This is a genomic window from Streptomyces sp. 2114.4 (assembly GCF_900187385.1).
GTDB lineage: Bacteria > Actinomycetota > Actinomycetes > Streptomycetales > Streptomycetaceae > Streptomyces > Streptomyces mooreae.
Genome location: NZ_FYEY01000001.1, coordinates 5,279,223 through 5,733,998, shown reverse-complemented (window position 1 = coordinate 5,733,998; position 454,776 = coordinate 5,279,223). Strand labels below are relative to the sequence as shown.

Here is a 454,776-nt window from a genome sequence, read left to right as displayed (position 1 = left end):
TCCGCGGCCAGGTCCGGCTGGTCGCCGCCGGCCCGGGGGCTGTTGCCGGACGTGGCGTCACAGCCGGCGACCACCCCCGTGGCGAGACCGGCGGCCCCCATGGCGGCGACCCCGAGGAACCGCCTGCGCGCGAGGCCGCCGGGGGCGCCGGGGCTGCCGGCGCCCTCGGGGCCACCCGCCTCGGGGCCACCCGCCTCGGGGCCACCCGCCTCGCCGCATTCCGCGCCGCCCTGGCACTGCTCACCGTGCCGGCGCTGCTCACCGTGCTGGAGGTCGTCACCCATCGCTTCGCTCCCGTGCGCCCCCTTCCCGTCGAGCCGTCGGGACGATCATCCGCCGACCCGCGCCACCGGACGACCCCGGGAGGCCCAATGCGGGTACGGCGCCGTGCCACGGACCGGAGGCGGCCACGGCTCACCCACCCCGCCCCGCCCCGCTTCACACGATCGTCTACAGTCTTGTAGACGAAAGCCGGGCAGGACCACCGACCATGCGTGGTCGGCTGAACGATGCCCGGCATGCACATGGTTGCCGACACGGCGCAACCGCGCCGGGAGGGCGGACAGGACGATGGCACAGCCGAGCAACGAGGCGCCGGCACGGCCCGTGGGCGGGGACTGGTCCCGCGCTCCCGCGCCCGAGGGTGGACACGGACCGGGCTGGAGCAAGGTCCCGCAGGTCACAGCCCTGTTCTGGGGAGTGAAGGTACTCACCACGGGCATGGGCGAGACGGCCTCGGACTACCTCGCCCGGACGCTCGGCCCGATACCGGCCGGCAGCCTCGGACTGGCCGGGCTGGTGGCCCTGCTGGTCCTCCAGTTCCGGGCCACCCGCTACCGGCCCTGGGTCTACTGGTCCGCCATCGTGATGGTCAGCGTCTTCGGCACGATGGCCGCCGATGTCGTGCACGTCATGGCCGGCATCCCCTACACGGTCTCGGTCATCGCCTTCTCCCTCGGCCTGGCCGCGCTCCTGACCGCCTGGTACGTGTCCGAGGGGACGCTGTCCATCCACAGTGTCCGTACCCGTCGCCGAGAGTCCTTCTACTGGGCGACGGTGCTCGCCACGTTCGCCCTCGGTACGGCGGTCGGCGACCTCACGGCGGGCACCCTGCACTGGGGATATCTCCCGTCCGGCCTCCTGTTCACCGCCCTCATCGCGGTCCCCGCACTGTCCGGTCGCTTCCTCGGCCTCAATGCCGTCGCCGCCTTCTGGTGGGCGTACGTGCTGACCCGCCCGCTAGGGGCCTCCTTCGCCGACTGGATGGGCGTCTCCACCGCTCGCGGCGGCCTCGGCTGGGGGACGGGTCCGGTCACGCTGGCACTCATCGTGCCCATCGTGCTCCTCGTGGCCTACCTGGCGATCAGCCACAAGGACACCCCACCCCAGCAGCCGGCCACGGGTGCCACCACCTGAGGAGGAGGAAGCCCCCACTCACCGCGCGTCGCAGCGGCGTCAGGATTCGGTCAACGCCGGCGCCAGTTCCCGTAGTTGGTCGATCCCCAGCCCCCGGTCCGCCGCCACGGGCTGGAGGGCGACATGGTCCGCTCCGGCCTCGTGGTGTTCGGCGATCCGCCGGCGGATGGTGTCCGCGTCGCCCCATGCCACGATCGCGTCCACCAGCCGGTCGCTGCCGCCGCCGAGGAAGTCCTCGTCCCCGAAGCCGAGCCGTCGCAGATTGCCGGTGTAGTTCGGCAGCTGGAGATAGAAACGCGTGTGGTGTTCACGGGCCAGGGCGCGGGCCGTCGTGGGGTCGGATTCCAGCAGCACGGCCTGTTCCGGTGCGAGCAGCGGGCCGGTGCCGAGGACTTCGCGGGCGCGGGCGGTGTGTTCGGGGGTGACGAAGTACGGGTGGGCGCCGTCCGTCCGGTCGCGTGCCAGCTCCAGCATCTTGGGGCCGAGCGCCGCCAGTACCCGGCCCGGTGCCGTATCGGCCGTCGGGCCGTCGTACGGGGCCCCGTCCATCGCGTCGAGGTAGGCCCGCATCGCCGCGAGCGGCTTGGCGTAGCTGTGGCCGCGCGCATCCACCAGCGGGGCGTGGCTCGCGCCCAGGCCGAGGACGAACCGTCCGTCGTACGCCTCGGCCAGGGTCTGGGCGGCGGCGTGCGCGGCGGACGCGTCCCTGACCCAGATGTTGGCGATGCCGGTGGCGACCGTGATCCGTTCGGTGGCGGCCAGCAGCAGACCGGCCAGGCTCATCGACTCGGTCGCCGGCGTCTCGCCGAACCACAGGGCGCCGTACCCCAGTTGCTCGATCTCGGTCGCCGCCCGGCGCGCGGCGGCGGCCGGCACCCCGCCGAGCCCGCCGTGCCAGACGCCGACCCGGCCGATCCGCGCGGCGAGGGATTCGTGCTGCACCGTTCCTCCAACTGGTCCAAGGGTGATGCCCCGTCCTCGTCCTCTTCCTCGGACGGCGGAGGGGCCTCTCCTTGATCACAGCATGGCGGCAGGCTCCGGCATTCCCGGGCCGGGCGGCCGGGCCGAACGGGCGGGTCAGCCGGGTGGGCCCATCGGCTGGGCCGATCAGGGGGCCCATCGGCCGGGCCGTACGACGAAGCGGCCGTCCTCCCGAGAAGTCGCTCTCGGGAGGACGGCCGCTCAGCGCTGCCGGACGGGGGGACGTCAGCCCTCGACGCCCAGCTTCTCCAGGATCAGCTCACGGACGCGGGCCGCGTCCGCCTGGCCCCGGGTGGCCTTCATGACCGCGCCGACCAGGGCGCCGGCCGCGGCCACCTTGCCGCCGCGGATCTTGTCGGCGATGGCGGCGTTGCCGGCGATGGCCTCGTCGACGGCGGTGCCGAGGGCGCCCTCGTCGGAGACGACCTTCAGGCCGCGCTTCTCGACGACGGTGTCCGGGTCGCCCTCGCCGGCCAGCACGCCCTCGATGGTCTGGCGGGCCAGCTTGTCGTTGAGCGAGCCGTCGGCCACCAGCGCGGTGACCCGGGCGACCTGCTCGGGGGTGATCGGCAGGACGGCCAGGTCCACGCCGTCCTCGTTGGCGCGGCGGGCCAGCTCGCCCATCCACCACTTACGGGCCGAGGCGGAGTCCGCACCGGCGTCGACGGTGGCGGTGATCAGGTCGACCGCGCCCGCGTTGAGGATCGACTGCATGTCGTGCTCGGAGATGCCCCACTCCTCGCGCAGCCGGTTGCGGCGCACCCGCGGCAGCTCGGGCAGGGCAGCCCGCAGTTCCTCGACCCACTCGCGGGAGGGGGCCACCGGCACCAGGTCCGGCTCGGGGAAGTAGCGGTAGTCCTCGGCGTTGTCCTTGATGCGGCCGGCCGTGGTCGAGCCGTCCTCCTCGTGGAAGTGCCGGGTCTCCTGGACGACCGTGCCGCCGGAGGAGAGCACCGCGGCGTGCCGCTGGATCTCGAACCGGGCCGCGCGCTCGACGGAGCGCAGGGAGTTGACGTTCTTGGTCTCCGACCGGGTACCGAACGTCTCGGTGCCCTGGGGACGCAGCGACAGGTTCACGTCGCAGCGCATCTGGCCCTGCTCCATCCGGGCCTCGGAGACGCCCAGCGCCTTGATGAGCTCGCGCAGCTCGGCGACGTACGCCTTGGCGACCTCGGGGGCCCGCTCGCCCGCGCCCTCGATGGGCTTGGTGACGATCTCGATGAGCGGGATACCGGCGCGGTTGTAGTCCAGGAGGGAGTGCCGGGCGCCGTGGATACGGCCGGTGGCACCGCCGATGTGGGTGGACTTGCCGGTGTCCTCCTCCATGTGGGCACGCTCGATGTGCACCCGGAAGATCTCCCCGTCCGCCAGCTGTACGTCGAGGTAGCCGTCGAAGGCGATCGGCTCGTCGTACTGGGAGGTCTGGAAGTTCTTCGGCATGTCCGGATAGAAGTAGTTCTTCCGGGCGAAACGGCACCATTCGGCGATGGAGCAGTTCAGCGCCAGGCCGATCTTGATCGCGGACTCGACGCCGATCGCGTTGACGACCGGCAGCGAGCCGGGCAGGCCGAGGCAGGTGGGGCAGGTCTGCGCATTGGCGTCCGCGCCCAGGGTGGTGGAACACCCGCAGAACATCTTGGTCTTGGTGCCGAGCTCGACATGGACCTCCAGGCCCATGACGGGGTCGTACGCCGCGAGGGCGTCCTCGTACGACACCAGGTCAGTGACAGTCACGGTGAAACTTTCCCTCTCAGCCCAGCAGGACGTCGTCGTCGCCCAGGCGCTTCAGTTCGCGGTAGAGGATCGCCAGGCCGGTGACGATCGCCGCGGCCGAGACGGCGGCGTCGATCAGGCGGAGCGTGTCGTTCTCCTGACGGGCCAGCTTGGCCTGCTTCGCGACGCTGAGGGCGCCGAACGCGGTGCTGCCGATCGACAGGTACAGGCCGCCCTTGGACTTCTTGAAGTTCTTGGCCTTCTTGGTCATGGCGCTCACAGTGCAGGTGCCTCCTCGAGCAGCGGGTGACCCCACTTGGCGGTGAACGCGGTCTCGACCGCGGCACCGACCTTGTAGAGCCGGTCGTCGGCCATGGCAGGAGCGATGATCTGCAGGCCCACCGGCATCCCGTCCTCGGGCGCCAGGCCGCAGGGCAGCGACATCGCCGCGTTGCCTGCCAGGTTGGTGGGGATCGTGCACAGGTCGGCGAGGTACATCGCCATCGGGTCGTCGGCGCGCTCGCCGATCGGGAAGGCGGTGGTCGGCGTGGTCGGCGAAACGATCACGTCGACCTGTTCGAAGGCCTTCTCGAAGTCGCGGGTGATCAGCGTCCGCACCTTCTGGGCGGAGCCGTAGTACGCGTCGTAGTAGCCGGAGCTGAGCGCGTACGTGCCGAGCATGATCCGGCGCTTGACCTCGGGGCCGAAGCCGGCCTCGCGGGTCAGGGCCGTGACGTCCTCGGCGGACTTGGTGCCGTCGTCGCCGACCCGCAGGCCGTAGCGCATGGCGTCGAAGCGGGCCAGGTTGGAGGAGCACTCCGACGGCGCGATCAGGTAGTACGCGGACAGCGCCAGGTCGAAGGACGGGCAGTCCAGCTCGACGATCTCGGCGCCCAGCTCCTTCAGCAGCTCGACGGACTCGTCGAAGCGCTGGATGACACCGGCCTGGTAGCCCTCGCCGCGGAACTGCTTGACGACGCCGACGCGCATGCCCTCGACGCTGCCGTTGCGGGCGGCCTCGACGACCGGCGGGACCGGCGCGTCGATGGAGGTGGAGTCCAGCGGGTCGTGGCCGGCGATCACCTCGTGGAGCAGCGCCGCGTCCAGGACCGTACGGGCGCAGGGGCCGCCCTGGTCCAGGGAGCTGGAGAAGGCCACCATGCCGTAGCGGGAGACGCCGCCGTAGGTGGGCTTGACGCCGACCGTGCCGGTGACGGAGGCGGGCTGGCGGATGGAGCCGCCGGTGTCCGTGCCGATGGCGAGCGGGGCCTCGTAGGAGGCGAGGGCGGCGCTGGAGCCGCCGCCGGAGCCGCCGGGGATCTTGGTGAGGTCCCAGGGGTTGCCGGTCGGGCCGTAGGCGCTGTTCTCGGTGGAGGACCCCATGGCGAACTCGTCCATGTTGGTCTTGCCGAGGATGACGACGTCGGCGGCCTTGAGCTTCTTGGTCAGCGTCGCGTCGTACGGCGGGAGCCAGCCTTCGAGGATCTTCGAGCCGACGGTGGTGGGGACCCCCTCCGTCGTGAAGATGTCCTTGAGCGCGAGCGGGACGCCGGCCAGCGGACCGAGCTTTTCGCCGCGGGCGCGCTTCTCGTCGACGGCACGGGCCTGGGCGAGCGCGCCCTCGCGGTCGACGTGCAGGAAGGCATGCACCTTCTCGTCAACGGCCTCGATGCGCGCCAGGTGGGCCTCGGTCACCTCGACGGCGGTGACCTCGCCGGCGGCGATCTTCGCCGCGATCTCGGCGGCGGTGAGCTTGATCAGGTCTGCCATGGCCCTTGCTTCTTCGTTCGCTTCTCCGCCCGCGCGGCGCAGAGGTGCGGCTTTCGCGGTCGGGTGCGGCCCGGCGGCCGCGCGCGCGTCACTCACGGTCACTCCTCCCCCAGGATCTGCGGCACCTTGAAACGCTGCTGCTCCTGGGCCGGGGCGCCGGAGAGCGCCTGCTCGGGGGTCAGCGACGGACGGACCTCGTCCGGCCGCATGACGTTGGTCAGGGGCAGCGGGTGGGAGGTCGGCGGTACGTCTTGGTCGGCGACCTCGGAGACGCGGGCGACCGCGCCGATGATGTCGTCGAGCTGCGTGGCGAAGTGGTCGAGCTCTTCTGCCTTCAGCTCCAGACGTGCCAGCCGGGCGAGGTGGGCGACCTCCTCGCGCGTGATGCCAGGCATGCAGCGATCCTCTGGTGTTCTGGGCGGAGTGTTCCGGGCGGAGAGTCCAGGCGGAGTCTTCTCGTCGAATGCTCCTGTGAACTTTTCCGGCCCAATCCTATGGCGTACGCAAGAGCTGCCGCGAAACCGTTTCGCCGGGAGCGGCGGTGAGCGCCGGACCGGGGGCGGTTTCACCCTCCGCGGAGGGCGACGCGGCCCTGGGCGCGCCGGGACGCCCCACCCGGGCAGGGGGCCGGGAGGAGGGGCCGGCGCGGTGTGGCTAGGGGGTGTCTTCCACGGGCCGGCGGCCCCAGGCCGAGATCATCGGTGAGGTGGCGAGGTCGAGGCGTCCGGCCGCGATGTTGGCTAGGTGCTGCTCGATCTCGTCGTCCGTGGCGAGGCCCGCCGCGGTGAGCTTGTCGCGCACCTGGCGGACCGTGGCCGCTTCGAGGGCATCGCACGCGGGCGAGGCGAGCGGGAAGTAGGCGTCGGCCTCGACGTCGGTGAGACCGGCCTCGCGCAGCAGCCGCGGCAGCTTGCGCCCGTAGGCGAGATCGGCGCCGCGCTGCTGCAGCAGCTGACGGAAGCCGCTGCGCAGCCGGTTGGCGAGCTCCTGCTCGGGGCCGTACTCGTCGGGGCAGGCCAGCGGCTGCAGGCCGGGGTCGGCGTCCTCGATCAGCAGCCGGCCGCCGGGGCGCAGCGCCCGGACCATGGTGCGCAGCGCGGCATCGCGGTCGGTCACGTGGACCAGGACGAGGCGGGCGTGGATCAGGTCGAAGGAACCGGCCGGGGGCTCGTCGCGGGCGATGTCGTGGCGGAGCACTTCGACTCCGTCAGCGGCGGCCGTTCCGGCCCAGGACACGTCGATGTCGGTGGCGAGCACGCGCCCGCGGGGCCCGGTGCGCTCGGCGAGCCACGCGGCGACGGTCGGCCCGCCGGCACCCACCTCCCAGCACCGCCACCCCTCGTCGATCCCGGCCTTCTCGAAGTGCCGGAACGTCGAGGCGTCGAAGAGCGCGGCCAGCGCGTCGAAGCGGGTGCCCGCCTCGGCCTGCCGGTTGTCCAGAAGGTACTCGTTGCCCTGGCCCATACGCCGATCATGCCATGACCGAACCGCGGTGCGAGGGGAGTTGTCGCTCTCGCGCGGGGACCAGCGCGGGGACCACCGCCGGGGGCGCCAGAGGCACCTGGGACGCCTGGGACGCCTGGGACGCCTGGGTAGGCTACGGCCCGGACGGCTCGTCCGCCTCCTCCGCCGCCTCGGCCTCATCAGGGGGAAGGGGAAGGTGTTGACCGGATGCGTCACTCGTGCCTGACGCATCACTGCCGACGGCCGCCTCGCCGTCGCCGGGCGCATCACTGCCGGCGGATACCTCGCCGTCGCCCGGCGCATCACTGCCGGCGGACACCTCGCCGCGGCCCGCCGCATCGCTGTGGCCGGACACGCCGGACACGCCGGCCTCTCCGCTGTCCGACGGCCCCGGTTCATCGGGCCGGACCACTGCTGAGGGTGTCTGTGCAGGTTCTTCGGAACGGGGACACGGGACGGCCGGTGGCCGGGTCAGTTCAAGACCTGTCCCGAAGGGCGCTCGGCGGCCTTCTCCGCCGCCAGGGCGGCCTTCTCCGATGCACGCTGCCAGCCGCGCTCGCCGCGGGCTCTCAGCCATGCCGTGGTCTCGTCCGGTGGCATCGCGGCGGCCACCAGCCAGCCCTGTACGGCATCACAGCCGAGGTCGCGCAGCCGCTCCCAGGTCTCGTCGTCCTCGACGCCCTCGGCGACGACCAGGAGGCCGAGGGAGTGGGCGAGATCGAGGGTGCAGCGGACGATCTCGGCGTCCTCGGTGTCGACGGCGAGCCGGGCCACGAAGGAGCGGTCGATCTTCAGCTCGCTCACCGGGAGCCGCCGCAGATGGACGAGGGAGGAGTAGCCGGTGCCGAAGTCGTCGAGCGACATCTTCACGCCGTGCGCGGTGAGCCCGGCGAGGGTGTCGGCGGCCCGCTGCGGGTCCTCCAGCAGGACGTGTTCGGTGATCTCCAGTTGGAGGGCGCCGGGTGGGACGCGATGCCGGGCGAGCCGGGCGGCGACCGCTCCGGCGAAGCCCGGGGAGTGCACATCGCGCGGGGAGACATTGACGGCGACCGGAACCTCCAGGCCCATCGCGCGCCAGCGCGCCACCTGGGCGAGCGCCGTTTCGAGGACGTACTCCGTCAGCCGGGGCATCAGCCCGGAGGACTCGGCGATGGCGATGAATTCGTCGGGTGGCACCCGGCCGCGGTCCGGATGCACCCAGCGGACCAGTGCCTCCAGCCCGGCGACGTGTCCGTCGAAGCCGACCTTGGGCTGGTAGTGCAGCTCGACGTCGCCGGCGTCCAGGGCGCGGCGCAGATCGCCCAACAGGCCGAGGCGGTCGGGGGTGTTGCCGTCCCGCTTGGCCTCGTAGAGCTCGACCCCGCTGCGGTCGCGCTTGGCCTGGTACATGGCCACGTCGGCGCGGCGCAGCAGCCCTTCGGCGTCGAGGGCGTGGTCGGGGAAGACGGCGACCCCCGCGCTGGCTTCGAGCACGAGGGTCAGGCCGTCGAGGTCCAGCGGGGAACCGAGGGCGGCGACGAGTGAGCGGGCCACCCGCTGGGAGCTGGTGAGGGAGTCGGTGGTGGGCAGCAGGACGGCGAACTCGTCGCCGCCGAGCCGGGCCGCCTCGGCGCCGCGCGGCAGGGCGTGCCGCAGGCGGTCGGCGATCTGCAGCAGCAGGCGGTCGCCCGCCAGGTGGCCGAGGGTGTCGTTGACGGAGCGGAAGCGGTCCAGGTCGATGAGGACCAGCGCCGAGCGGGAGCCGACGCGCTCGGCGTCGTCCAGCGCGGTCCAGGTGCGCTCCAGCAGCCACTGGCGGTTGGGCAGGCCGGTGAGCGGGTCGCGCAACTGCTCCTCGGCGCGGGCGCGGGCTATCCAGAGGGTGGAGTCCAGCGCGATGAGCGGGACCGCGAACAGCGGCAGCAGCAGAGGGGCGTGGAGGGCGCAGACGGCGATCAGCGGGGAGATGCCGAGCAGGGCGATGCCGACGAGCGCCTGGCGCAGTACGGCCGTTCGGGGGATGGCGGGCAGCTGGCCGGTGCGCGGGGCGAGGCTGACCCACAGGAGTCCGCGGCTGACGAAGAGGTAGCCGGCGGCGGTGACGACGACTTCGGGGAGGACGGCGAGGTTCCAGGCCGGCGGGGCCCAGGGGTGGCGGACGCTGGAGACCACGCCGAACGCGGCGAGGCCGAGCGCCGCGGCGCCGATGCCGAGGATGTCCACGGCACCGTGCACCACGGCCTGTCGCCAGCGATTACGCCGGGCGGCGCCGACCAGGACGACGACGGAGAGGCTGACGAGGGTGGCGGGCACCCAGCCGTAGAGCAGCAGGACGGCCAGGGACAGGGCGGCGCCGGAGCCCGTGCCGCCCCACCAGCGGTCCCGGCCGAGGGCGACCAGATGGCCGACGATGACGCCGGTGAGGATCGCCAGCGACCAGCCTATGGAGGCGCCGGGGAACAGCGCGTCACCTTTGCCGAGGGTGACGAGGACGCCCGTGGCGAGCGCGAGGCCCGCCACGAGGACGATGGTCGCGGGCAGCGCGGGCACGACGAGCCGCCGGAGCCGCGACGCCGGAGCGGCGCTGTCGGTCGGTTTCATTCCGATCCCTCTCACAGCCGGCTGTGCCCGCGCCACGGCAGGCGCACTCCTCAACAGTAGGCCGCGGAAGGCCGCCACGGGCAGCGATCGACGACGGTTGCCCGAATGCGACCCGGCGTCGCGGATCAATCTGGTATGCGCCGATGGGGTGACACCTCACTCCTCCTCAGGCGGAGTGACAGCTACCGCTCGCGCTGCGTCAGGACCCTGCTCCAGCAGCACCGCGAAGCCATCATCGTCCAGCACGGGGACCTTCAACTGCATGGCCTTGTCGTACTTCGAACCAGGGTTGTCGCCCACCACTACGAATCCGGTCTTCTTCGAAACGGAACCGGTCACCTTCGCTCCGAGGTTCTGTAGGGCCTCTTTCGCGCCATCTCTGGTGTGTGACTGAAGTGTGCCCGTTACGACGACGGTGACGCCTTCGAGGGGACGCGGGCCCTCCTCACCCGTCTGCTCCTCCTCCATCCGGACGCCGGCGGCCCGCCAGCTCTCGATGATCTGCTGGTGCCAGTCCACGGCGAACCACTGCTTCAACGAGGCGGCGATGGTGGCTCCGACACCGTCGACGGCGGCCAGCTCCGTCTCGTCCGCGTCCCGGATGCGGTCGATCGAGCGGAACTCCCGCGCCAGCGCCTCGGCCGCCACCGGGCCCACATGCCGGATCGACAGGCCCGTGATGATCCGGGCCAGCGGGCGCTCCTTGGCCGCCTGGATGTTCTCCAGCATGGCCAGGGCGTTCTTCTTCGGCTCGCCCTTCTGGTTGGCGAAGAAGGTGACGACCTTCTCCTGGCCGGTCTTCGGATCGCGCTTGGGCAGACCGGAGTCGGGGTCGAGGACGTACGACTTGATGGGCAGCAGCTGCTCGATGGAGAGGCCGAAAAGATCGCCCTCGTCCTTCAGCGGGGGCTCGGCGGGCTCCAGCGGCTGGCTGAGCGCCGTCGCCGCGACATAGCCGAAGTTCTCGATGTCCAGGCATTTACGGCCAGCCAGATAGAATAGCCGCTCGCGGATCTGGGCAGGGCAGGCACGGGCGTTGGGACACCGCAGGTCGATATCGCCTTCCTTGGCGGGCTGCAGCGCCGTCCCGCACTCGGGGCACTCGGCCGGCATCACGAACTCCCGCTCGCTGCCGTCCCGCAGATCGACGACCGGGCCCAGGATCTCCGGAATGACATCGCCGGCCTTGCGGATCACGACGGTGTCCCCGATGAACACGCCCTTGGCCTTGACCACGTCCTGGTTGTGCAGGGTGGCGAACTCCACCTCCGAGCCGGCCACCGTCACCGGCTCGACCACGGCATACGGGGTGACCCGCCCCGTACGGCCGACGCCGACACGGATGTCGACGAGCTTGGTGTTGACCTCCTCCGGCGGGTACTTCCAGGCGATCGCCCAGCGCGGCGCCCGCGAAGTCGATCCCAGCCGCCCCTGCAGCCGGATCTCGTCCAGCTTGACCACCACACCGTCGATCTCGTGCTCGACGGCCGTACGGCGGGTCTCGGCGTCGCCGTAGCGGGCGATGAACTCGCGTACCGCCGCCAGGGAGTCGACGACCTCGTTGTGCGTGGCCGTCGGCAGGCCCCAGCCCTTGAGCAGGTCGTAGGCCTCCGACTGGCGGTCGATCTCCAGGCCTTCGCGGGCGCCGATGCCGTGGACGACCATGTGCAGCGGGCGCACGGCCGTGACCTTGGGGTCCTTCTGGCGCAGCGAACCGGCCGCGGCGTTACGGGGGTTGGCGAACGGCGGCTTGCCCTCGGCCACCAGCCGCTCGTTGAGCTCCAGGAACTTCTCCATCGGGAAGTAGACCTCCCCGCGCACCTCGACCAGATCCGGGATCCGGTCGCCCTGGAGACGGTGCGGGATCTCGCCGATGGTCCGGACGTTGGGCGTGATGTCCTCGCCCGTACGGCCGTCGCCGCGGGTGGCGGCGCGGGTCAGCCGGCCGTGTTCGTAGGTGAGGTTGACCGCGAGGCCGTCGACCTTCAGCTCGCACAGGAAGTGGTATCCGGCGCTCCGGGGGTCGCCGCCCAGCTCACCGGCGATCCGCTCGGCCCAGCCCGCCAACTCCTCGCTGTCGAAGGCGTTGTCGAGCGACAGCATCCGTTCGCGGTGTTCGACCTCGGTGAACTCCGTGGCGTACGCCCCGGCGACCTTCTGGGTCGGTGAATCGGGGGTGCGCAGCTCGGGGTGCTCGTCCTCCAGCGCCTCCAGGGAACGCAGCAGCCTGTCGAACTCCGCGTCGCTGACGACCGGGGCGTCCTTCACGTAATACCGGAAGCGGTGCTCCTCGATCTGCTCAGCGAGCTGCGCGTGCTTCTCCCGCGCCGCCGCGGGCACGTCGGATTGAGCTGCGTGCTGTTCGCCAGCCACCGTCTTGTCCTCCCGTGGTCCTTGAGTGCGGTCACTCAGGGTTGTCTGCGAGTGATCTCGCCGCCCGGACGCAGTGGGCGAGGGCCGAACGGGCATAAGCAGGCGAAGCGCCCGCGAGCCCGCACGCGGGAGTGATCACCACGGACTCGCTCAGAGTCCCCGGCGTCAGCCCCAGCCTGCGCCACAGCGTCCTGACACCCATGACGCTACCGGCAGGGTCTGACAATCGGCTGTCCACGCCCGGCACCACGCCCGCGAACAGCGCCGTACCGCCCTCGACGGCCTCGCCGACCGCTTCTTCCTCACGCTCGGTGAGCAGGGAGAAATCGAACGAGATGCCCGTGACACCGGCCCGCCGCAGCAGCCCGAACGGCACCTCGGGGGCGCACGAGTGGACGACCACGGGGCCGCCCTCCGCCACCGCGACAAGATCACGAAGCGCGCCCTCGACCACCGCCCGGTCCACGGCACGGTGGGTGCGGTAGCCGCTCGCGGTCTTCACCTGTCCCCGGAGCACCGCCGTCAGCGAGGGCTCGTCGAGCTGGAGCACGACCTGGGCCCCCGGCACCCGCCGCCGTACGTCCGCAAGGTGCCCGCGCAGCCCCTCCGCCAGGGACGCCGCCAGGTCCCGGCAGGCCCCGGGATCGCCGAGGGCCGCCTCTCCGTTGCGCGTTTCCAGGGCGGTGGCCAGGGTCCACGGGCCGACCGCGGAGACCTTCAGCGGGCCCTCGTAGCCCTGGGTGAACTCCTCCAGGGCGTCGAGGTCTTCCCCGAGCCAGGAGTGGGCGCGCCGGGTGTCGCGGCCCGGCCGGTCGCTGATCCGCCAGCCGCTGGGCTCCACATGGCCGTAGACCTCGACGAGCATCCCCAGGGTCCGCCCGATCATGTCGGCGCCGGGCCCCCGGGCCGGGAGCTCCGGCAGGTACGGGAAGCCCTCCAGTGATCCGGTGACCGTCTTCGCCGCTTCCCGCGCGTCACCGCCCGGCATCGACCCGATCCCGGTCGCCGCGCCCGCGGCCCACTTCTGCGTGCTGTTCTCGCTCACCCAGGCAGGGTATGCGGCGGCCCGGCGGGCGGGGTGCGCCAGGTGTGCGCGGCGGACGGCGGTACGGGACCGGGCGCCACGCGGCCCGGCTCCCGCGCGGCGGACGGCCGGGCGAAGCCTGCGCGCACGCTGTTACCGGCCGGGCCGCACCGACACATCGTTGATCTCCGCGTCCCGCGGCAGATCGACGGCCGTGAGGATGGCCGTGGCGACCGACTCCGGGTCGATCCAGCGGGACGCGTCGTACTCCTTGCCCTCCTGCTGGTGGGTGCTCTCCTGCATCGGCGTGGCCGTCCGCCCCGGGTAGACCGAGGTCACCCGGACGCCGTTGCCGTGCTCCTCCGCCCGCAGCGAGTCCGCCAGCGCCTTCAGGCCGTGCTTGCTCGCCGCGTACGCGCCCCACTGGGGGTTCGCATGGAGTCCGGCGCCGGAGTTGACGAAGACGACATGCCCCTGGGCGACCCGTACCAGCGGCAGCAGCAGCCGGGTGAGCTCGGCGGGCGCGACCAGGTTGGCGGCGAGCTGCCGCTGCCAGGCCTTGGCCGGCAGATCGCCGACCGCGCCCAGCTCGATGACGCCCGCGCTGTGCACCAGGGAGTCGATCCGGTCCGGCAGCGGCTGCTGTCCGAACGCCCAGGACAGCTTCTCGGGCAGGGCGAGGTCACCGACGAGCGTGCGGGCGCCGGGGAACTGCGCGGCCAGCTCCTTGGCCCGCACCGCGTTGCGCGCCAGCAGCCACAGGTCCTCCCCGCGCGCTGCGAGCCGCCGTGCGACCGCCGCTCCGATGCCCGACCCTGCGCCCGTGATCAAGTGCGTACCCATGGGGCCGATCCTAACGAGCGGCGACGGGGACGCGGAGCGCGCCGGTCAGGCGACCATGCCCGCCTTCTCCTCCAGGTAGGCCAGCGCGCCGACGCCGTCCGCCGCGAAGAAGACGAGGTCGGTGAGCGGGATCGGCAGGAACCCCTCCGCCTCCATCCGCTGGAACTGTTCCTTCAACCCGTCGTAGAAACCGGCGGTGTTCAGCAGCACCACCGGCTTGGTGTGCATCCCGTGCTTGCGCAGCTCCAGGATCTCGGTGGCCTCGTCCAGCGTGCCCGTGCCGCCGACCATCACGACGACGGCGTCGGCGCGCGCCAGCATCTGTGCCTTGCGCTCGGCGAGGTCCTTGGTGACGACCATCTCATCGGCGCCCTCGCGGGCCTTGTGCGCCAGGAACTCCACGGAGACGCCGATCAGCTTGCCCCCGGCGTCCTGCACCCCGTCGGCCATGACCTTCATCAGGCCGGTGTCCGAACCGCCCCAGACCAGCGCATGCCCGCCCTTGCCGATCAGCTCGGCGAACTGGCGGGACGGGGTGACATAACGGTCGTCGAGGTCGGCGGCGGAGCAGAAGACGCAGATATTCATGCGGTCACCTTACGAGCGGGGCCGCGGGGCGTTACCGGGCCGGTCGGCCAGGGCGGGCGGCCCGGTAGGCACGGGCCGGGCGGCGGGGCGGTGCTGGTGCAGGCCGCCCCGCCGCCCGTGCCCTCCCGCTAGATCAGCCCCTGGTCCAGCATCGCGTCGGCGACCCGCTCGAAGCCGGCGATATTGGCGCCCGCGACGTAGTCACCGGGCAGCCCGAACCGCTCCGCGGTCTCGTAGCAGCGGTGGTGGATCGAGCGCATGATCGTCGCGAGCTCGCCCTCCGTGCGCTCGAAGGACCATGCCTCGCGCGAGGAGTTCTGCCGCATCTCCAGCGCGCTGGTCGCCACACCGCCCGCATTGGCGGCCTTTCCGGGACCGAAGGCCACCCCGGCCTCCTTGAGCAGCGTCACCGCCGCCGGGGTGGTCGGCATGTTGGCGCCCTCGGAGACCGCCTTGACGCCGTTGCGGACCAGGATCCGGGCGGCGTCCTCGTCCAGCTCGTTCTGGGTCGCCGACGGCAGCGCCACGTCACACGCGACGTCCCACACCCGCCCACCGGGCACGTACTTGGCGGACACCCCGCGCCGCTCGGCGTACTCGCTGATCCGGCCGCGCTCGACCTCCTTGATCTGCCGCAGCAGCGCCAGGTCGATGCCCTTCTCGTCGACGACATAGCCGCCGGAGTCCGAGCAGGTCAGCACGTGGGCGCCGAGCGCCTGCGCCTTCTCGATGGTGTAGATCGCGACATTGCCGGACCCGGAGACCACCACCTGCTGCCCGTCCAGCTCCTCGCCGCGCTGCTTGAGCATCTGCTCGGTGAACAGCACATTGCCGTAGCCGGTGGCCTCCGTGCGGGCCTTGGAACCGCCCCAGGCCAGCCCCTTGCCGGTCAGCACACCGGGCTCCCAGCGGTTGGTGATCCGCCGGTACTGGCCGAAGAGGTAGCCGATCTCCCGGCCGCCGACGCCGATGTCGCCCGCCGGTACGTCCGTGTGCTCGCCGAGATGACGGTGCAGCTCCGTCATGAACGACTGGCAGAAGCGCATGACCTCGGCGTCCGACTTGCCATGCGGATCGAAGTCGCTGCCGCCCTTGCCGCCGCCGATGTTCAGTCCGGTCAGGGAATTCTTGAAGATCTGCTCGAAACCGAGAAACTTCACGATTCCCAGATTCACGGACGAATGAAAGCGCAGACCGCCCTTGTACGGGCCGAGCGCGCTGTTGAATTCCACCCGGAATCCCCGGTTGACGTGAATCGCTCCGGAATCGTCCTGCCAGGGGACCCGGAACATGATCTGCCGCTCCGGCTCGCAGATCCGCTCCAGGATCTTCGCCTCGGCGAACTCCGGGCGGGCCGTCAGCACGGGGGCCAGCGTCTCCAGCACCTCGAGAGCCGCCTGGTGGAACTCGGGCTCCCCGGGGTTGCGCCGGACCAGCTCGGCGTACAGAGATGCCGGCCCGGTCCGACGAATGCCGGGATTGACCTCAGATTGAACAGTCGACATTGACTTCCGTTCCCTTCGTGGCCGCGGAGGGGCCGTCTGCGGTCCGGACCCTGACGAGCCCTCACAAGTGCAACAACTCCTTGTGAGTCCTTATCGTCACCACTCCTCGACCCGGCAACCTTTGACGTCCCGTCGCGTTGCCGACTTTATGGGCGGCATCCCGTCGATCGACTGTGGGATGCGCGACACGCCGTTCCCTTACGCAATCCCGCCAACCCGCTGACGCCCCGGGCGTGCCTCTCCCCCGCCTTATACCCGCAGGTCAGAGCACCAGGAGCAGCCCATCTGCCGGCACTCCTCGCGCCGCGGGCCCCCGCCGCGGCAGGCGCTGTGCAACACCTCACAGTTGACCGGTGGACCAACGCTTAGCGGCTCACCAGCCCCGAGGACCCCACCCACCCCTACACGGACCTCGATGTACCGGACAATGCCCGTCATTTCCGTCACGCCCCTCACCGCCCCCGTAAGCACCGGCCGGCTCACCGGCCGGCCGGGTCCAGCCCACCCCCGTGATGCGGCTGGTCCCGGCCGGCCCGTCCCCGGGACGCCCCGGCCCGGCGGAAGATGCGGTGATCCGCCCCGTGACGGCACCGACAGCCCGCTCCATCGGGAACGTCCGGTCTTGCGGTCTTGCGGTCTTGGCTCGGGGCTCGGGTCGGCGCCCGGCCGCGGGGCCCCTGTGCGCTTCAGCTTCCGGTGCCGGCCGGCACGGTGACGACCGGCACAGCGGCAGCCGCGCCCGCCCCGTCCGCCGGCGCTCGACCGTCCTGGCGGCCACCGACGCGCTCCGCCTCGGCCCGGACCATCTTCTCCATCGGCTCGGCGCAGCTGCCGCCCGCGACGACCATCGCCAGCAGGATGGCGACCACCGTCAGCACCGTCCCCAGCCAGACCATCGTGTGCACCGGGACGGTGTAGGCGCCGATCACCCGCGCCACACACTCGGTCAGCAGCGTGGTCCCCCATATCAGCGAGAACCTTCGCTCCGCCCGCCGGAAGCGCGCGGACCCGGCCAACAGCCGGTCCCAGGCCGCGTTCTTCGCCGCGCTCCCCTTCGTCACGAACGGCTTGAGGCCGGCGGTCATCAGGGGCTTCCCCGTGAACACGGAGACGATCATCGCTATGCCGATGACGCTGCTCACTCCGCCGTCCTTGGCAAGCATCAGCCGCGGATCACCGGTCATCGTGCTCAGCGCCAGGCCCACGGCGTTGACGACAAGGATCAGCAGCGCAAGGCCGTTGACGCCCGTGCCCCGCATCAGGCCCCAGACCGTACGCAACGCCGGCACCACGCTGCTCCAGCCCAGCGCCGCGACCTCACCGAGCCCGAAACCGTTGCGCAGGACGTAGTACGACGCCAGCGGAATCCCCACATCCAGGACCAGCGGCAGCAGGCTCTGCACGAGCGGATTCGGCGTCACACCGTCCGCGACCTGCCCCTGCCCCTGCTCCCTGGTCTGCTCCCGGGCCTGGTCCCGGCTCGGGCGCCGGCTCTCGCTCTCGCTCTGGCTCCGGTGCACGGACTCCCCCACATTGCTCTCTGAACGGCGACTTCCTTCGACGTCTTCAGCTTCGGGCAGGGCCGGGCACCGCAACAGTTTCGACTGTCCTCACTTCCCCATGACATTTGTCAGTTGTGGGCGGCGAACCAGCCGGCCACGCCTGGCTCTTCGGATGCTTCTGAGCGTCCGTCCGCTGCGCACACCGGTGTTAGCCGGACGTTAGCGCCGCGGCAGGCCGGCAATAGCGGCCCCGAGCAGAGTGGGTGACGTACCGAGGAAACAACGACACCGACCGTCCTGGGGGACCCGTCATGAGCTCCAGCGCCACCGTCCGCACCGCTCGCCGCCGCACCCTGCGCCTTGCCGCCGCGGCCCTGACCGCGGCCGCCGGCCTCACCCTGACCGCCTGCTCCGGCGCGGACGCCACCGCCGCGAAGCCCGCCGGCCGCACCGACGCGGGCGCCGCCGTCACCGGCGGCGCGGGCTCCACCGGAGCGCAGGACTCCGGTGCCCAGGACTCCGGTGCCCAGGGCTCCGGTGCCCAGGGCTCCGGTGCTCAGGGCTCGGGCGCCCAGGCGGGCTCCGGCACCAAGGCCGGCTCCGGCACCAAGGCGGACGCCGCGGCCAAGAAGTCGGGCGGCGCGCACGCCGGGGGCGGTGGCGGGGCGGCCTCGGGCGTCCAGCGCTGCCACACTTCCGGCCTGAAGGCGGCATTCGCCACGGGCGAAGACGCGGCCCCGGACCCGAAAGCGAGCGGCGGGACGACCACCAGCATCGTCCTGACCAACAAGGGCAGCAGCGCCTGCAAGATCGGCGGCTTCCCCGGCGTGGACCTCAAGTCCGAGAACGGCGGCGAGCGCTGGTCGCTGGCCCGCTCGTCGAAGAAGTTCAGCTCGATCACCCTGCAGCCCGGGGACAGCACCGACTTCACGCTCAACCTCGCCATGACCAAGGAAGAGACCGGCTTCTACCAGCCCGCCTTCGCCGACGTCACCCCGCCCAACGAGACCACCTCGCTGACCGTGAAGTGGCCCTGGGGCACCCTCGTCGACCAGCGGAGCGCCACCCACCCGGGCACCTTCGTCAACCCCATCGGCTGACCACCCGGCACCGCCTCTGACCGCTCTCCGCCCGGCGAGGCCCCCGGCCGGCACAGAGCCGAGAAAGTCCGCTGCCCCGGTGCAACTCCACCCGGACAGCGGACTTTCCGCATCGCCGCCGGGATGTGCCGCCGGGGATGACAGGAGAGCCCTCAGGCCCCCGTCCGCACCCGTCGCTCCGTAGTGGCGATGGTGGCCGAGCCGACCACCCTGCTGCCGTCGTAGAGGACGATCGCTTGGCCGGGCGCCACGCCGCGGACGGGCTCCGTGAAGGTCACCCGGAGCTCGGTGCCGTCCACCACCTCCGCCGTGACCTCACTCTCGCCGCCGTGGGCACGGAGCTGGGCGGTGTACGGGGCGGGGCCGGCCGTCGGCGGGCGGCCGCACCAGCGGGGGCGGATCGCGGTCAGGGCCGTGACGTCGAGGGAGTCGGCCGGGCCGACCGTGACGGTGTTGTCGACCGGGGAGATGTCGAGGACGTAGCGCGGCTTGCCGTCGGGGGCCGGGTGGCCGATGCGCAGGCCCTTGCGCTGGCCGATCGTGAAGCCGTACGCGCCCTCGTGGGTGCCCAGGACCGCACCGGCCTCGTCGACGATGTCGCCGGGAGCCGTGCCGAGCCGCTTGGCGAGGAAGCCCTGGGTGTCGCCGTCGGCGATGAAGCAGATGTCGTGGCTGTCCGGCTTCTTGGCGACGAACAGGCCGCGGCGGGCGGCCTCTTCACGGATCTCGGCCTTGGTGGTGAGGGTGTCGCCGAGCGGGAACATGGCGTGCGCCAGCTGACGGTCGTCGAGGACGCCGAGGACGTAGGACTGGTCCTTGGCCATGTCGGAGGCGCGGTGCAGCTCGCGGGTGCCGTCCTCGCGCAGGACGACCGTGGCGTAGTGGCCGGTGCAGACGGCGTCGAAGCCCAGCGCCAGGGCCTTGTCCAGGAGCGCGGCGAACTTGATCTTCTCGTTGCAGCGCAGGCAGGGGTTCGGGGTGCGCCCGGCCTCGTACTCGGCGATGAAGTCGTCGACGACGTCCGCACGGAAGCGTTCGGCGAGGTCCCAGACGTAGAAGGGGATGCCGATGACGTCGGCGGCGCGGCGGGCATCGTGCGAATCCTCGATCGTGCAGCAGCCCCGGGCGCCGGTGCGGAACGACTTCGGGTTCTCGGAGAGCGCGAGATGCACGCCCGTCACGTCATGGCCTGCCTCGGCGGCGCGGGCCGCGGCAACGGCGGAGTCGACACCGCCGGACATGGCGGCGAGTACGCGGAGGCGGCGGGGTGCGTCATCAGTCATAGCGTGTCCAGGGTAGACGGAACCGCCGACCGGCCCGAAAGCGTTATGGAGCGCATGGGGAAAAGGGACGGGGACAGCGGCGCGGAAAGCACCGGCGAAAGCGGCGGTGAGCAGCGCGAAGGCCTGAAGGCCGGGCCCGGCCTCACCCGGCGACGGGCGTTGTGGATCGGGGGCGGCGGTGCGGTGGCCGCCGGGGTCGCGGCGCTCGTGGCGGGCGGTGAGCCGGCGCGCTGGTGGTGGCGGCTGCCGTGGAACGAGAAGCCGCGCACGGCGGGCGCGGTGGACTTCCGGGGCGCGCAGTGGGTCGCGGCGTCCCCGGAGAACTACCGGCGGGCCGACCGGCCGGCGGACTACGGGATCGACCGGGTGGTCATCCATGTCGTCCAGGGCAGCTATGCGACCGCGCTGGATGTCTTCCGGAACCCGTTTCACGAGGCCGCCGCCCATTACGTGATCCGGAAGGACGGGCATGTCGCGCAGACGGTCCGCGAGCTGGATGTGGCGTTCCATGCGGGGAACCGCGGCTACAACGAGCGGAGCGTCGGGATCGAGCACGAGGGGTACGTGGACCGGCCGGAGTCGTTCACGGCTGCCATGTACGCGTCGTCGGCGCGGCTGACGGCCGGGATATGCCGGCGCTACGGCTTCCCGGCCGACCGGGAGCACATCGTGGGGCACGGGGAGGTACCGGGGACGGATCACACGGATCCGGGGAAGCACTGGGACTGGGACCGGTATCTGGGGCTCGTACGGGCCGAGCTGCGCCCTCGTCTCAAGCCCGCCGGCTCAGCCCCGCCCGCGCAGGCCCCTGGCCCGGCCCCGCCCGCACAGACCCCCTAACTCAGCCCCGCGCTCCGCGCCCGTTCCACCACCGGGCCGATGGCCTGCGCCAGCGCCGCCACGTCCTGAGCGGTGGAGGTGTGGCCGAGCGAGAACCGCAGGGTGCCGCGGGCGAGCTCCGGGGACATGCCGGTGGCCAGCAGGACGTGGCTGGGCTGGGCGACGCCGGCGGTGCAGGCGGAGCCCGTGGAGCAGGCGATGCCCTGGGCGTCCAGGAGGAGCAGCAGGGAGTCGCCCTCGCAGCCGGGGAAGGAGAAGTGGGCATTGGCCGGGAGGCGGCCCGCGGGGTCCGGGTCGCCGCCGAGGACGGCATCGGGGGCGGCGGCGCGTACGGCCTTGATCAGGTCGTCGCGCAGCGCCCCGATGTCGCGGGCGAAGTCCTCGCGGTGCGCGACGGCGTACCGGCCGGCCGCGGCGAAGGCGGCGATGGCGGGGGTGTCGAGGGTGCCGGAGCGTACGTGCCGCTCCTGGCCGCCGCCGTGCAGCACCGGCACCGGGGCGTACTCACGGCCGAGCAGCAGCGCGCCGATGCCGTACGGTCCGCCGATCTTGTGGCCGGAGACCGTCATCGCGGCGAGCCCGGAGGCGGCGAAGTCGACCTCCAGCTGGCCGAACGCCTGCACCGCGTCCGCATGCAGCGGGATCTCGAACTCCGCGGCGGTCTCGGCCAGTTCGCGGACCGGCTGGACGGTGCCGATCTCGTTGTTGGCCCACATGACCGTGGCGAGCGCGACGTCTGCGGGGTTGCGGGCGATGGCCTCGCGCAGCGCCCCGGCGTGCACCCGCCCGTAGGTGTCGACCGGCAGCCATTCGACGCGGGCGCCTTCGTGCTCGGCGAGCCATTCCACGGCGTCGAGGACCGCATGGTGCTCGACGGGGCTGGCGAGGACGCGCGTACGGGCCGGATCGGCGGCCCGGCGCGCCCAGTACAGGCCCTTGACCGCGAGGTTGTCGGCCTCGGTGCCGCCGGCGGTGAAGACGATCTCGCTGGGGCGCGCGCCGAGCGAGACGGCAAGGGACTCGCGCGCCTCCTCGACGGTACGCCGGGCCCGCCGGCCGTCGGCGTGCAGCGAGGACGCATTGCCGGTGACGGTCAGCTGGGCGGTCATCGCCTGCACCGCCTCGGGAAGCATCGGGGTGGTGGCGGCGTGGTCGAGGTAAACCATGGTGCGCACGATTCTACGAGCCGTCCCGGCGGGCTCCGGGGGCGCATGCGCAGCGCGCGGGAGCGGCGGGGCGCCGGGATGCCGCCGGACGTCCGGTACCGGCCTGGCGCGAGCGGTGCGCGGGGCCGGTGGCTCCCGTTTGCCGGCGCCGTTTGCCGCGGCCCCCGTTTACCGGCGCCGTTTGCCGCGGCCCCGTCTCCCGGCGGGCGGCAGGCCCGCCCACGCCGCTACTCCTGCAGCACCGCCCGCGCCAACTGCCGTGACTGGGCGACCAGTCGGTCCTCGAAGTCCCAGACCTCCGCGTCCTCCTCCAGGAAACCGCCCGCCAGATTGCGGGTGGTGATGGCGACCCGCAGCGGACCGGGCGCCGGGCGCCGGCGGATGTGGGCGGTCAGCTCGACGGTGGGCACCCAGCCGGACAGCCCCATCTCGAAGGCGGTGGGCGGCAGGGCGTCGACGGTCAGCAGGAGGGAGAGCGGGTCGGGCTCGCGGCCGTCGGCGAGGCCGAACCAGGCGCGCATCTCGCCCTTGCCGGAGGGGGCACCGACGGCCCAGCCCGCGGTCGCCGGGTCCAGGCGGAGCGCGAGCCGTTCGGTGATGGCGGTGCTGCCGGAGATGACGGGGCGGCCCCCGGGGGCACTGTCGGCCCCCAGGCAGTGCTCGTACGGCGGGATGGCCGGCGGCTTGGCGGTGGTGCGGACGTCGTCGGGCAGCGCGTCGAGGTCGCCGTACGCGGCGAGTACCCGCAGCCGCTCGACCTCGCTGCCGTCCTCCGCGAACTGCACGAGGCTGGCGGTGCCGGTCGACATCGTGCGGCCGCTGCGGACCACCTCGGTACGGATCACGGCGGGGCCGGGGACCGAGGCCGTCAGGTAGTGCGCGGTGACGGAGAGCGGGTCGGGGTGCGGGAGGGCGTCGCCCAGGGCGCGGCCCATGAGGGCGAGGAGGTAGCCGCCGTTGACCGCCTGGATGATCGTCCAGCCGGCGGAGAGGTGGGCGTCATAGACGCCGGGGGCGCGGCGGGTGACCGCCGTATCGCGGTCGAACTCGCTGTTGCCTCGGTTCACCAGAGCCATGGGTTGCACGCTACACCGGATGGTTACCGACCGGTAGTGTCAGTTTTAACGGCCTCGAACGGAAGCATTCCTTCCGCGCCTGCGATGATGAGCGCCATGCTTCACGTCCTCTACCTGGTCGGTGTGGCCGCCTTCGCCGCGAGCGGGGTGCTGGCCGCCTATCGCGCCAATATGGACCCCTTCGGCGGTCTGGTGCTCGCCTTCGCCGCGTCGATCTCCGGCGGCACGCTGCGCGATGTCATCCTCGACCGGCGGCCGCTGTACTGGACGCACGACTGGGTGCTGCTGACCGTGATCATCTGTGTCGGCGTCGGCACCATGATCTATCTGCGGTTCTGGCAGCTGCCGCACAAATCACTGCTGGTGGTCGACGCGATCGGGCTGTCCGTGGTCACGGTGATCGGGGCCCGTGCCGCGATCGATGCGGGCGCCACCCCGCTCGCCGTGATCATCCTGGCGGTCCTGACCGGGGTCGCCGGCGAGGTCATCCGCGATGTGCTGTGCGGGGAGTTCCCGCCGCTGCTGCTGCGGGAGGACGTCTATGCGATCGCCGCGCTGGCCGGCGCCTGCTGCTACCTCCTGCTGTACCGCCTCGGCACCGGGGCCACCCCCGCCGCGGCGATCTCGGCGGGGGTGGTGTTCGCGCTGCGGATGGGCGCGGTCTACCTCGGACTGCACCTGCCGCGGCCACAGCAGCTACGCGACCGGCGCGGGCAGCAGCACTCCGGCTGACCGCGGTGGCCGGTGCTCAGTTCGCCGGCTGACCGCGGCGGCCGGTGCTCAGTTCGCCGGCGGCGCCGGCTTGCTGTCCGTCTTCAGCCAGGTGGTGAAGAGGTCGTCGAGCTGCTGCCCGGAGATCTTCTCGGCGAGCGCGATGAACTGGGCGGTGTTGGCGTTGCCGTAGCGGTGCGCGGAGGTCCAGGCCGGCAGCAGCTTGAAGAACGCCCGGTCCCCGATCCGCTCGCGCAGCGCCTGCAGCGTCATCGCTCCCCGGGAGTAGACCGCCTGGGCGAACATGGTGTCCCGCTGCGGATCGGCGACCTTCACCTTCCAGAAGGCATCGCTCGCCGGCCGGGCGTCGTACGCCTTGCGGAAGGCGTCATGGGCACTCAAAGTGCCGCGGTGCTCGGTCCACAGCCACTGCGCATAGCTGGCGAAGCCCTCGTTGAGCCAGATGTCCTTCCACTGCTTGACGGAGACCGAGTCACCGAACCACTGGTGCGCCACCTCGTGGACGATGGTCCCCTCGCTGCGCACGGCCGAGTAGGCGGGCTTGGACTGCACTTCCAGCGAGAAGCCGGCCTGCGGCATGTCGTCGACGATCGCCCCGGTCTCCTCGAAGGGGTAGGGGCCGAAGACCTTCGACCAGTAGTCGGTGACCTCGGCGGTGACCTTGTAGACATCGATGGTGCCGGTGGGCAGGGTCGGGTCGATGGCGACGTAGACGGGCGTGCCGCCGGGGGTGGTGCCGGTACGGACGTCGAACTTGCCGATGGTGGCGGTGGCCAGGTACGTCGCCATCGGGCGGCTCTCGCGCCAGTGGGCGTACGAGCGGCCGTGCGCCTGGCCGGAGCTGATCAGACGCCCGTTGGAGACACCGGTCAGGCCCTTGGGGGCGTCGATGCGGATGTCGTAGGTCGCCTTGTCGTCGGGGTGGTCGCTGGAGGGGAACCACGTCGAGGCGGCGTTCGGCTCACAGGCGACGAAGACGCCGTCCTTGGTCTTCATCCAGCCGTAGTCGGAGCCGAAGACGATCGGACCGCTCAGCGCCTGGGGGACGCCGTGGTAGGCGAGGGTGACGGTGAACTTCTTGCCGCGGCGCAGCGGGAAGTCGGGGCGTACGGATATCTCGTCGCCGGATCTGGTGAAGTGCGCCCGCCGGCCGTTCACCCGGACCGAATCGACCGTCAGCTTCTGCAGGTCCAGGTCGAAGGCGGAGAGGTTCTGGGTGGCCCTCGCGGTGAGCGTGGTGCGGCCGTCGAGGCGGCCGCTGCCGGGGTGGTAGCTGACGCCGAGGTCGTAGTGCAGGGCGTCGAAGCCGCCGTTGCCCAGCTGGGGGAAGTACGGGTCACCGATGCCGGGGGCACCGGGGGACGCGGCGGGTGCGGCGGCGATGGTGGCGGCCGAGGCCACCGCGGTGGCCAGTGCGAGCCAGCGGGAGGTGCGACGTGCGGAACGGGAGAGTGCCATGAGCCATCCCTTCGGACACACGGATGAAGTTCGCCTCAAGATCGAACAACCGTGCTGACTCTGCACTCTCCCGCCGCTTTGCGCCCAGGACTTTGCCAAGTCCCAAGTGTTACTTGCCGGTTGCGGCCTAACCGCCCGCCGGTCCGGTGTCCTTTGAGCCTGCTGTGTCCGCTGCGACCGCTGTGTCCTCGGCGTTCTCAGCGTTCTCGGCGTTCTCCGGGTGGTGGCAGGCCACCTGGTGCCCCGTGCGCAGCGCGACCAGCGGCGGCTCGGTGGTGGCGCACACCTCGGTCGCCTTCCAGCAGCGGGTGCGGAACCGGCAGCCGGAGGGCGGGTTGATCGGCGAGGGCACATCACCCTTGAGCAGGATGCGGTCGCGCTGGGTGCGCCGCTTGGGGTCGGGCACCGGTACCGCGGACAGCAGGGCCTTGGTGTACGGGTGCATCGGCGACTCGTAGAGCCCCTTGCGGTCCGCCAGCTCCACGATCTTGCCGAGGTACATCACCGCGATCCGGTCCGACACGTGCCGGATGACCGAGAGGTCGTGGGCGATGATGACGTAGGTCAGGCCCAGCTCCTCCTGCAGGTCGTCCATGAGGTTGACGACCTGCGCCTGGATCGAGACATCGAGCGCGGAGACCGGCTCGTCGGCGACCACCAGCTTGGGCTTGAGCGCCAGCGCGCGGGCGATGCCGATGCGCTGCCGCTGGCCGCCGGAGAACTCGTGCGGATAGCGGTTGTAGTGCTCCGGGCTCAGGCCCACCAGCTCCAGCAGCCGCTGCACCTCCTTCTTCACCCCGCCCTCGGGCTCGACGCCCTGGAGGCGGAAGGGGGTGGAGACGATCCCGCCGATGGTGTGCCGCGGGTTCAGCGAACCGTACGGGTCCTGGAAGATCATCTGGACGTCCCGGCGCATCGGCCGCAGCCGGCCCGGGGACAGGTGGGTGATGTCCTGGCCCTGGAACTCGATGGAGCCGCCGGTCGGCTCGTCGAGCCGGGTGATCAGCCGGCCCATCGTCGACTTGCCGCAGCCGGACTCGCCGACGACGCCCAGGGTCTCCCCGGGACGGACGTCGAAGTCGATGCCGTCGACCGCCTGCACCGCCCCGACCTGCCGTTTGAGCAGGCCCTTGGTGATCGGGAAGTGCCGGACCAGACCCCGGACCCGCAGCAGCGGCCCGTCGTCGGAGGCGGTCTCCGCGGCAGGCTCCGCGGGGGTGTCCGCCGTCTTCTGGAGCGGAATCTTCTTGTTCTGGTCGTCAGTCGTCTCGGTCACAGCTTCGGCGCAATCTCTTCGGTCCAGATACGCTCCCGCTCCTCCTGCGACATGTGGCAGGCGGAGAAGTGCCCGCCGCCGGCCTCGCGCAGTTCGGGGCGGACCGTGCGGGTGAGGTTGTCCTTGGGCACGTCCGCGTACGGGCAACGGGGGTTGAAGGCGCAGCCGGACGGGACGTTGATCAGGCTGGGCGGGGAGCCCTTCACCGGGATCAGCCGGTCCGTCTGGTCACGGTCGATGCGCGGCATGGAGCCGAGCAGCCCCCAGGTGTAGGGGTGCTGGGGCTCGTAGAAGACCTTCTCGGCCGGGCCGCGCTCGACGCACCGTCCGCCGTACATCACCAGGAGGTCGTCGGCGAGTTCGGCGACCACCCCGAGGTCGTGGGTGATGATGATGACCGCCGAGCCGAACTCCTTCTGCAGATCGCGGATCAGGTCCAGGATCTGCGCCTGGACGGTGACGTCCAGGGCGGTGGTGGGCTCGTCCGCGATCAGCAGCTCCGGGTTGTTGACCAGCGCCATCGCGATCATGGCGCGCTGGCGCATACCGCCGGAGAACTGGTGCGGATGGTCGTCCACCCGCTTGTCGGGCTGCGGGATGCCGACCCGGTCGAGCATCTCGATCGCCCGCTTGCGCGCGGTCTTCTTGTCCACGTCGTTGTGGACGCGGTAGGCCTCCACGATCTGGCTGCCGACCGAGTAGAAGGGATGCAGCGCGGACAGCGGGTCCTGGAAGATCATCGCCATCTCGCGGCCGCGCAGGCGGCGCACCTCGTCCGGCTCGGCGGAGACCAGCTCCTTGCCGTCCAGCCAGATCTCGCCGGACATGTTCAGCTTGCTGCGCTGCTGGCGCGAGGCGCGGTGCAGGCCCATCACGGCGAGGGAGGTCACGGACTTGCCGGAGCCGGACTCGCCGACGATGCCGAGCGTCTTGCCCTTCTCCAGGGTGAAGTTCAGGCCGTCGACCGACTTCACGATCCCGTCGTCGGTGTTGAAGTGCACCTTCAGGTCCCGCACTTCGAGGAAGGCGGAGGGGGGCCGGACGCCTGCCGCGGTGGGTTCGCCCACGGCGGCCTCGGTCTTGTCCTCGGAGGAGTCGGTCACGAGAGCCTCACCCGCGGGTCGACGGCGGCGTACAGAACGTCCACCACCAGGTTGCACATGACAATGAAGAACGCGGCGAGCAGGGTGACGCCGAGGATGTTCGGGAGGTCGTTGGCGTTGATCGCCTCGACGGCGAAGGCGCCGACCCCCTTGAGCGAGAAGACCTGTTCGGTGATCAGCGCACCGCCGAGCAGCAGGCCCAGGTCCATGCCGAAGACCGTGATGATCGGGGTGAGCGCGGCCCGCAGGCCGTGCCGGACGACCACCTTGCGCTCGCGCAGGCCCTTGGCGCGGGCCGTACGGATGTAGTCCTCGCTCAGCGTCTCCAGCATGCCCGCCCGGGTGAGCCGGGCGTAGAGCGCGGAGTAGAGGAAGGCCAGGGTGACCCAGGGCAGAACCAGGGTCCGGGCCCATCCGAACGGATCGTCCGTGAGATAGATGTAGTCGCTGCGCTCGAAGATCGGCCACTGGTAGGTGAACAGGGCCAGGGCCAGGGCTCCCGTGAAGAACATCGGGAGGGAGACGCCGGCCAGCGCGACGCCCATGGCCATCCGGTCGAAGACCGAGCCGGGGCGCAGCGCGGAGAGCACACCGGTGGCGACGCCGGAGACGACCCACAGCACGGCCGCGCCGGCGGCCAGCGAGAGCGTCACCGGAAGCCGGTTCTGGATCTCCGGCCAGACCTCGATATGGGTTTTGAAGGAGTAACCGAAGCACGGCACATGGCACTTGGCCGCTTCCGGACCGAATTTGTAGTCGACGCCGACGAAAATGCCCTTGAGGAAGTCCCAGTACTGCTCGTACACGGGCTTGTCCAGGCCGAGATTCTTCTTGACCGCGGCGATGTCCGCGGGCGTGGGGGCCTTTCCGATGTACTGCTGGGCAAGCTGGTCGGTGCTCTGCCCGGCCAGTTTCGGCAGCAGGAAGAAGATGCCGAAAGTGACCGCGCTGACGATCAGCAGCAGGACCACTGCGCTGATCAACCTGCGGATGATGTACGAGAACACGGGGATGCGGCGTCGGCGCCGCGGGCCGGTTCACCACCGGCCCGCGGACACCAATGCCTTCACCTGCCTTCCAGGGCTGCTACTTCTTGACGCCGACGTTGAGGTAGTCGTACTGACCGCTGAAGGCCGAGGTGGACACCAGGTTGGTGGCCTTGGGCGAGCGGTACATCAGGACCTTGAAGTAGGTGAGCGGAACGATCGCCGCCTGCTCCATCGTCTTCTTGTCGATCTCGGCGTACGCCTTCTCGCGGGCCGCCTTGTCGGTGTTGGCGATGGCGGAGTCGAGCAGCTTGTTGATCTCCGGGTCGTCCAGCTCCGAGAGGTTGGTGTTACCGGACTGGCTGATCGCCTTGCCGTTCAGGATCTGCTGCAGGTAGCCGTAGCCGGTCGGGAAGTCCGAGCCCCACTGCATCATGATCAGGCCGACGTTGTTCTTCTTGTTGAACTTCGGCACACCGGCGTAGTCCGAGAAGTACTTGCTGGTCGGGTACGACTGGATCTTGGCGGTGACGCCGATCTTCTTCAGCGAGTCGATGACCGAGGTGGCCGCGTCGACCTCGTCCTGGCGGTCGTTGCGGGCCAGGATCGTGGTCGTGGTCTTGCCGGCGCCGCACTTCGCCCAGTGCTTCTTGGCCTCGGCCAGGTCCAGCTTGTCGCCGTCGTACTTCTGCGGGTACAGGTCGTACTTCTGGTAGCCGTCGATGTCGGTCGGCAGGACCGTGGAGGCCAGCTCACCGCGGATCGGGCCGCCGAGGGAGGTCTGTACGGCCTTCTTGTCGATGGCGTACTCGACGGCCTTGCGGCACTCGATGTTGTCGAACGGCTTCACCTTGGTGTTCAGCGCCGTGTAGACGAGGCGCTGCCCCAGGGTGTTGTCGGTGTTGCCCTTCTCCTTGGGGTCCGTCAGGAGCTGGGCCTGTGTCTGCCCGTCGACACCGCGGCCGGCCAGGTCCACCAGGGTGTTTCCGGACTGGAGGTCCTTGTCGATGGTCGACTGGGCGACCTTCAGGTTCAGGACGATCTTGTCCGGCAGCTGCTTGCGCAGCGGGTCCGTCTTCGCGGACCACTGCGGGTTGCGGACCAGGGTGAGCTTCTTGCCCTCCTGGTAGCTCTCGAACTTGTACGAGCCGGTGGACAGCACGGACTTGGTGTAGTCCGCGCCCTTGTCCTTGGCCTGCGGGACCGGGGCGGTCTGCGGGGCGCTCACCAGGTAGTCGAACTCGGCGAACGGCCGCTTGAGGTGGAAGACGATCGTCTGGTCGTCCGGGGTCTCGATGGACTTCAGACCGGCCTTGCTCTTGTCCTTGTAGGGACCCTTGTAGCCGCCGTCGTTGTCCTTGAGGAACTGCTGGAAGTAGTTCGGGCCCAGCGAGAGGGTGTCACGCGCGAAGTTGCTGCGCTCGACGGCGTACTTGACGTCCTGCGAGGTGACCGTGGAGCCGTCGTCGTACTTGACGCCCTTGCGGAGCTTGTACGTCCAGGTCTTGCCGCCGTCACTGGGCTTGCCCATCGACTCGGCGAGGTCCGGGGTCAGCTCGTTGCCCTTGGCGCCGGGGCCCGGCTTGAAGGTGGTCAGCGGGCGCGCGTAGAGCCGGCTGAAGTTGTAGATGAAGGCGTAGTAGGTGTTGCCCGGGTCGAACGACTCGGGGGCGTCGCTGATCGCGTAGGTGACCGTGCCGCCCTTCGCGTCCGAGGCGTTGACGATGCCCTTGGTGGCGGCGTTCGCCTCGCCCGAGCCTTCCGAGGAGCCCTTGCCCCCGCTGCAGCCGGCCAGCAAAAGGCCCGCACTGGTGATGGCCGCGACAGCCGCGACCGGAACTGACCTTCGCATGATGGTCGGTGTCCCCTTCGTTCGTCGAGAAAGGTCAAACCTCAAAACGCAGTAACGCGGAAACGCAGTGGTGCAGTTGGGGGCGTCGGAGCGGGTGCCCGGTGCGGCCGTCAGCGGCTGCGCGGGTCCAGCGCGTCCCTCAGTCCGTCACCGAGCAGGTTGAACGCCAGCACGGTGACGAAGATCGCGAGGCCGGGGACGATCATGTACTGGGGGTCGACCTCGTAGTACTTGACCGCCTGGTTGAGCATGCCGCCCCAGGACGCCTGGGGCGGCTGGATGCCGACGCCCAGGAAGCTCAGGGCCGCTTCGAAGAGGATGTTGGAGGGGATCAGCAGCGTCGAGTAGACGATGATCGGCCCCACCAGGTTGGGCAGCAGCTCCCGGAAGAGAATGAACGGCCCGCGCGCACCCATGCCGCGGGCGGCGTCCACGAACTCCCGCTCGCGCAGCGACAGGGTCTGCGCGCGCACGATCCGCCCCATGTACGGCCAGTTGAAGAAGCCGATGACGAAGATCAGCACGGAGATGTGCAGCGGCAGGCCCTCCATGCCGAAGGCACCGCCCTGCAGCGAGGCGGAGATCGCGATGGCGAACAGCAGCAGCGGGAAGGCCAGGAAGACGTCCATCATCCGGCTGATGAAGGCGTCCACCCGCCCGCGGTAGAAGCCGGCGACCACACCGAGCACGGTGCCGATGGCGACCGACAGCAGCGTCGCGCCGAACGCCACGATCAGCGACACCCAGGAGCCCTCCAGGATCCGGGCGAGCAGATCACGGCCGAACTTCGGGTCCACGCCCAGGGGGTGGTCGCCGCTCATGCCGCCGAGTTCGCCCTTGGGGAGCGTGGTGTTGGGGTCGATCAGCGACTGGTTGGGATTGTTCGGGTCCAGCCCCAGCAGGGCCTGGATCGGACGGGAGAGCGCGGCGACGGCGATGAGCAGGATGACAACGATGGCACCGGCCACCGCGACCTTGTCCCGCCGAAAGCGCAGCCATGCGATCTGGCCGAGCGAACGCCCCTCGATCCGCTTTGCCTCGACGCCCTTCAGCACCGCTTCCGGCTGCGCCTCAGCAGCCGCCCCGGTGGTCTCGATCGGTGCGGTCACAGTGCCTTTGACCCCTCTCGGCCGACGGTGGCCGGCCCCTGCCCGCCGCGGGTTGCGGCCTGGTTCTCATCACTGGTGCAAGTTCGGTGCAGCAAGTCCTGCGGGCATCGCGGAAGTTCGCACTATGGAAGTTCTCAGGCTTACGCGACGCCGTGGGATGACGCTCGTACAAAGGACCGAGGTCCGTTGTTTCCGGAGTCTTCATCCCTTTCTCGATCAGTCACCAGTCCTGACAGGGAAAGGATGCGCAACTGTGATGTCCTTCACCGCTTTCCGTTATACGGACAACAGTTCGGGCTGAGCGGGACGATCACCCGCGGGAGCGGCCCTCAACCGCGGGACATACAGGGAGAATTCGCCACAGGACCGGCGCCCGGACGGTACGCCCGGGACACCGGAGACAGACTGTCAGTAAGGGCGCGGGTAGCCGTAGCCGTACGACGGCGCGGGGGCCGGCTGACCGGGCGGCTGGGCGTAGCCGTCACGGTCGAAGAAGGGGCGCGTGGAGGCCCGCATCCACATACCGACCGGGTCGAACTCGTCGTTCATCGCGACGGTGGAGACGGGCAGGCCGTCCGGCACCGCGCCGATCGACTGCTGGATCATCAACCGCACCGAATCCACCGCTTGTTGACCGGTGTCGTACAGATCCAGACCGATCGCCAGATAGGGGGCGCCGAGCGCCGGCTGCACCCAGGCCCGGCGCAGCGACCGCACGGCGGGCGTCCGGTGCGCGTTCTGGGCGAGCAGCGCGTAGAACTGCGGGATGTCGATGACCGGTTCCGAGATCCGCAGCGGGCCGGCCGGCAGCCGGTCCAGACCACCGGCGATACGGCGCAGATCCAGCCACGGGATGCCGATACCCCCGCCGGGGGCGTGCGGATTCAGCCACAGGCCCCAGCGGTCGGGGAAGAGCGAGGCGGCGATCTCCGGGCCGGTGACGACCTCGTGGTCGCGGTTCCAGCCGGAGGCGGCGAGTTCGGGCGCCGAGGTCACACACGGCGCATAGCCGAGGCCTTCGACCTCCATGTTTCCGTACTGCGCATCGGGCGAACCGGCCCGGCCGTGCCACAGCAGCATCCAGACCTGGCCCGCGGCGAGCGCGTGCAGCAGTGCCTCATAGGCGTCGTAACGGCCGGGCGAGACCTGCTGGAGCAGCTGCTCCAGCGCTCCGGCCGCCGCCGGCCCCTGATGCGCACCCGCGCTCACGTGGTCCGTCCCTTCTGTCCGCAGGGCACGTCATGGGTGCGCCCGCCCGTCATCCGTCCAGCTTACGAGTGGTCCCGAGAGTAGAAGGGCCGCACACGCTCCAGCATCCAGTCGGCGACCGGGTCACCATGGGCGAGGTCGAGCATGACGAGCTGTACGGACCAAGGCACCGGTACGGCACCGAGCGCACGTCCGAGGGCTGACAGTACCGCTTCGCGGGCGGTGCCGTCGTGCAGTGCCGCGGGGTCGGCAGCGATCTGTACACCGACGAACAGCGCGGGCGTGTCGCCCTCGACACTCGCCAGGGCACGCCGGGCAGTCAGGACAATTCCGGCGCCGGAGAACTCCAGTCCGGCGGCGGCCAGGAAGTCCACCGGTTCGTCCTGCCAGTCCGGCTCGAAGAGCCGCACCCGGCCGCCGCTGGGCAGACCGTCCGGCTCCTGACGCCCCTCCCGGCACAATGCGGCCACCGCGGGAGGCGGCAGCGGGACGCCGACCGCACCGTCCGGGTTGACCGCGATGCCCATATTCGGGGGCAGCCCGCGGGCGAACTCCCGGGCCGGGGCGACGGTGAAGGACATATGCGAGCCGACCACCCGCAAGAACTCCTGCTCGGAGCTGTAGACGGGGACATAGGCCGCGCCGTCGAGCTCGACGGTGGGCAGATCGAGGCCGCGGGTACCGGGACCCGCGCTCTCCGGTCCGCCACCGTTGGGCAGCGGCACCCAGACCCTGCTGCGGCCCAGCACCTCGACGATCCGGCCCCCGGCGCCCGGGTGCCCGACCGACGCGGCCAGCACCTCTTCGAGCTCGTTCGCCGGCCACGCCAGCTGCGGTATCCCCTGCTCCGGCAATGTCATGTGTATCCACCCGTTCCAAACCGCGCCATCTGGCCAAAGACCCTAGACGAGAAGGCGTGCGGAGGGACCCTCGGGGCACGGTGGCCGTGCACCCGCTCGCGGCCGTCAGCCGAAGCTGACCGTCTCCAGGGCGCTCGCCGCCCGGCGGTCGAGCAGGACGGCCGAGTCGCAGCCCTTCGGCAGCCGGGCCGACTCCGCCGCGCCGACCAGCCGGCCCACCGCCCCGCGATGCCGCGCGAAGGCGTACCCCGACACCCCGCGCCCCCGCGACTCCTGGCCGGACAGTGCCACCTCGGGCGGCACATCGAGCAGCACCAGATGCAGCCCGCGGCCGCCGCGCACCGCCGAGCGCGCGAGCCAGCCACGCACCCACGCCAGGGTGCCGCAGTCGTGCACCACCACACTCTCCCCCGAGCGCAGCGCACGGCCCAGCGTCAGGTAGTGGGCGGCCCGGACCAGCGGCCGGTAGAGGGCGTACGGCAGCCGGCGCAGCCTGCCGTGTTCCCAGCGCTCGCGGACGTCCTGCGAATCGATGCGGTGCACCACGGCGCCGTGGGCATCCAGCGGCGGTACGACCCGGTGCATCAGGGTGCTCTTGCCGCTGCCCGGCAGACCGGAGACCACCACCAGGTCACCGGCCGGGAAGCGCAGCTCGGCGGCGCCTCTCACCCGTCCGCGGCCTCTCAGGTCCACGACTTCGGCGCCACGTCCCGGCCGGACGACGGGCCGCGACGGCCGGCCGGCCCGGGGCCCGGCGGCGGGCGGCACCGCGGGCACGGCGGCGGGCGGCACCGCGGGCACGGCGGCTCCGGGCGCGGCGGCCGGAGGCACGAGGCCTGAAGTGGCTCCGGATGCCGCTTCACTGTGCACGCGATGTCCTCCCCGTCCGGTTCTGCTCCGGTTCGAGTCCGTCCCCTACCCGCAGAGTGTCAAGAAAAGGTAATGCCCATCAAGGCTATTGTCCGATCTGCCCACGTCATGGACGGGGCAGCGGTGGGGGCTCCTCTATCCGGCGATCCCGTGCAATGATGTGGCCGCCACGTGCACATCTCGTCTCATGCGTGCACCGCCAATTCCATACCGGCCGTTTGAACCCGCGCGGGAGAGTCCCCGGCCGCCATGCCGGGGCGCCGAAGGAGCAAGTCCTCCCTTGAATCTCTCAGGCCCCTATACCGCGCAGGCGAGGCAGATCTGAAAAGCGAGCCGCAGCCCGGACCACGGGGCGGCTCCACCCAAGGTGCAAACCGGGTCCGTTCGCGGGATCCCGGTGAACCTCTCAGGTTCCGATGACAGATGGGGAGAACGTCTTGTCACCCCTGCCTGGGAGCCCAGAACCATGACTGATGCCCCCCGCCGTACTGCGCTGGACGCCACCCATCGCGCGCTCGGCGCCACCATGACCGACTTCGCCGGCTGGGACATGCCGCTGCGCTACAGCAGCGAGCGTGACGAACACGTCGCCGTCCGTACCCGCGCCGGCCTGTTCGACCTCTCCCACATGGGCGAGATCACCGTCACCGGCCCGCAGGCCGCCGACCTCCTCGACTATGCGCTGGTCGGCAACATCGGGGGCGTCAAGACCGGCCGCGCCCGCTACACCATGATCTGCGAGGCCGGGGGCGGCATCCTCGACGACCTGATCGTCTACCGCCTGGCCGACCAGGAGTACATGGTCGTCGCCAACGCCTCCAACGCCCAGGTGGTACTGGACGCGCTGACCGCGCGGGCGGGCGGCTTCGACGCCGCGATCCGCGACGACCGGGACGCCTACGCGCTGCTCGCGGTGCAGGGCCCGGAGTCGCCCGGCATCCTCAAGAAGGTCACCGACGCCGACCTGGACGGCCTGAAGTACTACGCGGGCCTGCCCGGCACCGTCGCCGGCGTCGAGGCGCTGATCGCCCGTACCGGCTACACCGGCGAGGACGGCTTCGAGCTGTTCGTCCGCCCGGCCGACGCGGTCGCCCTCTGGGAGTCGCTGACCGAGGCCGGCCAGGGCGCCGGTCTGGTGCCCTGCGGCCTGTCCTGCCGGGACACCCTGCGCCTGGAGGCGGGCATGCCGCTGTACGGGCACGAGCTGACGACCGCGACCACCCCGTTCGACGCGGGTCTGGGCCGGGTCGTGAAGTTCGAGAAGACGACCAACAACGGCGACTTCGTCGGCCGCAGCGCGCTGGCGGAGGCCGCCGAGCGCGCCGAGACGAACCCGCCGCGCAAGCTGGTCGGCCTGATCGCCACGGGCCGCCGGGTCCCGCGCGCCGGCTACCCGGTCGTCACGGCCGACGGCACGGTCATCGGTGAGGTCACCTCCGGGGCCCCCTCCCCCACCCTCGGCAAGCCGGTCGCCATCGCCTACGTCGACGCCGCCTACGCCACACCGGGCACCGAGGGTGTGTGCGTGGACATCCGTGGAAGCCATGAGCCGTACGAGGTCACCGCTCTGCCGTTCTACAAGCGGCAGAAGCAGTAGCTCATCCGCGGCGGACCCGGCAGCGGTGCGCACCCGTGCGTTTCACTGTGCAAGACCCTCCCCCTCGGCGTCACCAGGGCGACCCCCTTCACGACCACACCCTCGCGTACAGGAGAATCGAGCCATGAGCAACCCCCAGCAGCTGCGCTACAGCAAGGAGCACGAGTGGCTGTCGGGCGCCGAGGAAGGCGTCTCGACGGTCGGCATCACCGAGCACGCGGCCAACGCGCTCGGCGACGTCGTCTACGTGCAGCTTCCCGAGGTCGGTGCCACGGTCGCGGCGGGCGAGACCTGCGGCGAGCTGGAGTCGACCAAGTCGGTCAGCGATCTCTACTCGCCCGTCGACGGTGAGATCACCGAGATCAACGAGGACGTCGTCAACGACCCCTCGCTGGTGAACACCGCCCCGTTCGAGGGCGGTTGGCTGTTCAAGGTGAAGATCAGCGGCGAGCCGGGCGAACTGCTCTCGGCCGACGAGTACGCCGCCTTCATCCAGAGCTGAGCCGCCGGCTCCCCTCCGCCACCGCCCCCGCGGAAGCTCCCCCGGGCTCCGTCCGGGGGCCCCTCGCGCCCCTGACTCCCCCAGGAAGACTCATGTCGCTTCTGAACAGCTCCCTCCACGAGCTCGACCCCGATGTCGCCGCCGCCGTCGACGCCGAACTCCACCGCCAGCAGTCCACCCTCGAAATGATCGCGTCGGAGAACTTCGCCCCCGTCGCCGTCATGGAGGCCCAGGGCTCGGTCCTCACCAACAAGTACGCCGAGGGCTACCCCGGGCGCCGCTACTACGGCGGCTGCGAGCACGTCGATGTCGTCGAGCAGATCGCCATCGACCGCATCAAGGCCCTCTTCGGCGCCGAGGCCGCGAACGTCCAGCCGCACTCCGGCGCCCAGGCCAACGCCGCCGCCATGTTCGCCCTCATCAAGCCGGGCGACACCATCCTGGGCCTCAACCTCGCCCACGGCGGGCACCTGACCCACGGCATGAAGATCAACTTCAGCGGCAAGCTCTACAACGTGGTGCCCTACCACGTCGACGAGAAGACCAACCTCGTCGACATGGAAGAGGTCGAGCGCCTGGCCAAGGAGCACCGCCCCAAGCTGATCGTCGCCGGCTGGTCCGCCTACCCGCGCCAGCTCGACTTCGCCGCGTTCCGGCGCATCGCCGACGAGATCGGCGCCTACCTCATGGTCGACATGGCGCACTTCGCCGGCCTGGTCGCCGCCGGTCTGCACCCCAACCCGGTGCCGCACGCCCACGTCGTGACCACCACCACCCACAAGACCCTCGGTGGCCCCCGCGGCGGCGTGATCCTCTCCACCCAGGAGCTGGCCAAGAAGATCAACTCCGCGGTCTTCCCCGGCCAGCAGGGCGGGCCCCTGGAGCACGTCATCGCCGCCAAGGCCGTCTCCTTCAAGGTCGCCGCCTCCGACGACTTCAAGGAGCGCCAGCAGCGCACCCTCGACGGCGCCCGGATCCTCGCCGAGCGCCTGGTCCAGGACGACGTCAAGCAGCACGGCGTCTCCGTCCTGTCCGGCGGCACCGACGTCCACCTCGTCCTCGTCGACCTGCGCGACAGCGAGCTCGACGGCCGGCAGGCCGAGGACCGCCTCCACGAGGTCGGCATCACCGTCAACCGCAACGCGATCCCCAACGACCCGCGGCCCCCGATGGTCACCTCCGGCCTGCGCATCGGCACCCCCGCGCTGGCCACCCGCGGCTTCCAGGCCGAGGACTTCCGCGAGGTCGCCGACATCATCGCCGAAGCCCTCAAGCCCGCCTACGACGCCGAAGCCCTCAAGGCCCGCGTCACCGTGCTCGCGGAGAAGTTCCCGCTGTACCCGTCCCTGTGACGCGACTCCTGCGCGGAGCCCGCGCCCGCCGGTGACCGGCGGGCGCGGGTCCACGACGGTGAGCCCGGGGTCATGGGTCCCGGGCTCGTGGTCTGTCTGCTCGTCTCTCTCGTGCGTCATGCGAGTGGGAGGCCTGCGTTTCACGCGAGCGCGGTGCCGGCGGGCGGGCGTGGCATGCATGACCGCTGCGGTGGCGGGCAGCCGCCCTCTCACGGGAGGCGGATTCCGGCCGGGCCTCCGCATGCGGATCAAGGCCGGGCAGGACTGCGCACGACCGGTCGCGCCCCGCCACCACCGGACGCGACCGGGCACCCGCCTCCCCGACAGGTCGGACCGGCCGGTGCACGGCCCGGTGCCGTCACCTGCCTCTGGCCTGCCCTCCACACCGACCGACGAAGCCCGTTACCCCATAGCCACCCGTTACCGCCCGTTATCCATGGCGTCGCGGGCCCGACGACTTCCGTCCGACGGCACCCGGCCGGGTCCGCGTTACCCTCGACGAGCGGCGCAGAAACGTCCCCTCTGCCCCATTACTCCATCGCTGCACCGCTCCATCGCTCCACCGTCCACCACGAGCAGACAAGGGAGTCCGCCCCCGTGGCCATCTCCGTCTTCGACCTCTTCTCCATCGGCATCGGCCCCTCCAGTTCCCACACCGTCGGCCCGATGCGCGCCGCCCGGATGTTCGTGGGACGCCTCAAGAAGGACGGTCTGCTCGCCCAGACGACCACCGTGCGCGCCGAGCTGTTCGGCTCGCTGGGCGCCACCGGCCACGGCCACGGCACCCCCAAGGCCGTCCTCCTCGGCCTGGAAGGCCACTCCCCCCGCACCGTCGACGTCGAGTCCGCCGACGCCGAGGTCGAGCGCATCCGGCAGACCAAGCGGCTGCGGCTGATGGGCGCGGAGATAGGCGCCGCGCACGAGATCGACTTCGACGAGTCGGCCGAGCTGATCCTGCACCGGCGCCGGGCCCTGCCCTACCACGCCAACGGCATGACGCTCTGCGCGTACGACGCCGCAGGCGCACCCCTGCTGGAGAAGACCTACTACTCGGTCGGCGGCGGTTTCGTCGTCGACGAGGACGCGGTCGCCGGCGAAAACCCGATCGTGCCCGACGACACCGTGCTGAAGTACCCCTTCCGTACCGGTGACGAACTGCTGCGGCTGTCCCAGGACACCGGCCTGTCCATCTCCGCCCTGATGCTGGAGAACGAGAAGGCCTGGCGCACCGAGGAGGAGATCCGGGCCGGGCTGCTGGAGATCTGGCAGGTCATGCAGGCGTGCGTCACTCGTGGCATGTCCCGTGAGGGGATCCTGCCCGGTGGGCTCAAGGTGCGCAGGCGGGCCGCCAATGCCGCCCGCGCCCTGCGTTCCGAGGGCGACGCGGCCGCCCGCGCGATGGAGTGGACCACCCTGTACGCAATGGCCGTCAACGAGGAGAACGCGGCCGGCGGCCGGGTGGTGACCGCCCCCACCAACGGCGCGGCCGGCATCATCCCCGCGGTCCTGCACTACTACCTCAACTTCGTGCCCGGCGCCGACGAGGACGGTGTGGTCCGCTTCCTCCTCGCCGCCAGCGCGATCGGCATGCTCTTCAAGGAGAACGCCTCCATCTCCGGCGCCGAGGTCGGCTGCCAGGGCGAGGTCGGCTCCGCCTGCTCGATGGCCGCCGGCGGCCTCGCCGAGGTCCTGGGCGGCTCGCCCGAGCAGGTCGAGAACGCCGCCGAGATCGGCATGGAGCACAACCTGGGCCTGACCTGCGACCCCGTCGGCGGCCTCGTCCAGATCCCGTGCATCGAGCGCAACGGCATGGCCGCCGTCAAGGCCGTCACCGCCGCCCGCATGGCCCTGCGCGGCGACGGCCGCCACCACGTCTCCCTCGACAAGGTCATCAAGACCATGAAGGACACCGGCGCCGACATGAGCGTCAAGTACAAGGAGACCGCACGCGGCGGCCTCGCCGTCAACATCATCGAGTGCTGATTGCCGACCCTGGAGGCCCTGACCAGCGCGTTCGTTTCTTTCGGCGTGGTCAGGGCCTTTCCTGCTCACGCGGCGGAAAGTCCCTGGGTCCTCCCTTGGACGGACGTGAAAGTCCCTGAGGTCCTTCGGGAATCGTTTCTGACCTGGGGTTTTATCGCACCTGCTCCACGACGACCCCTTCCCTGGAACCTCTTCGAGCAGCTCCGCCATGACGACTGGGAAGGCGCTGTCTGCACGGAGGACCGACCACGAACAGCGGCACCCAATAACAAGAGTTTTGTTAACGTAGGGCCATGGTCACCTCCTCCGCTCCCGGCGAAGGCCCCGTCCGTCCGGTCTCCGTCTCCCTCCACGAAGGCACCATCGCCGCTCTCAAGGCACGTACCGGCAAACGAGGCATGTCCGCCTACGTCGAAGCGCTCATCCAGCGCCAGCTGGAACGGGACCGGCTGCGCGAACTCATCCAAGACGCCGAAGCCGAACACGGCCCGGTTGACCAGGTAGCGGTCGAGACCAAGCGGGCCATCCTGCGTGGTGACACGGCCGGCTCGGCGGACGCCGCGTGAGCGGGACACTCATCCTGGACTGCGAGGGGCTCTCCAAACTCGTACGACGCTCCCCTGAACTCACCGAGTGGCTGGCTGCCGCCGAGGCCGAGGACATCCGTGTGGTCACCAGCTCCGTCACGCTGGTCGAGGCCCGCGACCCCAAGGTCCACCAGGCTCGCTTCGACTACGCCATTTCCCGCGTGAACGTCGTCCCGCCCACTGAAGCCATCGCCCGCCACGCCAGCAAGCTCCTCGCCGCTGCCGGCCTGCACGGCCACAAGTACGCCCTCGACGCCATCGTGGCCGCGACCGCACTCGCCTCACCCGCCCCGGTGACCGCCCTGACCTCGGACCCCGAAGATCTCCTCATCCTGTGCGGCCACGGCATCCGCGTCCGCAAGATCTGACGTGGCGTGAGCTTGGGCCAGGCCGGCAGCGTCAACCGCGCGATTCCGGGGCTCGCATCGATTACTGAGGCGGCCCCCGGCAAGGCCCGCCATCGCTATCCGACACCCCGTACAGCGCAGGAACGACCAGGCCGATCATCGAGTGCTGATTGCCGACCCTGGAGGCCCTGACCAGCGCGTTCGTTTCTTTCGGCGTGGTCAGGGCCTTCCCCTTTCCTTGTCGGCGGGCCGGTCGTCCGCCGGGTCGACTATCCGGCTACCGGCCGATCTCCCAGGCGAAGGGCGGGAGTTCACGGGCTCGGGAGTAGATGTCCAGGGCCTGGCCGGTGGGGACGAAGGGGTGGACTCGGGCGCCTTCGAGGCCGGCCAGCAGGCGGGCGCAGTGGTGGACGCAGCCGGCGACCTCTCTGCCCTGGCGGTCGACGATGGTGGCGGCGTCACGGGAGCCCTCGCACGGGGTGGGGTCCTTGGCGGCGGCGGCCGGGCAGCGGCTGGGCGGGGCGCCGGCCGCGGCGGTCCGGTCGGCTGACCGGCGCGGCGGCGAAGCGTCGAGTGGCTGGTGCATCGTGAGCCCCCTGGTGCTGCGGTGGTTCGTACTGTGCGCGTGCGCCGTGGCCGAATCGGTTCGGCCGTACCGGCGCCCAGGACAGTGCTGCTCGGCGTGGGACGCGTCCATGCCACCTTGGGGAAGACCTGGTCCGATCGTCAGCTATTCATGGGAATGTGCGCTATGGGGCGCCTTTGCCGATCGAGGCCGGGCCGGTCCGGCGGGGCGGGCGAAGGGCTCGAGGAGCAGTGCGAGGGCGAGCAGGGTGGCCGCCAGCAGCCAGCCGGCCAGGACATCGCCCGGCCAGTGGACGCCCAGATAGACGCGGGTGAGGCCGACTCCGGCGGCCCAGAGGGCCAGTACCGCGCACCAGGTGCGGGCCACGGCGGGGCGGGCGCGCCGGGCGATGCCCCAGGCCAGGATTCCGGCTGCCAGCGCCGAGGTGGTGGCGTGGCCGGAGGGGAACGCGTAGCCGGAGGCGTGCGCGGCCCAGTCCTCGGCCGACGGGCGGGGGCGGGCGAGCAGTCCCATCAGGCCGTAACGGATCGCCTGGCCGACGGCGAGGACGGTGACGGCGCAGATCACCGCGCGCAGTCGGCCCACCGCACCGCGGCCGGCCAGCAGGCCGGCGAGCACCGCCAGCAGATAGGGAACCGGCCCACTGCCGGTGGCGGTCAGCGCGCGGGCCAGGGAGCGCTGCGGCTCGCCGTGGTGAGCCGTGGACCAGTGGAGGGCGGCCCGTTCGGGGGCGAGTGGCGCTCCGTGGCGCAGGGACACGGTGAGGGCCACGGCGACGAAGAGCGCGGCGCAGACCGCGGCGAAGGTCAGGAGTGGGGCGGGGGCGGGACGGCGCCAGGGGGCGGGGTGCGGTTCGGAGCTCGGGGCCGGCTCCGGCTCCGGCTCCGCGTCCGGCCGCTGTGGCCCCGGCCCTGGTTCCGGTGCCCGTTCCGGTTCGGGTTCCCGCCCCCGTCCCGGCTCCCGCTCCCCTCCCGGTTCCCGTCCCGACGCCGTCACCGCGCGGCCACCAGGGGGCGCAGCCGGGTGGCGCGGATCCGGTCGACGGCGGGGGCCGCGCGACGGGCGAGAGGAGTGGCCGGCGCCATGGCACCGGAGGCGCCGCTCCTGGCGCGCCGCCAACCGATCAGCATCAGGGCGGCGAAGAGCGCGGGGCCGTGGTCGGTCCCATAGGAGAGGAGGGTGTTCAGGGTGTGCGGGGCGTGCTGAGCGAGGTAGGCGACCCGGGTGTACGGGCCGCCATCGGTCGAGGCTCCCCCGAAGGCGAGGTGGGTCACGGGGGTTCTCCTTGGCGGCTCGGTGCTCTGTGGCGCGGCGCTCTGTGGCGCGGTGCTTCCCTGCTCCGCGCTCCCCGGCTCGGCGCTCCCCGGCTCGGCGCTCCCCGGCTCCGCCTCCGCGGCTCGGTGCGAAGGGCGCCGGACGGGTGGACGGGGGTGGAGGGGTGGGCGGATGGAGCGGCGTCGCCGAGGCGTCGGGGGGCGTGGTTCAGGCGTCGTGGAACGTGCTTCAGGTCGTGGGACGTGCTTCAGGCGTCGGGGGGCGGTGTCGGGCGGCCGGGGGCCGTTTGCGGGCGTCTGCGGGAGCGGAGCAGTTCGACGGCGAGCGGGGCCAGCGATACCAGCACCACCAGGGCGACCATCGGCAGCAGATAGCGGTCGACGTTCGGTACCGATGTGCCCAGGGCGTATCCGGCGAGGGTGAGACCGAGCGTCCAGAGCAGGCCGCCGGCGATCTGCCAGAGGGCGAAGGTGCGGGCGGGCACGCCCAGGGCGCCGGCCAGCGGGTTCAGCACGGTGCGGACGACGGGGACGAAGCGGGCGAGGACGATGGCCTTGCCGTGGCCGTAGCGGGCCAGGAACTCCTCGGCGCGGGCGGCGCCCTCGTGCAGTCGACGGGCGCGGCTGCGGGCCAGCAGGGCGCGGCCGCCGCGCCGGCCGATCCAGTAACCGGTCTGGGAGCCGGCGAGCGTACCGACGGCGGCAGCCGTGAGGACCTGGGGCAGCACGAGGTGGACGGCTCCGCCGGCGCCCGGGGCGCACAGCAGTCCGGCGGTGAACAGCAGGGAATCGCCGGGCAGAAAGAAGCCGATCAGCAGCCCGGTCTCGGCGAACAGCACGACGGCAACCCCCAGCGCACCGAATGCGGCCAGCAGGGAGCCGGCATCGAGCACGTTGACGGCCTGATCGACCGCTGTCACCTGCGAAAATGCGGCGGCTGCGGACATGTCAGCGGCCCCTCCCATAATGGGTTGCGGGCCCGGCTTCCGGCCGGCCCGACCGACTACAGTCCCGTAGACGGTCTACGGCACTGTAGACGACGAACAGGTGAAGGGCGTTCCATGTCGGAGACATCACCCGTGCAGCGGCGCCCGGCCGGGGAGCTGGAGGCGAGCGTGCTCGCGGCCCTCTGGGCGGCCGGCGGGCCGCTGAGCCCCGCCGAGGTGCAGAGCGCGCTGGGCGGCCGGCTCGCGCGGACCACCGTCACCACGATCCTCACCCGGCTGCACGACAAGGGTGCGGTCTCCCGCGCCCGGGCCGGCCGCGGTTTCGTGTACTCCCCCATACAGGACTCCGCGGGGCTGACCGCCCGGCGGATGCGCAGCGAACTCGACAAGCAGGACGACCGCGGCACCGCGCTCGCCCGCTTCGTCTCCCAGCTGACCAGTGAGGACGAGCAGTTGCTGCGGTCCCTTCTGGAGGACGCGGAAGGCGCCCCCGAGGGACCGGGAACCGGCTCGCGGCCCGGTCCTGGCCCCGGCACCAGCCTCGGCGCCGACCCCGGCCCCGGCACCGCCCCCGACCCCGGTGCCGCGCCATGATCGTCGCCGTGTGGATCCCCCTGTTGATGCCGCTGCTCGCGGTGCCGGCCGCCCGCCGGCTGGCGGAGTCGCTGCCGCCGCGCGCCGCGGCCTGGCTGCTGACCGGCTGTGCGGTCGCACTGGCCGGCTGTACGACCGCGGCGCTCGGCCTGCTGCTGACCGCCGGGGCGCTGCGACTGTCGCCGGTCGCCGCTCTGGACCATCTCTCCCTGCCACTGCTGGGCAGCGATCCGGCCGCGTCGGTCCCCGCCGCCGGTGCCGCCGCCGGTCTGCTCGGCGCCACCGCCCTCGCCGTCGTCCATCGCATGCGCCGCCACCACACCGAACTCCGCACCGCCCGCCTCGCCACCGACGCCCACCCCACCTCCGGCGATCTGTGCGTCCTGCCGCACGCCGCGCCCGACGCCTACGCCCTGCCGGGACGGCCGGGCCGGGTGGTGGTCACGGCCGGGATGCTGCGGGCGCTGCCCCCGGACGAGCGGGAGGCGCTGTTCGCCCATGAGCGCGCCCATCTCGCGGGCCGGCACCATCTCTTCCTGCTCACGGCCGCGCTGGCCGCGGTCTGCCACCCCCTGCTCCGGTACCTGCGCGCCCCGCTGGCCTACGCCCTGGAACGCTGGGCCGACGAAACCGCCGCCTCCCGGGTGGGCGACCGCCGCGTCACCGCCCGCGCCATCGGCCGCGCCGCGCTGGCCGCCCGCCCCGCCGCCGCGGCCGCACACCGCCCCGGCACCGTCCTCGCCGCGACCACCGGCCCGGTCCCCCGCCGCGTCGCCGCCCTACTGGCCCCCGAGCGGCCCCCGGGCCACCCTCCGACACGCGCCGTCCTCCGGGGCCGTCGGCTGATCGCGGCGGCCCTGCTCGCCTGCGTCGCCTTCTCCGCGGCCGCCGCCCTGGACGCCGCAACGGATCTGCACGAGACGGTGGAGGTGGCTCAAGGGGAGGCGGCACGCTGACGGCCCGCAGAGGCGCATGCCCGGCAAGGCACAAACGGCACAGGCCGGAAGCAGGGGAAGCGCGGGCCGCCTGCAGAGGCCGGGAAAGCCCCTGCTCGGAGAAGCGCGAAGCCCCGGCGCAACGGACGCCACACCCCCGGCGCCCCGGCGGCAACGGACGCTACGCCCCCGGCACCCCGGCCCCCATCGGTGCTCCGGCTCCCTTGCCGTCGTTCTTTCCCCTCCCGACCGTGAAGCCCAGGATCGCGCCACCCCCGGCCCGCCGCGCGGCGAACGCATGGCCGCCGTGGGCGGTGGCGATCTCGCGGACGATGGCGAGGCCGAGTCCGGAACCCGGCAGACCGCGGGCCGCCGCGGCCCGGTAGAAGCGGTCGAAGACCCGGGTGAGGTCGGCGTCGGCGATGCCGGGGCCGCGGTCCAGGACCTCGATGCGGGCCCCGGTGACGACGACCTCGATCGGCTCCGTCCCGCCGGCGTCGAATTTGGCGGCGTTCTCCAGGAGGTTGGTGAGCGCGCGGTGCAACGCGGCGGAGCGGCCCTCGACCACTGCCGGGCGCACGGTCCGTACGGTGATCTCCCGGCCGGTGCGGCGGCGGGCCGAGGCGGCCGCCTTCTCGGCGACCTCGGCCAGGCTCACCTCCGAGAGCGGGTCGTCGTCCCGCTGCCCGGCCGCCAGGTCCACCAGCTCATTGACCAGATCGCTGAGTTCCCGGGCCTCGCCCGCCAGGTCGGCCAACAGCTCGTCGCGGGCGTCCGGCGGCAGCTCGTCGAAGCGCTTCAGCAGCGAGATATTCGTACGGAGCGAGGTCAGCGGGGTGCGCAGCTCGTGGCCGGCGTCCTGGACGAGGCGCTGCTGGTCCTGGACGGCGCTGGCCAGCCGGCCGAGCATGTCGTCGAAGGCCCGCCCCAGCCGGGCGACCTCGTCCCGTCCCGCCACCGGGACCGGGACGTCCAGTCGTCCGTGCTCCGCCACCTTCTCGGCGACCGAGGTCAGCCGCACCAGCCGGCCGGTGATGCGGCGCGCCAGCCACCAGCCGCCCGCGCCGGACAGCGCGATGACCGCGGCGGCCAGCAGGGCGGTGCGCTGCTGCAGGGCGGAGAGCAGATCCTCGGTCTCGCTGAACTTCTGCGCGACCTGTACGGCACCGCGGCCGCCGCCGAGTGCCACGGTCGCGACGTGGTACTCCTCGTCGCCGATCTCCGCTTCCCGCTCGGCGAGGTGGCCGGCGCGCGCGTCACCGGCGACCCGGCGTTCCCCGGTACCGGCCGGCAGGGGCGGGCGCCCCGCCTCCACGATCCGGCCGTCGGCGCCCAGGATCTGCACATCGGTACGGGTGGGCCGGGTGAGGTCGTCGCGCGGCCCGTCGTGGTCGGGGTCGACGGTCGTGTAGTCGGTGGGCTCGAACGGCTTTTCCTGGACCTGGGTCCGCAGATCCCGTACGACCTGCGAGAACACCGACCTCTCGTCGACCCGCACCAGCCGGGCCGCCGCGTCGTAGCTGAGGAACCCGACCAGGACGGTCACCGCGGCCGCCCCCATGGCGAACGCCACCGCGACGGCGGTGCGCAGACTGGCGGGTCTACGGGTGCGCAGCCAGGCGGCCGATCCGCCCCTGCGCCAGGAACGTGCCCGAGCCCGCAGCCGGGCGCGCAGCCGAGCCCACAGCCGGGGGCCGGCCGGGGTGCGCGGCCCGGCGCCGGGCCGGTCGCGGGCCGGGGACATCTCAGTCCTCCCGCAGCACGTAACCGACGCCACGCACCGTGTGGATCAGCGGGCGGCTGCCCGGGACATCGACCTTGCGCCGCAGATAGCCCACGTACACCGCGAGGTTCTTCGAGCCGGGGCCGAAGTCGTAGCCCCAGATCCGGTCGTAGATCGTCGAATGGTCCAGGACGATTCCGGCGTTGCGGGCCAGCAGCTCCAGCAGCTCGAACTCGGTCCGGGTCAGCTCCAGCTCGCGCTCGCCTCGCCAGGCGCGGCGCGAGGGCCCGTCGATCCGCAGGTCAGCGGCCTCGACGACACCGCTGTCCGCCACCCGCGCGTCGTACGCCTCCTCGGCCCCCTCGGTCTCGCCCGCCGCAGCGGAACCGGCGCCCGCGCCGCTCTCGTCCGCGGCCGCTCCCGTTGTCGTCCGCCGCAGCAGCGCCCGCAGCCGGGCGAAGACCTCCTCCACCTCGAACGGCTTGACCACGTAGTCGTCCGCACCGGCGTCCAGACCGGCGATCCGGTCCGCGGTCTCGACCCGGGCGGTGAGCATCAGGATCGGGGTGCGGTCCTGCTCGGCCCGCAGCACCTGGCACACCTGCAGCCCGTCGATCCCCGGCATCATCACGTCCAGCAGGATCACATCGGGCCGCTCGCGGTGCGCGGCGGCGAGGGCCTGGATCCCGTCGGCGACGGCGGTGACCCGGTATCCCTCCAGGGTCAGGGCACGCTCCAGCGCGGTGCGGATGGGCCGGTCGTCCTCGGCGAGCAGTACGGAATGGGTCACGCGGCAAGTCTGCCAAGGGCTCGGAGGTGCGATGCCGGGCGGCCGGTCCCGCCGGGGCTTTCTTACCCGGATCTCACCCGTGGTTCTTACCGGGCTCTCACCCTCGCCACGCCATCGGCTTACCCCTTACCGCCACGGTGTCCCGGTGCCGGACGGGCCGGTCGCGATGACGCGGCCGTGAGCGTACCGGCCGGTCGGACGACTCGGCACATCTCCGGGAAGAGCACCTCACCGCATGAAGATCACCCTCCTGCTGCACAACGCGTACGCCATCGGCGGCACCATCCGCACCACCTTCAACCTCGCCGCCGCGCTCGCCGACCGGCACGACGTCGAGATCGTCTCGATGCTGCGGCACCGCGAGGTCCCGCGCTTCACGGTGGACCCCCGGGTGCGGCTGGTGCCGCTGGTGGACACCCGCGTCGGCAGCGAGGACATGGCCGATCCGCTGTTCGGTGAGCCCGCGCGGGACTTCCCGCTCGCCGAGAAGCGGCACCACCAGTACAGCCGGCTGACCGATGTCCGGGCCGCGGAGTTCCTGCGCACCACCGAGGCCGACGTGCTGATCGGCACCCGGCCCGGCATCAACGTCTACCTGGCGCGGTTCGGCCCCCGCCGGGCCCTGCGGATCGCCCAGGAGCATCTGAGACACGACGCGCACAGCAAGCGGCTCCGGGCCGAACTCGCCCGCCACTACCGGACGCTGGACGCCCTGGTCACCACCACCGAGGCGGATGCCGCGGTCTACCGCTCGCGGATGCCGCTGCCGGGCGTACGGGTCCTGGCGGTGCCGAACATCGTGCCCGCACCGGACGGGCCGCCGTCCGAGGGCACCTCGAAGGTGATCGCGGCGGCCGGCCGGCTGGTCCGCGGCAAGCGCTTCGACCTGCTGATCGAGGCGTTCTCCGCGGTCGCCGCCAAGCACCCCGACTGGCGGCTGCGGATACACGGCGGCGGCGCCGAGCGCGCACAGCTCCAGGGGCTGATCGACGGGCTCGGGCTGAACGGGCAGGCGGAGCTGACCGGGCCGCGTTCCCCGATAGAGGCGGAGTTCGCCAAGGCGTCGATCGTCGCCTCGGCCTCGGACGCCGAGTCCTTCGGCATGACCCTCGTCGAGGCGATGCGGTGCGGCGTGCCCGTCGTCAGCACCGACTGCCCGCTGGGCCCGGCCGAGATCATTCACGACGGTACGGACGGGCTGCTGGTGCCGCGCGGCGACGGCCGGGCGATGGCCGGTGCGCTCCTCCGGCTCATCGAGGACCCGCAGCGCCGCCGCGACATGGCCGGGGCCGCGCTGGAGAGTTCGCACCGCTACGACCCGGAGCCGATCGCCGAGCGCTATGAGCTCCTTTTCCAGGAGCTCCGGTCGACGCGTGCCGCCCGCGCCTGGCGGCGCACCCTCGCGCGGGCCCGCGCCGTCGCGCGGCGGGTGGTGCGGCGGGCCCTGCGGCGCTGAGGCGTCGTCCCGCTACGGCGACGGTCCCGGGGACGGCGAAACCGTAGCCGCCGCAAGGTGACCGTGGCGCACGGATTCCACGTGACCGCGGCCCAAGGACTCGTCCCGGCCGCCATACGAGGACGCCGAACCCGGCCGCGGTACAAGGCCTCAACTTGACCGCGGTACAAGGAACTTCCCGACCACAATCTGGCGTCCCCGGTGGCAAACATGCTGAACTGCTGGAACGAGACTGCTTCGCACGCAGGGACGCCGGCTCGCGGAAGCATCTGATCACGGGAGTGCGGAAACACGAGAAACACCCGGCACCACGGCAACGCAGTCGAGGATTCACGCAGTTGACGCTTCGAATCCGCAGGTCCGATCGGCAGGAGGCCGTTCATGCTGCATGGTGTCGATGTCAGCGCCTACAACACCTCGTACTCCGCCGAGGGGCTGGACTTCGTTTTCGTGAAGGCGACCGAAGGCCGCTCCTACATCAATCCGCACCAGTCCGCACAGGCGTCAAAGGCCCGTAAAGCGGGCTGCGTGGTGGGTTTCTACCACTTTCTGTGGCCGGGCAATATCGCCGCCCAGGCGAAATACTTCGTCGAGAAATGCGCATCGGTCCAGGGCGACCTCCTCGCCTGTGACTGGGAGCGCACCGGCGAGGGGACCTACGCGAGCAATGCGCAGAAGGACCAGTTCCTGCACGCAGTGAAGAAGCTGCGTCCCACCCACCGCGTGCTGCTCTACTGCAACCGCGATTTCTGGCTGAACCACGACACCACGTCCTACGCGGCCGACGGCCTGTGGATCGCCGATTACGTCTCCGCCGGACATCCGCGGATCAAGGCGAAGTGGCGCTTCCACCAGTACACCGACCAGCCGCTGGACAAGGACGTCGCGGACTTCTCGACCAAGGCCGCCCTGAAGAAGTGGGCGCACCCGGCATAAGGTTTGCTGTCGGCGCGCCTTTCCGCGCCGCCGGAAAACCGCGCGTACGCAGAGCAGCAGACCGCACGGGAACGCTGCGTAGGCGGCACGGGAACAACGTGTCACCGCACCACGCGACCCGGCACGAGAACACGACGCAGACGCGGCACGGGCGCAAGCCGGTGCCGCACGAGAACACGAGGAGCAGCCGTGACCGACCCGGCGTCCAAGGCCCTGCAGCAGGAGATCGCCCGGGATCTCCAGGTGACCGCGTCCTTCGACGCCGAGCAGGAGATCGAACGCCGGGTGGCCTTCCTCACGGAGCGGCTGACCTCCACGGGCCTGCGCTCGCTGGTCCTGGGGATCAGCGGCGGCGTCGACTCCACGACCACGGGCCGGCTCTGCCAGCTCGCCGTGGAGCGGGCCCGCGCCGCCGGGCACGAGGCGACGTTCTACGCGATGCGGCTGCCGTACGGCGTCCAGGCGGACGAGAAGGACGCCCAGCGGGCGCTGGAGTTCATCCGCGCGGACCGGGAGCTGACCGTCGACATCCGCCCGGCGAGCGATGCGGCGCTGCGGGCCGCGATGGACGGCGGGCTGGTCTTCCGTGACGCCCACCACCAGGATTTCGTCCAGGGCAACATCAAGGCGCGCCAGCGCATGATCGCGCAGTACGCCGTCGCGGGCGCCCATGACGGCCTGGTCGTGGGCACCGACCACGCGGCCGAGGCGGTCTCCGGCTTCTTCACGAAGTTCGGTGACGGCGCGGCCGATGTGGTGCCGCTCACCGGGCTGACCAAGCGCCGGGTGCGCGCGGTGGCGGCGGCGCTGGGCGCCCCCGGCGAGCTGGTGCACAAGGTGCCGACGGCCGACCTGGAGACCCTTGACCCGGGCAAGCCGGACGAGGACGCGCTCGGTGTGAGCTACGACCAGATCGACGACTACCTGGAGGGCCACCCGGTCGACGCCGCGGCCGCCTACGCCATCGTCCGCCGCTACCGCCTCACCGAGCACAAGCGGGCGCTGCCGATCGCGCCCTGAGGGGCCGCTCGGCTCTCCCCCGCCCCCTCCCCCTCTCCCCCTTCGGGGGAGGGGGCGGGGGGTGGGTTCGGGGGTGGGGGGGACGGCATCCCGCGTCGCCCGGCCCCGGCCCGCCCCCTCGGCTCCGCCCCGCCCCGGCCCGCCGGCTCCGCCCTGCCCCGCCCCGTCGGCTCCGCCGTGCCCCCGTCGACCCCACCCCGTCACGGACCGGCAAGGCGACCGTCACCGTCCCGGTGCTACATCATGGGTGTGAGCGGGCATGCATCCGGCCATGGGAAGCCGCGAAGTGCGATCGGAAGATCAACTGTCAGTGGGTCCGCCTACGCTCCGAGGCATGGGTTACGCAAACCTGCGCGAACTCCGGTCCGCGCTGACCACCGCCTCCGACCTTGCCTCGTCCCTGCAGTCCGCGCCGACCCGGCGCGATGCGGACCAGCTCGTCGACGTCCTCCGGCAAGCACTGACCGCTGCCGGCTCGCTGGGCGCGGAGACCGGCCCGACCGGCTGTGCCCTACATCCCCACGGCGCGGTCGACCCGTTGTACGGCGACGTGGAAGACCCCCTTCCGCCGGGCTACGGAAAGTGCCTGCTCTGCAACGACCGCCGGCGCCGGGCGGACGCCCACCCGGCGCACGCCCGCCCGCGTCCCCGTCCGCATCCACACCGGCGGCGGCTGAGCGCCTAGAGCTGTCCGCCGTCCGGTGGCTGCCGGCTGCCGGCTTCGGCCCTTGGGGGGTGTCTCCCGCGGTGTGCCGGTGGGCCGGGTCGGTGACGCAGGGCCCCGGCCCACCGGCGGGCCCCGCCCACCGGCGGGCCCCGCCCACCGGCGAGCCCCCGCCCGGCGGGAGCGGACTACCATCCGCGCATGCGACCTGCCACATACAGCGATGAGGACCTCGAGCAGCACTCCCTCCGACGACGGGTGCCCGACGACGGGCAGCGGTCCGGCTTCGAGCACGACGTCGACCGGATCCTGTATTCGACCCAGTGGCGGGCGCTGGCCGGCAAGAGCCAGGTGGTGGCGAGCGCCGAGCTGGGCGCGTACCACACCCGGCTGACCCACTCCATGAAGGTGGCGCAGCTCGGCCGGAGGATGGCGGAGCGGCTGGAGCGCCGGTACGGCGGGCCCAACCCGGCGCTCGTCGAGGCGGCGTGCATGGCTCACGACATAGGCCACCCGCCCTTCGGGCACGCCGGTGAGCTGGCGCTGCGCGCCACGATGGACGACCTGCACTTCGCGGACGGTGTGCTGGACAGCTTCGAGGGCAATGCGCAGACCCTGCGGGTGCTGACCTTTCTCGCCGCCCACAAATACCCGGGCCATCGCGGACTGCACCTGACCCGCGCCTGTCTGGACGCCGCCACCAAATACCCGTGGGAGCGGGCGCCTGTCGACCAGGACCCGGCGCGGCATGTGAAGTGGGGGGTGTACGTCGCCGACCGGGAGGCGTTCTCCTGGGTGCGGGCCGGCCGTACGGACACCGCCGTACCGGTCGAGGAGCAGGTCATGGACTGGGCGGACGATGTCACCTACGCCTGCCACGACGTGGAGGACTTCTACCGTACGGGTCTGATCCCGCTGGCCGCGCTGTTCCCGCCGGACGGGGCGGCAGGCGCCGACACCGAGCGGGAGACCCGCCGTTTCCTGGACTACGTACAGGCCAAGCGGGCGCGCGAGGGCGAGCCCTTCGACCGTGACGCGGCGCTGGTGATGATGGCGGACATCGGCAAGCGGCTGGCGGTACCCGCCCCGTACAGCGGCAGCCATGAGGACGCGGTCGCGGTCAATCGCCGCACCTCCGATCTGATCTCGTACTTCACCCGTGGGATCGAGCTGGAGGTGGGCGGCGAGGCGGCGATCCGCTACGGCGCGCGGCTGGTGATCCCGCCGGAGCGGCGGGCCGCCTGCGATCTGCTCAAGGAGCTGGTGTGGTGCTACGTCATCGACCGGCCCGCACTGGCCACCCAGCAGCACGGCAAGCGGCGGGTGGTGAGCGAGCTGCTGCGCTGGACCCATGACGCACCCGAGCTGCTGCCGCCGGACCGCGCCGAGGAGCTGGCGCTGCACGGCGACCGGCTGCGTGCCTGTGCCGACCATGTGGCCTCGTTGACCGAGGACCAGGCGCTGGCCCTGCACCGGCGGCTGTCCGGCACCGGCCTGGGGTCGGTCAACGACAACGTGTGGCTGTGAGGGACGGGTGAGCCCCGGGGGCCGGGGCCAGGTGCCGTTCCACAACGGCCCGGCCCCGCCACCGGCACTCCGCCGCTACCCGGCCCCTTCCCGCGGCCGTTCCGCCCCGTCCGCCGGCTGCTCGGCTTCGCCCCGCGGCTTCTTCTCCGGCCGCAGCGCGATACGGCCGAGCACCACGGCGACGATCAGCGCGGCCACCGCGATCAGCGCGTAATCCGGTACGGCGTTCCCGATCCGCGCCGCCCATTCCTCGGCCCGGAATTCGTCGTCCGCGTCGAGGATTCCGGGCAGCGCACTGGTTCCGTTGAAACGCAGGAACAGCACGCCGATACCGATGAAGAACACCCCGGACAGCACCGAGGTGGTGTGCAGCCGCAGCTTTCCGAGGGTGAAGGCACGGCCCCGCAGCCAGCCCCGGGTACCGAGTTTGCAGCGGTCCCACAACAGCGCCAGCACGAACAGCGGCAGCGCCATGCCCAGTGCGTAGACGGCGAGCATCGAGGCGCCGTACACCGGTGAGCCGCTGACCGCCGTCACCGTCAGCACCGCGCCGAGGATCGGGCCCGCGCAGAAGCCGGCGAGCCCGTAGACACAGCCGAGCAGGAAGGTGGAGACGGCGGACCGCGGGGTGATCCTCGCCGCGGCCGCCTGGGCACGCCGGGAGGCGAAGCCCAGGCCGAGGATCTGGGCCAGCCCCATCGCGATGACGACCCAGCCCCCGACGGCGATCAGCAGATCGCGGTGGCCGTTGAACAGCCGGCTGGCAGCCGTACTGGCCGCGCCGAGCGGCACCAGCGTGGTGGCCAGCCCCAGGTAGAACACTCCGGTACGGGCCACCAGCCGGCCGGGCGTCGAGAGCGAGTACGCGAAGAACGCGGGCAGCAGCAGCGCGCTGCACGGGCTGAGCAGCGCCAGCGCACCGCCCAGGAACGCCGCGAGGTAGCCGATGTCGTTCATTCCCCGGCCCCCTTGGCCGCCGGCCCGTCCTTGGCCGCAGACCCGTCCTTGCCCGACGGCTCGCTCTTGTCCTTGGCCCCGTTCTTGTCCGCCGTTCCCTTCTTGTCCGCCCGCGCCGCGGCATCCTTGATGGCCTGGGCGAAGACCTCGGCGGGCTGGGCCCCGGCGACCGGCCGGCCGTTGACGAGGAAGGACGGCGTGGACTGCACCCCGAGCTGGTACCCCTCGGTCTGATCCTTCTTCAGCGCCCGCTCGGCATCCTCGCTCTTCATGTCCGAACGGAACTTGTCGATGTCGTCCACACCGCTGCTGCGGGCCAGCTCGACGAGCTTGTCCTCGGCGAGCGCCTTGCCCTTACGGGTCTTGGCGTACAGCTCGTCGTGGAGCTGCCAGAACTTGCCCTGCTGCCCGGCGGCCCAGGAGGCACGGGCGGCCCGCTCGGAGTCGGCGCCGAAGACGGTGAAGTTGCGGAATTCGATGCGCAGGGTGCCCGCGTCGACGAACTTCTTGATCAGTCCGGGCTGGGTCTCACGGGTGAAGCGGCCGCAGAACGAGCACTGGTAGTCGGCGTATTCGACCAGGACCACCGGGGCGTCCTTCCGGCCGACGGCCAGCGGATCCCCGTCCTCGCGCCGGCTGGTCCGCTTGGCGAGGTCGTCGAACATCTTCTGCTGTGCGGGGTCTTCCTCGGGCGCACCGGAGGCGGCGGCCTCGGAGGTATTGCCGCGGCCGGTGCCGCGGTCGTCCTCGGCGGACTTGCCGATGGCGACCCCGATGGCGATGACGGCCACGACAAGGGCGATGACCGCGCCGATGGCGGCCAGTTTGCGGGTGGGAGAGGCGGAAGCGGGCATGCGGAAGCTCCAGACGTACGGAAGGGGAAGGTCAGGCCGTGTGCGTCGGGGCAGCGGCCTATATCCGCAGTACGGGCAGGAGCGGGGTGCGGTCACGGGCGGGCGCGCTGTCGGTCGGTGGCCGGGCGAGCGCGTACTGCGCGGGCAGATCAGCGGCGAGCGGCCCCGCGCCGGTGGTGGCGGGGGCCAGGGGCTCACCGCGGTGCGGTGTGGGCAGCGGGGCGGACTCCGTGGGCCCCGGGGCATGCCGGTTCGAGCACTTCTTGGGCGCGTGGGCCACGGCGAGGGGGGCACCGGGATCGAGCCGCGGGCCGCCGGCGGCGGACGGCCGTGTCGGTGCGTCGCCATCCGGCGATGCGTACCCGTCCACGGGTCCGTCCCCGTGCGCCGATGCGTCACCGTCCGCCGGGCTCGCCGCGGTGCGCGCCGCCGCCGGGTGCGCCGGCGTCGCGGCGTCGGCCCGCCATGCCGCCGTGGCCGCTGCCGCCCGGCCCGCCAGCCAGGCCTGGTCGCCGCCGATGCGGCACAGCAGCGGCCCGAAGGTGACGGCGAGGAGGAGCAGCAGCGTCAGCGTGGCCGACCGGCGCACGTGGTGCATGTCCCCTCCTCTCCGGGCCCGGTGCGCGAACATGAATATCCCATCCTACGGATCGTCATCGCGCGAGCTGAGCACCGACCGGAGCGGACATCGGGGCCGTCGGGACACGGGAACCGACGGGGCAACGGGGACCGTCGGGGCAACGAGAACCGACGGGGCACAGGCGCCCGGGGGCAAGCCGGGCCGGGGCGAGGCGGGCCAGGCCGGGCAGGGCCGGAATTGCGCCGCGCCGCCCCCGGGGCCGGGGGCCGAGGGCCGGGCAAACCGGCCCTCAGCGGTCGGCGATCCGCATCTCGAACCAGGTGGTCTTGCCGCGGGGCAGCAGATCCACGCCCCAGCGGTCGGAGAGCTTGTCGACGAGGAAGAGGCCGCGGCCGCTGAGGTCCATCTCCTGGACCGGCATCAGGCAGGGCAGGCCGCGGGACGGGTCGCGCACCTCGATCCGGATCCAGCCGCGGCGGCGGAGCATCCGCAGCCCGAAGGTGCGGGCGCCGGTGTGCCGCACGGCGTTGCCGACGAGCTCGGACACCAGCAGCACGGCGTGCTCGGCGAGCTGGGGCGTCAGGGCCCACTGTCCGATGAGTACGGCGGCGGTCAGCCGGCGCGCGATGCCGGCGGACTGGGGGCGCGAGGGCAGCCGCACCTCGCCGAGAGCCGGGTCGCCGACCGGGCCGGAGGCCGCGAGGGCCGGTGCGCGAGGGGCCGGTGCGGTGTCTGCGTCCGGACCGGGGATGCCCCCTCGGGCGGCGGCCGGATCGCTCCGCGGCCGCGGCTGCTCCATTCCTTCGAGGCCCGCCATGCGTCCCATCATGGCCGTTGCGCCGCGTCCAGGGGAGCGGAACCGACGGAATCGATTGTCCGGAATCGTCGGTTCCAGCCCTCCGGCGAGACGTCTGCCAACGGCGGCCGAGGGCCCGGCGCACCCAGGCTGACCTGCCTGGACGCCGGGCCTCCACGGAAGCGGCCGGACGCCTCAACAAGGTTGCCTTAAGGCGCAATTAAGCCTTCCTTGGTTCGCCCACACGAGGCATTGCACCCGGCCCAAACCTCAGAAGCATCGCCAACAACAGCCGTTTCAGCGGAACTTGGCCTTGCCCGGCCCTTCCTCGATGAAGCTGCGCATACCGGTCTCGCGGTCCTCGGTCGCGAACAGCCCCGCAAACCAGTTGCGTTCGATCGTCAGGCCGGTGTCGATGTCGGTCTCCAGACCGCCGTCGACGGACTCTTTGGCGGCCCGCAGCGCCAGCGCGGGACCGGCCGCCAGCCGTGCCGCCCAGGCGTGCGCCTGCTCGTAGACCTCCGCGGCCGGCACCACCCGGTCGACCAGGCCGAGCGCAAGGGCCTCGTCGGCCTTCACATGACGGCCGGTGAAGATCAGGTCCTTGGCCTTGGACGGGCCCACCAGCCGCGCCAGCCGCTGGGTGCCGCCGGCGCCGGGGATGAGACCCAGCAGGATCTCCGGCTGGCCGAGCTTGGCGTTGTCGCCCGCGATCCGGAAGTCGGCGCAGAGCGCCAACTCGCAGCCCCCGCCCAGCGCATAGCCGGTGATCGCGGCGACCACCGGCTTGGGGATCCGGGCCACGGCGGTGAACGAGTCCTGCAGGGCCTTGGAGCGCACCACCATGGCCGCGTGGTCCATGGCCTGCATCTCCTTGATGTCCGCGCCGGCCGCGAACACCTTCTCGCCGCCCCAGACGACGACGGCGCGCACATCGTCGCGGCGGGTGACCTCCTCGGCCAGCTCGCGCAGCCGGTCCTGGGTGGCGATGTCCAGTGCGTTCATCGGCGGACGGTCCAGGCGGATGGTGCCGACGCCGTCGGCGACCTCGAGATTCACAGTCATGCGGGAAGGTTAGTACGCGTTAACGACATCGGGCCCGGTGCACTGCGTCACAGTGCACCGGGCCCGCTCGCCTTCCGGCCGCCCTGCCGCCGAGGCCACCGATGCCCCTATGGGCGGCCCTCCTGGCAGCTCTACTGGCGGCTCTACTGGCGGGCCTTCCACTTCTCCCAGGAAAGGTTCCAGTCGCTGAAGCCGTTGTCCGGCTGGATCGTTTCGTCGTGCGAGTTCTTGACGATGACCACATCGCCGACGACGGAGTTGCGGAAGAACCACGCCGCCGGGGTGGAGCTGTCGCCGCCACCGCGCTGGTCGAAGAGGCCCACACAGCCGTGACTGGCGTTGCGGGTGCCGAAGGTCGCGCTGCCCGACCAGTAGTTGCCGTGGATGAACGTGCCGGACGTGCTCAGCCGCATCGCATGCGGGACGTCCTTGATGTCGTACTCCCCGCCGAAGCCGACGGTGTCGCCGTTCATCCGCGTCACCAGGTGCTTCTCGCTGATCACCATCTTGCCGTTGTACGTCTCGGTGCCCGGCGCACCCGAGGTGATCGGGATGGTCTTGATCTTCTTGCCGTCGCGGACCACGGTCATCTTCTTCGACGCGGCGTCGACCGTGCTGACCTGGCTGCGGCCGACGGTGAAGGAGACCTCCTTGGCCTGGGTGCCGTAGACCCCGGGCCGGCCCTCGACGCCGTTGAGGTCGAGCTTGAGGGTGACCTTGGTGCCGGCCGCCCAGTACTTCTCGGGGCGGAAGTCGAGCCGGTCGTTGCCGAACCAGTGGCCCTCGATGGGGACCGACGGCTGCGCGCTGACCTTGATGGCGTCCTCGACGGCCCTGGGGTCGGTGATACCTCGGGTGAAGTGGATCGAGACCGGCATCCCGACGCCGACCCGCTGGCCGTTCTCGGGGGTGTACTGGCCGATGAAGGTGTTCTTCGGGACGAGGGTGGTGAAGCGGGAGTGCTCGGCGGTCTCCCGGCCCTTGCCGTCCACCGCTATGGCGTCCACGGTGTACTCCGTCGAGGCGCCGAGGTGGCCGCTCGGCTGCCACAAGGCGCCGCCGCCCGCTGTCTTCCCGTCGACCTCGTTGCCCTTGCCGTCCTTGACCTTGACGGACTTGAGCCGGCCCTTGTGGGCGGTCACCTTCAGCGCGCCGCTGGTGGCGACGTCGTGCGCACCGTCCTTGGGCGCTATCGTCACGGCCGCCTGCGAGGCGGCCTTCTCCCCGCCCGCCTTGCCCGCCGATGTGTCGTCATCGACGTCACCGCCGCAAGCGGTCACCAGCAGCAGCATCGCGCCGACGAGCAGGGCCGGCGCGCCCCCGCCCGTGACCGGCCACCGACGCCGGCGAGCCGGCACCCCCGAATTCGGCTGGACGTTCACGACTGCCCCTTCCCCCTCGCACGGCCCGCGGTCCCCCGCGCGCGGACGCGGACAGCCGCGCGCTTGCCGTTAGATAACCACACCGCGGTGACAGTGAACTCCCCGTGAACGTCACCGTTTAGTCCCAACTGCGGGGGTGGTGCGGAGGCAGGGGGCGGACGGCCACCGAGGCGGCCGCCGGTCAGCGCCGCGCGGACCCGGCCCGCCACAGCTCCCAGGGCATGTTCCAGCCGCCGAGGCCGTTGTCCGGCGCGACCATCCGCTCCGGGGAGTGCTCCACCACGACGGTGTCACCGACGATCGAGTGGCCGAAGAACCAGCCGGCCGGGGTGTGGGGGCCGCCGCCCTTGATGTCCTTCAGCCCGACGCAGCCGTGGCTGGTGTTGAGGCCGCCGAAGACCTCGGGCGGGGCCCAGTAGTTGCCGTGCAGGAAGGTCCCCGACCTGGTGAGCCGCATGGCGTGCGGCACGTCCGGGATGTCGTACTCGGCGCCGAAGCCGACGGTGTCGCCGTCCATCCGCGTCACGGAATGCCGCTCCAGGATCACCATCTTCCCGTTGTAGGTGGGGTTCGCGTCGTCGCCCGCGGTGACCGGCAGGACCGCCACCACCCGGCCGCCCTGGCGGACCGTCATGGTGTGCCGGGCGGCATCGATGGTGCTGACCTGGTCCCGGCCCACCCGGTAGTGGAGGGTCCGGTGCTGCGTCCCGTAGGCGCCCGGTCCGGCCTTCACGCCGCGCAGCCGCAGATCCACGGTGATCCCGGTGCCCGGCCGCCAGCGCTCCCGGGGCCGGAAGTCCAGCCGGCGGTGGCCGAACCAGTGGGCGGCGATCTCGACGGCGGGGCGGGCGCTGACCCTGACAGCGCGTTCGACGGCCGCGCGGTCGGCGACCGGCCGGTTGAAGACCAGCGAGAAGATCAGGCCGGTGCCGACCGTGGCGTCGCCCTGGGGAGAGAAGTGGGCGGTGAAGCGGCGGACGGGCGCGGCGGTGGTGAAGGTGGTGTGGCGGGCCGAGCGCCGGCCCGCACCGTCCAGCGCCACCGCGTCGACGGTGTACTTCGCGCCGGGCTGGAGGCGCCGGGCCGCCGGGCGCCAGGTCATACCGTCCGGGGCGATCCGCCCGGCGACGGGCTGCCGGCCGGCGCCACCGGCCCGGCTGACCTCGACCCGCTCCAGCCGCCCCTCGGGCACCCGTACCTCGAACCGCCCGTCGGCCCGTACACCGTGCGCCCCGTCGTGCGGGACGATCCTGATCGCCACCCCCGGAGAGCGCGGTTTGCTGCCGACGAAGCCCTCGGCGTCCCCGCAGCCGGCCAGCGCCACCGCCCCGGCGAGCCCGGCCGCGGCGACGAGGACGACGCGGACCCGGCGGGCCGCCCGCACCGCCGCTCGCCCGCCCGCCCGGTCCGGCACCCTGCCCCGTGCCCGGCCGTCCTCCCGGCTCTGCGCTCGGTCCCCTGCTCGGTTCTGCTGATGGGCGGTCATGTACCGAATTGTGACGGATGACCATCAGGTTGGGAGGTATGCCGCGTAACGGGATGTCACGGGCAGTGCGGGGCAGACCGATGAGCCCCCGCCGGGGGAAGCGTGAGGCAACGCCCGGTTGCGGGAAGAACAACGGGGAGGGCGGGGGACACCTGCACGGCCGGACTCTCCCGGTGGACACCGGGAGGTACCCCGTGCCGGGGCCCGCCGCCCGACCGAGCCATGAGCCGCAGGAGGCCGGCACGTGTCGAGCGCACCCGAGCAGGAGGCGGTGGCGGATGAACCACTCGCCCCACCCGCGGATATCCGCCCCGGCAGCCCTACACCACTGGGCGCCCGCTATCGCACCGGCCCCGACGGCATCGCCGGCACCAACTTCGCCCTGTGGGCGGGCGGCGCCGAGGCCGTGGAACTGTGTCTCTTCGACGACGCGGAGCGCGAGACGCGCCATGCGCTGACCGAGCTCACCCATGAGATCTGGCACGGCTTCCTGCCCGGTGTCCACCCCGGCCAGCGCTACGGCTACCGGGTGCACGGCCGCTGGGACCCCTGGAGCGGCGCCCGCTGGAATCCGGCGAAGCTGCTGCTGGACCCGTATGCCAGGGCCGTGGACGGCGACTTCGGCGCCCGTACGGAACCGTCCGGCGCGGGGGCGGCGCTGCCGGCCCAGCTCTACGGCCATGTCCGTGACTGGCCGGAACAGCACGTCGCCGACACCGTGCGCGACGACCGGGACTCGGCTCCGTACGTCCCCAAGGGCGTCGTGGTCGGCGAGGACACCGGGGACGAGGGCGGCATCGACGAATGGCAGGACGACCGCCGGCCCAAGACGCCCTGGCCGGATTCCGTGCTCTACGAACTGCATGTGCGCGGTTTCACGATGCGCCACCCCGGTATCCCCGAGCGGCTGCGCGGCACCTATGCGGGGCTGGCGCACCCCGCGGCGCTGGAGCACCTGGTCCGGCTCGGCATCACCGCCGTCGAGCTGCTGCCGGTCCACCAGTTCGCGCACGAGGACCACCTGGTGCGCCGGGGGCTGCGCAACTACTGGGGCTACAACTCCGTCGGCTATTTCGCGCCCCATGCCGGATACGCCGCCACGGGCACCCGGGGGCAGCAGGTCGGCGAGTTCAAGCGGATGGTGCGGGCGCTGCACGACGCGGGCATCGAGGTGATCCTCGACGTCGTCTACAACCACACCGCGGAGGCCGGTGAGCTGGGCCCGACGCTCTCTCTGCGGGGCATCGACAACCGCGGCTACTACCGTCTGGCCGGCGAGGCCCGCCGCTACGCCGACTACACCGGCTGCGGCAACACCCTGCACGTCGTCCAGCCCCATGTCCTGCGTCTGATCACCGATTCGCTGCGCTACTGGGTCACCGAGATGGGCGTGGACGGCTTCCGCTTCGACCTGGCGGCCGCGCTGGCCCGCTCCATGCACGATGTCGACATGCTCTCGCCGTTCCTCGCGGTGATCGCGCAGGACCCGGTGCTGCGCCGGGTCAAGCTGATCGCCGAGCCCTGGGACGTGGGCTCCGGCGGCTATCAGGTCGGTGCCTTCCCGCCGTTGTGGACGGAGTGGAACGACCGCTACCGCGACACCGTCCGCGACTTCTGGCGCGGCGCCCAGCACGACGTGCGCGATCTCGGCTACCGGCTCTCCGGATCGAGCGACCTCTACGCCTGGGGCGGCCGCCGGCCCTATGCCTCGGTCAACTTCATCACCGCACACGACGGCTTCACCCTCCGTGACCTGGTCACCTACGAGCACAAGCGCAACGCGGACAACGGCGAGGGCAACCGTGACGGCACCGGTGACAACCGCTCCTGGAACTGCGGTGCCGAGGGCGAGAGCGATGACCAGGAGGTCCGCGCGCTGCGCCGCCGACAGCTGCGCAACCTGCTGACCACCCTCCTGCTGTCGACGGGTGTGCCGATGCTGGTCGCCGGCGACGAGATGGGCCGCACCCAGCACGGCAACAACAACGCCTACTGCCAGGACAACGAGACCAGTTGGCTGGACTGGTCGCTGCTGGACGACCCCGAATGGCGCCCGCTGGCCGATCTCGCCGCCCGCCTCATCGCCCTGCGCCGCGCGCATCCCGTGCTCCGCCGCCGGGCGTTCTTCTCCGGGCGGCCGCATCAGCAGGGCGGTCTGCGCGACCTCGCGTGGTTCACCGCGGACGGCACGGAGATGACCGAACAGGACTGGTACACCCCGGGGGCCACGCTGGGGATGTACCTCTCCGGGAACGACATCTCCCAACGCGACGCCCGGGGCATCCGCCTCGTCGACGACAGCTTCCTGGCCGTGCTCCACGCGGCCGACCGGCCCTGCCCGTTCACCCTCCCCGGACCGCCCTGGGCCCGCGCCTACGAACTCCTCGTCGACACGGCACGCGAGCACCAGCCGGAGGCGGCACGGCCGCCGTACCCGGCGGGCGGTTCGCTCACGCTGGCCGGGCGGTCGGTGGTGCTGTTCCGGGCCGTGCCGGGCTGAGGGGGGTGGGACGGTAGCGGACAGTGGTGGGGCGGCGGTAGCGCGGCGCGGCACAGCGGGCGGGGCCGCCGGGCGGAAAATGGCATGAGCGTTGTCAGTGCCGCGCCTTACGCTCGCGAGTGATGGCCGATACCGCGCAGACCTCGCCCCCGCCCGACCGGACCGACTTACCCCAGCGCTCCGCAGTGCGCTCGCTGTTGCGCCTGTGGCCGTTCATCCGCCCGGTGCGGGCGCGCCTGGGCACCGCCGCGTGCGTGGCGATACTCGCCTCGTGCATCAGCCTGATCATCCCGCTGGTGCTCAAGTGGCTGGTGGACGGGCCGGTGGCCGGGCGCGATCCGGGCGGGATATGGCTCGGTGGCGCCTTCCTGCTGCTGCTCGGGCTGGCGGAGGCGCTGTTGTTCGGACTGCGGCGCTGGCTGGTGGCGCGCCCGCTGGCCGGGGTCGAGGCGGCGATGCGCGAGGCGCTGTACCGCCATGTGCAGCGGCTGCCGGTCGCCTTCCACGACCGCTGGCCCTCGGGCCAGTTGCTGTCGCGGGGAACCACCGACCTTCAGCTGTTGCGGATGTTCTTCACCTTCCCGCTGACGTTCCTGCTCGTCAACGGGGTGACCATCCTGGTGGGCGCGGTGATCCTCATGGCCCAGCGCTGGTCTCTGGGCCTGGTGCTGCTGGCACCGGTGCCGCCGCTGATGGCGCTGTGCTCGGTCTTCGAGGCGAAGTACGGGCGGGCGGCCCGCCAGGCCCAGGACCAGGTCGGCGATCTGACGACGGTGGTCGAGGAGTCGGTGCTCGGCATCCGCATCATCAAGGGCTTCGGACGCCACCGCAGCCAGGCCCGGTCCTTCCGGAAGCTGACGCATGCGCTGCGTAGCTCCGAACTCCGCAAGGCCCGGCTGCTGGCCTGGATCCTGGTCTGCATCACCACACTTCCGGAGATCGCGATCGGCGGCGCCCTGGTACTCGGCTCGCTCCAGGTGGCCGACGGCGAGCTGTCCGCGGGCACCCTCGTCGCCTTCCTGTCGACCGCGCTGGCGCTGCGCTGGCCCGTGGAGTCGACCGGTTTCCTGCTGGCGATGGCCAACGAGGCGGCAACGGCCACCGACCGGTACTTCGAGGTCATGGACGAGCCCGCGGTGGAGGAACCGGCGACGGGCGGAGGGACCGGGGGCGTACGGGGCGGGGGCGTACGGGGTGGGGAGGTACGGGGTGGGGACGCTCTGCCCACGGACACACCGGCCACCACCGCAGGCCCCCTGGGCGCCCCGGCTTCCCCCCTTCCCGCCTTGCCCGGCACCGGCGGACTGGTCTTCTCCGGCGTCGAGTTCCGCTACCCCGATGCGCCGCCGGACGCCCCGCCCCTCCTCCAGGACGTCACCCTGCACATCCGGCCCGGCGAGACGATGGCGCTGGTCGGGGCGACGGGCAGCGGGAAGACCACCCTCACTGCGCTGGTGCCGCGGCTGTACGACCCGACCGCGGGCCGGATCACCCTCGACGGGCGCGATCTGGCGACGATCGGCCGGGACGAGGCCCGTGCGCTGGTCGCCGTGGCCTTCGAGGAGCCCACACTCTTCTCGGCGACCGCCGCGGAGAACGTTCTGATGGGCACAGAGGATGCGCAGGACGGCGATCTGCGGCGGGCGCTGGCGGTGGCACAGGCCGAGGGATTCGTCGACGCCCTGCCCGAGGGCAGTGCGACCCAGGTCGGTGAGCAGGGGCTGAGCCTGTCCGGCGGGCAGCGGCAACGGCTCGCCCTGGCCCGTGCGGTGGTCGGCCGGCCGCGCTTCCTGATCCTCGACGATCCGCTCTCCGCCCTCGATGTGCACACCGAGGCACTGGTGGAGGCGGCGCTGCGCCGGGCCCTGGCGGCCACCACCGCCCTGGTCGTCGCCCACCGGCCGTCCACGGTTCTGCTCGCCGACCGGGTGGCACTGCTGTCCGGCGGCCGGATCGCCGCCGTCGGCACCCACCACCAACTGCTCCGGGACAACGCCGAGTACGCCACCTTGATGTCCGGCGAGGGAGAGAGCGCCCGATGACCACCACCGCAACCGGCCTCCCGCCCGACGGCCCCGAGGGGCACCGCGCCCCGCAACAACAGCCGCCCGCCACACCGCGCTCCCCGGAGGCCGAGGCCACCTCGGAGCCCGAGAGCTCGCCGGAGCCCGAGGGCACCCCGCAGGCCCCGGGCTCCCCGGAGGCCCCGGGCTCCCCCGCCACCGATGCCTTCGCAGACGATCTGCTCCCCACCCCCAAGGGGGCCTCGCGCACCCTCCTGGCTTCCCTGCTGGCCCCGCACCGGCGCCGGGTCCGGTGGGTGGCCGCCTCGCTGCTGCTCCAGCAGGCCGCCGTGCAGGCCGGCCCGCTGCTGGTCGCCTACGCGCTCGACAGCGCGGTGCCGGCGCTGCGGGCGGGCGATCACGGGCCGCTGATCGCCGTGGCGGTGGCGGCGGTGCTGTGCGCGGTGGCGTCCGGCGGGCTGCAGTTCGGCTTCATCCAGCTCTCCGCCCGGGTCAGCCAGGATGTGCTGCTCGACCTCCGCGGCCGCATCTTCCGGCATGCGCAGGCGCTGAGCCTGGACTTCCACGAGCGCTATACGTCCGGCCGGCTGATCTCCCGCGCCACGACGGACGTGGAGTCGCTGCGTGAACTCCTCGAGGAGGGGCTGCAGGAGCTGATCACAGTCGCGCTCTCGACGATCTACATCACCGCCACCCTGATCTGGCTGGACTGGGGATTCGGCGCGGCCGCCCTCGTCTCCGCCGGTCCGCTCGCCCTCCTCGTACGCTCCTTCCGGCACCGCTCGCACCGGGTCTACAGCGCGAAGTCCACGGCGATGGCGAGTGTCATCGTGAAGTTCACCGAGACCCTGAGCGGCATCCGCCCGGTGCAGGCGTTCCGCCGCGAGCGGCCGAACGACGCCGCCTTCGCCCGGCTGAACCACCAGCACGCCCGGATCAACGGCGCCACCTCCCTGGAGATGGCGCGCTACGTCGTCTCCTCCCGGCTGGTGGCCAACACCACGGTCGCCGCACTCGTCCTGTGGGGCGCCTACCGTGTGGCCACGGGAGGGCTGGCGCTCGGTGTGCTGGCAGCCGGTGTGCTCTACCTCCGGCGGCTGTACGACCCCATCGACCGGCTCGGGATGTTCCTCAACTCCTATGAATCCGCGGCCGCTTCCCTCCAGAAGATCGCCGGTCTGCTGGCCCTGCGCCCCGGCGTGCCGGAGCCCGCGGCACCTGCCGCGCTGCCGGCCGTGGCGGCGGGCCGGCCGGGCCGCGAGGTCGCCTTCCACGGCGTCCGGTTCGCCTACCGCTCGGGCGGCGAGGTGCTGCCCCGCTTCGATCTGACGCTGACGGCGGGCACGACCGTCGCCGTGGTGGGTGCCACCGGCGCCGGCAAGTCCACCCTCGCCAAGCTGCTGGCCCGCTTCTACGACCCCACCGAGGGCGAGGTGCTGCTCGACGGCGTCGATCTGCGCGCGCTGTCGACCACCACCCTGCGCCGCGGTGTCGTCATGGTCACCCAGGAGGCCTTCCTGTTCTCCGGCACGGTCGCCGACAACATCGCCCTCGGCCGCCCGGACGCCACCCGCGCGGAGATCGAACTCGCCGCGAAGGCCATCGGCGCCCATGACTTCATCACCGCGCTGCCGGACGGCTACGACACCGACGTCCGCAAGCGCGGCGGCCGGATATCCGCCGGCCAGCGCCAACTGGTCGGCTTCGCCCGCGCCCTGCTCGCCGACCCCGCCGTCCTCATCCTCGACGAGGCCACCAGCTCGCTGGACATCCCCGGTGAACGCGCGGTGCAGCGCGCCATGGCCACCGTGTTGCAAGGCCGTACGGCCCTGGTGATCGCCCACCGCCTCTCGACCGTCGAGATCGCCGACCGGGTCCTGGTCATGGCCGACGGCCGGATCGTCGAGGACGGCCCACCGAAGGAACTCATCGCCGGCCGGGGCCGGTTCGCCGAGCTGCACCGGGCGTGGCGGGAGAGCGTGGGGTAGCCCGTCGGTCCTGTAGGTTCCGCGGTTGCGTGAGCACTTCCGCGCGATCATGAGCACTGTTTGGGCATTACCCCGGGATCATGAACAGTCGCTACGGTCAGCAGTCTCCATCTATCTGCCGTTTATGATCTTTCCAACGGAGGAGCATCCGCTCTTCGCTCCATCCTCGCCCTTCACCATGTCTCAACCCAAAGCTGGAAATTACTCAGGGATTCCGAACTGTCCTCGCGCGTGCAGGCAGACGTCGATCGCCTGGTTTCCCTCAGTATTTCCATCATGGAGAGCCAGTTCAGTGGGGGCGATGTACGCCTCTCCCGGGTCAATACGGACCCGCAGGACAGGGCACTGCGGGTGTGCGGTGAAGAAGCCGGGAATACGCCGATCCCACGTTTTGTGGTCTGCCAGCCCCAACGCATCGGCGGCGAACGGCACGTAGAGAAGCGACCGCGACCCTTTCCCTAGATTCACCCCTACACGGTTGGTAGCCAGCCCAACCGGCCTGAAAGTGTCCCAGCCGTCAACGTGCAGTCCCGTGAGGAGACCCGTTTCTATTCTCGGAGTAACTGTCACAAGCCCTGGGTCGCGAGCCGCCAAACCAATGAGGCCGAAACCTTCCCGCGTCAGAAGATATTCTCCGAGAAGGTCGGCTGCATCCCGATTGGCTACGTCAACACCCTGTTCATCGTGTGCGTTGAAGGCATTCGCGTAAGCGAGTGCCACGCGCACGAGTTCGCGATGCACCGAAGGGGGGAAACGGCAGACGCCAACCATTCGACGCATATCCCATTGTCCGGGCGGCGCACACAGCGTCTCCAATTCGGCAGCGTCGAGTGTGCGCCAGGGCCACATCGGCACAGAAGCATGAGACCGGTAACGCGGGTCATCGGCCGGCCGCACTCCATTCGATACACACAGACGCTCGCCCAGCGGCATCAAATCGCTTTGCACGCGGACACGAACAGCGTCACGTTCCCACTCGAAGCCGTACCGCTTCAGGTCATTTCGCCCAAAGCTGTCGATCGGCGTCTCCATGCCGGGCGTCTCGCCCCACCGCGCATCGTCGAGGTGAAACTCGCTTGCCTTGCCTTCGGGGCGTGAAGCTGTCATAAACTCGTCTTCTTGTGTAGGCGTATTCTCAAACTCTTGGAAACGTCCGAATACAAGCCTCAAGCAGCGCGACACCAAAGGACGGGGATCGAACAGAAGGGAGTGGCGCGCGAGGGATTACCCGCGCGCCACAGCCTTCAGTCCGTAGTAGCGTGCCCGTGGGTCTGGTGGTTACCGACACCACCGCCGTGCACTGCTGCCAGGTCGGCCTCATCGATGTAGGCGAGGTCCGTCTCCTGCTCCTCGGAACTATTCATCTCGGGCATAACCTCCCTCAATCGCTCAAGTTGAGCACGATGGTGACTGTACCCAGCCCGGCGTGGCATGCGCAATGGGGCCTCCTGCTGCCGAAGGTGGCCGGGCGCCCATTCCGGGTGCGCCCGACTCAGCGAACTGCCCAAGGAATGGAGTTGGCGAGTATTGGTCTGCTTGCCGGTTGAGTGCCACTGATACAGATGGCCTGTCACCTATCCTCCGCTCTTCGCTTTTCCGGCGGGACAGGAAACGTAAGCGACCCGGCGATCGTCGAGACCATTGAAGCTCACCCCCTCCCCTCCAGCTTGCAGAGGAGAAAGTGAAAAACACCTGCTTGCTGCCCAAGAAGCGGAGTCCGCTACCCGAAGTGACTACCGCTCAGAGCCTGGCGGGCCATGCTGCTCGTGATCACCGAGCACACGCGCTGCTCACCAGGCGCGGAATCCGGTGTTTCCGCAGGAGCCAGTGCTCATGAAGTCGCGCTCCCTACAGGTCCGTAGGGTCCTCGACACGTGATCAGGCCCGGAAGGATGCCCGGCCCGGGACGGCAGCGGTGTACACAGGGCGCCGGACGAGGGGGGCGCCGGCCCGGCGCCGAGGGCGGCGAGCACGGCCGTGGCCCACCGACAGCGAGCCGAGACACCACGTGGCCCGGCTGCGGTGATCCCGTCTGGCGTACGCGCCCCCCGTGGGAAAGAATGATCGAGTGAACGATCATCCCCTGCTGCACTCCCTGCACCCGGTCCGCGGAGCTGCCCGCGGCGCCGTCGCCGCCTTTGTCCTCGCCGGGACCGCCTGGGCGGCCGTTGCCGTCTGGCAGCTCCGGCTCGCCCTGTCCGGGATGCCTGCTTCCGGGCTCCCGGACCAGGGCGGCGGCCGGCATCGCACGCTGACCGCCCTGGAGAACGGCTTCCACATCATCAGCGCCCTGGCGGGCGGGACCACGGTGCTCTGCGCGATCGCCTTTCTGGCCTGGTTGTGGCGCGTCCGGGACAACGCCCGCGCCCTCTCCGGACAGCCGCCGCGCTACGCCGGGCCGTGGGTCTACGCGGGCTGGATCGTGCCCGTGGCGAACCTGTGGGTGCCGCGCGGCATCATTGTCGACATCCACCGCGCGAGCGCGCCGGGAGAACCACTGCCGCGCGCCGTGAACTGGTGGTGGGGCCTGTGGGTCGCCGGGATGCTGAGCGGTACGGGCCTGATGTACACGGGTTCCACGGACGACGTCATCGCCCGCGCCTACCAGGACGTACCGCTGCTCCTGGCCGCGGACGCGGCCGTCATCGGCGCCGCGGTGGCCGGCATCTTCGTCGTCCGCGCCCTCACCGCGGCGCAGCAGCAACGCACCGGCAGCTCCCCGCGGTTCGAGACCGACGGCACCGCGGCGGACTGACCCACCGCCACCCGCGACACCACAGAAAGCGCGGCGAAGGCAGGGCAAGGCAAGGCAAGGCAAGGGACAGCCACCAGGGGACAGCCACCAGGGGACAACGCGCCCGGGGGACGCACGGCACAGGAGGACGGGGCGGCAGAGGGGGCGGACGGTATGACGGCGGCCGACGGCGTGACGGATCCGCGGAGCGGCCGGGGAGCTCCCGGCCCGCGCAGTGCCGGGCGGTATCTGTGGTGGCTGGTGGTCAGCCAACGGGGCCGGGTGGCAGCAGGTGCCTCGTACGGGAGTCTGTGGATGGTGGGGCTGATGCTGCCGCCGTATGTGCTGTCACGGGCCATCGACGACGGGCTGGCCACGGGCCGGATGCCGGTGCTGCTGGGCTGGGTTGCGGTGCTGCTCGGGGTCGGGGCGGTGAACGCCTGGCTGGCGGTGATGCGGCATCGCACGATGACCCGCATCCGTATGGACGCCACGTTCCGTACGGTGCGCGCCGTCATGGCGCAGACGGTGCGGCTGGGGGCGGCGCTGCCCCACAAGGTGACCGCCGGGGAGGTCGTCACCATCGGGATCGGTGATGTCGCGGTGATCAGCCAGACGCTGACGATGACCGGGCCCGGCGTCGGCGGAGTGCTGGCGTATGCGGTCGTCGCCGTCCTGCTGCTGAGCATCTCACCGCTGCTGGCCGTGGTGGTGCTGCTGGGTGTGCCCTTGCTCGCGGTGCTGGTCGGGCCGCTGCTGGGGCGGTTACAGGGAGCGCAGACGCGCTACCGCGAGCGGCAGAGCGGGCTGGCGGCGCGGCTGACGGATCTGGTCGGTGGCCTGCGGGTGCTCAACGGCCTCGGGGGAAAAGCGGTGTTCGCCGGCCACTACCGGCACGCCTCGCGGGCGCTGCGCGACGAGGGCTACCGGGTGGGTGCGGTGACCAGCTGGGTCCAGGCGCTCGGGCTCGGGCTGCCCACCCTGTCTCTGGCCGCGGTGACCTGGCCGGCGGCGCGGATGGCCGCCCAAGGCACCCTCACCGCAGGGGAGCTGGTCGCGGTCTACGGCTATGCGGCGGCGCTGGTGTTACCGGTGTCGTTCTTCATCGAGGGTGGCTACGACCTCACCCGGGGGCTGGTCGCCGCCCGGCGGGTCGTACGGTTCCTGGCGCTGGAACCGGACGGCGCACGGCGGGTGGGGGAGGCGGGCGCGGCACGGGACGTTCCCGGGCAGCGCGTTCCCGGACGGGACGACGCTCCCGGACAGGACGCTCCCGGCATGGCGTCCGTGCTGCGTGATCCGGTGTCGGGCGTCGAGGTGGTGCCCGGGCAGCTGACCGCGCTGGCAGCCGCCCGGCCTGCCGAGTCGGCGGCGGTGGTCGACCGCCTGGGCGGGTTCGCGGATTCGGCCGCCACCTGGGGCGCGGTACGTCTCGACGAGATCGCGGCACGGCAGCTACGCGACCGGATCCTGGTGGCGGACAACGAGGCGGATCTGTTCGCCGGGACGCTGCGCGAGGTGGTCTGCGGCCGCCGGGACCGGACCGGGGAGGCGATCGACCGCGCCGTCCGTACGGCCCTGGCCGAGGACATCGTCCGCGGTCTGCCCGACGGGCTCGACGCACCGGTCGAGGCGCAGGGCCGCAATCTCTCCGGCGGGCAGCGGCAGCGGCTGCGCCTGGTGCGGGCGCTGCTGGCCGACCCCGAGGTACTGCTCGCCGTCGAGCCGACCTCGGCGGTCGACGCGCACACCGAGGCGGGTATCGCGACCCGGCTGCACGCCGCCCGTGCGGGCCGTACGACGGTGGTCACCAGCACCTCGCCCCTGCTGCTCGACCGGGCCGACCGGGTGTACTTCCTCGTGGACGGAACAGTCGCGGCCGTCGGCAGTCACCGTGAACTCCTCGACGGGCAGTCCGGATACCGCCGCCTGGTCTCTCGCGGCGAGGACGAGGAAGCCGACGGCGCAGGGCCTGCGGGCACCGCCGAGGTACCCGTGACCGAGGAAGGCGCGCGATGACGAAGTCGCCCACCGCGCCCGGACGAGCCGAGGACGCGCTCCCGGACCTCGCGGCACGGCAAGACCGTGCGGCACTCCCGCACCATGCGGCGCCCCCGGACCGTGCCGCGCTGCCGGTGGCCGATCCGGCCACGACCCGGCAGGCGGCGCTCCGGCTGATCCGGCGGGACGGCCGGGCCTTCGCCCTGATACTCGCCCTCAACGGCCTGGCCGCGGGCGCCGGCCTGGCCGGCCCCTGGCTGCTCGGCCGGATCGTGGACACGGTGCGCGAGGGCGGCGGGGTGCGCACGGTCGACCGGCTGGCACTGGTCATCCTGGTGTGCGCCATGGCACAGCTGCTGCTGGCGCGGTACGCCCGGTTCGTCGGGTACCGCTTCGGTGAACGGACCGTGGCGCGCGTCCGGGAGGAGTACGTCGGCCGGGCGCTGGCGCTGCCCGCCGCGACGGTGGAGCGGGCGGGCACCGGCGACCTGACGACCCGTGGCACCTCGGATGCGGCCGCGGTCGCCGAGGCGGTGCGGGACGCCGCGCCGGAGGTGTTGATCGCCACGGTGCAGGCGCTGTTCCTGCTCGGTGCGGTGATGGCGCTCGATCCTCTGCTCGGCGGGTGCGGGCTGGGGATGCTGTGCGGACTGGTCGCGGTCCGCTGGTACCTGCGCCGGGCGCGCACCGCCTACCTGGCCGAGGGGGCGGCGACCTCGGCGCTCGCCGAACTGCTGGCGGCCACCGCGGCGGGCGCCCGGACCGTCGAGGCCCTGGGGCTGGAGGAGCGCCGGACCACAGCGGGCGAGCGGGCCATCGAGCGCTGCCGGCGCACCCGTACCCGTACGCTGTTCCTGCGCAGCGTGCTGCTGCCCGCCGTGGATGCCTCGTACGTCCTCCCGGTGGCCGGCGTCCTGCTGGCCGGCGGGGTGCTACAGGGGCGCGGTGGCATCAGCCTGGGCGTGGTCGTCTCCGCTGCGCTGTATCTGCGCCAGCTGTCCGAGCCGCTGGAGACGATCCTGTTCCGGGTCGAACAACTGCAGAGCAGCGGCGCCGCATTCGCCCGCGTCGAGGGCCTGGGCGGGGCCTCGCGGAGCACCGCGCCCGTCACCGCCGCCCTCCTGCCCCACCCCTCCGGGAAACCTTCCCCCCGGCCTTCCCCCGCCGCACCCGCCGCACCCGTCGCACCCGTCGACGACCGCATCGATGTCACCGCCGTCCACTACGCCTACGCCGGCGGGGACGACGACGGCCCGCGTACCGCCGCGCCCCGCGACGTCCTGCACGGTGTGGACCTGACCGTCCGCCCCGGCGAACGCCTCGCCGTGGTGGGCCCTTCGGGGGCCGGCAAGTCCACGCTGGGGCGACTGCTGGCCGGTATCGACGCGCCGCGCAGCGGCTCGGTGACGGTCGGAGGGGTGCCGGTCGCCGCACTGGAACCGGAGGTGCTGCGCCGTCAGGTCGTCCTCGTGACCCAGGAGCACCATGTCTTCCTCGGCACCGTCCGGGACAACCTGCGGATCGCCGCGCCCGGTGCCGACGACACCGCTCTGCGCGCCGCGCTGGCCGCCGTGGGGGCCGACTGGGCCGAGGAGCTGCCGGCCGGGCTGGACACCGAACTGGGCTCCGGCGGCCACCGCCTCGACGGCGCCCGGTCCCAACAACTGGCGCTGGCCCGGGTGGTGCTGGCGGATCCGCACACCCTGATCCTGGACGAGGCGACCGCACTGCTCGACCCCCGTACGGCGCGGCACACCGAACGCGCCCTGGCCGCCGTCCTGAAGGGGCGTACGGTCATCGCGATCGCGCACCGCCTGCACACCGCCCATGACGCGGACCGGGTGGCCGTCATGGAGGCCGGCCGGCTGACCGAACTCGGTACGCACGACGAGCTGGTGGCGGCGAACGGCGCCTATGCCGCTCTGTGGCACTCCTGGCACGGCCGGGACGCGTCCGGCTGACCCCGGCCGCTCGCTCCGCCCCTCGGGAGCCCGCAAGGGCGCCCCCGGAGACCGTCAAGGCCCCCCGCCGGCGGGATCTTCCCAGGACGGGATCCGGACGGCTATGAGCTGCGCTTCCCACAGCTTTCCGAGGTTTGAACGGGCGGGAACGGATCGCGCGGCCGATCACGGGCCGTCCGGGTTCCGAACACCGATTTCGCGCAACGGACGGTTTCCGGCCAATTCGTTGAACGGTGCCTGACAACAAGCCACCGGTGGTGGGACTCTTCCCCGCAACCGCCGCACGGATCCCCACAGCACCACATCCCGCGGTGGCCGCAGGTTCCACGTGCTCCACCCGTACTGCCCGTACCACCCGTACGCCCAGCACCACCCGTACGTCTCCCCCCACACGCTCCAAGAGTTCTGCCTCGCTCTGCCCGGACGGCCGTTTCGCCGCCCGGTCCCCCTCGGCCGCCTCGCCACTCAGGCGGCCACCGCAGAAGGAGTCAGTGTGAGACGCACCCCCCATGGACGCGCCGTTGCGACCGGCGCACTCGTCGCCGTCACGGCAATGCTGGCAGTCGGCGTCCAGGCCGGTACCGGCACGGCGGCCGCCCCGCGGCCCGGCACCACGCATGCCACCCCCGATCCCGGCGCACTGCCGGCCAAGCTGTCCCCGTCCCAGCGTGCGGAGCTGATACGGGCAGCCAGTGCCACCACCGCCGAGACCGCGCGGCAGCTCAAGCTCGGCGCGCAGGAGAAGCTGGTCGTCAAGGACGTCTCGAAGGACGTCGACGGCACCGTCCACACCCGCTACGAGCGCACCTACGACGGGCTGCCCGTCCTCGGCGGCGACCTCGTGGTGCACGAGAACAAGGGCGGCACGCTCAAGGGCGTCACCAAGGCCGTGCGCTCCCAGATCAAGGTCGCGAGCACCACCGCGAAGGTGAAGCCGGCCGCGGCCGAGGCGAAGGCCGTCACCTCCGCGCGGGCACTCGGGTCGAAGAAGACCGAGGCCGCGAAGGCACCGCGCAAGGTGGTCTGGGTCGCCGACGGCAAGCCGCTGCTGGCGTACGAGACGGTGGTCGGCGGGCTGCAGGACGACGGCACCCCCAGCCAGTTGCACGTCATCACGGATGCCACGACCGGCGCCAAGATCTTCGAGTACCAGGGGATCGAGAAGGGCATCGGCAACAGCGAGTACAGCGGCAAGGTCACCCTCGGGACCTCCGGCTCGGCGCCGAACTTCTCGATGACCGACGCCACGCGCGGAGGCCACAAGACGTACGACCTCAGGCACGGATCCTCCGGGACCGGCACGCTGTTCACCGACGCGGACGACACCTGGGGCGACGGCACGCCGCAGAACGCCCAGACGGCCGGTGTCGACGCGGCCTACGGCGCGCAGGAGACCTGGGACTACTACAAGAACGTGCACGGCCGCAGCGGCATCCGCGGTGACGGCGTGGGCGCCTACTCGCGTGTGCACTACGGCAACAGCTACGTCAACGCCTTCTGGGACGACGGCTGCTTCTGCATGACGTACGGCGACGGCAGCGGCAACAACTCCCCGCTGACCGCCATCGACGTGGCCGGCCACGAGATGTCGCACGGTGTCACCGCGGCCACCGCCAACCTCACCTACAGCGGCGAGTCCGGCGGCCTCAACGAGGCGACCTCGGACATCTTCGGCACCGCGGTGGAGTTCTACGCCAACAACGCCTCCGACCCCGGTGACTACCTCATCGGCGAGAAGATCGACATCAACGGCGACGGCACCCCGCTGCGTTACATGGACAAGCCGTCCAAGGACGGCGCCTCGGCCGACTACTGGTCCAGTGGCGTCGGCAACAAGGACGTGCACTACTCGTCCGGTGTCGCCAACCACTTCTTCTACCTGCTGTCCGAGGGCAGCGGCCCGAAGGACATCGGGGGCGTCCACTACGACAGCCCGACCTCCGACGGCCTGCCGGTCCCGGGCATCGGCCGGGCCAACGCCGAGAAGGTCTGGTTCAAGGCACTCAGCCAGTACATGAGCGCCAACACCAACTACGCGGGCGCCCGTACCGCCACCCTGCAGGCCGCGGCGGACCTGTTCGGCCAGGGCAGCGCGTCGTACAACACGGTCGCCAACACCTGGGCGGCGGTCAACGTCGGCGCCCGCGTGCCGGACGGCGGCGGGGTCACCGTCACCAACCCGGGCAACCAGACCAGCACCGTGGGCCAGGCGGCGAGCCTGCAGATCAAGGCGAGCAGCGGCACCGCGGGCGCGCTGTCGTACGCGGCGACCGGCCTGCCCGCCGGGCTGTCGCTCAACGCGACCACCGGTCTGATCTCCGGTACGCCGACCACGGCCGGCACCAGCAATGTGACGGTCACGGTCACCGACGCCGCGAAGAAGACAGGTACCGCCGCCTTCACCTGGACGGTCAACGCGACCGGCGGCGGCAATGTCTTCGAGAACGCCGACGACGTGGCGATCCCGGACGCGGGCGCGGCGGTCACCTCGCCGATCAATGTCGGCCGCACCGGCAACGCGCCGAGCACCCTCAAGGTCGGGGTGGACATCGTGCACAGCTACCGCGGTGACCTGGTCGTGGACCTGATCGCCCCGGACGGCACGGCCTACCGGCTGAAGAACTCCAGCGCCTTCGACTCGGCGGCCGACGTGAAGACGACCTACACGGTCAACGCCTCCTCGGAGAAGGCCTCCGGCACCTGGAAGTTGCGGGTTCAGGACGTCTACTCCCAGGACACCGGCTACATCAACGGCTGGAAGCTGACGTTCTGACCGCACCTCGGCACCCGGCCGTCACCTTGGTGTGACACAAGCGGGTCGGCGGATCACCGCAGCTCACAACTGACCTGCTGAGCAAGCCTGTTGGGCGTCACCTCCGGATCTTCGGGGGTGACGCCCAGCTCCGTTATACGAACAGCGCTCACCTCTCCACGGACTTTTTTCAGCCAAAACCCGAACACCCTCCTGACATGCACGCGTTCGAATGGCAGTCTTCCCGAACGCACGTCACACCCGCATCGCTTTGCACCCCCACCTCTTGGCAAAGTTGAAGGAGCACGCGTGACCCCCCACATGTCCCGTAAGACCCGCATCGCCGGTATCTCCCTCGCGGCGGCGGCCCTCGTGGCCGCCGGCATCACCGCGGGCACCGCCGGTGCCTCCCCCGTCCAGGCCCCCACCGCGGACGGTTCGCCGCTCAAGCTGAGCGCCTCGCACCGCGCGGAACTGCTGCGTGACGCGAGCGCCACCAAGGCGCAGACCGCCAAGGAACTCGGCCTGGGCTCGCAGGAGAAGCTGGTCGTCAAGGACGTCATCAAGGACGCCGACGGCACCACGCACACCCGCTACGACCGCACCTACGCCGGCCTTCCGGTCCTCGGCGGCGACATGGTCGTGCACACCGCCAAGGGCGGCGCGATCAAGAGCACCACCAAGTCGACCAAGAAGACGGTCAAGGTGGCCTCCACCACGGCGAAGATAGCCCCGACCGCCGCCGCGCAGTCGGCGCAGGGCACCGCGGTGAAGTCGCTCAGCGGCAAGAAGGCCGACGCGCAGACGCCCAAGAAGGTCGTCTGGGCCGCCTCCGGCAACCCCGTCCTCGCCTACGACACCGTCGTCAAGGGCGTCAAGAAGGACGGCACCCCCAGCCGGATGCACATCATCACCGACGCCAACAGCGGCAAGAAGATCTTCCAGTACGACGACATCCGCACCGGCAAGGGCGAGAGCGAGTTCAGCGGCTCCGTCGACCTGGGCACCTCCAAGGAGGGCAGCGGCTTCACGCTGACCGACGCCGACCGCGGTGGTCACAAGACCCTCAACCTCGGCAACAGCGAGTCCGGCGAGGGCAAGGCCTTCACGGACGAGGACGACAAGTGGGGCACCGGCAAGCCGGACGACCCGCAGACCGCGGCCGTCGACGCCCACTACGGTGCCGCCGAGACCTGGGACTACTACAAGAAGGTCCAGGGCCGCAACGGCATCAAGGGCGACGGCAAGGGTGCCACCTCGCGCGTCCACTACGGCAAGAACTACGTCAACGCCTTCTGGGACGACAACTGCTTCTGCATGTCGTACGGCGACGGCGAGGGCGACAAGGCCCCGCTGACCGCCCTCGACGTCGCGGCGCACGAGATGTCGCACGGTGTCACCGCCGCCACCGCCAACCTCACCTACAGCGGTGAGTCCGGCGGCCTGAACGAGGGCACCTCGGACATCTTCGGCACGTCGGTCGAGTTCTACGCCAAGAACGACAAGGACCCGGGCGACTACCTCATCGGCGAGAAGATCAACATCAACGGTGACGGCAAGCCGCTGCGCTACATGGACAAGCCGTCCAAGGACGGTCAGTCGAAGGACTTCTGGGACTCCAGCACCGGTGGTCTCGACCCGCACTACTCCTCGGGCGTGGCCAACCACTTCTTCTACCTGCTGTCCGAGGGCAGCGGCCCGAAGGAGATCGGTGGCGTCAAGTACGACAGCCCCACGAAGGACGACAAGAAGGTCGAGGGCATCGGCCGGGACAAGGCCGAGAAGATCTGGTTCAAGGCCCTGACCGAGTACATGACCTCGAATACCGACTACAAGGCCGCCCGTGAGGCGACCGTCAAGGCGGCCACCGACCTGTACAAGGCCGGCAGCCCCGAGGTCAAGGGTGTCGAGGCCGCGTGGGACGGCGTCGCCGTCAAGTAACACCCCGCGTGCACACGCACTGATCCTTTCGGGGTGAGAGCACCCCGCAGCGAGCGGTGTCCGGAGAGAACGTCTCCGGGCACCGCTTTCGCGCGTCGCGGGAGCGTCCGGGTTTCTCCCTACGGGACAGCCCCTACCGCCGCGTCCCGCGATATGGCCGATTTCACCCCCTCATGCGCTCTTGTACGGACTACCTCCTGGGGGGAGGCTGCGGTGTGGGCGCCGAGGGAAACCGGCGCGGCACCGGACATCCGCACACCGCAACTCCGCTGTGATCAGACCGAGTTGAGGAGGCGAACGCCGACCGTGTCAGCGCCGTGCCACAGCCTCCCGCGAGGGGGCGGCAGGGTGTCCGCCGCCGCACGGCGGGCCCGTGGCCACCTCCCCGTGGGGCGCCCTCCGCCGGGCCGCCCGGCGGCCGCCCGGCCGCCGCCCACGGGAGGGCGCACCGGGCACACCGTGCTCACCCGCATCGCCCACCTGCACAGCGTCCACCGGGGGAACCACCGACCGGAGGCCGGAGGAGCGCCGACCCGCCCCGCCGCGTCATCCGCCAGCCGAGTGAAAGCGGACAGGAGCGCCCATGCGCGCACCCGGCACCCCCGCCGCGGAGCGGATACAAAGGACAAAACCTAGCAAAGCGCCACAAACTCAGGTGAGCCCATGATCGGTCGCATTCCTGTTCTGGACATCCGCCCGCAGATCGATTGCGGCCGCCGCCCGGCGAAGGCGGTGGTGGGCGAGACCTTCGAGGTATCGGCCACCGTCTTCCGCGAAGGGCATGACGCCGTCGCGGCGAACGTGGTGCTGCGCAATCCGGCCGGCCGCTGCGGCCCCTGGACCCCGATGCGGGAGCAGGCACCCGGCAGCGACCGGTGGAGCGCCGAGGTCACCCCCGACGTCGAGGGCCGCTGGTCGTTCACCGTCGAGGCCTGGTCCGATCCGGTCACCACCTGGCGGCGGCACGCCGCCGTGAAGATCCCGGCGGGCATCGACACCGAGCTGGTGCTCACCGAGGGCGCCGACCTCCACGAGCGGGCCGCCTCGGAGGTCCCCAAGAGCGACGGCCGGGAGTCGGTGCTCAGCGCCGTGGACACCCTGCGCAACCCCGAGCTGCCCGCCGCGACCCGGCTCGCCGCGGCGCTCTCCCCCCAGGTCACCGCGGCGCTGGACCGCCACCCGCTGCGCGAACTGCTGACCGTCTCGCGGCCGATGCCCCTGGTCGTGGAGCGCCGGCGGGCCCTGTACGGCTCGTGGTACGAGCTCTTCCCGCGCTCCGAGGGCGCCACCGTGGCCCCGGACGGCACCGCCGTCAGCGGGACCCTGCGCACCGCCGCCGACCGGCTGCCGGCCGTCGCCGCCATGGGCTTCGATGTCGTCTATCTGCCGCCGGTCCACCCCATCGGCACCTCCTTCCGCAAGGGCCCCAACAATGCGCTGTCGGCCGGCCCGGACGATGTCGGCTCTCCCTGGGCCATCGGCTCGCCGGCCGGCGGCCATGACGCCCTCCACCCGGACCTGGGCACCTTCGAGGACTTCGACCACTTCGTCCGCACCGCCCGTGAGCTGCGGATGGAGGTGGCGCTGGACTTCGCGCTGCAGTGCTCGCCCGACCACCCCTGGGTCACCCTGCACCCCCAGTGGTTCCACCGCCGCGCCGACGGCTCGGTCGCCTACGCCGAGAACCCGCCGAAGAAGTACCAGGACATCTACCCGATCGCCTTCGACGCCGACTTCCGCGGGCTGGTCCGCGAGACCGAACGCCTGCTGCGCTTCTGGATGGCCAAGGGCGTACGGATCTTCCGGGTGGACAACCCCCACACCAAGCCGGTGGCCTTCTGGGAGAAGGTGATCGGCGAGATCAACCGCACCGACCCGGACGTGCTCTTCCTCGCCGAGGCCTTCACCCGCCCCGCCATGCTGCACACCCTCGCCCGGATCGGCTTCCACCAGTCGTACACGTACTTCACCTGGCGCAACACCAAGCAGGAGCTGACCGAGTACCTGACCGAGCTGTCCGGCGAGAGCGCGAGCTACCTGCGGCCCAACTTCTTCGTGAACACCCCGGACATCCTGCACGCCTACCTCCAGGAGGGCGGCCGTACCGCCTTCGAAGTACGCGCCGTCCTGGCCGCCACCCTCTCCCCCACCTGGGGCGTCTACGCCGGATACGAGCTGTGCGAGTCGACGCCGCTACGCCGCGGCAGCGAGGAGTACCTCGACTCGGAGAAGTACCAACTGAGGCCGCGCGAATGGGATGCGGCGGCCAGAGCGGGGCACACCATCGCCCCCCTGATCACCGCGCTCAACCGCATCCGCCGCCGGCACCCTGCCCTGCAGCAGCTGCGCAACCTGCACTTCCACCACGTCGACAACGACGCCGTCCTCGCCTTCTCCAAGCACGAGGGGCACGGCGACCGGGCCGACACGGTGCTCACGGTGGTCAACCTCGACCCGCACCACACCCACGAGGCGACGGTGTCGTTGGACATGCCGGAACTCGGCCTCGGCCGGCACGAGTCCTTTCCGGTGCGCGACGAGCTCACCGGCGATACCTACCACTGGGGCAGGGACAACTATGTGCGCCTGGAGCCGGGCCGCTCTCTCGCGCCCGCCCATGTGCTGTCGCTGCGACCGTCCTCACCGATCGGAGGGTCACCCAATTGATCGTCAATGAGCCTGTCCCCGACACGTTCGAGGACACCCCGGCGAAGGACCGCGATCCCGACTGGTTCAAACGGGCCGTCTTCTACGAAGTCCTGGTGCGTTCCTTCCAGGACAGCAATGGCGATGGCATCGGCGACCTCAAGGGCATCACGGCGAAGCTCGACTATCTGCAGTGGCTGGGGGTGGACTGCCTCTGGCTGCCACCGTTCTTCAAATCCCCCCTGCGGGACGGCGGTTACGATGTCGCCGATTACACCGCGGTACTTCCCGAATTCGGCGATCTGGCCGACTTCGTGGAATTCGTGGACGCCGCGCACCACCGCGGCATGCGGGTGATCATCGACATGGTGATGAACCACACCAGCGACCAGCACCCGTGGTTCCAGGAGTCGCGCACCGACCCCGAGGGCCCGTACGGCGACTATTACATGTGGGCCGACGACGACAAGCAGTACTCGGACGCCCGCATCATCTTCGTCGACACCGAGGCCTCCAACTGGACCTTCGACCCGGTCCGCAAGCAGTACTTCTGGCACCGCTTCTTCTCCCACCAGCCGGATCTCAACTACGAGAACCCGGCGGTCCAGGAGGAGATGATCTCCGCCCTGCGCTTCTGGCTCGACCTGGGGATCGACGGCTTCCGGCTGGACGCGGTGCCCTACCTCTACGCCGAGGAGGGCACCAACTGCGAGAACCTGCCGGCCTCGCACGCCTTCCTCAAGCGGGTCCGCGCGGAGATCGACGCCCATTACCCGGACACCGTGCTGCTGGCCGAGGCCAATCAATGGCCGGAGGACGTCGTCGACTACTTCGGCGATTACGGCGTCGGCGGCGACGAATGCCATATGGCCTTCCACTTCCCGGTCATGCCGCGCATCTTCATGGCGGTGCGCCGCGAATCGCGCTATCCGGTCTCGGAAATCCTCGCCAAGACCCCGGCGATTCCGTCCGGCTGCCAGTGGGGCATCTTCCTGCGCAACCACGACGAGCTGACCCTCGAAATGGTCACGGACGAAGAGCGCGACTACATGTACGCGGAGTACGCCAAGGACCCGCGTATGCGGGCCAATATCGGAATCCGCCGGCGGCTGGCCCCGCTGCTCGACAACGACCGCAATCAGATCGAGCTCTTCACCGCCCTGCTGCTGTCCCTGCCGGGTTCGCCGATCCTCTATTACGGCGACGAGATCGGCATGGGCGACAACATCTGGCTCGGCGACCGCGACGCGGTGCGGACGCCGATGCAGTGGACGCCGGACCGCAACGCCGGGTTCTCCTCCTGCGACCCGGGCCGGCTCTCGCTGCCGACGATCATGGATCCGGTCTACGGATACCAGGTCACCAATGTCGAGGCCGCGATGAGTTCGCCGTCCTCGCTGCTGCACTGGACCCGCCGGATGATCGAGATCCGGAAGCAGAACCCCGCGTTCGGGCTCGGCAGCTACACCGAGCTGTCCTCCACCAATCCGGCGGTGCTGGCCTTCCTGCGGGAGTCGCCGGGCGCCGCGGGCGCGGACGACGACCTGGTGCTGTGCGTGCACAACTTCTCGCGCTTCGCCCAGCCCACCGAGCTGGACCTGCGGTCGTTCAGCGGCCGCCATCCGGTGGAACTCATCGGCGGCGTCCGCTTCCCCGCCATCGGGGAGCTGCCGTACCTGCTGACCCTCGCGGGCCACGGGTTCTACTGGTTCCGGCTGCGCAGAAACTCCGGATAACGTCCGGCGCCCTGACCGGGCACGGGCCGGAAAGACGCCCGTACGCGGCCACCTGGCGCGTACGGGCGTTTTTTGACCTTTCGCCCGGGCACCCTCCCTACTACCGCACGGGCCGGGTGAGCCATCGTCGGTCCCCCCGGCCCGGGAGGGAATCCGCCGCGCAGCGGAGCAAGGCACGCCGGAATCGCCGCTGCCGCAGGGACGAGCTCGCCCGGTGCCCGCCTCCGGACCCCGTCCGGGTGCCTCACCGGCAGCCGCCGTCTGGGGGTACCCCCACCGCGCCACCGCACAGTCAAGGCCGTATTCCGGGACACTTTGCCCTATATGTCGTGTGCCCGGGGAAAGGACGCGACGCCATGTCGGACACCGCCTCGACCCGTGCCACCCGCAACACCCCTGATCACCGCCCGCTCGCCGCCGCCCCCGATCTGCTCTCCTCGCTGGCTCCGCTGCTCGCCGAATGGGTACCGCGCCAGCGCTGGTTCGCCGGTAAGGGGCGGCTGCTCACCGGCTTCACGCTGCTCTCGGCGACCGAACTGCTGCCGTGCACCGACGTCGGCACACCCGGCCTGCTGCTCCTGCTCGTCCGCGCCCAGCAGAGCGCGCCACCGAGCCGTACGCCCCTCGGCGGCGACTGCTACCAACTTCTGCTGGGGGTGCATCCGGCCCTGCCGCCGCAGCTGGCGCCCGCGGTGATCGGCCGTCCCGGCGGCGGCCCGCTGCACGGTCGCACCGTCTACGACGCGCTGCTCGACAACCGGCTGTGCGGGCTGCTGCTGGAGCGGCTGCGGGTGCCGGGCCGGCTCGGGGCGCTGTGCTTCAGCCGGGAGCCCGACGCCGAGATCCCCTCCGGGCTGTCGGGCCGGCCGATCGCCGTCGAACAGTCCAACTCCTCGATCGTCTACGGGGATTCCTTCATCCTGAAGGTCTTCCGGCGGATCGAACCGGGGGTCAACCCGGACCTGGAGCTGCCGCGGGCGCTGGCGGACGCCAAGTGCGCGCGGGTGCCCGCGCCCGCCGCCTGGTACGAGGCGGCGGCCGCCGAGGAGGGCGGCGAGGCAACGACGCTGGGCGTGCTGCAGCCGTTCCTGCCGGGCTCGGCGGACGGCTGGCAGCTGGCGCTGAACGCACTCGCCGTCCGCGCCGACTTCACCGGCTCGGCGCGGGCGCTCGGCCATGCCACCGCCGAGGTGCACACCGCGCTCGCCCAGACGCTGCCGACCACCGAACTGCGCCGCCCGCAGCTGGAGGTGATCGCCGCCCAGATGCACCAGCGGCTGGACGCCACCGCCCGCGCCGTGCCCGTACTGCAGCCCTACCGCGCCCGGCTGCGCACCGCCTTCGACGCGCTCGCCACGAGCGGCCACGACGGCCGCAGCTGGGCCGCCCAGCGCATCCACGGCGATCTGCACCTGGGCCAGACGCTGCGCTCCGCCGACGAGGGCCGCTGGTCGCTGATCGACTTCGAGGGCGAACCGGCCCGCCCGCTGGCCGAGCGGCGCCGCCTCCAGCCGGCGGTGCGGGACATCGCGGGCATGCTGCGGTCCTTCGACTATGCCGCGCGCAGCGGCCCGGCCGGCGGGGACCCCTGGGCGCTGGAGTGGGCCCGGCGCACCCGTGACGCCTACTGCCGGGGCTATGCGGAGGCCGGTGGGCTCGATCCGCGCTCGGCGCCCGAACTGATGCGCGCTTACGAGACCGACAAGGCCGTTTACGAGGTGCTGTACGAGGCCCGGCACCGGCCCGACTGGCTGTCCGTCCCGATGGCCGCCATCCGGCGGCTGGCCTCCGGCGGGGAGCCGGCCCTGGAGGCGGACAGCCGGCCGGGCGGGGCCGCCGGGTCCGACCACGGCCGGGGGTGAGGGGCCGACAGACGAACCGCCGATCCGCCGCGCGTACGCCCGTACGCCCATACGCCGAATGCCGTACGCCCCCCAGACCCGACCGACGCACCACTCCGCCCCGCACCGAGGAGGCCTCCCGTGACCGCCCGCCCGCCGTCCCGTCCCACCACCCCCGACACCACGCCCGCTCCGGGCGCGGCCGACGACAGCGCGGCGGGGCGGTCCGGCCGCGCGGCGACGCCCCGGCCGCCGGCCGTCGCCCCTTCGGTGGCCGCGCGGGGTACCTTCGCCGGGCCCGCGGCCGGTGCCCCGCCCACCCGGCCGTCAGCTCCCCGGGAGACGGCACCGCCCGGCCGGGCGGCCGCGCCCGCGGGCCCGTCCCCTGCGGCGCCGTCGGCAGCCGGCAGCCATGGGGTCCGGCCCGCCGTGCCGCTGTCCGACGAGGACCGCGGCCGGCTCCTGGACGGTGCCCATCACGATCCGCACGGGCTGCTCGGCGCCCACCTCGTCCGCGGCGGACTGCTCATCCGGGTCCTCAAACCCTGCGCCCGGGGCGTCACGGTCCTGGGGAAGGGACTGCGCGCCGACCTGCCCGCCGAGGGCGACGGGCTGTTCGCCGGGGTGCTGCCGCTGCGCACGATCCCGGACTACGAGCTGCTGGTCGACTACGGCGACACCACCCTGACGGTGCAGGACCCCTACCGCTTCCTGCCCGCGCTCGGCGAGCTGGACCTGCATCTGCTGGCCGAGGGCCGGCACGAGCAGCTGTGGCAGGCGCTCGGCGCGCGGATCACGGAGCACCAGGGGGTGACCGGTACCCGCTTCACCGTCTGGGCGCCCAATGCCCGGGGCGTGCGGGTCGTCGGCGACTTCAACTACTGGGACGGCACCGGCCACCCGATGCGCTCGCTGGGCTCCTCGGGCGTCTGGGAGCTCTTCCTGCCGGGCATCGGCGAGGGCGAGCTCTACAAGTTCGAGATCACCCGGCCGGACGGCTCGCGGACCGTGCGCGCCGACCCGATGGCCCGGCGGACCGAATGCCCGCCCGCCAACGCCTCGGTCGTGGAAGCCTCGCACTACCGCTGGACGGACGCCGACTGGATGGCCCGGCGCGGCGAACGGCCCGTGCACGAGGCGCCGTTCTCCGTCTATGAGGTGCATCTGGCCTCCTGGCGCCCCGGCCTCACCTACCGCCAGCTCGCGGTGCAGCTCCCGGCCTATGTGAAGGACCTGGGCTTCACGCACGTCGAGTTCATGCCGGTCTGTGAGCACCCCTTCGGCGGCTCGTGGGGCTATCAGGTGACCGGGTTCTACGCGCCCACCGCCAGGATGGGCACCCCGGACGACTTCCGGTTCCTGATCGACGCACTGCACCGGGCCGGCATCGGCGTGCTGATGGACTGGGTGCCGGCGCACTTCCCGCGCGACGACTGGGCGCTGGCGGAGTTCGACGGCCGTCCGCTCTACGAGCCCCAGGACCCGGCACGGGCCGCGCACCCGGACTGGGGCACCCTGGAGTTCGACTACGGCCGCACCGAGGTCCGCAACTTCCTTGTCGCCAACGCCGTGTACTGGTGCGAGGAGTTCCATATCGACGGCCTGCGGGTGGACGCCGTCGCCTCGATGCTCTACCTGGACTACTCGCGCGAGGACGGCGACTGGACCCCGAACGTCCACGGCGGCCGGGAAAACCTCGATGCGGTCGCCTTCCTCCAGGAGATGAACGCGACCGTCTACCGCCGCTGCCCCGGTGTCGTCACCATCGCCGAGGAGTCCACGGCCTGGGACGGCGTCACCCGCGCCACCCACCACGTCGGCCCCGGTGGCTTCGGCGGTCTGGGCTTCGGGCTGAAGTGGAACATGGGCTGGATGCACGACTCCCTCGGCTATGTCTCCAAGGAGCCGGTGCACCGCAAGTACCACCACGGCGAGATGACCTTCTCGATGATCTACGCCTACTCCGAGAACTACGTGCTCCCGATCTCCCACGACGAGGTGGTGCACGGCAAGCGCGCCCTGGTGTCGAAGATGCCCGGTGACTGGTGGCAGCAGCGGGCCGACCACCGTGCCTACCTCGGGTTCATGTGGGCCCATCCCGGCAAGCAACTCCTCTTCATGGGGCAGGAGTTCGCCCAGGGGGCGGAGTGGGCGGAGAGCCACGGACCGGACTGGTGGCTGCTCGATCCGTCGTACGAGGCGGAGCCCGACCACCGGGGCGTACGCGATCTCGTCCGCGACCTGAACCGCCGCTACGCCGCCACCCCCGCGCTGTGGGAGCGCGACACCGACCCGGCCGGCTTCTCCTGGATCGACGGCGACGCGCGCGAGGACAATGTCTTCTCCTTCCTGCGCTTCGCCGCCGACGGCTCGCCGCTGATCTCGGTCAGCAACTTCTCGCCCGTCGTCCGCCACTCCTACCGGCTCGGCGTCCCCGACCACGTACCCGCCTGGCGGGAAGTGCTCAACACCGACGATCCGCGCTACGGCGGCAGCGGCATCACCAACCCCGCCCCCCTCACGGCCGAACCGACCCCCTGGAACGGCCGCGCCGCCTCCGTCTCCCCCGTCCTGCCCCCGCTGGCCACCCTCTGGCTGCGACCGGCCTGACCGCCGCACGGCTCGTGGGCACGGGAGGGGCGGGCGCCGCCTCCGCAGGCCGCGGCGGAGGGGCGGGCGCCGCCTGCGGCACCCGCCCCTCCCCTCGTCCCGCGGCCCGGGATCAGACCGTGGCGGACGTCTTCGCCGCCTCGCCGTCCCGCGGCCCGGCGACCTCGGGGGCGGCCGGCTCCGCGGAGGCGTCGTCGTCGGTCATCGTCTTCTCGTCGAACGGCGCCCGGCCGGCCAGCACCTCCACCACCCGGGCGTGGTCGATCTCCTTGGTCCAGGTGCCGATCAGGATGGTGGCCACCGCGTTGCCGGCGAAGTTGGTCAGGGCGCGCGCCTCGCTCATGAAGCGGTCGATGCCGACGATCAGGCCCACGCCGTCGACCAGTTCGGGGCGGTGCGACTGCAGGCCGCCGGCCAGGGTCGCAAGTCCCGCGCCGGTGACGCCCGCCGCGCCCTTCGACGCGATGACCATGAACACCAGCAGCGAGATCTGCTGCCCGAGCGGCAGCGGCTTGCCCATCGCCTCGGCCACGAACAGCGAGGACATCGTCAGGTAGATGGCGGTGCCGTCGAGGTTGAAGCTGTAGCCGGTGGGGACGGTGATGCCGACCACCGGCTTGCTGACGCCCAGGTGCTCCATCTTCGCGATCAGCCGGGGCAGCGCCGACTCCGAGGAGGAGGTGGACAGGATCAGCAGGAACTCCCGGCCGAGGTACTTCAGCAGCTGGAAGACGTTGACCTTGGCGATCAGCCGGAGCAGCGTGCCGAGCACCACGATCACGAACAGCACACAGGTGGTGTAGAAGCCGATCATGATGACGGCCAGGGACTTCAGCGCGTCCACGCCGGTCTCGCCGACCACCGCCGCGATGGCACCGAAGGCACCCACCGGCGCCGCCCACATGATCATGGACAGCACCCGGAAGACCAGCTTCTGGAGGTGCCCCACCCCGCGCAGCACCGGCTCACCCGCCGCGCCCAGCGCCTGCAGACCGAAGCCGACCAGCAGCGCCACCAGCAGCGTCTGGAGGACCTGCTCCTGGGTGAAGGCGGAGACCAGGGTGGTGGGGATCATGCCGAGCAGGAAGTCGGACAGCGACTCCGCGCCGCCCCCGGCCTGGGCGTGGCCCGCGTGCCGGACGGACTCGGTCAGATGGAGGCCGGACCCGGGGTCCAGCAGGTTGCCGACGACCAGGCCGATGGCCAGCGCCACGGTGGACATCACCATGAAGTAGCCGAGGGCCAGTCCGCCGACCGCGCCGACCTTGGCGGCCTTCCGCACCGAGCCGACGCCCAGCACGATGGTGCAGAAGATGACCGGCGCGATCATCATCTTGATCAGGTTCACGAACCCGGTGCCGAGCGGCTTGAGCTGGACGGCGACACCGGGGGCGGCGAAGCCCACGATGATGCCGAGCAGTACCGCCCCGATCACGGCGATGTAGAGGAAGTGGGTCCGGTCCCGCTTCGCCGGCGCGGTCTCCTCGGTGGTGCCCCCGGACAACGGGGTCTGTGCAGCCACGGCTGTCTCCTCGGTCTACGGCTGTGCGCTGATCTGCGGCTCTGTCACACAACAAGTTCCGGCGACTATGCACGCCGCTGTGGCGCCCGTCACCCTTACGTACATTTCGTTCACGTAAAAGTGACCGCACGGACTGTTCCGAAAGTGACCGTGCAGACTGTTCTGTATGCGACTCCCCCGCCCCCGCCCGTCCCGGCACCTGCGCGGCCCGCGCAGCCTCGCCGGGCAGCTCTTCGCCATGCAGGTGGTGCTGGTGGCGGTGGTCGTCGTGGGCTGTGTGCTCTTCGCGTACCTCAGCGCGGGACGGCAGGCGGAGGAGACCGCACGGCGGCAGGCGACGGCCGCCGCCACCGCCGTCGCCGACTCCCCCGCGGTGGTGGCCGCCGCGCGCACCAAGGACCCGACGGCCGCGCTCCAGCCGTACAGCGAGCGGCTGCGGCACGACGCCGGTGTCGACTTCGTGGTGGTGATGGCCCCGGACGGGACCCGCTGGACGCACCCCGAGCCGTCCGCGATCGGCAAGAAGTACCTGGGGCACATCGGCCCGGCGCTGCACGGCAGGGTCTTCCCCGAGACGCATATGGGGGTGCTCGGACCGTCCGTACGGGTCGTCGCGCCGGTCCGTGATCCCGGGCGCGGCGGCCGGATCACGGCCCTGGTCAGCTCCGGGATCACCATCGAGACGATCAGTGAGCAGCTGCGCAACCAGATCCTGGCGCTGGTGGGCGTGGCCGCGGGGGCGCTGGCGCTCGGCGGCCTGGGGACGTATGTGATCAATGCCCGGCTGCGCCGGCACACCCACGGGATGAACGCGGCGGAGCTCAGCCGGATGCACGAGTACCACCAGGCCGCGCTGCACGCGGTGCGTGAGGGGCTGCTGATGCTCGACGGGCAGCGCCGGGTCGCCCTGATCAACGACGGCGGGCGGGAGCTGCTGGGGCTGTCGGACGACGCGGTGGGCCGTCTCGTCACCGAGCTGGGGCTGCCCGAGCCGCTGACCGAGGCGCTGCTGGCACCCGGCCCCCGCGTCGACGAGCTGCAGCTGACCCGCGAGCGAGTGCTGGTGGTCAACTCCGCACCGGTCTCCGGCGGGGAGCGGCGCGGCAGCGTGGTCACCCTGCGCGATCACACCGAACTCCAGGCGCTGTCCGGGGAGTTGGACTCGGTGCGCGGTTTCACCGAGGCGCTGCGATCACAGGCCCACGAGGCCGCCAACCGGCTGCACGCGGTGGTCTCGCTGATCGAGCTGGGGCGCGCCGAGGAGGCCGTGGAGTTCGCGACCGCGGAGCTGGAGCTGGCCCAGGCGCTGACCGATCAGGTCGTCGGCGCGGTCGCCGAACCGGTGCTCGCCGCGCTGCTGCTCGGCAAGGCCGCGCAGGCCAACGAGCGGGGCGTCGAACTGACCTTGACCGCCGACAGCCGGATCGACGACGGGCTGCTGCCGCCCGGCCTGCCGGCCCGCGACCTGGTCACGGTGCTGGGCAACCTCCTCGACAACGCCCTGGACGCCGCCGCCCCCACCCCGGAGCACACCGCCGCCGGGCCGCCGCGGGTGCGCGTCACCGCGCGGGCGGACGGCGGCGAACTGCTGTTGCGGGTGGCCGACAGCGGCCCCGGGGTGTCCGCGGACGCCGCCGAGGAGATCTTCCGGCGGGGCTGGAGCACCAAGCAGAGCACGGCCGTGCCCGCCCGGGGCCGCGGTCTGGGCCTGGCCCTGGTCCAGCAGGCGGTCCGCCGCAACGGCGGCACCGTCACCCTGGACCGGGCATCCGAAGGCGGCGCGCGGTTCACCGTACGGCTGCCGCTGCGGACGGGCGCGCCGGCATGAACGGGGCGAGGGGCGCGGCCCGCCCCGGCGCGAGAGGAGACGCCCGGTGACCCCCTCCGACATCCGGGTCCTCGTCGTCGAGGACGATCCGGTCGCCGCCGACGCACACGCCCTGTACGTGGCACGGGTGCCCGGCTTCACGGTCTCCGGCACCGTGCACTCCGGCGGCGACGCCCGCCGCCATCTCGACGCGCACCCCGTCGATCTGCTGCTGCTCGACCTCTACCTGCCGGACGGCCACGGGCTGCAGCTGGTGCGGACGCTGCGCGCGGCCGGCCACACCGCCGACATCATCGCGGTCACCTCCGCCCGGGATCTGGCGATGGTGCGCGAGGGCGTCTCGCTCGGCGTGGTGCAGTACGTGCTGAAGCCGTTCACCTTCGCCACCCTGCGCGACCGGCTCACCCGCTACGCGGAGTTCCGCGCCACCACCGGCGAGGCCAGCGGGCAGGACGAGGTGGACCGGGCGATCGCGGCGCTGCGCGCACCGCGTCCGGCCGCACTGCCCAAGGGGCTGACCGCGGCCACCCTGCGGGCGGTGACCGATGTGCTGCGGGCCGCCGGGAGCGGGCTGACGGCGACCGAGGCGGCCGCCGATGTGGGCATCTCCCGGATCACCGCCCGCCGTTACCTCGAACATCTGGTGGAGAGCGGCCGGGCCGCCCGCGCCCCCCAGTACGGCCAGGTCGGCCGCCCCGAACTGCGCTACCGGTGGTCGGGCCACTGACTGACCGTGACCGGTGGTTTCCTACGAGCCTCGTCCTTGGGCATCCGCACGATAGGTGCGCGGCCGGGCCGTCACTTACCGTGTGCCGGTGCATACGCAAGACGGGGAGCCCCGCAGACCCCCATTCCACGCCGAGGCCGCCCGCCGGCTCCGCGAGGCGCTGGGGATGACGCCCGCCCATGTCGCCTACGGAATCCGGGCCGCCTTCGGCATACCGGTTCCGCCGGCGACGGTGGCGTCCTGGGAACGGGGCGAGAGCGCCCCCACGGAGGCCGAACTGACCGCGCTGGCCGGCGCCCTGTGGTGCGCGCCGGGCGATCTGCTCGGCGCACCGGACACCCTGCGCGAGTACCGTCTGGCGCTCGGCCTCGCCCCGGCGGACCTCGCGCTGCGGATCGGCATGGACCGGGCCGCATACGAGCGCCTGGAGGCCGGCGGGGCGTGGAGCGGCAGCGACCGGCAGGCCGCGTCGCTCGCCGAGGTGCTGTCCCTGCCACTGCCCGCGCTGGTCCGCTTCACCGGCCGGGACGGCCAGTTGACCGAGCTGCTGACCAGCGCCGCCACCACCCGCTGGCAGGCCTACGTCCGGCCGGTCGGCCAGGTCGTACCGCTGTCCCGGCAACAGCTCCGGGCCGTCCTGCAGGAGGTGCACGGCGCGTATCAGGCGACCATGGCCGCTACGCTCAACTGGGGTGACTCGGACAGCGCCGAGGAGTCCGGCCGGGCGGGACGCGCGTTCCTCGACGGCATCCTGGCGGAATTCTGGGCCCGGGTCGGCGAGCCGCGGCCCTGAGGTGTCTCCTCATCGCCGATACGCCCCGGTACCGCCGGTACCGCCGGTGCCGTCGGGTACCGCCGGGATGCCCCGGAAACACCGAGAGGCCCGGGTAAACCCCGAGACGCCCCGTCGGCCCCGAGTCGGACCGCCCGTCCGTCCAGAGAATGACGCCGGGCGCGGCGATGGCACTTCCGGCCGGTGCGGCTTTCGGTCCTTGCGGCCGAGGCGCCCGCCGACCTGCGCCTTCGAGAATGGGGACATCGAAACGTCCGTCCTTCTCCAGGAGTTCCCCGTGTCCCACCCGGCCGCCTTTCCCGCCCCCACCCGCGCCGACGCTGCCGTCGCCGCCCGTGCCACGGACCTGAGCAAGGTCTACGGCCAGGGGGAGACCCGTGTGGTCGCGCTGGACTCCGTCTCGGTCGAGTTCGGCAAGGCCAGGTTCACCGCGATCATGGGTCCGTCCGGCTCCGGCAAGTCGACGCTGATGCACTGCATGGCCGGACTGGACGCCATCTCGTCCGGCTCGGCCCGGATCGGCGACGTGGAGCTGTCCTCGCTGAACGACAAGCAGCTGACGCGGCTGCGCCGGGACAAGATCGGCTTCATCTTCCAGGCGTTCAACCTGCTGCCGACGCTGAGCGCGCTGGAGAACATCACCCTGCCGATGGACATCGCGGGCCGTAAGCCGGACCGGGACTGGGTCAGCCGTGTCATCGAGACGGTCGGCCTGTCCGGGCGGCTGTCGCACCGGCCGGCCCAGCTCTCCGGCGGCCAGCAGCAGCGCGTCGCGGTCGCCCGCGCGCTGGCCGCCCAGCCGGAGATCATCTTCGCGGACGAGCCGACCGGCAACCTCGACTCCCGCTCGGGCGCCGAAGTGCTGGGCTTCCTGCGGGAGTCGGTGCAGGCGATGCAGCAGACGGTCGTGATGGTCACCCATGACCCGGTCGCCGCGGGCTATGCGGACCGGGTGGTCTTCCTCGCCGACGGCCATATCGTCGAGGAGCTGCACGAGCCGACCGCGGACACCGTCCTGGACCGGATGCGGCTCTTCGAAGCCAAGGGTCGTACGAGCTGACGCCCGGCACACCGCACCACCGCGCTCCCCGGCGCGCTGCCCTTCATCCCGAGCCACCGGACCAGGACTGACACCACCACCATGCTGCGAACCGCCCTGCGCAATGTGCTTGCGCACAAAGCCCGATTGATGATGACCGCGCTCGCGGTCCTGCTCGGCGTCGCCTTCGTCGCCGGCACCCTCATCTTCAGTGACACCGTCGGCTCGGCCGTCAAGAAGGCGTCCGAGAAGAACCTCGACGGGGTGGCCGTCTCCGTCCAGGCCGAGGCCGGCGACAGCTCCCCGGACATCGGCAAGGACCGCAAGCGGACCACCCTTGTCGACGACAAGCTGGCGGACAAAATCCGCGCACTGCCCGGCGTGCAGTCCGTACGCCGCAACGTCAACGGCACGGCCACCGTCGCCGGCCCGGACAATGTGCCGCTCGGCCACGAGTGGCAGAACCTCGCCACCAACTTCCAGCCGGACAAGGACGGTCACGACCCCCGCTACCCGCTGCTGCAGGGCCGCGGACCGGCCGCCGACGACGAGGTCGCGCTGGACGAGGCGACCGCGAAGGCGTCCGGCCGCAAGATCGGTGACGCCGTGCGGCTCGCCACCGACGGCCCGGTGCTGACGAAGCGGCTGGTCGGCATCGTCTCCACCGACGACCCGCAGGTCACCGCGGGCGGCAGCCTGACGCTCTTCGACACCGCCACCGCGCAGAAGCTGTTCCTGCACCCCGGCCAGTTCGACGAGCTGGTGATCGGTGCCGCGCCCGGCACCGATCAGGAGGCACTGACCGACAAGGTCAGGGAGGTGCTGCCCAAGGACCGTGCCACGGCGACCAGCGGCACCGATCTCGCCGCGGAGCAGTCCCGTATGGTCTCCAGCCAGAACAAGGCCCTGTCCCAGACGCTGCTGACCTTCGCCGGGATCGCGCTGTTCGTCGGCGTCTTCATCATCGCCAACACCTTCACCATGCTGATCTCCCAGCGCAGCCGGGAGATCGCCCTGATGCGTGCGATCGGCGCCTCCCGCCGTCAGGTCGTGCGCTCGGTCCTCGCGGAGGCGGCCCTGCTGGGCCTGATCTCGTCGGCCGTCGGCTTCGCGCTGGGCATGGGCCTCGCCGTGGGCCTGCGGGCGGTGCTCGAAGCGAATGGCGCGGGTTTCCCGGACGGACCGGTCGTCATCAGCCCGGCCGCGGTGCTCTCCGCGCTGGGTGTGGGCGTCGTGGTGACCGTACTGGCCGCCTGGCTGCCGTCCCGCAAGGCGGCGAAGATCGCCCCGGTGGAGGCGCTCAACACCGTCGAGGCGCCGCCGGCACTGCGCAGCCTGGTGCTCCGCAACTCCCTCGGCGCGGTCATCACCGGCCTCGGCATCGCGACCATGTGCTACGTCTCCACGCTGAAGAAGGCCGACGATCTGCCGATCGCGATGGTGGGCGGCATGCTGACGCTGACCGGCGTCATCATCCTCGCGCCGCTGCTGTCCCGGCCGCTGGTCTCGCTGGCGGGCGTCGTCACCACCCGGCTCTTCGGCATCAGCGGCAAGCTGGCCACGGAGAACACGCTGCGCAACCCCCGCCGTACGGCGGCGACCGCCTCGGCGCTGATGATCGGCCTCACCCTGATCACCGGTATGACGGTCGTCGGGAACTCGGCCGGGCAGGCCATGGACAAGATGACGGCCCAGGGGCTGAAGGCCGACTACAAGATCGGGGCCTCCTCCGGTCTGGACCCCGAGCTGTCGCAGAAGGTGGCGGACGTCCCGGGCGTCGAGGCGGCTGCTCCGCTGCGCAATACGGGCTTCTCGACCCCTGATTCCTCCATGGGCCTGATGGGCACCGACCTCCGCACGATCGGCAAGGTCCTCCAACTGGACTTCATCAGCGGTTCGTTGAAGGGCGCCGGAGGCCACGACATCGCGGTCTCCCAGGAGATGGCCAAGAAGAAGGGCTGGCACACCGGCGACACCCTGGACGCCACCTTCTTCGACAAGAAGAAGGCGAAGCTGAAGATCGTCGGAATCTACGCGGACAACCAGCTGGTCGGCGACTCGATCGGCGCCGCCTCGCTGTCAGCGCCGCACCAGTTCATGCCGACGGTCGATACGCTGCTGGTGAAGGCCCAGGACGGCCCGTCGGAGGGGCTGGAGAAGCAGATCCGGCACGCCCTCGGCGACAGCCCGCTGCTGAAGGTCCAGGACCACGCCGAGCTGCGCAAGGAGAACGCCGCGAACATCGAGATGGTGCTCAACGTCTCCTACGGGCTGCTGGGCATGGCCGTCATCATCGCGGTGGTGGGCGTCGTCAACACCCTCGCCATGTCGGTCTTCGAGCGGACCCGCGAGATCGGGATGCTGCGGGCGATCGGCCTGGCCCGCAGCGGCATCAAGCAGATGGTCCGGCTGGAGTCGGTGGTCATCGCGCTGTTCGGCGCGGGCCTGGGCATCGCGGTGGGTGTCTTCTGCTCCTGGGCCGTCGGCACCCTGGTCAGCGAGGGCCTGCCCACCTACGAGCTGCTGCTGCCCTGGGGCCGGCTCGCGCTGTTCGTACTGATCGCGGCGGCCGTGGGGGTGCTGGCCGCGCTCTGGCCGGCCCGCCGGGCGGCCCGGCTGAACATGCTCCAGGCCATCGGCGCCGAGTGACCACCTGACCGCCACCCCCCACAAAGGCGGCGCGCCTGCCCTCGACGGAGGACAGGCGCGCCGTCGGCGTTTCCGGGAAGCGGTGGGCGTTCCGGGGAGCAGCGGGGCTCAGAAGACCGACTCGGCCTCGTCCATCCGCCACGCGGGCACCGTCTTGAGTTCGGTGACCGCCTCGTGCAGCGGCACCATGGTGATGTCGGTGCCGCGCAGCGCGGTCATCCGGCCGAAGTCGCCGCGGTGCGCGGCCTCGACGGCGTGCCAGCCGAAGCGGGTGGCGAGCACCCGGTCGTACGCGGTGGGGGTGCCGCCGCGCTGGACGTGGCCGAGGATGACCGGGCGGGCCTCCTTGCCGAGGCGCTTCTCCAGTTCGACGGCGAGGTGGTTGCCGATGCCGGTGAACCGCTCGTGGCCGAACTGGTCGATGACGCCCTTCTTGTAGTCCATGGTCTCCTCGGCCGGGTGGGCCCCCTCGGCGACACAGACCACCGCGAACTTCTTGCCCCGGGCGAAGCGCTCCTCGACCATCTTGACCAGGTCGTTCACATCGAAGGGACGCTCCGGCAGGCAGATGCCGTGGGCGCCGCCGGCCATCCCGGACTCCAGCGCGATCCAGCCGGCGTGCCGGCCCATCACCTCGACGACCATGACGCGCTGGTGCGACTCCGCGGTGGTCTTGAGGCGGTCGATCGCCTCCGTCGCGACGCCGACGGCGGTGTCGAAGCCGAAGGTGCGGTCGGTGGAGGAGATGTCGTTGTCGATGGTCTTGGGGACGCCGACGACCGGCATCCCGGCGTCCGCCAGCATCCGGGCCGCGGTGAGGGTGCCCTCGCCGCCGATCGGGATCAGGACGTCGATGCCGTAGTCCTTGGAGAGGTCCTTGGACTTCTCGCAGGCCTCCCGGAGCCGGTTGCGCTCCAGCCGGGACGAGCCGAGGATGGTGCCACCGCGGGCCAGGATGCCGCTGACCGCCTCGAGGTCGAGCTTGCGGTAGCGGCCTTCGAGCAGCCCCTTGAAGCCGTCCTCGAAGCCGATGACCTCGTCGCCGTGCCCGGTGAGGGCACGGTGGACAACAGACCGGATCACAGCGTTCAGACCAGGACAGTCGCCGCCTGCGGTGAGGACTCCGATACGCATCGTGCTGGGTCTCCTGTGCTCGCTGTCGGTTCGTGTGAGCCGGTCCGATTGTTTCACGGGACGGCCCGCCCTCCTCCTCCACGGACCTCACCCCCACTGTCCCCGCACGGACTCCGCAAGGGAAACTGGGAGAGCGACCTATCTACACACATAGGTATTGTCAAGAGGGGCACGCCCACAATAACGACTTATTTTGACCTTGTGGCCATCGACTGGATCGGAGAGCACACGTGACGCGGAGCGTGTACGTGACCGGTATCGACCGCGGCGACGGCCGCCAGGTCGTCGAGCTGGGGGTCATGGAGCTGCTGACCCGCCATGTCGACCGGGTGGGGGTCTTCCGCCCGCTGACGCACGGCGACGGGCCCGACCGATTGTTCGACCTGCTGCGGTCCCGCTACCGGCTCACCCAGTCCCCCGACACCGTGTACGGCCTCAGCTACGAGGAGGCCGCCGCCCTCCAGGCCGAACGCGGCACCGACGAGCTGGTCTCCCGGCTCGTCGACCGCTTTCACGCCGTGGCCAGGGACTACGAGTACGTCTTGGTCCTCGGCTCGGACTACGCGGCCACCAGCCTCCCGGCCGAGCTGAACCTCAACGCCCGGCTCGCCAACGAATTCGGCGCCGCCGTGCTGGCCGTCGTGAGCGGCCAGGGCCAGGAGGCGGAGTCCGTACGCGCCGAGGCCCGCAACGCTTACGGCGCCTACCACTCGCTGGGCTGCGATGTCGTGGCCGTGGTCGTCAACCGGGTGGCCCCCGAGCACCGCGAGGCCGTCGTCGACCGGCTCTCCGCCCGGCTCCCCGTGCCCTGCTACGCGCTCCCCGAGGACGGCTCGCTCTCCGCGCCGACCGTCGGCCAGATCGTGCACGCCCTCGGCGCCGAGGTGCTGCTCGGCGACGACTCGGGCCTCGCCAGGGACGCCAGGGACTTCGTCTTCGGCGGCGCCATGCTGCCGACCTTCCTCAAGGCACTGACCCCGGGCGCGCTCGTGGTGACCCCCGGAGACCGGGCGGACCTGGTCATCGGCTCGCTCGCCGCGCACAGCGCCGGTGCCCCGCCGATCGCCGGTGTGCTGCTCACCCTGGACGAGCGGCCCGGCCCCGACATCATGGCGCTGGCCGGCCGCCTCGCCCCCGGCACCCCGGTCATCTCCGTGCCCGGCGGATCCTTCCCGACCGCCGGCGAGCTGTTCGCGATCGAGGGCAAGCTGAACGCAGCCTCGCCGCGCAAGGCGGAGACGGCGCTCGGCCTGTTCGAGCGGCATGTGGACACCGTGGAGCTGACGAACCGCATCTCCGTCGCCCGCTCCGGCCGGGTCACGCCGATGATGTTCGAGCACGAGCTGATCGAGCGCTCCCGCTCCGGCCGCCGCCGGGTGGTCCTCCCGGAGGGGAGCGAGGAGCGGGTGCTGCGGGCCGCCGACGTGCTGCTGCGCCGCGATGTCTGCGATCTGACCCTGCTGGGCGAGGAGGAGGCGATCCTCAAGCGCGCCGCCGATCTCGCCATCGACCTGTCGGGCGCCCAGATCATCGATCCGCAGACCTCCGGGCTGCGCGAGCGGTTCGCCGAGCGCTACGCCGCGCTGCGCGCCCACAAGGGCGTCAGCATCGAGCTGGCCTTCGACGTGGTCGCGGACGTCTCCTACTTCGGCACCCTGATGGTCCAGGAGGGCCTGGCCGACGGCATGGTCTCCGGCGCGGTGCACTCCACCGCCGCCACCATCCGGCCCGCCTTCGAGATCATCAAGACGAAGGCGGGCGCCCAGATCGTGTCCTCGGTGTTCTTCATGTGCCTGGCCGACCGGGTCCTGGTCTACGGCGACTGTGCCGTCAACCCGGACCCGGACGCCGAACAGCTGGCGGACATCGCCATCCAGTCGGCCGCCACCGCCGCCCAGTTCGGCGTCGAGCCGCGGATCGCGATGCTCTCGTACTCCACCGGCACCTCCGGCTCCGGCGCGGACGTCGACAAGGTCCGCAAGGCCACCGAGATCGTCCGCGAGCTGCGCCCCGACCTGCTGGTCGAGGGCCCGATCCAGTACGACGCGGCGGTGGACGCGGCGGTCGCCCAGACCAAGCTCCCCGACTCCGACGTGGCCGGCAAGGCCACCGTGCTGATCTTCCCGGACCTCAACACCGGCAACAACACCTACAAGGCCGTGCAGCGCTCGGCCGGTGCGGTCGCCGTCGGCCCGGTCCTGCAGGGGCTGCGCAAGCCGGTCAACGACCTCTCGCGCGGCGCCCTGGTCCAGGACATCGTGAACACCGTGGCCATCACCGCCATCCAGGCACAGGGCGCCCGTCCCGGCGCCTGACCCACCGCCTGACCCGGCCGCTCCCCCGTCCCCGCCCCCCATCGGAAAGCGCTCCATGACTGCCACCGGCACCCGCGTCCTCGTCCTCAATTCCGGCTCCTCGTCGTTGAAGTACCAGCTGCTCGACATGACCGACGCGCAGTCGGCCGGCGGCTGTGCCGCGGGCCGGCTCGCCGTCGGCCTGGTCGAGCGGATCGGCGAGGAGACCTCCCGCCTGGTCCACACCCCGCTGGCCACCGGGGGCGACAAGCGCGAGACGGAAGGCCCGATCGCCGACCACGAGGCCGCGCTGAAGGCCGTCGCCGCGGAGCTGTCCGCCGACGGCCTCGGCCTCGACTCCCCGCAGCTGGCCGCGATCGGGCACCGGGTGGTGCACGGCGGGCTGCGGTTCACCGAGCCGACCGTGATCGACGACGCGGTGCTGAAGGAGATCGAGCGGCTGGTGCCGGTCGCCCCGCTGCACAACCCGGCCAACATCACCGGCATCCGGACCGCCCGCGCGCTGCGCCCCGACCTGCCGCAGGTCGCGGTCTTCGACACCGCCTTCCACGCCACGATGCCGGAGTACGCGGCCCGCTACGCCCTCGACATGGAGACCGCCGACGCGCACCGCATCCGCCGCTACGGCTTCCACGGCACCTCGCACGCCTACGTCTCCCGCAAGACCGCCGCGCTGCTGGGCAAGGACCCCTCCGAGGTCAATGTCATCGTGCTCCACCTGGGCAACGGCGCCTCCGCCTCGGCGGTGGCCGGCGGCCGCTGCGTGGACACCTCGATGGGGCTGACCCCGCTGGAGGGCCTGGTCATGGGCACCCGCTCGGGCGACATCGACCCGGCGGTCACCTTCCACCTCAAGCGGGTGGCGGGGATGTCGGAGGACGAGGTCGACGTGCTGCTCAACAAGAAGAGCGGGCTGATCGGGCTGTGCGGCGACAACGACATGCGGGAGATCCGGCGCCGGATCGACGAGGGTGACGAGCGTGCCGCGCTCGCCTTCGACATCTACATCCACCGGCTGAAGAAGTACATCGGTGCCTACAGCGCGGTGCTCGGCCGGGTCGACGCGGTGGCGTTCACGGCGGGCGTCGGGGAGAACGCCGCCCCGGTGCGCGAGGCCGCCGTCGCGGGCCTGGAGGAGATGGGGATGGCCGTGGACGCCTCGCTCAACGCCGTACGGTCCGACGAGCCCCGGCTGATCTCCCCGGAGTACGCCCGGGTTGCGGTCGCCGTGGTACCCACGGACGAGGAGCTGGAGATCGCCCAGCAGACATACGCCCTGGTCAGCGCCTAGGTCTCGGTGTTTCCGCCTACCGAAATATTCCGCCGCTAAACAAACCGATAGGATTCCGCCCATGCGCCGTTCCAAAATCGTCTGCACCCTGGGCCCCGCCGTCGACTCCTTCGAGCAGCTGAAGACGCTGATCGAGGCCGGCATGAATGTGGCCCGTTTCAACATGAGCCACGGGACCCAGCCGGAGCACGAGGAGCGGTACCACCGCCTCCGCAAGGCCTCCGAGGAGACCGGCCGCGCGGTCGGTGTGCTGGCCGACCTGCAGGGCCCCAAGATCCGTCTGGAGACCTTCGCCGACGGCCCCGTGGAGCTGGTGCGCGGCGACGAGTTCGTCATCACCGCCGAGGACGTCCCCGGCGACCGGACCATCTGCGGCACGACCTACAAGGGCCTGCCCGGCGATGTGTCCAAGGGCGACCCGATCCTGATCAACGACGGCAATGTCGCCCTCCAGGTCGTCGAGGTCGACGGCCCGCGGGTGCGCACCATCGTCATCGAGGGCGGGGTCATCTCCGACCACAAGGGCATCAACCTGCCCGGCGCCGCGGTGAACGTCCCCGCGCTGTCCGAGAAGGACGTCGAAGACCTCAAGTTCGCCCTGCGGATGGGCTGCGACATGGTCGCGCTGTCCTTCGTGCGGGACGCCAAGGACGTCCAGGACGTGCACCGCGTCATGGACGAGGTGGGCCGCCGGGTCCCGGTCATCGCCAAGGTCGAGAAGCCGCAGGCGGTCGCCAACATGCAGGAGGTCGTGATGGCCTTCGACGCCGTCATGGTCGCCCGTGGTGACCTGGCGGTGGAGTACCCGCTGGAGAAGGTCCCGATGGTGCAGAAGCGCCTGGTGGAGCTGTGCCGCAGGAACGCCAAGCCGGTGATCGTGGCGACCCAGATGATGGAGTCCATGATCACCAACTCCCGGCCGACCCGTGCCGAGGCGTCCGATGTCGCCAACGCCATCCTCGACGGCGCCGACGCGGTGATGCTCTCCGCCGAGTCGTCCGTCGGTGCCTATCCGATCGAGACCGTCAAGACGATGTCGAAGATCGTCGAGGCGGCCGAGGAGGAACTGCTCTCCAAGGGCCTGCAGCCGCTGGTGCCCGGCAAGAAGCCGCGTACGCAGGGCGGTTCGGTGGCCCGCGCGGCGTGCGAGATGGCGGACTTCCTGGACGGCAAGGCGCTGATCGCCTTCACCAAGTCCGGTGACACCGCCCGCCGCCTCTCCCGCTACCGCGCGGCCCAGCCCATCCTTGCCTTCACCACCGAGGCGTCCACCCGCAACCAGCTCACGCTGAGCTGGGGTGTCGACGCCTTCGTCGTGCCGCACGTCGACAACACCGACGCGATGGTCGACCTGGTGGACGCCGAACTGCTCAAGCTCAAGCGCTACAGCGAGGGCGACACCATGCTGATCACCGCCGGTTCGCCCCCCGGCGTCCCCGGCACCACCAACATGGTCCGGGTGCACCACCTCGGCGGCGAGCAGGCCTGACGCCCCCGGCACACGGAGCGGCGGTGGGCCGCCCCCGCAAGGGGACGGCCCACCGCCGTTTTCTGCGGCTCCCGGAAGGGCCGGTGATCCCCGGCCCGCGGCCGGGGATCCTCAGTCCGTGATCGACTGGTGCAGACCCGGGATGTGGAGATTGCCGCCGAACTGGCCCGCCTGGTCGATCTTCACCTTGGTGAAGTAGGCGAACGGGACGTTGATCGGCGGCGGGTGCTCGGGGTCGAAGACGATCGGGATCAGACCGAAGAGGTTGCCCTGCAGCCGCTCGGTGTACATCGTCACCTTGCCGCCGCGGATCGTGGACGTCGAGCCCGGTGCGCCCTGGACGTGGTAGTGCTTGCCGGACGTCGGGTCGTCGACGATCTGGTGCAGATCGCCGATGTCGACGCTGTCGGCGGTGAACTTCAGGGCCTGCTTGGTGTGGCCGTTCTGTGTCTGGACATTGACGACGCCCTCGTAGTTCAGGCCGCGCAGGGTGAGCGCGCTGGACTCCAGATGCCAGGGGTCGTCGGGCAGGGTGGCGGGAGTCTGCTCGGCCTTGCCCTTCTGCTTGTTCTCGACGACGCAGGGGAAGGACTTCTTCCCGCTGGCGTCCTTGCCGTCCAGGCCGCCGCCGGGCAGGGCGTTGTCCGCCGCGCCCACCGCGCCGTGGACGGTGTCGTTGACCGTCTTCGACCCGTTCTTGACGGCGTCCCCGGCCTTGTCCGCGCCGTCCTTGAGGCCGCCCACCGTGTCCGTGACCGGCTTGGTGACCTTGTCGGTGGCGGAGCCGGAGTCCTTGGACGCGGACGGCGAAGGGCTCGGCGAGGCCGGCTCGGAGGCCGACGGGCTCGGCGACGCCGAGGAGTCGTCGTCCTTCGACTTGTCGCCGAGGAGACCGCCGAGGGCGTCACCGATGCCGCCCAGCAGCCCCCCGTCGTCCTTCTTCTCCTCGGAGGACGACGGCGACGGGGTCGCGGAGCCCGAAGGCTCATCGGTCTTCGAGGAACCCGAGGGCGCGGGCTCGGGCGCCTTGCCGGCGTCCTTGCCGGCCGAGGGCGAGGCGGAGGGCTCACCGGACGGCTTGGCGTCGTCCTTGCCCTGCGCGTCGTCCTTCTTGTCCGCCGCACCGTCCTTGGACCCCGCGTCCTTGCCGTCCACCTTGTCCGGGGCGGTGACGCACGGGCCGTCTTTGAAGGGGCTCTTGGGCGCCGGCTTGGCTATCGCCATCTGGGGCGTCAGCCCCATGCCCATGAGCACGGCGGACGGCATGGCGGCGATGGCTATCGCCTTTCCCGCGGGCACGTGGAGCCGAGTCAGCAGCGGCTTCCTCGGCGCCGCGTGCCTCGGCCCGGTTCTCGCCCCGGCAGCTGCGCTGTCGGGCAGCTCGTCACCCGGCACGGTGCCTCCCGTTCGTTCCGTTGGTCGGGCTCGTTCCTGACAGGTCGTCCAGTCCATTGCCCGACCCGGGACCGTCGGCCGGCGCGGGGTGCGTGGCGAGCACCGGTCCGGCGACCGTCTTACGGGCCGGCTCCTCGGCGTCGTCCCCGCTCCGCTCGGCCTTGCCCGGTGCCCAGGAAACTCCCAGCGCACCGCCGATCAGCCCCAGGAGGAAGCCGATCAGGAAGGCGCCGAAGTTCGAGACGACCAGGGAGACGAGGGAGAGCAGAATCGCCGCCACACCCGCGAAAACGCGCGAAGCGGGCTGGAACCACATGGTCAGGCCGAGCACGACCAGCAGTACGCCGATGATCAGCGAGCCGGCGCCGGCGGTGGTCGCCATGCGGACGGTCAGGGAACCGATCGTGAGATTCGCGTAAGGGATGTACATGATCGGGATGCCGGCCAGCAGAGTCAGCATGCCGCCCCAGAACGGGCGGTGTCCGCGCCACTCCCGGAACGAAAGCCGCTTCCGGCCGATGGTCTCGATCAGCCGTGGTCGCGTGTCGGCGCTCATGTCGTACAGCTCCTCGGGACTGGCAAATCGGTGGTTCTGTGCTGAGGTGTCCTACCGGGCGCTACCCGGCGTACGGGCACGGGGAACGGCGAACGCCGCACAGCTCGCCCCGCGCCCGCACGCTCAGTGCGTCAGTAGCACTCGCTCTTGCCCTTGGCGACGCTCATCTTCAGGCCGCTGAGCTTGAACGTTCCGGCCGTCGTGGCCCATGCCTGCTGCCTGACGTGGGTCAGCGTGGCCGACTCGGCCTGCTGGGCGAACGAGCCGGGGTCGGCCTTGTCGCCCTTGTGCATGCCAGGGCCCTTGGTCGTCGAGCCCGCAGCAACACCGATGTCGATGTTGTTGAAGGTCGCGTCCGCGGACAGCTGGTCCAGGTCGATGTAGAGGTTCTTCGCCTCGACGGGCGTGTCACCGCCACCGGCCGACAGCTTCATCGACACATCGCCGAAGACCGGCACCGGCACGACTACCGACTGGCACAGGTTCTTGATCTTGGCGTTCGAGAACCCCGAGACCGCCACCGGGACCTGCTTGCCGCCCTTCTGGGCGTCAATGGCTCCGTACTGAACAAACCCGGTGCCGTCCAGCCGGTCGGTAGCGACCTTGAACTGCTGGCCGGACACGCTGAACGATGCCGCGAGCGCACCCTGCGAGAGGGCGACACCGATCGCGGCGGTCGCCGCGACGCTCGGCACCATGACGACGGCGAACCGCTTCCATCTGGTCCCGCCACGAGCCAGGGACTCCATGACTTTCCTCCTTCTCGGACGTACATCTCCGGTACGGGCCGCCCCCGTTGGGACAGCCGTGCCTGGGATGGGAGAAGTGCTACGTCCTCGGGAAGGAGAGCGCCTGTCTCGGAGGCACATCGTGTTCCGAACACCGGCGATCACCCCCGAGCGACAACCACTGGCCACGCTCTCGCGCAACCTCCTGGACAGGCCCTGCCGGGTGGGGCAGAGACCCCCCTGTCCACCGCCGGCGACACCTGCCGCCGACCACTCGGTGGGGACCCAAGTACCCCGCGACACCGACCGGATGCCGGGCTGCGGGAATGGACCGAGCGTGGCCGATCGTGGTCCATTCGGAGCCGCGGCACAAGGGGCTCGTTACTTGCGGGTAACGGCCCGATAAACACGCCACGACACACCGAAATCAAGTGGACACACAACGTCGCCACTAACAGTGAGGGGACATTGGGCAATTGCGGACACAGTGCCGCAAGGGGGCCGCTCGGGCTTACTTGAAGTAACAGCGGCCACGATTACCAAGTTTTGGTAAAACGTGGCCGCTGTGTCGTTTGTTCGGGCAACTCGCGGAGGCGGTACTGGTCAGAAGCGGACGAGTCCGAAGACAGCCGTCAGAACAGCACCCGGGCGAGCGCGGTACGCGCCGCCGTCACCCGCGGATCTTCCGCGCCGATGACCTCGAACAGCTCCAGCAGCCGCACCCGCGCGGCCTCCCGGTCCTCACCCGCCGACCGCTTCACCGCGTCGACCAGCCGGCCGAACGCGTCCTCGACGTGCCCGCCGACCAGGTCCAGGTCCGCGGCGCGGATCTGCGCCGGCACATCGGCCGGGTTCTCCGCGGCCTCCTTGCGCACCACCTGCGGGTCGAGATCCTGCACCCGGCGCAGGAGTTCGGCCTGCGCCAGGCCGAGCTTGGCCTCCGGGTTGGCCGGGTCGTCGTTGAGCACGTTCTTGTACGCCTGGACGGCACCGCCCAGATCGCCGGAGTCCAGCGCCTGGTTCGCGGCCTCCAGCAGTGCGTCATAGGGGCCGGCCGGCGCCGGAGCCTCGGCCTCCTGCTCCGCCTCGCCCGCGGCCTGCGGGTCGATGGGCGCCCCCACGATGCCGAACTGCTGCTCGGCGGCCTGCACCAGCTGGTCGAGCACCTGGCGGATCTGCGACTCCGGGGCCGCGCCCTGGAAGAGGGGGATCGGCTGCCCCGCGACGACCGCGAAGACCGCCGGGATGCCCTGCACCCCGAACTGCTGGAACAGCATCTGGTTGGCATCGACGTCGATCTTGGCCAGCACGAACTTGCCGGCGTACTCCCCCGCGAGGCGCTCCAGCAGCGGACCCAGCTGCTTGCACGGCTCGCACCACTCGGCCCAGAAGTCAATGACGACCGGGACCTCGGTCGAGCGCTGCAGGACGTCCTGCTGGAACCCTGCCTCGTCGACGTCGAACACCAGGCGGGCACCGCTCGCGGGCGCCCGGCCCGTACGGGCGGCCTCGGCACGTGCCTGCTCCGCCTTCTGCTTCGCTTCCCCCGCCGACTTCACCGCTGCGAGGTCGACGACTCCACTCATGGACATATTGCGTGGCTGCATGGGTCCATCCTCCCCCCTGGGCGGGCCGTTCCGGAAAGCGATCCGGAAAGCGCTGCGGTCTGCGATGCGATCGGTCGTGCGGCGGTGCTGCGAAGGGCCGGTCCGGTGCCGCCACCGGGGCCGTGTGCCGGGCGCCGCACCCCGTCCGTACGCCCCGCCGGAGTGCCGGCGTACGTCCAGGGCCGCTGCCCGTGGTGGCCCCGAGGAGGGCCGGTGTGCGGTCCCGAGGAAGGACCGTCGTGCGCGGCCGCGGGTCCCCACCCACGGCCAGTGGCTGTCACTCTTACGCTACGACCTGTAGCGTAACTCGCCGTCGGTCCCGGATCACCACCGGGCCCGGCCCCGTGAGGCGTGATCTGCCTCACGGGCGGCATCTCCCGTACTGCCCGGTATGGTCGCCCGCATGCACCACTCCGCCAGTTCCCGGAAGGGCCGCACGGGCCGCCCGCGCAGCGCCGAGACCGATTTCGCGATCCTGGACGCGACCCGGGCCGCACTCGTCGATCTGGGCTGGGGGCGGCTGACCATGAGCGATGTGGCGGCCCGCGCCGGTGTCGCCAAGACGACGCTCTACCGCCGCTGGGCCAACAAGAACGAGCTCGTCGTGGACGCCGTGGCGGTCCTCTTCGACGAGCTCGAACTCCCCGACCGGGGCTCCTTGCAGTCCGACATCGAGGGCGTGGTGCTGCAGTTCGGGGCGCTGCTCGCGCGGCCGGAGACCAAGACGGCGCTGATGGCCGTGGTGGCCGAGTCCACCGCCGACGAGGCGCTGCGCGAACGGATCCGCTCGGCGATCGTCGACCGCCAGAAGCGGCTGGTCCTGCTCGGCCGCTCGCGCGCCCAGGCCCGCGGCGAGCTGCCCCCGGACGGCCCCGGTGCGGACGGCGAGCGGGCCGCCACCCGCAACATGGACCTGATCTTCGATGTGATCGCCGGGGCGATCGTGCACCGCACCCTGGTCAGCGGGGAGCCCGTGGACGCCGCGTGGGGGCGCGACTTCACGGCCCTCTTCCTCACCGGGCTCTCCGGTCTGGGCGACCAGGGCTGAGCCCGGCCGGCCGGCGCCGGCCGCGGCGCGGCACCGGGGCGCCCCGCCGCGGCACCGGTCAGACCTGGTAGCGGTCCGCCGCGAACAGGTGGAGGTTGTCGGCCACCCACTCCGACGTCCGCTTCAGCCCCTGCTCCAGGGACACCTCCGGCCGCCACGAAGCCCACTCGCGGGCCCGGGAGTTGTCCGAGAGCAGCCGCTCGACCTCGCTGCCGGCCGGCCGCAGCCGCGCCGGGTCCACCACGACCTCGGCGTCCCGTCCCGATGCCGCTATCAGCGCCTCGGCGAGCGCCCCGATGGCGATCTCCCGCCCGGTGCCGAGGTTGACGACCTCGCCCAGCGCCCGGTCGCAGTCGGCCAGCGCCAGGAAGCCGGCCGCGGTGTCCGTGACGTAGGTGAAGTCGCGGGTCGGGGTGAGCGAGCCCAGCTTGATCTGCCGGGCGCCCGCGTGGAGTTGGGCCAGGATCGTGGGGATCACGGCGCGCGCGGACTGCCGGGGGCCGTAGGTGTTGAACGGCCGCACCACCGTCACCGGCAGCTCGAAGGCGTGCCGGTGCGACAGCGCCATCATGTCCGCGCCGATCTTCGAGGCGGAGTACGGCGACTGCGGCTGCAGCGGGTGGTCCTCGCCGATCGGCGCGGTCAGCGCGGTCCCGTAGACCTCACTGGTGGAGGTGTGCACCAGCCGCCGCACCGCATGCCGCCGGCACGCCTGGGCGACGTTCTCCGTCCCGACGACGTTCGTCTGCACATACGCGCCGGGCGAGTCGTAGCTGTACGGAATCCCGATCAGCGCGGCCAGATGGAAGACCGTGTCGCAGCCCTCGACGGCGTCGCTCACCCGGCCCGCGTCGCGCACATCACCCGCGACCATCTCGACCGGGCCGCCCGGCACGAAATAGTGCGCCAGATTTCCCTTTTCGGCATAGGGCTTGTAGTGGACGAACGCGCGCACCTCTGCGCCCGCCGCCACCAGCATGTCGACCAGGGTCGAGCCGATGAACCCCTCGGCCCCGGTGACCAGGACCCGGCGGCCCGTCCACTGCTGCGTGCTGTTCATGCTGACTCCTTCATCGTGGGGTGGTGGTGGACCTGCGGGTGACCGGCGAGCGCCAGCACCTTGTCGGCCAGCAGGCCGGCGGCCCGCGCATGGGTGCCCGGGTCGGCGGCCGCGGCCATCGCGGCGAGCCGGGCGGGATCGTCGAGAAGCGGGGTGACCAGGGCGTCCAGCCGCTCCGCCGTGGTCTGCGGGTCGGGCAGCAACAGCGCCGCCCCGGCGTCCGAGAGCACCCGGGCGTTATGGGTCTGGTGGTCGCCCGGCGCATGCGGGTACGGCACGAGGACGGCCGGCATCCCGATGGTGGCCAGCTCGGCGACGGTCGCCGAACCGGCCCGGCACACCACGAGATCGGCGGCGGCGTACGCCAGATCCATCCGGTCCAGGTACGGCACGGCCTCGGCGACCGCGTCCCCGCCGTTCGCCGCCAGGAGGGCCCGGGTCCGCTCCAGGGCCGCGGGCCCGGTCTTGATCAGCAGCCGCAGGTCACCGCGCGCCCGGTAGCGGCCGGCCAGCCCCACCGCCGCCTCGGTCAGCCGGGCGGCTCCCAGGCTCCCGCCGTTGACCAGCAGCAGCCGCGCGCCGTCCGGTACGCCCAGGGCCCGGCGGGCGGTGGGCCGCAGGCCCGCCCGGTCCAGCTCGGCCAGCGGCCCCACCAGCGGCATGCCGACCGTCTCGGCCCGCCCGCCGCCGGCCAGGTGCGCGCGGCTGCGGTCGAAGGCGAGGGCGAGGTGCGGGGTGAGCCGGGCCGCGAACTTGTTGGCCCGGCCGGGCACCGCGTTGGACTCATGGACCAGGCTCGGCAGCCCGGCCATCTTGGCCCCGACGATCACCGGGGCGCTGGGATAACCGCCCATACCGACCGCGACCTGGGCTTTCTGTTCCTTGAGAAGAGCCCGGCACTGGGCACCCGAGCGCAGCAGCGCGGCCGGCAGCAGATAGCGTCGGGCGCCGAGCGAGGGGTCGAAGGGGATCATGTCGACGGTGTGCAGCCGGTATCCGGCCCGGGGGATCAGCTCTGTCTCCAGGCCGCGTTCGGTCCCGACGAAGGAGATCACCGCATCGGGCACGGCCCGGCGCAGCGCGTCGGCGAGAGCGAGTCCCGGATAGATGTGGCCGCCGGTGCCGCCCGCACCGATCACGACGGAGAGTGGTGTGCGCATGGCCGCCACGCTCGCGATACGCCCTAAGAAGCTTCTAAGAGAGGTGTTTGGCAGCCTATGTCCATGCCGCCCACGCCCGGGAACACCCCAGCCCCCAAGATCCTCGTCGTCGACGACCAACCGGAGGTCCGTGCCGCCGTCGAGGACGGCCTCGCCGTGGAGGGCTATACGGTGCGGGGCGCCGCCGACGGCCTGGCCGCCCTCTCGGAGGTCGCCGGCTGGCAGCCGGACGTCCTCGTCCTGGACGTGATGATGCCCGTCCTGGACGGACTGGCCGTCTGCCGCCGGCTGCGCGCCCTGGACGACCGCACCCCGATCCTCGTGCTGACCGCGCTGGACTCGGTCAGCGAACGGGTCGACGGGCTCGACGCCGGCGCCGATGACTACCTCGTCAAACCGTTCGCCCTGGACGAGCTGGTGGCCCGCGTCCGGGCCCTGCTGCGCCGGGCCGCCACCACGGCCGTCGAGGACGCCCGGCTCTCCTTCGGCGATCTGGTCGTCGACCCGCTGACCCGCACCGGCCACCGGGCCGGCCGGCCCCTGGAGTTCAGCCGCACCGAATGGGCGCTGCTGGAGCTGCTGTTGCTGCACCCGCGGCAGGTGCTGCCGCGCGAGGTGATCCTGGAACGCGTCTGGGGCCGTGACTTCGGCCCCGACTCCAACTCCCTGGCGGTCTACATCGGTTACCTGCGCCGCAAACTGGAGGCGGGCGGCGAGCCCCGCCTCGTCCACACCGTGCACGGCGTGGGCTACCGCCTGGACCATGCGGAGGGCGCGTGACCGGCACCCGCGGCCTGGGGGCCCGCTGGCGGCGCCGCCGCCCGCTCCGCGCCCGGCTGGCGCTGGCCGCCTCGTCCGCGGTGGCACTGGTGGCGGTCGGCGTCTGTGCGGCCGCGTTCGTGCTCATCGACTACCAGATGACCCGCCAGCTCGAGCGCAATCTGGCCCTGACGTCCACCGAGGTCATGCGCGAGCGCCAGGACTGGGGCCCCACGCCGAGCGACACCCTCTGCCAGTACCCGGCCTCGTCCTGCTTCCAGATCGTGCCCGCCGACCCCGCCAAGGATCCGCGCAAGCCCTATGGACTGCCCGTCTCCGACGCCACCCGGAAGGTCGCCGCCGGCCGGCACGCGGCGTTCTACAGCGAGCTGACCGTCGCCGGGCAGCCGGTCCGGATGTTCACCACGCGCCTGACGGGCAAGGACGAGGCGGTGCAGGTCGCCCTGCGCTCCGACTCCGTCGACCGGAGCGTGGAGCAGGCCGCCCTGGCGCTGTCCGCGGTCGGCGGCGCCGGCGTCCTGCTGGCCGGCGCACTCGGCTACTGGGTGTCCCGTACGGGCCTGGCGCCGGTCGCCCGGCTCACCGCCACCGCGGAACGTATCGCCGCCACCCGCGACGCCCGCCACCGCATCGAACTGCCCCCGGGCCCGCCCGCCCGGGAGGACGAGATCACCCGCCTGGCCACCAGCTTCAACACCATGCTCGGCGAGCTCGAACAGTCCGTCACCGCGCAGCGCCGCCTGGTCGCCGACGCCTCCCACGAGCTGCGTACCCCGCTGACGGCGCTGCGCACCAACGCCGAACTCCTGGCCCGCGCCGACCGGCTGACCGACGCCCAGCGCGACCGCGCCTCGGCCGCGCTGGGCCGCCAGCTGCGCGAGGTCACCACCCTCGTGGGCGACCTGATCGAACTGGCCCGTGACGAGGAGCCGCAGCCCCTGGTGGAGCAGGTGCGCCCGGCTGCCCTCCTGGAGCACGCGGTGGGCGTGGCCCGCGAACACTGGCCGGAGATCACCTTCACCACCGCGATCGACCCGGCCGCGGCCGGTGTCGCGATCCCCGGTGTGCCGTCCCGGCTGTCCCGGCTGCTGTCCAACCTCCTCGACAACGCGGCGAAGTTCTCCCCGCCGGGCGGCTCGGTCGACACCGAACTCACCTTCACATCAGGCGAGTTGGACCTGACGGTCCGCGACCACGGCCCCGGCATCGCCGAGGCCGACCTCCCCCATGTCTTCGACCGCTTCTACCGCGCCGAGACGGCCCGCGCCCTGCCCGGCTCCGGCCTGGGCCTGGCCATGGCCCGCCAGATCGCCCGCGCCCACGACGCCGAACTCACCGCCGAGCGGGCGCCGGGGGGCGGGGCGCTGTTCCGGCTGCGGATGCCGGTACCGGCGGCCTAGGCAGTGTCTTGGCGGCCTTGCGGGCGAAGCGTCCACGAACGGACCCACGACTCGGTGACCGGGTAGACACCCCTTAGGGTGAGGCCTCGGAAAATCCGGGTGCGGTGGATGGGGAGCTTGATGGAGCCGTTGGAAGCTACGGACCCACGGACCGCCGGACCGTATCAGCTGCTGGGACGTCTGGGCTCGGGCGGGATGGGCCGGGTGTTCGTCGGAGAATCCCTGGCGGGGCGGCGGGTTGCCGTGAAGGTCGTACGGGAGGATCTGGCGGCCACGCCCGGTTTTCGCGACAGGTTCCGGCGCGAGGCCAAGCTCGCGATGCGGGCGGGCGGCTTCTGGACCGCGCCGGTCGTCGACGCGGACCCGGACGCCACCATGCCGTGGATCGCAAGCCAGTACGTCGAAGGCCCCTCGCTCGACGAACACGTCATCCAGCAGGGCCCGTTGGACGAGTCCGAGGTACGCAGGCTCGGCACGGGACTGGCCGAGGCCATCGCCTCGTTTCACCGAGGCGGCCTGGTCCACCGCGACCTCAAGCCCTCCAATGTCCTGCTCGTCGACGACGGTCCGAGGGTCATCGACTTCGGCATCTCCAAGGCCCTGGAGACCACCGGCGGTACCGATCTGACCAAGGCCGGGACCGTCCTGGGCACACCTGGCTTCATGTCGCCGGAGCAGGCACTGGGGCAGCCGGTGGGCCCGCCCTCGGATGTCTTCTCGCTGGGCTCCCTGCTCGTCTACGCGGTCACCGGCGCAGGACCCTTCGGTGACGGGTCCCCCCACGCGCTGTTGTTCCGGGTGGTGTACGAGGCACCCGATCTCAGCGCCGTGCCGGACGGGCTGCGGGGGCTGGTGCGGGACTGTCTGCACAAGTCTCCGGAGGGCCGTCCCACCGCCGACGCGCTCCTCGCACGTCTCGCGGGCGCAGCGCGCGCGACGGTCCCCGACCCGCGCATCGCGCCGATGCCCGTGGCAAAGACCGTTTCCGACGCGGCTGCCCTGGCGGCCACCGGACCGCAGCCGGCGAGCTCAACAGCCACAGCCGAGCCGCCCGACGCGGCACCGCGCGGGCATCGGCCGGTTGCTGCGCCACCGGCCGCCCTCCCCGCGTTCACCGTGGAGAAATGGGGCGTCGCGGCGGTCTGGCGCCGCTTGCGATGGCCCGTCGTTTCGGCGTTGACGATCGCCGGCTTCCTGCAATGGGCCGGAGAGGTGATCCACGGGCCCGGGCCCGCGTTCGTGGCGACGCTCTTCGTCATGCTGCTGCATCTGCTCTACGGGGTGAAGGTTTCGTCGCCACTCCTCGACCCCAGGACACTGCGGGTCGGAGCGGACGGTCTCTATGTGCGGCACGGGCCGCACACGGTCACGGTGCCCTGGCGGGACGTCTCCTCCGTCACGCTCACCGGAAAGCGGAACAGTCGCAGCATCGCCCTGACGGCGACCCTCGCAGAAGGAACGGACGCCCGGGTCCCCTCCCCGCTCCACGCCGGGCCGGGTGTGCTGAAGTGCACGCTCGTCTCCCCCGCGAAGAACGAGACGAGCACCCGCCTGGACGGCCTCGATACCGCACTGCGGCGTTTCGCGGGCAGCCGCTACCAGTCGCTTCCCGCCGCGGGCTGACGGCGCCGTACGGCCACCGGTGAGCCGGGCGGCGCTCCGTGGCCCGGCAGCCGTACGGGGCGGCAGGCCCATGCCTGCCGCCCCGCGCCCAGGGGGAGGGGACGTCCCTGCTGGCCTCCTGGCCTGGCCTCAGAATCCGGCCGGCTCCGTATACACGCCCCACTCGTCCCGCAGCACACCGCAGATCTCGCCGAGGGTCGCCTCGGCCCGTACGGCCTCCAGCATCGGCTCGATCATGTTGCCGCCCGACCGGGCGGCTTCCAGCATCGCCTTGAGGGAAACCTGGACCCGGGCGTCGTCCCGGGCCTCCTTGCGGGCCGCGAGCGCCCGCACCTGCTCGCGCTCGACCTCGTGGCTGACCCGCAGGATCTCCAGATCGCCGGTGACCGAGCCGTGGTGGCAGTTGACGCCGACGACCTTCTTGTCGCCCTTCTCCAGCGCCTGCTGGTAGCGGAAGGCGGATTCGGCGATCTCGCCGGTGAACCAGCCGTCCTCGATGCCGCGCAGGATGCCGGAGGTCATCGGGCCGATCGGGTGCTCGCCGTTGGGGACCGCGCGCCGGCCGCGCTCCTTGATCTGCTCGAAGATCTTCTCGGCGTCCGCCTCGATCCGGTCGGTCAGCGACTCGATGAACCACGAGCCGCCGAGCGGGTCCGCCACGTTGGCGACGCCGGTCTCCTCCATCAGCACCTGCTGGGTGCGCAGCGCGATCTCCGCGGCCTGCTCACTGGGCAGCGCCAGGGTCTCGTCCAGCGCATTGGTGTGCAGCGAGTTGGTGCCGCCGAGCACGGCCGCCAGCGCCTCGACGGCGGTCCGTACGACATTGTTGTACGGCTGCTGGGCGGTCAGCGAGACCCCTGCGGTCTGGGTGTGGAAGCGCAGCCACTGCGCCTTCTCGCTCGTCGCGCCGTAGACGTCCCGCATCCAGCGGGCCCAGATCCGGCGCGCGGCGCGGAACTTGGCGATCTCCTCGAAGAAGTCCAGGTGCGCGTCGAAGAAGAAGGACAGGCCGGGAGCGAAGGTGTTGACGTCCAGGCCGCGGGAGAGGCCGAGCTCCACGTATCCGAAGCCGTCGGCGAGCGTGTACGCCAGCTCCTGTGCGGCCGTCGCGCCCGCCTCGCGGATGTGGTAGCCGGAGACCGAGAGCGGCTTGTACGCGGGGATGCCGCGCGCGCAGTGCTCCATCAGGTCGCCGATCAGGCGCAGGTGCGGCTCGGGCTGGAAGAGCCACTCCTTCTGTGCGATGTACTCCTTGAAGATGTCCGTCTGCAGGGTGCCGTTGAGGACGCCCGGGTCGATGCCCTGCCGTTCGGCGGCCACCAGGTACATGCAGAAGACCGGGACGGCGGGCCCGCTGATCGTCATGGACGTCGTGACGTCCCCCAGCGGGATGTCCTTGAACAGGACCTCCATGTCGGCCGCCGAGTCGATGGCGACGCCGCAGTGGCCGACCTCGCCCAGCGAGCGCGGGTCGTCGGAGTCCCGGCCCATGAGGGTGGGCATGTCGAACGCGACGGACAGGCCGCCGCCGCCCGCCTTGAGGATCATCTTGTAGCGCTCGTTGGTCTGCTCGGCGTTGCCGAAACCGGCGAACTGGCGGATCGTCCAGGTCCGCCCGCGGTAGCCGGTCGGGTACAGCCCCCGCGTGAAGGGGTACTCGCCCGGCCACCCGATCCGCTCGAACCCCTCGACCGAGTCTCCGGGCCGGGGCCCGTACGCCGGCTCGACGGGATCACCCGAAAGCGTGGTGAAGTCCGCGTCCCGCTTCCGGGCGGAGTCATACCGAGCCTGCCAGCGGCGGCGGCCCTCATCGATCGCGTCAGCGTCCATACTCCCGAATTTACTTGGACGTCCTAGTACTTGTCGACGGGAGAGCGCCATGAGTTGCCCCACGCGCCACCGTGGTCACATTCCGTAACGGGCTCCGAACAGCACAAACGCGCCCGCCCGAGATCGGGACAGGCGCGTATGAGCAGGTCGGCAGGGTTACGGCGAACCACGCCGGGGCGGACCGGGTGCGGTCACCTTCACCCGGCAGCGGTCAGGCCTTCACCGGCTCCGGAGCGTCATCGGCGATCAGCGGCTCGACCTCCCGCACCACCTGACGCTCCACGAAGAAGGCGGCGGTGGGGATGGTGCCCGCGATCAGCACCCACAGCAGCTTGCCGAACTTCCACTTGGCCTTGGAGCCCAGGTCGAAGGCGAACACCAGGTAGATGATGTAGAGCACGCCGTGGATCTGCGAGACGACGAGGGTGAGGTCCTTGCCCATCCCGAAGCCGTACTTGAAAACCATGCACGTGCAGAGCACCAGCAGCATCACGGCGGTGATGTAGGCCATCGCCCGGTAACGGGTCAGGACGCTTCGCTTCATGCCCCGAGCGTAACGGCCCGTTCCGGGGCGATCTTCGCCGCCCCCCTGCGCACACCGGGCCCACCGGACCGGGCGGCGGCGCCCGCTACTCGTCCTGGAAGTCCTCCGCCGCCACCCGCAACGGCCGCAGCATCGCGAAGATCTCCCCGCACTCCTCGGCGTCGTACGTCCCGAGCCCGAAGTCCATCGCCATCAGGTCGCGGGTCGCCGCGTCGCACACCTCACGGCCCTTGTCCGTGATGCTGGCGAGCGTGCCCCGCCCGTCGTTCGGGTTCGGCCGCTTGGCCACGAGACCGGACTTCACCAGCCGGTCGACGGTATTGGTCACCGAGGTCGGATGCACCATCAGCCGCTCGCCGATCTTGGACATCGGCAGCTCACCGGCCTTGGAGAAGGTCAGCAGCACCAGCGCCTCGTAGCGCGCGAAGGTCAGCCCGTACGGCTTGACCACCGCGTCCACCTCGGCCAGCAGGATCTGATGGGCGCGCATGATCGAGGTGATGGCGGCCATCGAGGGCACGGCGCCCCATCGCTGCCGCCACAGTTCGTCGGCGCGCGCGATGGGATCGAAAGCAAGGCTGAGCGGCTTCGGCACGCTTGTGACCCTACCGGGAGGTCACATGCTGATCAGCCGTGTCTCAGTTTTCGGTACCGGGAAGCGGTCCGGCCGGCCCGCACGCCCCTGTACCCCCCGCACGGACCGCTCCCGCCGGCCGTCCCGGCGCCGTACGCCGCACCTCCCGGATCACCACCAGGACGCACCCCGCCCCCACCACTCCGGCCGCCGGCATCACGACGCGCAGCGGGGCAACCTCCGCGGCGGCACCGGCCAGCCCCATCGCCAGCCCCATCGCCGTCATCCGCCCGGCCTGCATCACCGTCATCGCCTGTCCCAGCAGCCTTTCGGGGACCGCGTCGACGAACCAGCGGTCGACCCCGAAGTTGTACGAGATCCCGGTGCCGGTCAGTACGAGCAGCAGCAGCGCCCAGCCGAGGGAGGGCTGCGCGGCGAAGCCGAGCGAGGGCAGCACGGCGAAGAGCCCCATGGGGAAAGTGAGCCGGGCGCGGGCGTGCGGGGAGAGGAACGAGCCCGCCACGGCCTCGGCCACCACCGCCCCGACGGGCATGCTGCACATCAGCAGTCCCATGCCGGCCGGGCCGACGCCGAGCAGGCCCCCGTAGGCGACCAGCAGCGCCTCGGGGATCACGACGAACGCCGGCGGCAGCCACGTCAGCAACAGCAGCGCCCGTACCCGGCGGTCGGCCAGCAGCCGCCGGCCGCCGTCCAGCGAGGCCCCCAGCAGCGCACCGCGCCCCGGGCCCCGGGCCCGGTCACGGGCCGGCCGCGCCAGGGTCCCCAGCCGCAGCAGCAGGGCCGACCCCAGGAACGTACCGGCGGTGAGCGCCAGTACCCCTCTGGGGGCCACGGCGACGAGCAGCAGGCCCCCGGCCCCGAACCCGGCGAGCTGCGCGCTCTGGTTGACGAGGCGGATCACCGACCGCCCCAGGACGAACAGCTCCCCCTCGCCCAGGATCTCCCCCAGCGTCGCCGCGCGGGTCCCGGCGAAGACCGGCGCGATGGCCGCGATCACACAGCGCAGCACCAGCAGGACCGCGACCGGTGCGCCCGGCGCCACCATCCCCGCCGCCGCCAGCGCGCACAGCACATCGCAGCCGACCAGCACCCGCCGGGCCGGATACCGGTCGGCGACCGCGGACAGCAGCGTCCCGCCGATGACGTACGGCAGCAGTCCCAGCGCGAAGGTCAGGGCGCTCAGCAGCGGCGACGCGGTGCGCTCGAAGACCAGGACGGACAGGGCGAGCTCGCAGACGACCACGCCGAGCGAGGACAGCAGATGCGCGGCGAAGACGCACCGGAACTCCGGGACGGCGAAGACGGCGCGATAGCCGGCCGGGCGGGCCTCATCGGAGTGCGGTCCGGCTGCGGCATCCGGCCCGGCGGCGGCAGCGGGTCCTGCGGTGGCCGTGGAGGTGGTGGTGGCAGCGGGTGTGGCGGCGGCTCCGCCGTCGGGGCAGGCGGAACGGTCCGGCGAAGCGGGCCCGGAAGGCGGCGACGACATGTCCGCAGCCTGCCGGAGCCCGGTTGGGGGCCGTACTCTTTCGGCCAGAGCCGAATCCTGGGCGTGGGGGGCACAGGCATGCCGGTCAATCTGCACTTCCGCGCCGACGATCTGCTCCGCATCCGGTTCGCCGTCTCACCACTGTGCGAGACCCATGAGGCCGTACGGACCCTGCGCCACGCCGACCGGCACGGCTACCACACGCCGTGGCTGCGCCGGATGCACGAGAGGCTGGCCGGCCTGGACCTGACACCGCTGTGGCGGTTCATGCCGTCGTCGGGCTACACACCGGACTTCCTGGGCCGCCCGCCGGACACCCCGACGACCGGCTTCGACGAGGAGCTGGCCCGGCTGCGGGCCACCGACCCCGCCCTGGCGCGCGCCGAGATGGCCGCGTCGCTGGCGTGCACGCCGGGTGCCGCACGGTCGGAGCACGGCCGGGCGGCGCTGGCGGACCCGGCGGGCGCCGTCCAGGAGCTGGCCGAGGTCACCGAGCGGGCCTGGCGGACGCTGATCGCCGCGGACTGGCCCCGGCTGCGGGCGCTGCTGGAGGCCGAGATCGCCTACCGCTCGCGCCAGTTGGCGGGCGGCGGGCTGCAGCGGCTGTTCGCCGATCTGCATCCGCGGGTGTCCTGGTCGGGCGACACCCTCACCGTCCGTACCCGCACCGAGGTCGCCCGGATGCAGGATCTGGCAGGCCGCGGGGTGCTGTTGCTGCCCAGCGTCTTCGTCTGGCCGGACGTGGTCAGCGGGTTCAAACCGCCCTGGCAGCCCACCGTCATCTATCCGGCGCGCGGCATCGGCGGGCTGTGGACCGAGCCGGAGACGGGCCCGGCGCTGGCGCGGCTGCTGGGGGCGAACCGGGCCGCCGTACTGGCCGCTCTGGACGCCCCGGCGACCACGACGGCCCTGGCCCACCGGCTGGGCCTGGCGCCGTCCTCCGTCTCGGGGCATCTGTCCGTACTGCGCGACGCCGGCCTGCTGACCTCCCACCGGCACGGACACCAGGTGCTCTACGAGCGCACCCCGCTGGGGATCACGCTGGCGGCGGGAGGGTGAGGCCCGGCCGGCCGCCCGGGGTGCCACCGGCACACCGCTGCTGCGGAGGGGGACCGCTCAGGAGCGGCGGGCGTCGCCCTCGGCGAGGTACCGCTCCACGGTCTCCACCTTCGAGGTCAGTCCGTCCGTGACGCCGGGCCGGATATCGGCCTTGAGCACCAGGGAGACCCGCCCACAGCGCGCCTCGACGGCCGCGACCGCACGCTTGACGACGTCCATGACCTCGTCCCACTCACCTTCGAGGGAGGTGAACATCGCGTCCGTACGGTGTGGCAGCCCCGACTCGCGGACGACCCGGACCGCGTCGGCGACGTACTCGCCGACGTCCTCGCCGACCCCCAGGGGGCTCACGGAGAAGGCGACGATCATGTGTTCAGGACGCCTTCCTTGCGGGCGCGGGCCGCGATCACACCGGCCTCTTCCTCGCGCTTGAGCACCTTGTCCCCGTAGAGGCCGCCGAACGGCAGGATCGCCAGCACGAAGAAGAAGGCGACGCGCTTGAAGGGCCACTTGGTGCGGTTCCACACGTCCAGCAGCAGCACCACGTACGTGATGAACAGCAGCCCGTGGATCAGACCGAGCGGCATCACCAGGGAGTCGTAGTCGAAGGCCAGGCGGAAGCCGGTGCCGAAGATCAGCAGCGCCGGGAAGGAAAGCGCCTCCGGGATGGAGGCCAGGCGCAGTCGGTGCAGGGCGGCGGCGGTCTTGATGTCCACGGGAACCTCGTTCGGGTGGCAGATGGGGTTCGGCGCGTAGCGCCGTCTTCTGGGGGTGGAGGTCGGGTGACGGGCGGGCGCTTGTGCAAGAGTTCACAAGCTTCGCCCCATTGTTACAGCCGCCTCGGCGATCACCGCGCCGGGGGGAGGTGCGGGGCGCCGCCGGGCCGGCGCCCGGCGGAATTCCGGGCGGTATCAGGGCGATATCAGGGCCGAAGGACCTGCCCCGGGCGGCCGCGGCCGACTACCGTCTGACCCGTGGCTCAGTTTCGGCTCCAGGGGAGCAAGGTGCTCGCCGTCGATATGACGGGCGATGCCGTCAAGGCGAAAAACGGTGCGATGGTCGCGTACGACGGCCAGATGTCGTTCAAGAAGATGTCCGGTGGCGGCGAGGGCCTGCGGGGCATGGTCACCCGGCGGCTCACGGGTGAGCAGATGGCCGTGATGGAGGTGAAGGGCCACGGCACCTGCTACTTCGCGGACCGCGCCGGCGAGATCAACCTGGTGCAGCTGCAGGGCGAGAAGCTGTACGTCGAGGCGAGCAATCTGCTGTGCACGGACGCCGCGCTGCGGACGGGCACGACCTTCACCGGCCTGCGCGGCGCCTCCCAGGGCAACGGCCTGTTCACCACCACCGTCGAGGGCAGCGGCCAGGCGGCGATCACCTCCGACGGCCCCGCGGTGGTGCTGCGGGTCACCAAGCAGTACCCCCTCCAGGTCGACCCGGGCGCCTATGTGGCGCACACCGGCGACCTCAAGCAGCACTTCCAGACCGGGGTGAACTTCCGCACCGTCCTCGGGGAGGGCTCCGGCGAGTCCTTCCAGATCCGATTCGAGGGCGAGGGCCTGGTCTACGTACAGCCCAGCGAGCGCAACACCGTGGGGGGTGAGGTCTGATGCCGTTCACGGCGCTCAACTCCCGCATGGTGGAGGCCAGGATCGGGCCGGGCCAGCGGATGTTCAGCCAGCGCGGCGCGATGCTCGCCTACCGCGGCGAGGTCGCGTTCACGCCCAACATCCAGGGCGGCCAGGGCGGCGTCGGCTCCATGATCGGCCGCCGGATCGCCGGCGAGGCCACGCCCCTGATGACCGTCGAAGGCACCGGGACCGTGATGTTCGGCCACGGCGGCCATCACGTCCATGTCGTCGACCTGACCGGCGAGACGCTGTACGTCGAGGCCGACCGGCTGCTGGCCTTCGACGGCTCGCTCCAGCAGGGCACGATGTTCATGGGCTCGCAGGGCGGCGTGATGGGCATGGTGCGCGGCCAGGTCACCGGCCAGGGCCTGTTCACCACGACCCTCAAGGGCGTCGGCTCGGCCGCGGTGATGGCGCACGGCGGCGTCATCGAGCTGCCGATCAGCCCCCAGCGCCCGGTCCATGTCGACCCGCAGGCCTATGTCGCCCACCGCGGCGACGTCCGCAACAAACTGTCCACGGCGCTCGGCTGGCGCGACATGGTCGGCCGCGGCTCGGGTGAGGCCTTCCAGCTGGAGCTGTCGGGCCAGGGCACCGTCTACGTTCAGGCGTCGGAGGAAAAGCTGTGACCGGTCCCGTCGTCCACGACGCCTCGTCGCTCCCCGCCGACGACAACGTCAACGCGTACGCCTTCAGCGTCGACCTGAACGGCCAGTGGTTCCTGCAGAAGGGGAAGATGATCGCCTACTACGGGCAGATCGACTTCCACGGCATCGGACACGGCCGCCTGGACCGCCTGATCGCCGGAAGTTTCCATTCGCCACTGCACGCCGCGGACTGGGTAGTCGCCGAGGGCCGCGGAAAAATGCTGCTCGCGGACCGTGCCTTCGACGTGAACTCCTTCGATCTGGAGGACGGCAACCTGACGATTCGCTCCGGCAATCTGCTCGCATTTCAGCCATCTCTCGCGCTGAAGCAATCGATCATCCCGGGCTTCCTCACGCTCATCGGGACCGGCAAGTTCGTGGCCGCTTCCAACGGCCCGGTGGTCTTCATGGAACCGCCGATCAGGGTCGACCCGCAGGCGCTCGTCGGCTGGGCCGACTGCCCCTCCCCGTGCCACCACTACGACCACCAGTACCTTCGGGGATTCCTGGGCGGGCTGCGAGCGCACACCGGCATCGGCGGAGCCTCCGGCGAGGAGCACCAGTTCGAGTTCGTCGGCGCCGGCACGGTCCTGCTCCAGTCCACCGAGCAGCTGATGCCGGAGCTGGCAACCGGAGCGGTCCCCACCGAGGCGGGCGTTCCGGGCGGGGGCGGACACGTTCCGCAAAGTGGCTCACAACTGCCCCAGCTCCCCGGCAACCTCGGGAGCCTCCAACGCCGCTTCGGGCTGTGAGCGATACTCTGCGGACGGTGACCTCGAACGTCTGACCAACGTCCAGCCCCGGCCGCCGACGTCGCCACCGCCGCCCAATTAATTCACTATTCAACTTTTACGGGTAGAATCATTCCATGACGACCGACAGTGACACCCCCTGGCTGACCGACCAGGAGCAGTGTGCCTGGCGCACCCACCTGGACGTCAGCAGGCTGCTGATGCACCAACTCGAGCGTGATCTGCAGCCGTTCGGCCTGACCAACAACGACTACGAGATCCTGGTCAACCTCTCCGAGGCCGAGGACCGACGGCTCCGGATGAGCGACCTGGCGGCCAGCACGCTGCAGTCCAAGAGCCGTCTCTCCCACCAGATCACCCGGATGGAGAACGCCGGCCTGGTGCGCCGCGAGAGCTGCGAGTCGGACCGCCGTGGCCTCTACGCCGTCCTCACCGACGAAGGCTGGGACACCATGCGCCGGGTCGCCCCGCACCATGTCGCCTCGGTCCGCAAGCACTTCATCGACCTGTTCACCGCCGACGACCTCCAGGCGCTCCGCAGCTCCCTCGGCCCCGTCGCCGAACACCTCCGCAAGGAGCGCGGCGGCCTCTGACCGGCCGGCCTCGGCCCCCTGACCGGGCCGGGGCCGGGCGGCCAGGGCCCCGCCGGATCAGCCGACCACCGGCAGCCGCAGTGCGAACACCGACCCCGTGCGCACGCCCAGCGAGCCGCCGTGCCGCACCGCCACATCCCGCGCGATGGCCAGCCCCAGACCGGCCCCGCCGTCGTCCCGCGCCCGCGCGTCATCGAGCCGTACGAACCGCTCGAAGATCCGCTCCCGCTCGCCCTCCGGCACCCCGGGCCCGTCGTCCTCGACCTGCAGCACCACCCACTCCCCCTCGCGCACCACGGCCACCCGCACGGACCCCACGGCATGCCGCTGCGCATTGTCGAGCAGGTTCCCCAGCACCCGCGCCAACTGACTGCGCGACCCAGCCACTTCCGCGCCCGCCAGCTCCCCGACGTGCACCGGGACCCGGTCCGCGACCCGCTGCGAGCTCTCCTCGCGCACCATCGCCGCCAGATCGACCCGGGCGTCCGCCGGCCGCTCCCCCGCATCCAGGCGCGCCAGCAACAGCAGGTCCGCCGCCAGCCGCTGCAGCCGCACGGTGTCCTCCACCGCACCCGGCACGTCCAGCAACTCCGGATGCGCCACCCCCACTTCGAGCTGGGTCCGCAGACTCGCGATCGGGCTGCGCAGCTCGTGCGAGGCGTCCGCGACGAACCGCCGCTGCCGCTCCACGGACGACTCCAGCGCCGCCAGCGTCTCGTTGGTCGTCCGCGCCAGCCGGCCCACCTCGTCCTGCGACGGCGGCACCGGCACCCGGCGGCTCAGATCCGTACTCGCCGTGATCGCGGCCATCTCCCCGCGGATCCCCTCCACCGGCCGCAGCGCCCGCCGGGTCACCAGCCAGGTCACCCCCGCCACCACCACGCACAGCAGCGGCAGCCCGATCAGCATGGCCGTGCGCACCGACCCCACGGCCTCCTGCTCCGGCGCCAGCGCCGCCCCCGCCCGCACCGTCGCCTTCCCGCCGCGGGTGTCCTTGGCCTCGACCACCGCGAACCGGTAGTCGGCCACCTTCCCGTCGACATTCGCGGTCCCGTCCCGGTGGGCCACATCGTCATCGACCTCACCGGGCTTGAGCCCGCTCCGGTCGTCGTCATCGTCGTCCCCGGACGTACCCGGCCCGGCGCCCTGCGCACCGTGCTGCGCGCCGCGCACCGGCTTCCCGTCGACGGCACGCACGTCCTCACCGGCCGTCAGCACCCGTCCGTCGTCATCGGCCACCACCACCGGATGGTCCTCGCCATCCGGCAGATCCAGCCCGGCGTACGGCGTGCCCGTCGCGATCTGCGCGGCCACCTCCCGCGCCGCGACCTCGGCCTGCAGCCCGGCCTGCTCCTGCAGATTGCCGCGCAGCACCAGCAGCACGGCCGTCCCCGCCGCGATCAGGGCCAGGGCCACCACCACGGTCGCGCCGGCCGCCGCCCTGGCCCGTACGGAGCCCAGCACCCTACTCACCCGCCACCAGCCGGTATCCGGCACCGCGCACCGTCACGATGTGCCCGGCACCGAGCTTGCGCCGCAGTGCGCTCACATAGACCTCGATGATGTTGACGTCGCCCTCGTAGGCGAAGTCCCAGACGTGCTCCAGGATCTCCGCCTTGGAGACCACCTCGCCCGCCCGCAGCGCCAGTTGCTCCAGCACCGCGAACTCCTTCGCCGTCAGCGCCACTTCCGCGCCGTCCCGCTCCACCCGCTGCGCGCCCTGGTCGATGGTCAGCGTCCCCACCCGCAGCACCGGCAGCGCGCTGCGGCCGTGCCGGCGCAGCAGCGCCTTCACCCGCGCCACCAGCACCACATACGAGAACGGCTTGGTCAGATAGTCGTCGGCCCCGGTGTCCAGCCCCTCGGCCTCGTCGTACTCGCCGTCCTTGGCCGTCAGCATCAGCACCGGCACGTCGTGGCCCGCGGCCCGCAGCGCCCCGCACACGCGGTAGCCGTTCATCCCCGGCAGCATGATGTCGAGCACGATCAGGTCATAGCCGTCCTCCGTCGCCCGGCGCAGCCCCTCCCGTCCGTCGTGCACCACGTCCACCGCGTACCCCTCGGCCATCAGCCCCTTGGCCAGCGACAGGGCCAGCCGTTTCTCGTCCTCCACGATCAGCAGACGGAACGGGCGGCGCGCGCCTCCGGGCGGACGGTGGCGGGTGACAGGCGGGTGCATGCGCTCACCATGCCATCCCTTTCCTGAAGCCCCCTTCAGGCACCTTCAGGTCCCCTTCAGCTTCGTTCAGCGAGTGTGTGGACACAGCCGATCGCAAGGGGAGAACACACATGAAGCGCCATCTGATCATCGCCACCGCCGCGGCCGCCGCCCTCGTCGCCGGCGGCACGGTCACCGCCGTCGCGGTCAGCAACGACGCCGGCTCCGCCCACGCCGGCTCCGCCCACGCCGCCTCCGGCGGGCAGCTCCCGGCGAAGACGGTCGCCCACGATGCGCCTGCGCAGACCTCGGGCACGGCCCGGGTGCAGGACGGCCGCTCCAGCATCCCGATGCAGGACGACGACGCGAACGGCCAGGAGGAGATCCGCGAGGCCAACGCCGCCAAGGTGAGCGCACCGGACGCCGCGGCCGCCGCGCTGAAGGCCGTCCCCGGCACCGTGACCGGCCTCGACCTGGACGCGGACCGCCCCGGCCTGGTCTGGGACGCGGACGTACTGGGCAAGGACGGCAAGTGGCACGAGATCACCCTCGACGCGGGCAACGCGCGGGTGCTGAACCAGCACGTCGACCACGACGAGGGCGACGCCGCCCAGGAGCGGGCCGCCGCGGAGAACGCCAGGACCGACGCCTCGGCCGCCGCCCGCGCCGCCGCCTCGCACGGCACGGTGACCTCCGTCGAGCTGGACGACGACCACGGGACGAAGGCGGTCTGGGAGGCCGAAACGGTCACCAAGGACGGCAAGGAGCACAAGCTGCTGATCGACACCCAGTCCGGCAACGCGACCGCCGCTCCGGCGCACGACTCGGATGATGACAACGACAACGACAACGACGGCGCGGACGACTGACACGTCCCGTTTCGTTCCGGCCTCCGCCCACACTGTTGTGGGCGGAGGCCTTGCCTGTGGCTTGCGCCGGGCACGGGGTCGCTTCGCGCTGTGGTCTTGGTGCGGGAGGCGTGTGGCTGGGGCCGTTTCGCCTATGCATTGTGGGTGGTGGGCCGGAGGGGACGCCCGGTACCCCGTCCTCGGCGCGGGCGGCCCTGGTACGTGGCATAGACCGGCCCGGCGTTCGCTCCGGTCCTGCGGGCGGGGCACCGGACATCCCCTCCGACCTCCGCGCGTCGGCGACCGCCCCGCCGTACCAATCACCGTTACGACCCCGAGCTCTCCCCTTGGCAGGGACCTAGCCGGGCGCACCGGTTCCGACGGCCCGGCAGTCGTCATCGGGCCGCACACGCTCCGGGCGAAGCTTGGCCGAAGCCGACACGTGGATCGGTGAGGAACGGTGCCACCGGGCCGCAGCCGGGAACGGGCGTAGGTCGGAGGGGATGTACCGGAGCCCGCCCGCAGGACCGGAGCGAACGCCGGGCAATTCTGTGCCACGTAGCAGATGCGCCCGCGCCGTGGGGGCACCTCCCGGCCGAAGGCTGGGGGAGGGTTCCGGTGCGTCCCCTCCGGCCCCAGCGGCAATCACGAACCCCGCAAAGGCGCCAGCCCAAACGCCCCCGCACCGAACAACGGCCGGTACGCCGACGGCGCCCCAAAGGGGCGCGGGGAACTGCGCGCCCAGCCACAACCCACCCGCAGACAAACAACGGGCCCCGCGGGGCCGTCAGGCCCCGTTCGTCAACCCGTCCACCAACTCATCCGCCGCCCGATACGGATCCGTCTCCCCGGAAACGATGCGCTCCGCCAACGCATCCAGCCGCCGATCCCCCCGCAGATCACCGATCCGCTCCCGCAGCGCCGTGACCGCGATCGTCTCGACCTCATGCGCCGCCCGGGAACGCCGCCGCTCGGCCAGGACGCCGTGCTCCTCCATCCAGGCCCGGTGCTTCTCCAGCGCCTCGACGACCTCGTCGACACCCTCGCTTCGCGCCGCGACCGTCTTGACGATCGGCGGCCGCCAGTCGCCGGGCGCACGGGATTCGCCCAGCCCCAGCATGTGGTTGAGCTCGCGCGCGGTGGCGTCCGCGCCGTCCCGGTCGGCCTTGTTGACGACGTAGACGTCGCCGATCTCCAGGATTCCGGCCTTGGCCGCCTGGATGCCGTCGCCCATGCCGGGCGCGAGCAGCACCACGCTGGTGTCGGCCTGGGAGGCGATCTCGACCTCGGACTGGCCGACACCGACCGTCTCGACGAGGACCACGTCGCAGCCCGCCGCGTCCAGGACCCGGATCGCCTGGGGCGCGGCCCAGGCCAGGCCGCCCAGATGGCCGCGGGTGGCCATCGAACGGATGTAGACGCCGGGATCCGAGGCGTGCTCGCTCATCCGTACGCGGTCGCCGAGGAGCGCGCCGCCGGAGAACGGCGAGGACGGGTCGACGGCGAGCACGCCGACCCGTTTGCCCGTCTTGCGGTAGGCCGTCACCAGCGCGGAGGTGGTGGTGGACTTGCCGACGCCGGGCGAACCGGTCAGCCCGACCACATAGGCGTTGCCGGTGAGCGGCGCCAGGGCCGCCATCACCTCGCGCAGCTCCGGTGACGCCCCCTCCACGAGGGAGATCAGCCGGGCCACGGCCCTCGGCCGGCCCTGCCGTGCCTGCTCCACCAGCTGTGGGACGTCCACCATCGCCGCTCGGCTCCTTCGGTTCGCTGGTATGCGAATCGGCCCGCCCGTACGCGTGTGCGTACGGGTACTCGGTTACTTACCCGGTACGCGAATGATCAGCGCGTCGCCCTGACCGCCGCCACCACAGAGCGCGGCGGCACCCACGCCACCGCCCCGCCTGCGCAGCTCCAGCGCGAGATGCAGCACGATGCGGGCTCCGGACATCCCGATCGGGTGACCCAGCGCAATGGCGCCGCCGTTGACATTCACCTTTTCCGGGGACACCCCGAGGTCCTTCATCGACTGCACGGCGACGGCCGCGAACGCCTCGTTGATCTCGATCAGGTCAAGATCGGCGACGGTCAGTCCGTCCTTGCCCAGCGCGTGGTTGATCGCGTTGGAGGGCTGGGACTGGAGCGAGTTGTCGGGGCCGGCGACATTGCCGTGGGCGCCGATCTCCGCGATCCATTCGAGCCCGAGTTCCTCGGCCTTGGCCTTGCTCATGACGACCACGGCGGCGGCGCCGTCGGAGATCTGCGAGGAGGTGCCGGCGGTGATCGTGCCGTCCTTGGCGAAGGCCGGGCGGAGCTTGCCGAGCGATTCCGTGGTGGTTTCGCCGCGGATGCCCTCGTCCTTGCTGAAGACGACCGGCTCGCCCTTGCGCTGCGGGATCTCCACGGGGGTGATCTCGGCCTCGAAGAGCCCGTTCTTCTGTGCGGCGGCGGCCCGCTGGTGGGAGCGCGCGGCGACCTCGTCCTGCTCCGGTCGGGCGATGCCCAAACGGGTGTTGTGCTTCTCCGTCGACTCGCCCATCGCGATGCCTTCGTAGGCGTCGGTGAGGCCGTCGTGGGCCATCGCGTCGAGCATCTCGACGGCGCCGTACTTGAAGCCCTCGCGGGACTTCGGCAGCAGGTGCGGGGCGTTGGTCATGGACTCCTGGCCACCGGCAACGATGACGTCGAACTCACCCGCGCGGATGAGCTGGTCGGCCAGCGCGATGGCGTCGAGGCCGGAGAGGCAGACCTTGTTGACGGTCAGCGCGGGGACGTTCATGGGGATGCCGGCCTTCACGGCCGCCTGGCGCGCCGGGATCTGCCCCGCCCCGGCCTGGAGCACCTGGCCCATGATCACGTACTGCACCTGATCGCCGCCGATGCCCGCCCGGTCCAGTGCCGCCTTGATGGCGACGGCGCCCAGGTCGGCGCCGGAGAAGGTCCGCAGGGATCCCAGGAGCCGCCCCATGGGGGTGCGCGCTCCCGCCACGATCACTGAGGTGCTGCCGTTCGTGCCGTTCGTTGCAGACATGCGGTGCGGCCTTCCTTTGCAGGGAAGTTAACGAGGGTTACCCGTCAATGTACTGAGCGGTACGCGCCGGGTCACCGGCAAGCGGGTGTGATCGCGCGCACGTTGCGTAACCAGCCATGCGAGGGGTGCACTGGAGCCATGCTGACGCGAATCGACCACATCGGGATCGCCTGTTTCGACCTCGACAAGACTGTCGAGTTCTACCGTGCCACGTATGGCTTCGAGGTGTTCCACACCGAGGTCAACGAGGAGCAGGGAGTCCGGGAAGCCATGATCAAAATCAATGGGACGTCGGACGGCGGCGCCTCGTATCTGCAGCTCCTGGAACCCACCCGCGAGGACTCCGCGGTGGGCAAGTGGCTTGCCAAGAACGGCGAGGGCGTCCATCACATCGCCTTCGGCACCGCGGACGTGGACGGCGACTCCGAGGCCATCCGCGGCAAGGGCGTCCGGGTCCTCTACGACGAGCCCAGGACGGGTTCGATGGGGTCGCGGATCACCTTCCTGCACCCCAAGGATTGTCACGGAGTGCTCACCGAACTCGTCACCGCGGCGCCCGCCACCTCCGAAGACCACTGACCATCACCTTCCCCGGCCGGTAGAGTGCAGCTTCGGCCGGGGTAAGGGAGTGGGGCTCGGTCCATACTCTGCCGATGATCTGACACCATTTCTTCGGAAGGGTCAGCTCCGAGGGGCGCGAGTCCGGTACGACGTGACGTGTACGGGACGAGCACCGCAGGACGGAGACGGCCGCCACCATGACCAGGGGACGGATGGGACCGCGCAGTGCGGGGCAACGACCGCTACGAGGCTGACGACCACCTCTCGCAGTTCGAGGCCGAGATGGAGCGGCTGAAGAGCGAGCGGGACAAGGCCGTCCAGCACGCCGACGACCTCGGCTACCAGGTCGAGGTGCTGCGCGCCAAGCTCCATGAGGCGCGCCGCAACCTCGCGACCCGTCCTGCCTACGACAACGTCAGTCATCAGGCCGAACAGCTGCTGCGCAATGCGCAGATCCAGGCGGACCAACTGCGTACGGACGCCGAGCGCGAGCTGCGCGAGGCGCGGGCGCAGACCCAGCGGCTGCTGCAGGAGCAGGCGGAGCGGCAGTCCCGGCTGGAGGCCGAGCTGCACGCCGAGGCGGTCACCCGGCGCCAGCGGCTCGATGAAGAGCTCAACGAGCGTCGGCAGACCGTCGAGTCGCACGTCAACGAGAACGTCGCCTGGGCCGAACAGCTGCGCGCCCGGACGGAGTCGCAGGCCCGCCGGCTGATGGAGGAGTCCCGCCGGGAGGCCGAGCAGGCGCTGTCGGCCGCCCGGGCCGAGGCCCAGCGGCTGGCCGAACGCGCCCGTGAACGGCTCGGCACCGAGGCCGAAGAGGCCCGTGCCGAAGCGGAAAGCATTTTGCGCCGCGCCCGGGCCGACGCCGAGCGGCTGCTGAACGCCGCCTCCAACCAGGCCCAGGAGGCCACCGATCAGGCCGAGCAGCTGCGCACCAGCGTCGGCACCGAGTCGGAGGAGGCCCGCCGCCAGGCCGCGGAGCTGACCCGTACCGCCGAAGCACGCGTCCAGGAGGCGGACAAGGCGCTGCGCGAGGCGCGCGCCGAGGCCGAGAAGCTGGTCGAGGAGGCGCAGCAGAGCGCCACCAAGCGGCTGACGGCGGCCGAGTCGGACACCGAGCAGCGCACCCGTACGGCCAAGGTGGAGATCGCCCGGCTGGTCGGCGAGGCCACCAAGGAGGCCGAAGCGCTCAAGGCCGAGGCCGAGCAACTGCGCGAGGACGCCCGCACGGAGGCCGACCGGCTGATCGCCGAGGCGGAGGAGACCGCCCGGTCCAAGGCGTCGGAGGACGCCGCGGCCCAGCTCGCGAAGGCCGCCCGCACCGCCGAGGAGGTGCTGAACAAGGCCTCGGAGGACGCCGCGGCCACCACCAAGGCGGCCGCCGAGGAGGCCGAACGGCTGCGCAGCGAGGCCGAGGCCGAGGCGGACCGGCTGCGCGAAGAGGCGCATGACACCGCGGCCCAGCTCAAGGGCGCGGCGAAGGACGACACCAAGGAGTACCGCGCCAAGACCGCCGAACTCCAGGAGGAGGCACGGCGGCTGCGCGGTGAGGCCGAGCAGCTGCGCGCGGACGCGGTCGCCGAGGGCGAGCGGATCCGCAGCGAGGCCCGCCGGGAGGCGGTCCAGCAGATCGAGGAGGCGGCCGGGTCCGCCGAGGAGCTGCTGGGCAAGGCCAAGGCCGATGCCGAGGAGACCCGTTCGGGCGCCGTCGCGGAGAGCGAGCGGGTGCGGACGGAGGCCATCGAGCGGGCCACCGCGCTGCGCCGGCAGGCCGAAGAGGCGCTGGAGCGGGCCCGGTCGGAGGCCGAGGAGCTGCTGACCGAGGGCGCCCAGGCCGCGGAGATGGTGACCACCGAGGCCGAGGAGTCCGCCGCGCGGCTGCGCGCGGCGGCCGAAGAGGCCGCGGCGGAGCTGCGGACCGAAGCGCAGGCCGAACTGGACCGCCTGCACGGCGAGGCGGAGGAGAAGGTCACCGCCGCCGAGCGGACGCTGCGCGACGCCCGCGCGGAGGCGGAGCGGCTGCGCCGGGAGACCCAGGAGGACGCGGCCCGGCTCAAGGCGGAGTCGGCGGAGCGGCGCCGGATGCTGCAGCAGCAGGCCGAGGCGGAGGCCGAGCGGCTGCGCGACGAGGCCGCGTCCGACGCCGCGTCGGCGCGCGCCGAGGCCGAGTCGGTGGCGACGCGGCTGCGCAGCGAGGCGTCGGCCGAGGCGGAGCGGCTGAAGTCGGAGGCCCAGGAGACCGCGGACCGGGTGCGTGCCGAGGCCGCGACGGCCGCGGAGCGCACCGGCGCGGAGGCGGCGCAGGCGCTGGCCGCGGCCCAGGAGGAGGCCGCGCGGCGGCGCCGGGAGGCCGAGCAGCTGCTGGGCGAGGCCCGCGAGGAGGCCCACCAGGAGCGCACCGCGGCGCGCGAGCAGAGTGAGGAGCTGCTGGCGTCGGCCCGTACCCGGGTGGGCGAGGCGCAGGAGGAAGCCGAGCGGCTGGTCGAGGAAGCGGACCGGCGTGCGGGCGAGTTGGTGGCGGCGGCCGAGCAGACCGCACAGCAGGTGCGGGACGCGGTCGCGGGGCTGCACGAGCAGGCCGGTGAGGAGATCGCCGGACTGCGTTCGGCGGCCGAGCACGCCGCGGAGCGCACCAAGGCCGAGGCGCAGGACGAGGCGGACCGGGTCCGCAAGGACGCCTACGACGAGCGGGAGCGCGCCTCGCAGGACGCCGCACGGGCGCGGCAGGAGGCCCAGGAGGCCCAGGAGGCCGCCAAGGTCCTGGCGGAGCGGGCGGTTTCCGAGGCCATCGAGGAGGCCGACGCGCTCCGTACGGAGGCGGCCGGTGTCCTGGACGCGGCGCGCCGGGACGCCGATACGGTCCGGTCCGAGGCCGCCGAGCAGGCCGACCGGCTGGTGTCGGAGGCGACCGCGCAGGCCGAGAAGCTGGTCGCGGACGCCACGGCGAAGGCGCAGCAGCTGCGCACCGACGCCTCGGACGCGCTGGCCGCGGGCGAGCAGGACGCGGCGCGGGCCCGTGCGGAGGCGCGCAACGACGCGAACCGGATGCGCTCGGACGCTGCCGAGCAGGCCGACCGTCTGGTCACCGAGGCCCGCACGGAGGCCGAACGGATCGTCACCGAGGCGACCGAGCTGACCTCGTCGGCGCAGGACGACGCGGACCGTACCGTCCAGGAGGCCCAGCAGAACGCCGAGCGGCTGCGGGCCGAGGGCGAGCAGCAGGCGCAGGCCCTGGTGGCGGAGGCGACCGAGGCGGCCGAGCGGCTGCGGACGGAGGCGGCCGAGGCGCTGGAGAAGGCCCGTCTCGACGCCGAGCACACCGGCGACCAGGCGCGCGAGGCGGCCAACAAGACCCGCTCGGACGCCGCCGAGCAGGCCGACCAGCTGATGTCGGAGGCGGCGACCGAGGCGGAGCGGCTGCGCACGGAAGCGGCGGAGACGACCGCGGAAGCCGAACGGGACGCGGACCGCACCCGGGCCGATGCCCGCGAGCAGGCGGACCGCATGCTCGCGACGGCCACCGCGGAGGCGGACCGGCTGCGCACGGAAGCGGCCGAGACGGTCACCGCCGCCCAGGAACACGCCACCCGCACCCGCGGCGAGTCCGCGAAGGTCAAGGAGGACGCCGAGGCGGCGGCCGAGCGGACCCGCACGGAGGCGCAGCAGGAGGCGGACCGGCTGATCGACGAGGCGCGCAAGGACGCCGCCAAGCGCCGCGGGGACGCGGCCGAGCAGGCCGACCAGCTCGTCGCCAAGGCCCAGGAGGAGGCCCTGAAGGCCGCCACCGCCGCCGAGGAGCAGGCCGACACGATGGTCGGCGCGGCCCGCAAGGAGGCCGACCGGCTCCTCGCGGAGGCGACGTCCGACGGCAATGCCCGGGTGGAGAAGGCCCGTACGGACGCGAACACGCTGCTGGAGGAGGCCCGCGGCGACGCCACGGGCATCCGGGAGCGTGCCGAGGAGCTGCGCCGGCGGATCGAGTCCGAGGTCGAGGAGCTGCACGAGCGGGCCCGCCGGGAGTCCGCGGAGACGATGAAGAACGCCGGCGAACGGGTCGACAAGCTCATCGCGCAGGCCACCGCCCAGCAGGTGGAGGCCGAGGAGAAGGCCGACCGGATGGTGGCGGATGCCAACAGCGAGGCGAGCAAGGTCCGGATCTCGGCGGTGAAGAAGGCCGAGGGCCTGATCAAGGAGGCCGAGAACAAGAAGGCCGAGGCGGTGCGCGACGCGGAGCGGATGCGCGCCGAGGCCGAGGCGGAGGCCGCCCGGATCGTGGACGAGGGCAAGCGGGAGCTGGAGGTCCTGGTGCGCCGGCGCGAGGACATCAACGCCGAAATCAGCCGCGTTCAGGACGTTCTGGAGGCCCTGGAGTCGTTCGAGGCACCCGGCGGAAACGGGGAAGGCAAGGGCGGCGGGGTGAAGGCGGCCGCGGGCGCGGGGGCAACTCGTTCGAGTGGCAAGCAGTCTGAAGGGTAGCCACTCAAATGAGGGGTCATTCTCCAGATCAAACCCGCAATGACTCGATGACACGCCGTGATGACCCCTAGGATTCTCCTTATCACCTCACCGGTCTCTTCGACAGGAACCCCATGAGCGACACTTCCTCCCCCTTCGGCTTCGAGCTCGTGCGGCGTGGGTACGACCGCGGTCAGGTGGATGACCGCATTACGAAGCTCGTCGCGGACCGCGACAGCGCGCTGGCCCGCATCACGTCGCTGGAAAAGCGGATCGAGGAGCTGCACCTCGAAACGCAGAACGCCCAGGCGCAGGTCAATGACGCCGAACCTTCCTACGCGGGCCTCGGTGCGCGCGTGGAGAAGATCCTCCGCCTCGCCGAAGAGGAAGCGAAGGATCTGCGCGAAGAGGCCCGCCGGGCCGCCGAGCAGCACCGTGAGCTGGCCGAGTCGGCCGCCCAGCAGGTCCGTAACGACGCCGAGCAGTTCGCCACCGACCGGAAGGCGAAGGCGGAGGACGAGGGCGCCCGGATCGTCGAGAAGGCCAAGGGCGAGGCGGCCACGCTGCGCGCCGAGGCGCAGAAGGACGCGCAGTCCAAGCGCGAGGAGGCGGACTCCCTCTTCGAGGAGACCCGCGCCAAGGCCGCGCAGGCCGCTGCGGACTTCGAGACCAACCTCGCCAAGCGCCGTGAGCAGTCCGAGCGCGACCTGGCCTCGCGTCAGGCCAAGGCCGAGAAGCGGCTCGCGGAGATCGAGCACCGCGCCGAACAGCTCCGTCTGGAGGCCGAGAAGCTGCGGACGGACGCGGAGCGCCGGGCCCGTCAGACGGTGGAGACCGCGCAGCGCCAGGCCGAGGACATCGTGGCGGACGCCAATGCCAAGGCGGATCGTATCCGCAGCGAATCCGAGCGCGAGCTGGCGGCGCTGACCAACCGCCGCGACTCGATCAACGCCCAGCTGACCAACGTCCGCGAGATGCTGGCGACGCTGACCGGTGCGGCGGTGGCCGCGGCCGGCGCCCCCGGCGAGGACGAGACCGCCTCGCACGGCGTTCCCGCCCAGCAGACCCGCTGACCCGGCGGACCACCGGCCCGTCGGCCCTTCCCCGGCTGACGCCGGCTGGTGCCCCGGCAGGTTCCGTACCGTTCCGGACCGCGCCCCCGTACCGCCTCCTGTGGCGGCGCGGGGGCGCGGTGCGTACGGGGGGTCAGCCGGGCGGCCCCGCACCGGTGGCAGGGGCCACGGGGCGGGCCTAGCGTGCTGTACATGATCGAGCTCGAGGGGCTGACCAAGCATTACGGCGACAAGGTCGCCGTGGACGACCTCACCTTCACGGTGCGGCCCGGCATCGTCACCGGCTTCCTCGGCCCCAACGGCGCGGGCAAGTCGACGACCATGCGGATGATGCTCGACCTGGACAACCCCACGTCGGGCACGGTCCGGATCAACGGCAGGCACTACCGCCAGCTGCAGGATCCGCTGACGTACATCGGGGCCCTGCTGGAGGCGAAGTCGGTGCACGGCGGCCGGAGCGCCGCCAACCATCTGCTGTGTCTGGCGCAGAGCAACGGCATCCCCCGCAGGCGGGTCGGCGAGGTGCTGGACACCGTGGGGCTGAGCGCCGTCGCCAAGAAGCGGACGAAGGGGTTCTCGCTCGGGATGAGCCAGCGGCTGGGCATCGCCGCGGCGCTGCTGGGCGATCCGCAAGTGCTGCTCTTCGACGAGCCGGTCAACGGCCTCGACCCCGAGGGCATCCACTGGATCCGCACGCTCATGCAGAACCTCGCCGCCCAGGGCCGCACCGTTTTCGTCTCCTCGCATCTGATGAGCGAGATGGCACTGACCGCCGAGCACCTGATCGTGATCGGGCAGGGCCGGCTGATGGCGGACACCTCGATGAAGGACTTCATCCACCAGAATTCGCGGTCCTACGTCCGGATGCGGTCGCCGGAGCAGGAGAAGCTGCTGGATCTGCTGCACGCCGAGGGCATGCAGGCGGTGGCGGCCGCCAACGGCTCGCTGGAGGTCGACGGGGTGCCCGCGGAGCGGCTGGGCGAACTGGCCGCCACACACCAGCTGGTGCTCCATGAGCTGAGCCCCCAGCAGGCGTCCCTGGAGGAGGCCTTCATGCAGCTGACGGCGGAGTCGGTGGAGTACCACGCACACGGCGGCGAACCGGTGCCGGCGCAGGCCGGCGGGTGGCCGCAGGCGGCACGGCCCCCGGGAGAGCCGCAGACGGCCGGGGCACGGCCGGGCGAACCGCAGCCGACCGGCTGGGGCGCAAACTGGCAGAAGAAGAAGAGGAGCTGACGGATGGCGGCGGTCGGGCAGGTCATTCGGTCGGAGTGGACCAAGATCAGGTCAGTGCGGTCCACGGTGTGGACGCTGGGCATCGCCGTCGTGGTCACCGTGGGGCTGGGTGTGGTGATCTGCAGCCTGACCAGCAGCGACTTCAACTCGATGCCGGCCAGGGCCCGGCTGGCGTTCGACGCCACCAACATCAGCTTCGCCGGGATGGGGCTGGGCCAGCTGGCGATGATCGTCTTCGGGGTGCTGGTGGTGTCGAACGAGTACAGCACCGGCATGATCCGCGCCTCGCTGGCGGCCGTACCGCAGCGCGGCACCTTCCTGTTCTGCAAGCTGCTGGTGGCCACCGCGCTGGTCTTCGTCGTCGGCCTGGCGACCAGCTTTGTGACGTTCTTCGCCGGGCAGTCGGTGCTGGGCGATCTCCGGGCGCATATCGGGGATCCGGGCGTGCTGCGCGCGGTGATCGGCGGCGGGCTCTATATGACGCTGATCGCGCTGTTCTCGATGGCGGTGGCCACCATGCTGCGCAGCCCGATGCTTTCGCTGGGCATTCTGATGCCGTTCTTCTTCCTCATTTCCAATATTCTCGGAAATGTCACGGCGACCCGGAAAATCGGCCGCTTTCTGCCGGACCAGGCGGGCTCAAAGATCATGCAAGTGGTGACGCCCGCCAACAGCGATGTTCCGTACGGCCCGTGGGGCGGGCTGGCAATCATGATCGCCTGGACGGCCGCGGCACTCGTCGGCGGATTCGTCCTCCTGAAAAAGCGCGACGCATAACGGATTCCGCGTTCGGTTGCGTCCCGTCCGTCCCTGAGCAGCGCGGGCGCGCCCCGGCGCCCCTCCCCGGCCGCAGGCGCAATGGCGGGAGCGCGCAGCCGCCAAGCCGCGAAGCCCCGAAGCCCCGAAGCCGCCATGCCGCCGAGCCGCGAGACGCCAAATCCAGGACCCCGCGGGACAGTCGGGGACATGAGGAATTGACGGGAACCGTCAACGGCCGGATAGCCTCCTAACCCTCACGGGGGCACGAGGGCGCCTCTGCCCCGACCATCTCGCGAGGGGCGGAGAATTGATCGAGGCAGTCGGCCTGACGAAGCGCTACGGCGCCAAGACGGCCGTGTACAACCTGTCGTTCCAGGTAAGGCCGGGCACGGTGACCGGCTTCCTGGGGCCCAACGGCTCCGGTAAGTCGACCACCATGCGCATGATTCTGGGCCTGGACGCACCGACCTCGGGGCGGGCCACCATCGCCGGCCGGCCCTTCCGCAGCCTCCCCAACGCTCCGCGCCAGGTGGGCGCGCTGCTCGATGCCAAGGCCGTGCACGGCGGCCGCAGCGCGCGCCAGCATCTGCTCTCGCTCGCCCAGCTGTCCGGTATTCCCGCCCGCCGCGTCGACGAGGTGCTGGGGGTGGTCGGTCTGCAGGACGTCGCGGGGCGGCGTTCCAAGGGTTTCTCGCTCGGCATGGGCCAGCGGCTGGGCATCGCCGCGGCGCTGCTCGGCGATCCGCAGGTGCTGCTCTTCGACGAGCCGGTCAACGGCCTCGACCCCGAGGGCATCCTGTGGGTGCGCAATCTGATGAAGCAGCTGGCGTCCGAGGGCCGTACGGTCTTCGTCTCCTCGCACCTGATGAGCGAAATGGCGCTGACCGCCGAGCACTTGATCGTGATCGGCCGTGGACAGCTGATGGCGGACATGCCCGTCAAGGACTTCATCTCGGCCAACTCCGCCGATTTCGCCAAGGTGCGTACGCCGGACACCGAGCCGGAGCAGCGCGAGAAGCTGATCGCCGCGATCGGGGAGGCCGGCGGGCAGGCCGTGCCCGAGCCGGACGGCGCGCTGCGGGTGACCGGGCTGCCGCTCCCCCGTATCAGCGATGTCGCGCACCGGGCCGAGGTCCGGCTGTGGGAGCTGTCGCCGCACCAGGCGTCGCTGGAAGAGGCGTATATGCAGCTGACGCAGGGCGCCGTGGACTACCGCTCGACACACGACCAACGGGCCGGTCTGCAGGGCGCCCCCGCCGGGTACGCCCCGCAGGGGTTCGCGGGCGGCCCCGGATACGCGGCCGGGCAGCCCGGCCAGGCACCGGCCGGCGTCCCCGGCCAGGGGCAGCCGAACCCGTACACCCAGCAGGATCCATACGCCCAGCAGGCGGCCGGGGCGGCTCCGGGGCCGGGCTATCCGCCGCCGGCGCAGGCTCAAGGTCACCCGTACGGGGGACCCGAGTCCTACGGCACACCCCACCCGTACGGGCAGCAGCCCGCCGCGCCGATGCCGCCCGCCGCCCCCGCCGACCAGCCCACGCCGCACCACGAGGACGCCCGATGACCAGCCCTCAGCAGCCGCAGCCTGAGCACGGACCCCACGACACCGGCGCGCAGCAGCAGCCGATGCCGGCCGCGCCCCCGATGCCGCCCGCCGCCCCGCAGGGCGCCGCACCGCAGCAGCAGGGCACCCCGCCCCAGGGGCAGCCCGCCGGTCCGGAGCAGCCCGCGCAGCAGCCGGCGCCGCAGCAGCCCGCGCCCGCCCAGGAGGGCGGCACGATGATGCTCCAGGCCCAACAGCCCCCCGGGCAGCCCGCCCCCGCCAAGGAAGCGGGCACGATGATGCTCCAGGCCCAGCAGGCCCCGGGGCAGCCCGCACCCGCCCAAGAGGCGGGCACCATGACCCTCCAGGCCCAGCAGGCTCCGCAGGCCCAGCAGCCGCCCGTACCGCAGCCGCTCGCCGCGCACGGACCGGGCAAGGACGCGGGCACGATGATGCTCCAAGCCCAGGCACCGGCCCCGGCACCGGCACCGGCCCCGGCCCCGGCCCCGGCCCAAGGTCAGGCCCCGGCCCAGGGGCAGGGTCAGGCCCCGCAGCCTCCCGCTCAGCCGCACCCCCAGCAGGCCTACGCCGGCGGACCGGGCGGCTATGTCTCGTCCATCCCGGTGCGCCCCACCCACCTCGGCCATGCACTGCTCTCCGAGTGGACAAAGATCCGCTCCGTGCAGTCGACGCTCTGGACGGCGGGCGTGATGATCCTCCTGACGGTGGGCATCGGCCTGCTGACGGGCTCGGTCATCGCCGGGCACAGCGACACGCTCGGCCCCGACTCACCCCTGAGCTACGGCACCTTCGGGATGATGATGGGCCTGATCCCCCTGATCACGCTGGGCGTGCTGGTGATCTCCTCCGAGTACGGCACCGGAATGATCCGCACCACCCTCACGGCCTGCCCGCCCCGCGCCCGGATCCTGACCGCCAAGGCGATCGTCTTCTTCGCCCTGAGCTTCGTCCTCGCCCTGGTGACCACGACGGTCGTGGCCCTCGCGCAGTACTCCATGGTCAGCGGCCTGGAGATCAAGAACGAACCGACCGGCGGGGACTGGTTCAAGGCCACGGTCGGGGTGAGCCTCTTCGTCGCCATGATCGGGCTGCTCTCGCTGGCCGTCGGCGCCCTGCTGCGGCACTCCGCGGGCGCGATCACGCTCATGATCGGCGTCTATCTGCTGCCGTTGGTGCTGGCGATCTTCATGCAGGCGCAGAGCCTCAAGGACATCCAGATCTGGCTGCTGGAGTACGCGCTCCCCAGCCAGCTCGGCGTGATGTTCAGCAGCAACCTCATCAACACCGGCCCGTCCGGCTGGGACCCCCTGTGGATAGTCACGGGCCTGACGGCCGTCACTCTCGGTGCCGCCTACGCGGTCATCAACAAGCGCGACGTCTGAGACCGTCCGGCCGCACCGGCGCCCCCGGTCGCCGAGGAGCGGCCAGGGCATCGCCCTGCGCCCCGAAAGGGAGTATCTGCCCTAGGGGGAGACACCCCCTAGTAACGGGGCGCATTACGGGACCGCTGGAGCCGCGCGCTCCGGCGGTCCCGTGCGTTCCAGCACGCCTTGTGCCAGTGCCGGCGGTCGTCGACGTCACCGTGCCGCGGCCAGGCGACCACATGCGGGACTCCGGGCAAAATCTCCTGGTCGCAGCCGGGGCAGCGGTAGCGCTTGGCCGCGCCGCCGCCCCCGACGGGCCGCACGACCCAGTCCTCGCCGCGCCACTCCTCGGTGGTCTCCCAGCCGCCGCTGCCGGGAGGCGCCCCCACCCGGCCGTAGGGGTCACCGCCCGTGCGGTCGATGGGCTTCGCACCGCCGTGCTGGCGGTTTCGGCGCGGGGACACAGAACACCTCGGATATGTACGGAGTCACGGGCTGTCACCAGCGTACGCGGCGCGGTCAGGGGTGGACGCCGCTCGGCAGGATTCTGCGATCATCAGGAAATTTCGCGTCAGGCCGTGCCCTTGGCACGTGTCACACGTTGTTGCCTGTAAGGGGGAGTCGCGTCGGCTGCGAGGAGGCAGAGAGCGATGCGCGTTGGGGCTTTCATCCTGGCCGCTCAATTCCCCGGTCAGGGACAGGGGGAAGCACTGCACCGCGCGGTGCGCTCCGCGGAGGTCGCGGAGGAGGCCGGACTCGACGATGTCTGGCTGGCGGAACACCACTTCGTACCCTACGGCGTCTGCCCGAACGCGGCGACGCTGGCCGGGCTGCTGCTGGGCCGGACCCGCAGGATCGGCGTCGGGACGGCGGTGAGTGTGCTGCCGACCCAGCATCCGGTGGCACTCGGTGAGCAGGCGGCGCTGCTGCATCTCACCTCCGACGGGCGGTTCACGCTCGGCGTCGGCCGGGGCGGTCCGTGGGTCGATCTGGAGGTGTTCGGTTCCGGACTCGAAGCGTATGACCACGGCTTCCCGGAATCGCTCGATCTGCTGATGCGCTGGCTGCGGGAGCCCCGGGTCGGCGCGCAGGGCGAGCGCTATACGTTCCGCGAAGTGGCGGTGGTACCGCGTCCGGCCGAGGCGCTGACCGATCCGGACGACCCGGGCGCCGGGCCTCCGGGCCCGCCGGTCGTGGTCGCCTGCACCTCCCCCTCGTCGGTGCGCACGGCTGCCGCGCGCGGGCTGCCGATGCTGCTGGGCATGCACTGCGGCGACGAGGAGAAGGCGGAGATGATCGCGCTGTGGCGGACGGCCGCGCGGGAGGCCGGGCTGGACGGCGACGAGGTGGCCGCGGCGGGGCATGTCTCGGCCGGCGTGGTGCAGATCGCCGACGACCGCGAGGCCGCGCGGGAGACCCTGACGAAGGCGATGCCCGGCTGGCTGCGGCAGGGCCTGGGCGCCCATGTGACGGTCGACGGCCGCTATCGCGCGATGCGTGATCCGCATGCTTATACGGAGTTGCTGTGCGGGCTGCACCCCGTCGGACCGCCGCAGTGGTGCGCGGACCGGCTGGCGGCGACCTCGGAGCGTACGGGCATCACCCGCTTCGCGCTGCTCGTCGAGGGCTCCGGCGATCTTGCGGCGACGGAGGAGAACGTCCGCCGGCTGGGCACGGAGGTGCTGTCGCAGCTGGAGTGACCGGGTCCGGTACGGCGGACGGCATGCGCAGGCCGTGGGCGGGTGACGGTGACGTGGCCTGCGATGCGCCGGTGCGAGGGCGCCGTACAACGGAGCGGTACGAGGGAACGGTCGCCCTGCTGTGAGTGGTGCTGCCGCTGGCGCACGGCACGGTGCGGGTGATCACCGTGTGCGCAGCGGCAGCAACGTCGTTCAGCAGTCGCGGAGTTCGGGCGACTGGTTCAGCAGCTGACCCCGGATGGACGTGAAACGGGCCAGTCGGTCGTCCACCACCGGGTCGAGCGGGAAAACCGCGACACGGTGGCAGTTCTGAAAGGCGAGCCGCACACCGAAGTGGCGCTCAAGGGAACCACGGATGGCGTCACTCGCCAGCGCGCGCAGCAGCTGGCCGCGCGCCTGCTCGTCCGGCGGCGGCGTCTGATTGTCGGCGAACTCTCCGCCGTCCACCTTCAGCTGGGCCACCAGAGAGCTGATCATCCCCCATGCGTAGGGCAGGGAGGTCCGGACGCAGTCGACAAATGCGGCTTCGTCGACCTCGCCTCGCTCGGCCTGTTCGAGGAGGGCCGGTGAGACGTCGAGCGACATGAGGTTCTCCTCTCGCGGACCCGCCGGGACGGACGGGGCCTAGGGACGGGACTGGGGGCTTTGCGACGGAGCGTGTTCGGTTCACAACCCCCCGCTGTAACGGTATGCCGCGCAAGAAGCCCGCACCAGGAGATTGCACATACAACCGGCCATTGGTGAGCGCCGGGGGTGCGGGGATTTCCCCCGTAAAGGCCCCGTGATCCAGGGCGAATCGCGTGCGGGGCCTCCGGTCGAGTAGCGTTTCGCCCCATGCGTCTCGTCATCGCCCGCTGCTCCGTGGACTACGCGGGCCGGCTCACCGCCCATCTCCCCTCGGCCCCTCGCCTCATCCTGGTGAAAGCGGACGGCTCCGTCTCCGTTCACGCGGACGACCGGGCCTACAAACCCCTCAACTGGATGTCGCCGCCCTGCACTCTCAAGGAGGGCGACGGGGAGGTGTGGACCGTCGAGAACAAGGGGGGCGAGAAGCTGATCATCACCCTCGAGGAGGTCATGCACGACTCCTCGCACGAGCTCGGCGTCGACCCGGGGCTCATCAAGGACGGGGTGGAGGCGCACCTCCAGGAGCTGCTGGCGGACCGGATCGAAACTTTGGGCGAGGGATACTCGCTGATTCGGCGTGAATACCCCACTGCCATCGGCCCGGTGGATATCTTGTGCCGGGACGCCGACAACCAGACCGTCGCCGTCGAGATCAAGCGGCGTGGTGAGATCGACGGAGTCGAGCAGCTCACCCGCTATCTCGAACTCCTCAATCGCGACCCGCACTTGGCGCCGGTGAAGGGCATCTTCGCGGCCCAGGAGATCAAGCCGCAGGCGCGGGTGCTGGCCACCGACCGCGGTATCGGCTGCGTCGTCCTGGACTATGACGCGCTGCGTGGCATCGAGGACGACAAGCTGCGTCTGTTCTGACCCCGCGGCCCCGGGAGCGGCGGCCCGCACGGTTGCGCGCGCAGCGCGAGGGCCCGGTACGTGTGTACCGGGCCCTCGTGCTGTCTTGCCGTCCCGGCCGCCGGCCGGGACGGGGCGGGGCCGTCAGCCGGCCGGTGCGCTCTGCGTACCGGAGCCGGAGGGGGCCGTTCCGTCCGACGGCGTGCCGCCGCCCGTCGCCGGTGATCCACCGGACGGAGTGGTGCCACTGCCACTGGAGGAACTGCCGGCGGGGTTGGCGGCCGACTGCGACGGGCTCTGGGTCGTGGGCTTGCCCGTGGGGTCCTCGCTGTGCGAGGGCTCGCCGGAATCCGTCGGCGAGGTACTCGTGGACGGCTCGTCGGTCGGCGAAGGCGTACGGGTCGGCCGGCCGGTGGGCGAAGTGGGCCGCCCGGTCGGCTCGGTCGGCTCGCCCGTCGGGCTCGTGGGCCCGGTGCTGGGGTCGGTGGGCGAACCGCTGGTGGCGGGGTCGCTCGCGGACGGCGACGGGCTCTGCGAGCGGGCGGGGGTGCCGGGCCGGGAGGTGCCGGGGCCGGTGGGCGGCAGGCTGGTGCCCGTAGCGGGCTGCTCGGCCGGCAGGTCGCTGCTGTCGCCGTCGTCCGTGGTCTGCTCGGTGCTGACCTTGTCGTCGTGCGGGTGGTCACCACCGGTCGCCCCGAGGGTGACGACGGTGCCGAGGACGGCCGCCAGCAGCGCGCCGGCGCCCGCGGCCACGACATTGCGGCGCGCCCCGCCGAACACCCGCAGGGCGCCCTTGCCGCCGGTCTTGGTGCCGCTCCCGGCCACCGCGGGGACGGCCGTGGTGGCGGCGGTCGCGGAGGCGCCCCGGGCGGTGATCGTGCCCGCCGTCTCCTCGGCCCGTGCCGCCCGCAGCTTGGCGGTCGAGGCGCCGTCGCGCGGTGTGGCGGCCGGCTTCTTCCGTGCGTCCGGTGACGCCGCGGAGGCCGCGGCGACGGCTTGCGGGAGCGCCGTGGTGGCCGCCGCGGCCGCCTCGGCCCGCGAACGGTCGGTGACCAGCGCCAGGGCCCGCCGTCCGGCCACCGCGCCATGGCGGTCGGAGAGCACCCCGCGCAGCCCGATGGACGCCTCCAGCTCGGCGCGCGCCCGGTCCAGGCTGCCGGTGCAGAGCGCCAGGACGCCCAGCTCGTGGTGGAAGTAGGCCTCTTCGGCGACCTCCCCGGCCAGCCGCGCGGCTTCCTGGCCGTGCCGCAGGGTGCGCTCCCACGCGTTCCACTGCAGGGCGGCGGCGAACGCCGGGGCGGCCGTGCGGGCGAGCAGCACGGCCGCGCTGGCGTGCCCGCTCTCCCGGCTTCCGGTCAGTGCGCCCATGGCTGCCAGTGCCACATCGGATTCGGCGGCGGCCCGCTCGGGCGTGACCGAGGGGTGGCCGGCCCACCAGGCGTAGTGCTGAGCGGCGGTGTGCGCCCGTGCGGCCGCGCCCTCCGCGTAGCCGGCCGCCTCCAACTGCTCCTGGACGGTGGCGGCGAGCCGGTAGTGGCTGCCGACCGGGGTGATCAGGCCGCAGGCCAGCAGCTCGCCGAGGGCGGCGTCGGCGTGGGTGTCCTGGGTGAGGGCCGGCAGATGCGCCTGGTGGGGCAGCTCACCGCCGAGCGCGACGGCGAAGCGCAGCGTCTCCCGGGCGGCGTCGCCCAGCCGGGAAGCGAGCAGCGGGGCGGGCGCGGCGGCCTCGCCGAGGGAGGGCAAGGGCACGTCGGCCTGCTCGCCGGGCTCGACGTCGCCGTCGGTGGCGGCGGTAGTGGTATCGGCCGCAGTGTCGGTGCCGGTGTCGGTGTGGGCCGCCCCCTCCTCGGGGAAGAGGCCGTAGCCGTCGTCGAGGGCACCCGGCGCCCCCCGCATCCGGTCACGCTGCCGCAGCAGGGCGGCGGCCTGCACGAAGCGCAGCGGCAGCCCCTCGGATTCGAACCAGAGGTCGGCGGACCAGGCCTCCTCGTCGTCGGTGAGCGGCCGGTCCACGGCGCGCTCCAGCAGCCGGGCGCAGCCGGCCCGGCCGAGACCGCCGAGGAAGACCTCTTCGAGGTGCGAGCCGGGGCTGGGCGCCGCGACGTCGGGAGTGGCGGCGATCAGGAAGGCGCATTCGGGGGTGGCGTCGAGCAGTTCGTCGAGCGCGGCGCCGCCGAATTCCAGGTCGTCCAGGACGACGATGGCACCGATCTCAGCGATCATGCGCAGCAGTTCGGGCCGGTCGGGGCGGTGCTGCGGGGCCCGGTACACGGCGGCGAACAGCGCGTACAGCAGGTCGGTGACGGTGCGGTGGTAGCCGGAGAGCCGGATGACGCCGTCGGGGGCGAGGTCGGCGCAGGCGGTGGCGACGGCGTCCAGCAGCCGGGTGCGGCCCGAGCCGGAGGGGCCGGTGACGCGGACCGAGCGGCCACGGGAGAGCAGCCGGACCAGGCGTTCGGTGTCCTCGGTGCGCTCTTCGAGCACGCCCTCGTGACCGGCGTCCCCCGGCGGGCCCGGGGGCGCGGCGGCGCGGGCGGCCGCGGCGCGCTCCTGCGGGTCGAGCCTGCTGGGGGCCTCGGGGCGCTCCCCGGGCGGGCAGGGTTCTATTTCGCTGCCGTCGACGGGGTTGACGGTGACGAGGTAGGGGCCCGAGACGAGCCGGACGACGCGGGCCTGCCCGCCGGAGCCGCTGCGCGCGCCGCCCAACGCGGGGACCGGCGGCTCGGCGGGGCCGCCCTGCGCGCCGTACTCCTCGGGTCCCCGGTGGCTGTTCGGGTCCATGCTGCAAGCTCCCAGATCTGGCGTGCCGACTGCGCTTCCGGCCGTCCGCACTCCCCCGGCTCCGGCAGGTCGTCCTCAGCCGTCGCGTCTGGTCCGGTGCCCGCCGCGGATGATGACATACGGGCGGGAACCGAACCTTAGACCCGGAGAGCGGGCAGGTGTACCGCCGGGGGGCAGCTCTGACCGGAACTTCCTGGATTGGTCGGTATCGCGCGGTTCACGACATTTCCGTGGCCCGGCTCTTCAGTTTTCCTCACGCTTCGGGCGCGATCCTGATCGCCCGGGGAACACCCCGGACCCGGGCGCGGGAGGCCGGAGCCGGGCGCGGGACGCCGGGCGGCCCGCCCCGCCCGCCTCTACACCCGGGGAAGCGATTCCGCCTCGATGCCGCCCTCGATGGCGAGGATGCGGTGCAGCCGGGTGGCGACGAGCAGGCGCTGCATCTGGGGCGGCACTCCGCGCAGCACCAGCCGGCGGCCCACCCGGCCGGCGCGGCGGTGCGCGCCCATGATCACGCCGAGGCCGGTGGCGTCCCAGGAATTCAGCTCGGCCAGGTCCAGCACGAGGTCGCCCCGACCGGAGTCGACGGCGGCGTGCAGGGCCGCACGGGCGTCCGCCGCGCTGCGGACGTCGAGGCGGCCCCCGACAACCAGCTCGGCGTGGTCGCCCCTGATGTGCATATGCGCTCCCCGATGTCATGGGTGGTGACGCCTGAACGTCTACAGAACTGACTGCCTCTCATACGGCGAAGTTGCCGCCTGTAAGCGAACCGATACCGAATTCACCCCTCGGGGCGACACCGCCGGCCCGAGGGGGCTGACGCGGCCTCAGTGCTCGTAGAAGCCCTGCCCACTCTTGCGACCGATATCGCCCGCATCGACCATTCGCCGCATGATCTCCGGCGGTGCGAACTTTTCGTCCTGGGACTCGGTGTAGATGTTGTCGGTGGCGTGCAGCAGGATGTCGACGCCCGTCAGGTCGGCGGTGGCCAGCGGTCCCATCGCATGGCCGAAGCCCAACTTGCAGGCGGTGTCGATGTCCTCGGCGCTGGCCACGCCCGCTTCGTAGAGCTTGGCGGCCTCGACGACCAGCGCCGAGATCAGGCGCGTGGTGACGAAGCCGGCCACATCGCGGTTGACGACGACGCAGGTCTTGCCGACCGACTCGGCGAACTCCCGGGCGGTGGCCAGGGTTTCGTCGCTGGTCTTGTAGCCGCGGACCAGCTCGCACAGCTGCATCATCGGCACCGGCGAGAAGAAGTGCGTACCGACGACCCGCTCGGGACGGGAGGTGGCCGCGGCGATCTTGGTGATCGGGATGGCCGAGGTGTTGGAGGCCAGCACCGCCTCGTCCTTGACCAGCTTGTCCAGCGACTGGAAGATCTCGCGCTTGACGTCGATCCGCTCGAAAACGGCCTCGACGACGATATCGGCGTCGGCGACGGCCTCCAGGTCGGTCGTGGTCGTGATGCGGGCCAGCGCCTGCTCGGCGTCGGCCGCCGACAGCTTGCCCTTGGCGGCGAACTTCTCGAACGAGGCCTCGATACCGCCCTTGCCCCGGGCCAGCGCCTCGTCCGTCACATCGCGGAGAACCACGTCCCAGCCCGCCTGGGCGGAGACCTGCGCGATACCGGCCCCCATGAGTCCGGCCCCGATGACGGCGAGCTTCTTTGCCACTGCTGTCCCCTCACACCCTGTGCATTTGACGGTCCTGGGTGACGTTAGCGCTCGTGGGCGATCGTTTGGCGGGTAAGAGATGCGCGTCACGCCCGCCCGTCGCCCGACCACCGCCCCGTAACGAGGCGCTTCGGGCCACGGCGCCGATTATCCATGACGGACGTCACACCGCCGGGACCTCCGGGCGGCGTGCGGAAGGGGAGCGCCCGCCGTCAGCCGGTCGCCCGTACGGCGTAGTTGAGGACCTTCTCCCCCAGTAGCTCCGCCATCTCGTCGAGGAGGACCAGAGCCTCGCGGGAGACCTCGGCGGGCTTGCGGCCGGCGAGCATCTGGTGCGTGATCCAGCCCATCAGGCTCTGGTGCACCCAGCCGATCTGGCCCGCCATCAGGCCCGGCAGCGGATCGTCGGCCGCGGCGCCGGTCTCCTCCCGGAGCGTTTCCTCCAGGTTGAGGTGGGTCTCCTGCTGCATGTACCAGAGGCGGGCCTTGAGGGTGGGCGCCCCGTGCACCACCCGCATGAACTGGTCGTAACCCTCCATCAGGCCCACCCGCGGCGAAACCGCCTCGACCTCCTCGCGCAGCTCCCGCAGCACTGCGGCGGCCGCCGACTCCCCGGCCCCCCGGCCGCGCACAAAGCGCGAGAGCCGGTCCACGATGCCCTTGCTCCGGTCGAAGAAGAGGTCTTCCTTGGCCGGGAAGTAGTTGTAGACGGTGTTCACGGAGACATTCGCGGCCTCGGCGACCTCCGCGATGGTCACCGCGTCGAAGCCCCGCGCCAGGAACAGGCCGGTGGCCACGTCCGAGATGTACTGGCGGGTCTGCCGCTTCTTCCGCTCCCTGAGCCCTTCTGCCATGCCCTCACCCTACCCTTCTTTGGGCTCCATGAAATTTTGGGGGCGTTGCAATTTTTCAGTCACTCTGTTTTTCTGTGAGCATGTCCGTCATCCACACGTCCGGGCTAGCCCGGACCTTCACCACCCCACGCGGCACCGTCGAAGCGGTACGCGGGATCGATCTCACCGCCGAGCGCGGCGAGATCCTCGGCTTCCTCGGCCCCAACGGCGCCGGGAAGACCACGACCCTGCGGATGCTCACGACCCTGCTGGCGCCCACCGGAGGCACCGCGACCGTCGCCGGCTGCGACCTCGTCCGCGATCCGGCGGGCGTACGCCGCGCCGTCGGCTACGTCGCCCAGTCCGGCGGCGTCGACCCCCATGTCTCGCTGCGCGAGGAGCTGGTCACCCAGGCCCGCCTCTACCGCCTCGGCAAGGCCGAAGCCCTGGCCCGTGCCGAGGAGTTGGCCGCCGACCTGGGCCTGGACGAACTGCTCGACCGCAAGACCGCCACGCTCTCCGGCGGCCAGCGGCGCCGGCTCGACCTCGCCATGGGGCTCACCCACCGTCCCCAGGTGCTGTTCCTCGACGAGCCGACCACCGGGCTCGACCCGGGCAGCCGCGCCGATCTGTGGGACCTGGTCCGCCGGATCCGCACCGAACACGGCACCACCGTCTTCCTGACCACCCACTACCTCGACGAGGCCGATGCGCTGGCCGACCGGCTGGTGATCGTCGACAAGGGCGTGGTGGTCGCGGAGGGCACTCCGGACGCCCTCAAGCGCGCCCACGCCGGCTCCCCCGACGCGTCCTTGCAGGACGCCTTCCTCGCCCTCACCGGGCGCGGCGCCGCACCCCACGACCCGGCCCCCGTCGCCATCTAGGAGCCCCCTTGTCCACCTCGCCCACCTCGTCCCCCTCATCTCCCTCCCCCTCCCCCTCCTCGTCCCCCTCGCCCATCTCCCTCTCCTCCCTCCTCTCCGACACCGCGCTGATCTTCGGGCGGTACGCCCGCCAGACCCTGCGCTCCAGGCTCCAGATGCTCTTCGGCGTGCTGATGCCGCTGCTGTATCTGCTCTTCTTCGGGCCGCTGCTGACCGATCTGCCGCTGTCCTCGTCCGGCAGCTCCTGGCAGGTGCTGGTACCCGGGCTGTTGCTCCAACTCGCCCTGTTCGGGGCCTCGTTCTGCGGTTTCGGCATCATCGTCGAGAAGCAGTACGGGGTCGTGGAGCGGATGCGGGTGACGCCGGTGAGCCGACTGGCCCTGCTGCTGGGGCGGGTGCTGCGGGACGCCGCGCTGTTCGTCTTCCAGGCGGCGCTGCTGGTGCTGGCCGCGCTGGCCATGGGGCTGCGGGCACCGCTGCCCGGCATCCTCATCGGCTTCGCGTTCGTCGCCGTGCTGACCGTGGCGCTGGCCTCGCTGTCGTACGCACTGGCGCTGAAGGTCAGCACACCGCAGGAGTTCGGACCGGTCATCAACGCCGTCACCATGCCCTCGATGCTGCTGTCCGGGCTGATGCTGCCGATGTCGCTGGGGCCCAAGTGGCTCGATGTGCTGTCGCACTTCATGCCGTTCCGCTATCTCGTGGACGCGGTGCGCGCGGCCTTCGTGGGCTCCTACGCCTCCTCGGCCGTGCTCTACGGCGTGCTGGTGGCGGCCGCCTTCGCCGCCCTGTCCGTGACCTACTGCACCCGGGTCTTCCGCAGGTCCGCGGCGTAGGCTCGCACCATGGTGAATCTGACGCGCATCTACACCCGCACCGGCGACAAGGGCACCACCGCCCTGGGCGATATGAGCCGTACCGCCAAAACGGATTCGCGGATCTCGGCGTACGCGGACGCCAACGAGGCCAACGCGGCGATCGGCGTCGCCCTGGCGCTCGGCTCGCTCCCCGAGGACGTCGCGGCGGTGCTGCTGCGGGTGCAGAACGACCTGTTCGACGTCGGCGCCGACCTGTCGACACCGGTGGTGGAGAACCCGGAGTTCCCGCCGCTGCGCGTCGAGCAGAGCTATATCGACAAGCTGGAGGCCGACTGCGACCGCTTCCTGGCCGAGCTGGAGAAGCTGCGCAGCTTCATCCTTCCCGGCGGTACGGCCGGCGCCGCGCTGCTGCACCAGGCGTGCACGGTCGTCCGCCGCGCCGAGCGCGCGACCTGGGCCGCCTTCGAGGAGCACGGCGAGACCATGAACCCGCTGACGGCCACCTACCTCAACCGCCTCTCCGACCTCCTGTTCATCCTGGCCCGTACGGCCAACAAGGAGGTCGGCGACGTGCTGTGGGTGCCCGGCGGAGAGCGCTGAGCGGCCACCGGCACCCGGCCCGAACGCCTCTTAGCGCAGCGTCTTCTGCTGCGGCCGAGGCGCCTTTCCGGGGACCTTGGTCCGGCCGCGCGGGTCCTTCTTCTGCCAGATGAGGTAGGTCAGCGCGATCACCGCGTGGATGCTGACGATCTTCAGCGAGGTGCCCTGCCACTCGTGCAGCGAGGCCGTGTCACCCCCGTCCCCGACGTACACGATCGCGGCCTGCAGCAGCCCGCACGCGACCACGGCCATCAGCACCGTGCGCAGCAGGAGCTTCCCCTCGTGCTTGGCGTAGTCGAGTCCGTACCGCTTCACCGGCCGCGGGCCGCCGGCGAAGCGGTACGCGACGTGCCCGTCGACCCACTTGATCGTGTAGTGGCCGTAGGCGACCGTGAAGCCGATGTAGACGGCGGCCAGGCCGTGCTTCCAGTCCGCCGGCGCGCCGTTCTTGAGGTCGATCGCCGTGACGATCAGCAGGATCAGCTCCAGCAGCGGCTCCATCAGGAGCACCGCCGCCCCGGTCCGCGGCATCTTGGCCAGGTAGCGCAGCGCCAGGCCGAGGGCCAGCAGCACCCAGAAGCCGACCTCGCAGGCGATGATCAGCGCGACGATCACGGCTGTCTCCTTTCAGGGCTCTCCACCGAACACCTCAAGCCTTCCAGCGGCCGGCGCCCGCCACGTCGTCGCGCGCGATGATCCGGACTGCATCTTTCGATGTAGCGCACGGCCTTCGGGGATGCCCCGGACATGGGGGCAGCGGACCCCGGCGCCGTGTTTGATGGAGGGGTGACCGCCAGATCCCCCGCCGCGCCCGGCCGGCCGCACCGTCTCGATGTGCTCATCGCGGGCGGCGGGCTGCTCGGCGGACTGCTGCTCTGGGCGATGAATCTGCACGGCGGACCCTCGCGCCTGGGGCTGTCCCCCTCGCTCACCCTGGTCGCACTCACCGTGATGTCGGTGGCGGCGCTGATGCGCCGCACGGCCCCGATGGCGGCGCTGGCCCTCGCGGTGCCGGCCCTGGCGCTGGACATCGCTGCCGGCACCCTGGTCGCCACCGTCCTGATGTTCACGGACGTCGTCTATGCGGCGGTCCTCTACGGACCGGCGAACGCGGCCCGACGGATCCCGCCGCACTCCGTCCTGGTCACCGTCCTGGCGGCCATCGCACTGACCGCGGCCTGGCAGGACCCGCAGGTCGTGATGGTCATCATCAGCATCGCGCTGATCACCATCGCCCCGGCCTGGACCGGCTTCATCATCCGTAACCACCGCGACGCCGCGCAGGCCGCGCAGCTGCGGGCCGAGCAGATCGCGCTGCTGGCCGAGATCGACCGGACGCAGGCCGTGGTCGGCGAGCGGGCCCGGATGGCACGCGAGCTGCACGACATGGTCGCCAACCATCTGTCCGCCATCGCCATCCACTCCACCGCCGCGCAGTCCATCGACGACCCGACGGCGACCAGCGAAGCGCTCGGGGTGATCCGTGAGAACAGCGTGCAAGGTCTGGCCGAAATGCGCCGTCTGATCGGGCTGTTGCGGGACCCCAAGACGGCCGACGGGGACGAGGAGCCCGCGGCGACCCCCACGCTCGATGGGCTGGACGCCCTGATCGACCAGGCCCGTACGAGCGGCGGCAGCAGCGGACTCACCTTTGAGCTGGAGGACGCCCGGAGCCCGGAGGGGCCCGGAGCCGGACCGAAGCCGACGGCGCCGGTCGCCCTGGCCGCGTACCGCATCGTCCAGGAGTCGCTGACCAACGCGCTCAAGCACGCCGCACCCGGCGAGGTGCGGGTGCGCCTGGCCCATGACCGCGGCGGGGTGCTCACCGTCGCCGTCCGCAGCCCGTACGCCGACCGCCCCGGCCCCCGTGCGCCCGGCTCCGGCAGCGGCCTGGTCGGGATGCGCGAGCGGACCGCCCTGCTGGGCGGAGCATTCGAGGCCGGCCCGGAGAGCGGGCCGGCCGGCAGAGTCTGGCTGGTGCGGGCAGCGCTGCCCGCCGCCGAGGAGGAAGAACAACGATGACAGGCGCCGACGCGCAGCCGATCCGGGTTCTCGTCGCCGAGGACCAGTCCGCCGTACGGGCCGGACTCGTCCTCATCCTGCGCTCCGCCCCCGACATCGAGGTGGTCGGGGAGGCCGAGGACGGCGAGGAGGCGGTACGGCTCGCCCGCGAGCTGCGCCCCGCCCTCGTCCTCATGGACATCCAGATGCCCCGCCTCGATGGGGTCTCCGCCACCCGGCAGGTGGTCGCCGAAAAACTGGCGGACGTGCTGATACTGACCACCTTCGACCTGGACGAATACGTCTTCGGGGCGCTACGGGCGGGGGCGGCGGGCTTTCTCCTCAAGGACAGCGACGCGGCCGCGCTGCTGACCGCGGTGCGCACCGTGGCGTCCGGCGAGGGACTGATCGCTCCGGCAGTGACCCGGCGGCTGATCGCGGAGTTCGCCAGTCCGCGTACGGCCCTCCGGAGGCCTGCCCGGGACGGCGGGACATTGGATCCGGCGGTCCTGGACCCGCTGACGCCGCGCGAGCGGGAAGTGCTGGGGTGCCTGGGGCGGGGGCTCTCGAACGCCGATATCGCGCTGCGACTGGCCATGGCGGAGGCCACCGTGAAGACACATGTCAGCCGCCTGCTGGCAAAGCTGGACCTGCGCAGCCGGGTGCAAGCGGCCGTACTGGCACAGGAGTTGGGGGTGGACGGGCCGTAGGGGGCGAGGCGGGCCCCGGAGGGGTGGCGCGGCGGCGACGCACAAGGCCGCGGCCGCGGAGCCGTAGGGGCCGGCCGAACGCATCCCGTAGGGGACGCACGGCCCCCTTGCGGGGCCACAATCCGGCAGCGACCGAGGATATTCCCCGGCCCACCCGATTCAGGCCACGTTCACCCTCCCCCAGACTTCGTCCGGGGGCACCCCCATCCAGCGAGACGCTTTTTTCTAAGCCACATTGACTCTCTGGCCGGGCGGGGCCGCCTCCAGCCAGGCGAGGAAGCCGGTGAGCGCGTCCTCGCTCATCGCCAGTTCCAGGCGGGTGCCGCGGTGCCGGCAGGCGAGCACGATGGAGTCGGAGAGCAGCGCCAGCTCTTCCTCACCCTGCGGGGTGCGGCGCTCCAGGACCTCGATGGCGGAGCGCTCCAGGAGGCGGCGCGGCCGGGGCGCGTACGAGAACACCCGGAACCATTCGACCCGGTCGCCGTTGTAGCGCGACACACCGTAGATCCAGCCCTTGCCACCGGTCTCGTTCTCCGGCACATGCCAGCGCAGACTGCAGTCGAAGGTGCCACCGGACCGCTGGATCAGCCGCCGCCTCAGTCCGAAGACGAACAGCCCCAGCAGCACCAGGACCACGACCACGCCGCTCACAAGCAGAGCGAGGACCATCTCGACCGACCTCCTCGCCTCGATGGGGGTTCCCCCGCGCCGGTCGGGCGTGGAGGAGAGTAACGCATCTGCATTGCCTCAGCCGCGGGCCGCTCCGGACAACTCCGGGCAGCCCGCGGCTGAGGATCGATCTCGTCGGCGACGGGGCTCAGTGAACGCCCGTCACCGCACGCAGCCGGACATCGGCGCGACGCTCGGCGGCCGCGTCAGCGTCCGACTTCGCTCGCTCCAGGGCCCGCTCAGCGCGCTGGACATCGATCTCGTCCGACAGTTCCGCGATCTCCGCGAGCAGAGACAGCTTGTTGTCGGCGAACGAAATGAAGCCGCCGTGCACCGCGGCGACGACGGTGCCGTCCCCGCTCTCGCCGGTCGTACGAATCGTCACCGGGCCCGACTGCAGCACGCCGAGCAGCGGCTGGTGTCCGGGCATGACGCCGATGTCGCCCGACGAGGTGCGCGCGACGACCAGGCTGGCCTCGCCGGACCAGACCTGACGGTCCGCGGCGACCAACTCGACGTGCAGCTCAGCCACGATGGCTCCTCGGGTCTCCACCTGCCTGGCTCGGCAGATGTTGGGTCAAATACTAGTGGTCGTACGGGCCGGGGGCGGCCAGGGCCGCCCCCGGGACCGGTGCCGGGGTCAGGAGACGCCCAGCTCCTTGGCATTGGCCTTCAGGTCCTCGATGCCACCGCACATGAAGAACGCCTGCTCGGGGAAGTGGTCGTAGTCGCCGTCCGCGATCGCGTTGAACGCGGTGATCGACTCGTCGAGCGAGACGTCCGAGCCGTCGACACCGGTGAACTGCTTCGCCACGTGGGTGTTCTGCGACAGGAACCGCTCGATACGACGGGCGCGGTGGACGGTGAGCTTGTCCTCCTCGCCGAGCTCGTCGATACCCAGAATCGCGATGATGTCCTGGAGGTCCTTGTACTTCTGCAGGATCGTCTTGACGCGCGAGGCGCAGTCGTAGTGGTCCTGCGAGATGTAGCGGGGGTCCAGGATCCGGGACGTCGAGTCCAGCGGGTCGACCGCCGGGTAGATGCCCTTCTCCGAGATCGGGCGCGACAGAACGGTGGTCGCGTCCAGGTGGGCGAACGTGGTCGCCGGCGCCGGGTCGGTCAGGTCGTCCGCGGGGACGTAGATCGCCTGCATCGAGGTGATCGAGTGACCACGGGTCGAGGTGATGCGCTCCTGCAGCAGACCCATCTCGTCCGCCAGGTTCGGCTGGTAACCCACCGCGGACGGCATACGGCCGAGCAGCGTGGAGACCTCGGAACCCGCCTGGGTGTAGCGGAAGATGTTGTCGATGAAGAAGAGCACGTCCTGCTTCTGCACATCGCGGAAGTACTCCGCCATGGTCAGACCGGCCAGGGCGACACGCAGACGGGTGCCCGGGGGCTCGTCCATCTGACCGAAGACCAGCGCGGTCTTGTCGATGACGCCGGAGTCCGTCATTTCCTCGATGAGGTCGTTGCCCTCACGGGTGCGCTCGCCGACACCGGCGAACACCGACACACCGTCGTGGTTGTTGGCCACGCGGTAGATCATTTCCTGGATCAGAACGGTCTTGCCGACACCGGCACCACCGAACAGACCGATCTTGCCGCCCTTGACGTACGGGGTGAGCAGGTCGATGACCTTGACGCCGGTCTCGAACATCTCGGTCTTGGACTCGAGCTGGTCGAAGGTCGGGGCCTTGCGGTGGATCGCCCAGCGCTCGGTGACCTCGGACGCCGCCTCCGGCTTGTTCAGGATCTCACCGAGGGTGTTGAACACCTTGCCCTTGGTGATGTCGCCGACGGGGACGGTGATCCCGGTGCCGGTGTTGGTCACCGTGGCCTGGCGGACCAGACCGTCGGTGGGCTGCATGGAGATCGCACGGACCAGGCCCTCGCCCAGGTGCTGGGCGACCTCGAGGGTCAGGGTCTTGAGCTTGCCCTGCTCCGCCGGGTCGGCGACCTCGACGGTCAGCGCGTTGTAGATGTCCGGCATCGCGTCGACGGGGAACTCCACGTCGACGACCGGGCCGATGACCCGGGCGACGCGGCCCGTTGCCGTGGCCGTTTCAACAGTGGTGGTCATAGTGGTCAGTCACTCCCCGCGGTCGCGTCGGCCAGAGCACTGGCGCCACCGACGATCTCGCTGATTTCCTGGGTGATTTCGGCCTGTCGGGCCGCGTTGGCAAGCCGCGAGAGCGACTTGATGAGCTCTTCCGCGTTGTCGGTCGCCGACTTCATCGCACGACGCGTGGCGGCGTGCTTGGAGGCGGCGGCCTGCAGAAGCGCGTTGTAGATCCGCGACTCGACGTACCGCGGAAGCAGGGCGTCGAGGACGTCCTCGGCCGACGGCTCGAATTCGAACAGCGGAAGGATCTCGCCCTTGGCCGACTCCTCCGACTCCGCCACCGCCTTGTCGAGGCTGAGCGGCAGCAGCCGGTCGTCGAGCGCCGTCTGCGTCATCATCGAGATGAACTCGGTGTAGACGATGTGGAGTTCGTCCACGCCGCCCTCGGCGGTGTCCTGCTGGACAGCGTCGATCAGCGGTGCGGCGATCGCCTTGGCGTCCGCGTACGTCGGGTTGTCGGTGAAGCCGGTCCACGACTCCACGACCTTGCGCTCGCGGAAGCTGTAGTACGACACCCCCTTGCGCCCGACGATGTAGGCGTCGACCTCCTTGCCCTCGGCCTTGAGCCGCTCGGTGAGCTGCTCACCGGCCTTGAGGACGTTGGAGGAGTAGCCGCCGGCCAGACCGCGGTCGCTCGTGATGAGCAGCAGCGCGGCCCGCGAGGGACGCTCCGCCTCCGTCGTCAGCGGGTGCTGGGTGTTCGAGCCCGTGGCAACCGCTGTCACCGCGCGGGTCAGTTCACTCGCGTACGGCGTCGACGCCGCCACCTGGCGCTGCGCCTTGACGACGCGCGAGGCGGCGATCATCTCCATCGCCTTGGTGATCTTCTTGGTCGCGGTGACGGAGCGGATGCGACGCTTGTAGACCCGGAGCTTGGCTCCCATGGATCAGGTCCCTTCCGTCGTCACTTGCTGGTGCCGGCCGGGGCGTCCTCGCCGAGCAGCTTGCCGTCCGAGGTCTCGAACTGCCGCTTGAAGCCGTCGACGGCCTCGGCGATCGCGCCGATGGTGTCGTCGGACATCTTGCCGCCCTCGCGGATGCTGGTCAGGAGGTCCTTCTTCTCCCGGTGCAGGTGGTCGAGGAGCTCCCGCTCGAAGCGGCGGATGTCCTCGACCGGAACGTCGTCCATCTTGCCGTTGGTGCCGGCCCAGACGGAGACGACCTGGTCCTCGGTGGCGTACGGAGCGTACTGACCCTGCTTGAGCAGTTCGGTCATCCGCTTGCCGCGCTCCAGCTGCTGCTTGGAGGCCGCGTCCAGGTCGGAACCGAAGGCGGCGAAGGCCTCCAGCTCGCGGTACTGGGCGAGGTCCACGCGGAGCCGGCCGGAGACCTGCTTCATGGCCTTGTGCTGGGCCGAGCCACCGACACGGGAGACGGAGATACCCACGTTCAGCGCCGGGCGCTGGCCCGCGTTGAAGAGGTCCGACTCCAGGAAGCACTGGCCGTCGGTGATGGAGATGACGTTGGTCGGGATGAACGCCGACACGTCGTTCGCCTTGGTCTCGACGATCGGCAGACCGGTCATCGAGCCGGCGCCCATCTCGTCGGAGAGCTTGGCGCAGCGCTCCAGCAGACGCGAGTGCAGGTAGAAGACGTCGCCCGGGTAGGCCTCACGGCCCGGCGGACGGCGCAGCAGCAGGGACACGGCGCGGTAGGCGTCGGCCTGCTTCGAGAGGTCGTCGAAGATGATCAGGACGTGCTTGCCCTGGTACATCCAGTGCTGGCCGATGGCCGAGCCGGTGTAGGGCGCCAGGTACTTGAAGCCCGCCGGGTCGGACGCCGGGGCGGCGACGATGGTGGTGTACTCCAGGGCGCCGGCCTCCTCCAGCGCACCGCGCACGGACGCGATGGTGGAGCCCTTCTGGCCGATGGCGACGTAGATGCAGCGGACCTGCTTCTTCGGGTCGCCCGAGCGCCAGTTGTCGCGCTGGTTGATGATCGTGTCGACGGCCAGGGCGGTCTTGCCGGTCTGGCGGTCACCAATGATCAGCTGACGCTGGCCACGGCCGATCGGCACCATCGAGTCGACGGCCTTGTAGCCGGTCTCCATCGGCTCGTGGACCGACTTACGGACCATGACGCCCGGGGCCTGCAGCTCCAGGGCGCGGCGGTCCTCGGACTCGATCTCGCCGAGGCCGTCGATCGGGTTGCCCAGCGGGTCGACGACGCGGCCGAGGTAGCCCTCGCCCACGGCGACCGAGAGCACCTCACCGGTGCGCTGCACCGGCTGGCCCTCCTCGATGCCGCTGAACTCACCGAGGACCACCGCACCGATCTCGCGCTCTTCCAGGTTCAGCGCAAGACCGAGCGTGCCGTCCTCGAACTTCAGCAGCTCGTTCGCCATTGCCGAGGGAAGGCCCTCGACCTTCGCGATGCCGTCTCCGGCCTCGCTTACCGTGCCGACCTCCTCGCGCGAGGCCGCGTCCGGCTTGTACGCCTGGACGAAGTTCTCCAGCGCGTCCCGGATCTCCTCCGGCCGGATCGTGAGCTCCGCCATCTGGGTTCCCTGCTCTCCTTGTTGGGCCCGAAGTTACTTGCGGGTGTCCGGGGGTCTGTCCCCCAGGGGGTTTCCGCTTACGGCCCAACTCGGGCCGCCGTCATGCTTGTGCTGGTCCCCGGGGCTTCGCCCGGACCGCAAGCCGGACCGTGTGGTCCGGCCGGCTGGTCCGGCGTCCGACCGCCGGTTGTGCAGCTCTTGAGTTGGTGTGGCTGGGTCAGCCGGCCATCCGCCGGTCCGCCTCTTCGAGGCGCGCCGCGATGGTTCCGTTGATGACCTCGTCGCCGATCCGGACCTGGACTCCGCCGAGGACCTCGGGGTCCACGTCGAGGTTCAGGTGGACCTGCCGTCCGTACAGCTGCGCCAGGGAAGCGCCCAGGCGCTGCCGCTGCCCTTCACTGAGGGGCACCGCGGAGGTGACCACCGCGACCATCCGGTCCCGGCGGCTCGCCGCCAGCTTGGAGAGGGCGTCGAGCCCCGCTTCCAGGCTACGGCCCCGCGGCTGTACGACAAGACGGATCACGATGCGCTCGGTGACCGGGTTGGCCCGGCCGCCCAGCAGCGCACGCAGCAGCTCCGTCTTGGCCGCGACCGTCGCGTTCCGGTCGGTCAGCGCACCGCGCAGCTCGCCGTTGGAGCTGACGATGCGGCCGAACCGGAAGAGCTCGTCCTCGACGTCGTCGAGCTGGCCGGCCCGCTGCGCGGCGACGAGGTCGGCGCTGTAGGCCAGCTCCTCGAGCGAGTCGGTCAGGTCACGCGAACCCGACCAGCGGGCGCGGACCATGCCGGACACCAGGTCGACGGCCGGGCCGCCCACCTGGTTGCCCAGCAGTCGTCCGGCCAGTTCGGCGCGCGCTTCGGCGGCCTGCGCCGGGTCGGTCAGGACCCGACGCAGCGACACCTCGCGGTCGAGCAGAGCGGTGACGGCAGCCAGCTCCTCGGCGAGCTTCGCGGCGTCGACGGAGGTGTCATCCGTCAGCGCGTTGAACTGCTCGCGTGCGGAGGCGAGTGCCTCGCGGCTCGCTCCGTTCATCGTCCGGCCTCAGCCTTCGTCGCGTCGGACGCCGCCTTGGCCTCGACGTCGTCGAGGAAGCGGTCGATGGTCCGGCTCTGCCGGGCGTGGTCCTCGAGGGACTCCCCGACGAGCTTGCCGGCCAGGTCGACGGCGAGCTTGCCCACGTCCTGGCGCAGCGCCTGCGCAGCCTGCTTCCGGTCCGCCTCGATCTGGGCGTGACCGGCAGCGATGATCTCCTCGCGCTGCCGCTGGCCCTCGGCGCGCATCTCAGCAATGAGAGTCGCACCCTGCTCCTGCGCCTCCTGGCGCAGTCGCGCGGCCTCGTGGCGGGCGTCGGCCAGCTGTGCCCGGTAGTCCGTGAGTACCTGCTGAGCTTCGGCCTGAGCCGCCTCGGCTTCCTCCATGCGGCCTTCGATGAGCGTCCGGCGCTCTTCCAGAACCTTGTTGATGTTCGGGAGGAGCTTCTTGGCCAGGATGCCGAAGACGATGAAGAAGGCGATCAGGCCGATGACCAGCTCTGGAATCGGCGGGACCAGGGGGTTCTCGGGAACCTCCGCCGCCATGTTCGCCAGGGCGTTCACATCAGTGCCTTCCGTCTGAATGGGATAGTCGAGGGGTTCGTTTACTGGTAAACGAAGCCCATGACGATGCCGATCAGGGCGAGCGCCTCACAGAAGGCGAAACCCATGATCTGGTTGGTACGGATCAGGCCGGCAGCCTCGGGCTGACGGGCCAGGGCCTGGGTGCCGTTACCGAAGATGATGCCGACGCCGACGCCGGGGCCAATCGCGGCGAGGCCGTAACCGATCGAGGCGACGTTGCCGACGACGTTGGTCTTGGCAGAGCCGGCGGCGAGGTTGACCATTTCGAGAGCAGCGGACATGCCGTTACTTCCTTCTCATTTCACGGACCGGTGGGGGTTGGCCACCGGACAGCTGTTGGGCTGGGAGGCGAGGGTGCTCAGTGGTGCTCGGCGAGCGCGCCCTGGACGTAGTTGCAGGCCAGGAGGACGAAGACATACGCCTGGACGGCCTGAATGAAGAGCTCGAAGGCGGTCATCACGATCGTCATCACGAAGGACGCGCCCGCGTAGACGATGCCGATGCCGTTCAGCAGGTACCAGCTGGCAAGGGTGAACAGCAGGATCAGCAGGTGACCGGCGAACATGTTCGCGAAGAGCCGGACCGCGTGCGTGAACGGGCGGATGATCAGGTGCTGGAGCAGTTCGAGCACCATGATCAGCGGCAGCACCCAGCCGAGCGACTTGTCGTAACCCGTGATGTTCTTCAGGCCGCCGACGAAGCCCTGCTTCTTGAACGTCAGGCTCAGCCAAAGGACATAGACCACCAGGGCAAGGCCCATCGGGAAGGCGATGACCGATGTCACCGGAAACGCCATCACCGGGACGATGGACCAAATGTTCATGATCCACACGAAGAAGAACAGCGAGACCATGAAGGGGACGTACTTGTCGCCCTCCTTCTTGCCGAGCGCGTCATAGACGAGCCCGCGGCGCACGAAGTCGTAGCCCGCCTCGCCAACCATCTGGAGCTTTCCGGGCACCACCTTGGCCCGGCCGAATGCGGCCCAGAAGAACCACACCACGACGATCGTGCTGAGGAACGCCAGCAGCATCGGCTTGTTGAACTCGTAGCCACCGACGGTGAACAGGGGCTTGAAGACGAACGAATGAAGGCCCGGGGCCTCGAAGCCACAGCCGGAAAAAATGTGGCAGTCGGTCTCGAAGGCGAGCATCGTTTCAGCACTCACCGCGAGCTCCTTCAGCGTGGCGCATGGGTACGGCAACCTCGTTGTGTCGGCGCGGCGTTGAGCCACGGAGCGGCACTGGACTGGTCTTACGGATTTGGGGGCGGCGGGCGGGCGCTGGGCCCTGCCACATCACAGGCATCGGCCGCGAGAACCGCCCATTCCATCGAGTGGAACCCGGGAGCTCAGCCGCCTGCGCCAACTGTGCCGCAGTTGAAACCGGACGATAGCAGGCCCGCAAGAGGGCATTTATCTCGGCCCTACGTGTCACGTCGGCGACCCCGCCGTCTCCGCCTTCTTCGTTTCGGCGGAGTCGGGTTCCACATACAGAATCTTCGCCTTCATATGACCGCGGGTCTGTGCCGCGATCCACACGAGGGTGGCGCCGAGCAGGGTGAACGCAAATGCCTTGGTGTCGAAGAGCGTGGTGCCCTTGAACGCGATCAGGAAGACCGCCACGAACAGGATCTGCACCGTGTACAGCAACAGACCCATCATCTGGAACAGCTGCGGGTGGTTCTTCGCGGTCTTCTGGAGGACCACGAGACCGGCCCCCATGACGAGCACCACCAGCGCGGTCCCGATGACGGCGCCGAGCGCTCCCGCCACACCGGCGACCACAGCACTCACGGCAACGGCGACAGCGCCGGCGGCGAGGGTGGGCACAACGGCGTGAAGGAGTAGTCGGGCGTCATTCGACTGCATGGCGGCGCTCCGGCAAAAGATGTGGGGTGTGTCGTCATGGACGAGCGTAGACCCGGCCTGAGGCGGAACCTGCGGCCCAAGGGCAGTCGCACTACGACCCTTCGGCTCTATCGCCGGGTTTCGTGAACGGTATCACAAACTATTTGATGAGGTCTTTACCTGGTTCGTGTGGACCCTGTCACACCTGAGCGTGAACGTGCGCGTTGGTGCACGGACAGCCAGCTTTATGTCTGGTATGGGGTCAACCGACCCGATTCCTGTAGCACGTTCGGGCGACCGACGGTGCGGATCAGTGGTGACTGTCCGCCCTGCGGTGTCCCACGAAGCGTGAGCGGTCGCCGATCGCGGTGGCCCCGTTGATGCCCGCGGGGACCGGCTCCCGCTCCTCCTGCGGCCCGGTGACGCTCTCCTCGTCCCACGCCGCGGCCGGCGCCTCCGGAGCGGTTGCACGGGAGACCCGGCGGTAGCGCGGGGGGACCATCCACTCCGCCCAGCGCGGCGTGCGCGGGGTGAAGCGCGGCAGCAGGAGCAGCACCAGTCCGACCGCGCTCAGCAGCACGATGCCCAGCACGATCCACATGCTGGCGTTGTTCACCGAGTACGCGACCGCGCCGAACGCGATCAGGGCCGACCAGAAGTACATGATCAGCACGGCCCGGCTGTGCGAGTGCCCGATCTCCAGGAGCCGGTGGTGCAGGTGCCCGCGGTCGGCCGCGAACGGCGACTGGCCCTTCCACGTACGCCGCACGATCGCCAGGACCAGGTCGGCCACCGGCACCGCGATGACCGTCAGGGGCAGCAGCAGCGGGATGTAGACCGGCACCATCGCGTGGGTCGCCTCACGCAGACCGCCCGCCTTCACATTGAGCAGGTCCGGGTCGACCTGGCCGGTCACCGAGACCGCGCCCGCGGCCATCACCAGGCCGATCAGCATCGAGCCCGAGTCACCCATGAAGATCCGCGCCGGATGCATGTTGTGCGGCAGGAAGCCCAGGCACATGCCCATCAGGACGACCGAGAACAGCGTGGCCGGCGCGGCCGCCTCGATGCCGTAGCCGAACCACATCCGGTACGCGTACATGAAGAACGCCGCGGCGGCGATGCACACCATGCCGGAGGCGAGGCCGTCCAGGCCGTCGACGAAGTTCACCGCGTTGATGGTGATCACGACGAGGGCGACGGTCAGCAGGGTGCCCTGCATGGGGGTCAGCGAGACCGTGCCGACGCCGGGGATCGGGATCCAGAGGATCGTCAGGCCCTGCAGGACCATCACGCCCGCGGCGATCATCTGGCCGCCGAGCTTGACCAGGGCGTCCACGCCCCACTTGTCGTCCAGGACGCCGAGGAGCCAGATCAGGGCGGCGCCGGAGAGCAGCGCCCGGGGCTCGTCGGAGTTCTCGAAGACGCTCTTGAGGTTGGTCAGGTGCGAGGCCACCAGCAGACCGGCGCACAGTCCGCCGAACATGGCGATACCGCCGAGCCGCGGTGTCGGCTCGCGGTGCACGTCGCGGGCGCGGATCTCCGGCATCGCACCGGCCGCGATCGCGAACTTCCGTACCGGCCCGGTCAGCAGGTAGGTCACCGCGGCCGTGACGCACAGCGTCAGCAGGTATTCACGCACGGGCTGCCCCATTGGTATAGCTGGCCATCACAGCCCCACACCCTATGCGTGTCAGCCCCCTGGCCGTGAATACAGGAATAGACGCCTGGCGTCAGCGGATGGTTCCACCATCACCCGCGATCGGGATAAGGCGGAAAGCCATGGACCAAAGCGACGGTCCTGGAGCGGGCACTGCCGTCCTCCTCCAGCGCCGCCACGATCAGCTCGGCGACCGCCGTCATCTCCGCCTCGCCCATCCCCTGTGTGGTCACCGCGGCGGTCCCCAGCCGCAGGCCGGTCGGGCGGGCCGCCAGGTCGTCGGGGGCCTCGGCACACGGCAGTGCGCAGGTGTCCAGCACGATCCCGGCGGCGGCCAGCCGCCCCCGGGCGGTGCGGGCGTCCAGGCCGCGGGGAGCGGTGTCGACGGTGATCAGATGGGTGTCGGTGCCACCGGTGGTGACCGTCAGGCCCTGGGCGGCCAGTGCCCCGGCGAGCACGCGGGCATTGGCGGTGACCTGGTGGGCGTACGCGGCGAAGGCGGGTGTGGCGGCCTCGCCGAAGGCGACGGCCTTGGCCGCGACCGCGTTCATCTGGGCGCCGCCCTGGGTGAAGGGGAACACCGCGCGGTCGATGCGCTCGGCCAGCTTCGCGCCGCACAGGATCAGCCCGCCGCGCGGCCCGCGCAGCACCTTGTGTGTGGTTCCGCACACCACGTGCGCGTACGGGACGGGACTGGGCGCCGCTCCCCCGGCGATCAGCCCGAGCGGGTGCGCGACATCCGCGATCAGGTATGCGCCGGTCTCGTCGGCGATGTCGCGGAAGGCGGCGTAGTCGATGTGCCGGGGGTAGGAGATCGAGCCGCAGACGATGGCCTTGGGCCGGCGGGCGCGGGCCAACTCCCGGATCGCCTCGTAGTCCAGCAGTCCGGTCTCCTCGTCGACGCCGTAGCCGGCGAAGTCGAACCAGCGGCCGGAGAAGTTGGCGGGCGAGCCGTGGGTGAGGTGCCCGCCGTGCGGGAGGGACATGGCCAGGACGGTGTCGCCGGGGCGCAGCAGGGCGGCGTAGGCGGCCAGTACGGCCGAAGACCCGGAGTGTGCCTGGACGTTGGCGTGTTCGGCGCCGAAAAGGGCCTTGGCGCGTTCCACCGCGATCCGCTCGGCGAGGTCGACGATCTCGCAGCCGCCGTGGTGCCTGGCCCCCGGGTAGCCCTCGGCGTACTTGTTGCCCAGCGGGGAGCCGAGGGCGGCGAGGACGGCCGGTGAGGTGAAGTTCTCCGCGGCGATCAGCTGCAGTCCGTCGCTCTGCCGGGCGCTCTCACCGAGCAGTACACCGGCGATCTCGGGGTCCTGGTGCAGCAGGGCGGCGAAGTCCGGGGCACCGGCCGGCCGGACGGCGGCGTCACGGGCGGCGGCCCGTGCGCGGTCCTCGGCGGTCTCGGCGGCCCCGGCGGCGGGCTCGGCGGCCCGGGAGGGGCCGGCCTCGGTCTCGTGACGGGGTGACGCGGTGGTGGCAGGCATCGCTTGCTCCCGGCCTCGTACGGGGACGTAGTCCCAATGTAGGCGCGGCGGGGAGTTCGGGCGCGGTGTGCGGGCCGACCGGGTCCTGCCGCCCGCACAGGGCCGCTGAGGGCCGCTCTCCCCGGTCTGTGGGCGAACGGGCCTCAGGCCCGCGCCGGGACCCCGGTGAGGGCGGTGACGACCGGGTCGAGCGCCTGGTTGATCTCGTCGCCGATGGAGCGGAAGAAGGTGATGGGCGCCCCGTAGGGGTCGTAGACCTCGTCGGACTCCGGGTTGGGCGCCAGCAGCCAGCCGCGCAGCGCCGCGGCGGCACCGACCAGCGCGCGGGCGCGCTCGACCAGCCCGCCGTCCGGCAGCTCCGGGTCGGGCTCGGGCAGCGTGGCCGGGTCTATGGCCCGCACCAGCCGGTTGAACTCCTTGAGCGTGAAGGTGCGCAGCCCCGCGGAGTGCCCCATCGAGATGACCTGGGCGCGGTGGTCACGGGTGGCGGTGAGCACCAGGTCGGCGCGGATGACGTGCTCGTCGAGCAGTTCCCGGCCGAGGAACCCGGCCGGGTCGGCACCGTAGTCGGTGAGCACCGTCGCGGCGTGGGTCTCCATCGGCGCGCCTTCGTGGCCCCAGGTGCCGGCGCTCTCCACGAGCAGCCCGCCGCTGCGGGCGTCGCCCAGCCGCAGCTCCAGGGCACGGCGGTGCAGCCGCTCGGTGATCGGCGAGCGGCAGACGTTGCCGGTGCTGACGTGGAGGATCCGAAAAGGGGGTGAGGGGGGTACAGGGGGGTGGGTGCCGGTGCCTGGTCCCGCTATGCCACGCCCCAGGGGCGCCATCAATTGGCCACCTCGAGCTCGGGTACCACCTTGCGCAGCTCCTCCGCGCTGAGCGCGCCCTCGCGCAGCAGCACCGGGATCTTGCCGGTGACATCGACGATCGAGGAGGGCACGGCGGCGGGCGTCGGGCCGCCGTCGAGGTAGACGGAGACGGAGTCGCCGAGCATTTCCTGTGCGGCGTCGCAGTCCTGCGGGGACGGGTGGCCGGTGAGGTTGGCGCTGGAGACGGCCATCGGGCCGAACTCGGTCAGCAGCTCGATCGCGACGGGGTGCAGCGGCATCCGCACCGCGACCGTGCCCCGGGTCTCGCCCAGGTCCCAGGTCAGCGACGGCTGGTGCTTGGCGACGAGGGTGAGCGCCCCGGGCCAGAAGGCGTCGACCAGCTCCCAGGCCTGCTCGGAGAAGTCGGTGACCAGCCCGTGCAGGGTGTTGGGGGACCCGACGAGGACCGGGGAGGGCATACCGCGGCCGCGGCCCTTGGCCTCCAGCAGGTCGCCGACGGCCTCGGCGCTGAAGGCGTCCGCACCGATGCCGTAGACGGTGTCGGTGGGCAGCACGACCAGCTCACCGCGGCGGACGGCCGAGGCGGCCTCGCGCAGACCGGTGGTGCGGTCGGTCGCGTCGCTGCAGTCGTATCGCCGTGCCATTACGGGACCTCCTCGTGCGAAACGAATACTTCGGATGCATCGGCTGCATCAGGCGCCGAAGCGGAACGCGTCATGGCGTCGCCCGGCGCGCGGTGGCGAAACGGGGCCTGTTGTTGAGGTCCGGGTGGTCGGCCGCATCGGCCCAGCCCCGCTCCTCGGTGAAGATCCACGGCACCTGCCCGCCCTGGGTGTCGGCATGCTCGATGACGACCACTCCGCCGGGGCGCAGCAGGCGGTGTGCGGTCCGCTCGATGCCCCGGATGGTGTCCAGGCCGTCCTGGCCCGAGAACAGCGCGAGCTCGGGGTCGTGGTCGCGTGCCTCGGGTGCGACGTACTCCCACTCGGTCAGCGGGATGTACGGCGGGTTGGAGACGACCAGGTCGACCTGCCCGTCCAGTTCGGGAAGCGCGGTCAGCGCGTCGCCGTGATGGAGAACGACGCGGGACCCCTCGACGTTCTTGCGGGCGTAGTCCAGTGCCTGTTCGGACAGCTCCACGGCGTGCACCCGCGAGCGGGGCACCTCCTGGGCCAGGGCCAGTGCGATGGCCCCCGAGCCCGTGCACAGGTCGACGATCAGCGGCTCGACGACGTCCATGGCCCGTACGGCGTCTATCGCCCAGCCGACCACCGACTCGGTCTCCGGGCGGGGCACGAACACCCCGGGCCCGACGGCGAGTTCGAGGTAGCGGAAGAACGCCCGGCCGGTGATGTGCTGGAGCGGTTCACGCGCCTCGCGGCGGGCGACGGCCTCCCAGTAGCGGGCGTCGAAGTCCGCGTCCTTGACGTGGTGCAGCTCCCCCCGCTTGACGCCGTGCACGAACGCGGCGAGTTCCTCGGCGTCGAAGCGCGGCGAGGGCACACCGGCGTCGGCCAGCCGCTGGGTGGCCTGGGCCACCTCGGCGAGCAGAAGGTTCACGGGGCCTTCCTCCTAGTGCGCTGCGTCTTCATTGTGCGGTGCCGGGGCCTGCGGTACCCCGGCGACGGGGCCCGGGGCCGGGGCCGGGGGCTACGGATCCTGCGGGCCTACTGGGCGGCGGCGAGCTTGGCGGCCGAGTCGGCGTCGACACACGCCTGGATGACCGGGTCGAGTTCGCCGTCGAGCACCTGGTCCAAGTTGTACGCCTTGAAGCCGACCCGGTGGTCCGAGATGCGGTTTTCCGGGAAGTTGTACGTACGGATGCGCTCGGAGCGGTCAACCGTGCGGACCTGGCTGCGGCGGGCGTCCGACGCCTCCCGCTCGGCCTCTTCCTGGGCGGCGGCCAGCAGCCGGGAGCGCAGGATGCGCAGCGCCTGCTCCTTGTTCTGGAGCTGGCTCTTCTCGTTCTGGCAGGAGACGACGATGCCGGTGGGCAGGTGGGTGATGCGCACCGCGGAGTCGGTGGTGTTGACGGACTGGCCGCCGGGCCCGGAGGAGCGGTAGACGTCGATCCGCAGGTCGTTGGGGCCGATCTCGACCTCGACCTCCTCGGCCTCGGGGGTGACCAGCACGCCGGCCGCGGAGGTGTGGATGCGGCCCTGCGATTCGGTGGCGGGCACGCGCTGGACGCGGTGCACCCCGCCCTCGTACTTCAGCCGCGCCCAGACGCCCTGCCCCGGCTCGGTGGCGCCGCCCCCGCCCTTGGTCTTCACGGCGACCTGGACGTCCTTGTAGCCGCCGAGGTCGGACTCGTTGGCCTCCAGGATCTCGGTCTTCCAGCCGGCCCGCTCGGCGTAGCGCAGGTACATCCGCAGCAGGTCGCCGGCGAACAGCGCGGACTCCTCGCCGCCCTCACCGGCCTTGACCTCGAGGATGACGTCCTTGTCGTCGCTGGGGTCGCGCGGGACCAGCAGCAGCCGCAGCTTTTCGGTCAGCTCCTCGCGCCGGGCGTCGAGCTCCTTGACCTCGTCGGCGAAGTCCGGGTCGTCCGCGGCGAGTTCGCGCGCGGTCTCCGTGTCGTCGCCGGTCTGCTTCCAGTCGCGGTACGTCGCGATGATCGGGGTGAGCTCCGCGTAGCGCTTGTTGAGCCGCATGGCCTCGCGCTGGTCGGCATGGACCGCGGGGTCGGCCAGCCGCTTCTCGAGATCGGCGTGCTCGCCGATCAGTTCCTCGACCGCCTCGAACATCGTGGGGTTCCTCTACTGGCTGCTGTGGTGATCCGGGTACCGGGGCGCTGGCACATCTGCGGCTGCGCCGCGGGCCCCGGCCCCCGTACGGGAGCCCAGGGCCAGGACGACAAAACGCCGGTCCGGTCACCCCTGGGCAGGGGCGACCGGAGACCGGCGCCGTGCGGGTCGCTACTTCTTGGCGGCTGCAGCGCCCTTGCCGAAGCGGGCCTCGAAGCGGGCCACGCGGCCGCCCGTGTCCATGATCTTCTGCTTGCCCGTGTAGAACGGGTGGCACTCGGAGCAGATGTCGGCGCGGATGGTGCCGCCGGCGACCGTGCTACGGGTGGTGAAGGACGCGCCACAGGTGCAGCTGACCTGGGTCTCGACGTACTCCGGGTGGATGTCGCGCTTCAAGGGATTCTCCTAGGTTCGGGAGTGCACCGGGTCGTGCTGCGGGTTGCGTCACGTGAACCGGGGCCGACGGTCCAGTCTGCCAGGACTAGCCGTATCTCCCAAAACCGGGGTACGGCCGCGGCTATTCCCCGGGCCGGTTCCGGGGCCGCCGGGCCCCGGAACGCCCGCCGTCCGGCTACTTCACGTACTTGTCCGTGCCGCCCTGGTCACCGGCCGAGCCCTTGATCGCGGACTTGGGGATGTCCTTGTCCTGGCGCAGCGCGTCCCAGACCTGCTCGCTCTTCTTCGTCAGCGGCACCACGCGGGAGGGGTTGGCGGGGTCGTACGTCACCGGCATCGTCACCATGTCGATGTGGTCCGACCCGATGTTGCCCAGGCTCTTGGCCAGGCCGGTCAGTTCGCTGACCGAGTTGAGGTCGGTGTCGGTGGTGACGGCCTTGGTGGCCGTGTCGGCGATGTCGTAGAGCTTGGTGGGGTTGGTGAGCACCCCGACGTTCTTGACCTGGTTCATCAGGGCCTTGATGAACGTCTGCTGCAGCTGGATGCGGCCCAGGTCGCTGCCGTCGCCGCCGGGCACCCCGTGCCGGGTGCGGACCAGGCCGAGCGACTGCTCGCCGTTGAGGGTGTGCTTGCCGGCCGGCAGGTGCAGATGGCTGTTGTTGTCGTCGATCGGCTTCTTGGTGGTGACGTCCACCCCGCCGAGCGCGTCGATGAGCTTCTTGAAGCCGGTGAAGTCGACCTCGACGAAGTGGTCCATCCGGACCCCGCTGATCGACTCCACGGTCTTGACGGAGCAGGCCGGCCCGCCGACCTCGAACGCGGTGTTGAACATCGCCCGCTGCGCGCCGGGGGCGTCCTTGCCGTCCTTGGTGGTGCAGTCGGGGCGCTTGATCATGGTGTCCCGGGGGATGCTGACCACGCCGGCCTTCTTACGGCCCTTGTACACGTGCACGATCATCGCCGTGTCGGAGCGGGCGCCGCCCTCGTCCTTGCCGTACTCCCCGTTCTTGCCGGCGCGGGAGTCGGAGCCCATGACGAGGATGTCCATCGAGCCGTCGTCGACGTTCTTCGGCCGGTCGTGTCCGAGGGCGGCGTTGATGTCGACGCCCTTCAGATTGCCGTTGAGCTTGAAGTAGACGTAGCCGAGTCCGGCCCCACCCAGCAGTACGACGCTGGTCAGCGTGCACAGGGTGATGGTCACTGCTCGGCGGCGTCGGGTCGGGCCCTTGCGCCGGCGGCCCGTGGCACGTATGCCGCGGGCACGACTTTCGGCCGTCTGCGCGGTCCCGCTGCTGTCCGCCATCTGCTCCTCAGTCCTCATTCGCTCGGCTGCCCCTCGCCGCCGCCGTGCTGTGTGCTGACACGGCCCGTTGCTCCTTGTCAGACGGGAGGTCGACGGGAAGGGTTGCACAGCGAGTCATGAGCGATTTCTTAGAAATCCTCGGGGGTCCGCTCCGCAGGCCCAGGACCTTCACCCTTCCCACCTGGGCTTTCGGCCCTTTTCCCGGCTTGGCTGAAACCATGCGGCTTGCGCGGATCTGTGCGGAAGGTCTCAAGAGCGGCGTGTGTGGGCCCGCGGGGCACGGGGCAAGCACCCGGCTCCGTACCGCGCCCGGCCCCGCCCAGCACACAGCCCCCCTCACCCACGAAAGGGTGAGGGGGGCTGTGCGGTACGGCGCCGTGCGCCCTGCGGGCGTCAGTCGTTGCCGTTGCCCGCGGTCGGCGTCGTCTTCTGGATCTGCAGCAGGAACTCCGCGTTGGACTTCGTCTGCTTCATCTTGTCCAGCAGCAGCTCGATGGCCTGCTGCTGGTCCAGGGCGTGCAGCACCCGGCGCAGCTTCCACACGACGGCGAGCTCATCGCTGCCCATGAGGATCTCTTCCTTACGGGTGCTGGACGCGTCGACGTCCACCGCCGGGAAGATGCGCTTGTCCGAGAGCTTGCGGTCGAGCTTGAGCTCCAGGTTGCCGGTGCCCTTGAACTCCTCGAAGATCACCTCGTCCATCCGCGAGCCGGTCTCGACCAGCGCGGTGGCCAGGATGGTCAGCGAACCGCCGTCCTCGATGTTGCGTGCGGCGCCGAAGAAGCGCTTCGGCGGGTAGAGCGCGGTCGAGTCGACACCACCGGACAGGATGCGGCCGGAGGCCGGGGCGGCGAGGTTGTAGGCACGGCCCAGACGGGTGATCGAGTCCAGCAGGACGACCACGTCGTGCCCCAGCTCGACGAGGCGCTTGGCGCGCTCGATGGCCAGCTCGGCGACGGTGGTGTGGTCCTCGGCAGGCCGGTCGAAGGTCGAGGAGATGACCTCGCCCTTCACCGAGCGCTGCATGTCGGTGACCTCTTCCGGACGCTCGTCGACCAGGACGACCATCAGGTGGCACTCGGGGTTGTTGCGGGTGATCGAGTTGGCGACCGCCTGCATGATCATGGTCTTGCCGGTCTTCGGCGGGGCCACGATCAGACCACGCTGGCCCTTGCCGATCGGCGTGACCAGGTCGATGATCCGGGTCGTCAGACCGCCCGACTCACCCTCCAGGCGCAGCCGCTCCTGCGGGTAAAGAGGCGTCAGCTTCCCGAACTCCGGCCGTCCGCGGCCCTGTTCGGGCGCCACGCTGTTGACCGTGTCGAGCCGCACCAGCGCGTTGAACTTCTCGCGCCGCTCGCCGTCCTTGGGCTGGCGGACCGCGCCGGTGACGTGGTCGCCCTTGCGCAGGCCGTTCTTGCGGACCTGGGCGAGCGAGACGTACACGTCGTTCGGACCGGGCAGGTAGCCGGAGGTCCGGATGAACGCGTAGTTGTCGAGGATGTCGAGGATGCCCGCGACGGGGATCAGGACGTCGTCCTCGGAGACCTGCGGCTCGTTGCCGAAGTCCTCGCGGCCCCCGCGGCGGCCCCGGCGGTCGCGGTAGCGGCCGCGACGGCCCCGGCGGCCGCCCTCGAAGTCGTCGTCGTCATCGGTACGGCGGTCGCGCTGGCGCTGGCCACCCTGACCGCCCTGACCGCCGCCGTCACCGGCGTCGCCCTTGCGGCGGTCACCGCGGTCGCGCTGGCGCTGGCCGCGGTCGCCGCGGTCGCCCTTCTGGCCGCGGTCCTGGCGGTCGCCGCGGTCCTGACGCTCGCCGCCCTTGCCCGTCCGGCCCTCGCCGGACTCCTGCGGGGCGGTCGCGGTGTCGGCCTTGGCGTCCGCCTTGACCTCGGTCTTCGTCTCGACCCTGGTCTCGGTCTTGACGTCGCCCGAGGCGCCCTCGGGGCTGCCCGCGGCGGCGGTGGCGCGGCGCCGGCGGCGCTCGCCGGCGGGCTGCTCGTCGCTGACGGGCTGGCCGGGGATGTCGATCTGCTGCTGGGCGCCGGACTTGTCCGCGGCCTTGCCGCCCTTGGCGGCCTTGCCCGCGGTCTGCTCCGCGCTGTCCTCGCCGGTACGGGCCTTGGAGGTCGTACGGCGCTTGGGCTTGGTCTCGGTGTCTGCGGGCGCCTCGGCCTTGGCCGCGGAGCCCGAGCCGGAGGCCTGCTTCTCCTTGATGACCTCGATCAGCTGGCTCTTGCGCATCCGCGCGGTGCCCTTGATACCGAGGCCGGAGGCGACCTGCTGCAGCTCCGCCAGGACCATGCCGTCAAGGCCGGTGCCGGAACGGCGGCGCCGTGCGGTAGCAGGAGCGGCGGGAGCGTCCGCGGCGGGCTCGGTGGCACTGCCATCGGTGCGCGCGCCCATCAGATCGGTGGTGTCGCTCACGAAGGGTCCTTCCCTGGAGCGGGCGTCGGCCTGTCTGGCTCGGCGACCGGTTGTGCTGTCCGGCTGGGTCCTTGGTCTTGTGGACCGGGCCGGGGCGGTGGTCCCGCCGGAAGTGGCGGAGAGAATCAGTTCATGGCTCCGGCGTGAAGAGATGCAGACTGGCCATGTCGTCACGCCGATTCCGGAGCGTGCTCACTCCTGCTCAGGCCATGGCTCCAAGCAGTTTGGGAGGCTCCCGGAAGAAGGTGGTCCCTATGGGGGACACGAAGCACCGCGCCGCTCAGGCGTCGAGTACTGACTTGAGGTTAACACTACCGGGTCCAACAAACATTCCCCCTCTCCAAGACCGGCAATCGTCGATCACCCGCGTGATCACCCGGCGAGCGGCAGCACGCAGGTGCCCGCCGCGTCGAGGGTCAGCCGGTTGGCCGCCCACCCCTCTCCCGCCAGTGCCGCGACCTTCTCGGCCGCCGCATCCTCGACCAGCGCGAGCACCGTCGGGCCCGCACCGGACACGACTGCAGGGACGCCGTCCGCACGCAGTCGGTTCACCAGGGCCACGCTCTCCGGCATCGCGGGAGCGCGGTATTCCTGGTGGAGTCGGTCCTCGGTCGCGGCGAGCAGCAGCTCGGGGCGCCTGGTCAGGGCCTCGACGAGCAGTGCGGCGCGACCGGCGTTGGCCGCGGCGTCCACATGGGGGACGGTGCGCGGCAGCAGTCCACGGGCGGTCTCGGTCAGCACCGGCTTTCCGGGGACGAAGACCACCGGAACGATGGAATCGGCGGGATCCATCCGGATCGCGCGGGCGGTGCCGGTGTCGGTCCAGGCGAGCGTGAAACCGCCCAGCAGGCAGGCGGCGACATTGTCGGGGTGGCCCTCGATCTCGTTGGCCAGCTCCAGCAGCGCGGTGTCGTCGAGCTTTTGCTCACCGCCTATCGTCACCGCGCGGGCGGCGACGATGCCCGCGCAGATGGCGGCGGAGGAGGACCCCAGGCCGCGGCCGTGCGGAATGCGGTTGGCGCAGACGATTTCCAGGCCGCGCGGCTGTCCGCCGAGCAGCTCGAAGGCGGTGCGCATCGACCGGACGAGCAGATGGCTCTCGTCGCGCGGCAGGGAGTCGGCACCCTCACCTGCGATGTCGATGTGCAGGCCGGAGTCGGCGACGCGCACCACGACATCGTCGTACAGGCCCAGGGACAGACCCAGGGCATCGAAGCCGGGACCGAGATTGGCGCTGGTAGCGGGGGTGCGCACCCGGACGGCGGCGGCGCGGAACGCGGGACCGGCCATCGCTCGATGACTCTCCTTGATTGATGCTGCGGTACTGCCCCACACAGCGCCGCGGCACCGAAGTGCCCGGCCGGCTCGTGGGGTCTGTTCTGACCTGCCCTGAACGCCACTGCGTTATGCCGTGGGGAGGGGAGTTGGCTCCAGCCTATCGAAGGAAGGTTCTGTCGCGACATAGGGCGCACAGGAGGCGCACGATGCGTGTCGCGCGCCTTCCCGTGCCCCGACGCTGCCTTCCCCGGACTTTGCAGCCTTTGCACACTTTGCTGCGAGGGGTGACGGGACCTCCGCGGTCCCGCCCCCGGGTGCCGTACGCGCAGGTCCTGCCGTACGGCTGCGCCCCCGCGCGGGGGCGCCGGCCCGTCTAGACGAGGCCGAGGCGTTCCGCCGCGGCGTCCGCGTCGATCGGGACCGTGACCGGCTGCGGCGCTCCGGCCACCGCCCAGTCCGGGTCCTTGAGGCCGTTGCCGGTCACCGTGCAGACGATGCGCTGGCCGGGGTCGACCTTGCCCTCCTCGGCGGCCTTGAGCAGACCGGCGACGGAAGCGGCCGAGGCGGGCTCCACGAAGACCCCTTCCTGCGCGGCCAACAGGCGGTAGGCAGCCAGGATTTGACGGTCGGTCACGGAGTCGATGAAGCCGCCGGACTCGTCCCGTGCCCGCTCCGCGAACGACCACGAGGCGGGGTTGCCGATGCGGATGGCGGTGGCGATGGTCTGCGGGTCCTTGACGACCTCACCACGCACGAGCGGCGCGCTGCCGGCGGCCTGGAAACCCCACATCCGCGGGGTGTGCGAGGCAATGCCGTCGGCCGCGTACTCCTGGTAGCCCCGCCAGTACGCCGTGATGTTGCCGGCGTTGCCGACGGGCAGCACATGGATGTCGGGCGCGTCGCGGAGCATGTCGACGATTTCGAAGGCCGCGGTCTTCTGGCCCTCGATCCGCACCGGGTTCACGGAGTTCACAAGTGCGACCGGGTAGTTGTCGGACAGCCGCCGGGCCAGCGTCAGACAGTCGTCGAAATTTCCCTCGACCTGGAGAATCTTCGCGCCGTGGACCAGCGCCTGGCCCATCTTGCCGAGCGCGATCTTGCCCTGCGGGACGAGTACCGCGCAGACCATGCCGGCCCGGACCGCGTAGGCGGCGGCCGAGGCGGAGGTGTTGCCGGTGGAGGCGCAGATGACCGCCTTGGCGCCCTCCTCCTTGGCTCGGGTGATGGCCATCGTCATGCCACGGTCCTTGAAGGAGCCGGTGGGGTTGGCGCCCTCGACCTTGAGGTGCACCTCGCAGCCGGTGCGCTCGGAGAGCACCTGGGCCGGTACGAGCGGCGTGCCGCCCTCGCGGAGGGTGACGGCCTCGGTCGTGTCGCTGACCGGAAGCCGGTCGCGGTACTCCTCGATGATTCCGCGCCACTGGCTGCTTGCCGTGGTCACAGTGGAATTGGCAGACATGGGTTCCTTTACTCCCCTTCGACCCGCATGATGCTGGCGACACCACGAACGGTGTCGAGCTCGCGCAGAGCCCCGACGGTCGACGACAGGGCCGCGTCCGCCGCTCGGTGGGTGACGATGACGAGGGATGCCTCGCCGTCCTTGCCCGACTGACGGACCGTATCGATCGATACGCCGTGTTCCGCGAAGATCGTGGCGACCTGAGCGAGAACACCGGGCTTGTCGGCCACATCGAGGCTGATGTGGTACCGCGTGACGACCGCGCCCATGGGGCTGACGGGCAGCCGGGTGTAGGCGGACTCACCCGGTCCGGTGGCGCCGGCGAGCTTGTTGCGGCAGACCGCGACGAGGTCGCCGAGGACCGCGGAGGCGGTCGGCGCGCCGCCCGCGCCCGGCCCGTAGAACATCAGCTGGCCGGCCGCCTCGGCCTCGACGAAGACCGCGTTGTACGCCTCGCGGACGGAGGCGAGCGGATGCGTCAGCGGAATCATCGCGGGGTGCACCCGCGCGGTCACGGACGCCCCGTCCGCGGCCCGCTCGCAGATGGCCAGCAGCTTGACCGTGCACCCCATCCGCTTGGCGGAGGCGATATCGGCCGCGGTGACCTCCGTCAGGCCCTCGCGGTGCACATCGTCGATGGTCACGCGGGTGTGGAAGGCGATACCGGCCAGGATCGCGGCCTTGGCGGCGGCGTCGAAGCCCTCGACGTCCGCGGTCGGGTCGGCCTCGGCGTATCCGAGCGCGGTCGCCTCGTCCAGCGCCTCGCTGTAGCCGGCCCCGGTCGAGTCCATCTTGTCGAGGATGAAGTTGGTGGTGCCGTTGACGATGCCGAGCACCCGGTTGACGGTGTCGCCGGCCAGGGACTCGCGCAGCGGCCGTACCAGCGGGATCGCGCCCGCGACGGCGGCCTCGTAGTAGAGGTCCGCGTCATTGGCCTCGGCCGCCGCATGCAGCGCCGCGCCGTCCGCCGCGACCAGCGCCTTGTTGGCGGAGACCACACTCGCGCCGTGCTCGAAGGCGGTGGTGATCAGAGTACGGGCCGGCTCGATACCGCCGATGACCTCGATCACGACATCAATGTCGCCCCGTTTGACGAGTGCGGTCGCGTCGGTGGTGACCAGCTCGGCCGGGACGCCCTCGCGCACCTTGTCGGGGCGGCGGACGGCGATCCCGGCCAGCTCCACGGGCGCACCGATACGGGCGGCGAGGTCATCGGCGTGCGTCGTCATGATGCGCGTCACCTCTGAGCCGACAACACCACAGCCCAGGAGCGCCACCTTCAGCGGACGCGTACGCATCATTTGACCTCTGCTTCTCATCGATCAGCGAATTCCAGCTTGCTCATGCACAAGTCTCACGCACCGGACGGCGGTTTCCGCCCTTCGTCCAGATGCCGAGACATTTATTTCATCCGGGTCGGGGACCCGGCGATCCGGCCCTACCCGACATCCAACCGCAGGAGATCTTCCTCCGTCTCCCGCCGGACGATCACCCGGGCCCGGCCATTCCTTACCGCTACAACGGGCGGCCGCAGCGAGTGGTTGTAGTTACTCGCCATGGAACGGCAGTACGCACCGGTGGCCGGCACCGCGAGCAGATCTCCCGGCGCCACATCGGCCGGCAGGAAGGCATCGCGTACGACGATGTCCCCGCTCTCACAGTGCTTGCCCACCACGCGCGAGAGCATCGGCGCCGCGTCGGAGGTGCGCGACACCAGCGCCACGCTGTACTCCGCGTCGTAGAGCGCCGTACGGATGTTGTCCGACATCCCGCCGTCCACGGACACGTACGTCCGCAGGCCTTCCAGCTCCTTGACGGTGCCGACCTCGTACAACGTGAACGCCGTGGGGCCCACGATCGCCCGTCCCGGTTCGACCGACAGCCGCGGCACGCCCAGCCCCGCCGCCGCACACTCCTTGCTCACGATGTCGCCCAGCGCCGACGCGATCTCGTGCGGCTCCCGCGGATCGTCGTCCGAGGTGTACGCGATACCGAGCCCACCCCCCAGATCGATCTCGGGCAGCTCGATTCCGTGCTCGTCACGCACTTCGGTCAGCAGCTGCACCACGCGGCGCGCGGACACCTCGAATCCCGCCATATCGAAAATCTGCGACCCGATATGGCTGTGAATCCCGATGAGTTCCAGCCCGTCCAGCTTCAGCACACGGCGCACGGCCTCCGCGGCCTGCCCGTCCGCCAGCGCAATTCCGAACTTCTGGTCCTCGTGCGCGGTCGCGATGAACTCGTGCGTATGCGCCTCGACACCGACCGTGACCCGGATCTGTACGCGCTGCCGCTTGCCCAGCCGCTGCGCGATATGGGCGACCCGCACAATTTCCTGGAACGAGTCGAGCACGATCCGCCCGACCCCCGCCTCCACGGCCCGGGTGATTTCCTCGGTGCTCTTGTTGTTGCCGTGCAGGGCGATCCGCTCGGCCGGCATTCCCGCCGCCAGCGCCGTGGCCAGTTCACCGCCGGAGCAGACGTCGAGATTCAGCCCTTCCTCGTGCAGCCAGCGGACAATGGCCCGCGACAGGAAGGCCTTCCCGGCGTAGAACACATCCGCTCCCGGCCCGAAGGCGTCCTTCCACGCCCGGCAGCGGGCCCGGAAGTCGTCCTCGTCCAGGAAGTACGCCGGAGTGCCGAATTCCGCGGCGAGCGCGGTGACGTCCAGCCCGCCGACGGTGACCACACCGTCGGCATTGCGGGAGACCGTACGGGACCAGACCCGCGGGTCGAGGGTGTTGAGATCGGCGGGCGGCCCGGCGTAGTGCCCCTCGGGCAGTACGTCAGCGTGCCGGGGCCCTGCAGGGTGCGCGGAGCGGCTCATGGCGGTGGAGATCCCCTCGAAGTCGTTCAGAGGTGGGCGGGAGCGGAGATGCCGAGCAGACGCAGGCCGTTGGCGAGCACCGTCCCACTGGCCTCGGCAAGGGCCAGCCGGGCACGGTGCACGGCCAAGGGTTTCTGCTCCCCGACGGGCAGTGGCGGAAAGTCGTCATGCCACCGGAAGAACGCGTCGGCCGTCGCCTCCAGATGCCGCACCACACGGTCCGGTGCCCGCAGCCGCGCGGCGACGTCGATGACGGAGGGGTAGGTGGCCAGCAGGGTCTGCAGCGCGTGCAGGCTGCGGGAGGTCACAGGGGCGGCTGCGGCGTGCCGTGGCGAGGGCTGCGATGCGGGCCGCGCGTCGGCCGCGACCCCGGCAACCGCCGCAGGATGCTCCTCCCCCACGTCCCCCGGCTCGCTCACAAACCCCAGCTCACCCGCGTTCCGCACCAGCGCCCGCGCCCTCGCGCAGGCGTACTGCACCCGGAAGCGCGGATTGCTCTCCCGCTGTACGGGCCGCTCGGGCAGCCGCACCGGATCGTGCGCGGCCGGCCGCAACAGCACCCAGCGCACCTCGTCGGAACCGAGCCGGGCGGTGAGGGTGTCAAGGTCGTACGAAACGGGCGCGAGAGCGGGGCAGCCACCGTCCCGGTGGCCACCGAGCCCGGCCGCCGCGTCGATCCGCCCCAGCACCTCACCGACCACGGCCTCACGGGCACCGCCCGCCGAGGAACCGGCCACCGGACCGAAGCCCCGCTCGAGGACTCCATCGTTGGCATCACCGGAGCCATCGCCATCGAAGGCATCACCGGAGTCATCGCCGGGGACATCACCGACGTCATCAGGGCTCTGCGCCGCCCACGTTCCGCCGTAGCCGTCCCCCTGCGCCAGCACGTCCCGGACGAGGGCGGTCAGCGCCCCGTCCCCCAGGGTGAAGTTCAAAAAACCCGGACCGGCGATCTCGACCCGGGCGATCCCGGCGCTCCCGGCCAGCCGCTTCCGCAGGATCTCGGCAACCTCGCGGGCCGGCCTCCCCGCGGGCCCCGCGAGCTGCAACGCGACATTGGAGGCGTAGTCCCCGCACCCGGGCCGCGGCGGCGGCTCGACAACGATCCGTGCCGGCACCGGCACGGAGAGCTCCTGCTCCTCCACCGCACCACGCACGGAGCGCAAGACGGTACGGGAGAGCTCAGCGGGGGTCACAGGACAAGCGTATGGGAGACCAGGGGTAGGTCTGCGACCCGGTTTCGCCCTGTGGACACTCCGCGCGGCGATCCAGGACGGAGCCGGCACACACCTGAGCACGCCTCCGGGCTCACCGCCCGCGGACCGCGCTACTCCCCACCCGCGTCCACCATGCCGACCCCACCGGGCGCCGGGACCCCACCGGAGGCCGGAACCCGGCCAGACGCGGGAACCCCACCGGAGGCCGGAACCCTGCCGGACAGAGCGCCACGCTCCGCCGCCCGCCCGCCCCCGTCGCTCCCCCTGCCCCCGTCGCTCTCCCCGTCCTCATCCTCGACCCCGCCCTCGGGCCCACGCTCCCGCTGGCGCCTCTCACGCACCAGCATCCCCACGGTCCGCACCAGCTCCGCCGGCTCGAACGGCTTGGCAAGGAAGGCGTCCACTCCCACCGACTCGCCGTTGTCCACCTCGCCCTGGGTACAGGCACTGACGATGGCGATCGGGATGTCCCACGTCCGCGGATCGGAACGCAACCGCGCCGCGGTGTGCAGCCCGTTGAGCCGCGGCATCACGACATCAAGGGTCACGACATCAGGTCTCACGTGGTGCACCACGTCCAGACATTCGGCACCATCAGCCGCGGTCACGACCTCGAAGCCCTCAAGCTCGAGATTGACCCTGATCAACTGCCGGATCACCTTGTTGTCATCGACAACGAGGATCCGACCGGACAAGCCAGGCACACCATGAGACTAGGACGCCGCCTGAGACTGCGTCCCGGTTTTCCCCACTTCCGCCCCCGTGTGAGGGACCTTTCCCCGGACCGCCACCGCCACCTCCCCACGATGCGCTACAAGCTCCGCCACACGGTCCCGCCGCCCCTCCCGGCCCCCTCCCCCGCCGCCCGCGAAACCTGTTCATGAACACCCCATCAAAGCTGGTAGGGTTCTACCCGTCGCCACAAGAACACAGGCGGCAACGCCCCCGTAGCTCAGGGGATAGAGCAACGGCCTCCGGAGCCGTGTGCGCAGGTTCGAATCCTGCCGGGGGCACCCTGTATGAGGTGCCCAAGACCCCGTCACCAGCGGAATCGCTGAGGCCGGGGTCTTCGCGTATGTGCAGCCGTGTGTCGCCCGAGGCGGTCCTGCGTCCGCCGAACCGCACGCCTGGCTTCTCCTTGATCAGTCGTGTTGACGTGTCATGGGTTTCCTCGAAAGGCCTTGGGACGGTCGCAGTTACGGCGGCCGCCGAGCCCGTGGTTGCGGGATGTGGTGCCAGGACGGCTGAGCCCTCCCGGTGTCAGGAGAAGTCAGCCCTCTCCCAGTACCTCTCGGATCACGTGCCGGGCGTTGTGTGCCATCGCGGGGTTCGTTGTCCGGTAGTACGGCAGCGCGATCAGGGCCTGTGAGAGCGTGCGTCCGCGGCCGCGGTGCCAGGTTGCGTCGTCCACGCCAAGCATCTCGCGGAAGACCTCCCTGGCGTGGGCCGGCAGCAGGTTCCAGGCCGGGAACAGGTCGCAGGCCGGATCGCCCAGCCCCGTGCACCCGAAGTCGATCACCGAGGTCAGCCTGCCGTCGTTCACCAGCAGGTTGCCCGGCATCAGATCGGCGTGCAGCCATACCGGCGGGCGTTCCCAGTCCGGTGTCCGGAGCGCGTCCTCCCAAACGGCGGCCGCGGCATCGCAGTCGATGGCCTCCTGCGGGATCCCGCGCAGTTCCTCGATCGCCGCGCGGGTCGATGCGTCGAGCGCGGCGAGCGGTCCGCCGCGGTGGGCCATCGGCGCCCGGGGCAGGGTGATGCTCCGCATCGCCGTCACGAAGCCGGCCAGATCCTCGGCCAGCGGCACGGGCTCGCTCAGCGCCCCCGCCGCGGGGTTCTCGCCCTCCCGCCACCGGTACACCGACCAGGGCCACGGATACCCCTCGGCGGGCTCCCCGGCCCCGAGCAGTTCGGGGATCGCCGTGGGCAGCCGGGAGGCCAGGCGGGGCAGCCACTGCTGCTCCAGCGAGATGTCCTGGGCTCCGCCCTTCACCAGCGGCAGCCGTACGACCATGTCCTCGCCCAGCCGGTACATGGCGTTGACCGTGCCGCCGGAGGGGAACCGCTCCACCGTCTGCCCCGCCCACTGCGGGAACTGGCCGGCGATGAGCTGCCGTACGAGCTCGCCGTCGATGGGGTGCTGTCCGGGGTGCATCGGCGCTGGGATCATGGGGCGCCATCCGATCACCGGGGGCGAGCGGGCGTCCATCGCTTTTCCGGAACGCCTTTCCGGAACGCTCTTCCGGGCCGTATAGCCGCTTTCACGGTCACAGGCCGCGCCGGTCCAAGAGGCGGATGAGGTTGCGCTTGCGCTTCTGTTCGGCGCGGAGGGCGGCCAGGTACGTGGTGAAGTCGTCCGGCGTGCCCAGCGCCTCGTGGCAGGTACGGATCTTGCTCAGCAGGTCCGCGATCTCCGCGTAATTGCCGTCGCCGGTGTACCGGCACCGCTCTTCGACCGCCCGGAGGTAGACGGCGAGCGCATCGGCGGGGCGGGTGGCGGCCGAGTGGTCGGCGAGCCTCAGCCACTGTGCGGGCCGGGCCCGGCCCGGTGCGGCGGTCCACGCCGCGTCGGGATCGTCGTCGTCAATCAGCGCGTCGATCAGGACGGTGCCGCCTCCCCACCGGGCCGTGCGTCCCTCCTCCGCATCGGTGCGCAGCAGTTCCAGGGCGGGTGGGCGTTCGGTGTCCCACGAGCCGTGCGCGCGGGCGGCGGTGCGCAGGGCGCGGTAGGCGTGCAGGGACCGGTCCGCCCGAAAGTGGTCGCGGCGGACGGTGAGCGCGTCGGCGGTGCGGCCGTGGTGTGCGTAGCGGTCGGCCACGTAGTCGACGAGGCCGCGGTGGACCGGTTCCGCCCCCGCAGCGGCGTGGTGCAGCCCGCGCTCCGCCCACCGGAGGGCTTCGTCGGCGCGGCCCGCCGCGTCCAGTTCTCCGGCGATCTGCAGGTGGGTATGGCCGTTGGGGTGGAGGTCGGTGGCGTGGAGGGCGATCAGTTCGTCGAGGTCACCGGCGGCGCGTGCCAGGGACTCCATGAGGTGCTTCTCGGCCCGGCCGGTGGGGTTGCGCTTCCGGGCTTCCGCGCCCAGCGTCCTGAGTGTGGCCAGGCCCTGGACGCCCAGGATGCGGCGGTAGTCGGCCGGCTCGATCTCCAGGTATGCGGCGCCGTCGCCGAGGCAGTGGTCGAGCAGCCACTCGGCGGTCTCGTCGGGGTCGGGCAGCGCGGCCACACAGGCGTCACGATGGGCGCGTTCAAGCTCCGCCGCGGCGTCGCCGATGCATCCGGCGGAGTCGTCGGCCGACTCGTACACACCGGTCAGCCGGCCGATCGCCGCACGGGCCACGATGACGGCGGCGGCTCCCCGGCCTGTCGTGGCCAGGTCCCTGATCGCGTCGGCCGCGCGGGTCACCCGGGCCGCGTAGCCGTGGGCGTCCTCGTAGGCGATGTAGCCGTACTGGCTGCAGTCCGCCGGGTCAATCAGTGCGGCGATATCGGCACATACCGCCGTTGCGTCACCGTCGGCCAGGGCGGCACGCAGCGACAGCGCCTCCTTGAAGTCCGGGTCCTCGGCCAGCCGTTCGTGCAGCAGGGCGCGCAGTTCGTCGCGGCCGAGCCCGTCGAGCCAGGTGCGCAGCGTGGTGTCGCGTGCCGCGGCTTCCTCGCGCAGCGTGGTGAGCCGGCCGGGCTCGCGCAGTGCGGTGAGAGCGACCGCGACGCAGTGCTTGCAGAAGTGGCCGTCCTCGCCGTACGGGCAGTCACAGGTGGCCCGGAGACGGTCGCCGGCGTCGAGGATGACGCGGTACCGCTCGGTGCCCTGCACGGTGGCGGTGATGCGGCCCGCCTCGGCGCGCAGCCCGCTCACGGCGTCCATGTAGCCGAGGCCGCGTTTGTACGAGCGAGGGCCGGCGAGTTCCCGGATGTGCGCATCGGTGTAGCAGGAACGGTGCATCAGCCGATTCAAACGCGGGAGGCCCGTAGCTGTCAGCCGGGCACCGGAATCACGCGGAGCGGTGGCGAGTTCCGGAAGGCGCCGGGCACCGGACCCCTGGGCCGGTGCCCGGCCGGGTCCGGGGGCAGTGCCGCGCCGTTGCCGGACGCCGCCGCGGCGCCGCAGGGGTGGTGGTCAGCCGTCCAGCCGGACCGGGAGGGATTCGATTCCGTAGACGATGGAGAGTTTGCGGAATTCCAGTTCCTCGGGGGTGGCGGCGAGGCGCATGTTCGGGAAGCGGCGTACCAAAGCGGGGTAGGCGGCGCGGAGTTCCATGCGGGCCAGCTCGGCGCCTACGCAGCGGTGGATTCCGTAGCCGAAGGCGAGGTGGGAGGGGACATTGCGGGTGGGGTCGAACTGTTCCATTTCCGGGCCCAGTTTGCCGTCCCGGTCCGCGCCGCTCAGGGAGCACAGCACCACGTCTCCGGAGGAGATCTTGACGCCGCCGATTTCCAGGTCCTCACGGGCGAAGCGCGGGAAAGCGACCTGGACGACGGTCAGGTAGCGGAGAAGTTCCTCGACGTAGCTGTCGACGACGTCGTCGCCGTCATGGAGGGCCGCGAAGTGCTTGGGGTCCTGGAGGAGGACCAGGGCGCCGAGGGCCAGCATGCTGGCGGTGGTTTCGAAGCCGCCGGTGAGGACGCCGTCGGCGAGGCCCGCGAGTTCTTCGTCGCTGACCGAGTCGCCGTGTTCCTTCACGATCATCCCGAGCAGGCCGTCGCCCGGATTTTCGCGCTGCTTTTTGACGATGTCCCGGAAATAGGAAAGGGATTCGGATATGGCACCGAAGGAGGCATTTGCGCCGCTGAAAAGGTCGAAACGGGCGGCACTGAGGCGTTCGAAGTCGGCGCGGTCTTCATAAGGGACGCCGAGGAGTTCACAAATAACGAGGGAGGGGATGGGGAGGGCGAAAGAGTGGACGATGTCGACCGGGTCACCGTTTTTCCCCTCCTTCTCCATGGCGTCGAGGCGTTCCTCGACGATCTCGTGGATACGGGGGGTGAGCCGACTGAGGCGGCGCATGGTGAATTCGGGGGTCAGGAGACGACGGAGCCGGGTGTGCACCGGCGGGTCGGCGAATCCGAGTCCACCGGGGTTCTGTTCGGCGCCGGCGCCGGCCTTGCCGACGAGGTTGGTGAAGTCCGAACTGAAGGCATTGGCCTTTCCCAGGACCGCCTTGACCTCGTCGTAGCCGGTGACCAGCCAGACGTTGGCGGCAATCGGCACGGGGAGCTTGCTGACGGGCTCCCGCTCCCGGACGGCGGCCAGATCGCCCACGGGGTCGAGCCCATCGCGCCGCAATGGCATCAGGACGGACTCGGGCAAGAAAGACATTCGAGACAGGTCGAAGCCTTTCTTCCGGGTTCTCGCCAGGTACATACGGCCGGCCCAGGCGATGATCCGGGAACGGAGAGTCGTCATGACGCTAATACTGCCTTTCGTCGAGGGGGACGCTCCCCCGCGCTCCGCGACCCAAGGCGGCCGGGGCGGCACGGAACCTCCACTCGGCGTGCACCGGTGTGACGTACGCCATAGCCCCTCGCTTACGGTGGTCATGGCACTGGTCCATGCCATCGACCGATGTCTTCAGTCGTCCGCATCAGCGTGACGAGCTCGGCCTCGGCCTTCTTCTATTCGGTCTGGACGAGTTTACAAAGTGCCATTGGGCGCGTTCACGGAACAACCCGGAATGACCCCGAGTGGACCCCGAGGTGCCCCTGAGATACCCCCGAGGTGCCCCCGGAGTGCCCTTGAGGCGTCCTTGGGATGCCCTTGAGGCGCCCTTGATCCCTCCTTGGACGCGCCTCCTCCGCCCGCAGCCTCCCGCGGCCAGCGGCAATTCCGATGCCCGGTGAGAGCGAGCGGAGCCGGGTGGGCGACGCCTGCCGAACTCACCTCATCGCGGATGGTGATGAGTTGCGGACTCTCCGGAGTCTCCTTAGCGTGAGAAGGGAACGAAAGTGAGCGGCGGTCCCGGCGTGGCGTGAGAGCGGCGCGGTAGCGGGAAGCCGCCCTCACAGCCGGGGAAGGGTGCGACAGGCACCGCACCGGCGGGGCGCAGGCCCCGACCCGTCCGTCAGGTGACGCCCGGCAGCTTCGCTCATCTCGCCCCGCAGGGAATCCACCCCCTGGGGCTCTCCCCTTCGCAGGAGGAAGCGCATGTTTCCGCAGTCGAAGTCCGGCAAGTGCGGCCTGTTGGGCCTGTCCGCCCTGTGTGCTCTTTCCGGTGCACTGGCCGGAGCTGTCGCGGCCGGCCCGGCCCTGGCGTCCGACGGGAGCGAGGGGGACAACTTCGCCGTGTACGAGGGCCATGTCGTCGCCGAGGACGGGCTGGTGGTGCGCATCGGCCCGAGCACTCGCTACCGCGTGGTCGGTTCGAAGGAGTACGGGTCCAAGGTGGGGATCGTCTGCCGGGTCAAGGCGGAGCGCATCGAGGGGAACCCGGTCTGGTACAAGCTCTCCGATGCGTCGTACGCCTGGTCCTCCCGGCGGGACATCGTGAACGACGGGGAGGCCCCTCGCTGGTGTTGAGGCCGGCCGGGCCCCCGTGCCCCTGGTAGCGCCTCAGCTTATTGCGAGCCGGGCGACGTACTCGTCGAAAGGCTCGATGCCCACCTCGCCCCGCAGGGCGTCCATCCGCTCGGGGTCTTCGCAGGGCCACGGGACGGGTGCGCCCCCGACCATGCCCGCGATCTGTGTGCCGTAGATCTGCTTGCGACCCTCGTTCACCAGCGTGCGGTCGCGCAGGAAGGCCAGCTCGCGCGGGCTTGCCGAGCCCGCCTCCACCGCCTGCTCCATGAGGCGGAGCGCACGCCGCTGCACATCGAGCTGACGGTCGGCGTGCTGCGCCACCAGCCAGGCGCCGCGAGCGGCTTCGTCGCCGACCAGCACCGCCGTCGGCCAGCCGTACTCGTCCATGATCTGGTGGAGCCGGTCGCCGTGCCGCGCGGTGAGGCGGCGCCAGGCCAGTTGTTCCGCGGGGTTCTCGCTGTTCGCGCCGGGTGAAGCACTCTGGTCCGCCTGCGCCATGCGGATGAGTTCCGCCGACAGGGCCGCCGTGCTGTTGTCGTTCGTCACGTTCGCTCCATGGCCTGGGCACGCGGCCTGCGTGCGCGGTCTGCGCCTGAGGTTGGCGCCTGAGGTTGGCGCCTGTGGTCTGCGCCTGTTCCGGTCCACCACGCTAGGGGCCTTTCGCGGCGCGAAGATCATTCCGGAGAACGGTGACGGGGAGGGCCGGATCGGGGGATACTGGATCTACGTCGGAGGGGCAGCCGGAAGAGTCCGGAAGAGTTCCGCCGGGTCCGGTGCGGTGAGGTGGCCCGCAGCCGCAGTGACACGGAGACGTCAGCGCCCACGGAGACGCGCGCACCCACGGAGACGCCCCTTCGCGCGGACGCCCGAACGTCGTATCCGACATAACGGAAATAATGGCCGCCGCTTGCTACGTTGCCAGGCATGACGGCAATGGCAAGGGCGGCGGCCGCCGCGTGCCCGGCGGACACTCCCCCACCCTTGCCGTCACTTCCCAAACGGCGGGGCGTCGAACTGGCCCTCCTCTTAGGCGCCGTCCTCATCAGCGTCTGCGGATATGTGGCGGTGGGGCTGGCCAGGTGGCATGCCCTGCCGGGCGGTGCGATCCGCTATGGCGCGGGGCTCGGCGGGCTCGCGCTGCTCGCGCACCTCGCCGTACGCTTCCGCGCCCCGTACGCCGATCCGCTGCTGCTTCCCACCGCCGTGCTGCTCAACGGCGTCGGGCTGGTGCTGATCTTCCGGCTCGACCAGGAGACGCCCCGCAACCACGCCGCGCCCACCCAGCTGCTGTGGTCGACCGTCGGCGTCGCGCTGTTCACGGCGGTGGTGGTGCTGCTGCGGGACCACCGCATGCTGCAGCGGTACGCCTATGTGTGCGCGGCGCTGGCGCTGGTGCTCATGGCGGCACCGATTCTCTTTCCCGCCGTCAACGGGGCGAAGATCTGGATCCGTTTCGCCGGATTTTCCCTGCAGCCGGGCGAGTTCGCCAAGGTGTTGATCACCGTCTTCTTCGCGGGCTACCTCGCTGCCAACCGCGGCGCGCTGGCGCACACCGGGCGCCGGATGTGGCGGCTACGGCTCCCGACCGGCCGGGTGCTCGGGCCGATCGTCGCGATCTGGCTGATCAGCGTCGCCGTGCTGGTGCTCGAACGCGATCTGGGGACCTCGCTGCTGTTCTTCGGGATCTTTGTCGTCCTGCTGTACGTGGCCACCGGGCGGACCGGCTGGATCGCGATCGGGCTGTTCCTGGCGGGCATCGGGGCGGCTGCCGTCGGCACGCTGGAACCGCATGTGCACAGCCGGGTCGAGGACTGGCAGCACCCGTTCGCCGGTATCGCGGCGGGCAAGGGGCCCGGTCAGCTCGCCCAGTCGCTGTTCGCGTTCGCCGCCGGCGGGATGTTCGGCACCGGTCTCGGGCAGGGCCACTCGTATCTGATCGGCTTCGCCATGAAGTCCGATTTCATCCTGGCGACCTATGGCGAGGAGCTGGGGCTGGCCGGGCTGACCGCGCTGTTTCTGCTGTACGCGCTGCTGGTGGCGTGCGGCTACCGTGCCGCGGTCGCCGTGCGGGACCCGTTCGGCAGCCTGCTGGCGGTGGGCCTCGCGGCGCTGCCCGCCATCCAGGTCTTTGTGATCGCGGGCGGGGTGATGGGGCTGATTCCGCTGACGGGGATGGCGATGCCGTTCCTCGCGCAGGGCGGGTCCTCCGTCGTCACGAACTGGATCATCATCGCGCTGCTGCTGCGGATCAGTAATCGGGCGCGGATGCCGGCGGGTGCGGGGGGAGAGGGAAAGGGGACCGGCCGTGAGGGGAGGCGTGGGAGGAGGGCCCGGAGCGGTGGGCTGCGTGCCGACAGGACCGCGGGCGCCAACGACGGCAGGAGCGCGGGTGTGCGCGACGGCACGAGCGCGGGCATGTGTGAGGGCACGAGCGCGGGCACGCATGGCGGCAGGAGCAGTGCGGCGAGCCTTCCCGGGAGTGGCACGGGGCTCGGGGCCGGGAGTTGGGTGGTCGGTTTTCTGAAGCCGGCCAAGCCGCAGGTGCCGGAGGCGGTGAGCGGGTCCAAGGAGCAGAGGGCGGCCACGGAGCAGAAGGATTCCGGGGAGCAGAGGGGATCCGGCCGTTGATCCGCTGTATTCGCCGCACCGCGGCCTTCTCCTTCCTCCTCCTCGTGGCGCTGCTGGTCAACGCCGCCCGGGTGCAGGTCGTCGACGCGGAACGCTTCAGCGCCAGTCCGGCCAACCGCCGGGGGCCGATCGTCCGTTACGCACAGCCGCGCGGTGCCGTGCTCGTCGCCGGCCGCGCGGTCACCGGTTCCCGGGACAGCGGGGGGCGGCTGCGCTACGAGCGCACCTATACCGACGGGCCGCTGTACGCACCGGTCACCGGCTACTCCTCGCAGACCTACGGGACCTCCCTGCTGGAGAGCGCCGAGGACGGCGTCCTCTCCGGGGCCGACGACCGGCTCGCCGCCTTCCCCTGGTGGGACCGGCTGACCCACGCCCACCGGCCGGGCGGCAGCGTCCACACCACCATCAACCCGCGGATGCAGCGCGCCGCGTTCGACGGGCTGGGGGACAAGAAGGGCGCGGTGGCCGCGATCGAGCCGCGTACGGGACGGGTCCTGGCGCTGGTCAGTACGCCGTCGTACGACCCGGGCGAGCTGTCCGGCAACGGCGCCGAGGTCACCGAGGCCTGGCACCGGCTGAACGGTGCCGAGCAGCAGCCGATGCTCAACCGGGCGCTGCGCCAGACCTATCCGCCCGGTTCCACGTTCAAGGTCGTCACCGCCGCGGCGGCCCTGGAGAGCGGCAGGGTCACCGATATCGACGCGCCCACCGATTCGCCCGACCCCTACCCGCTGCCCGGCACCGACACCCGGCTCGGCAATGCCGCGAAGGGCTGCGAGGACGCCTCGCTCAAGGACGCCTTCCGGGCCTCGTGCAACACCGTCTTCGCGCGGCTTGGCGCGCAGATCGGGCTGCGCCGCATGGCCGATACGGCCCGGAGGTTCGGCTTCAACGACCGGCGGCTGGCCATCCCCTCGCCCGTCGCGCCGAGCAACTTCGATACGCGGATGGACGCCTCGCAGGTCGCGCTCTCCGCCATCGGGCAGTACGACACCGCCGCCACACCGCTCCAGATGGCGATGGTCGCGGCGGCGGTCGCTAACGGGGGCCAGCTGACGGCGCCGTCGCTCGTCGACAAGGTGACCGATGCCCGGGGTGTGGTGGTCGCGGGCGACCCGCACCGCCCCACCCGCCAGGTGACCAATCCGGTCACGGCACAGCAGCTCCAGGACATGATGGTCGACGCCGTCGAGCACGGCAGCGGGCGGCTCGCCGCCATCAAGGGCGTCACGGTCGGCGGCAAGACCGGCACCGCGCAGCACGGTGTGCGCAACGAGGGCACGCCGTATGCCTGGTTCATCTCCTGGGCGCGGCAGAAGGACGGCTACGAGCCGGCCGTGGCCGTGGCCGTGGTGGTCGAGGACGCGGCCGCCGACCGTGCGGACATCAGCGGCGGGGGGAGCGCGGCGCCGATCGCACGGGCGGTGATGGCGGCCGCTCTGGGCTGAGCCTTTCGCGGTGTGACCCGGTGGCCGTCCCGGCGTCACAATGGCCGTATGGCTGATGCGATCCCTTCCATGGAACCTGCTCCGCCCCCGCTGTTGTCCCTGGCCGAAGTGGAGGCGCTGGCCCGGCGCGCGCACTCGGGTCAGACCGACAAGGCGGGCCGCCCGTATGCCGAACATCTGGCCGCGGTCGCGGCGGGGGTACGCGAGCGGGGCGGCAGCGATGAGCAGATCGCCGCCGCCTGGCTGCACGACGCGGTCGAGGACGGGGCGCTGAGCCGGGAGTGGCTGGCCGGTGCGGCGCTGGGCGAGACGACCAAGGCGATGATCGAGGCCGTCACCAAGCGGGCGGACGAGCCGGTCGAGGAGTACACCGCGCGCATCCTGGCCACGCCCGGGGCGCTGCTGGTCAAGGAGTCCGACCTCGCGCACAACGCCGATCCGGAGCGGCTGGCCGCGCTGGAAGCGGCGACCCGGGAGCGGCTGACGGCGAAGTACGCGCGGGTGCGGGAGCTGTTGGGGCTGGCCCAGCGGTAACGGGTGCCGGGCTCCGGGGTATGTCCTTTGCCGACTTCCGTTGCCCGTTTCCGTTACCGGTTTCCGTTGCCGCGACGGGGGTCCACACATCGGACACCTCCGCAGAAAGGTGTCGTACACAGCTAGTCTGCGGCGATGAGCTCTACGCCGCCTTCGTCGCAGCCGGCCCCCGCCGCAGAAGCCCGTGTGATCGCCGCCCTGGAGGGCGTCGGCGTCAAGCGGTACACCACCGGCCAGGTCATCCTCGACGCCGTCGACTGGAGCGTACGGGCCGGTGAGCACTGGGCGCTGCTCGGTGCCAACGGCGCGGGCAAGACCACCATCCTGCGTATCGTCGGGGCGCTGATGTTCCCGACCGTCGGCAGCGTCGAGGTGCTGGGGCACCGGCTCGGGTCCGTGGACGTCCGCGAGCTGCGCGCCGTCATCGGGCTGGCCTCCGGCGCGCAGAAGGTTCCGCAGGACGCGACGGGCCACACCGTCGTCCTGACCGGGGCGACCGGCACCGTGCAGCCGTTGTGGCGCAAGTACGACGAGGCGACCCGCGAGCGCGCCCATGAGCTGCTTGCCGAGCTGGACTGCAAGGAGCTGGCGGAGCGGCCGTTCGGGGTCTGCTCGGGCGGCCAGCGGGCCAGGATCCTGATCGCCCGCGCCCTGATGGCCGACCCCCGGCTGCTGCTGCTCGACGAGCCGTTCAACGCGCTCGATCTGCCCTCCCGCGAGGATCTGATCGATGCGCTGCACCGGCTGGCCCTGGCACGGCCGGAGTTGGCGACCGTGACGGTCACCCACCATCTGGAGGAGCTGTCGCCGTCCATCGGCCACGCCCTGCTGCTGCGCGAGGGACGGGTGCAGGCGCGCGGCCCGGTGGACGAGGTGCTGACGGGAGAGCGGATGACCGCGTGCTTCGGCCGTCCGATCGAGGTGTCCCGGCACGAGGGGCGGTGGCTGGCCCGGTCCGGTAAGCGGTAGTCCTCCCGCGACGATCCCCGCGGACGCGCACTGAGCACTTGCGGCGGGCGCCGCCTATCCCTCCCCGACCGCGTCCCGCACCCCGCTCAGGAACCGCCGGATCGCCGCCTGTTCCCCGGCTTCGAAGGTGGCCAGCAGGGCGATCGTGCGGTCGATCAGCGGGCCGAAGAACGACCGGCCCAGGGTGACCGCGCGCTCATCGACCTCCAGCAGGACCCGGCGCCGGTCGCGGGTGTCGCGGACCCGGCGGATCAGGCCGAGCCGTTCCAGGCGGTCGATCAGCGCCGTGGTGCCGGCGGAGTTCAGGCCCAGCCGCTCGCCGAGCCGGCCGGGGGTGGACTCGGCGCCGTTGCGGGCCGCGTCCAGCAGGATGATCAGGGCCCGGAGATCGGTGGGGTGCAGGCCGTTGTCGCCGGCGAACCGCGCTCCCGCGAGGTCGAGTCGCAGCGTCACCTCACGCAGCAGATGGACCAGGTCCATCCCTGCCGGTTCGGCCGGTTTCCTTCGGTCAGCCGGCTCTTCGCCGGATCCCGCCGCTTCATCGGATCCCACCGGCTCATCGGGGCCTTGCTGTCTCGTCATGCATCATCGCCTCGCTTTCCGGGCTCCTGGTGTCTTTGCCGCACTCAGAACGTCCCGTGCCGGACTCCTGCAGGACGTCTTGTGACGGACTCCTGCAGGACGTCTTGTGACGGACTCCTGCAGGACGTCTTGTGACGGACTCCTGCATTATTACCTCGATCAGCGAGATACTTGCCGAACGAGGTATTGGTGAGCACCTCGTTTCGATCGCCGCTCCCCTCGTCCGGAGGTGCACCATGACAGCAGCCCCCGCCCCGCTCTCTCCCGCGCACTCCCCCTCCGCCGCTTTTCGCGCCGCCTACGAGCAGGCCATGGCGCTCTGGCCGGTCCCGGTGGAACGGATCGACCTGCCCTCGGAGTTCGGCAGCACCCGGGTCAATGTCTGCGGACCGGCCGACGCCCCTCCGCTGGTCCTGCTGCACGGCGGCGGCACCACCTCGGCCATCTGGTACGCCCAGGCCGCCGAGCTCGGCCGTGCGCACCGGATGTATGCCGTGGACCAGATCGGCGCGCCGGGACTCAGCGTGCACTGTGGGCGGGCGCTGCGGCGGCCGGAGGATCTGTTCGCCTGGCTCGACGGTGTGCTCAGCGGACTCGGCCTGGAGTCGGCGGCGCTGCTCGGGCACTCGTACGGCGGCTGGCTCGCGCTGAGTTACGCGGTGCACGCCGCCGGGAGGCATCACTCCCACTCCCCCGGGACGCCGAACAGGGTGGAGCGGGTGATGCTGCTCGATCCCACCCAGTGTTTCGCCGGGTTCCGGCCGTCGTATCTGCTGCATGCGCTGCCGCTGTTCGTACGGCCCGGCGAGCGGAGCACCCGGCGGTTCCTGGAGTGGGAGACGCGGGGTGCGCCGCCCGCGCCGGAACTGGTGCGGCTGATGGGCCTGGGCGGCGCCGAGTTCCGCCCCGCGAAGGTGGTCACGGGGCCGCGCCCGGACGTCGCCGGACCGGGCGGAGCGCCGGTGCCGACCCTGGTGCTGCTGGCGGAGCGGAGCCGGGCGCACGATCTGCGCCGGGTCGCCGCACGGGCCGGACGGACGCCGGGCGTACGGATCGGGACCGTGGCGGGTGTGGGTCACCACTCCATGCCGTACGGCCAGGCCGACGAACTCGGCCGCCGGGTACGGGACTTCCTGCACGACCGGCTCTCGGACGGCACGGCCCCGTAACCGTGGCTCCGGTCCGGCTCCGGCACTCGCACCAGCACCAGCACCAGCACCAGCACCAGCACCAGCACCAGCACCAGGCTCGGCACCGGCGCTCCTCCCACCTCGGCGTCCCGGCGGGCGCGCGTTACGTCCTCCGGCCCCGGAGGCGGTGGAACGAGGTGTACTGGTCGTACATCAGGTCATGGAAGGAGTCGAAGCGCTCCGGCCCCCTCCCCGACCACGAGGCGAGCCAGTAGCCGGCCCATTCGCCGCGCTCATCGACGTCCGCGGGGTCGAGAAGCATGACCGCGGCGTCGCCGTCGAGAGAGAGGCGCAGGGCACGGGCAAGGATCTGGCCCTCGGGCTCTTCGTCCTCGTCCTCGTCGGCGAACTCGGTGTCGCTGTAGGCGTCGATCCAGCCGGAGCCCTCATCGCTGTCGGCGAGCCAGGCGAGCTCGGAGGTGCCCGCGAGCCGGTAGATGAAGGTCCCGGCGTCCCGCCACCCGTTGGTGGTCAGCAGGAACTCGCGGAGCGACGGGGGCAGTGTCCGGTCCAGACGGGCCTCGGCCGCCGCCACCTCATCGGCGCTCGCCGGGGCGAACCCGAGCCACCCGTCCCGTACGACCTCGTCATCCAGGGGCCCGTCCCGCTCGGGGTCGCGCCCGACGATCCACTCCTCGCTCCAGAGTTTCAGGAACGGCCGCCACTGCTCGCGGTTCATGCGCTGCCCTTTCGCGTCGAACGCCGTCAGACGTTGTCGAACGTCACTGCGTCAACGACAGCACAGGGGTCTGACAACCGCCGGCCGCTCAGCCCTCGCCCGCGCCCTCGCCCGCGCCCTCCGCGATGGCCGCCGCGACCTCCGCCGTACGGGCCTCCTCCTCCGCTGCAAACCGCTCCGCGTCGAGCTTTTCGGCGATCTCTTCGTCCTCGGCCATGAGCAGATCGAGATTGGAGTCGCCCATCTCGAAGACACCCATGTCCACATAGGCGCGCTGAAGACGTTCGCCCCACAGGCCGATGTCCTTCACACAGGGCACGATCCGGCTGAAGAGCAGCTTGCGGAAGAGGTGCAGGAATTCGGAGTTCTCGGTGAATTCGGCGGCTTCGTCGTGCGGAATGCCGAAGTTTTCGAGGACTTCCAGGCCGCGCAGGCGGTCGCGCATCAGGTAGCAGCCCTCGATGACGAACTCCTCGCGTTCGCGCAGTTCGGCCTCGGTGAGCTGCTTGTAGTAGTCGCGCAGCGCCATGCGGCCGAAGGCGACATGACGCGCCTCGTCCTGCATGACGTAGGCGAGGATCTGCCGGGGCAGGGGCTTGGTGGTGGTGTCGCGGATCATGCCGAAGGCGGCCAGCGCCAGGCCCTCGATCAGCACCTGCATACCGAGGTACGGCATGTCCCAGCGGGAGTCCTTGAGGGTGTCGGAGAGCAGCGCCTGGAGATTGTCGTTGACCGGGTAGAGCATCCCGATCTTCTCCTGGAGGAAGCGGCTGTAGATCTCGGCGTGCCGCGCCTCGTCCATGGTCTGGGTGGCGGAGTAGAACTTCGCGTCGAGATCCGGGACGGATTCCACGATCCGTGCCGCACAGACCATGGCGCCCTGTTCGCCGTGCAGGAACTGGCTGAACTGCCAGGAGGTGTAGTGCTGACGCAGTTCGCCGCGGTCCTTCTCGGTCAGTTTGTCCCAGTACCTGGTGCCGTACAGGGACATGGACTCGTCCGGGGTGCCGAGCGGGTCGTAGGGGTCGACCTCCTGGTCCCAGTCGATCCGCAAGGTGGCGTCCCACTGCTTGTCCTTGCCCTTCTGATAGAGGGCCAGCAGCCGGTCGCGCCCGTCGTCGTAGTCCCAGCTGAAGCGTGCCGCACCGGAGGCGGGCACTTTCCACACGGGGTCGCCAGGGTCCTGTACGTAGAGATCTCGGGTCGACACGGACGCCTCCTCGGCTCGCCAAACGCCTTGTCATGGGCGGTCGTTGGCAGGCTCACACGCTTCTTACCGACGGGTCAATAAGTCGTGCGCAGGGGATTGACGCCCTTACTGACACGCAGTCTCATAAGAGATGACAGCGGGCCGGCCCTGATCCACCAGCGAGGTAGCCACAGCCATGACGAGCGCACCCACCGAGATGACCGCGAAGGATACCGGGCTCCTGCGGGACGCCCTCGGCCTGCTCAAGGACCGGGAGCAGGTCGCCGAGCGGCTGCTCGACTCCTCCGCCAAGCACTCCTTCGACCCCGACACCGCACTCGACTGGGACGCCCCCCTCGAAGAGGGCAAGTGGTTCTGGCCGCCGGAGCTGGTCTCGCTCTACGACACCCCGCTGTGGAAGCGGATGTCGCTCGAACAGCAGCAGGACCTCTCCCGGCACGAGGCCGCCTCGCTCGCTTCGCTGGGCATCTGGTTCGAGATCATCCTGATGCAGCTCCTCGTCCGGCACATCTACGACAAGCCGGTGACCAGCGCGCACGTCCGCTACGCCCTCACCGAGATCGCCGACGAGTGCCGGCACTCCAAGATGTTCGCGCGCCTGATCCAGAAGGGCGGCGCGCCGGCGTACCCGGTCTCCCGGCTCAACCACCAGCTCGCCCGCGTCCTCAAGACCGTCTCCACCACCCCGGGCTCGTTCGCCTGCACCCTGCTCGGGGAGGAGATCCTGGACTGGATGCAGCGGCTGACGTTCCCGGACGAGCGGGTGCAGACGATCGTGCGCGGAGTGACCCGCATCCATGTCGTCGAGGAGGCCCGGCATGTGCGCTACGCCCGCGAGGAGCTGCGCCGCCAGATGATCACCGCGCCGCGCTGGGAGCGGGAGTTGACCCGCATCAGCTCCGGCGAGGCGGCCCGGGTCTTCTCCGTCGCCTTCGTCAACCCGGCCGTCTACAGCCGCGTGGGCCTGGACCGGCGCGAGGCCGTCGCCCAGGTCAAGGCCAGTGGGCACCGCCGCGAGGTGATGCAGTCCGGTGCCCGTCGGCTGACCGATTTCCTCGACGAGATCGGCGTACTGCGCGGTGTGGGCCGCAGGCTGTGGCGGAGCTCGGGACTGCTGGCCTGAGGCCCCCCGCATGGACCCCGTACACCCCGAGCACCTGTGCGAGCCCGAACCCGGGGCGGCTACGCTGCTGTTCATGAACGGCAGCGGCACCGCCCCAGCAGTACCCCGACCCGCCTACCGCAGGCTGAGCGTGGAGCAGCGCCGCAGCCAACTGCTCACCGCCGCGCTGGGCCTGTTCGCGCACCGCGCGCCCGAGGACGTCTCGCTGGACGATGTCGCCACCGCCGCCGAGGTCTCGCGCCCGCTGGTCTACCGCTACTTCCCCGGCGGCAAGCAGCAGTTGTACGAGGCCGCGCTGCGCAGCGCGGCCGACGTCCTGGAGCGCTGCTTCGCCGAGCCGGAGACCGGACCGCTGACCCGTCGGCTCTCGCGCGCACTGGACCGCTATCTGGCCTTCGTCGACGAGCACGACGCGGGGTTCAGCGCGCTGCTGCAGGGCGGCAGCGTCGTCGAGACCACCCGTACGTCCGCGATCGTGGACGAGGTGCGGCGCGCCGCCGCCGACCAGATCCTGCGGCATCTGGGCGAGCCGGAGCCGGGCCTGCGGCTGCGGATGACCGTCCGTATGTGGATCACCGCCGTCGAGGCCGCCTCGCTGATCTGGCTGGACGAGGACAAGCAGCCGGCCCTCGACGAGCTGCGGGACTGGCTGGTCGACCACTTCGTCGCGCTGCTGACCGCCACCGCGGCCACGGACCCGCAGACCGCCCGGGTGACCCGGGCGGCGCTGAAGCTGGAGACCACCGACGGCCCGGCCGGCGACCTGGCCCGCCGCATCCTGCCCGTCGTGAGCGACGCCGCGCATCTGCTGTGATCAGCCGCCCGGCCGTGGCGGTGTGACACTGAGGGCGTGAGAAGCGAGAACACCCTCTTCGTCGGCGGCCCGCTGGACGGCCGGGTACTGCCCGTCCTGGTCGGCGCGACCGGCCGGCCGCCGAAGACGTACGAGGTCCCCGTACCGCACGACGACGACCGGCCGCCGACGGTGCACGTCTACCGCCGCGTCCCGGCACGGGTGGGCCGCCTGGGCCTGCCCAGCGGCTGGAAGTACGAGTACGCCCCGGAGGGCAAGGCGCCGGACGACGGACCGAAGTGGCCTTGGCGCAAGCCGCGTTGAACCGGCAGCGACCCGTGGCACAAACCCCACCGAACGGCCCCGCGCCACGAGCGAAAACCGCACCCCACACGGACAGCCGCCACACCCACGCGAGGGGACGGGCCGGAGGCGGTGGGTTGCGGGGCTTTGCTTCCGCAGGCTCCGAGAAAGAGCAAAGGCGGAGCGCAGCGGAGCGTAAAGCGAGCAGTCCCGCAACCCACCGCCGGAGGCCCGGCACCGCACCACAACACACCACGCGCCGCGGCGGCAGCCCGCAAAAAACCCCTCCCCGCCGAAGGCGGGGAGGGAACGAGCACGGCGGCGCACGCGCCCACGGGGGAGGACAGCCCCCGCCGCGGGCGGTTTTCAGCCCGTCAAAGAGGCAAGATAGGCATTCGTCTTCTCCGGCTCGTAGAAGAAGTTCTCGAAGTCGGACGGGTCGTTGAACCCGTTGGCGAAGCGGTCGGCGACGGGCTGCAGCTGGCCGGCCGCGCCGATGAGGTTCAGGATGTGCTCCGGCGGCGGGGCCAGCATCGCGTTGGTCCACTTGGTGACGTGCTGGGCGGTGTCCCAGTAGCGCTCGAAGGTGCTCTGCATCCACTCCCCGTCGAACGGCCGGTCGCCGTGCTCGACGATGGAGGCCAGGTAGGAGGCGGCGCACTTGGAGGCCGAGTTGGAGCCCTGGCCGGTGATCGGGTCGTTGGCGACCACGACGTCCGCGACACCGAGCACCAGACCGCCGGAGGGCAGCCGGCCGATGGGGTTGCGCACGGTGGGGGCGTAGCGGCCGGCCAGCGTGCCGTTGGCGTCGGTCAGTTCGACCTTGGTGGCGCGGGCGTACTCCCAGGGCAGGAACTTCTCCATCAGCTCCAGCGTCAGGGCAAGGTGCTCGTTGGGGTCCTTGACGCCCTGGAAGGCGTCCAGCGGACCGCCGGGTATGCCCTCCCAGAAGAGGATGTCGGCGCGGCCGGAGGTGGTGTACGTCGGCATGACGAACAGCTCGCCGACGCCGGGCACCAGGTTGCAGCGCACCGCTTCGAACTCGGGGTGCTCGGGGCGCGGGCCCATGCCGTGGACGTAGGAGACGGCGAGCGCGCGCTGCGGGGTGTCGTACGGCGAGCGGGAGGCGTCCCGGCCGAACATGGACACCAGCTCGCCCTTGCCGGCCGAGACCAGCGTCAGGTCGTAGCGGCTCGCGAAGAAGTCCAGGTCGGAGACGGCAGCGCCGTGGATGACGAGCTGGCCGCCGCGCTGCGCGAAGGTCTCCATCCAGCCGGCCATCTTCACCCGCTGGTCGACGGACTGGGCGTAGCCGTCCAGCATGCCGACCCAGTCGATGGCGCGCTGCGAGCCCTCGGGCGACTCATGGCTGCCGGGGGCGGCGACCGAGACGCCAAGGCCCTCGATGCGCGGGGCCTGGCTCTCCCAGAAGTTGATCTGGAGGTCGCGCTCGTGCTGGAGGGCGGTGTGGAACATGCACTGCGTCGACATGACCCGGCCGGCGCGGATCTCGTCGGCGGTGCGGTTGGACATGAGGGTGACCTCGTAGCCCTGGGTCTGGAGGCCGAGGGCGAGCTGAAGACCGGACTGGCCGGCTCCGACGACGAGTATTTTCCGCATGGCGGCACTCTTCTCTGCTACTGCTGGTTGTTCGGGGAGGGGAAGTGGGCGGCCCGTACGGGGCCGTGGCCCCGTACGGGGGCCGGTTACTCGGGCGCGGTCTCCAGGGCGTGGCCGACCAGCGCGAGCAGCGACTCGATCACCGTGACCCGCTTCCGCGCGTCCATGATCACGACTGGCACGTGCGACGGCACGGTCAGCGCCTCGCGCACGTGCTCGACGGCGAACGCCTCGGTCCCCTCGAAGTGGTTGACCGCGACGACATACGGCAGTCCGCAGCTCTCGAAGTAGTCCAGCGCCGGGAAACAGTCCTCCAGGCGCCGGGTGTCGGCCATCACGATCGCACCGATCGCACCGCGCACCAGGTCGTCCCACATGAACCAGAAGCGCTGCTGTCCGGGCGTGCCGAACAGGTACAGCACCAGCTCCTGGTCGAGGGTGATCCGCCCGAAGTCCATCGCGACCGTGGTCGTGGTCTTGTCCGGGGTGGCGGTCAGATCGTCCGTGTCCGCGCTGGCCTGGGTCATCACCGCCTCGGTCTGGAGCGGGGTGATCTCCGAGACCGATTTGACGAACGTGGTCTTGCCGACGCCGAAGCCGCCCGCCACCACGATCTTGGTGGCGATCGGCGCCCGCGAACGGTCGGTCTGCCAGCTCTGCAGCCCCGCGTCGGCGGCCGTGGCCGCCGGGTCGGACGGGCTCACGGAACCGGGGGTCGCCGTCGGCCCGGCCGATATCGTGTCAGAGCCTGTGAAGTCCACTCAGCACCCTTTCGAGCAGCGCGCGGTCGGGCCGGCCGGAGCCGTGCCCGGTGCCGTAGACGCGAATCTTTCCCTGGTCGGCGAGGTCGCTGAGCAGTACACGTACCACGCCCAACGGCATCTTGAGGAGCGCGGAGATCTCCGCGACCGAGCGCATCCGGCGGCACAGCTCGACGATCGCGCGCATCTCCGGCATCACCCGGTCGCCCCAGCCGCCGGAGGTCAGCTCGCGCCGCTCCTCGGGCGCCTCCAGCGCGGCCACGAACGTCTCGACGAGCAGGACATGGCCGAACCGTGTCCGGCCTCCGGTGAGCGAGTACGGCCGCACGCGCGAGGGTTTCCGCTCCCCACCGCGTACGGGGAGCTTGCGGGAACTGCTCATGCCGAAACCTCGCTTCGTCCGCCCTCGCACTCGCTCGGGGCGCACCTCTCCATGGTTCGCTCGCTACGTTCGCTCACTGGGGGCTCTCCATCGACTTACGCAATTCACTGCGGAGTTCGGGGGTGAGGACATGTCCGGCCCGGCCGACGAACAGCGCCATGTGGTAGGCGATGACGCTCATGTCGCAGTCCGGGGTGGTGTGCACCCCGAGCAGCGAGCCGTCGCTGATCGACATGACGAACAGGCTGCCCTCGTCCATCGTGACCATCGTCTGCTTGACCGCCCCGGCGTCCATCAGCTTCGCGGCCCCCTGGGTGAGGCTGCCCAGCCCGGACACGATGGTGGCCAGGTCCGCGCTGGACCCCCGCGGACCGCCGCTTCCGCCCGGCCGGGCCGCCGCTTCCGCCCGGCCCGGGTCGGACGACAGCAGCAGCAGGCCGTCGGAGGAGACCACCGCGACCGAGTGGATTCCCGGTACCTCGTCGACCAGGTTGGTCAGCAGCCAATGCAGATTCCTTGCCTGACTGCTCAGACCTTGTCCGTAAGCAGTGGGTGCTTGCGCCTTCAATCGCGTGCCTCCTCGACAACGTGGCTCTCTCCCGGGGCCCCCGCTCCGTCGGTGTCCGTCTGTGGGATGGTCAGCTCCGCTGTACGTTCCGCGATCTCGGCTTCGACGTCACGCCGGCCGCTTCGCGCTCCCGCCTGAAATCCGCCGAGGCGACGCCGCAACGCCTCGGCATTGGCCGCACCGCTCTTGCGCGGTGCGGTCGGCGCCTGTTGCTGCGCCACGACCTTGGGGGTGCGCTTGGGCAGCCCCATGGAGGTCGTCCGCCGCTCCTCCGCGGGCGGGGCGGCGGCGGTCTGTGGGTCGGCCGGTGTACCGGCCGGGGACGCGTCGGCGGGTGCCGCGTCGGCGTCCCTGGGTGCCGCGTCCGTCCCGGGGCCCGTGTGCTGGTCGGGGCCGGTGGCATAGGGGTCGGAGGAGGGCGCACCGGCTCCGGAGGGCTCGTGGCCCGGGGCGGCGTCGTCCTCGGGCCGACGGTGCTGGCCGCCGCCGCTGGTGGTGGCGGCGTAGGGGCCGGGCGACTGCGGGCCGTACGGGCTCGGCTCGGAACCGGAGTACGTGGTGGGGCCCTCGGGCCGCGGTTCGGTGGGTGCCGGTCCGGGCTGCACACCGAGTCCGGCCGCGTCGATCGCGCGCTCCGCGGCGGCGACGAGCGGGTCGGTGGCGGGGGCAGGCGCGGGGGCCGCGCCCGGGGTGCCGTCGTGGCCGGGCGCCGGGGTGTCCCGGTCCGCGCCCTGGCCGGGCTGATGGGCCGGGGCCGCGGCGGCAGCGGGCGGGCCTGCCACGGCTGCCGGGTCCCGGCGGGCCGCCCGGGTCGGCAGCGCGTTGGAGTTCGCCTCGGCGACCGAGCCGGGCAGGCCCGGGGTGTGCGCCACGTCCTGGTGCGCACTCGCCGGGGAGGCCGACGGGGCGGGGCGGGTCGGCAGGATCGAGCCGGGCAGGACGACGACGGCCGTGACGCCGCCGTGCTTCGCGTCCCGCAGCTGGACCCGGACACCGTGCCGGGCGGCCAGCCGCACCACGACGTACAGGCCCAGGCCCAGCGCCTCGTCGACGGTCTCGGAGGACGAGGCGGCTTCGACGTCGGTCAGCCGCTCGTTGAGCTCGGCCATCCGCTCCGAGGTCATCCCTATGCCCTCGTCCTGGACGGAGAGCATGACCTCGCCGCTCTCCAGCAGCCAGCCGGAGAGCTCGACATAGGCGTCCGGCGGCGAGAAGGCGGTGGCGTTCTCCAGGAGTTCGGCGACCAGGTGGCTGAGGTCGTCGGCGGCGAATCCGGCGACCTGGGAGTGCGGCGGCAGCGACTGGATACGCACCCGCTCGTAGCGCTCGATCTCACTGATCGAGGCACGCATCACGTCCAGCAGCGGTACCGGGCCCGGGTGGTTGTTGCTGTACTGCTCGGCGCCCGCCAGCACGAGAAGGTTCTCGCTGTTGCGGCGCATCCGCGCGGCGAAGTGGTCCAGCTTGAAGAGGGTTTCCAGCCGCTCCGGGTCCTGCTCGCTCTCCTCCAGCGACTCGATGACGCCGAGCTGACGCTCCACGAGGCCGAGGGTGCGCAGCGAGAGGTTGACGAACCGGCCGTGCACACCGGACTGCAGGGCCGCCAGCCGCTCGGTGAGATCGGCGATCTCCTCCTTCAGGCCCTCGCCCTGCTCCTGCAGCACCTCGCGCTCGGCGACCAGCCGCTGCCGGCCGCTGATCAGCCGCTTGCGCTCGCCCTCCATCTCGGCGGTGCGCCGCGCCAGCTCGCCGACCTGGGCGTGCAGCGCGTTGACGGACCGCACGGTGGTGGCGAATTCGTCGTTGCGGCCCTTGTAGGTGAGGGGGTCCTCGTGCGCGGGGTCGGCGGCCAGCCGCTTGGCGCCGATCCGCAGCGCGGCCAGCGGCTGGGTCAGGGAGCGGGCGGCCCAGACGCCGACGCCGACGGCCAGCAGCAGGCACAGCCCTTCCAGGCCGATGCGGATCTCCAGCTCCGTGACGTCGTCGTCGCGCAGCGCGCCGAGGTGCTGGATGTCGGCGGTGGCCATGGCGGATTCGACGCCGCGCATCAGACCGATACGGCTGGTGAGCGTGGTCTGGACCCGCTGGCGGCTCAGGCGCAGATCGAGGGCGTCCAGCCGGGGCTGGTCAGTCAGCCGGGCCAGATAGCGCTCGGCGGTGTTGGCGTCCTCGCCGTTGACGGTGCGGACGTAGCGGTCCCTGGCGCCCTGGCTCGCGGCCTGCTGGAAGTCGCCGAGCGCGCCCTGTTCGCGCAGGTGCGCGACCTGGGCGAGGTTCGTCAGCCGGGGCTGGCTGCCGCCCGCCTTGAGCGCGGCGAGCAGCAGGGCCCGGGTGCCCGCGGCCTGTTCGGTGGCACGGCCGAGGGCGGGCAGCGCGTGGATGTCGGCGTCGGCGGAGTTCGCGCGGGCGGGCAGTTCACGGGCGATGTCGTCGCTGATCGCACCGAGCGCCTGGATCGTCTGGGTGTAGGCGTTATAGATCTGCTCGGCCGATCCGGCCGCGGACAGCGCCTTTTGACGGATTTGCGGCAGCGTCCCCAGCAGCTTGGCGGCGGCCTTGTACACCGCGGTGTCGCCCGAGGCGTCCTGGGCCTCGGAGCGCAGTTCGCCGATCTGCCGGTCCACGCGGGCACGCTGGGCCCGCAGGGCCGCGGCGTCGCTCGTCCGGGCGGCCCGCGCATCGTTGACCGCGGAGTTGACCCGTCCCGCGGCCGTCCGGCTGCCGTGCCCGGTGGCGACGTATGCGGTCATGCCGTCGCGTTCGTCGGCGAGGGAGTGCGCCAGCGCGATGGCCTGCGCGTTCAGCTCGGCCAGATCGACCAGTTGCTGACTGTGGGTGGCGTCGTCGGCCGTGGCCGTCAGCCCGGGGACGCCGGCGCCGAGGACGGCCGCGGCCACAACGGCCACCGCCCCGACGAGCCGGTTGCGCACGCGTGCGGGACGCCGTCCCGCATGGTCCTCGCCACCGTCCGCCATGCCCGGACCCTTACCAGGACCCGAGCCCGCATTCGGTCCCGAGACCGAACCGGCCGGTGATCCCGGCTTCCTTGCGCCGCCTCGAAGCCGCATCTTCCGCACCGCTGCTCGCATTCCTGTCTCGCCTGTCCACGCCATATGGCGTCGCGGACCCGGCTCGCTCTCCGCTCACGGGGGCGGACCTGCGCGAAGACGCAGCAGCACACACTTCCGCGAGGGGAAACAGCCCGGCTCTGCGCGTCGCGACGAACGTCCTGGCCCCACCCCATGACCGGGCAACGACCATTCCACCGGCGCCGCGCAGTGGCTCGGCAACACATGCCCGGCCACCTGAAGGAGTGAACATCAATCGCAGTTTGACCATCAACTTCCGTGCGCCAACGTTTTCGGCCGCAACCCCGGCCCACCCCCGAACGGGTTTGGAGATGCGTCCGGCTCCTGGAAAGATGCGCGCCCGCACGCCGCCGGACCGGCGGTCCTTACCTCCGGTACGCCGCCGCCCGACCGCCCTCCGGCGCTGCTGTCAGCTCCTGTCACCAGGGACGGAGCCGGCGCCTCCGGCAGACTGGCGGCCATGCGCATCGAACTCGCCACCGAGCCGGGCGACCCCCAACGCCCAAACGAGGACTACGCGTCGGTCGCCCTGCCGGCCGCCGGCCAGGGCGGAGCCCTCGTCCTCCTGGACGGGGTGACGCCCCCCGAGGAGGACTACGGATGCCGCCACACGGTGCCGTGGTTCACCGCGCACCTCGGGGGCGCAATGCTCGAACTGTCGGTTTCACACCGGGATATGACGCTCGCTGAGGTTCTCTCCTCAGCCATCTCCCGGACGGCCGATACGCATCGGGCGACCTGTGACCTTTCTCACGCCCGCACTCCACAGGCAACCGTGATCGCCGCGCGGTGGTCAGGGGACACCGTCGAATACCTCGTCCTGTCCGACTCGGTGCTGCTCCTGGAGCGGGCGGACGGCTCGGTGCAGCCGGTGCTCGACCCGCGGCTGGACGAGCTGCCGCCCGCGGTCCAAGACCGGCGCGCCGCCGTACGGGCACTGCCCCGCGGCTCGGCGGAACGGGCCGCTGCGGGCCGGAAGTACGCCCGCGCGGTCGAGGCGCTGCGCAACGCGGAGGGTGGCTTCTTCACCGCGGCCGCCGATCCGGCGGTGGCCGCCCGGGCGGTGTCCGGGAGCGTGCCGCGCTCCGGGCTGCGTTCGCTGACCGCGCTCAGCGACGGTGCGAGCCGCTGGACGGAGGTCTTCCACGAGGGCTCCTGGGCCGACTGCGTGGCGCTGGTGGCCGGGCAGGGCCCGCAGTCGCTGATCGACCGGGTCCGGGCGGCGGAGGCGGCGGACCCGGAGGGTGCGGCGTTTCCGCGCGGCAAGGCCCGGGATGACGCGGCGGTCATCTTTGTGGCGCCGTGACGCCATGACGCGTGACGCCGGGACGCCGCGATTCACGTGGTGCCGTGAGGTTTCCGGCGCCCGGCTTCGAGGGCGACGGGCTTCGCACGGCGCCGGATTTTTTGTGGCGCCGTGACAATCACCGGCGGGCGGGAAATTTCTCCCGGCGCGGGGGAACGGAAGCTCGGCGGCGCGGGTCCGGGGGTGCGAGGGCACCCCGTCCTGCCAGGCGACACCCCAGGGGAGGCCCCCTAGACCTCGTCCCCCTCCTGCTCCGCGTTCAGCCGGTGCAGCAGACGGGCGAGTTCGGCGACCTCGGTGCGGTCCCCAAGAGGCGAGGCGGCGGGCGTACTGGGCACGGCGGCCGGTGCGGACGCGGGTGAAGCGGTCGCGGCCCTCATCGGTGAGGCGCACCAGGACGGCACGGCCGTCGGCCGGATCGGGCTCGCGGGCGATGAGTCCGAGCTTTTCCAGGGCGTGCAGCTGGCGGCTCATCGTGGCCTTGCCGACGCCGAAGAAGCCGGCGAGGCCGGTGGCCCGCTGGGTGCCGGCGTCGGCCAGCCGCATGAGGAGGCCGTACGCGGAGGGCTCCAGGTCGGGATGTACCTCTCGTGCCAATTCGCCGGACGAGGCACGGGCCCGGCGGAGAAATACCGCCAATTCGCGTTCCAGGGCCAGAAATACGTGGTCCACACCAATCGGTTCGCCGTCCGCCGTCGTACCGTCGGCTCCGGTGTTGTGCACGTCAGCGCCCCTTCTTGCTTTCCCTGCCCTGAAAGTTTCCGCCATCGGCGGCTGAAGCCGCAGCTCGGCCAGTATTTCGCAGGAGTAGACCAACGGCAGCACGGTGCCCCTCTTTTGTCACGTCGTTCTACGCGCGTACGTTGCTTCTGGCATGGGCATAACAAAGGCCCGGGCTGTCAACGGTCCGCCGCGCGTCCTGCCCGTCGCACCGCCGCGCCCGCACGTCGGCGCCATGCCGTCAGGTCCTCCCCCTCAGCTCCTCCCCCCTCAGGTCACCCACCGAGATCTTCGGAGGCACGTATGTCCGTGCTCAGATCCGGCTTCCCCCACCGACCCGCACGTTCCCTCACGACCCTGGCCGGGGTCCTTCTCGCGGTCGTCTCCCTCCTCCTGGGACTGCCGGGCACCGCCGGCGCCACGGCCACCCGGCGCGCGCCGGAGCCACGCCACCCCGGCCAGGACTGGGCCGGCTCCCAGATCGCCCGGCACGAGGGCACCGCGGCCGGCACCGCACCGCCGGCGTCGCCGCTCGCGTCCGTAGAGGGCGTGGACGTCAGCAGCCACAACGGCAGTGTCGCCTGGTCGACGCTTTGGAACAGCGGCGTCCGCTTCGCCTACGTCAAGGCGACGGAGTCCACCAGCTACACCAACCCGTCCTTCGCGCAGCAGTACAACGGCTCCTACAACACCGGCATGATCCGGGGCGCGTACCACTTCGCCACACCCGACACCTCCAGCGGTGCCGCCCAGGCCACCTACTTCGTCCAGCACGGCGGCGGCTGGTCCAGGGACGGCAAGACGCTGCCCGGCGCGCTCGACATGGAGTACAACCCCTACGGCGCCACCTGTTACGGGCTGAGCGCGGCCGGCCTGGTGAACTGGATGAAGGACTGGTTCGCCACCTACAAGGCGCGTACCGGCCGGGACGCCGTCATCTACACCTCCACCGGCTGGTGGAAGCAGTGCACCGGCAACTCCGCCGCCTTCGGTGCCGTCAATCCGCTGTGGATACCGCGCTACGGCTCGTCGGTCGGCGAACTCCCGGCCGGCTGGGGCTTCCACACCATCTGGCAGTACACCTCGTCCGGCACGACGGTCGGGGACCACAACCGCTTCAACGGCGCGCTGGACCGTCTCAAGGCCCTCGCCAACGGCTGATACGCGGGCGTGCGGCCCCCCTCCACGCCCGGGCCGTACGCACGAGCGGGCCCCTGCCGCACACGGGTGCGACAGGGGCCCGTACCGTTTCCGCCCGCGTCCGTCAGGCCGCCGCGTCCGTCAAGGTCACGACCGTCGAGCCACGGCCCTCAGGCCGCGACCTGCATCTCCGGGGCGGCCCCGTTCGCGGCCGGGGTCAGCGCCAGTTCCAGCACCTGGCGGACATCGGCGACCGGGTGGACCTCCAGGGAGTCCAGGATCTCGGCCGGTACGTCGTCCAGGTCCGGTTCGTTGCGCCGGGGAATGATGACGGTGGTGATCCCGGCCCGGTGCGCCGCCAGCAGCTTCTGCTTGACGCCGCCGATCGGCAGCACCCGCCCGGTCAGCGAGACCTCACCGGTCATCGCCACATCCGGCCGGACCCGCCGGCCCGACAGCAGCGAGGCCAGCGCCGTCGTCATCGTCACGCCCGCGCTCGGCCCGTCCTTGGGGACGGCGCCCGCCGGTACGTGCAGATGCACACCGCGCTCCTTCAGATCGGCGACCGGCAGCTCCAGTTCGGCGCCGTGGGAGCGCAGGAACGACAGCGCGATGTGCGCGGACTCCTTCATCACGTCACCGAGCTGGCCGGTCAGCTGGAGCCCGGAGGCGCCGGTCTCCGGATCGGCGAGCGAGGCCTCCACATAGAGGACGTCGCCGCCGGCGCCGGTGACCGCGAGTCCGGTGACCACCCCGGGGACCGCGGTGCGCCGCTCCGCCGGGTCCTGTGCCGCCTCGGGGGTGTGGTGCGGCCGCCCGATCAGCGGGCGCAGCTGGTCCACGCCGACCGTGAACGGCAGCTCCCGCTCGCCCAGTTCGTGCTGTGCGGTGACCTTCCGCAGCAGCCTGGCGACGGCGCGCTCCAGGTTGCGTACGCCCGCCTCGCGGGTGTACTCCCCCGCCAGCTTGCGCAGCGCGTCGTCCTCCAGGGTCACCTCGCCGGTCTCCAGACCGGCCCGCTCCAGCTGGCGCGGCAGCAGGTGGTCCCGGGCGATGACGACCTTCTCGTCCTCGGTGTAGCCGTCCAGGCGCACCAGCTCCATCCGGTCGAGCAGCGGCTCGGGGATGGCTTCGAGGACATTGGCGGTGGCCAGGAAGACCACATCGCTGAGGTCGAGTTCCACCTCCAGGTAGTGGTCGCGGAAGGTGTGGTTCTGCGCCGGGTCCAGGACCTCCAGGAGGGCGGCGGCCGGGTCGCCCCGGAAGTCGGAGCCCACCTTGTCGATCTCGTCGAGCAGCACCACCGGGTTCATCGACCCGGCCTCCTTGATCGCGCGGACGATCCGGCCGGGCAGCGCGCCGACGTACGTACGGCGGTGGCCGCGGATCTCCGCCTCGTCCCGGACGCCGCCGAGCGCGACCCGGACGAACTTCCGGCCCATGGCCCGCGCGACGGACTCACCGAGCGAGGTCTTGCCGACCCCGGGCGGCCCGACGAGCGCCAGCACGGCGCCGCCCGCCCGCCGCCCGCCGCCGCCCTGGCCCGCAGCGCCGCGCGGCGTCCCCTCCGACGGCCCGCCGACCGGCCCGAGGCCGCGCTCGGACCGTCGCTTGCGGACGGCCAGGTATTCGGTGATCCGCTCCTTGACGTCGTCCAGGCCGAAGTGGTCGGCGTCCAGCACCTCCCTGGCGCCGGTGATGTCGTAGGCGTCCTCGGTCCGTTCGTTCCAGGGCAGTTCCAGGACGGTGTCCAGCCAGGTGCGGATCCAGGAGCCCTCGGGGCTCTGGTCGCTGGACCGCTCCAGCTTGTCGACCTCCTTGAGGGCGGCCTTGCGGACGTCCTCGGGCAGGTCGGCGGCCTCGACCCGGGCGCGGTAGTCGTCGCCCTCGTCCTCCGGATCGCCGTTCAGCTCGGCGAGTTCCTTGCGGACCGCCTCCAGCTGCCGCCGCAGCAGGAACTCCCGCTGCTGCTTGTCGACGCCTTCCTGGACGTCCTTGGCGATGGATTCGGCGACGTCCTGCTCGGCCAGGTGCTCGCGCAGCGTCTCGGTGGCGTACTTCAGCCGGGCGACCGGGTCGGTGGTCTCCAGCAGGTGGACCTTCTGTTCGGTGGTCAGGAACGGCGAGTAGCCGGAGTTGTCGGCCAGCGTCGGGACGTCCTCGATCTGCTGGACGCGGTCGACGACCTGCCAGGCGCCGCGCTTGCGCAGCCAGCTGGTGGCCAGCGCCTTGTACTCCGTGACGAGTTCGGTCACCGCGCCGGGCAGGGGATCGGGGACCGCCTCCTCGACGGTCGTGCCCTCCACCCAGAGCGCGGCCCCGGGCCCGGTCGTGCCGGAACCGATCCGTACCCGGCCCAAGCCCCGGATCAGCGCGCCGGGGTCGCCGTCGGACAGCCGCCCGACCTGCTCGATCCGCCCGAGCGTGCCGATACCGGCGTAGGTCCCGTCGACGCGGGGAACGAGCAGCACCCGCGGTTTGTTACCCGGGGTGGCGGCGGCCTGCGCGGCCTCCACCGCTGCCCGTACGTCCGCGTCGGACAGGTCCAGGGGCACCACCATGCCGGGGAGCACGACCTCGTCATCGAGGGGCAGCACGGGCAGAGTGAGCGGTGTGGACGTCGAAGCCATGATCTCCCCTTCGGCAAGCAAGTTGAGCTTTACTCACTCAATGCAGCCGGGGCGAGAGATGTTCCCCGCCGTGCGTTCGCTGTGAGCGATCGGACGCGGCGCGCTACCAGTGGACGGGGCGGGACAGGCCCCGCGGCAGCTTGGCCGCCGCGTCGCCCTTGGCTGCGTTGAGCTGCGACTGGGTCAGGAAGAGGGCATCGGTGAGATCGGCACCGCTGAGGTCGGCGTCCCGCAGATCGGCGCCGATCAGGTCCGCCGTGCGCAGATCGGCGCCCTTGAGATCGGCGGCGATGAGGCAGGCGCCGCGGAGATTGGCGCCCCGGAGAGACGCCCCCTTGAGGCGGGCCCCCAGGAGATCGGCCCCCCGCCGCTCCTTCTTGCGGCCCGGCACCCCGGCCCGTACGAGTTCGCTGGTGCGCAGCAGCAGGGCATTGACCTCGCCCCGGTGGGCCGGCACGTCGAACGCCGTGAGCTCCTGGGCGCCGGCCCGGGTGAGGCCTTCGGTCTTCTCCCGCGCGGCCCGCAGCGCGGCGTGCACCGGACGGGCCGCGGGCCGGGACAGCGCCTCGGTCAGGTACCAGAGGAGTTCGTGCAGCTGCCGCATGACGGGGAAGACGTCGAACATCTGCCGGGCGGTCTCCGGAGCCTGCCGCCAGTCCCGTCCGCCGAAGGTGACCTGGGAGACCTTCTGTCCGGCACCGAAGCAGTCGAAGACGGTGCAGCCGGGAAAGCCGCGCCGGCGGAGGTCGGTGTGGATGCCGCAGCGGAAGTCCGTCTGCAGGTTCGGGCAGGGCCGGCCGGCGTCCTTGTCGATCGCGAAGTCCGCCGACGCCGCGAACGGCAGCGCCACACAGCAGAGCCCGAAGCAGCTGCCGCAGTCGGACCGCAGGCCGAGGTCTGCGGTGTCCGGAATCGGTTGCTCGTGGTCGGTCGATGGCCTGCGGTCCGGGGACAAGGTGAGTGCGCTCCTGCGGTACGGCGAGCGCCGCACGGGGCCGCGCTCGGAAGGGGCCGCCATTCTCCCAGGCCGCCACGGCGACCGCGCCCGGCGGGATGCGCTCGCCGCGGGAAGGCAACGGCCCCTTCGCCGAACGGCGTTGTCAGTGGTCGCCTCTAACCTCGGGACCATGAGCATGATCGGAGAGTACGCACGTGTCACCCCTGCCGAACTCGACCGCGCCCTGGGCGATCCCGAGTGGGCGCTGGAGCTGATCGGCGGGTGGATGGAGGCGGAGGCAGAAGCGGAGGCAGAGGCAGAAGCGGCCGGGCCCGCGCAGTCCGCGCCGGCGCGCTGCATGGATGTCGACAAGGCCTGGGACGCGCTCGGATTCCTGCTGCGCCGGGCGGCCTTCCCGGTGGACATCGTCCATGGCGAGGAGGCCGTCCCGGATGCCGACGACTGGGGCTACGGCCCGCCCCGTTACCTCACCCCCGAGCAGGTGCGGACCGCCGCCGGGGCGCTGGCGGAGATATCCGGCGAGCGGCTGACGGCCGGCGTCGGCCCGGAGGACCTGGCCGCGGCTCAGGTGTACCCGGCGATCGTCTGGGAGCGGGGCGAGTCCCTGGACTATGTGCGCGAGCACTACGAGCAGCTGCGGCCGTTCTTCCGCACGGCGGCGGACCAGGGGGACGGCATGCTCCTATGGCTGGGATAACGGGTCCGGTGTCGCCGGTGCAGCGGGTCCGGCCGGGTCCGGGCTCGGCTCGGGCAGGGGGTCGGCCGGGGCCGCGCGGACCGCACGGAAAAGCCCGGCGCCTGCGTCCTCACACCCCGTCATGACTGCTACCTTCACCGCATGTTGCAGCGGATGTCCGGAGTCTTCATCGGCGCATTCTTCGGCACGGTCTTCGTGGTCGCCAACGCACACGCCCCGCTGAATCCCGCGCTCGGTCTCGCCCTGCGGGTGCTCGCGGTGCTCACCTTCGCCGGGCTGCTGACGCTGGCACTGCGGGCCGGGCGCCTCGGGCAGCCCGCCGACGGCGCCGGGAGCCCCCGGGCGGACTGGTTCCAGGGACGGTTCGCGTTCGTCGTGGGGGCCGAGGCGGTGCTGCTGATCGGCGGCAATCTCGCGCTGCGCGCCGCGGGCGCCCCCGGGCCGGCCTCGGTGGCCTGGACCGCGCTGATCGTCGGGCTGCACTTCGTGGCGCTGTCGGCGGTCTGGAAGCGGCGCAGCATCGCCGTCCCCGGCGTCGCGCTGACCGCCCTCGGGGCGGCCGGGCTGGCCATGGCGGCGACCTCGGCCGTGGCATGGGTGCCGTTCGTCAGCGGTGTGCTGTCCGGCGTGGCGCTGCTGGGCGGCTGCGCCTACGCCATCACCCATACGTACCGCTCGGCCGTGAACCCGCGGCCGCCGGCCGCTCAGTAGGTCCGCACTCCCCGCAGCGCCGGATGTCCCAGGTCGCCCAGGAGCGGCACGGGCCGGGCGTGCCGGGTGCGCCAGCGGCGCAGCAGCGGCCAGCTCGCGATCCCCAGGGTGAGCGAGAGCAGATGGCCCCAGTCGGTCATCGGGTCGATAGCCGCGAGCAGATCGGTCACGGCCACGTAGCCGACACCTACCAGCACGGGCCAGCGCAACCAGGCGGGCAACAGGCCGGCGAGGGCTCCGATGCTGGTCATCACGCCGAAGCTGATGCCGTAGTCGAGACGGTGCAGCGAGCTCTCCGGCAGCCGGCCGGCGGCGACCGAGAAGGCGACGGGCAGCTCGGTGGCGAGGGTGGCCAGCGCATGGCCGCCGAAGAAGACGGCGGCGGTGCGCAGTCCGCCGATCCGCCGCTCCAGCGCCGTCAGGACGAAGAGGAAGCCGATGGCGTACGCGGAGGTCATACCGCCCGCGATCCACAGCGCGCTGGCGACGAGCACCAGCAGCGGGGCCTGTGCCAGGTGGACGACGTCCGTACTGGAGCCCTGGAGCAGATCGGAGACCAGCGCCGGGTCGGCGTACTCGGCGAAGAGCGAGGTGGCCACGAGGAGGAGGGCGTAGCCGAAGGTGAAAGGGGTGCCGGCGGGCGTGGGCAGCAGCCGCCACGGCCGCCGTCGCTCGGACTGGGGAAGCACTGCCGGCTCCGCCTCCACGAGGGCCGGCCGGGAGGCGCGCTGCCGGGGGACGCCCGGCAGCAGGCCCGGCGGGACGGCCGGTGCCGCGCCCGGCCCGTCACCCGTCCCCGCCCCCGGTACGGCCGACGGCGCGCGATCGACCCGTGCTCTTGCGGCGGTTCCCAGCCAGCTCACTTGTCCGCGGCCCCTTCCGTCCCTGGCGCATCCGGTCAGCCACACCCGTCCCCCGGCCGTGGTTCCCCTGCCTTGCCCTGCGTCTGCCGTGTCCTACGTCGCGGACCAGCCTGCATGCTCAACCCATGAAGAAGCTGTGTGAGTGACATCCCTCACATAAAGCAACCCTCGAACAGGGCGTCACGTCCGTGCGTCCGCGGCGGAACACCTGCCCCTGGCGTTGGACCGGCGCGGCCCGAATTGGCCACCATGGCGCCATGGCTCCCGTTACTCCGACGCAGGCAACGACCGGCCTCCCCGAGGCCCCGCGCACCCTCGACCGCCGCGAGGGCCCGTACGGCGAAGTGGTGCTGCGACAGCGGGGCGGACCCCCGGCAGACCCCGGAATGGAGGCCTCCGACGCCCCCGCCGAGCCCGCGGTCTACGAGATCATCGCCAACGGCTGCTTCCTGATGGACACCTCCGACGGCCGGTCCGAGCGGCTGCTGATCGACGCCGCACTGGCCGCGCTGCCGGCCGACCGCGTCCGGCCTTCCGTACTGATCGGCGGCCTCGGCGTCGGGTTCTCGCTGGCCAGAGCGGCAGAATCGCCGCGCTGGGGCCGGATCGCCGTCGTCGAGCGCGAGGAGGCGGTCATCGACTGGCACCGCACGGGCCCGCTCTCGGCGGTCTCGGCGGCCGCGCTGGCCGATCCGCGCAGCGAGATCCTGCACACCGACCTGGTCGCCCACCTGCGGACCCGAGCGGACCAAAACACCTACGACGCACTGTGTTTGGACATCGACAACGGCCCCGACTGGACCGTCACCGAGGACAACGACAGCCTCTACTCCCCCGGCGGACTCGCCGCCTGCCGGGACCGTCTGACTCCGGGTGGCGTGCTCGCCGTCTGGTCCGCGCAGCCCTCGCCGGCCTTCGAGGAAGCCTTGCGAAATGCCGGATTCCGCGGGGTACATACGGAAGAGATCCCCGTTGTCCGAGGCGTCCCTGACGTGGTCCATCTCGCGCGCAAGGGCGCGTAGCCGACACTCACACCATGCCCGTACGCTGCTGCCCAGCAATACGCGACCACGCAGTGGACATGCAGGGGCGGGCGATGGACCAGACTCAGACAACGCAGGGCGGCGCCGCCGCCACGCCGGGCGCCCAGCGCCGGGTACTGGTCGTGGAGGACGACCCGACGATCGTGGAGGCCATCGCGGCGCGGCTGCGCGCCGAGGGCTTCCAGGTGCAGACGGCGACCGACGGCCCGGCCGCGGTGGAGACCGCGGAGGCCTGGCAGCCGGATCTGCTGGTCCTCGATGTGATGCTGCCGGGCTTCGACGGCCTGGAGGTGTGCCGCCGGGTCCAGGCCCAGCGGCCGGTGCCCGTGATGATGCTCACCGCCCGGGACGACGAGACCGACATGCTCGTCGGCCTCGGGGTCGGCGCCGACGACTACATGACCAAGCCGTTCTCGATGCGGGAGCTGGCCGCCCGGGTGCACGTCCTGCTGCGGCGGGTCGAGCGCGCGGCGCTGGCCGCGCACACCCCGCGCACCGGCATCCTCCGGCTGGGCGAGCTGGAGATCGACCACGCCCAGCGCCGGGTGCGGGTGCGCGGCGCGGACGTCCATCTGACGCCCACCGAGTTCGATCTGCTGGTCTGCCTGGCGAACACCCCCCGCGCGGTGCTCTCCCGTGAGCAGCTGCTGGCCGAGGTGTGGGACTGGGCGGACGCCTCCGGGACCCGTACGGTCGACAGCCACATCAAGGCACTGCGCCGCAAGATCGGCGCCGAGCGCATCCGTACGGTCCACGGCGTCGGCTATGCCCTGGAGACCCCGGCCGCATGACGCGGCGCCGGTGGCACACGCCCGTTCGTGAGCTGGGGCGGCGGGTCTGGGAGGGGCTGCGCCCGCTCGACCCGTACCGCTCGGTGAAGGCCGCGCTCGGCGCGCTGGTCAGCGTCTCGGTGATCATCACCACGCTGCTGGTCTTCGTCGCGATGCACTCGGCGACCGAGCTGCGGGTGATCACGATCTTCTCGGTGATCGCCTCGCTGCTGATCACCCAGTTCGTGGCCAACAGCCTGACCGCTCCGCTCGACGAGATGACGGATGTCACCCGGTCGATGGCGCACGGTAACTACAGCCGCCGGGTCCGCTCGGAGCGCCGCGACGAGTTCGGCGATCTGGCGAACGCCTTCAACCGGATGGCGGCCGATCTGGAGGCGGTGGACACCCACCGCAAGGAGCTGGTGGCGAATGTCTCGCACGAGCTGCGGACCCCGATCGCCGCGCTCCGTGCCGTCCTGGAGAACGTCGTCGACGGGGTCAGCGAGCCGGACCCGGAGACCATGCGGACGGCACTGAAGCAGACCGAGCGGCTGGGCCGCCTCGTCGAGCACCTTCTCGACCTGTCCCGGCTGGACAACGGGGTGGTGCCGCTGCACGCCCGGCGCTTCGAGGTCTGGCCGTATCTGTCCGGGGTGCTCAAGGAGGCCAATATGAGCCGCGGCGCCTCCACGCTGTCGGGGCCGTCGGGGGTCGCCGGCTCCGGCACCCACACCCGTACGGACGTCCATCTCCACCTCGATGTCTCGCCGCCCGAGCTGACCGCGCACGCGGACGCCGAGCGGCTGCACCAGGTCGTGGCCAATCTCATCGACAACGCGATCAAGCACAGTCCGCGGCACGGCCGGGTCACGGTGCACGCGCGCCGCGGCGAGGGCCCCGAGAGCCTGGAGCTGGACGTGCAGGACGAGGGCCCCGGCATCCCCGAGTCGGAGCGCTACCGGGTCTTCGAGCGCTTCAATCGCGGCGGCCCCGCCCCCTCGGGCCCCGGCTCCGACGGGGGGACGGGCCTGGGCCTGGCCATCGCGCGCTGGGCCGTCGACCTGCACGGCGGACGCATCGGCGTGGCCGAATCCCCCCGCGGCTGCCGGATCCGGGTCACCCTTCCGGGGTTGGAGTCAGCTCGAAGCTGACGGCCGCTGACGTAGGGTCGGTGGTGGGAGCACTCCTGCGCGGGTCCCGCGGTGATCAGCCCTACCCGTATACAGGCAAACCTCGTGTGTTTCCCGTCAGGTCCTGCCCCGAAACCCGTCCGGGAATGTGACGTACGCGACGAGTGACCCTCCCAGCCTGCATCCAGGGTCCCAACAGGCGTAGCCTTTATTCCCGCTGTCCACCACCTTAGGAAGCGGAAGAGGGCGGTTGCCGCCGTGTCGCTACAGTCCCCCAACAGCTCGAGCATCTCGACCGACCAGGAAGGGCAGGGTAAGAACCCTGCCGCCGCGTTCGGTCCCAATGAGTGGCTCGTCGACGAGATCTACCAGCAGTACCTCCAGGACCCGAACTCGGTAGACCGAGCCTGGTGGGACTTCTTCGCCGACTACAAGCCGGGCGGCGCCACCGCGCCGGGCCAGCCGGCGGAGGGCGCTGCCCCCGCTCCGGCCGCCCCGGCGCAGTCGTCCCCGGCGGCGCCCGCCGCGGCGGAGCCGAAGCAGTCCGGTGCGAGCACCGGAGCGGCCGCCGCCGCGCCGCCTTCTGAGCCGGCCACCCCGGCGAAGCCGGCCGCGAGCGCGCCGGCCCCGGCCAAGGCCGCGCCGGCCAAGCCGGCCGCCAAGGCCGCCACCCAGAAGGCCGACGGCGAGGTCACTGCCGGTCCCGAGTTCGTCACGCTGCGCGGCCCGTCGGCCGCCGTTGCGAAGAACATGAACGCCTCCCTGGAGCTGCCGACGGCCACGTCCGTCCGCGCGGTCCCGGTGAAGCTGCTCTTCGACAACCGCATCGTGATCAACAACCACCTCAAGCGCGCCCGCGGTGGGAAGGTCTCCTTCACCCACCTCATCGGGTACGCGATGGTGCAGGCCCTCAAGGCCATGCCGTCGATGAACCACTCCTTCGCGGAGAAGGACGGCAAGCCGACGCTGGTCAAGCCCGATCACGTCAACCTCGGTCTGGCCATCGACCTGGTGAAGCCGAACGGCGACCGCCAGCTCGTCGTCGCCGCCATCAAGAAGGCCGAGACGCTGACCTTCTTCGAGTTCTGGCAGGCCTACGAGGACATCGTCCGCCGGGCCCGCGACAACAAGCTCACGATGGACGACTTCACCGGAGTCACCGCGTCGCTGACGAACCCGGGCGGCATCGGCACCGTGCACTCCGTGCCGCGTCTGATGCCCGGCCAGTCCATGATCATGGGCGTCGGCGCGATGGACTACCCCGCGGAGTTCCAGGGCACCTCCCAGGACGCCCTGAACAAGCTGGGTGTCTCCAAGGTCATGACGCTGACCAGCACCTATGACCACCGGGTGATCCAGGGCGCCGCCTCCGGCGAGTTCCTGCGCATCATGAGCCAGCTGCTGCTCGGCGAGAACGGCTTCTTCGACGACATCTTCAAGTCGCTGCGGATCCCGTACGAGCCGGTCCGCTGGCTGCGGGACATCGACGTCTCGCACGACGACGACGTCACCAAGGCCGCGCGGGTCTTCGAGCTGATCCACTCCTACCGGGTCCGCGGCCACGTCATGGCCGACACCGACCCGCTGGAGTACCACCAGCGCAAGCACCCCGACCTCGACATCACCGAGCACGGCCTCACCCTGTGGGACCTGGAGCGCGAGTTCGCGGTCGGCGGCTTCTCCGGCAAGTCCATGATGAAGCTGCGCGACATCCTGGGCGTGCTGCGCGACTCGTACTGCCGCACCACCGGCATCGAGTTCATGCACATCCAGGACCCCAAGCAGCGCCAGTGGATCCAGGACCGGGTCGAGCGCTCGCACAAGTCGCCCGAGCGTGAGGAGCAGCTGCGCATCCTGCGCCGGCTGAACTCCGCCGAGGCGTTCGAGACGTTCCTGCAGACGAAGTACGTCGGCCAGAAGCGCTTCTCGCTGGAGGGCGGCGAGTCCGTCATCCCGCTGCTGGACGCGGTCATCGACTCCGCGGCCGAGTCGCGTCTGGACGAGGTCGTCATCGGCATGGCCCACCGCGGCCGCCTCAACGTCCTCGCCAACATCGTCGGCAAGTCGTACGCGCAGATCTTCCGCGAGTTCGAGGGCAACCTCGACCCGAAGTCGATGCACGGCTCCGGCGACGTGAAGTACCACCTGGGCGCCGAGGGCACCTTCACGGGCCTCGACGGTGAGCAGATCAAGGTCTCGCTGACCGCCAACCCCTCCCACCTGGAGGCCGTCGACCCGGTCGTCGAGGGTGTGGCGCGCGCCAAGCAGGACATCATCAACAAGGGCGGCACGGACTTCACGGTCCTGCCGATCCAGCTGCACGGTGACGCGGCCTTCGCGGGCCAGGGCGTGGTCGCGGAGACGCTGAACATGTCCCAGCTGCGCGGCTACCGCACCGGCGGCACGGTGCACGTGGTCATCAACAACCAGGTCGGCTTCACCGCCGCCCCGGAGTCGTCGCGTTCGTCCATGTACGCCACCGACGTGGCCCGCATGATCGAGGCGCCGATCTTCCACGTCAACGGCGACGACCCCGAGGCCGTCGTCCGCGTTGCCCGTCTGGCCTTCGAGTTCCGCCAGGCGTTCAACAAGGACGTCGTCATCGACCTGATCTGCTACCGCCGCCGCGGTCACAACGAGTCGGACAACCCGGCCTTCACGCAGCCGCTGATGTACGACCTGATCGACAAGAAGCGCTCGGTGCGCAAGCTCTACACCGAGTCCCTGATCGGTCGCGGCGACATCACGCTGGAAGAGGCCGAGCAGGCGCTGCAGGACTTCCAGGGCCAGCTGGAGAAGGTCTTCACCGAGGTCCGCGACGCCACGACGACGCCGGCCGCCCCCGAGGTGCCGCAGCCGAAGGCCGAGTTCCCGGTCTACGTCGACACCGCGATCTCCCAGGAGGTCGTCAAGCGGATCGCCGAGTCGCAGGTCAACATCCCCGAGCGGGTCACCGTCCACCCGCGTCTGCTGCCCCAGCTGCAGCGCCGCGCGGCCCAGGTCGAGGACGACACCATCGACTGGGGCATGGGCGAGACCCTGGCCATCGGTTCGCTGCTGATGGAGGGCACCCCGGTCCGGCTCGCCGGCCAGGACTCCCGCCGCGGCACCTTCGGCCAGCGCCACGCGGTGCTGATCGACCGCGCGACCGGTGACGACTTCACCCCGCTGCTCTACCTCGCCGAGGACCAGGCCCGCTTCAACGTCTACGACTCGCTGCTGAGCGAGTACGCGGCGATGGGCTTCGAGTACGGCTACTCCCTGGCCCGCCCGGAGGCGCTGGTCATGTGGGAGGCGCAGTTCGGTGACTTCGTCAACGGCGCCCAGACCGTCGTCGACGAGTTCATCTCGTCGGCGGAGCAGAAGTGGGGCCAGACGTCCGGCGTCACCCTGCTGCTGCCGCACGGCTACGAGGGCCAGGGCCCGGACCACTCCTCGGCCCGGATCGAGCGCTTCCTCCAGCTGTGCGCGCAGAACAACATGACGGTCGCCGCGCCGACCCTGCCGTCGAACTACTTCCACCTGCTGCGCTGGCAGGTCCACAACCCGCACCACAAGCCGCTGGTCGTCTTCACCCCGAAGTCGATGCTGCGTCTGAAGGCCGCGGCGTCGAAGACGGAAGAGTTCACGACGGGCGGCTTCCGCCCCGTCATCGGTGACTCCACGGTCAAGGCCGAGGATGTCCGCAAGGTCATCTTCTGCTCCGGCAAGGTCTACTACGACCTGGAGGCCGAGCGCGAGAAGCGCGGCGCGAACGACACCGCGATCGTCCGCATCGAGCGCCTTTACCCGCTTCCCGGCAAGGAACTCCAGGCGGAGATCGCCAAGTTCCCGAACGCCGAGAAGTACCTGTGGACGCAGGAAGAGCCGGCGAACCAGGGTGCGTGGCCGTTCCTCGGCCTCAACCTGATCGACCACCTCGACCTGGCCGTCGGTGCCGATGTCCCGCACGGCGAGCGCCTGCGCCGCATCTCGCGGCCGCACTCCTCGTCGCCGGCCGTCGGCTCCGCCAAGCGCCACCAGGCCGAGCAGGCACAGCTGGTCGCGGAGGCCTTCGACGCCTGAGGCGTCAGGCCGCCGGGGTGACCGGTGGTGGAACAGCGGAAGGGCCCGTCCCCGGTGGGGGCGGGCCCTTCCGCATGCCGCGGTGCTGACGCAGGTTCTTAAACGGGCTGCGGTTCGAAGTCCCAGTACGGGCGGCGGCGGCGCCGGGCGGACAGGGTGTGCGGGTGCTCGGCGCCCAGCGTCGCGGAGAGCTGCCCGATCGCCTCCTGCTCCAGCTTCGCCGCCTCCTGGCCACGGCGCAGTGCCCGCAGGTCCTCGGCCAGTGCGGTCTTCGCGGAGAGGGTCAGCGGGTGGGTGTCGCCCAGCGTCGCCTTGGCGCGCTCCAGTGTGGCGCGGCCCAGCTCCACCGCGCCCTCCTCGTCGTCCACCCGGTTACGGGCGGCACCGGCGTTCAGCGCACAGCCCAGCGTCCAGGGGTGGTCGGGGCCCATCGCCTCGGTCATCCCGCCGAGCGCCCGGTCCGCGAGGTCCAGCGCCTGTGCCGGGTCGCCGAACTCGGCGCGGACCAGCCCGACGTTGCCCAGAGCGCCGACGGTGTACGGGTGGCGCTCGCCGGCCAGCGCCCGGTAGCGCTCGGCGACCTCCTCGGCGAGATCGCGGGCGTGCCCGAGGTCGCCGTGCTCCCGCAGGAAGGTGGCGTGGTCCGCGCGCACCATCAGCGTCTCGGGGTGGCGGGGTCCCTGGACCCGGCGGGAGCGCTCGACGAGGTCGGCCAGCAGCGTGGCGGCGCGAGCGGTGTCGCCGGAGCGGCGCAGGCACAGCGCGAGGTTGTGCTCGGCGCGCAGCGTCTGCGGGGTGTGCGGGCCCATCACCTGCAGATGCAGCCGGGCGTTGAGCTCCTGGGCGGAGGTGGCGTCGCGGTAGCGGCCGAGCAGGCGCAGCGTACGGGCGTAGGCGGTGCCCGCGTTGAGCGTGAGGTGGTGCCGGGCGCGCAGCTCGCGCTCCCGGAAGGCCAGCACCTCGCGGTGGGTGACCAGCGCTTCCTCGTAGCGGCCGAGCAGTGCCAGGACCGTGCCGAGGTTGTGCCGCGAGGAGAGGGTGCGGGGTGCCTCCGGGCCGAGCAGGTCGGTGTAGGCCCGCCAGACGGCGTCGAAGAGGTCATAGGCCTGTGCGTACGAGCCCAGCGCGATCAGGGTGCCGGCCAGGCCGTCCTGCGCCCGCAGCAGGTCGGCGTCGGCCGCGTCCCGCTCGGCGGCGAGCTGGTCGACGACGGCGCTGCCGACCGCCTCGGCCTCGCGGTAGCGGCCGAGCCTGCGCAGCATGTTGGCGTGCTGGTGGGTGAGCACGAGCATGGTGCGCTGGGTGGCCGCGAGCCGGGTGCGCCAGCGGGACATGAACTGTTCACACAGGCGCAGGCCCATGCGGTACTCGCCGCGGACCCGGAGGTATTCGACGCAGTTGAGCAGCAGCTGCTGGACCGCGGGCTCGGGGCTGTCGAGGACGCCGGCCGGCTCCAGGTGCGGGATGAGTTCGGCGTAGCGCTCCCAGCAGCGGGTGTCGGCGGGGTTCTGCGGGTCGGCGGTGACCAGCACCCGGCAGGCCGTCGCCGCCATCAGGTCGCGCTCGTCCTCGGTCATGTCACTGCGCAGGAACCGGTGGTAGAGCCGGTGCATCAGCGCGGTTTCCACGGCCGGGTCGGCGTCTTCGGAGACCTGGTAGTCGAGGCGTACGGCGGTGGATTCGGTCAGCCGGCGCAGGGCGGTGTTCCAGCTGATCGGCTCGGCGGCCAGGTCGGCGAGGTGTTCGGGCAGGTCGCCGCGGCGGGCCTGGGCGAGCATCGGGACGGGGATGGTGTCCGGGGCGAAGAACGCGAACAGCTTGAGGAGTTCGACCGCGGCGGGGCTGCGTTCGCGCAGGGTGTTGAGGGTTATGGCCCAGCTGGTCTGGAAGGCCATGGGGTAGTCGGAGGAGATCCGGATGCCGACGAGGCTGGGCTCGCCGCGGCGGATCAGTTCGATGTACTCCTTGGGGGACATCGGGTTGGCGTCGAGCCAGGCGGCGGTCTGGGCGAGCAGCAGCGGCAGGTCCTGGACGGCGTCGGAGAGCAGATCGGCCTCCATCGGCGTGAGCCGCGGTGCCCGCCGCCGCGCGTAGGCGACGCTCTCGACGCGCCGGAAGGGCAGTACCTCGATCTCCTGGGCGCTGCCGGAGCCCGACCAGTCGCGGGTGAGGGTGGTGATCAGGACATGGCCACGGCCGTCGGGGACCAGGTCCTCGATCTGCTCCATGTCGTCGGCGCTGTCGAAGACCAGCAGCCAGCGGCGGTAGGGGCGGCCGACGCGGAGCGCTTCGTGGACGGCGCGGATGCGGTCGCCCAGCTCCCGGCCGACGGGCAGGCCGAGCCGGGTGGCGAGTTCGGCGAGCTGTTCGCGGGCGGCGCCGCGGTTGGTGGCGCTGATCCACCACACCACGTCGTAGTCGTTGCCGAAGCGGTGGGCGTATTCGGCGGCGATCTGGCTCTTGCCGACGCCGGAGGTGCCGTAGAGCGCGATACGGGTCTCCAGCGGCGGGCCCGCGCCGGCCCCGGAGCCGGCCAGCTTGCCGTGCAGCTCTTCGAGGACGTTGTCGCGACCGGTGAAGCGGTTGTTGCGGCGCGGGATGTTCCACACCTCGGGCGGGTTGTTCGGGAAGCGGGGCGCGCCGGGCGCCTCCTCGTCCACGGCCCGGCCCGGCCCGGCGATGCCGAGCCGTTGCAGCACCCGGCGGTTGGCCTCGCGGGCGTCCAGATCGCGCAGGTCGGCGGGCCGCAGCAGGGACGCGGTGGCGGGCAGGGACTGGGTGGCCACGCTCACCGCGGCGAACCGGTCGGCGTGCGGGGAGACCACCTCGCGCAGCGCCGTCGTCCACTCCTCCTGCGTCTTGGGGCCGAGCCGGAAGTACCAGTCGTCGAGCACGATCAGCAGCCGGCCCTCGGCCTCCAGCAGCCCCGACAGCTCCGCCACCAGCCCGGTGTCCGCCCGGGGGTCCCAGCGCAGCAGGGTGGTGCCGTGGCCCTGCGCTTCCAGCTGATGGGAGATCCATGCTGCCCAGGGCCGGGTGAAGCCCGCATAGCTGATGGTGATGTGCTCGCCTGAGCGGGTGGGACCGGAAAAGGTGGTCTGCTCGACCATGCGACCGTCTCCCTGGGATGCGATGGTGCGCGCTGCAGAGGCTGTCTCGTCCGGGACGCCCTGGCTGTTCGGCACGATAGCCCAAGTGTCCCCCCATATGACGACAGTGCGTCAGGACATGTGGATGACAGGTCAGTTGAGCGCGATGGTGGCGTCCAGCCGGGCCGCGATATGCCGTATCAGGCGTTCCAGGTCGGCGCAGTAGACGGACGGGTGGGTGAATCCGCCGGTGTCCGCGCGGTAGCGGTGCGCGTAATTGCCGCCGCCGCACACCTCCACCAGGGCGCAGCCGCGGCACTGTGCCCCGAGGCCGTCCCGGCCGCTGCGGCGGGCGGCCATCCCCGGGTGGGCCAGGGCCTCGTCGAAGGTGTGGCGGAAGACGTCGAGGCCGGTGGCGGCGGCGCCCTCGTAGGCGGATTTGAGCGAGTCCACCTGTTCGATGGCGCCGTCGGTGTCGACGACCAGGGCGACGACGGGCGAGAGACCGACCGCCTCGCTGGAGCTGGGGCGGCCCAGGAGGAGGCCGAGGATTTCGGTGAACACCCGCACCCGGGGTCCGGGGCCGCCGTCCCACCACAGGTCGAAGACGGTGCACAGCCAGTCGCCGTACGGGGTGCGGCCGGCCGCGGCCCCGGGGCCCCTCCCGGCGCCGGCGGGGGGAGGGCTGGACCAGTTGGCGTGCGGGAGGAGGAAGTCGACCATCGGGGGGTCCAGGGCGCGCAGTGAGTCGTGGACCTCGGCGGGGTCGGCGGTGATGTCGATGGTGCACAGGATGCCGGCGAAGGCGTCGGGCCGGTCACGGAGCAGGCGTACGGCGCGGGAGGCCGCGGGCCAGGAGGGCCGCCCGGCGTGGTCGGTCCGGCGGCGGTTGAGGCCGGGCGTGCCGCCGTCCAGGCTGAGGCCGAGCCGGAATCCCGCGGCCGCGAGGGTGTCGATCCGCTCCCGGGTGAGGAGCGTGCCGTTGGTCTGCAGACCGAATTCGGCGGTGCAGCCGCCGGGCAGCGCGGCGCGGATCGCGGCGGCCTGTTCCAGGAGCGGGCCGGGGCCGGTGAGCAGCGGCTCGCCGCCGTGCAGGTCGATACGGACCTCGCGCAGCCGGTGGGTGCGGGCGTGTTCGGCGATGCGCAGGGCGGTCTGCCGGACGGTGGCGGCCGGGACGGTCGGCGGACGGGTGCGCCAGCTGCGGTCGGGGCCGGTGTAGATGTAGCAGTAGGTGCAGGCGAGGTTGCAGCGGCTGTGGACCTTCAGGACGAACTGCCGGAAGGGCACGACGGCCGTCCGGCCGGTCTTCTCCCCCGCCACGGCACCGCCCCCTGCACTCGTCCGCCTGCGTCGAGGTACGGGATCGACAGCTCCCGCCCGCTGACTGGTACTTGGCTCGGCCCTCGGTCGGGGAACCGGATTCCCTCGGCAACTGGCCGGTTCCCTTGCACGTTTGCCCAAAAACCGTCGTTCTTGCCTGTCAATGCAAGGCTATTTCCGGGCCGTCCTCGTAGTACGCCACGGCCTCGTCCGCCGAGGGCCAGTTGCGCAGCAGCAGTGCCGCCACCTCTCCCAGCACCGCATGATCCGTCCGCGCCGCCAGAACGCCCACGTCAACCCCGGCGAAATCCGGCAGCCGCTCGGCCGAGGGCCCCGGCCGGGCGGCCACCGCCGGTTCGGTGCGGGGGGTAGTCGCCACGCTGCTCTCCTCTGGGCCGGCTGGACGGGTGTGTTCCCGAACTCCCGTCCACAGAAACACGTTCCGGTGCGGACGGCCAGGCAGCCGGACGGGCGCTCGGGGCGCTCAGGCGGTGGATTCCAGGGCGCGCATCCGGGCGCGGGTGCGCTGGGCCTCGGCGCCGGTCTCCTCCGCGGCGTGCTGCCACTGTTCCCAGCTCTCGCGGTAGGCGTGCAGCGCCGAACGGGGACCGGCGGTGACCTCCAGGACCTCGCCGCGGCGGTGGTGGGCGCGGGCGGCCAGCAGGGGGCTGCCGGCCCGCCGGGCGGCCGCGGCGGCGCGGCGGAAGCAGGCGGCGGCCCGGTCGTGGCGCTCGCGGGAGTCGAAGCGGCGGTCCAGCAGCAGCTGGATGTCGCCCACTTCGAGCCAGGCCTCGGCCGACACCGCGTCCGGTACGTCCACGCCGCGGGCGGCCAGCTCCAGGATCCAGTCGGCCTCGTGCAGGTCGGCGAGGGAGGGCTGGCGTTCGTAGCGCAGCCGCAGGGCGCGGCCGAACAGCAGACGGTGGTGGCCGAGGTCGGGGTCCTGCGGCCCGGCCCGGCCCAGCGCCTCGCGCAGGACGTGCACCGCCTCGTTGGCCAGCCGTTTGCCCGGTCCGCCGGCCGGCTCCTGCCGGGCGCGCAGCAGCAGCGCCGCGCCGCGTTCGGCCAGCAGCGCGCTGTGCTCGGGCGAATCGGGGGTGGCCAGGCGGAGCGCGGCGGCCAGTGCGGCGAGGGCGGCGTCGAGGGCGGTCAGGTCGCCGGTGCGGGTGTGCACGGCGCGCTGGACGGCGGCCGTACGGCGCAGGGCGGCCGCTTCCAGCGCCGGGTCGTCGAGGGCGCGGGCCAGCTCCCGGGCGCGTTCGAGGAGCGGCAGCACGGACGGCAGGCCCGCGCCGTCGTGCAGTTGGCGGGCCGCCGCCAGCTCGAGCAGCGTCTCGCAGACCAGCCGGTCGGCGGCGCTGCCGCGGCGGCGCAGCAGGACGGTGGCGGCGTCGAGGTCGTCGGCGGCCCGCATCGCGAGCGCCTGGGCGGGCTGCGGCCCTTGCGCGCGGCGGCGGGCGGCCCGGCGGGCCTGGTCGAGCAGGACACCGCCCCGGGCGGCGTAGACCTCGCCGGGTACCTGCTCGCCGCTGGGCCACTGGTCGAGCAGGGTGGACAGACAGCGTTCCGCCTCGTCGAGGGGGTCGTCGGCGGCCAGGTCGTCGGCCCCCGGGAGCTCGTCGGTCCCCGGCGCGCCGTCGGGGGCGGGCAGGGCGGCGAGGCGGCGCAGGACCTCGGTGCGCAGCACCATGCACTCCAGGACGCGGGGGTCGAGCAGGCTCATCAGCCCGCAGGCGGCGTGCAGTCGGCGGGCGGCGTCGGCGAGCGCGCTGCGTTCCTCGGCCGGGGTGCCGGCGCTGTGGCGTTCCCGGGCGCGGGCGTGGCCGACCCGGCCGAGCACGATCAGCGCCCGGGTGCGCTCGGCCTCGCGGGCGGCGGTGACGGCCTCCTGGTCGCCGGCGGTCCCCTCGGCCGTGGCCCGCTCCGCGGCGAGTGCCGCGCGCTCCGCCTCCTCCAGGGCGTCCGGCTGGCGCCACTTCGCCCAGGCGTGCAGCAGGGCGCGGGCGAGGTCGGTGCCGGCCACGGGCAGCCGCTCGGTGGCGGCGCGCAGCAGCCGGACGGCCTCGATCAGGTCCCGGACGGCGCGGCCCTGTTCGTAGCGCTCCAGGAGGGCGGCGCCTTCCGCGGCGGGGCCGTCGGGCGCGTACGGCCGCCGGGCGGGCGGGCGCAGGGCCGGTTCGAAGCGGCGCAGCACGCGCTCCGAGACCCGGGCGAAGGGTTCGGGGACGGCGCGCTGGCCGGTCTCGGGCTCCCGGCCGCTGCCGGAGAGCATGGCGACGGCGACGGCCGGGAAGTTGCGCGCGCTGCGGCCGAAGGTGCGCTCGATGTAGAGCGAGCAGTGCTTGAGGACCAGGGCGGCCTCGCCCGCACTGAGCCGGCCGAGGAGTTCGTCGCGTACACCGGGCACGAAGTCGTACCACGGACCGCTCACCCCGGCCTGTTCCCCCGACGTCCCCTCCTCGGCGGGAAGTTGGGTGACCAGGCCGCTGAGCAGCACCTCCGCCAGCTCGGCCGGGCCGGTCTGGGGCAGCATCGCGCGCTGGACGAGCTGGATGACGGGCAGCGCGAGCGGGACGGCCGAGAGGTGGACGGCGAGCAGCCGGGCGGCGGGCGAGGCCTGCTGGTCGAACGCGCGGACCATACGGGCGGGTGCGGCGCGCTCGGGCTCGGGCAGCGGCGGGGCCGGCTGGCCGGCGCCGTGGTCGGCCCGTACGACACAGGCCGCGCCGCGCAGCGAGAGACCGGCGTCGGCGGCGGCCAGCCGGGCCCAGGAGCCGAGCGCTGAGGGGGTGGCGGACAGGACCGGGATGGCGCGTTCGCGGGGCGTTGCGTGCGCGGCGCCCGGTGCCGCGGCGGGGCGCCGGCGACGGCGGGAGGGGCGGAAGCCGAGGGCTTGGTAGGGGCCCTGGCGGCGGACGAGGGTGCCGGCCACGGCGGGCAGGAGGCTGCGCGCCCACATCCGCTGCGGCAGCGGCTGGACCACGGCGAGCGGGGCGTCGGCCGCCCAGCGGTAGAGCAGCCGCTGCATCCGGCCGTCCTCCCACAACGGGCCCGCGCAGTCGCTGACCACGAGGGTGAGGTGATGGCCCGTCGGGTCGTGCAGCTGGTCGGCGGGGCGCAGCGGGCGGCCGGGGCCCGGGGCCGCGGCGACGCCGACGTCCTGGCCGTGCGGATGGAGGTAGTGCACCGTCACATCGCGGAAGGCGCCGACCCGTTCGCAGACCTGGCGCAGGTCGTGCAGCATCTGCTCCCAGACGGCCATCGAGGACGAGCCGTCCATCAGCAGCCGCAGCGCGGCCGCCCGGCGGTGCACCCCGCGCAGCACCGGGATGATCATTTCGGCATGGGCGGAGAGTTCCGCGGTGGCGGGCTCGTCCAGCTTGCGGCGGGCCGGGGCGACCGGCGGGCGGTAGCGCTGGATGGGCCGCAGCGCCCGCTGCAGCGGCAGCAGCCCGGGGAACGCGGAGGCGATCGGGACCGCGACCTCGCCCAGGCGCTGCCGGTCCGGGTCGGGGAGCCGTTCGTCCCGGGTGGGCAGCAGCTCCGCGACCCGGCGCCGGGCGCCGTCCCGGAGGACGGACGAGGACGGATCCGCGTCCGCGGGGCCGTCGCCGTTTTCGCTGCCGTCCGGCGGTGTTCCTCGGGCGTCCCCGGGATCCAGGGAGACGGCCGGTCCCACCCGGAAAGTGGCCGGATCCGGACCACCGGGCTCCTGGGTGCGGGCGGGCCCGGCCTCCACGGAGCCGTCAGCCCGGGTGGCGTCCGGGGTGATCCACTGGGCGAGCCAGAGGGCGTCGGCCATTCCGCGGGCGTCCGCGGGCACCCCCGCCGCGGTCAGCCGGGCGACGAGTTCGTCGAGGGGGCCCGGGCCGGGCTCCCCGTGGGGCACCGCACTCACCTCGTCCGATCGAGAGGCCGCATCAGCTCCGCCGTCAGACGCCGCCGGGTCTCCTCCTCGTCCTCGTCCGTCCAGCCGGCCTTCTGCGTGAGGTGGATGGCGTTGAAGAGCTGGTCGACGGCGCGGACATCGCCGGGCTCGCGGTCCAGGAAGCCGTCGATCACCGCTTCGTAGCGCTCGGCCGCGCCCTCGCCGAAGTGGGCCCGCACCATGGCGGCCAGCCGCTCCTTGTCGGGCACCGGGATGTGGAGGTGGATACAGCGGCGCAGCAGGGGCGCCGGGAAGTCGCGTTCGCCGTTGCTGGTGAGGACGATGAAGGGGAAGGCGTGGCAGCGCACCCGGCCGTCGCGCACCGTCACCCGCGCGCCGTCGTCGCTCAGCACCTCCACCTCGGGAGCGGATCCGGCCAGCCGCTCCAGCTCCGGAATCCGGAACTCCCCTTCCTCCAGCACATTGAGGAGGTCATTGGGCAGGTCGATATCGCTCTTGTCGAGCTCGTCGACGAGCAGGACGCGGGGCCGGGCGGCGGGCAGCAGGGCCGTGCCCAGCGGGCCGAGGCGGATGTAGCGGCCGATCCCGCCGCCGGGTTCGTCGGTGGGGTCCGGGCCGGCCGCCACCTCGTCGTCCGCGGCGGCCGGGGCCGCGCGGGCGATCTGGAGGTCCTGGAGGCGGCCGATGGCGTCGTAGTCGTACAGGCCGTCGCGCAGGGTGCTGCGGCTGACGACCGGCCAGCCGAGCACCCGGCCGAGGCCGAGTTCGTAGGCGACCGAATGCGCCAGGGTGCTCTTGCCGCTGCCCGGCGCGCCGGTCACCAGCAGCGGACGGCGCAGATAGAGGGCGGCGTTGACCAGCTCGCGCTCGGTCTCGCCGGGGCGGTGGTGGCTGGCTTCACGGTGCTGCACGCCGAGCCTGCGCTCGGAGGAGGGGTCGAGGGCGGCGGGCGGCGCCACCAGAGGGCCACCGTCGAAATCGCGCCATGGGGGTGGCGGCGGAAGGTGCTCAATTCCGTCGTGCGGTGCCCCCGCGCCACGGTAGATGAGCCAGTCGCTCACGTCGGAACTCCTCGTCGCCGGCCAGGCCTCGGTCAGGAGCGATGGTCATGGCGGAGCGCCGGAGACGTCGGCATCGTCCACCCCGGCCTCCCCCACGTCCGCCACCTGCCATCACGCAGGTGCGCCTCACGGACAAGTCTTCCACGACGCTATGACAGTACTCAGCCGGACGGAAGCGCGCGGGGCGGTTTCCGGTCTCCCGCAGGAGCATCGCGGGCGGCCAAGTGCCGTGCACAGGGCGCCACTTGCCGCGGGAGGGGCGGACGCGGCAGAGGTGGGCACCGGGCGCGTGCGAGGCGCAGGGGGGCGTGCGCGGCGCCCGGACGAGCGAGGGGGCGGCTCCGTGCCCCGTTCATTGCGGGGACAGCTGGGGGCGGTCCGTGAAGAGCGGCGGGATCGGGTCCTCCGGGTCGTCGTAGAGGAGCACCAGGTCGCGGGCCCAGTGCATGCCCTCCTCGGCGGCGCCGGCGGCCTTGGCGCGCAGTTGCCTGACCAGCTCGGGGAGCCGGGCCAGCCCGCCCGATCCCTGCAGCAACTCCCGTACCCCGCGGTGGAATTCCTCGCATCCGGCATCGCAGCCCCGCTCCTCGCCGTGGCCGCCGGCCGGCCACAGCCCGGCCGGGAAGCCGGTGTCCAGGACGGCGCCGACCGCGTCCCGCCCGAAGCCGTCGGCGACCGTATGGCACAGGGCGGGCAGCGCTCCCTCGGCGGCCGTCTCCAGCAGCCGCCAGACCGCCTCGTCGGAGCCGCGCGCCGCGTCGCCGCCCGGGTGCGGCGCGATGCGCAGCGCCTGCAGTTCAGGGGCGGCGGCCAGGCCCTGAAAGCGGCGCAGCCAGGCCGGGTCGACCTGCTCGCGCCGCCCCTGGTCCCGCAGGATCACCGCGCGTCCCGAGCCCACCGGCCGCAGCCGGGCGGTGCGCCGGGTCGAGGCGGCGACCTCCCACTGGCCGGCGGCGGTGTGCCAGTGGCCTTCGGGGACGGCGACCTCCAGGCGTACCCGGGCGCCCGGCCCGGCGTCGCCGTCCGCCCGCAGCAGCCGCCCGCCGAGCCGCCGCAGCACCTGCTCCCGCGCCTGCTCGAACGGCACCCCGCCGGCCGACTCCTGGACGTCCACCCGCAGCCACTGCCCCTGGCCGTAGCCCTCGCTGACCGACCAGTTGAAGAGCTCCGGTCCGCCCTCGTCGTAGAACAGCGGCTCGAACTCGACGAGTACGGAGCGCGGGCGGCGGCGTACCGGCCCTATCCTGCGGCGGTCCTGGGGCTGCAGTACCACCGCCTTGGCCTGGACGAACTCCGCGAGGCGGAGCGCCTGTCCGCGTACCGCGGCGGCCTGTTCGCCCGGCACGTCCCGCACCTCGTCGGCGGTCAGCTGCGCCACGATCCGCAGGTAGTGCACAAAGGCGCGCAGCTCCGTGTACGGGTCGCTGCCCTGGTAGAGCGCGCCGTGACCGTCCCGCCAGGTACGCAGCGCCCAGGCCCCGGGCCGGTCCCCGCGGTCCAGCACCTCGCCGACCGCGGCCTCCACGAGCAGCGGATCGCGCGGTGCGGGCAGCCGGGCGAGCAGGTCCAGCGCCTGCAGCCGCTCCTGTACGCCCCACAGGCGGCCCCGGCCCGACATGATCGCGTGCTGGGCGTCGAACCAGGTCGGCCCGGCGGCGCGGCCGAGCTCCTGGCCGGCCCAGTGCCAGCGGTCGTGCAGGCTCATCAGCGCGTGGTACGGGTCGGGTCCCAGGCCCTCGGCGCCCGGGACCAGGTGTTCGGGCCCTAGCCCGCGCAGCGCGGTGACCGGCACCGCGAGCCCGACGTGGTCCTGCTGGTGGCGGCCCTTGACGATGCCGACCACCTCGCCGCGGTCACAGTCGATCAGCGGCCCGCCGGAGGCGCCGGGGGTGACCCGTACATCGCTGCCGAACTGCAGCCCCCGGGCGTCCCGGGCGCCGAAGCGGACGGCGATGAAGGGGTCGACGGGGGTGGTGGGTGTGGTGGGGGCACCGGGGGCGTGCGGGGCCGCGGGATCGGCGGGCGCACGGCGCCCGGCCCGCGGCGCCAGGGGGGCGCGGGGGGCGCGGTCGTCGTCCGGCTCCCGCGTGCCGTCTTCCGCCGCCCTCCCCCGTGTGCCGCATCCGTCGTGGCCGCGGAAGATATAGGCGTCCTCCAGGAGCGTCGCCGGCTGATCGCTGAGCCAGGCGCAGGGGTGCTCGGTCTCCGGGTCGAGCAGCCGGACCAGCGCGAGATCGGCGCGGGCGGCGGCGGGCCCGGCCGCCGGGTCGGGCCGGCTCAGGTCGTAGGCCGCCCGCGCGGGCACCACCCGGCCGCCGAACGCGACCCCGAAGACGCCGTCCGGGCCCGTGCCACGGCGCCGCCCGTCGCCCGCCGCGAGCACATGGGCGCAGGTCAGCACCCAGCCCGGGGCGATCAGCACCCCGCTGCCCCACGGCCGCCCCGCGGGCGCGCCCGGGGCGGGGCGCAGGGCGACGGTGGCGCGCCCGGCGTGGTCGAGGAGCTGTGCGTAGTGGGCACGGTCACCGCGGCCGGCGGCCTGGCCCTCGGAAGTCGTCATCAGCGGCTCGCATCGTCCGGCTCCCGGCGGCCGGCCGCGGGCCCCCCGTGCGGCTGTGCCGCCGACGGCGCCTCGTCCGCGCGGCGCCAGGTGAGCGTGACCGAGAGGTTGGCCTTCGCCTCGCCGTCCGCGAGCAGGGCGACGGCCTTGCCCGGCTTGGCCGACAGCTCCACGCCGAAGGTCACACTGGTCTCGTGCGGCGCGACCCGTTCGGTGGCCTGGCGGACGCTGGCGGCGACCCCGCCGACCACCTCGCGCAGTCCCTCGACACGGGCGCCGAGCGCGTCCCAGGCGCCGACGTCCTCGAATTCGCCGTCGGTCCCGTCCATGTCGTCCGGCCCGTCGAGCCCCGGGGCGTCGAGCCGGGAGACCCGGGCCCAGACCGCCGTACCGTCGGGCAGTTCGATGCGCTGCGCGCGCTCGTGCATCACGGCCTCCTGCTCCCCGTGGGCGGCAATTCCCCGATCACCGCGGGACCGTTGACAAGGTGATCAGGCTAGCCTTCGGGCGCCTGTGGCGCGAGAGGTCCATGAGCCTGCCTATCCTGGCCGGGAATGACCCATGACCCCTGGTGGAGAGCGCGTGTATTTCACTGACCGTGGCATCGAAGAGCTGGAGAGCCGGCGCGGCGAGGAGGAGGTCTCCCTCGGGTGGGTGGCCGACCAGCTGCGGACGTTCGTCGACCTGAACCCGGACTTCGAGGTGCCGGTGGAGCGGCTGGCCACGTGGCTGGCCCGGCTGGACGACGAGGACGAGGACGAGTAGCGGGCCGGTCCCTGCCCCGCGTACGGCGTGGCAGGGGCCGGCACCGGCACCGGCCCATGCGGCGGGGGCCGCCCCTCCGCGCGGGGCTCGCGCGCGCCGCGTTTGGCCCACCGCCGCGCGGGCGGCGGGCCGTGGACGAACAGGCCTGGATCAGACGTAGCGGAGCGCGTCGCGCATCCGCACCTTCACGTCTTCCTCATCGTTGAACGCCGCCCGCCCGGCCCGCGGGTCGTGCTCGTAGTAGGCCCTCTTGTTGTTCAGCTCGGCCCTCCTCGCCCCTTGCTGGGCGCCACGGAGCGCGTCCCGGATCTCCTCCGCGTGACGGGCGTGCCGGCAGGCCCCCTGCCCCTGGACGGCGTACTTCTGGGTCGCCTGGTTGTAGCCGATGGCCTTCTTGTAGCTGTGGGCACCGTCGGCCGACAGCGCCTTGTTGTTCGCCGCGTTCGCCTTGACGACCAGACTGTGGCAGCTCGCGGCGGCGGTGGCGGAAGCGGCGGCGGGCGCGGCGTGTGCCGACGCGACCGGCCCGGCCACCGCGGCACCGAGCACCAGAACCGAGAGCAACCCCGTTGTTTTACGCACGTGTTCGACTCCTTCATGGCATACGCCACGACATCAAGTGACACCACCGGGGACTCCGCCACGGCACCGCGCGGTTCCACTCTTCCGCACCTTAATGATCAAGGACGCCAGGGGACCGCTCCGGAGGCCTCTCCACGTCCTCCCGATGTCCTCCCGACGTCCTCCCAACGTCCTCCCGACGCCTCCCAGCACCTCCCAGCGCCCCCGATGCTCTCCGGACGCCTCCGGACGTCCTCGAACGAGGCACTTGACTTCCCCCATCCGCGATATATCGTGTCTGGTGTAGACGCGATATGTTGCGTTGCAGCAGATCAAGGGGAGGCAGGCATGTCAGCCGGGACCGAGTGGTCGCACCAACCAACACAGGTGACCTCACCACGCACGCTGGAGGTCACCGAACCCGTCGACGCCTTGACCGTGCGCGTGCTCAACGGCACCGTCAACGTCGTCGGCACCGCCGACGACGGCCCGGCCCGCGTGGAGATCGGCGAGGTGCACGGCCCGCCGCTGACCGTCTCGTACCGAAGCGGCACCCTGTCGGTCGCCTACGAGGACCTCCCCTGGAAGGGCTTCTTGAAGTTCCTCGACCGCAAGGGGTGGAACCGCAGCGCGGTGGTCTCGGTGACCGTGCCGGCCGGCACCCGCGTCGAGGTCGGTGCGGTCGGCGCCTGCGCGGTGGTCTCCGGCATCTCGGGACGTACGGACGTCCGCGGCGTCTGCGGCGACAGCACCCTCGTCGGGCTGACCGGCGGGGTGCGGGCCGACACGGTCTCCGGCAATGTCGAGGCACAGTCGGTCACCGGCGATCTGCTTTTCCACTCCGTCTCGGGGGATCTGACGGTCATCGACGGGGCCGGCGGGGCGGTGCACGCCGACTCCGTCAGCGGTGACATGGTCCTCGATCTGGACCCCGGGCAGGGCGCCGACATCGCCTTGACGACGGTCTCCGGGGAGGTCGCCATCCGGCTACCCGACCCGGCCGACGCGAAGGTCGAGGCCAACACCGCGAGCGGCACCGTCTCCAACGCCTTCGACGGCCTGCGGGTCAGCGGCCAGTGGGGCGCGAAGAAGGTCACCGGCTCGCTCGGCGCGGGCACCGGCACGCTCAAGGTCACCACCGTCTCCGGCGGCCTGGCCCTGCTGCGCCGCCCCTCCCCGGCGGACGAGGACAGCCGCCCCGGCACCCCCTCCGCCGGTTCGCACGACGATTCCCCCACCGGCCCGCCCGCCGGGAAGAAGGTGCTCTGAGCATGCCCCCCGTCTTTGCCCATGGCCGCCTGCGCCTCTACCTCCTCAAGCTGCTCGACGAGGCGCCGCGGCACGGCTACGAGATCATCCGCCTTCTGGAGGAGCGCTTCCAGGGCCTCTACGCCCCCTCCGCCGGCACGGTCTACCCGCGGCTGGCCAAGCTGGAGGCCGAAGGACTGGTGACCCATGCGACCGAGGGCGGCCGCAAGGTCTACTCGATCACCGATGCCGGCCGGGCCGAACTCGCCGACCGTGGCGGCGAGTTGGCCGACCTTGAACTGGAGATACGGGAGTCGGTCGCCGCCCTGGCCTCCGACATCCGGGAGGACGTCAGCGGTTCGGCGCGGAATCTGCGCCGCGAGATCCGGGAGGCCGCCCAGCAGGCCCGCAAGGACGCGGGAGGCTCAGGGAAGGCCGGACGGAACGGCGGCGGGGCGGCGGACGCCACGCAGGGCACGGCCGGCCGCCCCTTCCCGGAGGCCGCCGACTACTTCGACGCCGCGTTCGGCGACAAGGAGTCCTGGCGGCAGGCGAAGGAGGAGTTCCGGCGCGCCAAGGAGGAGTGGAAGGAGCAGGCCCGGCGGGCCAAGGAGGAGAGCCGGCGCGCCAGGCAGGACGCCCAGCGGGCCCGTAAGCAGGCCAGGGACGCCCAGGTGTTCGCGCGCGAGGAGGTCCAGCGGGTCATCAAGCGCGTACAGGACCAGGCCCAGGGGGCGGTGCGGTCCGGCGACTGGTCGGGGGCGCTGCGCGAGGCGCTGTCCGAGGTCTCCCGCGAGGTCGGGCTCTTCACCGGTGCCCAGTCGGGCGCCGGGTGGGGCGAGGAGCCACGCGAGGCCGGCCGGGGCGGCGAGCCGCACGGGGCCGGGCGGGACGGCGCGGACGGCGGGGCCCGGGTGACGGTCGAGCGCGTCGACCTGCCCGAGGAGAAGCCCGAGGACGGCCCGGCGGCCGGGGCTCCGCCGGCCCCGGAAGCCCCGGAGTGGGCGAAGGAACCGGCCGGCGACGACCCCGCCCGCGACTTCGACCGGCTGCTGGACCGTTTCCGCGACGATCTGCGGGACGCGGCGCGCGATCACGGCGTCACGGCCGAACAACTGAAGGAGTCCCGCAGCCGGCTGTCGACGGCCGCCGCCCACATCGGCGCGCTCCTGCGCCATCCGGAGCAGTACGGCTCCCCGACGGACCGGGACGACTGAGAGGGCCTGTCAGAACCGGGACGGCCCACGAGCGCATCCGGACGTCACCGCCGGGATGGCTCGGCGGCCGGGGTCACCGAGCGGCTGGGGCCATCGAGCCCGGGGCACCGAGCGGCCGGGGCGGGCGCACATCCGATGCGCGCCCGCCCCACCCCGCCCACGGGGCCGGGGGTCCGGGGCCACGGGGCCACGGGGCCCCTGGGCGTGGCGGGGCAGCCATTCACTCAGCCCCGACGCACCCCCGCAGCGCCCCGATGAGCCGTTCGGCCCGCTCGTCACCAGGGCCGCCCATCCGGTTGGCGGTGTAGGCGAAGCCGACCCCGAACTCGTCGTCCCCGAAGGCGAATTGACCGCCCGCCCCGCTGTGGGCGAAGGAGCGCGGACCGAGCAGTCGGCGGAACGCCGAGTCGAGGAGGACGCCCGTCCCCCAGCGTGCGCCGAGGTCCGGGAAGCCGGAGAACGAAGGCCCGCCCGACAGCTGGGTGACCGCGTCGGTGACCGTTCCTTCGGACAGCAGCCGCGGTCCGCCGTCCAGACCGGTGGCGACCGCCGCGTACAGGGCCGCCAGACCGCGCGCCGACGACACCGCGCCCGCACCGGGGAATTCGGCGGTCAGCAGGGCGGGCGAGTTGTAGCCGTGCGGATCGTCGAGCCCGGGGAAGGGCAGGGCGCCGTTCATCGTCACGGCCCGCATGGGCAGCAGATCGGCGCTCGGCAACGGGGCCCGTCCCTCCGCCTCGACGAGGCGGGCCAGCCGCGGAACCTCTTCCTGCGGCATACCGATCCAGGTACGCAGCCCCAGGGGGCCACCGATGACCGCCCGGAAGTAGCGGCCGGGCGTACGGCCGGTGAGGCGCCGGATCACCTCGCCGACGATGAAGCCGAAGGCATGGGCGTGGTACTCGAACGCGGTACCGGGCTCCCAGAGCGGCTGCTGTTCCTCCAGGGCACGGATCACCGGCGTCCAGGCGGTCAGCTCCTCGAACGTCAACTCCCGTTCGGCGAGGGGGATTCCGGCGGTGTGGGCGAGCACCATCCGGGTGGTGATCCCCTCCTTGCCGTGGCGGGCGAACTCCGGCCAGTAGTCGGCCACCGGGGCGTCGAGATCCAACTCCCCTTCCTGCGACAGCAGATGGGCCAGGAAGCTGACCACGGACTTGGCGAGGGACATGACGGGAAGGACGGTGTCCTCCTGCCACTCCCGCCCGGTCCGGTCATCGGCGACACCGCCCCACAGGTCCACGACCTTGCGCCCGCCCACGAACACGGCAGCGGCGGCGCCGACTTCACCGCGCTCGGCGAAGTTCCGGGCGAATTCGTCCGCGAAGGCCCCGTATCCCTCGTCGGCCCATCCTCGGTACGGCATCCGGCGCTCCCTCTCCACAGGCGCGGCGACCCCCCGTGGGCCGTCGGCCGGGTCACCCTACGCACGGGCGCCGCCCGCACTCGATCGAATATCCGGCGCACGGGGGGCACCCGGCCGCCGCGAGTGCCACGGCGGCCGGGCGACGACCGGACGGCAGGGCGGCCGGGCGACGACCGGGCGGCGGCCGAAACCGGATCCCCCAACCAGCCCTCAGCTACACACAGTTGCCATCGACGCTCTGGATTCACGCCACGTAATCGGGGAACTCACTACTTCGCACGGCTTTCCGCCCGGCGCCGGGCTCCAGGGAGCCCCAGCTGCCCGCTTCCGCGGACCGGTGGCCGTGTTCCCGACCACGGAGCACCCCCTGTCTGCGCACGCATCGTGAAGGCCATGAGGTAAAGCGATGTCGGAATACCTTTCGGTCGCCCGCCGGATGTGGCACCTGCTGGAGCCGCTGCACGCCACGCTGTACTTCGCCCCCGAGGCCCGCCAGGTCGCCGCCGGCCTCGGCCATGACGTGTCCTCCCGCTGGCCCAGCTACTTCGCCTGGCGCACGGCTCCGCTGGGCGCCGCCGGGCCCGAATTGGTGGCCGCGACGTACTACACCTTCAGCCCGCGGATGATCGCCCGGCACCTCCCGCGGATCTGGACCGTCGCGGACCCGGCCAAGGTGCTGGACGCACGGCTGCTGGCCATGGACCGTGCGCTGACGGCGCTGACCGACGGCCGGCTGAGCACCGCGCAGCTCGCCGAGGCGGCCCGGCTCGCCCGCCAGGCCGCCGAGAACGCCGGCTGCGCCGCCCGCCCGCTGGCCGCCGCCAACCGCGATCTGCCGTGGCCGGACGCGCCACATCTGGTGCTCTGGCAGGCCGCGACGGTACTGCGCGAACACCGCGGCGACGGCCATCTGGCGGCCCTGCTGACCTGCGGACTCGACCCCTGCGAGGCCCTGGTGTCGTTCGCCGCGATCGGCGCCGCGCCGGCCGCCGGCTTCGCGGGCCGCGGCTGGAGCGCACAGGAGTGGAGCGATGCCCGACACCGTCTCGCCGCCCGTGGCTGGATCGCACCGGACGGCACCGCGACCGAGCGCGCCCGCAAGGAACGCGAGGCGATCGAGCGAACCACGGACCGCCTGGCGGCCGGCCCGTGGCGGGCGCTGGGCCACTCACGCGCCGAACGACTGGCCCAGCTGCTCCACCCCGCCCTGAGCGCGCTGTTCGAGGCCGGCTACCTGCCCCGGCACAGCACGCTGGGCATCGGGACGGTGAAGGTGGGCTATCCGTAGGGCGGGGGCCGGCCGTGGCACGTGTGCGGCCCGTGACACGCGTGTGGCCCGTAGCGCGCGTGCTCCCTCAACTCACGCGCCGGCCCCGCTCCTCCTCCAGCGCCCGCAGCACCTCACCGTAGGTCGCCCCGTGATCGGCGAGCACCGCCGCGGCCGGTCCGGGCCTGGCGGCCAGCGCCATCAGCAGATGCTCGTCACCGAGGTACCGCTCGCCGCGTCCGACGGCAATCCGCAGGGCACGCTCCAGCACGGACTTCGCCTCCGCCGTGAACAGCCGGCGCGTCCGCTTCCGGCGCCCGGTCCGTCCGCCTCCGGCCAGCGCGCCCACCCCGTGCGCCTGTTCCACCCGCGTCACGACCTCGTCGATATCGATCCCGAGCCCGGCCAGCGCCGCCGCGTCGGCCGGGGACACCCCGCCGCGCCGGCGCACCGCCGCGAGGGCGTCCGCCACCGACTCCCGCCGCGCGTGGACACCGAGCGCCGCGAGCACCCGGGCGGCCGGCGAGTCCGTACGCTCCAGCAGCGCGAGCAGCAGCTCCGGTTCGCCGACCGTGCCGCTGCCCGTACGGTCCGCCCATTCCGCGGCGCCGCGCACCACCGCGCGTGCGTCGGCCGTGAATTTCTCGAACATCAGCGCCTCCCGTGCTTCTTGTGCACTGCCTGTCTGCTGACACCCAGCTCCGCCGCGATCTCCTGCCACGACCAGCCCTTCGCGCGGGCGCTGCGCACCTGCACGGCTTCGAGCTGTTCCAGCAGCCGGCGGAGCGCGGCCACGGCGCGGAGCCCGACCCGGGGATAAGCGCTAAGACCGGCCAGGCGCGGTCACGGACAAGGCGATCACCGCCGCGGTCCCGTCCGTCCACAGCGCCGCGGCGGCCGCGTCCGGTGCCGTCAGCAGCGCCGCGTCGAACCGCTCCAACTGCGCCTCGTGGGCGCCAGGTGGCCCGAGCCGGGTGCGCCCCTCGACCGCCACCACCATGACCTCGTCGGGAACCTGGTCATGGTCGGGGCCACGGTCGCCGTCGGCGGCGCCGTCGCCGGCCGGCCACACCCTCCGGCTCCCCCGCACCATCTCCACCGTCGCCGCCGCCCGCCCCTCCCGGAGCATCACATTGAGGTTGACGACGGGGTGGCCGTCCAGCAGCCGGGAGTCGGTGGCGGCACCGCCGGGGAAGGCGAACGGGCGGTAGCGCTCAGGGAGGAGTTGCGCGGTGCCGTCCACCGTCAGTTCCAGCCCGGCGCCGTCGACGACGGTGAGGATCCGCCGGACACCGGGCAGCGGCGAGTACGGACCGTCGCGGGTGACGTCCGCCAGGCTGACCCGCCAGGCGAAGGTGTCCCAGCCGGAGCCCGGCGGCTGGACGGCGACCTCCCGGGTCACCCCGCCGCCGTTGCTCCACGGCGCGGCGGCGCGCCCCTCCGCCCGCAGGATCCGCACTCTTCCCGGCCTCCTCACCGAAGGGACTTCACGACTGCACGACTGCACGCCACACACCGACGGGACGTCGACATCACGTCGGCCACCAAAAACGTCGACATCACCTGGGCGACCGCAAAACCATCGACATCCCGTCGACCGCCGAAGGGACCGCACGCCAGGCGTCACACCGTCAGCACGATCTTGCCGAACAGCTCGCCCTCCGCCATCTTCGTGAACCCCTCACGCGCCCGGTCCAGCGGCAGCGTCGAATCGATCACCGGCCGGATGCCCTTGGCCGCGCAGAAGCTGAGCAGCGATGCCAGCTCCTCCTTGCTGCCCATCGTGGAACCGACGATCTTCAGTTCCAGGAAGAAGATCCGGTTGAGCTCGCCGCTCTTGGGGGTGAAGCCGCTGGTGGCGCCCGAGATGACCAGACTGCCGCCGGGGCGCAGCGACTTGACGGAGTGCGACCAGGTGGCGGCGCCGACCGTCTCGATCACCGCGTCCACCCGCTGCGGCAGCCGCTCGCCGGTCGCGAACACCGCCTCGGCGCCCAGCTCCAGCGCACGCTTGCGCTTGGCCTCGTCCCGGCTGGTGGCGAAGACCCGCAGCCCCGCGGCGGCGCCCAGCACGATGGCGGCGGTCGCGACGCCGCCGCCGGCGCCCTGCACCAGGACGCTGTCCCCGGGCCGTACGCCCGCGTTGGTGAACAGCATCCGGTACGCGGTCAGCCAGGCGGTCGGCAGACAGGCCGCCTCCTCGAAGGACAGCTCCTTCGGCTTGGGCAGCACGTTCCAGGAGGGGACGGTGACCTGCTCGGCGAAGGTGCCCTGGTAGCGCTCGGTGAGGATGGAGGGCTTCTCCTTGGCGCCGACTCCGTGGCCGGTCTGCCCGATGACGGAGTGCAGGACGACCTCGTTGCCGTCCGCGTCCACTCCGGCGGCGTCGCAGCCGAGGATCATCGGCAGGCTGTCCTCGGTGATCCCCACCCCGCGCAGCGACCACAGGTCGTGGTGGTTGAGGGAGGCGGCCTTGACGTTGACGGTCGTCCAGCCGGGGCGTACGTCAGGGGCCGGCCGCTCCCCCAATTCGAGGCCGTTCAGCGGCTGGTCACGGTCGATGCGGGCGGCATAGGCAGCAAACATGATCCCAACGTAGGCCGCGGCAGGGCGCTGCGGTACCGCACAGGGGTGTGACACGCGCCGCGCCGCCTCCACTCCCCCCGGGTCGCGCCGCGCCGCCCGTGCCTCGCCGCGGCGCCGTGCCGCGTCGAGGGGGGCACCCGTGTTACGCCGCGCCTCCCGTGCCGCGTCACCACGACGGGCCGGGCCCGCACCTCATACAGGTGCGGGCCCGGCCCGTTGGCGGATGACTCCGGTGGCGGCGCGGTCAGCGACGGGCCACGCCCTCGGCGCGGGCGGCGGCCGCGACGGCGGCGCTGACGGCCGGGGCGACCCGCTCGTCGAACGGCGAGGGGATGACCCGGTCGGCGCCGAGCTCGTCGGCGACAACGGCGGCCAGGGCCTCGGCGGCGGCGAGCTTCATGCCCTCGGTGATCCGGGTGGCCCGCACCTGCATGGCTCCGGCGAAGATGCCCGGGAAGGCCAGCACGTTGTTGATCTGGTTGGGGTAGTCGCTGCGTCCGGTGGCGACCACGGCCGCGTACTTGTGCGCGACCTCCGGGTGGATCTCCGGGGTGGGGTTGGCCATCGCGAAGATCAGCGAGTCCTTCGCCATCTTGGCCACCGCCTCCTCCGGCACCGTGCCGCCGGAGACCCCGATGAAGACATCGGCGCCGTCCAACGCGTCCTCCAGCGATCCGGTCAGCCGGCCCTTGTTGGTGAAGCCGGCCACCTCGCGCTTGACGTCCGTGAGGTCGCCGCGGTCGGTGGAGACGATGCCCTTGCGGTCGCAGACCGCGACGTCCCCGATGCCCGCCTCGATGAGGATCTTGGCGATGGCGACGCCTGCCGCACCGGCGCCCGAGATGACCGCCCGCAGCTGGCCGAGCGAGCGGTCGGTGAGCTTGGCGGCGTTGCGCAGCGCGGCCAGCGTGACCACGGCGGTGCCGTGCTGGTCGTCGTGGAAGACCGGGATGTCCAGCCGCTCCTGGAGCCGGCGCTCGATCTCGAAACACCGCGGCGCCGAGATGTCCTCCAGGTTGACCCCGCCGAAGGACGGGGCCATCCGGACGACGGTCTCGATGATCTCGTCGGTGTCGGTGGTGCCGAGCGCGATCGGCACCGCGTCGACGCCGCCGAACTGCTTGAAGAGGATGGCCTTGCCCTCCATCACGGGGAGCGAGGCCTCCGGGCCGATGTCGCCCAGTCCCAGCACCGCGGTGCCGTCCGTGACCACGGCGACGACCTGGGACTTCCAGGTGTAGTCGTGGACGAGCTCGGGCTGGTCGGCGATGGCGCTGCACACCTTGGCGACGCCCGGCGTGTACGCGAGGGACAGGTCGTCCTTGTCGCGGACCGGCACGGTCGCCTGGATGGCCATCTTGCCGCCGCGATGCAGCGCGAAGGCCGGGTCGAAAGCATCGTCGGGCGCACTGCCCGCGCCCGCGCCGGTATTGCTGTCGCTGCGAGGATTGACGATCTCCGCTGCCACTTGTCTTACCCCTTTAATCGAAATTCTGTTGAGGGTGGCCACCCCTGGTTGAGGGGTGGGCGGGCACCGCGTCCGCGCCCTGCACGGCGGATGACCGCCGCGCGCGGGGAGGTTTTCGGACGCCGGGCGCGCCGCACACGCGCCCTGAGCCCCGGATGAGGGGTGTAACCAACCTTTCTACCCGACGGGCGCGGGCCCCGACGAGTCAGATTCCTTACCCTCGAGTTCAGAGTTCCGACAATAACCGCGAAATGCACAAAAAACGCAGAAGGGTCATCCCCTCCGGTCCGGATCCCGAGACGCCGGGAACGGGGCGGGGAGGCCCGTCATCAGCGGAGGCGGAGGCTCCCCTTGTGCCACAAGGGCGTCACCTTGCCTTCTCCGTCCGTTATCCGATTTTGACCATAACGACAGTCCGAATAGCGGAGCACGGATGGCAGGATTCCGTCACCAACCGAGGTCGCGACGCTCGACGGTGTGCCCCCGGCCCTTTGTCACGTCGGCTTCCCCGTCGGCTTCTCCATTCGCAGGAGGCTCAGCATGACCGCACGCACCATCCGTCGCACGGCCGCCGGCAGGTCCCGCACGGCCGTGGCCGCGGCGGCCGCGGTCGCCGCCTCGCTGCTGCTGCTCAGCGCCTGCGGTGACCAGACGGACGCGGCCATCGCCAAGCGCGAGGCGAAGAAGAACCGCAACGTCAATGCGCCGCTGTTCAAGAAGCTGCCCAAGGATGTTCAGGAAAAGGCCATGCTCCAGGTCGGCTCGGACATCACGTACAAGCCGGTGGAGTTCCGCTCCAACGGCGTGATCGAGGGCATCGACCCGGATCTCGCGGAGGCGATGAGCAAGGAGCTGGGCATCAAGCTCAACTTCAACAACGCCACCTTCGACACCCTCATGGGTGGCCTGAAGTCCAAGCGCTACGACATCGCGATGTCGGCGATGACGGACACCAAGGAGCGCCAGGAGGGCATCGACAGCAACACCGGCAAGAAGATCGGCCAGGGTGTCGACTTCATCGACTACCTCAACGTCGGTGTGTCGCTCTACACCCAGAAGGGCAAGACCAAGGGCATCGACGGCTGGGAGACGCTGTGCGGCAAGAAGCTCGCGGTGCAGCGCGGCACGGTCTCGCACGACCTGGCCAAGGACAAGTCGAAGGCCTGTGAGAAGAACGGCGAGCAGCCGATCTCGATCGAGGCCTTCGACAACGACTCCGAGGCCCAGACCCGGCTGCGCACCGCCGGTGTGGACGCCGTCTCCAGCGACTACCCGGTCGCGGCGTATGCGGTGAAGGTCTCGGGTCACGGCAAGGATTTCCAGATGGTCGGCGGCGCGCCGCTCAAGGCGGCCCCGTACGGCATCGCGGTCCCCAAGGGCAAGGAGCAGCTGCGTGACACGCTGCGGTCCGCGCTGGAACTCGCGATCAAGAACGGCTCGTACGCCAAGGTCCTGGACAAGTGGGACGTCAAGGATGCCGCGGTCAAGAAGGTGCAGCTCAATGGCGGCTCCTGAGCCGTCGCACGCCCACCCCTCCGCTCCGCGCACCTCCCGCCGAATGCTGAAAGGCAACACCCGTGTCAGTTGACGTCGACAAGTCGGCCCAGCCGCCGGCGGACGCTCCGCCGCCCCAGCCCGAGCCGATCAAAGCCATCCCGGTCCGCCACTACGGCCGCTGGGTGGCGGCGGTCGTCGTCCTCGGACTGATCGCCCTGCTCGGCCGGGCCTTCGCCTCCGGGAACGTCAACTGGGACGCCATCCCCCAGTACATGTTCAACGCGGACATCCTCAAGGGCCTGCGCAACACCCTGCTGATCACCGTGCTCTCGATGATCATCGGCATCGTGGGCGGCGTGATCCTGGCCGTGATGCGCCAGTCCAAGAACCCGGTCACCTCGACGGTGGCGTGGTTCTACGTCTGGTTCTTCCGCGGTACGCCGGTCTACGTCCAGCTGTTCCTCTGGTTCAACCTGGGCCTCGTCTTCCAGTACATCGACATCATGCCGATCTACAAGGACGAGTGGTCGGACTTCATGACCCCGTTCCTGTGCGCGCTGCTGGGCCTCGGGCTCAACGAGGCGGCGTACATGGCGGAGATCTGCCGGGCCGGCCTCAACGCCGTCGACGAGGGCCAGACCGAGGCGGCGCACGCGCTGGGCATGAGCCACGCCAGGACGCTGCGCCGGATCATCGTGCCGCAGGCGATGCGGGTGATCGTGCCGCCGACCGGCAACGAGGTCATCAACATGCTCAAGACCTCCTCGCTGGTGATCGCCGTCCAGTACTACGACCTCCTCCAGGCCGCCCAGAACGTCGGCCGGGACTCGGGCGTCGTCGTGGAGATGCTGATCCTCGCCGCCGCCTGGTACCTGATCGCCACCACGGTGCTGAGCATCGGCCAGTACTACCTCGAGCGTTACTACGCCCGCGGCTCCAGCCGCCAACTGCCGCTCACTCCGCTCCAGCGCGCCAAGGCGAAGCTGTCCGGCGGCTTCAACCGCTCCGCCGGAGGTGCGGCATGACCAGCAAGCTGACGACGAACCAGGCCGCGGGCACCAGCGGCGCCCCGATGGTGCTGGCCGAGGGCGTCCACAAGTCCTTCGGCGCGGCCCACATCCTCAAGGGCATCGACCTGGAGGTCGCGCCCCGGGAGGTCTTCTGCCTGATCGGCCCGTCCGGCTCCGGCAAGTCGACTTTCCTGCGCTGCATCAACCACCTGGAGAAGGTCAACGCCGGCCGGCTGTCCGTCGACGGCGAACTGGTCGGCTACCGCGAGCACAACGGCAAGCTCTACGAGCTGCGCGACAAGGAGGTCGCCGCCCGCCGCCGCGACATCGGCATGGTCTTCCAGCGCTTCAACCTCTTCCCGCACATGACCGCGGTGGAGAACATCATGGAGGCGCCGATCCAGGTCAAGGGCGAGTCGAAGTCCGCGGCGCGGGAGCGGGCGGTCAAGCTCCTGGACCGCGTCGGCCTGTCCGACAAGGCCGGGAACTACCCCTCACAGCTCTCCGGCGGCCAGCAGCAGCGCGTCGCCATCGCCCGTGCGCTGGCGATGGAGCCCAAGCTGATGCTCTTCGACGAGCCGACCTCGGCCCTGGACCCGGAGCTGGTCGGTGACGTCCTGGACGTCATGAAGGACCTGGCGGCGGACGGGATGACGATGGTCGTCGTGACCCATGAGATGGGCTTCGCCCGCGAGGTCGGCGACTCGCTGGTCTTCATGGACGACGGGGTGGTGGTCGAATCCGGCCACCCGCGCGACGTGCTCGGCAACCCGCAGCACGAGCGGACGAAGTCGTTCCTGTCGAAGGTGCTGTAGTCGAAGGTGCTGTAGCGGCAGGAGCCCGTGCCGGGCTCCCCGGGCCGCGGCGAGACCTGCTCCCCCGGGAGGAGGCCCGCCGCGGCCCTTCCTCCGTTGCCGCCCTTCGCCTCCGCCCCCGTTCCGTGCGTGCCCCGCCCCGTCCTTCCCTCGTCACCGGCCGGTGCACCGGTGCGCCATGCCCCTACTTCAGGCCCAGCACCAGCGCATCCGTGGGCGAGGACCATACCGGCCGGGCCTCCGCGAACCCCGATTCGCGCAGTACGGCCGCATGCCATGCCGCCGAGGGGGTGTCGCCGTCCGCGTGCTCGCCGTAGATCTCGAAGCGCTCGGCGGTCGGCCCGGCCAGCCGCGGGTCGGCGGCCGCCAGCTGCCACCACGCGGCCCAGTCGACGGCGCCGGCCGCCTTCGCCGCGTCCATCCGCGCATGCCGGAAGGCCCGCTCGGCGGCGTTGATCCGCGGGGTGGCCTCCTCGGGCATGCGGTCGGCGTTCAGGAAGACGCCGCCGTCCCGCACCAGGGTGCCGAGCTGCCCATACAGGCCCCGGAGGTCCTCGGTGTGCAGCCAGTGCAGCGCGGTGGCGGTGAGCACCGCGTCGTAGGAGTCGTGCGGCAGCCGGTCCGTCCAGGCCGGGTCCTTGAGATCGGCGCGTACGAAGCGGACCCGGCGCTCGCCGGCGAAGTACCCTTCCGCGATGGCCAGCAGCGCAGGATCCAGATCGACGCCCACGCTCTCGGCCTCGGGGAACCGCTTCAGCAGCCGGTCGGAGATACTTCCCGTGCCGCAGGCGAGATCCAGCACCCGGGGCGCGGGGCCCACCAGCGCCTCGACCATGTCCAGCATCACCCGGAACCGCTCCTCGCGGTCGGGGAGGTACCACTCCTGCTGACGGTCCCAACTGTTCTGCCACGCCGCCCAATCGGCGCCGGCAACGGTCTCGGTCATCGCTTCCCTTTCAAGACGTAATACCCTCGTAGCAACAACACCTATTACCTCACGCAAGCATTCCGCACCTTAGCCCCAGCCCGTAAGGACTACAAGTGGAACTGGCCTATTACTCGGACTATGCCGTGCGACTGGTCAACACCGAGCAGCCCGAGCGCGGCACCGACACCCTCACCACGGTCGAAGCCGTACGCGACCTCTTCGGCCCCGCCCAGCAGGCCGCCCGGCGCGCGACCGAGAGCGACGTGACCCGGCTGCGCGCGGTCCGCGCCCGGCTGCGCGCCGTCTTCGAGGCCGCGGCCGGCGGCGACGAGGTGCGCGCCGTGGACCTCCTCAACGCCCTGATGATGGAGTTCCCGGTCAGCCCGCAGATCTCCGGCCACGAGAACCGCGACGATGGGGGCACCTCCCGCTCATGGGGGTCCCCCCGGTCATGGGGGTCCCCCCGCTCAAGCGGAGTCGAGAGTGGGGGAGCAGTCGAGAGTGAGGGAGGAGTCGAGAGCGGCGTAGCCGAGAGTGGGGGAGGCCGCCCCAACTGGCACATGCACATCGCCGACCACGCGGCCAACGCCACCGCGGGCTACACCGCGACCGCCTGCATGGGCCTGGCCTTCCACCTCACCGACCTGGGCATCGACCGGCTCGGCATCTGCGAGGCGCAGCCCTGCCGCAACGTCTACCTGGACACCTCGACCAACCGCTCCCGGCGCTACTGCTCCGACCGCTGCGCCACCCGTGCCAATGTCGCCGCCTACCGCGCCCGCAAGCGCCTGGAGAGCGAGCGCTCGGGCCGCACCGGCCGGACCGCCGAGACCACCCAGGAGAGCACCCCGGTGACCGAGCGTTGAATCCCCCGCGGGGGCCGCACCCGCACCCAGGCACGGGCGATGACCAGTTCGTCGGGAACGACCCCGAATTCCCGGCTGTCGTTCTCGACGAACGGATTGTCCCCCTGCACCCACCAGCCGCCGTCGCGCCGCCGCACGGCCCGCTTGACGATCAGCAGATCCTGGCGGAACGGGTGCCGCAGCACGACGACGTCACCGGGCCGCACCACGGCCCCGTACTGCACCACCAGCTGGTCCCCGGGCCGCAGCGTCGGCACCATCGACGGGTTGTAGACCTCGGCCAGCCCGAAGGCGCGGAGCAGCCCGCCCCGCCCGCTTCCCGCGTCCGCGTCCCCGCCCTGCTCCGGCCCACGCTCGTGCACCCGCTCCGGCATCCCGTACCTCCCGGCCTGGCCCCGGTCCGTCCCGCTCACCGGTCCATCCTCCATCAGCCCCACCCCGCTACCGGACTTTTGCCCTAAGACCCCCGGCCCGGCCAAGAAAAGCCTTCCCGCACCGAGTAATCTCGCACCTGAGAAGACGATCACGAGGAAGGACTGAACATGCTTTCGCGCCTGTTCGCCCCCAAGGTGAAGGTCAGCGCCCACTGCGACCTGCCCTGCGGCGTGTACGACCCGGCCCAGGCCCGCATCGAGGCCGAGTCGGTCAAGGCCGTCCAGGAGAAGTACCAGGCCAACGAGGACGCGGACTTCCGCACTCGCGCCGTCCTGATCAAGGAGCAGCGCGCCGAGCTGGCCAAGCACCATGTCTCGGTGCTGTGGAGCGACTACTTCAAGCCCCCGCACTTCGAGAAGTACCCGGAGCTGCACCAGCTGGTCAACGACACCCTCAAGGCCCTCAGCGCGGCCAAGGGTTCCAACGACCCGGCCACCGGCCAGAAGGCCCTGGACTACATCGCCCAGATCGACAAGATCTTCTGGGAGACCAAGAAGGCCTGACCTCAGGCTGGGCGTCCGACCCGCGTTTTCGCAGGTCACCTCGCCTCACTCTCCGCACCCGCTCCGCACGCCGCCCAGCAGGGCGTCCGTGACGGAGCGGGTGCGGTCTTCTTCGCGGCGCCCGGGGCGTCCAGGCGCCCTCGGACGTCCTCACCGACGGTCCCCTCAACGTCCTCACGGATGTCCTCACCGTCGCCGCCACTGCAGGCCCGCGTCGCGGCAGAGCATCCGCTGCCTCCCCCGGATTGCCCGCCGGGCTTCAGCCGACCGCTCGCCGACCCGGTGCACGCCGCTGGTACACCGTCACTCTCCGGCCGCGAATCTGCTCGTCGGACACCACGGTGAAGTACTCCTTCAGCAGGGCGAGCTTCACCCTGTCCCGCTCCGCCGACACCGGCTTCGCCACCTTCGTCGCGTCCGTGACGAGCAGGATCCGTCGCTGGGCCGGTATCGCGGCCCGTATCCGTGCCGGGTCGGCCTCCACACCCTTCAGCGTCCCCGAATCCCGCGGGCTTTCCACGAGGGCGACGTCCCGCAGGCCCGTGAAGGCGTCGGGGGAGACCAACGCGGTGTCGCGCCGTGCCGCCGGTATGAAGAGCACCGCAGCACCGCTCGTCTTGAGCCGCCGCACGTCTGCCGCCACGGCCAGGACGTCGTCCACCCGGCTGTCCGGGGAGCGCTTGGCCAGCGATTGCGGCACCAGCGCCACCATCGCCACGGCGACCACCACGGGGAGGATCCAGGTGGACGCCATGGGGAACCGTGGCGCGGCCGAGCGTATGGCCGCACCCAGCCCGGCACCGATCAACAGCGCCAGCCCCAGCATGCTGAACAGGATGTACCGGTCCAAATACAGCGGCTGGACCAGGGAGAGACCGATCAGGGCAAGCTGCGGCACCGCCAGCAGGGGTAACCCGACGGCCGCCGCCGACAGCCGGCCTGCCCGCGGCCGGTCCAGCAGGGCTCCGAGGCCGCCGATCGCCAGCAGGACGGCAGGGCTGATCATCATGTGCCAGGTCAGCGGCGGTATCCAGGAGACCTGGTCGGACTGGCCCCGGCTGAAGAGGATCAACGGCAGTACACCGGCGGTGGCGGTCGCCGAGGCCGCTGCCCAGCGCAGCCACATCCCGCGACCGGCCCCTGTCCAGACCAGAGTTGCCAGGTGCGCGGGCAGAATCAGCAGCGACAGCCAGTTCAGCAGCCCGCACACCAGGACCGTTCCGCCGTACGCAGCCCAGCACATCGCCCCGCCGCGCCCCGCGAGCACGGTCACCAGCAGCAGTGTCGAGACCGCAGCCCCGGCCGCGACCAGGGCATACGAGCGGCCCTCTTGGAGATGGAACTGCACGGCCGGGAGCAGGCCGAACGCCAGCCCTCCCCCCAGCCCCGCCCAGGTCCCGGCCAGCCGACGGCCGATGACCGCAGCGCAGGCCGCCGCCACCGCCATGGCCAGCACGGACGGCAGCCGCAGGGTCGTGGTACCGGGCCCGAAAAGCGCGAAGAGGCCGTGCATCAGCAGGTAGTAGAACCCGTGCACGACATCGACCTGTCCCAGCATGTGCCAGATCTCCTCGGGGGTCCGCAGGGCCACCTGCCAGGTGGCGGCCTCGTCCCGCCACACACTGTTCTCCCGGGAGAGCCCCCACAGGCCGAGGGCAACGGTCCAGACGATCGGGATCAGCCAGACGGGCAGGCGGAGTCGGTAAAGAGAGAGGAGACGGCAAAGAGATAAAGGAAAATCCATGACGGTGTTCAGGTTCCCGGCGTAGCGGTGCGGACCGAAGTCAGCTCCTGTGGACATGAAGGAGAGCTACCGGCCCGGCTGTTGTGTGGTGCGGATCGCCACAGAGGCGCGCATTCCCGCTGCCCGGGAGGCAGAAAGCATATTCTGTGCTGCTGCGAAGCTCATCGACAACTGCCGCCCCTGGAGAGGAACGCCACTTTCCGCCGTCGCGGCCGGCAGGCATCGCCGGCAATCCGGTGACCTTCGGTCACATCATGGGGCCAACGGCCGCTCACCAGCGCGCTTCAGCCGCGTTCTTCCTCCGCACACACCTTTCCGGCCCCTCTTTTCCCGGCCTGCGGCAGGAAATTGGACCGACGACTCGACGAGCGCCACAAACGGAATGCCCTCCATCCTTTCCGCTGTCCTCCAGGGCTGCTGATTCCGTCGGAGAAAAGTAGAGCATCGCATTCCGCAAGGAGGCGGCTTCTCGCCGGCGCATTCCTCCTTGACCAACTCCCCACGGGGGCAGCGGGGGGCGGTGGCCCACGCCGGGACGTCGTAAGTGCCGTGGGTGCCGTAGGTACCGTGAGTGCGTAAGAGCAACTGCGAGAACTTGCGTGAGAATGCCGGCCTGCGGCGCAGTCCGGTCCGCGCCGAGGGGCAGCGTTCAGGACGGCGCCGGGCCGCCCCGACGCCGGCCGTGGCCGGGCCCGCGGTGCAGGCCGCCCGCCGCCATGCCCCGGACGGGCAGTTCGTCCGCCTCCGCGCCGGCCGGGCCGATGCCCTTGGCCGCGGCCGCTCTGCCGTAGCGGTTCGCCAGGGGTGCGGAGGTGAGGCCGTGGGCGAGGACGCTGAGCAGGACGGTGAGGGTGACCACCGGGACCACCGCTCGGGTGTCGGGGGCCGCCAGCTCCTCGACCGCCAGCAGGCCGAAGATGATCGAGGCCAGTCCGCGGGGGCCGAACCAGCCCACGAACAGGACCGTTTTGAGGTCCAGTCCGCTCCCGATCAGGGACAGTGCCACGGGCAGCATCCGGATCACCGTGAGGCTCAGGACGGCGTAGACCGCGGTCTGCCAGGTGAGGTGGTCGAACACCTCCGGCAGCAGGAGGGCGCCGAAGACCAGCCAGACCAGTACGGAGAGCAGCGCGGCGGACTGCTCGACGTACAGGAGCACCCGCGGTGGCGCACCGTGTGCCGATCCGAAGGCCAGGCCGGCGACGAAGGCGGCGATGAAGCCGTTGCCGCCGAGCGCGAGCGCGGAGGTGTAGGCGAGGAGCGCCAGGGCCAGCACTCCTGCGCCGGCGAAGTCCTCGGCCGCCCAGCCGTTGCGGAGTGTGGTCCGCAGCAGCCATCCGGCGGCCAGTCCGACCACCGCGCCGTACGCCGTGCCGACGACGAGCTGCACCAGGGCGTGGCCGGTGGCGTCCGGCGGGGCGGTGTGCTCGGCCGCGGTCACCCCGGCCAGGGCGAGCACCACCAGGGGCGTGACGATGCCGTCGTTGAGACCGCTCTCGACATTGATGAGCCGGCGGATCTTCGCGGGGACGACGGGGTTGACCATCATCGTGGCGCCGAGCGCGGCGTCGGTGGGAGCGAGCGCGGCCCCGACGTACAGGGCCGCCCACCAGGAGACGCCGGGGAGCAGGGCGGCCGCCAGCACCGTGCCGAGGGCCACGCACAGCGGCAGCCCGATCCCCAGCAGCCGCACGTAGAGGCCGAGCTCCGGGCGCAGGGCCCGGAAGGAGAGCCGGGCGGCGTCGGTGAAGAGCACCCAGACCAGGGTGACCTCCGCGAGCAGCTTGACCGTCTCGTGCGGGAGGGCGAGGTGGAGGACCCCGGTGCCCTCGCCCAGCAGCAGGCCCAGCAGGACGAAGGCGGCGGGAGCGGTCAGCTCGAAGCGCTCCATCCGCCGCGAGCACAGACACCACAGGAACAGCAGGAGCAGGACCAGGGAAGAGGTGCCATCCACACGGGCCTCCAGGGCTTGGCCGCGCCGGCTTTCGGCACCCCCACTCTCGGTCATCACCGCACGGGTCGGTGGGCCCCCGGCGGCCGGGACCGCGGCTTTCACACGGTTGGTGGACAGGCCCGGCCGGCGGCGTCCTAGCCCCCCACCGGCAGCGGCCCGTTGTGCTGCACCAGCCAGGTCCGGTAGGCCTCACTCGCCCAGGCGGTCTCCATGTACGAGGCGGTCAGGTCGGCGAACAGGTCGTCGGCGGAGGCGGCGGGGGTGCCTTCCTGGCGGCAGGCCATGAAGAGGCGGACGGCCAGCGGGTCGCCGTACAGGGGGCGGATCGCCATGCCGTGCCGGGAGCGCGCGGTCGGCTGGCAGGGGGTGACCACCTCGCCGGCCGTGACCAGATCCACCGTGGTGAGGTAGTCGCCGTGCACGACACGGGGGTTGATACCGGCCGCGGCCCAGATGCGGCGCAGTCCCGCCCATTCGCCGTCCACGGTCGGGTCGACCATCCACTGGTCGTCGGCGAGGTCCGACACCCGGATGACCGTCCGCCCGGCCGCCGGATGGGCGGCCCCCACGGCGATGAACTGCGGTTCCCTGGCGATGAGTTCATGCTCGACCAGGCCGTCGGGGACCCGTAGCGGCGCGCCCTCGACCTCGTGGACGAAGGCGGCGTCGAGCTGTCCCGTCGCGACCATGTGGAGCAGCGCGTTGGCGGACACATCGGTTCTTATCGTGGTGTCGGTGTCCGGCAGCCGCACCCGGAGCCGGCGCAGCCACCCGGCGACCGCGGGGCTGTTGGTGCTGCCGATGTGCAGCCGCGTGCCCCGGTCACGGTGCGAAGCCGAGGCAACTTCGTCAATAAGTGCGCGCATTTCGGCCACTATCGGCCGGGCCCGGCACAGCACCGCATGCCCCAGGGGCGTGGGCCGGCTGCCGGTCGGTTCACGGAAGAAGAGCTGGCCGCCGAGGGCTTTCTCGATGCGGTGGAGCTGGGTCGTCAGGGAAGGCTGGGTCATGCCGAGCTGCCGGGCCGCCTTGCGTACGCTGCCGGAGTCCGCGATGGCGCACAATGCGCGAAGATGCCTTACCTCGAGCTCCACGTCCGGAGCATAACGACGTAGGCATACGTCACACCAGACTCTCAAACCTGCCGGAACGCGCTCTTTTTTCCGGGGTATTGGCCGGCGCTCCGGGGTATTGGCCGGTGCTATCGCCACCTGGCATCTCTGTCCTCCGCGTGAACTCCGTTCAGACTCAAGGGCACCAAGAAATCCGCAGGGCCCCGGTCGCCGCCCCACACGGCGACCGTACGGCCCTCGGAGTCAAAGGAGCCCCCACATGAGATCTCCCAAGACGGCGCTGTCGGCGGCGCTCGGACTGGGCCTCGTCGCCGCGCTCGCAGCCGCGGCGCCGGTTTCGGCAGCTTCCCCCTCCCCCACCCACTCCTCCCACAGCACCCCCGCTTCGATCGCGGCCTACAACGGCTCGGCGGCCGAGAAGGCCGACACCAAGGCGTTCTTCGAGGCCGTGGTGAAGTCGGCGAAGGCCAAGATGAAGGCCCACCCCGGCGCCGCCTCGGTGACCGTCACCTATGACGCCGGCGCGGCCCCGACCTTCGCGAAGCAGATAGCCGAGAGCGCGTCGATCTGGAACAGCGCCGTGTCGAACGTGAAGCTGCAGGCGGGCAGCGGCGGCGACTTCCAGTACCGCGAGGGCAACGACGCCCGCGGCTCGTATGCCAGCACCGACGGCCACGGCAAGGGCTATGTCTTCCTCGACTACCAGCAGAACCAGGAGTACAACTCCACCCGCGTGGCCGCGCACGAGACCGGCCATGTGCTGGGCCTGCCGGACCACTACGAGGGCCCGTGCAGCGAGCTGATGTCCGGCGGCGGCCCCGGCACGTCCTGCCAGAACACCAAGCCGGACGCGAACGAGAGCGCCAAGGTGGACCAGCTCTGGGCCAACGGCCTGGCCGGCGTCCACTTCGGCAAGGCCTCCTGACGCCCCCCGGGCCTTGTGACGTAACGAAGTTCGGCGGTGGCCGGCGGATGCGACCGAGCTGACGGTGGTCGGATCCGCACGGCCGGGGCTGTCGAGAGCCGGAACCTGGCGGCCGGCACTCGTACCCCACCAGCCCTCGCATCTCCTGCACCGCCCGTGCGGTGGGGCTCTCCGGAGCCCCACCGTTTTCGTCTGCCGGTGGCCAGCAGCGTCAGCCCCAGATCGCCTGTCCGGCTGCCACCCCGGCGAACGCCGCCGCCAGTCCGGCCGCCACGGTCACCACGACATTGGCCACCGCACTCGCCCGGGCCCGGTCCGCGGCCAGCCGGAGCGTTTCGTAGGAGAAGGTCGAGTACGTCGTCAGGGCGCCGCACAGCCCCGTGCCGAGCAGCAGTTGGACGTGCGAGGAGGCGACGCCCGCAAAGACCGCGCCGGTCAGCAGGCCGAGGATCAGGGAGCCGACGACGTTGACGGTGAAGGTGCCCCAGGGGAAGACGGTGTCGTGGCGGGACTGCACATAGCGGTCGGTGAGGAAGCGCAGCGGTGCCCCGACCATGGCACCGGCCACCACCAGCAGCCAGTTCACCCGTCTCCGCCCTCCCCGGCGCCCGTGCCGCCCTGTCCGCCCGTACGCCGGCAGGAGATCATCTCGCACGGGTCGAGGGTCACCAGCCCGCCGTCCGCGAGGAGTTCGTCCAGCTGCGGCAGGAAGGCCCGCACCCGCTCCTCCGCGTCGACGATGACGATCGCCACCGGCGTTTCCTCGCTCAGGGACAGCAGGCGCTGGGTGTGGACGATGCCGGAGGAGCCGAAGCCCTCGATCCCCCGGAAGACACTGGCCCCGGCCAGCCCCGCATGGCGCGCGCGGTGCACGATCTCCGCGTAGAGCGGTTTGTGGTGCCATACGTCCTCCTCGCCGACGAGGACCGTGAGCCGCAGCGCGGGGGCGCCGCCCGGATGTGCCGTGCCGTGTGTCATGCCGTCCGCCGCCTCAGTTGGAGAAGTGCCCGGGTGCCGGTCACCCCGGCCCACACGGCCGCGAGCGTGACCAGCACGGTACCGACGAGAGTGGCCAGGGCCGCGGCCACCCGCCCGGCGGCGACCAGCCGCTGGATGTCGACGGCGTAGGTGGAGAAGGTGGTGAAGCCGCCGAGGATGCCGGTGCCGAGGAAGGGGCGCACCAGCCGGTGGGCCGCGCGGACCTCGGTGATGACCACCATCAGGACGCCCATCAGCGCACAGCCGACGGCGTTGACGGTGAACGTGGTCAAGGGGAAGGTGCCGTTGGCCGTGGGCCACAGCAGCGCGGCACCGTAACGGGCCGCGGCGCCGATCGCGCCGCCCACCGCCACTACCCCGATCACCGGCCACTGCCCCTGCCAGGGCGCCGCCGGCCGGCCTCGCTCATCCATGTCTCTCCCGAGATCATCGCCGCCCTCAGGCTAACCCTGCGCGTTTGGCACCGCTGAACAGGGGATGTCCCCATCGAGCAGAGGGAGCGGCTGATCGCCGACGGCGAGTGGGACGCCGACACGAAGATCCCCGCCGAGCGCCGTACCGACGAGGATCTTCCTGCGCTGCGCGGTGCGCCGGCCGAGCGCGGCCGGGCCCGGGAGAGCGGCGAGCGCCCGTCCCGTCCTGCTCCGCCCCGCTCCGCGCGGGTCACGCCGGGACGGTCTCCCGTACGGGGTGGTGCCGGCTGATGTTGCGGGCCAGCAGTTCGGTGGCTTCCTTGACCCCGATCTCGCCGCCGCTGCCCCCGGTGGCGGGCAGCCGTCCGTCCGCGTACTTCAGCTCGGCCATCGCGGTCTCCATCGCCCGGTGCGCGGCGAACAGACAGGGGGTGCTGTAGATGGCCACATCGACGCCGAGTTCGGTCAGTTCGGTCAGCGAGAGCCGTGGGGACTTCCCGCCCGCGATCTGGTTGAACAGCAACGGCTTGGTGCCGAGGACCGCGCGGATCCGGCGGATCCCCTCGACGCTGCGCACCCCGTCGACGAGCACCACATCCGCGTCGGTCCCGGCCAGCGCCGCCGCCCGCCGCAGCATCTCGTCCTCCTCCGTGGCGTCCGTGCGCGCCACGACGAGCAGATCGGTACGGCTGGCCAGCACCAGGTTCAGCTTCTCCAGGTACTCCTCCAGCGGCAGCAGCAGCTTGCCGTCCGCGTGGCCGCAACGGCGGGGCCGCTTCTGGTCCTCCAGGATCACCCCGGTCGCGCCGGTCCGCTCCAGGCGCTGCACCACATGGCAGGCCACTTCGGGGTCGACATAGCCGTCGTCGATGTCCACCAGCAGATGGTGGCGCGGGAACGCTCCGCGCAGCCGCTCCACGAACGCGACCATGTCGGGCCAGGCGATGAACCCGATGTCCGGAAGCCCGTAGTACGACGCGGCGAAGCCGAAGCCGGACACGAAGAAGCCGTTGTAGTGCGCGGCGGCGATCGAGGCCGAGTGCATGTCGTGGACGCCGATCAGCGGCGTCGTCCCCTCGGCGGCGATCTCGTCACGCAGTGCTTGTCCGTACCGCAATGTGCACTCCTCACAGAACCGGCGGGGACCGCGGTCCGGCGTCCGGGGCGCGTTCGGGGACGCGCGGAAGGTGACGCCGCCGCGCGCACCCGCCCACGGGGGAACTGGTCAGAGCATGTCTATCCGGCGCATCGGCGGCATGCCTTTAACACGCCATGGCCTTCCCTGACTTTCTCTTTACGTCATCCCCGCGTGCGCACCCGGCGGACTTCCAGGGGCCGGACCGGGCCGCGGACGAGGAACGTCACAGCCAGCCGTTGCGCTTGAAGCCGCGGTGGATCACCCAGCAGAGAGTCACGATCAGCCCCATGACCAACGGATAGCCGAACGTCCAGTGCTTTTCCGGCATATGGTCGAAATTCATGCCGTACACACCGCAGACCATGGTCGGCACCGCCAGGATCGCGACCCAGGCACTGATCCGGCGCATGTCCTCGTTCTGGGCCACGGTGACCTGGGCGAGATGGGCCTGGAGTATGGAGTTGAGCAGTTCGTCGAATGCGGTGATCTGCTCGGTGACCCGGTCGAGATGGTCGGCGACGTCCCGGAAGTACGTCTTGATCCGGGGCTCGACCTGCGCCATCGGCTGCGTCGCCAGCTCCTGCATCGGCCGGTCCAAGGGAGCCACCGCGCGTTTGAGTTCCAGCAGCTCGCGCTTGAGCTGGTAGATCCGGCCGGCGCCGCCACTGCCGCGCACGGAGAAGACCTCGCTCTCGACGTCGTCGATATCGATCGAGACGGCGGCGGCGACATCGAGGTAGTCGTCCACCACCAGGTCGGCGACGGCGTGCAGCACGGCGGACGGACCGAGCGCCAACTGCTCGGGCACGGACTCCAGTTGCTCGCGCAGCGGGCCCAGTGAGCCATGCCCGCCGTGCCGTACCGTGATCACGAAGTCGGTGCCGGTGAAGACCATGATCTCGCCGGTCTCGACGACCTCGCTGGTGTCGGTGAGCCGGTCGTGCTCGACATAGCGGACCGTCTTGAAGACGGTGAACAGCGAATCGTCGTAGCGCTCCAGTTTGGGCCGCTGGTGCGCGTAGACCGCGTCCTCGACGGCGAGGGGGTGCAGCCCGAACAATTCGACAATTCCGGCGAATTCCTTCTCGGACGGCTCATGCAGCCCGATCCACACAAATCCACTGCCGGACTCACGGACCCGGCGGATCGCCGCGTCGGCCGGATGGTCGCCGTCCTGCCGCACGCCGTCCACGTACACCGCGCAGTTCACCACGGCGGTGCCGAGCGGCGAACGCGCCGGGTGACTGAGGTCGACACCCCGGGTGCGCGGCTGCGGCAGCCGGACGGCCTTGCGGAGGTTACTGATCATCGACACCGGGCCAGTATGGCCCGCCAGAGCGCATGAGCGGTACGGCGCAGCGGCTGTTTCACCCAGCGCGGCGGGGCGAAGACGCTGGGGAGTGGACGACGACACAGCGGCACCCCGCGGGAATACCCTAGGGGGGTATATCGTTCTCAGGGGGACGGCAGGGCACGCGCAGCACACCGAGGAGCAACCATGACGACCGCGGTCGGAGAGCACGGAGTCGAATTGGAGATCGGCGGGATGACCTGCGCTTCGTGCGCCGCCCGCATCGAGAAGAAGCTCAATCGCATGGAGGGGGTCACCGCCACGGTCAACTACGCCACCGAGAAGGCCAGGGTGACCGTCGCGCGGGGCAGCGGCGTCGAGACCGCCGACCTGATCGCCACCGTGGAGCGCACCGGCTACACCGCGGCCGTCCCGGAACCGCCTGCCCCGGCCCCGGCCCCGGACACCACCGGACCCGACGGTGACGAAGCCCACGGCCGGACGGCCGGGCAGCCGGAGGGCCGAGCGGAGGACCGCCGGCCCGGCGGCGACGGGCTCGCCGCGCTCCGTCAGCGCCTGCTGGTCTCCTTCGCCCTCTCCGTCCCGGTGGTGCTGCTGGCGATGGTGCCGCCCCTGCAGTTCACCAACTGGCAGTGGCTCTCGCTGACCCTGGCCGCGCCGGTGGTGGCATACGGCGCCTGGCCGTTCCACCGGGCCGCCTGGACCAACCTGCGGCACGGCACGGCCACCATGGACACCCTCATCTCCATGGGCACCCTCGCGGCACTGGGCTGGTCGGTCTGGGCGCTGTTCTTCGGCACCGCGGGCATGCCCGGTATGACGCACCCCTTCGAGCTGACCATCGCCCGCACCGACGGCAGCGGCAGCATCTATCTGGAGGCCGCGGCCGGCGTCACCACCTTCATCCTGGCCGGGCGTTACTTCGAGGCGCGCGCGAAGCGGAAGGCGGGAGCGGCGCTGCGGACGCTGCTGGAGCTGGGTGCCAAGGACGTCACCGTGATCCGGGACGGCCGGGAAGTCCGGATCCCCACCGCGGCGTTGCGGGCCGGCGACCGTTTCACCGTACGGCCCGGGGAGAAGATCGCCACCGACGGAACGGTGCTGGAGGGCGCCTCCGCCGTGGATGCCTCGATGCTCACCGGTGAGTCCGTCCCCGTCGAGGTCTCCCCCGGCGACACCGTCGTCGGGGCCACCGTCAACGCGGGCGGCCGGCTGGTCGTCGAGGCCACCCGGGTCGGCGCGGCCACCCAGCTCGCCCGGATGGCGCGGCTGGTCGAGGAAGCGCAGAACGGCAAGGCCGCGGCCCAGCGGCTGGCGGACAAGATCTCCGCGGTCTTCGTCCCGGCCGTGATCGCGCTCGCCCTCGGCACCCTCGGCTGCTGGCTCGCCACCGGCGCCGGCGCGGTGGCCGCCTTCACCGCCGCCGTCGCCGTCCTGATCATCGCCTGCCCGTGTGCCCTCGGGCTGGCCACGCCCACCGCGCTGATGGTCGGCACCGGACGCGGCGCCCAGCTCGGCATCCTGCTCAAGGGACCCGAGGTGCTGGAGTCGACCCGGCGGGTGGACACCGTCGTCCTGGACAAGACCGGCACGGTCACCACCGGCGTGATGACGCTCACCGGGGTGCACCTCGCCGAGGGCGTCACGGAGGCGGAGGTGCTGCGGCTGGCCGGCGCGCTGGAGCACGCCTCCGAGCACCCCGTCGCCCGTGCCATCGCCGCCGGCGCCGGGCAGCGGACCGCGGACGCCGCCCCGGGGGCGGCCCCGGCCCCCCGGCCGGCCCCCGAGGACTTCCTCCCCACCCCCGAGGACTTCGCGAACGTCCCCGGCCTGGGCGTCCGGGGAGTGGTCGAGGGACACACGGTTCTGGTGGGCCGCGAGCAGCTGCTGAACCAGGCGTCCCAGTTCCTGACGCCCCCGCTGGCGGCCGCCAAGGCCGCGGCCGAGGCCGAGGGGCGTACCGCGGTCGCCGTCGGCTGGGACGGCGCACCGCGCGCGGTGCTGGTGGTGTCCGACGCCGTGAAGCCCACCAGCGCCGAGGCGGTGCGCCGGCTGCGGGCGCTGGGGCTGACGCCGGTCCTGCTGACCGGCGACAACCGCGCCGTCGCGACGGCGGTCGCCGCCGAGGTCGGGATCGACGAGGTGATCGCCGAGGTGCTGCCCGAGGACAAGGTGGCGGTCGTCGAACGACTGCAGTCCGAGGGCCGCTCGGTCGCGATGGTCGGCGACGGCGTCAATGACGCGGCCGCGCTGGCCCGCGCCGACCTGGGGCTGGCGATGGGCACCGGCACCGACGCCGCCATCGAGGCCGGTGATCTCACCCTCGTACGGGGCGATCTGCGCACCGCGGCGGACGCCATCCGGCTGGCCCGGGCGACCCTGGGCACCATCCGGACCAACCTGTTCTGGGCGTTCGGCTACAACGTCGCGGCGCTGCCACTGGCCGCCGCCGGCCTCCTCAACCCGATGATCGCCGGGGCCGCGATGGCGTTCTCCTCGGTCTTCGTCGTCGGGAACAGCCTGCGACTGCGCCGCTTCCGGGCACTGGCCGGGTAGCGGGCCGGCGGACGCCGGCCGGGCGCCGGGGGCTGCCGCGCAGGGGCCCCGGAGTGCGGAGCGGCGCACCGGCCCCGAAGGCTTCCGGGACGCGCCCGCGAGCGGAGCAATACACCCCGGGCCCCGTAGCCCTGCCGTTGGATCGGGCGGGCTGCTGCCCCTGCGGGATTCCGCCCCGCCACCCGCGGGCGCCCCGTTCCCTGCGGGCCGCCCGCGGGCCGGATGCAGGGCCGACGCGGGCCGGACGCAGGGCCGACGCGGGCCGGACGCCAGAGGTGGATCTTCAGGGGTGGATCTCCAGGGGTGGATCTCCGCGGTTCTGACAGGTGTCTCCAGTTCTGGCGACGGAACATTGGCAGTTCACGCAGCCGCCGGCCGGCAGCGAGAGGTGAGACTGGTGACGTACCGCCCACCCACGTACAGGGGATTCCATGACCGGGTCACGCGTCCTGGCTCTCGGCCATTACCAGCCCTCCGGCGTGCTCACCAACGACGACCTCGCCACGATGGTCGACACCGACGACGCCTGGATCCGCAGCCGCGTCGGCATCCGCACCCGCCATGTCGCCGCCCCGGACGAGACCGTGGACGCCATGGCGTCCGCCGCCGCGGCCAAGGCCCTGGCCGCCAGTGGCCTGGCCCCGCAGGACATCGATCTGGTGCTGGTCGCCACCTGCACGGCCACCGACCGCAGCCCGAACACCGCGGCCCGGGTCGCCGCCCGGCTCGGGCTGAACGCACCCGCCACGATGGACCTCAACGTCGTCTGCTCCGGCTTCACCCATGCGCTGGCCACCGCCGACCACGCCATCCGGGCCGGTTCCTCGACCCATGCGCTGGTCATCGGGGCGGAGAAGTTCACCGAGGTCGTGGACTGGACGGACCGCTCGACCTGTGTGCTGGTCGGCGACGGGGCGGGGGCCGCGGTGGTCAGCGCCTCGCCCGAGCCGGAGATCGGTCCCGTGCTGTGGGGCTCGGTGCCGCAGATGGGCGGTGCGGTGCGCATCGAGGGCGAGCCGGCCCGGTTCTCCCAGGAGGGCCAGACCGTCTACCGCTGGGCGACCACCCAGCTGCCGGCCATCGCCCGCACGGTGTGCGAACGCTCCGGGATCACGCCCGCCGATCTTGCCGGCGTGGTGCTGCACCAGGCCAACCTGCGGATCATCGAGCCGGTCGCGCAACGGATCGGCGCGGTCAACGCGGTGGTCGCCAAGGATGTCGTCGACTCCGGGAACACCTCGGCGGCCTCCGTGCCGCTCGCCCTGTCCAAGCTGGTCGAACGCCGTGAGATCAGCTCCGGCGCTCCGGTGCTGCTGTTCGCCTTCGGCGGCAACCTCTCGTATGCGGGACAGGTCATCCGCTGTCCCTGAGACGGGCACCGCCACGTCCGATTCGTTCAAGACCGCGGCCCGGCGGGCACCCTACGCTCGCCGCATGACCAGCACTCCTTCCCCCAGTAGTCCTCCCGCCGGCACGCCGGCCTCCACCACACCGTCCACCCCGCGGTTCGCCGCCATCGGCATCGTCGTGACCGACATGGCCGCGGCCCTCGCCTTCTACCGCCGCCTCGGCCTGGACGTTCCCGCCGACGCGGACCACGCCCCGCACGCCGAGGCGCAGCTCCCCGGAGGGCTGCGGCTGATGTGGGACACCCACGAGACCGCGCGGGCCGTCGACCCGGACTGGACGCCGCCGCAGGGCGGCACCCCGACGGGGCTGGCATTCGAGTGCGCGGGCCCCGCCGACGTCGACGCGGTCTACGCGGAACTCACCGCCGCCGGCTATACGGGCGAGAAGCCGCCGTGGGACGCCTTCTGGGGGCAGCGCTACGCCGTCGTACAGGACCCGGACGGCCACGGGGTCGACCTGTTCGCGCCGCTGCCGTAGGGGGCCTGTCCGCCGTGGGACACGTTCGCCCTGGGGACTGTGAAGACGGGCCCTAGCCGATGTCCCCGGGGTGCTCGCGCAGGTACAGCGCGCCGCAGGTGTGGCAGAAAGGCTCTCCCTTGGGCGTGCCCCAGACGTCGGCCGTCTGAGTGGCGGCGGCCGGCGCCAGCTCCCGCCCGCACATCGCGAGGGTGCCGTCCAGCCGCACCATGTGCCAGATCTTCACCGGCGTGTCCGCGTGCGGCAGGACGCCTTCCTCGTACTCGGCGCGCATCTCGTGCTCCATGGCCGTGCACCTCCTACGCCCACGATGCGCCAGCCGCCGGGCGGCCACAACGGCAAGGGCACCGGGCCACGGCCGAAGGCCCCGCACGGGACGGCACCGGGCCGTGCGGCCGGAGGACTCGCGCGGACAGCACCGGGCCGTCCGCCCGTCAGAACACCGACCATCCCGTCAGCGTCGTGAAGTGGTCCAGTGCCGCGGCGCCCGCCACCGAGTTTCCGCGCGCGTCGAGTCCGGGGCTCCATACGCACAGCGTGCAGCGGCCCGGGATCACGGCGATGATGCCGCCGCCGACACCGCTCTTCGCGGGCAGCCCGACGCGGTAGGCGAACTCCCCCGCCGCGTCATACGTCCCACAGGTCAGCATCACCGCATTGATCCGCTTGGCCTCGCGGGCCTCCAGCAGGCGGCTGCCGTCGGCGCGCAGCCCGTGACGGGCGAGGAATCCGCCGGCGACGGCCAGGTCCCGGCAGCTCATCTCGATCGAGCACTGCCAGAAGTAGTGCTCGATGACGCTGGGGACGGGGTTCTCCAGGTTGCCGAAGGACGCCATGAAATGCGCCAGCGCGGCATTACGGTCGCCGTGTTCGGCCTCGGAGTCGGCCACCGCCTGGTCGAAGGCGAGGTCCGGGTTGCCGCTCTCCTCGCGCAGGAAGTGCAGCATCGAGGTGCTGGCATCGCCGGTGAGGGTCTGCAGCCGGTCGGTGACCACCAGCGCGCCCGCGTTGATGAACGGGTTGCGCGGGATGCCGTCCTCCGCCTCCAGCTGGACCAGCGAGTTGAACGGCGTACCGGACGGCTCGCGGCCCACCCGCTTCCAGATGTCGTCGTGACCGTCATGGCTCTGCGACATCACCAGCGCCAGCGAGAAGGCCTTGGAGATGGACTGGACGGAGAACGGGGTCTCCCAGTCGCCGACGCCGTACACGTCCCCGTGGATATCGGCCACCGCGATCCCGAAACGGTCCGCCGACACCCGTTCCAGGGCCGGTATGTAGTCGGCGACCCTGCCCTGTCGCACATACGGCCTGGCGTGGGCCGCTACCTCCTCGAGAACGGCCTGGTAGTCCATGACGGACACGCTAACCCGGGGCGAGCAGCACCCCCATCGGGGCCCCCGCCAGCGCCTTCACCTCGCGGGCGAGATGCGCCTGATCCGCGTATCCGGCGCAGGCCGCGACCTGAGCACGGGGCATTCCGGAGCGCGCCAGATCAAGCGCGCGGACGAACCGGAGCACCCGGGTCAGGGTCTTGGGGCCGTACCCGAACGCGTCCAGGCTGAGGCGGTGCAGCCGGCGCTCGCTGAGCGCGACGGCCCTCGCCACCTCCGCGACGGGGCGGCCGCGGGCGAGTGCCGCGGCGACGGCGGCCGTCCGGCCCCCTGTCGTGGTGGCGCCGGCGTCCTGGAGACGGGCACCGGCCGCCTCCTCCAGCACGCGTCCGACGCCGCCGGCACCGCCCAGGCCCCCTACCGCGCTCCCGTCGCCCGTCTCCCGCGCCGCCGCCAGCCGCCCGGCGAGCTCCCGTGCCCGGCCGGCGGGCCACAGCTCCGCCAACGGCACCCGCCGGTTGCGCAGTTCACGGGCCGGCACACCGAAGACGGCCGGCCCCTGCCCCGGTGCGAACCGCAGCCCCACGAAGGCGGCACCTCCCGTGCCGTCCAGGCCCTGGGGGCTCTCCGGGCCGTGCGGGACCTCATGGCCATGAGGGAGAACCCCGGGGATGACGCCTCTCGGGAAATGCGGGACATGCGGCCCGGTGTCCGGCCCGGCCACCAGCAGCCGGCCGCCCTCGCTCCAGATCAGGTCCATACAGCCGTCGGGCAGCACCGGCCGGGCCGTGGGAGGCGCCGTGCGGGTCCACAGCACCGCACCGGCCAGCCGCGACGCCCGCTCGCGGTATCCGCCCGATACACCACGCACGGCTGATCCGCCGGATACGCCGGATGGCTCATCCGAGTAGCGCTCTTCGCCCATATCCCCCAGCCTGGCACGGGAACCCCACGGCCGTCCGCGCCGTTGATCCCTTACGACACGGACCTCACGGAGGTGGCACATGTCAGGGTTTCTCGACCGCGCGAAGGAACAGGCCCAGAGCGCGCTGAACCAGGGCAAGCAGAAGGTCGACGAGGTGCAGCAGAACCGCGCCGGCAACGAACTGCTGAGAAAGCTGGGCGCCGCGTACTTCGCCGAGCGCCGGGGCAGCGGGTCCCCCGAGGCGACCCAGGACGCACTCAACACCCTCGAGGCGCATGTCAACGCGCACGGGGACGCGTTCCTGCACACGAGCGGGTAGCGCCCCCTCCCGTCAGGCGGCAGGGCGCGGCCCCCACCGGCACCCGTGACACCGCCGGCACCCGGGACAATGAGCAGTGTGACCAGCACCGCCCCCGGCCCGCTGCCGGATCCGCACGCCCTGCGCCCGCGCCTGCCCTCGCCCCTCCAGGAGATCGAGGACGAGCCGTTCACGCGGCGCGGCGTACGGCTGCTGCTCAAGCGGGACGATCTGATCCACCCGGATCTGGCGGGCAACAAATGGCGCAAGCTGGCGCCGAACCTGCGCGCCGCGGCCGCCGCCGGTGACCGCGCGCTGCTGACCTTCGGCGGCGCGTACTCCAACCATCTGCGGGCCACCGCCGCGGCGGGCCGGCTGCTCGGCTTCGCCACCATCGGTGTGGTCCGTGGCGACGAGCTCGCCGACGCCCCGCTCAATGGGTCGCTGGCCCGCTGCGCCGCCGATGGTATGCAGCTGTACTTCCTCGACCGGGCCCGCTACCGCCGCCCCGATGACCCGGACGTGCTGGCCGCTCTGCACGACCGCTTCGGCGCGTTCCGCGTCATACCCGAGGGCGGCAGCAACTCCCTTGCCGCACAAGGCTGTACGGAGCTGGGCCGGGAGCTGCACGGCGCCGCCGACACCGTCGCGGTGGCCTGCGGAACGGGCGGCACCCTGGCCGGGCTCGCCGCGGGGCTGGCGCCGGGGCAGCGCGCCCTGGGGGTGCCCGTACTCAAGGGCGGCGACCCGCACTTCCTCCAGGAGACGGTCGGGGAACTGCAGCGCGCGGCGTTCGGCGGACCGCGCGGCGACTGGCGGCTGGACGGCCGCTTCCACTGCGGCGGATACGCCCGCCGCACCCCGGAACTGGACGCGTTCGCGGACGCCTTCGAGGACCGGCACGGCCTCCCCCTGGAGCGGATCTACGTCGCCAAGCTGCTGTACGGGCTGACGACACTGGCCGAGGAGGGCGCCTTCTCCCCCGGCAGCACGGTGGCCGCGGTGATCACTGGCACCCCCTGAGCCGGGCCCCCGGCCGAGTCCCGGGCCAGGGCCACGGGCCAGAGCCACGGGCACCGCGGGCCACGGCAGCGGGTCCACCGGCCGCGGAAAGGGCCCGATCCCCCCGCCTACGAAGCCTCCTCCCGGTAGGCCGTCGCCTCCTCCAGATCCAGCCTGCGCTGCAGCGTCCGCAGCATCTCGTCATCGATCCGGCCGGCGTCCCGCAGCTGGACGAACACCCGCCGCTCGGCGTCGATCATCTCGCGGGCCAGCCGCCGGTAGGTCTCGTCGGCCGACTCCCCGGTCACCTCGTTGACCGCGCCCAGCCGCTCCCACACGGAGTTGCGGCGCCGCTCCATGATCGTGCGCAATCGGTCGGCGAGCGGTCCGGGCAGGGCGTTGCGCTCGTCCCGCAACAGCTCATCCAGCCGCTCCTCGGCGGCCCGCGAGGCCTCGTTCTGCGCCTGCGCCTCGGCAAGCGTCTCCCTCTGGGGGTCCGGTCCCGGCAGCTTCAGCGCGCGGATCAGCGGGGGCAGCGTCAGCCCCTGGACGACCAGGGTGGCGATGACGGTGGTGAAGGTCAGGAAGAGCACGAGGTTGCGGGCCGGGAAGGACCCGCCGCCGGACACGGTGGCGGGGAGGGAGAACGCAATGGCCAGCGACACCACGCCGCGCATCCCGGCCCAGCCGACGACGACCGGGGCCTTCCAGTTCGTGTCCGGCTCACGGCTACGGATCCGGGCCGACAGGGCACGGGGCAGATAGGTCGCGGGAAAGACCCACACGAAGCGTGCCAGGACCACGGCGAGGAACATCACGGCCGCGTACCAGAGGGCCTGCATCGCGCCGAACTCCCCCAGCCCGCGTAGCACGACCCGCAGTTGCAGCCCGATCAGCGCGAAGACGGCGGACTCCAGGACGAAGGAGACCACCTTCCACACGGCGGCCTCCTGGAGCCGGGTCTCGAAGTCGACCTGCCAGGAGCGGTGCCCCAGGTAGAGGCCGACCACGACGACGGCGAGCACCCCGGAGGCGTGCAGCTGCTCGGCCGCCGCGTAGGCGAAGAACGGGATGAGCAGCGAGAGGGTGTTCTCCAGCAGCGCCGACTCGCGCAGCCGGACGCGCAGCCAGTGCAGCGGCACCATCAGGACGACGCCGATCCCGATGCCGCCCAGTGAGGCGACGGCGAACTCCTTGATCCCGTCGCCCCAGGTGGCACCGGCCCCGAGGGCCGCGGCCAACAGCACCTTGTAGGCGGTGATCGCGGTGGCGTCGTTGAACAGCGATTCGCCCTGCAGGATCGTGGTGATCCGGTGCGGCAGCCCGAGCCTGCGGGCGATGGCGGTGGCCGCGACGGCGTCCGGCGGGGCGACGACCGCCCCCAGCACGAGCGCGGCGGTCAGTGGCAGACCCGGGATGACCAGGTACGCCACCCAGCCGACCGCCAGCGTCGCGAACAGGACATAGCCGACCGACAGCAGCGCCACCGGCCGCAGATTGGCCCGCAGATCCAGGTACGAACTGTCCAGCGCCGCGGTGTGCAGCAGTGGGGGCAGCACCAGCGGCAGCACGATGTGCGGATCGAGGGTGTAGTCCGGGATACCCGGGATGTAGGACGCCGCGAGCCCCGCGGTGACCAGCAGCAGCGGCGCGGGGACAGGGGTACGGCGTGCCAGCCCGGCGACCGCCGTGCTCCCCGCGACCAGCAAAAACAGCGGCATCACTGCCATCGGACCGTCCCGTCCCCGAACCCTTCGCCACCCGTCCCGGCGATCTAACCTGGCCATCATGAGCGAGTGCACGCATGTTCCCGAACTGCCGCGCCCCGGACCGTCCGCGCTGAGTGCCACCTGCCTGGAGTGCCTGGCCGCCGGCAGCCATCCCGTACAGCTGCGGAAGTGCCTGGTCTGCGGCCATGTGGGCTGCTGCGATTCGTCGCCGTACCGGCATGCCACCCGGCACTTCGAGGAGACCGGTCACCCCGTGATGCGGACGCTCGAACCGGGCGAGTCCTGGCGCTGGTGCTTCGCCGACCAGAAGCTGGTGTGAAGCGTCCCCGGCCGCCCGTTTAGCCTTCACCCATGATCCGCGAAGCGACCCCCAACGATGTCCCCGTCATCCTGGCCATGATCGGCGAGCTGGCGGCGTACGAACGCGAGCCCGAGGCCGCGCAGGCCACCGCGCCTCAGCTGAAGGAGGCCCTGTTCGGGCCGCAGCCGGCCGCCTTCGCGCTGATCGCGGAGGACGGCGGCGCCCCGGTCGGCTTCGCCCTGTGGTTCCGGAACTTCTCGACGTGGACGGGCACGCACGGTGTCTACCTGGAGGACTTGTACGTCCGCCCCGAGGCGCGCGGCGGCGGACACGGCAAGGCGCTGCTCGCGGCCCTCGCGGAGATCTGTGTGGCCCGCGGATACGAGCGTTTCGAGTGGTCAGTCCTGGATTGGAATGAACCGTCCATCGGTTTTTACCGGTCGATCGGCGCTCAGCCCATGGACGAATGGACGGTCTTCCGGCTCACTGGAGAGGCACTGCACAACCTTGCGGGCACCTCGCGCGTCAACGGAGCGTAATCGGCATTGATTTGACAGTGCACACCCCTACCCACTGTCCGTACCCGTGGCTTTACAATCAGTGACAGTGAAGGCGCCGGGCGGACCGGGGCCGGATCGCGCCGGACGGCAGCCGCGCACCTTCCGGGCGACACCGGCCCGCGGATCGCGATAGCGTCACAGCCGAACCATGTGTTGCACCGGATCGTTCTCCTTTCACCCGAGGGGAGAAAGGCCCGGCAGGAAATATCCCGAACAACGCGAATATCGCGCATTTCCAGCTCAACCAGCTTGTGCCACCTTGGAGGTGAGGGTGTCCCAGATCGCAGGCGAGCCCGGGACTCAGGACTTCGTGGAAGTCCGTCTGCCCGCTGCGGGTGCCTACCTGTCCGTGCTGCGTACGGCCACGGCCGGACTCGCAGCCCGCTTGGACTTCACCCTCGACGAGATCGAGGATCTGCGCATCGCGGTCGACGAGGCGTGCGCGATCCTGCTGCAACAGGCCGTCCCCGGCAGTGTGCTGAGCTGCGTCTTCCGTCTCATCGACGACGCACTGCAGGTGACCGTGTCGGCCCCGACAACCGACGGTCGCGCCCCCGAGCGCGACACGTTCGCCTGGACGGTGCTCTCCGCACTGGCCGGCAAGGTCGATTCCACGGTCGCCGAGGACCGAACGGTCACCATCAGTCTGTACAAGGAGCGCGGCGCCGGTCCCGGACCGTCATGACCGAACAGGGGGCCCCGTGAAAGATCTCGAACGCGGCGGGCGGATGGCGTCCAGTGCGACCATCCCCGAGCAGCAGGCCCGGCCGCATCCGGTGGGAGTGGACGACCACGGCGGCCGGTTGGATGCGGCGGAGCAGGCAGAGCGGGCGGACCACATGGAGCAGAGCGAGCAGCCGGGGCAGCAGGCGCATCAGCACGATGCGCCGGCCCCCGAACACCAGCTGCCAGACCACCAGCATGCGCAGGAGCCGCACGACCGCAGCGGCGCCCGGGCGCTGTTCTACGAGCTGCGCACGCTGCCCGACGGCTCCCCGGAGCGTGCCGAGCTGCGCAACACCCTCGTGCGGATGCACCTCCCGCTCGTCGAGCATCTGGCCCGGCGCTTCCGCAACCGTGGTGAGCCGCTGGACGATCTGACCCAGGTCGCCACCATCGGTCTGATCAAGTCCGTGGACCGCTTCGACCCGGAGCGCGGTGTGGAGTTCTCCACGTACGCCACCCCCACCGTCGTCGGCGAGATCAAACGGCACTTCCGCGACAAGGGCTGGGCGGTCCGCGTCCCGCGCCGCCTCCAGGAGCTGCGGCTGTCGCTGACCACCGCGACCGCCGAGCTGTCCCAGCGGCACGGCCGCGCGCCCACGGTCCACGAGCTGGCCGAGCATCTGGCGATCTCCGAGGAGGAGGTCCTGGAGGGGCTGGAGTCGGCCAACGCCTACAGCACCCTCTCCCTGGACGTCCCGGACACCGACGACGAGTCCCCGGCCGTCGCCGACACCCTCGGCGCGGAGGACGAGGCGCTGGAGGGCGTGGAGTACCGCGAATCCCTCAAGCCGCTGCTGGAGGACCTGCCCCCGCGCGAGAAGAAGATCCTGCTGCTGCGCTTCTTCGGCAATATGACCCAGTCGCAGATCGCCCAGGAGGTCGGCATCTCCCAGATGCACGTCTCCCGCCTGCTGGCCCGCACTCTCGCCCAGCTGCGCGACAAGCTGCTCGTCGAGGAGTGAACGGGGTCCGAGGAGGACCGACCGGGACGGGCGGGGCTCTCGCGGGCTCCGCCCGCCGTGCGTCCGCGCCCGGTTCTTCCCGCCGTTCTTCCCGCCGGTTCTTCCCGTCGGGCCCCGGACTCGCGTGTCAGGCCCGGCAGCCTCGCATCAGGCCTGTGACCCTCGCGTCAGGCCCGTTCCACCCGTATCAGGCCCGCCGTCCGGACGGGCCGCACACGGAACGGTCCTCAGGGCGTCTCCCGCGGCCCGATGCCCAGTGCCTCGGTGGCCGTCGGATTGACCAGCAGGACGAGCACCACCACCGCGGCCACGGCCAGTCCGATACCGGCCGCGATCAGCGCACCGCCGCCGTGGACCAGCGTCCAGGCCACCGGCAGCGCCACGAGCTGAGTGATCAGCGAGGGGCCCCGGCTCCAGCGGCGGCGCAGCCACAGCCCCCGCGCGGCCACCAGCGGCAGCACCGCGAGCGCCAAGACCGTCAGCCCGCCCATTTCCGCCTGCTGCGGACTGTCCGGCGAACCGGCGAGACCCATGAACAGCAGGTACCCGCCGAGGGCCGCCAGCGCGAGCCCTTCGACCGCGGTGAGCGCCGCGGCGGCGCTCAGCCGGGCGGGCCGCGGGCCGGTCGGCTCGGGCGCGGTGGAGGCGCCGGCGGCTCGGGACACGGACTGCTTCTGCTGACTGCTCACCCCAGCAGGGTAGCGCCGGCGCCCCGGCCGCCGGGGTGGCCCCGGAGCCGGATGGGACGCATGGCCGGTACCGGCAGGTAGGTACGCTGCTCCATATGCGCGCACTCCTCGTGGTCAATCCGGCAGCAACCACCACCAGTGCCCGCACCCGTGAGGTACTCGCCCACGCGCTCGCCAGCGACCTCAAGCTGGAGGTCGCGCAGACGCAGTACCGCGGGCACGCCCGTGATCTCGCCCGGCAGGCCACCGAGAGCGGGCAGATCGACCTGGTGGTGGCGCTCGGCGGCGACGGCACGGTCAACGAGGTCGTCAACGGCCTGCTGGCAGGCGGCCCCGATCCGGACTCCCATCCCCGGCTGGCCGTCGTCCCCGGCGGCTCCACCAATGTCTTCGCCCGCGCGCTGGGGCTGCCCAATGACGTCGTGGAGGCGACCGGCGCCCTGCTGGACGCGCTGCGCGACGGCACCGAGCGCACCATCGGCCTGGGGCTGGCCGCGGGCACACCGGGGACCGAGGACGAGGGCGTCCCGGAGCGCTGGTTCACCTTCTGCGCCGGCTTCGGTTTCGACGCGGGCGTCGTCGGCCGGGTCGAGCAGCAGCGCGAACGCGGCAAGCGTTCGACCCACGCCCTGTACGTGCGACAGGTCGTACGGCAGTTCCTGGGCGAGGCGAACCGCCGGCGGGGCGTCATCACCCTCGAACGCCCTGGCGGCACCGAGGGCACCGTGGAGCGCGACGAGAACCTGGCACTGGCCATAATCTGCAACACCGCTCCGTGGTCCTATCTGGGCAACCGGCCGATCTACCCGTCCCCGGACGCCTCGTTCGACACGGGCCTGGATCTGTTCGCACTGAGCAAGCTCTCCCCGCCCGCTGTGACCCGATATGTCACCCAGCTGCTGGCGTCCACACCCGAGCGCGGCCCCCGGGGCAAGCACGCACTTTCACTTCACGACCTCACGAACTTCACCTTGCATTCGCAGGTCCCCCTGCCGTTCCAGATGGACGGTGACCACCTGGGACTGCGTACGAGTGTGACGTTCACAGGCGTTCGCCGTGCACTGCGTGTGATTGTGTGAGCAGTAGGGCCTAAAGTCCTTTCACTCGAACGTTTAGACTGGTTTCCACCCCCTGGAATGACGGCTGTGAGCTAGGCGACACCAAGGAATCAAAAAAAAGTTTCCGGAAGGGGTTGTATCCGCAGCCGAGGTTTGCGAGTCTCTTCATGGCGATCGGGACGGCCGCTTTACCGGCCCCCTTGAGAGTCCGAATCCCCCTCCTCATTCCACAGGACCGCACCAGTGCGCAACTGGAGTTCGGCCCTTTGCTTGCGGAGGGATTCGTGAAAGCGTTCACATTCACAAGCAACGATCCCGTCACACGAGGAGATGGAGCAGCCATGGACTGGCGTCACCGCGCCGTTTGCCGCGAAGAAGACCCCGAGCTCTTCTTCCCTATCGGCAACACCGGTCCTGCGCTCCTGCAGATCGAGGAAGCCAAGGCCGTCTGCCGCCGCTGCCCCGTCATGGAGCAGTGCCTGCAGTGGGCGCTCGAGTCCGGCCAGGACTCCGGCGTCTGGGGTGGTCTGAGCGAGGACGAGCGCCGCGCCATGAAGCGCCGTGCCGCTCGTAACCGGGCGCGCAACGCCAGCGCCTGAGCCAGTAGCCCCGTGGCCCCCGAGCCGCAGCGCGCAGTACCCCCGATGCACCTCCGGAGCTCACCGGCCCGGTCATAATCGCATCGCTATAGCTTTGAGCCCCGGACCGGATGGGTCCGGGGCTTGCTGCTGTTCGGGGCCGGGCGACGGCCGGGCGACCCCGTCGGCCGCCGCCCGGTCTCAGTGCTGCTTCTCGGCGCGTACCGGCACGTCGAGGATGACCTGGGTACCGCGCTCGGGCGCCCGCACCATGTCGAACTTCCCGCCCAACTCCCCTTCCACCAGGGTCCGTACGATCTGCAGCCCCAGGTTTCCGGCGCGATGCGGATCGAAGCCCTCGGGCAGGCCGCGGCCGTTGTCCTGGACGGTGACCAGCAGCCGCGGTTCATTACGGCCGCCGCCGCGTACCGCGCCGACCTCGACCGTGCCGTGCTCCGCCTGGTCGAAGGCGTGCTCCAGGGCGTTCTGCAGCACCTCGGTGAGCACCATCGACAGCGGGGTGGCCACCTCGGCGTCCAGAATGCCGAAACGCCCGGTGCGGCGGGTGGTCACCTTGCCCGGGGAGATCTCCGCGACCATGGCCAGCACCCGGTCCGCGATCTCGTCGAACTCGACCCGTTCGTCGAGGGTCTGGGACAGCGTCTCGTGCACGATGGCGATCGAACCGACCCTGCGCACGGCCTCGTTGAGGGCGTCGCGGCCCTGCGCGGAATCCATCCGGCGCGACTGCAGCCGCAACAGCGCGGCGACCGTCTGCAAATTGTTCTTCACCCGGTGGTGGATTTCCCGGATGGTGGCGTCCTTGGTGATCAGTTCCCGTTCGCGACGTCTCAATTCGGTCACATCACGCAGCAAAACCAGTGAACCACTGTGCGTTCCCTTGGGTTTGAGCGGAATGGCGCGCAATTGAATGACGCCTTCGTCACCTTCGACCTCGAATTCCCTGGGGGCCCAGCCGCTGGCGAGCTTGACCAGCGCCTCGTCCACCGGGCCGCGGGCGGGCGCCAGTTCGGCGGTGGCCTGGCCGAGGTGGTGACCCACGAGGTCGGCCGCGAGGCCGAGCCGGTGGTAGGCGGAGAGCGCATTGGGGCTGGCGTACTGGACGATGCCGTCCGCGTCGAGCCGGATCAGTCCGTCGCCGGCCCGTGGCGAGGCGTCCATGTCGACCTGCTGGCCGGGGAAGGGAAACGTTCCGGCAGCGATCATCTGGGCGAGGTCGGACGCGCTCTGCAGGTAGGTGAGCTCCAGCCGGCTGGGGGTGCGCACGGTCAGCAGATTGGTGTTGCGGGCGATCACACCGAGCACCCGGCCCTCGCGGCGCACCGGGATGGACTCGACGCGTACCGGCACCTCCTCGCGCCACTCCGGGTCACCCTCCCGCACGATGCGTCCCTCGTCCAGGGCGGAATCGAGCATGGGACGGCGGCCACGGGGAACGAGATGGCCGACCATGTCGTCCTGGTAGGAGGTGGGGCCCGTATTGGGCCGCATCTGGGCGACCGATACGTAGCGGGTGCCGTCGAGGGTGGGAACCCACAGCACGAGATCGGCGAAGGAGAGGTCGGAGAGCAGCTGCCACTCCGAGACCAGCAGATGGAGCCACTCAAGGTCGGTGTCGCTCAGAGCGGTGTGCTGGCGTACGAGATCGTTCATGGAGGGCACGTCTTGGAGCCTACCGGCGTACGGTGTACCTGTTGTCTCTGCATGGGCATGGACAAGTGAGAATGGTCTAGTCCAGAATTCAGCAAAAGACCTCCGCTCTCCCCGCACAGGAGGGCGGAACGAGGCCGAAGCGCTCTCTGCCCTGACTGCGCCGAGGCCTCCGATCGACCGGTCCCTGGACGGGACCGTGCCCCTACCGCACACAGGGGCACCTTCCGCCCGCAAGGCGGGGCCGGCCGATGTCAGCTCCGGGCTGCGGTGCCGGACAGGTTGAGGGTCCTGTCCCGGCGCCGCGGCCCGCGGGTGTTTTTCGGGGGCTCGCCGGAGCGGTGTCGGCCCTCCTTCGCTCCTCACCCTCACCCCTCGCCCCGCGCCGGGCTTTCAGCGGGCGGTGCCGCTCGCCGGGCCGGAGCCTGCTCCCTTGTCCTCCCCCTCCTTCTTCCCAGGCCCTGACCCCGGTCCCGCTCCCGGCCACGCCCGCAACGCCAGCTCGGCGATCGCTTCCAGCTCCGTGCGCTCCGCACCGTCGCGCGCCTGCTGGGACATGCCCTGGATCACCGCGTAGACGTAGGCGGCCAACGCATCCGCATCGGTGCCGGGGGGAAGCTCACCGGAGGCGATGTCCGCCCGGACGGCGCGGGCGATCTGCCGGACGTTCGACTGCCGCATCTCCCGCAGCAAACCGGCGACTTCACTGGACGCGGGCGCGGTGTTCAGGGCGGCGCTGACGACGAGACAGCCGCGGGGGCGGCCCGGGAGGGTGTACTCGACCGCGGCCTCGCGCAGCGCCCGTTCGACAGCCCGGCGGGCGGTCGGCTCCTCGGCCACGGCGCGGTTGAGGAAGCCTCCGTAGTTCCGTCGGTACTCGGCCACGACCTCGTCGAACAGGGCCCGCTTGTCGCCGAAGGCGGCGTAGAGGCTGGGGGCGCTGATGCCCATGGCGCGGGTCAGGTCGGAGATCGAGGTGGCCTCGTAGCCCTGCTCCCAGAAGGACCGGACCGCCTGTTCCAGAGCCGTCTCCCGGTCGAAGGACCGAGGCCGGCCGCGCCGCTTCACCGCCTCGGCCGGGTGGGTCTGCGGCGTCGTGCGGGGTTCCTCGGTCGTCATGACGGAATTCTATAGCGGTCGGTACGGAAGGCGTGCTACGGTTTTTTGTAGCGACCGATATATAAATGGATCGGCGTGAAGGGCGCCGCGTCTGCCCGGCGAGATGGCCGACAGGTGCGCGACCCCGCGGGACTTCGCGTGCGATCAGAGAGGGGCAGCGCCATGGCGGCACTCAGCGGCAGGACGGCACTGGTGACGGGCGGCAGCAGGGGGATCGGCCGGGCGATCTCGGAGCGGCTGGCTCGGGACGGCGCGCGCGTCGGGGTGCATTACGGCCGGGACGAGGCAGCGGCCGAGGAGACGGTGGCGGGCATCGAGGCGGCGGGCGGACAGGCCTTCACCGTCCGGGCACCGCTGGGCGGGCCGGGCGGGGCCGAGGCACTGTGGGCGGCCTTCGACCCGCAGGCGGACGGCCTCGACATCCTGGTCAACAATGTCGGCACGGCCGGCAGGCGGGAGCGGATAGCCCAGGCCACCGAGGCGGATTTCGACCATCTCTTCGCGGTCAACACCAAAGCGCCGTTCTTCCTCACCCAGCTCGGCCTGAGCCGGCTGCGGGACGGCGGCCGGATCGTCAACACCTCCACGGGCCAGACGCACGGGAGGGCCAAGACCGAGCTGATCGCTTACGCCATGACGAAGGGGGCGATCGATGTCTTCACCCGGACCCTGGCCAAGGAGCTGGGCCCGCGCGGCATCACGGTCAACGCCGTTGCCCCCGGGGCGGTCGACACGGAGATGAACGCGAGCTGGCTGCGCGGCGAGGCGAACGCCGAGGCGCAGGCGGCGGTTCGGGCGATGTCCCCGCTGGGCCGGATAGCGGACGCCACCGATATCGGCGACATCGTGGCCTTCCTGGCCTCGGACGACAGCCGCTGGGTGACGGGGCAGTGGATCGAAGCAACGGGAGGGGCGCTGCTCTGACGGCAGCCGGTGGGGCCGTACGCCGGCCGCCTGCCACGGACGACAGGTGGCCGACGCGTCATCACCCCGACGGGGAAATGTGCCCCTTTGTTTCGGAAGCGCCGCCGGGTCCGGAGGCCTCCGCTCTGCTAGATTGGTCTATACCACATGGACATTCTCCAGAACGGCAGGCCAAGCGTGGAAGTTGTCATCGTTCCGGACGCCACGGCAGGCGGCGAGCTGATCGCGGGGGCCCTCGCCGCCCTGCTGCGCCGTAAGCCCGACGCGCTGCTCGGTGTGGCCACCGGCTCTACCCCGTTGCCCATTTACGAGGCGCTGGCGGCGCAGGTCCGGGCCGGCGCGGTGGACGCGTCCCGGGCGCGCATCTGCCAGCTCGACGAATATGTCGGCCTGCCGGCCGGGCACCCCGAGTCCTACCGTTCGGTGGTCCTGCGCGAAGTGGTCCGGCCGCTCGGCCTCGGCGAGGACTCGTTCATGGGGCCCGAGGGGTCGGCCGAGGACGTCCAGGCGGCCTGCGAGGCGTATGACCGTGCGCTGCGTGAGGCCGGCGGTGTCGACCTCCAGCTGCTCGGTATCGGCACGGACGGGCACATCGGCTTCAACGAGCCGTGCTCGTCGCTCGCTTCGCGCACCCGTATCAAGACGCTGACCCAGCAGACCCGGGCGGACAATGCCCGGTTCTTCGACAGCCTGGACGAGGTACCCCACCACGTCATCACCCAGGGCATCGGCACCATCCTGGAGGCCCGCCATCTGGTGCTGCTCGCCACCGGCGAGGGCAAGGCCGACGCCGTGGCACGTGCCGTCGAGGGACCGGTCGCCGCGCTGGTCCCGGCTTCGGCGCTGCAGCTCCACCCGCACGCCACGGTCGTCGTGGACGAGGCCGCGGCCGCCGAGCTGAAGCTCGCCGACTACTTCCGCGCCACCTACGCGGCGAAGCCGGAATGGCAGGGCCTGTAGAAGCCGGACCGGCGGGCGCGGGCAGGCTCACTCCCCGCTCGACGGCCCCCGGAGGCCGGTGAGGATTTCGGCGGCGGCGCGGCCGCAGACGCGGGCGGCGCCGTGGGTGGCGAGGTGCGGGGCGCCTCGGGGCGGGGCCTGGGGGACGCCCATTTCGACGACCGCGGTGTCGGGGCGGGCGTCGAGGAGGATGCGCAGCGCGTCGGCCATCCACGGGTGGCGGTGGACGTCGCGCACCACCGCGACGACGCGACGGTCCCCGGCCGCCGTGAGCAGACCGCCGATCAGCGCGGCGGGGCCGGCCGCGGCGGCGGACTCGGCGGTGCAGGTGGTGGTCTCGGTACCCGGGAGCAGCCGGGTCAGTTCGGCGGCAACGCCCCAGGGGGTGTCGTCCCCCACGGCGATATTGGCGAGCGGGGTGAAGGCGGCGACATACGCGGGCGCGGTCAGGGGCTCGTACGGGCCGTCGGCGGTGAGACGCAGGGCGCGCCGGGCCGCGGTGAGACCGATCCCGGGCGCGGGCGCTGTCCCCTCCCCCGCACTCGCGCTCCGGGTCCAGCGCGCCAGGGCCTGTACCCGTGCCGCGGCGTCGGCCAGCCGGCTCTCCGGCAGCTCGCCGTCGTGCACCGCCCGCACCAAGGCGTCACGCAACCGCAGCACGGTGTCCTCGTCCGCCAGTCCGCCGCCCACGCACAGGGCGTCGGCGCCGGCCGCGAGGGCCAGCACACTGCCGCGTTCGAGGCCGTAGGTGGCGGAGATGGCCTGCATCTCCATCCCGTCGGTGACGATCAGCCCGTCGAAGCCGAGGCCGCCCTCGGCGACGGGGGCGCGCAGCAGACCGTGCAGCGCGGCCGGGCTGAGGGTGGCGGGGCGGTCGGCGTCCAGGGCGGGCAGCAGGATGTGGGCGCTCATCACCGCCCGGGTGCCGGCGGCGATGGCGGCGCGGAACGGCACCAGTTCCCGCCCGCGGAGGGTGGCCAGATCGGCGGCGATGCGCGGCAGATCGTGGTGGGAGTCGACCGCGGTGTCGCCGTGGCCGGGGAAGTGCTTGGTGCAGGCGGCGACACCGGTGGACTGCAGGCCCTCGACGTAGGCGGCGGTGTGCCGGGCGACCAGGTGCGGATCGGCGCCGAAGGAGCGGACGCCGATGACCGGGTTGCCAGGGTTGGAGTTGACGTCGGCGGAGGGGGCCCAGTTGAGGTTGACACCGCAGTCGGCCAGCCGTCGGCCGAGTTCCCTGGCGACCTCGCGGGTCAGGGCGGTGTCGTCGACGGCGCCGAGCGCATGGTTGCCGGGGAAGGAGGAGCCGCCGCGCACCTCCAGCCGGGTGACATCGCCCCCTTCCTCGTCGATCGCGACGAGAAGGTCCTCCCGCTCGGCACGCAACCGGTCGGTCAGGGCGGCGAGTTGTGCGGGGTCGGCGACATTGCGGCCGAAGAGGCCGACCGAGGCCAGCCCCTCGCCGAGCCGGCGCAGCAGCCAGTCGGGGGCGGTGGTGCCGGTGAAGCCCGGCTGGAGGACGGCGAGCGCATGGCGGGTGAGGGTGTCGGTGGAGCGTACCGGGCGTGCAGAGCTCGCAAAAGAGGTCATGTGCGGCGTTATCCCTTCACTGCGCCGGAGGTGAGACCGCCGACCGCCTTGCGTTGCAGGAACAAGAAGAGGACCAGGATCGGGACGGCGAAGATCGAGGCCGCGGCCATCGTGGCACCCCAGTCGTCCCCGAACTGGCTCTGGAACCGCGAGAGCCACAGCGGCAGGGTGCCCATGGCCGGTTCCTTGTTGAGGACCAGCACGAGCGGGAATTCGTTCCATGCGGTGATGAAGCCGAAGAGCGAGGTGGCCATCAGGCCGGGTGCCAGCAGCGGGAAGACCACTTTGCCGAACGCCTGCCGGCGCGAGCAGCCGTCGACCATCGCGGACTCCTCCAGCTCCTTGGGCACCGCGGCGACATAGCCACGGAGCGTCAGCAGGGTGAAGGGCAGCACCATCAGCAGGTAGAAGCAGGTGAGCGGCAGCAGGCTGTTGAGCAGGTCCGCGTCCCGGACGATCATGTAGATGGAGATCACCATGACCTCCCAGGGCGCCATCTGGGCGATCATGAAGGTCAGCAGGATGCCCCGGCGGCCCCGGAAGCGCATCCGGGTGAGGGCGAACGCCCCGCAGAGCGCGATCACCAGCGACAGGCCGACGGCGAGTACGGTCACCACCACCGAGTTCCGGGCCAGCGCCCAGAAGTCGGGGGCGTTCACCGCTGTCGCGAAGTGCTCGGCGGTCCCGTGGAAGGGGAACCACACGGGGTCTTCGGTGATGATGTCGCGGGTCGGTTTGAAGGCCGTGCTGAACATCCAGTAGACGGGGAAGGCGAAGCCGAGGGCGAGCACGAGCGCCGTGGCGTTGGGCCAGAGGCGGCGGACCGCCAGGGAAGCGGTGTGCTTCACAGCGCGTTCTCCTCGTGTCGTTCCTGCCGGAGCGTCAAGCGCAGGTAGTGGGCGGTCACGGCCAGCAGCACCACGATCGTCAGCAGGGAGATCGCGGCGCCCATGCCGAAGTGGAGGTTGCCGACGCCCTCGGTGAAGGCGTAGATCGGCAACGTCTCGGTGAGCCGGTCGGGGCCGCCCTCGTTGATCGCGAAGATCTGCGGGAACGCCTTGAAGACCCAGATGATCTCCAGGAACGTCGTGGCCAGGAAGAAGGGCCTGAGGAAGGGGAAGGTGACGGAGGTGAAGACCTGCCAGGTGCCGGCGCCGTCCATCCGGGCCGCTTCGTAGAGCTCCCTGGGGATGGTCGTGGTCGCGGCGTAGAGGTTCAGGGCGACGAAGGGCAGCGACTGCCAGACGATCAGTACGGTGATCACGGAGAAGGTCGACAGCTGGGTGCCGACCCAGTCGTAGTGAGCCATGGCGTGCCAGCCGGCCTTGTCCAGCAGCCAGTTGACGACGCCGTAGCGGGAGTCGAAGAGCCACTGGAAGACGGTGGTGGCGGCGATCACCGGCATGGCCCAGGCCAGCACCAGCGCGAGGGACAGTGTCAGGCGCATCTTCTTGCCGAGCCGGGCCAGCAGCAGTCCGATCAGCACCCCGAGGACCATGATCAGGACGACATTGACCGCGGTGAAGACCAGGGTGCGCAGGGTGACCCGCCAGAACTGCTCGCTGCCCAGGATCTCTTGGTAGTTGCCGGTCCCGCGCCAGTCGGTGAGGTGCTGGATCAGCTCCTTCATATTGAGGTTCTGGAAGGAGAGCAGAAGGTTGCGCACCATGGGCCAGCCCAGGAAGACCGCGGTGGCGAGGAGGGCGGGCAGCAACAGGAGATACGGGGCGCGGCGGGCGGGAGGACGAGGGGCACGGCGGGCGGGCGGACGAGGGGTGCCGGTTCCCGTCCGCCGGCTGCCGGGGGAAGCGCCACGCCGTGCGGGCGGGGCGCTTCCCCCGCCGGTCTGCGGCACGGCGCTTCCCGCCGCGTTGTCGAGCTGCGCTGCCATGGGCCCCTGCTCCCCCTCGTCCGTGAAACCTCGGTGCACCTGCTGCCGCGCTTGCGCCCGCGGGGCCGCGAAAGGACGGCCCGCGGACCGCCGCCGGTTGCGGACCGCCACCGGTTACTGCCGGGCGAGCCGTGCGTTGATCTCGGATTCCACGTCCTTGGCGGCGGCGGCCGGGGACTTACCGCCGAGCACGGCCGTCATATAGCTCTTGATCGGGTTCGGCAGGTTCTCCACCGCGGCCCACTGGGGAATCAGCGGAGTGGTGCCGCCGGACTTCTCCGCGGCGGGCGCCGCGGCCGCCGCGGCCGGATTCTGCCGTGCGACGCCGGCCAGATCGGCGGACTTCGGGGTCCAGCCGGCTTCCTTTACCATCTGTCCGTCGTTCCGCTTCGACAGCGCGACCTTCAGGAATTCCTTGGCGAGTTCCTGATTCTTTCCCATTCCGGCGACGGCGAAGTTGGAGCCGCCGAGGAATACGCCTTCCGGCTTGGCCGCGGTCTCACCGGGGATGGTGAAGAAGCCGATGTCGTGCTTGATGGCCGGGTTGGCCTTGACGGCGACGGCGGCCTCGTAACCCATGGCGATGACGGCGCCGGTCTTCCCCTTGGCGAAGATCTCGCCCTGCTGCGGGGTGGCCTCGTCCTTGTTCTTGGGAGCGGTGCTGAAGGCCTGGTACTGCTTGTAGATGTCCATGGCCCGGGAGACCTTGGGGTCGCCGAGGTTGGAGACCCACTTGCCGCCTCGCTTCTTCACCAGCTCGGCGCCCGTGCCGAGGGTCAGGCCGTCGAGGAAGTACCAGTTCTGGCCGGGGAGATACAGCGGCTCGGCGCCGGTCTTCTCCTTGATGGTGGCAAAGGCCTGGAAGAGCTCCTTGCGCGTCTGGGGAGTGCCCTTGAGTCCGGCCTCGGCCCAGATTTTCTTGTTGTACATCACCACGCGGTTTCCGGCGAACCACGGCAGCGCGTACTGCTCTCCGTCCACCAGCGAGGCCTTGTTGAAGGCGTCGTTCCAGTCGGAGCCGATCTCCTTCTTCAGGTCGCCGAGATCGGCCAGGGCTCCGGCCTTGGCATAGGCGGCGGTCTGGGTGTTGCCGATTTCGACGACATCGGGCGGGGTGTCCTCGGAAAGAGCGGTGCTCAGCTTCTGCTGAATGCCGTTCCACTGCTGGACCTTGAACTCGACGGTGGCGCCGGTCTTCTTCTTGAACTGTTCGGAGACCTGTTCGGTCCACTGCGCCGGATTCGAACCGCTCATCACCCAAACGGTCAGCTTCTTCCCCTTGAAGCCCCCGGCACCCGCCGCGCCGCCGTCACCGGCCCCACAGGCGGCGACACTCCCCAGCATTCCCACGACCGCCGTCGCCGCTATGAGTCCACGCTTCATTGCGTTCTCCCCCCAAGACCGGGTGTGGTCTTTAATGGTTTAGACCAGCGCTCGCAGCTTGGCCTAGACCTTTTGGCGAGTCAAGGGTGTATAAGAGTCGCTGTCAGGTCCGTTACCGGAACGACACCTGACGAGCGGGGACCTGCACGGGAGCGCGGGAACCCACCCGTGCCACGATGTGAGCCGCTACGTACGGAGGAGCCGGTGACGGCAGCGCGACAGGAGTCGGAGAGGCGGGTCATGGAGACGGACGGGGGCAACGGTGCCGAGAGCGGGGGCGGCACGCGGACCGCGCGGGTACCCAAGTACTACCGCCTGAAGCGGCACTTGCTGGAGATCACCGAGACCCTGCCGCCCGGCACCCCGGTCCCGCCCGAGCGCACCCTCGCCGCGGAGTTCGACACCTCGCGCACGACGGTGCGCCAGGCCCTCCAGGAGCTGGTCGTCGAGGGGCGGCTGGAACGCATCCAGGGCAAGGGCACCTTTGTCGCCAAGCCCAAGGTGTCCCAGGCGCTGCAACTGACCTCCTATACGGAGGACATGCGGGCCCAGGGCCTGGAGCCCGCCTCCCAGCTGCTGGACATCGGCTATGTCACCGCCGATGACCGGCTCGCCGGCCTGCTGGACATCGCCACCGGCGGCCGGGTGCTGCGCATCGAGCGGCTGCGGCTGGCCAGCGGCGAGCCGATGGCCATCGAGATCACCCACCTGTCGGCGAAGCGCTTTCCGGCGCTGCGCCGCAACCTCGTCAAGTACACCTCCCTCTACACCGCGCTGGCCGAGGTGTACGACGTCCGCCTGGCGGAGGCCGAGGAGACCATCGAGACCTCGCTGGCCACACCGCGCGAGGCCGGCCTGCTGGGCACGGATGTCGGTCTGCCGATGCTGATGCTCTCCCGGCACTCGCTCGACGCCCAGGGGCAGCCGGTGGAGTGGGTGCGCTCGGTCTACCGGGGCGACCGCTACAAGTTCGTCGCCCGGCTGCGCCGCCCTACGGACTGAGCGCCGCGCGGGAGGGCCGCTCCATGGGCCGGGTCCATGGGTCGGCCCATGGGCCGGCCCTCCTGATGGTCGGGCCCGCCACCCCGAGCCCCGGGCGATACGGCACGCCCCTCGCCGCCCCGCCTCACCTCCGCTGCGCCTCTTCCGCTCCAACCGGGGCGAACCAGGCCATGCGCCACGCCACGGGGCCATCCGCAGGTGGATTCTCCATACCGATATGCGGACAGCTAGTGACGCGCGCCACGCCCCTGCCATAGATTTCCAGGCATTTCACAGGAGACAGCCACAGCCCAGGGACGGAGCCATGGCCATGACACAGTCAGCCGAATCGCCGGATCGCAGACAGGTGGTCACCCCCACGCGCGTGGTGGCCGGGGTCTGCCTGATCGCTCCGTTCGTGGCGATGCTGTGGGTGAGCTCGTACGCCAAAATCGAGCCGAAGCTCATCGGGATCCCGTTCTTCTACTGGTACCAGATGGCGTGGGTGCTGGTCTCGACGGCGCTCACCTCGATCGCGTACAAGCTCGTGCAGCGTGAGCAGCGCGCCCGCAAGGGCGGTGCGGCCCAGTGACTGTCACCACGACCGCGACGGGCACCTCCGAGGTGCTTGCCGCTTCCTCCGCCAAGGGCATCGACGGCGTGGCACTCGCCGTCTTCGTCTTCTTCTTCCTGGCCGTGACGGTCATGGGATTCCTGGCCGCCCGCTGGCGCAAGGCCGAGCAGTCCGCCAACCTCGACGAATGGGGGCTGGGCGGCCGCAGTTTCGGCACCTGGGTGACGTGGTTCCTGCTGGGCGGTGACCTCTACACCGCGTACACCTTCGTGGCCGTCCCGGCGGCGATCTACGCGGCGGGGGCGTCCGGCTTCTTCGCCGTCCCGTACACGATCCTGGTCTACCCGCTCATCTTCACCTTCCTCCCCCGCCTGTGGTCGGTCTCGCACAAGCACGGCTACGTCACCACCTCCGACTTCGTGCGCGGCCGCTTCGGCTCCAAGGGCCTGTCGCTGGCCGTGGCGCTCACCGGCATCCTCGCCACGATGCCGTACATCGCACTCCAACTCGTCGGCATCCAGGCCGTGCTGGACGTGATGGGCATCGGCGGCGGCGAGCACACCAACTGGTTCGTCAAGGACCTGCCGCTGCTGATCGCGTTCGCCGTGCTGGCCGCGTACACCTACTCCTCGGGGCTGCGGGCGCCCGCACTGATCGCCTTCGTCAAGGACGGGCTGATCTATCTCGTCATCGCTGTGGCGATCATCTACATCCCGATCAAGCTCGGTGGCTTCGACGCGATCTTCGACACGGCCGGCAAGGCGCTCGCCCAGCCAGGACCGGTCCCCGGCAAACCGCGCGGCGAGCTGGTCAGCGGCCCCAACGCCCAATGGGCGTATGCGACATTGGCCCTCGGCTCGGCCCTGGCGCTGTTCATGTACCCGCACTCGATCACCGCGACGCTGTCCTCGCGCAGCCGCAATGTGATCCGGCGCAACACCACCATCCTGCCGCTGTACTCCCTGATGCTGGGCCTGCTGGCGCTGCTCGGCTTCATGGCCGTCAAGGCCGGCACGGACATCCAGGGCAACCCGCAGCTGGCCATCCCGCAGCTCTTCGAGGACATGTTCCCGAGCTGGTTCACCGGCGTGGCGTTCGCCGCGATCGGCATCGGCGCGCTGGTGCCCGCGGCCATCATGTCCATCGCCGCGGCCAACCTGTTCACCCGCAACGTCTACAAGGACTTCCTCAAGCAGGACGCCACGCCCGAGCAGGAGCACAAGGTCGCCAAGCTGGTCTCACTGCTGGTGAAGGTGGGCGCGCTGGTCTTCGTCCTCACCATGGACAAGACCGTCGCGATCAACTTCCAGCTGCTGGGCGGGATCTGGATCCTGCAGACCATGCCGTCCCTGGTCGGCGGTCTGTTCACCCGCTGGTTCCACCGCTGGGCGCTGCTGACCGGCTGGGCGGCCGGCATGCTCTACGGCACGCTCGCGGCCTACGGCGTCGCCAGCCCGACCCAGAAGCACTTCGGCGGCTCCAGCACGGAGATCCCCGGCATCGGCGAGATCGGCTACATCGGCCTCACCGCCTTCGTCCTGAACGTCGTGGTCACGGTCGTCCTGACCTTCGCCCTGAAGGCCGCAGGCGCCCCCGACGGCATCGACGAGACCAGCCCCGCCGACTACACGGCGGACGCCGGTGACAAGGGCGTCACCGTCGAACTGCCGCCGGCGACGGCGGGGGCACCGGCCGGGCACTGAGCCACCGGCCGTCCGGTTTCCGGCAACGGGCCGTCGCGTTCCCTCCGGGGCGCGGCGGCCCGTTGCCGTTCGCCGTTCAGCCCACCCAGTCCTTCAGCTGCTCGGTTTCGAGGGTGATGCCGACGGGGTCGGGGAGGTGGAGCGACTTGCCGTATGGCACCGTGTGGACGATCTCGTACCGGGCGCCATTCGGCTCGCTGTAGACCGAAACCTCACAACTATCGCGATCGATCAACAGGTAGATCGGAATGCCGGTTTCCGCATACGCACGAGGCTTCTCCACCCGGTCACGCTGGTCGGTGTCCGAGTCGTGGGAGGTGACCTCGACGGCCATCAACACCGGATCGGGGTTTACCCATTCACCCTGTCCGCCGATGACGCCGCTGGGGGCGAGTGCCCCGTCCGGACGGGCACGGCCGCGCCGGTAGGGCTGCACCTTGATTCCCTGGTCCGGGTAGAGCCACAGCTCGGGGCGCGACTGGATGCAGATACGCGTCAGCCATTCGATGATCAGCGCGTGGTCCCCGTCCGGCATGGGCTTGCTCCTGACCTTCCCGTCGATGAGTTCCAACCGCGCGCCTTCTTCCAGGCGGGCGAGTATCCGGGCGGCCTCTTCGAAATGCTCGGTCTCCATGATGTGCGGACGGTCGGCGAGCGCGGTCATGAGGCCTTCTCCTTCTTCCACGGGACGGAACAGGAACGTGCCACCGACGATAGCCGAAGCCACTGACAGAGACCGCGCGATCACTCACGACACACTAGATATGGGGGTGCATCTGAGGAGCCACCACCACATGTATGCTCGTCCTCGCTGTCGCCGCAGGGGAATCCGGTGGGAATCCGGAACTGTCCCGCAACGGTGTGGGAGCGCGCTCGACCGGCCGGACACCGGCTTTGGCGTGCGCTCGTGTAGTCCGAGGACCTGCCGATGGTACGTCCGCACCGCCATGGGTGCGGGTGTCGATACGTCCGGGCCCCGAGGGTTGGGCCGGTGGACGCCGCGCGGTGTGCCCGCGCACCCCTGACGTCTTCGGGGTGCCGCATGCCCGCGTGCGCCCGTCGCGTCCCTCCCCTCCCGGCCCCCGCCGAGTGAGGGAGAGCATCACGTGACCATCGCGCCAACGGAGCCCGCGTCAGACGCCGAGGTCGTGCCGCCCGTGGTGGCCACGCCTGCCGGTCCTGCCGGCGACGGAACGGGTGAGGACGGTCCGGGCGTCGCCCTGCTGCGCACCCTGACCGAGCTGACCGAGGACCTGACCGCGACCGACCCCGGCAAGGTGGCCGCCGCCGCCCTGCGCGGCCGGCACCCCGGCGCGGGCGAGGCCGAACTGCGGGCGCTGGCCATCGATGCCGCGGCCGGACTGATCGGTGACGAGCCGCAGTACTCCAAGCTCGCCGCGCGTCTGCTCACCCTCGCCATCGCGCAGGAGGCGGCCGGACAGGGGGCGGTCGCCTTCTCCGCCTCCGTCGAGGTGGGCCACCGCGAAGGCCTGATCGCCGACGAGACCGCGGAGTTCGTCCGCCGCCACGCGGCCCGGCTGGACGCGCTGGTCGAGCGGGCGCTGGCCGACGGCGCCGATGACCGGTTCGGCTACTTCGGGCTGCGCACCCTGCACTCGCGCTACCTGCTGCGTCACCCCACCACCCGTCAGGTCATCGAGACCCCCCAGCACTTCCTGCTGCGGGTGGCCTGCGGCCTCGCGGAAGACCACACCGACCGCGCCCTGGACGACGTCGCCGAGCTCTACCGCCTCACCAGCTCGCTGTCGTACCTGCCCTCCTCGCCCACCCTGTTCAACTCCGGCACCCGCCACCCGCAGATGTCGTCCTGCTACCTGCTGGACTCACCGCTGGACGAGCTGGACTCGATCTACGACCGCTACCACCAGGTCGCGCGGCTCTCGAAGCACGCGGGCGGCATCGGCCTGTCGTACTCCCGCATCCGCGCCCGCGGTTCGCTGATCCGCGGCACCAACGGGTACTCCAACGGCATCGTGCCGTTCCTGCGCACCCTGGACGCCTCGGTCGCGGCCGTGAACCAGGGCGGCCGGCGCAAGGGCGCCGCCTGCGTCTACCTGGAGACCTGGCACGCGGACATCGAGGAGTTCCTGGAGCTGCGCGACAACACCGGTGAGGAGGCCCGCCGCACCCACAACCTGAACATCGCGCACTGGATCCCGGACGAGTTCATGCGCCGGGTGGAGGCGGACGCCGACTGGTCGCTGTTCTCGCCCTCGGACGCCCCCGAGCTGGTGGACCTGTGGGGCGACGAGTTCGACGCCGCCTACCGCAGGCTGGAGGCCGAGGGCCGGGCGCTCAAGCAGATCCCCGCCCGGGTGCTGTACTCCCGGATGATGCGCACCCTGGCGCAGACCGGCAACGGCTGGATGACGTTCAAGGACGCCGCCAACCGCACCGCCAACCAGACCGCCGAGCCCGGCCAGGTCGTGCACTCCTCCAACCTGTGCACCGAGATCCTGGAGGTGACCAACGACGGGGAGACCGCCGTCTGCAACCTCGGGTCGGTCAACCTCTCGGCGCACCTGGGTGACAACGGCGAGATGGACTGGGAGCGGCTGGACGCCACCGTCCGCACCGCCGTCACCTTCCTCGACCGTGTCGTGGACATCAACTTCTACCCGACCGAGCAGGCCGGGACCTCCAACTCCCGCTGGCGCCCGGTCGGTCTGGGCCTGATGGGCCTGCAGGACGTGTTCTTCCGGCTGCGGCTGCCCTTCGACTCGCCCGAGGCGCGGGAGCTGTCGACCCGGATCTCCGAGCGGATCATGCTCGCCGCGTACGAGGCCTCCGCCGACCTCGCCGAGCGGCACGGCCCGCACCCGGCCTGGTCCGCGACCCGCACCGCCCGCGGGGTGCTGCACCCCGACCACTACCCCAACGCCGAGCCGCGCTGGGCGGACCGCTGGGCGGCGCTGCGCACCCGGATCGCGGCCACCGGCATGCGCAACTCCCTGCTGCTGGCGATCGCGCCGACCGCGACCATCGCCTCCATCGCGGGCGTGTACGAGTGCATCGAGCCACAGGTCTCCAACCTCTTCAAGCGCGAGACGCTGTCCGGTGAGTTCCTGCAGGTCAACGCCTATCTGATCGAGGAGCTGAAGGCGCTGGGGCTGTGGGACGCGCGGACCCGGGACGCGCTGCGCGAGGCCAACGGCTCGGTGCAGGACGTCGCGTGGATCCCCGAGGAGGTCCGGGCGCTGTACCGCACCGCCTGGGAGATCCCGCAGCGCGCCCTGATCGACATGGCCGCGGCCCGTACGCCCTACCTCGACCAGAGCCAGTCGCTGAACCTCTTCATGGCGTCGCCGACCATCGGCAAGCTCAGCTCGATGTACGCCTACGCCTGGAAGCGCGGCATCAAGACGACGTACTACCTGCGGTCACGGCCGGCGACCCGGATCGCCCAGTCGGCACGCGGCACCTCGGCCGCCGCCCCCGCCCCCGTACCGCAGCAGGCCACCGACCCCGAGGCGGTCGCCTGCTCCCTGGAAAACCCCGAGTCCTGCGAGGCCTGCCAGTAATGCCCAACCCGTCGCCCGACCACCGCCCCTCATCGACGGCGCTGCGCGCCGAAAGCCCCATGGACCACACCACCGAAACCACCGCGGCCGCCGCACACACCGCCACCACCGGCGGGAAGAACCTCCTCGACCCGGGCTTCGAGCTGACGCTGCGCCCCATGCGGTATCCCGAGTTCTACGACCGCTACCGCGACGCGATCAAGAACACCTGGACCGTGGAGGAGGTCGACCTCCACTCCGACGTCGCCGACCTCGCCAAGCTCTCGGCGGGCGAGCAGCACATGATCGGCCGGCTGGTCGCGTTCTTCGCGACCGGTGACTCGATCGTCGCCAACAACCTGGTGCTGACGCTCTACAAGCACATCAACTCCCCCGAGGCGCGGCTGTACCTGAGCCGGCAGCTCTTCGAGGAGGCCGTGCACGTCCAGTTCTACTTGACGCTGCTGGACACCTACCTCCCCGACCCGGACGACCGCGCCGCCGCCTTCGCGGCCGTGGAGAACATCCCGTCCATCCGGGAGAAGGCCCAGTTCTGCTTCCGGTGGATGGACTCGGTCGAGAAGATCGACCGGCTGGAGGACAAGGCCGACCGGCGCCGCTTCCTGCTGAACCTGATCTGCTTCGCGGCCTGCATCGAGGGGCTGTTCTTCTACGGCGCCTTCGCGTACGTGTACTGGTTCCGATCGCGGGGCCTGCTGCATGGCCTGGCCACCGGCACCAACTGGGTCTTCCGCGACGAGTCCATGCACATGGAGTTCGCGTTCTCGGTCGTGGACACCGTCCGCGAGGAGGAGCCCGACCTCTTCGACGACGCGCTGGAGCAGCAGGTCACCGAGATGCTCAAGGAGGCCGTCGAGGCGGAGCTGCAGTTCGGCCGCGACCTGTGCGGTGAGGGTCTGCCGGGCATGAACACCGACTCGATGCGCGAATACCTCCAGTGCGTCGCCGACCAGCGGCTGCAGCGGCTCGGCTTCGCGCCGGTCTACGGTTCGGAGAACCCGTTCTCCTTCATGGAGCTGCAGAACGTCCAGGAGCTGACCAACTTCTTCGAGCGCCGGGCGTCCGCCTACCAGGTCGCCGTCGAGGGTTCGGTCTCCTTCGACGACGACTTCTAGAGGTTTTTGGAAGACGTACCGCGACGCCCCTTCGCCCCGCCCGCCCGCCTTTTGTGAGCGTTCTGTTACCTCGGCAACCGGAGCCGGGGCCGCCACATCTACCCGGGTATGAAGGGCACGAAGGGGCGTCGTCGGTTCATCGACTATCCGCGTCAGGGACGGGAAGGTCCGCGCCGTTGGCTGCCGTCATGGAGACAGTGGCTGAGCGCCGTCGCGCTCTGCGCGGGCGGCCTGGCGGGACTGTTCGCCGTGGTGTACGCGCAGGTCGGCATACCGAGTGAGAATGAGCTCGCCGGTCAGGAGGCCAGCGTCTATTACTGGGCGGACGGCAGCCAGATGGTGAGCGTCGGCGCCGTGAACCGGCAGAACGTCACCCTCGACAAGGTGCCCGACTCCGTCGAGAATTCCGTGATCTCGGCGGAGAACGCCACTTTCTACAGCGACTCCGGTGTTTCCGTCCAGGGCATCGGCCGCGCCGTGGTCAACATGGTCTCCGGCGAGGAGACCCAGGGCGGCTCCACCATCACCCAGCAGTATGTGAAGAACACCTATCTCTCGCAGGACCAGACCGTCACCCGCAAGGTGAAGGAACTCATCATCTCGCTGAAGGTGAGCAACCAGAAGTCCAAGCAGGAGATTCTGCGCGGTTATCTCAACACCAGCTGGTTCGGCCGTGGTTCGTACGGTATCCAGGCCGCCTCCCATGCGTATTACGGCATTGACGCCAAGGACCTGAATCCCAGTCAGGGTGCCATGCTGGCGGCCCTGCTGAAGGGTTCGGAGCAGTACGATCCGGGGCTGAGCGCGGCCAATCACCGGCGGGCGGTGGCCCGGTGGAAGTGGATACTCGACCGGCAGGTCGCCACCGGGAAGATGAGTCCAAAGGAGCGGGCGAAGTACCGCACTTTCCCGGAGCCCCGGGGGTTGTCGAAACCCAACAGCCAGGCCGGCCAGACCGGCTATCTCGTCGATGTCGCCAATAAGTTCATCAAGGCCGACACCGGCCTGACCGACAAGGAATTGGCGCGCGGCGGCTACCGCATTCACACCACCTTCGACAAACAGCGCACCCGCCGGCTGGAAAAGGCCGTGCAGGACGTCCGCCGGGACACCCTCGATCCCAAAAAGCGCGCGGCCGACAATTATGTGGAGTTCGGTGCGGCCTCCGTACGCCCCAGGGACGGGGCGCTCGTCGCCCTCTACGGCGGCGCGGACGCCACCCGGCATTTCAGCAACAACGCGGACACCACCGCGGTCCCGGCCGGCTCCGCCTTCAAGCCGTTCGTGCTGGCGACCGCGCTCCAGCGGCCGGACGGCGCAGCGCCGGACACCGCGGAAGCGGCGGCGGCCCGGCGAAAGGCCGGGTTCGGGAATCTGAGCGAGGCCCTGCTGAAGGCCCAGAATCCCCCGTTCGTCCAGGCCGGGCAGCAGCTCGGGCTGGAACGGATCCGGGATCTCGCGGTGGACGCGGGCCTGCGCGAGGAGAGCATGGCCCGCCTGGAGCAGACCTTCCCGCTGGGCACCTCGGCGCCCAGCGCGATACGGATGGCGAGCGCCTACACCACCTTCGCCAACGACGGGCTGCACACCGACCCCTACGCGGTGACCTCGATGACCCACAACGGCAAGAAGGTGCCCGGCGTGCACCGCCGCGAGCCCGTACAGGTCCTCGACGCCGGGGTCGCCCAGCAGGTGTCCACCGCTCTGGAGGGAGTCGGCCGGCGCACCGTGGGGAAGTCGGACGCGGCGTGGCAGCAGGCGGTCGCGGCCGGCCGCACGGAGCCGGGCGACCGGATGAAGTCCGCGTGGTTCATCGGCAGCCCCACGGGCACCGGCCCGGACCTCGGATCCGTTCCCGGCACGGGACCGGAGGAGGGGGGCGGTGTCCGCCCCGACCCGGCGTCCGCCGCCGATGACGGAGACGAACCGACCACCGCCGTCACCATGTTCCGCAACAAGCCGGGCGCGCCCGACCTGCTGCCGATGCAGGGCGTCGGCGGTTCCGGCACCGGGCTGGGGACGACCATCCCGCCGAAGGTCTGGAGCGCCTACCAGCAGGGTTCGTGAGCGGTTCCCGTCTCCCGGGCGCCCGGCCGCCGGCCGGGTGCCCGACAGGCCCGCGCGTCAGTCGTTGGCGACGACGGGGTAGCGCGGCTCCAGCTCGGCCATCTGCTTCAGGGCGTCCTTGCGGTCCCGCTTGCTGAGGCGGTCGATGTAGAGGTAGCCGTTGAGGTGATCGGTCTCGTGCTGCAGGCAGCGCGCGAAGTAGCCGGTGCCCTCGATGGCGACCGGCTCGCCCTTGGCGTCCTGACCGCGGACCACGGCGTAGTCGGGGCGGGCCAGCGAGGCGTAGGCGCCGGGCACGGACAGGCAGCCCTCGTTGGAGTCGTCCAGGATCCGGCGCTCGGCGGGCAGCTCGTCCAGGACCGGGTTGCAGATCGCGCCGACGTGCCGGACGCCCTGGTCGTCGGGGCAGTCGTAGACGAAGACCTTCAGGTCCACACCGATCTGGTTCGCGGCCAGGCCCACGCCCTCGGCGGTGCGCTGGCTGGCGAACATGTCGTCGATGAGCTGGGCGAGCCGGTCGTCGAACTCCGTGACGTCCTTGCACTCCTTGTGGAGCACGGGGTTGCCGACGACCGTGATCGGCCGCGAGGTGCCGCGCTCGCGGTGGGCGGTCTCCCGCTCCTCCGCGTCCGTGACGTCATCGATGAATGCCTCGTCCACGCGCTGGTCACCGTCTTGATCAAAAACAGGCTGCTGGGCCATGTCCGCCGTACGCCTTCCTGAAAACCCTGAGTAGTCGCCCTACAGCCTACGGGGGCGGGCCCCGGCGCTCAGCAGACCTCTTCCAGATCCCGCCACTCGCGGGTGTCCGGGCTGTCCGCGACCCAGCCGTCCAGCAGACCGCGCACCAGGGCGGACGGCGCCGCGATACCGCACTCGCGCTCCGGCACCCACAGCGAGCCCGAGCCCGCCGTGCGGTGGCCCAGCGGCCCGGGGTGGCCCGGTTCGCTGTGGTCGTGCGGGTCCAGATGCTCACCGTCGCCCTCGTCGCTGGGCATCCGGCTCTCCGAGCACGTACGGCACAGCAGCCGGACCGACGACGACCAGTCCTCGGCGGCGAATCCCGCATCGGCCGCCAGCCGCTCCAGGGCGTCCCGGTCGGCCTCCGTGGCGGCCTCCAGGAGGACCACCCAGGTGGGGACCGGAGAGGGCGCCCACAGCTCGATCTCGTCGAAGACCGGATAGGCCCGGGTGTCACCGTCGGCGCCCGAGGCAATGGTCCGCTCGCCGTGCGGGACGCCGTCGTGCAGCACCACCTCGCCCCAGCGCCGCCCGGAGGACGGCAGCGGGATGGAGAGCACCTCGATACGGGCCGGGTCCAGCCGGCGGCCCCAGACCACCTCGGCCTCGCCCTCCGGGGAGAGGCGGACGGCGGCGCTGCCCAGGGCCATACCGAGCGGTTCGCCGGACGGCGAGCCCTCACCGGGGACCTTGAGGCCGTAGGCCTGCCAGGCCCGGCGGGCCAGAGGCCAGTCCTGCAGGGCGGTGGCGGCGATGCCGACGTTCCACCAGTCGGGCGCGCCGGCCTCGCGGTCCAGCAGCGCGACCGCGCGCAGACCGGCGGCCCTGGCCTGGTCCCAGTCGTGCCGGAACTTGTGCAGCAGGGCGAGGTTGAACCAGGACTCCGACAGCCACGGCTCCATGTCGGCGGCGCGGGTCAGCAGCGCCCCTGCGTCCTCGTAACGGCCGTCGCCGATCAGCGTGAAAGCGCGGTCGGTCGCCTGCCGCCACGAGGCGGAGGGCCGATGCCGTACCTTGCCGAAGATCCTCACGATTCCCGCCTGCTGGTTGCTCTTGGTGCCACTGCGGTGGGGTGCCGAGCGGCGTCCGGGGCTGTCTGAGGGGCCCACTCGACAACCTGCCACAGATTGCCGTCGGGCTCAGCCTGGTTTGCTGGTCCCCCTGCGGCTCCTTGCCCTTCGCCGACCCCCTGAACCCCCTGAAAGGGGCTTCCTTCGCATCCAACCATGCCCATCTCGGAGGGCGCTCATTACCCATGGGTTCCGTGACATCCGGCGCTCTGTGACAGCGGGGCGCCGGCGATACGGGGGCGGGAGCGGGGAGACGGGCTCCCCGGGGCGGCTGTTGACCGGCCGGGGACCGTTTCCCGCCTTACCGGGGCATACAGATCCGGGGCGGGGTGGCGTACGCCGGACGACCGGCACCGCCCGTCCCGCGCCCCGGAGGAGTCGGCCATCTCACACCGACCGCTCACGCCGGGCTCTCACACCGCCGTCGCGCACCGCCCGCGCGCCCCGTCGCCCCGCACCGCCGGCTCACACCGCCCGGCCGCCGCCCGCCAGGACCCTGGCCAGCGCCTCGACGACCCGGGGCTCGTGGTCCTGCGCGGTGGCCAGCCGCAGCCGCTCCAGGGCGCGCAGCGAGCCGCCCGGCCCCGCCGACTCCCCCGACAGGTCGTCGTAGGCGTTGACCGTGCGGACGATACGCGCCGTGACCGGCTGGTCCCGGTACGGATCGGCCTGCCGCTCGACGATCACCGCGACCTCCACGGGAACCCCGGTCTGCCGGACCACGGCGCCGCCCAGCAGGGCGATCCGGCGCTGCTGGGCGGGCGGCAGCGGCGCGGTAGCGCCGTCCGGCACCGGATCGAGGAGCGAGAGCTGGCCGATGTCATGCATCAGCGCGGCGTATTCGAGCACGTCCAGGTCCGGTTCGTTCAGACCGAGTTCACGGCCCACGGCGCGGCTGAGCGCGGCCACCCGGCGGGCGTGGCCGTGCGGGGTGTAGCCGGCGATCTCGGTGGAGCGGGCCAGCGAGGCGATGGTCTGGCGGTAGGTGGTGCGCACGGCCGCGAACCGGCGGAAGGCGAACTGGGTCAGCAGCAGCGGCAGGCAGAAGACCGGCAGCGCCCAGAGCCCGACGACCGCGGTGGCCAGCGAGATCACCACTCCGGTGGCACAGATCGCCGAGCCGATGCCGGGCAGCGCCCGCAACTCGTCGCGCAGCAGCGGCCCGTACGGCCAGCCGGTGCGGGCGCGGGCCAGCGCGGCCGCCAGCACCGCGTCGCACAGCGCGGTCAGCGCCATCAGGCCGGTCAGGAACAGCGGATAGACCGGGCCGGAGGCCACCCAGCTGCTCAGGGTCCCGGTGTTGTAGAGGGGCTGGAAGCAGGTGGCGGCGAAGGCGATGGTCAGTATCCGGCGGGCGAGGTGGTCGAGGGCCGGTTCCCGGCCGCGGGCGACCTGCGGGACGAGTCCGACCAGACCGGCCGCCAGGACCACGGCCACGGTCTGCGGTACGCCATGGCTCGTCGGCCGTCCGCCGGCCTCGCCGAGCAGCGCGTACGCGAGGGCGCCGGCCGCGCCGAGCGCGGCGCCCTCCCGCTCTCCCGGCCCCCGCCCCCCGGCCACCGGTGCCGCTCCCCGGCCCACCAGCTCGCCCACCGCTATCAGCAGCCCGAAGGCCAGCGCGATCCCGGGCTCGGCCAGGCCCTCCCAGAGCGTTCGGCCGAGCGACCAGCACGCCAGCGCACCGGCCGGGGCGTAGACGGCGGCGATCACGGCGCCGCCCCGTGCGGCAGGCGCCCGGGGGCGGGTGGCACGGCCGTCCGCCGCCCGGCTCACGGGCGGCCGGGGCGGCCGTGTCGGCCGTGTCTGCCGTGTCTGCCGGTTCTGCCGGGTTTGCTCCGGTGCGCCGCTCATCGCGTGCCCTTCCGGCCGGCCTCTTCGGGGCGCGGCCCGGACCGCCGGACCGGGCGCCGCCCACCGGCGTCCGGCTCCCCGGCCCCCTGCACCGCGTCCGCACCCGGCGCCGCACCGGATCCCGGCGCCGCACCGGCCCCCTCGGCCGCGCCGGCCCCCTCCGTCGCACCGGCCCCGTGCGGTGTGACGGCTTCCGGTTGCGGGCCGACGGCTCCCGGCCCCTCCCGCACCGCACCGGGCTCCGCGTCCGCCGCCGTCACCAGGTCCGGGTGCCAGCCGTACCGGTCGAGCGATGCCGTCAGCGCCCGGACCATCCGCGGGTCGAACTGCGCCCCGGCGCACTTGCGCAGCTCCGCCACGGCCGCCGGCACCGGACGGGCCCGGCGGTAGGAGCGGGTCGAGGTCATCGCGTCGAAGGCGTCCGCGACCGCCACCACCCGGGCACATTCCGGGATCTGATGCCCCATCAGCCCGTAGGGGTAGCCGCGCCCGTCCAGCCGCTCGTGGTGGTGCAGGATCGCCGCCCGCGCCTCCCCCAGGAAGCCGATACCGCGCACGATCTCGTCTCCGTACTCGGGATGCAGCTCGATGACCCGGCGCTCCTGCGGCGTCAGCGGCCCGTCCTTGCGCAACAGCCGGGTGGGGACGCCGAGTTTGCCGACGTCGTGCAGGATGCCGGCGAACCGCAGCACCTCCACCCGGTCCTCCGTCATCCCCAGCTCCCGGGCGATCATCACCGAGGCGCGCCCGACCCGCTCGCTGTGCCCGCGGGTGTAGCGGTCCTTGATGTCCACGGCCTGGACGAGGGCGCGGATGGTGGCCTGGTGGGCGGTGCGTTCCCGGTGGTATTGGGCGAAGACCCAGCAGGACAGGCACATCGGCAGCAGCACCAGCAGTGCCGCCGTCGGCCCGTACGAGCTGCGCCACAGGACCGCCATCATCAGCCCGGCCAGGCCGTGCACCAGATGCGGCCCCAGCGAACGGGGCAGCGCCCCGCGCCAGGCGGTGCGCAGGGGGTGTCGCTCGGCGGCGACCAGCACGCCACCGTCGAGCGCCACGAGCACCGCGCAGAAGGTGGTGGCGGCGGCCGCGGCCGGCAGCAGCAGAACGGGGAACTGCGGTGCGGTCAGCGGGTGGTGGCCGAGGGCCCGGAAGACCAGGGCGGCAGCGCAGCAGGCCAGTGCCGCCTCGGCGGCGTGCCAGAGCCTGCGGGCGCCGGCCGAACGCTCCTTCGCCGGACCGGTCAGCGCTCCGGGGACCGCGGCCAGTGCGGCCAGGGGCGGCGGCAGCAGAAAGACGCCGGCGAGCAGGACGGGGCTGGCCCAGCCGGCGACCAGGGCCCCGGGCGCCCCCGCAAAACCCGCGCCGTACGGTATCCGGCCGCCCGCCAACGGGCAGCGGTGGAGCTGTTCGCAGAGTGTGTACAGGGCGGCCAGGGCCAGCGTGCTGCTCCAGGGGGCGCCGGCGCCGAGCCGTGACGCCGGAGCCGCACACAGCGCCGCGGCCAGCACGGCGCAGCCGATATACCCCCGCGCGGCCGCCGGAAGTCCCCGCATCGCGCCCTCCTCACCGTGCCCACCGCTTCCCCGCGCTTCGGGGAGCGCAGGGACCCCTCGCCCTGCCTCCGCAGTGCGTCGGGGTCCGGTGAGAATAGAGGGGCTGGGGCACCGGGGAAGGTGCATCAGCGGATCGGGCGGGACGAATCGGCCCGCCCCTCACCCCTTAGGGTGATGGGCCGCGTTATTCGGCTCGTGCGGTCCGGCCGCGTGCATCGGTGGGGCCGGCCGTCCCGGACGGGCCGGTCCCCTGCTCGGAGGCCGCCGCCTGTTCGCGCTGCGCCTGTTCCTTCTTGGCCTGTTCGAGCACGCTCACCTCGGGCACGGTCTCCCCGGCCCGGATGAGGTCGATCCGGCCCATCACCTTGGAGCGCAGGTCGCTGGGGACGTCGTCATGGCCGCAGCAGCGCTTGACGAGCTTCTTGACCGCCTGTTCCAGGCCGTACTTCTCCAGGCACGGCGAGCATTCGTCGAGATGCACCTGGAAATCTGCGCACTCCCCTTCGGGCATCTCCCGGTCGAGATACTCGTAGAGGTGGTCGAGGACCTCTGAGCAGTCCTTCTCGTGCGGCTCTCCGCAGCTCATGATCCCGAGCCTTTCCGGTCGTGCGACTCCGTCGTGCGCGCGGACTGCGGGTCCGCGGTCGCCGCCCCCGCCGGGACCAGCCCGCGCTCACGGGCGTAATCCTCCAGCATGCCGCGCAGTTGGCGCCGGCCTCGGTGCAGTCGGGACATCACCGTGCCGATGGGTGTCCCCATGATGTCCGCGATCTCCTTGTACGCAAACCCCTCGACATCCGCCAGGTACACCGCGATACGGAATTCCTCGGGGATCGCCTGGAGCGCGGCCTTCACATCGGAGTCGGGGAGGTGGTCGAGCGCCTGGGACTCCGCGGAGCGCAGCCCCGTCGACATGTGCGACTCGGCACGCGCCAGCTGCCAGTCCTCAATCTCCTCGGCGGCGCTGCGCTGGGGCTCGCGCTGCTTCTTGCGGTAGGAGTTGATGAAGGTGTTCGTGAGGATGCGGTACAGCCAGGCCTTGAGGTTGGTGCCCTCCCGGAACTGGTGGAAGGACGCGTACGCCTTGGCGTATGTCTCCTGCACCAGGTCCTCCGCGTCGGCCGGATTGCGCGTCATGCGCAGCGCGGCGGAGTACATCTGGTCCAGGAACGTCAGCGCATCCCGCTCGAAGCGCGCATTGCGCTCGGCAGCGCTCTCCTGAGCCTTGTTCTCAGCCGTGCCGTCGGTCCCTGCGTCGGTACCGGTGACCGGACCCACCTCCTCCAACACCGTCCTGGATCCGGATGCGGACCCACCCGATTCGGAGAATAGACGACGATCCGGTGCGGCCGCCGCTCCAGCCAGGGCGGGCTGCGTCACCTGCATCTGCGACCACGGCAGGTCGGCGGCCGGGCGGGCCGGGCAAGCGATTCCCATGCGGCGGACTCCTCTTCCTCGTGCTTCACCGGACGTACTCGAGTACTACGCCTGGCACAACAGCCGCATGCGGCGCGGCATTCCCGGAAGCGGGGTCCAAAGGGCCGACGCGCGACTGCCGGCGGCCGCAGGCCGACTGCGGGCCGACTGCGGGCGGACCGGCAAGCCCGCTTGCCGCTCCGGCAAGGCAGGGCGCACCGAGGGAAGCGCACGCACGGGAAGCGGGCCGTCAGCCGAACATCCCGTCCAGCCAGGCCGCCACCGCGTCCGTGATCACGGCCATCGACTCCGCCTCGCCGACGCCCGCCTTCTTCGGCACCGCGAAGCCGTGGTCGGCGTGCGCCACCTCCGTGATCTCCGTCCCCGGCGGGAACTCCCCGGGCCGTCCGAACGGATCCCGGCCGCCCTGGACGACCAGCGTCGGCACCCCGGCGCCGGTCAGCTCGTCCGCCCGGGACCTCTCCGGCCGGCCCGGCGGATGCAGCGGGAAGCTGAGCGCCAGTACGGCCTGCGCCCCCAGGTCACGCGCCGTACGGCAGGCCACCCGGGCACCGGCACTGCGGCCGCCGGCGACCACCGGCAGCCCCGGCTTCTCCAGCGCCGGCCACAGCGCGGTCCATCCGGAGTCCAGGGTCTTCGGCGCGGGTGCCAGCTTCTTGCCCGCCACCCGCCACGGCTGCTCGACCAGCGCCACGGTGTACCCGCGGGCCGGGAGCGCGGCCGCCAGCGCCCGCAGATCGCGTGCCTCGATGCCCCCGCCGGCGCCATGGCTCACGGCCACCACGGCCCGTGCCGGTGTGGCGTCCCGGTGCCAGGTGATCCGGGCGTCGCCCGCCGGTGTGCCGACCGTCTCGGTCTCCATCGCGCCAGTGCTCATACGCCCATCCTGCCCGTGCCACGGCCGGACGGGCACCGCGGACATCCGCGCGGCACACCGGCAGCGCCCGCCGCGGGTCGAACACGCCTCAGAACAGCGTGCCCACCTCCGGACCGTCGAGCTCGGCGACCAGCTCGGGCCCGTTGTTGCGGACATTGCTGACCCCGGTCGGAACGGGATAGGCGCGCATCATCCCGGCGGGCGGCGGCGCCAGCAGCGCGCGTATCTCGTCGGGGTCGGTGCGGGACGGGTCGAGCCAGGCGTCCCAGCGGTCCGGTGTCAGCACCAGCGGCATCCGGGGGTGGATCTCGGCCAGCGACCGCGGCCCCTCGTCGCCGGCGGCCCCCGCCAGCGGGGTGGTCTCGGCCTCCGTGGTGACGACCGTGCAGGTCACCCACCAGGCCAGCGGGTGGTCGCCGGGCAGCGTCCGGTCCCGCCAGAATTCGTAGAGCCCGGCCATCGCCATCACCGACCCGTCCGCGGGCGTCACGAAGTACGGCTGCTTACGGGGCCGCTTCTTCCTGCCCTGCTCCTCCAGCTGCCGCTCCGCGGCGTCGGTGACCCACTCGAAGTAGCCGTCCCCGGGGAGCAGGCACCGCCGGGTCGCGAAGGCCTGCCGGAAGGACGGCTTCTCGTGCACCGTCTCGGCCCGCGCATTGATCATCTTCGCGGCGGCCTCGGGTGACTTCGACCACGACGGGACCAGGCCCCACTTCAGCGTCCGCAGCTGGCGCACCGGGCCGTCCGGGACGGCGGCGCCGGCCGCCGCGCCCTTGAGGGGGCGTTCGAGCACCGCGTGCACCCGGTCCGTCGGCGCCACGTTCCAACTGGGCGCCAGGGTCTCCGCCGTCTCCCACTGCTGAACGCCGAAGGTCCCCACCAGGTCCTCGGGGCGACGGCTCGCTGCATACCTACCGCACATGCATGCCACACTGCCATGCCACACGAAGGGGAGACATGGACACCGACCACCTCACCGACATATGGAGCCGCGTCTTCGGGACCCAGCCCGCCCCGTCGCTCTGGCTGGTGATCATCACGGCGGTGCTCGCCCTGGGCGCCGTCGTCCCGCACACCGCCTGGCGGCTGTCGCGGAACGCCGTCACCATCGCCCACGAGGGCGGCCACGGACTGATCGCCCTGCTCACCGGCCGCCGCCTGGACGGCATCCGGCTGCACTCGGACACCTCGGGCCTGACCGTTTCGCGCGGCAAGCCGACCGGTCTGGGCATGGTGCTGACCGCCGCGGCCGGCTACATCGCGCCCTCCCTGCTGGGTCTGGCGGGCGCCGCGCTGCTCGCCGCGGGCCACATCACGGCACTGCTGTGGGGCGCGACCGCACTGCTGCTGGCGATGCTCATCATGATCCGTAACGCGTACGGCGTGCTCACCGTCGTGCTCACCGGCGCCGCGTTCGTGCTGGTCTCCTGGCTGACGACGGCCGAGGTGCAGGCGGCGTTCGCCTATGTGGTGGTGTGGTTCCTGCTGCTGGGCGGGGTGCGGCCGCCGTTCGAGCTGATGGGCAAGCGGCGTAAGGCACGCGCCGCGTCAGCGGCTCCTCCAGGGGTGGCGGTCGGGCGACGGTCGGGCGCGGTGGACTCCGATCCGGACCAGCTGGCGCGCCTGACCCATGTCCCGGCGGCCGTCTGGCTCGGCCTCTTCCACGTGGTGACGCTGTGCTCCTTGATGGGCGGCGGGCGCTGGCTGCTCGGCCTCTGACGCCCACCGCCCCGGGCGCCGGCCGGATCCCGTACCGCCCTGCCCGCGGGGCCGCCCCACGACCGCGGTGCGCGCCGCCACGCCCGGGGTACCCGCCGCCATGCCGGGGGTACTCGCCGCCATGCCGGGGGGTGCCCGCCACCCCGCTCCCGGCACGCCAGCGCACTATCACTGTCACGTTTCGGCGGGGTTGCGCCGCTTTTGATCAAGATCGGCACCCTTGCCCAGCCATTAAAGTAAGGGGCATGACCGAGAGCCCCGCACACCCCGCCCTCTGGCCCGCCCCGCTCGCCGCCGGGGCCGTCGATGCCACCGTCACCGTGCCCGGCTCCAAATCGGTCACCAACCGCGGCCTGGTCCTGGCCGCCCTCTCCTCCGAGCCCGGCTGGCTGCGCCGGCCGCTGCGCTCCCGGGACACGCTCCTGATGGCCGAGGCGCTGCGCACCCTGGGCGTCGGCATCGAGGAGACCGCCTCCTCCAGCTCCGCCGGCGCCGCCGCGCAGCCCGGCGGCGGTGAGGCCTGGCGGATCATCCCGGCGGGTCTGCACGGCCCGGCCACCATCGACGTCGGCAACGCGGGCACGGTCATGCGCTTCCTCCCCCCGGTCGCCGCGCTCGCCGACGGCCCGATCCGCTTCGACGGCGACCCCCGCTCCTACGAGCGCCCCCTCGACGGCGTGATCGACGCGCTGCGCGCCCTGGGCGCCCGGATCGACGACGACAACCGCGGCGCGCTGCCCATGACGGTCTTCGGCAGCGGCGCCCTGGACGGCGGCCCGGTCGAGATCGACGCCTCCTCGTCCTCCCAGTTCGTCAGCGCCCTGCTGCTGTCCGCGCCACGCTTCAACCAGGGCGTCGAGGTCCGGCACGTGGGCGCGGCGCTGCCCTCCATGCCGCACATCCGGATGACCGTCGACATGCTGCGCAGCGTCGGCGCGCAGGTGGACACCCCGGAGGCGGGCGGCGAGCCGAACGTCTGGCGGGTCACCCCCGGCGCGCTGCTCGGCCGCGATCTGGTCGTCGAGCCGGACCTGTCCAACGCCCAGCCGTTCCTGGCCGCGGCGCTGGTCACCGGCGGCCGGGTGACCATCCCTGACTGGCCCGAGCACACCACCCAGCCCGGCGACGCGCTGCGCGAGATCTTCACCACCATGGGCGGTTCCTGCGAGCTGACCGAGCAGGGCCTGACCTTCACCGGCAGCGGCCGGATCCACGGCATCGACGTCGACCTCAGCGAGGTCGGCGAGCTGACCCCGGGCATCGCCGCGGTCGCCGCCCTGGCCGACTCCCCCTCCACGCTGCGCGGGGTGGCGCATCTGCGGCTCCACGAGACCGACCGGCTGGCCGCGCTCACCAAGGAGCTGGGCGAACTCGGCGGCGATGTCACCGAGACCGCGGACGGCCTGCACATCCGGCCGCGCCCCCTGCACGGCGGGATCTTCCACACCTACGAGGACCACCGGCTGGCCACCGCCGCGGCGGTCATCGGCCTGGCGGTCGACGGCGTGGAGGTGGAGAACGTCGCCACCACCGCCAAGACCCTGCCGGACTTCCCGGCGATGTGGACGGACATGCTCGGCTCTCCGGCCGTCTCCGCCCGGAGAGCGTGAGGGCTCAGCCACCATGCGCCGCTACGGAAAGAACCCCGACGAGGACGACATCCGCGTCCGCCCCAACCCCAAGGGCAACCGCCCCCGCACCAACATCCGCCCCAAGCACGAGGACGCCGGCGAGGGCCTGGTGCTGACCGTCGACCGCGGCCGGCTGACCTGCCTGGTCGACGGCCGTACGGTCACCGCGATGAAGGCCCGTGAACTGGGCCGCAAGAGCGCGGTGGTCGGCGACCGGGTCGCCGTCGTCGGGGACCTGACCGGCGCCAAGGACACCCTCGCCCGGATCGTCCGGGTCGAGTCGCGCTCCTCGACGCTGCGCCGTACGGCCGACGACGACGACCCGTTCGAGCGGGTCGTGGTCGCCAACGCCGACCAGCTCGCGATCGTCACCGCGCTGGCCGACCCCGAGCCGCGTCCCCGGCTCATCGACCGCTGTCTGGTCGCCGCCTACGACGCGGGCCTCGACCCGCTGCTGGTGCTGACCAAGTCCGATCTGGCCTCCGCTGACACCCTGTTGGAGTCCTACGGCGCGCTCGGCGTCCCCTACCTGGTCACCAACCGCGACGAACTCGCCGACGGCAGCGCCGCCGAGCGGGTGCGGGCCGCGCTGACGGGCCGGATGACGGCGTTCGTCGGACACTCCGGGGTGGGCAAGACCACCTTGGTCAACTCTCTGGTCCCGGAGCGCCGCCGGGCCATCGGCCACGTCAACGCGGTCACCGGCCGCGGGCGGCACACCACCACCTCCGCGCTGGCGCTCCCGCTGCCCGGCGACTCGGGCTGGGTCATCGACACCCCGGGCGTGCGGTCCTTCGGGCTGCACCACGTGGATCCGTCCCGGGTCATCCACGCCTTCCCGGATCTGGAGCCCGGCACCGCGGGCTGTCCGCGCGCCTGCAGCCACGACGAACCGGACTGCGCGCTGGACGCCTGGGTCGCCGACGGGCACGCCGACCCGGCCCGTCTCTACTCCCTGCGCCGCCTCCTGGCCACCCGCGAACGACGCGAGGGCGACTGACCTTTGACGTTTGCCACCGCCCGCCGGAGGTAAAGGCATAATCACACCAAGGTCGGCGTAGCGCTCAAGCAGGCCCTGATCGCCCGGACGGGGCCCGAACGAGTGATTCTGACGCCCCGTCGTCGCTCATGTAAGACAGGCTCTGGCTGACGGAGGCAATGGGACATGGCGTGGCTGCTGGTCGTGGTGGCGGGGATCCTGGAGACCGGCTTCGCGGTCTGCCTCAAGCTCTCGCACGGCTTCACCCGCCTCTTCCCGACCATCGCCTTCGCGGCCTTCGCGCTCGGCAGCTTCGGCCTGCTGACGCTGGCACTGCGCAAGCTCGACGTCGGCCCGGCGTATGCGGTGTGGACCGGCATCGGCGCGGCCGGGACGGCGATCTACGGCATGGTCTTCCTCGGCGACCTGGTCTCCACTCTCAAGATCGTCTCCATCACCCTGGTCATCGTCGGCGTGGTCGGTCTGCAGCTGTCGGGGTCGGCGCACTGAACGCGGGAGCGCCGGTCCGTGCGGGACTCGGCACACAGGCCTGAGGGACCGCTTCGGTCACCGCGGTGCACGCGTGCGGCCCGTCCGCCGCATGTCCGTGACACCCCGTCACCCGTGGTCGGCCGACGCGGTCGTCACGATCTCCCGTTCCCCTGACCGGCCGGCGGGGCGCCGGCCGCCGCCCCCGCGGTCCGGGCAAAGGCACCCCGGACGAGCCGGGCCACCGCCTCCGCCTCCAGCTCCCGGCGCGAGGGCTGAGCCGGGATGCGTCCGGGGACCTGCGCGGCGCCGGCGGCCGGCGGGGCGACGACACAGGCCAGGGTCAGCCGCGCCGCGGTCTCGCAGGCGGTGCCCAGGGCGGGCAGCTCCGCCGCGGGCCAGTCGGGCTCCAGCGCCGCGACCGCCTGGTCGCAGAAGCGGCCGACGAGCTCCGCGGGCCCCGGCAGCGGCCCCTCGGCGGGCGCCGCCGCGCGCTGCACGAGGACGCCGGACCGGTCGGCCCGCACCGGCGCCGGGCCGGCCGGCACCCTCGAAGGGTTGGGCAGCCGGTCGCTCCAGCAGCCGGTCAGCACGGCCCTGACCAGGGGGTTCGCACGGGCGGTCCGGAGTGTCCAGGCGGCCGCGGCCACCACCCGGCCGACCGCGTCGCCCCGTGCCCCGGCAGCCGAGGCGCCTCGTGACAGCGCCCGGGCGACCCCGGCGAGGTAGTTCTCGGTCTCCCGGCGGACCAGGGCGCGGGCCAGCCCTTCCTTGCTGCCGAACTCGTTGTAGAGCGTCTGCCGGGAGACACCGGCGGCGGCCGCGACATCCACCATCCGGATGGCCGTCCAGGCGCGTTGCGTCAGCGCCGTGTAGGCGGCATCGAGCAGGGATTCACGCGCTGCGGGCATCCGTCGCCTCCCCGGCCGCCAGCCCAGGTGGCCGGTGTGCGCACAGAATTGACGCGGCGCCAGACACTGTCAAGGGTCGTCGCGGCACCTGCGCACCGGGGGCCCCGAGGCTGTCACACGCCCGGCGGCGCATGGCCGTGTGGCTCCTGCGTAGACCAATCGATACTGTTCGCCCATGCCCGACTATCACGATGATCTTCGCCTCGGCCATGTTCTCGCGGACGCCGCGGACGCCGCCACCATGGAGCGCTTCAAGGCACTCGACCTCAAGGTCGAGACCAAACCGGACATGACACCGGTGAGCGAGGCGGACAAGGCCGCCGAGGAGCTGATCCGCGGCCAGCTCCAGCGGGCCCGGCCACGCGATGCCGTGCTCGGCGAGGAGTTCGGCAGCGAGGGCACGGGGCCCCGGCGCTGGATCATCGACCCGATCGACGGCACGAAGAACTACGTCCGCGGAGTACCGGTCTGGGCGACGCTGATCGCGCTGATGGAGCGCGGCGAGAGCGGCGACCGCCCGGTGGTCGGCATCGTCTCCGCCCCGGCGCTCAACCGCCGCTGGTGGGCCGCCGACGGCCTGGGGGCCTTCACCGGCCGCAGCCTGACCTCCGCGACCCGGCTGCAGGTCTCGCAGGTCGGCCGCATCCAGGACGCCTCGTTCGCCTACTCGTCGCTGACCGGCTGGGAGGAGCGCGGCAAGCTGCCCGGTTTCCTCGACCTGAGCCGGGACTGCTGGCGCACCCGCGGCTACGGGGACTTCTGGCCGTACATGATGATCGCCGAGGGATCGGTGGACATCTGCGCGGAGCCGGAGCTCTCGCTGTGGGACATGGCGGCGTGCGCGGTGGTCGTGAAGGAGGCCGGCGGGCAGTTCACCGGGCTGGACGGCAAGCCGGGCCCGCACAGCGGCAACGCGGCGGCCTCCAACGGCCTGCTGCACGAGGACCTGCTGGGCTATCTCGGCGACTCCCCGCGCTGACCTTGCGGCGTTGACCTGCGGCGGGGCGGATATTCGGACACCCGTCCCGCAGTTGCCCCTTGTTGCATCGACACCGGCATGTGAACATGAGAATCCCCCACTTTGTGAACTTGTGAATCCCTTCGCAAGGCACATTCACCAAGGAGGTGGCTCCACTCCATGCCCATGCACGTCAAAGACGCCATGAGCACGGTGGTCCTCACCATCGGGCCCGCTCACACCCTCCGACAGGCGGCTCAGCTGATGGCGGCCCGCCGCATCGGCGCGGCCGTGGTCCTCGACAACGACAACAGCGGTATCGGCATCCTCACCGAGCGCGACATCCTCAATTCCCTCGGCGCGGGCGAGAACCCCGACCGGGAGACCGCCCAGACCCACACCACCTCGGACGTGGTCTTCGCCGCTCCGCACTGGACCCTCGACGACGCCGCGGACGCCATGGTGCGCGGCGGCTTCCGCCATCTGATCGTGCTCAACGACCATGAACCGGTCGGCGTGGTGTCCGTACGCGACATCATCCGCTGCTGGTCGGCCGCCACGGAACGGGCCGACGCCGAGCGGACCGACGCCGTACCGGCCTGAACCGCGAACGGCTCCGGCGGCGAACACCCCGGAGCCACCCGCACAAAGAGGCCGGAGCCCCATGGCATCCGGCCTCTCCGCTTACCTACGGCAGCGGCAATCGAGCAACCCCCACGGCGCGCCACCACCTCCGCGAGAGCGGCTGGGGGCACCTCCCGTCGGTAGCTGGGGGAGGCTTAGCCGCAAAGGCGAGTTCAGCCGCGCAGGGCCTGGACCGCGGCCTCCAGCCGCTTGCCGTAGTCCGCGTCCGCCTTGCGGAAGTTCTCGATCGCCCGCTGGGCGATGTCATCGCGGGAGACCTTGGAGATGAAGCCCGCCAGGTTGTCGATCAGGCGCTCCCTCTCGTCCTCCGACATCAGGCGGTAGAGGGTGCCGGCCTGGACGAAGTCGGTGTCCTCGGCGTGCGAGGGCGCGGCCTGCTCTCCGGTGGGGCCGGTCACGGTGGCCGGCTGCCACAGGGGGCGGCCGGTTTCGTTCGGACCGCCGAAACTGTTGGGCTCGTAGTTCTTCGCGCCCGCGTGCCGGCCGTCGTAGAGCACACCGTCCCGGCCGTGGCTGCGCGCCTCGGTGGCGTGCGGGCGGTTCACCGGGAGGTGGTCGGCGTTGATGCCGACGCGGTAGCGGTGCGCGTCGCCGTAGGCGAAGAGACGGCCCTGGAGCATCTTGTCGGGGGACGGGCCGATACCCGGCACGAAGTGGTGCGGGGAGAAGATCGACTGCTCGACCTCGGCAAAGATGTTCTGCGGGTTGCGGTTGAGCTCCAGCTTGCCGATCTCGATCGGCGGGTAGTCCTCGTGCGGCCAGACCTTGGTCAGGTCGAACGGGTTGAAGCGGTAGTTGGCCGCTTCGGCCTCGGGCATGATCTGCACCTGGACGGTCCAGCTCGGGAAGTCGCCCCGCTCGATGGACTCGCGCAGATCGCGCTGGTGGCTGTCGGCGTCCTCACCGGCGAGCTTGTCGGCCTCGGCCTGGGTGAGGTTCTTGATTCCCTGGTCGGTCTTGAAGTGGTACTTGACCCAGAAGACCTCACCGGCGGCGTTGTTCCACTGGAAGGTGTGCGAGCCGTAGCCGTTCATGTGGCGGTAGGAGGCGGGGATGCCGCGGTCTCCGAACAGCCAGGTGACCTGATGGGTGGACTCCGGCGACAGGCCCCAGAAGTCCCAGACGTTGTCCGCCTCCTGCGAGCCGGTGTACGGGTCGCGCTTCTGGGTGTGGATGAAGTCGGGGAACTTGATGGCGTCCTTGATGAAGAACACCGGGGTGTTGTTGCCGACGAGGTCGTAGTTGCCCTCTTCGGTGTAGAACTTCAGCGCGAAACCGCGCGGGTCACGCACCGCGTCGGCCGAGCCGAGGTTGCCCGCGACGGTGGAGAAGCGCAGGAAGGTCTCGGTCTGCTTGCCGACCTCGGAGAGGAAGTGGGCGCGGGTGTACTTGGTCACATCCGCGGTCACCGTGAACGTCCCGTACGCGGCGGCGCCGCGGGCGTGCACGATGCGCTCCGGGATGCGCTCGCGGTTGAAGTGCGCGAGCTTTTCGATCAGGAGCTGGTCCTGGATGAGGCCGGGACCGCCGATGCCGGCCGTCTCGCTGTTCTGGTTGTCCCCGACCGGAGCCCCGGACTCCGTGGTCAGCGGTCCGGTGGTGCTCTCTACCGACACGTGCGCCTCCTGGAAAGTCTTCTACACCTGCCCTTGGCTTGCGCCGATCACGATCCTACATTGGACAATGTCTAAGTCAAGAAGAATGCGAAAGCAGTACTCGATCCGGTGATGGACCTACCACTGCTACCCTGGCTTTATCTGACTGATAGGTGAATGGCATGAGTGACCTGCTGGAACGGCTCCGAGGACGCGGCTGGCGGCTGACCGCGCAGCGACGCGTCGTCGCCGAGGTCCTCGACGGGGACCACGTCCACTACACCGCCGACGAGGTGCACGCGCTGGCTTCCGACCGGCTCCCCGAGATCTCCCGAGCCACGGTCTACAACACCCTGGGCGAGCTGGTCTCGCTCGGTGAGGTGATCGAGGTGAGCACGGACGGCCGGGCCAAGCGCTACGACCCCAACGCCCACCACGACCACCAGCACCTGATCTGCTCGCGGTGCGGCACGATCCGCGACGTCCACGTCCAGGGCGACCCGCTCTCGGCCCTGCCCGAGCCGGAGCGCTACGGCTTCCAGGTCTCCGAGGTCACCGTGACCTACCGGGGCATCTGCCCCACCTGCAGCGCCCCGTCCTGACGCCGGAGCACACCGGCCCCCGCCCGGACCTCCCGCGCACCGCGTCACGCCATACGCACCGTCGAGCCCGCGCCCACCCGGCCGCGGGCTCCTTCGTGCGCCCGGCCGGCCCGCCGACCGCACTCCCGTCACCGCACCCCACACCGGCCCGTCCCGCACCATCGACCCACCCCGCATCCCGCCCCGTCCCGTGCATCAGCTCACCCCGCACCCCTGCCCGCACGACCCCTGCCCGAATCTGACGGAACGTCATATCGTCGGCGCACCGCACTTTCCGGCCACCGGGCTCGTGCGGCGCCCCCCGGGCCCCGCGCGACGGCGGCACCCTGTCCGCACTCCTCAGGGAGCACCCCGTTGCGGCGAGAACCGGCTCCAGAAGGCCTACCGCGAGGCCGGCATCGCCAGGGACGGCCCACTGCCGGAGAACCGGCCGTCGACCGCAGCATCTGCGCGGAAGCCGACCACAACCCCTACGCGGAAGCGGTCGGCCGCCGGATTCCGGGGTAAGCACGGCGGCACGCATGACGAAGGCCCGGATCCCTGAGGATCCGGGCCTTCGTCTTCAGTAGCGGGGACAGGATTTGAACCTGCGACCTCTGGGTTATGAGCCCAGCGAGCTACCGAGCTGCTCCACCCCGCGCCGTTGTTGCCCTTACTTTAACCCCGGGCCGACGACCAGCGCAAATTCCTTCCGCGCGGCCCGGGACCCGACCCTGTGGACCGGTCCCCGGGCCTCCCGGATACCCGTGGGGCGTCCGCTACGCGCTGAGCTCTTCCTGGAGCGCCGCCCGCAGCCGCGCCGCACGCTCCGCCACCTCCGGCGGCCCCAGCTCGACGGCGCGCGCACACCAGCTCTGCGCCTCCGCGAGCGCGCCGCGCCGGGCGGCGAGCAGCGCCAGCCGCAGCGCCGCCCGGCCATGGCCGGTCTCGGCGGCGCGCTGCCACCACAGGGCGGCCTCGGGAAGGCTGCCCTCACGGGCCAGCAGCAGCCCGAGGTTGAAGGCGCCGTTGCGGCTGCCCGCCTCGGCCGCCGCGCGGTACCACTCGGCGGCCTCGACGGCATCCCCACGGGCCGCCGCGAACATGCCGACCCGGACCTGGGCGCGCCGGTGCCCCTGGCGGGCGGCCCGCTCGTACCACTGCACGCTCTCGTCGTCCGCCGTGCGCTCGCTGTCCGCCAGCCCCTCGCCCGCGGCCGCCGCCCGGCGGTCGAGCAGGTCCGCGAGCCGGAAGGCCGCCTCGGAACTGCCGCCGCTCGCCGCACAGCGCAGATTGCGCTCCGCGTCCTGCAGCGCACCGTCCCGCAGCTGCACGATGGCGACCTGGAGGGCCGCCTCCGTGTGCCCGGCCGCGGCCGCCCGCTCGTACCAGGTGTGCGCCATACGCTCCGCGCCGCGCCCGGCGAAGAGGATGCCGAGGTTGAACGCGGCATCGACGCTGCCCGCCTCGGCCGCCTTGGAGAACCACGGCTCGGCTCCCGCGGCGTCACCGCGCTGCAGCAGCAGGATGGCCAGCGCGTTGGCGGCCTCGCGGTGCCCGGCGTAGGCGGCCCGGCGGTACCACTGCTCGCCGCGCCCCTCCCGGCCCTGCTCGGCGCAGAGCAGCCCGATGTTGTAGGCACCGTTGACGTCCCCGGCGTCCAGCGCGACGCGGTACCAGCGCTCGGCGGTCTGCAGTTCGCCGCGGTCGGCGTGCAGCGCTCCCAGGGCGTTGGCAGCGTTGCCATCGCCGTCCTGGGCCGCCCGCCGCCACCATTCGGCGGCGCTCTCCTCGTCCCCCGCGTCACGCAGCAGGAAGCCCAGCGCACAGGCCGCGCGCGCCTCGCCGTCCTTGGCGGCGGAGAGGTACCAACGGCCCGCCTCCTGGACGTCGCCACGGTCCTCCAGCAGCGCACCGAGCTGCAGCGCGGCCCGCCGGTGGCCCCGCGCGGCGGCCTGGCGGTACCACTGCTCGGCCTCCTCCTGCCGGTTCAGCTCGCCGTACGCGGGGACCGCGCGCCGGTCCGTGTCGCGGCCGTCCTCGATGAGCCGGGCCAGGCGGTACGCGGCCTCACGGTGGCCGCGCTCGGCGGCCGTACGGAACCAGCGCTCGGCGCCGATGTCACCGCGGTGCTCCAGCAGGTCGGCCAAGGCGTACGCGCCCAGGCAGTGCCCGGACTCGGCGGACTGGCGCAGCCAGTACTCGGCGGCCGGCTCGTCGCCGCGCTCGCGGTAGTGGCGCCCGAGAGCGTGCGCCGCGGCGGCGGAGCCCGCGACGGCCGCGATCCGCCACCAGCCCGCCGCCTCGTCCCCGTAGCCCCGTTGGTGCAGCAGTACGCCGAGGTTGTTGGCCGCGGCGCGGTCGCCGGCGGCGGCCGCGGAACGCAGATGCGACTCGGCGCCGTCGAGGTCACCGCGGCGCAGCAGCATCGCGCCGAGCGCGCTCATGGCGGCGGTGTCGCCCGCCTCGGCGGCCCGGCGGTGGCCGGACTCGGTCACGGCATCGGACGCTTCGGCGGCCTCCGCGGCCTCCATCGCGTCGATCGGCAGCTCGGATTCGCGCCCGTCGTCGGGCGCATGCACAAACCGGTCCGTCTCCAACAACCTTGCCTTGTCCCCCATAAGACCCATCGTCGCATCACCTGTAACCCGCGTACACCTGGTATACCGCAGCCAGTGAGGTCACTTCAGCGGTTTGTCGACTTCCCGACACGACGACTTGGCAAACTCAAGCACACACCTACCCCACATCTGCCGCGCGACCCGGCTTTGACCGGTAACGAACCCGAAGACATGACGGGACGACGGCATGAAGACATGACGAAGGCCCGGATCCCTGAAGATCCGGGCCTTCGTCTTTGGTAGCGGGGACAGGATTTGAACCTGCGACCTCTGGGTTATGAGCCCAGCGAGCTACCGAGCTGCTCCACCCCGCGTCGTTGTGTCCTCAACGTATCACGGCAGCGGGACGGCCCGGACCACCGCGGCTGCTCCGTGGCCGCCGGCACGAACCGGCGGCCACGGGGCCAGGGGGCGGACGGCGGGGTCAGCCGGCCGGCTTGCCGCCCTTCTGGGACGCCTTCGCCGCACGGTCCAGCGCCGCCTTGAGCTTCTTCTGGGCCTCGCCGTAACCGGCCCAGTCGCCCGAGGTGCGCGCCTTCTCGCCCTCCTCGTAGGCCTGCTGTGCGTCGCCCAGAGCCTGCTGCACCGTCTGGCCGGACGGGGGCTGCTGTCCGGTTCCGGTGTCGCCGCCCGGCGGGTTCTGCGATCCCGTACTGGGCGCCTTCTTGCCGAAGACCACGTCCAGCGCGTCCTTGAGGGAGTCCTCCAGGACGGGCTTGTTGTCGCCGTAGCTGACCAACACCTTCTTCAGGAGCGGGTAGTTGGTGTTGGCACCGCGCAGATACACCGGTTCGACATAGAGCAGTCCGCCGTCCAGTGGCACGGTCAGCAGATTGCCGTACTCGATCTCCGAGTCGCCGAGTTTCTTGAGGATATTGAGCTCATTGGCGATGTTCGGATCGGAGTTGAACTTCGACTGCACCAGCTGCGGACCGGGCACCGGCGTCTGCGAGGGCAGTTTCAGCAGTCTGATCCTGCCGTAGTCGCCGCTGGTCGCATTGGCGTCGACGGCCATGAACGCGCCGAGGTTGTCGCGCTTGTTGGGCGTGAAGCTCGTCGTCAGCGAGAACGCCCGGTTCTTCTGGTCCGGCATTTTCATGCTCAGGTAGTACGGCGGTACCGCGTTGCCCGACTTGGTCGTCGGGTCGTTCGGGATCTGCCAGCGCTCGGAGCCGGTGTAGAAGGTGCCCGGGTCCGTGACGTGGTACGTGGTCAGCAGCTGGCGCTGCACCTTGAAGAGGTCCTGCGGGTAGCGCAGGTGCTCCTTGAGGGCCGGGCTGATGGCGCTCTTCTTCGCGACCGTGCCGGGGAACGACTTCATCCAGGTCTTGAGGACCGGGTCCTTCTCGTCCCACTGGTAGAGCTTCACCGAACCGTCGTAGGCATCCACCGTCGCCTTGACGGAGTTGCGGATGTAGTTGACCTGGTTCTGCTGGGCCACCACCGCCCGCTGGCCGTCGGTGAGCGAATCGGCCGTGCTGTCCCCGAGCGTGGTGCGCGAGGCGTACGGATAGCCGTTGCTGGTGGTGTAGGCGTCGACGATCCACTTGAGCCGGTGGTTGATGACCGCCGGGTAGGCGTCGCCGTCGATGGTCAGCCAGGGGGCGACGGCTTCGACGCGCTCCTTGGGCGTGCGGTTGTACAGGATCCGCGAGCCCTTGCCGATCGCTCCGGAGTAGAGGATCTGCGGCTCCCCGAACGCCGCCGCGTAGGCGGCGCGGTTGACCGGGTTGGAGAGGCTGACGCCGCTGTTGCCCCGGTAGCTGTAGCTCTTCTCGCCGCTGTCGTCGGAGTAGTCCAGTTCCTTCTGCGGACCGCCGACGATGGAGTACTGCGAGGTCTTCTCGCCGTAGTACACCCGCTGCTGGTACGAGCCGAGCTGCCCCTTGGCCGGCAGATCCGACTCGGTGTACTTGGGGCCGCCACCGTCGGCGGCCTCCGTCCCCTTGGCGGCGACCGCGCCGTAGCCGTGGGTGTACTTGAAGTGGTCGTTGATCCAGTTGCGCTCGGGGATACCCGCGATGTTCAGCTCGCGCAGACCGATGACGGTGTCCTGCTCGGCACCGTCCTCGTCCTTGTAGCGGTCGACGTCGAGGGTCGAGGGGAACTGGTAGTACCCGCGCACCTGCTGCTGTTGCTGGAAGGCCGGCGAGACCACGTTCGGGTCCAGCAGGCGCATGCTGGCCGTGGTGTCGGCGTCGTCGCGCAGTCGCCGGCTGTCCGCCTTGTCGGCCGGCTTGTAGTCACCCTTGTACGGCGTGACCTCGGAATTCTGGATGTCGTACGCGTCCCGGGTCGCCTTGATGTTCTGCTTGATGTACGGCGCTTCCTTGGCCTGCTCGTTCGGCTGGACCTGGAACTTCTGCACGATCGCCGGGTACAGCCCGCCGATGAGGACCGCCGAGAGCACCATCAGGCCGAAGCCGATCACCGGCAGCTGCCACGTCCGCCGCCAGAGGGTGGCGAAGAACAGCACCGCGCAGATCGCCGCGATGAAGAACAGGATCGTCTTCGCCGGGAGGTAGGCGTTGGCGTCGACGTACCGCAGGCCCGTCCAGTTGTCGGCCGACTTCAGGCCGCTGGACTTGACCGCCAGGCCGTACCGGTCGAGCCAGTACGCGATCGCCTTGAGCGAGACGAAAATGCCCAGCAGCACCGAAAGATGGCCGGTGGCCGCCGCGGTCGCCCGCGAGCCGGGGCTGGTCAGCCGCAGTCCGCCGTAGAGGTAGTGGGTCAGCGCCGCGGCGACCAGACACAGCACCGCACAGGCGAAGCCGAAGCTCAACAGGAAGCGGTACCAGGGCAGATCGAACGTGTAGAACGCGATGTCCATGCCGAACTGCGGGTCCGTCTTGCCGAAGGGCACGGCGTTGGCCCACTGCAGGTAGGTCCGCCATTCTCCGGAGGCGGAGGCACCGGCGATCAGGCCGATCACCGCCGTGACCGCGCTCAGCGCCCACTTCTTGAAGGGCGCGATGCCCATCCGGTAGCGGTCCAGGCTCTGCTGCTCCACGGACATCGCGCTCAGCGGCGGCCGCAGCCGGTACGCGAGCCAGACGTTGACCCCGACGGCCACGGCCATCAGGACGCCGAAGGCGAAGAACAGGCCGATCTTGGTCCACAGGGTGGTGGTGAAGACCGAGGAGTACTTGACCGAGCGGTACCAGAGCCAATCGGTCCAGAAACCCGCAAACATCACGAAGAGCATGGCCAAGACGGCCAGCACACCCAATGTCATGAGCAGGGTCCGGATCCGCCGCGATGGTCGGCCGACTCTGATCCGTGGCCCTGTCGGGCCTCCGCCGCGGTCCGGCATCTGGAAAGCCAAGGTGCGCACCTCGAAGTTCGCTGTCGTGTGGAGCAGGCCCGGCGATAGTAGGACCCACCGATGCAACTTACGAAGGCTTTACTCAGTTCCCGCTTTCCGGGGTACACAAGGCACGATGTTGAGCATGACTGACCTTCCTGGCTCTCCCGCTGCCGGCACCCCCCTCGCCGCCGACCCCCTGACCCGCGCGGTGCTCGAGATCGACGAGTACAGCGCCGGGCTCGGCTGGGATCAGCCCGCCCGACTGTTCGCCCTCGTCGACACCGCCAAGCTGCGTGCGCAGGAGCCCTCGCTCGCCGCCCAGCTCGGCATCGACGACTCCACCACCACGTCCCTGACCCCCGTGGAACAGGACGAGATCCCGGCGGGCGTCCCGCTGGACGAGTTCCTGGCCACCATTGCCTGGCCCGACGCCGTCACCGGCTGCGCGCTGACCGTGGAGCGGCTGATGCTGCCGCCGTCCGCCGAGGACTCCGAGCCCGCCGGCATGGACGAGGCACAGCTCGCCAAGTGGGTCGCCGAGCACCCGGACCGCCAGGAGGTCCGGATGACGGTGGCCGTGCTGCGGGACGGCCGGCGCGAGTCGGCGCTGCGGCTGCGCGAGAAGGACTCCACGTCCGAGGTGCTCACCGGCTCGGCACTGGTGCCGGGCCTCGCGGAAGCGCTGGCGGCGACGTTCGAGGGCTGACGGCGGCCTGCGGGGCGGCGGCCCGGGCCTGACGTGCGCGTCGGGCCCGGGCCGCCGCCCGGTTTTCAGGTCCTCAGGTCCTGGGGGGAGACATCTCCCCAGGACCTGTCTTCAAAGTCCCCCTACGCGTGGCCCGCGGGGCTGCAGCTCGGCAGGCCCGCGGTGTCGCCCTTGCGGATCTTCTCCAGCGCCTTGACGGCGTCGCCTATGGTGCCGACCTTGACCAGGGTGAGCCCCTGCGGGGTGTCCTTGGCCGCGGCGGCGCAGTTCTCCTTGGGCGTGAGGAAGTACTGGGCGCCCTTGTCCCGTGCACCGACCGTCTTCATCGAGATGCCACCGATCGGGCCGACCTTGCCCTTGTCATCGATGGTGCCCGTGCCGGCCACGAACTTGCCGCCGGTCAGGTCCCCGGGCGTGAGCTTGTCGACGATGCCGAGCGCGAACATCAGCCCGGCGCTCGGGCCGCCGACATCGGCCAGCTTGACGTCGATGGGGAACGGGAAGGTGTGATCCACCTGGGCCTGGATGCCCACGATGGCGCGGCCGTCGTCCGCCTTCTGCGTGCTGACCGTGATCTCCCTCTCGCCGGTCGCGGGCTTCTTGCCCCGCTTCTCCGCGGCGGCGGCGTCCTTGGCCGGGATGATCGTGAAGACCACCTTCTCGCCCGGCTTGTGCCGGGTGACGAGCTCGGCGACGTCGCCGGCCTGCTTGACCTGCGTGCCGTCCACCATCTTGATCACATCGCCCGCGTGCAGCCGCCCGTCGGCCGGCTTGTCCTTGACGACGGAACCGACCACGGTCTGGGTGGCGACCGGGATGTGCAGCTGGTTGAGGGCGGAGGCCTTGGCGCTCTCCTGGGACTGGCTGAACTCCTCGGCGTTCTCCTGGTCGGCCTGCTCGGCCGTCTGTCCCTCGGGGTAGAGCGTCTTGTGCGGCACCACGGCGTTGTCGTGGTCGAGCCAGCCGTACACCGCCTCGAAGAGGTTCATGCGGTAGTCGGGGCCGGTGACGCGGACGGTGGTCATGTTGAGATGACCGGTCGTCGGGTACGTCTTGCGGCCGGAGATCTGCAGCACCGGCTCACCGTCGTGATCACCAAGGGTGTTGACCGTCGGCCCCGGTGACATCTCGGAGTAGGGCACGGGGATCAGTACCCCGGCGCAGAGCAGCGCGATCAGCATCAGGGTCGAGGCGAGCAGCGTCGCGGTGCGGCGTGGCATGGAACGACAGTACGGGACGGGTATGACAACCGGCCCGCGGGGCCGTCCGTACGAGGTCGAACGCCCGGCCGTGGGCCCGCCCGTACACGAGGGTCATCGCACGATGGGGGGCGGCTCGGGCCCGGATGGCGCGCAGCCGGCGCGGGAAGGTCAGACGGGGTCCGAGGCGGGGTCGGGAACGGAGTGCTCCTTTTCCATGGCGTCCCGGAACCGGGCGTAGCCCGCGAGTTCCGCGACATCCCCGGCCTTGCGGTGCCGTAGGGCCCAGCTGCTCCACACCGCGGCAATCAGCCCCGCACCGACCGGAATCAGCAACCAGAGGAGCGCACCCATCAGCGACCTCCCAACCCCTTGTACGACCGCGATCGACGAATAAGCAGATTAACCATCTGCTGGGTCAACGCTCACGCCAGGGGGCGGGTTACGCAACCGGAACACAAGGCACCGGTTCGGCCTCCTGTTCGGAGGCCATCACCCCGTGGCCACAGGGCCACTGCCTGCGCGTCTTGCATGTCGCCTGCCCCGGGAAAGCGGCCTTACGCACCGGGCCGGACCTCCGCTGCCGGAGCGTTGCGGCCCCCTCCCCCTACTGGGCTCCCACCCATTCTTCGGTCCCATCAGCGAACGTCTGGTGCTTCCAGATCGGCACCTCGTGCTTGAGGTCGTCGATCATCCTGCGGCAGGCCTCGAACGCCTCGCCGCGGTGCGGGCAGGACACCGCGACCACCACTGCCAGATCACCGATGCGCAGATCACCCACACGGTGGACGGCGGCCAGCGCCCGCACCGGGAAGTCGGCGATCACCTTCTCGGCGATCCGGCGCATCTCCGCCTCGGCCGTCGGGTGCGCGGAGTAGCCCAGGCCCTCGACGTCGGCGCCGTTGTCGTGCGAGCGGACCGTGCCCACGAACAGGGCCGTACCGCCGGCCGCCGAGTCCCCCACGGCCGCGAACACCTCGTCCACGGACAGCGCGCGCTCGCGGACCTCCAGGAGCCTGATCGGGTCCGGCGCGGCCTGCTCACCGGGGTGGTCGCGGCCGGGGGACGAAGGGGAGGGCGTGCCAGACATACCCCCATCGTGCCGTACGCGGGCACGGTGGGGTATTGCCGGTTCCGCCGGTCGTCCCGGGCGCCGTATGGAGACTTCTCCAGCCCGGCCGGCCCGGTGGCGCTCAGATCCGGCGGCGGGCCTTACGGGCACGGCGTACCAGGGCGGCGGTGCCCAGGAGGGCGACGGTGGCACCGGCGGCGCCCGCGGCGGTGGCGTCCTTGCGGCCCAGCCTGCGGCCCGCGACGGTGTGCCGGCCGGCGACCTCCTCCAGGAGCTCGGCCAGCACCTCCTCGTTCGTCCACCGGGGGCGCCAGCCCGCATCGTGCAGCCGGCTGCCGCTGACCACCCATGGATGCATCGTGTACGCGAGGTCGCCCGCGGGGGACGGCGTCAGGCCGATGCGGTGCAGGCGGGCGGCGGCGCCCAGGGCCACCGAGGACGGCAGCTCCATGCGCCGGATCCCGGAGAGCTCTTCGACCTCCTCCTGCTCCAGCCAGCCGTCGCAGCCCACCGCCAGCTCGCCGTCGACCTTCTCCAGCGCGGCGAACTCCAGGGCGCTGACCAGGTCCTCGACGTGGCAGAACTGCCAGGCGGGACGGGATCCGGCGACAACCAGGAGGCGGGGCGATTCGAAGTAGCGGGTCAGCGCGGTGTCCGTGCCGCCCACCAGGACGGTGGGGCGCAGCACAGTGACGTTCAGGCCGGGGTGTGCGCGGGGCGCACGGTGCGCCAGGTGCTCGATCTCCAGGAGGTCGCCGACACCGGTGGCGTCCGCGGTGGCCCGCAGTTCGGCGTCCTCGGCCAGGGGAACGTCATTGTCGGGCAGCGCCCCGTACACCATGGCGGAGGTGCACAGCACCACCCGGTGGATGCCGGCGGCCGCGGCGGCGGTGAGCACGGTCTGGGTGCCGCGCACGTTGTAGGCGGTGCGCGCCGCGTCGTCGGTCTCCAGGTCGAGGTCGAGTGCCAGGTGGACGACGACGTCGGCGCCGCGCAGCTTGTCGGCGATGGCCGGGTCCCGGACGTCCAGGACGTGCCAGTGCGCCTCGGCGACGTCGCCGCGCCGCTCGTCGATGGCCACCACCTCCTTGACCTCCTCGGAGGCGACCAGGGCGCGGGTGAGCAGCGCACCGACTCCGGAGGCGGCTCCGGTGACGGCCACCACGGGCCGGCGCAGCGGCCGGTCCATGGCCCCACCTGCGCCATCGACTGCCTTCTCGGTCTGGGCCGCAGCGTTTCGCGCTGCGCGAACGGTCGGATCTGGGGAACTCACCGGGCGTCTCCAGCGGTTGTCTTCAGTGCGGACGTGTGGTCATGCGTGCGCACCAGGTGGCGTCCATCCTGCCCCAGCCACCGGGACAGCGAAGCACCGAGCCCCGAAGCGGTCCGGGTGTCTACGCTGGAGGTGATGTCGGGCAGCCGCCGTCGGCCACCTGGTCGGCGGCCCTACGAGCCGAGGAAACCCGTGAGTGACACCCCATTTGGATTCGGCCTTCCGCCGGAGGAGCCGGAGGACGGCGACAACGGCGAGAAGAAGGGCGGCCAGGGAGGTAGCCAGGGCCCCGCAAACCCCTTCGGGTTCGGCGGCGGGAGCGGTGGCGCGGACAATCCCTTCGCGGCGCTCTTCGGCGGCATGGGCGGCCCCGGCGGCGAGATGAACCCTGGCGACCTGGGAGCCGCCTTCCAGAAGCTCGGACAGATGCTCTCCTACGAGGGCGGCCCGGTGAACTGGGACATGGCCAAGGACATTGCGCGGCAGACCGTCGCGCAGGGCGCCGAGGACGGCAGCAAGGACGCGAGCCTGTCGCCGGGTGAGCGCGGCGCGGTCGAGGAGGCCGTACGCCTCGCCGACCTGTGGCTGGACGGTGTGACGTCGCTGCCGTCGGGCTCCGGCTCCGTGGTGGCCTGGAGCCGCGCGGAGTGGGTCGAGGAAACCCTCCCCGTGTGGAAGGACCTGGTCAATCCGCTCGCCGAGCGCGTCGGAGCGGCCATGGGTGACGTCCTGCCCGGGGAGATGCAGGCCATGGCGGGCCCGCTGCTCGGGATGATGCGCTCCATGGGCGGCGCGATGTTCGGCACCCAGATCGGCCAGGCGCTGGGCGTGCTGGCCGGCGAGGTCGTGGGTTCGACGGACATCGGGCTTCCGCTGGGGCCGGCCGGCAAGGCCGCGCTGCTGCCGGGGAACATCGCGAGGTTCGGCGAGGGCCTGGGTGTACCGGAAGAGGAAGTGCGGCTGTATCTGGCCCTGCGCGAGGCCGCCCACCAGCGGCTCTTCGCCCATGTGCCGTGGCTGCGCTCGCATCTGTTCGGTGCCGTCGAGGGCTATGCGCGCGGCATCAAGGTCGACACCACCAAGCTGGAGGACGTGGTCGGCCAGATCGATCCGCAGCATCCCGAGGAGCTGCAGAACGCCCTTCAGCAGGGCATGTTCCAGCCCGAGGACACCCCGGAGCAGAAGGCGGCGCTGGCCCGGCTGGAGACCGCACTGGCCCTCGTCGAGGGCTGGGTGGACGCGGTGGTGCACGCCGCCGCCAAGCCGCATCTGCCATCGGCGGACAAGCTCCGTGAGACGCTGCGGCGGCGCCGGGCCAGCGGTGGTCCCGCCGAGCAGACGTTCTCGACGCTGATCGGTCTGCATCTGCGGCCGCGGCGGCTGCGGGACGCCTCGCGGCTGTGGGCGTCGCTGACGGACGCGCGGGGCCTGGAGGGCCGCGACGGTCTGTGGGAGCACCCGGACATGCTGCCGACGGCGGCGGACCTGGACGACCCGGACGGGTTCGTCCACCACGAGCAGCCGGACTTCTCCGAGCTCGACAAGATGCTCGGCGAGGCCGCGAGCGGCGGCAAGCCCGATCTGGGCAAGCCGGACCCGGGCAGGTCCGCCCGGGAGGACGGCGGCCCGGACGAGGCGTCCGGCGAGAGCAGGGGTGACGGCGGCAAGTGAGTCTGCGAGAGGACGCGGCGCGGGTGCTCAAGGAGTGGCCCGCGCCGTCGCCTGAACAGGAACAGCTGCGGCTGGCGTATCTGGACCACCTCGTCGCCCATCAGGACGGCATGTGGAAGCCCTGCAAGGACGGGCACCTCACGGCCAGTGCGCTGGTGATCGACCCGGCCGGCGGCCGGGTGCTGCTGACCCTGCACCGCAAGCTGGAGATGTGGCTGCAGATGGGCGGCCACTGCGAGCCGGAGGACGCCTCGCTGGCCGGGGCGGCGCTGCGGGAGGCGCGCGAGGAGTCGGGGATCGCCCAGGGGCTGACGCTGCTGCCCGGCGGCCCGGTGCGGCTGGACCGCCATCAGACGCCGTGTGCGGTGCATCTGGACGTCCAGTACGCGGCGTTGGCTCCGGCGGACGCGGTGGCGGCGATCAGCGACGAGTCACTGGATCTGCGGTGGTTCGCCTACGACGAGGTGCCCGGCGTCGCCGATGCGTCGGTGGTGCAGCTGGTCGAGCGCACCCGCGCTCTCCTCTAGACGGCACCTGCGCTCCCCAGCGGGGAGCAGCCACGCTCCCCGCTGGGGAGCAGCGGCCGGGCCGCCGGACGCCAGTGCCCCGGCACCGCTGGACCGCCATGCGCTGCGGCGCCCGCCCTTCCCGGGGCGGGCGCCGAAGTGGGTGCGGCAACGGCGCCCCGAAGTCGCTCAGTTGGTGAAGATGTTGCCCTGGTTCATGCCCCGCGCGCCCTGCTGGCCCATACCGAACTGGGCGGCCACACCGGAGCCCATGACGGCGTTCTGCGGCGGCAGCAGTTCGCTGGGCTGGACCAGTGCGTAGCCCTGGCCGAGGAAGCTGAGCTCCCAGCCCTCGCCCGTGTTGCCGCGCCGGCGCCACACCCCGGAGGAGTGCGTCTGCGCCTGCATCTGCACCCGCAGCGAAGCGGACCAGGCGACCACCGCGTCGGCGTCGGCGTTGACGTACTTGTCGGGCGTGACCTGCAGCATCAGCGGCTCGCCGGAGGTCATCAGGACCACCTTGCCCCGTCCGGAGATGTTGAGCTGGTACTTGCCGGTGCCGGAGATGCCGTACTGGCTGTCGACGGAGACGACCTCCCAGTGGAGGCCGGAGTCCAGCGCCAGGACGTAACTGCTGTCGACGGTCAGGCCGTCGTGGTCGACGTCGACGACATGGACGTACTGGGCGAGGTTGGCCAGGTAGACCGTGCCCTGCCCGGAGACGCGCATCAGGTCCAGGCCCTCGCCGGAGTGCGCGCGGGCGCGCTGCTGGCCGGGCGTCGTGTAGTTGCCGTCGAATTCGAGCAGCCCCTGGTAGGCGACCATGGCGCCCTTACGGGCGAGGAGGTCTTCGTGGCCCTGGAGGGCGACGCGCAGCAGCTGGCTGTTCTGCAGGACGTAGCGGTCCTGGGTCTGCGCCTCGGTGAAGGCGAAAAGCGGACTCTGCATGGCTGTTCGGTCCTCCCCCTCAGCCCCGGGCCCGGAGCCGGTCGGTGCTGTCCTCGCTGGGCTGGACGACGACGAATCCCTGGCCGGAGAAGCCCAGTTGGTACGCCTCGCCGCTGCCGCGCCCGATCATCGAGGACGCCTTGAAGCTGCGCTTGCCCTTCATCTTCAGGTTGGTCGACCAGGCGACCAGGGCGTCCGGGTCCACATAGGTCTCGTCCTCGCCGCGGCCGCAGTCGACGACGATGGGCGTGCCCCGGGAGGTCAGGGCGACCCAGCCGGTGCCGGAGATCCCGACGTTGAAGAGGCCCTGGCCGGCGAACTTCGCCATGCCCTTGACGCGCTGCACGCCCCACTGGAGCTGCGCGTCGAATGCGAGGAGGTTGGTGCCGTTGACGGAGAGCGAATCGCCGTCGAGGTTGATGCAGACCACGTCGGCGCCGTAGTCGGCGAGGTAGAGCAGACCGTCTCCGGAGCACTTCATCAGGGGTGCGCCTTCGCCGGTGAGCCATTGGGAGGCCATCTGGCGGACGGCGGGCGGGTTCGGCTCGTACTGGACGAAGCCTTCGTAGGCGACCATCGAGCCGGTGCGCGCGAAGACGTCCTGGCCGCTCTGCATGGCGATCTTCACCATGGCGCTGCCGTGGTTCTCCATACGGGCGGCGGGCGGGGTCGGGGCGTAGCCCGACAGCTGCTGCTGGTTCATGACGTGCGGGCTCCCTCAGACCTCGTAGGGCTGGACGACGATGAAGTTGCCGGGCGCACCGCGGAACTGGAGGTTCACGGTCTCGCCCGAGTGGCCGGGGAAGGCGTGCCGACGCAGGCTCACCTGGCTGGAGATGATCACCTGCGAACCCGCGGACCAGGCCACGATGGCGTTGGCGTCGGCGAAGGTGGTCGGGGTGACCGGCAGGACGACCGGGGTGCCCTGGGTCTTGACGACGAGGGTGCCGGTCCCCTGGAACTGCATGGTGAACAGGGCGCCACCGGGGATGCCGTGGCCCTCGATCCTGCGGACCTCGTGCTGCAGCGACTCGTCGAAGGCGAGGACGCTGTCGGCGGACACACAGATGGCGTCGCCCTGCAGCTCGATGGGGTGGACGTGGGCGCTGTTCTCGGCGAAGAAGACCTGGCCCTGGCCGGTGCAGCGCATCAGCTGCATTTCCTGGCCGGTGGCGTTGCCGACGATCCGGCCGCGGAAGCCGGCGCCCTTGTAGCCGAAGTCGACCTTGCCCTGGTAGAGCACCATGCTGCCCTGGCGGGCGAGCACCGGCTGGCCGTCGACGCCGAGGTCGACGCGGATCAGCTTGCTGTTCTGCGGGGTCCAGCGCCGGCCGGTGGGGGCTTCCTTGTACTTGTCCAGGACGACGCCGAGGCTCGGGCCGCCGCCCTGGGGGACCGCCGGGGTCTGGCCGCCGCCGTACGGGGCGCCCGGGGGCTGCTGTCCCGGCTGCCCGTAGGGGGCGGGCTGCGGGGGTCCGTATCCGCCGGGCGGCGGGGCGGGCTGCCCGTAGGGCGGTGCCTGCGGGGCCTGCTGGCCGGGGAAGCCGCCGGGTGCGGTCTGCTGCCGGCCGTACGGGTCCTGACCGGGCGCCGGCTGACCGTACGGGGCCGGCGGCTGCTGGCCGGGCGGGCCGGGCACAGCGGGCGGGGCCGGCGGCGCGGCGAGGGTGGGCGCGAGGTGCACCTGCGGCTCGGTGGGCTGCGGCGCGGCCGGGGGCGCCTGCGGCGCGCCCTGGGGCGGGCCGAAGTCGGGCGCGGGCTGCTGCGGTGCGGGGGCGGCGGGCACCCCGAAGGACGGTGCGGGGGCCGCCGCACCGGAGGGCGGCGCGAAGCCGGGCGCGCCCTGTGCCGCGGGGGGCGGCGCCGGGGCCTCGGCCTCCTCGGCGACCTCGCCGCCGAAGTTCTTCAGCAGCGCCTCCAGTCCGCCGTCGAAGCCCTGGCCGACGGCGGCGAAGCGCCAGACGTCCTTGAGGTAGAAGTCGCCCAGCATGACGGCGCGTTCGGTGCTGAACTCGCTGCCGGTGAAGGAGTAGCGGGCGACCTCTTCGCCGCCGGCCACGATCCGGAGGTAGCCGGGGCCGATCTGCGAGACCTGGCCCGCACCGTCGAGCGCGGCGGTGAAGGAGAGCTTCTGGATGTGCGGCGGGATCTTGTCGAGGGTGACCCGGAAGGACTCGCTGTCGCCGGCCTGCGCCCCGAGCAGCTGGACCGATTCCTCGGGCGTCTTGGGCTGGTTGAAGAAGACGAAGTACCGGTCGTCGGACAGCCGCTCGTCGGCGTCCAGTCCGAAGCAGCTGATGTCGAAGGTCAGGCCGGGTCCGGCGATCTGCACGCCGACGTACAGATCCGTTCCCGCCGTCAGATCACCGATCTTGGCCTTGTGGCCCCGCTGGAATTCCCTGGCCATACGTAACGTCCGTCCCCCGCTCCGCTGTGAGTTCCTTCTGCGCGCCAGGCTAACCGCTGGCGCCGACAGCGGGCGATGCCGGGGCGCGGCGGATCTCGCCCGGTGCCGCGTCAGTCGTCGCGGGCGGCGGGCAGATGGGGCAGCCGGTCGGCCGCGACCACCCCTTCGAGGTAGCCGCGGGCCCGCTCCGTACGGGGGTAGGCCTCCAGCAGCCGCCAGAAACGGGGACCGTGGCCGGGGACGAGCAGATGGGCGAGTTCGTGCAGCAGGACGTAGTCGACGACGTACTCCGGCATGCCCTGGAGGCGGTGCGAGAGGCGGATGCTGCCCTCCGCGGGGGTGCACGATCCCCAGCGGGTGTTCTGGTTGGTCACCCAGCGCACCGACGCGGGGCTGGCGCGGCCGTCCAGATACTGGCCGGACAGCCGCTCGGCACGCCGGGCCAGCTCGCCGTCGCCCAGCATCCGCTTGCTCTCCTGGGCGGCGAGCTTGTCGAGCATGACGGTGACCCAACGCCGTTCCTCTGCCTCGGACATGCGCGCCGGGATGAGGACCACCGTGCGGTTGCCCTCGCGGTACGCCGAGACCGTTCTGCGCCGCCGTGAGCTGCGGCGCACCTCGACGGCGCTGGTGCCCGACCCGCGGGCCCGGGGGCTCGGAGAAGCCTCGCGCGATGTGTCGGCGGCGCGGCGCAGGGGGGTTTCCCCCGGGCCGTGGGAAGGGTCGGCGGGCACGCGCCCGACGTTACCCGCTGGCAGTGCGGGAAGTCCCGCCCCGCGGACGGTTCGCCCGCCGAACCACTCCATGGCGTGCACTGCTTGTACGACCGGCAGCCCCTGCCTGTGGATAACTTCCGCAGGAATCCGCGGCACGGCGCATGCTGGGAGCCGGACGACGAAGGACGGGGGCGGATATGCGGCATCCGATGCTCAAGCCCGCGCTGCGGCGCGGCTGGCGGGACAGGGAAACGGTGCGGTTCGGTGTGGCGCCGGCGCATGCGCTGGTGGTCGGCCCGGTCGATACGGCGACCGGAAGCTTCCTCTCGCTGATCGACGGCACGCGCACGCTGCCGCAACTGATCGAGGAGGCCGCGTTACTGGACCTCCCGCCCGAACACGTACGGGGTGTGGTGGACCGGCTCGGCGCGGCCGGGCTGCTGGAAGCCCCCACCGCCGGCGGCCCGCCGGCCGAGGCGGTCCGGGCGGACCAGGCCGCCTTCGAACAGCTGCGGCCCGACCTGGCGTCCCTCTCGGTGCGGCATCCCGAGCCCGCGGGCGCGCTGAGCCGGATGGGGGCGCGTCGCGCGGTCCGGGCGCGGGTCAAGGGGGCGGGGCGGGTCGGCGCCGCGATCGCGGCGCTGCTCTCGGCCTCGGGGGCCGGCCGGGTGGAGGTGGTCGACGGCGGCACGGTCCAGCCGTGGGACGTGCTGCCCGGCGGGCTGCCGGCCGAGCAGACCGGTGAGCGGCGCGCCGTCGCGGCGCGACGGCTGGTCACCCGCTGCTCCCCCTGGGCCCGTACCCCGCGGCCGAGGGTCCCGGTCAGCGAATCCGGCGAACCCGGGCTGTCCCTCGTGGTGCTCGCCCCGCGCGACGGACTCGGCGCGTACGCCCCCGATCCCGTGCTCTGCGAACCGCTGCTCACCGCCGGCATCCCGCATCTTTACGCGGGGGTGATCGAGGGCACGGGTGTGGTGGGTCCCTTGGTACTGCCTGGAGGTTCGGCCTGTGCCCGCTGCGATGAACTACGCCGTACGGACGCGGAGCCGGCCTGGCCGCGGCTGCTGGCGCAGTGGCGGTCGGGACGGGGTTCCCCCGCGGTGCCGGCCTGCGATGCCGCGCTGGCGACCGCGGTCGCGGGGGTCGCCGCCGTCCAGGCACTGACGTTCCTCGATGGTGAACTGCCGCCGTGCACAGGGGCGCGGATGGAGCTCGCCGCACCGTGTGCCACCGTGCGGACGGTGCGGATCGAGCCGCATCCGGAGTGCGGCTGCGGCGCTGCCGGTCCGCCCGGTACGACGGGCGCCTCGGATCCTCGGCCGTGACACGCCACAATGACGGAGTAACCCCGGTTGGGGGACAGTGTGAGTTGGAGGGGCACATGTCTGATCTTCCCCGCAAGGCGGTCACCCGCACCGCCAAGCTGGCCGCGCTGCCACTGGGGTTCGCCGGCCGTGCCACCTGGGGCCTCGGCAAGCGGATCGGCGGCAGATCCGCGGAAATCGTCGGCCGGGAGCTGCAACAGCGCACCGCGGAACAGCTCTTCAAGGTGCTCGGTGAGCTGAAGGGCGGGGCGATGAAGTTCGGGCAGGCGCTGTCCGTCTTCGAGTCGGCACTGCCCGAGGAGATCGCCGGACCCTACCGCGCCGCCCTGACGAAGCTTCAGGAGGCGGCGCCTCCGATGCCGACCAGCACGGTGCACTCCGTCCTGGCGGAACGGCTCGGCGAGGACTGGCGGGAGCTGTTCGAGGAGTTCGAGGACAAGCCGGCCGCGGCGGCCTCGATCGGGCAGGTCCACCGTGCGGTGTGGCACGACGGCCGCGAGGTGGCGGTCAAGGTGCAGTATCCGGGTGCCGGCCAGGCGCTGTTGTCGGACCTGGCACAGCTGAGCCGGTTCGCGCGGCTCCTGGGCCCGCTGATCCCGGGCATGGACATCAAACCGCTGATCACCGAGCTGCGTGACCGGGTGTCGGAGGAGCTGGACTACTCCCTGGAGGCAGCGGCCCAGCGGGCGCATGCCGAGGAGTTCGCCGACGACCCGGACGTGGTGGTGCCGGCCGTGGTGCACCAGTGCGACGAGGTGCTGGTGACGGAGTGGATGGACGGGGTGCCGCTGTCGGTGGTGATCGCGGACGGCACCGACGAGCAGCGGGACCGTGCCGGTCAGCTGCTGGCCCGCTTCCTCTTCTCCGGCCCTGCCCGTACGGGCCTGCTGCATGCCGACCCGCATCCGGGCAACTTCCGGCTGTTGGCCGGAAACTTCCCGGACGGCCCGGTCGAGGAGTGGCGGCTGGGGGTGCTGGACTTCGGCACCGTCGACCGGCTGCCCGAGGGGCTGCCGCCGACGATCGGGACCTCGCTGCGGATGACGTTGGAGGGCGAGGCGGACGCCGTCTACCAGCTGCTGTGCGAGGAGGGCTTCGTCAAGGAGTCCATCGAGCTGGACCCGGACGCGGTGCTGGACTATCTCCTGCCGATCATCGAGCCCGCGCTGGTGGACGCCTTCACCTTCACCCGGAGCTGGATGCGCCATCAGGCCACCCGGATCGGCGATCCGCGCTCTCCTGCCCACCAGTTGGGCAAGCAGCTCAATCTGCCGCCCTCGTACCTCCTGATCCACCGGGTGACCTTGAGCACGATCGGGGTGCTGTGCCAGCTGGGGGCGACGGTACGGCTGCGCGACGAGCTGGAGGCGTGGCTGCCCGGCTTTGTGCCCGAGGAGGAGCCGGCCGCCCCGGACATCGCCGGTGCCGACCCCCTCGGGGACGACGAGATCGGTGCGGAGCTCGGGAAGGAGTCCGTCGAGGAGACCACGGTCTGAGCCGGGCCCACCGCGCCACACGAGCCCGTCCTGTCCGCTCCGGCCGGCGGAGCGGACAGGACGGCCCGGGGGCAGCCGGCTCCGGCGGCGGCCGGCCTCACCACCAGCTGGAATCCAGGCGCCCTTCGATGGCCCGGATGTTCTCCCGCGCACAGTGGTGGCAGAAGTAGCGGCGCTCACCGTTCTCGACGGAGCAGGTCCAGGTCGGCCCGGCGCCCTCGGCGACCGCGCCGCAGCCGGCGCACATCGTGTTCCCGTCGGCCAACTCCGCGCGTTCATGCGTCTTCTGGTCCACCAGCCGACGATATCCCCGCCGGACCCGCGAAACGGGATACAACGCACCATGGGGCCCGCCCTGTCGGACGGACCCCATGGGTGGCGGCATCAGCGCCTTACTGCATCACGGCCATGGCCAGCGCCCGGCGGGCACGGAGCGACGCGCGCTCGGCGCGCCGCTGCATACGCCGCGCGGCCGCGAGCCGGTGCGCCCTGCGTTCCGATTCGGCCTCCCGGAGGCGTTGGTGCATATGCGCACGCGCCAGAGCTTCTGGGATGAGTTGCATGGCGAGGTTCCTGTTCTGACGCGACTCGGTCGCGTCGGTGTTCACAAGGACGGGGGTGTCGGTGAGGGAGGGGTTCATCGTGAGGTCCTGCTTCTGGGGGTCCCGGGTGAGGGGACGGTCGATCGTTCCTGTGCCGATGGTGTTCATGCCGCGACCGGGTTCTTGCGCGGACGGCCACGCGGCCGCTTCCGCGGCACGACGACGCCCTGGACGAAGAGCTCGCCGCCCCAGACGCCCCACGGCTCACGGCGGTCTTTGGCACCGGCGAGGCAGGCCTCACGGACCGGACAGGTCTGGCACAGCGTCTTGGCGTACTCGACGTCGGCCGGGGACTCGGCGAAGAAGACCTCGGGGTCGTAGGTGCGGCACGGAACGGCGGCGCCGAGGCGGTCGATCTCGTCGTCGAGCTCGGTGAGGGGAAGCAAGGAGTTCTCCTGAGGGTCGGGCGGAGGGATCAGGTCGGTGGCTACGGACGGGGTGTGCGTCTGCAGTTGCACGGTGGTGTGTTCCTCGTCTGTTCGGCCCGGCTGGTGGCGGGCGCGCTTGTGGGGGTCCCCCCTAGCCGGAGGCTTGGGGGAAAACAAAAGGGCCGCGGATCCCGGTGTGGGTTCCGCGGCCCTGGAAGGTGCCGACCTGATCGTGCCGATCAGGCTGGATCTCTCCAGGGTTCGTGGCCGCGGTAGGCCCACGTTTCATGCTGCGTCTGGTACTGCTTCCGGGATCCGGCACCATTGGCCGCCGCGAAGACAAGGGCATTCGCCGATGCCGCCGCTGCTACCGCAGGTGCCTCGGTCGGTCGCTCGCTCCGCTCGCCGCGCGTCAGCACAGCGAGGGACTCGGGACGCGCGACTCCCATACCGGACAGGCGGCCGAAGCCGGACATACCGGTACCAGGGAGCGAGGAGCCGAGCGGGCAGGTGGCGACGACCGAGAGATCGGTCATTTTGTTGGTCTCGATGATGCTGATCACTGGGCTCGCCTCCTCTCGGCGTCTCGGTGGACCGGGAATCCCGTTCCAGGGTGTTCAAGTACAGCACGGATCCATCGGATCTCGGAAAGAAACCGTTGTCTCCGTTGCTTGTGAAGGCTATGGGGATGCGCTCCGCGCGCGCAAACTATTTTTCCGACGAGTTTTTCGCGGCGTCCCCGGGCCCGTCCTCCGAGGCCCCCACGAGCTCCTCGCCGGCACAGATTGCCAGCACGTCACTGCCGTAGCGGTCGAACTTCCGCCGCCCCACCCCGGAGATGACCGCAAGCTCCGCTTCGGTTCCCGGCACGGCCTCCGCGATCGCCATCAGGGTCTTGTCGGTGAAGACGCAGTAGGCGGGCTGCCGGGAACGCGCCGCCTGCTCGGCCCGCCACGCGCACAGCCGCTCGTAAAGCGCCTCGTCGAGCTCCGAGGGGCAGTCCTCGCACCGCATCAGCTTCATCTCGCCCGCGTCGGTGAGGGTCCTGTTGCAGACCCGGCAGCGGGCCGGGCTGCGGTGCCGGGGGCGCCGAGCCACCGCAGCCGCCCCGTCGCCGCGCTCGATGCCCCCGGAGAGCGCGCCCGGCGCCCGGCGGCCGGCCGCCGCCCCGGACCCGGGCCGCAGGCCGCTGAGGAAGCGGCTGGCGCGGCGGGAGGCCCGCCCGCCGGGAGAGCGCGCCAGCGACCAGGACAGGCCCAGATGCAGCCGGGCGCGGGTGACGCCGACATAGAGCAGCCGGCGCTCCTCCTCGATCTGCTCGTCAGTCTTGGCGTAGGTGATCGGCAGCATGCCCTCGGTGAGGCCGACCAGGAAGACGGCATCCCACTCCAGGCCCTTGGCAGCGTGCAGGGACGCCAGGGTCACCCCTTCGACCGTCGGGGCGTGCTGGACGTTCGCCCGCTCGTCCAGCTCGGCGACGAGGTCCGCGAGGGTGGCCGCGGGCCGGGCCCTGGCGAAGTCCTCGGCCAGCCGGACCAAGGCCGCCAGGGACTCCCAGCGGTCCCGCACCGCCCCGGAGCCGGCCGGCGGCCTGCTCGTCCAGCCCATGTCGCTGAGCACCGCCCGCACCTCGGACGGCAGATCCATGGCGTCGTCGAGCAGCGCGTCGTTGGCACCGAAACGGGCGGCGCCGCGCAGCTTGACTCCGGCCTCGCGCACCTCGGGCCGCTCGAAGAACCGCTCGGCGCCCCGCAGCTGATACGGCACCCCGGCGTCCGCCAGCGCCTGCTCGTAGACCTCGGACTGGGCGTTGATGCGGAAGAGCACGGCGATCTCCCCGGCGGGCACACCGGCGGCGATCAGGTCACGGATCCGGCGGGCGGTGCCCTCGGCCTCGGCGGGCTCGTCGGCGTACTCCGTGTACACGGGCTCGGGGCCGGCCTCGCGCTGCGAGACCAGTTCCAGGCGCTGCTCGGCGGCGCGCCCCTTGGCCTGGGAGAGCAGACCGTTGGCGAGGTGCACGACCTGGGGGCTGGAGCGGTAGTCGCGGACGAGCCTGACGACCGTCGCGTTCGGATGGCGGGTGCGGAAGTTGAGGAGGTGGTCCGGGGTGGCGCCGGTGAAGCTGTAGATCGTCTGGCCGGCGTCGCCGACCACGCAGAGGGTGTCGCGGTCCCCCAGCCACAGCTCCAGCAGCCGCTGCTGGAGCGGGCTGACGTCCTGGTACTCGTCGACGACGAAGTGCTGGTACTGGGCCCGGACCTGCTCGGCGATGTCGTGCCGGTCCTGCAGCACACCGACGGTGAGCAGCAGCACATCCTCGAAGTCGATGCTGCCGCGCTCGCGCTTGAGCTGTTCATACGTGCGGTAGATCTGCCCGACCTCGGCCGGGTCACGAGGGGCCTCGCGGCCGGCCTTGACGACGGCGGCGGGGTAGTCGGCCGGCACGGTCTGGGTGACCTTGGACCATTCGATCTCGGCCGTGACATCGCGCAGCTCATTGCGGTCCAGCCGGATGCCGCAGCGGGCGGCGGCCTCGGCGACGAGCTGGATCTTGCGCTCCAGCAGCCGCGGGACCTCACCGCCGACGGCCTTCGGCCAGAAGAACTGGAGCTGCCGCAGGGCGGCGGAGTGGAACGTCCTGGCCTGGACCCCGCCCGCGCCGAGCTGCCGCAGCCGGCCGCGCATCTCGCCGGCCGCGCGGGCCGTGAACGTGACCGCGAGCACACTCGCGGGCTGCAGGATCCCGGCCCGCACCCCGTAGGCGATCCGGTGGGTGATCGCGCGGGTCTTGCCCGTGCCGGCACCGGCCAGCACGCAGACGGGACCGTGCAGAGCCGTGGCGACCTCGCGCTGCTCGGGGTCGAGCCCGTCGAGCACCCCGTCGGCCGAGTCAGGCACCTGCGGGAAGAGAGAGGAGTCCGTTGCTGCTGTCACCCCGCCATGCTGCCAGGTCCGCGCGGCCGCCCGGGAAGCCCGTCCACAGCCGCCGCACCCCGGTCGTACGCATCACGGCCCCTGTGGACAACGGCCGGCACGCGGCCGCGGAGGGTGCTTTGCTTTTCTCAGCGGCGAGCAGCCGGCGCAGAGCGGCGCAGCGGCAGCGGCAGCAGCAGCAGCGGGAAGGGGCGGTGGGGGCTGAGGCGAGGCCGGTGGGGGCGGTCTCTCGGGGGTGTGGGTGGGGAGGGGGGAGGGGTGGGGGTGGCCCCCCGGGAATGCCCCGGGCACGTCGTACGTTGTGGTGCTTGGCCGCGCCGAGTGCCGAGTACGGCGTCGGGCGGTTTCGGATCAAGACTTAACGAAGGAGCGCGGGACGCATGGCGGGCACTGTGACGATGTACAGCACGACCTGGTGCGGCTACTGCCGTCGGCTGAAGGGCCAGATGGACCGCGAGGGCATCGCGTACACCGAGATCAACATCGAGCACGACCCGGAGTCCGCGGCGTTCGTGGAGAAGGCGAACGGCGGCAACCAGACCGTGCCGACCGTGCGGTTCCCCGACGGCTCGACGCTGACCAACCCGTCCCTGGCGCAGGTCAAGGAGAAGGTCGGGGCCTGACAGCCGATGGCCGGACGGCTCGACGGCTCGACGGCTCGACGGCTCGACGGCTCGACGGCCGGATGGTCTGACGGCTGCGCTCCGTGTGCACGCGGCAGGCCGTCGGCCGGACCCCATGTGGGACCGGCCGACGGCCTGCTGGCTGCTGCCTGCTGCGTACCGTCTGCCCGCTGGCTGCTGCCTGACGGCGTCGGGGGCGGACTGCCATACGGCCCGCCCGCCCCCGCTCACCGTCCAGCGCTCACGGCTTGGGCAGCGGCTTGCCGTACCAGAGCTCGATGAGGCGGGCGGCGATGGAGATGCCGTAGGGCGGAAGGACCTCGCCGGACTCGAAGGCGGCGCGCAGGTCCTCGCGGGAGAACCAGCGGGCCTCTTCGATCTCCTCGCCGTCGACCTGGATCTCGGACGACGTGGCGCGCGCCATGAAGCCCAGCATCAGGCTGGAGGGGAAGGGCCAGGGCTGGCTGGCGATGTACTCGACATCGCCGACGACGACGCCGGCCTCCTCGGAGACTTCACGCGCCACCGACTGCTCGATGGACTCACCCGGCTCGACGAAGCCGGCAAGGGTGGAGAAGCGGCCCTCGGGCCAGTGGACCTGCCGGCCCAGGAGGGCGCGGTCCTCCTCGTCGGTGACGAGCATGATCACCGCCGGGTCGGTGCGTGGGTAGTGCTCGGCGCCGCACGCCGGGCAGCGGCGGATGTGCCCCGCGGCGGCGATGACGGTGCGCTCGCCGCAGCGTGAGCAGAAGCGGTGCAGGCGCTGCCAGTTTTCGAGGGCGACGGCGTGCACCAGCAGGCCCGCGTCGCGGGGCGACAGCAGCAGACCGGCCTCGCGCAGGCCCGCCGGGCGCGCGGACTGGTCCATGCGGCCGGGCAGCGAGTCCTTCTGGAGGGCGAAGTAGCTGACGCCCTCGTCGTCGGTGCCGAGGTAGTAGCGGTGGGCCTCGGTCAGCGGCGCCTCGAAGGACGGCGTCATGATCAGCTCGGTGCGGCCGTCAGGGGTGTCGTCGATCAGCGCCTGTCCGCCGGACACCACGAAGACGCGCGTCGTCGGGTGGCTCCAGGCCGCCGCCAGCCATGCCTCGTCGAGACGGTGATGGGCGGAGCGGTCAATTCCGCTCGGCGCGCTGAACGTGAGCGGCCGGCCGGCGGTGTGGTCGGTCCAGGTGGTCACTGCTGTTTCCAACTCCCCCTGTGGCGTGGGTGATTGCTGCGTACGGGCGCGGAGCGGTACGGGGGTGCGCGGTCAGGCCGGGCGCCAGGTCTCCGCGAGGTCGCCCCACAGAAGGGCGGCGGTTTCGACGCCCTTCATCAGCAGGTCGAGCTCGACCTTTTCGTTCGGTGCGTGCCAGCCGTCGGACGGCACGGAGATGCCGAGGAAGAGGACCGGGACGCCGAGGACGTCCTGGAGGTCGGCCGCCGGTCCGGAGCCGCCCTCGCGGGTGAAGCGGATCTTGTCCTCGAAGGCCCGGCCCATGGCGCGGACGAGGGACTGGAGCGCGGGGTGGTCGAGCGGGGTGAGGCAGGGGCGGGTGGCGCCCCAGAAGGTGATCTCGTGGCGGATGCCGGCCGGGAGGCGGGCGGCGACCCAGTCGCGTACGGACTGCTGCACGGCGGCCGCGCTCTGGCCCGCGACCAGCCGGAAGGACAGCTTGAGCTGTGCGGTGGACGGCACGATGGTCTTGCCGCCGGGGCCCTGGTAGCCGCCGCCGATGCCGTTGACCTCGGCGGTGGGGCGGGCCCAGATGCGTTCCAGGGTGGTGCTGCCGGCCTCGCCGAGGGGGGCGTGGGAGTGCGCGGTGCGCAGCCACTCCTCCTCGTCGAAGGGCAGCTCGGCGAAGAGTTCCCGCTCGCGGTCGGTGAGCTCGATCACGCCGTCGTAGAAGCCGGGGACGGCGACCCGGCGGTCGGCGTCGTGCAGCGCGGCGGCCAGCCGGGCGGCCTCGGTGGCGGGGTTGGGGACGGCGCCGCCGAACGAGCCGGAGTGGAGGTCCTGGTCGGGGCCGTAGAGGTCGATCTGGCAGTCCGTCAGGCCACGCATGCCGGTGCACACCGTGGGGGTGTCCCTGGACCACATGCCGGTGTCGGAGACGATCACCGCGTCGCAGGCGAGGCGGTCGGCGTGCTTCTCGATCAGGGCCGGGAAGTTCGGTGAGCCGGACTCCTCCTCGCCCTCGACGAGCAGCTTGAGGTTGACGGCGGGGGCGGTGCGGCCGGTCGCGGCGAGGTGTGCGCGCACGCCCAGGGTGTGGAAGAACACCTGACCCTTGTCGTCGGCGGCGCCGCGGGCGTAGAGCTTGCCGTCGATGGTCTGGGGTGCGAAGGGGTCGGTGTGCCAGCCGTCCTCGCGGGCGGCGGGCTGTACGTCGTGGTGGCCGTAGACGAGCACGGTCGGCGCGGACGGGTCCCCCGAGGGCCACTCGGCGAAGACGGCGGGCAGGCCGTCGGTCTCCCAGATCTCGGTGGTGGGAAAGCCGGTGTCGGAGAGCTTCGCGGCGAGCCATTCGGCGCTGCGGCGTACCTCGCCGGCGCGCTTGGGGTCGGCGGACACGGAGGGGATGCGCAGCCAGTCGGCGAGGTCCGCGAGGAACGCTTCGCGGTGCAGGGTGATGTACGCGCGGACGGCGCTGTCCGGGGTTGTGCTCATACGCCCGAGCCTATCGGCCGCGTGGGGGAGGCCGGTCGGCGGTCTCGCCGAGCAGGATGCGTTCGAGTCCGGTGCGGCCGGGCAGCCGGGCGGGGCGGACCACCTCGCCGCTGCGGACGTAGAGGAAGGCGGCGCCGACGGCGGACGGCTCCAGGCCGTACCGCTCGGCCCAGGCGAGGCGGTAGACGGCCAGCTGGAGGGGGTCGGCGCTGTGGGCACGGCCGGTCTTCCAGTCGACGATCTCGAAGCGGTCGCCGTCGGGGCCGGGCTCTTTGTAGACGGCGTCGATCCGGCCGCGGATGACCCGCCCCGCGAGGGTGAGCTGGAAGGGGGCTTCGACGCGGAAGGGGGTGCGGTGGGCGTAGGGGGTGCGGGCGAAGGCCTCCTTGAGGGTTTCGAGGTCGTGTTCATCGACGATTGCGGCTTCCTCGCCCGTTTCGGCGCCGGGGAGCTCGTCGGGGCCGATCAGGGGCAGCGTCAGCTCTTCGAAGCGGGATTCGACCCAGGCGTGGAAGCGGGTGCCACGGCGGGTGCCGGGCTGTGGCGGGCGCGGCATGGGGCGGGCGAGTTCGCGGGCGAAGCCGTCGGGGTCGGCGGCGAGGCGGAGCAGCTGGGTGGCGCTGAGTGCGGAGGGCAGCGGGACGTCGCGGACGGTGGCGCGGGAGCGGCGCAGTTCGGCGGCGAGGGCGTCGAGATCGCGGTCCCAGGAGCCGACGGTGCGCCGCTCCTCGGGGAGGAGGGTGTGCGGCGCGGTCTCTCCGGGGTGGGCGGTGCCGGGGTCGGCGGGTGCCGTGAGGTCGGGCTCGGTGGAGCGCTGGGCGCCGATGTGGGCATGGAGCGGGGAGGCAGGGCCGGCCTCGGGGGTGTCCTGCGGCGGGGCGTCGTCGGACGGGTGCGGGCGGGGCATGTCGTACGGCGGGGCGTCGGCGGACGGCCGGGGGCCGGCCTCGTCGAACGGGTCGGCCTCGTCGAACGGGTCGTCCGGCATGTCGTACGGCTCGCCCTGCGGCCCGGCGAACGGATCGGCCTCCGGCCCGGCTTCCGGCACGTCGTACGGTCCGGCTTCGGGCCCGTCGAACGGATCGGCGTCCCAGGGATCATCGGCCGGTGGCGGCGGCCAGTCGGGGTCGTGGGCGGACAGGGACGGTGGGGCGGCGGCAACGGCGGCGGGCCCCTCCCCCGTACGGCGTTGCAGGTGGGCGCGGACCGTGGCCGCGGCGGCGCGGCGGCGGGCCGTGGCGGTGGGGTCGAGGGGCAGCGGCCAGGCCTGTTCCGTGGCGGCCTCGGAGAGGGCGGGGTTCTCCTCGCCGTCCTCGGGGGCATCGGCCCAGTGCTCGATCTCGCCGTGCCCCGCCTCGCAGTGCTCGCGCAGCGCCTCCAGGAAGGCGGAGGGGCCGCGCGGTCGCTTCTGCTGGGGGCCCCACCAGTGGCCGGAACCGAGCAGCAGAGAGCGGGGGCGGGTGAAGGTGACGTAGCCGAGGCGCAGTTCCTCGGTCTCCTGGTGCTGCTTCATCGCCTCCTTGAAGGATTTCAGGCCGCGGGCGGTCCATTCCCCGACGTCGGGGAGGGTGGCGGCGTCGCCGCGCAGGGCGTGCGGGAGGACCTTGGACCGGCTGGTCCAGGACTCACGGGCCTGTTCGCTGGGGAACTGCTTGGCCACCAGGCCGGGGACGGCGACCACGTCCCATTCCAGGCCCTTGGACTTGTGAGCGGTCAGGACCTTGATGGTGTTGTCGCCGCCGGGAAGGGAGCTGTCCAGGCCCTTTTCGTGCTGGACGGCGGTGCGCAGGAAGCCGAGGAAGGCGAGCAGGGTGGCGTCGCCGTCGAGGGATTCGCCGCCTTGTTTGGCCGCGAATCCGGCCGCGATGTCGAGGAAGGTGCCGAGCGTTTCGCGGCGGCGTGCGGCGAGGGCGTGCGGCGATGCGGACAGCTCGACTTCCAGGCCGGTGGCGGCGAGCACCCGGTGGAGCACGTCCATGAGGGGGTCGCCGAGGGAGCGGCGCAGGTCGCGCAGTTCGGTGGCCAGGTAGGCGAAGCGCACCCGGGCCTCGGGGGAGAAGGGGAGCCCGTCGTCGGGTCCTTCGGCCTCCAGGAAGGTGTCGAGGGCGTCGGCGAGCGAGATGGTCTCGGCCGGGTCGACGCCTTCGACGGCCTCGGCGAGGCGCTGCCCGGGGTCGTCGGAGGGGGCGCTGTGGTGGACGAGGGTGCGGGCGCGGCGGCCCAGGAGCGCCAGGTCGCGGGGGCCGATCCGCCAGCGCGGGCCGATCAGCAGGCGGACCAGGGCGGCGTTGGCCGTGGGGTCCTGGAGCACTTCGCAGACGGCGACGAGGTCGGCGATCTCGGGCAGGTGCAGCAGTCCGGAGAGGCCGACGACTTCCACGGGGAGGTCCCGGGCGACGAGTTCGCCCTGGATGCGGGCGAAATCACCGGCGGTGCGGCACAGCACGGCGATCTCGCCGGGCGGGGTGCCGGTGCGGACGAGGTGGGCGAGGGAGTCGGCGAGCCAGCTGAGTTCTTCGGCGTGGGTGGGCAGCAGGGCGCAGCGGACGGTGCCGGCGCGCTCGGCGCCGGGGGCGGGGCGCAGCGCTTCGACGCCCTCGTGCATCCGGCGCAGTGGTGCGGCGAGGCCGTTGGCGAGGTCGAGGAGGCGGCCGCCGCTGCGGCGGTTCTCGCTGAGGGCGTACCGGCGGGCGGGGGTGCCGTCCTGGAAGGGGAAGTGGACGGGGAAGTCGTCGAGGTTGGCCACGGAGGCGCCGCGCCAGCCGTAGATGGCCTGGCAGGGGTCGCCGACGGCGGTGACGGCATGTCCGGTGGCGGTGCCGGTGCCGGAGCCGAAGAGGGCGGACAGCAGCAGTCGTTGGGCGACGGAGGTGTCCTGGTACTCGTCGAGCAGGACGACGCGGAATTCGTCGCGCAGGATCCGGCCCACTTCGGGGCGGGTGGTGGCGAGGGTCGCGCAGTGGGCGATCTGGTCGCCGAAGTCGAGGAGGTCGCGGCGGCGCTTCTCGGCCCGGTAGGCGGTGACGAGGTCGAGCAGTTCCAGGCGGCCGCGGGCGGTTTCGGGGGCTTTGCGCAGGTCGGCGTTGGTGAGTTTCACGCCGTCGAGGGCGGCCAGGAGCTCGGTGTCGTACGTGCGGAGCGCGGCGGGGTCCACGAGGTGTTCGGCGAGCTCGGCGTCCAGGGCGAGCAGGTCCTCCACGAGGGACGGCAGGGAGGTGGTGAGCGTGGGGTAGGGGCCGGGGGCGGCGCGGAGCGTACGGGCGGCGAGCTGGAAGCGGGTGGCGTCGGCGAGGAGCCGGGCGCTGGGCTCCAGGCCGATGCGCAGGCCGTGGTCCTTGAGGAGCTGGCCGGCGAAGGCGTGGTAGGTGGAGATCCGCGGCTCTCCGGTGGGCTGCTCGGCGGGCTGCCCGTCGGGCCGGCCGGTGGCGGTGGGGTCGGTATCGGGCGGGGGCGCGTCGGGGTCGGTGACACCGGCGGCGAGGAGCGCGGCGCTGACGCGTTCGGCGAGCTCGCCGGCGGCCTTGTTCGTGAACGTCAGCCCGAGGACCTGGTCGGGGGCGACCTGCCCGGTGCCGACCAGCCACACCACGCGCGCGGCCATCACCGTGGTCTTGCCGGAACCGGCTCCGGCCACGATGACCTGCGGGGCGGGCGGGGCGGTGATGCACTCCGTCTGCTCCGGCGTGAACGGGATGCCGAGGAGCTCCTTGAGCTGCTCGGGGTCGGTGAGGCGAGCTGACACGCAAAAACCGTAGCGGGCGCCACTGACAATCCGCTGCGCTGGGCTTGCTTCCCACGTTGTCGGCTGTCCCGCCGTGGGAAGCAAACCCAGCGCAGCGGGCCCCTCACTCCACGACGTGCCGCCCCTCCGGCTGTGCGCTGCACGCCGCTCGGAAGGTGCAGTGGGTGCAGTGCGTGCCGGTGGTCGGCGTGAAGCGCTCCTCCAGTACGCGGCCCGCCGCGGTGGCGAGCAGTTCGCCGACCCACTCTCCCCCGGGCTCCTCCGGGGGGCCTCCCGACTCCAGCGGCTGCTGTGCCTGTACGGCGGGCAGCGCGTCGCCGCCTTCCTTCTGGGCCGCGCCCAGCCGCAGATGCACCAGTTCCGCGCCGCCCAGTTGCGGTGTGCGGCCGTCGAAGGCGTCGTCGACCGCACCCTCGCGCACCGCGAGCTGGTAGACCGCGAGCTGGGGGTGCCGGGCGACCTCGGGGCCGGTCGGCTTCTGTTTGCCGGTCTTGAAGTCGACGACGTACGCCCGGCCCTGCGCGTCCTTGGAGACGTGGTCCATGCTGCCCCGGATGCGGACCTCGTAGGCGCCGGCCCGAAGGGTGAGGTCGAAGCCGTGCTCGGTGGCGGCGGTGTCCCGGCCACGGGTCTCGCGTTCCATGACGTGCCAGCGCAGGAAGCGCTCCAGGGCGGCGCGGGCGGACTCCTTCTCCTGGCGTGACTTCCAGGGGGCGTCGAAGGCCAGGGAGTCCCATACGGAGTCCAGGCGCTCCATCAGGACGGACAGATCGGCGGGGGTACGGCCGGAGGCGACCTCGTCGGCGAGTACGTGCACCACGTTGCCGAAGCCCTGGGCGGCGGTGGCGGGGGTGTCCGCCTTGACCTCGCGGCCCAGGAACCACTGGAGGGAGCAGGTGTGGGCGAGCTGGTCGAGGGCGCTGCCGGAGAGGACCACGGGACGGTCGCGGTCGCGCAGCGGGACGGTGCTGTGGGTGGGTTCGGCCAGGCCCCACCAGTTGTCCGGGTGGGCGGCAGGCACCAGGGGGTGGTGGTCGTCGTCGTGCAGGGCCGCCAGTTTCGCGAGCCGCTGGGCGGCGGCCTCGCGCAGCGCGGGGGTGGCGTCGGGGTCGACGGTGGTGGCGCGCAGCTCGGCGACGAGCGCGGCCACCGAAAGGGGGCGCCGCGGGCGGCCGGTGACGTCCTGGGGGGTGACGCCCAGTTCGGTCAGGAAACGGGAGGGCTGGTCGCCGTCGTCGGCGGCGGCCTTCACCGCGGTGACGACCAGGCGTTCGCGGGCGCGGGTGGCGGCGACGTAGAACAGCCGGCGTTCCTCGGCGAGCAGCGCGCCCGGGGTGAGCGGTTCGGCCAGGCCGTCGCGGCCGATCCGGTCGGCTTCCAGGAGCGAGCCGCGGCGGCGCAGGTCGGGCCAGAGGCCTTCCTGCACTCCGGCGACGACGACCAGCCGCCATTCCAGGCCCTTGGCGCGGTGCGCGGTCATCAGTCGTACGGCGTCGGGGCGCACCGCGCGCCGGGTGAGGGTGTCGGCGGCGATGTCCTGGGCGTCGAGTTCTTCCAGGAAGTTGAGCGCACCACGGCCGCCGGTGCGCTCCTCGGCGCGGGCGGCGGTCTCGAAGAGGGCGACGACGGCGTCCAGGTCCCGGTCGGCGTTGCGCCCGCCGGCTCCGCCGCGGTGGGCGGCCCGCTCCAGGCGCTGCGGCCAGGGGGTGCCGTCCCACAGTTCCCACAGCGCCTGTTCGGCGGTGCCGCCGCCGGCCAGCAGTTCGCCGGCCTTGCGCAGCAGCAGCCCGAGCCGCTGGGCACCGCGGGCGTAGGCGGGGTCGTGCGCCACCAGGCGCTGCGGTTCGGCGAGCGCCTGGGCGATCAGCTCATCGGAGGGCCGCGGCAGGGCCTGTCCGGCGGCCCGTTCCTCCTCGCGCAGGGCGCGGCCCAGCCGTCGCAGATCGGCGGAGTCCATGCCGCCCAGGGGGGAGGTCAGCAGGTCGAGGGCGGTTTCGGCATCGAGGGCGGGGCGGGCGGTGTCTCCGGGGGCGGCCTCGGCGGACGGGGCGTCATGGGGGGCGGCCGTACCGGAGGAGACATCTCCGGGGGCGGCCTCACCGACGGCACCCGCGGCGGATTCCACCTCGTCAGGGCCGTCAGGACCATCCTCGTCAGGGCCGTCAGGACCATCAGGGCCGTCAGGACCGCCAGGACCGTCAGGAATGCCCGAATCACCCGGGCCCGCCCCGTCCGCCCCGGTCCCGTCCGAAACGGCCCTCGCCGGGTCCTGCCCCAGGGCAGCCCGCGCCGCCACCCGTAGCGCCGTCAGCAGAGGAGCGACCGCGGGTTCGTGGCGCAGCGGCAGATCGTCGCCGTCGATGTCGAGGGGGACCCCGGCCGAGGTGAGCGCACGGCGTACCGCCGGGAGCGAGCGCCCCCCGGCGCGTACGAGGACGGCCATCTCGCTCCAGGGCACGCCGTCTTCCAGGTGGGCGCGGCGCAGGATGTCGGCGATGTTGTCGAGTTCGCTGCCGGGTGTCGGGTACGTGTACACCTCGACGCGGCCGCCGTCCCGTACGGGCACCGGTTCACGGTGGGCGCGTACCGCCCGGGCCGGGAGGCGGGTGAGCGGCATCCGGCGGGTCACCAGCCGGGTGGCCGCGAGCAGGGCGGCGCCGGAGCGCCGGGAGGTGCCGAGCACGGCCACCGGGGCGGGGGTGCCGTCCCCGCAGCGGAAGGTCTCGGGGAAGTCGAGGATGCCGTTGACGTCGGCGCCCCGGAAGGCGTAGATCGACTGGTCGGGGTCGCCGAAGGCGATGAGCGTGCGCCCCGGGGAGCCCGGCGCCGCCGTCGCTCCGTGGTTGCCGGCGAGTGCGCGCAGCAACCGTACCTGGGCGACGTCGGTGTCCTGGTACTCGTCGACGTAGACCGCGTCATAGGAGGCGGCCAGGTGTGCCGCGACGTCGGTGCGTTCGGCGAGCAGCACCGCGCGGTGCACCAGCTCGGCGTAGTCCAGTACGCCCTGGGCGTCCAGCACGTCGAGGTATTCGGCGAGGAAGCCGGCCGCTGCGCTCCAGTCGGGGCGGCCGGTGCGCCGCGCGAAGGCGCCGAGGGCGTCCGGGCCCAGGCCCAGTTCGCGACTGCGGGCGAGCACCGCACGGACCTCGTCGGCGAAGCCGCGGGTGGTCAGGCAGGCCCGCAGCTCGTCCGGCCAGCGCACCGGCGCACGGCCGGCGCCGGCCAGTTCCGCCTGCCCGGCCAGGAGCTCGCGGACGACGAGATCCTGCTCGGGTCCGGACAGCAGCCGCACCGGGTCGGCGAAGAGATCGGCGTCCTGGTGGGCGCGGACCAGGGCGTAGCAGAAGGAGTGGAAGGTCGTCGCCTGCGGGATGCCCGCCCGCGGCCCGCCGCCCGCCGTGCCGCGCGGCCCTTCGGACTGCCCTTCCAGGTCGGCCAGCCGGGCCGCGAGCCGGTCACGGAGTTCGACGGCGGCCTTGCGGCTGAAGGTCAGGACGAGGATCCGCTCGGGGTCGCCGCCGGCCCGCACCCGGCGGGCCACCGACTCCACCAGGGTCGTGGTCTTTCCGGTGCCCGGTCCGGCCAGCACCAGCAGCGGCCCGTGCCGGTGGTCAACCACGGCGCGCTGGGCTGCGTCCCACGCAGGAGGAGTCACCCGCCCCGGCGGGGTGCGCACCAGCCGGTACGTGCCTGCGGCACCCCGCGACGCCACCCGGTGGGGCTGCGCCGGCGGGGTGGCCGGGAAGGCCGAGAAGGAGGAACTCACGTGGATCGCCGGTCCTGAGGAGGTGCTGGTCGTGGTGCGTGCGTGGTGCGCGGCGCCGCGGGCCGCCGGTCAGGGGTGGTCCCGCTGCGCGGCGCGCGGCGGAACCGTCGTCGTGACGGCAGTGCCCGACGCTACGCCAGGTCGCGCCCGGGCCGCAGCGCCTCCCACGGCCCGTCGCGCGGTGCCACCGGAGCTACGGAGCCGCGCCGCCGTCCGCGGCCGGGGAACCCGTACCGCCGTCCGCACCGCTGTCCTGGCGCCCGTCCCAGCGGGCCCGCCGCATGTCGAGCCGCGGTATGTGGTCCTCGGCGGCGTGCGGTGCCGTCCGCAGGGGGGTGCCCTCGTCGCGGTAGTGCCCCAGGGCGCGCAGTTCACTGCCGGGCAGCAGCCGGCCGTCCGCGCGCACCACCCGCCACCAGGGCACCGCGCCGCCGTAGAGCGCCATCACCCGCCCCACCTGCCGCGGGCCGCCCACCCCTCGCCCGCCAGCGCCCGTCGCCGGAAGCCCTTCGGGCTGCCCCTCGCCCTGCAACCACTCCGCGACATCGCCGTACGTCATCACCCGGCCCGCCGGAATCAGCTCGGCGACGGCCAGAACCTGTTCCGCGTACTCCGGGAGGTCCGGACACTCAAGACCTCCCGGGCCTCCCGGGCCTCCCGGGCCTCCCGGGCCTCCCGGGCCTTCCAAGCCTTGACGGTCTTCCGCCCCTTCCGGGCTTTCCGGGTTTGCGGGGAATTCACCCGCCGCCTCATCTCCGGTCCCACTCATTCGGTCCATCCTGCCGTACGGCACCGACAATGGGATCGGACACACGGTCCGGCACCTTCGGGAGGTCGGCGGCAAGGCGGGTCCGCCCCGGCACGGGGAGGGCGTTCCGCCTCCCGCACCCCCGAAATACACCCTGATGCCCCCCTCCACCGGTCGGGCGTGCCACCATCTTCCGGACGGTGACTGGTGATACGAGATCAAGAAGAGACAGCCGAGCAGCAGGGTGCGACGCCTCCACGGGAGGCGGGCACCCCTGAGGCACTGGCCGTCGACGCCGCAGGCACCGCGCCCGGACCGGCCGCACCGACCGAGCGGCCGGAACGGCAGCAGGCGGCGCCACAGGGGACGCACCAACGGAGGCCGGGCACGGCTTCCGCTACCGAAAAGGCGAGCACGATCGAGAAGGCCGAACGACCCGGGGCCTCCGAGAGGCCGGAAGAGCCCAAGGAGCCCGAGCCAACCGAGCGGCACGAGGAGGAGCACCGCAGCAAGGAGGAGCACAGCGGCGAGGTACGGGACGGCACGGAGCCCAAGCAGGGGCAGGACGGGCCGGCCGCGCGCGACCAGCGCGAGGAGCCGGAGCCGGGCACGCCTCCGGGCACGCCCCGCGCGGCTGCGGACAGGCCCCACACGGGCTCGCACCGTTCCGACCTGAGCTCCGACGAGTACGGCGAGTTCCACGTCGACCGGGTTTCCGGCGACGAGCCGCTGCTGCCCGCCCGGGTGCACCGCCCCGCCGACCTGCTGCGACTGCTGCTCGGCATCGCCGGGATCGCCCTCGTCCTGGGCCTCGCCACCTTCGCCCACGGCACCACCCAGGGCCTGGCGCGGGACATCGGCACCGGCGCGAAGGCGGCGCCCCCGTTGCTGATCAACATGGCGGGGCTGACCTCCAGTGTCGCGGTGCTGATCGTGCCGGTGGCGTTCGCCGTGGAGCGGCTGATCAAGCGCGACGGACTGCGGATCGCGGACGGCGTGCTGGCCGCCGTCCTCGCCCACGGGGTGTCGCTGGCCGCCGATCTGTGGGTGGCCGATGCCGCGCCCGTCTCCATCCGGGACGCGTTGACCCAGCCCCTGGAGAACGGTTCGCTCTCCGCTCCGGTGCACAGCTACCTGGCGCCGGTGATCGCCTATATGACGGCGGTGGGCATGTCCCGGCGGCCGCGCTGGCGGGTCGCGATGTGGTGCGTGCTGCTGCTGGACGCGTTCGCGGTGCTGGTCGGGCGGTACACCACCCCGTTCGCGATCATCACGACCGTGCTGATCGGCTGGACCGTCGCCTACGGCACCCTCTACGCGGTCGGCTCCCCCAATGTCCGCCCCACCGGCCAGAACCTCCTCGCGGGGCTGCGCCGCGTCGGCTTCCACCCGGTCTCCGCGCTGCGGGCGGAGGACGTCGGCACCACCGACCACCCCGACCGCGGCCGCCGCTACCTCGTCACGCTGGAGGACGGGCCGCCGATCGATGTCACCGTCGTCGACCGCGAGCAGCAGGCACACGGCTTCTTCTACCGGGTGTGGCGCCGGCTCTCGCTGCGCGGCATCAACCAGCGGCGCAGTCTGCAGTCGCTGCGCCAGGCGCTGGAACAGGAGGCGCTGCTGGCGTATGCGGCCATCGCGGCCGGCGCCCACGCCCCCAAGCTGATCGCCACCTCCGAGCTCGGCCCGGACGCGGTGATGCTGGTCTACGAGCACATCGGCGGCCGCACCTTCGACTCCCTGGCCGACGAGGAGATCACCGACGCGCTGATGCACAGTGCGTGGCGGCAGGTCGAGGCGCTGCAGTCGCGGCGGATCGCGCACCGGCGGCTGGTCGGGGACGCGCTGCTGATGGATCGTTCCGGCACGATCGTCCTGACCGAGCTGCGCGGCGGCGAGATCGCGGCCGGTGACCTCGTGCTGCGGATGGACATCGCCCAGCTGCTGGCCACCTGCGGTCTGCGGGTCGGTGCCGAGCGCGCGGTGGCCGCGGCCGTCGAGGTGCTGGGCCCGGACGCGGTCGCCGACAGCCTGCCGCTGCTGCAGCCGATCGCGCTGAGCCGCACCACCCGCGCGACGCTGCGCCAGCGCGCCCGCGAGCGCGCCAAGCGGGAGCGCGAGGCGGTGCTGGAGGCGTCGCAGGCGGCCAAGGAGGCGCGGGAGGCGCGCGAGGCGGAGGGCCCCAAGGACCGCAAGACGATGCGGGCCGAGCGGCATGCGGAGAAGACCGCCGAGAAGCGGGCCCTGGACGAGGCCTCGGAGGAGGCCCGCGAGGAGGACCTGCTCGCCCAGATCCGCCGGCAGGTGCTGCTGATCCGGCCGACGGCGGTGATCGAACCCGCGAAGCTGGAACGGCTCAGCCCGCGCAAACTGATCACCTGGATCGCCGGCGCGTTCGCGGTGTACCTCCTGCTGTCCCAGCTCACCAACTTCAACCTCGGCGACATGGTCAACAAGGCGCAGTGGGAGTGGGTGCTGGTCGCGGCCTTCTTCTCGGCGCTGACGTATATCGCCGCGGCGATGAGCCTGTTGGGGTTCGTCACGGAGCGGGTGTCGTTCGTCCGGACGGTCATCGCGCAGATCGCGGGCAACTTCGTGAAGCTGGTGGCGCCCGCCGCGATCGGCGGAGTGGCGCTCAACACCCGCTTCCTGCAGCGCGCCGGGGTCCGGCCGGGGCTGGCGGTGGCGAGCGTCGGCGCGTCCCAGCTGTTCGGCCTGGGCAGCCACGTCCTGCTGCTGCTGGTGTTCGGCTACCTGACCGGCACCCAGGAGCAGACCCCGTCGATCTCGCCGTCCCGTACGGTCATCGCCGGGCTGCTGACCGTGGCCGTACTGGTCCTGATCGTCACGGCGGTGCCGGCGCTGCGGAAGTTCGTCGCGACCCGGGTGCGGTCGCTGTTCGCGGGGGTGGTCCCGCGGATGCTGGACATCCTGCAGCGGCCCGGGAAGCTGGTCACCGGCATCGGCGGGATGCTGCTGCTGACGGCGGCGAACGTGATGTGCCTGGACGCCGCGATCCGGGCGTTCGGCGGCGGCGACACGATCAGCTACGCGAGCATCGCGGTGGCCTTCCTGGCCGGTAACGCACTGGGCTCGGCCGCGCCGACCCCGGGCGGTGTGGGCGCCGTGGAGGGCGCGCTGATCGGTGCGCTGACGGTCTCCGGGCTCGCCGCCGATATCTCGTTCCCCGCGGTGCTGCTGTTCCGCCTGATGGTCTTCTGGCTGCCGGTGCTGCCGGGCTGGGTGGCCTTCAACTACCTCACCCACAAGGGCGAGATCTGAGCGGAAGCCGCCGCCGTGCCGGCTGGGAGACCCCGCCCGTACGCGCGGCGCACCACGCCGAAGGCGCCGGTCCGTGTCCAACGGACCGGCGCCTTCGCGCGGGACGGGGCGGCCGGTGGGAGCAGGTCCCGCCGAAGGCCCGAGAGGCCTGGCGGACCTGCCGGGCCCGGCGCCCCCAGCGGACCTCGCAGGCCCGGAAGCCCTAGTAGACCGGCTTCTCCGGCTCGACGGTGTTGACCCAGCCGATGACGCCACCGCCGACGTGCACGGCGTCGGCGAAGCCCGCGGACTTCAGTACGGCCAGGACCTCGGCGGAGCGGACACCCGTCTTGCAGTGCAGGACGATCTTCCGGTCCTGCGGCAGGTCCTGGAGGGCGGTGCCCATCAGGAACTCGTTCTTGGGGATCAGCTTGGCGCCGGGGATCGAGACGATCTCGAACTCGTTCGGCTCACGGACGTCGATGATCTCGATCTTCTCGTCGCCGTCGATCCACTCCTTGAGCTGCTTCGGAGTGATCGTCGAGCCGGCCGCCGCCTCCTGGGCCTCCTCGGACACGACGCCGCAGAAGGCCTCGTAGTCGATGAGCTCGGTGACGGTCGGGTTCTCACCGCAGATCGCGCAGTCGGGGTCCTTGCGGACCTTGACCTGACGGTAGGTCATCTCCAGCGCGTCGTAGATCATCAGTCGGCCGACCAGCGGGTCGCCGATCCCGGCGAGCAGCTTGATGGCCTCGTTGACCTGGATCGAGCCGATGGAGGCGCACAGCACACCGAGGACGCCGCCCTCGGCGCAGGAGGGCACCATGCCCGGCGGCGGGGGCTCCGGGTACAGGCAGCGGTAGCAGGGGCCGTGCTCGCTCCAGAACACCGACGCCTGGCCGTCGAAGCGGTAGATCGAGCCCCAGACGTACGGCTTGTTCAGCAGCACGCAGGCGTCGTTGACCAGGTAGCGGGTGGCGAAGTTGTCGGTGCCGTCGACGATCAGGTCGTACTGGGCGAAGAGCTCCATGACGTTGGTGGAGTCAAGGCGCTCTTGGTGCAGGTTGACCGTGACGTACGGGTTGATGCCCAGGACGGTGTCCTTCGCGGACTCCGCCTTGGAGCGGCCGATGTCCGCCTGGCTGTGGATGATCTGGCGCTGCAGGTTCGACTCGTCGACCTCGTCGAACTCCACGATGCCGAGCGTGCCCACGCCGGCCGCGGCCAGATACATCAGCGCGGGCGAACCCAGGCCACCGGCGCCGACACACAGCACCTTGGCGTTCTTCAGCCGCTTCTGCCCGTCCATCCCGACATCCGGGATGATCAGGTGGCGGGAGTACCTGCGGACCTCATCGACGGTGAGCTCGGAAGCGGGCTCGACCAGGGGTGGCAGCGACACGGGAACTCCGTTGGTCGGTCTTGATGGGGTTCCCCCCGCACGGGCGGAGCCGAGAGTGGGGGAGCTTGCTCTCCCCGCAACACTGCCACGGCCTTCTTCATTCCGAGACACCTGTTCCGATGCGCGAGACGAATCCGTCCCAGTAACCGGGCAGTGACACCCAGGCGTCTCCGGGCGGCCGGGCCGCCGCCCCGGCGGCCCGGCGGCCGGTCAGATACGGCATGCGGCCTCCATCCAGATGTCGGCCAGGGACTCCTCCAGTCCGATCCGCGGACGCCAGCCGAGCCGGTCGCGGGCGGTGCGGACATCCGCCTGCTGCCAGGTGCCGCAGCCGTCCGGATAGGGGTAGGTGGCGGGCGGCGAGCCGACCGGGTGCTCGGGGGACGGGCCGGGGATGACCAGCCGGGCCGGCGGGGAGTCGATCTCGTGCAGCGCGCCGCCGAAGCCGGCGACCCGGGCGAGCACGGACGCGGCCTCGCGCAGCCGTACGGCCCGGCCGGTCCCGATGTTGACGACGCCCTGCGCGGCGGACAGCGAGGCGGCGTGCACCGCCCGCGCGACATCGCGGACATCGACGAAGTCCCGCTGTACGCCGAGCCCGCCGAGCTTGAGCTCGTTGTCGCCGGACTGCATGGCGCGGCGCATCGCCTCGGCGAGCCGGCCCAGCGGTGAACCGGCCGGGGTGCCGGGGCCGACCGGCGAGAAGATCCGCAGCACGACGGCGTCGAGACCGGAGCCCAGGACCAGTTCGGTGGCGGCGAGTTTGCTGACGCCGTACGGCCCGCCGGGGCGCGGCACCGCGTCCTCGGCGGTGGAGGAGCCGGGCTGGGAGGGTCCGTACTCGGACGCACAGCCCAGGTGGACGAGCCGGGCGCCACAGGCGCTGCGGCGCAGCGATTCACAGATGGTGGCGACCGCGACGGTGTTGTGCCGGGTCAGCTCGCGGGCGCCGCCGCGGGTGGCCCCCGCGCAGTTGACGACGACACCGGGGTGGACGGCGTCGAGGAAGCGGGTGAGCGCACCGGGGCTGCCGGTGGCCAGGTCGAAGCGGACGTCGGCGTCGTCGCCCCGCCCGAGGGCGGTGAGCTGGACGGCGGGGTCGGCGAGCAGGCGGTCGGCGACATAGCGGCCCAGGTAGCCGTTGGCGCCGATGAGCAGCACCCTCATCGTGCGACCCTCCGGTCCGCGTGGCGTGTGGTCGGCTGGACGTTCATATGTCGTGCTCCTCAAGCAGGTCGGGGGAAGTGCGTCGGCTTCCGCGGAGTCGGCCTCCGGCCCGGAGGCGGGGGCCAGGTGGGGGGGCGAGGTCCGCGGGTCAGGGGTCGAAGTGGCCGTTTCGGGGTGCCGCTCCGGGGGGTGGTGCGTGGTGGGGGTGCCCGTGTGGGGGAACGGGGAGTCGTGGGACGAGGAGTCCGGGGACGATGGGCCGGGGGCCGGGGTGCGTGCGGAGGGTCACGGCCGGTGTGCCTCCGCCGGGCCGGAGGGAGCAGGCGCAGGCCAGTGCGCACAGGCGCCGGTGAGCGCCCGCAGGCCGTGGACGAGGAGCCCGGCAGCGGCGGCCGTGCAGGCCACGGCGGGTACGGCGGCCGGTCCCACGGCGGTGGTGAGCGCTGCGACCGGTACGTCGAGCGGGGGCAGGCCGGGGAGCCGGGCGATGAGCACCAGGGACAGGGCGAGGGCTTCCAGGGCGGCGGCCGAGGCCAGGCCGGTCGCCGCCGCTTCGGGGAAGCCGTGTACGGCCAGCAGCCGGGCGAGGAAGAGCAGCACCCCCAGTGCGGCCGCCGCGGCCAGGGCCGTCGCGCCGTCGCTCCCGAAGGCGGCGTCCGCACCGAGGAGCAGGGCCACCAGCGCGCCCAGGTAGAACAGGGTGGCGGCGAGCAGCAACGGCCGGACGCGGGCGGCCAGTTCTCCGAGGCCGCGGCTTGCGGCCAGACCGCGCCGCCCGCGCGCCGCGAACCAGCGGGCGCAGCCGGCCGCGGGGGCGAGGGCGAAGGCCAGGGCCACGGCGGTGGCGACGGCGGCCCGGGGCGTGGTGCCGGGCAGGTCGGGGCCGCCGGCCAGGAGCTGTCCGAGCAGCCAGTCGCCGTAGACCGCGTATCCGGCCGTCCAGCAGACCCACAGGCCGACGGTCCACGATCCGGCGCCGCGGTGGCGCAGTCGCAGCGGCCCGGACCGGGCGGCCAGCCGGACGGCGAGGGCGACCAGCGCGCCGCCCGCCGCGCCGACACCGGTGCGTACGGCGGGAGTCGCCGTACCGGCCGAGGCGAGGGCGGCGACCGCCGCGAGGCAGACGGCGCCGGGCAGCAGCTGCAGCACCGCGCGCACGCCGCGCGAGCCCCGCGCGGGGACGGGCGCGGACGGGCGGGGCTGCTCGTGCGGCCGGGCGTCCGGCGCTTCGGCGCGGGGCACCCGGGCGTAGAGCTCTTCGGCCAGCGAGAAGACGTCGCGGTGCCGGAAGCGGGCGGCCGTCCGGTCGGTGACGCCGTGCGCCTCCAGGCCGGCGGCGATCTCCAGCGCGTCGACGGCGCGTGCGCACAGCTCCTGGTGGCGGTGCATCAGGGACCGTACGGGGTCGGCGGGGCCGCGGCGCGCGGGGCGGGCGGCGGCCTCCTTGCCCGGCGGCGGGGTACGGGTGGGGTTCCCGTCCGGGTTCGGAGGGGTGGCAGTGCCGTCCGTGTTCGCCGTGGCCGACGCGCCGCGGGCGGCGTCCCCGTCCGCCGTGGCCGCCGCGGCGGGGGTGGCGCCGGTGTCGGGTGTGGTCACCGCCCGTCCCCTCTCCCCCGGTCCGCCGCCGCACAGCCGTCCCGGCCGGGGCGGGGGTGCGGCATACCCCGGCGGGCCCGGCGGACCCGGTCGTCGGGGGCGGCGTGGCGGGCGTACACCGGGTGGCCGGGACGGCGGTCGCGCCGGAGCCGCTGCCCGAGTCCGGGCCGGCTCCCGCCATGCGCCACATCCGTCATGCCCGTCACCAGCGCCACGCCCACCACGCCCATCGCACACATCACGTCCAGCACAGCCGTCACCATCACCACTGCCCTCTCTCCTGCGCTCTCTCCTTCGCTCCGGTCACGCCTGTCCGGTCGCCGCCCCCTCCCCATCTCACCGACTGTCTCGCCCCTCGGACATCGGCCGCTTCCCCGCCCTCCGTGCCTCCGCCGGCCGGCACCGGCAGCGCGGCGGTCCGCTCCTGCGCGGGGACCGCCCAGCTCGGCGTGCGGTCGGCGGGAACGGCGGCCGGGGTGGCTGACACGGCGCCCCCGGCAGCGTCCCTGGCGGCGGGCACGGCGGCGCGGGTGGCGGCGCCGGTCGCGGCCCAGCGGCCGGGGACATGGGACTCGGCGGGACGGGCGAAGGGCTGCGGTACGCCCCGGGCGTCCCGTGCACCGCAGGCGGCCGGGCGGGCCGGGGCATGGGAGATCAGCTCCAGGTAGATGCCACGAAATGCCGCGACGTTCTGCTCGACGGTGAACAGCTCCAGCGCCCGCGCCCTGGCGGCCGCGCCCAGCCTGGCCCTGCGGTCCGGGTCACCGAGCAGCGCGGTGCAGGCCTCGGCGAGGGCGCGGGGATTACGAGGCGGGACCACCAGACCGGTGCCGCCGATGACCTCACAGACCGCACCGGCGTCGGTCGACACCGTGGCGCGGCCGCAGAACATCGCCTCCACCAGGGAGCGCGGAAAGCCCTCGATCACACTGGAGAGCACCACCACGGCGCCGGAGGCGTAGGCGTCCGCCAGGGTGGGCACCTCGGGGCTGCCGACCTCCTCGAAGCTGACCGGGCTCTCGCCGACGCTGTGGGTGTCGGCCGCCTCGTCGGGGAAGAGCTGGGCGGCCAGCGCCCGGCAGTGCGCGAGGTATCCGGCGGCCTGCGGGTCGCGGCCGACGCCGCCGACGATCCGCAAGGTGGCCTCCGGTTCGGCCTTGCGGATCTCGGCGAAGGCGTGCAGCAGCGCGATGAGGTCCTTGGCGGGCTCGATGGTGCCGACCCACACCAGCGTCTTGGGGTCGTCCGTCGCGGCGTCCGCGACCGCGGCGAAGGGGGCGGCGTCCATGCCCGGATAGACCGTGCGCAGCCGGGCGCGGTCGGCGCCGCAGCGCTCCTGCCAACGCCGGGTGTGGGTGTTGCCGGGGGTGATCAGCGCGGCCTGCGCATAGGTCTCGGCGGCCAGCGCGCCCTGGAAGGCGGCGAGCAGTGCGCGCACCGGCGCACTCAACGGTGCGGTGGCGCGCGCGAGATAGTGCTCGCGCAGCCGTACGCCGTACTCGGTGACCAGCAGCGGGGTGGCGAAGAAGTGCTTGGCCAGCAGTCCGGGGAGGGCGGCGGCGCCGCCGGAGGTGGCATGGCAGAGGTCCACACCGCCGAGCCCAGGGGTGTGCCGGTCGCCGTACCAGTCCAGGGACAGCGGCCGCAGCGCGCGGGCGAGCCCGGCGGTGACCGCCAGCAGATCGTCGACCTGTGCGCCTGACGCGGCGGGCAGGGCGCGCGGCCCGTGGCAGGCGGCTTCCAGGAGGCGTACGGCGTCCTCGGAGCGCAGCAGGGCGGGCAGCCCCCGGTGCTCCCGGGCGAGTTCGGCGAGCCCGTAGAGGCCGTCGGCGAAACGGTCCGCCTTGCTGGTCACGACGTCATCGGGGGCACCGCCCGAGGCGGCGGGCGGATAGCCGGCCGGCGCTCCCCCACGGGCGGCGCCCCGGGCCTGGACCACCGGGTTGGCCGGCTCTCCTCCTGGAGGCGCCGTGGCGAAGGCCGCCACGAGAGCGCCGAAGCACTCGGCGAAGCGGCGGCGTTCGCGCCGTCCGGGGGTGCGGCCCCGGCGCGGCTCGCCGGCCCGGCGGCGCCCGGCGGGAAAGCCGTCCCCCGGGGGCGCGCTGCGCACCAGCCGTACGTGGCGAGGAAGTTCGGGCCGTGGCGGCGCGTCGCGGCGGGGCTCGGCGCTCAGGGCGTAGACCTCGAAGTCATGGCCGGTGAGCCCGCGCACGAGCCGGTCGCACCACGCCTGCGACTCACCGGACGCATACGGGTAACCACCTTCGGTGAGCAGTCCGATCCGCACGGGTGCACCCCCGTCCTCCCCTATCGGCCATATCGGCGTCCTGGTGTGCCGGCGGCACGGCCGCCACCTGCGGGAAGAAGCTATGCAAAGGGCCGGTGGCGCGATGGACGGTTGTCCATCGCGCCACCGGAAGGGGTGAACGCACGTAACTTTCCGCCCCTAAGGGCGTTTCGACGCGCTATGTGAGTGTCACGGGCCCTCGCCCGTAGTGCCCGCCGCGGCAGCCCTCGGCCCGTTCACTTCTGGGTGGGGAACGGCCAGGAGTTGGGCCGGCAGGTCACCCCGTCCGTCGTCAGGAACTTCGTCTGCTGCATCATCACCGGAGCCAGTGCGCCCTGCCGGGAGCAGGCCTCGTGGTTGCGCCCGAGGCGGTGACCGACCTCGTGATTGATCAGCATCTGGCGGTAGGCGAACATCTTGTCGTGGCCGTAGGTCTTGGCGCCCTGTGCCCAGCGGTAGGCGTTGATCATCACCCGGTCGGTGGCCGCCGAGTCACAGGAGACGTTTTCCTCGCCGGTGTCGAGACCGGACTTGGCGCACCACTTCGCCGTGGTCCCCGGGCTCGCCAGCGTGATCACGAAATCGGCGTCCCCGGATGCCACCCGCTGGAAGGTCCGCTGTCCGCCGTGCGCCCAACTGCGTTCGTCGTTGAGGGTCTTGTGCACCGCTTCGGCGAACAGCTTGCCGTCCAGCGGCAGCCCCTCCTCGATGTCGACGCGGTAGCGCAGCACCTTGCCGCGGCCGGGTGCCTTGGCGTCGCCGCCGGTCGGCCGGAAGCGGCCGCTGCCCGTCAGCTGCGCGTCCAGCGGGAAGACCTGCGCCATCTGCTCGTCGTAGCCGGCGGGCTTGGCGTCCTGGGTGGGCCGGGAGTGCGACCGGGAGGCCTCGTCGCCGACCCCGTCGGTGCGGTCGTTGCCGCTGCGCGTCTGCGGGTCGCCGCTGTCCTTGTGCTGTTCGGCGACCTGGCCCGCGATGACGACGGCGAGGACGGTGGTCACCGCGGCGGCCGCCGCGCCGGTGAACGTCCGGCCCATGCCGCCCTTCTTGATGCCGTGCCGCGACTCCTCCACCGCGAAACCGTCACCGTCGGCCGGGTCCCGGTCCGCCGGGTCGCCCGGCTCGCCGCCGTCCGCGCCGGATGCGGTCGGCGGGTTCGGGCCGCCGGCCTCGTCACGCTCGAAGACCACCGACCGGCCGGTGAAGCGGCCGCCGGGGGGCACACCGTCCCCGCCGGCCCCGTGCGGACCGGCCGCCGGCGCCGCCGTGCGGGGCGCACCGGCCCGGAACACATCGTCGTCCGGGTCGTCCGCGCCGCCCCGGCCGTCCGGGAACGGCCTGGCGTCGAAGGCATCCACGTAGTCGCGCCGCGGCCCCGGGCCGGTGCCCGGCGGGGCGAGCGGCGGTGCACCGGGCATCTCCGCGCGCGGGCGGGGAATCCTCGGCGCGCCCTGGCCGGAGGCCACCGGGGACGACGGCGCCCCGGGGAACGCGCCCCAGCCGCCGCCCGGCTCACGCTGTTCGGGGTGTCCGCCGCGCACCGCGTCGCCGTCGAACGGCTCGCGTCTGCGGCGTCCGGAGCCCGGACCGGGCCCGGGCACACCGCCTCCCGAGGGGGTGTTGCCGGGCGGACCTGCCGTCTCCGGGCTTTCCTCAGCGGTCTCGGGCCGGCCTCGGCGGCTATGGCGTCCCACGGGGCGTGTCAGCTCCTGCCCGCATCAGCGGTCACATCGGTCACTTCACTGTCGAGCAGTTCGCGGACGGCCCGCGCCACTGTCTCCGGGTATTCCATCATCGCCACATGCCCCGCCTCCGGCAGCGTCAGCAGTCGCGAACCGCGGAACGCCGCGGCCGCCCGCCGCGCCATCCGGTAGGAGACCAGGCGGTCGCGTCCACCGTAGACGAGAAGAGTGGGGGCGAGAACTCTCTCTGCCTGACGCCACAAATTGTGCTGTCCGCCCAGCGTGTAGGCGTTCACCAGACCGCGGGCCGAGCGCTCCATCACCTCCCAGAAATACGGGAGTTCCAGCCGTCGCGCATATTCCTCGGCCGCGGCGTTGAACCCTTCCGGGCTGACCCGGCCGGGGTCGCCGTAACAGAGCGCCAGCACCTCGCGGGTGCGGCGCTCGGGCGTCCAGTCGTGGGTGAGCTGGCCGAAGAGCCCGGCGATACCGGGGACGGCGAGCAGCGCCGTGGGCACCGCGGTCAGCTGCGGCGGCACTTCGGGCAGCGCCGGGGAGATCAGCGTCAGGGTGCGGACGAGGTCGGGCCGCGCCGCCGCCACCCGGGTCGAGGCGGCACCGCCCATGGAGTTGCCGATGAGGTGGACGGGGCCGCGCCCGGCCGCGTCGAGGTACCGGATGACCGCGCGGGCCTGCGCGGAGACGGAGTAGTTGCCGTCGGCGGGCGGCGGTGAGTGGCCAAAGCCGGGCAGGTCGATCGCCTCGCCGTCCACCCGGTCGGCGAGCAGCGGCATCAGGTCCGACCAGTTCTGCGAGGAGCCGCCGAGGCCGTGGACGTAGAGCGCGGGCTCGCGCCCGGCCGCGGCGCCGTCGCCCGCGGCCCCCTCCGCCCCGTCGTCGCCCTGTACGCCCCGCCCGGCGGGTGCCCGTACGGTCAGCGTCAGGCCCGGCAGGGTCACGGTGCGCACCGTCTCCGCCCCGCCGTACCGGGCCGGGCCGGCCGGTGGCACCGGGAGAGCGGCGGTCGCGGTGTCCGGCGACTCGGTCGAAGACATGGGGACGATGTTACGAGACGATCACACCCCCGATCGTGTGTCCGCGGTCACACACCGCATCGCGCTGCCGCGGCCACTCTCCTACGCTCGTAGGCGAGGGCAGCCGCCCCGGCCCCTGCTTTCATGCCAGGCACCAGCCGACGAACGAGCACGCGGAAAGGGAGCCACCATGCGCGTCGACCCGACAGACCCGGAGACCTTCGCGGACGAGAGCGACGCCACCGAAATCGATGTCGAAGCCCCCGAAGCGGACACTGCCGAGCAGTACGCCGATCTCGCACCGCAGCGGGACGAGACGGTGACCGTCCACGATCCGGACGAGGCGAACGAGGCAGATCTCGCCGAACAGGCCCGTGTCGTGGAGCTCAACGAAGACGAATACCGATGACCTGGGACGTTTTGTCGGCTTCCGAGAGGGGTGCCGGGCAGAAATTCTCGGCCTCGACCGCGCACAGCCGGGTTACCCAAAAGTACGATGGCGGGCGCGGTGCACCACCTTGTACGGACCGCGTACGGAACAACTTCTGGGAGGCAGCGTGAGCGCCATCGAGCAGACCGAGGCGGCGCGCCCGCGGGGCACACGCCTGCCACGACGGGCCCGGCGCAATCAGCTTCTGGGCGCCGCCCAGGAGGTATTCGTCGCACAGGGCTACCACGCGGCCGCGATGGACGACATCGCCGAGCGGGCGGGCGTCAGCAAGCCCGTGCTCTACCAGCACTTCCCGGGCAAGCTGGACCTCTACCTCGCCCTGCTGGACCAGCACTGCGAGGCCCTGCTGCACTCGGTGCGCTCGGCGCTGGCGTCGACGACCGACAACAAGCAGCGGGTCGCCGCCACCATGGACGCCTACTTCGCGTACGTGGAGGACCCGGGCGGCGCCTTCCGCCTGGTGTTCGAGTCGGACCTCACCAACGAGCCGGCGGTCCGCGAGCGCGTGGACAAGGTGTCGCTGGAGTGCGCCGAGGCCATAAGCGTGGTGATCGCCGAGGACACCGGCCTCTCGCGGGACGAGTCGATGCTGCTCGCCGTGGGCATGGGCGGCGTCTCCCAGGTGGTGGCGCGGTACTGGCTGTCGTCGGAGAGCAAGGTCCCGCGGGACACCGCGGTGCAGCTGCTGACCTCGCTTGCGTGGAAGGGCATCGCCGGCTTCCCGCTGCACGGCAGCGACACGCACTGACCGTGTTCGCTGCAGGCGTGCTCCAGGGCGTCCTGCGCATCCCCGGACCGGGCTAATGTGTGCTGCGTACGGCGCGATGACCGCGCATCCTCCCCCAGCTGACGCTGGGGATCCCCGGACCGTCGGAGGGACAAAAGCCGTGGAGGTCAAGATCGGCGTGCAGCACGCACCCCGCGAGATCGTTCTGGAGAGCGGGCAGTCTGCCGAAGAGGTCGAGAGCGCGGTGTCCGACGCGCTGGGCGGCAAGTCACAGCTGCTGACCCTGGTGGACGACCACGGTCGCAAGGTCCTGGTCCCGGCGGACCGGCTGGCCTATGTGGAGATCGGCGAGCCCACCGCCCGCAAGGTCGGGTTCGGCGCGCTCTGAGCAGGGGGCGCCCTGTGGCGCCCGCGGGTGACAAGGGCGGCGGCCCGGAGAGGTGACTCCGGGCCGCCGCCCTTTCCTGCGTTCGCCCCGCGTTCCCCGTGTGTTTCCCCGGATGTCTCCCGCTGCTTCCGGACGTCGGCCCACCATGGTGGCGTCGCCCCCCGCCGGGCCCCGTCCGCCGCTTTTTTGCAGATCAGGCCGTTCGAGTCGGTCCGGCTGGGCTGATCAGGCACGGGACCTGCGCCCCGAGGGTTGCTGGCGGTGCCCCCTGGGTACGACGGCCTGTGACCGATTTGTTCAGCCGATCGGCATCGTCACACGGGAGGGAACAGCATGATCTGGGAATCGCTCGGCGCCGTACTCATCGGCTTCGCCATCGCCCTGTCCGCCGCGCGATGGCTGCCCGACCGTTTCCCCGCATCCAGCCTCACGCTGGCGACCGGCCCGGTCGCGGCGCTGCTCGGCGCGCTGCTGACCCGCTCGATCCTCGGCCCCGGCCACCCCGTCCAGGTGATGGTGGCCGCGATCGCCGTGGGGGCGGCTCTGCTGTCGGTCGTGGCGCGCCCGCCGCGCCGGCGCTTTCGGCGGCCGGCCACCCCCTTGAAGGGGCACCGGACGGCCTGAACCGCCCGGCGCGCCCCTCGCGGTTCAGGCCGCGAGGCCCAGCGCGGCCATCCGCTTGGTGTGCGCCTCGGTGATCCGCGAGAACATCCGGCCCACCTCGGCCAGGTCGAAGCCGTCGGCCACCCCGCCCACCAGCATGGTGGAGAGCGCATCGCGGTCCGCGACGACCCGCTGCGCCTGCGACAGCGCCTCGCCCATCAGACGGCGCGCCCACAGTGCGAGACGGCCGCCGACCCGCGGCTCGGCTTCGATGGCCGCGCGCACCTTCTCCACGGCGAACGTGGCGTGCCCGGTGTCGTCGAGTACGGCCAGCACCAGGTCCCGGGTGTCGGAGTCGAGCCGGGCCGCGACCTCGCGGTAGAAGTCACTGGCGATCGAGTCGCCGACATAGGCCTTGACCAGGCCCTCCAGCCAGTCCGACGGCGCGGTCTGGCGGTGGAACTCGTCCAGCGCGGCGGCGAACGGCTCCATCGCCTCGTTCGGCTCCGCCTCGATCTGCGCAAGCCGCTCCCGCAGCCGCTCGAAGTGGTGGAACTCGGCCGAGGCCATCTTGGCCAGCTCGGCCTTGTCGTCCATCGTCGGCGCGAGCTTGGCGTCCTCCGCCAGGCGCTCGAAGGCGGACAGCTCGCCATAGGCGAGCGCGCCGAGCAGATCGATCACGGCGGCCCGGTACTGGGGGTCGGCGGATGCCTGCGCCCAGTCCTGGGCGGCGATCCCGGTATGTGTGTGCGCGTCAGCGGCGGCGTTGTCAGGCGTTCCCATGACCGGCACAATAGCCCGCTCGGCCGCCCGGGGAAGGCCCTGGTCAGCCACTCCGGTTCGCCCGTACGAACGGCGGTCGGAGCCCGTGTCCCGGTGCCGCGTCCGGCCGTGATGTATTCCTCACTCATACAAGCCTTCGGATGGGCGCGCCATATCCGGGGTACAGTGGTATTTGGACCTGCCGAGTACTCGGTGGGTCGTTCCACGAAGCGGATGCCCGGTCGGTGGCCCGATCGGCTCCAAACCGACCGCCCTCTGACGCGGCGCGCAGCGGACCTGCGCACGGCAAGAGGGACACCGCTCGCGGCAGGAGTGCCTGAGCGTTGGCAGTGGTCCCGCCCCACCGGCCGCATCATCAGGCCGGCCCGTACGAACCCGTACGAAGGTGCGGTACGACCCCCTTCGCCGCCTCACGCCGCGTCTCACAGAAGAGGCAAGATTCTGTCTACATTTCGAGACCTCGGGATTTTCCCCGAGACGGCCGAGGCCCTGGAAGCCGTCGGCATCATCTCTCCCTTTCCCATCCAGGAACTGACGCTCCCCGTCGCCCTCTCCGGCAACGACGTGATCGGCCAGGCCAAGACCGGCACGGGCAAGACCCTGGGCTTCGGCCTGCCGCTCCTGGAGCGCGTCACGGTTCCCGCCGACGTCGAGGCCGGCCGCGCCAAGCCCGAGCAGCTGACCGAGGCTCCGCAGGCCCTGGTGGTCGTGCCCACCCGTGAGCTGTGCCAGCAGGTCACCAACGACCTGCTCACCGCCGGCAAGGTACGCAATGTCCGCGTCCTGGCGATCTACGGCGGCCGGGCCTACGAGCCGCAGGTCGAGGCGCTGAAGAAGGGCGTCGACGTCGTCGTCGGCACGCCCGGCCGCCTCCTCGACCTCGCCGGTCAGCGCAAGCTCAACCTCTCCCAGGTCAAGAGCCTGGTGCTGGACGAGGCCGACGAGATGCTCGACCTGGGCTTCCTGCCCGACGTCGAGAAGATCATCCAGCTGCTGCCGGCCAAGCGCCAGACGATGCTGTTCTCCGCGACCATGCCCGGCCAGGTCATCTCCCTGGCCCGCCGCTACATGTCGCAGCCCACGCACATCCGCGCCACCGCGCCGGACGACGAGGGCCAGACCGTCCGCAACACCGCCCAGCACGTCTTCCGGGCCCACTCCATGGACAAGCCGGAGATGGTCGCCCGTATCCTGCAGGCCGAGGGCCGGGGCCTGGCGATGGTGTTCTGCCGTACGAAGCGGACCGCCGCCGACATCGCCGACCAGCTCTCGCGCCGCGGCTTCGCCTCCGGCGCGGTGCACGGCGACCTCGGCCAGGGCGCCCGCGAGCAGGCGCTGCGCGCCTTCCGCAACGGCAAGGTCGACGTCCTGGTCTGCACCGACGTCGCCGCCCGCGGTATCGACGTCGAGGGCGTGACGCACGTCATCAACTACCAGTCGCCCGAGGAGGAGAAGACCTACCTGCACCGCATCGGCCGTACGGGCCGGGCGGGCGCCAAGGGCACCGCGGTCACCCTCGTCGACTGGGACGACATCCCGCGCTGGAAGCTGATCAACAAGGCGCTGGACCTGGCGTTCGACGAGCCGGAGGAGACCTACTCCACCTCGCCGCACCTCTACGAGCAGCTGAACATCCCCGCGGGTACCAAGGGCGTGCTGCCGCGCAACGAGCGCACCCGGGCCGGACTGGCCGCGGAAGAGGTCGAGGACCTGGGCGAGACCGGCGGCCGCGGCCGTGGCCCCCGTAAGGGCGCCGCCGTCGAGGAGGAGCGTCCGCAGCGCACCCGTACGCCGCGCCAGCGCCGTCGTACCCGTGGCGGTACGGCGCTGGAGGAGGCGGCCGCCGCCGAAGCGCCGGCGGCCGCGTCCCCTGCCGTCGCCGAGGGCACCGAAGATGCGCAGAGCGCCGGGCCGCGTCAGCCGCGCCGGCGCCGCCGGACCCGCGGCAGCCAGGCCTCGGGCGCAGCGGCCGTCCCGGCCCCGGCCACCGAGGCCGCGAGCGCTCCCGCCAAGGTGGCCCAGGCCGCCCCCAAGGTGACCGAGGCCGCCCCCAAGGTGGCCCAGGCCGCCCCCAAGGTGATCGAGGCTGTGGCCGAGCCCGTCAAGCCGCGCCGGCGCCGGGCCCGCATCGTCCGTCCCGAGGACACCGGGAGCTTCCAGACCGTGGAGAGCGCGGCGCACGCGCTCGCGGCGGCGAAGGGCGCGGCGGTCGTCGCCGAGTCCGCGGCCGTGGCCGAGCCCGCCGAGGCGCCGGCCAAGCCGCGACGCCGGAGCCGCAGCACCGCCAAGGCCGCCGAGGCAACGGCACCGGCCGCGGTGACGGAGACCGTCACCGACGCCGCGGTGGAGGCTCCCGCCAAGCCGAAGCGGACCCGTAAGGCGGCGCCCAAGGCCGCCGACGCCGTCGTGGACACGGCCGAGGCCGTCGTGGAGGCGCCGGCCAAGCCGAAGCGGACCCGCAAGGCCGCGGCTGCCAAGCCGGCCGCCGAGAGCGCCGTCGACACCGCCGAGGCCGCCCCGGCCAAGCCCAAGCGCACGCGGAAGGCCGCGGCCACCACCACGGCCGCGGCGGACGCACCCGCCGCCGAGGAGGCCCCGGCCAAGCCCAAGCGGACCCGCAAGGCCGCGGCCAAGCCGGCCGCGGAGGCGACGGAGGCCGCCGAGGCCAAGCCGGTGCGCCGCCGCACCCGCGCCAAGGCGCCCGCCGCCGAGGCCACGCCCGAGAGCTGAGCCTCCCCCGGCTGCTGCCGGGATCCCGGCGCGACGACCCGGCGCCCGCACTGTGCGGGCGCCGGGTCGTCGGCGTCCCCGGCCCGTTTTCGCCGCCCGGCCCGGATAACCTCAACCCCATGAGCAGGCCGCCCACCCTCACGCTGCCCCCGTGCGCCCGTGCGTACCGACTCGACACCGAGCGCGGCGCCTTCGCCGTGCAGGACGCCCGGCCCGATGCCGCACCGATCGGGACCGCCCTGCTGGTGCCCGGATTCACCGGCAGCAAGGAGGACTTCATCGCCTTGCTGGCCCCGCTGGCCGCGGCCGGATTCCGGGCGGTCGCCGTGGACGGGCGCGGGCAGCACGAATCCCCCGGCCCCCGCGATGAACGGGCATACGCGCAAAGGGAGTTGGCGCTCGATGTGCTGGCCCAGGCGCGGGCCCTGCGGGAGCCGGACGGCGGGCCGGTGCATCTGCTGGGGCACTCGCTGGGCGGGCTGGTCACCCGGGCCGCCGTGCTGCTCGACGCGGCCCCGTTCCGCTCGCTGACCGTCCTCAGCTCCGGTCCCGCCGCCATCGAGGCGTCCCAGCAGGCCCGGGTGCGGATGCTGATCGAAGCTCTCGGCACGCTCGATATGGAGAGCGTCTGGCGGGCGATGCGCGAGCTGGATCCCCCGGAGGCGGCGGACGCGGCGACGCCGCCGGAGATCGGCGCGTTCCTGTACCGCCGTTGGCTGAACACCGTTCCCGAGCAGCTGATCGCGACCGGCCGTCAGATGCTGACGGAGCCCGACCGGGTGGCGGAGCTGGCCCGTACGGGGCTCGCCACGCATGTGGTCTCCGGTGCCGTCGACTATGCCTGGCCGGTGCCGTCGATGGACGCGATGGCCGAGCGGCTGTCCGCCCGGCGCACCGTCATCGAGGGCGCCGAACACTCCCCCAACGCCGAACGGCCGCAGAAGACGGCCGAGGCGCTTGCCGGGTTCTGGAGCGGTGTGGGCTGAGTGCCGCCCGGCCGCCGGGGGTCGCCGCGGGTGCGTGTGGGGCCGAGCCCGCCGGGTGCCGCCGCCCCGTGTGGGCCGAGCGGACGGCGTCGCCAGGACAGCACGGGGTGGTTCGGCGAGCATCGAGGAAGGCGGGCCCCCACCGGCGCCCGGCCGGCACCGCTTCGTACGAAGGGCCCCGACCATGACCGAGAATCCGTCGACCTCTCCGGCCGGCGCCGAGGACGCCCCCCACGGCATCGCGCTCAACCGGACCTTCGACGCCCGCCGTGAGCTGGTCTTCGAGGCCTGGACGACGCCCGAGCACTTCGCGTACTGGTTCGGCGGGGAGCTGGCGGTGCCGGTCGAGCGGATGACGATGGACGCCCGGCCGGGCGGGATCTGGACGCTGGTCATGCGCACCCCGGACGGCGGCGAGCTGCCGTTCTCCGGGGTCTACCGCGAGGTGGCCGCCCCGGAACGGCTGGAGTTCACCCTCAAGGACACCGCCGCACCGAGCTCCGAGGGCGAGATCGTCCGGGTCACCCTGACCGATCTCGGTGACCGTACGGAGATGGCCTTCCGCCAGCTCGGCGGCAACCTCTCCTCCGAGCAGTACCGCCAGGCGGAGGCGGGCTGGGCGGGCTTCTTCGACCGCCTCACCGAGCTGCTGGCGAGGGCCTGAGCGGCCTCCCCGCGGCGCCGCGGGGAGTGTGCCGGCCGAGCCCGCCACAGCCGGCGCAGGCCGGCCCTCAGTACTGCCCCTGGACGTGGTCCCAGAAGCCGTCGCGCAGGACCCGCCGCAGATCGGCATGGCTGCGCAGGGAGTGCTGCAGCAGCGTCTCCGCGGCGGTCAGGAGTTCCTGGTCGACGGTGCCGGGCAGATACGGATGGCCCGGCAGCAGCCCGCCCACCCACTCGCGGCCGCGTTCCGACAGCCACTGCGCGGCGACCTGCGCCCCGACGAAGCGGACCGTCTCACGGCTGGGCGCGGGCCCCTCGCCCGTCGTCTGGTCGCCGCACTCGACGCCGATCCGCCGGGTGACGTACGGCTTGCAGAACTCCAGGTCGAAGGTGCGCGCGCTGTCGACCTCCCACAGCAGCGGCTCGGCCTGATTGCGGCCGCCCGGGGCCTCGATGCCCCACAGATGCACCCGTGCGCCATAGCCCTGCGCCGCCTCCACCGCGGAGACCAGGTCCTCGTCGCCGCCGATGAGCACCGCATCGCTGATCGCGCGGTGCCGGGCCAGCGACTCCAGGTCGGAGCGGATCAGGGAGTCGACGCCCTTCTGCTGGTTGTTGGCGTTGAGGTTGCCGAGCCTGACCTTCACATCGGGCAGCTCGGCGATCCGCTGCTGTTCCTGGGTGTGGATCCGGCGGCGGGCGCCGTCGTACCAGTAGACGCGCAGCAGCCGGCTGTCCGGGAAGATCATCCGAGCCTTGTCGATAAAGGCCTCGATGATTCCTTCGGCGTCGAGATCGAACGCCTTGCGGTCCTCCGTGCCGGTGACCAGCCGTCCCGCCGCGGCGTAGACATAGCCCGCGTCCACGAAGGCCGCATGGGTGGACGGGCTGGTGGAGACCTCGGCGAGCACCCGGGTGAGCAGCTCGTTGGTGCGCTCGATCCCGGCGGCGAGCGCCGTGAGGTCGGTGTGGCCCGTGGGCTGGACGTCGTTCATACCGGACCCATTCTCCGGGCGGTCACTCCGCGGGCACAACCGCGCTACCGCTCCGTACTTAGGCCGTCGAAATTTTTCTTTAGCGTAGGGAATGATTGCACTGGGCAGGTCGTTATACATGGACGGAGCGCCCGGCAGCGACGCCGGGCGGCTCGTATACCCAAGAGTTCTCCGCAGGAGGATCAGACGAAGGGAGAAGCCGTATGCGCTTCGAGATCATGCGCCTGGACGATGTCGACGGCGTCGCCGTGGACAGCACCGTCGTGGACGCCGCCTCCGTCAACCGGATCGTGCAGCAGGCCGCCGCAACGGGCCAGCGCATCTACATCCGCCCGGCCGGCACCGCCGTCCGTTAACGCCCGCTCCACCGGCCCGACGCCGCGAGCACCCGGCCCGCGCACGGCCGCACCGCACGAGCGCCCCCGTACGACGACGGGAAACAGCACGTCGTCGTACGGGGGCGCTGCGCTGTCCGCGCCCCGGCTCCCGGGGCCGGGGCGGACGTCAGGCCCCCTGGATCACCTGCAGCACGCCGTTGATGATCTGCTGCACCGCGAGGGCGGAGAGCATCATCCCCGCCAGCCGCGTCACCAGGACCACTCCGCCGTCCTTGATCACGCGGATGATCACCAGCGAGAACCGCATCACCAGGTAGAGCACCACATGGATCGCCGCGATCGCCGCCCAGACGGAGAGCTGGGCGGCGAAGCCGTGCGCGTGCTGCACCGCGAGGATCACCGACACGATCGCGCCCGGCCCGGCCAGCAGCGGCATGCCCAGCGGCACCAGCGCCACATTGACGTCCTTGGTCTGGGTCGGCTCCTCCGACTTCCCGGTCAGCAGATCCAGCGCGACCAGCAGGAGCAGCAGCCCGCCCGCGATCATCAGCGCGGGCGTCGAGATGTGCAGCCGCCCCAGGATCTGCCGGCCGAAGAGACCGAAGACGGCGATGACGCAGAACGCGACGGTGGCCGCCTGCCAGGCCATCCGGCGCTGCACCTTGGCGGGCCGGCCGGAGGTCAGCCCCAGGAAGATCGGGGTGATACCCGGCGGATCCATGATCACGAACAGGGTGACGAAGAGCGTACTGAAGACAGCGATGTCGAACACGGTGAAGGCCTTGCGAGAGGTGGTACGGGACGAGCGCTCACGGGCGGCGCGCGGGCGCGGATCCGTAAGACGGCCAGGGAAGGAAAGGGGAGGTGGTGGGCGGGCAGCGGCGGGCGCAGGGCGGCGGCCGCACCGTCGCCCGGCAGCACCGGGCGGGTGCCGCCGGAGTGCCGGGATACGGGACGTGCGCGGCGGCCGCCGGCCGCGGCGGGCTCAGCCGCCCGTGCCGGGAACGGGGAAGGCGCCGGTCGCGCGGCGCACGATCTCGCCGTAGATCTCGGGGTCGGTGGTGTATTCCCCGAGGCGGCAGGTCTTGCGGCTGCCGTGGTAGTCGCTGGAACCGGTGGTCAGCAGGCCGAGGTCGGCGGCCAGGCCGCGCAGCCGCGCGCGGGTCGGCTCCTCGTGGTCCATGTGGTCGACCTCGATGCCGTCGAGACCGGCCGCGGCGAGTGCGGCGATCGCGCTCTCCGGTACGCAGGAGCCGCGCTTGACGGCCAGCGGATGCGCGAAAACGGTGACCCCGCCGGCGGCCTTGACCAGCCGGATCGCGTCGAACGGGTCGAGCTCGTGCTTCTCCACGTACGCCCGCCCGTCATTGGCCAGCCACTCGGAGGTGAAGGCATCCGAGACGGAACCGACCACGCCCAGGTCGACGAGGGCGGTGGCGATGTGCGGCCGCCCCACGGCGCCGTCACCGGCGATCCGGGCGACCTGCTCCCAGGTGACCGGCACACCGAGCTCCCGCAGCTTGGCGACCATCCCCCGGGCCCGCGGCACCCGGTCGTCGCGCACCAGCTCGCGCTCACGGGCGAACTCCGGCTCCTCGGGGTCGAAGAGGTAGGCGAGCATGTGGAGGCTCACCCCGTCGAGCCGGCAGGAGAGCTCGGCGCCGGTGACCAGCGTCAGCCCAGCGGGCAGCGCGGCCCGCGCCTCGGCGTGCCCGCCGACGGTGTCGTGGTCGGTCAGCGCGACGACGTCCAGCCCCGCGGCCGCGGCGCCGCGCACCAGCTCCGCGGGGGTGTCCGTACCGTCGGACGCCGTGGAGTGGGTGTGCAGATCGATGCGCACGACGCGGACTCCAGACTGCTGCGGGACGGATACGGGACAGATACGGGGCGGGGCCCGGCAGGAGGCCGGGGAAAGTGCACCGCAGGGGACACCGGAAGGATACCGGGCGGCCGGTAGCGCCCACGGCCCGCCGGACGGTGAGGGAGGCCACCCCGGCGTCCACACCACCGGGGTCCACCCCGTCTCCGGCGACCGCCGCTCAGCCCAGGATCCGCGGCGAGATGGCCCCGCACGGCAGCAGATCCACCTCGGCGCCCGCCTCGCGCAGATCGGTCAGCACCAGCTCGTCGTACAGCAGCAGCCCGGACTGCTCGGGCCAGGCGATCGCCCAGAGCCACAGCCCGCGCGCCTCGCCCGCGAAGACCGCACGGTCCGCGGGCGCACCGTCGACATGCCACAAGGCGGTCGGGCGGCCGGCGGCGAGCACCTTGGCGTGCGGCGGTTTGTCCACGCACATATGGGGGCCGGGGTCCGGGCCGTCGATACCGGCGTACCGCGCACCGAGGCCGACGCCCAGCTCCTCGGCGATCAGCAGCAGTTCGCCGGGGCCGCCGAGCGGTCCGGGGCCCGTGCAGGCCACGGCGGTCGCGCGGCCGCCGCTGCGGTCGTCACCGGCACAGGCCACGCCGGTGAACAGCCAGCCGACCGGCAGCGGCCAGGGCATCCACACGGGCACCTGCGCGCGCTGCACGACAACGCCGAGCGCTTCGACGCTCGGCGGGACAACGGGCTGGAGTGGGTGCACGGTGCCGTGCAGCGCGCACTGCCAGGTGTCGGAGAAGAGACCGGGCGCCCGTACCCGGCCTCCGCACTTCGGGCAACTGGGTTCGCCCCTCATAGGCATCCACGGTCCTCCAGCCCCGCCGCCGCGTCAAGGACGATCACCCCACCGGTGCGCCCCGAATCACGTACGCCGCCGTGCAATTGACCGCTTCCCGGCCACCCGCCCGTCCGACTGCTCGCCCGACAGGGAAAGTAGTTGCCACTTGCACTCTTTAGTGTACCTAACTTATTATGTGTAAACGTCAACGATCTCGGTGGTCCGGCGGGGACCGCGGCGATCAGGGGTACGCAACCGGCAACGGGAAGGGATCCGCAGCATGAGCGGCACGAAGGGCAGCGGCCACGGCAGCGACGCGGACGATCCGTCCGACGGGGGCGGCACCTCCGTCCTCCGCCAGCCGAAGGCCGTATGGGCCACGGCGGGGGCCTCGGTCGTGGCCTTCATGGGCATCGGCCTCGTCGACCCGATCCTCCCCTCGATCGCCCGGGGGCTGCACGCCACCAACAGCCAGGTCTCCCTCCTCTTCACCTCCTACTTCCTGATCACCGCCGTCGCGATGCTGGTCACCGGCTTCGTCTCCAGCCGCATCGGCGGCCGCAAGACGCTGCTGGCCGGCCTGGCGCTGGTGGTGGTCTTCGCCGCGCTCTCCGGCATGTCGGGGTCGGTCGGCGAGCTCGTCGGCTTCCGGGCCGGCTGGGGCCTGGGCAACGCCCTGTTCGTCTCGACGTCGCTGGCGGTCATCGTGGGCGCGGCGGCCGGGGGATCCGCGGCGGCGATCCTGCTCTACGAGTCCGCGCTCGGCCTCGGCATGGCCTGCGGCCCGCTGCTCGGCGCGATCCTCGGCGACATGAAGTGGCGCTACCCGTTCTTCGGCACCGCCACGCTGATGGCCATCGGCTTCCTCGCCATCACGGCCTTCCTCAAGGAGCAGCCGAAGCCGGCGGCCAAGACCTCGCTCCTCGACCCGCTCAAGGCGCTCGGCCACGGCGGCCTGGCTTCCACCGCCGTGGCCGCGTTCTTCTACAACTACGCGTTCTTCACGGTGCTGGCCTTCACCCCGTTCGTGCTGAACATGTCGCCGTACGCATCCGGCGGGGTCTTCTTCGCCTGGGGCGTACTGCTCGCGGCGTTCTCGGTGATCGTGGCGCCCCGGCTGCAGCACCGCTTCGGCTCGCTGAAGGTGCTGGGCGGCTCGCTGCTGCTGCTCGCGGCCGACCTGATCGTGCTGGGCTACGGCGACCACACCACCGCCGTCGTCTGCACCGTCCTCTCCGGCGCCTTCATCGGCATCAACAACACCGTCTTCACGGAGCTGGCCCTGGGCGTCTCGGACGCGCCGCGCCCCGTGGCGAGCGCCGGTTACAACTTCGTCCGGTGGTTCGCGGCGGCGGCCGCGCCGTTCCTCGCGCCCAGGATCGAGGAGTGGACCGATATCCACCTCCCCTTCATGGTCGCGGCCGCCGCCGCGGTGACCGGCGCCGGCCTCGTCGCCGTCCGGCGCCGGGCACTGACCATTGGGGCCGCGGCGCCGGCGCCGCGGCACGCCGGACAGGACGCGGTCGCGGTCTTCGCCGACTGAGCCGGGCCGGGCACCGCGCACACCCCGCGGCCCGCCCCCGCACGGAAACTGACGCCCCGTCCACCCTCCGAGGAGGGTGGACGGGGCGTGCGCGGTCGTATGGGCCGCGCGCGGCTCAGTCGAGTGGTACGCCCGTACGCAGCGGGTCGCGCAGATCCGTGCCGTGCTCCAGCCAGCGCTTCTCCAGGGCCTCGGCGCCGTGCACCCGCTTCCAGGCGGCCTCGTTGGGCGTCATCGGCAACAGCGGCAGGAAGCGGACCGGCTCCCTCGGCTCATCGAGTGCCAGGTCCTCGACGAGCCCCCCGGGCGAGGCGACCAGCACCGAGGTGAAAGCCGCTCCCGGCCACAGCGGCTCCCCCACGTCCAGCGAGGCTCCGGGAGCCACCACCACCCCCTCGACCTGCGGCGACGCGGCGAGCACGGCCAGCGGCCTGAGCACCTTGTCGCTCTCCACGCGGCCGGCGCGTACGGACAGCAGGAGTTCGGCGCGCGGACCGCGCAGCGGATCGGCCAGCACGGCGGTGGGGTCGGCCATGGGCTGCGCGGACATCCCGAGCGTGGCGTAGCGCACCACCCCGTTGTCCACGAAGCGGAGGACCTCGATACGGTCGGTGCCGAGGAACGTGACGGCGGCGCGCGCGTCCGGCTCGCCCAGGGTCGTCCGCAACCGGGCCTCGACCAGCTCAAGAACGTCAGACATGCCGTGAGCATAGGCCGGAGCCCCGGCCCGGCCGTCACCGCTCCACGGGCCTCCCCCGGGCGCCGTCCGGGGACCCGACGCGGCATCCCCGTTCTTCGTATGGAACGGGCAAAGCGGCGCCGTAAGACCGCAGGCGGCTGATAGCCTTGCCGTCTGCTCAGGGAATGACGTCGTCCCCCAACGGGGACCGGCCGGAGGAGGTGGGGCTGCGGTGGATCCGAGTCGACCGTGCAGTACCGATAGTTCTCCTGTCGTCCCCTTCGCGCAGCGAATCTCCTGATCCGAGAGCTTCCGTACCCCGCCGCTCAGCGGCGAAACCAGGGAAGCACCTTTGCGCCGGATGTAGATGACGGAAGAGCGCCTTCGACTCTTTGTTCCGTGTTTTCTGCGAACTGCCGTCAGGGCCCTCGCACGAGCGCCGCCCGCTTTGCGGACGTACAGCCGATGACGCCTCGTACGTCCACGTTCCGGGCAGCGTTGCGCCCCGCGCTCGCCACTGACGGCCGGCCCGTGAAGGAGCCTGCCATGTCGATGATCCGTGACCTGCGTGCCGCCGTCCGCCCGTCCCGGCGGCGCGACAGCACCACGTACCACTACGAGAAGTCCGCCCCGGCCTGCGCCAACAGCGCCATCGTCGACTGCGGTGTGTACCGCGAGGGCCGCCGGGTGAGCGAGCACGTCACCCCGGCCGCGGCGATGGCCTCGGTCCGCTCCGAGGGCGGCTTCGCCTGGATCGGGCTGCACGAGCCCACCGAGGCCGAATTCGCCGGTATCGCCCAGGAGTTCGGGCTGCACCCGCTCGCCGTCGAGGACGCCGTGCACGCCCACCAGCGCCCGAAGCTGGAGCGCTACGACGAGACCCTGTTCACCGTCTTCAAGACGGTCCACTACGTGGAGCACACCGAGCTGACCGCCACCAGTGAGGTGGTGGAGACCGGTGAGGTGATGTGCTTCACCGGCCGGGACTTCATCGTCACCGTGCGCCACGGCGGCCAGGGCTCGCTGCGCGCGCTGCGGCACCGGCTGCAGGACGACCCGGAGCTGCTGGCCAAGGGCCCGTCCGCGGTGCTGCACGCCATCGCCGACCAGGTCGTCGACGGCTACATGGCGGTGGCCGGCGCGGTGCAGGACGACATCGACGAGGTGGAGATCGACGTCTTCAGCTCGGGCACCAACGGCAAGGGCTCCCCCAAGGGCGGCGACGCCGGGCGGATCTACCAACTCAAGCGTGAAGTGCTGGAGTTCAAGCGGGCGGTGTCGCCGCTGTTGCGGCCGATGCAGCTGCTGAGCGAGCGTCCGATGCGGCTGGTCGACTCCGACATCCAGAAGTACTTCCGGGATGTCGCCGACCACCTCGCGCGGGTCAACGAGCAGGTGCTGTCCTTCGACGATCTGCTCAACTCCATCCTGCAGGCCAACCTCGCGCAGGCGGCCGTCGCGCAGAACGAGGACATGCGCAAGATCACGGCATGGGCGGCGATCTTCGCCGTCCCCACGATGATCGCCGGGATCTACGGCATGAACTTCGACTACATGCCCGAGCTGCACTGGAAGTTCGGCTATCCGGCGATGATGCTGGTCACCGTCGCGATCTGCTTCGGCATCCACCGCGGGTTCAAGCGCAACGGGTGGCTGTGACGCGGGCCGGGCGGGATCCGGGCCGGCCCGCGTCCCCTCGTCCGGGCGGCCCCCGACCGCCCGGGGCAGGGCCATTAGGCTGGTCCGTATGACGGAGACCGTGTCGCAGGCCCTGCAGGATCGGGCGCTCATCGAAGAGGCCACCAAGAAGTCCGGCCTCATCTGGGTGCGGGGGAACGCCGGCCCGGCCCGGGCGCTGTGGCACCTGTGGCACGACGGAGCCGCCTGCCTCGTCGGGGGCGGGGCCGGGGAACAGCCGCTGGACGGCCTCGGGCTCACCGACGGCGGTACGGCCACGGTCACCGTACGCAGCAAGGACAAGGGCGGCCGGCTGATCGCCTGGCAGGCCACCGTCGTCGAGCCGGCGCCCGGGAGCGAGGCCTGGCAGGCGGCCGTCGACGAGCTGAAGGGCAAGCGCCTCAACGCGCCGGATGCCGACAGCCTCACCGAGCGCTGGGCGCGCGAGTGCCGGGTGCTGCGGCTGGAGCCGACCGGGGCGGCGGAGCAGCGCCCCGGCCGGATGCCGGACGCCTCCCACGCCGCACCGCCGCTCGCGACCCCCGCGATCACCCGGCGTCCGGTGCCCGCGGCGCTGCCGAAGCTGCTGCGGCGGGGGCGCAAGGGCTGAGGCCCGCGCGAGGACGCAAAGGGCTGAACCCGGGCGGTGAGGGCCGCGGCCCGCCCGCCCCCCGGATCTCAGCCCTTTTCCGGCCCTTTCCCGGCCTTTTCTCCTTCTCGGCGCCTTGCCCGGCGCTTGCCGGGCCGTGTCTCAGCGCTTGCCGGAGATCTTGGAGCCGTAGTCCACGACCTGGTTCCTGGGCGGGGCCTTGAGGTCCACGCTGCGGCCCCAGTCGGCCAGCCGGACCACACCCGCGCCGCCCGCCCGCTGGAGCCGCAGCGGGTAGGGCGTGCCCTCCAGGGAGACGTCCAGGGTGCCGCCGGAGCCCGCGCCGGCGGCCACCCGGACGGTGCGGACCCCGTCGATGTCGCCGCGGTTGCCGGTCGTCAGCTTGCCGTGCAGTCCGAGGAGGCCGGCGAGCAGGGTGTCCTTGTCGGTGAAGCCGCTGAAGCGCTGGTAGACCGGGTCGCTGGCGGGCACCTTGACGTATTTGCCGTCGAGCTTGCCCGCCGCCTGGCTGGGCTTGCCCGAGCCACCGCTCTTCTCGCCGGCCCAGAAGGCCGCGTTCGCCTTCAGATAGAGCGCGTCGCCGACCCGCAGCAGCTGGAAGGCGGCCGCCTTCGTGGTCAGCTCCCCCTTCGCGCCGTCCTTCGCCAGCCGCATGTCGAGCTTGTAGGTGCGGCCCTGGCTGACGACATTGCCGGAGAGGTGCACGGTGTCCGCCCGCTGGGCCGCGGCCCGCGCCTTGGATTCGATCTTCGCGGCGGGCAGCTTTCCCACGCCGTTGGTGCCGGCGTCCGGGTCTTCCCCGCCGCAGCCCGTCACCGCCACGGCCAGTACCGCACAGGCCGCCCCCACGAGCGCGGCCCGTCCCGTACGACGGGTTCCGGCCAGGGGTCGGGGGCCGGCGCCCGGGGGAATTGCGCTCACGTCGGCTGTGCCTCCTGATGCGGGTGACCTCGACAGCAGTACGGCAGCGTACCTGGGCCGCGCACGGTCTTCGGCGGGGTGCGTGGCGGTCACCCTACGGCCTCCTCCCCCGGGGCGGCGCGGGCCGGGGCGCGTTAGCCTGAACCCGCATTGATGCCCTGTTTCGGGGCCTAACGGGAGAAAGGGCGGCACTCTGCATGGCAGTGGTGACTCCCCGGGTCTTCGTCTCCCATCTCGCCGGCATCGCCGTCTTCGACCCCAACGGCGACCAGGTCGGCCGGCTGCGGGACCTCGTCGCGCTGCTCCGGGTCGGCGACCGCCCCCCGCGGGTGCTCGGGGTGGTCGTCGAGGTGATCAGCCGGCGCCGGATCTTCGTGCCCATGACGCGGGTGACCGGGGTGGAGTCCGGCCAGATCATCATCACCGGCGTGGTCAATATGCGGCGCTTCGAGCAGCGGGCGTCCGAGACGCTGGTACTCGGCGAACTGCTCGACCGGCGGGTGCGCCTGGTGGAGACCGAGGAGGAGGTCACCGTCCTCGACATCGGACTCACCCAGCTGCCGGCCCGCCGCGACTGGGAGATCGACAAGGTCTTCGTACGGAAGGGGAAGGGCGGCGGGCTGCGCCAGAAGATCCTGGGGCGCGGGGCGCCTCCCGCGAAGGGCGGGGGCGGGCGGCGGTCGGGCGAGACGCTGACCGTGGAGTGGTCGGCGGTGACCGGCTTCTCGCTGGAGGAGCACGGGCAGGGCGCGGCGAGCCTGCTGGCCACCTTCGAACAGCTGCGGCCCGCCGACCTCGCCGGCGTGCTGCACCACCTCTCCGCCAAGCGGCGCGCCGAGGTCGCCGCGGCGCTCGACGACGACCGGCTGGCGGATGTGCTGGAGGAGCTGCCGGAGGACGACCAGGTCGAGATCATCGGCAAGCTGAAGGACGAGCGGGCCGCCGACGTCCTGGAGGCGATGGACCCCGACGACGCCGCCGATCTGCTCTCCGAGCTGCCGGAGGAGGAGAAGGAACGGCTGCTGGCGCTGATGCGGCCGGAGGAGGCCGCCGATGTGCGGCGGCTGATGTCGTACGAGGAGCGGACCGCGGGCGGGCTGATGACCACCGAGCCGATCGTGCTGCGCCCGGACGCGACGGTCGCGGACGCGCTGGCGCGGGTGCGCGACCCGGACCTCTCGCCCGCGCTGGCCGCCCAGATCTATGTCTGCCGGCCGCCGGACGAGACGCCCACCGGCAAGTACCTGGGCCTGGTGCACTTCCAACGGCTGCTGCGCGACCCGCCGTTCACCCTCGTCAGCTCGATCGCCGACACCGATCTGCCGGCCCTGCCGCCGGACACGCCGCTGCCGGAGGTGACCAGCTATCTGGCCGCGTACAACATGGTCGCCGCCCCGGTCGTGGACGAGAGCGGGGCGCTGCTGGGGGCGGTCACCGTCGATGACGTACTGGACCATCTGCTGCCCGACGACTGGCGGGAGGACGGGCTGCACGGCCCGGCCACGGCCGGCCTGAACGGCGAGAGGCCCCTCGGGGAGAGTGCGCATGGCCGGTGAGGAGCGGGAGGGCGCCAGGGAGCGGTCGCGCGCGAACGGAGCCTCGGCGATGCGCCGGGGCGCCGCGGGCCGGCCGCGGGTGCGCCTCGACCAGCCGCGCGCGCCGCGCCGTACGTTCCTGCCGGAGTACGACCCGGAGGCGTTCGGGCGGCTCTCCGAGAAGATCGCCCGCTTCCTGGGGACCGGCCGCTTCATCGTCTGGATGACCGTCACCATCATCCTGTGGGTCCTGTGGAACACCACGGCGCCCAGCAGCCTGAGGTTCGATCAGTACCCGTTCATCTTCCTGACGCTGGCGCTGTCCCTGCAGGCGTCGTACGCCGCGCCGCTGATCCTGCTGGCGCAGAACCGCCAGGACGACCGCGACCGGGTCACCCACGAGCAGGACCGCAAGCAGAACGAGCGGTCCATCGCCGATACCGAGTATCTGACCCGGGAGATCGCGGCCCTGCGGCTCGGCCTGGGCGAGGTCGCCACCCGCGACTGGATCCGCTCCGAGCTCGAGGACCTGCTGAGGGATCTGGAGCTGCGGCAGCCGGCCGGCGCGGAGAGTGATGAACGCGACCGCTGACGGGCTTTCCGGAGGCACCCTCATGAGCCGTACCATCGGGACATGGCCAACGACATGCCCCCAGACACCGCACCGAGCGAGGACGCGATCCGCGAAGCGCTCGCGACGGTGAACGACCCCGAGATCCACCGCCCCATCACCGAACTGGGGATGGTCAAATCGGTGGACATCGCGGCGGACGGCGCGGTGGCGGTCGTGGTCTACCTCACGGTCTCCGGCTGTCCGATGCGCGAGACGATCACCAACAACGTGCGGGAAGCCGTCGAGCGGGTCGAGGGCGTCACCTCCGTCGCCGTCGAGCTGGACGTGATGAGCGACGAGCAGCGCAAGGAGCTGGCGACCTCGCTGCGCGGGGGCACCGCCGAGCGCGAGGTGCCGTTCGCCCAGCCCGGTTCGCTGACCCGGGTCTACGCCGTCGCCTCCGGCAAGGGCGGCGTCGGCAAGTCGTCGGTGACCGTCAACCTCGCCGCGGCGATGGCGGCCGACGGCCTGAAGGTCGGTGTCGTGGACGCCGACATCTACGGCCACTCGGTGCCCCGCATGCTCGGCGCCGACGGCAAGCCCACCCAGGTCGAGAACATGATCATGCCGCCGTCGGCGAACGGCGTGAAGGTCATCTCGATCGGCATGTTCACCCCGGGCAACGCCCCCGTGGTCTGGCGCGGCCCGATGCTGCACCGCGCGCTCCAGCAGTTCCTGGCCGATGTGTACTGGGGCGACCTGGACGTGCTGCTGCTGGACCTGCCGCCCGGCACGGGTGATATCGCCATCTCGGTGGCCCAGCTCGTCCCGAACGCCGAGATCCTGGTCGTCACCACCCCGCAGCAGGCCGCGGCCGAGGTCGCCGAGCGGGCCGGTTCGATCGCCGTGCAGACCCACCAGAAGATCGTCGGCGTGGTCGAGAACATGTCCGGGCTGCCCTGCCCGCACTGCGACGAGATGGTCGATGTCTTCGGCACCGGCGGCGGCGAGCGGGTCGCCGAGGGCCTGACGAAGACGACCGGTACGCAGGTGCCGGTGCTCGGTGCCATCCCGATCGACGTCCGGCTGCGCGAGGGCGGCGACGAGGGCAAGCCGGTCGTGCTGACCGACCCCGACTCCCCCGCCGGCTCGGCGATCCGCACGATCGCGGGCAAGCTCGGCGGCCGGCAGCGGGGCCTGCAGGGCATGTCGCTGGGTATCACCCCGCGCAACAAGTTCTGAGAGCGTGGCGGCCGCGCGCACCGGATGACGCGCAAAAGGGGCGGGCCCGCACGGGCCCGCCCCTTCCGCATTGCCGTTCCGCTCTTTCCTGCGCTGCCGCTCAGCTCATTTCTTGCGCTGCCGCTCAGCCCTCGTACTCGGCCAGATCCTTGATCACCGAGAAGCCCAGCCCGTACGCGCTCATCCCCCGCCCGTAGGCACCGATGTGGACGCCCGCGGATTCCTCGGGTCCCTCGGGCCCTTCGCTCGCCGAGCCGGCCAGGACCCAGCCGTACTCGGACTCGCGGTAGGCGAAGGACGTCGGCACGCCGTCCACCGGCAGCATCAGCTCGCTCCAGCTCCCGCCGCCGAGGTCGTCGGCCAGCTCCCAGGCGAGCATCGTCTGCTGGTCCAGCCAGTCCTGGCGCAGCGTCCGGTCCATCTGGGTGGGCCAGGTGTGTGCGAGCAGGCCCGAGCCGGCGAGCCAGGCGGCCGTCGAGACCGAGGTCGCCTCCAGTACACCGGTGCCGTCGGCGCTGCGCCGTACGGGGCGGCTGGCGACCGTCACCACGACCGCGAACCGCTCGTCCTGCGGCGGTTCCACCTTGATGGTGGGCTCCTCGCCATGCCCCGTGGCGCCGTGTTCGACGGTGCCGTCCGCGGCTGCCCCGACCTGCATCAACCAGCGCGGACCGGTGAACGCCTCGTCGAGGCCGTACCACGGGAACGCGGCCAGCAGATAGCCGTCGACCTTCCGGCCGGCCTCCGCGGACACCCCTTGTGCCGCTGTCCGACTCGTCGTCTCCATCTGCGCGGAGCCTCCTTGTTGCCCTGCGTCGTGGGCGGCCCGCCCCCCTCAGGCGACCGAACCCCGGACACCCGGAGCATAGCCATAGGCGTCAACACAGCCGGTCATACCGGTGTGTGTCAGGTGGCGTCGGCGTCGAACGGCGGACGCTCGTCCGGCTGAGGGCTTCCGGTCTTCTTCACCAGGTCAGGGCGCCCGGCGGAGGCGGCCGGGGACTCCTTGGACAGGCTGGGACCTGCCCCGTTCGAGGGCGTGGCGGAAGAGGCGCTGTCGTGGCCGTGGACGGCGTCGGTGACCTCGGCCATCTCCTTCTTCAGGTCGAAGCCGTTACGGATCTCCTGGAGGTCCTTGAGGCCGTACTCGTCCTTGTCCAGGACATGCTTGCGCACGAAGTTCTTGGGCTTGAGGTCCTCGAACTCGAAGTCCTTGAAGTCCGGTCCGAGCTCGCTGCGGATGTCTTCCTTGGCGCTGTCGGAGAACGCCCGCACCTTGCGGATGAAGCCCATGACGTCCTGGATGACCTTGGGCAGCTTGTCCGGACCGAAGACGAGCACCGCGAGGATCACGAGCGCCACCAGCTCGAGGGGTCCTATATCGAAGAACACCTAGCAGCTCCTTGGGTAATCCGCGGCCTCGTCGGCCTATGGGCCAGGCCGCCTATCACGGTACCTGGCCCCGTACGTCGGGCGGGAGTCGCCCGTACCAACACCATGCAAACGATCAACCCGTGCTGGAGGAACCCAGGCTGAGCCGTACGGAGCGGTCCTTGCCGCCCCTCAGGAGGGTGAGCACCAGCGTGTCGCCGGGCCGGTGGCTGCGGATCTTGACGATCAGTTCCTCGCCGCTGTGCACCGGGGCACCGTCCACCTTGGTGATCACATCGCCGGCCTTGATCCCGGCCTTGGCGCCGGGGCCGTCCGGGATGACCGACGGCTTGCCGCTCTTGCTGTGCTCGCTGACCCGCGCCCCGTCGCCGGCGTACTCCATCTCCAGGGTCACGCCGATCACCGGATGGGTCGCCCGGCCGGTGTTGATCAGTTCCTCGGCCACCCGCTTGGCCTGGTTGATCGGTATGGCGAAGCCCAGCCCTATGCTGCCGCCCTGGGCGCCGCCGACCGAGCCGCTGCCGCTGTCGGCCGCCCGGATGGCGCTGTTGATGCCGATCACCCGGGCCTTGGCGTCCACCAGCGGGCCGCCGGAGTTACCGGGGTTGATGGGCGCATCGGTCTGCAGCGCGTCCACGTACGAGACATCGCTGCCGTCGCCCTTCTCGCCGCCCGCGGTGATCGGACGCTGCTTGGCGCTGATGATCCCCGAGGTGACGGTGTTGGCGAGGTCGAAGGGTGCGCCGATCGCCACCACCGGGTCACCGACCTGCACGGAGTCGGAGTTGCCGAGGGTGAGCGGACGCAGTCCCGTGACGCCCTCCACCTGGACGACGGCGAGGTCATAGCCGCCGTCCTGGCCGACGACCTTGGCCTTCGCCGTCTGGCCGCCGCTGAAGGTCACCGAGATCTCGCCACCGTTGCCGGCCGGCTGGACGACATGGTTGTTGGTGAGGATGTGGCCCTGGTGGTCGAGGACGAAGCCGGTGCCGGTGCCCTGCTCGGCGCTGCCCCGCACATGGATCGTGACGACGCCGGGCAGCGCGGTGTGCGCGATCCCGGCGACGCTGTCGGGCCTGCGGCCGCCCTCGTCATCGGCGGACTGCGGCAGCCGGATGTCGTTGATCCCGCCGTAGCGCTCGACATACGCGCCGATGCCGCCGCCGATGCCGCCCGCGAGCAGCGCCAGCGCCACCGCGCCGGCGATCAGCGGCCCGCGCCGACGGCGCCGGTCGTGCGGCGACGGGGCGAGGGGGCCGCCCTGCAGGGGCGCGCGCCACGGGTCGTAGTGCTGCCAGGCGCCGTGGGGGGCCGGGTGCCGGCCCTGTGCGGAGGACGGTCCGTGGTCGACAGGCAGGCCGGGGTAGGGCTGCGGCTGGGGGGCGTCGGGGTGCTGGGGGACGACGGGCTGTGCTGCCTCGGGCTGCTGTGCGTCGGCGCGGGGGGTGGCCTCCGGAGCGGAAGAGGGCTGCGGGGGCCCGGACTTCTGGAGTCCCGGGTGGGAGGCGCGCGGCTCGGCGGGCGGGGCACCGTACGGGGGCAGCGGCGCGGCGGCCGGCGGGAGGGTGGTGCCGTGCGCGGGGGTGGCCACCGGCCGCTGCACGGGCGGTGCGGGCGCCCACGGCCCGGGACCGCCGTACGGAGGGGTGCCGTACGGGTCCTCGGCGTGCAGCGGCTGCTGCCGCGGCGGTGTGGCGCTCGGGGTGCCGGATGCTGGAGTTCCGGAAGCGGGCGTCCCGGAAGCGGGCGTCCCGGAAGCAGGAGCGGGGGCTGTCGCCGTGGTCGTGGCCGTGGTCGTCGCCGTGGTCGTGGCCGCTTCGTCCGGGGTCTCGTCTGCCCGGGGCAGCGCCTCGTCCCGCGCGGCACCGGTCACCCGGCCGAGCGTCATGGTCGACGGGGCCGGTCGCGCACCGCTCGTACCGGCGCCCGGGGCCCCGGCCTCCTCCTCGCGCGTCCGGTCCGGGGCTGTCGTTCCGCGTGCCACCGTCAACTCATCTGCCGTGGCGTCCGCGTCGGGACTCCCGGCGCTCCCGGAAGGAGGCTCCGACGAGATGCCCGCCCCCGAGCCCTCGCGCGGCTCCGGCGGACGGACGATCCAGTCCTGTGCCCCCTGCGCCTCGGGGGTGCCGGCCGCGTCGGATGCGCCGGACGCTTCGGCCGCCGTGCCGTCCGCAGCGCCGCCCGTAGCGCCGCCCGCAGCGCCGTCGGCGGGCGGCACCGCCTGCGGACCGGCCCCGGCGGACGGTTCGGTGCGCGGGGTGTCTCCCGGGCGGCTCCACCACTTCAGCTTCGGCCCGGCGGCCTTACCGTCGTCCATGCTCTCCCCAGAATTCGCCCGCGGACCTGCGCGGGCCACCACCACCTCGCGGTACGCGCCCGGTCAGGGGTGCGCCGCCCACAGGGATTCAACCAGTTCCCCGCGGGGCTGCGCAGGAGACGGTCAGTGCTGGGCCGGGGTTGAGCCGGCGACGGAGGGGGCTGCCACGACCGCGGAACCGGTCAGCGGGCGCATGGGCTCCAGGGGTGGGAGCGCGGGCGGGTTCTTCCGCACAGCGGCGGCGCCGGTGCCGGCCACCAGGGGCGCGAGGTAAGACGCCGAGGCCGGACCCGTCGCGGCTATCAGGGGCGACAGGCCGAAGCGGCCGGCCTGGGCGGACGCCGGCGCCGGGGACTGCGGGGAGGGGGGTGCCGCGGTGGGGCCGTACAGGGTCATAGCGCTGGGGGCCGGGGCCATGGTCGGACCGCCGGACGGCTGCCAGGGACCGGACCGGGAATTCTTGGCGGGAAATTTCTCACCGCGCAGGAGAGCGCCGGTGTCGGCCGCCGGGCTGACGCTGAGCGGGGTGACGGCCGTGCCGCCGCCGTCGACGCGTCCGCCGGGCAGATCGACCGCCGCCTCCAGCGGGAGGGCGCCGCCCAGCGCGAAGGCCGCGAGGGAGACCGCACCGGCCGCCGCGAAGGCGAACCGGCGCCGCTGCGCGGGCCGGTAGCTCTCCTGCAACCGGAAGCCGCGCCCTCGGGGCTGCAAGGGGACCGCCGCCATGGCATGGCCGGAGTGACTGCCGGAGGGGACATAGCGGAACGCGTCACCGCCGCGGATGAACTCGCCACGGCGTGCGAACTCGCCACGTCCGAATCCGCCGCGTCCGAACTCACCGCGGCCGAAACTGCCGTTGCCGAGCCTGCTGCCGTTGCCGAGGCGGCTGCCGGGCCCTTCCGGGTCGCCGCCGGGCAGTTGCTGCAGTCGTGCCAGCAGCCCCTCGGAAGGACCGGGGGGTGCCGTCTCGGCGAATACGCTTTTCAGCCGACGCTGGGCGTCGGCTTCTGCCTTGCACCGTCCGCATGTCGCAAGATGCGCGAGCACCCGCTCGCGTGCGTCATGCCCCAACTCGCCGTCGACCAGGGCCGCGAGGCGGTCGCCGAGATGCTGCTCGGCGGGGGACGGACCGCCACTGCCGCTCACGCGATTCCGACCTCCCCCGTGGGCACCACGGCCAACGACCGCCGCTGCTCACGCTCTTCGGCACGAGTGGCCGGGGCGCGGTGCTTGAGGGCCTTGCGCAGGTGGGAGCGGCCCCGGTGGATCCGGCTGCGGACCGTGCCGAGCTTGACACCGAGCGTGGCGGCGATCTCCTCGTACGACAGACCCTCGATGTCACACAGGACGACGGCGGCCCGGAACTCGGGCGCAAGGGTGTCCAGCGCCTGCTGCACATCGGCGTCGAAATGGGTGTCGTTGAAGACCTGCTGGGGCGAGGGCTCGCGGCTGGGCAGCCGCTCGGCGGCGTCGTCACCGAGCGCGTCGAAGCGGATGCGCTGACGGCGGCGGACCATGTCCAGGAAGAGGTTGGTGGTGATCCGGTGCAGCCAGCCCTCGAAGGTGCCGGGGGTGTACGTCGACAGTGAGCGGAAGACGCGGACGAACACCTCCTGGGTGAGGTCCTCGGCGTCGTGTTGATTGCCGGTGAGGCGGTAGGCGAGGCGGTAGACCCGTGCACTGTGGGTGCTGACGATCTCCTCCCAGCTGGGCGGAGTCCACGCCTGCGCATCCGCGTCTGCGGCAAAGGTCGCGGTGGTTGCGGAGTCGGCGACGGGGGCCCCTCCCTTGGCCTTCGGGCCATGGAGGCGGGAACGGTCAGCAGTGTCTGTCACGGATTTCGGCTCGGCGAACGACCTTTTCAAGCGCCTCAGCACCCCTCGGTCACCCGCCGCAGCCGCACCTCCCCTGGTGGCTCTGGTGGTGTCCAGTAGAGCCCCTACCATATCCACCTCGCCCGTTAGCTCCGGATAAGCAGTTTTGACCTGCATTTGGTCCTGCTTCTGTTCATGATGCGTGTCTCGCGCGGTCTTCACCGGTGCATCCCCCCGTCATCCCCTTCCCGCCCTTAACGTCCGGTCCCATCTGCGGGTTCCCGGACGCAGCGGATACAGTCACGGTTGCGTCAACTACGGGGACAGGAGAGGGCCATTACCGGCAACCGTCAGACGAGCTTGGCTTTCGCCGAGGCGTACGGCGCCGGGACCATCGACGACAGCGCCGAGACCGCCCTGCGGTGGTCCCGCGACTGCGCGCGCGAAGCCGGCATCCGTACGGTGACGAGCGGCACCGGCGCGGCCCTCCGCCTGCTCGCGGCCGCCGTCGACGCCAAGGCGGTCGCGGAGATCGGCACCGGCACGGGCGTGTCGGGCATCTACCTCCTGCACGGCATGCGGCCCGACGGGGTGCTGACCACCGTGGATCTCGAACCGGAGCGGCAGGCCTTCGCCAAGCAGGCGTTCCGTGCGGCCGGCTTCGCCGGGAACCGCGCCCGCTTCATCCCGGGCCATGCGCTGGACGTCCTGCCCCGCCTCGCGGACGGCGGCTACGACCTCGTGTTCTGCGACGGCGACCTCATGGAGTGCCTGGAATACCTCGCTGAATCGTTGCGGCTGCTGCGCCCCGGCGGCCTGGTCTGCTTCGAGGGCGTCTTCGCCGACGGCCGGACGGTCGACTCGTCGCTGCAGCCCGCCGAAGTACTGCGGCTGCGGGAGCTGCTGCGGGCCATCCGGGAGAGCACCACGCTGGTGCCGGCCCTGCTGCCGGTCGGCGACGGCCTGCTGTGCGCGGTCAAGCGCGGCTGACCGGCCTCGGTCTCCCGGCCGCCACAGTCCGCAGGTCACAGGCCCGGCCTTTGGTCCCGGCCCTGACCCAGGCCCCGGCCCCGGCCCCGGGACATGCAAACGGCCCCGGCACATGGCGCGCCTTTGCGCGTGCCATGTGCCGGGGCCGGGGTAAGTCGGCTGGGGATACCGGGGTCAGCCCCGGGAAACCGCCGGTTGCGCCGCCCTTGTCAGACGGTGACCTTGTCCAGGGCCTCACCCAGGGCCTTGGCTTCGTCGGGGGTCAGCTCGACGACGAGCCGCCCGCCGCCTTCGAGCGGAACGCGCATGACGATGCCCCGCCCCTCCTTGGTCACCTCGAGCGGGCCGTCGCCCGTCCGCGGCTTCATGGCCGCCATGCTCGTTCCCCTTCCTGAAACCAGCTCAATCAAGCTCATCTCAGCCGACGGCCCGGATAGGCACGTGTCACCGGCATCGAACAGATTGCTTCCAGGCCATTATCCCGCATCGAACGACCCGATGACCAACATCGGGCCGCATCCCTTCGGCAACCCGCTCTCGCAAACCCCCTCAATTCGGTGAGGTGGCTGCAATACTTCTCCGCCCGCCGACCTCCGACGCGCCCGCAATCTTTGATGTACGTCACATGCCGAGGTCCGATGATCTCCGGCATCCTGAGCGCTGGCTGCCGCTGACGAGCAGTCCGAGCCGCGACGGAGGGGATTCCCACTATGGCCGACACCGTGCTCTATGACGTGACCGACGGGCTGGCGACGATCACGCTCAACCGCCCCGACGCGATGAACGCACTGAACATCGAGGCGAAGGTCCTGCTGCGGGACACCCTGAAGGAGGCCGCCGCCGATCCGGCCGTACGCGCCGTTCTGCTGACCGCCACCGGGCGCGCCTTCTGCGTCGGGCAGGACCTCAAGGAGCACATCGGGCTGCTGGCCGAGGACCGGGCCACCGGCTCCGGCGGCACCATGAACACCGTGCGTGAGCACTACAACCCCATCGTGACGGCGCTGACCGAGATGCCCAAGCCCGTGGTCGCGGGGGTCAACGGGGTCGCCGCGGGCGCCGGTGCGGGCTTCGCCATGGCCGCGGACTACCGCGTGGTCGCCGACACCGCGTCCTTCAACACCTCCTTCGCGGGCGTCGCGCTGACCGCCGACTCCGGGGTGTCCTGGACGCTGCCGCGGCTGATCGGCCACGGCCGGGCCGCCGATCTGCTGCTCTTCCCGCGCAACATCAGCGCCCAGGAGGCCTACGACCTGGGCATCGCCAACAAGGTGGTGCCGGCCGACGAGCTGGCCGCGACGGCCGCGGCCGTCGCCCGCCGGCTGGCCCAGGGGCCGACCGCCGCCTATGCCGCGATCAAGGAGTCGCTGGCCTACGGGGCGGGGCACTCGCTCGCCGAAACCCTCGGCAAGGAGGACGAGCTGCAGGGCCGGGCGGGGGCGTCGGAGGACCACGCGATCGCGGTCGAGGCGTTCGTGAAGAAGGAGAAGCCGGTCTTCCTGGGTCGCTGACCCGGCGTCGGTGACCGGGATTCGGCGACCCCGCGTCGGCGACCCGGTGCAGCCGGCCCGGCTCCCGGCGAGCCGGCCCCGCCGGTCCCGGCCGGCTCGCCAGCCGCTTCCGGCCGGCGGCCCGTGCCGTCCGGCCCGGGTCAGCCGGCCGCCGCCGCTTCCACGGCCCGGCGGACATGGCAGTCCGCCAGATGGTCGTTGACCAGGCCGCACGCCTGCATCATCGCGTAGGCGGTGGTCGGGCCGACGAAGCGGAAGCCGCGCTTCTTGAGGTCCTTGGCGAGCGCCGTCGACTCCGGTGTCACCGGCTGCAGATCGCTCACGGTCCGCGGCACCGGCCGGCCGGCCCGGTCGGGGGCGTAGGACCAGATCAGTTCATCGAGCTCGCCCGCGGCCAGCTCGGCGGCGATCCTGGCGTTGTCGATCGTCGCGGCGATCTTGGCGCGGTTGCGGATGATGCCCGGGTCGGCGAGCAACCGCTCGGCGTCCGCGTCCGTGAACCGCGCCACCTCGGCGATCCGGAAGCCGGCGAACGCGGCGCGGAAGCCGGGGCGGCGGCGCAGGATCGTGATCCAGGAGAGCCCGGACTGGAACGCCTCCAGGCTCATCCGCTCGAAAAGGGCGTCGTCGCCGTGGACCGGCAGGCCCCATTCGGTGTCGTGGTAGGCGCGGTAGTCGGCCATCTGCGCCGACTCCATCCCCCACGGGCAGCGCGGGATGCCGTCCGGTTCGGTCACCACGCCGCTCATGCCTTTGCCCCGCCTTCCGGTGCCGCCCCGCTGCCTTCGGGCGGCTGCCGGTCCTTCTCCGGGGCGAGCCGCTTCTCCTCCAACGGCCCGAGCAGGGGCGGGCCGTCCTGTATCAGCCCCGGGCCGCCCATGGCGGAGGCGTGCACACCGGCCAGCGCCGTCTCCAGCTCGGCGATCCGGGCATCGCGCTCGGCCAGCTCGGCGCCCAGGCGGTCCAGGACGTCGTCGACCTCGTTCATCCGGTATCCACGGACGGTCACCGGGAAGCGCACGGCTTCCACATCGGCGCGGGCCACCGGGCGGTCTTCCGGCAGCGGGTCGTACAGGCGGTCCGGCTCGGAATCCCGCAGCCCACCGCCGTCACCGCCGCCGACGACCACGAGGGTGACGGCTGCCACCACCACGACCATCGCGATCAGCAAGAACCAGAACACGACCAACTCCCCGGACTATGTGCCTGCACTGATCGTGCCATGCGGGTGTGACAGTTAGGGTCGCTCCCGGACCACGGAGAGGGAGTGCGGGAATGCTGCGGCTGGGGAATCGCGAGTTCGGGGCGCACGAGCCGGTGATCATGGCGATCGTCAACAGGACGCCGGACTCGTTCTACGACCAGGGCGCCACGTTCCGTGACGAACCCGCGCTGGCCCGCGTGGAACAGGCGGTGGCCGACGGTGCCGCGATCATCGACATCGGCGGCGTCAAGGCCGGCCCCGGCGAGGAGGTCAGCGCCGAGGAGGAGGCCCGCCGCACGGTCGGGTTCGTGGCCGAGGTCCGCAAGCGCTTCCCCGATGTGGTGATCAGCGTCGACACCTGGCGCCACGAGGTCGGCGAGGCGGTGTGCGAGGCCGGCGCGGATCTGCTCAACGACGCCTGGGGCGGGGTCGATCCGCGGCTCGCCGAGGTCGCGGCACGCTACGACGTGGGCCTCGTGTGCACGCACGCGGGCGGCGCCGAGCCGCGTACCCGCCCGCACCGGGTGACCTATGACGACGTGATGGACGACATCCTGCGGGTGACGCTCGGCCTCGCGGAGCGGGCCGTGGAGCTGGGTGTCCGGCGCGACGCGATCATGATCGATCCGGGGCACGACTTCGGGAAGAACACCCGGCACAGCCTGGAGGCGACCCGCCGGCTGGACGAGATGGCGCGGGCCGTTCCCCGGGAGCTCGGCTTCGCCGGGGCGGGGGATACGCCCTTCCCGGTGCTGGTCTCGCTGTCCAACAAGGACTTCGTCGGCGAGACCCTGGACCGGCCGGTCAAGGAACGGGTGCTCGGCACCCTGGCGACCACCGCCGTCTCGGCCTGGCTGGGCGCCCGGGTCTACCGGGTCCACGAGGTCGCCGAGACCCGGCAGGTGCTGGACATGGTGGCCTCGATCGCCGGCCACCGGCCCCCGGCGGTCGCCCGCCGGGGACTGGCCTGAGCAATCCGGGCCGGGCGGAATCGGCGAACCCGCCTCAGATCCCGACCTCCTTGGTCACCAGCGCGATCGCCTCGTCCACGTCGTCGCTGAGGTGGAAGAGCTCCAGGTCGTGCATCGAGGCCTTGCCCTCGGCGATGAGGGTGTCGCGCAGCCAGTCGACCAGTCCGCTCCAGTAGGACGTGCCGAACAGCACGATCGGGAAGCGGGTGACCTTACGGGTCTGGACGAGGGTGAGTGCTTCGAAGAGCTCGTCGAGGGTGCCGAGCCCGCCGGGGAGCACCACGAACCCGCGGGCATACTTCACAAAACACGTCTTGCGGACGAAGAAGTAGCGGAAGTCGACGCCGAGGTTCACATACTCGTTCATGCCCTGCTCGAAGGGCAGCTCGATGCCCAGTCCGACGGAGGTGCCACCGGCCTCGTTGGCGCCCTTGTTGACGGCCTCCATGGCGCCGGGGCCACCACCGGTGATCACCGCGAAACCGGCGTCGACCAGGGCCCGGCCGATCCGCACGCCTGCGTCGTACTCCTTGGAGTCACGCGGCGTACGGGCGGAGCCGAAGACGCTGACGGCCGGGCCCAGCTCGGCCAGCGCGCCGAAGCCCTCGACGAACTCCGACTGAATGCGCATCACGCGCCAGGGGTCGGTGTGCACCCACTCGGAGGGGCCTTCGGAGTCCAGCAGACGCTGGTCCGTGGTGCCGGCCCGCACCTGGTCCTGGCGGCGCAGTACGGGACCCAGCCGCTGCTCCTCGGGGACCGGTGCTCCCTCGGGACTGGCCATGTCGTGCTCCCTCCGCTGGCAGATCGTTTGCCGTTTCAGCGTAGATCCGCGGACGTGAAGCGCAGGGGAATTCGGTGCGGAGGCGTGCAGCCGGGCCGGTCCCGGGGCGGGCGCCGGGCGGTCAGGCGGTCAGCCAGTCGCGCAGCCGCTCCTCGCAGTGGAGGATGCGGTCGATTTCGACCCGTTCGTCCTTCTTGTGCGCCAGCAGCGAGTAGCCGGGGCCGTAGTTGACGGCCGGGACGCCCAGAGCGCTGAAGCGCGAGACATCGGTCCAGCCGAACTTGGGCATCGCACTGCCGCCGACGGACTCCATGAAGGCCCTGGCCGCCGGGTGGGACAGTCCGGGCAGCGCGCCCGGGGAGTGGTCGTCGACGACGAACTCGTCCACCGGGCAGTCGGCGAAGACCTCGCGCACATGGGCCAGCGCCTCCTCGGGGGTGCGGTCCGGCGCGTAGCGGAAGTTCACGGTGACCGTGCAGGCGTCGGGAATGACGTTGTTGGCGACGCCGCCCTCGACGCGTACGGCGTTGAGGCCTTCGCGGTATTCGAGGCCGTCGATGACCGGGCGGCGCGGCTCGTAGGCGGCGAGCTTCGCCAGGATCGGGGCGGCGGCGTGGATCGCGTTGTCGCCCATCCAGCTGCGTGCGGAGTGCGCGCGCTCACCGGTGGTGCGCAGCAGGACCCGCAGGGTGCCCTGGCAGCCGCCCTCCACCTGGCCGTCGGAGGGCTCCAGGAGGACGGCGAAGTCACCGGCGAGCCAGTCGGGGTGGGCGTCGGCGACATGGCCGAGCCCGTTGAGGTGCGCGGCGACCTCTTCCTGGTCGTAGAAGACGAAGGTCAGGTCGCGGTTGGGCGCCGGGACCGTGGCGGCCATCCGCAGCTGGACGGCGACGCCGGACTTCATGTCGCAGGTGCCGCAGCCCCACAGGACGCCGTTCTCGTCCAACCGGGAGGGGACGTTGTCGGCGATCGGCACGGTGTCGAGGTGCCCGGCGAGCACCACCCGCTCGTCGCGGCCCAGCTGGGTGCGGGCCACCACGTTGTTGCCGTGGCGGTCGACGGTCAGGTGCCCGAGGTCGCGCAGGGCGTGCTCGACGGCGTCGGCGAGGTCCTTCTCCTTGCCGCTCTCGGAAGGGAAGTCGACGAGCTGCGCGGTGAGCGCGGCGGCGTCGAGCGACAGGTCGAGGGCGGGGTGGTCTGTGCGGCGCTCCATGGAGCCGACCCTATCCGCAGCACTCCAGTACGGTAGGCGCGTGTCCGCGCAGCCCTCAGCCCCCGTCCGCCGCACCCGCCCGTGGCGTATCGCCTTGGCCGTCGCCGTGCTGATCGGACTGGCCTGCTATCTCGCGGTGCAGTACATCACCGGCGGCCCGGGGGCACCGCGCTGCACGGTGCGCGGCGCGGGCGACGCCGAGCCCTACGAGCTCTCCCCCGAGCAGGCCGCGAACGCCGCGACGATCGCGGCCGTGGCGTCCTCGCGCGGGCTGCCGGAGCGGGCGGTGACCATCGCGCTGGCGACCGCGATGCAGGAGTCGGGGCTGCGCAATATCGAATTCGGCGACCGGGATTCGGTCGGTCTCTTCCAGCAGCGGCCGTCGCAGGACTGGGGCACCGTGCAGAAGATCATGGATCCGGTCTACTCGGCCGGGGAGTTCTACCGGCATCTGGAGAATGTGCCCGGCTACTCCCGGCTGCCGCTGACCGTCGCCGCACAGAAGGTGCAGCACAGCGGCTATCCGCAGGCCTACGCCAAACACGAGGCGAACGCCGCGCAGCTGACCGGGGCACTCACCGGCCGCGACGAGGGTGCGATGACCTGCACCGAGAGCCGCCCGGTGGACAGCACAGCGGGCGGCGCGGCGAAGGTGCGGGAGAAGCTGCTGCGGGAGTTCGGCCCCCGGGTGCTGCCGCGGGCGGGCGCCGGCGGCAGCACCGCGGGCGACGGGCGCGGGGTGACGATACCGGTGCGGGCGGCCGGTGCGATGGCCGTGGGCGATACCCCGCGGCGCGGCTGGGAGCTGGCGACGTGGGCGATGGCGCACTCCGCCGAGCTGCACATCGAACAGATCTCTTACGCCGGCCGGACGTGGACCGCGGCCGATTCAGGGAAGGGCTGGCAGCAGAAGCCGGCCGTTTCCGCGGCGGCCGCGCGCGACGTTCGTATCATCACCGGGCAATAGTTTGCCGGGTCCCCCGGGAGGGTCACGGGCAGCAATGCGCTGATTTCACAAGGGAGTTGGCCCAGCGCTTTCGCGCGCCCCGCCAATTCCCTTGCACGCAAAGGGCCGTGACGTTTCCGCAGCCCCTCGCGTCCGGCACATATTGCCCTTCTTTATCCAGGCCCGATTATGTGACGCGTTACCAACTCTTTACCGGAGTTCACCGCAACCTTCGGGGGTCTGACGCGGTAGTCAGTGCGTCCGCCAGGCGGATATGGCACATCTGTCAGAAGTACGAGTCCTTCTCCGTAAAAGGAGCACCATGTCCCATCCCGTTACGCGTCGGATCGCCCGAGCCGCCCTGCTCGTTGCAGCGGGTGCCGCTCCCGTGGTCGCTGCGGCCGGCTCCGCGAGCGCCGCGGATCTGCCCGCCAAGACACTCGGCGGGCTGACGGCGCCCCTGGACTCCCAGAACACCAGCCGGACCCTGGACCACACCGCGCGCCACGGCGTCGGCCTGGTGAACGAGGCCGGTAACAAGGCGGCGACGAAGCTCGCCCCGGCGCTCGTGGAGACCGCCGGCCCGGTCGTGAAGAAGGCCATGCCGGTCACCCAGGGTGCCGCCGACAAGGCGGAGGGCATGGTCCGCCCGATCGCCAAGCACGGCGTCTCGACCAACACGCTGCCGCTCGAGGTGGCCAAGGGCCTGCTCGGGTCGTCCAAGGGCCTGCTCGCCCCGGCTCAGGGCCTGCTCGGCGGCCTTCCGCTCGGCGGCCGCTGACCGGTCCGTCCGCCCACAGCCGCGCAGGGGCCCGGGGAGTTCGCTCTCCCCGGGCCCCTGCCCGTGGTCAGACGCGGCTCAACCGGCCAGCCGGCGCACCGCGGCGGCCACCCGCTCGTCGGTGGCGGTGAAGGCGATCCGTACGAACCGCTCCCCCGCCACTCCGTAGAAGTCGCCGGGGGCGACGAGGATGCCGCGCTTGGCGAGGTCGCCGACGGTGTCCCAGCAGGACTCGTCGCGGGTCGCCCAGAGGTAGAGCGAGGCCTCGCTGTGCTCGATGCGGAAGCCCGCGGCCTCGAAGGCGCCGCGCAGTGCGGTACGGCGGCGGGCGTAGCGCTCGCGCTGCTCGGCGACATGGGCGGTGTCGCCCAGCGCCGCGACGGTGGCGGCCTGCACCGGCGCCGCGATCATCATGCCGCCGTGCTTGCGGATCTGCAGCAGGTCGCCGAGGACCGCGGCATCGCCGATGAGGAAGGCGGAGCGGTAGCCGGCGAGGTTGGAGCGCTTGGAGAGGGAGTGGACGGCGACGAGGCCGTCGTGGGAGCCGCCGCAGACGTCCGGGTGCAGCACGGAGACCGGGTCGGCCTCCCAGCCCAGCTCCAGGTAGCACTCGTCGCTGACGACCAGCACCCCGTGCTCGCGCGCCCAGGCGACGGCGCGGCGCAGCTCGTCGGCGCCGAGCACCCGGCCGGTCGGGTTGGACGGCGAGTTCAGCCAGAGCAGCTTCAGACCGCTGGGGTCCAGCTCCCAGGGCTCGTCGTAGACGACCGGCTCGGCGCCGGCCAGACGGGCGCCGACCTCGTACGTCGGGTAGGCCAGGCGCGGGTAGGCGACCTTGTCGCCGGGGCCCAGGCCCAGCTGGGTCGGCAGCCAGGCCACCAGTTCCTTGGAGCCGACGACCGGCAGCACGTTGGTGTGCTCCAGCCCCCGGGCGCCGAGGCGGTCGGCCGCCCAGCCGGTGAGCGCGTCACGCAGCGCGGCCGTCCCCCACACCGTCGGATAGCCGGGGCTGTCGGCCGCCGCGGTCAGTGCCTGCTGGACCAGCGCGGGGACCGGGTCGACCGGGGTGCCGACGGACAGGTCGACGATGCCCTCGGCGTGGGCGGCGGCGGTGGCCTTGTAGGGCTCCAGCCGGTCCCAGGGGAAGTCCGGAAGACGGTCGCGGAGCGACGCCCGGGGGGAGACGGGCTGGGGGGACGGTGCTGCGCCCACGGTGCTCTCTTTCTCAGTGGTGCCGGAACCCGGCGCACAACGCGCCGGTCCCGTACGGCGGGCTGGCCGTACGGGACCGGGTGGCGCCGTGCGACCTCTCCCGGCTCACACCGGGAGGTGCCCCCGACGACATCGGAGGCGAGAGGGAGCGGGCGGGCTGCTCCCCCTTGGGCCTCGCGTCGTTACTGGTTCTGCGGCGGAAGGGCCGCGATGAAGGAGTGGTCGCGCTCGATCAGGCCGAGCTTGCTGGCGCCACCCGGCGAGCCGAGCTCGTCGAAGAACTCCACATTCGCCTTGTAGTAGTCCTTCCACTCCTCCGGGGTGTCGTCCTCGTAGAAGATCGCCTCGACCGGGCAGACCGGCTCACAGGCACCACAGTCGACGCATTCGTCCGGGTGGATGTACAAGGACCGCTTGCCCTCGTAGATGCAGTCGACCGGGCACTCCTCGATGCACGCCTTGTCCTTGACGTCGACACAAGGCTGCGCGATGACGTAGGTCACGCTGTCGTTCCTCCTCGGTAGGGCCGGCGGACCGATTGGCAGTACCGCCGCTGGGCGCGCGGGAGCGCGGCGTCGTCGATGCCCGCCATCTAGTATCTCCGTTCCCGGGCGCGAGACGAACAAGAGGGGCGGTTTGAGCGATGGAATTCCTGGCCGGCGGCCACGCGGAAGTCCGCATCACCCGTGCTGACGTGGGCAAAAGGGTATCCGTCCGGCGCTTGACCGGGGGCGGAGCGGGGGAGCCGGCGTTCACGGACGCGGTCGGGGTTCTCACATCCTGGGATGAAGGTGTGCTGAGCATCACACGACGCAACGGTGAATGCGTCAGGATCGAGGAGTCCTCGCTGGTGGCGGCCAAGGTCGTGCCCGCCCGCCGGCCGGCCGCCGGCCCGCAAGGATCTTCGGATCCCTCCTCGACGGCACCGGCCCGCCGCCGGGGCCCGTCGGCCACCGCGCTGGAGCTCCAGCGGATCGCCGCCCGCGGCTGGCCCGCCGCGGAGACGGAACCGCTCGGGGAGTGGACGCTGCGGGCCTCCGGGGGTTTCACCCGCCGCGCCAACTCCGTCCTGCCGCTCGGTGACCCGGGCGTCCCCCTGGACACGGCGCTGGAGCGGATCGGCCAGTGGTATGACGCGCGCGGGCTGCCGGCGGTGATCACGGTCGCCACCGGGCGGGCCGGCACCGACGAGGAGCTGGCCGCGGCGCTGGCGGAGCGCGGCTGGGCCGCTGAGCGGCACACCCGGGTCCGGATCGCGGCGCTGGCACCGCTCGCCGACCTCGACACGGGCGCCACGGACACTCCCCGTGGCTCTGCGGGGGCCGCCCCCGCCCGCGTCGTCCTGTCCCGGGAACCGGACGCGGACTGGCTGGCGCTGTACAACCGGACCGGTGAGGGCGGCCCGACCGGCGAGGCCGCGCGGGACGCCCTGAAGGTGCTGACCGGCGGGCCCTCGGTGTGGTTCGCGACGGTGCACGACGCGGACGGCCGGGCGGCGGCGATCGGGCGCCTGGTCGTCGACGGGCGCTGGGCGGGGTTCGCGGCGGTCGAGGTGGCACCGGCCGCCCGGCGCCGGGGGCTGGCCACCCGGGTGATGGCGGCGCTCGCCGAGCGGGCCCTCACGGAGGGCGCCTCGGCCGCGTATCTGCAGGTCGAGGCGGACAACACGGACGCGCTCGCGTTCTACGACCGGCTCGGCTTCACCGACCACCACGGCTACCACTACCGGCGGGCCCTGCCGGGCGGCGGCCGGCACTGAACGGGGAGCCCTCTGCCATGCCCCACGCACCCGGAGCCGGCCCCGGGCCGGAACCCGAGCCGGAGCCGGACGGCGGCCGCGCCGCACGGCGGCGGCAGTTCGCCGACGCCGCGCGGGCCGAGCGGCCCGATCTGGCGGTGCTGTGCCTGCTGATCGGCGCCGAGGCCGACCCCGCGCTGGACGAGGCGGGTTATGACGCGGCCCAGATCGAGCTGGACCGGCTGGCCGGGCTCCTGCCGTACTCCCCGGCCGGCGGCCCGGGTGCCTGGGCCCGCAACCTCGCCGAGCTGCTGGGCACCCGCTGCGGCTTCGGCGGCTCCCCCGCCGACTACCGGCGGCTGGAGTCCTCGCTGCTGCACGAGGTGCTGCGGCGGCGCCGGGGCCTGCCGATCCTGCTGTCGGTGGTGTGGATGGAGGTGGCGCGGCGGGCCGGCGCACCTGTCTACGGGGTGGCCCTGCCGGGGCACTTCGTCGTCGGCTTCGGTGATCCGGCCGGTGCGCACGTCCTGGCCGATCCGTTCGCGGGCGGGCGGCTGCTCACCGAGGAGGACGCGGGGCTGCTGGTCGCCGGCGCGACCGGTGAGCCGCTGAGCGCGCGAATGATGACGCCCGCCGGTCCGCTGGACATCGTGCTGCGGGTGCTCAACAACATCCGGGCCTGGGCGCAGGCGCGCCCGGAGCACAGCGCGGTGCAGCTCTGGGCGCTGGAGCTGTCGCTGCTGCTGCCGAGCCATCCGGCGCGGCTGCGCCTGGAGCGCGCCCACCTGCTCGTCCAGCGCGGGGAGTTTTTTGCCGGAGCGGCCGAGCTGGAGGAGTACGCCCGGGTGGTGGAGGCCGTCGACCCGGCCGGCGCGAAGGCGATACGGCGTCAAGCTGCCGCGGCGCGCGCCATGCTCAACTGAGTGGCGGCGGGGCTGCGGCGGACCACCAGCGCGGTCGCGTCGTCCTTGAGCTCGCCGTCGGTGAAGCTCTCCAGGTCGGCGCGGAGGGTTTGGGCCAGCTCGGCGGGGGTGAGATCAATCCAGCCGGCCAGCCGCTCGGCCAGGGGGTAGAACTCGCCGTCCTCGCCGCGCGCCTCGGTCACCCCGTCCGTGCACAGCACCACCCAGTCGTCGGGTTCCGGGTGGACACGTACGCTGCGGCGCGGCTCGCCACCGAGCGCGCCCAGGCCCAGCGGCAGCCCGCCCTCACCGTCCCGGCGCTCCTGGACCTCGCCGTGGCGCAGCACGTAGTACGGGATGTGGCCGCAGGAGAGTACCCGGCCCTGCAGTGGGCCGGATCCGGCGCGGAACTCCATCAGCAGCGCCGTGACGAAGCGCTCGTCGGCGCCCTGCTCGACCGAGCGGGTGTTGTGGCGGGCCAGCGCCTGCTCCATGCGCTCGGCCACCTCCTCCAGCGAGTCCACATGCTGGGCGGCCTCCCGGAACGAGGCCAGCACCTCCAGGCCCGCCCCGATCGCCGGCATGCCCTTGCCCTGCACATCGCCGATCATCAGCCGCAGCCCGTGCGGGGTCTCGATGGCCTCGTAGATGTCGCCGCCGACCCTGGCCCCCTCCTGGGCGGAGACGTAGAAGCCGTACGCCTCGACCGGTCCGGCGGTGAGCGGCAGTTCGCGCAGCATCGCCCGCTGGACGGTGTCCGCCACCAGCCTGGTGCGTGCGTGCAGCGCCTCGCGCTGTACGCGGGTCCGGCACAGCACCAAGGAGAAGGCCGCCACCAGGCACGCACCGAAGATGCCGACGATCCGGTTGACGGGGCCCCAATCGACCACCATGAAGAGGTCGACGTAGATCAGACACGCCACGTAGACGGCCGCCACCAGGAGCGTCTGCCGGAGCGAGCAGCGCAGCGCGGCATACAGCGGTGCGATGCCCAGGAAGGACGACTCGTGCAGCTCCGGTTGGGAGACCGAGTCCAGGACCGTGACACCGAGGATCACGGCGATCAGCAGCACCACGGTGCCACGACCGCGCTCCACGGCTCGGTAGGCAGGCATAACACTTCCAGCCTGCGCGAGAGGGCCGCGCACCGCACGGGGGCGAAAGTCCCGGGGCGAGCGCGTGGCGCCCGGCGTCCGGTGGCCCGGCCTCCCCCCTACAGCCAGCCCTTGTCGCGGGCCGTCACGACCGCCTCCGCGCGGTTGCGGGCGCCGGTCTTCTGGATGGCCGTGGAGAGGTAGTTGCGGACCGTTCCCTGGGACAGGTGCAGGGCGTCGGCGATCTCGGCGTTGGTGGAGCCGTCGGCGGCGGTCCGCAGCACCTCCCGCTCGCGCTCGGTCAGCGGGCTGGCGCCGTCGGCGAGCGCGGCCGCGGCCAGCACCGGGTCGATGACGCGCTCGCCGCGCAGTACGCGCCGTACCGCCTCCGCGAGCCGGGCCGCCGGGGCGTCCTTGACCAGAAAGGCATCGGCGCCGCACTCCATCGCACGGCGCAGATATCCGGGGCGGCCGAAGGTGGTGAGGATGACGACCTTCACGCCGGGCAGCTCATCACGCAGCGCGGCCGCGGCGTCCAGTCCGCTGATGCCGGGCATCTCGATGTCCAGGAGCGCGACGTCGACGGCGTGGGCGCGCGCCGCCGCAAGCACCTCGTCCCCGCGCGCCGCCTGCGCCACGACCTCCAGATCGTCCTCCAGCGACAGCAGCGCGGCCAGCGCCTCCCGGACCATCGACTGGTCCTCCGCCAACAGCAGTCTGATCATGCGGGTCAGCCTAAGCCGTACGGGGGGTGGGAGAGGTGGGCCTGTGGATTCATGGGCCGGTGCGTGCGGTGCGCGTACGCGTGCAGTGCGCCTGCGCGTCCGTGGGCCCGTGCACCCGGCCTCCGGCCCCCACGGCCCCGTGGCCGACGACCGGGCCACGCGCCTACGCCGGGCCGGTGGCGGGCTCGGGGGATATCTCCGGGGCGGGGGCCGCGGCACTCCTCGGGGCCGGGGCCAGGGGTACGTAGGCCCGGAGGGCGAAGCCGCGGCCGCGCGGGGCGGGGCCGGTTTCCAGGCGGCCTTCGGCCATGGCGAGGCGTTCGCGCAGGCCGCTCAGGCCGTTGCCGTCGTGCTGAGTGCGCGGCGGGCCGGCGCCGTCGTCGATCACCGTCAGGCACAGGCAGCAGCGCTCGTCGGCCTCCCACTCCTCGGCGAGCAGCAGCTCGCAGCGGTGGGCGCCGCTGTGCCGTACGACGTTGGTCACGGCCTCCCTCAGCGCCCAGGCCAGCGCGCTCTCCGCGTCGGTGGCGAGCCCGCGGTATTCGCCCTCCAGCGCGGGGTCGGCGGTGACCTGCACCCCTGCCGTGCGCAGCGCGGTCCGCGCCCCGGCGAGTTCGACGGCGAGCCGCGGTCGGCGATAGCCGGTGACCGCCTCCCGCACATCGACCAGCGCCTGCCTGCTGACCTGCTCGATGTCGGCGATCTGCCGGGCGGCGTCGGACGGCCGGCCGGGCAGCATCCGGCCGGCCAGCTCGCTCTTGAGCGTGATCAGCGAGAGGGAGTGGCCGAGGAGGTCGTGCAGATCGCGGGCGAGGCGCAGCCGCTCGTCGTTGGCGGCGAGGCGGGCGACCTCCTGGCGGGCGGCGCGCAGCTCCGCGGTCGTATGGATCAGATGCTGCACCCCGACCATCATGAAGCCGACGCCCAGCGCGGGCAGGCCATAGGCGAAGAGGTAGTAGCCGCGGATCTCCGGATAGCGCACCCCGACGGCGAGCAGCACCACGGTCACCAGGGGAATGGCCCAGCGGGACTCCCGCCAGGGCAGCACCACGGCGCAGGCCACGCTGGTGAAGATGAACAGCACCAGCCAGGAGAAGCCCAGCGTCCACGAGAGCGCGGTGGACAGCGCCAGCATCAGGGCCGGCGCGCCGTACTGCAGCAGGCCGGTCGTCTTCCGCCACATGTGCCGGAAGACCAGCAGCACGTAGGAGACCACGAAGAGGGTGAGCCCCAGGCCGCCCCAGATCCGCTCGGCGGTGGGGACACCGGCCTGCAGCAGCCCGCCCACCGGCCCGGCCAGATACAGCAGCCAGACGCCGACCCACATCGTCTTGGCGACCGCCTGGCGGCGGTTGCGGGGCTCCTGCCCGATCCTTATGGGACCGTCGGCCCAGGGCTCGCTCTCCATCTGCCGTGCCTCACGCCTTCCGGGTGTCCTTGCGGTAGAGCCAGGCCGCGCCACCGGCGAAGACCAGCAGATACCCGGCCAGTATGGCCATGTCCTTCACATGCGGTACCCCACCGGCCTCTATGGCGGTGCCGAGCGCGGTGTACGCATGCGTGGGCAGCCATTCTGCGATGTTCTGCGCCCACTGCGGCAGGGACGTCAGTGGCATCCACAGGCCGCCGAGGAGGGCCAGGCCGAAATAGCACAGGATGGTGATCGGACGGACCGCGTCACCGGTGGCCAGATAGCCGATGGCGACGCCCAGGGCGGCGAAGACGAAGCTGCCGAGCCAGGTGCCGGCGGCGATGGAGATCCACTGCCAGGCTTCGAGCCGTACGCCCTTGACCGCCGCGGCGACGATCATGACCAGCAGGATCGACGGCAGGCTGACAGTCGCGGCGGAGGCCATCTTGGCGGCGACATAACCGCGTCCGGGCAGGGCCGTCAGCCTCAGCTGTCGCACCCAGCCCGTCTCCCGCTCCTTGGCGATGCGCTCACTGTTGCCCATCAGCACGGCGGTCAGGGCACCGAGTGTGGCCATGGACACCATGAAATAGAGCGCCATGTCCAGCTTCATCCCGGGGATCGGCTTGCTGTCCGCGCCGCCGGCGATGATCAGGTACAGCGCCGGCGGATAGATCACCGAGAAGAAGAGGAACTTCTTGTTGCGCAGTGCGCGGGTGATCTCCAGCTTGATCAGGGTGGTCATCGGGCCGCCTCCTCGGCGGTGGCGGGGGTCGCGTCGGAAGCGGTGGTCAGGGCGATGAAGGCCTGTTCCAGACCGAGGCCGGTGACTTCGAGGTGGTGCGGGCGCAGGCCGAGGCCGTAGAGAGCGTGGACGGTGGCATCGGCGTCGTGGGACCGGATGCGGACCGTGCGTCCGGAGATCTCCAGGGCGGCCAGGGACGGCAGGCTCTGCAGCGCCTCGCGGTCGACCGGCCCGTCGAGCTCGAAGCTGATCCTGCGGGCGCCCGCCCTGGCCTTGATCTCGGCGGCGGTGCCGTCGGCGAGCACCCGGCCGCGGTGCAGCACGATCACCCGGTCGGCGATCTCGTCGGCCTCTTCGAGGTAGTGCGTCGCAAAGAGGACCGTACGGCCCTGCTCGGCCTGCCGGCGCATCGCGCCCCAGAAGGTCTGCCGGGCGGAGACGTCCATACCGGTGGTCGGCTCGTCCAGCACGATCAGGTCATTGGCGCCGGCCGTGGCGAGGGCGAAGCGCACCCGCTGTTCCTGGCCGCCGGAGAGCTTGTCGACCAGGCGGTCGGCGATGTCGGTGATGCCGGCGGAGGCCAGGATCCGGTCGAGCGGGTAGCCGCGCGGGTGCAGATCGCGGGCGAGCTTGACCAGTTCCTTGACCTTGACGCCCTCCATCAGGCCGCCGCTCTGCAGCATCGCGCCGACCTTGCCCTGCGCGATGGCGCGCTGCGGGGTCGTGCCGAAGAGGGTCACGCTGCCGGAGTCGGCGTGGCGCAGGCCGAGGAGCAGGTCGAGGGCCGAGGACTTGCCCGCGCCGTTCGGGCCGAGGAGCGCGACGGTCTCTCCCGGGGACAGCTCCAGGTCCAGGTCGGTCACCGCGCGCACCGCGCCGTAACTCTTGCTGACCTGCCGGAAGCTGACCACGGGTGCCCGGTCCGCCCCCTGCGCGGTGGTGGGTGTGGTGGTCGCTGTGGTCGTCATGTGCTTCAGCTTCCGGGACCCGGCCCGCGCGCGGCAGTGTCTGCTGTATGCACTGTGGGATGACATCTGTCATGGGTGAGGCCCCCTAGGGGTCTTCTCCGGGTGTCCCGGGAAGACGCCCTGCGGGGGCCTCTCACCTGCGGTTTTGCTTCGCTCGGTGGTCAGTTGCCGTGCGCACCGGCGGTCGGTTGCCGTGCGCACCGGCGGTCAGTTGCCGTGCGCGTCGGCGTCGGTTGCCGTGTGCGGCGATGCTCAGCTGCCGCTCGTGTCCGTGCTCAGCTGCCGTTCGTGGCGATGGTCTGGACCCGTTCGGACGGGGTGGTGCCGAGCAGCGCCTTGCCGACGGCGCTCGCCACCTCCTCGACGCTGACCGGGTGCTTGGAGCCGTCGCCCTTGGTCACCATGACGCCGTTGAAGGTGTCGCCGTAGAGCTCCTTGAGGGCCGGACGGTCGTAGTACGGCACCAGATTGCCGTCCACGATCTTGAACGACAGGAACTTCGGGATGGACTTCTGCGGGCTGAAGGAGACCGTGTGCGCCGCATCCGTACGGACCGTCACCAGGCCGGACATCGCGGGCTCGGCGAACTGCTTCATCGCCCTGTTCACCGCGGCCTTGTCGACCTGCGGCTGCTGCGTGCTCGCGGCCAGCACCACCGGTGCGTCGGTGCCGGTCGTGGCGCGGTTGCGGTAGGCGTCGGTGACCTTCTTCATGGAGGCGTTCACATCGATCGCCTTGTGGGGCACGCCGTAGTGCGGCACCGCCTTGCCGTTCTCGAAGGTGATCCCGCCGTCCTTGGCGGCGCTCGCGCGCCCCGCGGCGTTCTCCAGCGCGATCTGCAGCTTCTCGTCGTCGACGACCACCGCCGGCTCGGCCTGCCGGGTACCGCCGAACAGCGAGCCGATGACGGAGACCGGGTTGTAGTCCCGGCCGGCCGCCTTGCGGACCGTCGCCTGCGGGTCGATGTCCAGGCCGGCCTTGCCGGGTTCCAGGGTCGTGGCCTTGCCGTCCACGGTGAGCTTGAGCGGTGTGGCGCGGCGGCCCTTGAGCGCCGCCTCCAGCTTCTTGACGGCGTCTTCCTTGGTGGTGCCGCCGATGTCCACGCCCAGCGCGGTGGTGCCGTTGGGCACGTCGGCGTGGTCGAGCAGCAGCCCGGCGCCGTAGGCGACACCGGCCAGGACCACCACGGCCACGCCCGCGAGGACGAGCTTGTTGCGGCCCGTCTTGGGCGGGTTGATCGGCTCGGGGATCTTGGGCCGCGGCTTCGGCGCGGCCCGGTCGCCGTCATCGGCCGGGGCTGCCGCGAACGGCGACGGCGGCGACGGCGGGCCGTCGGCTCCGGGCACCTTCGGGATGCCGCTGACCAGCGTGTCGCCGGACACCCGGTCGCGGCCACCGCTCCGCGGCCCCTTCGCGCCGCCCGTGCCCTGCGGACCGCGGGGCGCCGCGCCCTTCGGCCCGCCGGGCAGCCCGCCCGTGACACCGCCGGGCGCACCGAGGCCGCTGCCCGGCCCGGCGAGCGGCGCCGGCGGCTGCGGGGTGAGCTCCGCGGTGTCGTCGATCCGGGGCGTGCCGCCGGTGCCGGGGTCGCTGAAGCCAGGCGGGAGGTTGAGCGCGGACCTGCCGCGCGCCGGCCCGGTCGTCGGACCGTTCGGACCGTTCGGACCGCCCGCCGGGGCGTCGAACGGGGTGTGGTCACGGGCGGGCCCGGCGGGGGCGTCGAACGGCGTACCGCCGCCGGAGCCCGCACCGTCGAACGGCGAACCGCCGCCGCGCGGACCCTCGTCGAACGGCGAGCCGCCGCCCTGGCGCGCGCCTGTGCCGGTCCGGGCGCCGCCGTCGAACGGCGACGCGCCGTCCTGTGGGGCCGGGCCGTCCTGCGGGGCCGGGTTGTCGGAGAAGTACGGAAGGTCGGGGCGCTGCGGCGGCTTGCCGCCGGAGGGGGCACGCGGCGGGGTCGCACCACCCGGGGCGGGCGGCACGGCATGGGAGCCGGTGGAGGACTGCCCGCCGGATCCGGCCTGCGGTTTGCGCGGGGCGAACCAGTCGCTGGTCTTCTCGCCCTGGCCGGGCCGGCCGGCCGCGGGGGCCTCGTCCGCCGGGGCCTCGGGCCGGGGGGTGTTCGCCGTGCGCTCCGCGTTCCGCTCGCTGCCGCGGGCAGGGCGGGGCGTACCGCGGGAACCGGCGGGACCGCCGGATGCAGCCGATCCGTTCATGCCGGACTCCTCACCGACGGGCTTGCGCACGACGACCGGCGGGATGGGGCGCGACCCCGGAATATTGATCTTGATCCGCGTCGTCAGTGTGGTCTCGGTTTTGGGCTCCTCCGGCTGCGCCGCGGCACCGGGCGCCGGCGCCTCGTCGGCATCTCCCCTGGGCGAGCCGTACGGCGGCGTCCCTGATGGGTACGCGGCTCCGCCACGGCCCTGAGGGCCGGAGGACGAACTGTCAGATTCACGACTCAAAGCAGGTTCTCCCGGTTGGCTCCGCCGCTCGTCAGAGATGATCCCCGGCCACAGGCCGGGGGGTGCCCCCAGGGCGGCGCGACGGCGCGCACCACCATACTGTCCGCCGCGGGCGGGCACCCGGGGAGCGTACGAACACCGCCGCCACGGGCGAACCCCCGGTACCCGGTCCGTTCACCCCGCCCCGTGCGGCATCCGTCCCGGTATGGACCAGGTCATCCGCCAACTCGCCCGTACCGGGCGGCCGTCGTGCGCATCTGGGCGGCGGTGGCGCAGATCACAGCGACCAGGATGCCGCCCAGCAGGAAGATGTACGAACCGACCCCCGCGCCGAAAAGGAAGTCGCCTTCCGGGCGGACGTTGCTCAGCAGCAGGAACACCGTCACCAGCCAGGCCCCGCCGGGCACCAGCACGCCCGCGGAGGTGCCGGTCGCCCGGACGCCCCCGTAGAAGAGGCCGCCGACACCGGCCAGCGCCAGCACCAACCCGCCGGGGAACCAGGCCGCTTGCACCAGCGTTCCGGCGAAGGCGACCAGCACGCCCGTGACCAGAAGAAGCACATATATGCCCACCCGGCCCGGTGTCAGCGGCGCGGTCAGCGCGGCGCCCGCCCGCGGCACCACGGGGGCACCGGACCGCGCACCGGGCGTGCCGCCCGAGCCCGCCCTCGACCGCTGCCCCTTGCCGGACGCCGCGCCGCCCTTGCCACCGGAGGGCGAGCCGCCCTCACCGGCGGCCGCCGCCCGGCCGTTTCCTCCGGCGTCGCCCCCGCCGCCCTTCGCCGTACTCATTCCGCCGCCTCCTCGATACAGACACTCTCCTCCATATCCGCCATGTCACCCACACCCGCGAAAAGATCGTCCTCATGGGCGCCCACCGCGGCACCCGGGACACCCTGCACCAGCCGATAATGTTCCGAGCCGAACAGTGGCTGGCCCAAGTCGTTGGAGAGCGCGAAGAACGGCCCGTCGACCGCGATCTGGGTGTAGTGCGCCCGCATCGCCGCCGTCTTGGCGGCGATCTGCGCGGCATCGCCATGGAGGGCCGCCGTGACCTCGGAGTCCGGCACCACGCCCGGCACATCGTCGACGGTGGCGACTCCGGGGAAGCGGTGACCGGCCGCGTGCAGCCGCGCGAAGCCCTCCTCGACCACGGACCGGGGAGTGCAGTTCCAGTAGATCTTCGCGATCGCATGCGCACGGCCCAGCTCGGGCCGGAAATCCGCCCGGGCGGCCAGCTCGGCGCCGCGCATCGCCACCCGGTGGGCCTGGATGTGATCGGGGTGGCCGTATCCGCCGTGCGGGTCGTAGGCGACCAGGACCTGCGGCCTGACCTCGCGGATCACGGCCACCAGATCGGCGGCCGCCTCGTCGAGCGGGGCCTGCCAGAAGGCGTCCGGCCGCTCGTTCTGTACCGCGCCCATCATCCCGGAGTCCCGGTAGCGGCCCGGCCCGCCGAGGAAGCGGTGGTCCGTGACACCCAGGGCCTCCATCGCGGCGGCCAGCTCGCCGGCGCGGTACGGGCCGAGGGTGTCGTCACGGTCCGGCGCGAGGTGGGCGAGCTCGGGCGGGATGACCTCGCCCTCCTCGCCGAGCGTGCAGGTCACCAGGGTGACGTGCGCACCTTCGGCCGCGTACTTGGCCATGGTCACGCCGTTGACGATCGACTCGTCGTCGGGGTGCGCATGCACCAGCAGCAGCCGGCGGGAAAAGGCCGGGCGCGACGCGCTTCCCCCGGAGGGGACCGACCGGGACGGGGCGGGCTGAGGACTCATACCGACAGCCTACGAGCCGCCCGCCCCGCCTCCCACGGGCGATCCCGGCCGTCCGCCGCACGCCCGGCCGGAGGTCGGCGGCGAGGCGGACGGGACCGGGCGGGAGCGGTTCAGAACTTGATGTTCCCCAGCATGCCGGCGACGTTCGTCGTCAGCTGCTTGATCGTCGGCGCGATGGACGAGCTGGCCAGATAGAAGCCCAGCAGCATGCACACCAAGGCGTGCGGGGCCTTCAGTCCGGACTTCTTGACAAGCAAGAAGACGATGATCGCCAGCAGCACCACCGCCGAAATCGAGAGTGCCACGGCGGCTCACCTCCAAGTACTCGGGGTCCGGACAGAGTTGGTGGCACACGGGCCGTCTCCACGAACCCGCGCACCGGGTATGCCAAGGGCTCTTTACCCCGTACCCATGGCACCCAAGAGATCATAACTTTCCGTCCTAGCGCATAAGTCGGAGCACGGAAGCAGAACGGGGGCGCACACGATCTTCACGAGCGCGACCACGGTGAGCCGGTCCCCACGAACAGCGGCGGTAACCGGGCACGGGACGCCGCCAGGCAGGCTCTCACGAGCACACGACGCGTCGTGAACACAGCCCGTAGGCTCGCCCCATGACCGGACAGCCTTCGTTCCCGCGGCAACACGCCCGTACGCAGCGCTTCACTCTGGGCGCACCGCGCGGCTACACCCTCTCCCCCGACGGCGCGCGCGTCGTCTTCCTGCGTTCCCCCTCGGGCACCGACCGCAGCCAGCAGTTGTGGGTGCTCGATCTGGAAGCGGGGCGGGAGTTCCCGGCCGCCGATCCGCGGGCCCTGCTGGCCGGGGCGCAGGAGGACCTGCCACCACAGGAGCGGGCCCGTCGCGAGCGCAGCCGGGAGAGTTCGGCGGGCATCGTCGGCTATGCGACGGACTCCGCCGTGGAGTTGGCGGCGTTCACCCTCTCCGGCCGGCTGTTCGTCTCCGAGCTGCGGGCCGGCACCACCCGTGAACTCCCGGTCCGGGGCCCGGTCGTGGACCCCCGCCCCTCGCCGGACGGCCGGCAGGTGGCCTTTGTGGCGGACGGCCGGCTGCGGGTGATCGCGGTGGACGGCGCCACGACCTCGGACGGGGACGACGGCGGCCGCGCGGGCGACGGACCGGCGGACCGGGTGCTGGCCGAGCCCGACGGGCCGGAGGTGACCTGGGGGCTCGCGGAGTTCATCGCGGCCGAGGAGATGGGCCGCTACCGGGGCTTTTGGTGGTCTCCGGACAGTGACGCGGTGCTGGCGGCGCGGGTCGACGAGGCGCCGGTGCAGCGCTGGTGGATCGCCGACCCCGCCCATCCGGACCGCGAGCCCGCACGGGTCGCGTACCCGGCGGCGGGCACCCGCAACGCCGGGGTCACGCTGACGCTGTTCGGCCTGGACGGCTCGCGCACGGACATCGGCTGGGACACCGAGCGCTACCCCTATCTGGCGCGCGTCCACTGGTCGGCGGCCGGGCCGCCGCTGCTGCTCGTCCAGGCCCGCGACCAGCGCGACCAGCGCTATCTGGCCGTCGACACCGCGACCGGCACGACCAGGACGGTGCACGAGGAGGAGGACGAGGCGTGGGTCGAGCCGTTCCCCGGGGCGCCGGCCTGGACGCCGGACGGACGGCTGGTGCGGATCTCGGACGAGGGCGGCGCGCGCAAACTGTTCGTCGGCGCCCGCCCGTTGACCGGCGCTCCCCTGCACGTCCGGGCCGTTCTCGACATCGGCGAGGACGATGTCCTGTTCTCCGCGAGCGGCGCCGACATGCACGACATCGGCGTCTACCGCGCCTGGTTCCGCGGCAGCGGTGACCAGGGCGGCTGGGAGCGGGTCGGCGAGCGGGCGTATCCGACGGTGTCCTCCGCGGTGCGTGGTGGCGCGGTGACCGTGCTGTCGCAGGCCTCGCTGGAGCGGCCCGGCACCCAGGTGGACGTGGTGCGACTGGATCCCGACGGCGGCGAGAAGGTGCTCGCCTCCATCGGCTCCTGCGCCGAGGAGCCCGTGCTGACCGCCCGCCCCCGTCTCGTCCTGGCCGGGGAACGCCGGATTCCGTGCGCGGTGCTGCTGCCCACCGGATATCAGGAGGGCGACGGTCCGCTGCCGGTGCTGATGGACCCGTACGGCGGTCCGCACGGCCAGCGGGTGGTGGCCGCGCACCACGCCCACCTGACCTCCCAGTGGTTCGCCGACCAGGGGTTCGCGGTGATCGTTGCGGACGGCCGGGGCACCCCGGGGCGCTCCCCCGCGTGGGAAAAGGCGATGTTCCGCAAGGTCGCGGAGGTCGCCCTGGACGACCAGGTCCACGCCCTTCAGGCGCTGGCCGATTCCTTTCCCCTGGACATGGAGCGGGTGGCGATCCGCGGCTGGTCCTTCGGCGGCTATCTCGCGGGGCTCGCGGCGCTGCGCCGCCCCGATGTCTTCCATGCGGCGGTGGTCGGTGCGCCGGTGACCGATCTGCGTCTGTACGACACCCATTACCAGGAGCGGTATCTCGGCCACCCGGACGAGGAGCCGGCCGTCTACGCCGCGAACTCGCTGATCACGGACGAGGGGCTGTCCGGGGCACAGGAGCCGCACCGCCCGATGCTGATCGTGCACGGCCTCGCGGACGACAACGTCGTAGTGGCGCACGCGCTGCGGCTCTCCTCGGCGCTGCTGGCGGCGGGCCGCCGGCACGAGGTGCTGCCGCTGTCCGGCGTGACGCATATGGCCTCGCAGGAACAGGTGGCCGAAAACCTCCTGCTGCTGCAGGTGGACTTCCTCAAGCGGTCGCTGGGGATGGCGACCTGAACGCGTAGGGCCTTTCGTCGAAGTCCCGGCCCCGGAGGACGTCACGCCCCCCGACGGCGTCTCACCAACCGGGCGGCAGCCTGGACGGCGGGGGCGGGGCGTGCGGCGGCCGCGCCTCGCCCGGGGCGGAGCCGTACGCCAGCACACCGTCCGTGGGGTGGGAGGCATCCGGTGCGCCGGGCCGGGCCGCCGCGATCAGCGCGGCCAGTGCGGCGGCCGCCACGAAGGCCGCGGTGCCCACCTCCAGCCGGGCCGGTACCGGCAGCGCGCCGAGCCGGCCGAACTCCCCGGTCCGTACGGCGAAGACGAGCGCCACGGCGCCGTGCACCAGCAGCAGGGCGGCGGCCGTCATCGCCGCGGGCCGGGCCCAGGGCGCGCGGCGCAGTACGGCGGCCGCGGCCCCCAGGGCCAGCAGCGCGAGGGCCGCCGCCTGCCAGTGCACCGGAGGCTGCAGCAGGGCGCGGAAGACGGACGCGTCCCCGAGCAGCCCCTTGCGGTAGACGTCCCCGTCAAGCCGCTGCTGCCAGTAGATCTCCCAGCCGGCCACGACGAATCCGGCGGCGCCCAGGAGCACGCCAGTCGTGATGGCTGCCCCCTTGTACGGCCGGCCGGGCCGCTCGGGGCCCGCTCCGGACGGCACCGCATGGACCACTCCGTACGCCGAGGACGCCTCCTGAGGCAGCCCGCGCACGGCGTGGCGCGCGTACCGGTCCGCCCGGCCGCCCCGCCGCCGGCCCGCCACGACCACCACGATCAATGCGACCGCCAGGGCGAGCTGGGTGAGCGCGGTCAGCCGGGCCCGCGCCGTGAGTGAGCTGTCCAGCCCCTGGAGCCAGCCGGCGCCCAGCATCCACACCAGCGGGAGGCGCAGCAGTGCGGTGGCGGCCGCCAGGGAGAGCAGTGCGCCCGCGGCCACGGACGACAGGACGGTGGTGCGCACCGTGGCGAGGGCGACGACGAGCGCGCCGAGCGTCAGCAGCGGGTCGAGCGCCGAGGTCGCCCAGGCGGTGAACTCCCGCGGCCGGCGGGCCTCTCCCAGCCAGGTCCACCACACGTCCGCGCGGTGCTGGGCGATCGTCAGGTCCCGGATGATCCAGCCCGCGGTGAGCAGCGCGAGCAGCAGACAGACCAGCGCACCGGTGCCGCGTGCGCCGCGGGTGAGAACGCCGTCCCGCGTTGTGGACACGGCCAGCCCCCGTCCGTGTCGATGTACTGGGTGGTCCCGGGCGGCCCCGTGGAGGGCGCCCACCCGCAGGTCTACTCCAGACCCGGCGCGGGGACAACAGAGCCGCCGTCAGCGCCGGACGAAATGTGCGCAAAGCAGCAACCGGCCGGAACGCCATCTGGCGCTCCGGCCGGTCTACGGCACCCGCACGGCCGTACGTTGTTCATCATGGCGCGTCCGTATATCGGTGTTGCGACAGTGAAGTTGCCTTCATGTTAAAGACGTTCGTACCGATATGTCTCCCATGACGCATATCGCGCCCGCCTGTCAAGCACGCCGTGGCGTCAACTTGCGCAACGTTCGCTCAAGAAGTAGACGACCTGTTCGCGAGCACACCCGATCCCCTTGACTCCGCCACAAATCACTTGCGAAAGTCCGCTCATCCAGCGGTGCATTCGGTGCCGCTTCATGTTCCAAGAGAACTCGGCGCGGGGGCACTTCGCGATGACTAGTCCATCCCAGACCGCGGCTACAGAGTCCGACGCTCCAGGACTCGGGCCGCAGGGTCTGAAGAAGGAAAAGAAGAGCAAGGGCGGTGAGCTCGTCGGCCGATCCCCCGGCCAATTGATGTGGATGCGCTTCAAGCGCGACCGCACGGGCGTGGTGTGCGCGATCGTCGTGATCGCCTTCTTCGTCATCGCGGCGCTGGCGCCGGTGATCTCCTCCCTCTACGGCAAGGATCCGTACACCCTCTACGGCGGCGAAGACCCCAGCCTGCTGGACGAGTTCAGTTACCCGGCGGGCCCCAACGGCGGCATCTCCGGAGATTTCTGGTTCGGCATCGAACCGCGCCTGGGCCGCGACCTGTTCACCCAGCTGATCTACGGCATTCGGACCTCACTGGGGATCTCTCTGGCGGTCACCGTCCTCGTGGTCGTCACCGGCACCATCATCGGCATCACGGCGGGCTATGTGGGAGGCAAGACCGACTACTGGGCCGGCCGGGTCATCGACTTCCTGCTCGCCTTCCCCAGCCAGCTGACGTTCGTGGCGTTCATGCCCGTGGTGGTCGCGCTCTTCGTGCCGCCGGGCGACGAGACCCCCACCTACGTCCGGGTGATCGCGCTGATCCTCGTGCAGTGGGCGCTGGGCTGGATGGGCCTGGCCCGTCTGCTGCGCGGGCAGGTGATGTCCCTACGGGAACGGGACTTCGTCGAGGCGGCGAGGGTCGCCGGCGCCTCCCCCTGGCGGATCATCAGCAAGGAACTGCTGCCCAATGTGGTGACCCCGATCCTGGTGCAGAGCACCTACATGCTCCCGCTGTTCGTGACGGCGGAGGCCGGCCTGTCCTTCCTGGGCGTCGGCATCTTGGAGCCGACCCCCGACTGGGGCCGGCTGTTCCACACGGCCGGCCAGGTGTACGAGGGCGACCCGACCTTCCTGCTCTTCCCCGGCGCCGCGATGGTGATCTTCGTGCTCTGCTTCAACCTGCTCGGGGACTCGGTCCGGGACGCCTTCGATCCCAAGTCCGGACGCTGATCGTCCACGTGAAAAGGGCCAGCTGTCGGCCCCCCACACCGGTCGCGTACCGGATGCGTCAGACAGCACCATCTGGACAACGACTGACAGGCAGGTGCATGCATCCTCATGAATACACTCTCCACGCGTAGAACCCGCGCCGTGATCGTGGCCCTGGCGGCCGGTTCACTCACGCTCACCGCCTGCAGCGGCGGCAGCGGCTCGGGCAACGACAAGGCGCAGACCGACAAGGACGCGGCCGCACAGTCGAAGGTGGTGCCGCTCGGCACCGCGGCCCAGTCCAACGGGCCCGCGGCCGCGGTCGCGGGTGCACGCAACGGCGGCACCATCACCGTCTACCAGCGGGACAGCTTCAACCACCTGGACCCGGCTCAGCAGTACGTCAGCGACGTGGGCGACCTGGCCAAGCTGATCTTCCGAGGCCTGACCACCTACACGCAGGACGACAAGGGCAACAAGACCCTCGTCGGTGACCTCGCCACCGACGCCGGCCAGATGTCCGACGGCGGCAAGACCTGGAAGTACACGCTCAAGGACGGCATCAAGTTCGAGGACGGCAAGCCGATCACCTCGAAGGACATCCGGCACTCCATCGAGCGCATGTACGCCCCGTTCGTCAACGAGGGTCCCACCTACATCCAGCAGTGGCTGTCGGGCGGGGGCACGAGCTACCGCAAGGCGCTGCCGGACGGCCCGTACAAGGGCGACCACCTGCCCAAGTCAGTGCTGGACACCCCGGACGACAAAACCGTCGTCTTCCACTTCAAGAAGCCGCAGACGCAGCTGCCCTACGCGCTGGCGATGGCGGGCTACAGCGCAGTCCCGGACAGCGCCAAGGACACCAAGGACAACTACGACGTCGCGCCGGTCACCAGCGGCCCGTACAAGATCGCGTCGTTCAAGGCCGGCAAGTCCATGCAGCTGGTGCGGAACAAGAACTGGGACCCCAAGACCGACCCGTCGCGCCACCAGTACGTCGACGGCTACAACATCTCCTTCAACCACCAGTTCTCCGACTCCACCAAGCGGCTGAAGGCCGACCAGGGCGAGGACAAGACCGCCATCAGCTTCACCAACGCCGTGGAGCCGACGCTGACCAAGCAGGTGCTGGACGACCCCAGCGCCAGCAAGCGCCTGGTGCAGGGCTACCAGCCCTACGTCTGGCAGCTGAACATGAACATGGACCGCATCAAGGACAAGCGGATCCGTGACGCCATAACCTACGCCGTGCCGAGCCAGCAGGTCGTCCGGATCGAGGGCGGCAGCTACGGCGGTGAGGTCGCCGGCGGTCTGCTCTCCCCGACCGTCGCGGGCTACGAGAAGGGCTACGACCCCTACGGCAAGCTGAAGAAGCCGAACGGCGACCCGGAGAAGGCCAAGAAGCTCCTCAAGGAAGCCGGCAAGGTGGGCATGAAGCTCGTCTACGCCTACGCCAACACCGAGATCCGGCAGAACGAGGCCGTCGCCATCGCCAACGGGCTGACCCAGGCCGGCTTCAACGTCCAGAAGAAGGAGGTCGACTCCTCCTCCTGGTACCAGCAGATGGGCAAGGTCAAGAACGGCTTCGACGTTTATCTGACCGGCTGGGGCCAGGACTGGCCGGACGCCTCGACCGTCATCCCGCCGTCCTACGACGGCAGCACCATCGAGGACGGCGCCACCAACTACTCGCACATCCGGGACCAGCACGTCACCGACGAGATCAAGCGCATCCAGCAGATCCCGGACGTGAAGAAGCAGACCGCGGAGTGGCAGAAGCTCCACCACTACATCGTGGAGAAGGTCAACCCGGCCGTCCCGGTGTTCTACGTCAAGTTGCTCCAGCTGTACGGCTCGAAGATCGGCGGTGTCCGCTACAACACGGACACCAACTACCTCGACGTGAACACCCTGTTCATCAAGAAGTAAGCAGAAGCAAGCACCTGTAGAAGGCATTCCGGAGTGCGCGTGCATGGCGGTGCGCGCACTCCGGAGCCTTCCCGCTACCCCTCACCCCACTGCAGCCGCCGTCCTGAGAGCAGCGAACTGTCATGCTTCCCTTTCTACTTCGCCGGACGCTCGGCGCGGTCGTCATCCTCCTCCTGCTGAGCGCCTTCACCTTCTTCGTCTTCTTCTCGGTGGGCGATCCCGCGTTGATGGCGTGCGGCAAGAACTGCACCGCCGGCAACGTCGAGCTGATCCGCCAGAACCTGGGCCTGGACCAGCCCGTGCCGGTCCAGTACTGGCACTTCCTCGCCGGTATCTTCGCGGGCCGCGACTTCTCCCTGGGCCACTGCAGCGCCCCCTGCTTCGGCTACTCCTTCGCCACCAAGCAGGACGTCTGGTCCACGATGATGGACCGGCTGCCGCTCACCGCGTCGCTGGCCCTTGGCGGTGCCGTGGCGTTCCTGGTGATCGGCCTGGGCGCCGGTCTGCTCGCGGCCTGGAAGCGCGGCTCGCTGCTGGACAAGACGGTCACCGGTGTGTCGATGGTCCTCAGCTCGGTGCAGATCTACATCCTCGGCCCCGTCGTGCTGGGCATCTTCGTCTACAGCGGCATCATGGCCGCTCCCCAGTACGTGGAACTCAGCAGCGACCCGGCCGGCTGGTTCATGGGCCTGCTGATCCCGTGGCTGGTGATGGCGACGATCTTCACCGCGCAGTACACCCGTATGGCGCGCTCAACGATGATCGAGCAGCTTCAGGAGGAGCACGTCCGCACCGCCAAGGCGAAGGGCATGCCGGGGCGTTATGTCTTCCTGCGGTACGCCTGGCGCGGTTCGCTGATCCCGATCGTCACCATCCTCGGTGTGGATCTGGGAACGCTCTTCGGCGGCGCGATGATCACCGAGTTCACCTTCCAGCTGGCGGGACTCGGCCGGCTGGCGGTCGACTCGGTCACCACCCTCGACCTGCCCATGGTGATGGGCGTGATGCTCTTCAGCGCCGCCCTGATCCTGATCTGCAACATCATCGTGGATGCGACGTACGCCTTCATCGACCCGCGCGTGCGCCTGTCCTAGGAGAGCCTGAAGTGACCACACTCACCAAGACCGAAGGCACCGAGGTGCCGGCCGGGTCCGACCCCTTCCTGTCCGTCCGTGATCTGCATGTGCGGTTCTCCACCGAGGACGGCATCGTCAAGGCGGTCGACGGTCTCTCCTTCGATCTGGAACGCGGCGAGACGCTCGGCATCGTCGGTGAATCGGGCTCCGGCAAGTCGGTGACCAACCTCGCGATCCTGGGGCTGCACAACCCGAAGGCCACCACGATCGGCGGCGAAATCGTCCTGGACGGGGACGAGCTGACCGGAGCCCGGGAGAAGACCCTGGAAAAGCTCCGCGGCAACAAGATGGCCATGATCTTCCAGGACGCGCTGACCGCCCTGTCGCCGTACTACACGGTCGGCCGGCAGATCGCCGAGCCGTTCATGAAGCACACCGGCGCCGGCAAGCGCGAGGGCCGGCAGCGCGCCATCGAGATGCTGACCAAGGTCGGCATCCCGCAGCCCGGCCTGCGGGTGGACGACTATCCGCACCAGTTCTCCGGCGGTATGCGCCAGCGCGCGATGATCGCCATGGCGCTGGTCTGCAACCCCCAGCTCCTGATCGCCGACGAGCCGACCACCGCTCTGGACGTCACCGTCCAGGCGCAGATCCTCGACCTGCTCAAGGACCTCCAGCAGGAGTTCGGCTCGGCGATCATCCTGATCACCCACGACCTCGGCGTGGTCGCGAACACGGCGGACAAGCTGCTGGTGATGTACGCCGGCCGGGCCGTGGAGCGGGGTTCGGTCAAGGAGATCCTCACCCAGCCCCGCCACCCGTACACCTGGGGCCTGCTCAGCTCGATGCCGCGGCTGTCCTCGGACGTCAGCGAGGCGCTGCACCCGATCCCGGGTTCCCCGCCGAGCCTGCTCAACCCGCCCTCGGGCTGCGCCTTCCACCCCCGCTGCGGCTTCACGTCCGAGGTCGGCGGTGCGCGCTGCACCGACGAGCGGCCGCTGCTGGAGCTGGGGCGCGCCGCCGCGTGCCACCTGAGCGCCGAGCAGAAGCAGACCTTCTTCACCGAGCAGATCAAGCCCCGGCTGGGCTAGGGAGCGACCACCATGACAGACCACGTCACCCTCCCGGCGCCGCGCGACGCCGCGCCCACGCCGGGCGAGCCGCTGCTCACCGCCGAGGGCCTGACCAAGCACTTCCCCATCTACGGCGGCTTTCCGTTCAAGCGGAAGGTCGGCGCGGTGCAGGCGGTCGACGGCGTCGACCTGACCGTGCACGGGGGCGAGAGCTTCGGCCTGGTCGGCGAGTCGGGCTGCGGCAAGTCCACCACCGGACGGCTGCTCACCCGGCTCATGGAGCCGACCTCCGGCAAGATCACGTACGCGGGCCAGGACATCACGCGCGCCAACCGCAAGGAACTGGCACCGGTCCGCTCCGAAATCCAGATGATCTTCCAGGACCCGTACGCCTCGCTGAACCCGCGGCAGACGGTGGGCACCATCATCGACGGCCCGATGGAGATCAACGGGATCAATCCGCCCGGTGGCCGGGAGAAGCGGATCCGGGAGCTCCTGGAGACCGTGGGTCTCAACCCGGAGCACTACAACCGCTTCCCGCACGAGTTCTCCGGCGGTCAGCGCCAGCGCATCGGGGTGGCCCGTGCGCTCGCCCTGGAGCCGAAGCTGATCATCGCCGACGAGCCGGTCTCCGCGCTCGACGTCTCCATCCAGGCGCAGGTCATCAACCTGCTCCAGAAGCTCCAGCGGGAGCTGGGCATCGCGTTCCTGTTCATCGCCCACGACCTGGCGATCGTGCGGCACTTCAGCGAGCGGGTCGCGGTGATGTACCTCGGCAAGATCGTCGAGGTCGGATCGCGCGACGAGATCTACAACCGGCCGCGCCACCCGTACACCCATGCGCTGCTCTCGGCGGTGCCGGAGGCCAAGCTGGTGGAGAGCGAGGAGGAGGACCGCGAACGCATCCGCCTCGCCGGTGACGTCCCCTCCCCCGTCAACCCGCCCTCCGGCTGCCGGTTCCGTACGCGGTGCTGGAAGGCACAGGACAAGTGCGCGACCGAGGAGCCGCCGCTCGTTCAGCTCACCGGCAACAAGAGCGGCCATCTCACGGCCTGCCACTTCCCGGAGGAGCCGACGACCGCGGCCCGCGACGAGGACATCGTCCTCGACCCGGCGCTGGCCGCGATGGAGGACGCCGAGCCGGCCGACGAGGGCGGCAAGACCGACTGAAGCCGGCCACCGCGCGAACCCGAAGCCGGACGAGCCGCACGAGCCGGAGCCCGCTTCCCCTACGGGAGGCGGGCTCCGGCCGTAAGGGCCCGCGCCGACGGGCTGGTCCGGCCCGGAAAGGCGCATCGGCCTGCCGGTCGGTACCGGCAGGCCGATGGCTGAAGGCGGACACGCCGGCTCCGGATGCAGAGGCTGAGCGCGTCGGCCGGTACCGCTCCGGTGTGGCCGGGCAGCGGTACCGGAGAGGTACCGACTAGTTGTAGTCGGCCACCCACCACTTCTGCTCGGTGGTGTGGCCCGGGGTGCAGACCGCATTACCCCCCGACACCTTGAGGAAGCAGCGGCCGAGGCCATTCCCGTAGATGGCCTTCTCCCCGTCGTGGAAGGAGTTCACGCTCCACGCCGCGGACCACGTGCTCGGGTCGCTGGTGCACTTCTTCGCGTAGACGGCGCCGCCGCTGTTCTTCTTGGTCACCAGACAGGGGCCCGCCGCCGGATTCGCATACGCCGAGATAATCTCGTCGCCGGGGTAATTCGCCCAGTTCTGCTTCGCATCACCGGTGTTGCACTTCACCGCGGTCACGCGCTTGTCGAAGCCATTGAACTTGAGGCACTTGCCGGATACCACGTTCTTGATGTTGAAACCCTGGACGGGTGCGGCAGATGCCGACGTCGCACCAAGAGTCGCCAGTCCGGTCATCGCCAGACCGGCGATGGTCATACCGAAGCTACGCTTCATCATTCCCCCTGTTGTACCTCTGTTTTTGTCTCTGTTCGGTCGGCACCGACAGGTCCGCCCATTTCGCCGCTCTCGCGACGTATGCACGCCTGTCCTTTCCCGTGCAGCGGTCACCTGCACGGGAATGCCTCGCCGATCGCCTTCCGGTGGCGACCGACGAGACCATTCAAGCTGAAGTCGATCTTCTTCGCGTGCGCATTTAACAAGTATTGACCAGGCGGTTTTCCGGGTCCGCACTTTCCTCGTTCCAGGCGGCTATGCCAGCTGATGCGGCGAATTGACGGACTTTTCCTCACTCACTCTCGCTCGCCACCACCTGCCGCTCCTCGGCGAAATGGCACGCCGAGGCGTGCCCGGCCGGCCCCTTCGTCTCCCGGAATTCCGGCGGCACTTCCAGCGCCGGTACGACCTCCGCGCACAGCTGCCGGGCCTTCCAGCACCGCGTGCGGAAGCGGCAGCCGGAGGGCGGGGCGGCGGGCGAGGGGACGTCGCCCGCCAGCAGGATGCGCTCGCGGTGGCTGCGGGCGTCCGGGTCGGGGACGGGGACGGCGGACAGCAGGGCCTGGGTGTACGGGTGGGTGGGGTGCTCGTAGATCTGCTCGCCGGTGCCGGTCTCGACGAGCCGGCCCAGGTACATCACCGCGACGCGGTCGGAGATGTGCCGTACGACGGACAGGTCGTGGGCGATGAAGACGTACGACAGGTCGAACTCGTCCTGCAACTGCTCCAGCAGGTTGACCACCTGTGCCTGGACGGAGACGTCCAGCGCGGAGACCGGTTCGTCAGCGACGATGATCTCCGGGCGCAGCGCGAGGCCGCGGGCGATTCCGATGCGCTGGCGCTGGCCGCCGGAGAACTGGTGCGGATAGCGGTTGATGTACTCGGGGTTGAGCCCCACCACGTCCAGGAGTTCTTGGACCCTTCTGCGGCGGTCTCCCTTGGGGGCCACCTCGGGGTGGATCTCGTACGGCTCGCCGATGATGTCGCCGACGGTCATCCGGGGGTTCAGGGAGGTGTAGGGGTCCTGGAACACCATCTGGATATTGCGGCGTACGGCCCGCAGGGCCCGCCCGGAGAGGGTGCTGATGTCCTCGCCGCGGTACCGGATCTGACCTGCCGTCGGCCGCTCCAGGCCGACCAGGAGCTTGGCGACCGTGGACTTGCCGCAGCCCGATTCGCCGACGATGCCGAGCGTTTCGCCCTGGTGGAGGTCGAAGGAGACCCCGTCGACGGCCCGGACCGCGCCGACCTGTTTCCTGAACAGCACGCCCTGGGTGAGCGGGAAGTGTTTGACCAGGTCGCGGATCTCCAGCAGCGGCGCGGGGGCACCGGCCGCCGGGGTGCCGCCCTCACCGGGCCCCATCAAGCGTCTCCTTCCAGAAGTGGCAGGCGCTGGCCCGTCCTGGCCCGGCCTCGTAGAGCGGTGGGAGGTCGGTGCGGCAGACGTCCTGGGCCAGCGGACAGCGCGGGTGGAAGGGGCAGCCCGGCGGGATGGCGGTCAGATTGGGCGGCAGGCCCTTGATCGCGTACAGCCGCTGCCCCTTCTGGTCCAGCCGAGGGATGGAGTCCAGCAGACCGCGGGTGTACGGGTGCGCGGGCGCCCGGTAGAGCTGGTGGACGGGGGCGGTCTCGACGATCCGGCCCGCGTACATCACCGCGATGGTGTCGGCGACGTCCGCGACCACCCCGAGGTCATGGGTGATCAGGATCAGCCCCATGGTGAGTTCCCGCTGCAGCTCCGCCAGCAGGTCCATCACCTGCGCCTGGACCGTGACGTCCAGCGCCGTGGTCGGCTCATCGGCGATGATCAGGTCGGGGCCGAGGGCCAGCGCCATCGCGATCATGATGCGCTGGCGCATCCCGCCGGAGAACTGGTGCGGATAGTCGCCCACCCGCGCGCGGGCCGCGGGAATGCCGACCCGCTCCATCAGCTCCACGGCCCTGCCGCGGGCATCCTTACGGGACATCCCCTCGTGGACCTCGAACATCTCCCCGAGCTGAGCCCCGACGGTGAGGACCGGGTTCAGGGCGGACAGCGAGTCCTGGAAGATCATCGCCATCTTGGCGCCGCGGACCTTCCGCCGCTCCTCCTTGCGCAGGGTGAGCAGATCGCGCCCCTGGAAGATGATCTCGCCGCCGGTGACGAACCCCGGCGGCGAGTCGAGGATGCCCATCACGGCCTGGGCGGTCACGGACTTGCCGGAGCCGGACTCCCCGAGCACCGCCAGCGTCTGCCCCGGCGCCACCCGGTAGCTGACGCCGTTGACGGCCTTCGCCACGCCGTCGCGGGTACGGAACTCGACCCGCAGGTCGCGCACGTCGAGCAGGGCCGGCTCCGCGAGCGCCGTGCCGCCGCCGGCGGGCCTGTGGTCCGCTTCCTCGTTCGTCATCTTCCGGCTCCTCAGCGCAACTTGGGGTCGAGGGCGTCGCGCACCGCGTCGCCGAGCATGATGAACGCCAGCACCGTGATGCTCAGTGCGCCCGCGGGCCACAGCAGCATGTGCGGCGCGCTGCGGATGTAGGTGGAGGCCGTGGAGATGTCGATGCCCCAGGAGACGGTGGGCGGTTTCAGGCCCGCGCCGAGGTAGGAGAGCGTGGCCTCCAGCGCGATGTACGTACCGAGCGCGATGGTGGCGACGACGATGACCGGTGCGACGGCGTTGGGCGCGATGTGCCGCAGCAGCATCCGTCCGTTGCCGGCGCCCAGCGCCCGTGCGGCCTGGACGTAGTCGTTCTGCTTGGCGGTGACGACGGAGCCGCGGGCGATACGGGAGACCTGCGGCCAGCCGAGCAGCACGATGAAGCCGACCACCGGCCAGACCGTGCTGCTGGTGACGACCGAGAGGAAGACCAGGCCGCCGAGGATCACCGGGATGCCGAAGAAGATGTCGGCGAGCCGGGAGAGCAGGTTGTCCCCCCAGCCGCCGAAGAAGCCGGCCAGCCCGCCCAGCAGGCTGCCGAGCAGCGCCGCGCCGGTCGTGGCGCAGACGCCGACGGTGATGGAGGCGCGGGCCCCGTAGACCACCCGGGTGTAGACGTCCCGGCCCTGGGTGTCGAAGCCGAAGGGGTGGCCGGGCTGGGAGCCCTGCTGTGCCTTGGCGAGGTCCGCGCGGTACGGGTTGCCGGTGGCGATCAGCTGCGGCCAGATCGCGATGATCACCAGGAACACGATGACCAGCGCGGAGAGAACGAACACGGGGTTGCGGTAGAGATCGTGCCAGGCGTCGCTCCACAGGCTGCGGGGCTTGCCGGGCTCCTTGCCGGGCGGTCCGGCGCTTGGCGGGGCCGCACCGGGCCGCCGCTCCAGCGACTCCGCCTCGCCGATGGCCAGCGCGGCGGAGCCGCCGTCGCCGTGGCCGATGGCTTCCTTGGGGACGTAGGGCTCAGGCATAGCGGATCCTCGGGTCGAGGACGGCGTACAGCAGGTCGACGAGGAGGTTCGCCAGGAGGAAGACCAGCACCAGGATCGTCACGAAGCCCACGACGGTCGGCGAGTTCTGCCGCAGGACTCCCTGGTAGAGCTGGAAGCCGACGCCGTGGATGTTGAAGATGCGCTCGGTGACGATCGCGCCGCCCATCAGGGCGCCGATATCCGTGCCGATGAAGGTGACCACGGGGATCAGCGAGTTGCGCAGCAGATGCCGGGTGATGACCCGGCGCCGGGGCAGGCCCTTGGCCACGGCCGTACGGACGTAGTCGGCGCGGGCGTTCTCCGCGATCGAGGTCCGCGTCAGCCGGGTGACATAGGCGAGCGAGACCAGGGCCAGCACCAGCCCCGGCAGCAGGAGTTCGTTCAGTGGCGCTTCGGGGGCGACGGACGGCGCGGCCCAGCCCCACTGCACCCCGAACAGGAACTGCAGCAGATAGCCGCTGACGAACGTCGGGATGGACACCACGACGAGCGTGAGGACGAGGACCGTGGTGTCGACGTCCCGGCCGCGGCGCAGCCCGCTGAACACCCCCAGCACGATGCCCGCCACCATCTCGATCACGATGGCGAGGACCGTCAGCCGCAGCGTGACGGGAAAGGAGGAGGCCATCAGCTCGGTGACCGACTGGCCGTTGAACGCGGTGCCGAAGTTCCCCTGGAAGATCTGGCCCATGTAGTGCAGATACTGCTTCCACAGCGGCTCGTCGAGGTAGAGGTCGCGGCGGATCTGCGCGGCGGTGGCGGGGTCGGGGGCCCGGTCGCCGAACATCGCGGCCACGGGGTCGCCCAGTGCGTAGACCATGAAGAAGATCAGGAAGGTGCTGCCGATGAACACCGGGATCATCTGGAGCAGCCGCCGGATCACATAGCGTCCCATGGAGCGTCAACCTCCTTCACACCGCAGTCAGTTGACCTTGATCTCGTTGTAGACGGGCACGCTGAACGGATTCAGTGACACGTTGCTGATCCGGTCGGAATAGCCGGCGCTGCCGTTCTGGTACCAGAGCGGAATGGCCGGCATCTGCTGGGCGAGGATCTTCTCCGAGTCCTGGAAGGTCGCGACGGCCCGGCGGGTGTCCGTCGCCGCGTTCGCCTCGTTCACCAGCTTGTCGAAGGCGCGGTTGCTGAACTTTCCGTCGTTGGAGGAGGCGTCGGTGTAGTACAGCGGCTGCAGGAAGTTCTGGATCAGCGGGTAGTCCATCTGCCAGCCGGCCCGGAACGGCCCGGTCATCCGCCTGGCAGTGATCTTGTTCCGGAAGTCGGCGAAGGTCCCGACCGGGTTGCCGACGCAGGCATTGTCGTCCCCCAGTGACTTGTTGACGCTGTTGCAGAGGGCGTCGACCCAGTCCTTGTGGGAGCCCGTATCGGCGTTGTACGAGAGGGTCATCGACCCGCCGGGAATTCCGCCCCCCTCCTTGATCAGCTGCTTCGCCCTGGCCGGGTTGAACACACAGGCGTCGCCGCACAGCCCCGCCTTGTAGCCGCCCTTCGCCCCCAGTACCGGCGAGGTCCAGTCGGTGGCGGGGGTGCGGGTCCGCTGGAAGATCTCCCGGGTGATCTGGTTCCGGTCGATGGCCATCGACAGACCGCGCCGCAGCTTCTCCGCGCCCGGGTGGTTCCACCGCTTGTCGTACATGGGGAAGGTCAGGGTCTGGATGATCCCGGCCGGCTGGTTGATGTAGCGGCCGCCGAGGTCCGTCTTCACATGTGTGAGCTGCGCGGCCGGCACATCGTCGACCAGATCGATATTGCCCGCCTGCAGATCGGTGTAGGCGGTGTTGTTGTCCGTATAGACCCGCAGGTCGATCCCGCCGTTGCGTGCCGGATCGTCACCCGGGTACTTCTGCCATTTCCGCATCCGCAGCACGGACCCCTTGTCATAGGAGTCCACGAGATACGGGCCGTTTCCGACGGGATTCCCGAGCCAGGCGTCGTGATGGCGGAAGAATGCCTGCGGGAGCGGCATGAAGGCCGCGTACCCCAGGGTGTCGGGCCAGCTGGAGAATTTCTGGTTGAGTTTGACGGTGAAGGTGTGGTCATCCTTCACCACCAGCCCCGACAGGGTCCTGGCCCGCGGGTGGCCGCTGTCCGGATGCACCTGGGCAAAGCCGTCGATATAGGAGAAGAATGCCGCGTTCTTCTGCTTGTTGCTCAGCAGCGCACCGTAGTTCCAGGCATCCACGAAGGACCGGGCCGTGACCTTTTCACCATTGCTGAAGGTCCAGCCCTTCTTCAGCGTCACCGTGAAATTCCGCGAATCCTTCGTTTCGATGCGGTCGGCGATCACATTCTCCGCCGCGCCGGTCTTCGGGTCGTAGCGCTTGAGCCCCCGGAACAGCATCTCCAGAACCTTGCCGCCCTGGACCTCATTGGTGTTCGCCGGCTCCAGCGGATTCTGCGGATCGCCCCAGGACGAGCTGACCACCCCGGAGCGGCTTGCGCCGGCCCCGCCTCCGCAGGCCGTGGCCACGAGAGCGACGACGACGGCACAGCCGCCCCACCTCGCACGCGTGGCTCTCCGCATGACGCCTCCTCAGGTCCGGATCATGCCTAGCCACATCAGAGCGCAAAGGGGGAGGTACCGCACTTCGGCGGCGACCGCCCCTGCTCCGAAGACCGGAGAAAACCCTCGGATGCCCGAGCGGTGACGGAGCGGAGGAGCCCCGGCCGGCCCTTCGTCGTCTCCTCGGTGGCCCGGGCGCGGACCGCCCCGCCGCGCTCCGGGTACGCGAACGGGGCACCCCTCACGTGGAGGGGCGCCCCGTTTTACCGCTTGGCGCGGTTACCGCTTGGCGCGGTCCTTCAGCGCTTCGCGCGGGAAGCAGTGCGGCCGCGCTCCTTCTGGTCCAGGACGACCTTGCGGATGCGCACGGCCTCGGGGGTCACCTCGACGCACTCGTCGTCGCGGCAGAACTCCAGGGACTGCTCCAGCGACAGCTTGCGCGGCGGCACGATCGCCTCGAACGAGTCGGCCGAGGAGGAGCGCATGTTGGTGAGCTTCTTCTCCTTGGTGATGTTGACGTCCATGTCGTCGGAGCGCGAGTTCTCGCCGACGATCATGCCCTCGTACACCTCGGTGCCCGGGTCGGTGAAGAGCACACCGCGCTCCTGGAGGTTGGTCATCGCGAAGGCGGTGACCGCACCGGAGCGGTCGGCGACCAGGGAGCCGTTGTTACGGGTGGAGAGCTGGCCGAACCACGGCTCGTGGCCCTCGTGGATGGAGTGCGCGATACCGGTGCCGCGGGTGTTGGTCAGGAACTCGGTACGGAAGCCGATCAGGCCGCGGGAGGGGACGACGAACTCCATGCGGACCCAGCCGGAGCCGTGGTTGGACATGTTGTCCATCCGGCCCTTGCGGACACCCATCAGCTGGGTGACGGCGCCCATGTGCTCCTCGGGCACGTCGATGGTCATGCGCTCGACGGGCTCGTACGTCTTGCCGTCGACCTGCTTGGTGACGACCTGCGGCTTGCCGATGGTCATCTCGAAGCCCTCGCGGCGCATCTGCTCGACCAGGATGGCCAGCGCCAGCTCACCACGGCCCTGCACCTCCCAGGCGTCGGGGCGCTCGGTGTCCAGCACGCGCAGCGAGACGTTACCGATCAGCTCGCGCTCCAGGCGGTCCTTGACCTGGCGGGCGGTGACCTTGCGGTCCTTGACCGCGTTCTTGGCGTCCGCGCCCTTGCCGGTGCCGCCACGGCCGACCAGCGGCGAGGTGTTGGTGCCGATGGTCATGGAGATGGCCGGCTCGTCGACCGTGATCAGCGGCAGCGCGATCGGGTTCTCCGGGTCGGCCAGGGTCTCGCCGATCATGATGTCGGGGATACCGGCGACCGCGCAGATGTCGCCCGGACCGGCCACCTCGGCGGGCTTGCGGGTCAGCGCCTCGGTCATCATCAGCTCGGTGATGCGGACGTTCTGGATCGTGCCGTCGCGCTTGATCCAGGCGACGTTCTGACCCTTGCGCAGCTCGCCCTGCTCGACCCGGAGCAGCGCGATACGGCCGAGGAAGTTGTCCGCGTCGAGGTTGGTGACGTGGGCCTGGAGCGGGGCGGCCGCGTCGTACTCCGGCGCCGGGGCGTGCTCCAGCAGCGTGGTGAAGAACGGCTGGAGGTTCTCGCTGTCGGCGGGGACGGTGCCGTCCTCCGGCTTGGTCAGCGAAGCGACGCCGTCACGGGCACAGGCGTAGACGATCGGGAACTCGATCTGGTCCTCGTCCGCGTCCAGGTCCAGGAAGAGGTCGTAGGTCTCGTTGACGACCTCGTCGATGCGGGAGTCGGGGCGGTCGGTCTTGTTGATGCACAGGATGACCGGCATCCGGGCCGCGAGGGCCTTGCGGAGCACGAAGCGGGTCTGCGGGAGCGGGCCCTCGGAGGCGTCGACCAGCAGGACGACCGCGTCGACCATCGACAGACCGCGCTCGACCTCGCCACCGAAGTCGGCGTGGCCGGGGGTGTCGATGATGTTGATCGTGATCGGGTCCCCGCCGTCCTTGGGGTGATACTTCACCGCCGTGTTCTTGGCGAGGATCGTGATGCCCTTCTCACGCTCCAGGTCGTTGGAGTCCATCATCCGGTCGTCAAGCTTCTCGGCGGCGTGCTCGGCGAACGCGCCGGCCTGCTTGAGCATGGCGTCGACGAGGGTCGTCTTCCCGTGGTCGACGTGGGCGACGATGGCTACGTTACGAATGTCGTGGCGCGTGGGCATACTGGCGGCGCTTCTCCCGGAATCGTGGGTGGCGACACGTCCATTCGGTACGCGCGCCTGCCGGGCATAACGAAGCCACGGCCTCACCCCATCGTACGGGGCTGCGGCGGCATTGGCCGCCGCAGCCCGTATCTACGCCGCCTGACCTGCGGTTTCTTGCCTTTTATTCGTCAGGGTGCCGACCCGGCTACATCTGGTAGCCGATGTCCTGGAAACGGGGCGTGGCGAAGCCGAAGGCGCCGACGTTGGCGAGCGTCTTCTTCGTGGCCACCAGCTCGGGCCGCTGGTAGAGCGGAATCGATCCGGCGGCCGCCCAGATCCTGGCGTCGGCCTGCTCGACCAGGGTGTGCGCGGCGCCCTCGTCCAGCTCGGAGGCGGCCTGGTCGAAGAGCTGGTCGATGTGGTCGGTGCCGACCCGGGTGTAGTTCTGCTCGACGGTCAGCGAGCCGTCGGGCGCGGGCTGCGGCTTGGCGTAGATCGGCCGGGCGTCGGTCGCCGGGTAGGCGGTGCCGGGCCAGGAGTACAGCGCCAGGTCGTAGTCGCCGGAGGCGATGTGGTCCTGGAAGTAGCTGGCGTCGGAGACCCGCTGGAGGGAGGTCTGTACGCCGATCTTGCCGAGCATTTCGGCGATCTGCCGTCCGACGGTGCGCAGCTGTGCGGAGCCGGCCCCGTCGGGGAGCACGAAGCGCAGGGTGAGCGGCCTGCCGTTCTTCCTGACGGCGGCGATCTTGGTTCCCTTCTGGCCGGCCGGCCGTGGTGCGAAGGCCGCGTCGGCGGGCCGTTCGGCGGCCGCGTGCAGGGCGCCCGGGTGGCCGCCGGACCCCGGCAGATTCGGGGCCTGCCCGGTCTCGATCAGCTCTGCGGCGCCGAGCGTCTGTGCCGCGCGCTTCTTGTACTGCTTGTACCTGCCGTACGCCGCTGACGTGGTGTCACCGTCCGCCCGGTCCTTCTCCCGGGCCGCCGCCTCCTTGTAGAACGAGGCGCTCTGCCGCAGCAGGGCGGCCTGCTGGACCTCGGAGCCGACCGCGCCGGTGAAGGACAGCGGGGCCTTTGCGGCGGCGGGCCGCATGCCGTCGGACCGTTCGCCCCTGGCGGGCGGGGCGGCATGGCCACGGCCGGAGCGGGCCGGGTTGCGGTCGTCGGCCTCGCCGTCGTCCCCGCCGTCGGACCGGTCGCCGGCCCCCTCGTTGCCGTAGCGGTCGTCCGACGTGTCGTCGCCGTCCTCGTCGGCGGCGCGGCCCGCGCCGGGCACCGGTGCGCCCGCTTTCCCGCCGGCCTGCTGACGGTCGGTGTCGTCGCTCTTCCAGCCGGCTTCGGCGAGCAGCGCCTTGGCCGCCCCGGTGTCCTGGCCGCCGAGCGCATCGCTGTGGTCCTGGTAGCCGTATTGCTCGGCCATCAGCAGATGGCTGCCGAGCGGCCTGGACGGCAGGTCGAGCGGCTTGAGGACGGTGTCCGCGAGCTCCTGGCGGTCGAGGGCACGGGCCACCGCACGGCGCACCCGGTCGTCGGCCAGCGGCCCGCTGCTGCCGTTGAGGGCGAGCTGGGTGTAGGCGGGCTCCAGGGCCTTGCGGATGGTGTAGCCCCGCAGTGCGGCGTTCTCCGCCGCGGCGGCCTTGGCGCCGGGGCGGGCCCCGGCGCGGTTCTCCCCGCCCTGCGGGCCCGCGTTGTCGTCGCCGGGCTCGTGGGGCCCGGCGGAGGCGGCGCTCCGGGCGGAGGCGACCCGCTTCGCGGCGACCTGGTCGACCGCGGCGACATCGATACTCCCGTCGGCGAGCGCCGCGGCCCGCTTGTCGCCGGGCAGCGACTGCAGCACGATCCTCTTGAGCAGGGCGGGATCGCCCCACCACTTCGGGTTGCGCACGAGGACGACGCGCCTTTCCTTGGCGTCCCGCTTCTGGACGAGGAACGGCCCGGCGCTGACCTTCAGTTGCGCACGGGCGCCGTCGTTGAAGGCGTCGGCGCTGCCCATCACGCTCTTGGGGTAGAGCGGGGTGAACAGCGACTCCCAGTCGGCGTAGGGGCGGGCGAAGGTGACCTTGACCTCGCGGGAGTCCGCGCCCTGTTCGACCTTGCCGATCCGGTCGTAGCCGGCGTTGCGGGCGGTCCAGAAGGCGTTGTCCTTGCCGCGCAGCGCGATCCACTGGGCGATGAAGTCGGCGGCGGTGATCGGCCGCCCGTCGCTCCACCGCGCCTTGGGGTTGATCTTGTAGGTGACGACCTGTTTGGGGTCGCGGGCGCTGATGTCCGCGGCGTCCAGGTAGTCGCCGTTGCGCTGTGGCCTGCCGCTCGCGTCGATGGTGAACATGCTGGGCAGCACCGCGCCGGTGATCCGCGTGGTGGTCGCGTCGGCGTCGGACTGGAAAGCGTTCAGCGTGCCGGGCATCGCGTCGACGGCCCAGCGCAGCGTCCCGCCCTTCTTCAGTTCGCCGCGGGGCGCGGGGGCGATGTCCTGGGATGCGGTGACGGACGTGTCCCGGGCCTCGTCACTGCATCCGGTCAGGACCGGCAGCGGGAGCAGCACCCCGGCCGCGATGAGCGCGGCACAGCGGCGCCTGCGGCCCGCCGCGCGGCGGCCTGCGGGGTGGTCGTGGTCGGTCATGAGGGTTACCTCCGGGCTCGCCCGCGCCGCGCCGTGCGCCGCCTGGGGCCTGACCGGCGCACCACGTTCGGCCGACTTTGGGGCTCATCACATCTATGGCACCCCTACTGAAAGCGACCCCGCACGGACCGGCCGCCCGACACGTCGGCCGGGCCGCCAAGCCCACCCGCCCGGCCCAACAGCGGGCCCCTCAGCAGCCGGAACCGGGGCCCCCGGACACCCGGAACACCCCCGCGTACCGGCGGTTTTCGTATCCGCGTTCGACCTACGCCGCGGCGCATGGTTGCCGGAACGCACCGGTTCGAGTCGTAATCACGCTCGCCCCCTTCCCAACGCCTACTGTGACGCGCGACACTCTCGGGCGCATGAGATCGCCCACCACACCTTCAAAAGTGAGGGCACGTTATGTCCCTTCAGGACGAATTGACGGCGGTTGAACGCAGCCTGGACGGTCTGGTCCGTTCGGTGGGACGGTTGGAGGCGCAGCTCGACGCCTGTCTGGACATCCGCCGGCTCCGCAGCGACACGGACCATCTGCGCGAAAGCCTGACCCTGCTCAAGCAGAGCGTGGCGGCCGGCCGGCCCCGCCGTCCGAGCGCCGTCGTCGAGGAGATGGTGACGATCCCCGACGCCCCGTACGACGCCACGCTGTGGACCGATGCCGAGGACGAGGGGCTCGGCTCCAGGAACGGCCACGCGCCCTGACGACGCAGCACGCGTCCCGCTCACCGCCCCTCATCCCGTTCCCGCCCCGCCCCGGCGGTGCCTTCGCCGCCCCCGCCCCGACGGAGCGCCCTTCACGGAGACCGACGTTGGCCACTGGCACCGAACCCTCCCCACCAGCGCCCGCGAACGGTGTGCACACCGCCTCGCGCGCCGCCATCCCCGCCCGTCATCTGCGCACCGACCGCTGGTGGCTGGCACCGGCCGGCACCGCCGCCGGTCTGTTCGCGTTCATCGTCTACTCGACCTGGCGGGCGTTCGCGAACGCCGACTACTACCACGCGCCCTATGTCTCGCCGTTCTACTCGCCCTGTCTGGCGGAGAACTGCCGCACCATGCGCGGCGGCCCCAACTGGGAGATCTTCGGCAGCTGGTGGGGCCTGTCCCCCGCGCTGCTCATCCTGATCTTCCCGCTGGGCTTCCGGCTGACCTGCTACTACTACCGCAAGGCCTACTACCGCGGCTTCTGGGCCTCGCCGCCGGCCTGCGCGGTCGCCGAGCCGCACAAGAAGTACACCGGCGAGACCCGCTTCCCGCTGATCCTGCAGAACATCCACCGCTACTTCTTCTACTTCGCGGTGCTGGTCGCGGGCGTGCTGACCTACGACACGGCGCTCACCTTCCGCGACGAGAACTACGCCTGGGGCCATATGGGCCTGGGCACCCTGGTCTTCCTCGCCAACATCGTGCTGATCTGGGCGTACACCCTCTCCTGCCACTCGTGCCGGCACATCATCGGCGGCCGGCTGCGGCACTTCTCCAAGCACCCGGTGCGCTACCGGCTGTGGGGCTGGGTCGGCAGGCTCAACGAGCGGCACATGCTGCTCGCGTGGTCCTCGCTGATCAGCGTGGCCGTCGCCGACTTCTATGTCTTCCTGCTGGCCAGCGGGGCCATCACGGACCCGCGTTTCTTCTGACGACAGCTTCTCCTAAGGAAAGGTGTGCCCTCTGATGGCGCATGTGGACCGGCAGGCATGGGACGTGGTCGTGGTGGGCGCCGGCGGCGCCGGGCTGCGTGCCGCCATCGAGGCCCGCGAGGCCGGCATGCGGACGGCCGTGATCTGCAAGTCCCTGTTCGGCAAGGCGCATACGGTGATGGCCGAGGGCGGCATCGCCGCCAGCATGGGCAATGCCAACGAGCACGACAACTGGCAGGTCCACTTCCGCGACACCATGCGCGGCGGGAAGTTCCTCAACCAGTGGCGGATGGCCGAGCTGCACGCCCGTGAGGCCCCGGACCGGGTGTGGGAGCTGGAGACCTGGGGCGCGCTCTTCGACCGCACCGCGGACGGCCGGATCTCCCAGCGCAACTTCGGCGGCCACGAGTACCCGCGCCTCGCGCACGTCGGCGACCGTACGGGCCTGGAGCTGATCCGCACCCTCCAGCAGAAGATCGTCTCGCTGCAGCAGGAGGACGAGAGGGAGTTCGGCGCGTACAACGCCCGGCTGAAGGTCTTCCAGGAGTGCACGGTCACCCGGGTGCTCACCGAGTCGGCCGGCGGCTCCGCCGCGGGGTCCGGCAGGGTCTGTGGCGCCTTCTGCTACGAGCGGGAGTCCGGCCGCTTCTTCGTGCTGGAGGCCCCGGCGGTGGTGCTGGCCACCGGCGGGATCGGCAAGTCCTTCAAGGTGACCTCGAACTCCTGGGAGTACACCGGCGACGGGCACGCGCTGGCGCTGCTGGCCGGGGCGCCGCTGATCAACATGGAGTTCGTGCAGTTCCACCCCACCGGCATGGTCTGGCCGCCGTCGGTCAAGGGCATCCTCGTGACCGAGTCGGTCCGCGGGGACGGCGGGGTGCTGCGCAACAGCGAGGGCAAGCGCTTCATGTTCGACTACATCCCGGACGTCTTCAAGGACAAGTACGCCCAGACCGAGGAGGAGGGCGACCGCTGGTACGAGGATCCGGACCACAACCGCCGCCCGCCCGAACTGCTGCCCCGCGACGAGGTCGCCCGCGCCATCAACGCCGAGGTCAAGGCGGGCCGCGGCTCCCCGCACGGCGGCGTCTATCTGGATGTCTCCACCCGGATGCCGGCCGAGGTGATCAAGCGGCGGCTGCCGTCGATGCACCACCAGTTCAAGGAGCTGGCGGATGTGGACATCACCGCCGAGCCGATGGAGGTCGGCCCGACCTGTCACTACGTGATGGGCGGGGTGGACGTGGACCCGGACACCGCGGCGGCGACCGGCGTACCGGGCCTGTTCGCGGCCGGTGAGGTGGCCGGCGGGATGCACGGCTCCAACCGGCTCGGCGGCAACTCGCTGTCCGACCTGCTGGTCTTCGGCCGCCGGGCGGGGCTGCACGCGGCCGAGTACACACAGTCGCTGGCCGAACGGCCGGCCGTCGACCCGCTGCAGATCGACACGGCGGAGGCGGAGGCGCTGCGCCCCTTCAGCGCCGAGCTCGTCGAGGCGGACACCGGCCTCGAGCCGGGCCCGGCGGAGAACCCGTACACCCTGCACCAAGAGCTCCAGCAGTCGATGAACGACCTGGTCGGCATCATCCGCAAGGAAGGCGAGATGTTCGAGGCCCTGAAACGGCTGGCCGATCTGCGGGTTCGGGCCCGGCGGGCCGGCGTCGAGGGACACCGGCAGTACAACCCCGGCTGGCATCTGGCGATCGATCTGCGGAACATGCTGCTGGTCAGCGAGTGTGTGGCACGGGCGGCGCTGGAGCGCGAGGAGAGCCGGGGCGGACACACCCGCGACGACCATCCGGCGATGGACCGCACCTGGCGCAACATCAACCTGGTCTGTGAACTCGCCGACCCGCAGGGCGACGCGCGAGCGTCCGACGCGGCACTGGGCCAGATCCGCCTCTCTCGCCGCGAGACCCCGCCGATCCGCCGCGACCTGCTGGAACTGTTCGAGAAGGACGAGCTGGCGAAGTATCTGACCGACGAGGAGCTGAGCCGGTGAGCGTGTCGCAGGAAGAGCAGCAGCAGTCCGGCGTCTACCAGGCGCACTTCCGGGTCTGGCGGGGCGACGCGGGCTCCGGGGACCTGGAGGACTTCACGGTCGAGGTGCACGACGGCGAGGTGGTGCTGGACATCGTCCACCGCCTGCAGGCGACCCAGGCGCCCGATCTCGCCGTGCGCTGGAACTGCAAGGCCGGCAAGTGCGGTTCGTGCAGCGCGGAGATCAACGGGCAGCCGCGGCTGATGTGCATGACCCGGATGTCGGTCTTCGACCGTGCGGAGACCATCACCATCACGCCGATGCGGGCCTTCCCGGTCATCCGCGATCTGGTCACCGATGTGTCCTTCAACTACACCAAGGCCCGCGAGATCCCGGCGTTCGTACCGCCCCCGGAGCTGGGCCCCGGTGAGTACCGGATGCAGCAGGAGGACGTGGGCCGGTCGCAGGAGTTCCGCAAGTGCATCGAGTGCTTCCTGTGCCAGGACACCTGCCATGTCGTCCGGGACCACGAGGAGAACAAGGAGGCCTTCGCCGGTCCGCGCTTCCTGATGCGGATCGCCGAGCTCGACATGCATCCGCTGGACGCGGCCCCACAGGCCGGTCTCGACCGCAAGCGCGCCGCGCAGGACGAGCACGGGCTGGGCTACTGCAACATCACCAAGTGCTGCACCGAGGTCTGCCCCGAACACATCAAGATCACTGACAATGCGCTGATCCCGCTGAAGGAGCGCGCCGCGGACCGTAAGTACGACCCGCTGGTGTGGCTCGGGAACAAGATCCGGCGTCGTGGCGAATGACCGGACGGGCGGGGCCCGGGGCGCGCGCCCCGGGCCCCGCCCGCGTCGTCAGAACCCCAGCCCCTCAGGCCCTCAGTCCCTCAGCCCCTCAGAACAGACTCAGCAGCGCTTCGGCCGGATCGACCGCCACCGACTCCCCGTCCGGTAGCGCGAGCTCGAACCACACGGTCTTGCCGCGCGGGGTGCGGCGGCTGCCCCAGCCCTGGCTCAGCAGACCGACCAGCTGCAGTCCGCGGCCGCCCTCGTCGGTGTCCCGGGCCCGGCGGCGGCGCGGCTGGGCGAGGTCGGCGTCCCAGACCTCGCAGACCAGGGTGCGGTCCAGCAGCAGCCGCAGCCGGATCTCGCCGTGGCCGTGCCGCAGCGCATTGGTCACCAGCTCGCTGACCAGCAGCTCCGTGGTGTCGACCAGCTCCTGCAGGCCCCAGTCCGTCAGCTGGTCACGGGCGAGCTCCCGGGCGCGGGCCACCGAACGGGCCTCCGGCGCCAGGTTCCAGTCGCCCACCGCGTCCTTGGGCAGCCCGTGCACCCGCGCCATCAGCAGCGCGATGTCGTCCTCGCCGTGCGAGGTGTCCATGGCGCTCAGGACCTGGTCGCAGGCGTCCTCCAGCGGACGGTCGGCGCGCGAGAGGGCGGTGCGGAACGCCTGCAGCCCCTCCTCCAGCGGATGGTGGCGGGACTCCACCAGACCGTCGGTGTAGAGCGCCAGCAGCGCCCCGTCCGGCAGCTCGACCTCGATCTCCTCGAACGGTTCGCCGCCCACCCCGAGCGGCATCCCCGGCGGCACGTCGAGCAGCAGCGCGTCCTCGCCGTCCTCGACCAGCGCCGGCGGCAGATGCCCGGCGTTGGCGAACGTAGCGCGCCGGGTGACCGGGTCGTAGACGGCGTAGACACAGGTGGCGAGGTAGACCTCGGAGAGATCGGCGGTAGCGGCGGAGCGGCGCTGTTCCCCCGCACCCTCACCGGCCCCGGACCGGCTGCGGGCGGAGCGCGCGGTCGACGACCTGCCGTCGCCGTCGCCGCCGAGCCCGCGGGCGATCTCATCGAGCGCCGACAGCACCTCGGCGGGCTCCAGGTCCAGCAGCGCCAAGGTCCGTACGGCGGTGCGCAGTTCCCCCATCGCCACAGCGGCGCGCAGCCCGCGTCCCATGACATCGCCGACGACCAGCGCCGTGCGGTGTCCCGGGAGTTCGATGACATCGAACCAGTCGCCGCCGACCTCGGTGGCGGTGGTGCCGGGCAGATAGCGGCAGGCGATGTCCAGACCGGCGGCCTCGGGGTCGCCGGGCGGCAGCAGGCTGCGCTGCAATATCAGGGCGCGCTCGTGCTCCCGGCGGTAGAGGCGGGCGTTGTCGATGCAGACCGCGGCGCGCGCGGCCAGTTCGACGGCGAGCGCGGTGTCGCGCTCCCCGAAGGGCTCGCTGCCCTTCGTACGGGAGAACTGCACCAGTCCGACGACGGTGTCCCTGGCCACCATCGGGACGGCGAGGGTGGAGTGCACCACCGCGCCCAGCTCCGGCCCGTCGTCGCTGTCCCGGCCCGGGATGATCTGTGCGTGGGCGGTCCGCAGCGCGCCCGCGCAGGGGGAGTTGAAGGGGTAGCGGTGGACGGCGCCGACCGCGACCGGCCCCGGTGCGTCGCCGGGGACACCGGGGGCGGTGGCCAGCGGGGCGTCCGACACGGCGCTGGCGAAGGCGACCCGGCGCAGCTCCGCGCTGCCGTCGCTCATGCCGGGCGGGGCCTCGTCGCCCGCCAGCAGGCCCTGGTAGAGGTCCACGGAGGCCAGATCGCAGAACTGCGGTACGGCGACGTCCAGGAGGGTGCGGGCGGTGGTCTCCAGATCGAGGGAGTTGCCTATCCGGGCACCGGCTTCGTTGAGCAGGGCGAGGTTGCGGCGGGCGTTGGCGGCCTCGCGCTCGGCCCGCCGACGGCCCGTCACATCGGCGGCCAGCGCCGCGACGCCGATCGGGCGGCCGCTGGCGCCGTGCAGCCGGTAGAGCGACACCGACCAGCGGCGGCGGTCGTCCTCGGCGGGCGCCATCCCGACCAACTGCATCTCGGTGACCGGCTCGCCGGTGTCCAGGACGCGGCGCAGCGCGACGGTCATCCGCTCGGCCTCGGAGCGCGGCAGGAAGTCGTGCGGACCGCAGCCGCGGTACTTGCTCGCCGGGCCGCCGAAGACCGTGGCGAACCGTTCGTTGACCCGCAGCAGCCGCAGATCCGTGCCGAACAGGGTGAAACCCATGGGAGATTGACCGAAAACGGCCTGCGAGGCGGCGAGGTCGGTCTCGATGCCGCGCAGCGCGCGGACGTCGACGACGAGGCAGACCGCGGCCCGCTCGCCGTTCTCGTCGCGCGAGGGCATCACATAGATCTCGGCGAGCCCGTCGGCGTCCGTGCCCTCTCCCCGGCGGTAGGGCACCAGGCCGGTCCACTCCCGGCCGTCAAGGATCTCGGACACCTTGCGGCGCCCGGTGGCCCGCAACTCGCGCGGGACGAAGGCCTCGACGGGGTCCTTGCCGAGCGCATACCGCGCGGGTATGCCGAGCATGTCCTCCGCCCGCTCGCTCCACTGGTCGATCCGCCCGTCGGGGCCGAGCGAGAAGGAGGCCACGCGAATGTAGTCATAGATCGATCCGGGCCGGCTGCTCTGCCACACGGGCGGGCCTTGCAGCTCCCGCGCGTGTGGGCGGCCACCTGGATCACCGGAGCCGTCCGCACCGCCCTGACCCTCGGCCTGCGCGGGTTCTTCCCCGCCAGATGACATCTCGCTCACGAGCCCCGTCCCCTCCAGCTCATCGTGCCCGGACCGGACCCGCCTGAGTATCCAGTACCCCGGCTATCCGGAACACGGTCTTCACGATCACAGCACAGTCTCGATCGCAGCCCACCCACAGGATGTCGATGAATTGGCAACGATCAGGACCCACCTGTCTCCTAACCAGCCACCGACAGCTCGAACCACACTGTCTTGCCACTCTTTCCACGACGGGTCCCCCAGCGCCGCGAACTGCATGCGACCAGCTGCAATCCACGGCCTCCCTCGTCGTCGGGAGCGGCGTCGCGCTCCTGCGGCGGGTCGGGCAGCGGATCGGAGACCTCGACGAGCAGCCCGTCGGTGTTGAGGAGCACCATACGGACTCCGATCGGCCCGCTGGCGTGACGCAGGGAGTTGGTGACGAGCTCGCTCACGAGTAGTACGGCCATGTCGGCGGCGCCGTTCAGCCCCCAGTCGTCCAGCACCCGCCGGACCGCCGTGCGGGCCGTGCGTACCGCCCCGGGGTCGGCCGGAAAGCTCCATTCGGCACTGGGTGCGCCGGAGGCCCTGCCGCGCCTGCGGACGTGCCCGGAGCCCGGCTCCGGGACCCCTGCCGCTGCGCTGTCGCTCACGCCGATCACATCCCAGCCCGGTGGCAATCCCCGTCGTCTTGCCTGCGTCGAAGGGGTCAATCAGGACATACCCGCTATCTATCCCTCAGTACCGCCTGCAGCGGCGCACTGTGGCACAAATGAAACATATCGGCGTGCTGGGGTGCCGGATGGCGCGGGCGAAGCCGGCACCGGCCGTGTACGGGCCTCCGGGCCGCGCGCGGCCCCATGACAGGGACTACGGCCGTACGCCCGACCGGACAGCGGTTACGGCCGTGCGCCCGGCACTCCGGCCGTCCCCGCCAGCCGGCGCATCGCCTCGGCCACCGCCGGGCGGTCCTGGTCCAGCCAGTCGACCTGGGACTCCTCACCGGGCAGCAGCCAGCGCAGCTCGTCGTGATCCTGCAGGGGCCGCGGCGCCCCGGACAGCAGCCGGGCCGTCCACACCTGCAGGACATAGCCGGGCCGCAGCACCCACTCCCCCGGAATCCGCTCCTGGGCCGCCGCCTCGACGCCCAGCTCCTCGCGCAGCTCGCGCTCCAGCGCCTGCACGGGTGTCTCGTCGTCCTCCACCTTGCCGCCGGGCAGCTCCCAGCGACCGGCCAGTGCGGGCGGTGCGCTGCGCCGTGCGGCCAGCAGCCGCCCGCGCTCGCACACCGCTCCGCCCACCACTACGCGCACGGTCGTCATGCGCGGCAGCCTACGTCCCCCGCCCTCGTCCCGCTTCCCCGCCCGCCGCCTCTCAGGTCGCCGCCCGGTCGGCCTTCTCGACCACGTAAAGCTGCTGGTGGCCGCGCATGCCGAGCCGGTCGGCCACCCGCTCCGCCTCCGCTTGGGTGGCATAGCGGCCCACGCGATACCGGTTGCCGCCTTCGTCCTGGCGGATGACGAGCCAGGGGAGCACCGCTCCGCCCTCGGTCATTGCGCCCCTCCGTCCGCCGCGTAGCGCGCCGTCGCGCGCCCCTGGTCTGCTGATGCCGAAATCGCAATCCGCATATGCCCGAGCCTACGCCCGACCTTTACTCACCGGATATGGATTTTCACAAAGAGATACCGAACCGGCCACCCGCGGGCCTCCGGCGTACCGGAAGCGGCCTGCGAGTGGCCGGTGGTTCCCGAGGGGTCCCGGGCGATATGCACGAAGTGGTGCGGGAGCGGCTTGGGGTGCCCCCTTAGGCGCCGACGGAGACCTTGGACCCTTCGGACGCGGCCTCATCCTCGTCCGCCGCCTGGGCCGCGGCCTCCGCCTCGGCCTGGAGCAGCGTCGGGTTGCGCCAGGAGCTGCGCACGCCCCAGTAGTAGAAGACGAGACCGATCACGGCGACCAGGAGGATGTCCCAGCCCTCCGGCAGATAGCCCTTGCCGCCGAAGTCCTTGCCGCCCAGGTACGAGGCAGCGGCCATGACCAGCAGATACGCGACCATCCAGGCACCGGCCTTGAGGTGCGGACGCAGCTCGGCCCACGGCTTGCGGCCCTGGGTCAGCGGCTTGCCGATCTCGTACCAGGCCCAGACCGGCAGCCCGACGGCCATGATCAGGATGACCTTGCCGGTCAGCGGCCAGCGGCCCCAGTACAGGACCAGCGAACCGAAGACCATCGCGATCGGCGCGATGACCGGCATCGCCCGCAGCTTGACCGGCCGCGTGAGGTCCGGCGACAGGCGGCGCAGCGACATCACGGCGACCGGTCCGGTGATGTACGAGATGACCGTGGCGACCGAAACGATCTCGGCGAGCGAGCCCCAGCCGCGGAAGACCGCGAGGAACAGGAAGGCGATGACGAGGTTGAGCAGCAGCGCCGGACGCGGCACACCGGTCTTCTTGTCCACCTTGCCGAAGATGCCGGGCAGATGACCGTTCTCCTGCACGCCCTGGATCATGCGCGAGGTGGTGGCCGCGTAGATCATGCCGGTGCCGGACGGCGAGACAAAGGCGTCCGCGTACAGCAGCAGCGCCAGCCAGTTCAGGCCCCAGGCCACCGCGAGGTCGGCGAGCGGCGAGTTGAAGCCGAGAGAGGCCCAGCCACCGCCGGCGGTCAGCTTGTCGCCGGGCACCGCCATCAGGAACGCGACCTGCAGTGCGACATAGATGACCAGCGCGATGACGATCGACCACACCACGGCCTTCGGCAGCGACTTGCCGGGGTTGCGGGCCTCACCGGCCATGTTCAGCGGTGACTGGAAGCCGTTGTAGGCCCAGACGATGCCGGACACGGCGACGGCGGTGAAGACCGAGCTCCAGCCGTTGGGCGTGAAGCCGCCGTGGTGGGTGATGTTGCCGGTGTCGAAGTGCGCCACCATCAGCGCGCTCGCGGTCAGCACCGGGACGACGACCTTGAAGACCGTGATCGCGGTGTTGGTCTTCGCGAACAGCGAGATCGCGAACCAGTTGAGGAAGAAGTAGAAGATCAGCAGGATGCTGGCCAGCCCGACGCCGGTGCCGGTCAGCTCCGTGCCGTCGTAGAGCGCATGCGCCCAGCCGAAGTCCCAGGAGCTCATGTACTGGACGGAGGCGGTGGCCTCACCCGGGATGACCGAGACGATCGCGATCCAGTTCGCCCAGGCCGCGAGGTACCCGGCGAGCGAGCCGTGCGAGTACTGGCCGTAGCGGACCATGCCGCCGGCCTTCGGGAACATCGAGCCGAGCTCGGTGTAGGTGAGCGCGATCGTGAGGGCGACGAGCGCCCCGATGACCCAGGCGAGAATCGCGGCCGGGCCCGCAATCGCGGCGGCACGTTCGGCTCCGAAGAGCCAGCCGGAGCCGATGATGGACCCGAGACCCGTGGCGGTCAGGGCGATGGTCCCGAGGGACCGACGGTAATTCGAGTGCGAGCCCTGCTCCGCGCTCGGGGTCTTCGTCGTGCTCACGTGCTTGGTCTCCTGGTCTTCCCCCGTGCCGTGCACAAACTTCGCCATCGTAAGAGCGAATCGGAGCGTCGGCTTCCCACAGCAGCCGGAAAAAGGCCTGTAGTTGAGGGTCTGTGACTTATCCAACACAAGGTTTCAGCCAAATTTTGTGTATGAATAGCCACGAACCGGACACCCATCAGAGAACCAGGACCGAGATGAGGGCGTCTCGCGCACGCGCACACGGGGATGCGGGAGCGGCAGCGGAGAGCTTCGCGGCTACTTCACCGGCAGGTGATACGTGACCCGGTACCGGTCCGCGAGGGTGATGACATCGGCCGTCTCGACCGGCCTGCCGCCCGCGAAGTACGTCCGGGAGACGACCAGGGCGCCGTGCCCGGGGACCCCGCCCAGCGTCATGGCCTCCTCCGCCAGCGCGGGCCGCGCCCCGACCTCCTCGACGACGTTGTCCACCACCACATCGATGGCCGCCATCCGCTCGACCACCCCGCGGCCCGCCAGCGGCCCCTCCTCCGGCAGCATCACGGGCGTCCGGCCGGTCACCTCCAGGGGCTCCCAGGAGGTCGAGAGCATCGACGGCTCCCCCTCCGCCCGGAAGACATAGCGCGTCCGCATCACCTTGGCGTCCTGCGGGATGCGCAGCCGGGCGGCGATCGCCACGCCGGCCGGCTCCTGCTCGCTGTGGGACTCCCAGGTGCCCCGCACCCGCTCGTCCGTCTGCTCCTGCCGGAACGGCGTACAGCCGCCCGCCGAGTGGAAGCCGACGCGGGCGATACGGCGCGGGACGGGCTGTTCGCGTACGTAGGTACCCGATCCCGAGCGGCCCTCGACCAGCCCCTCGGCCATCAGGACCTTGCGCGCCTCCAGGGCGACGGTGTCCGAGACGCCGTACTCCTCACGGATGCGCGCCTGGGAGGGAAGGCGGGTGTGCGGCGGCAGCACCCCGTCGACGATCTTCTGGCGCAGGTCGCCGGCGACGCGGAGGTATGCGGGCTGCTCACCGAAAGGCACGTGCCCCTCCCAACAGCTTGACGGTGAGCAACAGCGTGGCAACCGCGCGTTGCCGATCGCAAGCTTGGGCCAGATATTCACCTGATGTGATGAAACCCAGCTCAGCCCGTGTAAACGACCGAGGCCGGGCACCACGGGTTCTCGTACCCCCACCCCGCGCCACCCCACCCTTACTTTCCACCCGGTGGCCGTCGCCCATGCGTGTCACGATCGAAAAGGAAGCACGGCTGGGCCGGAGCGGGCAGCGCGGGCGAGGGAGGGACGAGACGCCCGAACGGCGCACGGATCGCACGGCGCCCGGATCGCATGGCAGGCCGCGGTCGTCAGACACAACAAACCCAGCAGACCCAGCAGACCCAGCAGACCCAGCAGCCAAAAGACGGCACAGCCCCGGCAACGGAACGCGGGACGCGGTATCAGGACGGGAAGGAAGGGACCCCATGCCCGCCGAACCCCAGCTCTCCGCCATGCCCAAGGACTGGCAGCGGGCCCTCGCCATCGTCGCGCACCCCGACGACCTCGAATATGGCGCCGCGGCCGCCATCGCCGAATGGACCGCCGCGGGGCGCGAGGTCAGCTACCTCCTGGTCACCCGCGGTGAGGCCGGCATCGACGGACTCGCCCCCGGGGAGGCCGCCGCGGTCCGCGAGACCGAGCAGCGGGCCGGCGCCGCAGTGGTCGGCGTCCACACCGTCGAATTCCTCGACCACCACCACGACGGCGTCATCGAGCCCGGCCTGGCGCTGCGCCGCGATCTGTCCGCGGCCGTCCGGCGCCACCGCCCCGAGCTGCTGCTCACCCTCAACCACCACGACACCTGGGGCGGCGGCCACTGGAACAGCCCGGACCACCGGGTCGTCGGCCGCGCCGTCCTCGACGCCGCGGGCGACGCCGGCAACCGCTGGATCTTCCCCGAACTCGCCGGCGCGAAGGGCCTGGCGCCCTGGAACGGCGTCCGCTGGGTGGCCGTGGCGGGCTCCCCGCACCCCACGCACGCCGCGGAGGTCGGCCCCGGCATCGACCGCGCGGTCGACTCGCTGGCGGCGCACGGGGCGTACATCAACGGCCTGCGCGGCGCCGAACAGGATCCGCGCGCATACGCCCGCACTTTCATCGAGCAGATGCTGCGCACCGGCGGCGAGCGCTACCGGGGCCGCCCCACCACGCTCTTCCAGCTCTTTCCGCGCTGAGCGCCCGCGTGAGCGCCCGCCTGAGCGCCCGCCAAAGGCTCTCCCGGCGCCTGCCCTCCTTCCTCCCCCACGAAGCGGCTTCCGGGGGACGCGCGCTCAGTCATCGCCGCCTCCTCCTGACGCCGGGAGGACGGGCTCCTGACGCCGGGGGTACGGGGCGAGGCCCATCGCCCACGGAACCGCGCTTGCTGTGGGCCGTCGGTGGCAAAGTGGCCCGCGCCCGCTTGCGCCTGCGGTCGGGTGCCGCCCCCGCGCTGGACAATCGCCCTGGTCAACACGTACGGACGCATCTCAGCGAACTGAGGGGAACGGCCCATGGACGGAGCGGGACATCCGGATCGCAGAGCACTGCTCGCCGGCGGCGTTGCGGCCGCCACCGTCGCGCTGGCGGGCTGCGCCACGACCAGCGCCGCCCCGACCAGCGCCGCCCCCTTGGCGGCCGGCTCTCCGTCGCCGGCACGGCCGACCACGCCCGAAGCGGCATTCCGGAGACTCATGGACGGCAATGAGCGCTGGGTGAGCGGAGACCTTCAGCATCCCGACCGCGACCCGAACCGGCGCCAGTTCGTGGCCGAGAAGCAGAAGCCGTTCGGCTCGGTCCTCTCGTGCATCGACTCCCGGGTCCCGCCCGAGCTCCTCTTCGACACCGGCCTGGGTGACCTCTACGTGATGCGCACCGGCGGGGAGGCCGTCGACCCGGTCGTCACCGGCTCCGTGGAGTACGGCCCCATGACGAGCGGCACCCCCCTCATCGTGGTCCTCGGACACCAGCGCTGCGGCGCCGTCGAGGCGTCCTACAAGTCCTTCCGCGACGGCAAGCCCCTGCCCGGCAACCTGCAGGCGATCGCCAGGGCCCTGCGGCCGGCGTACGAGCAGACCGTCCACGAGGGCGGCGGCGACCCCGTCGACACCATGGCCCGCGCCCAGGTCAAGCTGACCGCCGCCAACCTGCGCTCCAACCAGGACCTGGCCCCGCTGGTGGCCAAGGGCAGCCTCGCCGTGGTGGGCGCCTACTACTCGCTCGACAGCGGCAAGGTGGAAGTCCTGTCCGGCGCACCTTCCTGACCGAAGCGGCGGGCCCGCTCCGACGTTGATGATCTCGTGGCCCCGGTCTCGCCGAGTCGCTACGGTTGAGCCATGACCGCACTGCCCGACTGGATGCGCCCGCCGCGCGCGGAAGGCTGGTTCGCGGAGGACCTGGACCGCCTCCCCGAGGCGCCCCGCCATACCGAGCTCATCGACGGAGCGCTCGTCTTCGCGATGTCGCCACAGCGGTGGTGGCACGGCCACCTCGTCACCATGCTCACTGTCGCCCTGATGGAGCAGGCACCTGCCGGTGTTCGAGTCGGCCGAGAGATGACAATCAAGCTCGACCAACGCAATCGGCCCGAGCCGGATCTACTGGTGACGACCGCCGACTACGAAGGTGACCGCACCTGGTTCGCGCCGGAAGAAGTGCAACTCGTTGTCGAGGTCGTCTCCCCTGAATCCGCCCACCGCGTCCGGACCGTCAAGCTCCGCAAGTACGCCGAGGCCGGCATCCGGCACTACTGGTGCATCGAGGACGAGGACACCGTCCCTGCCGTACACGTCTACGAGCTCGACGAGCCGACCCGCTCCTACGCGCCGGCCGGGATTTTCCGCCACACGCTGCAGCGGTCCCTGCCGTTCGAGATCAACCTCGATCTGGACAAGCTCGCACCGGGCCGGTCCGGCTGAGAGGCCCCAGGTCAGCACCGGAAGAAGGCAAAAGGGCCAGCTCCCGCTCCTCGCCTGCACGGGGCCTCACCGGCACCAACACGATCCCAGCACGGCTGGGATGAACAGGGATGATGCCAGGTGACGAAGGGTCAGCCATCCCAGCACGGGAAAGAACAGGGGCCCGACCCCAGCGAGTCGGACCCCTTCTGGCCTGAGCGTTTGCCAGGTCGCTACATCGGTGCCCCGGAGGCCGTCACACGTTGAACCGGAACTCCACCACATCCCCGTCCTGCATCACATACTCCTTGCCCTCCATGCGGGCCTTGCCCGCGGCGCGGGCGTCGGCGACCGAGCCGGTTTCCACCAGGTCGGCGAAGGAGATGATCTCGGCCTTGATGAAGCCCTTCTGGAAGTCGGTGTGGATGACTCCGGCGGCCTCGGGGGCGGTGGCGCCCTTCTTGATGGTCCAGGCCCGGGTTTCCTTGGGGCCGGCCGTCAGGTAGGTCTGCAGGCCGAGGGTGTTGAAGCCGACGTGGGCGAGGGTGGCCAGGCCCGGCTCTTCCTGGCCGACGGACTGGAGGAGTTCCAGGGCCTCGTCCTCGTCCAGCTCGGCGAGGTCGGCCTCCAGCTTGGCGTTCAGGAAGATCGCCTCGGCGGGGGCGACCAGGGCGCGCTGCTCGTTCTTGAAGTCCTCGTCGGTCAGCTCGTCCTCGTCGACGTTGAAGACGTAGAGGAAGGGCTTGGTGGTGAGGAGGTGAAGGTCGTGCAGGAGCTCTTCGTTGCCGGAGCCCTGGACGATTCCGGCGGAGAACAGCGTGTCGCCCTTCTCCAGGATCGCCTTGGCCTCCTCGACCGCCTTGACCTTCGGGACCACGTCCTTCTTGATGCGCGACTCCTTCTGGAGACGCGGCAGCACCTTCTCGATGGTCTGCAGGTCGGCGAGGATCAGCTCGGTGTTGATGGTCTCGATGTCGTCCTTGGGCGAGACCTTGCCGTCGACGTGGACGACGTTCTCGTCCTTGAAGGCGCGGATGACCTGGCAGATCGCATCGGACTCGCGGATGTTCGCGAGGAACTTGTTCCCCAGGCCCTCGCCCTCGGAGGCGCCGCGGACGATGCCCGCGATGTCCACGAAGTCGACGGTGGCGGGGAGGATCTTCTGGGAGGCGAAGATCTCGGCCAGCTTGGCCAGCCGCGGGTCGGGGACACCGACGACGCCGACGTTCGGCTCGATGGTGGCGAACGGGTAGTTGGCCGCCAGCACGTCGTTCTTGGTCAGGGCGTTGAACATGGTCGACTTGCCGACATTCGGCAGACCGACGATTCCGATCGTGAGCGACACGTGGCGACTCGACTTCCGAGCGAGAGGTGGTGGGGTGGGCACGGCCCCGGGAGGGCCGATCCACCAGTCTACGGGGCGGCCGGGGCCGAGCCGCCGCCACCGGGACCGGCCGCACCCCGCCCCACCCCGGCCCCGGAGCGAATCAGTCCGAACCTCGGCCCAAAGCGCGTGTCCCGCAACCGGTTAATCCCACTTAGCGGCCTACCGTTGACGAGTGGAGCAACACGAAGCGCGCACCCCCCAGCACAGCCCGCCGCGGTCCGCACATCCGCCCGCGGGCCAGGACGCCCGGCTCCCGCGCCCCGCGGAGGCCGTGGCCCCCGACCCCGACGACGACTTCCTCACCGCGATGCGGGCCTCCGGGTTCGCGGCCGTACCGGCGTCCGCACCCGCGCTCGCTCGGTCCGCGGGGCGCGGTCCCGCACCGGCCGGCCCCCTCCGCGCGCCCGCCCGGGTGCCCGGGGCGGCGGCTTCGGGACGCACCGCGGCCCCACCGGAGGGCACGGAGTCCGCGACCGTCTACCGGGCGCGCCCCCAGAGCCCCCTGCCGTCCCCGCCGCCCGCCCTGCGCCGCCGGATGCCGGCGGCCAAGCTCACCGGACTCGGCTGCTGGCTGCTGGCGACGCTGGCGCTGCTGGCCTTCGCCTTCCTGGACCGGCTGCTGCTCGGCGGGGCACCGGGCCCGTACGGCGTCTGCTACGTGCTGGTCGGGATCGCCGCGGCGCTCTGGGTCAGGCCGTTCGACCTGGTCATCGCGCCGGTCACGCTGCCGATCGCGTTCACGCTCGGTGCGCTGCCGCTGCAACACGGCGCGGGCGGGTTCGACGGACTGCTGATGGGCGTCTTCACCGTCCTCGCGCTGAACGCCGGCTGGCTCTACGCCGGCACGCTGATCAGCGCGCTGCTCGCGATCGTCCGCCGGGTGCTGATCATTGCCCGGCGTCGGGCCAGCCGACCGGCGAGTCGACCGCGGAGCGCACCGCGCGGTCCGCAGGACCGGCCGACGGGGCGGGCGCCCGAGAGGGAGCGGCCGCGGCCGGGGAACCGTCCGCGGCAGGTGGCTCGCCAGCCCGAGCGGCGTACGCAGCCATCGCGGCACCCACAATCCCCGCATTGTTCTGAAGCTGAGCCGGCACGATCTCCGCGCTGACGCCCTCGATCAGCGGCAGGAACTTCTCCGCCTTGCGGCTCACCCCGCCGCCGATCACGAACAGCTCGGGTGAGAACAGCATCTCCACATGGGCGAGGTACTTCTGCACTCGGTGCGCCCAGTGCTGCCAGCTCAGTTCCTCGTCCTCCTTGGCCTTGGTGGAGGCCCGCTTCTCGGCGTCATGGCCGTGCAGCTCCAGGTGGCCGAGCTCGGAGTTGGGCACCAGGCGGCCGTCGGTGAAGAGGGCGCTGCCGATGCCCGTGCCGAGGGTGAGCACGATGACCGTGCCGGTGCGGCCGCGGCCGGCGCCGAAGCGCATTTCGGCCAGGCCGGCCGCGTCAGCGTCGTTGAGCACCGTGACGGGGCTGCCGCCGGCCTCGCCGCCGAGCCGCGTGGTGAGCAGCGCGGCCGCGTCGAGCCCGATCCAGCCCTTGTCGACATTGGCGGCGGTACGGGTCGTCCCGTCGGTGACCACACCGGGGAAGGTCGCGCCGACCGGCCCCGTCCACCCGAAGTGGTCCACGACCTCTTTGACGCCGGCCGCGACCGCATCCGGGGTGGCCGGATGCGGGGTCAGCACCTTGTGGCGCTCCTCCGCGAGCTCGCCGCGCTCCAGATCCACCGGGGCACCTTTGATGCCCGATCCGCCGATGTCCACACCGAAGACCTTCATGGGAAAAGGCTAGGTGTCGGCGGGGCCGCCCGCCCCCGGGATGCACCGACCGGTGGCCGGGGCGGCGCGGCGAACGCGGCGGGCTCAGTCCTCGGTTGCCGCCTTGGCCTCGGCGCGCAGGTCCCGGCGGAGCTCCTTGGGCAACGAGAAGTGGATGGACTCCTCGGCGGCCGTGATGGTCTCCACGTCCTCGTAGCCGCGCTGGGCGAGCCAGTCCAGGACGCCGTGGACGAGCACGTCGGGGACGGAGGCGCCGGAGGTGACACCGACCGTGCCGACGCCCTCCAGCCAGGCCTCGTCGATCTCCTCGGCGTAGTCGACCAGATGGGCATCGCGGGCGCCCGCGCCCAGCGCCACCTCGACCAGGCGCACGGAGTTCGAGGAGTTCTTGGAGCCGACGACGATGACGAGGTCGGCCTGGGCGCCCATCTGCTTCACCGCGATCTGGCGGTTCTGGGTCGCGTAGCAGATGTCGTCGCTGGGCGGCGAGAGGAGGTTGGGGTAGCGGCCCTTGAGGGCGTCCACCGTCTCCATGGTCTCGTCGACCGAGAGGGTGGTCTGGGAGAGCCAGACGACCTTCTCCGGGTCGCGGACCTCGACATTGGCGACGTCCTCGGGGCCGTCGACCAGCGTGATGTGCTCGGGGGCCTCACCGCTGGTGCCGATGACCTCTTCGTGGCCCTCGTGGCCGATCAGGAGGATGTCGTAGTCCTCCTTGGCGTAGCGGACGGCTTCCTTGTGGACCTTGGTGACCAGCGGGCAGGTGGCGTCGATGGTGGCGAGCTTGCCGCGCTTGGCCTCTTCGTGGACGACGGGCGCCACGCCGTGCGCGGAGAAGATGACGATGTTGCCCTCGGGCACCTCCTCCGTCTCGTCGACGAAGATGGCGCCCTTCTTCTCCAGGGTCTTCACGACGTACTTGTTGTGGACGATCTCGTGGCGTACGTAAACGGGGGCGCCGTACTGCTCGAGGGCCTTCTCGACAGCGATCACGGCGCGGTCCACGCCCGCACAGTAGCCACGGGGAGCGGCGAGCAGGACCTTGCGACGGTCGCTGCGGCGCGAAGCGTCTTCGCCCGGGGTGGTGGCGGGCGTCGGGCTGGGCGAGGAAGTCATGCGTCCCATCGTAAAGGCGTGGCCCCGCCCCGGAAGATCACGCCGTTGTCCGAGACTGGGGCGGCACGGAGCGAGGAGGCAGGATGCCGGGCACGAGCGGCGGCACGGGCGGCGCGGGGCCCGGCGGCGGAGCGGGCACCGCGGCCGGCGGGGACGGGGGCTCCGGCGCCCTTGGTGCGCTGCGGCGGACGCTGACGTTCCGGGATCTGGTCGTCTACGGGCTGCTGTTCATCGCCCCGATGGCGCCGGTCGGGATCTTCGGCACGCTGCAGGCCACCTCGCACGGTGCGGTCACCGCCGTCTACCTGGTCGCGACGGTCGCGATGGCGTTCACCGCCTACTCGTACGCCCAGATGGTGCGGGTCGCCCCGCAGGCCGGTTCGGTCTATACGTACGCCCGGGTGGGTCTGGGCGAGGGTGCGGGGTTCGTCGCCGGGTGGATGGCGATGCTGGACTATCTGCTGATTCCGGCGGTCGCGTACCTGTTCTCCGGGATCGCGCTGCATGCGCTGGTGCCGTCCGTGCACCAGTGGGTGTGGACGGCGCTGGCGGTGGCCGTGACCACGCTGCTGAATCTGTGGGGCGTGCGGACGGCGGCCCGGGTGGGGTTCGCGGTGCTGGCGATGGAGATCGTGGTGCTCGCGGTGTTCGTGGTGTCGGCGGTCGCCGAACTGGTCGCGCACGGGACGCAGCGGGGCTGGGCCGAGCCGCTGACCGGCGAGGGCGGGTTCTCGGTGCGGGCGGTGCTGGCCGCGGTGTCGGTGGCGGTGCTGTCGTATCTGGGGTTCGACGCGATCGCGTCGTTCGCGGAGGAGGCCGGGGGCCGGGTGGCGCCTGCCGGGACGGGCGGGGGCCGGGTGTCTGCCGGGACCGCCTGGGGCCGGGCGCCTGCCGGGACGGCCGGGGCCGGGGATGTCGACGGGGACGGGGTGGCCGGCGGGGACGGGGTGGCCGAGGGACCGGGCCGGGTGACCGGCGGGCCGGACCGGGTGGCGCGGGCTGTGCTGGCCTGTCTGGCGGTGGCCGGTGTGCTGTTCGCGGCGCAGACGTATCTGGCGGCGTTGCTGATGCCGGTGAGCGCGGCGGAGCTGGCGGCCCGGCCGGGCGAGCAGGGCGGCGCCTTCTACGCCACGGTCGACGCGTCGGTGGGCCGCTGGCTGCACGACCTGGTGGCGGTGAGCAAAGCCATCGGCGCGGCGTTCGCGGCGCTGGCGGGACAGGCGGCGGCCGGCCGGCTGCTGTTCGCGATGGCCAGGGACCGGCGGCTGCCCGGGGCGATGTCGAAGGTGGACACGGGCAGCGGGGTACCGCGCAGGGCGCTGCTGGGCGCGGCGCTGGTGTCGCTGGTGGCGGCGGTGTGGGCGGCCCGCAGGGACGACGGGCTCGACCAGCTGTCCTCGGTCGTGAACGTGGGGGCGCTGACCGCGTTCGGGCTGCTGCACGCGTCGGTGACCGGCTGGTTCTGGATCCGCCGGGCGGGCGGGACGCCGAGCGTGCTGCGGCATCTGGTGGTGCCGTTGCTTGGGCTGGCGGTGGTGGTCGCGGTGATCGCCGAGGCCTCGGCCGCCGCGCGGGCCGTGGGCGGGGCCTGGCTGGTGGTGGGGCTGGTGGTGCTGGCAGTGCGGTACCGGGGGTGGGTAGGCGGGGGTGGGGTGCGGGGGTGAGGGGTTGCGGTGGGGGCGGGGTGCGGGCCGGCCGGGGGTGCGGGCAGGGCGCGGGCCCCGTACGGGCAGGCGGCTACGGGCCAACGGGTGCGGGCCGACGGGTGGGGGCCGACGGGTGGGGGCCGACGGGTGCGGACGGCCCCTCCGCGGCAGGCGGTCCCGTCACCGGAGGGGTCCGCCCGCCGGGTCATCCACCGCGCGAGCGCGCCGCCACTGTCAGTGCCCGCCGCTAGTCTCGCTCGTATGGCTGTTTCTACGTCCCCGGAAACGCCGATCCCGGTCGGCGAGGTGTCCCGGCTCATCGGCGGTTGGATCGACCGGCTCGGCGCGGTGTGGGTCGAGGGGCAGATCACCCAGCTCTCGCGGCGCCCCGGCGCGGGAGTGGTCTTTCTGACGCTGCGTGACCCGTCGTACGACATCTCGGTGAGCGTGACGTGCTACCGCCAGGTCTTCGACAAGGTCGCCGACGTGGTGAGCGAGGGCGCCCGGGTGGTGGTGCACGCCAAGCCCGAGTGGTACGCCCCGCGTGGCCAGCTGTCGCTGCGGGCCGCCGAGATCAAGCCGGTCGGAGTCGGTGAACTCCTCGCCCGGCTGGAGCAGTTGAAGAAGTCGCTGGCGGCGGAGGGGCTGTTCGCCGCGGCCCGCAAGAAGCCGCTGCCGTTCCTGCCGCAGCTGATCGGGCTGGTCTGCGGCCGGGCGAGCGCCGCCGAGCGGGACGTCCTGGAGAACGCCCGGCACCGCTGGCCGGCCGTCCGTTTCGCGGTGCGCAATGTGCCGGTCCAGGGGGTGCATGCGGTCCCGCAGGTGGTCGCGGCGGTCCAGGAGCTGGACGCGCTGCCCGAGGTGGACGTGATCATCGTCGCGCGGGGCGGCGGCAGCGTGGAGGACCTGCTGCCGTTCTCCGACGAACAGCTCGTCCGGGCCGTGAGCGCGGCCGTGACACCCGTCGTCTCGGCGATCGGGCACGAGCCGGACACCCCGCTGCTGGACCTGGTCGCCGATCTGCGTGCCTCGACGCCGACGGACGCGGCGAAGAAGGTGGTGCCGGACGTGGGCGAGGAGCTGGCCCGGGTCCAGCAGCTGCGGGAGCGGGCGCTGCGCGCCGTCGACGGCTTTCTGCAGCGGGAGGAGCGGGGGCTCGCGGCGGCGCTGCAGCGGCCGTGCATACAGCGGCCGCAGCGGATGGTCGAGGACCGCGAAGAGCAGGTCACGGCGCTGCTGGAGCGCGGCCGGCGGACTTTGGGGCATCTGCTGGACCGTGCCGACTCGGAGCTGACGCACACCCTGGCCCGGGTGGTCGCGCTCTCCCCCAAGGCGACGCTGGAACGCGGCTATGCGGTGCTCCAGAAACCGGACGGCACGGCGGTGCGCTCACCGGACGAGGTCGGCGCGGACGAGGCGCTGCGGGCCCGGGTGGCCGAGGGCGAGTTCAGGGTGCGGGTGGACGGCGTCCCGGGCGCGGTCACACCCCCCGAATAGTGCAAAGGCAGACTCTTAGGGTGGGAGACATGGCGAAGGCGAAGACGGATGGCGCGGCGGACGCGGAGCAGGGTGCGGCGGCCGGCGCGGCGGCCCCGGTGGAGTCGGTGGAGTCGGTGGACTCCACGCTGGGCTATGAGCAGGCGCGGGACGAGCTGATCGAGGTCGTCCGCAGCCTGGAGGCGGGCGGCACGACGCTGGAGGAGTCGCTTGCGCTGTGGGAGCGCGGCGAGGCACTGGCGAAGGTCTGCCGACGCTGGCTGGACGGCGCACGGGCGCGGCTGGACGCGGCGCTGGCCCAGTCGCCGGAGGGGCCGGAGGCGGAGCGCGCGTAGCGGCGGAGCGCGCGTAGCGGCGGAGCGCGCGTAGCGGCGGAGCGCGCGTAGCGGCGGAGCGCGCGTAGCGGCGGAGCGCGCCGGGGGCAGGCCCTGGCCGCCCCTCCCCTCCCGTCACAAAGACCGCAACGACGACGAGGCAAATCCCTGTGAACCGCCTCACAGCACCCGCGATTTAGTTGAAACTTAATCTATCTGCACTACAGTGGTTTCCCGTAAGACCCCTGTAGTGCGTGCATGATCACTAATGTCTGCAGTGCCACAGAACCTGAACCCAGCTCACTCACCGAGGTGCCTTTATGTCTCTCGCCCTTGACGCCGCCGCTCAGGACCTCCTGTTCCGGGAGGCCCAGACCGCCAACACGTTCACGGACGAGCCGGTGACGGACGAGCAGGTCCAGGCCATCTACGACCTGGTGAAGTTCGGCCCGACCGCTTTCAACCAGTCGCCGCTGCGGATAACCCTGGTCCGCTCCCAGGAGGCCCGTGAGCGCCTGGTCAACCACGCCATGGGCGCCAACGGCCCGAAGACCCTCGGCGCGCCGCTGACCGCGATCCTCTCCGTGGACCTGGACTTCCACGAGAAGCTGCCGCACCTCTTCCCGCACGCCCCGGGCATCAAGGACACCTTCTTCTCCGAGGTCGCGCGCCGCGAGATCGCCGGGACCCAGAACGCCACCCTCCAGGCCGGTTACTTCATCGTCGGCATCCGCGCCGCCGGCCTGGCCGCCGGCCCGATGACCGGCTTCGACTTCACCGGCATCGACAAGGAGTTCTTCGGCGACGGCAAGCAGAAGTCGTTCCTCGTCATCAACATCGGCAAGCCGGGCACCGACGCGTTCTTCCCGCGCTCCCCGCGGCTGACCTTCGACGAGGCCGTCGCCACCGTCTGAGCAGACGCCGAGGATGATCCCCGCCCGCACCTGAGGACCCCCGCCCGCGCCACGCGCAGGGCGGCCCCCGCCCGCGCGACGCAGGAGGCCGCCGCACCCCTCCCGGGTGCGGCGGCCTCCTCGGTCTCCCGCTCGGCGTCCCCGCCGCTCAGCTCTTCTTCGCCACCAGCGCGGCGGCCAGGTCGGCGAGCCGCCCGTAGGGCGCGGTGCCGGTGACAACCGTGGTCACCCCGGGCTCCTCGCGGACCAGCGCGTTGTACTTGTCGCCCTTGTAGCGGTCCCACTTCTTGCTGCCGACGGCCTGCTTGCCCTCGGCCTTGGTCGCGCCGAGCGTGACCTCCTGTATGAACTTCCGCGGCACGGCATCGCTCTGCTCGACGGCCGCGTACTCCTGCTCCGGGTCGAGCATGCCCAGGTGCCAGGCACCGCCCTTGCCGTCCTCGTTCGCCTTGTACGAGACGGAGGTGGCACGCCAGGTCTTGGGCAGCCCCTCGGGCGCGGCGACCGGGTAGGGCGCCGCCCGCCGGGCCGTGATCAGTTCGACGCGGTAGTCGACCTTCTTGACCGCGTTCCTCGCCGCTTCCGCGCTCTCGTCGTGCGGGATGAAGAGATAGATCGCCCCGACGAGGATGCCGATCACCGCCAGTGACAGGACCATGTCCCGCACCGTTTGCCTGCCTCGCATACCTGCCACGCCCCTATGGTCCCCCATCCCCGCCGCGGCCCCGACAGGCCCCCCGGCAAAGCCCGTCACCCGTGCAAATACCCAGGTGACCGGCTCCCCCGCCGCTGCTCATGCGTAGGGCCCTCTGCTCATTTTGACGGCCTGGAGATACTGTGAACCTCCGGGGGAAACCCCCGCACCCCCGCACAGCCACCCTCATTCCTTCACGGCCGTCGCCGTTCAGAAAGGTGCGCTCGATGAGCGAGCATCATCTCCCGTCCCAACTCGAGGTCAGCCCCGAGGCGCCGGACCGCAACCTCGCCCTGGAACTCGTCCGGGTCACCGAGGCCGGCGCCATGGCATCGGGCCGCTGGGTGGGGCGAGGTGACAAGAACGGCGCGGACGGCGCGGCGGTGAAGGCCATGCGCGCCCTGATCCACACCGTCTCGATGAACGGCGTCGTGGTCATCGGAGAGGGCGAGAAGGACAACGCCCCGATGCTCTACAACGGCGAGCGCGTGGGTGACGGCACCGGCGCGGAGTGCGACGTGGCCGTGGACCCGGTGGACGGGACGACGCTGACCGCCAAGGGCATGGCGAACGCCGTGTCCGTGATGGCGGTGGCCGAGCGCGGCTCGATGTTCGACCCGTCCGCGGTCTTCTACATGGACAAGCTCGCCACGGGCCCGGAGGCGGCGGACTTCGTCGACATCACGGCGCCGGTGGCCGTGAACATCAAGCGCATCGCGAAGGCGAAGAAGTCCGCGGTCGAGGACGTCACCGTGGTCATCCTGGACCGGCCCCGTCACGACGGCCTGGTCAAGGAGGTCCGGGAGGCCGGGGCCCGGATCAAGTTCATCGCCGACGGCGATGTCGCCGGCGCGATCATGGCGGCCCGTGAGGGCACCGGCGTGGACCTGCTGCTCGGCATCGGCGGTACGCCCGAGGGCATCATCGCGGCCTGTGCGCTGAAGTGTCTGGGCGGCGCCTTCCAGGGCAAGCTGTGGCCCAAGGACGACGAGGAGCGGCAGCGGGCGCTGGATGCCGGGCACGACCTGGACAAGGTGCTGGAGATCGGCGACCTGGTCCGCGGCGACAACGTCTTCTTCGTCGCCACCGGCATCACCGACGGCGAACTGCTGCGCGGTGTGCGCTACCGCGCCGAGAACGCCTACACCCAGTCCCTGGTGATGCGCTCCAAGTCCGGCACCATCCGCCAGATCGATTCCCAGCACCGGCTGTCCAAGCTGCGTGCGTACAGCTCGGTGGACTTCGAGCGCCCCAGCTAGCGGATGGTGCGGCCGGCCCGTGCAACCGGCCCGCCGTCCCCACACTTCGCCCCCGCCGGAGCGTCTCCGGCGGGGGCGAAGTGGCCCATACGCCCTGGGGTGCGTCCTGCCTGGGGGCGTCCTATGGGCCGAAGCCTCGCGCGGCCGCTATCCGGCCGCCGGCATATGGGCGGCTCGCTGGAGCTCGGCCTCCCGGCGCCGCCGACGGGTCAGTACGACCCGGCGCTCGGCCGCGGTCAGACCGCCCCAGACGCCGTACGGCTCGGGCTGGAGCAGCGCATGCTCCCGGCATTCGACCATCACGGGACAGCGGGCGCAGACCCGCTTCGCGGCTTCTTCCCTGGCCAGCCGCGCGGCGGTCGGCTCCTTGGACGGGGCGAAGAACAGCCCGGCTTCGTCCCGGCGGCACACCGCCTCCGAATGCCAGGGGCCGGCCTCGTCGCGATCAGGCACTTGCTGGGACGGAACGACAGCGGCATCCTGCAGGGGCTGATGCGGTAGCAGCACGGTCTACTCCTGACGACGGCTTCGGCGCGAGAATCACCCTTGCCCGTCTCGCTGCGCACGGCCGATTTCCGCACCCCGCAGCCGTACGAGAGACGATGCACCAGCCCTACCCGCTGTACGCACGCTTATGCACACCGTGGCGATCGTGCGACAACGGGACAATCGCGGGTGGCGCCGCCTCCGAGCTGCCGCCAGGCCGCGTCCAACGGCTCACCCGCGCCTGGGCGGTGGCCGATCGCGCACGCTCTGCCCCCTCCCCCCGGCGGCCTCGCGCCCCCCCTTGTCCTCCCTTGTCCTCCCGTTCCCTTACCGGAACCGGTCCCGGCGCTCACGCCGTGCGGCGCGCAGCCGTTCCTGCCACTCCTGGCGGTCGTGGCGCAGTTGGTGGTGCCGTTCACGCCGCTCCTCGCGCAACTCGTGGCGCAGCGCCCGGTGGCCCTCCCACACCCGGTCGCGCAGATCTCGGATCCAGGCGCCACGCTTGGGTTTGGCCTCCACGCTGCCCAGTACGGCATAGCCGTTGACCAGGATCTGCGGGGCGTTGCCGTCCTCGGCATCATGGGTCTCGATCTCGAAGTTGCCGAGGATGCCGGAGCCGCTGCTGCGCAGGGTGATGTTCTCCGGGACCCGGATCTCCACGCTGCCGAAGACGGCCGTGACATTGATCTGGACCTGCTGCTGCGGGAAGACCGCCTCGGTCAGATCGATCTCGACGCTGCCGAAGAGCGCGAAGGCGTTGATCCGCGCGGGGGCCTGCCACCGGCCCTTGCGGACGGAGGCGCTGAAGATCGCGACGAGGTTCTGGTCCGGGACCGGGGCGCGGGGGCCGTGGACATACGCGTCCGGGCCCTGATGCCCGCGGCCGGCACCCGCCGCGGGCAGATCCCGTATGACGGGCTCCAGTTCACCCATGGTCTTGGCACGGTAGACCGTGTCGATCCGCTCGGCGTGCTCCTGCGGGTCCAGCCGGCCCTCGGCCAGCGCCTCGCGAAGGATCTCGGCGACCCGGTCGCGGTCGGCATCGGACGCCCGGATGTCCGCCTCGGCCACCGCGGACGGCGCGGACTGCCCGGAGTGCGCGGACGGCGGCTTGGTCATGTTCACCGGCTGCTTCACCGGCTGCCGCTCCCCCCGTTCGTCCTGCTTCTGAAGCGGTCCGGGCGGGTTCTCGGGGCCCGGTCGTCCCCCGTTGTCTGCATCCACGGGCTCAGCGTAGCGAAACGCGATAGATCGCGACCAGGGATCGGCGGAGACGGCTCTCCCGCCGACTGAGCCTGACCTCACAGCGGCGTCCGCAGCCCGGGGTTCTACGCTGTGGAGGCGCTGCCGTAGATGCCAGCCGGACCTCTCCGAGTAAGGAATGACCTTCGATGCCGGAATTCGCCTACACCGACCTTCTCCCCGTAGGTGAGGACACCACCCCGTACCGCCTCGTCACCGCGGAGGGCGTGAGCACCTTCGAGGCCGACGGGCGGACGTTCCTCAAGGTCGAGCCGGAGGCGCTGCGCAAGCTGGCCGCCGAGGCGATGCACGACATTTCGCACTACCTGCGCCCGGCCCACCTCGCCCAGCTCCGCAAGATCCTGGACGACCCCGAGGCCAGCGGCAACGACCGCTTCGTCGCGCTCGACCTGCTGAAGAACGCCAACATCGCCGCCGCGGGCGTCCTGCCCATGTGCCAGGACACCGGCACCGCGATCGTCATGGGCAAGCGCGGCCAGAACGTGCTGACCGAGGGCGGCGACGAGGCGGCCCTCTCCCGCGGCATCTACGACGCCTACACCCAGCTGAACCTGCGCTACTCGCAGATGGCCCCGCTGACGATGTGGGACGAGAAGAACACCGGCTCCAACCTCCCGGCCCAGATCGAGCTGTACGCGACCGACGGCGGCGCCTACAAGTTCCTCTTCATGGCCAAGGGCGGCGGCAGCGCCAACAAGTCCTTCCTCTTCCAGGAGACCAAGGCGGTCCTCAACGAGGCCTCCATGATGAAGTTCCTGGAGCAGAAGATCCGTTCGCTCGGTACGGCCGCCTGCCCGCCGTACCACCTCGCGATCGTCGTCGGCGGCACCTCGGCCGAGTACGCGATGAAGACCGCCAAGTACGCCTCCGCGCACTACCTCGACGAGCTGCCCTCAGAAGGCTCCCCCACCGGCCACGGCTTCCGTGACAAGGAGCTGGAGGAGAAGGTCTTCGAGCTGACGCAGAAGATCGGCATCGGCGCGCAGTTCGGCGGCAAGTACTTCTGCCACGACGTCCGCGTCGTCCGCCTGCCCCGCCACGGCGCGTCCTGCCCGGTCGCCATCGCCGTCTCCTGCTCCGCGGACCGCCAGGCCGTCGCGAAGATCACCGCCGAGGGCGTCTTCCTGGAGCAGCTGGAGACCGACCCGGCCCGCTTCCTCCCGGAGACGACGGAGGAGGAGCTGACCGAGGGCGCCGGCCCCGACCTCGACGCGGTCGCCATCGACCTCAACCGCCCCATGGACGACGTCCTGGCCGAGCTGACCAAGCACCCGGTCAAGACCCGCCTCTCCCTCACCGGCACCCTGGTCGTCGCCCGCGACATCGCCCACGCGAAGATCAAGGAGCGGCTGGACGCCGGCGACGAGATGCCGCAGTACCTCAAGGACCACCCGGTCTACTACGCGGGCCCGGCCAAGACGCCCGAGGGCTACGCCTCCGGCTCCTTCGGCCCGACCACGGCCGGCCGGATGGACGCCTACGTCGAGCAGTTCCAGGCGGCCGGCGGCTCCAAGGTCATGCTGGCCAAGGGCAACCGCTCCCAGCAGGTCACCGACGCCTGCGCCACGCACGGCGGCTTCTACCTCGGCTCCATCGGCGGCCCGGCCGCGCGCCTGGCCCAGGACTGCATCAAGAAGGTCGAGGTCCTGGAGTACGAGGAGCTGGGCATGGAGGCGGTCTGGAAGATCGAGGTCGAGAACTTCCCGGCCTTCATCGTCGTCGACGACAAGGGCAACGACTTCTTCCAGGACCCGGCACCGGCACCTACGTTCACGAGCATTCCGGTGCGGTCGGGGAGCTGACGCACCGCAGACCCCGAAGAGCCCCTGGCGTTTCGCCGGGGGCTTTTTGCCGTGCTTGTGCCACCTGCCCGCACGACCGCGCCCGAGATCCCATGAGGTGACGGACCGAGCCGCGCCGTCCGCTTCCGAGGCCCGGTTTATGCAAAGACGTGCATAGTCGCGAGAGCGCATGGACGCATGGGCATCACCCCTCGTAACGTCGTCATTACCGGCCCGACGGGGGCCGTGAAAGAGGGGGTTTCGCATGTCTGAGTGCGCTGGGCTCACCCGACTCACGGGCAACGGCAACGGGGAATGCGGGGCGGACGATTGCCCCAACGTCTACCGGACGGTGCGCGGATCGTTCGTGGTTCAGGGCCACCTGTTCAGCGGCTTCACTCCGGCCGAGGGTAAGAGCCTTGTAGAGATCCCGGAAGACGTACTGCGGGAGGCGATCCGTGTTCTTGGATGGTGATGAGTGGCGGGCGAAGTTTCGCGACTTCCGGATGGAGGCCTGGCGACTGGAGACCCTTCCCCGATATCTCGT

General features: G+C 71.6%; 393 protein-coding genes, 3 tRNA genes, 2 pseudogenes and 2 riboswitches (2 of these 400 running past the window's edge). Of the genes and pseudogenes, 165 read left to right on the top strand and 233 right to left on the bottom strand.

The genetic code is table 11. The features are described 5' to 3' along the window. Nucleotides 1-284: the 5' end (the start) of a N,N-dimethylformamidase beta subunit family domain-containing protein gene (locus CFW40_RS25355; protein ID WP_176956390.1), read on the bottom strand. Its footprint begins 1,435 nt before the window's first position; only the first 284 of its 1,719 coding nucleotides appear in the window; the start codon lies at nt 282-284; the stop codon falls past the left edge of the window. A 286-nt stretch (nt 285-570) separates the two neighbouring features. On the opposite strand from CFW40_RS25355, the gene CFW40_RS25350 reads away from it, so the two are divergent. Continuing rightward, nucleotides 571-1,416 (top strand): hypothetical protein, encoded by an 846-nt coding sequence (locus CFW40_RS25350; protein WP_088800198.1) that lies wholly within the window; start codon nt 571-573, stop codon nt 1,414-1,416. Nucleotides 1,417-1,455: 39 nt separating this feature from the next. Here CFW40_RS25350 and CFW40_RS25345 read toward each other — a convergent pair whose 3' ends face one another. The 14 genes from CFW40_RS25345 to CFW40_RS25280 all read right to left on the bottom strand — a co-directional run bounded on the left by CFW40_RS25345 (nt 1,456) and on the right by CFW40_RS25280 (nt 17,660). Further along, the gene (locus tag CFW40_RS25345) at nt 1,456-2,358 is read right to left on the bottom strand and encodes an LLM class F420-dependent oxidoreductase (RefSeq protein ID WP_088800197.1); all 903 of its coding nucleotides are present in this window, start codon (nt 2,356-2,358) and stop codon (nt 1,456-1,458) included. 264 nt (nt 2,359-2,622) lie between these two features. Beyond that, nucleotides 2,623-4,131: an Asp-tRNA(Asn)/Glu-tRNA(Gln) amidotransferase subunit GatB gene (gene gatB, locus CFW40_RS25340; protein ID WP_088800196.1), complete on the bottom strand. Its 1,509-nt coding sequence runs from the start codon at nt 4,129-4,131 to the stop codon at nt 2,623-2,625. 16 nt (nt 4,132-4,147) lie between these two features. Continuing rightward, nucleotides 4,148-4,381, bottom strand: a complete 234-nt coding sequence (locus CFW40_RS25335) for a hypothetical protein (protein ID WP_030087700.1) — start codon at nt 4,379-4,381, stop codon at nt 4,148-4,150. Between the two features lie 5 nt (nt 4,382-4,386). Then, nucleotides 4,387-5,880, bottom strand: a complete 1,494-nt coding sequence (gatA, locus tag CFW40_RS25330; protein ID WP_088800195.1) for an Asp-tRNA(Asn)/Glu-tRNA(Gln) amidotransferase subunit GatA — start codon at nt 5,878-5,880, stop codon at nt 4,387-4,389. A gap of 98 nt (nt 5,881-5,978) precedes the next feature. Continuing rightward, entirely contained in the window at nt 5,979-6,275 is a 297-nt protein-coding gene (gene gatC, locus CFW40_RS25325) for an Asp-tRNA(Asn)/Glu-tRNA(Gln) amidotransferase subunit GatC (protein ID WP_033266824.1), read from the bottom strand. Between the two features lie 259 nt (nt 6,276-6,534). After that, nucleotides 6,535-7,344, bottom strand: a complete 810-nt coding sequence (locus CFW40_RS25320) for a class I SAM-dependent methyltransferase (RefSeq protein ID WP_088800194.1) — start codon at nt 7,342-7,344, stop codon at nt 6,535-6,537. Nucleotides 7,345-7,477: 133 nt separating this feature from the next. Continuing rightward, the gene (locus tag CFW40_RS25315) at nt 7,478-7,708 is read right to left on the bottom strand and encodes a hypothetical protein (RefSeq protein WP_088800193.1); all 231 of its coding nucleotides are present in this window, start codon (nt 7,706-7,708) and stop codon (nt 7,478-7,480) included. A gap of 107 nt (nt 7,709-7,815) precedes the next feature. Continuing rightward, entirely contained in the window at nt 7,816-9,924 is a 2,109-nt protein-coding gene (locus tag CFW40_RS25310; RefSeq protein ID WP_088800192.1) for a bifunctional diguanylate cyclase/phosphodiesterase, read from the bottom strand. A gap of 156 nt (nt 9,925-10,080) precedes the next feature. Continuing rightward, nucleotides 10,081-12,297 carry an NAD-dependent DNA ligase LigA gene (ligA, locus tag CFW40_RS25305; RefSeq protein ID WP_088800191.1) on the bottom strand — a complete coding sequence of 739 codons (2,217 nt, stop codon included), beginning with the start codon at nt 12,295-12,297 and terminating at the stop codon, nt 10,081-10,083. A 31-nt stretch (nt 12,298-12,328) separates the two neighbouring features. Next, nucleotides 12,329-13,285 (bottom strand): methionine synthase, encoded by a 957-nt coding sequence (locus CFW40_RS25300; RefSeq protein WP_371127179.1) that lies wholly within the window; start codon nt 13,283-13,285, stop codon nt 12,329-12,331. 189 nt (nt 13,286-13,474) lie between these two features. After that, nucleotides 13,475-14,164 (bottom strand): SDR family oxidoreductase, encoded by a 690-nt coding sequence (locus CFW40_RS25295; protein WP_088800189.1) that lies wholly within the window; start codon nt 14,162-14,164, stop codon nt 13,475-13,477. 45 nt (nt 14,165-14,209) lie between these two features. Next, nucleotides 14,210-14,752, bottom strand: coding sequence for a TIGR00730 family Rossman fold protein (locus CFW40_RS25290; RefSeq protein WP_088800188.1), 543 nt, complete (start codon nt 14,750-14,752; stop codon nt 14,210-14,212). Between the two features lie 128 nt (nt 14,753-14,880). Then, a complete protein-coding gene (gdhA, locus tag CFW40_RS25285) occupies nt 14,881-16,257 on the bottom strand; it encodes an NADP-specific glutamate dehydrogenase (protein WP_176956391.1) in 1,377 nt (458 codons plus the stop codon). A 686-nt stretch (nt 16,258-16,943) separates the two neighbouring features. Beyond that, on the bottom strand, nt 16,944-17,660 hold the full coding sequence (locus CFW40_RS25280; RefSeq protein ID WP_256331731.1) for a VC0807 family protein: 717 nt from the start codon (nt 17,658-17,660) through the stop codon (nt 16,944-16,946). 410 nt (nt 17,661-18,070) lie between these two features. On the opposite strand from CFW40_RS25280, the gene CFW40_RS25275 reads away from it, so the two are divergent. After that, entirely contained in the window at nt 18,071-18,859 is a 789-nt protein-coding gene (locus CFW40_RS25275; protein WP_088800187.1) for a DUF4232 domain-containing protein, read from the top strand. A gap of 152 nt (nt 18,860-19,011) precedes the next feature. Here the strand turns inward: CFW40_RS25275 and mnmA are convergent, their stop codons facing one another. After that, complete coding sequence (mnmA, locus tag CFW40_RS25270) at nt 19,012-20,142, bottom strand: tRNA 2-thiouridine(34) synthase MnmA (protein WP_088800186.1); 1,131 nt, start codon at nt 20,140-20,142, stop codon at nt 19,012-19,014. A gap of 45 nt (nt 20,143-20,187) precedes the next feature. On the opposite strand from mnmA, the gene CFW40_RS25265 reads away from it, so the two are divergent. After that, nucleotides 20,188-20,982, top strand: a complete 795-nt coding sequence (locus CFW40_RS25265; RefSeq protein ID WP_088800185.1) for an N-acetylmuramoyl-L-alanine amidase — start codon at nt 20,188-20,190, stop codon at nt 20,980-20,982. On the opposite strand, the gene CFW40_RS25260 is transcribed toward CFW40_RS25265, so the two are convergent. Beyond that, nucleotides 20,979-22,148, bottom strand: coding sequence for a cysteine desulfurase family protein (locus CFW40_RS25260; RefSeq protein WP_088800184.1), 1,170 nt, complete (start codon nt 22,146-22,148; stop codon nt 20,979-20,981). The genes CFW40_RS25265 and CFW40_RS25260 overlap by 4 nt on opposite strands. A 227-nt stretch (nt 22,149-22,375) precedes the next feature. Further along, the gene (locus CFW40_RS25255; RefSeq protein ID WP_088800183.1) at nt 22,376-23,224 is read right to left on the bottom strand and encodes a thioesterase family protein; all 849 of its coding nucleotides are present in this window, start codon (nt 23,222-23,224) and stop codon (nt 22,376-22,378) included. Nucleotides 23,225-23,320: 96 nt separating this feature from the next. On the opposite strand from CFW40_RS25255, the gene CFW40_RS25250 reads away from it, so the two are divergent. Continuing rightward, nucleotides 23,321-23,956, top strand: a complete 636-nt coding sequence (locus tag CFW40_RS25250; protein WP_176956392.1) for a trimeric intracellular cation channel family protein — start codon at nt 23,321-23,323, stop codon at nt 23,954-23,956. A 48-nt stretch (nt 23,957-24,004) separates the two neighbouring features. On the opposite strand, the gene CFW40_RS25245 is transcribed toward CFW40_RS25250, so the two are convergent. The 9 genes from CFW40_RS25245 to CFW40_RS25205 all read right to left on the bottom strand — a co-directional run bounded on the left by CFW40_RS25245 (nt 24,005) and on the right by CFW40_RS25205 (nt 34,601). Next, entirely contained in the window at nt 24,005-25,414 is a 1,410-nt protein-coding gene (locus tag CFW40_RS25245; protein WP_088800181.1) for a M1 family metallopeptidase, read from the bottom strand. A gap of 127 nt (nt 25,415-25,541) precedes the next feature. Beyond that, nucleotides 25,542-26,690, bottom strand: a complete 1,149-nt coding sequence (locus tag CFW40_RS25240) for an ABC transporter ATP-binding protein (RefSeq protein ID WP_088800180.1) — start codon at nt 26,688-26,690, stop codon at nt 25,542-25,544. Next, complete coding sequence (locus tag CFW40_RS25235; protein ID WP_088800179.1) at nt 26,687-27,793, bottom strand: ABC transporter ATP-binding protein; 1,107 nt, start codon at nt 27,791-27,793, stop codon at nt 26,687-26,689. Before CFW40_RS25235 ends, CFW40_RS25240 begins: the two co-directional genes overlap by 4 nt. Then, on the bottom strand, nt 27,790-28,800 hold the full coding sequence (locus CFW40_RS25230) for an ABC transporter permease (RefSeq protein WP_088800178.1): 1,011 nt from the start codon (nt 28,798-28,800) through the stop codon (nt 27,790-27,792). The genes CFW40_RS25235 and CFW40_RS25230 overlap by 4 nt, the downstream gene beginning before the upstream one ends. 79 nt (nt 28,801-28,879) lie before the next feature. Beyond that, nucleotides 28,880-30,631, bottom strand: coding sequence for an ABC transporter substrate-binding protein (locus tag CFW40_RS25225; protein ID WP_088800177.1), 1,752 nt, complete (start codon nt 30,629-30,631; stop codon nt 28,880-28,882). 110 nt (nt 30,632-30,741) lie between these two features. Further along, nucleotides 30,742-31,740, bottom strand: coding sequence for an ABC transporter permease (locus CFW40_RS25220; RefSeq protein WP_088800176.1), 999 nt, complete (start codon nt 31,738-31,740; stop codon nt 30,742-30,744). A 408-nt stretch (nt 31,741-32,148) separates the two neighbouring features. Next, the gene (locus CFW40_RS25215) at nt 32,149-32,949 is read right to left on the bottom strand and encodes an enhanced serine sensitivity protein SseB C-terminal domain-containing protein (RefSeq protein ID WP_088800175.1); all 801 of its coding nucleotides are present in this window, start codon (nt 32,947-32,949) and stop codon (nt 32,149-32,151) included. A gap of 62 nt (nt 32,950-33,011) precedes the next feature. Then, nucleotides 33,012-33,809, bottom strand: a complete 798-nt coding sequence (locus CFW40_RS25210) for an enhanced serine sensitivity protein SseB (protein ID WP_088800174.1) — start codon at nt 33,807-33,809, stop codon at nt 33,012-33,014. Between the two features lie 105 nt (nt 33,810-33,914). Beyond that, a complete protein-coding gene (locus CFW40_RS25205; protein ID WP_088802360.1) occupies nt 33,915-34,601 on the bottom strand; it encodes an AAA family ATPase in 687 nt (228 codons plus the stop codon). 297 nt (nt 34,602-34,898) lie between these two features. After that, nucleotides 34,899-34,994: riboswitch (glycine riboswitch) on the top strand. 151 nt (nt 34,995-35,145) lie between these two features. Here CFW40_RS25205 and gcvT point away from each other — a divergent pair. The 6 genes from gcvT (at nt 35,146) to CFW40_RS25175 (ending at nt 41,068) form a co-directional block, all read left to right on the top strand. Further along, entirely contained in the window at nt 35,146-36,276 is a 1,131-nt protein-coding gene (gcvT, locus tag CFW40_RS25200) for a glycine cleavage system aminomethyltransferase GcvT (protein WP_088800173.1), read from the top strand. 124 nt (nt 36,277-36,400) lie between these two features. Next, the gene (gene gcvH, locus CFW40_RS25195) at nt 36,401-36,778 is read left to right on the top strand and encodes a glycine cleavage system protein GcvH (protein ID WP_088800172.1); all 378 of its coding nucleotides are present in this window, start codon (nt 36,401-36,403) and stop codon (nt 36,776-36,778) included. A 92-nt stretch (nt 36,779-36,870) separates the two neighbouring features. After that, nucleotides 36,871-38,130, top strand: a complete 1,260-nt coding sequence (gene glyA, locus CFW40_RS25190) for a serine hydroxymethyltransferase (protein WP_088800171.1) — start codon at nt 36,871-36,873, stop codon at nt 38,128-38,130. Between the two features lie 597 nt (nt 38,131-38,727). Further along, on the top strand, nt 38,728-40,113 hold the full coding sequence (locus CFW40_RS25185; protein ID WP_088800170.1) for an L-serine ammonia-lyase: 1,386 nt from the start codon (nt 38,728-38,730) through the stop codon (nt 40,111-40,113). 293 nt (nt 40,114-40,406) lie between these two features. Then, nucleotides 40,407-40,679, top strand: a complete 273-nt coding sequence (locus tag CFW40_RS25180; protein ID WP_088800169.1) for a hypothetical protein — start codon at nt 40,407-40,409, stop codon at nt 40,677-40,679. Then, nucleotides 40,676-41,068 carry a type II toxin-antitoxin system VapC family toxin gene (locus CFW40_RS25175; RefSeq protein WP_088800168.1) on the top strand — a complete coding sequence of 131 codons (393 nt, stop codon included), beginning with the start codon at nt 40,676-40,678 and terminating at the stop codon, nt 41,066-41,068. Before CFW40_RS25180 ends, CFW40_RS25175 begins: the two co-directional genes overlap by 4 nt. 256 nt (nt 41,069-41,324) lie before the next feature. Here the strand turns inward: CFW40_RS25175 and CFW40_RS25170 are convergent, their stop codons facing one another. The 4 genes from CFW40_RS25170 to CFW40_RS25155 form a co-directional block, all read right to left on the bottom strand. Then, the gene (locus tag CFW40_RS25170) at nt 41,325-41,633 is read right to left on the bottom strand and encodes a hypothetical protein (protein WP_088802359.1); all 309 of its coding nucleotides are present in this window, start codon (nt 41,631-41,633) and stop codon (nt 41,325-41,327) included. A 144-nt stretch (nt 41,634-41,777) separates the two neighbouring features. Beyond that, entirely contained in the window at nt 41,778-42,629 is an 852-nt protein-coding gene (locus tag CFW40_RS25165) for a phosphatase PAP2 family protein (protein ID WP_256331297.1), read from the bottom strand. Beyond that, a complete protein-coding gene (locus CFW40_RS25160; protein WP_088800167.1) occupies nt 42,626-42,907 on the bottom strand; it encodes a hypothetical protein in 282 nt (93 codons plus the stop codon). Before CFW40_RS25160 ends, CFW40_RS25165 begins: the two co-directional genes overlap by 4 nt. Nucleotides 42,908-43,155: 248 nt before the next feature. After that, a complete protein-coding gene (locus CFW40_RS25155; protein ID WP_256331298.1) occupies nt 43,156-43,854 on the bottom strand; it encodes a DedA family protein in 699 nt (232 codons plus the stop codon). 114 nt (nt 43,855-43,968) lie between these two features. Between CFW40_RS25155 and CFW40_RS25150 the strand changes: the two genes are divergently transcribed. Beyond that, nucleotides 43,969-44,448, top strand: a complete 480-nt coding sequence (locus CFW40_RS25150; protein ID WP_088800165.1) for a BlaI/MecI/CopY family transcriptional regulator — start codon at nt 43,969-43,971, stop codon at nt 44,446-44,448. Beyond that, nucleotides 44,445-45,404, top strand: a complete 960-nt coding sequence (locus CFW40_RS25145; protein ID WP_088800164.1) for a M56 family metallopeptidase — start codon at nt 44,445-44,447, stop codon at nt 45,402-45,404. Before CFW40_RS25150 ends, CFW40_RS25145 begins: the two co-directional genes overlap by 4 nt. 160 nt (nt 45,405-45,564) lie before the next feature. Here the strand turns inward: CFW40_RS25145 and CFW40_RS25140 are convergent, their stop codons facing one another. Together CFW40_RS25140 and CFW40_RS25135 are read right to left on the bottom strand one after the other, a co-directional pair. Beyond that, nucleotides 45,565-47,127 (bottom strand): HAMP domain-containing sensor histidine kinase, encoded by a 1,563-nt coding sequence (locus CFW40_RS25140; RefSeq protein WP_088800163.1) that lies wholly within the window; start codon nt 47,125-47,127, stop codon nt 45,565-45,567. A gap of 1 nt (nt 47,128) precedes the next feature. After that, a complete protein-coding gene (locus tag CFW40_RS25135) occupies nt 47,129-47,896 on the bottom strand; it encodes a response regulator transcription factor (protein ID WP_088800162.1) in 768 nt (255 codons plus the stop codon). A gap of 235 nt (nt 47,897-48,131) precedes the next feature. On the opposite strand from CFW40_RS25135, the gene CFW40_RS25130 reads away from it, so the two are divergent. From CFW40_RS25130 to dgt, 5 genes are all read left to right on the top strand, one after another. Further along, entirely contained in the window at nt 48,132-49,352 is a 1,221-nt protein-coding gene (locus CFW40_RS25130) for a glycosyltransferase family 4 protein (RefSeq protein ID WP_088800161.1), read from the top strand. Between the two features lie 381 nt (nt 49,353-49,733). Further along, nucleotides 49,734-50,288: a GH25 family lysozyme gene (locus tag CFW40_RS25125; RefSeq protein WP_088800160.1), complete on the top strand. Its 555-nt coding sequence runs from the start codon at nt 49,734-49,736 to the stop codon at nt 50,286-50,288. Nucleotides 50,289-50,477: 189 nt separating this feature from the next. Next, a complete protein-coding gene (nadE, locus tag CFW40_RS25120; protein ID WP_088800159.1) occupies nt 50,478-51,308 on the top strand; it encodes an ammonia-dependent NAD(+) synthetase in 831 nt (276 codons plus the stop codon). A 334-nt stretch (nt 51,309-51,642) separates the two neighbouring features. Continuing rightward, nucleotides 51,643-51,993, top strand: a complete 351-nt coding sequence (locus CFW40_RS25115; protein ID WP_088800158.1) for a hypothetical protein — start codon at nt 51,643-51,645, stop codon at nt 51,991-51,993. A 180-nt stretch (nt 51,994-52,173) separates the two neighbouring features. Further along, nucleotides 52,174-53,499: a dGTP triphosphohydrolase gene (gene dgt / locus CFW40_RS25110; RefSeq protein WP_256331299.1), complete on the top strand. Its 1,326-nt coding sequence runs from the start codon at nt 52,174-52,176 to the stop codon at nt 53,497-53,499. Nucleotides 53,500-53,574: 75 nt separating this feature from the next. Here dgt and CFW40_RS25105 read toward each other — a convergent pair whose 3' ends face one another. The 7 genes from CFW40_RS25105 to CFW40_RS25075 all read right to left on the bottom strand — a co-directional run bounded on the left by CFW40_RS25105 (nt 53,575) and on the right by CFW40_RS25075 (nt 60,619). Next, nucleotides 53,575-54,456: a cytochrome c biogenesis CcdA family protein gene (locus tag CFW40_RS25105; protein ID WP_107440471.1), complete on the bottom strand. Its 882-nt coding sequence runs from the start codon at nt 54,454-54,456 to the stop codon at nt 53,575-53,577. Next, the gene (locus tag CFW40_RS25100) at nt 54,453-55,310 is read right to left on the bottom strand and encodes a thioredoxin domain-containing protein (RefSeq protein WP_088800156.1); all 858 of its coding nucleotides are present in this window, start codon (nt 55,308-55,310) and stop codon (nt 54,453-54,455) included. The genes CFW40_RS25105 and CFW40_RS25100 overlap by 4 nt, the downstream gene beginning before the upstream one ends. Nucleotides 55,311-55,368: 58 nt before the next feature. Next, nucleotides 55,369-55,908 (bottom strand): hypothetical protein, encoded by a 540-nt coding sequence (locus CFW40_RS25095; RefSeq protein ID WP_088800155.1) that lies wholly within the window; start codon nt 55,906-55,908, stop codon nt 55,369-55,371. 271 nt (nt 55,909-56,179) lie between these two features. Beyond that, nucleotides 56,180-56,707, bottom strand: coding sequence for an ATP-binding protein (locus CFW40_RS25090; protein ID WP_371127262.1), 528 nt, complete (start codon nt 56,705-56,707; stop codon nt 56,180-56,182). A gap of 276 nt (nt 56,708-56,983) precedes the next feature. Then, nucleotides 56,984-57,751, bottom strand: a complete 768-nt coding sequence (locus CFW40_RS25085) for an enoyl-CoA hydratase/isomerase family protein (RefSeq protein ID WP_088800153.1) — start codon at nt 57,749-57,751, stop codon at nt 56,984-56,986. A 143-nt stretch (nt 57,752-57,894) separates the two neighbouring features. Beyond that, the gene (locus tag CFW40_RS25080; protein WP_371127263.1) at nt 57,895-59,133 is read right to left on the bottom strand and encodes an Ig-like domain-containing protein; all 1,239 of its coding nucleotides are present in this window, start codon (nt 59,131-59,133) and stop codon (nt 57,895-57,897) included. Nucleotides 59,134-59,314: 181 nt separating this feature from the next. Continuing rightward, on the bottom strand, nt 59,315-60,619 hold the full coding sequence (locus CFW40_RS25075; protein ID WP_088800152.1) for an Ig-like domain-containing protein: 1,305 nt from the start codon (nt 60,617-60,619) through the stop codon (nt 59,315-59,317). A gap of 244 nt (nt 60,620-60,863) precedes the next feature. On the opposite strand from CFW40_RS25075, the gene glgX reads away from it, so the two are divergent. From glgX to CFW40_RS25060, 3 genes are all read left to right on the top strand, one after another. Beyond that, nucleotides 60,864-63,119: a glycogen debranching protein GlgX gene (gene glgX / locus CFW40_RS25070; protein ID WP_088800151.1), complete on the top strand. Its 2,256-nt coding sequence runs from the start codon at nt 60,864-60,866 to the stop codon at nt 63,117-63,119. A gap of 122 nt (nt 63,120-63,241) precedes the next feature. Next, nucleotides 63,242-65,161 carry an ABC transporter ATP-binding protein gene (locus tag CFW40_RS25065; protein ID WP_088800150.1) on the top strand — a complete coding sequence of 640 codons (1,920 nt, stop codon included), beginning with the start codon at nt 63,242-63,244 and terminating at the stop codon, nt 65,159-65,161. After that, entirely contained in the window at nt 65,158-67,131 is a 1,974-nt protein-coding gene (locus CFW40_RS25060) for an ATP-binding cassette domain-containing protein (RefSeq protein ID WP_088800149.1), read from the top strand. Before CFW40_RS25065 ends, CFW40_RS25060 begins: the two co-directional genes overlap by 4 nt. Nucleotides 67,132-67,332: 201 nt before the next feature. On the opposite strand, the gene CFW40_RS36730 is transcribed toward CFW40_RS25060, so the two are convergent. Together CFW40_RS36730 and CFW40_RS38270 are read right to left on the bottom strand one after the other, a co-directional pair. Then, entirely contained in the window at nt 67,333-68,238 is a 906-nt protein-coding gene (locus CFW40_RS36730) for a hypothetical protein (RefSeq protein ID WP_143034538.1), read from the bottom strand. 137 nt (nt 68,239-68,375) lie between these two features. Next, nucleotides 68,376-68,504 carry a hypothetical protein gene (locus CFW40_RS38270; RefSeq protein ID WP_256338944.1) on the bottom strand — a complete coding sequence of 43 codons (129 nt, stop codon included), beginning with the start codon at nt 68,502-68,504 and terminating at the stop codon, nt 68,376-68,378. A gap of 695 nt (nt 68,505-69,199) precedes the next feature. On the opposite strand from CFW40_RS38270, the gene CFW40_RS25055 reads away from it, so the two are divergent. The 9 genes from CFW40_RS25055 to glgB all read left to right on the top strand — a co-directional run bounded on the left by CFW40_RS25055 (nt 69,200) and on the right by glgB (nt 87,353). Beyond that, nucleotides 69,200-69,886, top strand: coding sequence for a DUF4328 domain-containing protein (locus tag CFW40_RS25055; protein WP_088800148.1), 687 nt, complete (start codon nt 69,200-69,202; stop codon nt 69,884-69,886). A gap of 171 nt (nt 69,887-70,057) precedes the next feature. Next, nucleotides 70,058-71,884, top strand: coding sequence for an ABC transporter transmembrane domain-containing protein (locus CFW40_RS25050; RefSeq protein ID WP_371127320.1), 1,827 nt, complete (start codon nt 70,058-70,060; stop codon nt 71,882-71,884). After that, complete coding sequence (locus tag CFW40_RS25045; protein WP_088800146.1) at nt 71,881-73,827, top strand: ABC transporter ATP-binding protein; 1,947 nt, start codon at nt 71,881-71,883, stop codon at nt 73,825-73,827. Before CFW40_RS25050 ends, CFW40_RS25045 begins: the two co-directional genes overlap by 4 nt. 493 nt (nt 73,828-74,320) lie before the next feature. Then, nucleotides 74,321-76,600 (top strand): M4 family metallopeptidase, encoded by a 2,280-nt coding sequence (locus CFW40_RS25040; protein ID WP_088800145.1) that lies wholly within the window; start codon nt 74,321-74,323, stop codon nt 76,598-76,600. A 288-nt stretch (nt 76,601-76,888) separates the two neighbouring features. Continuing rightward, nucleotides 76,889-78,520 (top strand): M4 family metallopeptidase, encoded by a 1,632-nt coding sequence (locus CFW40_RS25035; protein WP_088800144.1) that lies wholly within the window; start codon nt 76,889-76,891, stop codon nt 78,518-78,520. A gap of 663 nt (nt 78,521-79,183) precedes the next feature. Next, nucleotides 79,184-81,187: an alpha-1,4-glucan--maltose-1-phosphate maltosyltransferase gene (locus CFW40_RS25030; RefSeq protein ID WP_088800143.1), complete on the top strand. Its 2,004-nt coding sequence runs from the start codon at nt 79,184-79,186 to the stop codon at nt 81,185-81,187. After that, on the top strand, nt 81,184-82,902 hold the full coding sequence (gene treS, locus CFW40_RS25025) for a maltose alpha-D-glucosyltransferase (protein ID WP_088800142.1): 1,719 nt from the start codon (nt 81,184-81,186) through the stop codon (nt 82,900-82,902). Before CFW40_RS25030 ends, treS begins: the two co-directional genes overlap by 4 nt. Before the next feature lie 356 nt (nt 82,903-83,258). Further along, nucleotides 83,259-84,764 (top strand): phosphotransferase, encoded by a 1,506-nt coding sequence (locus CFW40_RS25020; protein WP_088800141.1) that lies wholly within the window; start codon nt 83,259-83,261, stop codon nt 84,762-84,764. A 120-nt stretch (nt 84,765-84,884) separates the two neighbouring features. Then, entirely contained in the window at nt 84,885-87,353 is a 2,469-nt protein-coding gene (gene glgB / locus CFW40_RS25015; RefSeq protein WP_176956393.1) for a 1,4-alpha-glucan branching enzyme, read from the top strand. Between the two features lie 112 nt (nt 87,354-87,465). Here glgB and CFW40_RS25010 read toward each other — a convergent pair whose 3' ends face one another. After that, nucleotides 87,466-88,875, bottom strand: coding sequence for a cation:dicarboxylate symporter family transporter (locus CFW40_RS25010; protein ID WP_088800140.1), 1,410 nt, complete (start codon nt 88,873-88,875; stop codon nt 87,466-87,468). Between the two features lie 166 nt (nt 88,876-89,041). Between CFW40_RS25010 and CFW40_RS25005 the strand changes: the two genes are divergently transcribed. The 5 genes from CFW40_RS25005 (at nt 89,042) to CFW40_RS24985 (ending at nt 95,911) form a co-directional block, all read left to right on the top strand. Beyond that, nucleotides 89,042-90,703: a sensor histidine kinase gene (locus CFW40_RS25005; protein WP_088800139.1), complete on the top strand. Its 1,662-nt coding sequence runs from the start codon at nt 89,042-89,044 to the stop codon at nt 90,701-90,703. Nucleotides 90,704-90,749: 46 nt separating this feature from the next. Further along, the gene (locus CFW40_RS25000) at nt 90,750-91,430 is read left to right on the top strand and encodes a response regulator (protein WP_088800138.1); all 681 of its coding nucleotides are present in this window, start codon (nt 90,750-90,752) and stop codon (nt 91,428-91,430) included. Between the two features lie 82 nt (nt 91,431-91,512). Beyond that, entirely contained in the window at nt 91,513-92,223 is a 711-nt protein-coding gene (locus CFW40_RS24995; RefSeq protein ID WP_088802355.1) for a helix-turn-helix transcriptional regulator, read from the top strand. A 277-nt stretch (nt 92,224-92,500) separates the two neighbouring features. After that, entirely contained in the window at nt 92,501-93,283 is a 783-nt protein-coding gene (locus CFW40_RS24990) for an ABC transporter ATP-binding protein (protein WP_088800137.1), read from the top strand. 81 nt (nt 93,284-93,364) lie between these two features. Continuing rightward, nucleotides 93,365-95,911, top strand: coding sequence for an ABC transporter permease (locus tag CFW40_RS24985; protein WP_088800135.1), 2,547 nt, complete (start codon nt 93,365-93,367; stop codon nt 95,909-95,911). A 108-nt stretch (nt 95,912-96,019) separates the two neighbouring features. Here CFW40_RS24985 and CFW40_RS24980 read toward each other — a convergent pair whose 3' ends face one another. Continuing rightward, the gene (locus CFW40_RS24980) at nt 96,020-97,045 is read right to left on the bottom strand and encodes an ATP-dependent 6-phosphofructokinase (protein ID WP_088800133.1); all 1,026 of its coding nucleotides are present in this window, start codon (nt 97,043-97,045) and stop codon (nt 96,020-96,022) included. Nucleotides 97,046-97,275: 230 nt separating this feature from the next. Here CFW40_RS24980 and pta point away from each other — a divergent pair, with 230 nt between their 5' ends. The 3 genes from pta to pyk all read left to right on the top strand — a co-directional run bounded on the left by pta (nt 97,276) and on the right by pyk (nt 102,140). Beyond that, nucleotides 97,276-99,360: a phosphate acetyltransferase gene (gene pta / locus CFW40_RS24975; RefSeq protein ID WP_088800131.1), complete on the top strand. Its 2,085-nt coding sequence runs from the start codon at nt 97,276-97,278 to the stop codon at nt 99,358-99,360. A 55-nt stretch (nt 99,361-99,415) separates the two neighbouring features. Next, a complete protein-coding gene (locus CFW40_RS24970; protein ID WP_088800130.1) occupies nt 99,416-100,651 on the top strand; it encodes an acetate kinase in 1,236 nt (411 codons plus the stop codon). Between the two features lie 61 nt (nt 100,652-100,712). Beyond that, nucleotides 100,713-102,140, top strand: a complete 1,428-nt coding sequence (gene pyk / locus CFW40_RS24965) for a pyruvate kinase (RefSeq protein WP_088800128.1) — start codon at nt 100,713-100,715, stop codon at nt 102,138-102,140. 111 nt (nt 102,141-102,251) lie between these two features. Here the strand turns inward: pyk and CFW40_RS24960 are convergent, their stop codons facing one another. From CFW40_RS24960 to CFW40_RS24940, 4 genes are all read right to left on the bottom strand, one after another. Beyond that, on the bottom strand, nt 102,252-103,439 hold the full coding sequence (locus tag CFW40_RS24960; RefSeq protein WP_371127079.1) for a hypothetical protein: 1,188 nt from the start codon (nt 103,437-103,439) through the stop codon (nt 102,252-102,254). 85 nt (nt 103,440-103,524) lie between these two features. Continuing rightward, nucleotides 103,525-104,091: a DUF6114 domain-containing protein gene (locus tag CFW40_RS24955; protein WP_088800125.1), complete on the bottom strand. Its 567-nt coding sequence runs from the start codon at nt 104,089-104,091 to the stop codon at nt 103,525-103,527. 131 nt (nt 104,092-104,222) lie between these two features. Continuing rightward, on the bottom strand, nt 104,223-104,840 hold the full coding sequence (locus CFW40_RS24950; RefSeq protein WP_086716891.1) for a DUF6230 family protein: 618 nt from the start codon (nt 104,838-104,840) through the stop codon (nt 104,223-104,225). Nucleotides 104,841-105,451: 611 nt separating this feature from the next. Continuing rightward, nucleotides 105,452-106,426, bottom strand: coding sequence for a tetratricopeptide repeat protein (locus tag CFW40_RS24940; RefSeq protein WP_088800123.1), 975 nt, complete (start codon nt 106,424-106,426; stop codon nt 105,452-105,454). Nucleotides 106,427-106,829: 403 nt separating this feature from the next. Here CFW40_RS24940 and CFW40_RS24935 point away from each other — a divergent pair, with 403 nt between their 5' ends. Next, nucleotides 106,830-107,474: a TetR/AcrR family transcriptional regulator gene (locus CFW40_RS24935; RefSeq protein WP_088800122.1), complete on the top strand. Its 645-nt coding sequence runs from the start codon at nt 106,830-106,832 to the stop codon at nt 107,472-107,474. A 58-nt stretch (nt 107,475-107,532) separates the two neighbouring features. On the opposite strand, the gene CFW40_RS24930 is transcribed toward CFW40_RS24935, so the two are convergent. Together CFW40_RS24930 and CFW40_RS24925 are read right to left on the bottom strand one after the other, a co-directional pair. Next, nucleotides 107,533-108,534: an SDR family NAD(P)-dependent oxidoreductase gene (locus CFW40_RS24930; RefSeq protein ID WP_088800120.1), complete on the bottom strand. Its 1,002-nt coding sequence runs from the start codon at nt 108,532-108,534 to the stop codon at nt 107,533-107,535. Further along, nucleotides 108,531-109,694, bottom strand: a complete 1,164-nt coding sequence (locus CFW40_RS24925; protein WP_088800118.1) for a glycosyltransferase — start codon at nt 109,692-109,694, stop codon at nt 108,531-108,533. Before CFW40_RS24925 ends, CFW40_RS24930 begins: the two co-directional genes overlap by 4 nt. Before the next feature lie 57 nt (nt 109,695-109,751). Between CFW40_RS24925 and CFW40_RS24920 the strand changes: the two genes are divergently transcribed. The 3 genes from CFW40_RS24920 (at nt 109,752) to CFW40_RS24910 (ending at nt 113,497) form a co-directional block, all read left to right on the top strand. Continuing rightward, nucleotides 109,752-110,474 (top strand): response regulator transcription factor, encoded by a 723-nt coding sequence (locus CFW40_RS24920; RefSeq protein ID WP_088800116.1) that lies wholly within the window; start codon nt 109,752-109,754, stop codon nt 110,472-110,474. Then, a complete protein-coding gene (locus CFW40_RS24915) occupies nt 110,471-111,874 on the top strand; it encodes a cell wall metabolism sensor histidine kinase WalK (RefSeq protein WP_088800114.1) in 1,404 nt (467 codons plus the stop codon). The genes CFW40_RS24920 and CFW40_RS24915 overlap by 4 nt, the downstream gene beginning before the upstream one ends. Before the next feature lie 120 nt (nt 111,875-111,994). Next, nucleotides 111,995-113,497: a serine/threonine-protein kinase gene (locus CFW40_RS24910; protein WP_176956395.1), complete on the top strand. Its 1,503-nt coding sequence runs from the start codon at nt 111,995-111,997 to the stop codon at nt 113,495-113,497. Nucleotides 113,498-113,626: 129 nt separating this feature from the next. On the opposite strand, the gene CFW40_RS24905 is transcribed toward CFW40_RS24910, so the two are convergent. The 4 genes from CFW40_RS24905 to CFW40_RS24890 form a co-directional block, all read right to left on the bottom strand. Then, nucleotides 113,627-115,327: a methylmalonyl-CoA mutase gene (locus CFW40_RS24905; protein WP_088800112.1), complete on the bottom strand. Its 1,701-nt coding sequence runs from the start codon at nt 115,325-115,327 to the stop codon at nt 113,627-113,629. Nucleotides 115,328-115,538: 211 nt separating this feature from the next. Continuing rightward, nucleotides 115,539-115,871, bottom strand: coding sequence for a DUF3817 domain-containing protein (locus CFW40_RS24900; protein WP_088800110.1), 333 nt, complete (start codon nt 115,869-115,871; stop codon nt 115,539-115,541). Nucleotides 115,872-115,956: 85 nt separating this feature from the next. Next, nucleotides 115,957-116,466: a MarR family winged helix-turn-helix transcriptional regulator gene (locus tag CFW40_RS24895; RefSeq protein ID WP_088800109.1), complete on the bottom strand. Its 510-nt coding sequence runs from the start codon at nt 116,464-116,466 to the stop codon at nt 115,957-115,959. 43 nt (nt 116,467-116,509) lie between these two features. Further along, nucleotides 116,510-117,952, bottom strand: a complete 1,443-nt coding sequence (locus CFW40_RS24890) for an MFS transporter (protein WP_256331300.1) — start codon at nt 117,950-117,952, stop codon at nt 116,510-116,512. Nucleotides 117,953-118,030: 78 nt separating this feature from the next. Between CFW40_RS24890 and CFW40_RS24885 the strand changes: the two genes are divergently transcribed. Continuing rightward, nucleotides 118,031-119,011, top strand: a complete 981-nt coding sequence (locus CFW40_RS24885) for a DUF5937 family protein (RefSeq protein WP_088800108.1) — start codon at nt 118,031-118,033, stop codon at nt 119,009-119,011. Nucleotides 119,012-119,068: 57 nt separating this feature from the next. On the opposite strand, the gene CFW40_RS24880 is transcribed toward CFW40_RS24885, so the two are convergent. Continuing rightward, complete coding sequence (locus tag CFW40_RS24880) at nt 119,069-119,380, bottom strand: MTH1187 family thiamine-binding protein (protein WP_088800106.1); 312 nt, start codon at nt 119,378-119,380, stop codon at nt 119,069-119,071. Next, a complete protein-coding gene (locus CFW40_RS24875; RefSeq protein WP_088800104.1) occupies nt 119,377-119,727 on the bottom strand; it encodes a DUF3817 domain-containing protein in 351 nt (116 codons plus the stop codon). Before CFW40_RS24875 ends, CFW40_RS24880 begins: the two co-directional genes overlap by 4 nt. A gap of 258 nt (nt 119,728-119,985) precedes the next feature. On the opposite strand from CFW40_RS24875, the gene CFW40_RS24870 reads away from it, so the two are divergent. The 4 genes from CFW40_RS24870 (at nt 119,986) to CFW40_RS24855 (ending at nt 122,637) form a co-directional block, all read left to right on the top strand. Further along, complete coding sequence (locus CFW40_RS24870; RefSeq protein ID WP_088800102.1) at nt 119,986-120,624, top strand: AIM24 family protein; 639 nt, start codon at nt 119,986-119,988, stop codon at nt 120,622-120,624. Further along, the gene (locus CFW40_RS24865) at nt 120,624-121,274 is read left to right on the top strand and encodes an AIM24 family protein (protein WP_088800101.1); all 651 of its coding nucleotides are present in this window, start codon (nt 120,624-120,626) and stop codon (nt 121,272-121,274) included. Before CFW40_RS24870 ends, CFW40_RS24865 begins: the two co-directional genes overlap by 1 nt. Beyond that, nucleotides 121,271-122,044 carry an AIM24 family protein gene (locus tag CFW40_RS24860; protein ID WP_088800099.1) on the top strand — a complete coding sequence of 258 codons (774 nt, stop codon included), beginning with the start codon at nt 121,271-121,273 and terminating at the stop codon, nt 122,042-122,044. Before CFW40_RS24865 ends, CFW40_RS24860 begins: the two co-directional genes overlap by 4 nt. Before the next feature lie 116 nt (nt 122,045-122,160). Beyond that, nucleotides 122,161-122,637, top strand: a complete 477-nt coding sequence (locus CFW40_RS24855; RefSeq protein ID WP_088800097.1) for a MarR family winged helix-turn-helix transcriptional regulator — start codon at nt 122,161-122,163, stop codon at nt 122,635-122,637. 57 nt (nt 122,638-122,694) lie between these two features. On the opposite strand, the gene CFW40_RS24850 is transcribed toward CFW40_RS24855, so the two are convergent. Continuing rightward, nucleotides 122,695-124,098 carry a HAMP domain-containing sensor histidine kinase gene (locus CFW40_RS24850; RefSeq protein ID WP_088802354.1) on the bottom strand — a complete coding sequence of 468 codons (1,404 nt, stop codon included), beginning with the start codon at nt 124,096-124,098 and terminating at the stop codon, nt 122,695-122,697. A 4-nt stretch (nt 124,099-124,102) separates the two neighbouring features. Beyond that, nucleotides 124,103-124,816: a response regulator transcription factor gene (locus CFW40_RS24845; protein ID WP_088800095.1), complete on the bottom strand. Its 714-nt coding sequence runs from the start codon at nt 124,814-124,816 to the stop codon at nt 124,103-124,105. A gap of 110 nt (nt 124,817-124,926) precedes the next feature. Here CFW40_RS24845 and CFW40_RS24840 point away from each other — a divergent pair, with 110 nt between their 5' ends. Beyond that, nucleotides 124,927-125,664 (top strand): PepSY domain-containing protein, encoded by a 738-nt coding sequence (locus tag CFW40_RS24840; RefSeq protein ID WP_088800093.1) that lies wholly within the window; start codon nt 124,927-124,929, stop codon nt 125,662-125,664. Between the two features lie 766 nt (nt 125,665-126,430). Here the strand turns inward: CFW40_RS24840 and meaB are convergent. Continuing rightward, nucleotides 126,431-127,390: a methylmalonyl Co-A mutase-associated GTPase MeaB gene (meaB, locus tag CFW40_RS24835; protein WP_088800091.1), complete on the bottom strand. Its 960-nt coding sequence runs from the start codon at nt 127,388-127,390 to the stop codon at nt 126,431-126,433. A 72-nt stretch (nt 127,391-127,462) separates the two neighbouring features. Then, nucleotides 127,463-128,638, bottom strand: coding sequence for an acetyl-CoA C-acetyltransferase (locus CFW40_RS24830; RefSeq protein WP_088802353.1), 1,176 nt, complete (start codon nt 128,636-128,638; stop codon nt 127,463-127,465). Between the two features lie 174 nt (nt 128,639-128,812). On the opposite strand from CFW40_RS24830, the gene mce reads away from it, so the two are divergent. The 7 genes from mce to CFW40_RS24795 all read left to right on the top strand — a co-directional run bounded on the left by mce (nt 128,813) and on the right by CFW40_RS24795 (nt 139,704). After that, nucleotides 128,813-129,253 (top strand): methylmalonyl-CoA epimerase, encoded by a 441-nt coding sequence (mce, locus tag CFW40_RS24825; RefSeq protein ID WP_088800090.1) that lies wholly within the window; start codon nt 128,813-128,815, stop codon nt 129,251-129,253. A gap of 207 nt (nt 129,254-129,460) precedes the next feature. After that, on the top strand, nt 129,461-133,711 hold the full coding sequence (gene scy / locus CFW40_RS24820; protein ID WP_088800088.1) for a polarized growth protein Scy: 4,251 nt from the start codon (nt 129,461-129,463) through the stop codon (nt 133,709-133,711). Between the two features lie 113 nt (nt 133,712-133,824). Beyond that, entirely contained in the window at nt 133,825-134,763 is a 939-nt protein-coding gene (locus tag CFW40_RS24815; RefSeq protein ID WP_088800086.1) for a cellulose-binding protein, read from the top strand. 192 nt (nt 134,764-134,955) lie between these two features. Then, on the top strand, nt 134,956-135,999 hold the full coding sequence (locus CFW40_RS24810) for an ABC transporter ATP-binding protein (RefSeq protein WP_256331301.1): 1,044 nt from the start codon (nt 134,956-134,958) through the stop codon (nt 135,997-135,999). A 3-nt stretch (nt 136,000-136,002) separates the two neighbouring features. Beyond that, on the top strand, nt 136,003-136,776 hold the full coding sequence (locus CFW40_RS24805; RefSeq protein WP_088800082.1) for an ABC transporter permease: 774 nt from the start codon (nt 136,003-136,005) through the stop codon (nt 136,774-136,776). 289 nt (nt 136,777-137,065) lie between these two features. Next, nucleotides 137,066-138,322, top strand: coding sequence for an ABC transporter ATP-binding protein (locus CFW40_RS24800; RefSeq protein ID WP_088800080.1), 1,257 nt, complete (start codon nt 137,066-137,068; stop codon nt 138,320-138,322). Next, entirely contained in the window at nt 138,319-139,704 is a 1,386-nt protein-coding gene (locus tag CFW40_RS24795) for an ABC transporter permease (protein ID WP_220457247.1), read from the top strand. Before CFW40_RS24800 ends, CFW40_RS24795 begins: the two co-directional genes overlap by 4 nt. Before the next feature lie 98 nt (nt 139,705-139,802). Here CFW40_RS24795 and CFW40_RS24790 read toward each other — a convergent pair whose 3' ends face one another. Continuing rightward, nucleotides 139,803-140,150, bottom strand: a complete 348-nt coding sequence (locus CFW40_RS24790; protein WP_088800078.1) for an ATP/GTP-binding protein — start codon at nt 140,148-140,150, stop codon at nt 139,803-139,805. A 186-nt stretch (nt 140,151-140,336) separates the two neighbouring features. On the opposite strand from CFW40_RS24790, the gene CFW40_RS24785 reads away from it, so the two are divergent. Continuing rightward, nucleotides 140,337-141,386 (top strand): LLM class flavin-dependent oxidoreductase, encoded by a 1,050-nt coding sequence (locus CFW40_RS24785; protein WP_088800077.1) that lies wholly within the window; start codon nt 140,337-140,339, stop codon nt 141,384-141,386. Nucleotides 141,387-141,578: 192 nt separating this feature from the next. Here the strand turns inward: CFW40_RS24785 and CFW40_RS24780 are convergent, their stop codons facing one another. Continuing rightward, nucleotides 141,579-141,971 (bottom strand): SCO5389 family protein, encoded by a 393-nt coding sequence (locus CFW40_RS24780; RefSeq protein WP_030080104.1) that lies wholly within the window; start codon nt 141,969-141,971, stop codon nt 141,579-141,581. A gap of 249 nt (nt 141,972-142,220) precedes the next feature. On the opposite strand from CFW40_RS24780, the gene nucS reads away from it, so the two are divergent. Further along, nucleotides 142,221-142,883 carry an endonuclease NucS gene (gene nucS / locus CFW40_RS24775; protein ID WP_088800075.1) on the top strand — a complete coding sequence of 221 codons (663 nt, stop codon included), beginning with the start codon at nt 142,221-142,223 and terminating at the stop codon, nt 142,881-142,883. A 123-nt stretch (nt 142,884-143,006) separates the two neighbouring features. On the opposite strand, the gene CFW40_RS24770 is transcribed toward nucS, so the two are convergent. The 4 genes from CFW40_RS24770 to CFW40_RS24755 form a co-directional block, all read right to left on the bottom strand. Beyond that, the gene (locus CFW40_RS24770; protein WP_088800073.1) at nt 143,007-145,643 is read right to left on the bottom strand and encodes an ATP-binding protein; all 2,637 of its coding nucleotides are present in this window, start codon (nt 145,641-145,643) and stop codon (nt 143,007-143,009) included. 356 nt (nt 145,644-145,999) lie between these two features. Continuing rightward, entirely contained in the window at nt 146,000-146,323 is a 324-nt protein-coding gene (locus tag CFW40_RS24765) for an STAS domain-containing protein (RefSeq protein WP_088800071.1), read from the bottom strand. 147 nt (nt 146,324-146,470) lie between these two features. Continuing rightward, nucleotides 146,471-147,319, bottom strand: coding sequence for a 3-hydroxyacyl-CoA dehydrogenase family protein (locus CFW40_RS24760; RefSeq protein WP_088800070.1), 849 nt, complete (start codon nt 147,317-147,319; stop codon nt 146,471-146,473). Between the two features lie 212 nt (nt 147,320-147,531). Further along, the gene (locus CFW40_RS24755; RefSeq protein WP_088800068.1) at nt 147,532-148,173 is read right to left on the bottom strand and encodes a TetR/AcrR family transcriptional regulator; all 642 of its coding nucleotides are present in this window, start codon (nt 148,171-148,173) and stop codon (nt 147,532-147,534) included. 80 nt (nt 148,174-148,253) lie between these two features. Here CFW40_RS24755 and CFW40_RS24750 point away from each other — a divergent pair, with 80 nt between their 5' ends. The 3 genes from CFW40_RS24750 to CFW40_RS24740 all read left to right on the top strand — a co-directional run bounded on the left by CFW40_RS24750 (nt 148,254) and on the right by CFW40_RS24740 (nt 150,454). Next, nucleotides 148,254-149,036 carry an ABC transporter ATP-binding protein gene (locus CFW40_RS24750; protein WP_088800067.1) on the top strand — a complete coding sequence of 261 codons (783 nt, stop codon included), beginning with the start codon at nt 148,254-148,256 and terminating at the stop codon, nt 149,034-149,036. 74 nt (nt 149,037-149,110) lie between these two features. After that, entirely contained in the window at nt 149,111-149,872 is a 762-nt protein-coding gene (locus CFW40_RS24745) for an ABC transporter permease (protein ID WP_088802351.1), read from the top strand. A 9-nt stretch (nt 149,873-149,881) separates the two neighbouring features. Further along, nucleotides 149,882-150,454 (top strand): cob(I)yrinic acid a,c-diamide adenosyltransferase, encoded by a 573-nt coding sequence (locus CFW40_RS24740; RefSeq protein ID WP_088800066.1) that lies wholly within the window; start codon nt 149,882-149,884, stop codon nt 150,452-150,454. Nucleotides 150,455-150,484: 30 nt separating this feature from the next. On the opposite strand, the gene CFW40_RS24735 is transcribed toward CFW40_RS24740, so the two are convergent. After that, nucleotides 150,485-151,069 carry a hypothetical protein gene (locus CFW40_RS24735; protein ID WP_088800064.1) on the bottom strand — a complete coding sequence of 195 codons (585 nt, stop codon included), beginning with the start codon at nt 151,067-151,069 and terminating at the stop codon, nt 150,485-150,487. A 132-nt stretch (nt 151,070-151,201) separates the two neighbouring features. Between CFW40_RS24735 and CFW40_RS24730 the strand changes: the two genes are divergently transcribed. Both CFW40_RS24730 and CFW40_RS24725 read left to right on the top strand, forming a co-directional pair. Next, nucleotides 151,202-152,476, top strand: a complete 1,275-nt coding sequence (locus CFW40_RS24730; RefSeq protein ID WP_088800062.1) for a sensor histidine kinase — start codon at nt 151,202-151,204, stop codon at nt 152,474-152,476. Continuing rightward, on the top strand, nt 152,473-153,165 hold the full coding sequence (locus tag CFW40_RS24725) for a response regulator transcription factor (protein ID WP_088800061.1): 693 nt from the start codon (nt 152,473-152,475) through the stop codon (nt 153,163-153,165). Before CFW40_RS24730 ends, CFW40_RS24725 begins: the two co-directional genes overlap by 4 nt. 225 nt (nt 153,166-153,390) lie before the next feature. Here CFW40_RS24725 and CFW40_RS24720 read toward each other — a convergent pair whose 3' ends face one another. From CFW40_RS24720 to CFW40_RS24600, 25 genes are all read right to left on the bottom strand, one after another. Next, the gene (locus CFW40_RS24720) at nt 153,391-153,834 is read right to left on the bottom strand and encodes a DUF2550 domain-containing protein (protein ID WP_088800059.1); all 444 of its coding nucleotides are present in this window, start codon (nt 153,832-153,834) and stop codon (nt 153,391-153,393) included. Nucleotides 153,835-153,982: 148 nt separating this feature from the next. Continuing rightward, nucleotides 153,983-154,366, bottom strand: a complete 384-nt coding sequence (locus CFW40_RS24715) for a F0F1 ATP synthase subunit epsilon (protein ID WP_018087383.1) — start codon at nt 154,364-154,366, stop codon at nt 153,983-153,985. 108 nt (nt 154,367-154,474) lie between these two features. Then, nucleotides 154,475-155,917: a F0F1 ATP synthase subunit beta gene (atpD, locus tag CFW40_RS24710; RefSeq protein ID WP_088800057.1), complete on the bottom strand. Its 1,443-nt coding sequence runs from the start codon at nt 155,915-155,917 to the stop codon at nt 154,475-154,477. A 5-nt stretch (nt 155,918-155,922) separates the two neighbouring features. After that, nucleotides 155,923-156,843, bottom strand: a complete 921-nt coding sequence (locus CFW40_RS24705) for a F0F1 ATP synthase subunit gamma (RefSeq protein WP_088800056.1) — start codon at nt 156,841-156,843, stop codon at nt 155,923-155,925. A gap of 20 nt (nt 156,844-156,863) precedes the next feature. Next, nucleotides 156,864-158,456: a F0F1 ATP synthase subunit alpha gene (gene atpA / locus CFW40_RS24700; protein WP_088800053.1), complete on the bottom strand. Its 1,593-nt coding sequence runs from the start codon at nt 158,454-158,456 to the stop codon at nt 156,864-156,866. Between the two features lie 217 nt (nt 158,457-158,673). Further along, nucleotides 158,674-159,489, bottom strand: coding sequence for a F0F1 ATP synthase subunit delta (locus CFW40_RS24695; RefSeq protein ID WP_088800052.1), 816 nt, complete (start codon nt 159,487-159,489; stop codon nt 158,674-158,676). Further along, nucleotides 159,486-160,052, bottom strand: coding sequence for a F0F1 ATP synthase subunit B (locus CFW40_RS24690; protein ID WP_088800050.1), 567 nt, complete (start codon nt 160,050-160,052; stop codon nt 159,486-159,488). The genes CFW40_RS24695 and CFW40_RS24690 overlap by 4 nt, the downstream gene beginning before the upstream one ends. Nucleotides 160,053-160,093: 41 nt before the next feature. Further along, a complete protein-coding gene (atpE, locus tag CFW40_RS24685) occupies nt 160,094-160,354 on the bottom strand; it encodes an ATP synthase F0 subunit C (RefSeq protein WP_085922929.1) in 261 nt (86 codons plus the stop codon). A gap of 77 nt (nt 160,355-160,431) precedes the next feature. Continuing rightward, on the bottom strand, nt 160,432-161,226 hold the full coding sequence (gene atpB, locus CFW40_RS24680) for a F0F1 ATP synthase subunit A (RefSeq protein ID WP_088800048.1): 795 nt from the start codon (nt 161,224-161,226) through the stop codon (nt 160,432-160,434). A 279-nt stretch (nt 161,227-161,505) separates the two neighbouring features. Then, a complete protein-coding gene (locus tag CFW40_RS24675) occupies nt 161,506-161,943 on the bottom strand; it encodes a hypothetical protein (protein WP_088800047.1) in 438 nt (145 codons plus the stop codon). A gap of 289 nt (nt 161,944-162,232) precedes the next feature. Continuing rightward, nucleotides 162,233-163,576, bottom strand: a complete 1,344-nt coding sequence (locus tag CFW40_RS24670) for an MraY family glycosyltransferase (RefSeq protein ID WP_176956396.1) — start codon at nt 163,574-163,576, stop codon at nt 162,233-162,235. Nucleotides 163,577-163,674: 98 nt separating this feature from the next. Then, nucleotides 163,675-165,060, bottom strand: coding sequence for a serine hydroxymethyltransferase (gene glyA / locus CFW40_RS24665; protein ID WP_088800045.1), 1,386 nt, complete (start codon nt 165,058-165,060; stop codon nt 163,675-163,677). A 143-nt stretch (nt 165,061-165,203) separates the two neighbouring features. Then, entirely contained in the window at nt 165,204-165,884 is a 681-nt protein-coding gene (locus tag CFW40_RS24660; RefSeq protein WP_176956397.1) for a protein-tyrosine-phosphatase, read from the bottom strand. Then, on the bottom strand, nt 165,884-166,531 hold the full coding sequence (locus tag CFW40_RS24655) for an L-threonylcarbamoyladenylate synthase (protein ID WP_088800044.1): 648 nt from the start codon (nt 166,529-166,531) through the stop codon (nt 165,884-165,886). Before CFW40_RS24655 ends, CFW40_RS24660 begins: the two co-directional genes overlap by 1 nt. Nucleotides 166,532-166,601: 70 nt before the next feature. Next, nucleotides 166,602-167,447: a peptide chain release factor N(5)-glutamine methyltransferase gene (gene prmC / locus CFW40_RS24650; protein ID WP_088800042.1), complete on the bottom strand. Its 846-nt coding sequence runs from the start codon at nt 167,445-167,447 to the stop codon at nt 166,602-166,604. Between the two features lie 107 nt (nt 167,448-167,554). After that, nucleotides 167,555-168,634, bottom strand: coding sequence for a peptide chain release factor 1 (prfA, locus tag CFW40_RS24645; protein WP_088800040.1), 1,080 nt, complete (start codon nt 168,632-168,634; stop codon nt 167,555-167,557). A 171-nt stretch (nt 168,635-168,805) separates the two neighbouring features. Continuing rightward, nucleotides 168,806-169,030, bottom strand: a complete 225-nt coding sequence (rpmE, locus tag CFW40_RS24640; RefSeq protein WP_086716401.1) for a 50S ribosomal protein L31 — start codon at nt 169,028-169,030, stop codon at nt 168,806-168,808. Nucleotides 169,031-169,205: 175 nt separating this feature from the next. Continuing rightward, nucleotides 169,206-170,333, bottom strand: a complete 1,128-nt coding sequence (locus CFW40_RS24635) for an LCP family protein (protein WP_088800038.1) — start codon at nt 170,331-170,333, stop codon at nt 169,206-169,208. A gap of 393 nt (nt 170,334-170,726) precedes the next feature. Next, a complete protein-coding gene (gene rho, locus CFW40_RS24630) occupies nt 170,727-172,760 on the bottom strand; it encodes a transcription termination factor Rho (RefSeq protein WP_088800037.1) in 2,034 nt (677 codons plus the stop codon). A gap of 372 nt (nt 172,761-173,132) precedes the next feature. Next, entirely contained in the window at nt 173,133-174,050 is a 918-nt protein-coding gene (gene thrB, locus CFW40_RS24625) for a homoserine kinase (protein ID WP_088800035.1), read from the bottom strand. Nucleotides 174,051-174,411: 361 nt separating this feature from the next. Then, nucleotides 174,412-175,497, bottom strand: a complete 1,086-nt coding sequence (gene thrC, locus CFW40_RS24620) for a threonine synthase (RefSeq protein WP_088800033.1) — start codon at nt 175,495-175,497, stop codon at nt 174,412-174,414. Nucleotides 175,498-175,505: 8 nt separating this feature from the next. After that, nucleotides 175,506-176,798, bottom strand: a complete 1,293-nt coding sequence (locus CFW40_RS24615; RefSeq protein WP_088800031.1) for a homoserine dehydrogenase — start codon at nt 176,796-176,798, stop codon at nt 175,506-175,508. 137 nt (nt 176,799-176,935) lie between these two features. Then, entirely contained in the window at nt 176,936-178,327 is a 1,392-nt protein-coding gene (lysA, locus tag CFW40_RS24610) for a diaminopimelate decarboxylase (RefSeq protein ID WP_088800029.1), read from the bottom strand. A 26-nt stretch (nt 178,328-178,353) separates the two neighbouring features. After that, nucleotides 178,354-179,526 (bottom strand): ArgS-related anticodon-binding protein NrtL, encoded by a 1,173-nt coding sequence (gene nrtL, locus CFW40_RS24605; RefSeq protein ID WP_088800027.1) that lies wholly within the window; start codon nt 179,524-179,526, stop codon nt 178,354-178,356. Nucleotides 179,527-179,657: 131 nt separating this feature from the next. Beyond that, on the bottom strand, nt 179,658-180,251 hold the full coding sequence (locus tag CFW40_RS24600) for a response regulator (protein ID WP_088800025.1): 594 nt from the start codon (nt 180,249-180,251) through the stop codon (nt 179,658-179,660). A 237-nt stretch (nt 180,252-180,488) separates the two neighbouring features. On the opposite strand from CFW40_RS24600, the gene CFW40_RS24595 reads away from it, so the two are divergent. Then, nucleotides 180,489-180,560, top strand: a tRNA-Arg gene (locus CFW40_RS24595). A 257-nt stretch (nt 180,561-180,817) separates the two neighbouring features. Here the strand turns inward: CFW40_RS24595 and CFW40_RS24590 are convergent. The 3 genes from CFW40_RS24590 to CFW40_RS24580 all read right to left on the bottom strand — a co-directional run bounded on the left by CFW40_RS24590 (nt 180,818) and on the right by CFW40_RS24580 (nt 184,952). Next, nucleotides 180,818-181,702, bottom strand: coding sequence for an aminoglycoside phosphotransferase family protein (locus CFW40_RS24590; RefSeq protein ID WP_088802348.1), 885 nt, complete (start codon nt 181,700-181,702; stop codon nt 180,818-180,820). Nucleotides 181,703-181,814: 112 nt separating this feature from the next. After that, entirely contained in the window at nt 181,815-183,491 is a 1,677-nt protein-coding gene (locus CFW40_RS24585; protein ID WP_088800023.1) for an SWIM zinc finger domain-containing protein, read from the bottom strand. A 174-nt stretch (nt 183,492-183,665) separates the two neighbouring features. Beyond that, complete coding sequence (locus tag CFW40_RS24580; RefSeq protein ID WP_088800022.1) at nt 183,666-184,952, bottom strand: cytochrome P450; 1,287 nt, start codon at nt 184,950-184,952, stop codon at nt 183,666-183,668. A gap of 738 nt (nt 184,953-185,690) precedes the next feature. Here CFW40_RS24580 and CFW40_RS24575 point away from each other — a divergent pair. Beyond that, complete coding sequence (locus tag CFW40_RS24575; RefSeq protein ID WP_088800019.1) at nt 185,691-186,062, top strand: hypothetical protein; 372 nt, start codon at nt 185,691-185,693, stop codon at nt 186,060-186,062. A gap of 33 nt (nt 186,063-186,095) precedes the next feature. On the opposite strand, the gene CFW40_RS24570 is transcribed toward CFW40_RS24575, so the two are convergent. After that, nucleotides 186,096-186,608: a DUF6624 domain-containing protein gene (locus CFW40_RS24570; protein WP_306427443.1), complete on the bottom strand. Its 513-nt coding sequence runs from the start codon at nt 186,606-186,608 to the stop codon at nt 186,096-186,098. A gap of 387 nt (nt 186,609-186,995) precedes the next feature. Here CFW40_RS24570 and CFW40_RS24565 point away from each other — a divergent pair, with 387 nt between their 5' ends. From CFW40_RS24565 to CFW40_RS24550, 4 genes are all read left to right on the top strand, one after another. Beyond that, entirely contained in the window at nt 186,996-188,690 is a 1,695-nt protein-coding gene (locus CFW40_RS24565) for an FtsW/RodA/SpoVE family cell cycle protein (RefSeq protein WP_371127181.1), read from the top strand. Continuing rightward, nucleotides 188,687-190,141 carry a penicillin-binding transpeptidase domain-containing protein gene (locus CFW40_RS24560; protein ID WP_088800015.1) on the top strand — a complete coding sequence of 485 codons (1,455 nt, stop codon included), beginning with the start codon at nt 188,687-188,689 and terminating at the stop codon, nt 190,139-190,141. The genes CFW40_RS24565 and CFW40_RS24560 overlap by 4 nt, the downstream gene beginning before the upstream one ends. Before the next feature lie 48 nt (nt 190,142-190,189). Then, nucleotides 190,190-190,675, top strand: a complete 486-nt coding sequence (locus tag CFW40_RS24555) for an HD domain-containing protein (RefSeq protein WP_256331303.1) — start codon at nt 190,190-190,192, stop codon at nt 190,673-190,675. A 135-nt stretch (nt 190,676-190,810) separates the two neighbouring features. Next, nucleotides 190,811-191,644 carry an ABC transporter ATP-binding protein gene (locus tag CFW40_RS24550; RefSeq protein ID WP_088800010.1) on the top strand — a complete coding sequence of 278 codons (834 nt, stop codon included), beginning with the start codon at nt 190,811-190,813 and terminating at the stop codon, nt 191,642-191,644. A gap of 54 nt (nt 191,645-191,698) precedes the next feature. On the opposite strand, the gene CFW40_RS24545 is transcribed toward CFW40_RS24550, so the two are convergent. Next, complete coding sequence (locus CFW40_RS24545; RefSeq protein WP_088800007.1) at nt 191,699-192,226, bottom strand: MarR family winged helix-turn-helix transcriptional regulator; 528 nt, start codon at nt 192,224-192,226, stop codon at nt 191,699-191,701. 236 nt (nt 192,227-192,462) lie between these two features. Between CFW40_RS24545 and CFW40_RS24540 the strand changes: the two genes are divergently transcribed. Next, nucleotides 192,463-193,395 carry an alpha/beta fold hydrolase gene (locus CFW40_RS24540; protein ID WP_088800005.1) on the top strand — a complete coding sequence of 311 codons (933 nt, stop codon included), beginning with the start codon at nt 192,463-192,465 and terminating at the stop codon, nt 193,393-193,395. 124 nt (nt 193,396-193,519) lie between these two features. Here CFW40_RS24540 and CFW40_RS24530 read toward each other — a convergent pair whose 3' ends face one another. After that, nucleotides 193,520-194,095 (bottom strand): SMI1/KNR4 family protein, encoded by a 576-nt coding sequence (locus tag CFW40_RS24530; RefSeq protein WP_088800004.1) that lies wholly within the window; start codon nt 194,093-194,095, stop codon nt 193,520-193,522. Nucleotides 194,096-194,183: 88 nt separating this feature from the next. Continuing rightward, nucleotides 194,184-195,305 (bottom strand): ferritin-like domain-containing protein, encoded by a 1,122-nt coding sequence (locus CFW40_RS24525; RefSeq protein ID WP_088800001.1) that lies wholly within the window; start codon nt 195,303-195,305, stop codon nt 194,184-194,186. Between the two features lie 175 nt (nt 195,306-195,480). Here CFW40_RS24525 and CFW40_RS24520 point away from each other — a divergent pair, with 175 nt between their 5' ends. The 3 genes from CFW40_RS24520 to CFW40_RS24510 all read left to right on the top strand — a co-directional run bounded on the left by CFW40_RS24520 (nt 195,481) and on the right by CFW40_RS24510 (nt 197,545). After that, complete coding sequence (locus tag CFW40_RS24520; protein ID WP_256331304.1) at nt 195,481-196,428, top strand: diiron oxygenase; 948 nt, start codon at nt 195,481-195,483, stop codon at nt 196,426-196,428. 73 nt (nt 196,429-196,501) lie between these two features. Continuing rightward, nucleotides 196,502-197,242: a TetR/AcrR family transcriptional regulator gene (locus CFW40_RS24515; protein ID WP_088802345.1), complete on the top strand. Its 741-nt coding sequence runs from the start codon at nt 196,502-196,504 to the stop codon at nt 197,240-197,242. Nucleotides 197,243-197,278: 36 nt separating this feature from the next. Further along, nucleotides 197,279-197,545 carry a hypothetical protein gene (locus CFW40_RS24510; RefSeq protein WP_088799998.1) on the top strand — a complete coding sequence of 89 codons (267 nt, stop codon included), beginning with the start codon at nt 197,279-197,281 and terminating at the stop codon, nt 197,543-197,545. Between the two features lie 345 nt (nt 197,546-197,890). Here CFW40_RS24510 and CFW40_RS24505 read toward each other — a convergent pair whose 3' ends face one another. The 5 genes from CFW40_RS24505 to CFW40_RS24485 all read right to left on the bottom strand — a co-directional run bounded on the left by CFW40_RS24505 (nt 197,891) and on the right by CFW40_RS24485 (nt 203,830). Further along, complete coding sequence (locus tag CFW40_RS24505) at nt 197,891-199,144, bottom strand: styrene monooxygenase/indole monooxygenase family protein (protein ID WP_088799996.1); 1,254 nt, start codon at nt 199,142-199,144, stop codon at nt 197,891-197,893. An 86-nt stretch (nt 199,145-199,230) separates the two neighbouring features. Then, complete coding sequence (locus tag CFW40_RS24500) at nt 199,231-199,848, bottom strand: ATP/GTP-binding protein (RefSeq protein ID WP_088799993.1); 618 nt, start codon at nt 199,846-199,848, stop codon at nt 199,231-199,233. A gap of 37 nt (nt 199,849-199,885) precedes the next feature. Then, nucleotides 199,886-200,287: a DUF742 domain-containing protein gene (locus tag CFW40_RS24495; RefSeq protein WP_086720132.1), complete on the bottom strand. Its 402-nt coding sequence runs from the start codon at nt 200,285-200,287 to the stop codon at nt 199,886-199,888. Nucleotides 200,288-200,360: 73 nt separating this feature from the next. Beyond that, nucleotides 200,361-200,855 (bottom strand): roadblock/LC7 domain-containing protein, encoded by a 495-nt coding sequence (locus tag CFW40_RS24490; RefSeq protein WP_088799991.1) that lies wholly within the window; start codon nt 200,853-200,855, stop codon nt 200,361-200,363. Continuing rightward, nucleotides 200,852-203,830 (bottom strand): nitrate- and nitrite sensing domain-containing protein, encoded by a 2,979-nt coding sequence (locus CFW40_RS24485; protein ID WP_256331305.1) that lies wholly within the window; start codon nt 203,828-203,830, stop codon nt 200,852-200,854. The genes CFW40_RS24490 and CFW40_RS24485 overlap by 4 nt, the downstream gene beginning before the upstream one ends. Before the next feature lie 574 nt (nt 203,831-204,404). On the opposite strand from CFW40_RS24485, the gene CFW40_RS24480 reads away from it, so the two are divergent. After that, complete coding sequence (locus CFW40_RS24480) at nt 204,405-205,250, top strand: protein phosphatase 2C domain-containing protein (RefSeq protein WP_088799988.1); 846 nt, start codon at nt 204,405-204,407, stop codon at nt 205,248-205,250. A 230-nt stretch (nt 205,251-205,480) separates the two neighbouring features. On the opposite strand, the pseudogene CFW40_RS24475 reads toward CFW40_RS24480, so the two are convergent. After that, a pseudogene (locus CFW40_RS24475) lies at nt 205,481-206,018 on the bottom strand (MarR family winged helix-turn-helix transcriptional regulator). 255 nt (nt 206,019-206,273) lie between these two features. Here CFW40_RS24475 and CFW40_RS24470 point away from each other — a divergent pair. After that, complete coding sequence (locus CFW40_RS24470; protein ID WP_088799986.1) at nt 206,274-207,131, top strand: lysozyme; 858 nt, start codon at nt 206,274-206,276, stop codon at nt 207,129-207,131. Nucleotides 207,132-207,280: 149 nt separating this feature from the next. Here the strand turns inward: CFW40_RS24470 and lon are convergent, their stop codons facing one another. After that, nucleotides 207,281-209,740 (bottom strand): endopeptidase La, encoded by a 2,460-nt coding sequence (gene lon / locus CFW40_RS24465; RefSeq protein WP_088799984.1) that lies wholly within the window; start codon nt 209,738-209,740, stop codon nt 207,281-207,283. A gap of 103 nt (nt 209,741-209,843) precedes the next feature. Then, nucleotides 209,844-210,758 (bottom strand): pentapeptide repeat-containing protein, encoded by a 915-nt coding sequence (locus tag CFW40_RS24460; protein ID WP_088799983.1) that lies wholly within the window; start codon nt 210,756-210,758, stop codon nt 209,844-209,846. A gap of 115 nt (nt 210,759-210,873) precedes the next feature. Here CFW40_RS24460 and CFW40_RS24455 point away from each other — a divergent pair, with 115 nt between their 5' ends. Together CFW40_RS24455 and CFW40_RS24450 are read left to right on the top strand one after the other, a co-directional pair. Next, entirely contained in the window at nt 210,874-211,395 is a 522-nt protein-coding gene (locus CFW40_RS24455; protein WP_088799981.1) for a YfbM family protein, read from the top strand. A gap of 141 nt (nt 211,396-211,536) precedes the next feature. Continuing rightward, entirely contained in the window at nt 211,537-212,106 is a 570-nt protein-coding gene (locus tag CFW40_RS24450; RefSeq protein ID WP_088799979.1) for a hypothetical protein, read from the top strand. Here CFW40_RS24450 and CFW40_RS24445 read toward each other — a convergent pair. Next, nucleotides 212,100-212,969 carry a rhomboid-like protein gene (locus CFW40_RS24445; protein WP_107446808.1) on the bottom strand — a complete coding sequence of 290 codons (870 nt, stop codon included), beginning with the start codon at nt 212,967-212,969 and terminating at the stop codon, nt 212,100-212,102. The genes CFW40_RS24450 and CFW40_RS24445 overlap by 7 nt on opposite strands. Nucleotides 212,970-213,226: 257 nt before the next feature. Here CFW40_RS24445 and CFW40_RS24440 point away from each other — a divergent pair, with 257 nt between their 5' ends. The 4 genes from CFW40_RS24440 to CFW40_RS24425 all read left to right on the top strand — a co-directional run bounded on the left by CFW40_RS24440 (nt 213,227) and on the right by CFW40_RS24425 (nt 219,980). Next, nucleotides 213,227-213,991: a spermidine synthase gene (locus CFW40_RS24440; RefSeq protein ID WP_088799977.1), complete on the top strand. Its 765-nt coding sequence runs from the start codon at nt 213,227-213,229 to the stop codon at nt 213,989-213,991. Nucleotides 213,992-214,065: 74 nt separating this feature from the next. Then, nucleotides 214,066-214,803 carry a response regulator transcription factor gene (locus tag CFW40_RS24435; RefSeq protein ID WP_088799975.1) on the top strand — a complete coding sequence of 246 codons (738 nt, stop codon included), beginning with the start codon at nt 214,066-214,068 and terminating at the stop codon, nt 214,801-214,803. Further along, nucleotides 214,800-215,936: an ATP-binding protein gene (locus CFW40_RS24430; RefSeq protein WP_088799974.1), complete on the top strand. Its 1,137-nt coding sequence runs from the start codon at nt 214,800-214,802 to the stop codon at nt 215,934-215,936. Before CFW40_RS24435 ends, CFW40_RS24430 begins: the two co-directional genes overlap by 4 nt. Before the next feature lie 237 nt (nt 215,937-216,173). After that, nucleotides 216,174-219,980 (top strand): multifunctional oxoglutarate decarboxylase/oxoglutarate dehydrogenase thiamine pyrophosphate-binding subunit/dihydrolipoyllysine-residue succinyltransferase subunit, encoded by a 3,807-nt coding sequence (locus tag CFW40_RS24425; RefSeq protein ID WP_088799972.1) that lies wholly within the window; start codon nt 216,174-216,176, stop codon nt 219,978-219,980. A 98-nt stretch (nt 219,981-220,078) separates the two neighbouring features. Here CFW40_RS24425 and fxsT read toward each other — a convergent pair whose 3' ends face one another. From fxsT to CFW40_RS24390, 7 genes are all read right to left on the bottom strand, one after another. Then, the gene (fxsT, locus tag CFW40_RS24420; RefSeq protein ID WP_088799970.1) at nt 220,079-223,090 is read right to left on the bottom strand and encodes an FxSxx-COOH system tetratricopeptide repeat protein; all 3,012 of its coding nucleotides are present in this window, start codon (nt 223,088-223,090) and stop codon (nt 220,079-220,081) included. A gap of 132 nt (nt 223,091-223,222) precedes the next feature. Further along, nucleotides 223,223-224,392 (bottom strand): FxsB family cyclophane-forming radical SAM/SPASM peptide maturase, encoded by a 1,170-nt coding sequence (locus CFW40_RS24415; RefSeq protein WP_088799968.1) that lies wholly within the window; start codon nt 224,390-224,392, stop codon nt 223,223-223,225. Between the two features lie 160 nt (nt 224,393-224,552). Beyond that, nucleotides 224,553-224,771 (bottom strand): YxD-tail cyclophane-containing RiPP peptide, encoded by a 219-nt coding sequence (locus CFW40_RS24410; RefSeq protein WP_088799966.1) that lies wholly within the window; start codon nt 224,769-224,771, stop codon nt 224,553-224,555. Between the two features lie 105 nt (nt 224,772-224,876). After that, a complete protein-coding gene (locus tag CFW40_RS24405) occupies nt 224,877-228,281 on the bottom strand; it encodes an SAV_2336 N-terminal domain-related protein (RefSeq protein WP_256331307.1) in 3,405 nt (1,134 codons plus the stop codon). Nucleotides 228,282-228,286: 5 nt separating this feature from the next. Continuing rightward, nucleotides 228,287-229,342: a MoxR family ATPase gene (locus CFW40_RS24400; RefSeq protein WP_088799963.1), complete on the bottom strand. Its 1,056-nt coding sequence runs from the start codon at nt 229,340-229,342 to the stop codon at nt 228,287-228,289. Between the two features lie 352 nt (nt 229,343-229,694). Beyond that, nucleotides 229,695-231,902 carry a trypsin-like peptidase domain-containing protein gene (locus tag CFW40_RS24395; RefSeq protein ID WP_088799961.1) on the bottom strand — a complete coding sequence of 736 codons (2,208 nt, stop codon included), beginning with the start codon at nt 231,900-231,902 and terminating at the stop codon, nt 229,695-229,697. Continuing rightward, complete coding sequence (locus CFW40_RS24390; protein WP_088799959.1) at nt 231,902-232,330, bottom strand: CU044_2847 family protein; 429 nt, start codon at nt 232,328-232,330, stop codon at nt 231,902-231,904. Before CFW40_RS24390 ends, CFW40_RS24395 begins: the two co-directional genes overlap by 1 nt. A 154-nt stretch (nt 232,331-232,484) precedes the next feature. Between CFW40_RS24390 and CFW40_RS24385 the strand changes: the two genes are divergently transcribed. Further along, entirely contained in the window at nt 232,485-232,667 is a 183-nt protein-coding gene (locus CFW40_RS24385) for a DUF6104 family protein (RefSeq protein ID WP_088799957.1), read from the top strand. Nucleotides 232,668-232,817: 150 nt separating this feature from the next. On the opposite strand, the gene CFW40_RS24380 is transcribed toward CFW40_RS24385, so the two are convergent. Further along, nucleotides 232,818-233,249: a hypothetical protein gene (locus tag CFW40_RS24380; RefSeq protein WP_143034539.1), complete on the bottom strand. Its 432-nt coding sequence runs from the start codon at nt 233,247-233,249 to the stop codon at nt 232,818-232,820. A 327-nt stretch (nt 233,250-233,576) separates the two neighbouring features. Between CFW40_RS24380 and CFW40_RS24375 the strand changes: the two genes are divergently transcribed. After that, nucleotides 233,577-234,497 (top strand): DUF4097 family beta strand repeat-containing protein, encoded by a 921-nt coding sequence (locus CFW40_RS24375; RefSeq protein WP_088799954.1) that lies wholly within the window; start codon nt 233,577-233,579, stop codon nt 234,495-234,497. A 2-nt stretch (nt 234,498-234,499) separates the two neighbouring features. Further along, nucleotides 234,500-235,693, top strand: coding sequence for a PadR family transcriptional regulator (locus tag CFW40_RS24370; protein ID WP_088799952.1), 1,194 nt, complete (start codon nt 234,500-234,502; stop codon nt 235,691-235,693). A gap of 220 nt (nt 235,694-235,913) precedes the next feature. Here CFW40_RS24370 and CFW40_RS24365 read toward each other — a convergent pair whose 3' ends face one another. After that, on the bottom strand, nt 235,914-237,059 hold the full coding sequence (locus CFW40_RS24365) for a serine hydrolase (RefSeq protein WP_088799950.1): 1,146 nt from the start codon (nt 237,057-237,059) through the stop codon (nt 235,914-235,916). A gap of 406 nt (nt 237,060-237,465) precedes the next feature. Here CFW40_RS24365 and CFW40_RS24360 point away from each other — a divergent pair, with 406 nt between their 5' ends. After that, nucleotides 237,466-238,347 carry a hypothetical protein gene (locus CFW40_RS24360; protein WP_088799948.1) on the top strand — a complete coding sequence of 294 codons (882 nt, stop codon included), beginning with the start codon at nt 237,466-237,468 and terminating at the stop codon, nt 238,345-238,347. A 67-nt stretch (nt 238,348-238,414) separates the two neighbouring features. On the opposite strand, the gene CFW40_RS24355 is transcribed toward CFW40_RS24360, so the two are convergent. From CFW40_RS24355 to CFW40_RS24335, 5 genes are all read right to left on the bottom strand, one after another. Then, on the bottom strand, nt 238,415-238,978 hold the full coding sequence (locus CFW40_RS24355) for a Clp protease N-terminal domain-containing protein (protein ID WP_088799947.1): 564 nt from the start codon (nt 238,976-238,978) through the stop codon (nt 238,415-238,417). Further along, nucleotides 238,978-239,163 (bottom strand): helix-turn-helix domain-containing protein, encoded by a 186-nt coding sequence (locus CFW40_RS24350; RefSeq protein ID WP_088799945.1) that lies wholly within the window; start codon nt 239,161-239,163, stop codon nt 238,978-238,980. Before CFW40_RS24350 ends, CFW40_RS24355 begins: the two co-directional genes overlap by 1 nt. Continuing rightward, nucleotides 239,150-239,785 (bottom strand): HutD family protein, encoded by a 636-nt coding sequence (locus CFW40_RS24345; RefSeq protein WP_088799943.1) that lies wholly within the window; start codon nt 239,783-239,785, stop codon nt 239,150-239,152. Before CFW40_RS24345 ends, CFW40_RS24350 begins: the two co-directional genes overlap by 14 nt. Nucleotides 239,786-239,949: 164 nt before the next feature. Then, entirely contained in the window at nt 239,950-240,912 is a 963-nt protein-coding gene (locus CFW40_RS24340) for a zinc-binding dehydrogenase (RefSeq protein ID WP_088799942.1), read from the bottom strand. 244 nt (nt 240,913-241,156) lie between these two features. Further along, nucleotides 241,157-242,380: an NADP-dependent malic enzyme gene (locus tag CFW40_RS24335; protein ID WP_088799940.1), complete on the bottom strand. Its 1,224-nt coding sequence runs from the start codon at nt 242,378-242,380 to the stop codon at nt 241,157-241,159. 540 nt (nt 242,381-242,920) lie between these two features. Between CFW40_RS24335 and CFW40_RS24330 the strand changes: the two genes are divergently transcribed. The 3 genes from CFW40_RS24330 (at nt 242,921) to CFW40_RS24320 (ending at nt 245,702) form a co-directional block, all read left to right on the top strand. Continuing rightward, nucleotides 242,921-243,895 carry an ABC transporter substrate-binding protein gene (locus tag CFW40_RS24330; protein WP_088799939.1) on the top strand — a complete coding sequence of 325 codons (975 nt, stop codon included), beginning with the start codon at nt 242,921-242,923 and terminating at the stop codon, nt 243,893-243,895. 62 nt (nt 243,896-243,957) lie between these two features. Continuing rightward, on the top strand, nt 243,958-244,902 hold the full coding sequence (locus tag CFW40_RS24325) for an amino acid ABC transporter permease (RefSeq protein ID WP_088799937.1): 945 nt from the start codon (nt 243,958-243,960) through the stop codon (nt 244,900-244,902). Nucleotides 244,903-244,949: 47 nt separating this feature from the next. Beyond that, nucleotides 244,950-245,702, top strand: a complete 753-nt coding sequence (locus CFW40_RS24320) for an amino acid ABC transporter ATP-binding protein (RefSeq protein WP_088802343.1) — start codon at nt 244,950-244,952, stop codon at nt 245,700-245,702. A 184-nt stretch (nt 245,703-245,886) separates the two neighbouring features. Here CFW40_RS24320 and CFW40_RS24315 read toward each other — a convergent pair whose 3' ends face one another. Beyond that, on the bottom strand, nt 245,887-246,648 hold the full coding sequence (locus CFW40_RS24315; protein ID WP_088799935.1) for a trans-aconitate 2-methyltransferase: 762 nt from the start codon (nt 246,646-246,648) through the stop codon (nt 245,887-245,889). Between the two features lie 95 nt (nt 246,649-246,743). Between CFW40_RS24315 and CFW40_RS24310 the strand changes: the two genes are divergently transcribed. Beyond that, nucleotides 246,744-247,496 (top strand): CGNR zinc finger domain-containing protein, encoded by a 753-nt coding sequence (locus CFW40_RS24310; protein WP_088799933.1) that lies wholly within the window; start codon nt 246,744-246,746, stop codon nt 247,494-247,496. Here the strand turns inward: CFW40_RS24310 and sodX are convergent. Further along, nucleotides 247,400-247,870, bottom strand: a complete 471-nt coding sequence (sodX, locus tag CFW40_RS24305) for a nickel-type superoxide dismutase maturation protease (RefSeq protein ID WP_088799932.1) — start codon at nt 247,868-247,870, stop codon at nt 247,400-247,402. The two genes, CFW40_RS24310 and sodX, sit on opposite strands and share 97 nt — an antisense overlap. Before the next feature lie 168 nt (nt 247,871-248,038). Between sodX and sodN the strand changes: the two genes are divergently transcribed. Further along, nucleotides 248,039-248,434, top strand: a complete 396-nt coding sequence (sodN, locus tag CFW40_RS24300; RefSeq protein ID WP_030085982.1) for a superoxide dismutase, Ni — start codon at nt 248,039-248,041, stop codon at nt 248,432-248,434. Nucleotides 248,435-248,693: 259 nt separating this feature from the next. Here the strand turns inward: sodN and CFW40_RS24295 are convergent, their stop codons facing one another. The 3 genes from CFW40_RS24295 to CFW40_RS24285 form a co-directional block, all read right to left on the bottom strand. Then, entirely contained in the window at nt 248,694-250,178 is a 1,485-nt protein-coding gene (locus CFW40_RS24295) for a hypothetical protein (RefSeq protein WP_088802342.1), read from the bottom strand. A gap of 649 nt (nt 250,179-250,827) precedes the next feature. Continuing rightward, nucleotides 250,828-252,132, bottom strand: coding sequence for a sodium:proton antiporter (locus tag CFW40_RS24290; protein ID WP_088799930.1), 1,305 nt, complete (start codon nt 252,130-252,132; stop codon nt 250,828-250,830). Nucleotides 252,133-252,266: 134 nt separating this feature from the next. Next, nucleotides 252,267-253,226, bottom strand: coding sequence for a LysR family transcriptional regulator (locus CFW40_RS24285; protein ID WP_256331308.1), 960 nt, complete (start codon nt 253,224-253,226; stop codon nt 252,267-252,269). A gap of 238 nt (nt 253,227-253,464) precedes the next feature. Between CFW40_RS24285 and snpA the strand changes: the two genes are divergently transcribed. Beyond that, nucleotides 253,465-254,130: a snapalysin gene (snpA, locus tag CFW40_RS24280; protein WP_088799926.1), complete on the top strand. Its 666-nt coding sequence runs from the start codon at nt 253,465-253,467 to the stop codon at nt 254,128-254,130. 211 nt (nt 254,131-254,341) lie between these two features. Here the strand turns inward: snpA and crcB (CFW40_RS24275) are convergent, their stop codons facing one another. The 5 genes from crcB (CFW40_RS24275) to CFW40_RS24255 all read right to left on the bottom strand — a co-directional run bounded on the left by crcB (CFW40_RS24275) (nt 254,342) and on the right by CFW40_RS24255 (nt 257,989). Next, a complete protein-coding gene (gene crcB, locus CFW40_RS24275; RefSeq protein ID WP_088799924.1) occupies nt 254,342-254,716 on the bottom strand; it encodes a fluoride efflux transporter CrcB in 375 nt (124 codons plus the stop codon). Continuing rightward, nucleotides 254,713-255,108: a DUF190 domain-containing protein gene (locus CFW40_RS24270; protein ID WP_088799923.1), complete on the bottom strand. Its 396-nt coding sequence runs from the start codon at nt 255,106-255,108 to the stop codon at nt 254,713-254,715. The genes crcB (CFW40_RS24275) and CFW40_RS24270 overlap by 4 nt, the downstream gene beginning before the upstream one ends. Continuing rightward, nucleotides 255,105-255,542 carry a fluoride efflux transporter CrcB gene (gene crcB, locus CFW40_RS24265; RefSeq protein WP_088799921.1) on the bottom strand — a complete coding sequence of 146 codons (438 nt, stop codon included), beginning with the start codon at nt 255,540-255,542 and terminating at the stop codon, nt 255,105-255,107. The genes CFW40_RS24270 and crcB (CFW40_RS24265) overlap by 4 nt, the downstream gene beginning before the upstream one ends. Before the next feature lie 250 nt (nt 255,543-255,792). Continuing rightward, nucleotides 255,793-256,659 (bottom strand): oxaloacetate decarboxylase, encoded by an 867-nt coding sequence (locus tag CFW40_RS24260; RefSeq protein WP_088799919.1) that lies wholly within the window; start codon nt 256,657-256,659, stop codon nt 255,793-255,795. 244 nt (nt 256,660-256,903) lie between these two features. Next, nucleotides 256,904-257,989, bottom strand: coding sequence for a magnesium and cobalt transport protein CorA (locus CFW40_RS24255; RefSeq protein WP_088799917.1), 1,086 nt, complete (start codon nt 257,987-257,989; stop codon nt 256,904-256,906). A gap of 189 nt (nt 257,990-258,178) precedes the next feature. On the opposite strand from CFW40_RS24255, the gene CFW40_RS24250 reads away from it, so the two are divergent. From CFW40_RS24250 to CFW40_RS24240, 3 genes are all read left to right on the top strand, one after another. After that, nucleotides 258,179-260,548, top strand: a complete 2,370-nt coding sequence (locus CFW40_RS24250) for a cation-translocating P-type ATPase (protein ID WP_088799915.1) — start codon at nt 258,179-258,181, stop codon at nt 260,546-260,548. 431 nt (nt 260,549-260,979) lie between these two features. Beyond that, nucleotides 260,980-261,918: a beta-ketoacyl-ACP synthase III gene (locus CFW40_RS24245; RefSeq protein ID WP_088799913.1), complete on the top strand. Its 939-nt coding sequence runs from the start codon at nt 260,980-260,982 to the stop codon at nt 261,916-261,918. Nucleotides 261,919-261,982: 64 nt separating this feature from the next. Continuing rightward, complete coding sequence (locus tag CFW40_RS24240) at nt 261,983-262,435, top strand: VOC family protein (RefSeq protein ID WP_088799912.1); 453 nt, start codon at nt 261,983-261,985, stop codon at nt 262,433-262,435. A gap of 52 nt (nt 262,436-262,487) precedes the next feature. On the opposite strand, the gene CFW40_RS24235 is transcribed toward CFW40_RS24240, so the two are convergent. From CFW40_RS24235 to CFW40_RS24225, 3 genes are all read right to left on the bottom strand, one after another. Beyond that, the gene (locus tag CFW40_RS24235) at nt 262,488-262,721 is read right to left on the bottom strand and encodes a hypothetical protein (RefSeq protein WP_088799910.1); all 234 of its coding nucleotides are present in this window, start codon (nt 262,719-262,721) and stop codon (nt 262,488-262,490) included. Nucleotides 262,722-262,869: 148 nt separating this feature from the next. Further along, nucleotides 262,870-263,790 carry a glutaminase gene (locus CFW40_RS24230; protein ID WP_088802341.1) on the bottom strand — a complete coding sequence of 307 codons (921 nt, stop codon included), beginning with the start codon at nt 263,788-263,790 and terminating at the stop codon, nt 262,870-262,872. A gap of 10 nt (nt 263,791-263,800) precedes the next feature. Then, entirely contained in the window at nt 263,801-264,640 is an 840-nt protein-coding gene (locus CFW40_RS24225) for a helix-turn-helix domain-containing protein (protein ID WP_256331309.1), read from the bottom strand. A 133-nt stretch (nt 264,641-264,773) separates the two neighbouring features. On the opposite strand from CFW40_RS24225, the gene CFW40_RS24220 reads away from it, so the two are divergent. Together CFW40_RS24220 and CFW40_RS24215 are read left to right on the top strand one after the other, a co-directional pair. Beyond that, nucleotides 264,774-265,013, top strand: coding sequence for a hypothetical protein (locus CFW40_RS24220; RefSeq protein WP_088799906.1), 240 nt, complete (start codon nt 264,774-264,776; stop codon nt 265,011-265,013). Between the two features lie 69 nt (nt 265,014-265,082). Beyond that, entirely contained in the window at nt 265,083-266,015 is a 933-nt protein-coding gene (locus CFW40_RS24215; RefSeq protein ID WP_088799904.1) for a 1-aminocyclopropane-1-carboxylate deaminase/D-cysteine desulfhydrase, read from the top strand. Nucleotides 266,016-266,122: 107 nt separating this feature from the next. Here the strand turns inward: CFW40_RS24215 and CFW40_RS24210 are convergent, their stop codons facing one another. Continuing rightward, nucleotides 266,123-267,724: a Na+/H+ antiporter gene (locus CFW40_RS24210; protein ID WP_088799902.1), complete on the bottom strand. Its 1,602-nt coding sequence runs from the start codon at nt 267,722-267,724 to the stop codon at nt 266,123-266,125. A gap of 58 nt (nt 267,725-267,782) precedes the next feature. Here CFW40_RS24210 and CFW40_RS24205 point away from each other — a divergent pair, with 58 nt between their 5' ends. The 4 genes from CFW40_RS24205 (at nt 267,783) to CFW40_RS24190 (ending at nt 270,273) form a co-directional block, all read left to right on the top strand. Next, complete coding sequence (locus tag CFW40_RS24205; RefSeq protein ID WP_088799900.1) at nt 267,783-268,043, top strand: UBP-type zinc finger domain-containing protein; 261 nt, start codon at nt 267,783-267,785, stop codon at nt 268,041-268,043. 32 nt (nt 268,044-268,075) lie between these two features. Continuing rightward, complete coding sequence (locus tag CFW40_RS24200; RefSeq protein ID WP_088799899.1) at nt 268,076-268,564, top strand: GNAT family N-acetyltransferase; 489 nt, start codon at nt 268,076-268,078, stop codon at nt 268,562-268,564. A gap of 292 nt (nt 268,565-268,856) precedes the next feature. Further along, nucleotides 268,857-269,270, top strand: coding sequence for an anti-sigma factor (locus tag CFW40_RS24195; protein ID WP_003985353.1), 414 nt, complete (start codon nt 268,857-268,859; stop codon nt 269,268-269,270). Between the two features lie 43 nt (nt 269,271-269,313). Continuing rightward, nucleotides 269,314-270,273, top strand: a complete 960-nt coding sequence (locus tag CFW40_RS24190) for an RNA polymerase sigma factor SigF (RefSeq protein WP_088802340.1) — start codon at nt 269,314-269,316, stop codon at nt 270,271-270,273. A gap of 227 nt (nt 270,274-270,500) precedes the next feature. On the opposite strand, the gene CFW40_RS24185 is transcribed toward CFW40_RS24190, so the two are convergent. After that, nucleotides 270,501-270,962 (bottom strand): hypothetical protein, encoded by a 462-nt coding sequence (locus tag CFW40_RS24185; protein WP_088799897.1) that lies wholly within the window; start codon nt 270,960-270,962, stop codon nt 270,501-270,503. 95 nt (nt 270,963-271,057) lie between these two features. Here CFW40_RS24185 and CFW40_RS24180 point away from each other — a divergent pair, with 95 nt between their 5' ends. Together CFW40_RS24180 and CFW40_RS24175 are read left to right on the top strand one after the other, a co-directional pair. Further along, nucleotides 271,058-272,041, top strand: a complete 984-nt coding sequence (locus tag CFW40_RS24180; RefSeq protein ID WP_088799895.1) for a diacylglycerol kinase family protein — start codon at nt 271,058-271,060, stop codon at nt 272,039-272,041. Between the two features lie 320 nt (nt 272,042-272,361). Then, a complete protein-coding gene (locus tag CFW40_RS24175) occupies nt 272,362-272,619 on the top strand; it encodes a WhiB family transcriptional regulator (protein ID WP_003983230.1) in 258 nt (85 codons plus the stop codon). A gap of 180 nt (nt 272,620-272,799) precedes the next feature. Here the strand turns inward: CFW40_RS24175 and CFW40_RS24170 are convergent, their stop codons facing one another. Together CFW40_RS24170 and CFW40_RS24165 are read right to left on the bottom strand one after the other, a co-directional pair. Next, nucleotides 272,800-274,272: a sensor histidine kinase gene (locus CFW40_RS24170; RefSeq protein ID WP_088799893.1), complete on the bottom strand. Its 1,473-nt coding sequence runs from the start codon at nt 274,270-274,272 to the stop codon at nt 272,800-272,802. Nucleotides 274,273-274,662: 390 nt separating this feature from the next. Beyond that, nucleotides 274,663-275,388, bottom strand: coding sequence for a TetR/AcrR family transcriptional regulator (locus CFW40_RS24165; protein ID WP_088799891.1), 726 nt, complete (start codon nt 275,386-275,388; stop codon nt 274,663-274,665). Between the two features lie 162 nt (nt 275,389-275,550). Here CFW40_RS24165 and CFW40_RS24160 point away from each other — a divergent pair, with 162 nt between their 5' ends. Both CFW40_RS24160 and nagB read left to right on the top strand, forming a co-directional pair. After that, on the top strand, nt 275,551-276,312 hold the full coding sequence (locus tag CFW40_RS24160; RefSeq protein ID WP_088799889.1) for an SDR family oxidoreductase: 762 nt from the start codon (nt 275,551-275,553) through the stop codon (nt 276,310-276,312). Between the two features lie 177 nt (nt 276,313-276,489). Continuing rightward, nucleotides 276,490-277,272, top strand: coding sequence for a glucosamine-6-phosphate deaminase (gene nagB, locus CFW40_RS24155; protein WP_088802339.1), 783 nt, complete (start codon nt 276,490-276,492; stop codon nt 277,270-277,272). A 27-nt stretch (nt 277,273-277,299) separates the two neighbouring features. On the opposite strand, the gene CFW40_RS24150 is transcribed toward nagB, so the two are convergent. The 4 genes from CFW40_RS24150 to CFW40_RS24135 form a co-directional block, all read right to left on the bottom strand. Beyond that, a complete protein-coding gene (locus CFW40_RS24150) occupies nt 277,300-278,862 on the bottom strand; it encodes a glycoside hydrolase family 3 protein (protein ID WP_088799888.1) in 1,563 nt (520 codons plus the stop codon). A gap of 8 nt (nt 278,863-278,870) precedes the next feature. Continuing rightward, nucleotides 278,871-279,710 (bottom strand): carbohydrate ABC transporter permease, encoded by an 840-nt coding sequence (locus CFW40_RS24145; protein ID WP_088799886.1) that lies wholly within the window; start codon nt 279,708-279,710, stop codon nt 278,871-278,873. Next, a complete protein-coding gene (locus CFW40_RS24140; RefSeq protein ID WP_088799885.1) occupies nt 279,707-280,753 on the bottom strand; it encodes a carbohydrate ABC transporter permease in 1,047 nt (348 codons plus the stop codon). The genes CFW40_RS24145 and CFW40_RS24140 overlap by 4 nt, the downstream gene beginning before the upstream one ends. 114 nt (nt 280,754-280,867) lie before the next feature. Beyond that, on the bottom strand, nt 280,868-282,136 hold the full coding sequence (locus tag CFW40_RS24135) for an extracellular solute-binding protein (RefSeq protein WP_088799883.1): 1,269 nt from the start codon (nt 282,134-282,136) through the stop codon (nt 280,868-280,870). Between the two features lie 240 nt (nt 282,137-282,376). Between CFW40_RS24135 and CFW40_RS24130 the strand changes: the two genes are divergently transcribed. From CFW40_RS24130 to mctP, 3 genes are all read left to right on the top strand, one after another. Next, nucleotides 282,377-283,138, top strand: coding sequence for a GntR family transcriptional regulator (locus CFW40_RS24130; RefSeq protein ID WP_088799881.1), 762 nt, complete (start codon nt 282,377-282,379; stop codon nt 283,136-283,138). A 310-nt stretch (nt 283,139-283,448) separates the two neighbouring features. Further along, nucleotides 283,449-283,709 carry a DUF3311 domain-containing protein gene (locus CFW40_RS24125; protein WP_088802338.1) on the top strand — a complete coding sequence of 87 codons (261 nt, stop codon included), beginning with the start codon at nt 283,449-283,451 and terminating at the stop codon, nt 283,707-283,709. Between the two features lie 59 nt (nt 283,710-283,768). Then, on the top strand, nt 283,769-285,394 hold the full coding sequence (gene mctP / locus CFW40_RS24120; protein ID WP_088802337.1) for a monocarboxylate uptake permease MctP: 1,626 nt from the start codon (nt 283,769-283,771) through the stop codon (nt 285,392-285,394). Between the two features lie 76 nt (nt 285,395-285,470). On the opposite strand, the gene CFW40_RS24115 is transcribed toward mctP, so the two are convergent. After that, the gene (locus tag CFW40_RS24115) at nt 285,471-286,058 is read right to left on the bottom strand and encodes a Uma2 family endonuclease (RefSeq protein WP_088799879.1); all 588 of its coding nucleotides are present in this window, start codon (nt 286,056-286,058) and stop codon (nt 285,471-285,473) included. Between the two features lie 159 nt (nt 286,059-286,217). Beyond that, nucleotides 286,218-286,284, top strand: a riboswitch (cobalamin riboswitch). Nucleotides 286,285-286,500: 216 nt separating this feature from the next. Between CFW40_RS24115 and CFW40_RS24110 the strand changes: the two genes are divergently transcribed. The 3 genes from CFW40_RS24110 to CFW40_RS24100 all read left to right on the top strand — a co-directional run bounded on the left by CFW40_RS24110 (nt 286,501) and on the right by CFW40_RS24100 (nt 292,118). After that, nucleotides 286,501-288,936, top strand: a complete 2,436-nt coding sequence (locus tag CFW40_RS24110; protein WP_371127264.1) for a ribonucleoside-diphosphate reductase subunit alpha — start codon at nt 286,501-286,503, stop codon at nt 288,934-288,936. A gap of 59 nt (nt 288,937-288,995) precedes the next feature. Further along, the gene (locus CFW40_RS24105; protein WP_088802335.1) at nt 288,996-290,051 is read left to right on the top strand and encodes a ribonucleotide-diphosphate reductase subunit beta; all 1,056 of its coding nucleotides are present in this window, start codon (nt 288,996-288,998) and stop codon (nt 290,049-290,051) included. Between the two features lie 108 nt (nt 290,052-290,159). Then, nucleotides 290,160-292,118 (top strand): transglycosylase domain-containing protein, encoded by a 1,959-nt coding sequence (locus CFW40_RS24100; RefSeq protein ID WP_088799877.1) that lies wholly within the window; start codon nt 290,160-290,162, stop codon nt 292,116-292,118. Between the two features lie 57 nt (nt 292,119-292,175). Here the strand turns inward: CFW40_RS24100 and def are convergent, their stop codons facing one another. The 8 genes from def to CFW40_RS24060 all read right to left on the bottom strand — a co-directional run bounded on the left by def (nt 292,176) and on the right by CFW40_RS24060 (nt 300,572). Then, on the bottom strand, nt 292,176-292,820 hold the full coding sequence (gene def, locus CFW40_RS24095) for a peptide deformylase (RefSeq protein ID WP_088799875.1): 645 nt from the start codon (nt 292,818-292,820) through the stop codon (nt 292,176-292,178). Between the two features lie 68 nt (nt 292,821-292,888). Next, entirely contained in the window at nt 292,889-293,890 is a 1,002-nt protein-coding gene (locus CFW40_RS24090) for a hypothetical protein (protein WP_088799873.1), read from the bottom strand. Nucleotides 293,891-294,394: 504 nt separating this feature from the next. Further along, nucleotides 294,395-295,780: an HD-GYP domain-containing protein gene (locus CFW40_RS24085; protein ID WP_371127265.1), complete on the bottom strand. Its 1,386-nt coding sequence runs from the start codon at nt 295,778-295,780 to the stop codon at nt 294,395-294,397. After that, nucleotides 295,777-297,336 carry an HD-GYP domain-containing protein gene (locus tag CFW40_RS24080; protein ID WP_088799872.1) on the bottom strand — a complete coding sequence of 520 codons (1,560 nt, stop codon included), beginning with the start codon at nt 297,334-297,336 and terminating at the stop codon, nt 295,777-295,779. The genes CFW40_RS24085 and CFW40_RS24080 overlap by 4 nt, the downstream gene beginning before the upstream one ends. Before the next feature lie 184 nt (nt 297,337-297,520). Further along, nucleotides 297,521-297,922: a mycothiol system anti-sigma-R factor gene (gene rsrA, locus CFW40_RS24075; protein WP_088799870.1), complete on the bottom strand. Its 402-nt coding sequence runs from the start codon at nt 297,920-297,922 to the stop codon at nt 297,521-297,523. Further along, a complete protein-coding gene (locus CFW40_RS24070; protein WP_176956661.1) occupies nt 297,919-298,614 on the bottom strand; it encodes a sigma-70 family RNA polymerase sigma factor in 696 nt (231 codons plus the stop codon). Before CFW40_RS24070 ends, rsrA begins: the two co-directional genes overlap by 4 nt. A gap of 388 nt (nt 298,615-299,002) precedes the next feature. Next, nucleotides 299,003-299,650 carry an alpha/beta family hydrolase gene (locus CFW40_RS24065; RefSeq protein WP_371127266.1) on the bottom strand — a complete coding sequence of 216 codons (648 nt, stop codon included), beginning with the start codon at nt 299,648-299,650 and terminating at the stop codon, nt 299,003-299,005. A gap of 88 nt (nt 299,651-299,738) precedes the next feature. Further along, nucleotides 299,739-300,572, bottom strand: a complete 834-nt coding sequence (locus tag CFW40_RS24060) for an SOS response-associated peptidase (protein WP_088799865.1) — start codon at nt 300,570-300,572, stop codon at nt 299,739-299,741. 35 nt (nt 300,573-300,607) lie between these two features. Here CFW40_RS24060 and CFW40_RS24055 point away from each other — a divergent pair, with 35 nt between their 5' ends. The 4 genes from CFW40_RS24055 to CFW40_RS24040 all read left to right on the top strand — a co-directional run bounded on the left by CFW40_RS24055 (nt 300,608) and on the right by CFW40_RS24040 (nt 304,489). Beyond that, on the top strand, nt 300,608-301,369 hold the full coding sequence (locus CFW40_RS24055; protein WP_088799864.1) for a M50 family metallopeptidase: 762 nt from the start codon (nt 300,608-300,610) through the stop codon (nt 301,367-301,369). A 245-nt stretch (nt 301,370-301,614) separates the two neighbouring features. Next, nucleotides 301,615-302,979, top strand: coding sequence for a 3-phosphoshikimate 1-carboxyvinyltransferase (gene aroA / locus CFW40_RS24050; protein ID WP_088799862.1), 1,365 nt, complete (start codon nt 301,615-301,617; stop codon nt 302,977-302,979). Between the two features lie 13 nt (nt 302,980-302,992). Beyond that, nucleotides 302,993-304,000: a ribosome small subunit-dependent GTPase A gene (gene rsgA, locus CFW40_RS24045; protein ID WP_088799860.1), complete on the top strand. Its 1,008-nt coding sequence runs from the start codon at nt 302,993-302,995 to the stop codon at nt 303,998-304,000. Nucleotides 304,001-304,165: 165 nt separating this feature from the next. Continuing rightward, on the top strand, nt 304,166-304,489 hold the full coding sequence (locus tag CFW40_RS24040; RefSeq protein WP_086716806.1) for a multidrug efflux SMR transporter: 324 nt from the start codon (nt 304,166-304,168) through the stop codon (nt 304,487-304,489). A gap of 134 nt (nt 304,490-304,623) precedes the next feature. Here the strand turns inward: CFW40_RS24040 and CFW40_RS24035 are convergent, their stop codons facing one another. Beyond that, entirely contained in the window at nt 304,624-305,379 is a 756-nt protein-coding gene (locus tag CFW40_RS24035; RefSeq protein WP_088799858.1) for a TetR/AcrR family transcriptional regulator, read from the bottom strand. 175 nt (nt 305,380-305,554) lie between these two features. Between CFW40_RS24035 and hisN the strand changes: the two genes are divergently transcribed. Both hisN and CFW40_RS24025 read left to right on the top strand, forming a co-directional pair. Beyond that, nucleotides 305,555-306,358 (top strand): histidinol-phosphatase, encoded by an 804-nt coding sequence (hisN, locus tag CFW40_RS24030; protein ID WP_088799856.1) that lies wholly within the window; start codon nt 305,555-305,557, stop codon nt 306,356-306,358. Nucleotides 306,359-306,523: 165 nt separating this feature from the next. Then, a complete protein-coding gene (locus CFW40_RS24025) occupies nt 306,524-306,940 on the top strand; it encodes a cyclic nucleotide-binding/CBS domain-containing protein (protein WP_088802333.1) in 417 nt (138 codons plus the stop codon). Between the two features lie 194 nt (nt 306,941-307,134). Here the strand turns inward: CFW40_RS24025 and CFW40_RS24020 are convergent, their stop codons facing one another. After that, nucleotides 307,135-308,598: a catalase gene (locus tag CFW40_RS24020; RefSeq protein ID WP_088799855.1), complete on the bottom strand. Its 1,464-nt coding sequence runs from the start codon at nt 308,596-308,598 to the stop codon at nt 307,135-307,137. Nucleotides 308,599-308,759: 161 nt separating this feature from the next. On the opposite strand from CFW40_RS24020, the gene CFW40_RS24015 reads away from it, so the two are divergent. Next, nucleotides 308,760-309,179, top strand: a complete 420-nt coding sequence (locus CFW40_RS24015) for a Fur family transcriptional regulator (RefSeq protein ID WP_088799853.1) — start codon at nt 308,760-308,762, stop codon at nt 309,177-309,179. Between the two features lie 566 nt (nt 309,180-309,745). On the opposite strand, the gene CFW40_RS24010 is transcribed toward CFW40_RS24015, so the two are convergent. From CFW40_RS24010 to CFW40_RS23995, 4 genes are all read right to left on the bottom strand, one after another. Further along, nucleotides 309,746-309,819, bottom strand: a tRNA-Met gene (locus tag CFW40_RS24010). A gap of 118 nt (nt 309,820-309,937) precedes the next feature. Beyond that, a complete protein-coding gene (locus tag CFW40_RS24005; RefSeq protein ID WP_176956398.1) occupies nt 309,938-311,788 on the bottom strand; it encodes an SEL1-like repeat protein in 1,851 nt (616 codons plus the stop codon). 228 nt (nt 311,789-312,016) lie between these two features. Beyond that, nucleotides 312,017-312,093, bottom strand: a tRNA-Met gene (locus tag CFW40_RS24000). Nucleotides 312,094-312,203: 110 nt separating this feature from the next. Continuing rightward, the gene (locus CFW40_RS23995) at nt 312,204-315,017 is read right to left on the bottom strand and encodes a UPF0182 family protein (protein ID WP_088799848.1); all 2,814 of its coding nucleotides are present in this window, start codon (nt 315,015-315,017) and stop codon (nt 312,204-312,206) included. A gap of 205 nt (nt 315,018-315,222) precedes the next feature. Here CFW40_RS23995 and CFW40_RS23990 point away from each other — a divergent pair, with 205 nt between their 5' ends. Then, nucleotides 315,223-315,795: a PPA1309 family protein gene (locus tag CFW40_RS23990; RefSeq protein ID WP_371127082.1), complete on the top strand. Its 573-nt coding sequence runs from the start codon at nt 315,223-315,225 to the stop codon at nt 315,793-315,795. Nucleotides 315,796-315,917: 122 nt separating this feature from the next. Here the strand turns inward: CFW40_RS23990 and CFW40_RS23985 are convergent, their stop codons facing one another. From CFW40_RS23985 to CFW40_RS23970, 4 genes are all read right to left on the bottom strand, one after another. Further along, nucleotides 315,918-317,015 carry a PDZ domain-containing protein gene (locus tag CFW40_RS23985; protein WP_088799845.1) on the bottom strand — a complete coding sequence of 366 codons (1,098 nt, stop codon included), beginning with the start codon at nt 317,013-317,015 and terminating at the stop codon, nt 315,918-315,920. 150 nt (nt 317,016-317,165) lie between these two features. Beyond that, nucleotides 317,166-317,348 (bottom strand): hypothetical protein, encoded by a 183-nt coding sequence (locus tag CFW40_RS23980; protein WP_088799843.1) that lies wholly within the window; start codon nt 317,346-317,348, stop codon nt 317,166-317,168. A gap of 253 nt (nt 317,349-317,601) precedes the next feature. Continuing rightward, entirely contained in the window at nt 317,602-318,084 is a 483-nt protein-coding gene (locus tag CFW40_RS23975) for a molybdenum cofactor biosynthesis protein MoaE (protein ID WP_088799841.1), read from the bottom strand. 103 nt (nt 318,085-318,187) lie between these two features. Then, nucleotides 318,188-319,339, bottom strand: a complete 1,152-nt coding sequence (locus tag CFW40_RS23970; protein ID WP_088799839.1) for an SDR family oxidoreductase — start codon at nt 319,337-319,339, stop codon at nt 318,188-318,190. Between the two features lie 192 nt (nt 319,340-319,531). Between CFW40_RS23970 and CFW40_RS23965 the strand changes: the two genes are divergently transcribed. Together CFW40_RS23965 and CFW40_RS23960 are read left to right on the top strand one after the other, a co-directional pair. Further along, entirely contained in the window at nt 319,532-321,010 is a 1,479-nt protein-coding gene (locus tag CFW40_RS23965) for a zinc-dependent metalloprotease (protein WP_088799837.1), read from the top strand. Further along, a complete protein-coding gene (locus CFW40_RS23960; RefSeq protein WP_088799836.1) occupies nt 321,007-321,537 on the top strand; it encodes an NUDIX hydrolase in 531 nt (176 codons plus the stop codon). Before CFW40_RS23965 ends, CFW40_RS23960 begins: the two co-directional genes overlap by 4 nt. A gap of 168 nt (nt 321,538-321,705) precedes the next feature. Here the strand turns inward: CFW40_RS23960 and CFW40_RS23955 are convergent, their stop codons facing one another. The 4 genes from CFW40_RS23955 to CFW40_RS23940 all read right to left on the bottom strand — a co-directional run bounded on the left by CFW40_RS23955 (nt 321,706) and on the right by CFW40_RS23940 (nt 325,605). Continuing rightward, nucleotides 321,706-322,464 (bottom strand): AIM24 family protein, encoded by a 759-nt coding sequence (locus tag CFW40_RS23955; protein WP_088799835.1) that lies wholly within the window; start codon nt 322,462-322,464, stop codon nt 321,706-321,708. 19 nt (nt 322,465-322,483) lie between these two features. Continuing rightward, nucleotides 322,484-323,167, bottom strand: coding sequence for an AIM24 family protein (locus tag CFW40_RS23950; RefSeq protein ID WP_088799833.1), 684 nt, complete (start codon nt 323,165-323,167; stop codon nt 322,484-322,486). 15 nt (nt 323,168-323,182) lie between these two features. After that, nucleotides 323,183-324,871: a TerD family protein gene (locus CFW40_RS23945; protein ID WP_088799831.1), complete on the bottom strand. Its 1,689-nt coding sequence runs from the start codon at nt 324,869-324,871 to the stop codon at nt 323,183-323,185. A 110-nt stretch (nt 324,872-324,981) separates the two neighbouring features. Then, nucleotides 324,982-325,605 (bottom strand): M48 family metallopeptidase, encoded by a 624-nt coding sequence (locus CFW40_RS23940; protein WP_088799829.1) that lies wholly within the window; start codon nt 325,603-325,605, stop codon nt 324,982-324,984. A 179-nt stretch (nt 325,606-325,784) separates the two neighbouring features. On the opposite strand from CFW40_RS23940, the gene CFW40_RS23935 reads away from it, so the two are divergent. Together CFW40_RS23935 and CFW40_RS23930 are read left to right on the top strand one after the other, a co-directional pair. Continuing rightward, nucleotides 325,785-326,912 (top strand): ThiF family adenylyltransferase, encoded by a 1,128-nt coding sequence (locus CFW40_RS23935; protein ID WP_256331310.1) that lies wholly within the window; start codon nt 325,785-325,787, stop codon nt 326,910-326,912. Nucleotides 326,913-326,968: 56 nt separating this feature from the next. Then, entirely contained in the window at nt 326,969-328,408 is a 1,440-nt protein-coding gene (locus CFW40_RS23930) for an AarF/ABC1/UbiB kinase family protein (RefSeq protein ID WP_088799827.1), read from the top strand. A gap of 97 nt (nt 328,409-328,505) precedes the next feature. Here CFW40_RS23930 and CFW40_RS23925 read toward each other — a convergent pair whose 3' ends face one another. From CFW40_RS23925 to CFW40_RS23905, 5 genes are all read right to left on the bottom strand, one after another. After that, complete coding sequence (locus CFW40_RS23925; protein WP_088799825.1) at nt 328,506-328,703, bottom strand: hypothetical protein; 198 nt, start codon at nt 328,701-328,703, stop codon at nt 328,506-328,508. A gap of 97 nt (nt 328,704-328,800) precedes the next feature. Next, nucleotides 328,801-329,118 (bottom strand): hypothetical protein, encoded by a 318-nt coding sequence (locus tag CFW40_RS23920; protein ID WP_088799823.1) that lies wholly within the window; start codon nt 329,116-329,118, stop codon nt 328,801-328,803. After that, nucleotides 329,115-329,468 (bottom strand): WhiB family transcriptional regulator, encoded by a 354-nt coding sequence (locus CFW40_RS23915; RefSeq protein WP_026169602.1) that lies wholly within the window; start codon nt 329,466-329,468, stop codon nt 329,115-329,117. Before CFW40_RS23915 ends, CFW40_RS23920 begins: the two co-directional genes overlap by 4 nt. Before the next feature lie 149 nt (nt 329,469-329,617). Further along, a complete protein-coding gene (locus tag CFW40_RS23910) occupies nt 329,618-329,941 on the bottom strand; it encodes a hypothetical protein (protein ID WP_088799822.1) in 324 nt (107 codons plus the stop codon). A gap of 145 nt (nt 329,942-330,086) precedes the next feature. After that, nucleotides 330,087-332,315, bottom strand: coding sequence for an ATP-dependent DNA helicase UvrD2 (locus CFW40_RS23905; protein ID WP_088799821.1), 2,229 nt, complete (start codon nt 332,313-332,315; stop codon nt 330,087-330,089). Nucleotides 332,316-332,695: 380 nt separating this feature from the next. Here CFW40_RS23905 and CFW40_RS23900 point away from each other — a divergent pair, with 380 nt between their 5' ends. Then, a complete protein-coding gene (locus CFW40_RS23900; protein ID WP_088799819.1) occupies nt 332,696-332,938 on the top strand; it encodes a mycoredoxin in 243 nt (80 codons plus the stop codon). A gap of 241 nt (nt 332,939-333,179) precedes the next feature. Here the strand turns inward: CFW40_RS23900 and nudC are convergent, their stop codons facing one another. The 5 genes from nudC to CFW40_RS23875 all read right to left on the bottom strand — a co-directional run bounded on the left by nudC (nt 333,180) and on the right by CFW40_RS23875 (nt 343,865). Continuing rightward, complete coding sequence (nudC, locus tag CFW40_RS23895) at nt 333,180-334,115, bottom strand: NAD(+) diphosphatase (RefSeq protein ID WP_088799817.1); 936 nt, start codon at nt 334,113-334,115, stop codon at nt 333,180-333,182. A gap of 72 nt (nt 334,116-334,187) precedes the next feature. Further along, entirely contained in the window at nt 334,188-335,588 is a 1,401-nt protein-coding gene (locus CFW40_RS23890; protein WP_088799815.1) for a dipeptidase, read from the bottom strand. A gap of 10 nt (nt 335,589-335,598) precedes the next feature. Continuing rightward, complete coding sequence (locus tag CFW40_RS23885; RefSeq protein ID WP_088799813.1) at nt 335,599-339,330, bottom strand: ATP-dependent DNA helicase; 3,732 nt, start codon at nt 339,328-339,330, stop codon at nt 335,599-335,601. 103 nt (nt 339,331-339,433) lie between these two features. Beyond that, the gene (locus CFW40_RS23880) at nt 339,434-343,096 is read right to left on the bottom strand and encodes an ATP-dependent DNA helicase (protein WP_371127267.1); all 3,663 of its coding nucleotides are present in this window, start codon (nt 343,094-343,096) and stop codon (nt 339,434-339,436) included. 193 nt (nt 343,097-343,289) lie between these two features. Next, nucleotides 343,290-343,865, bottom strand: a complete 576-nt coding sequence (locus tag CFW40_RS23875; protein ID WP_088799812.1) for an MGMT family protein — start codon at nt 343,863-343,865, stop codon at nt 343,290-343,292. A 186-nt stretch (nt 343,866-344,051) separates the two neighbouring features. Here CFW40_RS23875 and CFW40_RS23870 point away from each other — a divergent pair, with 186 nt between their 5' ends. Beyond that, entirely contained in the window at nt 344,052-347,126 is a 3,075-nt protein-coding gene (locus CFW40_RS23870) for a lysylphosphatidylglycerol synthase transmembrane domain-containing protein (RefSeq protein WP_088799810.1), read from the top strand. A 202-nt stretch (nt 347,127-347,328) separates the two neighbouring features. Here the strand turns inward: CFW40_RS23870 and moeZ are convergent, their stop codons facing one another. The 8 genes from moeZ to CFW40_RS23835 form a co-directional block, all read right to left on the bottom strand. Continuing rightward, nucleotides 347,329-348,507: an adenylyltransferase/sulfurtransferase MoeZ gene (gene moeZ / locus CFW40_RS23865; protein WP_088799808.1), complete on the bottom strand. Its 1,179-nt coding sequence runs from the start codon at nt 348,505-348,507 to the stop codon at nt 347,329-347,331. Nucleotides 348,508-348,604: 97 nt separating this feature from the next. After that, entirely contained in the window at nt 348,605-348,730 is a 126-nt protein-coding gene (locus tag CFW40_RS36285; RefSeq protein WP_256331311.1) for a hypothetical protein, read from the bottom strand. Continuing rightward, complete coding sequence (locus CFW40_RS23860) at nt 348,718-349,674, bottom strand: NAD(P)-dependent oxidoreductase (protein WP_088799807.1); 957 nt, start codon at nt 349,672-349,674, stop codon at nt 348,718-348,720. The genes CFW40_RS36285 and CFW40_RS23860 overlap by 13 nt, the downstream gene beginning before the upstream one ends. A 285-nt stretch (nt 349,675-349,959) precedes the next feature. Next, the gene (locus CFW40_RS23855) at nt 349,960-351,270 is read right to left on the bottom strand and encodes a hypothetical protein (protein ID WP_256331312.1); all 1,311 of its coding nucleotides are present in this window, start codon (nt 351,268-351,270) and stop codon (nt 349,960-349,962) included. Beyond that, nucleotides 351,267-351,533, bottom strand: coding sequence for a hypothetical protein (locus tag CFW40_RS23850; RefSeq protein WP_256331740.1), 267 nt, complete (start codon nt 351,531-351,533; stop codon nt 351,267-351,269). The genes CFW40_RS23855 and CFW40_RS23850 overlap by 4 nt, the downstream gene beginning before the upstream one ends. Next, complete coding sequence (locus tag CFW40_RS23845) at nt 351,533-353,557, bottom strand: DUF3492 domain-containing protein (RefSeq protein ID WP_088799803.1); 2,025 nt, start codon at nt 353,555-353,557, stop codon at nt 351,533-351,535. Before CFW40_RS23845 ends, CFW40_RS23850 begins: the two co-directional genes overlap by 1 nt. 236 nt (nt 353,558-353,793) lie before the next feature. Beyond that, on the bottom strand, nt 353,794-355,155 hold the full coding sequence (locus CFW40_RS23840; protein WP_256331313.1) for a DUF3152 domain-containing protein: 1,362 nt from the start codon (nt 355,153-355,155) through the stop codon (nt 353,794-353,796). Nucleotides 355,156-355,256: 101 nt separating this feature from the next. Continuing rightward, nucleotides 355,257-356,291: an alpha/beta fold hydrolase gene (locus tag CFW40_RS23835; protein ID WP_088799802.1), complete on the bottom strand. Its 1,035-nt coding sequence runs from the start codon at nt 356,289-356,291 to the stop codon at nt 355,257-355,259. Nucleotides 356,292-356,460: 169 nt separating this feature from the next. Between CFW40_RS23835 and CFW40_RS23830 the strand changes: the two genes are divergently transcribed. The 4 genes from CFW40_RS23830 to CFW40_RS23815 all read left to right on the top strand — a co-directional run bounded on the left by CFW40_RS23830 (nt 356,461) and on the right by CFW40_RS23815 (nt 358,460). Continuing rightward, a complete protein-coding gene (locus CFW40_RS23830; RefSeq protein WP_088799801.1) occupies nt 356,461-356,679 on the top strand; it encodes a hypothetical protein in 219 nt (72 codons plus the stop codon). Between the two features lie 148 nt (nt 356,680-356,827). Beyond that, nucleotides 356,828-357,469, top strand: a complete 642-nt coding sequence (locus tag CFW40_RS23825; RefSeq protein WP_088799800.1) for a TetR/AcrR family transcriptional regulator — start codon at nt 356,828-356,830, stop codon at nt 357,467-357,469. A 139-nt stretch (nt 357,470-357,608) separates the two neighbouring features. Further along, nucleotides 357,609-357,836 carry a DUF3107 domain-containing protein gene (locus tag CFW40_RS23820; RefSeq protein WP_088799799.1) on the top strand — a complete coding sequence of 76 codons (228 nt, stop codon included), beginning with the start codon at nt 357,609-357,611 and terminating at the stop codon, nt 357,834-357,836. Nucleotides 357,837-358,169: 333 nt separating this feature from the next. Further along, nucleotides 358,170-358,460, top strand: a complete 291-nt coding sequence (locus tag CFW40_RS23815) for a hypothetical protein (protein ID WP_088799798.1) — start codon at nt 358,170-358,172, stop codon at nt 358,458-358,460. Nucleotides 358,461-358,484: 24 nt separating this feature from the next. On the opposite strand, the gene CFW40_RS23810 is transcribed toward CFW40_RS23815, so the two are convergent. Beyond that, nucleotides 358,485-359,222, bottom strand: coding sequence for a ferritin-like fold-containing protein (locus CFW40_RS23810; protein ID WP_088799797.1), 738 nt, complete (start codon nt 359,220-359,222; stop codon nt 358,485-358,487). A gap of 564 nt (nt 359,223-359,786) precedes the next feature. On the opposite strand from CFW40_RS23810, the gene CFW40_RS23805 reads away from it, so the two are divergent. From CFW40_RS23805 to CFW40_RS23795, 3 genes are all read left to right on the top strand, one after another. Further along, complete coding sequence (locus CFW40_RS23805; protein ID WP_371127269.1) at nt 359,787-361,952, top strand: DEAD/DEAH box helicase; 2,166 nt, start codon at nt 359,787-359,789, stop codon at nt 361,950-361,952. A 119-nt stretch (nt 361,953-362,071) separates the two neighbouring features. Beyond that, on the top strand, nt 362,072-362,938 hold the full coding sequence (locus tag CFW40_RS23800) for an alpha/beta fold hydrolase (RefSeq protein WP_088799795.1): 867 nt from the start codon (nt 362,072-362,074) through the stop codon (nt 362,936-362,938). A gap of 184 nt (nt 362,939-363,122) precedes the next feature. Further along, nucleotides 363,123-363,602, top strand: coding sequence for an SRPBCC domain-containing protein (locus tag CFW40_RS23795; protein WP_088799794.1), 480 nt, complete (start codon nt 363,123-363,125; stop codon nt 363,600-363,602). 67 nt (nt 363,603-363,669) lie between these two features. Here the strand turns inward: CFW40_RS23795 and CFW40_RS23790 are convergent, their stop codons facing one another. Then, entirely contained in the window at nt 363,670-364,596 is a 927-nt protein-coding gene (locus tag CFW40_RS23790; RefSeq protein ID WP_088799793.1) for an NYN domain-containing protein, read from the bottom strand. A gap of 203 nt (nt 364,597-364,799) precedes the next feature. On the opposite strand from CFW40_RS23790, the gene CFW40_RS37245 reads away from it, so the two are divergent. Next, nucleotides 364,800-364,952, top strand: a complete 153-nt coding sequence (locus CFW40_RS37245) for a hypothetical protein (RefSeq protein WP_088799792.1) — start codon at nt 364,800-364,802, stop codon at nt 364,950-364,952. Between the two features lie 148 nt (nt 364,953-365,100). Here the strand turns inward: CFW40_RS37245 and CFW40_RS23780 are convergent, their stop codons facing one another. The 3 genes from CFW40_RS23780 to CFW40_RS23770 form a co-directional block, all read right to left on the bottom strand. After that, complete coding sequence (locus CFW40_RS23780; RefSeq protein WP_088799791.1) at nt 365,101-365,706, bottom strand: MarC family protein; 606 nt, start codon at nt 365,704-365,706, stop codon at nt 365,101-365,103. Nucleotides 365,707-365,919: 213 nt separating this feature from the next. Then, nucleotides 365,920-366,774 (bottom strand): PHP domain-containing protein, encoded by an 855-nt coding sequence (locus CFW40_RS23775; protein WP_088799790.1) that lies wholly within the window; start codon nt 366,772-366,774, stop codon nt 365,920-365,922. Nucleotides 366,775-366,973: 199 nt separating this feature from the next. Next, nucleotides 366,974-367,612, bottom strand: a complete 639-nt coding sequence (locus CFW40_RS23770) for a DUF6758 family protein (RefSeq protein ID WP_088799789.1) — start codon at nt 367,610-367,612, stop codon at nt 366,974-366,976. Between the two features lie 262 nt (nt 367,613-367,874). Here CFW40_RS23770 and CFW40_RS23765 point away from each other — a divergent pair, with 262 nt between their 5' ends. Next, nucleotides 367,875-369,137 (top strand): MFS transporter, encoded by a 1,263-nt coding sequence (locus CFW40_RS23765; protein WP_088799788.1) that lies wholly within the window; start codon nt 367,875-367,877, stop codon nt 369,135-369,137. A gap of 115 nt (nt 369,138-369,252) precedes the next feature. Here the strand turns inward: CFW40_RS23765 and CFW40_RS23760 are convergent, their stop codons facing one another. Further along, complete coding sequence (locus tag CFW40_RS23760; RefSeq protein ID WP_088799787.1) at nt 369,253-369,837, bottom strand: suppressor of fused domain protein; 585 nt, start codon at nt 369,835-369,837, stop codon at nt 369,253-369,255. A gap of 525 nt (nt 369,838-370,362) precedes the next feature. Between CFW40_RS23760 and CFW40_RS23755 the strand changes: the two genes are divergently transcribed. Together CFW40_RS23755 and CFW40_RS23750 are read left to right on the top strand one after the other, a co-directional pair. Continuing rightward, entirely contained in the window at nt 370,363-371,475 is a 1,113-nt protein-coding gene (locus CFW40_RS23755) for a magnesium and cobalt transport protein CorA (RefSeq protein WP_088799786.1), read from the top strand. Nucleotides 371,476-371,563: 88 nt separating this feature from the next. Continuing rightward, nucleotides 371,564-372,103 (top strand): hypothetical protein, encoded by a 540-nt coding sequence (locus CFW40_RS23750; RefSeq protein ID WP_088799785.1) that lies wholly within the window; start codon nt 371,564-371,566, stop codon nt 372,101-372,103. Nucleotides 372,104-372,244: 141 nt separating this feature from the next. Here CFW40_RS23750 and CFW40_RS23745 read toward each other — a convergent pair whose 3' ends face one another. Beyond that, the gene (locus CFW40_RS23745; protein ID WP_088799784.1) at nt 372,245-373,024 is read right to left on the bottom strand and encodes a hypothetical protein; all 780 of its coding nucleotides are present in this window, start codon (nt 373,022-373,024) and stop codon (nt 372,245-372,247) included. Nucleotides 373,025-373,221: 197 nt separating this feature from the next. Between CFW40_RS23745 and CFW40_RS23740 the strand changes: the two genes are divergently transcribed. The 3 genes from CFW40_RS23740 to CFW40_RS23730 are packed head-to-tail and all read left to right on the top strand — an operon-like array spanning nt 373,222 to nt 376,354. Next, nucleotides 373,222-374,580 carry a magnesium transporter MgtE N-terminal domain-containing protein gene (locus CFW40_RS23740; protein WP_088799783.1) on the top strand — a complete coding sequence of 453 codons (1,359 nt, stop codon included), beginning with the start codon at nt 373,222-373,224 and terminating at the stop codon, nt 374,578-374,580. Next, nucleotides 374,570-375,151, top strand: coding sequence for a DUF1003 domain-containing protein (locus CFW40_RS23735; RefSeq protein ID WP_088799782.1), 582 nt, complete (start codon nt 374,570-374,572; stop codon nt 375,149-375,151). The genes CFW40_RS23740 and CFW40_RS23735 overlap by 11 nt, the downstream gene beginning before the upstream one ends. Before the next feature lie 42 nt (nt 375,152-375,193). Continuing rightward, complete coding sequence (locus CFW40_RS23730; protein WP_088799781.1) at nt 375,194-376,354, top strand: Mrp/NBP35 family ATP-binding protein; 1,161 nt, start codon at nt 375,194-375,196, stop codon at nt 376,352-376,354. 124 nt (nt 376,355-376,478) lie between these two features. On the opposite strand, the gene CFW40_RS23725 is transcribed toward CFW40_RS23730, so the two are convergent. From CFW40_RS23725 to sigE, 5 genes are all read right to left on the bottom strand, one after another. Next, nucleotides 376,479-377,141, bottom strand: a complete 663-nt coding sequence (locus tag CFW40_RS23725) for a hypothetical protein (protein ID WP_088799780.1) — start codon at nt 377,139-377,141, stop codon at nt 376,479-376,481. Nucleotides 377,142-377,260: 119 nt separating this feature from the next. After that, complete coding sequence (locus CFW40_RS23720; protein ID WP_088799779.1) at nt 377,261-377,746, bottom strand: sec-independent translocase; 486 nt, start codon at nt 377,744-377,746, stop codon at nt 377,261-377,263. 115 nt (nt 377,747-377,861) lie between these two features. Beyond that, a complete protein-coding gene (locus tag CFW40_RS23715) occupies nt 377,862-380,063 on the bottom strand; it encodes a trypsin-like peptidase domain-containing protein (protein ID WP_088799778.1) in 2,202 nt (733 codons plus the stop codon). Nucleotides 380,064-380,186: 123 nt separating this feature from the next. Continuing rightward, nucleotides 380,187-381,209 (bottom strand): zf-HC2 domain-containing protein, encoded by a 1,023-nt coding sequence (locus CFW40_RS23710; RefSeq protein ID WP_088799777.1) that lies wholly within the window; start codon nt 381,207-381,209, stop codon nt 380,187-380,189. Further along, nucleotides 381,206-381,898 carry an RNA polymerase sigma factor SigE gene (sigE, locus tag CFW40_RS23705; protein WP_371127086.1) on the bottom strand — a complete coding sequence of 231 codons (693 nt, stop codon included), beginning with the start codon at nt 381,896-381,898 and terminating at the stop codon, nt 381,206-381,208. Before sigE ends, CFW40_RS23710 begins: the two co-directional genes overlap by 4 nt. Nucleotides 381,899-382,270: 372 nt before the next feature. On the opposite strand from sigE, the gene CFW40_RS23700 reads away from it, so the two are divergent. Continuing rightward, a complete protein-coding gene (locus CFW40_RS23700) occupies nt 382,271-382,867 on the top strand; it encodes an O-methyltransferase (RefSeq protein ID WP_371127182.1) in 597 nt (198 codons plus the stop codon). A 209-nt stretch (nt 382,868-383,076) separates the two neighbouring features. On the opposite strand, the gene CFW40_RS23695 is transcribed toward CFW40_RS23700, so the two are convergent. Next, nucleotides 383,077-383,244: a DUF3117 domain-containing protein gene (locus tag CFW40_RS23695; RefSeq protein WP_006603288.1), complete on the bottom strand. Its 168-nt coding sequence runs from the start codon at nt 383,242-383,244 to the stop codon at nt 383,077-383,079. 333 nt (nt 383,245-383,577) lie between these two features. On the opposite strand from CFW40_RS23695, the gene CFW40_RS23690 reads away from it, so the two are divergent. Continuing rightward, nucleotides 383,578-384,378: an enoyl-CoA hydratase/isomerase family protein gene (locus CFW40_RS23690; protein WP_088799774.1), complete on the top strand. Its 801-nt coding sequence runs from the start codon at nt 383,578-383,580 to the stop codon at nt 384,376-384,378. A 140-nt stretch (nt 384,379-384,518) separates the two neighbouring features. Here CFW40_RS23690 and CFW40_RS23685 read toward each other — a convergent pair whose 3' ends face one another. Together CFW40_RS23685 and CFW40_RS23680 are read right to left on the bottom strand one after the other, a co-directional pair. Next, entirely contained in the window at nt 384,519-385,127 is a 609-nt protein-coding gene (locus CFW40_RS23685) for a DNA-3-methyladenine glycosylase I (protein ID WP_088799773.1), read from the bottom strand. Further along, nucleotides 385,124-385,561, bottom strand: coding sequence for a DivIVA domain-containing protein (locus tag CFW40_RS23680; protein ID WP_256331315.1), 438 nt, complete (start codon nt 385,559-385,561; stop codon nt 385,124-385,126). The genes CFW40_RS23685 and CFW40_RS23680 overlap by 4 nt, the downstream gene beginning before the upstream one ends. A gap of 92 nt (nt 385,562-385,653) precedes the next feature. Between CFW40_RS23680 and folP the strand changes: the two genes are divergently transcribed. Then, nucleotides 385,654-386,553 (top strand): dihydropteroate synthase, encoded by a 900-nt coding sequence (gene folP / locus CFW40_RS23675; RefSeq protein ID WP_088799772.1) that lies wholly within the window; start codon nt 385,654-385,656, stop codon nt 386,551-386,553. Between the two features lie 34 nt (nt 386,554-386,587). Here folP and CFW40_RS23670 read toward each other — a convergent pair whose 3' ends face one another. Both CFW40_RS23670 and dapE read right to left on the bottom strand, forming a co-directional pair. Then, entirely contained in the window at nt 386,588-387,337 is a 750-nt protein-coding gene (locus CFW40_RS23670; RefSeq protein ID WP_088799771.1) for a TIGR00730 family Rossman fold protein, read from the bottom strand. 121 nt (nt 387,338-387,458) lie between these two features. Then, a complete protein-coding gene (dapE, locus tag CFW40_RS23665) occupies nt 387,459-388,550 on the bottom strand; it encodes a succinyl-diaminopimelate desuccinylase (RefSeq protein ID WP_088799770.1) in 1,092 nt (363 codons plus the stop codon). A gap of 40 nt (nt 388,551-388,590) precedes the next feature. Here dapE and CFW40_RS23660 point away from each other — a divergent pair, with 40 nt between their 5' ends. Together CFW40_RS23660 and CFW40_RS23655 are read left to right on the top strand one after the other, a co-directional pair. Further along, nucleotides 388,591-389,517, top strand: coding sequence for a heavy metal transporter (locus tag CFW40_RS23660; RefSeq protein ID WP_176956399.1), 927 nt, complete (start codon nt 388,591-388,593; stop codon nt 389,515-389,517). 301 nt (nt 389,518-389,818) lie between these two features. Continuing rightward, the gene (locus CFW40_RS23655) at nt 389,819-390,277 is read left to right on the top strand and encodes an ATP-binding protein (protein ID WP_088799768.1); all 459 of its coding nucleotides are present in this window, start codon (nt 389,819-389,821) and stop codon (nt 390,275-390,277) included. A gap of 78 nt (nt 390,278-390,355) precedes the next feature. Here CFW40_RS23655 and dapC read toward each other — a convergent pair whose 3' ends face one another. Next, the gene (gene dapC, locus CFW40_RS23650) at nt 390,356-391,489 is read right to left on the bottom strand and encodes a succinyldiaminopimelate transaminase (protein WP_088799767.1); all 1,134 of its coding nucleotides are present in this window, start codon (nt 391,487-391,489) and stop codon (nt 390,356-390,358) included. 182 nt (nt 391,490-391,671) lie between these two features. Further along, nucleotides 391,672-391,992 carry a ferredoxin gene (gene fdxA / locus CFW40_RS23645; RefSeq protein WP_030020287.1) on the bottom strand — a complete coding sequence of 107 codons (321 nt, stop codon included), beginning with the start codon at nt 391,990-391,992 and terminating at the stop codon, nt 391,672-391,674. A gap of 140 nt (nt 391,993-392,132) precedes the next feature. Between fdxA and CFW40_RS23640 the strand changes: the two genes are divergently transcribed. Beyond that, complete coding sequence (locus CFW40_RS23640; protein ID WP_088799766.1) at nt 392,133-393,248, top strand: GNAT family N-acetyltransferase; 1,116 nt, start codon at nt 392,133-392,135, stop codon at nt 393,246-393,248. Between the two features lie 17 nt (nt 393,249-393,265). Further along, complete coding sequence (locus CFW40_RS23635) at nt 393,266-394,150, top strand: transglutaminase-like domain-containing protein (RefSeq protein WP_088799765.1); 885 nt, start codon at nt 393,266-393,268, stop codon at nt 394,148-394,150. Here the strand turns inward: CFW40_RS23635 and CFW40_RS23630 are convergent. From CFW40_RS23630 to CFW40_RS23590, 9 genes are all read right to left on the bottom strand, one after another. Continuing rightward, a complete protein-coding gene (locus CFW40_RS23630; protein WP_088799764.1) occupies nt 394,117-395,244 on the bottom strand; it encodes a PP2C family protein-serine/threonine phosphatase in 1,128 nt (375 codons plus the stop codon). The two genes, CFW40_RS23635 and CFW40_RS23630, sit on opposite strands and share 34 nt — an antisense overlap. Before the next feature lie 98 nt (nt 395,245-395,342). Continuing rightward, nucleotides 395,343-395,948, bottom strand: a complete 606-nt coding sequence (locus CFW40_RS23625) for a response regulator transcription factor (RefSeq protein ID WP_176960240.1) — start codon at nt 395,946-395,948, stop codon at nt 395,343-395,345. A 163-nt stretch (nt 395,949-396,111) separates the two neighbouring features. Then, nucleotides 396,112-397,356, bottom strand: a complete 1,245-nt coding sequence (locus tag CFW40_RS23620) for a sensor histidine kinase (protein ID WP_088799763.1) — start codon at nt 397,354-397,356, stop codon at nt 396,112-396,114. Between the two features lie 10 nt (nt 397,357-397,366). Continuing rightward, nucleotides 397,367-398,104 carry an ABC transporter permease gene (locus CFW40_RS23615; protein WP_088799762.1) on the bottom strand — a complete coding sequence of 246 codons (738 nt, stop codon included), beginning with the start codon at nt 398,102-398,104 and terminating at the stop codon, nt 397,367-397,369. Next, nucleotides 398,101-399,072 carry an ABC transporter ATP-binding protein gene (locus tag CFW40_RS23610; protein WP_088799761.1) on the bottom strand — a complete coding sequence of 324 codons (972 nt, stop codon included), beginning with the start codon at nt 399,070-399,072 and terminating at the stop codon, nt 398,101-398,103. The genes CFW40_RS23615 and CFW40_RS23610 overlap by 4 nt, the downstream gene beginning before the upstream one ends. 275 nt (nt 399,073-399,347) lie before the next feature. Next, the gene (locus tag CFW40_RS23605) at nt 399,348-401,288 is read right to left on the bottom strand and encodes a hypothetical protein (protein ID WP_256331316.1); all 1,941 of its coding nucleotides are present in this window, start codon (nt 401,286-401,288) and stop codon (nt 399,348-399,350) included. A gap of 464 nt (nt 401,289-401,752) precedes the next feature. Next, the gene (locus CFW40_RS23600) at nt 401,753-402,328 is read right to left on the bottom strand and encodes a DUF6113 family protein (RefSeq protein ID WP_088799759.1); all 576 of its coding nucleotides are present in this window, start codon (nt 402,326-402,328) and stop codon (nt 401,753-401,755) included. Beyond that, the gene (mshB, locus tag CFW40_RS23595; protein WP_088799758.1) at nt 402,325-403,311 is read right to left on the bottom strand and encodes an N-acetyl-1-D-myo-inositol-2-amino-2-deoxy-alpha-D-glucopyranoside deacetylase; all 987 of its coding nucleotides are present in this window, start codon (nt 403,309-403,311) and stop codon (nt 402,325-402,327) included. The genes CFW40_RS23600 and mshB overlap by 4 nt, the downstream gene beginning before the upstream one ends. Before the next feature lie 110 nt (nt 403,312-403,421). Next, nucleotides 403,422-403,616 (bottom strand): hypothetical protein, encoded by a 195-nt coding sequence (locus CFW40_RS23590; RefSeq protein WP_006603310.1) that lies wholly within the window; start codon nt 403,614-403,616, stop codon nt 403,422-403,424. 308 nt (nt 403,617-403,924) lie between these two features. Here CFW40_RS23590 and CFW40_RS23585 point away from each other — a divergent pair, with 308 nt between their 5' ends. Then, nucleotides 403,925-406,114, top strand: coding sequence for a prolyl oligopeptidase family serine peptidase (locus tag CFW40_RS23585; RefSeq protein ID WP_088799757.1), 2,190 nt, complete (start codon nt 403,925-403,927; stop codon nt 406,112-406,114). 61 nt (nt 406,115-406,175) lie between these two features. On the opposite strand, the gene CFW40_RS23580 is transcribed toward CFW40_RS23585, so the two are convergent. After that, nucleotides 406,176-407,300 carry a hypothetical protein gene (locus CFW40_RS23580; protein ID WP_088799756.1) on the bottom strand — a complete coding sequence of 375 codons (1,125 nt, stop codon included), beginning with the start codon at nt 407,298-407,300 and terminating at the stop codon, nt 406,176-406,178. A 483-nt stretch (nt 407,301-407,783) separates the two neighbouring features. On the opposite strand from CFW40_RS23580, the gene CFW40_RS23575 reads away from it, so the two are divergent. The 5 genes from CFW40_RS23575 (at nt 407,784) to CFW40_RS23555 (ending at nt 414,045) form a co-directional block, all read left to right on the top strand. Next, the gene (locus CFW40_RS23575) at nt 407,784-408,818 is read left to right on the top strand and encodes an ABC transporter permease (protein ID WP_088802327.1); all 1,035 of its coding nucleotides are present in this window, start codon (nt 407,784-407,786) and stop codon (nt 408,816-408,818) included. Between the two features lie 108 nt (nt 408,819-408,926). Then, complete coding sequence (locus tag CFW40_RS23570) at nt 408,927-410,726, top strand: ABC transporter substrate-binding protein (protein ID WP_176956400.1); 1,800 nt, start codon at nt 408,927-408,929, stop codon at nt 410,724-410,726. Between the two features lie 122 nt (nt 410,727-410,848). Beyond that, on the top strand, nt 410,849-411,820 hold the full coding sequence (locus CFW40_RS23565) for an ABC transporter permease (RefSeq protein ID WP_088799754.1): 972 nt from the start codon (nt 410,849-410,851) through the stop codon (nt 411,818-411,820). Nucleotides 411,821-411,831: 11 nt separating this feature from the next. Continuing rightward, nucleotides 411,832-412,893 (top strand): ABC transporter ATP-binding protein, encoded by a 1,062-nt coding sequence (locus CFW40_RS23560; RefSeq protein WP_088799753.1) that lies wholly within the window; start codon nt 411,832-411,834, stop codon nt 412,891-412,893. A 12-nt stretch (nt 412,894-412,905) separates the two neighbouring features. Then, the gene (locus CFW40_RS23555; RefSeq protein WP_088799752.1) at nt 412,906-414,045 is read left to right on the top strand and encodes an ABC transporter ATP-binding protein; all 1,140 of its coding nucleotides are present in this window, start codon (nt 412,906-412,908) and stop codon (nt 414,043-414,045) included. A 253-nt stretch (nt 414,046-414,298) separates the two neighbouring features. Here CFW40_RS23555 and CFW40_RS23550 read toward each other — a convergent pair whose 3' ends face one another. The 8 genes from CFW40_RS23550 to CFW40_RS23515 all read right to left on the bottom strand — a co-directional run bounded on the left by CFW40_RS23550 (nt 414,299) and on the right by CFW40_RS23515 (nt 425,520). Next, nucleotides 414,299-414,787 carry a ricin-type beta-trefoil lectin domain protein gene (locus CFW40_RS23550; protein ID WP_107440472.1) on the bottom strand — a complete coding sequence of 163 codons (489 nt, stop codon included), beginning with the start codon at nt 414,785-414,787 and terminating at the stop codon, nt 414,299-414,301. Nucleotides 414,788-415,076: 289 nt separating this feature from the next. After that, nucleotides 415,077-416,147, bottom strand: coding sequence for an ABC transporter ATP-binding protein (locus CFW40_RS23545; protein WP_088799750.1), 1,071 nt, complete (start codon nt 416,145-416,147; stop codon nt 415,077-415,079). After that, nucleotides 416,134-417,174 carry an ABC transporter ATP-binding protein gene (locus CFW40_RS23540; RefSeq protein WP_176956401.1) on the bottom strand — a complete coding sequence of 347 codons (1,041 nt, stop codon included), beginning with the start codon at nt 417,172-417,174 and terminating at the stop codon, nt 416,134-416,136. The genes CFW40_RS23545 and CFW40_RS23540 overlap by 14 nt, the downstream gene beginning before the upstream one ends. Before the next feature lie 11 nt (nt 417,175-417,185). Further along, entirely contained in the window at nt 417,186-418,175 is a 990-nt protein-coding gene (locus CFW40_RS23535; RefSeq protein ID WP_088799749.1) for an ABC transporter permease, read from the bottom strand. Beyond that, nucleotides 418,168-419,091: an ABC transporter permease gene (locus CFW40_RS23530; RefSeq protein WP_088799748.1), complete on the bottom strand. Its 924-nt coding sequence runs from the start codon at nt 419,089-419,091 to the stop codon at nt 418,168-418,170. The genes CFW40_RS23535 and CFW40_RS23530 overlap by 8 nt, the downstream gene beginning before the upstream one ends. A gap of 27 nt (nt 419,092-419,118) precedes the next feature. Further along, entirely contained in the window at nt 419,119-420,738 is a 1,620-nt protein-coding gene (locus CFW40_RS23525) for an ABC transporter substrate-binding protein (protein ID WP_088799747.1), read from the bottom strand. Between the two features lie 278 nt (nt 420,739-421,016). Continuing rightward, nucleotides 421,017-422,921, bottom strand: coding sequence for a translational GTPase TypA (gene typA / locus CFW40_RS23520; RefSeq protein ID WP_088799746.1), 1,905 nt, complete (start codon nt 422,919-422,921; stop codon nt 421,017-421,019). Nucleotides 422,922-423,108: 187 nt separating this feature from the next. Then, on the bottom strand, nt 423,109-425,520 hold the full coding sequence (locus CFW40_RS23515) for an ABC transporter family substrate-binding protein (RefSeq protein WP_088799745.1): 2,412 nt from the start codon (nt 425,518-425,520) through the stop codon (nt 423,109-423,111). Between the two features lie 405 nt (nt 425,521-425,925). Here CFW40_RS23515 and CFW40_RS23510 point away from each other — a divergent pair, with 405 nt between their 5' ends. From CFW40_RS23510 to CFW40_RS23495, 4 genes are all read left to right on the top strand, one after another. Next, on the top strand, nt 425,926-426,225 hold the full coding sequence (locus CFW40_RS23510; protein ID WP_088799744.1) for a hypothetical protein: 300 nt from the start codon (nt 425,926-425,928) through the stop codon (nt 426,223-426,225). Nucleotides 426,226-426,332: 107 nt separating this feature from the next. Further along, on the top strand, nt 426,333-427,160 hold the full coding sequence (locus CFW40_RS23505) for a hypothetical protein (protein ID WP_088799743.1): 828 nt from the start codon (nt 426,333-426,335) through the stop codon (nt 427,158-427,160). A gap of 34 nt (nt 427,161-427,194) precedes the next feature. Beyond that, entirely contained in the window at nt 427,195-429,162 is a 1,968-nt protein-coding gene (locus CFW40_RS23500) for a fumarate reductase/succinate dehydrogenase flavoprotein subunit (protein ID WP_088799742.1), read from the top strand. Next, nucleotides 429,159-429,959 (top strand): succinate dehydrogenase/fumarate reductase iron-sulfur subunit, encoded by an 801-nt coding sequence (locus CFW40_RS23495; RefSeq protein WP_088799741.1) that lies wholly within the window; start codon nt 429,159-429,161, stop codon nt 429,957-429,959. The genes CFW40_RS23500 and CFW40_RS23495 overlap by 4 nt, the downstream gene beginning before the upstream one ends. A gap of 88 nt (nt 429,960-430,047) precedes the next feature. Here CFW40_RS23495 and CFW40_RS23490 read toward each other — a convergent pair whose 3' ends face one another. From CFW40_RS23490 to CFW40_RS23465, 6 genes are all read right to left on the bottom strand, one after another. Beyond that, nucleotides 430,048-432,615, bottom strand: coding sequence for a SpoIIE family protein phosphatase (locus tag CFW40_RS23490; protein WP_088799740.1), 2,568 nt, complete (start codon nt 432,613-432,615; stop codon nt 430,048-430,050). A gap of 278 nt (nt 432,616-432,893) precedes the next feature. Then, complete coding sequence (locus CFW40_RS23485) at nt 432,894-433,355, bottom strand: ATP-binding protein (RefSeq protein ID WP_088799739.1); 462 nt, start codon at nt 433,353-433,355, stop codon at nt 432,894-432,896. Between the two features lie 237 nt (nt 433,356-433,592). Continuing rightward, complete coding sequence (locus tag CFW40_RS23480) at nt 433,593-434,015, bottom strand: (deoxy)nucleoside triphosphate pyrophosphohydrolase (protein WP_176956402.1); 423 nt, start codon at nt 434,013-434,015, stop codon at nt 433,593-433,595. Between the two features lie 52 nt (nt 434,016-434,067). After that, entirely contained in the window at nt 434,068-434,247 is a 180-nt protein-coding gene (locus CFW40_RS23475) for an SPOR domain-containing protein (protein ID WP_088799738.1), read from the bottom strand. Nucleotides 434,248-434,497: 250 nt separating this feature from the next. After that, nucleotides 434,498-436,240, bottom strand: a complete 1,743-nt coding sequence (locus CFW40_RS23470; protein ID WP_256331317.1) for an APC family permease — start codon at nt 436,238-436,240, stop codon at nt 434,498-434,500. A gap of 210 nt (nt 436,241-436,450) precedes the next feature. Continuing rightward, entirely contained in the window at nt 436,451-437,203 is a 753-nt protein-coding gene (locus CFW40_RS23465; protein ID WP_088799737.1) for a GntR family transcriptional regulator, read from the bottom strand. A gap of 440 nt (nt 437,204-437,643) precedes the next feature. Here CFW40_RS23465 and CFW40_RS23460 point away from each other — a divergent pair, with 440 nt between their 5' ends. The 3 genes from CFW40_RS23460 (at nt 437,644) to CFW40_RS23450 (ending at nt 440,112) form a co-directional block, all read left to right on the top strand. Further along, entirely contained in the window at nt 437,644-438,393 is a 750-nt protein-coding gene (locus tag CFW40_RS23460) for a PIG-L deacetylase family protein (protein ID WP_088799736.1), read from the top strand. Between the two features lie 315 nt (nt 438,394-438,708). Next, on the top strand, nt 438,709-439,458 hold the full coding sequence (locus CFW40_RS23455) for a carbonic anhydrase (protein ID WP_176956403.1): 750 nt from the start codon (nt 438,709-438,711) through the stop codon (nt 439,456-439,458). Between the two features lie 72 nt (nt 439,459-439,530). After that, nucleotides 439,531-440,112 (top strand): Uma2 family endonuclease, encoded by a 582-nt coding sequence (locus tag CFW40_RS23450; RefSeq protein WP_088799735.1) that lies wholly within the window; start codon nt 439,531-439,533, stop codon nt 440,110-440,112. A gap of 235 nt (nt 440,113-440,347) precedes the next feature. Here the strand turns inward: CFW40_RS23450 and ychF are convergent, their stop codons facing one another. Continuing rightward, nucleotides 440,348-441,436: a redox-regulated ATPase YchF gene (gene ychF, locus CFW40_RS23445; RefSeq protein ID WP_088799734.1), complete on the bottom strand. Its 1,089-nt coding sequence runs from the start codon at nt 441,434-441,436 to the stop codon at nt 440,348-440,350. 349 nt (nt 441,437-441,785) lie between these two features. Between ychF and CFW40_RS38740 the strand changes: the two are divergent. Beyond that, nucleotides 441,786-442,304: pseudogene (locus CFW40_RS38740) on the top strand (DUF6542 domain-containing protein); the annotation flags it as partial. Nucleotides 442,305-442,365: 61 nt separating this feature from the next. Here the strand turns inward: CFW40_RS38740 and ppgK are convergent. Then, the gene (gene ppgK, locus CFW40_RS23435; protein WP_088799733.1) at nt 442,366-443,259 is read right to left on the bottom strand and encodes a polyphosphate--glucose phosphotransferase; all 894 of its coding nucleotides are present in this window, start codon (nt 443,257-443,259) and stop codon (nt 442,366-442,368) included. A gap of 84 nt (nt 443,260-443,343) precedes the next feature. Next, nucleotides 443,344-444,375 (bottom strand): 4-hydroxy-3-methylbut-2-enyl diphosphate reductase, encoded by a 1,032-nt coding sequence (locus tag CFW40_RS23430; RefSeq protein ID WP_088799732.1) that lies wholly within the window; start codon nt 444,373-444,375, stop codon nt 443,344-443,346. 83 nt (nt 444,376-444,458) lie between these two features. Here CFW40_RS23430 and CFW40_RS23425 point away from each other — a divergent pair, with 83 nt between their 5' ends. From CFW40_RS23425 to CFW40_RS23410, 4 genes are all read left to right on the top strand, one after another. Next, on the top strand, nt 444,459-446,039 hold the full coding sequence (locus tag CFW40_RS23425; protein ID WP_088799731.1) for an APC family permease: 1,581 nt from the start codon (nt 444,459-444,461) through the stop codon (nt 446,037-446,039). A 243-nt stretch (nt 446,040-446,282) separates the two neighbouring features. After that, nucleotides 446,283-447,518 carry an exodeoxyribonuclease VII large subunit gene (gene xseA / locus CFW40_RS23420; protein ID WP_088799730.1) on the top strand — a complete coding sequence of 412 codons (1,236 nt, stop codon included), beginning with the start codon at nt 446,283-446,285 and terminating at the stop codon, nt 447,516-447,518. Between the two features lie 29 nt (nt 447,519-447,547). After that, the gene (locus CFW40_RS23415) at nt 447,548-447,853 is read left to right on the top strand and encodes an exodeoxyribonuclease VII small subunit (RefSeq protein WP_088799729.1); all 306 of its coding nucleotides are present in this window, start codon (nt 447,548-447,550) and stop codon (nt 447,851-447,853) included. A gap of 299 nt (nt 447,854-448,152) precedes the next feature. Beyond that, the gene (locus tag CFW40_RS23410) at nt 448,153-448,746 is read left to right on the top strand and encodes a malonic semialdehyde reductase (RefSeq protein ID WP_088799728.1); all 594 of its coding nucleotides are present in this window, start codon (nt 448,153-448,155) and stop codon (nt 448,744-448,746) included. A 148-nt stretch (nt 448,747-448,894) separates the two neighbouring features. On the opposite strand, the gene CFW40_RS23405 is transcribed toward CFW40_RS23410, so the two are convergent. Next, nucleotides 448,895-449,431, bottom strand: coding sequence for a DUF4245 domain-containing protein (locus tag CFW40_RS23405; protein WP_088799727.1), 537 nt, complete (start codon nt 449,429-449,431; stop codon nt 448,895-448,897). Nucleotides 449,432-449,667: 236 nt separating this feature from the next. Here CFW40_RS23405 and glpX point away from each other — a divergent pair, with 236 nt between their 5' ends. After that, entirely contained in the window at nt 449,668-450,699 is a 1,032-nt protein-coding gene (gene glpX / locus CFW40_RS23400; protein ID WP_088799726.1) for a class II fructose-bisphosphatase, read from the top strand. A 147-nt stretch (nt 450,700-450,846) separates the two neighbouring features. Here glpX and CFW40_RS23395 read toward each other — a convergent pair whose 3' ends face one another. Together CFW40_RS23395 and CFW40_RS23390 are read right to left on the bottom strand one after the other, a co-directional pair. After that, on the bottom strand, nt 450,847-451,206 hold the full coding sequence (locus CFW40_RS23395; protein WP_088799725.1) for a WhiB family transcriptional regulator: 360 nt from the start codon (nt 451,204-451,206) through the stop codon (nt 450,847-450,849). Nucleotides 451,207-451,512: 306 nt separating this feature from the next. Continuing rightward, nucleotides 451,513-452,409: a DUF1707 domain-containing protein gene (locus CFW40_RS23390; RefSeq protein WP_256331318.1), complete on the bottom strand. Its 897-nt coding sequence runs from the start codon at nt 452,407-452,409 to the stop codon at nt 451,513-451,515. Between the two features lie 167 nt (nt 452,410-452,576). Between CFW40_RS23390 and CFW40_RS23385 the strand changes: the two genes are divergently transcribed. The 3 genes from CFW40_RS23385 to CFW40_RS23375 all read left to right on the top strand — a co-directional run. Then, a complete protein-coding gene (locus CFW40_RS23385) occupies nt 452,577-454,250 on the top strand; it encodes a fumarate hydratase (RefSeq protein ID WP_088799724.1) in 1,674 nt (557 codons plus the stop codon). Nucleotides 454,251-454,494: 244 nt separating this feature from the next. Then, entirely contained in the window at nt 454,495-454,704 is a 210-nt protein-coding gene (locus CFW40_RS38265) for a hypothetical protein (RefSeq protein ID WP_088799723.1), read from the top strand. Then, a protein-coding gene (locus CFW40_RS23375) for a DUF6879 family protein (protein ID WP_088799722.1) crosses the window boundary here: on the top strand, nt 454,688-454,776 show its 5' portion. 427 nt of this gene lie beyond the right edge of the window; only the first 89 of its 516 coding nucleotides appear in the window; it begins with the start codon at nt 454,688-454,690; its stop codon lies off the right edge, out of view. Before CFW40_RS38265 ends, CFW40_RS23375 begins: the two co-directional genes overlap by 17 nt.

What these genes read in the sequence shown, in the direction of transcription:
- CFW40_RS24105 (WP_088802335.1), top strand. Translation starts at nt 288,996, where the DNA reads ATGGACCACACCACCGAAACCACCGCGGCCGCCGCACACACCGCCACC.
- CFW40_RS24845 (WP_088800095.1), bottom strand. Translation starts at nt 124,816, where the DNA reads ATGCACCCGCCTGTCACCCGCCACCGTCCGCCCGGAGGCGCGCGCCGC.
- CFW40_RS24505 (WP_088799996.1), bottom strand. Translation starts at nt 199,144, where the DNA reads ATGCGGAAAATACTCGTCGTCGGAGCCGGCCAGTCCGGTCTTCAGCTC.
- CFW40_RS24555 (WP_256331303.1), top strand. Translation starts at nt 190,190, where the DNA reads ATGGCTGATGCGATCCCTTCCATGGAACCTGCTCCGCCCCCGCTGTTG.
- CFW40_RS24220 (WP_088799906.1), top strand. Translation starts at nt 264,774, where the DNA reads ATGTCAGGGTTTCTCGACCGCGCGAAGGAACAGGCCCAGAGCGCGCTG.
- CFW40_RS24295 (WP_088802342.1), bottom strand. Translation starts at nt 250,178, where the DNA reads ATGGATTTTCCTTTATCTCTTTGCCGTCTCCTCTCTCTTTACCGACTC.
- aroA (WP_088799862.1), top strand. Translation starts at nt 301,615, where the DNA reads ATGACCGAGAGCCCCGCACACCCCGCCCTCTGGCCCGCCCCGCTCGCC.
- CFW40_RS23545 (WP_088799750.1), bottom strand. Translation starts at nt 416,147, where the DNA reads ATGGGGCCCGGTGAGGGCGGCACCCCGGCGGCCGGTGCCCCCGCGCCG.
- CFW40_RS25045 (WP_088800146.1), top strand. Translation starts at nt 71,881, where the DNA reads ATGACGAAGTCGCCCACCGCGCCCGGACGAGCCGAGGACGCGCTCCCG.
- CFW40_RS23740 (WP_088799783.1), top strand. Translation starts at nt 373,222, where the DNA reads ATGGCAGTGGTGACTCCCCGGGTCTTCGTCTCCCATCTCGCCGGCATC.
- CFW40_RS24370 (WP_088799952.1), top strand. Translation starts at nt 234,500, where the DNA reads ATGCCCCCCGTCTTTGCCCATGGCCGCCTGCGCCTCTACCTCCTCAAG.
- CFW40_RS23430 (WP_088799732.1), bottom strand. Translation starts at nt 444,375, where the DNA reads ATGACTTCCTCGCCCAGCCCGACGCCCGCCACCACCCCGGGCGAAGAC.
- rsgA (WP_088799860.1), top strand. Translation starts at nt 302,993, where the DNA reads ATGCGCCGCTACGGAAAGAACCCCGACGAGGACGACATCCGCGTCCGC.
- CFW40_RS24705 (WP_088800056.1), bottom strand. Translation starts at nt 156,843, where the DNA reads ATGGGAGCCAAGCTCCGGGTCTACAAGCGTCGCATCCGCTCCGTCACC.
- CFW40_RS25140 (WP_088800163.1), bottom strand. Translation starts at nt 47,127, where the DNA reads ATGTCCCCGGCCCGCGACCGGCCCGGCGCCGGGCCGCGCACCCCGGCC.
- CFW40_RS24540 (WP_088800005.1), top strand. Translation starts at nt 192,463, where the DNA reads ATGACAGCAGCCCCCGCCCCGCTCTCTCCCGCGCACTCCCCCTCCGCC.
- CFW40_RS25020 (WP_088800141.1), top strand. Translation starts at nt 83,259, where the DNA reads ATGTCGGACACCGCCTCGACCCGTGCCACCCGCAACACCCCTGATCAC.
- CFW40_RS24040 (WP_086716806.1), top strand. Translation starts at nt 304,166, where the DNA reads ATGGCGTGGCTGCTGGTCGTGGTGGCGGGGATCCTGGAGACCGGCTTC.
- CFW40_RS25095 (WP_088800155.1), bottom strand. Translation starts at nt 55,908, where the DNA reads ATGCACCACGTGCGCCGGTCGGCCACGCTGACGCTGCTGCTCCTCCTC.
- CFW40_RS25210 (WP_088800174.1), bottom strand. Translation starts at nt 33,809, where the DNA reads ATGACATTGCCGGAGCAGGGGATACCGCAGCTGGCGTGGCCGGCGAAC.
- CFW40_RS23500 (WP_088799742.1), top strand. Translation starts at nt 427,195, where the DNA reads ATGGCGCATGTGGACCGGCAGGCATGGGACGTGGTCGTGGTGGGCGCC.
- gcvT (WP_088800173.1), top strand. Translation starts at nt 35,146, where the DNA reads ATGACTGATGCCCCCCGCCGTACTGCGCTGGACGCCACCCATCGCGCG.
- CFW40_RS24925 (WP_088800118.1), bottom strand. Translation starts at nt 109,694, where the DNA reads ATGCGCACACCACTCTCCGTCGTGATCGGTGCGGGCGGCACCGGCGGC.
- CFW40_RS25245 (WP_088800181.1), bottom strand. Translation starts at nt 25,414, where the DNA reads ATGGCACTCTCCCGTTCCGCACGTCGCACCTCCCGCTGGCTCGCACTG.
- CFW40_RS23985 (WP_088799845.1), bottom strand. Translation starts at nt 317,015, where the DNA reads ATGCCACGCCGCACCGCGACGCTGCTCGCCTCGACCCTGATGCTGATC.
- CFW40_RS25275 (WP_088800187.1), top strand. Translation starts at nt 18,071, where the DNA reads ATGAGCTCCAGCGCCACCGTCCGCACCGCTCGCCGCCGCACCCTGCGC.
- CFW40_RS24480 (WP_088799988.1), top strand. Translation starts at nt 204,405, where the DNA reads ATGCGCATCGAACTCGCCACCGAGCCGGGCGACCCCCAACGCCCAAAC.
- CFW40_RS24550 (WP_088800010.1), top strand. Translation starts at nt 190,811, where the DNA reads ATGAGCTCTACGCCGCCTTCGTCGCAGCCGGCCCCCGCCGCAGAAGCC.
- CFW40_RS24240 (WP_088799912.1), top strand. Translation starts at nt 261,983, where the DNA reads ATGACCAGCACTCCTTCCCCCAGTAGTCCTCCCGCCGGCACGCCGGCC.
- CFW40_RS36730 (WP_143034538.1), bottom strand. Translation starts at nt 68,238, where the DNA reads ATGACAGCTTCACGCCCCGAAGGCAAGGCAAGCGAGTTTCACCTCGAC.
- lon (WP_088799984.1), bottom strand. Translation starts at nt 209,740, where the DNA reads ATGGCTTCGACGTCCACACCGCTCACTCTGCCCGTGCTGCCCCTCGAT.
- folP (WP_088799772.1), top strand. Translation starts at nt 385,654, where the DNA reads ATGCTGCGGCTGGGGAATCGCGAGTTCGGGGCGCACGAGCCGGTGATC.
- hisN (WP_088799856.1), top strand. Translation starts at nt 305,555, where the DNA reads ATGCCCGACTATCACGATGATCTTCGCCTCGGCCATGTTCTCGCGGAC.
- CFW40_RS25320 (WP_088800194.1), bottom strand. Translation starts at nt 7,344, where the DNA reads ATGGGCCAGGGCAACGAGTACCTTCTGGACAACCGGCAGGCCGAGGCG.
- fxsT (WP_088799970.1), bottom strand. Translation starts at nt 223,090, where the DNA reads ATGGTCGAGCAGACCACCTTTTCCGGTCCCACCCGCTCAGGCGAGCAC.
- CFW40_RS23385 (WP_088799724.1), top strand. Translation starts at nt 452,577, where the DNA reads ATGCCGGAATTCGCCTACACCGACCTTCTCCCCGTAGGTGAGGACACC.
- CFW40_RS24125 (WP_088802338.1), top strand. Translation starts at nt 283,449, where the DNA reads ATGACACAGTCAGCCGAATCGCCGGATCGCAGACAGGTGGTCACCCCC.
- CFW40_RS25100 (WP_088800156.1), bottom strand. Translation starts at nt 55,310, where the DNA reads ATGCCCGCTTCCGCCTCTCCCACCCGCAAACTGGCCGCCATCGGCGCG.
- CFW40_RS24495 (WP_086720132.1), bottom strand. Translation starts at nt 200,287, where the DNA reads ATGAGCAGTTCCCGCAAGCTCCCCGTACGCGGTGGGGAGCGGAAACCC.
- CFW40_RS24655 (WP_088800044.1), bottom strand. Translation starts at nt 166,531, where the DNA reads ATGGCACGGCGATACGACTGCAGCGACGCGACCGACCGCACCACCGGT.
- CFW40_RS23980 (WP_088799843.1), bottom strand. Translation starts at nt 317,348, where the DNA reads ATGGGTGCGCTCCTCTGGTTGCTGATTCCGGTCGGTGCGGGGCTGATT.
- CFW40_RS24450 (WP_088799979.1), top strand. Translation starts at nt 211,537, where the DNA reads ATGTTGCAGCGGATGTCCGGAGTCTTCATCGGCGCATTCTTCGGCACG.
- CFW40_RS24210 (WP_088799902.1), bottom strand. Translation starts at nt 267,724, where the DNA reads ATGGCAGTGATGCCGCTGTTTTTGCTGGTCGCGGGGAGCACGGCGGTC.
- CFW40_RS24330 (WP_088799939.1), top strand. Translation starts at nt 242,921, where the DNA reads ATGACCGCACGCACCATCCGTCGCACGGCCGCCGGCAGGTCCCGCACG.
- CFW40_RS24750 (WP_088800067.1), top strand. Translation starts at nt 148,254, where the DNA reads ATGTCCGTCATCCACACGTCCGGGCTAGCCCGGACCTTCACCACCCCA.
- CFW40_RS24855 (WP_088800097.1), top strand. Translation starts at nt 122,161, where the DNA reads ATGACGACCGACAGTGACACCCCCTGGCTGACCGACCAGGAGCAGTGT.
- CFW40_RS24815 (WP_088800086.1), top strand. Translation starts at nt 133,825, where the DNA reads ATGAGCGACACTTCCTCCCCCTTCGGCTTCGAGCTCGTGCGGCGTGGG.
- CFW40_RS24565 (WP_371127181.1), top strand. Translation starts at nt 186,996, where the DNA reads ATGGCAAGGGCGGCGGCCGCCGCGTGCCCGGCGGACACTCCCCCACCC.
- CFW40_RS25265 (WP_088800185.1), top strand. Translation starts at nt 20,188, where the DNA reads ATGGAGCGCATGGGGAAAAGGGACGGGGACAGCGGCGCGGAAAGCACC.
- CFW40_RS24865 (WP_088800101.1), top strand. Translation starts at nt 120,624, where the DNA reads ATGCCGTTCACGGCGCTCAACTCCCGCATGGTGGAGGCCAGGATCGGG.
- CFW40_RS25005 (WP_088800139.1), top strand. Translation starts at nt 89,042, where the DNA reads ATGCGACTCCCCCGCCCCCGCCCGTCCCGGCACCTGCGCGGCCCGCGC.
- CFW40_RS24780 (WP_030080104.1), bottom strand. Translation starts at nt 141,971, where the DNA reads ATGTCGCTCGACGTCTCACCGGCCCTCCTCGAACAGGCCGAGCGAGGC.
- CFW40_RS23995 (WP_088799848.1), bottom strand. Translation starts at nt 315,017, where the DNA reads ATGACATTGGGTGTGCTGGCCGTCTTGGCCATGCTCTTCGTGATGTTT.
- CFW40_RS23835 (WP_088799802.1), bottom strand. Translation starts at nt 356,291, where the DNA reads ATGTCTTCGACCGAGTCGCCGGACACCGCGACCGCCGCTCTCCCGGTG.
- CFW40_RS23415 (WP_088799729.1), top strand. Translation starts at nt 447,548, where the DNA reads ATGGCGAAGGCGAAGACGGATGGCGCGGCGGACGCGGAGCAGGGTGCG.
- CFW40_RS38270 (WP_256338944.1), bottom strand. Translation starts at nt 68,504, where the DNA reads ATGCCCGAGATGAATAGTTCCGAGGAGCAGGAGACGGACCTCGCCTAC.
- lysA (WP_088800029.1), bottom strand. Translation starts at nt 178,327, where the DNA reads ATGAGCCGCTCCGCGCACCCTGCAGGGCCCCGGCACGCTGACGTACTG.
- CFW40_RS23795 (WP_088799794.1), top strand. Translation starts at nt 363,123, where the DNA reads ATGACCGAGAATCCGTCGACCTCTCCGGCCGGCGCCGAGGACGCCCCC.
- CFW40_RS24435 (WP_088799975.1), top strand. Translation starts at nt 214,066, where the DNA reads ATGGACCAGACTCAGACAACGCAGGGCGGCGCCGCCGCCACGCCGGGC.
- CFW40_RS23815 (WP_088799798.1), top strand. Translation starts at nt 358,170, where the DNA reads ATGATCTGGGAATCGCTCGGCGCCGTACTCATCGGCTTCGCCATCGCC.
- CFW40_RS24770 (WP_088800073.1), bottom strand. Translation starts at nt 145,643, where the DNA reads ATGGACCCGAACAGCCACCGGGGACCCGAGGAGTACGGCGCGCAGGGC.
- CFW40_RS24890 (WP_256331300.1), bottom strand. Translation starts at nt 117,952, where the DNA reads ATGTCGTCGCCGCCTTCCGGGCCCGCTTCGCCGGACCGTTCCGCCTGC.
- CFW40_RS24545 (WP_088800007.1), bottom strand. Translation starts at nt 192,226, where the DNA reads ATGACGAGACAGCAAGGCCCCGATGAGCCGGTGGGATCCGATGAAGCG.
- mce (WP_088800090.1), top strand. Translation starts at nt 128,813, where the DNA reads ATGCTGACGCGAATCGACCACATCGGGATCGCCTGTTTCGACCTCGAC.
- CFW40_RS23860 (WP_088799807.1), bottom strand. Translation starts at nt 349,674, where the DNA reads ATGAGGGTGCTGCTCATCGGCGCCAACGGCTACCTGGGCCGCTATGTC.
- CFW40_RS23800 (WP_088799795.1), top strand. Translation starts at nt 362,072, where the DNA reads ATGAGCAGGCCGCCCACCCTCACGCTGCCCCCGTGCGCCCGTGCGTAC.
- CFW40_RS25090 (WP_371127262.1), bottom strand. Translation starts at nt 56,707, where the DNA reads ATGGCGGGCCTCGAAGGAATGGAGCAGCCGCGGCCGCGGAGCGATCCG.
- CFW40_RS24885 (WP_088800108.1), top strand. Translation starts at nt 118,031, where the DNA reads ATGCCGGTCAATCTGCACTTCCGCGCCGACGATCTGCTCCGCATCCGG.
- CFW40_RS23525 (WP_088799747.1), bottom strand. Translation starts at nt 420,738, where the DNA reads ATGCGGAGAGCCACGCGTGCGAGGTGGGGCGGCTGTGCCGTCGTCGTC.
- CFW40_RS24950 (WP_086716891.1), bottom strand. Translation starts at nt 104,840, where the DNA reads ATGGAGTCCCTGGCTCGTGGCGGGACCAGATGGAAGCGGTTCGCCGTC.
- CFW40_RS25105 (WP_107440471.1), bottom strand. Translation starts at nt 54,456, where the DNA reads ATGAACGACATCGGCTACCTCGCGGCGTTCCTGGGCGGTGCGCTGGCG.
- CFW40_RS24955 (WP_088800125.1), bottom strand. Translation starts at nt 104,091, where the DNA reads ATGAGCGCCGACACGCGACCACGGCTGATCGAGACCATCGGCCGGAAG.
- CFW40_RS24795 (WP_220457247.1), top strand. Translation starts at nt 138,319, where the DNA reads ATGACCAGCCCTCAGCAGCCGCAGCCTGAGCACGGACCCCACGACACC.
- CFW40_RS25155 (WP_256331298.1), bottom strand. Translation starts at nt 43,854, where the DNA reads ATGTCCGCAGCCGCCGCATTTTCGCAGGTGACAGCGGTCGATCAGGCC.
- CFW40_RS25295 (WP_088800189.1), bottom strand. Translation starts at nt 14,164, where the DNA reads ATGGGTACGCACTTGATCACGGGCGCAGGGTCGGGCATCGGAGCGGCG.
- CFW40_RS24980 (WP_088800133.1), bottom strand. Translation starts at nt 97,045, where the DNA reads ATGCGTATCGGAGTCCTCACCGCAGGCGGCGACTGTCCTGGTCTGAAC.
- CFW40_RS23830 (WP_088799801.1), top strand. Translation starts at nt 356,461, where the DNA reads ATGCGCGTCGACCCGACAGACCCGGAGACCTTCGCGGACGAGAGCGAC.
- CFW40_RS24580 (WP_088800022.1), bottom strand. Translation starts at nt 184,952, where the DNA reads ATGACGACTCTCCGTTCCCGGATCATCGCCTGGGCCGGCCGTATGTAC.
- CFW40_RS23875 (WP_088799812.1), bottom strand. Translation starts at nt 343,865, where the DNA reads ATGAGTGGGACCGGAGATGAGGCGGCGGGTGAATTCCCCGCAAACCCG.
- CFW40_RS25065 (WP_088800150.1), top strand. Translation starts at nt 63,242, where the DNA reads ATGGCCGATACCGCGCAGACCTCGCCCCCGCCCGACCGGACCGACTTA.
- CFW40_RS23460 (WP_088799736.1), top strand. Translation starts at nt 437,644, where the DNA reads ATGCCCGCCGAACCCCAGCTCTCCGCCATGCCCAAGGACTGGCAGCGG.
- CFW40_RS23455 (WP_176956403.1), top strand. Translation starts at nt 438,709, where the DNA reads ATGGACGGAGCGGGACATCCGGATCGCAGAGCACTGCTCGCCGGCGGC.
- thrB (WP_088800035.1), bottom strand. Translation starts at nt 174,050, where the DNA reads ATGGCCGGTCCCGCGTTCCGCGCCGCCGCCGTCCGGGTGCGCACCCCC.
- CFW40_RS25075 (WP_088800152.1), bottom strand. Translation starts at nt 60,619, where the DNA reads ATGACCGCCCATCAGCAGAACCGAGCAGGGGACCGAGCGCAGAGCCGG.
- CFW40_RS24460 (WP_088799983.1), bottom strand. Translation starts at nt 210,758, where the DNA reads ATGGCGGCCCCTTCCGAGCGCGGCCCCGTGCGGCGCTCGCCGTACCGC.
- CFW40_RS24590 (WP_088802348.1), bottom strand. Translation starts at nt 181,702, where the DNA reads ATGCACCCCGGACAGCACCCCATCGACGGCGAGCTCGTACGGCAGCTC.
- CFW40_RS24755 (WP_088800068.1), bottom strand. Translation starts at nt 148,173, where the DNA reads ATGGCAGAAGGGCTCAGGGAGCGGAAGAAGCGGCAGACCCGCCAGTAC.
- CFW40_RS24315 (WP_088799935.1), bottom strand. Translation starts at nt 246,648, where the DNA reads ATGACCGAGACCGTTGCCGGCGCCGATTGGGCGGCGTGGCAGAACAGT.
- CFW40_RS24440 (WP_088799977.1), top strand. Translation starts at nt 213,227, where the DNA reads ATGGCTCCCGTTACTCCGACGCAGGCAACGACCGGCCTCCCCGAGGCC.
- CFW40_RS25030 (WP_088800143.1), top strand. Translation starts at nt 79,184, where the DNA reads ATGATCGGTCGCATTCCTGTTCTGGACATCCGCCCGCAGATCGATTGC.
- CFW40_RS24180 (WP_088799895.1), top strand. Translation starts at nt 271,058, where the DNA reads ATGCGCGCACTCCTCGTGGTCAATCCGGCAGCAACCACCACCAGTGCC.
- CFW40_RS23480 (WP_176956402.1), bottom strand. Translation starts at nt 434,015, where the DNA reads ATGACGACCGTGCGCGTAGTGGTGGGCGGAGCGGTGTGCGAGCGCGGG.
- CFW40_RS24585 (WP_088800023.1), bottom strand. Translation starts at nt 183,491, where the DNA reads ATGCACCGTTCCTGCTACACCGATGCGCACATCCGGGAACTCGCCGGC.
- CFW40_RS23755 (WP_088799786.1), top strand. Translation starts at nt 370,363, where the DNA reads ATGTCGATGATCCGTGACCTGCGTGCCGCCGTCCGCCCGTCCCGGCGG.
- CFW40_RS24230 (WP_088802341.1), bottom strand. Translation starts at nt 263,790, where the DNA reads ATGGACTACCAGGCCGTTCTCGAGGAGGTAGCGGCCCACGCCAGGCCG.
- CFW40_RS24215 (WP_088799904.1), top strand. Translation starts at nt 265,083, where the DNA reads ATGAGCAGTGTGACCAGCACCGCCCCCGGCCCGCTGCCGGATCCGCAC.
- CFW40_RS23425 (WP_088799731.1), top strand. Translation starts at nt 444,459, where the DNA reads ATGCCGGGCACGAGCGGCGGCACGGGCGGCGCGGGGCCCGGCGGCGGA.
- CFW40_RS24935 (WP_088800122.1), top strand. Translation starts at nt 106,830, where the DNA reads ATGCACCACTCCGCCAGTTCCCGGAAGGGCCGCACGGGCCGCCCGCGC.
- CFW40_RS23655 (WP_088799768.1), top strand. Translation starts at nt 389,819, where the DNA reads ATGTCCCATCCCGTTACGCGTCGGATCGCCCGAGCCGCCCTGCTCGTT.
- sodX (WP_088799932.1), bottom strand. Translation starts at nt 247,870, where the DNA reads ATGCCGGAGCGGGTGCACGAGCGTGGGCCGGAGCAGGGCGGGGACGCG.
- CFW40_RS24160 (WP_088799889.1), top strand. Translation starts at nt 275,551, where the DNA reads ATGGCGGCACTCAGCGGCAGGACGGCACTGGTGACGGGCGGCAGCAGG.
- CFW40_RS23850 (WP_256331740.1), bottom strand. Translation starts at nt 351,533, where the DNA reads ATGGTGACGGCTGTGCTGGACGTGATGTGTGCGATGGGCGTGGTGGGC.
- CFW40_RS24035 (WP_088799858.1), bottom strand. Translation starts at nt 305,379, where the DNA reads ATGCCCGCAGCGCGTGAATCCCTGCTCGATGCCGCCTACACGGCGCTG.
- prfA (WP_088800040.1), bottom strand. Translation starts at nt 168,634, where the DNA reads ATGTTCGAGGCGGTCGAGGAACTGATCGGCGAGCACGCCGATCTCGAG.
- CFW40_RS23470 (WP_256331317.1), bottom strand. Translation starts at nt 436,240, where the DNA reads ATGGCGAAGTTTGTGCACGGCACGGGGGAAGACCAGGAGACCAAGCAC.
- CFW40_RS25260 (WP_088800184.1), bottom strand. Translation starts at nt 22,148, where the DNA reads ATGGTTTACCTCGACCACGCCGCCACCACCCCGATGCTTCCCGAGGCG.
- CFW40_RS23605 (WP_256331316.1), bottom strand. Translation starts at nt 401,288, where the DNA reads ATGAACGGATCGGCTGCATCCGGCGGTCCCGCCGGTTCCCGCGGTACG.
- crcB (WP_088799921.1), bottom strand. Translation starts at nt 255,542, where the DNA reads ATGGATGAGCGAGGCCGGCCGGCGGCGCCCTGGCAGGGGCAGTGGCCG.
- CFW40_RS23725 (WP_088799780.1), bottom strand. Translation starts at nt 377,141, where the DNA reads ATGGAGACGACGAGTCGGACAGCGGCACAAGGGGTGTCCGCGGAGGCC.
- CFW40_RS23685 (WP_088799773.1), bottom strand. Translation starts at nt 385,127, where the DNA reads ATGAGCGGCGTGGTGACCGAACCGGACGGCATCCCGCGCTGCCCGTGG.
- CFW40_RS23950 (WP_088799833.1), bottom strand. Translation starts at nt 323,167, where the DNA reads ATGAACCAGCAGCAGCTGTCGGGCTACGCCCCGACCCCGCCCGCCGCC.
- CFW40_RS23810 (WP_088799797.1), bottom strand. Translation starts at nt 359,222, where the DNA reads ATGGGAACGCCTGACAACGCCGCCGCTGACGCGCACACACATACCGGG.
- xseA (WP_088799730.1), top strand. Translation starts at nt 446,283, where the DNA reads ATGGCTGTTTCTACGTCCCCGGAAACGCCGATCCCGGTCGGCGAGGTG.
- CFW40_RS25125 (WP_088800160.1), top strand. Translation starts at nt 49,734, where the DNA reads ATGCTGCATGGTGTCGATGTCAGCGCCTACAACACCTCGTACTCCGCC.
- CFW40_RS24135 (WP_088799883.1), bottom strand. Translation starts at nt 282,136, where the DNA reads ATGAAGCGTGGACTCATAGCGGCGACGGCGGTCGTGGGAATGCTGGGG.
- CFW40_RS23790 (WP_088799793.1), bottom strand. Translation starts at nt 364,596, where the DNA reads ATGAACGACGTCCAGCCCACGGGCCACACCGACCTCACGGCGCTCGCC.
- CFW40_RS25335 (WP_030087700.1), bottom strand. Translation starts at nt 4,381, where the DNA reads ATGACCAAGAAGGCCAAGAACTTCAAGAAGTCCAAGGGCGGCCTGTAC.
- CFW40_RS25225 (WP_088800177.1), bottom strand. Translation starts at nt 30,631, where the DNA reads ATGCGAAGGTCAGTTCCGGTCGCGGCTGTCGCGGCCATCACCAGTGCG.
- CFW40_RS24360 (WP_088799948.1), top strand. Translation starts at nt 237,466, where the DNA reads ATGTCGGAATACCTTTCGGTCGCCCGCCGGATGTGGCACCTGCTGGAG.
- CFW40_RS25085 (WP_088800153.1), bottom strand. Translation starts at nt 57,751, where the DNA reads ATGACTGTGAATCTCGAGGTCGCCGACGGCGTCGGCACCATCCGCCTG.
- CFW40_RS24055 (WP_088799864.1), top strand. Translation starts at nt 300,608, where the DNA reads ATGGACACCGACCACCTCACCGACATATGGAGCCGCGTCTTCGGGACC.
- CFW40_RS23920 (WP_088799823.1), bottom strand. Translation starts at nt 329,118, where the DNA reads ATGAACACCATCGGCACAGGAACGATCGACCGTCCCCTCACCCGGGAC.
- CFW40_RS24165 (WP_088799891.1), bottom strand. Translation starts at nt 275,388, where the DNA reads ATGACGACCGAGGAACCCCGCACGACGCCGCAGACCCACCCGGCCGAG.
- CFW40_RS23955 (WP_088799835.1), bottom strand. Translation starts at nt 322,464, where the DNA reads ATGCAGAGTCCGCTTTTCGCCTTCACCGAGGCGCAGACCCAGGACCGC.
- CFW40_RS23510 (WP_088799744.1), top strand. Translation starts at nt 425,926, where the DNA reads ATGTCCCTTCAGGACGAATTGACGGCGGTTGAACGCAGCCTGGACGGT.
- CFW40_RS24985 (WP_088800135.1), top strand. Translation starts at nt 93,365, where the DNA reads ATGCTGCGAACCGCCCTGCGCAATGTGCTTGCGCACAAAGCCCGATTG.
- CFW40_RS24080 (WP_088799872.1), bottom strand. Translation starts at nt 297,336, where the DNA reads ATGCGGGGACTTCCGGCGGCCGCGCGGGGGTATATCGGCTGCGCCGTG.
- CFW40_RS24740 (WP_088800066.1), top strand. Translation starts at nt 149,882, where the DNA reads ATGGTGAATCTGACGCGCATCTACACCCGCACCGGCGACAAGGGCACC.
- CFW40_RS23690 (WP_088799774.1), top strand. Translation starts at nt 383,578, where the DNA reads ATGGCCGACACCGTGCTCTATGACGTGACCGACGGGCTGGCGACGATC.
- CFW40_RS23945 (WP_088799831.1), bottom strand. Translation starts at nt 324,871, where the DNA reads ATGGCCAGGGAATTCCAGCGGGGCCACAAGGCCAAGATCGGTGATCTG.
- CFW40_RS24390 (WP_088799959.1), bottom strand. Translation starts at nt 232,330, where the DNA reads ATGCACGAGCGCGCGCAGCGCATCGAACTGCCCGACGGTACGGCGGTC.
- CFW40_RS24805 (WP_088800082.1), top strand. Translation starts at nt 136,003, where the DNA reads ATGGCGGCGGTCGGGCAGGTCATTCGGTCGGAGTGGACCAAGATCAGG.
- CFW40_RS23635 (WP_088799765.1), top strand. Translation starts at nt 393,266, where the DNA reads ATGCCCCACGCACCCGGAGCCGGCCCCGGGCCGGAACCCGAGCCGGAG.
- CFW40_RS23555 (WP_088799752.1), top strand. Translation starts at nt 412,906, where the DNA reads ATGACAGACCACGTCACCCTCCCGGCGCCGCGCGACGCCGCGCCCACG.
- CFW40_RS23935 (WP_256331310.1), top strand. Translation starts at nt 325,785, where the DNA reads ATGCGGCATCCGATGCTCAAGCCCGCGCTGCGGCGCGGCTGGCGGGAC.
- CFW40_RS24140 (WP_088799885.1), bottom strand. Translation starts at nt 280,753, where the DNA reads ATGGCAGCGCAGCTCGACAACGCGGCGGGAAGCGCCGTGCCGCAGACC.
- mshB (WP_088799758.1), bottom strand. Translation starts at nt 403,311, where the DNA reads ATGAGTCCTCAGCCCGCCCCGTCCCGGTCGGTCCCCTCCGGGGGAAGC.
- CFW40_RS36285 (WP_256331311.1), bottom strand. Translation starts at nt 348,730, where the DNA reads ATGCCGTATCTGACCGGCCGCCGGGCCGCCGGGGCGGCGGCCCGGCCG.
- CFW40_RS24970 (WP_088800130.1), top strand. Translation starts at nt 99,416, where the DNA reads ATGACTGCCACCGGCACCCGCGTCCTCGTCCTCAATTCCGGCTCCTCG.
- gcvH (WP_088800172.1), top strand. Translation starts at nt 36,401, where the DNA reads ATGAGCAACCCCCAGCAGCTGCGCTACAGCAAGGAGCACGAGTGGCTG.
- typA (WP_088799746.1), bottom strand. Translation starts at nt 422,921, where the DNA reads ATGCCCACGCGCCACGACATTCGTAACGTAGCCATCGTCGCCCACGTC.
- CFW40_RS24660 (WP_176956397.1), bottom strand. Translation starts at nt 165,884, where the DNA reads ATGGCGCCCCTGGGGCGTGGCATAGCGGGACCAGGCACCGGCACCCAC.
- CFW40_RS23535 (WP_088799749.1), bottom strand. Translation starts at nt 418,175, where the DNA reads ATGCCTGAGCCCTACGTCCCCAAGGAAGCCATCGGCCACGGCGACGGC.
- CFW40_RS24810 (WP_256331301.1), top strand. Translation starts at nt 134,956, where the DNA reads ATGATCGAGCTCGAGGGGCTGACCAAGCATTACGGCGACAAGGTCGCC.
- CFW40_RS24430 (WP_088799974.1), top strand. Translation starts at nt 214,800, where the DNA reads ATGACGCGGCGCCGGTGGCACACGCCCGTTCGTGAGCTGGGGCGGCGG.
- CFW40_RS24635 (WP_088800038.1), bottom strand. Translation starts at nt 170,333, where the DNA reads ATGGCGGACAGCAGCGGGACCGCGCAGACGGCCGAAAGTCGTGCCCGC.
- gdhA (WP_176956391.1), bottom strand. Translation starts at nt 16,257, where the DNA reads ATGTCGACTGTTCAATCTGAGGTCAATCCCGGCATTCGTCGGACCGGG.
- CFW40_RS23715 (WP_088799778.1), bottom strand. Translation starts at nt 380,063, where the DNA reads ATGGACGACGGTAAGGCCGCCGGGCCGAAGCTGAAGTGGTGGAGCCGC.
- glyA (WP_088800171.1), top strand. Translation starts at nt 36,871, where the DNA reads ATGTCGCTTCTGAACAGCTCCCTCCACGAGCTCGACCCCGATGTCGCC.
- CFW40_RS25150 (WP_088800165.1), top strand. Translation starts at nt 43,969, where the DNA reads ATGTCGGAGACATCACCCGTGCAGCGGCGCCCGGCCGGGGAGCTGGAG.
- CFW40_RS23770 (WP_088799789.1), bottom strand. Translation starts at nt 367,612, where the DNA reads ATGAGGGGCGAACCCAGTTGCCCGAAGTGCGGAGGCCGGGTACGGGCG.
- CFW40_RS24205 (WP_088799900.1), top strand. Translation starts at nt 267,783, where the DNA reads ATGAGCGAGTGCACGCATGTTCCCGAACTGCCGCGCCCCGGACCGTCC.
- CFW40_RS25115 (WP_088800158.1), top strand. Translation starts at nt 51,643, where the DNA reads ATGGGTTACGCAAACCTGCGCGAACTCCGGTCCGCGCTGACCACCGCC.
- CFW40_RS23615 (WP_088799762.1), bottom strand. Translation starts at nt 398,104, where the DNA reads ATGACCACCCTGATCAAGCTGGAGATCACCCGCGCACTGCGCAACAAG.
- CFW40_RS24200 (WP_088799899.1), top strand. Translation starts at nt 268,076, where the DNA reads ATGATCCGCGAAGCGACCCCCAACGATGTCCCCGTCATCCTGGCCATG.
- CFW40_RS23475 (WP_088799738.1), bottom strand. Translation starts at nt 434,247, where the DNA reads ATGACCGAGGGCGGAGCGGTGCTCCCCTGGCTCGTCATCCGCCAGGAC.
- CFW40_RS24065 (WP_371127266.1), bottom strand. Translation starts at nt 299,650, where the DNA reads ATGAGCACTGGCGCGATGGAGACCGAGACGGTCGGCACACCGGCGGGC.
- CFW40_RS24720 (WP_088800059.1), bottom strand. Translation starts at nt 153,834, where the DNA reads ATGGTCCTCGCTCTGCTTGTGAGCGGCGTGGTCGTGGTCCTGGTGCTG.
- CFW40_RS25180 (WP_088800169.1), top strand. Translation starts at nt 40,407, where the DNA reads ATGGTCACCTCCTCCGCTCCCGGCGAAGGCCCCGTCCGTCCGGTCTCC.
- CFW40_RS24115 (WP_088799879.1), bottom strand. Translation starts at nt 286,058, where the DNA reads ATGACCGCGCTCGCCGACCGTCCGCACATCATGGAGACCGAGCATTTC.
- CFW40_RS25310 (WP_088800192.1), bottom strand. Translation starts at nt 9,924, where the DNA reads ATGAAACCGACCGACAGCGCCGCTCCGGCGTCGCGGCTCCGGCGGCTC.
- CFW40_RS24255 (WP_088799917.1), bottom strand. Translation starts at nt 257,989, where the DNA reads ATGATCAGTAACCTCCGCAAGGCCGTCCGGCTGCCGCAGCCGCGCACC.
- ppgK (WP_088799733.1), bottom strand. Translation starts at nt 443,259, where the DNA reads ATGAAGGTCTTCGGTGTGGACATCGGCGGATCGGGCATCAAAGGTGCC.
- CFW40_RS23990 (WP_371127082.1), top strand. Translation starts at nt 315,223, where the DNA reads ATGTTGAGCATGACTGACCTTCCTGGCTCTCCCGCTGCCGGCACCCCC.
- CFW40_RS25255 (WP_088800183.1), bottom strand. Translation starts at nt 23,224, where the DNA reads ATGGCTCTGGTGAACCGAGGCAACAGCGAGTTCGACCGCGATACGGCG.
- CFW40_RS25250 (WP_176956392.1), top strand. Translation starts at nt 23,321, where the DNA reads ATGCTTCACGTCCTCTACCTGGTCGGTGTGGCCGCCTTCGCCGCGAGC.
- CFW40_RS23410 (WP_088799728.1), top strand. Translation starts at nt 448,153, where the DNA reads ATGTCTCTCGCCCTTGACGCCGCCGCTCAGGACCTCCTGTTCCGGGAG.
- sodN (WP_030085982.1), top strand. Translation starts at nt 248,039, where the DNA reads ATGCTTTCGCGCCTGTTCGCCCCCAAGGTGAAGGTCAGCGCCCACTGC.
- CFW40_RS24245 (WP_088799913.1), top strand. Translation starts at nt 260,980, where the DNA reads ATGACCGGGTCACGCGTCCTGGCTCTCGGCCATTACCAGCCCTCCGGC.
- pyk (WP_088800128.1), top strand. Translation starts at nt 100,713, where the DNA reads ATGCGCCGTTCCAAAATCGTCTGCACCCTGGGCCCCGCCGTCGACTCC.
- CFW40_RS24100 (WP_088799877.1), top strand. Translation starts at nt 290,160, where the DNA reads ATGAAGGGCACGAAGGGGCGTCGTCGGTTCATCGACTATCCGCGTCAG.
- CFW40_RS24695 (WP_088800052.1), bottom strand. Translation starts at nt 159,489, where the DNA reads ATGAACGGAGCGAGCCGCGAGGCACTCGCCTCCGCACGCGAGCAGTTC.
- CFW40_RS25350 (WP_088800198.1), top strand. Translation starts at nt 571, where the DNA reads ATGGCACAGCCGAGCAACGAGGCGCCGGCACGGCCCGTGGGCGGGGAC.
- CFW40_RS23530 (WP_088799748.1), bottom strand. Translation starts at nt 419,091, where the DNA reads ATGGGACGCTATGTGATCCGGCGGCTGCTCCAGATGATCCCGGTGTTC.
- CFW40_RS24395 (WP_088799961.1), bottom strand. Translation starts at nt 231,902, where the DNA reads ATGACGACTTCCGAGGGCCAGGCCGCCGGCCGCGGTGACCGTGCCCAC.
- CFW40_RS37245 (WP_088799792.1), top strand. Translation starts at nt 364,800, where the DNA reads ATGCGCTTCGAGATCATGCGCCTGGACGATGTCGACGGCGTCGCCGTG.
- CFW40_RS25060 (WP_088800149.1), top strand. Translation starts at nt 65,158, where the DNA reads ATGACCACCACCGCAACCGGCCTCCCGCCCGACGGCCCCGAGGGGCAC.
- atpD (WP_088800057.1), bottom strand. Translation starts at nt 155,917, where the DNA reads ATGACCACCACTGTTGAAACGGCCACGGCAACGGGCCGCGTCGCCCGG.
- CFW40_RS23610 (WP_088799761.1), bottom strand. Translation starts at nt 399,072, where the DNA reads ATGACGACCACAGCGACCACCACACCCACCACCGCGCAGGGGGCGGAC.
- CFW40_RS24910 (WP_176956395.1), top strand. Translation starts at nt 111,995, where the DNA reads ATGGAGCCGTTGGAAGCTACGGACCCACGGACCGCCGGACCGTATCAG.
- atpE (WP_085922929.1), bottom strand. Translation starts at nt 160,354, where the DNA reads ATGTCCGCTGCTCTCGAAATGGTCAACCTCGCCGCCGGCTCTGCCAAG.
- CFW40_RS25290 (WP_088800188.1), bottom strand. Translation starts at nt 14,752, where the DNA reads ATGAATATCTGCGTCTTCTGCTCCGCCGCCGACCTCGACGACCGTTAT.
- glpX (WP_088799726.1), top strand. Translation starts at nt 449,668, where the DNA reads ATGAGCGAGCATCATCTCCCGTCCCAACTCGAGGTCAGCCCCGAGGCG.
- CFW40_RS24670 (WP_176956396.1), bottom strand. Translation starts at nt 163,576, where the DNA reads ATGGGGCAGCCCGTGCGTGAATACCTGCTGACGCTGTGCGTCACGGCC.
- CFW40_RS24130 (WP_088799881.1), top strand. Translation starts at nt 282,377, where the DNA reads ATGGAGACGGACGGGGGCAACGGTGCCGAGAGCGGGGGCGGCACGCGG.
- CFW40_RS24025 (WP_088802333.1), top strand. Translation starts at nt 306,524, where the DNA reads ATGCACGTCAAAGACGCCATGAGCACGGTGGTCCTCACCATCGGGCCC.
- CFW40_RS24880 (WP_088800106.1), bottom strand. Translation starts at nt 119,380, where the DNA reads ATGATCGTCGCCTTCTCCGTGAGCCCCCTGGGGGTCGGCGAGGACGTC.
- CFW40_RS24175 (WP_003983230.1), top strand. Translation starts at nt 272,362, where the DNA reads ATGGACTGGCGTCACCGCGCCGTTTGCCGCGAAGAAGACCCCGAGCTC.
- dapE (WP_088799770.1), bottom strand. Translation starts at nt 388,550, where the DNA reads ATGGAGCGCCGCACAGACCACCCCGCCCTCGACCTGTCGCTCGACGCC.
- CFW40_RS24485 (WP_256331305.1), bottom strand. Translation starts at nt 203,830, where the DNA reads ATGGCGGACGGTGGCGAGGACCATGCGGGACGGCGTCCCGCACGCGTG.
- CFW40_RS25300 (WP_371127179.1), bottom strand. Translation starts at nt 13,285, where the DNA reads ATGCCGGGCGGTGACGCGCGGGAAGCGGCGAAGACGGTCACCGGATCA.
- CFW40_RS23565 (WP_088799754.1), top strand. Translation starts at nt 410,849, where the DNA reads ATGCTTCCCTTTCTACTTCGCCGGACGCTCGGCGCGGTCGTCATCCTC.
- CFW40_RS24785 (WP_088800077.1), top strand. Translation starts at nt 140,337, where the DNA reads ATGCGCGTTGGGGCTTTCATCCTGGCCGCTCAATTCCCCGGTCAGGGA.
- gatC (WP_033266824.1), bottom strand. Translation starts at nt 6,275, where the DNA reads ATGCCTGGCATCACGCGCGAGGAGGTCGCCCACCTCGCCCGGCTGGCA.
- CFW40_RS23515 (WP_088799745.1), bottom strand. Translation starts at nt 425,520, where the DNA reads ATGACCGACCACGACCACCCCGCAGGCCGCCGCGCGGCGGGCCGCAGG.
- CFW40_RS23570 (WP_176956400.1), top strand. Translation starts at nt 408,927, where the DNA reads ATGAATACACTCTCCACGCGTAGAACCCGCGCCGTGATCGTGGCCCTG.
- CFW40_RS23405 (WP_088799727.1), bottom strand. Translation starts at nt 449,431, where the DNA reads ATGCGAGGCAGGCAAACGGTGCGGGACATGGTCCTGTCACTGGCGGTG.
- CFW40_RS23930 (WP_088799827.1), top strand. Translation starts at nt 326,969, where the DNA reads ATGTCTGATCTTCCCCGCAAGGCGGTCACCCGCACCGCCAAGCTGGCC.
- CFW40_RS24730 (WP_088800062.1), top strand. Translation starts at nt 151,202, where the DNA reads ATGGGGGCAGCGGACCCCGGCGCCGTGTTTGATGGAGGGGTGACCGCC.
- atpB (WP_088800048.1), bottom strand. Translation starts at nt 161,226, where the DNA reads ATGCTCGCCTTCGAGACCGACTGCCACATTTTTTCCGGCTGTGGCTTC.
- CFW40_RS23630 (WP_088799764.1), bottom strand. Translation starts at nt 395,244, where the DNA reads ATGCCTGCCTACCGAGCCGTGGAGCGCGGTCGTGGCACCGTGGTGCTG.
- mnmA (WP_088800186.1), bottom strand. Translation starts at nt 20,142, where the DNA reads ATGACTGATGACGCACCCCGCCGCCTCCGCGTACTCGCCGCCATGTCC.
- CFW40_RS24900 (WP_088800110.1), bottom strand. Translation starts at nt 115,871, where the DNA reads ATGAAGCGAAGCGTCCTGACCCGTTACCGGGCGATGGCCTACATCACC.
- gatA (WP_088800195.1), bottom strand. Translation starts at nt 5,880, where the DNA reads ATGGCAGACCTGATCAAGCTCACCGCCGCCGAGATCGCGGCGAAGATC.
- CFW40_RS24615 (WP_088800031.1), bottom strand. Translation starts at nt 176,798, where the DNA reads ATGATGCGTACGCGTCCGCTGAAGGTGGCGCTCCTGGGCTGTGGTGTT.
- rsrA (WP_088799870.1), bottom strand. Translation starts at nt 297,922, where the DNA reads ATGAGCTGCGGAGAGCCGCACGAGAAGGACTGCTCAGAGGTCCTCGAC.
- CFW40_RS23550 (WP_107440472.1), bottom strand. Translation starts at nt 414,787, where the DNA reads ATGATGAAGCGTAGCTTCGGTATGACCATCGCCGGTCTGGCGATGACC.
- CFW40_RS24340 (WP_088799942.1), bottom strand. Translation starts at nt 240,912, where the DNA reads ATGTTTGCTGCCTATGCCGCCCGCATCGACCGTGACCAGCCGCTGAAC.
- CFW40_RS24455 (WP_088799981.1), top strand. Translation starts at nt 210,874, where the DNA reads ATGATCGGAGAGTACGCACGTGTCACCCCTGCCGAACTCGACCGCGCC.
- CFW40_RS24765 (WP_088800071.1), bottom strand. Translation starts at nt 146,323, where the DNA reads ATGCACATCAGGGGCGACCACGCCGAGCTGGTTGTCGGGGGCCGCCTC.
- CFW40_RS24530 (WP_088800004.1), bottom strand. Translation starts at nt 194,095, where the DNA reads ATGAACCGCGAGCAGTGGCGGCCGTTCCTGAAACTCTGGAGCGAGGAG.
- CFW40_RS24515 (WP_088802345.1), top strand. Translation starts at nt 196,502, where the DNA reads ATGAACGGCAGCGGCACCGCCCCAGCAGTACCCCGACCCGCCTACCGC.
- CFW40_RS23600 (WP_088799759.1), bottom strand. Translation starts at nt 402,328, where the DNA reads ATGAGTACGGCGAAGGGCGGCGGGGGCGACGCCGGAGGAAACGGCCGG.
- glyA (WP_088800045.1), bottom strand. Translation starts at nt 165,060, where the DNA reads ATGCCTGCCACCACCGCGTCACCCCGTCACGAGACCGAGGCCGGCCCC.
- nucS (WP_088800075.1), top strand. Translation starts at nt 142,221, where the DNA reads ATGCGTCTCGTCATCGCCCGCTGCTCCGTGGACTACGCGGGCCGGCTC.
- CFW40_RS24930 (WP_088800120.1), bottom strand. Translation starts at nt 108,534, where the DNA reads ATGAACAGCACGCAGCAGTGGACGGGCCGCCGGGTCCTGGTCACCGGG.
- CFW40_RS23975 (WP_088799841.1), bottom strand. Translation starts at nt 318,084, where the DNA reads ATGTCTGGCACGCCCTCCCCTTCGTCCCCCGGCCGCGACCACCCCGGT.
- CFW40_RS25145 (WP_088800164.1), top strand. Translation starts at nt 44,445, where the DNA reads ATGATCGTCGCCGTGTGGATCCCCCTGTTGATGCCGCTGCTCGCGGTG.
- snpA (WP_088799926.1), top strand. Translation starts at nt 253,465, where the DNA reads ATGAGATCTCCCAAGACGGCGCTGTCGGCGGCGCTCGGACTGGGCCTC.
- CFW40_RS23450 (WP_088799735.1), top strand. Translation starts at nt 439,531, where the DNA reads ATGACCGCACTGCCCGACTGGATGCGCCCGCCGCGCGCGGAAGGCTGG.
- CFW40_RS23585 (WP_088799757.1), top strand. Translation starts at nt 403,925, where the DNA reads ATGACCGGACAGCCTTCGTTCCCGCGGCAACACGCCCGTACGCAGCGC.
- CFW40_RS24015 (WP_088799853.1), top strand. Translation starts at nt 308,760, where the DNA reads ATGAGTGACCTGCTGGAACGGCTCCGAGGACGCGGCTGGCGGCTGACC.
- dgt (WP_256331299.1), top strand. Translation starts at nt 52,174, where the DNA reads ATGCGACCTGCCACATACAGCGATGAGGACCTCGAGCAGCACTCCCTC.
- CFW40_RS24150 (WP_088799888.1), bottom strand. Translation starts at nt 278,862, where the DNA reads ATGACCTCTTTTGCGAGCTCTGCACGCCCGGTACGCTCCACCGACACC.
- def (WP_088799875.1), bottom strand. Translation starts at nt 292,820, where the DNA reads ATGGCCCAGCAGCCTGTTTTTGATCAAGACGGTGACCAGCGCGTGGAC.
- CFW40_RS24840 (WP_088800093.1), top strand. Translation starts at nt 124,927, where the DNA reads ATGAAGCGCCATCTGATCATCGCCACCGCCGCGGCCGCCGCCCTCGTC.
- CFW40_RS24005 (WP_176956398.1), bottom strand. Translation starts at nt 311,788, where the DNA reads ATGGGTCTTATGGGGGACAAGGCAAGGTTGTTGGAGACGGACCGGTTT.
- CFW40_RS23730 (WP_088799781.1), top strand. Translation starts at nt 375,194, where the DNA reads ATGGCCAACGACATGCCCCCAGACACCGCACCGAGCGAGGACGCGATC.
- CFW40_RS23900 (WP_088799819.1), top strand. Translation starts at nt 332,696, where the DNA reads ATGGCGGGCACTGTGACGATGTACAGCACGACCTGGTGCGGCTACTGC.
- CFW40_RS24190 (WP_088802340.1), top strand. Translation starts at nt 269,314, where the DNA reads ATGGCGTCCAGTGCGACCATCCCCGAGCAGCAGGCCCGGCCGCATCCG.
- atpA (WP_088800053.1), bottom strand. Translation starts at nt 158,456, where the DNA reads ATGGCGGAGCTCACGATCCGGCCGGAGGAGATCCGGGACGCGCTGGAG.
- CFW40_RS23735 (WP_088799782.1), top strand. Translation starts at nt 374,570, where the DNA reads ATGGCCGGTGAGGAGCGGGAGGGCGCCAGGGAGCGGTCGCGCGCGAAC.
- CFW40_RS38265 (WP_088799723.1), top strand. Translation starts at nt 454,495, where the DNA reads ATGTCTGAGTGCGCTGGGCTCACCCGACTCACGGGCAACGGCAACGGG.
- CFW40_RS24520 (WP_256331304.1), top strand. Translation starts at nt 195,481, where the DNA reads ATGACGAGCGCACCCACCGAGATGACCGCGAAGGATACCGGGCTCCTG.
- CFW40_RS24355 (WP_088799947.1), bottom strand. Translation starts at nt 238,978, where the DNA reads ATGTTCGAGAAATTCACGGCCGACGCACGCGCGGTGGTGCGCGGCGCC.
- CFW40_RS23695 (WP_006603288.1), bottom strand. Translation starts at nt 383,244, where the DNA reads ATGGCGGCCATGAAGCCGCGGACGGGCGACGGCCCGCTCGAGGTGACC.
- CFW40_RS24320 (WP_088802343.1), top strand. Translation starts at nt 244,950, where the DNA reads ATGGTGCTGGCCGAGGGCGTCCACAAGTCCTTCGGCGCGGCCCACATC.
- CFW40_RS25170 (WP_088802359.1), bottom strand. Translation starts at nt 41,633, where the DNA reads ATGCACCAGCCACTCGACGCTTCGCCGCCGCGCCGGTCAGCCGACCGG.
- CFW40_RS24575 (WP_088800019.1), top strand. Translation starts at nt 185,691, where the DNA reads ATGTTTCCGCAGTCGAAGTCCGGCAAGTGCGGCCTGTTGGGCCTGTCC.
- CFW40_RS24085 (WP_371127265.1), bottom strand. Translation starts at nt 295,780, where the DNA reads ATGAGCGGCGCACCGGAGCAAACCCGGCAGAACCGGCAGACACGGCAG.
- CFW40_RS24235 (WP_088799910.1), bottom strand. Translation starts at nt 262,721, where the DNA reads ATGGAGCACGAGATGCGCGCCGAGTACGAGGAAGGCGTCCTGCCGCAC.
- CFW40_RS24940 (WP_088800123.1), bottom strand. Translation starts at nt 106,426, where the DNA reads ATGCAGCCACGCAATATGTCCATGAGTGGAGTCGTCGACCTCGCAGCG.
- CFW40_RS24365 (WP_088799950.1), bottom strand. Translation starts at nt 237,059, where the DNA reads ATGCCGTACCGAGGATGGGCCGACGAGGGATACGGGGCCTTCGCGGAC.
- CFW40_RS23640 (WP_088799766.1), top strand. Translation starts at nt 392,133, where the DNA reads ATGGAATTCCTGGCCGGCGGCCACGCGGAAGTCCGCATCACCCGTGCT.
- CFW40_RS24270 (WP_088799923.1), bottom strand. Translation starts at nt 255,108, where the DNA reads ATGACACACGGCACGGCACATCCGGGCGGCGCCCCCGCGCTGCGGCTC.
- CFW40_RS24905 (WP_088800112.1), bottom strand. Translation starts at nt 115,327, where the DNA reads ATGGACGCTGACGCGATCGATGAGGGCCGCCGCCGCTGGCAGGCTCGG.
- CFW40_RS25130 (WP_088800161.1), top strand. Translation starts at nt 48,132, where the DNA reads ATGAAGATCACCCTCCTGCTGCACAACGCGTACGCCATCGGCGGCACC.
- meaB (WP_088800091.1), bottom strand. Translation starts at nt 127,390, where the DNA reads ATGGTGGACGTCCCACAGCTGGTGGAGCAGGCACGGCAGGGCCGGCCG.
- CFW40_RS23760 (WP_088799787.1), bottom strand. Translation starts at nt 369,837, where the DNA reads ATGTCTGACGTTCTTGAGCTGGTCGAGGCCCGGTTGCGGACGACCCTG.
- CFW40_RS23890 (WP_088799815.1), bottom strand. Translation starts at nt 335,588, where the DNA reads ATGAGCACAACCCCGGACAGCGCCGTCCGCGCGTACATCACCCTGCAC.
- CFW40_RS24725 (WP_088800061.1), top strand. Translation starts at nt 152,473, where the DNA reads ATGACAGGCGCCGACGCGCAGCCGATCCGGGTTCTCGTCGCCGAGGAC.
- CFW40_RS24060 (WP_088799865.1), bottom strand. Translation starts at nt 300,572, where the DNA reads ATGTGCGGTAGGTATGCAGCGAGCCGTCGCCCCGAGGACCTGGTGGGG.
- CFW40_RS23750 (WP_088799785.1), top strand. Translation starts at nt 371,564, where the DNA reads ATGACGGAGACCGTGTCGCAGGCCCTGCAGGATCGGGCGCTCATCGAA.
- CFW40_RS23620 (WP_088799763.1), bottom strand. Translation starts at nt 397,356, where the DNA reads ATGGAGAGCGAGCCCTGGGCCGACGGTCCCATAAGGATCGGGCAGGAG.
- CFW40_RS24470 (WP_088799986.1), top strand. Translation starts at nt 206,274, where the DNA reads ATGTCCGTGCTCAGATCCGGCTTCCCCCACCGACCCGCACGTTCCCTC.
- CFW40_RS23540 (WP_176956401.1), bottom strand. Translation starts at nt 417,174, where the DNA reads ATGACGAACGAGGAAGCGGACCACAGGCCCGCCGGCGGCGGCACGGCG.
- thrC (WP_088800033.1), bottom strand. Translation starts at nt 175,497, where the DNA reads ATGTCTGCCAATTCCACTGTGACCACGGCAAGCAGCCAGTGGCGCGGA.
- CFW40_RS23575 (WP_088802327.1), top strand. Translation starts at nt 407,784, where the DNA reads ATGACTAGTCCATCCCAGACCGCGGCTACAGAGTCCGACGCTCCAGGA.
- CFW40_RS23670 (WP_088799771.1), bottom strand. Translation starts at nt 387,337, where the DNA reads ATGGCCAGTCCCGAGGGAGCACCGGTCCCCGAGGAGCAGCGGCTGGGT.
- CFW40_RS24170 (WP_088799893.1), bottom strand. Translation starts at nt 274,272, where the DNA reads ATGAACGATCTCGTACGCCAGCACACCGCTCTGAGCGACACCGACCTT.
- CFW40_RS23625 (WP_176960240.1), bottom strand. Translation starts at nt 395,948, where the DNA reads ATGATCAGACTGCTGTTGGCGGAGGACCAGTCGATGGTCCGGGAGGCG.
- CFW40_RS24920 (WP_088800116.1), top strand. Translation starts at nt 109,752, where the DNA reads ATGTCCATGCCGCCCACGCCCGGGAACACCCCAGCCCCCAAGATCCTC.
- CFW40_RS23765 (WP_088799788.1), top strand. Translation starts at nt 367,875, where the DNA reads ATGAGCGGCACGAAGGGCAGCGGCCACGGCAGCGACGCGGACGATCCG.
- CFW40_RS24675 (WP_088800047.1), bottom strand. Translation starts at nt 161,943, where the DNA reads ATGCAGTCGAATGACGCCCGACTACTCCTTCACGCCGTTGTGCCCACC.
- CFW40_RS24250 (WP_088799915.1), top strand. Translation starts at nt 258,179, where the DNA reads ATGACGACCGCGGTCGGAGAGCACGGAGTCGAATTGGAGATCGGCGGG.
- CFW40_RS24375 (WP_088799954.1), top strand. Translation starts at nt 233,577, where the DNA reads ATGTCAGCCGGGACCGAGTGGTCGCACCAACCAACACAGGTGACCTCA.